Annotated in this window: 401 protein-coding genes, 18 tRNA genes, 3 rRNA genes, 1 pseudogene and 2 riboswitches (2 of these 425 running past the window's edge); of the genes and pseudogenes, 253 read left to right on the plus strand and 170 right to left on the minus strand. The window is 59.9% G+C overall.

What is annotated here, in order from left to right:
* A protein-coding gene (locus tag ACWFVE_RS03730; protein ID WP_447527947.1) for an RsiV family protein crosses the window boundary here: on the plus strand, nt 1-350 show its 3' end. 436 nt of this gene lie to the left of the window's left edge; only the last 350 of its 786 coding nucleotides appear in the window; the start codon falls outside the window, past its left edge; it ends in the stop codon at nt 348-350.
* A 133-nt stretch (nt 351-483) separates the two neighbouring features.
* Here ACWFVE_RS03730 and ACWFVE_RS03735 read toward each other — a convergent pair whose 3' ends face one another.
* Nucleotides 484-1,362 (minus strand): DMT family transporter, encoded by an 879-nt coding sequence (locus ACWFVE_RS03735; protein WP_447527948.1) that lies wholly within the window; start codon nt 1,360-1,362, stop codon nt 484-486.
* Nucleotides 1,363-1,480: 118 nt separating this feature from the next.
* Here ACWFVE_RS03735 and ACWFVE_RS03740 point away from each other — a divergent pair, with 118 nt between their 5' ends.
* The 4 genes from ACWFVE_RS03740 (at nt 1,481) to ACWFVE_RS03755 (ending at nt 5,479) form a co-directional block, all read left to right on the plus strand.
* On the plus strand, nt 1,481-2,353 hold the full coding sequence (locus ACWFVE_RS03740; RefSeq protein WP_447527949.1) for a LysR substrate-binding domain-containing protein: 873 nt from the start codon (nt 1,481-1,483) through the stop codon (nt 2,351-2,353).
* A 50-nt stretch (nt 2,354-2,403) separates the two neighbouring features.
* Nucleotides 2,404-2,961, plus strand: a complete 558-nt coding sequence (locus ACWFVE_RS03745) for a cytochrome b (protein WP_447527950.1) — start codon at nt 2,404-2,406, stop codon at nt 2,959-2,961.
* Nucleotides 2,962-2,989: 28 nt separating this feature from the next.
* The gene (locus ACWFVE_RS03750; protein ID WP_447527951.1) at nt 2,990-3,712 is read left to right on the plus strand and encodes a hypothetical protein; all 723 of its coding nucleotides are present in this window, start codon (nt 2,990-2,992) and stop codon (nt 3,710-3,712) included.
* 102 nt (nt 3,713-3,814) lie between these two features.
* Nucleotides 3,815-5,479 (plus strand): multidrug ABC transporter permease/ATP-binding protein, encoded by a 1,665-nt coding sequence (locus tag ACWFVE_RS03755; protein ID WP_447527952.1) that lies wholly within the window; start codon nt 3,815-3,817, stop codon nt 5,477-5,479.
* Here ACWFVE_RS03755 and fhuF read toward each other — a convergent pair.
* Both fhuF and ACWFVE_RS03765 read right to left on the minus strand, forming a co-directional pair.
* Nucleotides 5,476-6,246 (minus strand): siderophore-iron reductase FhuF, encoded by a 771-nt coding sequence (gene fhuF / locus ACWFVE_RS03760; RefSeq protein ID WP_447527953.1) that lies wholly within the window; start codon nt 6,244-6,246, stop codon nt 5,476-5,478. The two genes, ACWFVE_RS03755 and fhuF, sit on opposite strands and share 4 nt — an antisense overlap.
* Before the next feature lie 108 nt (nt 6,247-6,354).
* Nucleotides 6,355-7,122, minus strand: coding sequence for an ATP-binding cassette domain-containing protein (locus ACWFVE_RS03765; protein WP_447527954.1), 768 nt, complete (start codon nt 7,120-7,122; stop codon nt 6,355-6,357).
* Nucleotides 7,123-7,285: 163 nt separating this feature from the next.
* On the opposite strand from ACWFVE_RS03765, the gene fhuB reads away from it, so the two are divergent.
* The gene (gene fhuB, locus ACWFVE_RS03770; protein WP_447527955.1) at nt 7,286-9,265 is read left to right on the plus strand and encodes a Fe(3+)-hydroxamate ABC transporter permease FhuB; all 1,980 of its coding nucleotides are present in this window, start codon (nt 7,286-7,288) and stop codon (nt 9,263-9,265) included.
* Nucleotides 9,266-9,271: 6 nt separating this feature from the next.
* On the opposite strand, the gene ltaE is transcribed toward fhuB, so the two are convergent.
* Nucleotides 9,272-10,276 (minus strand): low-specificity L-threonine aldolase, encoded by a 1,005-nt coding sequence (gene ltaE / locus ACWFVE_RS03775; protein ID WP_447527956.1) that lies wholly within the window; start codon nt 10,274-10,276, stop codon nt 9,272-9,274.
* An 88-nt stretch (nt 10,277-10,364) separates the two neighbouring features.
* On the opposite strand from ltaE, the gene ACWFVE_RS03780 reads away from it, so the two are divergent.
* Nucleotides 10,365-11,618 carry an NAD(P)/FAD-dependent oxidoreductase gene (locus tag ACWFVE_RS03780; RefSeq protein WP_447527957.1) on the plus strand — a complete coding sequence of 418 codons (1,254 nt, stop codon included), beginning with the start codon at nt 10,365-10,367 and terminating at the stop codon, nt 11,616-11,618.
* A 95-nt stretch (nt 11,619-11,713) separates the two neighbouring features.
* Here ACWFVE_RS03780 and ACWFVE_RS03785 read toward each other — a convergent pair whose 3' ends face one another.
* Together ACWFVE_RS03785 and ACWFVE_RS03790 are read right to left on the minus strand one after the other, a co-directional pair.
* Complete coding sequence (locus tag ACWFVE_RS03785) at nt 11,714-12,475, minus strand: M48 family metalloprotease (protein WP_447527958.1); 762 nt, start codon at nt 12,473-12,475, stop codon at nt 11,714-11,716.
* A gap of 709 nt (nt 12,476-13,184) precedes the next feature.
* The gene (locus ACWFVE_RS03790) at nt 13,185-13,325 is read right to left on the minus strand and encodes a hypothetical protein (RefSeq protein WP_447527959.1); all 141 of its coding nucleotides are present in this window, start codon (nt 13,323-13,325) and stop codon (nt 13,185-13,187) included.
* 224 nt (nt 13,326-13,549) lie between these two features.
* Between ACWFVE_RS03790 and ACWFVE_RS03795 the strand changes: the two genes are divergently transcribed.
* The 11 genes from ACWFVE_RS03795 (at nt 13,550) to ACWFVE_RS03845 (ending at nt 26,236) form a co-directional block, all read left to right on the plus strand.
* Nucleotides 13,550-15,262, plus strand: coding sequence for a thiamine pyrophosphate-dependent enzyme (locus ACWFVE_RS03795; RefSeq protein WP_447527960.1), 1,713 nt, complete (start codon nt 13,550-13,552; stop codon nt 15,260-15,262).
* 507 nt (nt 15,263-15,769) lie between these two features.
* Entirely contained in the window at nt 15,770-16,687 is a 918-nt protein-coding gene (gene kdgD, locus ACWFVE_RS03800) for a 5-dehydro-4-deoxyglucarate dehydratase (RefSeq protein WP_447527961.1), read from the plus strand.
* A 44-nt stretch (nt 16,688-16,731) separates the two neighbouring features.
* Nucleotides 16,732-17,724 carry a TRAP transporter substrate-binding protein gene (locus tag ACWFVE_RS03805; protein ID WP_447527962.1) on the plus strand — a complete coding sequence of 331 codons (993 nt, stop codon included), beginning with the start codon at nt 16,732-16,734 and terminating at the stop codon, nt 17,722-17,724.
* Between the two features lie 56 nt (nt 17,725-17,780).
* Complete coding sequence (locus ACWFVE_RS03810; protein WP_447527963.1) at nt 17,781-18,317, plus strand: TRAP transporter small permease; 537 nt, start codon at nt 17,781-17,783, stop codon at nt 18,315-18,317.
* A 3-nt stretch (nt 18,318-18,320) separates the two neighbouring features.
* A complete protein-coding gene (locus ACWFVE_RS03815; protein WP_447527964.1) occupies nt 18,321-19,601 on the plus strand; it encodes a TRAP transporter large permease in 1,281 nt (426 codons plus the stop codon).
* Between the two features lie 21 nt (nt 19,602-19,622).
* Nucleotides 19,623-20,759: a mandelate racemase/muconate lactonizing enzyme family protein gene (locus ACWFVE_RS03820; RefSeq protein ID WP_447527965.1), complete on the plus strand. Its 1,137-nt coding sequence runs from the start codon at nt 19,623-19,625 to the stop codon at nt 20,757-20,759.
* Between the two features lie 322 nt (nt 20,760-21,081).
* A complete protein-coding gene (locus ACWFVE_RS03825; protein ID WP_447527966.1) occupies nt 21,082-22,683 on the plus strand; it encodes an ABC transporter substrate-binding protein in 1,602 nt (533 codons plus the stop codon).
* 33 nt (nt 22,684-22,716) lie between these two features.
* Complete coding sequence (locus ACWFVE_RS03830) at nt 22,717-23,733, plus strand: ABC transporter permease (RefSeq protein ID WP_447527967.1); 1,017 nt, start codon at nt 22,717-22,719, stop codon at nt 23,731-23,733.
* A complete protein-coding gene (locus tag ACWFVE_RS03835) occupies nt 23,733-24,641 on the plus strand; it encodes an ABC transporter permease (RefSeq protein WP_447527968.1) in 909 nt (302 codons plus the stop codon). The genes ACWFVE_RS03830 and ACWFVE_RS03835 overlap by 1 nt, the downstream gene beginning before the upstream one ends.
* Before the next feature lie 3 nt (nt 24,642-24,644).
* Nucleotides 24,645-25,496 carry an ABC transporter ATP-binding protein gene (locus ACWFVE_RS03840; RefSeq protein ID WP_447527969.1) on the plus strand — a complete coding sequence of 284 codons (852 nt, stop codon included), beginning with the start codon at nt 24,645-24,647 and terminating at the stop codon, nt 25,494-25,496.
* Nucleotides 25,493-26,236, plus strand: a complete 744-nt coding sequence (locus ACWFVE_RS03845; protein WP_447527970.1) for an ABC transporter ATP-binding protein — start codon at nt 25,493-25,495, stop codon at nt 26,234-26,236. The genes ACWFVE_RS03840 and ACWFVE_RS03845 overlap by 4 nt, the downstream gene beginning before the upstream one ends.
* A 68-nt stretch (nt 26,237-26,304) precedes the next feature.
* On the opposite strand, the gene ACWFVE_RS03850 is transcribed toward ACWFVE_RS03845, so the two are convergent.
* From ACWFVE_RS03850 to ACWFVE_RS03865, 4 genes are all read right to left on the minus strand, one after another.
* The gene (locus ACWFVE_RS03850; RefSeq protein ID WP_447527971.1) at nt 26,305-27,426 is read right to left on the minus strand and encodes a dienelactone hydrolase family protein; all 1,122 of its coding nucleotides are present in this window, start codon (nt 27,424-27,426) and stop codon (nt 26,305-26,307) included.
* The gene (locus ACWFVE_RS03855; RefSeq protein WP_447527972.1) at nt 27,423-28,328 is read right to left on the minus strand and encodes an alpha/beta hydrolase; all 906 of its coding nucleotides are present in this window, start codon (nt 28,326-28,328) and stop codon (nt 27,423-27,425) included. The genes ACWFVE_RS03850 and ACWFVE_RS03855 overlap by 4 nt, the downstream gene beginning before the upstream one ends.
* A 200-nt stretch (nt 28,329-28,528) precedes the next feature.
* Nucleotides 28,529-30,760, minus strand: coding sequence for a right-handed parallel beta-helix repeat-containing protein (locus ACWFVE_RS03860; protein ID WP_447527973.1), 2,232 nt, complete (start codon nt 30,758-30,760; stop codon nt 28,529-28,531).
* Nucleotides 30,761-30,921: 161 nt separating this feature from the next.
* The gene (locus ACWFVE_RS03865; RefSeq protein WP_447527974.1) at nt 30,922-31,959 is read right to left on the minus strand and encodes a lactonase family protein; all 1,038 of its coding nucleotides are present in this window, start codon (nt 31,957-31,959) and stop codon (nt 30,922-30,924) included.
* 195 nt (nt 31,960-32,154) lie between these two features.
* Here ACWFVE_RS03865 and ACWFVE_RS03870 point away from each other — a divergent pair, with 195 nt between their 5' ends.
* The 11 genes from ACWFVE_RS03870 (at nt 32,155) to ACWFVE_RS03920 (ending at nt 45,875) form a co-directional block, all read left to right on the plus strand.
* Complete coding sequence (locus ACWFVE_RS03870) at nt 32,155-33,309, plus strand: mandelate racemase family protein (protein ID WP_447527975.1); 1,155 nt, start codon at nt 32,155-32,157, stop codon at nt 33,307-33,309.
* A gap of 104 nt (nt 33,310-33,413) precedes the next feature.
* A complete protein-coding gene (locus ACWFVE_RS03875; RefSeq protein ID WP_447527976.1) occupies nt 33,414-35,204 on the plus strand; it encodes a sodium:solute symporter family transporter in 1,791 nt (596 codons plus the stop codon).
* A 139-nt stretch (nt 35,205-35,343) separates the two neighbouring features.
* Nucleotides 35,344-36,063: an oligogalacturonate-specific porin KdgM family protein gene (locus ACWFVE_RS03880; protein ID WP_447527977.1), complete on the plus strand. Its 720-nt coding sequence runs from the start codon at nt 35,344-35,346 to the stop codon at nt 36,061-36,063.
* A gap of 190 nt (nt 36,064-36,253) precedes the next feature.
* Nucleotides 36,254-37,969: a pectate lyase gene (locus ACWFVE_RS03885; RefSeq protein ID WP_447527978.1), complete on the plus strand. Its 1,716-nt coding sequence runs from the start codon at nt 36,254-36,256 to the stop codon at nt 37,967-37,969.
* A gap of 175 nt (nt 37,970-38,144) precedes the next feature.
* Nucleotides 38,145-39,062 carry a 5-dehydro-4-deoxyglucarate dehydratase gene (gene kdgD / locus ACWFVE_RS03890; protein WP_447527979.1) on the plus strand — a complete coding sequence of 306 codons (918 nt, stop codon included), beginning with the start codon at nt 38,145-38,147 and terminating at the stop codon, nt 39,060-39,062.
* A gap of 36 nt (nt 39,063-39,098) precedes the next feature.
* Nucleotides 39,099-39,962, plus strand: a complete 864-nt coding sequence (locus tag ACWFVE_RS03895; RefSeq protein ID WP_447527980.1) for an amidohydrolase family protein — start codon at nt 39,099-39,101, stop codon at nt 39,960-39,962.
* 96 nt (nt 39,963-40,058) lie between these two features.
* Nucleotides 40,059-40,856: an NAD-dependent epimerase/dehydratase family protein gene (locus ACWFVE_RS03900; RefSeq protein WP_447527981.1), complete on the plus strand. Its 798-nt coding sequence runs from the start codon at nt 40,059-40,061 to the stop codon at nt 40,854-40,856.
* Nucleotides 40,857-40,962: 106 nt separating this feature from the next.
* On the plus strand, nt 40,963-41,682 hold the full coding sequence (locus ACWFVE_RS03905) for a FadR/GntR family transcriptional regulator (RefSeq protein ID WP_447527982.1): 720 nt from the start codon (nt 40,963-40,965) through the stop codon (nt 41,680-41,682).
* Nucleotides 41,683-41,728: 46 nt separating this feature from the next.
* Complete coding sequence (locus tag ACWFVE_RS03910; protein WP_447527983.1) at nt 41,729-43,306, plus strand: aldehyde dehydrogenase (NADP(+)); 1,578 nt, start codon at nt 41,729-41,731, stop codon at nt 43,304-43,306.
* Between the two features lie 139 nt (nt 43,307-43,445).
* On the plus strand, nt 43,446-44,459 hold the full coding sequence (locus ACWFVE_RS03915; RefSeq protein ID WP_447527984.1) for an Ldh family oxidoreductase: 1,014 nt from the start codon (nt 43,446-43,448) through the stop codon (nt 44,457-44,459).
* A 153-nt stretch (nt 44,460-44,612) separates the two neighbouring features.
* Nucleotides 44,613-45,875: a PQQ-dependent sugar dehydrogenase gene (locus tag ACWFVE_RS03920; protein WP_447527985.1), complete on the plus strand. Its 1,263-nt coding sequence runs from the start codon at nt 44,613-44,615 to the stop codon at nt 45,873-45,875.
* 186 nt (nt 45,876-46,061) lie between these two features.
* Here the strand turns inward: ACWFVE_RS03920 and ACWFVE_RS03925 are convergent, their stop codons facing one another.
* From ACWFVE_RS03925 to ACWFVE_RS03935, 3 genes are all read right to left on the minus strand, one after another.
* Nucleotides 46,062-46,253 (minus strand): hypothetical protein, encoded by a 192-nt coding sequence (locus tag ACWFVE_RS03925; protein ID WP_447527986.1) that lies wholly within the window; start codon nt 46,251-46,253, stop codon nt 46,062-46,064.
* A gap of 176 nt (nt 46,254-46,429) precedes the next feature.
* A complete protein-coding gene (locus ACWFVE_RS03930; protein WP_447527987.1) occupies nt 46,430-47,440 on the minus strand; it encodes a phosphotransferase enzyme family protein in 1,011 nt (336 codons plus the stop codon).
* A 60-nt stretch (nt 47,441-47,500) separates the two neighbouring features.
* Nucleotides 47,501-48,436, minus strand: a complete 936-nt coding sequence (locus ACWFVE_RS03935) for a cation diffusion facilitator family transporter (RefSeq protein ID WP_447530497.1) — start codon at nt 48,434-48,436, stop codon at nt 47,501-47,503.
* Between the two features lie 175 nt (nt 48,437-48,611).
* Here ACWFVE_RS03935 and ACWFVE_RS03940 point away from each other — a divergent pair, with 175 nt between their 5' ends.
* On the plus strand, nt 48,612-49,457 hold the full coding sequence (locus tag ACWFVE_RS03940) for an alpha/beta fold hydrolase (protein WP_447527988.1): 846 nt from the start codon (nt 48,612-48,614) through the stop codon (nt 49,455-49,457).
* Nucleotides 49,458-49,795: 338 nt separating this feature from the next.
* The gene (gene cobA / locus ACWFVE_RS03945) at nt 49,796-50,692 is read left to right on the plus strand and encodes a uroporphyrinogen-III C-methyltransferase (RefSeq protein ID WP_447527989.1); all 897 of its coding nucleotides are present in this window, start codon (nt 49,796-49,798) and stop codon (nt 50,690-50,692) included.
* On the opposite strand, the gene ACWFVE_RS03950 is transcribed toward cobA, so the two are convergent.
* Entirely contained in the window at nt 50,657-51,904 is a 1,248-nt protein-coding gene (locus ACWFVE_RS03950; protein ID WP_447527990.1) for an MFS transporter, read from the minus strand. The genes cobA and ACWFVE_RS03950 overlap by 36 nt on opposite strands.
* Nucleotides 51,905-52,045: 141 nt before the next feature.
* On the opposite strand from ACWFVE_RS03950, the gene dkgB reads away from it, so the two are divergent.
* A complete protein-coding gene (gene dkgB / locus ACWFVE_RS03955) occupies nt 52,046-52,858 on the plus strand; it encodes a 2,5-didehydrogluconate reductase DkgB (protein WP_447527991.1) in 813 nt (270 codons plus the stop codon).
* 74 nt (nt 52,859-52,932) lie between these two features.
* On the opposite strand, the gene ACWFVE_RS03960 is transcribed toward dkgB, so the two are convergent.
* The 3 genes from ACWFVE_RS03960 to ACWFVE_RS03970 all read right to left on the minus strand — a co-directional run bounded on the left by ACWFVE_RS03960 (nt 52,933) and on the right by ACWFVE_RS03970 (nt 55,974).
* On the minus strand, nt 52,933-54,771 hold the full coding sequence (locus ACWFVE_RS03960; protein WP_447527992.1) for an ABC transporter ATP-binding protein: 1,839 nt from the start codon (nt 54,769-54,771) through the stop codon (nt 52,933-52,935).
* A gap of 118 nt (nt 54,772-54,889) precedes the next feature.
* Nucleotides 54,890-55,420: a chromate transporter gene (locus ACWFVE_RS03965; RefSeq protein ID WP_447527993.1), complete on the minus strand. Its 531-nt coding sequence runs from the start codon at nt 55,418-55,420 to the stop codon at nt 54,890-54,892.
* Nucleotides 55,417-55,974, minus strand: a complete 558-nt coding sequence (locus ACWFVE_RS03970) for a chromate transporter (protein ID WP_447527994.1) — start codon at nt 55,972-55,974, stop codon at nt 55,417-55,419. The genes ACWFVE_RS03965 and ACWFVE_RS03970 overlap by 4 nt, the downstream gene beginning before the upstream one ends.
* Before the next feature lie 196 nt (nt 55,975-56,170).
* On the opposite strand from ACWFVE_RS03970, the gene ACWFVE_RS03975 reads away from it, so the two are divergent.
* On the plus strand, nt 56,171-56,857 hold the full coding sequence (locus ACWFVE_RS03975) for a GntR family transcriptional regulator (RefSeq protein WP_447527995.1): 687 nt from the start codon (nt 56,171-56,173) through the stop codon (nt 56,855-56,857).
* A gap of 61 nt (nt 56,858-56,918) precedes the next feature.
* Nucleotides 56,919-57,482 carry a DUF1415 domain-containing protein gene (locus ACWFVE_RS03980; protein ID WP_447527996.1) on the plus strand — a complete coding sequence of 188 codons (564 nt, stop codon included), beginning with the start codon at nt 56,919-56,921 and terminating at the stop codon, nt 57,480-57,482.
* A gap of 102 nt (nt 57,483-57,584) precedes the next feature.
* Here the strand turns inward: ACWFVE_RS03980 and ACWFVE_RS03985 are convergent, their stop codons facing one another.
* The 6 genes from ACWFVE_RS03985 to ACWFVE_RS04010 all read right to left on the minus strand — a co-directional run bounded on the left by ACWFVE_RS03985 (nt 57,585) and on the right by ACWFVE_RS04010 (nt 63,817).
* A complete protein-coding gene (locus ACWFVE_RS03985; protein ID WP_447527997.1) occupies nt 57,585-59,249 on the minus strand; it encodes a methyl-accepting chemotaxis protein in 1,665 nt (554 codons plus the stop codon).
* Between the two features lie 168 nt (nt 59,250-59,417).
* On the minus strand, nt 59,418-59,912 hold the full coding sequence (locus ACWFVE_RS03990) for an N-acetyltransferase family protein (RefSeq protein WP_447527998.1): 495 nt from the start codon (nt 59,910-59,912) through the stop codon (nt 59,418-59,420).
* Nucleotides 59,913-59,960: 48 nt separating this feature from the next.
* Nucleotides 59,961-60,953, minus strand: coding sequence for an LLM class flavin-dependent oxidoreductase (locus ACWFVE_RS03995; protein WP_447527999.1), 993 nt, complete (start codon nt 60,951-60,953; stop codon nt 59,961-59,963).
* Nucleotides 60,954-61,120: 167 nt separating this feature from the next.
* Nucleotides 61,121-61,807: an SDR family oxidoreductase gene (locus ACWFVE_RS04000; protein WP_447528000.1), complete on the minus strand. Its 687-nt coding sequence runs from the start codon at nt 61,805-61,807 to the stop codon at nt 61,121-61,123.
* A gap of 137 nt (nt 61,808-61,944) precedes the next feature.
* The gene (locus tag ACWFVE_RS04005; protein ID WP_447528001.1) at nt 61,945-62,964 is read right to left on the minus strand and encodes a patatin-like phospholipase family protein; all 1,020 of its coding nucleotides are present in this window, start codon (nt 62,962-62,964) and stop codon (nt 61,945-61,947) included.
* 112 nt (nt 62,965-63,076) lie between these two features.
* Nucleotides 63,077-63,817, minus strand: a complete 741-nt coding sequence (locus tag ACWFVE_RS04010) for a murein L,D-transpeptidase catalytic domain family protein (protein WP_447528002.1) — start codon at nt 63,815-63,817, stop codon at nt 63,077-63,079.
* A 117-nt stretch (nt 63,818-63,934) separates the two neighbouring features.
* Here ACWFVE_RS04010 and ACWFVE_RS04015 point away from each other — a divergent pair, with 117 nt between their 5' ends.
* A complete protein-coding gene (locus ACWFVE_RS04015) occupies nt 63,935-65,575 on the plus strand; it encodes a L,D-transpeptidase family protein (protein WP_447528003.1) in 1,641 nt (546 codons plus the stop codon).
* 74 nt (nt 65,576-65,649) lie between these two features.
* Here the strand turns inward: ACWFVE_RS04015 and ACWFVE_RS04020 are convergent, their stop codons facing one another.
* Nucleotides 65,650-67,329, minus strand: a complete 1,680-nt coding sequence (locus ACWFVE_RS04020) for a peptidoglycan DD-metalloendopeptidase family protein (RefSeq protein WP_447528004.1) — start codon at nt 67,327-67,329, stop codon at nt 65,650-65,652.
* Between the two features lie 744 nt (nt 67,330-68,073).
* Here ACWFVE_RS04020 and ACWFVE_RS04025 point away from each other — a divergent pair.
* Nucleotides 68,074-68,994 carry a LysR family transcriptional regulator gene (locus ACWFVE_RS04025; protein ID WP_447528005.1) on the plus strand — a complete coding sequence of 307 codons (921 nt, stop codon included), beginning with the start codon at nt 68,074-68,076 and terminating at the stop codon, nt 68,992-68,994.
* Nucleotides 68,995-69,072: 78 nt separating this feature from the next.
* Nucleotides 69,073-70,071, plus strand: a complete 999-nt coding sequence (locus ACWFVE_RS04030; protein WP_447528006.1) for a glutathione S-transferase family protein — start codon at nt 69,073-69,075, stop codon at nt 70,069-70,071.
* A gap of 149 nt (nt 70,072-70,220) precedes the next feature.
* Here ACWFVE_RS04030 and ACWFVE_RS04035 read toward each other — a convergent pair whose 3' ends face one another.
* Together ACWFVE_RS04035 and ACWFVE_RS04040 are read right to left on the minus strand one after the other, a co-directional pair.
* Complete coding sequence (locus ACWFVE_RS04035) at nt 70,221-70,718, minus strand: PRC-barrel domain-containing protein (RefSeq protein WP_447528007.1); 498 nt, start codon at nt 70,716-70,718, stop codon at nt 70,221-70,223.
* 99 nt (nt 70,719-70,817) lie between these two features.
* The gene (locus ACWFVE_RS04040) at nt 70,818-71,015 is read right to left on the minus strand and encodes a CsbD family protein (protein WP_447528008.1); all 198 of its coding nucleotides are present in this window, start codon (nt 71,013-71,015) and stop codon (nt 70,818-70,820) included.
* 487 nt (nt 71,016-71,502) lie between these two features.
* Here ACWFVE_RS04040 and ACWFVE_RS04045 point away from each other — a divergent pair, with 487 nt between their 5' ends.
* A complete protein-coding gene (locus tag ACWFVE_RS04045) occupies nt 71,503-73,224 on the plus strand; it encodes a DEAD/DEAH box helicase (RefSeq protein ID WP_447528009.1) in 1,722 nt (573 codons plus the stop codon).
* Nucleotides 73,225-73,320: 96 nt separating this feature from the next.
* Complete coding sequence (gene nfi, locus ACWFVE_RS04050) at nt 73,321-74,046, plus strand: deoxyribonuclease V (protein ID WP_447528010.1); 726 nt, start codon at nt 73,321-73,323, stop codon at nt 74,044-74,046.
* On the opposite strand, the gene ACWFVE_RS04055 is transcribed toward nfi, so the two are convergent.
* On the minus strand, nt 74,030-74,743 hold the full coding sequence (locus ACWFVE_RS04055; protein WP_447528011.1) for a glutamine amidotransferase: 714 nt from the start codon (nt 74,741-74,743) through the stop codon (nt 74,030-74,032). The genes nfi and ACWFVE_RS04055 overlap by 17 nt on opposite strands.
* A 149-nt stretch (nt 74,744-74,892) precedes the next feature.
* On the opposite strand from ACWFVE_RS04055, the gene tpx reads away from it, so the two are divergent.
* Nucleotides 74,893-75,396 carry a thiol peroxidase gene (gene tpx / locus ACWFVE_RS04060; RefSeq protein ID WP_447528012.1) on the plus strand — a complete coding sequence of 168 codons (504 nt, stop codon included), beginning with the start codon at nt 74,893-74,895 and terminating at the stop codon, nt 75,394-75,396.
* Here tpx and ACWFVE_RS04065 read toward each other — a convergent pair.
* Together ACWFVE_RS04065 and ACWFVE_RS04070 are read right to left on the minus strand one after the other, a co-directional pair.
* On the minus strand, nt 75,393-76,082 hold the full coding sequence (locus ACWFVE_RS04065) for a gamma-glutamyl-gamma-aminobutyrate hydrolase family protein (protein WP_447528013.1): 690 nt from the start codon (nt 76,080-76,082) through the stop codon (nt 75,393-75,395). The genes tpx and ACWFVE_RS04065 overlap by 4 nt on opposite strands.
* Before the next feature lie 22 nt (nt 76,083-76,104).
* Nucleotides 76,105-77,112 (minus strand): amidoligase family protein, encoded by a 1,008-nt coding sequence (locus ACWFVE_RS04070; protein WP_447528014.1) that lies wholly within the window; start codon nt 77,110-77,112, stop codon nt 76,105-76,107.
* 164 nt (nt 77,113-77,276) lie between these two features.
* Between ACWFVE_RS04070 and ACWFVE_RS04075 the strand changes: the two genes are divergently transcribed.
* Complete coding sequence (locus ACWFVE_RS04075; protein ID WP_447528015.1) at nt 77,277-79,700, plus strand: mechanosensitive ion channel family protein; 2,424 nt, start codon at nt 77,277-77,279, stop codon at nt 79,698-79,700.
* Here ACWFVE_RS04075 and ACWFVE_RS04080 read toward each other — a convergent pair.
* Both ACWFVE_RS04080 and ACWFVE_RS04085 read right to left on the minus strand, forming a co-directional pair.
* Nucleotides 79,611-80,048, minus strand: a complete 438-nt coding sequence (locus ACWFVE_RS04080) for a hypothetical protein (RefSeq protein WP_447528016.1) — start codon at nt 80,046-80,048, stop codon at nt 79,611-79,613. The two genes, ACWFVE_RS04075 and ACWFVE_RS04080, sit on opposite strands and share 90 nt — an antisense overlap.
* Nucleotides 80,049-80,062: 14 nt before the next feature.
* Nucleotides 80,063-81,055: a DnaJ domain-containing protein gene (locus tag ACWFVE_RS04085; protein ID WP_447528017.1), complete on the minus strand. Its 993-nt coding sequence runs from the start codon at nt 81,053-81,055 to the stop codon at nt 80,063-80,065.
* A 158-nt stretch (nt 81,056-81,213) separates the two neighbouring features.
* On the opposite strand from ACWFVE_RS04085, the gene ACWFVE_RS04090 reads away from it, so the two are divergent.
* Nucleotides 81,214-82,629: a hypothetical protein gene (locus ACWFVE_RS04090; RefSeq protein WP_447528018.1), complete on the plus strand. Its 1,416-nt coding sequence runs from the start codon at nt 81,214-81,216 to the stop codon at nt 82,627-82,629.
* A 101-nt stretch (nt 82,630-82,730) separates the two neighbouring features.
* Here the strand turns inward: ACWFVE_RS04090 and ACWFVE_RS04095 are convergent, their stop codons facing one another.
* The 8 genes from ACWFVE_RS04095 to ACWFVE_RS04130 form a co-directional block, all read right to left on the minus strand.
* Nucleotides 82,731-83,864: an aminotransferase class V-fold PLP-dependent enzyme gene (locus tag ACWFVE_RS04095; RefSeq protein WP_447528019.1), complete on the minus strand. Its 1,134-nt coding sequence runs from the start codon at nt 83,862-83,864 to the stop codon at nt 82,731-82,733.
* Nucleotides 83,865-83,879: 15 nt separating this feature from the next.
* Complete coding sequence (gene cdd / locus ACWFVE_RS04100) at nt 83,880-84,290, minus strand: cytidine deaminase (RefSeq protein ID WP_447528020.1); 411 nt, start codon at nt 84,288-84,290, stop codon at nt 83,880-83,882.
* Between the two features lie 13 nt (nt 84,291-84,303).
* On the minus strand, nt 84,304-85,029 hold the full coding sequence (gene deoD, locus ACWFVE_RS04105; protein WP_447528021.1) for a purine-nucleoside phosphorylase: 726 nt from the start codon (nt 85,027-85,029) through the stop codon (nt 84,304-84,306).
* Nucleotides 85,030-85,072: 43 nt separating this feature from the next.
* Nucleotides 85,073-86,311, minus strand: a complete 1,239-nt coding sequence (locus ACWFVE_RS04110; protein ID WP_447528022.1) for a phosphopentomutase — start codon at nt 86,309-86,311, stop codon at nt 85,073-85,075.
* A complete protein-coding gene (gene deoA, locus ACWFVE_RS04115) occupies nt 86,311-87,654 on the minus strand; it encodes a thymidine phosphorylase (protein WP_447528023.1) in 1,344 nt (447 codons plus the stop codon). The genes ACWFVE_RS04110 and deoA overlap by 1 nt, the downstream gene beginning before the upstream one ends.
* On the minus strand, nt 87,654-88,439 hold the full coding sequence (deoC, locus tag ACWFVE_RS04120) for a deoxyribose-phosphate aldolase (protein WP_447528024.1): 786 nt from the start codon (nt 88,437-88,439) through the stop codon (nt 87,654-87,656). The genes deoA and deoC overlap by 1 nt, the downstream gene beginning before the upstream one ends.
* 93 nt (nt 88,440-88,532) lie before the next feature.
* The gene (locus ACWFVE_RS04125) at nt 88,533-89,816 is read right to left on the minus strand and encodes a NupC/NupG family nucleoside CNT transporter (RefSeq protein ID WP_447528025.1); all 1,284 of its coding nucleotides are present in this window, start codon (nt 89,814-89,816) and stop codon (nt 88,533-88,535) included.
* A 36-nt stretch (nt 89,817-89,852) separates the two neighbouring features.
* On the minus strand, nt 89,853-90,701 hold the full coding sequence (locus ACWFVE_RS04130; protein ID WP_447528026.1) for an outer membrane protein OmpK: 849 nt from the start codon (nt 90,699-90,701) through the stop codon (nt 89,853-89,855).
* Between the two features lie 636 nt (nt 90,702-91,337).
* On the opposite strand from ACWFVE_RS04130, the gene cyoA reads away from it, so the two are divergent.
* Genes cyoA through cyoE form a run of 5 tightly spaced genes read left to right on the plus strand, consistent with a single transcriptional unit; the run spans nt 91,338 to nt 96,133 of the window.
* Complete coding sequence (gene cyoA, locus ACWFVE_RS04135) at nt 91,338-92,327, plus strand: ubiquinol oxidase subunit II (RefSeq protein WP_447528027.1); 990 nt, start codon at nt 91,338-91,340, stop codon at nt 92,325-92,327.
* A 3-nt stretch (nt 92,328-92,330) separates the two neighbouring features.
* Complete coding sequence (cyoB, locus tag ACWFVE_RS04140; protein WP_447528028.1) at nt 92,331-94,307, plus strand: cytochrome o ubiquinol oxidase subunit I; 1,977 nt, start codon at nt 92,331-92,333, stop codon at nt 94,305-94,307.
* Entirely contained in the window at nt 94,307-94,927 is a 621-nt protein-coding gene (cyoC, locus tag ACWFVE_RS04145; RefSeq protein ID WP_447528029.1) for a cytochrome o ubiquinol oxidase subunit III, read from the plus strand. The genes cyoB and cyoC overlap by 1 nt, the downstream gene beginning before the upstream one ends.
* Nucleotide 94,928: 1 nt before the next feature.
* Complete coding sequence (cyoD, locus tag ACWFVE_RS04150; protein WP_447528030.1) at nt 94,929-95,255, plus strand: cytochrome o ubiquinol oxidase subunit IV; 327 nt, start codon at nt 94,929-94,931, stop codon at nt 95,253-95,255.
* Nucleotides 95,213-96,133, plus strand: a complete 921-nt coding sequence (gene cyoE, locus ACWFVE_RS04155) for a heme o synthase (RefSeq protein ID WP_447528031.1) — start codon at nt 95,213-95,215, stop codon at nt 96,131-96,133. Before cyoD ends, cyoE begins: the two co-directional genes overlap by 43 nt.
* Before the next feature lie 85 nt (nt 96,134-96,218).
* Here the strand turns inward: cyoE and pta are convergent, their stop codons facing one another.
* Nucleotides 96,219-98,399: a phosphate acetyltransferase gene (gene pta, locus ACWFVE_RS04160; protein WP_447528032.1), complete on the minus strand. Its 2,181-nt coding sequence runs from the start codon at nt 98,397-98,399 to the stop codon at nt 96,219-96,221.
* On the minus strand, nt 98,396-99,577 hold the full coding sequence (locus tag ACWFVE_RS04165; protein ID WP_447528033.1) for an acetate/propionate family kinase: 1,182 nt from the start codon (nt 99,575-99,577) through the stop codon (nt 98,396-98,398). The genes pta and ACWFVE_RS04165 overlap by 4 nt, the downstream gene beginning before the upstream one ends.
* Before the next feature lie 156 nt (nt 99,578-99,733).
* On the opposite strand from ACWFVE_RS04165, the gene ACWFVE_RS04170 reads away from it, so the two are divergent.
* The 5 genes from ACWFVE_RS04170 (at nt 99,734) to ACWFVE_RS04190 (ending at nt 103,891) form a co-directional block, all read left to right on the plus strand.
* Nucleotides 99,734-100,651 carry an EamA family transporter gene (locus ACWFVE_RS04170; protein WP_447528034.1) on the plus strand — a complete coding sequence of 306 codons (918 nt, stop codon included), beginning with the start codon at nt 99,734-99,736 and terminating at the stop codon, nt 100,649-100,651.
* Between the two features lie 77 nt (nt 100,652-100,728).
* The gene (locus ACWFVE_RS04175) at nt 100,729-101,238 is read left to right on the plus strand and encodes a porin family protein (protein ID WP_447528035.1); all 510 of its coding nucleotides are present in this window, start codon (nt 100,729-100,731) and stop codon (nt 101,236-101,238) included.
* Between the two features lie 166 nt (nt 101,239-101,404).
* Nucleotides 101,405-102,466, plus strand: coding sequence for an HlyD family secretion protein (locus tag ACWFVE_RS04180; RefSeq protein WP_447528036.1), 1,062 nt, complete (start codon nt 101,405-101,407; stop codon nt 102,464-102,466).
* A gap of 82 nt (nt 102,467-102,548) precedes the next feature.
* Entirely contained in the window at nt 102,549-103,601 is a 1,053-nt protein-coding gene (locus ACWFVE_RS04185) for a DUF2955 domain-containing protein (RefSeq protein ID WP_447528037.1), read from the plus strand.
* Nucleotides 103,602-103,711: 110 nt separating this feature from the next.
* Nucleotides 103,712-103,891: a CsbD family protein gene (locus tag ACWFVE_RS04190; RefSeq protein WP_447530498.1), complete on the plus strand. Its 180-nt coding sequence runs from the start codon at nt 103,712-103,714 to the stop codon at nt 103,889-103,891.
* Between the two features lie 117 nt (nt 103,892-104,008).
* On the opposite strand, the gene ACWFVE_RS04195 is transcribed toward ACWFVE_RS04190, so the two are convergent.
* A complete protein-coding gene (locus tag ACWFVE_RS04195) occupies nt 104,009-105,697 on the minus strand; it encodes a hypothetical protein (RefSeq protein ID WP_447528038.1) in 1,689 nt (562 codons plus the stop codon).
* Between the two features lie 190 nt (nt 105,698-105,887).
* Complete coding sequence (gene thiC, locus ACWFVE_RS04200; protein ID WP_447528039.1) at nt 105,888-107,768, minus strand: phosphomethylpyrimidine synthase ThiC; 1,881 nt, start codon at nt 107,766-107,768, stop codon at nt 105,888-105,890.
* Nucleotides 107,769-107,845: 77 nt separating this feature from the next.
* Nucleotides 107,846-107,959: riboswitch (TPP riboswitch) on the minus strand.
* Between the two features lie 152 nt (nt 107,960-108,111).
* Here thiC and ACWFVE_RS04205 point away from each other — a divergent pair.
* Genes ACWFVE_RS04205 through ACWFVE_RS04230 form a run of 6 tightly spaced genes read left to right on the plus strand, consistent with a single transcriptional unit; the run spans nt 108,112 to nt 114,344 of the window.
* Nucleotides 108,112-109,107, plus strand: a complete 996-nt coding sequence (locus ACWFVE_RS04205; protein WP_447528040.1) for a 3-oxoacyl-[acyl-carrier-protein] synthase III C-terminal domain-containing protein — start codon at nt 108,112-108,114, stop codon at nt 109,105-109,107.
* Nucleotides 109,104-110,108 carry an NAD-dependent epimerase/dehydratase family protein gene (locus ACWFVE_RS04210; protein WP_447528041.1) on the plus strand — a complete coding sequence of 335 codons (1,005 nt, stop codon included), beginning with the start codon at nt 109,104-109,106 and terminating at the stop codon, nt 110,106-110,108. Before ACWFVE_RS04205 ends, ACWFVE_RS04210 begins: the two co-directional genes overlap by 4 nt.
* The gene (locus ACWFVE_RS04215; protein ID WP_447528042.1) at nt 110,105-110,953 is read left to right on the plus strand and encodes an MBL fold metallo-hydrolase; all 849 of its coding nucleotides are present in this window, start codon (nt 110,105-110,107) and stop codon (nt 110,951-110,953) included. Before ACWFVE_RS04210 ends, ACWFVE_RS04215 begins: the two co-directional genes overlap by 4 nt.
* A 43-nt stretch (nt 110,954-110,996) precedes the next feature.
* Nucleotides 110,997-112,178, plus strand: coding sequence for a hypothetical protein (locus ACWFVE_RS04220; protein WP_447528043.1), 1,182 nt, complete (start codon nt 110,997-110,999; stop codon nt 112,176-112,178).
* Nucleotides 112,171-113,331: an ATP-grasp domain-containing protein gene (locus ACWFVE_RS04225; RefSeq protein ID WP_447528044.1), complete on the plus strand. Its 1,161-nt coding sequence runs from the start codon at nt 112,171-112,173 to the stop codon at nt 113,329-113,331. The genes ACWFVE_RS04220 and ACWFVE_RS04225 overlap by 8 nt, the downstream gene beginning before the upstream one ends.
* Nucleotides 113,331-114,344: a Rieske 2Fe-2S domain-containing protein gene (locus ACWFVE_RS04230; protein ID WP_447528045.1), complete on the plus strand. Its 1,014-nt coding sequence runs from the start codon at nt 113,331-113,333 to the stop codon at nt 114,342-114,344. Before ACWFVE_RS04225 ends, ACWFVE_RS04230 begins: the two co-directional genes overlap by 1 nt.
* Nucleotides 114,345-114,363: 19 nt before the next feature.
* Here ACWFVE_RS04230 and tenA read toward each other — a convergent pair whose 3' ends face one another.
* Nucleotides 114,364-115,032: a thiaminase II gene (gene tenA / locus ACWFVE_RS04235; protein WP_447528046.1), complete on the minus strand. Its 669-nt coding sequence runs from the start codon at nt 115,030-115,032 to the stop codon at nt 114,364-114,366.
* A gap of 87 nt (nt 115,033-115,119) precedes the next feature.
* A riboswitch (TPP riboswitch) is annotated at nt 115,120-115,269 on the minus strand.
* Nucleotides 115,270-115,466: 197 nt separating this feature from the next.
* On the opposite strand from tenA, the gene ACWFVE_RS04240 reads away from it, so the two are divergent.
* The 6 genes from ACWFVE_RS04240 to ACWFVE_RS04265 all read left to right on the plus strand — a co-directional run bounded on the left by ACWFVE_RS04240 (nt 115,467) and on the right by ACWFVE_RS04265 (nt 119,918).
* Nucleotides 115,467-115,925 carry a GNAT family N-acetyltransferase gene (locus ACWFVE_RS04240; protein ID WP_447528047.1) on the plus strand — a complete coding sequence of 153 codons (459 nt, stop codon included), beginning with the start codon at nt 115,467-115,469 and terminating at the stop codon, nt 115,923-115,925.
* Between the two features lie 594 nt (nt 115,926-116,519).
* Entirely contained in the window at nt 116,520-117,410 is an 891-nt protein-coding gene (locus tag ACWFVE_RS04245; protein WP_447528048.1) for a hypothetical protein, read from the plus strand.
* A 78-nt stretch (nt 117,411-117,488) separates the two neighbouring features.
* Nucleotides 117,489-117,986 (plus strand): hypothetical protein, encoded by a 498-nt coding sequence (locus tag ACWFVE_RS04250; protein WP_447528049.1) that lies wholly within the window; start codon nt 117,489-117,491, stop codon nt 117,984-117,986.
* Nucleotides 117,987-118,103: 117 nt separating this feature from the next.
* A complete protein-coding gene (locus tag ACWFVE_RS04255; protein ID WP_447528050.1) occupies nt 118,104-118,517 on the plus strand; it encodes a hypothetical protein in 414 nt (137 codons plus the stop codon).
* Nucleotides 118,518-118,540: 23 nt separating this feature from the next.
* Nucleotides 118,541-119,179 carry a hypothetical protein gene (locus tag ACWFVE_RS04260; protein ID WP_447528051.1) on the plus strand — a complete coding sequence of 213 codons (639 nt, stop codon included), beginning with the start codon at nt 118,541-118,543 and terminating at the stop codon, nt 119,177-119,179.
* Between the two features lie 85 nt (nt 119,180-119,264).
* Nucleotides 119,265-119,918: a hypothetical protein gene (locus ACWFVE_RS04265; protein WP_447528052.1), complete on the plus strand. Its 654-nt coding sequence runs from the start codon at nt 119,265-119,267 to the stop codon at nt 119,916-119,918.
* A gap of 131 nt (nt 119,919-120,049) precedes the next feature.
* Here ACWFVE_RS04265 and ACWFVE_RS04270 read toward each other — a convergent pair whose 3' ends face one another.
* The 3 genes from ACWFVE_RS04270 to ACWFVE_RS04280 form a co-directional block, all read right to left on the minus strand.
* A complete protein-coding gene (locus ACWFVE_RS04270; RefSeq protein WP_447528053.1) occupies nt 120,050-120,304 on the minus strand; it encodes a Txe/YoeB family addiction module toxin in 255 nt (84 codons plus the stop codon).
* A complete protein-coding gene (locus tag ACWFVE_RS04275) occupies nt 120,301-120,552 on the minus strand; it encodes a type II toxin-antitoxin system Phd/YefM family antitoxin (RefSeq protein ID WP_311958415.1) in 252 nt (83 codons plus the stop codon). The genes ACWFVE_RS04270 and ACWFVE_RS04275 overlap by 4 nt, the downstream gene beginning before the upstream one ends.
* Before the next feature lie 157 nt (nt 120,553-120,709).
* Nucleotides 120,710-122,233, minus strand: a complete 1,524-nt coding sequence (locus ACWFVE_RS04280) for a Na+/H+ antiporter NhaC family protein (protein ID WP_447528054.1) — start codon at nt 122,231-122,233, stop codon at nt 120,710-120,712.
* Nucleotides 122,234-122,437: 204 nt separating this feature from the next.
* Here ACWFVE_RS04280 and ACWFVE_RS04285 point away from each other — a divergent pair, with 204 nt between their 5' ends.
* Together ACWFVE_RS04285 and ACWFVE_RS04290 are read left to right on the plus strand one after the other, a co-directional pair.
* Entirely contained in the window at nt 122,438-123,022 is a 585-nt protein-coding gene (locus ACWFVE_RS04285; protein ID WP_447528055.1) for a GNAT family N-acetyltransferase, read from the plus strand.
* Nucleotides 123,023-123,431: 409 nt separating this feature from the next.
* Nucleotides 123,432-123,947 (plus strand): GNAT family N-acetyltransferase, encoded by a 516-nt coding sequence (locus ACWFVE_RS04290; protein ID WP_447528056.1) that lies wholly within the window; start codon nt 123,432-123,434, stop codon nt 123,945-123,947.
* Between the two features lie 273 nt (nt 123,948-124,220).
* Here ACWFVE_RS04290 and ACWFVE_RS04295 read toward each other — a convergent pair whose 3' ends face one another.
* Nucleotides 124,221-124,709: a TspO/MBR family protein gene (locus ACWFVE_RS04295; protein ID WP_447528057.1), complete on the minus strand. Its 489-nt coding sequence runs from the start codon at nt 124,707-124,709 to the stop codon at nt 124,221-124,223.
* Nucleotides 124,710-124,805: 96 nt separating this feature from the next.
* Here ACWFVE_RS04295 and ACWFVE_RS04300 point away from each other — a divergent pair, with 96 nt between their 5' ends.
* From ACWFVE_RS04300 to ACWFVE_RS04310, 3 genes are all read left to right on the plus strand, one after another.
* Entirely contained in the window at nt 124,806-125,342 is a 537-nt protein-coding gene (locus tag ACWFVE_RS04300; RefSeq protein WP_447528058.1) for a GrpB family protein, read from the plus strand.
* Between the two features lie 176 nt (nt 125,343-125,518).
* On the plus strand, nt 125,519-126,541 hold the full coding sequence (locus tag ACWFVE_RS04305; protein ID WP_447528059.1) for an alpha/beta fold hydrolase: 1,023 nt from the start codon (nt 125,519-125,521) through the stop codon (nt 126,539-126,541).
* 75 nt (nt 126,542-126,616) lie between these two features.
* Entirely contained in the window at nt 126,617-127,063 is a 447-nt protein-coding gene (locus ACWFVE_RS04310) for a GNAT family N-acetyltransferase (RefSeq protein ID WP_447528060.1), read from the plus strand.
* Nucleotides 127,064-127,182: 119 nt separating this feature from the next.
* Here the strand turns inward: ACWFVE_RS04310 and phoA are convergent, their stop codons facing one another.
* Nucleotides 127,183-128,634: an alkaline phosphatase gene (gene phoA, locus ACWFVE_RS04315; RefSeq protein ID WP_447528061.1), complete on the minus strand. Its 1,452-nt coding sequence runs from the start codon at nt 128,632-128,634 to the stop codon at nt 127,183-127,185.
* 535 nt (nt 128,635-129,169) lie between these two features.
* Here phoA and ACWFVE_RS04320 point away from each other — a divergent pair.
* From ACWFVE_RS04320 to ACWFVE_RS04340, 5 genes are all read left to right on the plus strand, one after another.
* Nucleotides 129,170-129,823, plus strand: a complete 654-nt coding sequence (locus tag ACWFVE_RS04320) for a DUF2268 domain-containing putative Zn-dependent protease (RefSeq protein WP_447528062.1) — start codon at nt 129,170-129,172, stop codon at nt 129,821-129,823.
* 245 nt (nt 129,824-130,068) lie between these two features.
* Nucleotides 130,069-130,662 carry a hypothetical protein gene (locus ACWFVE_RS04325; RefSeq protein ID WP_447528063.1) on the plus strand — a complete coding sequence of 198 codons (594 nt, stop codon included), beginning with the start codon at nt 130,069-130,071 and terminating at the stop codon, nt 130,660-130,662.
* Between the two features lie 49 nt (nt 130,663-130,711).
* Nucleotides 130,712-130,834, plus strand: a complete 123-nt coding sequence (locus ACWFVE_RS04330; protein ID WP_447528064.1) for a hypothetical protein — start codon at nt 130,712-130,714, stop codon at nt 130,832-130,834.
* 27 nt (nt 130,835-130,861) lie between these two features.
* Entirely contained in the window at nt 130,862-131,296 is a 435-nt protein-coding gene (locus ACWFVE_RS04335; protein WP_447528065.1) for an acetyltransferase, read from the plus strand.
* Nucleotides 131,297-131,346: 50 nt separating this feature from the next.
* On the plus strand, nt 131,347-131,757 hold the full coding sequence (locus ACWFVE_RS04340; RefSeq protein WP_447528066.1) for a DUF6559 family protein: 411 nt from the start codon (nt 131,347-131,349) through the stop codon (nt 131,755-131,757).
* Nucleotides 131,758-131,921: 164 nt separating this feature from the next.
* Here ACWFVE_RS04340 and modC read toward each other — a convergent pair whose 3' ends face one another.
* From modC to ACWFVE_RS04360, 4 genes are all read right to left on the minus strand, one after another.
* The gene (gene modC / locus ACWFVE_RS04345) at nt 131,922-133,034 is read right to left on the minus strand and encodes a molybdenum ABC transporter ATP-binding protein (RefSeq protein WP_447528067.1); all 1,113 of its coding nucleotides are present in this window, start codon (nt 133,032-133,034) and stop codon (nt 131,922-131,924) included.
* A complete protein-coding gene (gene modB / locus ACWFVE_RS04350) occupies nt 133,027-133,725 on the minus strand; it encodes a molybdate ABC transporter permease subunit (protein WP_447528068.1) in 699 nt (232 codons plus the stop codon). The genes modC and modB overlap by 8 nt, the downstream gene beginning before the upstream one ends.
* Complete coding sequence (gene modA, locus ACWFVE_RS04355; RefSeq protein WP_447528069.1) at nt 133,722-134,513, minus strand: molybdate ABC transporter substrate-binding protein; 792 nt, start codon at nt 134,511-134,513, stop codon at nt 133,722-133,724. The genes modB and modA overlap by 4 nt, the downstream gene beginning before the upstream one ends.
* A gap of 73 nt (nt 134,514-134,586) precedes the next feature.
* Nucleotides 134,587-135,312, minus strand: coding sequence for a CDP-alcohol phosphatidyltransferase family protein (locus ACWFVE_RS04360; protein WP_447528070.1), 726 nt, complete (start codon nt 135,310-135,312; stop codon nt 134,587-134,589).
* A gap of 305 nt (nt 135,313-135,617) precedes the next feature.
* Here ACWFVE_RS04360 and ACWFVE_RS04365 point away from each other — a divergent pair, with 305 nt between their 5' ends.
* From ACWFVE_RS04365 to ACWFVE_RS04380, 4 genes and pseudogenes are all read left to right on the plus strand, one after another.
* A complete protein-coding gene (locus ACWFVE_RS04365; RefSeq protein WP_447528071.1) occupies nt 135,618-136,598 on the plus strand; it encodes a zinc-dependent alcohol dehydrogenase in 981 nt (326 codons plus the stop codon).
* Between the two features lie 59 nt (nt 136,599-136,657).
* Nucleotides 136,658-137,056 (plus strand): 6-pyruvoyl trahydropterin synthase family protein, encoded by a 399-nt coding sequence (locus ACWFVE_RS04370; protein WP_447528072.1) that lies wholly within the window; start codon nt 136,658-136,660, stop codon nt 137,054-137,056.
* On the plus strand, nt 137,053-138,978 hold the full coding sequence (locus ACWFVE_RS04375; protein WP_447528073.1) for a glycosyltransferase: 1,926 nt from the start codon (nt 137,053-137,055) through the stop codon (nt 138,976-138,978). The genes ACWFVE_RS04370 and ACWFVE_RS04375 overlap by 4 nt, the downstream gene beginning before the upstream one ends.
* A gap of 3 nt (nt 138,979-138,981) precedes the next feature.
* Nucleotides 138,982-139,848 (plus strand): annotated as a pseudogene (locus ACWFVE_RS04380) (lysylphosphatidylglycerol synthase transmembrane domain-containing protein); the annotation flags it as partial.
* 69 nt (nt 139,849-139,917) lie between these two features.
* Here the strand turns inward: ACWFVE_RS04380 and ACWFVE_RS04385 are convergent.
* Entirely contained in the window at nt 139,918-140,772 is an 855-nt protein-coding gene (locus ACWFVE_RS04385) for a RibD family protein (protein WP_447530499.1), read from the minus strand.
* 97 nt (nt 140,773-140,869) lie between these two features.
* Between ACWFVE_RS04385 and ribA the strand changes: the two genes are divergently transcribed.
* The gene (gene ribA / locus ACWFVE_RS04390) at nt 140,870-141,973 is read left to right on the plus strand and encodes a GTP cyclohydrolase II RibA (protein WP_447528074.1); all 1,104 of its coding nucleotides are present in this window, start codon (nt 140,870-140,872) and stop codon (nt 141,971-141,973) included.
* A gap of 49 nt (nt 141,974-142,022) precedes the next feature.
* Here the strand turns inward: ribA and ACWFVE_RS04395 are convergent, their stop codons facing one another.
* Genes ACWFVE_RS04395 through ACWFVE_RS04410 form a run of 4 tightly spaced genes read right to left on the minus strand, consistent with a single transcriptional unit; the run spans nt 142,023 to nt 147,098 of the window.
* Nucleotides 142,023-142,805, minus strand: coding sequence for a creatininase family protein (locus ACWFVE_RS04395; RefSeq protein WP_447528075.1), 783 nt, complete (start codon nt 142,803-142,805; stop codon nt 142,023-142,025).
* 18 nt (nt 142,806-142,823) lie between these two features.
* Complete coding sequence (locus tag ACWFVE_RS04400) at nt 142,824-143,606, minus strand: FkbM family methyltransferase (RefSeq protein ID WP_447528076.1); 783 nt, start codon at nt 143,604-143,606, stop codon at nt 142,824-142,826.
* The gene (gene mdoH, locus ACWFVE_RS04405) at nt 143,606-145,588 is read right to left on the minus strand and encodes a glucans biosynthesis glucosyltransferase MdoH (protein WP_447528077.1); all 1,983 of its coding nucleotides are present in this window, start codon (nt 145,586-145,588) and stop codon (nt 143,606-143,608) included. Before mdoH ends, ACWFVE_RS04400 begins: the two co-directional genes overlap by 1 nt.
* On the minus strand, nt 145,581-147,098 hold the full coding sequence (locus ACWFVE_RS04410; protein ID WP_447528078.1) for a glucan biosynthesis protein: 1,518 nt from the start codon (nt 147,096-147,098) through the stop codon (nt 145,581-145,583). Before ACWFVE_RS04410 ends, mdoH begins: the two co-directional genes overlap by 8 nt.
* Before the next feature lie 243 nt (nt 147,099-147,341).
* Here ACWFVE_RS04410 and ACWFVE_RS04415 point away from each other — a divergent pair, with 243 nt between their 5' ends.
* The gene (locus tag ACWFVE_RS04415) at nt 147,342-148,922 is read left to right on the plus strand and encodes an alkaline phosphatase (RefSeq protein ID WP_447528079.1); all 1,581 of its coding nucleotides are present in this window, start codon (nt 147,342-147,344) and stop codon (nt 148,920-148,922) included.
* A 25-nt stretch (nt 148,923-148,947) separates the two neighbouring features.
* On the opposite strand, the gene ACWFVE_RS04420 is transcribed toward ACWFVE_RS04415, so the two are convergent.
* From ACWFVE_RS04420 to ACWFVE_RS04430, 3 genes are all read right to left on the minus strand, one after another.
* Nucleotides 148,948-149,883: a lysophospholipid acyltransferase family protein gene (locus ACWFVE_RS04420; RefSeq protein WP_447528080.1), complete on the minus strand. Its 936-nt coding sequence runs from the start codon at nt 149,881-149,883 to the stop codon at nt 148,948-148,950.
* 3 nt (nt 149,884-149,886) lie between these two features.
* Nucleotides 149,887-150,288, minus strand: a complete 402-nt coding sequence (locus tag ACWFVE_RS04425) for a DUF4870 family protein (RefSeq protein WP_447528081.1) — start codon at nt 150,286-150,288, stop codon at nt 149,887-149,889.
* Nucleotides 150,289-150,425: 137 nt separating this feature from the next.
* Nucleotides 150,426-150,809 carry a VOC family protein gene (locus ACWFVE_RS04430; RefSeq protein WP_447528082.1) on the minus strand — a complete coding sequence of 128 codons (384 nt, stop codon included), beginning with the start codon at nt 150,807-150,809 and terminating at the stop codon, nt 150,426-150,428.
* 341 nt (nt 150,810-151,150) lie between these two features.
* On the opposite strand from ACWFVE_RS04430, the gene ACWFVE_RS04435 reads away from it, so the two are divergent.
* From ACWFVE_RS04435 to ACWFVE_RS04450, 4 genes are all read left to right on the plus strand, one after another.
* On the plus strand, nt 151,151-152,536 hold the full coding sequence (locus ACWFVE_RS04435; protein WP_447528083.1) for an MFS transporter: 1,386 nt from the start codon (nt 151,151-151,153) through the stop codon (nt 152,534-152,536).
* A gap of 136 nt (nt 152,537-152,672) precedes the next feature.
* Nucleotides 152,673-154,457: an acyl-CoA dehydrogenase gene (locus ACWFVE_RS04440; protein ID WP_447528084.1), complete on the plus strand. Its 1,785-nt coding sequence runs from the start codon at nt 152,673-152,675 to the stop codon at nt 154,455-154,457.
* A 23-nt stretch (nt 154,458-154,480) separates the two neighbouring features.
* Nucleotides 154,481-155,254 (plus strand): enoyl-CoA hydratase/isomerase family protein, encoded by a 774-nt coding sequence (locus ACWFVE_RS04445; protein WP_447528085.1) that lies wholly within the window; start codon nt 154,481-154,483, stop codon nt 155,252-155,254.
* A 121-nt stretch (nt 155,255-155,375) separates the two neighbouring features.
* On the plus strand, nt 155,376-156,077 hold the full coding sequence (locus tag ACWFVE_RS04450; protein WP_447528086.1) for a glutathione S-transferase family protein: 702 nt from the start codon (nt 155,376-155,378) through the stop codon (nt 156,075-156,077).
* Nucleotides 156,078-156,119: 42 nt separating this feature from the next.
* On the opposite strand, the gene ACWFVE_RS04455 is transcribed toward ACWFVE_RS04450, so the two are convergent.
* Nucleotides 156,120-157,499, minus strand: coding sequence for a GntP family permease (locus ACWFVE_RS04455; RefSeq protein ID WP_447528087.1), 1,380 nt, complete (start codon nt 157,497-157,499; stop codon nt 156,120-156,122).
* 225 nt (nt 157,500-157,724) lie between these two features.
* On the opposite strand from ACWFVE_RS04455, the gene ACWFVE_RS04460 reads away from it, so the two are divergent.
* The 4 genes from ACWFVE_RS04460 (at nt 157,725) to ACWFVE_RS04475 (ending at nt 160,410) form a co-directional block, all read left to right on the plus strand.
* Nucleotides 157,725-158,264: a YaeQ family protein gene (locus tag ACWFVE_RS04460; protein ID WP_447528088.1), complete on the plus strand. Its 540-nt coding sequence runs from the start codon at nt 157,725-157,727 to the stop codon at nt 158,262-158,264.
* A 160-nt stretch (nt 158,265-158,424) separates the two neighbouring features.
* Complete coding sequence (locus tag ACWFVE_RS04465; protein ID WP_447528089.1) at nt 158,425-159,417, plus strand: lipid A deacylase LpxR family protein; 993 nt, start codon at nt 158,425-158,427, stop codon at nt 159,415-159,417.
* 44 nt (nt 159,418-159,461) lie between these two features.
* Entirely contained in the window at nt 159,462-159,806 is a 345-nt protein-coding gene (locus ACWFVE_RS04470) for a hypothetical protein (RefSeq protein ID WP_447528090.1), read from the plus strand.
* Between the two features lie 82 nt (nt 159,807-159,888).
* Complete coding sequence (locus ACWFVE_RS04475) at nt 159,889-160,410, plus strand: DUF421 domain-containing protein (RefSeq protein ID WP_447528091.1); 522 nt, start codon at nt 159,889-159,891, stop codon at nt 160,408-160,410.
* An 84-nt stretch (nt 160,411-160,494) separates the two neighbouring features.
* Here ACWFVE_RS04475 and yghU read toward each other — a convergent pair whose 3' ends face one another.
* Nucleotides 160,495-161,352: a glutathione-dependent disulfide-bond oxidoreductase gene (yghU, locus tag ACWFVE_RS04480; protein ID WP_447528092.1), complete on the minus strand. Its 858-nt coding sequence runs from the start codon at nt 161,350-161,352 to the stop codon at nt 160,495-160,497.
* Between the two features lie 200 nt (nt 161,353-161,552).
* Here yghU and ACWFVE_RS04485 point away from each other — a divergent pair, with 200 nt between their 5' ends.
* The 5 genes from ACWFVE_RS04485 (at nt 161,553) to ACWFVE_RS04505 (ending at nt 165,497) form a co-directional block, all read left to right on the plus strand.
* Complete coding sequence (locus ACWFVE_RS04485) at nt 161,553-162,248, plus strand: aspartate/glutamate racemase family protein (RefSeq protein WP_447528093.1); 696 nt, start codon at nt 161,553-161,555, stop codon at nt 162,246-162,248.
* Between the two features lie 202 nt (nt 162,249-162,450).
* A complete protein-coding gene (locus tag ACWFVE_RS04490; RefSeq protein ID WP_447528094.1) occupies nt 162,451-162,966 on the plus strand; it encodes a gluconokinase in 516 nt (171 codons plus the stop codon).
* 82 nt (nt 162,967-163,048) lie between these two features.
* Nucleotides 163,049-164,047 (plus strand): substrate-binding domain-containing protein, encoded by a 999-nt coding sequence (locus ACWFVE_RS04495; protein ID WP_447528095.1) that lies wholly within the window; start codon nt 163,049-163,051, stop codon nt 164,045-164,047.
* Nucleotides 164,048-164,115: 68 nt separating this feature from the next.
* A complete protein-coding gene (locus ACWFVE_RS04500) occupies nt 164,116-164,955 on the plus strand; it encodes an MOSC domain-containing protein (RefSeq protein WP_447528096.1) in 840 nt (279 codons plus the stop codon).
* A 119-nt stretch (nt 164,956-165,074) separates the two neighbouring features.
* Nucleotides 165,075-165,497, plus strand: coding sequence for an OsmC family protein (locus tag ACWFVE_RS04505; RefSeq protein WP_447528097.1), 423 nt, complete (start codon nt 165,075-165,077; stop codon nt 165,495-165,497).
* A gap of 348 nt (nt 165,498-165,845) precedes the next feature.
* Here the strand turns inward: ACWFVE_RS04505 and ACWFVE_RS04510 are convergent, their stop codons facing one another.
* The 3 genes from ACWFVE_RS04510 to ACWFVE_RS04520 form a co-directional block, all read right to left on the minus strand.
* Complete coding sequence (locus tag ACWFVE_RS04510; protein ID WP_447528098.1) at nt 165,846-166,349, minus strand: PRC-barrel domain-containing protein; 504 nt, start codon at nt 166,347-166,349, stop codon at nt 165,846-165,848.
* A gap of 341 nt (nt 166,350-166,690) precedes the next feature.
* Nucleotides 166,691-167,359, minus strand: coding sequence for a 2OG-Fe(II) oxygenase (locus tag ACWFVE_RS04515; protein ID WP_447528099.1), 669 nt, complete (start codon nt 167,357-167,359; stop codon nt 166,691-166,693).
* Complete coding sequence (locus tag ACWFVE_RS04520) at nt 167,356-168,027, minus strand: CoA pyrophosphatase (protein WP_447528100.1); 672 nt, start codon at nt 168,025-168,027, stop codon at nt 167,356-167,358. The genes ACWFVE_RS04515 and ACWFVE_RS04520 overlap by 4 nt, the downstream gene beginning before the upstream one ends.
* A gap of 90 nt (nt 168,028-168,117) precedes the next feature.
* On the opposite strand from ACWFVE_RS04520, the gene ACWFVE_RS04525 reads away from it, so the two are divergent.
* On the plus strand, nt 168,118-168,675 hold the full coding sequence (locus tag ACWFVE_RS04525) for an NUDIX hydrolase (protein WP_447528101.1): 558 nt from the start codon (nt 168,118-168,120) through the stop codon (nt 168,673-168,675).
* A 28-nt stretch (nt 168,676-168,703) separates the two neighbouring features.
* Here ACWFVE_RS04525 and ACWFVE_RS04530 read toward each other — a convergent pair whose 3' ends face one another.
* Complete coding sequence (locus ACWFVE_RS04530) at nt 168,704-169,042, minus strand: NGG1p interacting factor NIF3 (protein WP_447528102.1); 339 nt, start codon at nt 169,040-169,042, stop codon at nt 168,704-168,706.
* Between the two features lie 139 nt (nt 169,043-169,181).
* On the opposite strand from ACWFVE_RS04530, the gene ACWFVE_RS04535 reads away from it, so the two are divergent.
* From ACWFVE_RS04535 to ACWFVE_RS04595, 13 genes are all read left to right on the plus strand, one after another.
* Complete coding sequence (locus ACWFVE_RS04535; RefSeq protein WP_447528103.1) at nt 169,182-170,132, plus strand: sugar-binding transcriptional regulator; 951 nt, start codon at nt 169,182-169,184, stop codon at nt 170,130-170,132.
* 173 nt (nt 170,133-170,305) lie between these two features.
* Complete coding sequence (locus tag ACWFVE_RS04540) at nt 170,306-171,625, plus strand: ABC transporter substrate-binding protein (RefSeq protein ID WP_447528104.1); 1,320 nt, start codon at nt 170,306-170,308, stop codon at nt 171,623-171,625.
* Nucleotides 171,626-171,705: 80 nt separating this feature from the next.
* Complete coding sequence (locus ACWFVE_RS04545; RefSeq protein ID WP_447528105.1) at nt 171,706-172,596, plus strand: carbohydrate ABC transporter permease; 891 nt, start codon at nt 171,706-171,708, stop codon at nt 172,594-172,596.
* A 65-nt stretch (nt 172,597-172,661) separates the two neighbouring features.
* Entirely contained in the window at nt 172,662-173,510 is an 849-nt protein-coding gene (locus ACWFVE_RS04550; RefSeq protein ID WP_447528106.1) for a carbohydrate ABC transporter permease, read from the plus strand.
* 11 nt (nt 173,511-173,521) lie between these two features.
* Complete coding sequence (locus ACWFVE_RS04555) at nt 173,522-174,685, plus strand: ABC transporter ATP-binding protein (protein ID WP_447528107.1); 1,164 nt, start codon at nt 173,522-173,524, stop codon at nt 174,683-174,685.
* On the plus strand, nt 174,682-175,377 hold the full coding sequence (locus ACWFVE_RS04560) for an HAD family hydrolase (protein ID WP_447528108.1): 696 nt from the start codon (nt 174,682-174,684) through the stop codon (nt 175,375-175,377). Before ACWFVE_RS04555 ends, ACWFVE_RS04560 begins: the two co-directional genes overlap by 4 nt.
* Before the next feature lie 44 nt (nt 175,378-175,421).
* A complete protein-coding gene (locus ACWFVE_RS04565; RefSeq protein ID WP_447528109.1) occupies nt 175,422-176,909 on the plus strand; it encodes a mannitol dehydrogenase family protein in 1,488 nt (495 codons plus the stop codon).
* Complete coding sequence (gene xylB, locus ACWFVE_RS04570) at nt 176,909-178,396, plus strand: xylulokinase (RefSeq protein WP_447528110.1); 1,488 nt, start codon at nt 176,909-176,911, stop codon at nt 178,394-178,396. The genes ACWFVE_RS04565 and xylB overlap by 1 nt, the downstream gene beginning before the upstream one ends.
* Before the next feature lie 64 nt (nt 178,397-178,460).
* Nucleotides 178,461-179,306: a fructosamine kinase family protein gene (locus tag ACWFVE_RS04575; protein ID WP_447528111.1), complete on the plus strand. Its 846-nt coding sequence runs from the start codon at nt 178,461-178,463 to the stop codon at nt 179,304-179,306.
* A gap of 243 nt (nt 179,307-179,549) precedes the next feature.
* On the plus strand, nt 179,550-181,238 hold the full coding sequence (locus tag ACWFVE_RS04580; RefSeq protein WP_447528112.1) for a TolC family outer membrane protein: 1,689 nt from the start codon (nt 179,550-179,552) through the stop codon (nt 181,236-181,238).
* Nucleotides 181,239-181,308: 70 nt separating this feature from the next.
* Nucleotides 181,309-182,583 carry an efflux RND transporter periplasmic adaptor subunit gene (locus ACWFVE_RS04585; protein WP_447528113.1) on the plus strand — a complete coding sequence of 425 codons (1,275 nt, stop codon included), beginning with the start codon at nt 181,309-181,311 and terminating at the stop codon, nt 182,581-182,583.
* Entirely contained in the window at nt 182,583-185,762 is a 3,180-nt protein-coding gene (locus ACWFVE_RS04590; protein WP_447528114.1) for an efflux RND transporter permease subunit, read from the plus strand. The genes ACWFVE_RS04585 and ACWFVE_RS04590 overlap by 1 nt, the downstream gene beginning before the upstream one ends.
* A 200-nt stretch (nt 185,763-185,962) precedes the next feature.
* Complete coding sequence (locus ACWFVE_RS04595) at nt 185,963-186,646, plus strand: hypothetical protein (RefSeq protein WP_447528115.1); 684 nt, start codon at nt 185,963-185,965, stop codon at nt 186,644-186,646.
* A gap of 90 nt (nt 186,647-186,736) precedes the next feature.
* On the opposite strand, the gene ACWFVE_RS04600 is transcribed toward ACWFVE_RS04595, so the two are convergent.
* Nucleotides 186,737-187,357 (minus strand): TetR family transcriptional regulator, encoded by a 621-nt coding sequence (locus ACWFVE_RS04600; RefSeq protein WP_447528116.1) that lies wholly within the window; start codon nt 187,355-187,357, stop codon nt 186,737-186,739.
* Nucleotides 187,358-187,553: 196 nt separating this feature from the next.
* Between ACWFVE_RS04600 and ACWFVE_RS04605 the strand changes: the two genes are divergently transcribed.
* Entirely contained in the window at nt 187,554-188,585 is a 1,032-nt protein-coding gene (locus ACWFVE_RS04605) for a succinylglutamate desuccinylase/aspartoacylase family protein (protein ID WP_447528117.1), read from the plus strand.
* A 299-nt stretch (nt 188,586-188,884) separates the two neighbouring features.
* Entirely contained in the window at nt 188,885-190,357 is a 1,473-nt protein-coding gene (locus tag ACWFVE_RS04610) for a catalase (protein WP_447528118.1), read from the plus strand.
* Nucleotides 190,358-190,411: 54 nt separating this feature from the next.
* On the opposite strand, the gene dusA is transcribed toward ACWFVE_RS04610, so the two are convergent.
* On the minus strand, nt 190,412-191,425 hold the full coding sequence (gene dusA / locus ACWFVE_RS04615) for a tRNA dihydrouridine(20/20a) synthase DusA (protein WP_447528119.1): 1,014 nt from the start codon (nt 191,423-191,425) through the stop codon (nt 190,412-190,414).
* Nucleotides 191,426-192,136: 711 nt separating this feature from the next.
* On the opposite strand from dusA, the gene ACWFVE_RS04620 reads away from it, so the two are divergent.
* From ACWFVE_RS04620 to ACWFVE_RS04635, 4 genes are read left to right on the plus strand one after another with little or no spacing between them, the layout of a single operon-like run.
* Nucleotides 192,137-192,886, plus strand: coding sequence for a hypothetical protein (locus ACWFVE_RS04620; RefSeq protein WP_447528120.1), 750 nt, complete (start codon nt 192,137-192,139; stop codon nt 192,884-192,886).
* Nucleotides 192,887-192,889: 3 nt separating this feature from the next.
* Nucleotides 192,890-193,261, plus strand: coding sequence for a hypothetical protein (locus ACWFVE_RS04625; protein WP_447528121.1), 372 nt, complete (start codon nt 192,890-192,892; stop codon nt 193,259-193,261).
* A gap of 53 nt (nt 193,262-193,314) precedes the next feature.
* Nucleotides 193,315-193,608, plus strand: coding sequence for a hypothetical protein (locus ACWFVE_RS04630; protein WP_447528122.1), 294 nt, complete (start codon nt 193,315-193,317; stop codon nt 193,606-193,608).
* 11 nt (nt 193,609-193,619) lie between these two features.
* Nucleotides 193,620-194,531, plus strand: coding sequence for a hypothetical protein (locus ACWFVE_RS04635; protein WP_447528123.1), 912 nt, complete (start codon nt 193,620-193,622; stop codon nt 194,529-194,531).
* 2 nt (nt 194,532-194,533) lie between these two features.
* On the opposite strand, the gene ACWFVE_RS04640 is transcribed toward ACWFVE_RS04635, so the two are convergent.
* From ACWFVE_RS04640 to ACWFVE_RS04650, 3 genes are all read right to left on the minus strand, one after another.
* Nucleotides 194,534-194,821 (minus strand): DUF4113 domain-containing protein, encoded by a 288-nt coding sequence (locus ACWFVE_RS04640; protein ID WP_447528124.1) that lies wholly within the window; start codon nt 194,819-194,821, stop codon nt 194,534-194,536.
* Between the two features lie 584 nt (nt 194,822-195,405).
* Complete coding sequence (locus tag ACWFVE_RS04645; RefSeq protein ID WP_447528125.1) at nt 195,406-195,825, minus strand: type II toxin-antitoxin system HicB family antitoxin; 420 nt, start codon at nt 195,823-195,825, stop codon at nt 195,406-195,408.
* 46 nt (nt 195,826-195,871) lie between these two features.
* The gene (locus ACWFVE_RS04650) at nt 195,872-196,054 is read right to left on the minus strand and encodes a type II toxin-antitoxin system HicA family toxin (RefSeq protein WP_447528126.1); all 183 of its coding nucleotides are present in this window, start codon (nt 196,052-196,054) and stop codon (nt 195,872-195,874) included.
* A 186-nt stretch (nt 196,055-196,240) separates the two neighbouring features.
* Between ACWFVE_RS04650 and ACWFVE_RS04655 the strand changes: the two genes are divergently transcribed.
* Nucleotides 196,241-196,810 carry a hypothetical protein gene (locus ACWFVE_RS04655; RefSeq protein ID WP_447528127.1) on the plus strand — a complete coding sequence of 190 codons (570 nt, stop codon included), beginning with the start codon at nt 196,241-196,243 and terminating at the stop codon, nt 196,808-196,810.
* A 13-nt stretch (nt 196,811-196,823) separates the two neighbouring features.
* On the opposite strand, the gene ACWFVE_RS04660 is transcribed toward ACWFVE_RS04655, so the two are convergent.
* Nucleotides 196,824-197,348: a helix-turn-helix domain-containing protein gene (locus ACWFVE_RS04660; RefSeq protein ID WP_447528128.1), complete on the minus strand. Its 525-nt coding sequence runs from the start codon at nt 197,346-197,348 to the stop codon at nt 196,824-196,826.
* Between the two features lie 275 nt (nt 197,349-197,623).
* Here ACWFVE_RS04660 and gltX point away from each other — a divergent pair, with 275 nt between their 5' ends.
* The 3 genes from gltX (at nt 197,624) to ACWFVE_RS04675 (ending at nt 199,426) form a co-directional block, all read left to right on the plus strand.
* On the plus strand, nt 197,624-199,102 hold the full coding sequence (gltX, locus tag ACWFVE_RS04665; RefSeq protein ID WP_447528129.1) for a glutamate--tRNA ligase: 1,479 nt from the start codon (nt 197,624-197,626) through the stop codon (nt 199,100-199,102).
* 145 nt (nt 199,103-199,247) lie between these two features.
* Nucleotides 199,248-199,323, plus strand: a tRNA-Ala gene (locus ACWFVE_RS04670).
* A gap of 27 nt (nt 199,324-199,350) precedes the next feature.
* Nucleotides 199,351-199,426: transfer RNA gene (locus ACWFVE_RS04675), tRNA-Glu, on the plus strand.
* Nucleotides 199,427-200,024: 598 nt separating this feature from the next.
* Here the strand turns inward: ACWFVE_RS04675 and gltA are convergent.
* The gene (gene gltA / locus ACWFVE_RS04680; RefSeq protein ID WP_447528130.1) at nt 200,025-201,314 is read right to left on the minus strand and encodes a citrate synthase; all 1,290 of its coding nucleotides are present in this window, start codon (nt 201,312-201,314) and stop codon (nt 200,025-200,027) included.
* A 492-nt stretch (nt 201,315-201,806) separates the two neighbouring features.
* On the opposite strand from gltA, the gene sdhC reads away from it, so the two are divergent.
* The 9 genes from sdhC (at nt 201,807) to sucD (ending at nt 213,646) form a co-directional block, all read left to right on the plus strand.
* The gene (gene sdhC / locus ACWFVE_RS04685; protein WP_447528131.1) at nt 201,807-202,184 is read left to right on the plus strand and encodes a succinate dehydrogenase, cytochrome b556 subunit; all 378 of its coding nucleotides are present in this window, start codon (nt 201,807-201,809) and stop codon (nt 202,182-202,184) included.
* The gene (gene sdhD, locus ACWFVE_RS04690; protein ID WP_447528132.1) at nt 202,178-202,525 is read left to right on the plus strand and encodes a succinate dehydrogenase, hydrophobic membrane anchor protein; all 348 of its coding nucleotides are present in this window, start codon (nt 202,178-202,180) and stop codon (nt 202,523-202,525) included. Before sdhC ends, sdhD begins: the two co-directional genes overlap by 7 nt.
* Nucleotides 202,526-202,528: 3 nt before the next feature.
* A complete protein-coding gene (gene sdhA / locus ACWFVE_RS04695) occupies nt 202,529-204,301 on the plus strand; it encodes a succinate dehydrogenase flavoprotein subunit (protein ID WP_447528133.1) in 1,773 nt (590 codons plus the stop codon).
* Nucleotides 204,302-204,342: 41 nt separating this feature from the next.
* A complete protein-coding gene (locus ACWFVE_RS04700) occupies nt 204,343-205,053 on the plus strand; it encodes a succinate dehydrogenase iron-sulfur subunit (protein ID WP_447528134.1) in 711 nt (236 codons plus the stop codon).
* Nucleotides 205,054-205,381: 328 nt separating this feature from the next.
* A complete protein-coding gene (locus ACWFVE_RS04705) occupies nt 205,382-208,216 on the plus strand; it encodes a 2-oxoglutarate dehydrogenase E1 component (RefSeq protein WP_447528135.1) in 2,835 nt (944 codons plus the stop codon).
* 38 nt (nt 208,217-208,254) lie between these two features.
* The gene (gene odhB, locus ACWFVE_RS04710) at nt 208,255-209,874 is read left to right on the plus strand and encodes a 2-oxoglutarate dehydrogenase complex dihydrolipoyllysine-residue succinyltransferase (RefSeq protein WP_447528136.1); all 1,620 of its coding nucleotides are present in this window, start codon (nt 208,255-208,257) and stop codon (nt 209,872-209,874) included.
* Between the two features lie 159 nt (nt 209,875-210,033).
* Nucleotides 210,034-211,473, plus strand: coding sequence for a dihydrolipoyl dehydrogenase (lpdA, locus tag ACWFVE_RS04715; protein WP_447528137.1), 1,440 nt, complete (start codon nt 210,034-210,036; stop codon nt 211,471-211,473).
* A 134-nt stretch (nt 211,474-211,607) separates the two neighbouring features.
* The gene (sucC, locus tag ACWFVE_RS04720) at nt 211,608-212,774 is read left to right on the plus strand and encodes an ADP-forming succinate--CoA ligase subunit beta (protein ID WP_447528138.1); all 1,167 of its coding nucleotides are present in this window, start codon (nt 211,608-211,610) and stop codon (nt 212,772-212,774) included.
* Nucleotides 212,774-213,646 carry a succinate--CoA ligase subunit alpha gene (sucD, locus tag ACWFVE_RS04725; RefSeq protein WP_447528139.1) on the plus strand — a complete coding sequence of 291 codons (873 nt, stop codon included), beginning with the start codon at nt 212,774-212,776 and terminating at the stop codon, nt 213,644-213,646. Before sucC ends, sucD begins: the two co-directional genes overlap by 1 nt.
* A gap of 90 nt (nt 213,647-213,736) precedes the next feature.
* Here sucD and ACWFVE_RS04730 read toward each other — a convergent pair whose 3' ends face one another.
* Complete coding sequence (locus tag ACWFVE_RS04730; RefSeq protein WP_447528140.1) at nt 213,737-214,750, minus strand: lysylphosphatidylglycerol synthase transmembrane domain-containing protein; 1,014 nt, start codon at nt 214,748-214,750, stop codon at nt 213,737-213,739.
* A complete protein-coding gene (locus tag ACWFVE_RS04735; protein WP_447528141.1) occupies nt 214,722-215,843 on the minus strand; it encodes a glycosyltransferase in 1,122 nt (373 codons plus the stop codon). Before ACWFVE_RS04735 ends, ACWFVE_RS04730 begins: the two co-directional genes overlap by 29 nt.
* Before the next feature lie 211 nt (nt 215,844-216,054).
* Here ACWFVE_RS04735 and ACWFVE_RS04740 point away from each other — a divergent pair, with 211 nt between their 5' ends.
* Both ACWFVE_RS04740 and ACWFVE_RS04745 read left to right on the plus strand, forming a co-directional pair.
* On the plus strand, nt 216,055-216,471 hold the full coding sequence (locus ACWFVE_RS04740; protein WP_447528142.1) for a CopG family transcriptional regulator: 417 nt from the start codon (nt 216,055-216,057) through the stop codon (nt 216,469-216,471).
* Nucleotides 216,472-216,493: 22 nt separating this feature from the next.
* Nucleotides 216,494-217,669: an extracellular catalytic domain type 1 short-chain-length polyhydroxyalkanoate depolymerase gene (locus ACWFVE_RS04745; protein ID WP_447528143.1), complete on the plus strand. Its 1,176-nt coding sequence runs from the start codon at nt 216,494-216,496 to the stop codon at nt 217,667-217,669.
* 111 nt (nt 217,670-217,780) lie between these two features.
* Here the strand turns inward: ACWFVE_RS04745 and ACWFVE_RS04750 are convergent, their stop codons facing one another.
* Nucleotides 217,781-219,721: an exoribonuclease II gene (locus ACWFVE_RS04750; RefSeq protein WP_447528144.1), complete on the minus strand. Its 1,941-nt coding sequence runs from the start codon at nt 219,719-219,721 to the stop codon at nt 217,781-217,783.
* Nucleotides 219,722-219,905: 184 nt separating this feature from the next.
* Here ACWFVE_RS04750 and ACWFVE_RS04755 point away from each other — a divergent pair, with 184 nt between their 5' ends.
* The 7 genes from ACWFVE_RS04755 to ACWFVE_RS04785 all read left to right on the plus strand — a co-directional run bounded on the left by ACWFVE_RS04755 (nt 219,906) and on the right by ACWFVE_RS04785 (nt 227,489).
* Nucleotides 219,906-220,703: an HAD family hydrolase gene (locus tag ACWFVE_RS04755; RefSeq protein WP_447528145.1), complete on the plus strand. Its 798-nt coding sequence runs from the start codon at nt 219,906-219,908 to the stop codon at nt 220,701-220,703.
* Between the two features lie 124 nt (nt 220,704-220,827).
* Nucleotides 220,828-221,553, plus strand: coding sequence for a response regulator (locus tag ACWFVE_RS04760; RefSeq protein ID WP_447528146.1), 726 nt, complete (start codon nt 220,828-220,830; stop codon nt 221,551-221,553).
* Nucleotides 221,554-221,618: 65 nt separating this feature from the next.
* Nucleotides 221,619-223,022: an ATP-binding protein gene (locus ACWFVE_RS04765; RefSeq protein ID WP_447530500.1), complete on the plus strand. Its 1,404-nt coding sequence runs from the start codon at nt 221,619-221,621 to the stop codon at nt 223,020-223,022.
* Nucleotides 223,023-223,200: 178 nt separating this feature from the next.
* On the plus strand, nt 223,201-224,472 hold the full coding sequence (locus ACWFVE_RS04770; RefSeq protein ID WP_447528147.1) for an ABC transporter substrate-binding protein: 1,272 nt from the start codon (nt 223,201-223,203) through the stop codon (nt 224,470-224,472).
* A 60-nt stretch (nt 224,473-224,532) separates the two neighbouring features.
* Nucleotides 224,533-225,447: a carbohydrate ABC transporter permease gene (locus ACWFVE_RS04775; protein WP_447528148.1), complete on the plus strand. Its 915-nt coding sequence runs from the start codon at nt 224,533-224,535 to the stop codon at nt 225,445-225,447.
* On the plus strand, nt 225,440-226,318 hold the full coding sequence (locus ACWFVE_RS04780; protein WP_447528149.1) for a carbohydrate ABC transporter permease: 879 nt from the start codon (nt 225,440-225,442) through the stop codon (nt 226,316-226,318). Before ACWFVE_RS04775 ends, ACWFVE_RS04780 begins: the two co-directional genes overlap by 8 nt.
* 49 nt (nt 226,319-226,367) lie before the next feature.
* On the plus strand, nt 226,368-227,489 hold the full coding sequence (locus ACWFVE_RS04785; RefSeq protein ID WP_447528150.1) for an ABC transporter ATP-binding protein: 1,122 nt from the start codon (nt 226,368-226,370) through the stop codon (nt 227,487-227,489).
* Here the strand turns inward: ACWFVE_RS04785 and ACWFVE_RS04790 are convergent.
* From ACWFVE_RS04790 to ACWFVE_RS04800, 3 genes are all read right to left on the minus strand, one after another.
* Nucleotides 227,486-228,538, minus strand: a complete 1,053-nt coding sequence (locus tag ACWFVE_RS04790; protein WP_447528151.1) for a YcjF family protein — start codon at nt 228,536-228,538, stop codon at nt 227,486-227,488. The two genes, ACWFVE_RS04785 and ACWFVE_RS04790, sit on opposite strands and share 4 nt — an antisense overlap.
* The gene (locus tag ACWFVE_RS04795) at nt 228,535-229,923 is read right to left on the minus strand and encodes a YcjX family protein (RefSeq protein WP_447528152.1); all 1,389 of its coding nucleotides are present in this window, start codon (nt 229,921-229,923) and stop codon (nt 228,535-228,537) included. Before ACWFVE_RS04795 ends, ACWFVE_RS04790 begins: the two co-directional genes overlap by 4 nt.
* 71 nt (nt 229,924-229,994) lie before the next feature.
* Nucleotides 229,995-230,864, minus strand: a complete 870-nt coding sequence (locus tag ACWFVE_RS04800) for an aldose epimerase family protein (protein ID WP_447528153.1) — start codon at nt 230,862-230,864, stop codon at nt 229,995-229,997.
* Between the two features lie 162 nt (nt 230,865-231,026).
* Between ACWFVE_RS04800 and ACWFVE_RS04805 the strand changes: the two genes are divergently transcribed.
* From ACWFVE_RS04805 to nikR, 5 genes are all read left to right on the plus strand, one after another.
* Complete coding sequence (locus ACWFVE_RS04805) at nt 231,027-231,269, plus strand: GlsB/YeaQ/YmgE family stress response membrane protein (protein ID WP_227388245.1); 243 nt, start codon at nt 231,027-231,029, stop codon at nt 231,267-231,269.
* A gap of 197 nt (nt 231,270-231,466) precedes the next feature.
* Complete coding sequence (locus ACWFVE_RS04810) at nt 231,467-233,929, plus strand: DUF1266 domain-containing protein (protein ID WP_447528154.1); 2,463 nt, start codon at nt 231,467-231,469, stop codon at nt 233,927-233,929.
* A gap of 183 nt (nt 233,930-234,112) precedes the next feature.
* Nucleotides 234,113-234,637: a C40 family peptidase gene (locus ACWFVE_RS04815; RefSeq protein ID WP_447528155.1), complete on the plus strand. Its 525-nt coding sequence runs from the start codon at nt 234,113-234,115 to the stop codon at nt 234,635-234,637.
* 70 nt (nt 234,638-234,707) lie between these two features.
* Complete coding sequence (locus ACWFVE_RS04820; RefSeq protein WP_447528156.1) at nt 234,708-235,898, plus strand: MFS transporter; 1,191 nt, start codon at nt 234,708-234,710, stop codon at nt 235,896-235,898.
* Between the two features lie 10 nt (nt 235,899-235,908).
* Nucleotides 235,909-236,310: a nickel-responsive transcriptional regulator NikR gene (gene nikR, locus ACWFVE_RS04825; protein ID WP_447528157.1), complete on the plus strand. Its 402-nt coding sequence runs from the start codon at nt 235,909-235,911 to the stop codon at nt 236,308-236,310.
* A 90-nt stretch (nt 236,311-236,400) separates the two neighbouring features.
* Here the strand turns inward: nikR and ACWFVE_RS04830 are convergent, their stop codons facing one another.
* Nucleotides 236,401-236,883 carry an FKBP-type peptidyl-prolyl cis-trans isomerase gene (locus tag ACWFVE_RS04830; RefSeq protein WP_447528158.1) on the minus strand — a complete coding sequence of 161 codons (483 nt, stop codon included), beginning with the start codon at nt 236,881-236,883 and terminating at the stop codon, nt 236,401-236,403.
* A 185-nt stretch (nt 236,884-237,068) separates the two neighbouring features.
* Here ACWFVE_RS04830 and ACWFVE_RS04835 point away from each other — a divergent pair, with 185 nt between their 5' ends.
* Nucleotides 237,069-237,347 (plus strand): hypothetical protein, encoded by a 279-nt coding sequence (locus ACWFVE_RS04835; protein ID WP_447528159.1) that lies wholly within the window; start codon nt 237,069-237,071, stop codon nt 237,345-237,347.
* Nucleotides 237,348-237,468: 121 nt separating this feature from the next.
* On the opposite strand, the gene ACWFVE_RS04840 is transcribed toward ACWFVE_RS04835, so the two are convergent.
* The 8 genes from ACWFVE_RS04840 to ACWFVE_RS04875 form a co-directional block, all read right to left on the minus strand.
* A complete protein-coding gene (locus tag ACWFVE_RS04840) occupies nt 237,469-237,936 on the minus strand; it encodes a glycine zipper 2TM domain-containing protein (RefSeq protein ID WP_447528160.1) in 468 nt (155 codons plus the stop codon).
* Nucleotides 237,937-238,321: 385 nt separating this feature from the next.
* Entirely contained in the window at nt 238,322-239,917 is a 1,596-nt protein-coding gene (locus tag ACWFVE_RS04845; RefSeq protein WP_447528161.1) for an isocitrate lyase, read from the minus strand.
* A 255-nt stretch (nt 239,918-240,172) separates the two neighbouring features.
* The gene (locus tag ACWFVE_RS04850; protein ID WP_447528162.1) at nt 240,173-241,351 is read right to left on the minus strand and encodes a JmjC domain-containing protein; all 1,179 of its coding nucleotides are present in this window, start codon (nt 241,349-241,351) and stop codon (nt 240,173-240,175) included.
* Between the two features lie 27 nt (nt 241,352-241,378).
* Nucleotides 241,379-242,764 (minus strand): adenylosuccinate lyase, encoded by a 1,386-nt coding sequence (gene purB / locus ACWFVE_RS04855; RefSeq protein WP_447528163.1) that lies wholly within the window; start codon nt 242,762-242,764, stop codon nt 241,379-241,381.
* A gap of 43 nt (nt 242,765-242,807) precedes the next feature.
* Nucleotides 242,808-243,449 (minus strand): high frequency lysogenization protein HflD, encoded by a 642-nt coding sequence (hflD, locus tag ACWFVE_RS04860; RefSeq protein WP_447528164.1) that lies wholly within the window; start codon nt 243,447-243,449, stop codon nt 242,808-242,810.
* On the minus strand, nt 243,446-244,597 hold the full coding sequence (mnmA, locus tag ACWFVE_RS04865) for a tRNA 2-thiouridine(34) synthase MnmA (RefSeq protein ID WP_447528165.1): 1,152 nt from the start codon (nt 244,595-244,597) through the stop codon (nt 243,446-243,448). The genes hflD and mnmA overlap by 4 nt, the downstream gene beginning before the upstream one ends.
* Nucleotides 244,598-244,667: 70 nt before the next feature.
* Nucleotides 244,668-245,105: an NUDIX domain-containing protein gene (locus ACWFVE_RS04870; protein ID WP_447528166.1), complete on the minus strand. Its 438-nt coding sequence runs from the start codon at nt 245,103-245,105 to the stop codon at nt 244,668-244,670.
* A complete protein-coding gene (locus ACWFVE_RS04875; protein WP_447528167.1) occupies nt 245,102-245,716 on the minus strand; it encodes a pseudouridine synthase in 615 nt (204 codons plus the stop codon). Before ACWFVE_RS04875 ends, ACWFVE_RS04870 begins: the two co-directional genes overlap by 4 nt.
* Before the next feature lie 239 nt (nt 245,717-245,955).
* Here ACWFVE_RS04875 and ACWFVE_RS04880 point away from each other — a divergent pair, with 239 nt between their 5' ends.
* From ACWFVE_RS04880 to clpA, 3 genes are all read left to right on the plus strand, one after another.
* Nucleotides 245,956-248,190 (plus strand): NADP-dependent isocitrate dehydrogenase, encoded by a 2,235-nt coding sequence (locus ACWFVE_RS04880; protein WP_447528168.1) that lies wholly within the window; start codon nt 245,956-245,958, stop codon nt 248,188-248,190.
* Between the two features lie 211 nt (nt 248,191-248,401).
* Nucleotides 248,402-248,725, plus strand: a complete 324-nt coding sequence (clpS, locus tag ACWFVE_RS04885) for an ATP-dependent Clp protease adapter ClpS (RefSeq protein WP_447528169.1) — start codon at nt 248,402-248,404, stop codon at nt 248,723-248,725.
* A gap of 163 nt (nt 248,726-248,888) precedes the next feature.
* Nucleotides 248,889-251,162 (plus strand): ATP-dependent Clp protease ATP-binding subunit ClpA, encoded by a 2,274-nt coding sequence (gene clpA / locus ACWFVE_RS04890; protein WP_447528170.1) that lies wholly within the window; start codon nt 248,889-248,891, stop codon nt 251,160-251,162.
* A gap of 125 nt (nt 251,163-251,287) precedes the next feature.
* On the opposite strand, the gene infA is transcribed toward clpA, so the two are convergent.
* The 3 genes from infA to aat form a co-directional block, all read right to left on the minus strand.
* Nucleotides 251,288-251,506 (minus strand): translation initiation factor IF-1, encoded by a 219-nt coding sequence (infA, locus tag ACWFVE_RS04895; RefSeq protein WP_007111068.1) that lies wholly within the window; start codon nt 251,504-251,506, stop codon nt 251,288-251,290.
* A 127-nt stretch (nt 251,507-251,633) separates the two neighbouring features.
* The gene (locus ACWFVE_RS04900) at nt 251,634-252,368 is read right to left on the minus strand and encodes an arginyltransferase (protein WP_447528171.1); all 735 of its coding nucleotides are present in this window, start codon (nt 252,366-252,368) and stop codon (nt 251,634-251,636) included.
* Between the two features lie 21 nt (nt 252,369-252,389).
* Complete coding sequence (gene aat, locus ACWFVE_RS04905) at nt 252,390-253,136, minus strand: leucyl/phenylalanyl-tRNA--protein transferase (RefSeq protein WP_447528172.1); 747 nt, start codon at nt 253,134-253,136, stop codon at nt 252,390-252,392.
* A 189-nt stretch (nt 253,137-253,325) separates the two neighbouring features.
* Here aat and ACWFVE_RS04910 point away from each other — a divergent pair, with 189 nt between their 5' ends.
* Together ACWFVE_RS04910 and lolA are read left to right on the plus strand one after the other, a co-directional pair.
* The gene (locus tag ACWFVE_RS04910) at nt 253,326-256,781 is read left to right on the plus strand and encodes a DNA translocase FtsK (RefSeq protein WP_447528173.1); all 3,456 of its coding nucleotides are present in this window, start codon (nt 253,326-253,328) and stop codon (nt 256,779-256,781) included.
* 247 nt (nt 256,782-257,028) lie between these two features.
* On the plus strand, nt 257,029-257,682 hold the full coding sequence (lolA, locus tag ACWFVE_RS04915) for an outer membrane lipoprotein chaperone LolA (protein WP_447528174.1): 654 nt from the start codon (nt 257,029-257,031) through the stop codon (nt 257,680-257,682).
* A gap of 59 nt (nt 257,683-257,741) precedes the next feature.
* On the opposite strand, the gene ACWFVE_RS04920 is transcribed toward lolA, so the two are convergent.
* Nucleotides 257,742-259,076: a replication-associated recombination protein A gene (locus ACWFVE_RS04920; protein ID WP_447528175.1), complete on the minus strand. Its 1,335-nt coding sequence runs from the start codon at nt 259,074-259,076 to the stop codon at nt 257,742-257,744.
* 253 nt (nt 259,077-259,329) lie between these two features.
* On the opposite strand from ACWFVE_RS04920, the gene ACWFVE_RS04925 reads away from it, so the two are divergent.
* From ACWFVE_RS04925 to ACWFVE_RS04945, 5 genes are all read left to right on the plus strand, one after another.
* Nucleotides 259,330-259,875 carry a hemerythrin domain-containing protein gene (locus ACWFVE_RS04925; RefSeq protein WP_447528176.1) on the plus strand — a complete coding sequence of 182 codons (546 nt, stop codon included), beginning with the start codon at nt 259,330-259,332 and terminating at the stop codon, nt 259,873-259,875.
* A gap of 100 nt (nt 259,876-259,975) precedes the next feature.
* On the plus strand, nt 259,976-260,761 hold the full coding sequence (gene murI, locus ACWFVE_RS04930; RefSeq protein WP_447528177.1) for a glutamate racemase: 786 nt from the start codon (nt 259,976-259,978) through the stop codon (nt 260,759-260,761).
* 39 nt (nt 260,762-260,800) lie between these two features.
* Entirely contained in the window at nt 260,801-261,904 is a 1,104-nt protein-coding gene (gene trmA / locus ACWFVE_RS04935) for a tRNA (uridine(54)-C5)-methyltransferase TrmA (protein WP_447528178.1), read from the plus strand.
* A 151-nt stretch (nt 261,905-262,055) separates the two neighbouring features.
* Nucleotides 262,056-266,882: an NAD-glutamate dehydrogenase gene (locus tag ACWFVE_RS04940; RefSeq protein WP_447528179.1), complete on the plus strand. Its 4,827-nt coding sequence runs from the start codon at nt 262,056-262,058 to the stop codon at nt 266,880-266,882.
* Nucleotides 266,883-267,046: 164 nt separating this feature from the next.
* Nucleotides 267,047-268,060 carry a quinone-dependent dihydroorotate dehydrogenase gene (locus ACWFVE_RS04945; RefSeq protein WP_447528180.1) on the plus strand — a complete coding sequence of 338 codons (1,014 nt, stop codon included), beginning with the start codon at nt 267,047-267,049 and terminating at the stop codon, nt 268,058-268,060.
* 92 nt (nt 268,061-268,152) lie between these two features.
* Here the strand turns inward: ACWFVE_RS04945 and rmf are convergent, their stop codons facing one another.
* Nucleotides 268,153-268,362: a ribosome modulation factor gene (rmf, locus tag ACWFVE_RS04950; protein WP_447528181.1), complete on the minus strand. Its 210-nt coding sequence runs from the start codon at nt 268,360-268,362 to the stop codon at nt 268,153-268,155.
* A 354-nt stretch (nt 268,363-268,716) separates the two neighbouring features.
* Between rmf and rlmKL the strand changes: the two genes are divergently transcribed.
* Nucleotides 268,717-270,987 carry a bifunctional 23S rRNA (guanine(2069)-N(7))-methyltransferase RlmK/23S rRNA (guanine(2445)-N(2))-methyltransferase RlmL gene (gene rlmKL / locus ACWFVE_RS04955; protein ID WP_447528182.1) on the plus strand — a complete coding sequence of 757 codons (2,271 nt, stop codon included), beginning with the start codon at nt 268,717-268,719 and terminating at the stop codon, nt 270,985-270,987.
* On the opposite strand, the gene ACWFVE_RS04960 is transcribed toward rlmKL, so the two are convergent.
* The gene (locus ACWFVE_RS04960) at nt 270,984-271,265 is read right to left on the minus strand and encodes a hypothetical protein (RefSeq protein ID WP_447528183.1); all 282 of its coding nucleotides are present in this window, start codon (nt 271,263-271,265) and stop codon (nt 270,984-270,986) included. The two genes, rlmKL and ACWFVE_RS04960, sit on opposite strands and share 4 nt — an antisense overlap.
* A 66-nt stretch (nt 271,266-271,331) precedes the next feature.
* Between ACWFVE_RS04960 and pdxB the strand changes: the two genes are divergently transcribed.
* The 3 genes from pdxB (at nt 271,332) to ACWFVE_RS04975 (ending at nt 274,619) form a co-directional block, all read left to right on the plus strand.
* Nucleotides 271,332-272,477: a 4-phosphoerythronate dehydrogenase PdxB gene (gene pdxB / locus ACWFVE_RS04965; protein ID WP_447528184.1), complete on the plus strand. Its 1,146-nt coding sequence runs from the start codon at nt 271,332-271,334 to the stop codon at nt 272,475-272,477.
* 110 nt (nt 272,478-272,587) lie between these two features.
* A complete protein-coding gene (locus tag ACWFVE_RS04970) occupies nt 272,588-273,679 on the plus strand; it encodes a cobalamin-independent methionine synthase II family protein (protein ID WP_447528185.1) in 1,092 nt (363 codons plus the stop codon).
* The gene (locus ACWFVE_RS04975; protein ID WP_447528186.1) at nt 273,672-274,619 is read left to right on the plus strand and encodes a diguanylate cyclase; all 948 of its coding nucleotides are present in this window, start codon (nt 273,672-273,674) and stop codon (nt 274,617-274,619) included. The genes ACWFVE_RS04970 and ACWFVE_RS04975 overlap by 8 nt, the downstream gene beginning before the upstream one ends.
* Before the next feature lie 5 nt (nt 274,620-274,624).
* Here ACWFVE_RS04975 and htpX read toward each other — a convergent pair whose 3' ends face one another.
* The 4 genes from htpX to msrB form a co-directional block, all read right to left on the minus strand.
* Nucleotides 274,625-275,527: a protease HtpX gene (gene htpX, locus ACWFVE_RS04980; RefSeq protein ID WP_447528187.1), complete on the minus strand. Its 903-nt coding sequence runs from the start codon at nt 275,525-275,527 to the stop codon at nt 274,625-274,627.
* 120 nt (nt 275,528-275,647) lie between these two features.
* Nucleotides 275,648-276,910, minus strand: a complete 1,263-nt coding sequence (locus ACWFVE_RS04985) for a pyridoxal phosphate-dependent aminotransferase (RefSeq protein WP_447528188.1) — start codon at nt 276,908-276,910, stop codon at nt 275,648-275,650.
* A gap of 31 nt (nt 276,911-276,941) precedes the next feature.
* Entirely contained in the window at nt 276,942-277,934 is a 993-nt protein-coding gene (ylqF, locus tag ACWFVE_RS04990; protein ID WP_447528189.1) for a ribosome biogenesis GTPase YlqF, read from the minus strand.
* A 97-nt stretch (nt 277,935-278,031) separates the two neighbouring features.
* Nucleotides 278,032-278,430 (minus strand): peptide-methionine (R)-S-oxide reductase MsrB, encoded by a 399-nt coding sequence (gene msrB / locus ACWFVE_RS04995; protein ID WP_447528190.1) that lies wholly within the window; start codon nt 278,428-278,430, stop codon nt 278,032-278,034.
* Nucleotides 278,431-278,861: 431 nt separating this feature from the next.
* Between msrB and ACWFVE_RS05000 the strand changes: the two genes are divergently transcribed.
* The 12 genes from ACWFVE_RS05000 (at nt 278,862) to ACWFVE_RS05055 (ending at nt 283,752) form a co-directional block, all read left to right on the plus strand.
* Nucleotides 278,862-278,937 (plus strand) — tRNA-Glu (locus ACWFVE_RS05000).
* A gap of 22 nt (nt 278,938-278,959) precedes the next feature.
* Nucleotides 278,960-279,034 (plus strand) — tRNA-Gly (locus tag ACWFVE_RS05005).
* Nucleotides 279,035-279,115: 81 nt separating this feature from the next.
* Nucleotides 279,116-279,191 (plus strand) — tRNA-Glu (locus ACWFVE_RS05010).
* A gap of 23 nt (nt 279,192-279,214) precedes the next feature.
* Nucleotides 279,215-279,289, plus strand: a tRNA-Gly gene (locus ACWFVE_RS05015).
* Nucleotides 279,290-279,295: 6 nt separating this feature from the next.
* A tRNA-Glu gene (locus ACWFVE_RS05020) sits at nt 279,296-279,371 on the plus strand.
* A gap of 25 nt (nt 279,372-279,396) precedes the next feature.
* Nucleotides 279,397-279,471: transfer RNA gene (locus ACWFVE_RS05025), tRNA-Gly, on the plus strand.
* Nucleotides 279,472-279,853: 382 nt separating this feature from the next.
* Nucleotides 279,854-280,816: an ABC transporter ATP-binding protein gene (locus ACWFVE_RS05030; protein WP_447528191.1), complete on the plus strand. Its 963-nt coding sequence runs from the start codon at nt 279,854-279,856 to the stop codon at nt 280,814-280,816.
* Nucleotides 280,813-281,586, plus strand: coding sequence for an ABC transporter permease (locus ACWFVE_RS05035; protein ID WP_447528192.1), 774 nt, complete (start codon nt 280,813-280,815; stop codon nt 281,584-281,586). Before ACWFVE_RS05030 ends, ACWFVE_RS05035 begins: the two co-directional genes overlap by 4 nt.
* 15 nt (nt 281,587-281,601) lie before the next feature.
* Complete coding sequence (queF, locus tag ACWFVE_RS05040; protein ID WP_447528193.1) at nt 281,602-282,435, plus strand: NADPH-dependent 7-cyano-7-deazaguanine reductase QueF; 834 nt, start codon at nt 281,602-281,604, stop codon at nt 282,433-282,435.
* A 59-nt stretch (nt 282,436-282,494) separates the two neighbouring features.
* Nucleotides 282,495-283,055 carry a nitroreductase family protein gene (locus tag ACWFVE_RS05045; RefSeq protein ID WP_447528194.1) on the plus strand — a complete coding sequence of 187 codons (561 nt, stop codon included), beginning with the start codon at nt 282,495-282,497 and terminating at the stop codon, nt 283,053-283,055.
* A 12-nt stretch (nt 283,056-283,067) separates the two neighbouring features.
* Entirely contained in the window at nt 283,068-283,571 is a 504-nt protein-coding gene (locus tag ACWFVE_RS05050) for a YiiD C-terminal domain-containing protein (protein WP_447528195.1), read from the plus strand.
* A 93-nt stretch (nt 283,572-283,664) separates the two neighbouring features.
* Nucleotides 283,665-283,752: transfer RNA gene (locus ACWFVE_RS05055), tRNA-Ser, on the plus strand.
* A gap of 220 nt (nt 283,753-283,972) precedes the next feature.
* On the opposite strand, the gene ACWFVE_RS05060 is transcribed toward ACWFVE_RS05055, so the two are convergent.
* Entirely contained in the window at nt 283,973-285,181 is a 1,209-nt protein-coding gene (locus tag ACWFVE_RS05060) for an MFS transporter (protein ID WP_447528196.1), read from the minus strand.
* A 273-nt stretch (nt 285,182-285,454) separates the two neighbouring features.
* Between ACWFVE_RS05060 and dcm the strand changes: the two genes are divergently transcribed.
* From dcm to ACWFVE_RS05075, 3 genes are all read left to right on the plus strand, one after another.
* The gene (gene dcm, locus ACWFVE_RS05065) at nt 285,455-286,885 is read left to right on the plus strand and encodes a DNA (cytosine-5-)-methyltransferase (RefSeq protein WP_447528197.1); all 1,431 of its coding nucleotides are present in this window, start codon (nt 285,455-285,457) and stop codon (nt 286,883-286,885) included.
* A gap of 75 nt (nt 286,886-286,960) precedes the next feature.
* Nucleotides 286,961-287,419, plus strand: coding sequence for a very short patch repair endonuclease (locus ACWFVE_RS05070; RefSeq protein ID WP_447528198.1), 459 nt, complete (start codon nt 286,961-286,963; stop codon nt 287,417-287,419).
* A gap of 185 nt (nt 287,420-287,604) precedes the next feature.
* Nucleotides 287,605-287,877 (plus strand): hypothetical protein, encoded by a 273-nt coding sequence (locus ACWFVE_RS05075; protein ID WP_447528199.1) that lies wholly within the window; start codon nt 287,605-287,607, stop codon nt 287,875-287,877.
* An 88-nt stretch (nt 287,878-287,965) separates the two neighbouring features.
* On the opposite strand, the gene luxS is transcribed toward ACWFVE_RS05075, so the two are convergent.
* From luxS to ACWFVE_RS05095, 4 genes are all read right to left on the minus strand, one after another.
* A complete protein-coding gene (gene luxS, locus ACWFVE_RS05080; protein ID WP_447528200.1) occupies nt 287,966-288,490 on the minus strand; it encodes an S-ribosylhomocysteine lyase in 525 nt (174 codons plus the stop codon).
* A gap of 1,190 nt (nt 288,491-289,680) precedes the next feature.
* Nucleotides 289,681-291,135, minus strand: coding sequence for an SLC13 family permease (locus ACWFVE_RS05085; RefSeq protein ID WP_447528201.1), 1,455 nt, complete (start codon nt 291,133-291,135; stop codon nt 289,681-289,683).
* 280 nt (nt 291,136-291,415) lie between these two features.
* A complete protein-coding gene (locus ACWFVE_RS05090; protein ID WP_447528202.1) occupies nt 291,416-292,693 on the minus strand; it encodes a M20/M25/M40 family metallo-hydrolase in 1,278 nt (425 codons plus the stop codon).
* A 74-nt stretch (nt 292,694-292,767) separates the two neighbouring features.
* Nucleotides 292,768-293,661: a LysR substrate-binding domain-containing protein gene (locus ACWFVE_RS05095; protein WP_447528203.1), complete on the minus strand. Its 894-nt coding sequence runs from the start codon at nt 293,659-293,661 to the stop codon at nt 292,768-292,770.
* Nucleotides 293,662-294,009: 348 nt separating this feature from the next.
* Here ACWFVE_RS05095 and ACWFVE_RS05100 point away from each other — a divergent pair, with 348 nt between their 5' ends.
* The 5 genes from ACWFVE_RS05100 (at nt 294,010) to ACWFVE_RS05120 (ending at nt 300,303) form a co-directional block, all read left to right on the plus strand.
* A complete protein-coding gene (locus tag ACWFVE_RS05100; RefSeq protein ID WP_447528204.1) occupies nt 294,010-294,975 on the plus strand; it encodes a TAXI family TRAP transporter solute-binding subunit in 966 nt (321 codons plus the stop codon).
* A gap of 22 nt (nt 294,976-294,997) precedes the next feature.
* Entirely contained in the window at nt 294,998-296,893 is a 1,896-nt protein-coding gene (locus ACWFVE_RS05105; protein WP_447528205.1) for a TRAP transporter permease, read from the plus strand.
* A gap of 10 nt (nt 296,894-296,903) precedes the next feature.
* Entirely contained in the window at nt 296,904-298,304 is a 1,401-nt protein-coding gene (locus tag ACWFVE_RS05110; protein WP_447528206.1) for an acyclic terpene utilization AtuA family protein, read from the plus strand.
* Nucleotides 298,291-298,635, plus strand: coding sequence for an AtuA-related protein (locus ACWFVE_RS05115; protein WP_447528207.1), 345 nt, complete (start codon nt 298,291-298,293; stop codon nt 298,633-298,635). The genes ACWFVE_RS05110 and ACWFVE_RS05115 overlap by 14 nt, the downstream gene beginning before the upstream one ends.
* Nucleotides 298,636-298,839: 204 nt before the next feature.
* Nucleotides 298,840-300,303, plus strand: coding sequence for a sodium-dependent transporter (locus ACWFVE_RS05120; protein ID WP_447528208.1), 1,464 nt, complete (start codon nt 298,840-298,842; stop codon nt 300,301-300,303).
* Nucleotides 300,304-300,307: 4 nt separating this feature from the next.
* Here ACWFVE_RS05120 and ACWFVE_RS05125 read toward each other — a convergent pair whose 3' ends face one another.
* Genes ACWFVE_RS05125 through ACWFVE_RS05135 form a run of 3 tightly spaced genes read right to left on the minus strand, consistent with a single transcriptional unit; the run spans nt 300,308 to nt 303,185 of the window.
* On the minus strand, nt 300,308-301,399 hold the full coding sequence (locus ACWFVE_RS05125) for an LBF_2804 family protein (RefSeq protein ID WP_447530501.1): 1,092 nt from the start codon (nt 301,397-301,399) through the stop codon (nt 300,308-300,310).
* A gap of 41 nt (nt 301,400-301,440) precedes the next feature.
* Nucleotides 301,441-302,745, minus strand: coding sequence for a Y-family DNA polymerase (locus ACWFVE_RS05130; RefSeq protein WP_447528209.1), 1,305 nt, complete (start codon nt 302,743-302,745; stop codon nt 301,441-301,443).
* A complete protein-coding gene (locus ACWFVE_RS05135; protein ID WP_447528210.1) occupies nt 302,742-303,185 on the minus strand; it encodes a LexA family protein in 444 nt (147 codons plus the stop codon). The genes ACWFVE_RS05130 and ACWFVE_RS05135 overlap by 4 nt, the downstream gene beginning before the upstream one ends.
* Nucleotides 303,186-303,499: 314 nt before the next feature.
* Here ACWFVE_RS05135 and ACWFVE_RS05140 point away from each other — a divergent pair, with 314 nt between their 5' ends.
* Nucleotides 303,500-304,387, plus strand: coding sequence for an alpha/beta fold hydrolase (locus ACWFVE_RS05140; protein ID WP_447528211.1), 888 nt, complete (start codon nt 303,500-303,502; stop codon nt 304,385-304,387).
* 67 nt (nt 304,388-304,454) lie between these two features.
* Here ACWFVE_RS05140 and ACWFVE_RS05145 read toward each other — a convergent pair whose 3' ends face one another.
* Complete coding sequence (locus ACWFVE_RS05145; RefSeq protein ID WP_447528212.1) at nt 304,455-305,024, minus strand: Smr/MutS family protein; 570 nt, start codon at nt 305,022-305,024, stop codon at nt 304,455-304,457.
* A 196-nt stretch (nt 305,025-305,220) separates the two neighbouring features.
* Here ACWFVE_RS05145 and prmB point away from each other — a divergent pair, with 196 nt between their 5' ends.
* The 7 genes from prmB (at nt 305,221) to ACWFVE_RS05180 (ending at nt 311,748) form a co-directional block, all read left to right on the plus strand.
* On the plus strand, nt 305,221-306,180 hold the full coding sequence (prmB, locus tag ACWFVE_RS05150) for a 50S ribosomal protein L3 N(5)-glutamine methyltransferase (protein ID WP_447528213.1): 960 nt from the start codon (nt 305,221-305,223) through the stop codon (nt 306,178-306,180).
* A 12-nt stretch (nt 306,181-306,192) separates the two neighbouring features.
* Nucleotides 306,193-307,278 (plus strand): chorismate synthase, encoded by a 1,086-nt coding sequence (aroC, locus tag ACWFVE_RS05155; protein WP_447528214.1) that lies wholly within the window; start codon nt 306,193-306,195, stop codon nt 307,276-307,278.
* 118 nt (nt 307,279-307,396) lie between these two features.
* The gene (locus ACWFVE_RS05160; RefSeq protein ID WP_447528215.1) at nt 307,397-307,765 is read left to right on the plus strand and encodes a hypothetical protein; all 369 of its coding nucleotides are present in this window, start codon (nt 307,397-307,399) and stop codon (nt 307,763-307,765) included.
* Between the two features lie 264 nt (nt 307,766-308,029).
* Nucleotides 308,030-308,509 carry a phasin family protein gene (locus ACWFVE_RS05165; protein WP_447528216.1) on the plus strand — a complete coding sequence of 160 codons (480 nt, stop codon included), beginning with the start codon at nt 308,030-308,032 and terminating at the stop codon, nt 308,507-308,509.
* Between the two features lie 106 nt (nt 308,510-308,615).
* Nucleotides 308,616-310,463 carry a class I poly(R)-hydroxyalkanoic acid synthase gene (gene phaC / locus ACWFVE_RS05170; RefSeq protein WP_447528217.1) on the plus strand — a complete coding sequence of 616 codons (1,848 nt, stop codon included), beginning with the start codon at nt 308,616-308,618 and terminating at the stop codon, nt 310,461-310,463.
* Nucleotides 310,464-310,662: 199 nt separating this feature from the next.
* Nucleotides 310,663-311,118 carry a copper chaperone PCu(A)C gene (locus ACWFVE_RS05175; protein WP_447528218.1) on the plus strand — a complete coding sequence of 152 codons (456 nt, stop codon included), beginning with the start codon at nt 310,663-310,665 and terminating at the stop codon, nt 311,116-311,118.
* Between the two features lie 51 nt (nt 311,119-311,169).
* Nucleotides 311,170-311,748, plus strand: a complete 579-nt coding sequence (locus tag ACWFVE_RS05180) for an SCO family protein (RefSeq protein WP_447528219.1) — start codon at nt 311,170-311,172, stop codon at nt 311,746-311,748.
* Between the two features lie 148 nt (nt 311,749-311,896).
* Here the strand turns inward: ACWFVE_RS05180 and ACWFVE_RS05185 are convergent, their stop codons facing one another.
* The 6 genes from ACWFVE_RS05185 to miaB all read right to left on the minus strand — a co-directional run bounded on the left by ACWFVE_RS05185 (nt 311,897) and on the right by miaB (nt 317,806).
* Nucleotides 311,897-312,235: a hypothetical protein gene (locus ACWFVE_RS05185; protein ID WP_447528220.1), complete on the minus strand. Its 339-nt coding sequence runs from the start codon at nt 312,233-312,235 to the stop codon at nt 311,897-311,899.
* 85 nt (nt 312,236-312,320) lie between these two features.
* Nucleotides 312,321-313,802 carry an apolipoprotein N-acyltransferase gene (gene lnt, locus ACWFVE_RS05190; RefSeq protein ID WP_447528221.1) on the minus strand — a complete coding sequence of 494 codons (1,482 nt, stop codon included), beginning with the start codon at nt 313,800-313,802 and terminating at the stop codon, nt 312,321-312,323.
* Nucleotides 313,803-313,857: 55 nt separating this feature from the next.
* Nucleotides 313,858-314,742 (minus strand): HlyC/CorC family transporter, encoded by an 885-nt coding sequence (locus ACWFVE_RS05195; protein ID WP_447528222.1) that lies wholly within the window; start codon nt 314,740-314,742, stop codon nt 313,858-313,860.
* A 72-nt stretch (nt 314,743-314,814) separates the two neighbouring features.
* Nucleotides 314,815-315,276, minus strand: a complete 462-nt coding sequence (gene ybeY / locus ACWFVE_RS05200; protein WP_447528223.1) for an rRNA maturation RNase YbeY — start codon at nt 315,274-315,276, stop codon at nt 314,815-314,817.
* Nucleotides 315,273-316,361 carry a PhoH family protein gene (locus tag ACWFVE_RS05205; RefSeq protein ID WP_447528224.1) on the minus strand — a complete coding sequence of 363 codons (1,089 nt, stop codon included), beginning with the start codon at nt 316,359-316,361 and terminating at the stop codon, nt 315,273-315,275. The genes ybeY and ACWFVE_RS05205 overlap by 4 nt, the downstream gene beginning before the upstream one ends.
* A gap of 86 nt (nt 316,362-316,447) precedes the next feature.
* Nucleotides 316,448-317,806, minus strand: a complete 1,359-nt coding sequence (gene miaB / locus ACWFVE_RS05210) for a tRNA (N6-isopentenyl adenosine(37)-C2)-methylthiotransferase MiaB (protein ID WP_447528225.1) — start codon at nt 317,804-317,806, stop codon at nt 316,448-316,450.
* Between the two features lie 192 nt (nt 317,807-317,998).
* On the opposite strand from miaB, the gene ACWFVE_RS05215 reads away from it, so the two are divergent.
* The 3 genes from ACWFVE_RS05215 (at nt 317,999) to ACWFVE_RS05225 (ending at nt 318,327) form a co-directional block, all read left to right on the plus strand.
* Nucleotides 317,999-318,074 (plus strand) — tRNA-Asn (locus ACWFVE_RS05215).
* Nucleotides 318,075-318,121: 47 nt separating this feature from the next.
* Nucleotides 318,122-318,197 (plus strand) — tRNA-Asn (locus tag ACWFVE_RS05220).
* 54 nt (nt 318,198-318,251) lie between these two features.
* Nucleotides 318,252-318,327: transfer RNA gene (locus ACWFVE_RS05225), tRNA-Asn, on the plus strand.
* A 249-nt stretch (nt 318,328-318,576) separates the two neighbouring features.
* Here the strand turns inward: ACWFVE_RS05225 and ACWFVE_RS05230 are convergent.
* A complete protein-coding gene (locus ACWFVE_RS05230; protein WP_447528226.1) occupies nt 318,577-320,664 on the minus strand; it encodes a carboxy terminal-processing peptidase in 2,088 nt (695 codons plus the stop codon).
* A 140-nt stretch (nt 320,665-320,804) separates the two neighbouring features.
* Here ACWFVE_RS05230 and ACWFVE_RS05235 point away from each other — a divergent pair, with 140 nt between their 5' ends.
* Nucleotides 320,805-322,148 (plus strand): M18 family aminopeptidase, encoded by a 1,344-nt coding sequence (locus tag ACWFVE_RS05235; RefSeq protein ID WP_447528227.1) that lies wholly within the window; start codon nt 320,805-320,807, stop codon nt 322,146-322,148.
* 65 nt (nt 322,149-322,213) lie between these two features.
* On the opposite strand, the gene ACWFVE_RS05240 is transcribed toward ACWFVE_RS05235, so the two are convergent.
* The 9 genes from ACWFVE_RS05240 to ACWFVE_RS05280 form a co-directional block, all read right to left on the minus strand.
* Nucleotides 322,214-322,290, minus strand: a tRNA-Met gene (locus tag ACWFVE_RS05240).
* A gap of 104 nt (nt 322,291-322,394) precedes the next feature.
* A complete protein-coding gene (gene ychF / locus ACWFVE_RS05245) occupies nt 322,395-323,486 on the minus strand; it encodes a redox-regulated ATPase YchF (RefSeq protein WP_447528228.1) in 1,092 nt (363 codons plus the stop codon).
* Nucleotides 323,487-323,543: 57 nt separating this feature from the next.
* A complete protein-coding gene (pth, locus tag ACWFVE_RS05250; protein WP_447528229.1) occupies nt 323,544-324,125 on the minus strand; it encodes an aminoacyl-tRNA hydrolase in 582 nt (193 codons plus the stop codon).
* A gap of 147 nt (nt 324,126-324,272) precedes the next feature.
* On the minus strand, nt 324,273-324,923 hold the full coding sequence (locus ACWFVE_RS05255; RefSeq protein ID WP_447528230.1) for a 50S ribosomal protein L25/general stress protein Ctc: 651 nt from the start codon (nt 324,921-324,923) through the stop codon (nt 324,273-324,275).
* A 103-nt stretch (nt 324,924-325,026) separates the two neighbouring features.
* On the minus strand, nt 325,027-325,968 hold the full coding sequence (locus ACWFVE_RS05260; RefSeq protein WP_447528231.1) for a ribose-phosphate pyrophosphokinase: 942 nt from the start codon (nt 325,966-325,968) through the stop codon (nt 325,027-325,029).
* Between the two features lie 59 nt (nt 325,969-326,027).
* Nucleotides 326,028-326,102 (minus strand) — tRNA-Gln (locus ACWFVE_RS05265).
* 30 nt (nt 326,103-326,132) lie between these two features.
* The gene (ispE, locus tag ACWFVE_RS05270; protein WP_447528232.1) at nt 326,133-327,002 is read right to left on the minus strand and encodes a 4-(cytidine 5'-diphospho)-2-C-methyl-D-erythritol kinase; all 870 of its coding nucleotides are present in this window, start codon (nt 327,000-327,002) and stop codon (nt 326,133-326,135) included.
* Nucleotides 326,999-327,661 carry a lipoprotein insertase outer membrane protein LolB gene (gene lolB / locus ACWFVE_RS05275; RefSeq protein ID WP_447528233.1) on the minus strand — a complete coding sequence of 221 codons (663 nt, stop codon included), beginning with the start codon at nt 327,659-327,661 and terminating at the stop codon, nt 326,999-327,001. The genes ispE and lolB overlap by 4 nt, the downstream gene beginning before the upstream one ends.
* A 118-nt stretch (nt 327,662-327,779) precedes the next feature.
* Entirely contained in the window at nt 327,780-329,558 is a 1,779-nt protein-coding gene (locus ACWFVE_RS05280) for a tetratricopeptide repeat protein (RefSeq protein WP_447528234.1), read from the minus strand.
* A gap of 230 nt (nt 329,559-329,788) precedes the next feature.
* Here ACWFVE_RS05280 and hemA point away from each other — a divergent pair, with 230 nt between their 5' ends.
* From hemA to ACWFVE_RS05310, 6 genes are read left to right on the plus strand one after another with little or no spacing between them, the layout of a single operon-like run.
* Entirely contained in the window at nt 329,789-331,099 is a 1,311-nt protein-coding gene (hemA, locus tag ACWFVE_RS05285; protein WP_447528235.1) for a glutamyl-tRNA reductase, read from the plus strand.
* Nucleotides 331,096-332,184: a peptide chain release factor 1 gene (prfA, locus tag ACWFVE_RS05290; protein ID WP_447528236.1), complete on the plus strand. Its 1,089-nt coding sequence runs from the start codon at nt 331,096-331,098 to the stop codon at nt 332,182-332,184. The genes hemA and prfA overlap by 4 nt, the downstream gene beginning before the upstream one ends.
* On the plus strand, nt 332,184-333,032 hold the full coding sequence (gene prmC, locus ACWFVE_RS05295; protein WP_447528237.1) for a peptide chain release factor N(5)-glutamine methyltransferase: 849 nt from the start codon (nt 332,184-332,186) through the stop codon (nt 333,030-333,032). The genes prfA and prmC overlap by 1 nt, the downstream gene beginning before the upstream one ends.
* A 26-nt stretch (nt 333,033-333,058) precedes the next feature.
* Nucleotides 333,059-333,559, plus strand: a complete 501-nt coding sequence (locus tag ACWFVE_RS05300) for an Lrp/AsnC ligand binding domain-containing protein (protein WP_447528238.1) — start codon at nt 333,059-333,061, stop codon at nt 333,557-333,559.
* Nucleotides 333,560-333,562: 3 nt separating this feature from the next.
* The gene (locus ACWFVE_RS05305; protein ID WP_447528239.1) at nt 333,563-334,333 is read left to right on the plus strand and encodes a HesA/MoeB/ThiF family protein; all 771 of its coding nucleotides are present in this window, start codon (nt 333,563-333,565) and stop codon (nt 334,331-334,333) included.
* 26 nt (nt 334,334-334,359) lie between these two features.
* Nucleotides 334,360-337,653, plus strand: coding sequence for a Mur ligase family protein (locus tag ACWFVE_RS05310; protein WP_447528240.1), 3,294 nt, complete (start codon nt 334,360-334,362; stop codon nt 337,651-337,653).
* An 84-nt stretch (nt 337,654-337,737) separates the two neighbouring features.
* Here ACWFVE_RS05310 and ahpF read toward each other — a convergent pair whose 3' ends face one another.
* Nucleotides 337,738-339,294, minus strand: a complete 1,557-nt coding sequence (gene ahpF, locus ACWFVE_RS05315; protein WP_447528241.1) for an alkyl hydroperoxide reductase subunit F — start codon at nt 339,292-339,294, stop codon at nt 337,738-337,740.
* Between the two features lie 205 nt (nt 339,295-339,499).
* Nucleotides 339,500-340,063, minus strand: a complete 564-nt coding sequence (ahpC, locus tag ACWFVE_RS05320) for an alkyl hydroperoxide reductase subunit C (protein ID WP_447528242.1) — start codon at nt 340,061-340,063, stop codon at nt 339,500-339,502.
* Nucleotides 340,064-340,490: 427 nt separating this feature from the next.
* Here ahpC and ACWFVE_RS05325 point away from each other — a divergent pair, with 427 nt between their 5' ends.
* The 4 genes from ACWFVE_RS05325 to ACWFVE_RS05340 all read left to right on the plus strand — a co-directional run bounded on the left by ACWFVE_RS05325 (nt 340,491) and on the right by ACWFVE_RS05340 (nt 344,631).
* Nucleotides 340,491-341,591 (plus strand): polyamine ABC transporter substrate-binding protein, encoded by a 1,101-nt coding sequence (locus ACWFVE_RS05325; protein ID WP_447528243.1) that lies wholly within the window; start codon nt 340,491-340,493, stop codon nt 341,589-341,591.
* Nucleotides 341,592-341,681: 90 nt separating this feature from the next.
* On the plus strand, nt 341,682-342,851 hold the full coding sequence (locus ACWFVE_RS05330) for an ABC transporter ATP-binding protein (RefSeq protein ID WP_447528244.1): 1,170 nt from the start codon (nt 341,682-341,684) through the stop codon (nt 342,849-342,851).
* Between the two features lie 26 nt (nt 342,852-342,877).
* Nucleotides 342,878-343,789, plus strand: coding sequence for an ABC transporter permease subunit (locus ACWFVE_RS05335; protein ID WP_447528245.1), 912 nt, complete (start codon nt 342,878-342,880; stop codon nt 343,787-343,789).
* Nucleotides 343,786-344,631, plus strand: a complete 846-nt coding sequence (locus ACWFVE_RS05340) for an ABC transporter permease subunit (RefSeq protein ID WP_447528246.1) — start codon at nt 343,786-343,788, stop codon at nt 344,629-344,631. Before ACWFVE_RS05335 ends, ACWFVE_RS05340 begins: the two co-directional genes overlap by 4 nt.
* A gap of 1 nt (nt 344,632) precedes the next feature.
* On the opposite strand, the gene ACWFVE_RS05345 is transcribed toward ACWFVE_RS05340, so the two are convergent.
* Entirely contained in the window at nt 344,633-344,842 is a 210-nt protein-coding gene (locus ACWFVE_RS05345; RefSeq protein WP_447528247.1) for a CPXCG motif-containing cysteine-rich protein, read from the minus strand.
* Nucleotides 344,843-345,023: 181 nt separating this feature from the next.
* Here ACWFVE_RS05345 and ACWFVE_RS05350 point away from each other — a divergent pair, with 181 nt between their 5' ends.
* Nucleotides 345,024-345,434: a DUF3617 domain-containing protein gene (locus ACWFVE_RS05350; RefSeq protein WP_447528248.1), complete on the plus strand. Its 411-nt coding sequence runs from the start codon at nt 345,024-345,026 to the stop codon at nt 345,432-345,434.
* Nucleotides 345,435-345,515: 81 nt separating this feature from the next.
* Here the strand turns inward: ACWFVE_RS05350 and ACWFVE_RS05355 are convergent, their stop codons facing one another.
* Both ACWFVE_RS05355 and ACWFVE_RS05360 read right to left on the minus strand, forming a co-directional pair.
* Nucleotides 345,516-348,629, minus strand: coding sequence for an efflux RND transporter permease subunit (locus tag ACWFVE_RS05355; RefSeq protein WP_447528249.1), 3,114 nt, complete (start codon nt 348,627-348,629; stop codon nt 345,516-345,518).
* Complete coding sequence (locus tag ACWFVE_RS05360) at nt 348,629-349,720, minus strand: efflux RND transporter periplasmic adaptor subunit (RefSeq protein WP_447528250.1); 1,092 nt, start codon at nt 349,718-349,720, stop codon at nt 348,629-348,631. Before ACWFVE_RS05360 ends, ACWFVE_RS05355 begins: the two co-directional genes overlap by 1 nt.
* A gap of 199 nt (nt 349,721-349,919) precedes the next feature.
* Between ACWFVE_RS05360 and ACWFVE_RS05365 the strand changes: the two genes are divergently transcribed.
* Nucleotides 349,920-351,104 (plus strand): NAD(P)/FAD-dependent oxidoreductase, encoded by a 1,185-nt coding sequence (locus ACWFVE_RS05365; RefSeq protein WP_447528251.1) that lies wholly within the window; start codon nt 349,920-349,922, stop codon nt 351,102-351,104.
* A gap of 72 nt (nt 351,105-351,176) precedes the next feature.
* Here ACWFVE_RS05365 and ACWFVE_RS05370 read toward each other — a convergent pair whose 3' ends face one another.
* From ACWFVE_RS05370 to ACWFVE_RS05385, 4 genes are all read right to left on the minus strand, one after another.
* Nucleotides 351,177-351,473, minus strand: coding sequence for a hypothetical protein (locus ACWFVE_RS05370; RefSeq protein ID WP_447528252.1), 297 nt, complete (start codon nt 351,471-351,473; stop codon nt 351,177-351,179).
* Nucleotides 351,448-351,852: a phage holin family protein gene (locus ACWFVE_RS05375; RefSeq protein ID WP_447528253.1), complete on the minus strand. Its 405-nt coding sequence runs from the start codon at nt 351,850-351,852 to the stop codon at nt 351,448-351,450. The genes ACWFVE_RS05370 and ACWFVE_RS05375 overlap by 26 nt, the downstream gene beginning before the upstream one ends.
* Nucleotides 351,852-352,184, minus strand: coding sequence for a DUF883 family protein (locus tag ACWFVE_RS05380; RefSeq protein ID WP_447528254.1), 333 nt, complete (start codon nt 352,182-352,184; stop codon nt 351,852-351,854). Before ACWFVE_RS05380 ends, ACWFVE_RS05375 begins: the two co-directional genes overlap by 1 nt.
* A gap of 80 nt (nt 352,185-352,264) precedes the next feature.
* Nucleotides 352,265-353,296 carry a phospholipase A gene (locus tag ACWFVE_RS05385; protein WP_447528255.1) on the minus strand — a complete coding sequence of 344 codons (1,032 nt, stop codon included), beginning with the start codon at nt 353,294-353,296 and terminating at the stop codon, nt 352,265-352,267.
* 153 nt (nt 353,297-353,449) lie between these two features.
* Between ACWFVE_RS05385 and mscK the strand changes: the two genes are divergently transcribed.
* Nucleotides 353,450-356,800 carry a mechanosensitive channel MscK gene (gene mscK / locus ACWFVE_RS05390; protein ID WP_447528256.1) on the plus strand — a complete coding sequence of 1,117 codons (3,351 nt, stop codon included), beginning with the start codon at nt 353,450-353,452 and terminating at the stop codon, nt 356,798-356,800.
* Between the two features lies 1 nt (nt 356,801).
* Here the strand turns inward: mscK and ACWFVE_RS05395 are convergent, their stop codons facing one another.
* The 3 genes from ACWFVE_RS05395 to ACWFVE_RS05405 are packed head-to-tail and all read right to left on the minus strand — an operon-like array spanning nt 356,802 to nt 360,843.
* The gene (locus ACWFVE_RS05395; protein WP_447528257.1) at nt 356,802-357,554 is read right to left on the minus strand and encodes a TlyA family RNA methyltransferase; all 753 of its coding nucleotides are present in this window, start codon (nt 357,552-357,554) and stop codon (nt 356,802-356,804) included.
* Between the two features lie 10 nt (nt 357,555-357,564).
* Entirely contained in the window at nt 357,565-359,589 is a 2,025-nt protein-coding gene (locus tag ACWFVE_RS05400) for a hypothetical protein (RefSeq protein ID WP_447528258.1), read from the minus strand.
* A gap of 30 nt (nt 359,590-359,619) precedes the next feature.
* Entirely contained in the window at nt 359,620-360,843 is a 1,224-nt protein-coding gene (locus tag ACWFVE_RS05405; RefSeq protein ID WP_447528259.1) for an ATP-grasp domain-containing protein, read from the minus strand.
* A 202-nt stretch (nt 360,844-361,045) separates the two neighbouring features.
* On the opposite strand from ACWFVE_RS05405, the gene ACWFVE_RS05410 reads away from it, so the two are divergent.
* The 3 genes from ACWFVE_RS05410 to ACWFVE_RS05420 all read left to right on the plus strand — a co-directional run bounded on the left by ACWFVE_RS05410 (nt 361,046) and on the right by ACWFVE_RS05420 (nt 362,718).
* Nucleotides 361,046-361,375 carry a DUF1820 family protein gene (locus tag ACWFVE_RS05410; protein ID WP_447528260.1) on the plus strand — a complete coding sequence of 110 codons (330 nt, stop codon included), beginning with the start codon at nt 361,046-361,048 and terminating at the stop codon, nt 361,373-361,375.
* A gap of 68 nt (nt 361,376-361,443) precedes the next feature.
* Nucleotides 361,444-362,079 carry a TIGR04211 family SH3 domain-containing protein gene (locus ACWFVE_RS05415; protein WP_447528261.1) on the plus strand — a complete coding sequence of 212 codons (636 nt, stop codon included), beginning with the start codon at nt 361,444-361,446 and terminating at the stop codon, nt 362,077-362,079.
* A gap of 9 nt (nt 362,080-362,088) precedes the next feature.
* A complete protein-coding gene (locus ACWFVE_RS05420) occupies nt 362,089-362,718 on the plus strand; it encodes a thiopurine S-methyltransferase (RefSeq protein ID WP_447528262.1) in 630 nt (209 codons plus the stop codon).
* A gap of 15 nt (nt 362,719-362,733) precedes the next feature.
* Here the strand turns inward: ACWFVE_RS05420 and ACWFVE_RS05425 are convergent, their stop codons facing one another.
* Nucleotides 362,734-363,327 carry a YajG family lipoprotein gene (locus tag ACWFVE_RS05425; RefSeq protein WP_447528263.1) on the minus strand — a complete coding sequence of 198 codons (594 nt, stop codon included), beginning with the start codon at nt 363,325-363,327 and terminating at the stop codon, nt 362,734-362,736.
* A 102-nt stretch (nt 363,328-363,429) separates the two neighbouring features.
* On the opposite strand from ACWFVE_RS05425, the gene ACWFVE_RS05430 reads away from it, so the two are divergent.
* Nucleotides 363,430-364,050 (plus strand): alpha-ketoglutarate-dependent dioxygenase AlkB family protein, encoded by a 621-nt coding sequence (locus tag ACWFVE_RS05430; RefSeq protein ID WP_447528264.1) that lies wholly within the window; start codon nt 363,430-363,432, stop codon nt 364,048-364,050.
* A gap of 13 nt (nt 364,051-364,063) precedes the next feature.
* Here the strand turns inward: ACWFVE_RS05430 and ACWFVE_RS05435 are convergent, their stop codons facing one another.
* From ACWFVE_RS05435 to cysP, 4 genes are read right to left on the minus strand one after another with little or no spacing between them, the layout of a single operon-like run.
* Nucleotides 364,064-365,155, minus strand: a complete 1,092-nt coding sequence (locus tag ACWFVE_RS05435) for a sulfate/molybdate ABC transporter ATP-binding protein (protein ID WP_447528265.1) — start codon at nt 365,153-365,155, stop codon at nt 364,064-364,066.
* Nucleotides 365,152-365,979 (minus strand): sulfate ABC transporter permease subunit CysW, encoded by an 828-nt coding sequence (cysW, locus tag ACWFVE_RS05440; RefSeq protein ID WP_447528266.1) that lies wholly within the window; start codon nt 365,977-365,979, stop codon nt 365,152-365,154. Before cysW ends, ACWFVE_RS05435 begins: the two co-directional genes overlap by 4 nt.
* The gene (cysT, locus tag ACWFVE_RS05445; RefSeq protein WP_447528267.1) at nt 365,979-366,833 is read right to left on the minus strand and encodes a sulfate ABC transporter permease subunit CysT; all 855 of its coding nucleotides are present in this window, start codon (nt 366,831-366,833) and stop codon (nt 365,979-365,981) included. The genes cysW and cysT overlap by 1 nt, the downstream gene beginning before the upstream one ends.
* A 9-nt stretch (nt 366,834-366,842) precedes the next feature.
* Nucleotides 366,843-367,874: a thiosulfate ABC transporter substrate-binding protein CysP gene (gene cysP / locus ACWFVE_RS05450; RefSeq protein ID WP_447528268.1), complete on the minus strand. Its 1,032-nt coding sequence runs from the start codon at nt 367,872-367,874 to the stop codon at nt 366,843-366,845.
* Nucleotides 367,875-368,151: 277 nt separating this feature from the next.
* Between cysP and rpe the strand changes: the two genes are divergently transcribed.
* Nucleotides 368,152-368,847, plus strand: a complete 696-nt coding sequence (gene rpe / locus ACWFVE_RS05455; RefSeq protein ID WP_447528269.1) for a ribulose-phosphate 3-epimerase — start codon at nt 368,152-368,154, stop codon at nt 368,845-368,847.
* A gap of 31 nt (nt 368,848-368,878) precedes the next feature.
* Here rpe and ACWFVE_RS05460 read toward each other — a convergent pair whose 3' ends face one another.
* A complete protein-coding gene (locus tag ACWFVE_RS05460) occupies nt 368,879-370,177 on the minus strand; it encodes an NAD(P)/FAD-dependent oxidoreductase (protein ID WP_447528270.1) in 1,299 nt (432 codons plus the stop codon).
* Nucleotides 370,178-370,410: 233 nt separating this feature from the next.
* Here ACWFVE_RS05460 and ACWFVE_RS05465 point away from each other — a divergent pair, with 233 nt between their 5' ends.
* Complete coding sequence (locus tag ACWFVE_RS05465) at nt 370,411-371,079, plus strand: phosphoglycolate phosphatase (protein WP_447528271.1); 669 nt, start codon at nt 370,411-370,413, stop codon at nt 371,077-371,079.
* A gap of 7 nt (nt 371,080-371,086) precedes the next feature.
* Here the strand turns inward: ACWFVE_RS05465 and ACWFVE_RS05470 are convergent, their stop codons facing one another.
* Complete coding sequence (locus ACWFVE_RS05470; protein WP_447528272.1) at nt 371,087-371,998, minus strand: metal ABC transporter solute-binding protein, Zn/Mn family; 912 nt, start codon at nt 371,996-371,998, stop codon at nt 371,087-371,089.
* A gap of 232 nt (nt 371,999-372,230) precedes the next feature.
* Here ACWFVE_RS05470 and ACWFVE_RS05475 point away from each other — a divergent pair, with 232 nt between their 5' ends.
* Genes ACWFVE_RS05475 through trpC form a run of 3 tightly spaced genes read left to right on the plus strand, consistent with a single transcriptional unit; the run spans nt 372,231 to nt 374,667 of the window.
* The gene (locus tag ACWFVE_RS05475) at nt 372,231-372,803 is read left to right on the plus strand and encodes an anthranilate synthase component II (RefSeq protein WP_447530502.1); all 573 of its coding nucleotides are present in this window, start codon (nt 372,231-372,233) and stop codon (nt 372,801-372,803) included.
* 35 nt (nt 372,804-372,838) lie between these two features.
* Nucleotides 372,839-373,858, plus strand: a complete 1,020-nt coding sequence (trpD, locus tag ACWFVE_RS05480; protein ID WP_447528273.1) for an anthranilate phosphoribosyltransferase — start codon at nt 372,839-372,841, stop codon at nt 373,856-373,858.
* A 5-nt stretch (nt 373,859-373,863) separates the two neighbouring features.
* On the plus strand, nt 373,864-374,667 hold the full coding sequence (trpC, locus tag ACWFVE_RS05485; RefSeq protein ID WP_447528274.1) for an indole-3-glycerol phosphate synthase TrpC: 804 nt from the start codon (nt 373,864-373,866) through the stop codon (nt 374,665-374,667).
* Between the two features lie 150 nt (nt 374,668-374,817).
* Here trpC and ydiJ read toward each other — a convergent pair whose 3' ends face one another.
* Nucleotides 374,818-377,925, minus strand: a complete 3,108-nt coding sequence (gene ydiJ, locus ACWFVE_RS05490; RefSeq protein WP_447528275.1) for a D-2-hydroxyglutarate dehydrogenase YdiJ — start codon at nt 377,923-377,925, stop codon at nt 374,818-374,820.
* Nucleotides 377,926-378,190: 265 nt separating this feature from the next.
* On the opposite strand from ydiJ, the gene serS reads away from it, so the two are divergent.
* Nucleotides 378,191-379,468, plus strand: coding sequence for a serine--tRNA ligase (gene serS / locus ACWFVE_RS05495; RefSeq protein WP_447528276.1), 1,278 nt, complete (start codon nt 378,191-378,193; stop codon nt 379,466-379,468).
* On the opposite strand, the gene ACWFVE_RS05500 is transcribed toward serS, so the two are convergent.
* Nucleotides 379,413-380,249: an SIMPL domain-containing protein gene (locus tag ACWFVE_RS05500; protein ID WP_447528277.1), complete on the minus strand. Its 837-nt coding sequence runs from the start codon at nt 380,247-380,249 to the stop codon at nt 379,413-379,415. The genes serS and ACWFVE_RS05500 overlap by 56 nt on opposite strands.
* A 245-nt stretch (nt 380,250-380,494) precedes the next feature.
* On the opposite strand from ACWFVE_RS05500, the gene ACWFVE_RS05505 reads away from it, so the two are divergent.
* The gene (locus tag ACWFVE_RS05505; protein WP_447528278.1) at nt 380,495-381,637 is read left to right on the plus strand and encodes an AI-2E family transporter; all 1,143 of its coding nucleotides are present in this window, start codon (nt 380,495-380,497) and stop codon (nt 381,635-381,637) included.
* A gap of 85 nt (nt 381,638-381,722) precedes the next feature.
* On the opposite strand, the gene trxA is transcribed toward ACWFVE_RS05505, so the two are convergent.
* The gene (gene trxA, locus ACWFVE_RS05510) at nt 381,723-382,046 is read right to left on the minus strand and encodes a thioredoxin (RefSeq protein WP_447528279.1); all 324 of its coding nucleotides are present in this window, start codon (nt 382,044-382,046) and stop codon (nt 381,723-381,725) included.
* A 335-nt stretch (nt 382,047-382,381) separates the two neighbouring features.
* On the opposite strand from trxA, the gene cysB reads away from it, so the two are divergent.
* Nucleotides 382,382-383,356 (plus strand): HTH-type transcriptional regulator CysB, encoded by a 975-nt coding sequence (gene cysB / locus ACWFVE_RS05515; protein ID WP_447528280.1) that lies wholly within the window; start codon nt 382,382-382,384, stop codon nt 383,354-383,356.
* Nucleotides 383,357-383,398: 42 nt separating this feature from the next.
* On the opposite strand, the gene ACWFVE_RS05520 is transcribed toward cysB, so the two are convergent.
* Nucleotides 383,399-384,034 (minus strand): phosphoadenosine phosphosulfate reductase domain-containing protein, encoded by a 636-nt coding sequence (locus ACWFVE_RS05520; protein WP_447528281.1) that lies wholly within the window; start codon nt 384,032-384,034, stop codon nt 383,399-383,401.
* Between the two features lie 116 nt (nt 384,035-384,150).
* Nucleotides 384,151-385,509 (minus strand): aminodeoxychorismate synthase component I, encoded by a 1,359-nt coding sequence (pabB, locus tag ACWFVE_RS05525; RefSeq protein ID WP_447528282.1) that lies wholly within the window; start codon nt 385,507-385,509, stop codon nt 384,151-384,153.
* A gap of 253 nt (nt 385,510-385,762) precedes the next feature.
* On the opposite strand from pabB, the gene ACWFVE_RS05530 reads away from it, so the two are divergent.
* The 5 genes from ACWFVE_RS05530 to prpF all read left to right on the plus strand — a co-directional run bounded on the left by ACWFVE_RS05530 (nt 385,763) and on the right by prpF (nt 392,520).
* Nucleotides 385,763-386,488: a GntR family transcriptional regulator gene (locus tag ACWFVE_RS05530; RefSeq protein WP_447528283.1), complete on the plus strand. Its 726-nt coding sequence runs from the start codon at nt 385,763-385,765 to the stop codon at nt 386,486-386,488.
* Nucleotides 386,489-386,540: 52 nt separating this feature from the next.
* Nucleotides 386,541-387,443, plus strand: coding sequence for a methylisocitrate lyase (prpB, locus tag ACWFVE_RS05535; RefSeq protein ID WP_447528284.1), 903 nt, complete (start codon nt 386,541-386,543; stop codon nt 387,441-387,443).
* Nucleotides 387,444-387,505: 62 nt separating this feature from the next.
* Nucleotides 387,506-388,633: a bifunctional 2-methylcitrate synthase/citrate synthase gene (prpC, locus tag ACWFVE_RS05540; RefSeq protein ID WP_447528285.1), complete on the plus strand. Its 1,128-nt coding sequence runs from the start codon at nt 387,506-387,508 to the stop codon at nt 388,631-388,633.
* A 9-nt stretch (nt 388,634-388,642) separates the two neighbouring features.
* Entirely contained in the window at nt 388,643-391,279 is a 2,637-nt protein-coding gene (acnD, locus tag ACWFVE_RS05545; protein ID WP_447528286.1) for a Fe/S-dependent 2-methylisocitrate dehydratase AcnD, read from the plus strand.
* A 65-nt stretch (nt 391,280-391,344) separates the two neighbouring features.
* Complete coding sequence (prpF, locus tag ACWFVE_RS05550; protein WP_447528287.1) at nt 391,345-392,520, plus strand: 2-methylaconitate cis-trans isomerase PrpF; 1,176 nt, start codon at nt 391,345-391,347, stop codon at nt 392,518-392,520.
* An 89-nt stretch (nt 392,521-392,609) separates the two neighbouring features.
* On the opposite strand, the gene ACWFVE_RS05555 is transcribed toward prpF, so the two are convergent.
* Entirely contained in the window at nt 392,610-392,888 is a 279-nt protein-coding gene (locus ACWFVE_RS05555; RefSeq protein WP_447528288.1) for a ComEA family DNA-binding protein, read from the minus strand.
* A 222-nt stretch (nt 392,889-393,110) separates the two neighbouring features.
* On the opposite strand from ACWFVE_RS05555, the gene pyrF reads away from it, so the two are divergent.
* The gene (gene pyrF, locus ACWFVE_RS05560) at nt 393,111-393,806 is read left to right on the plus strand and encodes an orotidine-5'-phosphate decarboxylase (protein WP_447528289.1); all 696 of its coding nucleotides are present in this window, start codon (nt 393,111-393,113) and stop codon (nt 393,804-393,806) included.
* 12 nt (nt 393,807-393,818) lie between these two features.
* Here pyrF and lapB read toward each other — a convergent pair whose 3' ends face one another.
* From lapB to ACWFVE_RS05575, 3 genes are all read right to left on the minus strand, one after another.
* On the minus strand, nt 393,819-395,018 hold the full coding sequence (lapB, locus tag ACWFVE_RS05565; RefSeq protein ID WP_447528290.1) for a lipopolysaccharide assembly protein LapB: 1,200 nt from the start codon (nt 395,016-395,018) through the stop codon (nt 393,819-393,821).
* The gene (locus ACWFVE_RS05570; RefSeq protein WP_447528291.1) at nt 395,019-395,324 is read right to left on the minus strand and encodes a lipopolysaccharide assembly protein LapA domain-containing protein; all 306 of its coding nucleotides are present in this window, start codon (nt 395,322-395,324) and stop codon (nt 395,019-395,021) included.
* Nucleotides 395,325-395,432: 108 nt separating this feature from the next.
* Nucleotides 395,433-395,729: an integration host factor subunit beta gene (locus tag ACWFVE_RS05575; protein WP_447528292.1), complete on the minus strand. Its 297-nt coding sequence runs from the start codon at nt 395,727-395,729 to the stop codon at nt 395,433-395,435.
* Between the two features lie 205 nt (nt 395,730-395,934).
* Between ACWFVE_RS05575 and ACWFVE_RS05580 the strand changes: the two genes are divergently transcribed.
* Together ACWFVE_RS05580 and ACWFVE_RS05585 are read left to right on the plus strand one after the other, a co-directional pair.
* Nucleotides 395,935-396,228, plus strand: coding sequence for an FAD assembly factor SdhE (locus tag ACWFVE_RS05580; RefSeq protein ID WP_447528293.1), 294 nt, complete (start codon nt 395,935-395,937; stop codon nt 396,226-396,228).
* Nucleotides 396,209-396,586, plus strand: coding sequence for a hypothetical protein (locus tag ACWFVE_RS05585; protein ID WP_447528294.1), 378 nt, complete (start codon nt 396,209-396,211; stop codon nt 396,584-396,586). Before ACWFVE_RS05580 ends, ACWFVE_RS05585 begins: the two co-directional genes overlap by 20 nt.
* Before the next feature lie 126 nt (nt 396,587-396,712).
* Here the strand turns inward: ACWFVE_RS05585 and ACWFVE_RS05590 are convergent.
* The 6 genes from ACWFVE_RS05590 to uvrY form a co-directional block, all read right to left on the minus strand.
* Nucleotides 396,713-396,799 (minus strand) — tRNA-Leu (locus ACWFVE_RS05590).
* Between the two features lie 48 nt (nt 396,800-396,847).
* Nucleotides 396,848-396,921: transfer RNA gene (locus tag ACWFVE_RS05595), tRNA-Cys, on the minus strand.
* 83 nt (nt 396,922-397,004) lie between these two features.
* Nucleotides 397,005-397,079, minus strand: a tRNA-Gly gene (locus ACWFVE_RS05600).
* A gap of 129 nt (nt 397,080-397,208) precedes the next feature.
* Entirely contained in the window at nt 397,209-397,757 is a 549-nt protein-coding gene (gene pgsA / locus ACWFVE_RS05605; RefSeq protein ID WP_447528295.1) for a CDP-diacylglycerol--glycerol-3-phosphate 3-phosphatidyltransferase, read from the minus strand.
* 95 nt (nt 397,758-397,852) lie between these two features.
* Nucleotides 397,853-399,667, minus strand: coding sequence for an excinuclease ABC subunit UvrC (uvrC, locus tag ACWFVE_RS05610; RefSeq protein ID WP_447528296.1), 1,815 nt, complete (start codon nt 399,665-399,667; stop codon nt 397,853-397,855).
* Between the two features lie 41 nt (nt 399,668-399,708).
* Nucleotides 399,709-400,359: a UvrY/SirA/GacA family response regulator transcription factor gene (gene uvrY, locus ACWFVE_RS05615; RefSeq protein WP_447528297.1), complete on the minus strand. Its 651-nt coding sequence runs from the start codon at nt 400,357-400,359 to the stop codon at nt 399,709-399,711.
* Nucleotides 400,360-400,555: 196 nt separating this feature from the next.
* On the opposite strand from uvrY, the gene ACWFVE_RS05620 reads away from it, so the two are divergent.
* A tRNA-Ala gene (locus ACWFVE_RS05620) sits at nt 400,556-400,631 on the plus strand.
* Nucleotides 400,632-400,723: 92 nt separating this feature from the next.
* Here the strand turns inward: ACWFVE_RS05620 and argF are convergent.
* Complete coding sequence (gene argF / locus ACWFVE_RS05625) at nt 400,724-401,641, minus strand: ornithine carbamoyltransferase (protein ID WP_447528298.1); 918 nt, start codon at nt 401,639-401,641, stop codon at nt 400,724-400,726.
* Nucleotides 401,642-401,839: 198 nt separating this feature from the next.
* On the opposite strand from argF, the gene grxD reads away from it, so the two are divergent.
* From grxD to ACWFVE_RS05665, 8 genes are all read left to right on the plus strand, one after another.
* A complete protein-coding gene (gene grxD, locus ACWFVE_RS05630; RefSeq protein WP_447528299.1) occupies nt 401,840-402,196 on the plus strand; it encodes a Grx4 family monothiol glutaredoxin in 357 nt (118 codons plus the stop codon).
* Nucleotides 402,197-402,333: 137 nt separating this feature from the next.
* Nucleotides 402,334-404,334: a DNA polymerase III subunit gamma/tau gene (gene dnaX, locus ACWFVE_RS05635; protein ID WP_447528300.1), complete on the plus strand. Its 2,001-nt coding sequence runs from the start codon at nt 402,334-402,336 to the stop codon at nt 404,332-404,334.
* A gap of 68 nt (nt 404,335-404,402) precedes the next feature.
* Complete coding sequence (locus tag ACWFVE_RS05640; protein ID WP_447528301.1) at nt 404,403-404,729, plus strand: YbaB/EbfC family nucleoid-associated protein; 327 nt, start codon at nt 404,403-404,405, stop codon at nt 404,727-404,729.
* A gap of 3 nt (nt 404,730-404,732) precedes the next feature.
* Complete coding sequence (recR, locus tag ACWFVE_RS05645; protein WP_447528302.1) at nt 404,733-405,338, plus strand: recombination mediator RecR; 606 nt, start codon at nt 404,733-404,735, stop codon at nt 405,336-405,338.
* Between the two features lie 73 nt (nt 405,339-405,411).
* The gene (rnd, locus tag ACWFVE_RS05650) at nt 405,412-406,542 is read left to right on the plus strand and encodes a ribonuclease D (RefSeq protein ID WP_447528303.1); all 1,131 of its coding nucleotides are present in this window, start codon (nt 405,412-405,414) and stop codon (nt 406,540-406,542) included.
* Complete coding sequence (locus ACWFVE_RS05655) at nt 406,539-406,832, plus strand: YcgL domain-containing protein (RefSeq protein WP_447528304.1); 294 nt, start codon at nt 406,539-406,541, stop codon at nt 406,830-406,832. The genes rnd and ACWFVE_RS05655 overlap by 4 nt, the downstream gene beginning before the upstream one ends.
* Nucleotides 406,829-407,395, plus strand: coding sequence for an acyl carrier protein phosphodiesterase (locus ACWFVE_RS05660; protein WP_447528305.1), 567 nt, complete (start codon nt 406,829-406,831; stop codon nt 407,393-407,395). The genes ACWFVE_RS05655 and ACWFVE_RS05660 overlap by 4 nt, the downstream gene beginning before the upstream one ends.
* 53 nt (nt 407,396-407,448) lie before the next feature.
* Nucleotides 407,449-407,895: a YcgN family cysteine cluster protein gene (locus ACWFVE_RS05665; RefSeq protein ID WP_447528306.1), complete on the plus strand. Its 447-nt coding sequence runs from the start codon at nt 407,449-407,451 to the stop codon at nt 407,893-407,895.
* A gap of 18 nt (nt 407,896-407,913) precedes the next feature.
* On the opposite strand, the gene ACWFVE_RS05670 is transcribed toward ACWFVE_RS05665, so the two are convergent.
* The gene (locus tag ACWFVE_RS05670) at nt 407,914-408,048 is read right to left on the minus strand and encodes a hypothetical protein (RefSeq protein WP_447528307.1); all 135 of its coding nucleotides are present in this window, start codon (nt 408,046-408,048) and stop codon (nt 407,914-407,916) included.
* Nucleotides 408,049-408,259: 211 nt separating this feature from the next.
* Nucleotides 408,260-410,338 (minus strand): S9 family peptidase, encoded by a 2,079-nt coding sequence (locus tag ACWFVE_RS05675; RefSeq protein WP_447528308.1) that lies wholly within the window; start codon nt 410,336-410,338, stop codon nt 408,260-408,262.
* A 61-nt stretch (nt 410,339-410,399) separates the two neighbouring features.
* Between ACWFVE_RS05675 and ACWFVE_RS05680 the strand changes: the two genes are divergently transcribed.
* From ACWFVE_RS05680 to ACWFVE_RS05715, 8 genes are all read left to right on the plus strand, one after another.
* A complete protein-coding gene (locus ACWFVE_RS05680) occupies nt 410,400-410,885 on the plus strand; it encodes a hypothetical protein (protein ID WP_447528309.1) in 486 nt (161 codons plus the stop codon).
* Nucleotides 410,886-410,913: 28 nt separating this feature from the next.
* Entirely contained in the window at nt 410,914-411,696 is a 783-nt protein-coding gene (locus tag ACWFVE_RS05685; RefSeq protein WP_447528310.1) for a class II glutamine amidotransferase, read from the plus strand.
* Nucleotides 411,697-411,920: 224 nt separating this feature from the next.
* Nucleotides 411,921-413,609: an AMP-binding protein gene (locus ACWFVE_RS05690; RefSeq protein WP_447528311.1), complete on the plus strand. Its 1,689-nt coding sequence runs from the start codon at nt 411,921-411,923 to the stop codon at nt 413,607-413,609.
* Between the two features lie 106 nt (nt 413,610-413,715).
* Complete coding sequence (gene hrpA, locus ACWFVE_RS05695; protein ID WP_447528312.1) at nt 413,716-417,717, plus strand: ATP-dependent RNA helicase HrpA; 4,002 nt, start codon at nt 413,716-413,718, stop codon at nt 417,715-417,717.
* Nucleotides 417,718-417,764: 47 nt separating this feature from the next.
* Nucleotides 417,765-418,886, plus strand: a complete 1,122-nt coding sequence (locus tag ACWFVE_RS05700) for a beta-ketoacyl-ACP synthase III (protein ID WP_447528313.1) — start codon at nt 417,765-417,767, stop codon at nt 418,884-418,886.
* 49 nt (nt 418,887-418,935) lie between these two features.
* On the plus strand, nt 418,936-419,736 hold the full coding sequence (locus tag ACWFVE_RS05705; RefSeq protein ID WP_447528314.1) for an MlaA family lipoprotein: 801 nt from the start codon (nt 418,936-418,938) through the stop codon (nt 419,734-419,736).
* 8 nt (nt 419,737-419,744) lie between these two features.
* Nucleotides 419,745-420,938, plus strand: coding sequence for a PP2C family protein-serine/threonine phosphatase (locus ACWFVE_RS05710; RefSeq protein WP_447528315.1), 1,194 nt, complete (start codon nt 419,745-419,747; stop codon nt 420,936-420,938).
* A complete protein-coding gene (locus ACWFVE_RS05715) occupies nt 420,928-421,437 on the plus strand; it encodes an STAS domain-containing protein (RefSeq protein WP_447528316.1) in 510 nt (169 codons plus the stop codon). The genes ACWFVE_RS05710 and ACWFVE_RS05715 overlap by 11 nt, the downstream gene beginning before the upstream one ends.
* A 77-nt stretch (nt 421,438-421,514) precedes the next feature.
* Here the strand turns inward: ACWFVE_RS05715 and tal are convergent, their stop codons facing one another.
* Together tal and ACWFVE_RS05725 are read right to left on the minus strand one after the other, a co-directional pair.
* Nucleotides 421,515-422,453 carry a transaldolase gene (tal, locus tag ACWFVE_RS05720; protein WP_447528317.1) on the minus strand — a complete coding sequence of 313 codons (939 nt, stop codon included), beginning with the start codon at nt 422,451-422,453 and terminating at the stop codon, nt 421,515-421,517.
* A gap of 28 nt (nt 422,454-422,481) precedes the next feature.
* The gene (locus ACWFVE_RS05725; RefSeq protein WP_447528318.1) at nt 422,482-424,125 is read right to left on the minus strand and encodes a methyl-accepting chemotaxis protein; all 1,644 of its coding nucleotides are present in this window, start codon (nt 424,123-424,125) and stop codon (nt 422,482-422,484) included.
* A 171-nt stretch (nt 424,126-424,296) separates the two neighbouring features.
* Here ACWFVE_RS05725 and ACWFVE_RS05730 point away from each other — a divergent pair, with 171 nt between their 5' ends.
* The 5 genes from ACWFVE_RS05730 (at nt 424,297) to pstB (ending at nt 430,345) form a co-directional block, all read left to right on the plus strand.
* On the plus strand, nt 424,297-425,490 hold the full coding sequence (locus tag ACWFVE_RS05730; RefSeq protein WP_447528319.1) for a multidrug effflux MFS transporter: 1,194 nt from the start codon (nt 424,297-424,299) through the stop codon (nt 425,488-425,490).
* A gap of 146 nt (nt 425,491-425,636) precedes the next feature.
* Nucleotides 425,637-426,653 carry a substrate-binding domain-containing protein gene (locus ACWFVE_RS05735; protein WP_447528320.1) on the plus strand — a complete coding sequence of 339 codons (1,017 nt, stop codon included), beginning with the start codon at nt 425,637-425,639 and terminating at the stop codon, nt 426,651-426,653.
* 101 nt (nt 426,654-426,754) lie between these two features.
* The gene (gene pstC, locus ACWFVE_RS05740; protein WP_447528321.1) at nt 426,755-428,134 is read left to right on the plus strand and encodes a phosphate ABC transporter permease subunit PstC; all 1,380 of its coding nucleotides are present in this window, start codon (nt 426,755-426,757) and stop codon (nt 428,132-428,134) included.
* A gap of 6 nt (nt 428,135-428,140) precedes the next feature.
* The gene (pstA, locus tag ACWFVE_RS05745) at nt 428,141-429,499 is read left to right on the plus strand and encodes a phosphate ABC transporter permease PstA (protein WP_447528322.1); all 1,359 of its coding nucleotides are present in this window, start codon (nt 428,141-428,143) and stop codon (nt 429,497-429,499) included.
* Nucleotides 429,500-430,345, plus strand: a complete 846-nt coding sequence (gene pstB, locus ACWFVE_RS05750; RefSeq protein ID WP_447528323.1) for a phosphate ABC transporter ATP-binding protein PstB — start codon at nt 429,500-429,502, stop codon at nt 430,343-430,345.
* A gap of 73 nt (nt 430,346-430,418) precedes the next feature.
* On the opposite strand, the gene ACWFVE_RS05755 is transcribed toward pstB, so the two are convergent.
* Nucleotides 430,419-431,606, minus strand: a complete 1,188-nt coding sequence (locus tag ACWFVE_RS05755) for an acetyl-CoA C-acyltransferase (protein ID WP_447528324.1) — start codon at nt 431,604-431,606, stop codon at nt 430,419-430,421.
* 287 nt (nt 431,607-431,893) lie between these two features.
* Here ACWFVE_RS05755 and ACWFVE_RS05760 point away from each other — a divergent pair, with 287 nt between their 5' ends.
* From ACWFVE_RS05760 to rlmM, 7 genes are all read left to right on the plus strand, one after another.
* A complete protein-coding gene (locus ACWFVE_RS05760) occupies nt 431,894-433,582 on the plus strand; it encodes an AMP-binding protein (RefSeq protein WP_447528325.1) in 1,689 nt (562 codons plus the stop codon).
* A gap of 1 nt (nt 433,583) precedes the next feature.
* On the plus strand, nt 433,584-434,351 hold the full coding sequence (locus ACWFVE_RS05765; protein WP_447528326.1) for an SDR family NAD(P)-dependent oxidoreductase: 768 nt from the start codon (nt 433,584-433,586) through the stop codon (nt 434,349-434,351).
* Between the two features lie 254 nt (nt 434,352-434,605).
* The gene (locus tag ACWFVE_RS05770; protein ID WP_447528327.1) at nt 434,606-436,414 is read left to right on the plus strand and encodes an acyl-CoA dehydrogenase C-terminal domain-containing protein; all 1,809 of its coding nucleotides are present in this window, start codon (nt 434,606-434,608) and stop codon (nt 436,412-436,414) included.
* Between the two features lie 569 nt (nt 436,415-436,983).
* Nucleotides 436,984-438,517 (plus strand): 16S ribosomal RNA (locus ACWFVE_RS05775).
* Between the two features lie 290 nt (nt 438,518-438,807).
* Nucleotides 438,808-441,700 (plus strand): 23S ribosomal RNA (locus ACWFVE_RS05780).
* A gap of 106 nt (nt 441,701-441,806) precedes the next feature.
* Nucleotides 441,807-441,922, plus strand: a 5S ribosomal RNA gene (gene rrf, locus ACWFVE_RS05785).
* The 16S, 23S and 5S rRNA genes sit together here, the layout of an rRNA operon.
* Nucleotides 441,923-442,258: 336 nt before the next feature.
* Nucleotides 442,259-443,326 carry a 23S rRNA (cytidine(2498)-2'-O)-methyltransferase RlmM gene (gene rlmM, locus ACWFVE_RS05790; RefSeq protein ID WP_447528328.1) on the plus strand — a complete coding sequence of 356 codons (1,068 nt, stop codon included), beginning with the start codon at nt 442,259-442,261 and terminating at the stop codon, nt 443,324-443,326.
* A 21-nt stretch (nt 443,327-443,347) separates the two neighbouring features.
* Here the strand turns inward: rlmM and ACWFVE_RS05795 are convergent, their stop codons facing one another.
* Nucleotides 443,348-443,635 carry an antibiotic biosynthesis monooxygenase family protein gene (locus ACWFVE_RS05795; RefSeq protein ID WP_447528329.1) on the minus strand — a complete coding sequence of 96 codons (288 nt, stop codon included), beginning with the start codon at nt 443,633-443,635 and terminating at the stop codon, nt 443,348-443,350.
* A 27-nt stretch (nt 443,636-443,662) separates the two neighbouring features.
* On the opposite strand from ACWFVE_RS05795, the gene tusA reads away from it, so the two are divergent.
* Nucleotides 443,663-443,905 carry a sulfurtransferase TusA gene (gene tusA / locus ACWFVE_RS05800; RefSeq protein WP_447528330.1) on the plus strand — a complete coding sequence of 81 codons (243 nt, stop codon included), beginning with the start codon at nt 443,663-443,665 and terminating at the stop codon, nt 443,903-443,905.
* A gap of 30 nt (nt 443,906-443,935) precedes the next feature.
* On the opposite strand, the gene ACWFVE_RS05805 is transcribed toward tusA, so the two are convergent.
* The 3 genes from ACWFVE_RS05805 to ACWFVE_RS05815 all read right to left on the minus strand — a co-directional run bounded on the left by ACWFVE_RS05805 (nt 443,936) and on the right by ACWFVE_RS05815 (nt 447,168).
* The gene (locus ACWFVE_RS05805) at nt 443,936-444,640 is read right to left on the minus strand and encodes a hypothetical protein (RefSeq protein ID WP_447528331.1); all 705 of its coding nucleotides are present in this window, start codon (nt 444,638-444,640) and stop codon (nt 443,936-443,938) included.
* Nucleotides 444,641-444,748: 108 nt separating this feature from the next.
* Complete coding sequence (locus ACWFVE_RS05810; RefSeq protein WP_447528332.1) at nt 444,749-445,747, minus strand: DUF3080 family protein; 999 nt, start codon at nt 445,745-445,747, stop codon at nt 444,749-444,751.
* An 8-nt stretch (nt 445,748-445,755) separates the two neighbouring features.
* The gene (locus ACWFVE_RS05815) at nt 445,756-447,168 is read right to left on the minus strand and encodes an MATE family efflux transporter (protein ID WP_447528333.1); all 1,413 of its coding nucleotides are present in this window, start codon (nt 447,166-447,168) and stop codon (nt 445,756-445,758) included.
* A 155-nt stretch (nt 447,169-447,323) separates the two neighbouring features.
* Here ACWFVE_RS05815 and ACWFVE_RS05820 point away from each other — a divergent pair, with 155 nt between their 5' ends.
* Nucleotides 447,324-447,884 (plus strand): elongation factor P hydroxylase, encoded by a 561-nt coding sequence (locus ACWFVE_RS05820; protein ID WP_447528334.1) that lies wholly within the window; start codon nt 447,324-447,326, stop codon nt 447,882-447,884.
* On the opposite strand, the gene ACWFVE_RS05825 is transcribed toward ACWFVE_RS05820, so the two are convergent.
* Nucleotides 447,881-448,366: a hypothetical protein gene (locus ACWFVE_RS05825; RefSeq protein WP_447528335.1), complete on the minus strand. Its 486-nt coding sequence runs from the start codon at nt 448,364-448,366 to the stop codon at nt 447,881-447,883. The two genes, ACWFVE_RS05820 and ACWFVE_RS05825, sit on opposite strands and share 4 nt — an antisense overlap.
* A gap of 2 nt (nt 448,367-448,368) precedes the next feature.
* On the minus strand, nt 448,369-449,229 hold the full coding sequence (locus ACWFVE_RS05830; protein WP_447528336.1) for a TatD family hydrolase: 861 nt from the start codon (nt 449,227-449,229) through the stop codon (nt 448,369-448,371).
* 186 nt (nt 449,230-449,415) lie between these two features.
* Here ACWFVE_RS05830 and ACWFVE_RS05835 point away from each other — a divergent pair, with 186 nt between their 5' ends.
* A complete protein-coding gene (locus ACWFVE_RS05835; RefSeq protein WP_447528337.1) occupies nt 449,416-451,068 on the plus strand; it encodes a fatty acid--CoA ligase in 1,653 nt (550 codons plus the stop codon).
* Nucleotides 451,069-451,157: 89 nt separating this feature from the next.
* A protein-coding gene (locus tag ACWFVE_RS05840) for an ATP-binding cassette domain-containing protein (RefSeq protein WP_447528338.1) crosses the window boundary here: on the plus strand, nt 451,158-452,603 show its 5' portion. Its footprint extends 471 nt past the window's final position; 1,446 of the gene's 1,917 nt are visible here — the first part of the coding sequence; the start codon lies at nt 451,158-451,160; its stop codon lies off the right edge, out of view.

Consider the following 452,603-nt stretch of genomic DNA (forward strand, 5'->3'; position numbering starts at 1 on the left):
ACTTCAACGGCCAGGCGCATGGTCTGCCCGCCACCGAGTTCATGGTGATCGATGAGCGCCAGGCGCGCACGGTCGGCCTGGACGACATGCTGATCGACGGTCGCGAGGCCGCCTTCGAGCAGTTGGTAGGCGAGGCGCATCAGCGCTGGTTGAGCGACATCGACCAGGACGATACCTTCGCCGCGAACTGGCCGCTGAGTGATCATCGCAACGTCGCGCCCATGGAGGATCACTGGGTGGTGAAGTTCGACGTCTATGAGATCGCTCCTTACGCGGTGGGCCAGCCAGAACTGGAAATCCCGCTCGACGCGCTCGAGGGGATTGCCAAGCCGCGCTATCTGGATCAATAAGCCGGGATAGCGCCCGTAGCGTTTGACAAAAACCCTTCAAGGGCAGAACGAAAAACCGCCACGTTGTCGTGGCGGTTTTTTTGTTGATAGAAAAGCGTGTTTCGGGCTCGCCGAGTAAGAGAGGGAGTCCGGGTTAGCGGCCCGCTTTTAGACAGCCGACCACGACCAATACGGCGGCGGTGGGCAGGCGCCAGTCGAGTACGCTCATGCCGGCCAACACCAAAAGCAACCCGGCGAGAATCGGCACGCCGTAGGCCAGGCTGCCGACCAGGCTCGAATGCCCCCAGCGCAGCGCCTTGTCCCAGGCGACCATGGCGATGCCGTAAGGCCCAAGGCCCAGTGCGATACCGGCCAGCAGCGCTTCGCCGCTTGGCAGGGTCAGGTTGTTTTCAAGCACCAGGCTTGCGCTGGTAGCGATAGCGCAGGCAATCAATAGAAGGCGCGGTAGAAGCGGGGTCAGCGCGACCGGGGCGGTTTGCCCGAACCAGGAGTAGAGCGCCCAGCAGCACGCCGATAACAGCGCGATCGCGTAGCCGGTGACTTCACCTCCCAGCCCGCCGCTGATCGCCTGGGGTAGCAGCAGGAGCGAGGCGCCGGAGAACGCGATCAACGCGCCGATCACGCCTTCGATGCGCAGCTTTTTAAAGCGGCTGTACTGGCTAAGCAGTACGAAAAGCACCGGCCAGGTGTAGGTGATCAGCGCGGCTTCCGCTGCCGGGGCCAGCCGCATGCCGATGAAGTAGCTGCTCACCGCGCCTAGAATGAGCAGCGGCACGCCGATCCACACGCTAATGCGCCACCCCATGCTCAACGTGCTCACCCCGGTCTTGCGGCTCAGCGGCAGTGTGGCAAGCGCCCCGGCCAAAAGTGTCAGCGCGGTCAACTGCAGCGGTGTCGACGTATGCGCCATCTCCGCCAGCAGCGGCGCCACGCTCCAAAGCGCGACCGCGATAAGGGCGGCGCCGATACTGTATCCGCGAGAGGGGAGAACAGGGGTGTGAACGCGTTGCATGAAGCAGCTCCTTCTATATAAACAAACCTTGCCTTCTGTCAGTGGTGGTAAGCATAATCCTTGGTTAAACATCACAATATCGATCTTTAGTGATGATACCTATCAATAGTGGTGATATATGCGTGCACCCATTTTTGACTTGTCACTGCTTCGCACGGTGGTGGCCATTGCCGACACCGGCAGCGTCACCGCGGCGGCCAAACGCTTGGCCTATACCCAGTCCACGGTCAGCATGCAGCTGCAGCGCCTGGAAACGCAGCTGGATTTGACGCTGCATGAGCGGGAGGGCCGGCGGCTACGCTTTACCCAGGAAGGGGAGCGGCTTTTAGCCCACGCCAGGCGCCTGCTGGCGTTGAACGACGAGGCCTTTAGCGATATGCAAGCCCGCCAGGTAACCGGTGATCTGACCCTGGGCATTCCCGAGGATTACGCCTCGCTTTTGCCGTCGGTGTTCGCCTACTTTCACCAGCTTTACCCGGCGGTGGGGCTGACGGTGATCTGTGGAACCAGCGCGCACCTGGTGGAGCAGGTCAAAAATGCCGACATCGACCTTGCGCTGGTCACGCGCCAACGTAACTCGCCGGGCGGCGAGGTGATCCGGCGTGAGCCGCTTTTATGGGCGGTGGGCATGAACCAGCAGCCACTTTTGAGCGACCCGATCCCTTTGGCGCTTTATTCCCCCGGCGCGGATGTGTTTCGCGAAGTAGCCGAGCAGGCCCTGCAGGCGGCGGGGCGCGACTGGCGCGTGGCCTACACCAGCCAGTCGATGGCCGGGCTTGCGCCAATCGTGACCGCAGGGCTTGCGGTGGTGGTGGTGACCCGCAGTATGCTCACACCTTCGCTTCGCCCGCTGGACGAGTCGAGTGGGCTGCCCAGGCTTCCTTCCATCGAGCTTGCCCTGCACCGCGCGCCTCATCGGCCCACCGAGCCCGCTCGGCGGTTGGGAGAGTTAATTCGCGAACAGCTAGCGGCCATTGGCGAAGCGTTATAAGGTTAGGGGCAGCGTTTTACTCATAAAGATTTAGGCGTCAGGAGCAAGCGATGCACGAGCTGGATCACTATATTTATCCTCATCGGGTGCTGCACTGGCTGGTGGCGGCGGCGGTACTGGTGTCATTGGCGACGGGACTAACGCTTGGCACTTGGGGCTTCGAGCGTACGGCCAATTTTTTGGGAACGACCCTCACCAACCTTCTGTATACCGGGCATAAAACCCTGGGCGTGACGATTTTGCTACTGATGACCCTGCGTATCATCACGCGCATCGCTTTCGTGGTGCCAGACCATGACCCGCCCCTGAATGCGTTCGAGCGCATCGTCAGCAAAAGCGTACATCACCTTTTGTACATCGCGCTGGTGCTGATGCCGCTGATCGGTTGGGCGGCAACGGCCACCGGCGGCTACCCCGTCGAGTTTTTCAGCTGGCACTTGCCCGGGTTTTTCAGTGAGAACGCCGCGCTCTCCCAAACGCTTTTCGGCTGGCACGAACTGCTTGGCTGGGCCATTTTGGTGTTGGTGGTGCTTCACGTAGGCGGTGCGATGATCCACTGGCGTATCAAGCGCGACAACGTCACCAAGCGTATGAGCCTGTTCGACTGATCCAGGGCGGCTTCAAGGGAGTGAGGGTATGGCGCTGCAAATCGTCTTTGCGCTAGGGCTTGCCAGTGTCCATCTATTCGCCGGACGCTTGCAGCGCCTTAACGCCATCCCCCGAAGCGCCTGGCTCTCGTTTGCAGGCGGGGTGTCGGTGGGCTATGTATTCATTCATATCTTCCCGGCGCTAAGCGACGCCCACGATACCATCGAAGAGCACGGCCCCCTTTTCGTGCTGGAGCATAACGCCTATATCGTTGCTTTGGCGGGGCTTTGCGCTTTTTACGGACTGGAGCAGGGCGCCAAACGCTTTTCTTCCCACCGTGGCGGCTCTCAACGCGCTTCGCTGCACGAATCCCGCGGGGTGTTTTGGATCCACGTCGCCTCGTTCTCTCTCTACAACGCCCTGATCGGCTACCTGCTGGTGTATCGCGACAACCAGTTTCCGGATGTAGTGTTCTTCTTTCTGGCAATGTCGTTTCACTTTCTCGTCAACGACCACGCTCTGGTGCAGCACCACCGCCACACTTACCGCGCCGGCGGGCGCTGGGTGCTGGCCGCCTCGGTGCTGGTGGGTTGGCTGATCGGCAGCGCCGTGGAGGTGACCGAGGCGTTCGTGGGCGTGTTGTATGCGTTCGTCGCTGGGGGCATCGTGCTGAACGTGCTCAAGGAGGAACTACCGGAGGACCGGCACAGCCGCTTTTGGCCCTTTGCGCTGGGGGCGGCCGGGTGCGCTGCGCTGCTGATCTTTTCCTGAGGGCTTGAACGGACATCGTAAGTGCAAATGACAATCACTTGCTGATTGACTTGGCGGGTGAGTGCGTCACAATTCGCGGCTTACACCACGGGGGAGTCTCTAATGGAGTTGTTGCGGGTCGTCTTTACGCACTACCGCTGGGCCTTTCTTGGCGCCATGGGGTTGAGCCTTCTAAGCGCCGGGCTAGGGGTGGGGGTCATCGCCTTCATCAACCAGCGTTTGATCACCTCTGAGAGCACCTTCTCCGTACTGCTGCCCTTCATGGGGCTTTTGACGCTGCTTTTGGCGGTTACCCTGGCCACCCAGCTCGCGCTCACGCTATTGGGTCACTACTTCGTTTATAACCTGCGCTCCCGGCTTTTGAAACGCATGCTGGATACCGATATCGAGCGCCTCGAGCGGGCCGGTAGCGCCACGCTTTTGGCGAGCCTTTCAAGCGACGTGCGCAACATCACCATTGGCTTCGTACGCTTGCCGGAACTCGTGCAGGGCATCGTGATGAGCGTGGCGTGCGTTGCGTATCTTGCGTGGCTTTCGCCGGAGATGGTGCTGGTAACGGTGGCCTGGATGGCGGCTACCATGGGGATTGGCTGGTTACTGGTGTCCAAGGTGTACCGCCACTTTCATCTGGTGCGCGAAAGCGAAGATCTTTTATACCGGGACTACCAGACCGCTATCGAAGGGCGCAAGGAGCTAGCGCTCAACCGCGCGCGGGCGCAGCGCTTTTTCGACGATACCTACACGGCGAACGCCAAGACCTACCGCCACCATATCATTCGCGCGGATACCTACCATTTAAGCGCCAATAACTGGTCGAACATCATGATGCTCGGCGCGATCGGCGTGGTGTTTTTCATGGCCAACGTGCTGGGGTGGGCGGGCCAGGCCACGGCGGCGACCTTCGCGCTAACGCTACTTTTCCTGCGCACCCCTTTGATTCAAGCCATTGGTGCCTGGCCTACGCTGATCAGCGCCCAGGTGGCGTTCGATAAACTCAAAAGCCTCGAGCTTACCGAGTACCGGCCAGGTTTCGAGGTCGAGGATACGCTCAAAACCTGGCAGCGTATCGAACTGGTCGACGTGGTCTACCGCTACGAAGGCGAGGGGGGCGCGCAAAACGCCTTTCAGGTGGGGCCGTTGAATTTGACCCTTCAGCGTGGCGAGCAGGTATTTCTGATTGGCGGTAACGGCAGCGGCAAGTCGACGCTGGCGCGGCTTCTTTCCGGGTTGTACCGCCCACAAAGTGGCTACATTCAAATCGACGACCAGCGTATCGGTGCCGCCGAGTGGGACGCCTTTCGCGCCCGTTTTGCCAGCGTATTTACCGACTTCCACGCCTTCGATCAACTAATGGGCCCGGGGGGCGGTGCCGCTGAGCCGGCGCTGGTGGCTCGCTGGCTCGAGCGGCTGCAGATGACGCAAAAGCTTGCGTGGCAGGAGGACCGCGTCACCAACCCGACCCTCTCCCAGGGCCAGAAAAAGCGCCTAGCGCTGCTACTCGCCATTGCCGAAGAACGCGATGTGCTGCTGCTCGATGAGTGGGCAGCGGACCAGGACCCGCAGTTCCGGCGGCTTTTCTACCGTGAGCTGTTGCCGCATCTAAAGGCCATGGGAAAAACCGTGTTCGCGATCAGCCACGATGACAGCTACTTCGTGCACGCCGACCGGCTTTTGGAAATGGCGAAGGGGGAGTTGATCGAGTTAACCGGAGAGCAGCGCCAGCAGGCAAGCGCGGACGCCGTGGCGCAGATCAGCCCAGGCGGCTAGCGCTTGCGGGCGCGTCGGTCGCAGCCCTCGAGCGGGCAGTTGCTACACACCTCGAACTCGTCCAGCAGGTAGCGCAAGCAGCAAAGCTTGCGCACTTGCTTCACTTCATCCGACCCCCGGGGCGTGAAACTTTTCACAGGCTGGTAGAGCGGGTTGCGTTGGCCGTCGAGGGTGCGCGACTCCAAAAGCGCCCGGGCGTCCTTCAAAGCGGCTGGCTGTACGAAAGGGTGCTCGGCTAAAAGATTGACGTAGTAGTCGAGGTACCCGCCGGCATTGCTCCAAAATACCCGGGGCGCGGCGCCGGAAAGCGCGGATAGCCGTTCGATCAGCGGCGCCCAGTGGCCGTCGATCAGCGCGGCAAAGCGCTTGGCCGGGTCACGGGTGGTGACCGGCTCGCCGCCCTGGGCAAGCCAGAGCCCCTGGGCGCAGCCCTGGGTGTTGAGTAGCACGTAAGCCTCGTCCAGGCTAACCGGCAGTGCCCGGTCGAGCAGCAGGTGCGAGACCACGGTGGGCACGGTCAGCGTGCTGAACAGCCACTTCGACCAAAGCGAGACGATGGCGCGGCGGTCGCCACCGGGAAACTGGGCGGCGTACTGCGCGATGTCCTGCTCCAGCAGCGCCGGGTTGCGCCAGCGCGCGGCCTTTATTGCCCCCGGGGGCGGCTCGCCGCCAATGTGCGGCGGCGCCAAATGGGCCAAGCGGTCGGTGTAGCACTCGGCCAGGGTGGCGGGGCGCCGGGGTTCGGGTTCGCGTAGGGCCAGGGGCATCGTCGCTCTCCTCATCCAGGGCGGGGCAGCGCCCCGGCGTGTTCTACATTGACCAGATTAGTCAATAATGGTTATCAATTAAACCCGTAGGCCGATCACTTTGCGTACTTACTGGGCCACGGCAATGGAGTGGTGGCCGCTAGGGTGGTCGATGACCTGCATGGGCAATCCGTAAATCGCCTCCAGGGTCGGCGCGTGCATCAGCTCCCCGGGCGTGCCCTGGGCCAGCAGACGGCCGCTGTGCAGCGCGATCAGTTCGTCACAGTAGCGCGAGGCCATGTTGATATCGTGCAGTACGATGATCACGCCCAGATCGAGCTCGTCGCAGAGCTTGCGCACCAGCGCCAGCACCTCGACCTGATGGGCGATGTCCAGCGCGGCTAGCGGCTCGTCCAGCAGCAAAAACCGGCTGCCCTGGGCGAGCAGCATGGCAAGCCACACCCGCTGGCGCTCGCCGCCGGAGAGCGTATCGACCAAGCGGTCAGCGAAGGCCTCGGTATGGGTCAGGCGAATGGCGCGCTCGATCGCGGCTTTATCTTTTGGGGTATGGCGGCCCAAAAGCCCATGCCAGGGGTAGCGGCCAAAGCCGATCAGCTCGCGGCTGGTCAGGTTCTCCGCGCGGGGTAACTGTTGGGGTAGGTAGGCCACCTGACGGGCGAACTCGCGATGGCCCCACTGGGAAAGCGGGCGCTGGTCGAAATGGATGGCGCCTTCGGTGAGCGGCTGCTGCTGCGCGAGCAGCTTGATCAGCGTCGATTTACCCGAGCCGTTATGGCCGATCAGGCCGACGACCTTGCCCTGCTCGAAGGTGTGCTCGATGGCGTGAAGCAAAGGCTTGCCGGCAATGGTAAAGCTTGCGTTCAAGACCTCGAACATGCACGGCTCCCGTGGTTTGGCGAATTGATCGTCCAATTGTAGTGTTAATACTTATCATTTAGAATCCTGCGCTTGAATTATTTTCTCTCACTTCTTGCCGACCGGGCTGCTCCATGACAACGCTTGCTCCTGTATTGACTGCTCTTTTAGGCGTTGGGTCGGCATGTCACTAAAACTTCGCGTCACCCCCTTTACCACCTGTGTCTTGCTCGGCCTTCCGCTGCTTTTGTTGCTGGCACTGGCTTTGGCGGAGCAGGGCGGTGTTGCCAACAGCGTAAGTGGGCTTTTTAGCCCGGATTTTGCCAGCGCCGAGACGCTACTACTTCATTTTGCCTGGTGGCCGCGGTTTTTGATGGCGCTACTGGCCGGCGGCGCATTGGCCCTTGCCGGGGTGTTGATGCAGCAGGTGTTACGTAATCCGCTGGCCTCGCCCACCACCCTGGGGGTCGCATCGGGTGCCAATCTCGGCCTGATGATGGCGACGCTGCTGGCCCCCGGGCTTTTGGCTTACGGGCGCGAGTGGGTGGCACTTGGCGGCGGCGCGGCCGCCATGGCGCTGGTATTCGGGCTTGCCTGGAAGCGCCGGCTGGCGCCGGTCGTGGTGGTGCTGGCAGGGCTTGTGGTCAACCTTTACCTTGGGGCTCTGGCCACCGCACTTTTACTGTTCAACCACGAAACCCTGGCGGGGCTTTTGATCTGGAGCGCGGGGTCGCTGGCGCAAAACGGCTGGGAGGGCGTGGCCACGCTTTCGCTTAGGCTTTTGCTGAGCGGGGTGGCCGCCGTGCTATTGATCCGCCCGCTGGCGGTGTTGGAGCTCGACGACGCCAGCGCCAAAAGCCTTGGGCTTTCGCTTAAATATCTGCGCCTGACCGGGCTGGGGCTGGCCGTTTTCATCACCGCAAGCGTGGTCAGCGTGGTAGGGATCGTGGGCTTTATCGGCCTGGCGGCGCCGAACATCGTACGCATGGCCGGGGCGCGGCGGCTGGGGTCGCGCATGCTCTACTCGGTGGTGCTGGGCGCGGTGCTGCTCGCCACCACCGACCTGTTGCTGCAACGCTTCTCCGGCCAGCTTGCCACACTGCTGCCGACCGGGGCGATTACTGGTGCCCTGGGCGCGCCGCTACTGCTTTGGCTGATCCCGCGCTTGAAGCTGCAAAGCGATCAGCCCCCGCAGGCCACGGGGGTGACCATGCTTCGCCATTCGGCACCCGGGCGGCGGGCCCTGTGGCTGCTGCTTTTGCTGGCGGGCGCGGCTTTGCTGGGGCTAACGGTCGGCCAAAGCGGCCACGGGCTCAACCTGGTGTCGCCCTTCGACGCCGCAGTGATGGAGTGGCGCGCGCCCCGCGTGATGGCCGCGGCGGCTAGTGGCTTGATGCTGGCGGTGGCGGGCACCCTTTTGCAGCGTCTTTCGGCCAACCCCATGGCAAGCCCCGAGGTGCTGGGTATCAGTGGGGGTTGCGCCATTGCGCTGATTCTGGGCATCTACTGGCTGCCCACGCCGGGGAGCGCTCAGTTGGTGGGGGTGGGGACGTTAGGCGCGCTGGCGACCCTGGCGCTTCTGGTCCTGCTCAACAAGAGAAGCGGCTTCCTGCCCGAGCGTCTGCTGCTGAGCGGCGTGGCGGTCAGCGCTCTGTTCGATGCGGTGCGTGGCGTGATTTTGGCCGGCGGCGACCCGCGCGGCCAGCAGGTGATCGCCTGGCTTGCCGGCTCGACCTACTATGTGGATATTCAAAGCGCGCTGTTGGTGGGCGCCGCCGCCGCCGGGCTGCTTCTCTTGGCGCTGCCCTTTACTCGTTGGCTGGATATTCTACCGCTGGGGGCGGCCACCGCGCGGGGGCTGGGCATCGGCTTGAACCGGGCCCGGCTGGCCTTGCTGCTACTGGTGGCGGTGCTGACCGCCTGCGCCACCCTGGTCGTCGGCCCGCTTTCTTTCATCGGGCTTTTGGCCCCGCACATGGCACGCCTGGCCGGTTTCTCCCGCGCCTGGTGGCATCTTTTGGGCGCGGGGCTGATCGGTATGCTGCTGATGGTGCTGGCGGATTTCATCGGTCGCCAGGTGATGTTTCCCTACGACATTCCAGCGGGCCTGGTCGCCTCGCTCATCGGTGGCGCCTACTTCATGTGGGGGCTGCGCCGCCTGTAGGCCGGCTTAGCGGTCGAAATACGCCTGCATCACCTCGAGCACGCGCTCGATATCGTCGTCGCTAATGTCGCGGTGTACGACAAAGCGCGTGGCGTAAAGCAGGTCGAGCAAAATGTCGTGTTCTTCGAGCCACTTGGCCAGCCCCTCGACATGGCCTTCATCGACCTGGGCGAACACCATGTTGGTCGCCTGGGAGGTCACCGTAATGCCGGGTAGCGCGGCCAGCCCTTTGCCCAAACGTGCGGCCCGGCGGTGGTCGTCGGCCAAATCCGCCACGTGGTGGTCTAGGGCGTGCTGGCAGCCGGCGGCAATGATACCCGCCTGGCGCATACCGCCGCCCACCACCTTACGCCAGCGCCGGGCTTTATCGATCAGCGCGTGGGAGCCGACCAGTGCCGAGCCGATCGGCGCGCCCAACCCTTTGGAAAAGCACAGCGACACGCTATCGAAGGGTGCGCAAAGTTTTTCGAGCGAGGTGTCCGTGGCCACCGCGGCGTTGAACAGGCGCGCGCCATCCAGGTGGGTGGCCAGGCCGTGTTCGCGGGCAAGTGCGGTGGCGCGCTGGATGTATTCGAAAGGCAGCACCTTACCGCCGATGGTATTTTCGAGCGCCAACAAGCGCGTGCGCGCGAAGTGAATATCGTCGGCCTTGACCGCAGCGGCTATTTTCTCCAGCGGCAAGCTGCCATCCGGCGCGTTTTCGATAGGCTGGGGCTGAATGCTGCCCAGCACCGCAGCGCCGCCGCCTTCATAGCGGTAGGTGTGGGCATTTTGTCCCACGATGTATTCGTCGCCGCGCTCGCAGTGGGCCATCAGGCCGACCAGGTTACTCTGTGTGCCGCTTGGGAAGAGTAGGGCCGCCTCCTTGCCGGTACGCTGGGCAAGATGGCGCTGGAAGGCGTTGACGGTGGGGTCGTCGCCCCAGACATCGTCGCCCACCGGGGCGGCCAGCATCGCCTCGCGCATGGCGCTGCTCGGGCGCGTGACGGTATCGCTTCGTAAATCAATCATGCCAGGCTCCTCTACTTTTCATGCGGCGTAGGGACAATTCTTTGTCCAGACACTATGGTTAACAGGACAACCTTGAGAAGGCAATTAAATGGATCTTAAAAGCGGTTATCCGTTCTGGGCGGTAAAAAATGGCCTGCTTGTTTCCTTTCCCCAACTGGACCACGACCATACCTGCGACGTCGTTGTCATCGGCGGTGGCATTACCGGCGCGCTGATCGCTGATGAGCTTAGCCAGCACGGCCACCACGTGGTCGTCTTCGAGCGTCGCGATATCGGCTGGGGCAGCTCCGCGGCGAGCACCGCGCTTTTGCAGTATGAAATCGATACCCACATGGTGGAGCTTGCCAAACGGTATGACGAGCCCCATGCGGTGATGGCCTATCAAGGCTGCGGCGAGGCGATTTTATCGCTCGAGCGGCTGGCCGGTGAGCTTGGCAAGGTCTCCTTCGAGCGTCAGGAAAGCCTCTACTACGCCTCGAGCGAAGACGATGTCGACGCCTTGAAAGCCGAGTACGCGCTGCGTGACAAGCACGGCTTCGATATGGAGTGGCTGGATCGCGAGGCGCTTTATGAGCGCTACGCTATCGATGCGCCCTGCGCGATTCTTTCGAAGCTCGCTGCGAGCCTGGACCCTTACCTGATGGCGTACCGGCTTTTCGAGCGTGTCCAACGCCAGGGCGGCGAGGTATTCGATCGTACCGAAGTGGCGAGTCTTTCGCCCGATGAGCAAGGGGTGGTGGTTACCTTGAAAAATGCTGCCCGGGTGCGCGCTAAAAAGGTGATTATAGCGGCGGGCTACGAATCACAGCGCTGGCTCGACAAGCCGGTGGCGAAAAACCGCAGCAGCTACGCCTTCGTGACCGACCCCATTGCGCCACAGGTGCTGGGCAAGCTTCGCCATACCCTGGTGTGGGAGTCTGCCAGGCCCTATCTCTATATGCGTTCCACCGATGAAGGGCGGCTTTTGGTCGGCGGTGATGACGACGACAACGACGTGCCCAAGCGCCGCGACGAACGCGTGATGGAAAAAGCCCATGGGCTCGCCCACAAGGTCGAGTCGCTTTGGCCTGGGCTTGCGATCAACCCGACCTTCTGCTGGGCCGGCACGTTCGCCGAGACCGACGACGGGCTGCCGTATTTTGGCCCCGTCGAACGCTGGGGGCCGCACGTGCATTTCGCGCTGGCCTACGGCGGCAACGGTATCACCTATTCGATGATGGGCGCACCGCTGCTGCGGGCTCTGATCGAGGGATCCACCCACCCGCTGGCCGCCTTCTTTTCTTTCGAGCGGCGGTTAAGCGAGCCTGCTGATGAACACGACCCCGTACCTTCTCACGCATGAGAAGCGGCTCGCATGGGCTTTACCGAGCAGGGAAACGTGACGAGGCGTGAAAAGGCGCCTACCCGAATGACGGGTAGACGCCTTGGGCGGGGCGATTAATTGAGCGAGTTGGATAGCCGGCTGGCTCGATCACCCGGCGCCGGGTGGCTGGAGAAGAAGCTGCTGTTATTACCGTATTGCGCTTCCATTTTGCGCAGCGCGGAGACCGATGCCTCGGCATTCAGGTTTTGGCTCTGCAGCATTTGCAGGGCGTAATCGTCGGCTTCGTTCTCCTGGCTTTGCGAGAACTGGGCATTGATGAGCTCTTCGCCCAGATCACCAAGCTCCGAGGAGGAAAGTACCGCTGCGGTAGAGCTACCGCTTGAAACGGCGGCTTCACGGGCAGCAGAGGCGGCGTAGGCCACCTGGAAGGCTTTTTTGGAATGGCCCAGTGCGACGTGGCCGATCTCGTGGGCGATGACGTAGCGAACTTCGTCATCGTTCATTTCATCCATCAGCCCGCTATAGAGGCGGATAGAGCCGTTCGGCACCGCGAAAGCGTTCATTTCGGATTGCTGATAAACGTTGAAGTCTAACTGGTGGCCTTCCACTTCTTCCCAGCCTTGGGTCAAGCGCTGCAGGCGGGTAGCGTACTGACTATTGGTGTCCACCAACTGACTTTCGGCGTCCAGCTGGGCAATGGTTTGATCACCGATCTGTTGGATTTGCTGATCGGACATCATGGCGGCGCCGGCCATATTGGTGCCCGCTGACATCAGGCCCCCCAGGTCTGCGCCAGATTGACAGCCGCTCATCGCCAATACGGCGCTCAAGGTTAATGCGTAGCGGGTTTTCGATCCTAAAAACGGGGTCTGCATTGTCAGTTCCTTAATGAATGAGCTTGTTTAAACACTTTTTGAATTAGTAAAGCCTGTTCGAGGCTAACTAATGTTAACCGAGAATGTATAGGAGGACCACCCATTTTAAAAACGCGCTAAGCCGCTATGAAGCTTTATGGGTTTTTATGAAAAAGCGCCAGGAAGGCGGCTAAAGACAGCAGGTCAACCATGGAGTGAGGGCTTTAGCAGGTTTGGTAAAAGAGGCGCTTTATTGGCGTTTTTATCGGTATTTTAGCCAATTATTTATATAAATTATTGTAAAATATAACTTTTTTATTTCCTTGAATGACCGGCTAAGTGCTTTCATGTATTCAAGTGTAGGGTGTCAATGAACAAACAGTGCCCGTATCGCTTTGGCGGTCTATAAGGCTGGTTATAAAAACATAGACAAAAGAAGACGCCTTGTAAGCAAATGCTTACAAGGCGTCGCGCATTGCGCTAACGGTTTAGCGAAGCTTCTTTAATGAAGTTTCTTGCTTTAACGCCAATGCGTCACGACCTATTACCGAAGCAGCGGGAAAAGCAGGATGTGGTATTACGATCGAGTGCTGGGTCTGTCTGAAAAGTCGACGAGCGAAGACAAGACAAGGCAAAAATTGGCGAAAAACGGAGTTTACATATGTAAATGAGTATTTTTGGCCAATTTTTAACGCCGTATTGTCGAGCGCAGGCACTTTTCAGACAGAGCCTAGCCCAACCCCTTGGAGCTGCTTAACTGGTCGGTATATTCGGCAATCCCTTCGCTGGCGGCGTACTGCCAGACTGCCTGTGCTTGCCAAAAGGCGAGTACTTCCTGATCAAGGCAAGCACCGGATGTCGATAAGCTCATGTTGAATCCTCTGCAGGTTATACCACCAGGCTTTGCCCTAAAAGCCGGCACTGACTCAGTGCAAGCCAACGTCACCGCGGTTTTGGACCCCTAACCGCGGTCATAGACCCCTAGTATAGCAGCTTTGTTGCATTGCAGCATAAAGAGAACGTCCGTGCGTTCGGCAAAACCCCGGTTCAGGGCTAAGCTAAGAGACCACATCAACGCTGTGAAGGGAGTCGCCCATGAGTTCTAATGTCGCCGAGATACTGGTCAATACGCTGCAAAACGCCGGTGCCAAGCGCTGTTACGGCGTCGTGGGGGACTCGCTCAACCACTTCACCGACGCGCTCCGACAAAGCGACATCGAGTGGATCGGCGTGCGCCATGAGGAAGTGGGGGGCTTTGCCGCCGGCGGCGAGGCGTACATGACCGGCGAGCTCGCGCTGTGCGCCGGCTCCTGCGGGCCAGGCAGCCTGCACTTCGTCAACGGACTTTTCGACGCCCACCGCAACAACGCGCCGGTGGTGCTGATCGCAAGCCACATTGCGCTGGGCGAAATCGGCAGCCAGTTCCCCCAGGAAGTGGATCAATCCCACATTTTCAAGCAGTGCAGCGTGTTCTGCGAAACCGTGGTGTCCGCCGAACAGGCCGGGCGCATGGCGGCCATGGCTGCGCAGGCGGCCATTAGTAAGCGCGGCGTAGCGGTGCTGATCGTTCCTGGCGACGTCATGACGCAACAGCCCGCCGGCGAATTGAGCTTTAAAACGCACACCTTCGACTACTCGATTCGCCCCAGCGCCGAGGCGCTCGTGCCCGCCGTTCAAGAGCTCAATAAAGGCGGCAAGATCACGATTTTTGCTGGCGCCGGCTGCGAGGATGCCCGCGAGCAGGTCATCGCCTTGGCCGAAAAGCTTCAAGCGCCCATCGCCTGGACCTCTCGGGCCAAGAACTACATCGAGTACGATAACCCCTACCAGGTCGGGATGACCGGTGTGTATGGGCTGGAAGGGGGCTATCACGCGGTGGCGGAGTGCGACACGCTATTGCTGCTCGGGTGCAGCTTCGCCTTCGCCCAGTTCTACCCGGAAGGCGCGCGCATCATTCAGGTCGATCACGAGCCCACCCAGATTGGCAAGCGCTACCCGGTGGATGTCGGTATCGTTGGCAGTATTGCCGAAACCTGCGAGGCGCTAAACCAGACCGTTCAGCCCAATAGTCATTCCGCTTGGCTCGACAAGTGCTTGAAGCGCTACAAGAAGTCTCTCGAAAAGTCGGCCCACGACACCAGGGACAATAAGACGGTTCACCCGCAAGAGCTGACCCTGGCCATCGACCGCTTAAGCGATGAAAATGCGATGTTCACTGCCGACACGGGCAGTGTGAATGTCTGGATGCTGCGCCACATCCATACTTCAAAAGAGCGGCGTACGCTTTCGAGCCTGCAACACGGCACCATGGCCAATGCCTATCCGCAGGCGCTAGGGATTCAACTGGCCTATCCTGACCGTCAGGTCATCGCCATGTGTGGCGACGGCGGCCTTTCGATGCTGATGGGCGACTTGCTTACGCTGGTCCAGCGCAAAATCCCGCTTAAGATCGTGGTCTACAACAACCAGTCGCTGAGTTTCGTCGAACTGGAGCAGAAGGTCGAGGGAATGCTGGACGCCTACACCGAGCTTCAAAACCCTAACTTTGGCGAAGTGGCCAGTGCCGTTGGGCTTTGGGGTAAACGCGTGGAGCGCGAGGACGAGCTGGAGAGCGCGATCACCGAGTGGCTCAACCAACCCGGGCCCGCGCTTTTGGATGTCATGACCAACCCGATGGAGCTGGTCATGCCGCCCAAGGTAGCGGCGGGGCAGGTGGGCGCGACCGCCCTCTACTCGGCCAAGGCCGTGCTGAGCGGGCGCATGGACGAGGTCGTGCATCTGGTGAAGAGCAACTTTTTGAAACGCTAGGCCCGAAACACGACTCGCCCCAAAAGCGGGCGGGTCGCTTTGACTTTGCCTTTACAACCCCAGAATAGGGTCTGCGACTACGTGTACTGTCCGATCTGTATCAGAAGCTTTTTGCCCTCGGTTGCGGCTTTCCAATATCGAGGCGGACGCCTTAATCCTCGTCGTTGACATGCGCGGCATTGTGGGGCTTGGTTGGGCACTGACGCGCTTTCCCCTCCTTTCGATACTACACTGCTGGATAACCTGTTGATCACGTTAAGCGGTGTACGTTTTTCGGCACCATTTTGTGGGCGGACTTCAACCTGTATGCGAATGCATTCTGATCGCCGTCAGTATTCTTCTTGATGGCTGGGTGCCCATAGCACTTTGGTCGAGCTCGGCGCTATTTAGCTTGCATAGCCTGGAAGGGTTGAGTACTTTTCAATTTGTATGATGTATTACAAATTTAAGAGTATTTAGGGATTAAACCACCCAAAAATTTTGATTTATTAAGATGAGGGTACTGGTATGAAATTCTCCAAAGAACAAGTAATAAAAGCAGTTGGAGATGGATTGCTATCATTTCCCATTACCGATTTTGACGAAAATGGAAAGTTCGACGAGCAAAGCTACCGTCAACGCTTGGAGTGGTTTGTCAGCCATGATATTTCCGCCGTCTTCGTAGCGGGTGGCACCGGTGAATTTTTTAGCCTGACACTTGATGAATATCGTGAGGTCGTGCGTGTTGCCGTCGAGGTTATTGACGGTAAGCTACCGGTCATTGCCAGTGCTGGACTGAGCGTGGAAGCCGGTAAAGCCTTTGTCGAAGCCGCTGATGAAGCTGGGGCCGACGGCGTCTTGCTGATGCCGCCTTACTTGACCGAGTGTCCTCAGGAAGGGCTAGTCGAGTATGCAAAGCAGATCTGCGACTCTACCCCCATTAATATTATCTACTACAACCGAGGTAACGGCGTTCTCAACGCTAGCTCTGTAAAGTATCTCGCCGAGGCCTGTCCGAATCTGATTGGCCTCAAGGATGGCAAAGGCGATATTCAGGCGCTTAATAAGATCATTAAAACTGTTGGCGACCGCCTTGTTTATGTGGGTGGCGTGCCCACGGCTGAAATCTTTGCCGAAGCATATCTATCGATTGGCGTTAATACCTACTCCTCTGCAGTCTTTAATTTTGTACCCGACATGGCAGTGACGTTCTACAAGGCGTTACGGCAGGGTAACAAGGCGACCGTGAAAAAAATCACGACCGAGTTCTTCATTCCTTTTATCGATCTACGTGATCAACAAGCAGGCTATGCGGTTAGCCTGATCAAAGAAGGCGCGGATATTATTGGCCGTCCGGCAGGGAGTGTGCGTGCGCCTCTAATCATGCCGAACCGAGAGCAGCGTCAACAGTTAGAGCGACTGATCGATAAAGCCCGCTCTTTTTGAGTGCTACACCCTCCAATGTCTTAACCAAGCAAGAGGTAGCAAAAATGAAAACAACAATGATCCATCGTCAGGCGCTAATGGCCCTTGCCGGCGTATCGCTTCTGACCGCCGCCGTATCCGCTCAGGCCGACAACTGGAGGGGGTGGAATATTCACCCCGACGGGTATCCTAACTCAGAGGCGCTGGCCGCGTTTGCTGAAGCCGTCGCCGAGCGTACGGAAGGGCGTGTTACGCCGCGCGTCTACAACAACGCCGTGTTGGGCGATCAGTCCGATGCCATCGAGCAGACGCGCAACGGCGCGCTCGACTTCGCCAATTTCAACATGGGCCCGATGGGACCCATCGTGAATGAAACCAACGTGTTCTCGCTGCCGTTTCTGTTTACCGATATCGACCACATGCACACGGTGATGGATGGCGAGATCGGCGAACGTTTCGCGGATGCGCTCGAAAATCAGGGGCTGGTCGTCCTCTCATGGTTCGATTCCGGGGCACGCAGTATATACAACACCCAGCGTCCGATTCGCACGCCGGAAGACGTTCAAGGTCTGAAAGTGCGTGTCATGAACAATGACCTTTACGTGCAGATGATGGAAGCATTGGGCGGCAACGCCACCCCCATGGCCTACGGCGAGGTGTATCAGAGTTTGACCACCGGCGTACTGGATGGCGCGGAAAACAACTACCCCTCATTTGAATCGAGCAACCACTACGAAGCGGCGGAGTACTTCTCTCTTACCGAGCACCTGATCATTCCCGAGTGCCTGTGTGTGGCCAAGGCGAGCTGGGACGCGCTCTCCGAAGAAGATCAGGAAATCGTGCGTGAAGAGGGTATGAACGCTTCACAAATGCAGCGCGATCTGTGGGTCGAAAGCTCCGAAGAAAGTCGTCAGATCATCCTTGATTACGGCGTTGAAATTAATGAAGTCGATGACAAGGAAGCCTTCCAGGCGTTGATGGAGCCGATGTACGAAGAATTCATCGCCAACAACCCCGGCACCGGCGAGCTGATCGAGGAAATCAGAGCCGCTCAATAATCTTTTGTCCGATGTGCTCGGCGCTTGGGCGCCGAGCACTAAAAAGGATGTGTGCCGTGAGTATAGAACTTGAAACGCCTGACGAGCAGAAAAGCCGTCCAGAAGGCAGCTCGATCAACCGTGCGTTGGATTTAATCGCCGCCCTGTGCGTGGGGGTGGCAGGTATCATGTTGGTCGTGTTGATCGCGACCTTCGGCTGGCTCGTTTTTGGCCGCTACGTGCTCAACAATACACCCACCTGGGTTGAGCAGAGCTCGCTGGTACTGGTGGTCTATATCACCTGTCTGGGAGCCGCCGCCGGGGTGCGCTACCACAGCCATCTCAATATCGATTTTGTTCGCGAGAGCTTTCCGCCGGTGCTGCGTTCGCTTATGCACCACGTGTCCGATCTATTCATTCTCGTCTTTGGCGGTTTCATGACGGTACAGGGCTGGCAGTTAGTGATGACCAATACTCAGCGAGCCATCCCCATGATCGGCCTGCCGGAGAGTTATCGCGCCGCGCCGTTGGTGATTTGCGGCGTGCTAATCATGCTGTTTTCCGGAACCGATATCGTCCAGCGACTGCTGTCTCGTACCACGGAGAGGACCTAGGCCATGGGGCTTGTCATACTGTTTGGACTCTTTTTTCTAGGCCTGATTGCCGGCGCGCCGGTGGCCTTTGCCGTCGGTTTGGCGGCGGTTGCCACGTTTCTCTATGAAGGGTTGCCCCTGTTCGTGGCCTTTCAACGGATTCTCTCCGGTATCTCGGTCTTTTCGCTTCTGGCGATCCCTTTTTTCATCTTCGCGGGCGAGCTGATGCTCCACGGCGGTATCTCGACCCGGCTGGTACGCCTGGCATCCGCCATGGTGGGGCGAGTGCGCGGCGGGCTGGGGATGGTCAATATCAGCTCCTCCATGCTGTTTGGGGGTATTTCCGGCTCCGCCGTGGCCGATACCTCGGCGCTGGGCTCCATTCTCATCCCGGTCATGAAAGAAAAGGGTTATGACGCCGACTACGCGGTCAATGTCACGGTGACCTCGTCCGTGGCGGGGGTGGTGATCCCGCCCAGCCATAACATGATCTTGTACGCGGTGGCCGCCGGCGGCGGCATATCGGTCACTCAGCTGTTCATTGCAGGCATCGTGCCAGGCATTCTGATGTGTCTGAGCCTGGCGGTGGCCGCTTATGTCGTGGCCGTGAAGCGTGGCTACAAGGGGGAGGCCTTCCCGGGCTGGCAGGCACTTTTACTTAGCCTTGTGGCCTCGCTACCCGGCTTGATGACCGCTGTCATCATCGTGGGCGGGGTGCTGTCCGGTATCTTGACCGTCACCGAGTCCGGCGCTTTCGGTGCGATCTACGCCATTATCGTGACCGGGCTCGTTTACCGCGAGCTCACTTGGGCCTCCTTCAAGGCAGCGGTGATTCAGTCGGTCAAGACCACCTCACTGGTAATGATCCTGGTGGGCTGCGCTTCGGCGTTTTCGTACTTGCTCGCGCTTTATAACGTGCCCGAAATGCTGACCACGGGGCTGATGGCCGTCTCCGACCGGCCGCTGGTCATCTTCTTGATGCTCAACATCATCTTGCTGTTACTAGGCATGATCATGGATATGGCGGCGTTGATCTTGATTTGTACGCCGATCTTCCTGCCAGTGGCTATGCAGTTTGGCATGGACCCGATCCAGTTCGGCATCATCTTGATGATGAACTTGGGGCTTGGCCTGTGTACGCCGCCGGTCGGGGCGTGTCTGTTCGTGGGCTGTGTCATTGGCAAGATCAAGATCGAGCACGCGGTACGCACCATTTGGCCGTTCTTCCTGGCGCTTTTCGTGGCGCTGATGTTGGTCACCTATATCCCGGCGGTTTCACTCACGCTACCCGGGCTATTTAGATAACTCCATCACAGGAAAATCGCGATGAAAGTTGAAGCAGTCAACACCTATATTCTGGATCATAAGTTAGAAACCGCGTTTGAGAGCGCCTCGATGTCGTTCAAACGCCGTCAGCACTGTTTGATCGAGGTGGTGTGCGACGATGGCACGACGGGCTGGGGCGAGTGCCTGGGCCCGGCAAAAGCGAACGCGGCTGTCGTTCAAACCTACGCACAGTGGCTGATAGGCGAAAATCCGCTCGAGACTGAAAAGATCTGGCTTGCACTCTATAACCGCCTGCGTGACCAGGGCCAGCGCGGGCTGACCATGACGGCGCTTAGCGGTATCGATATTGCGCTCTGGGATATCAAGGGCAAGCACTTTGACGTATCCATCTCAACGCTGCTCGGAGGACGTTTTCGTGAAAGCGTTCGTGCCTACGCGACTGGATCATTCAGCCGCGAGGGGGTGGATCGCGTAAGCGACGTAGCGGCTGAAGTCGCACGCTATCGCCAGGAAGGCTTTCACGCCGTCAAGATCAAGATAGGGTTCGATGTCGAAGAAGATCTCGAAGTCATCCAGGCAGTGCGTGAAGCGATCGGACCCGATCTACGGCTCATGATCGATGCCAACCATGGTTACGACTATCTAGAGGCAGTAGAAGTAGGGCGCCGCGCCGCAGCGTTTAATATTGACTGGTTCGAAGAGCCAGTATTACCTGAACAAATCAATACATATGAAGCGGTGAGAGCCAACCAGCCTATCCCGGTGGCCAGCGGAGAGAATTGGCACGGCCGCTACGCCATGCAGGAGCCGCTCGCACGTCGCGCTATCGATATTATCCAGCCAGACATCTGCGGCGTGGGTGGTTTCAGCGAGATGCGTCGTGTGGCGGATATGGCCGCGCTACACGGCGTGCGTCTGGTGCCACATGTATGGGGAACGGCTGTGTGTTTGGCGGCGAGCCTTCAGTTCATGGCCGCATTGCCCCCTAACCCGCCCAGACGGGTACCGGTTGAACCCATTATGGAGTTCGACCGTACCGAAAACCCATTTCGCCAAGCGGTCGTCAAGACACCGCTTGAGCATCATCAGGGTATGGTAACCATTCCCGAGGGGCCGGGCCTCGGAATTGAAATCAATCGTGAAGCACTGGTGACCTACGCGCTGAAGGAGGCGTAAACGGTATTCATAGCGGCTTAACTAAAGCCTGACTATCCCTTAGAAGGCAGTAAGAAAGCCATTAGATACGTTGGTATCTGATGGCTTTCGCATTTATGGGCATACTGTTTTATATAGACCAATGGAGGAGTGCAGCGGCCAACAATACCCATTAGTGTCTTTAAACATACTATGTATGACTATTAATCGTTCGATTGCCGCGTCAACCAAAAAACGCGCAATAGCTTGTTGGAGAAGTTTGCATACTTGAAAACTGATGCTTAGACAATCGATACGCTAGCCAATAATTACAAATATAACCTGATAATTAATGGAGGAAGGCATGAGCATCCTTATAAGGTACCTGACAGGAGCGATGATGCTTTTGCTGAGCGTAGTAACACACGCCAATACGCCAAGCGACCAGCTCATCATTGCGTTGAAAATGAGCAACATTCTTTCATTGGACCCGGCCGCTGCTACGGGCAACGATATCGCGTTCGTTAACGCCAACCTGTACGACACGCTCATAGAGCTAGATCCCGAAGACCCCACCCTTATCCAGCCCGCCATCGCTAGCGAATGGGAAGTCGGCGATGACGACATGGCGATCACCTTTACGCTACGCGACGACATAAGCTTTCACTCGGGGAATACACTGACCGCAGAAGACGTGGTGTGGAGCTTCGAGCGGGTTCTGGACCTCAACCTGGCGCTAGCCACGACATGGAAAGCACTGGGCTTCACGCAGGACAATATTTCAGAGCTGATTTCCGTCGTCGACGACCATCAGATCGAAGTGGCCTTTCCTCGCCAGCTCGATCCCAAACTGGTGATGTACACTCTCGCGACCAGCCCGAGCGCTTTCATCATTGACCGAGAGCTTGCTTTGGAACACGAGCAGAACGGTGATCTGGGCAACCAGTGGTTGACCACGAACGCGGCGGGAAGTGGAGCATTCGTACTGGATCAGTGGATACCTCAGGATCGGATCGTCATGACGAGTAATGAGCGCTACTGGGGGCAAGTGTCAGGGATGCAGCGCGTGGTCATGCGTAATCTGAAAGAGTCCCAGACCATGCGGCTGATGATCGAGCGCGGTGATATCGATGTCGCCATCGGAATGTCGGTACCTGATATACGCTCGCTGGAAAATGTCGACGGTGTAGCGATTCAGACGACTCAGCGGGGCACGCTCTACTACGTGGCGACCAGCATGCAAAACGAGATTCTGGCCAATGAAAAGGTCAGAAGGGCCATTCGAGGCACAATCAATTATCAGGGGATCAACGATAGTATCATGCCCTATTACGGCATTTTCCATCAGCGACCAGTGAAGCTGGGGCTACCCGCCACGTTGCCCGAACCCGACTACGGACTTTCCACCGAACAAGCCAAGGAACTGCTTGCCGAGGCGGGCTATGAAAACGGCTTCAATACTACGATCCGGGCGCTCAACGAGTCTCCTTTCATCAACGTCGCCATCAATCTGCAAAACAGCCTCGAGCGTATAGGCATCAATGCGGAAATTCTCAGCGGTAGCGGTAATCAGGTTTACGGCGCCATGCGCGATCGTAGCTTCGACATCATCGTAGGCCGCGGCGGTGGCGGCTTCGCCCCGCACCCGGATTCTAATCTAAGGCCATTGCTTCTCAATCCCGATAACTCGGATGCCGCAAGACTGACCAACTTTCAGGGCTGGCGTACGGGCTATCAGAACCAGCGTATCAACGAACTGATCACTCAAGCCGTTTCCGAGGCCGATGACGAGGCGCAGAACTCACTATATGAAGAGGTTCAATCGATCTATGAAGAGGATGTCGGTGCGCTGTTTCCCTTCTCGCAAATGATCAACACGGTCGTCGTCAGGGGAGAAGTGGAGGGCTACCTCGATGACCCCGCTGCCATGACTCGGTTGAGAAGCGTCACTAAGCGAGCCGATTGATTCAACCGCCATCGATATACGGAGCTGACAACAATGACAAGATCACATTATTTAGGTGTCGTCAGAAAAGTGGGTGTGATTCTGATCACGCTGCTGGGCCTGCTCACCATGACGTTCATCATTGGCAGGTTGATGCCCATCGACCCCGTGCTGGCCGTGGTCGGCCCCGATGCGGATTCGTCGACCTATGAGCAGGTCTTCCGCGAAATGGGGTTGGACCGTCCTATCTGGGTCCAGTATCAGTATTACCTCCAGGATATGTTCTCGGGGGATTTTGGCCGCGCTATTCTTACGGGTTATCCGGTCATCAGCGACATTCTGCGCGTTTTGCCAGCCACGATCGAGCTGGCCTCGGTCGCTATTCTTTTCGGTGTTGGCCTCGGTGTGCCGCTGGGGGTGTACGCCGCCACGCATAGAGGCCGCTTGGGAGATCACCTCACCCGGCTGATTACGCTTTTTGGTTATTCGACCCCGGTTTTCTGGGTCGGCATGGTGGGGCTGATCATTTTCTATGCTTGGCTGAACTGGGCCGGTGCCGCCGGCAGAATCGGCTTCGCCTTTGATGGCATGTTCACCCAGTACACCGGGTTCTACCTGATCGATACGCTGCTGTCGGGAAATGGGGAGGCCTTCGTCAGCGCCGTTCGCCATATTGCTCTACCGGCGCTGATTCTCGGGCTCAACTCGGTCTCTTTCATCGGCCGAATGACCCGCAGTTTCATGTTAGAACAGCTGTCTCAGGAGTACATCAAGACCGCCCGCGTCAAGGGCTTGTCGGAGCGCAGTGTCATCTGGAAACACGCCTTCAAGAACATTCGAGTCCAACTGCTCACGATCGTGGCACTAGCCTATGGGGGGCTACTGGAAGGAGCCGTGCTTATCGAAACGGTCTTTGCCTGGCCGGGTTTTGGGCAGTATCTGACAGACAGCCTGTTGATGGGCGACATGAATGCCGTCATGGCCTCCGTGCTGTTCATCGGTCTTGTCTTCGTGTTCTTGAACGTGTTGTCCGACGTCCTTTACAAGCTCTTCGATCCGAGGACCCGATAATGAAAAATATCCAGACCTTGAAGAATTCACCTTTCCCGGCAAGAGAGAAGGCCGCTCCCGGACAGTCGAAGGGCGCCCTGTTTTTCAAATCGTTGAAAAAGCTCTGCAAGAACCCGCTAAGTGCGTCCGGCGTAGTGATTGTGGGCTTACTGTTGGTGCTGGCCATCGTCGCCCCCTTGATCGCTACGCACGACCCACTCGCCCAGGACCTTTCCCGCGTGCTGTCGGCGCCTTCCTGGGCCCACTTGTTCGGTACGGACGAATATGGGCGAGATATTTTCAGCCGCATCGTGTACGGCTCTCGGGTCACGCTCTATATCATCTTTCTCGTGACGATCATCGTCGGCCCGATCGGTCTAATGATCGGCACCATGTCAGGTTACTTCGGTGGCTGGGTCGATAGCACGTTCATGCGCATCACGGATATTTTTATCTCGTTTCCCAGTCTGGTGCTGGCGTTGGCCTTCGTGGCCGCGCTCGGCCCTGGCCTCGATCATGCCGTGATTGCCATCGCGTTGACCGCCTGGCCCCCCGTTGCTCGGCTGGCACGGGCGGAGACGCTGACGTTCAGAAACGCCGACTACGTCGTGGCCGCGCAGCTTCAGGGCGCGTCTTCCTTTCGTATCCTGTTTCATTACATCTCGGTGATGTGCCTGCCTTCGCTGATCGTTCGCCTTACCATGAACATGGCGACCGTCATTTTGACCGCCGCGGCGCTCGGGTTTCTAGGGCTGGGGGCGCAGCCGCCGCTGCCCGAGTGGGGTGCGATGATTTCGACAGGGCGTAGCTACATGCTCGAAAGCTGGTGGCTCGTTGCCTTTCCTGGTGCGGCCATCATGCTCGTAAGCCTGGCGTTCAACCTGCTAGGCGATGGCCTGCGTGATCTCTTAGACCCCCGGACCGAGTGAGGTATGAGCATGGATGTATTAACGATCGAAAACCTGAACGTTACCTTCCGCACCGATGAGGGCATCAAGCAGGCGGTTCGGGATGTATCTTTTACACTCACCAACGAGAAACTGGCGATAGTGGGGGAGTCCGGTTCGGGAAAATCCACCGTGGGTAAAGCGATCCTGCGCTTGAACCCGCCTTCTACGCTGGTAACCGCCGACTTGCTCCGGTTTGGGGAAACCGACCTTCTCGCCTGTAACGAAAAAGCCATCCGCGCTATCCGCGGGCAGCATATTTCGATGATCATGCAGGATCCCAAATTTTCGCTGAACCCGGTGATGACCGTCGGCGAGCAGATAGCCGAGGCGCTCAGCGTGCACCGCCATATCAGCAGGCGTAAAGCCAAGCAGGCGGCGCTCGAGATGTTGCAGGAAGTGAGCATTGCGGATCCTGAGCACGTCTATAGCCAGTATCCGCATGAGATATCCGGAGGCATGGGGCAGCGCATCATGATTGCCATGATGGTCATCCCCGAGCCCGATATCATTATCGCCGATGAGCCGACGTCCGCACTTGATGTGTCGGTTCAGCAGGATGTGCTCGATATACTCACCCGGCTAATCGAGAAGAAGAATATCAGCCTGATCTTTATTAGCCATGATCTTAACCTGGTGAAGAAATTCTGTGATCGCGTGCTGGTCATGTACGGTGGCCGCATCGTGGAGTCCATCAGGGCGGACGAGCTTTCCAACGCATCGCATCCCTATACGCGCGGACTGATGGAGTCGCTGCCCAGTCTCAGGCACCGCCGTGACATCTTGCCGGTAATGACGCGCGACCAGAATTGGCTTACTCAGGATTACACGACATGATTGCCATCGAGTCACTTTCATTCGACATGCCGGGTGCCAGCAAGTCCAAGCGCATCTTGAACGACATCAATATTCATGTGGCCAAAGGGGAGTGCTTTGGCTTGGTTGGCGAGTCGGGCTCTGGCAAGACGAGCATTCTGAAGTGCCTGGCGGGCCAGTTCAAAGGCTGGGACGGGACCATCGCCGTTCAGGGAAAATCAATTGCGGATACGTCGCTCAAGGAGCGCAGCAATACCATGCAGATGGTATTTCAGGACCCCTATGGCGCATTGCATCCACGGCATACCATTCGCAAGATACTCAATGAGCCTCTGGCCATCAAAGGCCTGCCTGACAAGGCCGAGCGCATCCACAAGGCGCTCAAGGACGTCGGGCTCGATGAGTCGTTTCTGCCCCGTTACCCCCACCAGCTCTCGGGCGGCCAGCGGCAGCGGGTGGCCATCGCTCGAGCCATCATCCTGGACCCGGATATCATTTTGCTCGATGAACCGACCTCAGCGCTGGATGTGTCGGTTCAGGCCGAGATACTCAATTTGCTGGCAAGCCTGCACCAACGCCGCCAGTTGACTTATCTGATGGTATCTCACGATCTTGGCGTCATCGCGCATCTTTGCGAGCGCGTCGCCGTCATGAAGGCCGGGGAAGTCGTCGAAGTGGTAACAAGAGAAGATCTAGTTGAGGGAAACGCTACCCACGCCTATACACAATCGCTTTTGCAGCATGCGTTTAGCCGTGAGTAGGGGGGCTGAACTCCCTTTAAAGGCGGGGTTGCTTCCCGCCTTTCATCCCTGCCGCGTTGATTCGGCTCCTATCTCACTTGCTCGTCCAGCCAATCGAAAGCAGCATCCTGCATATCGCCTGTAAAGGTATGCGCTTTGCCTTCCCAGAGCCGGGTAGTCAGAGAGGTATCCGATCCATAGGCATCCCACACCGTCTGCATTTTGGTCATCGCCGCCTGTACGCCGCTGGCCGGGAATAGCGGATCCTCTTCACCAACGTAAACCAGCATGGGGTTGGGTGCTGCCAGGGCCGCTACATCAGGAAAGTCAACCAGACTGAGAAGCCCCGGGTGAAGCATGGTAAACGCTGACTGGCCGCGCAATTGATTATTGCCCGGTACCATCAGGGTCTTGCTTTCCGCCATCCAGCCGTTGGCTACGCTTGCGCTGATAAATGGTGAAAGTGCTGCCACTTGCCAGGCTCTGAACGCCCCCATGGAAAAACCAACTGCCGTCACCTTCTCCGGGTCGGTTTCCGGCAGGCTGGCGAGAAACTCCGATGCCCGTATATCCTCAAGCGCCATCAGCCCTGCCATGGATGACCCCAGGTTAAAGAGGTTGGCAGCCAGCGCCTGCTGCGCTTCGTAGCCGTTGCCTTGCCTGTCCCCCCAGCCAAGTGCATTGGTAGCCAGTACGACATAGCCGCGTTGTGCCAGTTCATCGCCGGGAAATCGACCCGAAAAGTACTTATCCGACCACTCGGTAGCCGAGGCCAGCCGGTCGGTGTCGTACCAGGGGCTGATCCATTTCTCCTTGCCAATATCGAAGCGTGAACCATGGTCATGCAGCATCAGCGCCGAAGGAAACGGGCCTTCGCCCTCGGGGATCAACAGCAGCGCCGTTACACGGCTTTCATCGGTGATGTTGAAGGCAATACGCTGAGCGGTATAAGTGCCACGGTCGACTGCGTCAATGACCTCCGCTTGGTAGGGGCGCGTGGCATCATAGGGGAGGATCAGCGAACTCACCTGCGCAAGCACCCGCTCGCGCCAGGCGGCTGGATCGCCACCGTCATAAGCCAATGGAAACGTCATACGATCTTTTAATGCTTCAAAGAAATTCGGCAGATTATCTTCTGTTACGCCTCTATTTTCTATTGCGTCAGCTTGGCTGGCGGCAAGCAGTAGTGTCGCTAACAGTACTCTTTTCATTGCTCTTCCCCCGACATGACGCCTACCTGCATCATCCACTGGGCTAACAGGCCAGCCCAGCCGGCCACCGGCTTGTTCTGGGCACCCGCGATGCCAAAGCCGTGTCCACCGTCACGGAAAATGTGCAGTTCGGCCTTCACTCCCGTTGCGTGAAGCGCGCTGTAAAACGCCACGGCGTTTGCAGGCGGCACGGAAGGATCGTCGTCGGCCAGTACCAGAAACGTTTCAGGTGCATCGGCGTCAACGTACTCTTCAGGGGAAGAGTCGCGCTTTTGTTGCAGCGTAGGGCTATCGCCCAGAAGGGCAGCGCGTGAGCCTACGTGAACGCCTTCATCCTGCATGGTGATGACCGGGTAAACCAGCGCGACAAAATCTGGCCGTGCCGAGATAGCCTGCTCGTCGCTATCGACCTGATAAGTTTGTCTTGCGTATGCCGTGGCAAGTGAGGCTCCAAGGTGTCCCGCCGCTGAAAATCCCAGAAAGCCGATCCGGCCAGGATCCAGACCCCACTCCTCGGCGCGTCCGCGTACCAGGCGCATCGCTCGCTGTGCATCCGCTAGCGGCGCATCAGCGCGGTTGTCATGTCCTTCGCCAGGCAGGCGATAGCTCAAAAGAAAGCTGGTAACCCCTAGCGGTGCCAGCGCCTTGGCAATTTCAATACCCTCCTTGTCCAATACTACCCGCCGATAAGAGCCGCCCGGGGCGATAATGATGGAAGTACCATTGGGATGCTCCGGGACCCATGCGGTGATACTGGGGTCGACAATGCCGGTAAGCGCGCGATCTGTGCGGAACAGGTTGCTCGAGCGCTCTTTCACCACGGGGGCCAGGTCGTTTGGCGTGCCTTCAGGGCGCTCGTCCCACAGAGGCAGCACCGCTTCATGCTGTAGTGTCTCGGCCATGAAAGCTCCAGTATTCATCAAGTCGTACAGGGTTAGCGCGGAGCTCGACGGATGTCATTATTGTTAGCTTGTGCATCGTTAACGACTCGTATTGTCAGTTATGTGGAAGTTGTCCAAGCACGCTGCCCTCCAATATCCAGTGCATAAAAAAGAGTGCTTGAGGCTACATATCACCTCAAGCACTCAGCCCCCAACCTTGCTTACTCGAATACCAGTTTTTGCAGAGCCAGTGCCTGGTCCCGACGCTCGCTTTCTGTGCTGGCTGGCTGTTGAAGAAGCGCCCTAATAGCACTCAGTGTTTCTTCGTCGTAGGGCGACGAGACGGGCGTTGTGTCTTCGTCCTGGATGAACCAGTTATCATCACTGATATCACCATGAACACTGTCCAAATAATCGCTTTCGCTCTCCAGGTGAAGCGATACGTTGCCAGTGAGCATGGCGGATTCCATCTGATCGCCATAAGGGCTCTGACGGACAATGAAGTTGAAACGCTTGTTGTCGATGGCCACGTTATTGATGATCGACAAAGCGCCCGAGTTGAAGTTGTCGGTGAAGCCATCCATGCCGTTGTTGAACGAAAGGTTGCCCTTCACCGTGTGGGCAACGGGAAGGCCTTCACCGCCCAGCTTGAAACCATTACCCAGGTTGCCGCCAGTCGGCTCTGTGTCAAAGGTCTGACCGTTGTTGAACGCAATGGAGTTGGTAATGCTTACGGCGCCGTTGGGGCCATCTTCTACCTTGTTGAACAGGTCCCAACCATCGTCGATATTGTGGTGTGAGAGGCTGTGGTCGAATGAGTTGCCTTCGCCGATACGCATCTTGGCCGCAAAGCCGTCGGCGTTGATGCCGGATGCGTCCTCGTTGTTGTAGCTTTCGCTATAGCGCACCGTGTTGTGACTGGCCCACAGGGGGCGGCCCACGTTATCCGGCGAGGTGATTTGAAAGCCTGTATCCGGCGCGCTGTGGGTAACGATATGCTCGAATACGTTGTGGCTGCCGTGCACGACCAAGCGCTCACCGGCAACTTCCAAGTGATCCAGCTGCCAGTAGTAGGCGTTGTGCGACACCATGCCGGTAAAGCGTACCTCGGCATCTTCTCCGGAAAGGCGTTTCAACGCATCCGGCGCCCCGCTGGCGCTCAGCGGAATTTCAATTGCACCATATTCGCCGCTGGCCAGATGGACGGTGCCGCCCGGTGCGACCAGAGCGATTGCCGATTCCAGATCCAGCGGGTTCTCCAGGTCGCCTGGCTGCCCTGCACGCCCATCCGGCGATGCGTGAAGATTATAGGGGTCTGCGACACTCATTGGTTCAAGCGTCAGCGTCGTGTGCTGGGCCTGAGTTTCCGGCCCTTCCGAAGGCGTGAAGGTAACGTCCAGCTCGGTGCGCTCGCTAACTTCGAGCGGAAAACGAAACAAATGGCCGGCTTCTACCTCCTGCGCCTCACCAAGTGTCTCGCCATCCCGGGTTATACTGAAAGTACCTGCGTAGTTGGCCAGTGTCTGCAGCGTATAGTCGGGCGTAGTTACCACATCGGGTGAGGCGAGTGACCAGACGAGCGGCATTTCGGGCGCCTGATAGGCTTCGTCTTGCCGAGTATCGGCATCGGAAAGCTCGATGGAGATATCGGAAACGCTGAGCCGGGCGTTGCGCGCGGCAAAAAAGCCTACGTACTGATGCTCCGGTTCCTGCACCTCGACCAGGTTGGCGGGTGCTTCGCTCAGCTCATGGCGGTAGGTCTCATCGCCGTCTTCTACAGTGACGCTGAAATGCTCATCACTGCGAGAAAGACTCATCCGGTAGGTGTGGTCAGCGCCGTGAGCAATACCTTCTCGGTAATCTTTTTGGCTCAGCAGGTTACCCGGATTCCCCCAAGGGTCCTGGATGCCTTCACGGTATACCGCCGTTGCGTTGGCTAGCCCGTCGTTTTCGCGGGTGTGCGAGCGCAGTAGGTTCATGACCATATTGGAGGCAGCGGGAAACTCTTCATGACCAACAGGCTGGGGATTGGCACGCGGGGCGCCCATCACGTCACGTACGATAATACCAGCGCCTTCCTGGCGGTTGGGTGTCGCGCCGGTTTCCGGCCCAAGCTGCTCTAGTGTAAGCGTGGCCGTGAGCACGAAGTTCTTGTCGGTCGGCAGGGTGGTGTAATAGAAGGTGCCGCCTTCATGAGAGTTAGCGAGCTTTCCGCCCCGGCTCTCGATCGTCACGTGCTCGAGCAGGGAGCCCGAGGTAACTGGTTCACCGTCGTGAGTTACCTCATTGGTGCCCGCTTTTTCAGGCAGAATCGTGGAGCCGAAATTCAGATCCGTTGACTGGCCAAAGGTAATGCTCTGCCAGATGAGTTCGGAGGTGTCATCAGCTTGTACCAGTGAAATGCCCATAGCGGGCGTCATGACGGTCAAGGCGAGCGTAGCTATCTTTCTCATGAATCAACCTTATAGTCTTTGTGATTATTCTTGAACGACTGGCCGAGCCCCGGGCTAGGGCAGTGACCATGTTAATGCGTTTAAAGATAATACATAGTATGTTTTTTGCTAAAAATTAGCTAAAAGTATGACAGTGTTAATTGAAGGCATAGATTGAGCCTTTAACGTATTTCGATCCAGTCCGGGCTCTGACCCACTGATAGGCGATCGATTAACTGTAGATAGCCGGTTTCCTTGTCTATTCGATAGCTCGCAATATGATGAGAGAATTGCCCGGCAGCTACGAGATAGTGACCACAGGCGGTAATCGCAAAGCCGCGGGGGCGATTTTCTGTGTCGAAATGCTTTTCAAAGAGGATTGCACCATCTGGTTGCACTTTAAATAAGTGTAGTGTCGAGGTGGCTTTTTCAGAGGCATAAAGAAAACGACCATCAGGCGCTATATGGATGTCTGCTGCCTGAAACACCTCTTGTTGATCCGGCAAGTAGGCCGTTTGCATATGACTTAGGCCTTTCGCGTCATAGCGGATGACGTTAACGGCCCCATTACGCTCGCCAATGATATAAGCAATAGGCCGGGTAGGGTGATAGGTGATATGTCTTGGCCCTGTGCCTTCTGAAATCTTAAGTTCATCAACTAGCCGAACTGAAAACGACGTATCGCCACTAGGGGGCTGCGCTTCCCATTGCCACTGATATATAACGTCTTTACCAAGGCCCGTTGCTAGCACGGTATTGTCATCTGGCGCCATGCAGAGCATATGCGCATTCATGATTTCCTGGATCTGGTGCGCTTGAGCCGCTATACATTGATCCTGCTGTATGTCAAAAACGCTGACGTGATGATCGATAAACGAGGCGCTTAGTAGGTGCGTGTCCTCAGTGGTTGTCTGGATATAGGCTAGGTTGGTATCAATCGGCGTATTGCTCAAATGCTGCAAGCCACCTTGTGGATCAATCGTGAAACTGGCGATAAAAAATGGTTCACCGCGGGAAACGGCATAAAGCGTATTTCGCGTGCGCGACAGGGCAAGTGGCATGGCGCCACCCGGTTTTGTAAGTCCTGGCAGGCGCAGGTGTGTCACGTATTCAAGCGCTCCATTTGCAAGCGATAGACTGGCAGTATAGAGCTCTCCACTTAGCGCGCAGCCTACATATAGCAATTGCTTTTCATCGGTCTTCGGGGCTTTCAAGTCCACGTTGGCTGTCCTGTATTTAGCTTGAAACAATACTCTTATAATCATTATTCCTGCTGATCAACCGTCTTGGTAACTTCATACCATTGTCTATATTGTTGCCAGCAATGCGTTTCTCTAGTATTAAACATATTATGTATGACCTTAAGGGGTCATGCCAAATTTAAAAATACGCGACATACGAGGGGCCAAGGTACGATGAAAATTGAATCCATATCCGTAGACGTTATCCGCTATGAAACCAAGGTGGGACGTGACAGCGCAGGCCATGCTCATGCCGGTAAACCCAGTGATGCCTACATTGCCATGCTTTCTGTCGCCGCCGAAGACGGCGCCACGGGCTACGCTTTCGCACCTCAGGAATTGATCCGCCCTTACATCGTTGAAAACTACTTCAAAAAGGCAGCCATCGGTAAGCCTGTGCATGCGCGGGAACTTATCTGGCAGGACCTTTGGTTACGTCAGCGGGGCAGTGGAGCGCAGCTCACCGACCGTGCCATGGCGGTTCTCGATCAGGCGATTTGGGATCTGGCCGGCCGTCAGTTGAACGTGCCTGTCTACCAACTGCTGGGCGGCGCACGTAACAAGGTGAAAGCCTATGCCAGCACCATGTGCGGTGACGAAACAAAAGGTGGTCTCTCCACGCCCGAGGAGTACGCCCAGTTTGCAGAAGACCTGGTCGCGCGCGGCTATCAAGGCATCAAGCTGCATACCTGGATGCCGCCGGTAAGCTTCGCACCCAGTGTCGAGATGGACATTCGCGCCTGCGAGGCCGTTCGCGAAGCGGTAGGCCCTAATATCGCGCTGATGCTGGACGGCTACCACTGGTACAACCGCCTCGATGCCCTGAAGATCGGCCGCGCGCTTTCGCGTCTGGACTTCGCCTGGTTCGAAGAGCCGATGCCCGAAGATTCCATGGAGTCCTACCGCTGGCTGACCCAACAAGTGGATGTACCGGTTATCGGCCCGGAAACCATTGGCGGCAAACATCAAAGCCGTGCCAGTTGGGTTCAGCACAATGCCTGCGACATCCTGCGCGCTGGTGTAGCCAACGGCGGGGGTATCACACCTTGCATCAAGACGGCACACCTGGCCGAAGCGTTCGGTATGGACTGCGAAATTCACGGTAACGGTGCGCCAAACTTGGCAGTCGTGGGCGCGATTACCAATTGTCAGTGGTACGAGCGCGGCCTGCTGCACCCACATATGGATTACGACGAAGCGCCTGCTTACTTGAATGCCATTGTCGATGAAATGGATGCACAAGGCTTCGTTCATCTGCCGGATCGCCCGGGTTTGGGTGAAAGCATCAATTTTGATTACATCAAGAACAATACTTCAGAGAGCTATTGATTTAGCTATCGGATGGGGTTAGTTCACCGCGTATATACAAAACGCCAGCTTTAACACTATTCGGCAATGCCGATATTCCAATAATAAAGTAATAAGGGGTTCTTATGAGCGTCGATGTCTGGGTAATATTGATTTATCTTGTCTTTCTGGTGGTCATTGGTTGGGTCTTTAAAAACTTTAACGCCAATACCAGTGACTATTTTCGCGGCGGCGGTAACATGCTGTGGTGGCTGGTCGGCTCAACCGCTTTCATGACGCAATTCTCGGCGTGGACCTTTACGGGGGCAGCTTCCCAGGCCTACGTGAGCGGCTTTGCGATCATCTTTTTGTTCATGGCCAACGCCGCTGGCTATTTTCTGAACTACGTGTATTTTGCACCGAGATTCAGGCAGTTGCGCGTGGTTACTGCTGCTGAAGCCTTAAAGATGCGCTTCGGTAAGCCCAGCGAGCAGACCTTCATCTGGTTCAGTATGTTCGATGGCTTGGTATCGGCAGCAACATGGTTAAGCGCGCTCGCCATCATTACCTCGGCGGTGTTCAACGTACCGCTTGAAACCGTTATCTTACTGGCAGGTATCGCGGTGGTTGCGATGTCGGTAACGGGTGGTGCGTGGGCGGTCGTAGCTTCTGACTACGTTCAGATGCTCATCATCATGTCGGTAACCTTCGTCTGCTTCTTCGTTGCCTGGGGCAATACCGACAGCATCGGCACTATCATCTCAAGCTACGATGGCGAGTTTCTGACCGGTAGCGGCTATGGCTATGCTTGGCTGTTCGGCTTCTGGGTGTTCATGCTGATCATCAAGCAGATCTTCATGATGAATAACACGCTCAACGGCTATCGTTACATGTGTGCCAAGAACAGTAAGAACGCCCGCTACGGCGCGCTGTTCACGCTTTGTTTAGCCTTGCTCGGCCCGATCATCTGGTTCTTTCCGGCTTGGTTCATGCACGCCTATAGTCCCGATTTCGCCAATAATTTCGGTGCGCTGGGTGCTAGCGCCAATGAGGCGGTATTCGTCGCATTCGTCAGCGAGTACATGCCTGCAGGCATGCTCGGTCTTTTGATGGCCGCCATGTTTGCCGCCAGCATGTCCTCCATGGATTCTGGCCTCAATCGTAATGCCGGCTTTTTCGTGCGTAACTTCTATCTCTCCATCATCAAGCCCCACGCCACCGAGAAGGAAATGCTGCGCGTATCGCGAATTGTCACGCTCTGTTTTGGCGCCATCATTATCGGTATCAGCCTGTTCATCAACTCGCTCAAGAGCATGAGCCTGTTTGAAATCCTGCTGACAGCTAGCGCCTTAATCACGTTTCCAATCACCATTCCGGCCATGCTTGGCTTGATCGTTCGCAAGACACCCGACTGGTCAGGCTGGGGAACGCTCGCGGTGGGCTGCATGGTCTCCTACGCTGTCGGCGCCTGGTTGAGCCCTGAACTGGTGACCAGTGTCATGGGCATGGATATCAGCCCGCGCGAATGGTCCGATTTCCGTGTCGCCTTCGCCATCGGTGCCCACGCGGTGATTACGGGTGGTTTCTTTCTGCTCAGCAGCCTGTTCTACAAAGCAGAAGCGCACTCGCCCGAGCGTGCGGCCGAGCGCCAAGAGATGTGGCAGCGCTGGGAGACACCGGTAGAGAGTAATGATGCAGACCCGGCCGCGGACGCCGTGGACTATGGGCAGAAAATCATCCTGGGCCGGCTGATCCTGATTGGCAGTGTCATGGTTATGGGGCTGTCGTTGCTGCCCAACTCAACCGATGGGCGTCTCATCATGCTGCTGTGCGGGGCGTTGCTGCTGATCCCTGCCGTTCTGATGCTGATATCTGCTCGCTCAAGCAAGCGGGCAATGAAAGAAGCCGAGCTGCAGGTGAACGTTGCTTATAAATAACCACCAATGAAGGGCATCCTGATTCAATAATCGACGATGCCCTTCAAAGGTAATACATCATAAATGACATAGGAGGAATGATTCAGTAACGCCAGACATGTACGTGACAACAAAAAAATCTTTAATCAAGGTGAATTACATGAAAAACAAAACGTTAATAACCACGCTTGCCGCACTATCCACACTGCTGTGCAGCGACGTTTATGCCAGTTCCACGACCATTTCAACCAAGTACGAACAGACCTTTAGAGATAACCAGGATTACAAGGTCAAGTTTGGTGTTGGTCACGTTTTTGATAACGATATCGGGATTGCCTTCGAGCATCAGCGCCGCTGGCGCGATGAAGTCAGTGGCAGGCCGGAACTCGCGGAAAACCTGTTCGGCCTCGGCTATACCTACACGCTGGATGAAGCTAAGCGCTGGTCGATTCAGCCAAAAATCGAGTACAAATTCAATCCAGGTTCGGAAACCATGCGGCCTATGGTTCGGCTCAATTACCGGCTTAGTGATGATTGGCGAGTGGGTGCCCGCTATCGCTACGAATATCAGACATTCAGCGAAGGCAACGGGCCGCGTTCACGGGTCAACCGCGTCGATGGGTACATCGGTTACGCATTGACCGATCAGATCGGCTTGGCGTGGAATACCAGCTACGCTTATGTACTCGGTGATAACGGTAGTATGTATACCGGCAATAGAGATCGCTGGGAGCATGAGCTCGGCGCGGCTTACCGAATCAATACAGCCAATACACTGGCGCTGACATATAAGCGTAAGGATGAAACCCGCGATAGCGCTACTTACAACGCTGGCAAAAACAATGATGCGGTTCAGTTAACTTACAGCTATAGATTTTAAAGCTCTTTCTTGACTGGGTGGTAGCTGGATCTTTTTATATTATCTCAAGCGGTTCTCGTGTCTTCACGCTAAGCGGTTTGATATTTATCTGGCTCCACCTTCTTTTTATATTTGTATGATGTACTACATACCCGATGCTTTATTCGCCGGTTGGGAGTCAGAGCTACTCAATTAATCCGGAGTGATTGAGATGAATCTTCGTTTAGCCTTTAGAACATGCTGTGTACTGACCCTGGCGGCCAGTCATAACGTTTACGCGGACAGCGAGCGCTTGCAGGCGGTTCAGGCTTTCGCCGACACCGTATTGGATCAAGCGAGTGATCACTACCACGACGATAATCCTTCCCCGCTTCTGGCGAGCGGTGTCAATCCGCGTAACGGCGAGCAGTTGGAGTGGGTGTTCCCCGATGGGCGTACGGCGGTGCTCTCCAATTTTTCGGCACAGCAGAATTTAATGCGCGTATTGGTGGGTTTAAGCAACTTGACCGGTGACGAGCATTACCGAGAACAAGCCAAAGCCAACGTACGCTATTACTTCGATAACTATCAGGATGACGGCGGGTTGCTGTACTGGGGCGGGCATCGCTTCGTCAATCTGAAAACGCTTGAGCCTGAAGGACCGAGCGAAAAAGAGATGGTTCATGAGCTTAAAAACGCCTACCCCTACTATGAGCTGATGTTCGAGGTTGACCCGGACGCAACCATGGCGTTTATACGCGGCTTCTGGAACGCCCATGTCTATGATTGGGAAGCGTTGGAAACCAGTCGCCACGGTGAGTATGGCTTGGAAATGGGCGAGCTGTGGGATAGTGATTTCACCCAGCAGCCGCCGTTCTTTGCAACCCGTGGCTTGAGCTTTCTTAACACGGGCAATGATCTGATCTATTCGGCAGGTTTGCTCTACCACTATAATGACGAGCCTGGCGCGCTAACCTGGGCCAAGCGTCTTGCCGAGCAGTACGTGCTGCCCCGTAATCCTGAAACAGGTCTTGGCGTCTATCAGTTCACTCAGCCGCTCAAGCGCGATGAAACGGATGATGATAGCGATACGCTCTCCAAGTACGGTGACCGTGCCCAGCGCCAGTTTGGCCCTGAATTTGGTTCCGATGCATTGGAAGGCAACATGCTGGTGCGCGGGCGCACCGGCACCATCTACTCAGAAAATCCATTGATGCAGTTGGCATTAGCGGAGTCATTAGGGGACGATGGTGAAGAACTCAAGAAGTGGACATTGGATGGATTAAAGGCCTTCGCCCAGTTCGCCTACGATGAGGATACCAATACTTTCCGGCCCATGATTGCTGACGGAACGGACCTTTCTATCTATACGCTGCCGCGTGATGGCTACTACGGCAAACAGGGTACCGTTTTAGAGCCCTACACGGCAGGCAGTAACTTCATGCTTTCATACGCGCGTGCCTACACACTTGAGCAGGATGCCGACCTATGGCGGGTTACTCGCGGAATAGCGAAAGGTCGAGAGCTTGGTGATATTGGCGATATGGGTGGTCAGAATCCGCAAGTCAATCTGGAAACCAGCAACAGCGATCCGTATACGATTTTTGCCCTGATCGATTTATGGCAGGCGACTCAGCAGCAGGCCTATCTGGATCTGGCCGAGAAAGTCGCTGACAACATTCTTGAAAATAAGCGTATCAACGACTTTTTCGTAAGAGACCAAGAGGTGGAATACGCTGAAATTGATAGTATCGACCCCTATGCGATACTGGCATTGGAAGCGGCGCAGCGGGACGATACCGAGGCAGTAGCACCGTTTCTTAACGGCGGCGGTTTTACCGAAGGCGCTTATCGAATGGCAAATGGCGACATTCGATACTCGACTACCGATAATGAGTTGTTCTCGCTCAAGCCAGGTGAAGAGCTCAAGCCCAACGGCAAGCGCTAGGCAAAGGTAGTTGTTAGCTCTTGCAGTACAGCGTCGATCACTGCCTGTTAAGTAACAAGTGTGTATCGGCGCTGTCTGTTTGGGCAGGTCCGCATAAATTGATATTGATCCGGCTTCTTCTTCCCATTATAGTTGTGTGATGTATTACAACGAGACATGATACAGGAATAAAAATATGCATTTTTCACGCGAAAAAACATTGGCCGCCATTTCAAATGGCCTGCTCTCCTTCCCGATCACCGATTTCGACAGCCAAGGGCGTTTTGATCGCGAAAGCTATCAGGGACGTCTTAAATGGTTCGTCAGTCACGAAATTTCAGCGGTATTCGTGGCCGGTGGCACGGGCGAGTTTTTCAGCCTGTCGCTTGAAGATTTCCGCGACGTGGTAACGACGGCGGTAGACACCATTGGCGGCCAGTTGCCCATCATCGCAAGCGCAGGGCAGAGCATCGAACAAGCCAAGGCCCAGGCAAAAATTGCCGAAGAGGCGGGGGCCGACGGTATTCTCCTGATGCCTCCCTACCTTACCGAGTGCCCTCAGGAGGGTCTGATCGAGTATGCGCGTGCCGTGTGTGACAGTACCTCTCTGAACGTTATCTACTACAACCGCGGTAACGGCATCATGGACGCCGCTGCTGTACAGCAGCTGGCCGATGCATGTCCTAACCTGATCGGGCTCAAGGATGGTAAAGGCGATATCCAGGCGCTGAACAAGATCGTCAAGACCGTGGGCGACCGACTCGCCTATATTGGTGGCGTGCCTACCGCTGAAATTTTCGCTGAAGCCTATCTCTCCATTGGCGTTAACACCTATTCATCCGCGGTGTTCAACTTCGTGCCGGAGATGGCGTCAACATTCTATAAGGCGCTTCGGGCTGGCGAGCACAAGACAGTCGAGAAAATTACCCGTGACTTCTTCATTCCGTTTGTTGATCTGCGCGACCGGAAGCAAGGCTACGCCGTAAGCCTGATCAAGCAGGGCGCGGATATCATCGGCAAGCCGGCGGGCAACGTGCGTGCTCCGTTGGTCATGCCTTCCTCATCAGAGCGCGACCAGCTGGTCGAGCTGATCGAGATTGCCAAACAATACTGAATATCGCTACACAACCCCTTTTTATTACCAGGAGCCATGATGTCGATTCCAGCAAATACCCGCCCGTTAACTGGCCCGTCCCCGCGTTTCAAGGCGCCGGCGGGGGCAACCGATTGTCATGCTCATATCTTTCTACCGGGTTTTGAAGCCCAGCCGGGCGGGCCGCAAATTGCCGAGCTTGCAACGGTAGAAAACTATAAAGAGTTGCAGCAGTGGCTAGGGCTTTCACGTGTAGTGATAACCCAGCCCAATGCCTACCAGACAAATAACGGTGCACTGGTCCAGGCGCTTGAGCAGTTTGGCCCCGATGTTGCGCGCGCCATTGCGGTCATTACGCCTGAAACACCGCGTGAGGAGATCGAGCGCCTGCACGAGAAAGGGGTGCGCGGTGCCCGTATTATGCAGCTACCCGGCGGGGCAGTGGGGGTTGATCGCATGCTGGCCGTTGAAGAGGTCATTCAGGATATGGGGTGGCATTTGATGGTGCAGTTCAACGGCCGCGACCTGGCTGATCACTACGCTGAGCTTGAAAAGATCAAGGGGCGCTACATTATCGATCATATCGGCAAGTTCATTGACCCGGTTGCCGCCGATGATAGCCGCGTCGACGATATTCTGCGCCTGATCGATAAAGGCAATGCCTGGTTCAAGATCTGCGGTGCTTACGAAACCAGCCTTGCGGGTGGGCCGGATTATGCAGACGTTGCCCCCATTGCCAAACGCGTCATCGGGCATGCGCCTGATCGTGTTATCTGGGGGGCCAACTGGCCGCATGTTGGCGTTAAGCGCGAGCAGTACCCAAGCGACGCCGAACAGTTGGATGTCCTGCTGGACTGGGCGGATGAGCAGACTCGCCAGAAAATATTGGTAGATAATCCGGCGTTCCTCTACGGTTTTTAAGGTCAAAGGGTTTTTAAGGGCAGAGGGTTTTAAGGATAAGCAGGCGTTTATCTGATATTTGATATCGACCAAATACAAAAGGAAATGGAGACTGGTATGTTGAACAGACTATTGGTGACGGGTGCAGCAGGTGGCGTAGGCAAGGCCATTCGCCCCTATTTGAACAAGCTTGCCAAACATGTTCGCCTTTCCGATATCTCGGATATCGAAAACCCCACGTCTCACGAAGAGGTCGTGACGTGCGATTTGGCGGATTACGAAGGTGTGAAGGCGCTGGTAGACGGGTGTGACGGTATCATCCACTTGGGTGGCGTATCGCTCGAGAAACCCTGGCAGGGGATTTTGCAGGCCAACATCATCGGCACTTACAACCTGTATGAAGCTGCCCGCCATCTGGGTAAGCCTCGCATCGTCTTTGCAAGCTCGAACCACACCATCGGTTTTTACGAGCGTACGCAGAAAATCGACACCCAGGTGCCGCACCGTCCTGATTCCATTTACGGGCTTTCAAAGTGCTTTGGTGAAGACCTTGCCAGCCTCTATTTCGACAAGTTCGGCATCGAAACGCTGAGCGTGCGTATCGGCTCCTGCTTTCCCAAACCCGCCGACACACGCATGTTGGCTACCTGGCTACACGTTGAAGACCTGATGAGCATGTTCGAGCGCGCTTTCCAGGCACCCAAGCTTGCCAATACCGTTATCTACGGTGTCTCGGATAATGCCGAGCAGTGGTGGGATAATCAGCGGGTATCGTTTCTGGGTTGGAAACCTCAGCACAGCTCGGAACAATGGCGCGAAGAAATCGAGTCGCGAGGCGACACGCCAGAGGCCAATGCGCCTGAAGTAATTTACCAGGGCGGCAAGTTTGCCTCGTCTAATCACCCAGATGACTGATTGTCATATGTATGATTAAAAAAAGTAGTAAATACTATATAGTATCAAGCATTACGGAGGGCATTAAACAAGCCTTAATTTGGGTCTACGCGAGAGTTGGTTAAGTATGAATAGTCTTGGCATACAGCCTTTAGTGCATGGTGGTAGCTTGTCTCGGCAGGTTTCCCAGCAGTTGGAAAGCATTATCGCACGGCAAGAAATTGCGGTAGGCGATAAGCTCCCCCCTGAAGGCGCGTTGTGCGATATGTTCGGCGTAAGCCGTACGGTCATACGTGAAGCCATCACTCACCTGAAGTCACAAGGGCTTGTTGAGACCCGCCGCGGGATCGGGACGCGCGTACTGCGTTCACTCCCCGAGCATAGAAGTCCCGAGAAGAAGATTCGGCTACGCACGATTGAGGACATTTTAAATATCCTCGAGCTACGCCTGACGATTGAACCGGAGGTGGCGGCCCTGGCGGCCAGTCGGCACGATGAGCAGGACAAGCAGTGCCTGCTCAAGGTGCATGAAGAGTTTCTTCAGGCCTGCCAGCAGACCACCCAAGCGCGTGACGAGGACCTTGCCTTTCACGCCGCCATTGCTCAGGCAACGCATAACCCGGCGTTCGTCACCATTTATGAACAGTGGGACGTGGGCGCCATTCCTCGCGCAAAGTTGATGGCCGTGGAAGCTGACTCGCAAACGACTTACCAGTACCTGGAAAGGGTGGGGCAGGAGCACGCTGACATACTTGACGCGATTCTGGCACGCGATGCAAAGGCGGCGAATGCCGCCATGTATCAACATCTAAAACGTGCATACAAGACGTACTATTCATACAAGTAGGCGCATTGAAGGTGGCGCCCTACGCGAATCTACTAGGAGATCGACCATGGCATTGGAAGGCAAACTCTTAATCGGTCAGCAGGTTGTCACCGGCACAAGCAAAAATATTCAGGCAACCAACCCGGCCACTGGCGAGTCGCTTGAACCGGTCTACGTTGGTGGTGATCGCAGCCACGTCGAGCAGGCATGTACGCTTGCCTGGGACGCGTTCGATACTTACCGCGAAACCTCGCTTGACGCGCGCGCCACGTTTCTTGAAACCGTTGCCGATGAGATCGAAGCGATTGGTAGTGAACTCATCGAGCGTGCCATGGCCGAGTCGGGCCTGCCCCAAGCGCGCCTTGAGGGCGAGCGCGGCAGAACCTGCGGGCAGCTTCGCTTGTTTGCATCCGTTGTGCGTGCGGGTGAATGGCTTGACGTGCGCATCGACCCTGCCATGCCGGAGCGTCAGCCGCTGCCGCGTGCCGATTTACGCCAGCGCCATATCGCGCTGGGGCCGGTAGCCGTATTCGGCGCCAGCAACTTCCCGCTGGCGTTCTCGGTGGCTGGTGGTGATACCGCCTCCGCTCTAGCCGCCGGTTGCCCCGTTGTGGTGAAAGGCCACTCTGCCCATCCCGGCACCTCCGAACTTGTGGGCCGCGCGATTCAAAAAGCCGTAAAAGCCTGCAATCTGCCGGAAGGCGTCTTCTCGCTGCTCTTCGGCGCAGGTAATGAAATCGGTCAGGCGCTGGTCACGGACCCACGCATTCAGGCCGTGGGCTTTACCGGCTCGCGTAGCGGCGGCACGGCGCTGATGCGCTCAGCACAGGAGCGGCCACAACCGATTCCTGTATATGCCGAAATGAGCAGCATCAACCCGGTGTTCCTGCTACCCGAAGCGCTCAAGGCCAACGGCCAGGCATTGGGCGAAGCCTTCGTGGGCTCGCTGAACATGGGTGCCGGCCAGTTCTGCACAAGTCCGGGCCTGGTGATCGCGGTTAAGGGCGCCGACCTTGAGTCGTTCACTCAGGCTGCGCAAAAAGCTGTGGAAGCCAGCGGCGCGCAGACCATGCTGACACCGGGGATTCACAGCGCTTATGAAGAAGGCGTTTCCAGGCTGAGTGATGATGCCAACGTGCGTGAAATTGCCCGTGGCCAAACCGGCAGCGGCAGCTATCAGTGCCAGACAGGCCTGTTTGCCACCAGCGCCAGCGATTTTCTTGCCTCTAAAGTGCTTCAGGAAGAGGTCTTTGGTGCAAGCTCGCTGATCATCGAATGCCAGGACATGGCCGAGGTGAAAAAAGTCGCCGAGCAGCTTGAAGGTCAGCTCACCGCCACGGTACACATGAACGATGCTGATGTTGACGCTGCGAGGGGCCTGGTCCCCACGCTGGAGCGCAAGGCAGGGCGAATCCTGGTCAACGGTTGGCCCACGGGGGTCGAGGTATGCCATGCCATGGTGCACGGCGGCCCGTACCCCTCTACCTCGGACAGCCGCACCACGTCGGTGGGTACTGCCGCCATCAAGCGCTTCCTGCGTCCGGTATGCTACCAGTCGCTGCCTGAAGCGTTGCTGCCTGAAGCACTGAAAGAAGGCAACCCGCTCAAGGTAAGCCGTCTGATGGATGGCAAGCGCGAAGTGTAACGCGGCTTTTCATCAATGCCGGTAGCCGTTCGGGTTATCGGCATATCAGGATGGACTGATAAGCAGATCAATAGCTCGGCAGGTAAGCCATTACCTGCCTTTTTTACGCCTGAATCTAATAAAAACGGAGCGTGTTGTTATGAGCGAAGAGATTACCCTGACGCTCGAGGAGGCCGAATCCTTGAGTTTGACCGTGCTTCAGCACAATGGCTACAGCCAGGCCCACGCTGAAGCCATCACGCGCAGCGTGCTGGCCGCACAGCGCGACGAGTGCCACTCCCACGGCCTTTATCGCCTGATTGGTTGTGTGAACACCGCGCGAAACGGCGGTGTGGATACGCACGCCCTGCCAGAGATCATTGATCAGGCGGCGAGCATTGTCCGGGTCAATGCCCACCAGGGCTGCTCGCTGCTGTCCTTTGAGATGGGTAAAAAGCTGCTGATAGAGAAAGCCAACCAGACCGGCATGGCCGCCCTTGCCATCAACAACTGCTTTCACTTTTCGGCGTTGTGGCCCGAGGTGGAAGCGCTTTCAAGCGAAGGGCTTGTCGGTATTGCCATGACCCCGACCCACGCGTTCGTGGCCCCAGCGGGTGGTAACGCACCGCTTCTGGGCACCAACCCGATCGCCTTTTCCTGGCCGCGCCCGGGCGGCACGCCCTACACGTTTGATTTTGCCACAAGCGTAGTAGCGCGCGGGGAGATCGAGCTGCACAAGCGCGCAGGCAAAACGATCCCTGACCACTGGGCGATGGACGATAAAGGCGAGCCGACCACCGACCCCGAGGCGGCATTGGCAGGCGCTATGCACACGTTTGGCGGCTACAAGGGCTCGGCGCTTTCGACCATGATTGCGCTTCTGGCCGGGCCACTGATCGGCGATGTACTTGGCCATGAAACCCAGCCGGCGAATGCGGAGAAGACCGGCAAGCCATTTCATGGCGAGCTCATTATTGCGCTATCGCCCAAGGTATTCCTCGGCGAGCACGCCGCACGCCACCTTCAGCACGGCGAAGTGCTGTTTGACAGTATTCTGGGCCAAGGCGCGAGGCTGCCATCAGAGCGTCGGTTTGCCGCCCGCGAGCATAGCTTGGGTCACGGTGTGACGCTGCCCAAGGCGTTGGTGGATGAACTCGAGGCGCTAGTGGGCTAAAGCATCGCTTTATTGCCATCACAGCAGACAACCAACGTTCCATCAGTGTTTCTTTATTAGCAAAGCGCTATTTGTGGGCTTTGCAAAGCTCCCCTACGCTAAAAAAATATCGTCTCAGTTAACCCACGTTAATCTTTTCTAAAGGAGTAGATCATGACGAGCCAAAAGGTACTCAAAATGCCCTTGAAGCCGGCGCCGCTTCGGTGGGCGGTGGGCGCGGCATTTTTAGCGATGGCGGCCGGGGCGCAGGCCGAGGTCAGCGTGGTGGAAGAGAGCGTGGCGACGGACGTGGAAAGCGAGGAAACCACGTTCGACGTCACGCGCGTCGTTGGCGGGCTGGAGCACCCCTGGGGCGTGGCATGGCTGCCGGATGGTCGCATGCTGATCACCGAGCGCCCGGGTCGGCTTCAATTGATCGATGGCGATAACGTGATCGAGCTCGACAACCTCCCTAAAACCGATGTGGAGGAGGACGAGGACTCCGCCGTCGAGGGCGGTAACCAGGGCGGGCTGTTGGATGTCGTGGTGCATCCGGACTACGCCGACAACGGCTGGGTCTACTTCACCTACTCAAGCCCTGGCGACCCCCGCGCCTTTAGCACCTACGAGCCGGACTACGGCACCGGCACCGCGGTGGCGCGCGCACGTATCGACGCGGACAACGCTACGCTGACCGATCTGGAAACCCTTTACACCCAGGTACCGCGTACGCATCCTGGTGCCCACTACGGCTCGCGCATCGTCTTTCCCGGCGATGGCTCGATGATCTTCCCGATCGGCGACCGTAACGTTCAGAACCTGCCCCAGGATCTAACCAACCCCGGCGGCAAAATGATTCGTCTAAATGAGGATGGCGGCGCTCATCCAGACAACCCCTTCATCGGCGTGGAACCCGGCAACCTGCGCCCGGAAATCTACTCTTACGGCCACCGCAACAACCAGGGGCTGGCGCTTCACCCGGACACCAACGAAGTATGGGCGGTGGATCACGGCCCCAACGGCGGCGACCGCCTCTACCGGGTAGACGAAGGCGCGAACTACGGCTGGCCGATGATCGCTCACGGTACCGAGTACACCACCGAAGAGCATATCGGCCTGGGACGTGAGGCGCCCGGCGTGACGCCCGCGAACCATATCTGGGAAGACTCCATGGCGCCGTCGGGGCTGGCGTTCTACACCGGTGACATTGTTGAGTGGCAGAACAATATGTTCGCGGGCTCCTTGAACCGCGAGCAGCTCCATCGCCTGGTGCTGGATGACGACAACCAGATCGTGCACGAAGAGATGCTGCTGGCCGACACGCTGGGTCGCATCCGCGACGTCCGCCAGGGCCCGGACGGCATGCTTTACGTGCTTACCGACGAAGAGGACGGAGGCCTTTACCGTATTGAGCCGCAAAACGCCTCTAGCGAGTAATCGCCGGCGCAAGATGAATACCCTATCGGGCACCTTCGGGTGCCCGATCTCATTGAAAGGCGCGGATGAATTTTAAAACGCTTTCATCCTGCATATAAGCGACATTCAATCGCCTCGCTTTCTTCAACGGGCGGCTTTGCCCATCCGAACATCCCGCCTGTCGGCGGGGTGAAGACTTCCCAACCGTTATGATCGAGCCGTGACCAGTGTGGCGCCCATATGGCGCGCGAGCTGCATGAACAGCGCTTGCAACTGCTCGAGATCCGGCCCGTCGGCCAAGTGTGGCACGCCGATGAGACGCACGCCGTGCATATGTAAAAGGCCAAAGAGGTTGTAGTAATCAAAGGACTCCGCGAACACCGTATCGCCGGGTTTCACCAACAGCCTCAGCAGAAGACACAGCGCGTGGCTTTCGCTGGCGGGCTGTTTGAGTGTGTTCTATCTGCTGCTCCATCAGGCACGGCGCCTTGCCTGATAGGCTGCGCGAACGAGCCGACGGTGGTCAGGCTTTTTCGGGAGGGCGTGCCTCGATGTTGGCTCGTGGTTGGATTCTTTCAACCAATGTGTAAGCGCGGCGCCAGGTTCGAGATGCCTAAATACGTTCGCGCCAGGGCGGCGGTGCCCTGGATGAAACCGTCGCTCAGTGATTTCGCAGTGGGGCTTTCGGCGTGGCTGACGAGCCAGGCACTCAGCATGATGCGCCGAATCATAATAAACGTATCGAGCGCGGCCTCGTCGTGCTCGTCGAAGGCGGCAACACCTCGATAACCGCGAAGCCACGCCTTGCGCAGTCGAGGGACGAGCGGGTCGAGCTCGAAAAAGCTGATGGCAGCGGCGAAATCGAACGCGTACCAGCAAAAACCACTGTCGTCGAAATCGATGACCGACAGCTGCTCGGCGTTCACCAGCAGGTTGGCCGGACGCAGGTCGGCGTGTATCAATCCGTAGCGCCGCTCGTCGCTGCCGTACGCGCGAATGAACCGGTAAATCCGCGCGATGGCCCGTTCGATCGCGCGTTTATCCGGCGCCGTGATACCCGGGGCTTGTCGCCAGTCGCCCCAGAGGGCGTTCGGCCCGATCATCGTTTCCAGGTCCCACCGTTTGCGAACGAACCACGTCGGTGGCTGCCAGGCTTTGCTGTGCTCGTGAAGTGAAGCGGTGATCGCCCCCAGCTTTTCGAACCCGTCGGGCAGCTCTTGGCCCCAGTTCGGGGCTTCCCCTTCGATATACTCGAACGCTACGGCGTAAAAGCAGCGGCCGTCGAGCCGGAGTTGAATGACCGGGCTGTCTGTGAGGGTAGGCAGCGGTGAAGGTGTTTCGACCCTACGGGCCCGGCGTAGATTGTCGAGCCAAGCAAGCTCCGATTCGATCTCTCGCCTTGAGTGATAATGCGGGCGATGTACGCGAAGCGTGTACGTCTGTCCGGTAGCGGGGCTCGTCGTCAAAAAGGTGGCGTTTTCCGAGGTGGTGAGAAGCTTGACGTGCGAATCGGCGGGCAACTGCCAGCAGGGTAGTGCCTGGGTGAGTCGTTCCTGAAGACCGGCCAGCAGGGCCTGGGTGTACATGGCAAAGCTCTCGTTGGCGTTTTAGGGTAGCAATGTTCGCTTTGCAAACCACGGAGGAATTCAGCTGATTTGACGCACCAGTAGCCCACTGGTCGGCGCCGCCCAGCGCGTGTCGACGGTAAACACGACGTCGCACACCACCGGCGAGTAGTGGCGGCGCACGTGTTCGTCGACCCGGTCGCGAAGGGCGTCCTGGGTAATCAGCGACATCGACGCCTGATCTTCAGGCAGCACGACGTGGACCATCACGTACAAAAGCCGACCCGGGCGCACGATGCGAACGCGTACCTCCAGCGCATCGATGCTTTCGAGCCCCCGCGCCACGGCCTCGCGAACCGGTGCCGCTACCGCTTCCGTGGGGGCCTTGTTGACCAGCTCGCCCAACGCCTGGCTCGCCATACGGATGGGCACGCCCAGACAAAGCACCACGACCGCGATCACCAGAATCGAGTCGACATAGGGCAGAACGCGCTCGAACCCCAGCTTATCGAACAGTACCACTAGGCAAAACGCGGTGAGTACCGCCGCCGAGATAATACTGTTCACCACCCAGTTGAGCTTGTCCGCGGCTACCAAGGGGCTGACCACGTGGCGCTCGCTTTTATGCATCACCCAAGCGGTCAGCGAGCAGGCCAGAGTCGCAAAGCTTGCATACACGACTGCGATACCCGCGGATATTTCGCGGCCCCCGGTCAAAAGCGCGGCAATCGCGTCGACCAGCGCAAAGATCGAGACCCCAAAAATCAGTAGCCCCTTACAGAGATTGACCACCGACTCGAAGTAGCTATAGCCGAACGGATAGGCGTCGCTGTCCGGCTGGCTCGCCATCTTGCTCACCTTGATGGTGACCAGCGCCACGACGAAATAGATCATGTTGAAAAGGCCATCCAGCAATATGGCTTGGGAGTTGGAAGCAAGCGTGGCCGCGATGCCCACGACACCGATCAAAAGCGCCATGAATGCGGAAAAAGCCAATGTACCGGACTCGGTCTTCACCAATACTTGCTCCTAAAGTGGTGGACAACGCGGCTCAGCATAGCAATTTTCTGGCGTACCTTCGCCCAAAGCTGGCACCCACTTGGCCCGGCAAGCATTTGGTAAGCCGTGAAGAGTTGTACTAGCCTTTCATGACACGCTGTTATCACGTTCAACCAATTTGGAGGGTGAAACGATGCCGCTGCTCAATGCAGGAACCGAGCAAGGAACACCGGTCGAGCTTTATTACGAGGTCCACGGGGCGGGTAAGCCCGTGGTGCTGATTCATGGCTGGCCGCTCAGCGGGCGCGCTTGGGAGCCGCAGGTGCCGGCGCTGGTCGAGGCGGGCTATAAGGTCATCACCTACGATCGCCGGGGCTTCGGTAAATCCACCCAGGCCGACGGCGGCTACGATTACGACACCCTGGCGGCGGATCTTAAAAAGCTGCTCGACGCTCTCGACGTTCATGACGCAACGCTGGTTGGTTTTTCCATGGGTGGCGGTGAGGTAGCCCGCTATATCGCAAGCTACGGCACCGATCGAGTCAGTAAGGCGGTGCTGGCGGCAGCGGTACCCCCATATCTTTACAAGGCTGATGACAACCCGGACGGAGGGCTGGACGATGCCACCATTAACCAGTTCCTGGACGGCATTCGGGGCGATCGCCTCGCGTTTTTGGAGGATTTCACCAAAAACTTTTTCGCCGCCGGCGACAAGACCGATCTGATCAGCGAGCCCAACCGTCAGTACCACCGCGACATTGCGGCGTTCGCCTCGCCCAAGGCGACGTTTGATTGCGTCAAGGCCTTCAGCTACACCGACTTCCGCGACGATCTGCCCAAAATGAAGCTGCCGACGCTGGTGCTGCACGGCGACGCCGACGGTATCGTACCGGTCGAGGTCAGCGGCAAGCGGGCCAGTGAAACGCTGCCCCATTCGAAGTTCGAGACTATTAGCGGCGGGCCCCACGGCCTCAACGTCACCCATGCTGAGGCGTTCAATAAGGCCCTGATCGCGTTTTTGGATAGCGACGAAGGCTAGAACTCGGGGCAAGCTCGAAGCGCCCAGAAAACGCCAATCCTTTTATAGCGCCGCCGCTTTGTATCAAGAGGCGGCGCTTTTTGCGTTTAGGCCCAGGCATCGTTTAGGCCGGGAGGCCTCGCCACGCTCGGAAGCGAAGATCGCGCGGCGCGGCGGGTGTGTATAATGATTGCCTGAAGTGGCGGCTGCCGGGCGCCCCGCCGAACGGGTTTTCCGGTGTTTGCAGCCTGCCCCGTTAAGTCTCAGCAGGCCATCAGAGGGTACGCAGCGGCCATGAACGCATCGACACGCTCGGTGCCTGTCTGAACTTGAATCGATTCTTGAAAAGGAGCGGGGCCATGCGCGTCCTAAGCAGACACCGGTTACAAAAATGGCCTGAGGCGCTAATGCGCGTCAGCCGACAGGTGTGGTCCTGCGTGACGCCCCGCAAGGAGCATCTGTGTTTACCTACCCGTGGCGAGTGCGAGAAGGGCACGGTTTACCTGGTGGGCGCGGGCAGCGGCGATGTCGAGCTTCTAACGCTGAAAGCCGCCAGGCTTTTGATGCAGGCCGACGCCGTGGTTTATGACCGGTTAGTGGACGATGAGGTGCTGGCCCTTATACACGCCGGCGCCGAGCGCTATTACGTGGGCAAGAGCCGCGGCCATCACAGCGTGCCCCAAGCCGATATCGGCGCGCAGCTGGTCACACTTGCCCGGGCGGGCAAGTCGGTCGTGCGTTTGAAAGGCGGTGACCCGGGCATTTTTGGGCGCATGGGCGAAGAGCTTTTTTCACTGGCCGAGGCGGATATCAAGGCCCGCATCGTGCCTGGTATTACCGCCGCCTCGGCAGCGGCGGCCAGCATGGGTATTCCGCTGACCGACCGCGGCCACGCCCAGCAGCTTCGTTTCATTACCGCCCAGCTCTGCCGTGAAGGCGGCGCGCCGGACTGGCAGGCACTTGCGCGCCAGAACGAAACCCTGGTGTTCTACATGGGGCTTTCAAAGATCGAGGCGATTTGTCAGAGCTTACGCCAGGCAGGCCTGCCGGACGGTTGGCCGATCATGCTGGTGGCCAACGCCAGCCAGCCCGAGCAGCAAGCGCTCGTCGGCACGCTTTTGGATATGCCCAAGCGTCTGGCCGCGCACCCGCTCCCTTCACCCTGTTTGATCGTGGTAGGCAGTGTAGTCAGCATGGTGGCGCAAAGCCCCGCGGCGCACTCAGCGGGCATCGTCGAAACGATCCACCCGGCGTAGCGTGGGAAAGAGCTTCATCCACGCGCCGACCACGGCCAGTGTGCCCACGCCGCCGATTACCGCCGCTGGCACCACGCCAAGGCCTGCGGCCATGCTTCCCGCACGAAACTCCCCAAGCTCGTTGCTCGAGCCGATAAACAGCATATTGACCGCGTTTACCCGGCCGCGCATCTCATCCGGCGTGGCCAGCTGAATCAGCGTCGTGCGCACGTAAACGCTGATCATGTCCGCCGCCCCCGCCACCAGCATGGCGGCCATCGACAGCCAGAAATAGTGGGAAAACGCGAACACCAGGTTTGCCAGCCCAAAGACCGCCACCGCGGCAAACATCACGTGCCCGGCGCGGCGGGTAATGCCCCGCACGCCCAGATAAAGCCCCATCAATAGCGCGCCAATGGCGATGGCGCTTCTCAATGCGCCAAGGCCTTCGGCGCCCACGTGCAGCACCTCTTGGGCGTAAATGGGCAATAGCGCTACCACGCCGCCCAATAACACGGCGAAAAGGTCCAGCGAAATGGCCCCCAAAATGATCGGCTGATGGCGGATGTAGGCAATGCCTGCCGAGAAGCGCTTCCAGGCGGTACTTTCGAGCACCTTCACTTTCTCGACGTAGCGCACCGGCACCCGCAGCAGAAAACCGAGTGCGACGATAAAGCAACCCAGGCACACCGCGTAGGCAAGCTCTCCGCCGCCTACGCTATAAAGCACGCCGCCCAGCAGCGGCCCGCTGATGACCGCGACCTTCATGATCGAGCTATTCAGCGCAATGGCCTGGGCAAGCTGGGCACGCGGCACGATATTGGGTAAAAGGCTTTGCAGGGTAGGGCCGGTAAACGCCCGGGCGCAGCCAAAAAGCGCCAGCACCAGATAGATTTCCGTAATACTTTCATGGGCCGCCTGGGCGAGTACCCACAAAAGCGCGCTACATAGCCCCTGTACCGCCCAACTCAGCAGGAGTATACGCTTGCGCGAGAAACGGTCGACCACATCGCCTGCGGGCAACAGCAACACGACCATGGGCAGAAACTGGGCCAGCCCCACGTAGGCCAGCGACATTGCATCGCGGGTAATGTCGTACACCTGCCAGGCCACCACGATCGCCTGGATTTGCATGGCAAAGACCGCGGCCAGCCGCGCGAGTAAAAAGCTCAAAAACCCGGGCTGGCGGTAAATCGGCGGCGCACAGGATGTATCAATGGCGTTATGGGGCATGGCGGACTTATTAGCAGGCAAAGAAAAGAGTGTAGCGCATTGCCTTGGGTGGTTGAACTTGGCTCCCGTGTGCCCCATATCGCTACTTAAGTCTTAACGACACCGCACATGCAAGTGCTTCACGCAAAAAGGATGATACCCATGGCTACGAACACCCTGCCCAATCCCGGTTTCGGCACCTTCCGCCTGGAAGGGGAGACGCTTAAAGAGAGCATCAACGCCGCGCTGGAGGCGGGCTATCGGCACATCGATACGGCCCAGTTTTACGGCAACGAGGAGACCGTCGGCGAGGTACTTCGCGATAGCAGCGTGGCCCGCGGCGATATCTTCCTGACCACCAAGGTCTGGTACGACCGCCTCGAGCCGGATGCGCTCAAGCAGAGCGTGGACGAGTCCCTGAAAAAGCTCAAGACCGAGTACGTGGACCTGTTGCTGATTCACTGGCCCTCGCCCAACGACGAAGTGCCCATGGCGGACTACCTGACCGCGCTGAAAGAGGTCAGGGCGGAAGGCAAGGCGCGCCACATCGGCGTTTCCAACTTCACCATCGCCCAGCTCGACGAGGCGGTGGGTATTCTCGGTAAGGGCGAGATCCTCACCAACCAGATCGAAGTGCATCCGTTCTTGCAAAACCGCAAGCTTGCCGAACACTGCGAGTCACTGGGCATCGAGGTCACCGCGTTCATGCCGCTGGCGGTGGGCAAGGTGATGGAGGATGCGGTACTCAAGCAGATCGCCGGTGTCCACGGCGTCACTCCGGCGGACATCACCATGGCCTGGCTCAAGGGCCGCGGCATCGTCACCATTCCGTCCTCCACCAAGGCGCGTAATATCGAGAGCAACATCAAGGCCTTCGAGCTCGCCTTGACCGAGGCCGAAATGGCGGATATCGCGACCCTCGACCGCGGCGAACGCATTGCCAACCCGGACATGGCGCCGGCCTGGGATGAGTAAATGCTCGCTTGGGGCATTTAGCGGGGTGGGCCACAAGGCCTCCCCCGTAAGTCAGGAGCGCCGCTTTTAGGCGCTTACTGGTAGCCCGCCGCCTGTAACTGAAAAAGCTGTGCGTAACGGCCTTCGAGCTCCATGAGCGATGCGTGGCTACCTTGTTCGATAATACGCCCTTGGTCGATCACCAGAATCAACCCGGCGCTTCGCACGGTCGAGAACCGGTGCGAGATCAAAATCGTCATCTTGTCGCGGCTGTGTTGGCGAAAGCGCGCGAATACATCGGCTTCGGCGGCGGCGTCCATGGCGGCGGTGGGCTCGTCGAGCACTAGAATATCCGCGTCCTTACGCATGTAGGCCCGCGAGAGCGCGATTTTTTGCCACTGGCCGCCGGAAAGCTCCTGGCCATCCTTGAACCAGCGGCCAAGCTGGGTGTGATACCCCTTGGGCATGCGCTCGATGAAGTGGTCGGCGAGGCCGAAGTGCGCCGCCTGCTGCCAGCGCGCCTGGTCCTCGAAGGCGTGGATATCGCCCACGCCGAGGTTCTCGCCTACCGGGAGCTGGTAGCGCACGAAGTCCTGAAAAATGACGCCTACGCGTTTGCGCAGCGTATCAGCGTCCCAATCGCGAAGGTCGCTACCATCCAGCAAAATGCGTCCTTCGCTGGGTTGGTAAAGCCGGGTCAGCAGCTTGATGAGCGTCGTCTTGCCCGAACCGTTTTCGCCTACCAGCGCTAGGCTCTGCCCGGGTAACAGATGCAACGAGATATCCACGAGCGCTTGGCCACCGCCTGGGTAGGCGAAGCTCACGTTCTCGAAGCGAAGCCCGTCGCCGGGTGCTGCGCCCACAGTTAGCGTGCCGCCTTCCTGCTCGGTGGGGTGCTCCAGGTAGTCGTAAAGATTGGAGAGATACAGGTTATCTTCATACATCCCGCTAATCGCGGTCAAAATGGCGGAAAGCGCCGACTGGCCTTGCTTGAAGACCATTAGATACATGGTCATCTGGCCCAGAGTGATCGCGCCGACGATCGTCTCGAGCACCACCCAGCCGTAGGCGATATAGAACGTGAGCGTGCCCAGTAGGCCGAGTACGAACCCCCAACCCTCGCGCTTAAGTGTCAGCAGGCGATCCTCGGCGAAGAGACCATCGAAAATGGCCCGGTAGCGACGTAAAAAGAGCGGCTCGAGACCAAAGAGTTTGACTTCCTTGATACTGTCTTCGCGCGCCAGCACGGTTTCCAGGTAGCTCTGCATACGCGTTTGTGGCGAGCGGCGGCGGAAAAGCCGGAAGGCGTCGCCGGAAAACTTCGCCTCGGAGATGAACACCGGCACGGCCCCGACGGCCAAAATCAATAGCGCCCAGGGGGAGAACTGAATGAGCAGTACGCTGAAGCTACCCAGCGAAATCGCGTTTTGGATGAACCCAAAGGTTTTGGTGACCAGTGCCAGCGGCCGGGTAGAGGCCTCGCGCCTGGCGCGGGTCAGCTTGTCGTAAAGCTCGGAGTCCTCGAATTGGCCCAGCGAAAGCGTGCCGGCTTTCTCGAGAATCAACACGTTGACCTTTTGGCCCAGCATCGCGCGTAAAAGCGACTGCTGGGCGGCGAGCCCGCGCTGGGCCAGCGCAATCAGCGCAATGATCAGCGCCTCGAGCGCCACCAACTGCAGCACCGGCGCGATGATGATCAAAAGCACCGGTTCTTCGGCGGCCTCGAAAGTCGCCATGGCGCTGACCACGCCATCGACGATCAACTGGCCTACCCAGGCCGCCAGCGCGGGCAAAACACCAGCCACCAGCGTGCAAAGGGCAAGGCCCAGCATCATCCAGCGGGAGGTGCCCCAAACCAGCGCCAAGGCGCGCCGACTGTAGCGGAACACACTGAAAAAGCCGGTAATCGAAGAGGAAGGGCTCAACAAGGCCATAAAGCGCAGGGCACCTTTAACGTATCAAAAACGCCATGATGCAACGCTTTGGCCGTTACTACCAGGTGAACGCTCGTAATAAGTGTCGGGCGCAAGCGGCCGGGCCACGGCAACGTCATCAGCCGAGCAGCGTGGCCCCGTAAATGAGCGCGCCAATGACCACGAAGGCCGGGTGTATCTTCCACCACACCAGCGCCGCGGTGGCGGCAGCGCCAATGATCAATGTATGGATGAGGCCGGCGCTTTCCGTGCCTTCCAGAAAAAAGCCGAGCGTTAGCCACGCCATCATGACCGCAATGACCGGGCGTACCCACTGACTCATGCGCTTGACCTGGGGCGATTCCCGGTGGCGGTACAGAATGCCAAGCGCGCCCAGCATGAGCAGCAGCGAGGGAACGACGGTTGCCAACACGGCGATAGTCGCACCGGCGATGCCGGCAACCTCATAGCCGATGTAGCCGGCCATTTTAGTGGCGATTGGGCTTGGCAGGGCGTTACCCAGCGCCAGCGTTTCCGCAAACCCTTGAGAGGTCATCCAGCCGTAGCGGCCAACGACCTCTGCCTCGAGCAGTGGAATGATGGCCGGGCCGCCGCCGTAGCCGATGATATTAGGAATGAAAAAGGCCAGAAACAGCTCCCAGTAAATCATGGCGAGGTCTCCACGGGCTTTTTAGGCTTGGGCTTCAAGAGGGCGGCCGCCAGAATGGCGCCGATGATCAGGCCCGGGTGAACGCCGAGCCAGTAGATCAGCGCACCGGCAACCAGCGCAATCACACTACTGACGAGCCAGCCAAGCGACGCTTTGGATTTCTCCAGAAAGTCCCAGGTCAGTTGTCCCATCATCACCATGACCACCGGAATGACCGCTTGGCCCATGCCACTGATCCAGGCGACATCGCGATAGCGGCTGAACACGCCCAGCATGACGATCATGGCGACGATCATGGGGCCGGTAACGGCCAAAACCGCCGTGATGCAACCGAGAGTGCCGCCTACCCGATAGCCGATGTAACCCGGCATTTTGGTGGCAATGGGCCCGGGCAGGGTGTTGCCAATGGCCAAAATGTCGGCAAACTCTTCGTCGGTAAGCCACTCGTAGCGTTTGACCACTTCGGCGTGTACCAACGGGATCATCGAAGGCCCGCCGCCAAAACCGAAGATGCCGACCCGAAAGAAAGCCCAGAACAGTGCGGTGTGTTTCATTGGAGTATTGCTCGCTAAGATGGCTTCATCGCGATTACCGCGCCGTGGTAAAGTCGTCGGTAAAATCGTTTATTTTTTTAAAATCGATTATTAATGACGCTGAATATAATGTAGCGGCTTGTGCAGCGTCAACAGCGCACCTTCAACCATTACGTGTGACGGGCAGTTCGCTGCTCTACGCCACAAGGAAGCCATGATGAATACGCCATGCCCGCCGGCCAATGCTACGGCCTCCAGCCGGATCTACGAAATTCTGCGCAGGGACCTCGTCGATGGCCGCTTTGCCGCGGGCGAGAAGTTGGCCATCAATGCCTTGAAAGAGCGCTATCAGGTGGGGTTGAGCCCGCTACGCGAGGCGTTGAATAAGCTGGCGGCCTATGGCCTATTGATTCAGGAGAATCAGCGTGGATTTCGTGTGCCCACTCTGACACGTACCGAGCTGGACGATATTGCCAAAACGCGCCTGGCGCTGGAGGGAATGGCGTTCGAACAAGCCATTGCCCACGGTGATGCGACCTGGGAGGCAGATTTGCTGGCCTCCGAGCATCGTTTGAAGTGCGCGGATATGGCCCCCGAGAAAGAGGATGAGTGGGAGCGGCTGCATACCCGGTTTCATCGCACCCTGGTCGCTCCCTGCGGTTCTGTCTGGCTACTGCGCTTCATCGAGCAGCTTCATGACCAGTTCGACCGCTACCGCCGTCAGGGCCCCGAAATGCCGGCGGTTCGCCAGCAACTCGACGAGGAACACCACCAGCTCGTGGTGCTGGCGCTTGAACGCAACGCCCAGGCGGCACGCCAGCTGCTCGATGAGCACATCACTAGATCCTACGACGCGGCGCTACAGTGTTTCCAGACTCGGAACCCAAACACCGTGGACGCATAATTGTTGCGCGCACTGGTGTAAACTGGCGCGCATCGACATGCGAAGATGGGCGTAAAGCGTAATGCAATATTCAGACGAGGTAGTCGCCGGGCAAACGTTGAGCTGGGTGCGCAATTTTATCGTGGCACAGAATATATGCCCTTTTGCCCAGCGTGAGCTGGAGAGGGCGGCCATCCGCGTCGCCGTGGTGCGCTCGAAGAAAGTCGAAGTAGCGCTGGAAGAGCTGATGAACGAAGTCGCGTGGCTGGATGAACATCCGGACACCGAGACCACGTTGCTGGTCTTCCCGACGCTGTTCAAGCATTTCGAACATTATCTGGACTACGTCGAACTGGCCGAAAGCATTCTTATTGATCAGGGTTACGAAGGGGTTTACCAGTTGGCGACCTTCCACCCGGACTACTGCTTCGATGGTGTGGCGCCCGAGGAGGCCTCGAATTACACCAACCGTTCGCCCTACGCCATGGTGCACCTGCTGCGCGAGGCAAGCGTCGAGAAAGCCATCGCGTTTTATGGCGACACCCAAGCCATTCCCGAACGTAACATCGAGCACCTCACCGCCATGGGAAGCGGCCAGGCCGAGCGCTATTTGCAGGACGCCCTGGCCGAGCAGACCCCCGGCTAATCCTTCGCCGTGTGAATGATGAGCTGATTTTGGCTGCGGTGTTTCAACCGCCGTGCAGAAAGGACCGGGCAGCCAGAGGCTGCCCGGCGACTTATTGCGGGGTTAAAACGCCTCCCATTCGGGTTCCGCGCTGGGGGATTTGGCGGGGGCGGGCTTGCGTGAAGGAAGTGAAAGGGCAGGCTTTTGCGCAGGCGCCAGGGTGCGTGTCGCTGCTTGCCCACCGCTTGGCAGTTTAAAGGTCTCCACGATCGATGCCAGGCGAGTGGCTTCATCTTCAAGCGAGGCGGACGCCGTACTGGTCGCCTCTACCAACGAGACGTTTTCCTGAGTTGCGGAGTCCATCTGCGCAATGGCCGTACTGATCTGCGCGATGCCCGACTCCTGCTCCTTGGCCGCCAGGGCCAGCTCCTGCATCATGTCGGTCACGTGGCGAACGGCCTTGTTGACCTCGCCCATGCTCTGGCCGTTATGGATCGCCTGATTGGCGCCCTCGGCGATACGCTGGGCGATATCCTCGATCATCGTGCGGATCTCTTTCGAAGAGTTCGTCGTCTTGGTAGCCAGCGAGCGTACTTCGCTGGCCACTACGGCAAAGCCGCGACCGTGTTCGCCGGCGCGGGCGGCTTCCACCGAGGCGTTAAGCGCGAGAATGTTGGTCTGGAAGGCGATCGAGTCGATGACCTGAACGATGTCGTGAACCTTCTGGGAGTCCTTCTCGAGATCGCGCATCCATTCGCCGGAGCGCTCGGCCTCGGTTTGACCCTGTTGGGCTTTTTGCGCGGCGCTGACCGTTAGTTTTTCGGCCTGGCCCGCCGTGTCGGCGTTTTGGCGAACGATCGAGGAGATCTCGTCCATGCTGGCCGCCGTTTGCTGAATGGCGGCGGCTTGCTGCTCGGTACGCGAGGCAAGGTCTTGGCTTCCGCCGGCGATCTCGCGGGAGTTGGCGGCCACGGTACGGCTGCTTTTCCCAAGCGTCGTCATCATTTGCTGTAGCTGGGTCTGCATATCGCTCATGGCGCTGTAAAGCCGCCCGATCTCGTTACGCCCGCGCGCCTCGACACTTTGGGTTAGATCCCCCTGGGCGATACGTTCGCAAAGTTTGACGGCGCCTTGTAACGGTGCCACGACCAGCCGGTTGATACCGACTTGCACGACTGCATATGCGATTAACGCAAGCGCAATCAAGACCCCAAAAATGAGGGTATCGCGGTTACGTGACGCCTCGGCGGCGGCGGTGGTCTTTTGAGCAAAGTTGCGCGTGTATTCGTTAAAGTCGCGTACGTTTTGGGTAAACGTATCGAACTGCTCGTTGAGCCGGCTACGTTGGACCATCAGGGCGTCATAGCCCTCCTGAGTCAAGGCGCTCAGCAGTGCAGGGCTTACCAGCCGCGCGTACTCGCTGTTTAACGAGTTGATCAGTGACGCGCGCGGCGAGTCCGCCGGCACCTGGATGGCACTGAATTCGGCGAAGCGTTCACCGGCCCGCGTCAGGGCGGCCCGGGCACGCTCCAGTGCCAGGTCGGCCAACGCGGTATTGCCGCCTTCGGCATATTCCTGATAATGCTCCAGGCGTACTCTGACTTCCATCAGGTTGACTTCGGTGCGATTGATGTACGTCGTTTGACGAGCGGCGACTTCATCCAGGGCCGAGAGACTATTAACGGCGCTATTCTCGGCGCGTATTCCTAATGCGGCCACGATCAATAACATGACCACCAGCAATCCCAATGCCCCAGCCAAGGCATATTTTACGGATATATTCTTCATGTACTTTAGGATCTCACTCAAGCAGAGCAATAGCAGGAAAAGCCAGCGTCGCGATCCGATAAGGCGTTACGCTGGTAGCAGGGAATGCCAACGCAGCGATCCGTTGGGTTCACTGCGTTAGTAGCGTTATCGGCAAAAGGGGCGGGAAATTTAGCGGGAAATGCGCCGTTATAGAAATTTATGCATGACGTAGGTGTCCACCAACCCTTGGGTGGGGTGGCGAAATGCGCCTGGCACGGTGCCGGCAAAGCTGAACCCAAGCTTTTGCCAGAGCGCTACGGCAATTTCGTTGGTGCTGACCACGGCGTTGAACTGCATGGCGAGAAAGCCGTGCTCTTTGGCAAGCGTTTGCGAGTGCTCGCACAGGGTACGGGCAAGCCCGCGGCCGCGGGCAGCCTGGGCTACCATGTAGCCGCAGTTGCACACATGTTGGCCCGGACCCGCCGCGTTGGCTTTTAGATAGTACGAGCCCAACACCGCGCCCTGACTATCCTTGACCACCAGCGTGGCCGCGGTCGCCTCGCACCAGAGCGCGTAAGCGGCGTCAAACGAGATATCCGGCGCGATGGCGTAGGTCTCCTGGGCCTCTACAATGGCGCTAAAGGTAGGCCAAAAAGCCCGAAAGTCGTCCTTCGTCATCGGCGCGATCGTCATATCGGTCATGGGCTATTCGCTAAACGTTAATGGGTAAAACACGATGTCTCGAGGGCGTTAACGCGCGACCTCGGCGACGATCTCGTAACTTTTCAGCCGGTCTTCCTGATTGAAGAAGTCGCTATTGATCATCAGCTCGTCGGCGCCGGTTTGCGCCTGGAACGCCTCGAGCCCTTCCTTGACCGTCTGTGGGCCGCCAATGATCGCGGCGCCCAAAAACTGGCTGACCTGGGCCTGCTCCATGGGCGTCCAGTCGAGCTGCTCGACCGGCGGCCTTGACTGGGTAGGCTTGCCGCGGATCAGGTTGAGAAACTTCTGCTGCGCGGTGGTGGCCAGGTAGCGCGCCATTTCATCGCTTTCGGCGGCCATGACCGGAAGCCCCACCATGGCGTGCGGTTTTGAAAGCACCTCGGAGGGGCGGAAATTATCGCGATAGAGCCGTAACGCCTCGAATAGGTACCCCGGGGCGAACTGGGCGGCAAACGCGAACGGCAGGCCAAGGCGTGCGGCAAGCTGCGCGCTGTAGCCGCTGGAGCCCAAAAGCCAGGTGGGTACGTGGGTCCCCTGGCCGGGAACGGCCTTGACCTGCTGGCCCGGTGCTTCATCGCTTAAGTAGCGGGTCAGCTCGTCAAGCTGGGCGGGGAAGTCGTCGACGCCGGCCTGGGCGCTTCGCCGCATGGCGCGCATGGTCGCGCCGTCCGAACCCGGGGCCCGGCCGAGGCCCAGGTCGATACGCCCAGGATAGAGCGTTTCCAGCGTGCCGAACTGCTCGGCGATCACCAGCGGCGCGTGGTTGGGTAGCATGATGCCACCGCTACCTACGCGAATGCGTGAGGTATGCCCGGCCACGTGGCCGATCAAAACGGACGTGGCGGCGCTGGCGATACCCGCAATATTGTGGTGCTCGGCCAGCCAAAAACGGGTGTAGCCCAGCTGCTCGGTGCGCTGGGCGAGCTCTACACTGTTGGCGAAGGTTTCAGCGGCGCTGCCGCCCTCGCGGATGGGGGCTAGATCCAGCACCGATAAGGCGGTCTCGGCGAGTTGGCTCATGGTTCACCTGCACATTGGGAGTGTGGCGGCCAATGACGATCCCGAGGAAGTCATTAGCACGCTTGTTAATACTATGTAATGCGGGCGGGAGGGAGATAAAACAAGGCCACGGCCTGATGCTCAAGGTTCAAAAGCATCAGGGCCGAAGCGGGGAAGGGCTAAAGGCGCTATTCACGGGGCGGCGTGGGCCGAATCAGTATCTCGTTGACGTCGACGTGGGGGGGCTGATTCAGCGCGTAGATCACCGCGTTAGCGATATCCTTGTCTTCCAGCGCGTGCTCCGGGGGTTCATCGAAAAAGGGCGTGTCGACCATGCCAGGTTCGATCAAGGTGACGCGAACGCCGCTACCGCGAAGTTCTTCGCGCAGATTATAGCCCATGCCGGTCACCGCCCATTTGGTGGCGCTGTACATCGAGCCGGGGATAGTCGCCCGGCCAGCCGCGGAGCCTGTGAGCAGCACGTGGCCGGCACTGCGCTTGAGCGCTGGCAGGCAGGCCTGCAGCGTCAGCCCCACGCCGTACACGTTGGTGAGAATCATCTCGCGCCAGGCCTCGTGGTCGGCGCCGCTAAACCCGCCTGGCGAGCCGCCCCGTCCGGCGTTGGCAAAGACGCCGTCAATGCGGCCAAAGGTTTCCATTGCCTGCTCCACCATGGCGTGCTGTTGTGCCATATCGGTCACATCCAGCTCGACGGTGAGCAAGTTTTCCTGGCCAAGCTCTTGGGCGAGGGCTTCGAGCTTGTCCGTCGAGCGTGCGGCAAGCACCAGTTTATAGCCCTCGCGCGCGGCGGCCCGGGCAGTAGCCGCGCCGATGCCGCTCGAGGCCCCGGTGATGAGTAATACACGGTCTTGCATGGGATGCGCTCCTTGCCATTATTAATAGGGGAACCCTCAGAATGGCTAATGGTGCGGGATGTTGCAAACCTCTCGTATCGGCAAAGAGCGCCGTTCAGAGCGCTTTACGTTCCAAGCGGTCCCCTTTTCCAAACGGGTCACTCATTCATGTAGACAGTGTCGATGTCCAGAGTCGAGCGCTCGCCCAGCGCCTCGAAATTCTCTTGGAGCCAGCGTTCGGCGGCGGCGCGGCCCAGGTCGAACAGGTGGCACAAAAACGGCCATTCAGCGTTCATTTTGCTCGATACCGACAGGCTCTCCAGCGCGTGTTCGCCGCTGATGCGGTGAAAGAGTGTCTGCTGGTAGCAGTTCTCGATTCCCTGCTCGTCAAGAGCGTGCTTGAGCAGGGCGATCATCCGGATCTCCTTGATCAACGCGGCATTGAAGGTGATTTCGTTTAGGCGGTTCATGATCCCCGAGGCGCTGGTGGGCAGGGTGTCGCGGCTGATGGGGTTGATTTGCACCAGCAATATGTCCCGGGCGCTGCACTCCTCCATGAGCGGGAAGAGCGCCGGGTTGCCCATGTAGCCACCGTCCCAGTAGGCTTCGCCGTCGATTTCCACGGCCTGAAACACGAAGGGTAAACAGGCCGAGGCCATGACTGCGTCCAGGCTCATCTCTTCGCGGCGGAACACCCGCTGCTTGCCGGTGCGCACGTTGGTGGCGGCAACGAATAGCTTTAGCCGGTCGCAGCGGCGCACCCGCTCGAAATCGATGTGCTCGTCCACGATGCTGCGCAGCGGGTTGATGTTCAAAGGGTTGAGCTGGTAAGGGGAGACGAGCCGGCTCATCAGGTCCATGGCGATGTAGCCTGGTGACTGATCGAGGCTCCAGTTGCCGGTGAGCACGTCGAGGGGCGAGCGGCGAATGGGGCTTGCCATACCGGCTCGGCTAACCGCCTGCCAGAAGCCGCGTAGCGCCTCGCGGGCGGTCTCTTTATCACCGCGGGTCAGCGCGTCGGCCATCACGACCCCGTTCATGGCGCCGGCGCTGGTCCCGCTGATGCCTTCGATTTCGATGCGCTCATCTTCAAGCAGGCGGTCGATCACGCCCCAGGTGTAGCCGCCGTGGGCGCCACCGCCCTGAAGGGCCAGATCCAGCGTTTTTACCTTTGCCATGCCAACTTCCTCACTTCAAGTAGGAAAGCCTAAGCATGGCATAAAACGCGTGCCGCGAAAGCAAGGGCTTCAACGAAGCCTGCCTGGTAGAGAGGCGGCGGTGGGTGCCGCTTTAGTAGGCGGCGGCCGCGAGTTGGTAAATACCGCCTTCGGAGCAGCGCAAAAACGCCGAATTCGCCATCCATTCGGCATCCGGATAGTAGGCGAAAACGTACTGGCTCTCTTTCAAGCTGTCGATCAAGGGGTAAGTGATCTCTTCGCGAACCGCCGGGCAGCCGTGGCTGCGACCCAGCCGGCCGGTCTGGGTAATGAAGTCGTCGCTAACGTAGTGGGCGCCGTGAATGACGATCGCGCGATCGAAGGCCTGGTCGTTGACGTTCGCCTCCAGCCCGTCGAGGCGCAGCGAGTAGCCGTTGCGCCCGTAGTAGCTGTTCATGGTGCGAAAAAGTCCGATGCTCGACTGATAGCTTTCCGGGGTATTGGAGAACACCTCGGCGTTGGCGTCCCCGGAGCCGCGCCCGTGGGAGACCAGCTCTTTGAACAGCAGCCGGTTTTGGTGAAGATCGAACACCCACAGGCGCTGTTCGGTCGACGGCAGCGAGTAGTCGATCACCGCCAGGCGCTCGGCGCCGGGGTCGGCGCAGCTAAGTGCCTGAGCGGCGAGTTGCAGCGCTTTAGGGGTCGCGGAAGGGGCGAGCAACTGAAGTTGCTGGTGAAGCGGTGAGACGCCGGCTGGCGGTAAGGCGGTCATCTGGGAAAAAAATGGCGCGGGTGGTGCGGCCTGAAGGGGGGCGCTTGCCAGCAGTGTCGGGAGAAAGAAAAATTTGCTAAAAAAGCTTAATCCGAGCCGCATAGTGTAAGACCTACTATAATTAGTGGTACGCAAAGCGATAACGTCATGACAAGCGTGCGCATGTTTTATCTTTACTGGGTTGGCATGCAACACCGCATGGTAACCCATGGAGGGGTTATGAACGAGAAACCGCCAATTCAGAAATGGGCCTTGGGTGCCGTGTTGACCGCCGCCCTGCTACCCCTTCCGTATGCTATCCATCATGCCCATGCCGACGCTCCGGCTCAACCGGCATTGGCTCAGCAGTTAAACGCCTACGCAAGCGATCTACCCGTGGCCGCGTTTTACCAGGCCCGCGAAGATCAGCTGGTCTGGCAAGACACCAGGCTGGTCGAGTCCCTGGCCGATGCTTTGTCGCGTCTCGACCAGGATGGCTTGACCCCCAGTGACTATCAGGGAAGCCGGCTGCTCGATGATTTCCGCGTGAGCCAACAGGGCGGCGCAAGCGCTCAGGCGCGTTTCGACATTAAGGCCACGCAAACCCTGCTGCTCGCGCTTGACCACCTCTCGCGGGGCAAGGTGGACCCTAAAGCGCTGAATGCCCAGTGGAGCGGTGAGCGCCCGGCGCGAGGATACAGCATGGTTCAGGTGCGCCAGGCCCTCGCCCAGGGCGATGTCGAGGCGGCTTTCGAGGCCGCCAGACCCCAGTCGAAAGCCTACCGCGAGCTTCGCCAGATGCTGAGCGATTACCGTGCCCTCGAACGCCGGGGCAGTGCCAGCGTGGCGTACCTGGCCGGGCGTGACGACGCGCTGCGCGTGGGCGATACCGACGCCGATGTGGTGACGCTGCGCGAGCGTTTGGCGCTCTGGGGCGAAAGCGGGCTAGTCGCCGCTGACGACGGCGCCTACCCGATGGTGGAGGCCGTTACGCGAAACGATGATCAACGTCGCTTCGATACCACCGTTGAGCGCGCCGTCAAGCATTTCCAGCGCCGCCACCAGCTCCAGGCGGACGGCGTGGTCGGCGACAATACGCGGCTGGCACTCAATACGCCGTTGTCCCGTCGGATCGATCAACTGCGCATCAACCTCGAGCGGGCACGCTGGCTCGAACACTTCGAAAACGAGCCTTCCCGCGTATGGGTCGATGTGGCCGGTTACAAGCTTCACTACGTGCGCCCCAACGGCGAGCAGTGGGATGCCCGGGTCGTGGTCGGTTCGCCCCAGCGGGCCACGCCGATGATCCATTCGGCGATCAGCCATCTCACCATCAACCCGAGCTGGACGATTCCGCCCACCATCATGCGCGAAGACGTGCTGCCCCGAGTGCGTAGCCATACAGGCTATCTTTCCTCGCGCAATATTCAGGTGCTAAGCCCCGCCGGCGAGCGGTTGGATCCGGAAAGCGTCGACTGGCAGCGCCCCGGTGGCGTCATGCTTCGGCAAACGGCGGGCAGTGGCAACCCGCTAGGGCGAATCGTGGTTCGTTTTCCCAACGACGACATGATTTATCTGCACGATACGCCCGCCCAGGGCGCGTTCGGTCGCACACAGCGCGCGCTCAGCTCCGGCTGTATCCGCGTGGAAGGCATTAGCGAACTTGCTCAGATGCTTCTGCGCGACAGCGGCAGCCAGCACCGGGTCAATACGCTCATTGGCCGAAGCAGCAGCGATCAAAACGTGAATTTGCCGCAGCGCATTCCGGTCATGTTGCACTATCTGACCGCCTGGCCCAACGCCGAGGGCGAGATCGAGTTCCGCGACGATATCTATCGTCACGACGATGCGCTGCTCGATGCGCTAAGCCGCCCGGTTTGACGGGGCGTATGGTTTAAAGACGCAAAAAAGCCGCCCGATTGGGCGGCTTTTTTTAGCGCGAATGAGTAGGTTCTTTATTCGCCGCGCTGGTAGTTGGCCACATTGACCGTACCGGTTTCGCCGCTGTTGAGGGCGGCCAGCATCGGTTCGGCCTGGTTCTTGAACGCGATCAGCGTATCGCCGGTTAGGCTCGAGGATTCGGGAAGCTCTACGGTCATGGCGTTAACCGGTGAGTTATTGACGATGACTTCGTAATGCAGGTGCGGGCCGGTGCTACGCCCGGTGTTGCCGGAAAGCGCGATGCGCTCGCCCATGGTCACACGATCGCCGGCATTGACCAGCGGTTTTGACAGGTGCAGATAACGTGTGCGGTAGCCGTTATCATGGCGAATCACTATGTAGCGGCCGGCTGCTGCGTGATTGGTCACCCGCTCGACCCGGCCGTCCGCCGGGGCGGTGACGGGGGTGCCGATCGGCATGGCAAAGTCGGTACCGTTATGCGGGCTGATACGGCCGGTGACCGGGTGCTTGCGGTTCGGGTTGAAGTTAGAGCTCAAACGGTAGCTGCCTTCGAAGGGATGACGCGCAAAGCCCGGTTCCAGGCCGCTGCCTTCCGGCGTATAGAAGTTGTCATCCGCCGCGTTACGCACCATCGTCAAATCCATGCGCTCGCCGTCGTACTCGACCGCCAGTACGCGCGAATCCAGTGTCTCGCCGTCGATCATGTCGGATTCGACCAGCACGTTGAAACTGTCACCGCGACGGCTATCCCGCCGGAAGTCGAGCTTTTTCTCGAGAAGGCGTGTCAGCTCGGTCACCGAGCTGCTTGAAAGCCCCGTTGCCTGGGCTGAGCGCGCAAAGCTACCGCTAACGGTACCGGCGAACAGACGCTGAACCGGCTCGCCCTGACGTTCGATGACGGTTGCCGCGAACGAGGTGTCTTCATTGCGCTCGAGCAGCACGCCGTCGCGGATGTCTTTCATCATGCGCAGCGCGAGCAAGTTGCCGTTTTCGTCCAACTGGTAATCGAAGCTGTTACCGGCGCGCCAGTTGGTGAGAATGCGCGGGTTCGGCATGTCGTCCAAAAGGGCCAGCACTTCGCTGTAGCCAAGCCCCAGCTCGTTTTGCGCCAGTACGGCAAAGGTTTCACCCGGCTCTACGATATGGGTAGCCCACTCGGGAACGAAGGGCTCTTCAGCGGCCAGTTCGAGCTCGAGAAAGGAGATGTCGTCGAATAGCTCGATGCCATAATCCTCGTAAGAGGTGGCGCTATCCACGGAAGAAGTAGCATCGGCAATCTCGACCGGCCCCGGGGTGCCCGGTTCGTCGATATTGAGCATGCCACTGGTCAGGGTGCCAAACACCACCGCCATGTGAATGGCGCCGTCGTCCAGTACGGGCTTTGCATCGATTTCGCTGGCGATTGATGCCTCGGCAGTGGCGATGACATCGAGATCGATAATCTCTGAAGCGGCGAGATCACTTAGCGGGATCTGCTCGCGGGTGGCGTCGATGGCGCGGGAGGCGCGGTCGATCGCTTTGGCTACCGGTTGACGCTCCTGATGCAAGGAGGGAACGGTAGTAAAAGAGTCGCTGGGTAGCGGTACAAGCACGCTCTCCAGGGACGTATGGGGTTTATTGAGATCCTGGTACGTCGTTATAAGCTTTTGTGTGCCCAGCACGGTGACCATTGTAGCCACGGGTAAAAGTAATAACTTATGTGCGCGGGGCAGCGAATGAAGGATTCGCAACATGGGTAAATTGACCGCCGAGTTCGTGGTGAAAATAAACGTGAAAGTGAACAAGCACGGGAACAATACCCCATGGGGGTAGGGGTGAATAGACTGTATTTACATACATAGAGAGCGGTTTCGCGTTAGCGAAAAAACCGGACAGGAAGAGACTTATTAAGAAACAGTGTTTGCTAATAGCGTTGGTGATACGAAAACTGAGTTTTCAAACCTGCCAATAGCTTGTACACCTAAATGTAGTTGTATCGGTTCAAGCGTATGAATATAGACAATAGTGGTTTGTTGTAAAGCCTTCCCTATAGCAAGGATCAATGGTTTATCGCGCTGGCTGCCCGCGAACATCAAGAGACGTTTCCAAAAACGCTTTTTCCACGGCGTTCTGAGCGGCTACCGGCACCATGTGTTTGTACAAGGATTGGCTGGGTACAGAGAAAGCGCCTTTGGAATAAAACGGCGTTTCCGGGAATTGTTAGCCCGCTAGTTAATTCAGTGATTGTAAAGAGTACTTTAGTCTCTGCGTCTTTGTATTTTTTTGTAACTAAAGAGCGATGGCTCATTTGTCTTATAGCAAAGTAGAAGCAAAGGCGATGTTATACAATATTTTCAAAAAGTTCCCTGTTTTTTAGTGTTTTCGTTGAAGCAGCATGAGCCGCCGCACAAGTTAGCTATTCGCCGCCGCCAGCATTCTGTTAAAGTTTTTTCGAAGACCAAGCGCACTAATACGCTTTTAGCGTCGAGGAAATCGAAATGTCTCGGGTAACACTTGCTCAGTGGCACATGCTCGCTGCCGTTGTAGATTACGGTGGCTTTGCGCGCGCCGCGCAGGCTATTCATAAAAGCCCTTCTACGCTCAATCATGCGGTGCACAAGCTGGAGGAGCAGCTTGGCGTTCAGGTGCTCGAGCCGGTCGGCCGCCAGGTCCGCCTGACCGAGGCTGGTGAGCTATTGCTGCGCCGGGCGCGTCAGCTCATCGAGAGCGCCGCCTCGATAGAGGACATTGCCACACGGCTTGCCGAAGGGCTCGAAACGGAAGTGGCGGTCGCCATCGATCAGGTGTTTCCCGCGGATGCTCAGGCCAAAGCGCTCGAGCGCTTCTCCGAGGCCTATCCGCAGGTCCGGGTCCAGCTTTATGAAAGCGTACTCAATGGCGGGGTAGAGATGCTGTTCGATGGGCAAGTGGATCTGGTGATTTCCGGCATGGAAGTACCGGGGTTTCTGGGCGAGCCGTTAGCCAACGTGCGCTTTATCGCGGTGGCGCATCCGGATCACCCGCTGCACGGGTTGGGGCGTGACCTTGATCTGCGCGACCTGGCGCAATATCGCCAGCTGGTCGTGCGCGACTCGGCCAACCGTCAGTCCGCCAATGCGGGGTGGCTCAAGGCCGAACAGCGCTGGACGGTCAGCCACCTCAATACATCGCTTGATATGATAAAGCGCGGCCTGGGCTTTGCCTGGATGCCGGTCACCCGGATCGCCGACGAGCTCGAGCGCGGGGACCTGAAGCCGCTACCCCTTACTGCCGGGGGAATTCGCGAAGCGCCTTTTCAACTGATTTTCAAGGATCGCGACCATGCAGGCCCGGCCACTCACGCCATGGCCCAAGTGCTTCGCGAGGCGGTGATCGAGCAGTGCCCGGAGGATTCAATTTACTCGAATGAAACAGGGTAAAACATCCGCTTGAGTGCATCGTAAAGCGCGCTATGCTCTAAAAACATAAGCAGAGACGCAAATTACAGGAGGCGCCCGATGGGACTATTAGTAGAAGGCGAGTGGGTCGATCAGTGGTATGACACCAAAAAGCATGGTGGTGAGTTCGTGCGCGAGTCGGCCCAGTTACGCGATTGGGTAGAAGGAAGTGGTCAGCAGCAGGGACAAAGTTTTCCCGCCGAAAAAGACCGTTATCACCTTTACGTATCCCTGGCCTGCCCCTGGGCGCACCGAGCACTCATCATGCGCAAGCTCAAGGGGTTAGAGTCATTGATTGGCGTCTCCCACGTTAGTCCCTTGATGCTCGATAAGGGCTGGACCTATAACGAAGAGGAAGGCTCGAGTGGCGATCCCATCAACCGGGTGAATTACCATTACGAGCTCTATACCATGACCGACCCGGCCTATACCGGGCGCGTCACGGTGCCGGTGCTTTGGGACAAAACGCGCAGCGCCATCGTCAATAACGAGTCCGCCGATTTGCTGCGCATGCTCAACGGTGCTTTCGATGAACTGACCGGCAACGATCTCGACTTCTACCCCGAGGATCTGCGTGGAACCATCGATGAAGTCAACGACGATGTGTACGACAACGTGAACAACGGGGTCTACAAGTCGGGCTTTGCCACCGAACAGGATGTTTACGAGAAGCACGTCAAGGCACTGTTCGACGCGCTCGACCGGCTGGAAGCGCGTTTGGCAGAAAACCGCTACCTGGCAGGAGCGTGGCTGACCGAAGCTGATATTCGCTTGTTTACGACCCTGGTGCGTTTCGACGCGGTCTATTTCGGCCACTTTAAGTGCAACTATAAGCGTATCGAGGATTACCCCAATCTCTCGAACTATCTGCGTGAGCTGTACCAGTGGCCAGGTGTTGCCGAGACGGTGAATATGGACCACATCAAGCGCCACTACTATTACAGCCACGAAACGATCAATCCGACTCGGATCGTCCCCGCCGGTCCGCTGCTCGATTTCGAGCGCCCTCATGATCGTGAGCGGTTAGAAGGTAAAGGCATTCGTACGCGTCGGAAGTAACGAAACAAGTAACGGCAAAAAGTAACGGCAAAAAAGTAACGGCAAAAAAGTAACCGCAAACCGTTGAGGCCCTTTTTTAAAAAAGGGCATCCGACAAAACGAAAGGCCGCCCGATGGGCGGCCTTTTTATGCGCGTTTAGACGAGCCGCTTATTGCTGGGGCTGGTTCTCGTCGTCATCGAACGCTTCGCGAGTCGATTGCCAGGCGCTCTGGGCGCCGTCGCGAGTGCTTTGCCAAGCGCTGCGCGCGTTGTTTTGAGTCTGCTCCCACCAGTCGCGGTTGTAGGCGGGGAAGCTTTCCACTTCTTCGGGAGTAGCGGTCAACATGATGCGGTGTTCGGTCTCGCCATCGCCTTCCGTGCTGGTTTCAAGCGTAAAGTAGTCGGTGCCGACCACGATTTCACGACCACCAAGGCCCAAAACGGCGCCGCTTTCGATCACAAGGCCAGTGATGCGCATGTCATCGTCGAACAAAATATCGTCGACATCGCCGACTTCTTCACCGGAGCCGTTAGAGAAATAAACCTCGGCATCCAGTATGTCTTCGGCGGAGTAGACGCCTTGAGGCTCTTGGGATGCCTGCACATTGAAGGCCATGCCAGCCAGCAGGGTGGTGCTCATTGCAGCCAGTAGCAGTGATTTACGCATCGCGTTACTCCTTTAACTTCCTGTGGCGTTATGAGCGGCTTTCTAAAAACCGCTCATAACGCCGTTGACGTGTTCACTACGTTTTAACTGTTGGCTTTCTTACAGGCTGTCCGCCCAGTCATCGGCGCGCTTTTCGGCTTCTTCGCGCTCCAGACCGTATTTCTGCTGAAGCTTACCGACGAGCTGTTCCTTTTTGCCGCCGATCTGGTCGAGTTCATCATCGGTGAACTCACCCCAGCTCGAACGCGCCTTGCCTTTGACTTCGGTCCATTTGCCTTCGATTTGATCCCAATTCATCGTCTCTCTCCTTGACTGCATAAAACGTTATTGCAGTTAAAATTTTAGACCATATGTCGACAAGCGCAAGGTCGCTTGTTCAAGTTGGGTAAAGCAAAAAAGCTAGCCAGATAATTTTTGAAGTGCTAGTATTTGCCCTCCTCGCATGTGTTGACCCCTCCATCACGACGGTAAGCGTTAAGACTGCGTAGCACTCATTGCGTAGTGGCGCTTGCGGGAACATCCCTTTGAGATGTTCATTGCTGTGAAGATGGCGCGTCTTTAGCATTTCACCAACCGGGTGAAATCGACGCAGAAGGTCGCCACAACGGTTGGCGCGTTATTCATGTCTCTGCCAACTGGATGCCAGGTGCGACCGGCGTCTTTGACTCCTTTATCAAGCGATCCGCCAAGCGGCGTTTGTGTTCAGCGCGAGTACGCTGACCAACGTGTCGAAGACGCTTACGATGTTTTTTGCCGGCCACGCCGGTCTACCAAGGTGTGATTAATGACCTCGACTTCTGTCGCCTCGCCGAGCTTCGGCGATCTTGCTCTGTTGCCTGCCGTTCTTTCTGCTGTTGAAGCACAGGGCTACCAGACCCCTTCGCCCATTCAGGCGAAAACCATTCCCGCGCTGCTGGAAGGCCGTGACATGTTGGGCCAGGCCCAAACAGGTACCGGTAAAACCGCGGCGTTTGCATTACCGTTACTCTCGCGTATCGATCTCGACCGCCATGCGCCTCAGGTGCTGGTGATGGCGCCGACGCGCGAACTGGCCCAACAGGTAGCGGTTTCGTTCACCAAGTACGGTCAGAATCTCAAAGGCCTGGAAGTGGCCACGCTGTGCGGCGGTCAGGAGTATCGCGAGCAGCTGGGCGCGCTCAAGCGCGGTGCTCAGGTCGTCGTCGGTACCCCGGGTCGTATTATCGACCACCTGGACCGCGGCAGCTTGAAACTTGGTGACCTTCAGGCGCTGGTGCTGGACGAAGCTGACGAAATGCTGCGCATGGGCTTTATCGACGACGTAAAACGCGTGGTCGCCGATACCCCGAAAGATGCTCAGCGTGTCTTCTTCTCCGCGACCCTGCCCGCCGAAATCGAGCGTATCGTCAATCGTTACCTCGTTGACCCGGTGAAAGTGGCGATCGAATCGAAAACCACCACCGGCGAAAACATCGAGCAGCGTATCGTGCGCGTCGATGGTGGCGCCAAGCTCGAAGCGCTGTCGCGTATTCTCGAAGTCGAGCCCGTCGATGCGGCCATCGTTTTCGTACGTACGCGTGCCGCGTGCACCACCCTGGTCGAGCAACTGACCGCCCGTGGTGTCAACGCTGCTGGCCTGTCGGGCGATCTCGATCAGAGCCTGCGTGAGCGCACCATTACACGCTTGAAGCGCAGCAAGGTCGACGTGCTGATCGCCACCGACGTCGCCGCACGCGGTCTGGACGTTTCGCGTATCACCCACGTCATCAACTATGACCTGCCCCAGGACGCCGAAGCCTATACCCACCGTATCGGCCGTACCGGTCGTGCCGGGCGTAGCGGTATCGCGATCACCTTCGCCGGTTTCCGCGAAGGTCGTAAAGTGGGCTGGATGGAGCAGGCAACCGGTCAGAAAATGGCCGAAATGCCGCTGCCCGACGAAAGCGCCATTCGCGCTCACCGGGATGAGGTGTTCCATCAGCGCGTCGTGGCCGCGCTGACCAAGGGCGCTGAAGAGCAGCGTGCGCTGGTCGAGCGTCTGGTCGAAGAGGGTCATGACCCGGTCGAGCTGGCCTGTGCCTTTGCCGCCATGGCCCGCGCCGACGAAGCACCCATCGGCCGCTTGCAGGCCCCGCGCAAAGAGCGTGCCCCGCGCGAAGGCGGCAAGGACAGCGGCAAGCCCGCTAACCGTCGCGAGCGTTCGAGCGCGCCCAGCGAAGGCATGACCCGCTATCGTGTTTCCGTGGGTCACAAGGATGGCGTTAAGCCTGGCCAGTTGGTCGGCGCCTTGGCCAATGAAGGTGGTATCGAAGGCGCGCGTATCGGGCGTATCGATATTCGCAACGCCTTCTCGGTGGTCGAGCTGCCCAGCAACCTGCCGTCTACCATTTTGACCAAGATGGCGCGCGCCCGTGTGGCCGGTCGGCCGCTTGAGATCAGCGAAGACAGCAGCACTCCGGAGCGCGCACCGCGTCGCCGTCGTGACGAAGGCGGCGATGCGCCGGTCCGTCGCCGCGAACGCGCTTAATCGCGAGCCAGGCCAAGCAAAACCCCGCTTTCGAGCGGGGTTTTTTATTGGCTGCTCGATGCTCTACGCTTAACGTTTCAAAGGGAGAAAACTGCCATGGATGCGCCGTTACACGACTGGAATCTTGAGCCCAAAGACGCGATTGCGCTGCAAACCGAGCTTGCCGGGCGGCTGGAACTTGTTGATCGCCTCGACGAGGTGAAGCTCATCGCCGGGGTGGATATCGGTTTCGAAGATGAGGGCGAAACTACCCGCGCTGCGGTCGTGCTATTGAAGTGGGATCCCCAGAAGGCGCCTTATCTCGAGCAGATCGAACAGGTCGTTCACCGCGAGCCAACGCGTATGCCCTACGTGCCAGGGCTTTTATCGTTTCGTGAGATACCCGCCGCGCTCGGTGCCTTTGCCAAGCTCTCCCAAATGCCTCAGTTGGTGATGGTCGACGGCCAGGGCATTGCCCACCCGCGCAAGCTGGGTGTGGCGGCGCACCTGGGGCTCTGGCTCGACCTGCCGACGATCGGGATTGCCAAATCGCGCCTTTACGGGCGCTTTGAAGAGGTGGGCGGTGAACGCGGCGACTGGAGCGCGCTCACCGCCAAAGGGGAAACCCTGGGCGCGGTGCTGCGTTCGCGAGTGAACGTGAAACCCGTGTTCGTATCCCCGGGCCACCGTATATCGCTGGCTACGTCGCTTCAGTGGGTCATGCAGTGCCTTGGGCGTACCAAGCTGCCCGAACCGACGCGGCTGGCCGACCGGCTCGCCTCCCGACGCGTCGAAAAGCGCGCCGCCAAGGCGGCGGCCAAAAAGGCTACAAAAGGCGAATGAAGCGCTCGAGCAGGCTGGTGGCCTGGGGCGTTTCCTTTATGCGGTTGATCAGCGTGCCGACGTCTTCGCCCTGTTTGATCAGCGCAGGTTCCACGCGTTCGATATAGGCGCGCAGGATGTCGGCGTTGAACTCCGGGTGAAACTGTACGCTCCACTGGCGGGTTCCGTAGCGAACCGCCTGGTGGCTGTCGTGGTCGTTGAACGCGAGAATGAGCGCATCATCGGGGGCTTCGAGCACCGTCTGTCCGTGGGTCAGGTGCGCCATAAAACGCGTGGGCAGCTGACTAAAGAGCGGATCGCTATGGGAGGCGTCGGTGCGTTCGATCTCGAAGGTCCCCGCCTCGCGGCCGTTTGGGTGATTGCCTGCCCGGCCGCCAAAGGCTTCGGCCATCAGCTGGTGTCCGTAGCAGACGCCCAGCATGGGAATGTCGCGCTCGCGCGCCGCGTTAAGCCAAGGCTTCAGTGCCTCGCTCCAGGGCTCGGCGTCGCTCACCATGCTGTTGGAGCCGGTTATCACGATAGCATCCAGCGCGTCCAATGAGGGGGCATCGGGCTCTGCGCGCGGATCCCATACGTTAATCGTCGTGTTGGGGACTACCCGCTTCATGGGCTCCTCGAACAGCGCATCGAAATCGCCGTGCTTGTCGGTCACTTCGGGAAAAGCGTCGCCGGTTTTTACGATCAGTACTAAGGGCATGGCATACTCGTGGCGGTGCGACGGGGCGCTGTCGCTGACAGGCCCCGGGGTGTATCCAAACGGCGCGGTTTGGGGTTAGGGTAGGTCTCGGCGAATGCCGGATTTGCCTAATCACTGCGCGTCTACCTATAACATGGGACTACTATTCTATGCAGCAAATTACCCGAGGCGGTACCCCGATGGACGTTGACGGCGTCATACCGAAAGTGGGCGAGAAAGCCCCCGGCCTTACGTTGACCAACCGGGAACTGAGCGACGTCACTCTCGACGACTACGCCGGTAAGCGCAAGGTGCTCAATATCATCCCCAGTGTCGATACGCCGACCTGTGCTACGTCAACCCGGCGCTTCAATGAGCTGGCTTCCAACTTGCCCGATACGGTGGTGATGGTGGTGTCGGCGGATTTGCCGTTCGCGGCGGTGCGCTTTTGTGGCGCCGAGGGTCTGGATAACGTCGAGACCCTCTCTACGTTTCGCCATCAGGCGTTTCTCAAGGAGTGGGGCGTGGCGCTGACCAATAGCGCCATGGAAGGCCTCTGCGCCCGTGCGGTGGTCGTGCTCGATCGTGATAACACCGTGCTACATAGCGAATTGGTCAGCGAGCTTAAAGACGAGCCCGACTACGACGCCGCCTTGGCCGTACTGGGCGCCTAACGCTCAAAAGGCTCGGCGCTACGCCGCTTTTTCGCCGCCTTCACCAGCGCGCTAATCAGACGCTGCTGAGGGCGGTTGAAAATCAGCCACTCCGGGTGCCACTGAACGCCGATCACGAAGTCGTGATGTTCCGACTCGATACCCTGCACCAGGCCATCGCGGTCGCGGGCGACGATCTTGATGCCGTCGCCGGCCTCGTGCACCGCCTGGTGGTGCAGGCTATTCACACGACACCAACTCACGTCGAGCAGGCTGTGGAGTTTACTTCCTGTGACGATATCCACGGTTTTGCGCGGCAGTACCGTGCGGCGGCGTTTCAAACCTTCGTGGGTGGTATAGATGTCCGGGTCCAGGGTGCCGCCCAGATGTACGTTGATGAGTTGGGCACCGCGGCAAATACCCAGCACCGGCGTGTGGCCGGGAATGAAGCGTTCCAGTAGCTCGAGCTCGAGTTCGTCCCGGGCCGGGTCGAGACGCACGTTGAGCTGCACTTCGCCACCGTACAGGTGCGCCTGGATGTCGTCGCCGCCGCCGACGATCAAGCCGTCCAGGGTATCGGGCAGCGGGCGCGAGGGCGAAAGGCGCAGCGGCTTTCCACCATGGCGCCAAACGGCGAACCAGTCGAACCACCAGGCCAGGTGGCTCTTGTAATCGGACGTCGTGATACCGATGAGCGGGCGGGTCATAAAACGAAGTCTCTTAAAAATTTCAGCGACGCTTGAACGAACGCAGCAGTTTGTTTTTCAAGCGGGTCGTCCAGGCCTGGGTGTTGTAGGCGATGTACTCATCGCACCGGGCATTCAAGGTCTCATGGTTAGCGGCGAGTTTTTCGACCTCGACCCAGCGGTTCCACTCCACCGCCGAGCCCCAGCCTGGCTGGGAGAGCTGCGCGTTGGGCAGCCGGTAGTGAAAAGTAGGGCGCGGCTTGGTGAGCTGGCTGTGCAAAAGCGCGTGGGGATGATCCGGGCGCAGATGGGCAAACAGTGGAAGAAGGTCCAGCTCGCGATTACGCGTCGGGTTATAATGAAGGTAGTCGTCGATCAATTGATCGAGCGCCGGGGCGTAGCGCCGGTCCAGTACCTTCAGCGCGTACTCCTTGGGAAACGGGTTGGCGTGGGGGAGCACCTCGCGAGTGATATCGACCTTGATTTCATCGCGCAGCCACTGGGCCAACAGCATGTAAGCGCGCAGCATCGCTAAAAGGGATTCGGCATCCATCGCCCCGGCTTCCGGATTGAGATGCAGGCCGAACCCATAGAGCAGGCTGGCATCGGTCCCTTTGGCGCCTTTTTCGCGCAGCGCCTTGAACAGCGTGTCCAACTCGTCCAGTTCATCCCAGGGCACCGGCGGACAGACGATTTCGGTAGGCACCAGGCCGGTGACCATATCGCCGATCAGTTCCCGGGTTTTGCGGTGAAACTCCACGCGGCGAAGATGCTGCTGGCGCGCCCATTCGCTGTCGTCATCGCGTTGGTCATCCAGCAGCGTCTGGTCCGGGTGGGCATACTGTGTATCGAGCTCGATACCAAAGCTGCCCCAGCGGGTATGATGTACCAGTAGCCTGTGTGGGCTTACCACGTTAAGCTCGCCCCCGAAGAGTTCGCTCACCAGTTGGGCGGTGTCGTGAGGGGGAAGTCCTGCAAATTCGATCTCCACGCCGACGCGTCGCGTTTGGCCGTGATGGTTCAAACGATGGGGGGGCGCCTGGAGCGTCATCTCTACATCCTTGAGGTGAACGTTTAGGCCTTCACCCTATCATAGTCAGGCGGTAGGCTAAGCGATATTCATCGTGGTCTGGTCACTTTGCCTCGTTACCCACCACCGTTATTGGGTCGTTCATCAATGAGACCGACACGCATCGGTCGAGCCTGGAGGAGCATGTGCGACAGCACTGGTTGATCACTGTCTTTTTGAGTGTCGCGCTATGGGTAATGGTGGGCGCGGCGTCTTTGGCGCAGGCACAAAGCGTGGGGCTGCCCAGCCTTACCAGCAGCGACGATACGGCCGAAGAGGAGTCGGTGAGTAGCAGTGAGTTTCAAAACTCGCTGTCCGACGTCATTACATTGTTGGAAAACGATGAGCAGCGCCGGGCCCTTCTCAACTCGCTGCGCGAGCTGCAGACCACGAGCGAAGCCGCCGAAGAGGAGGGCGTTGCCCGCCAGGGGCTTTTGGGCGCGCTTGCCGATACGTTGAGTGACCTGGGGGACCAGGCGCAATCGGGTAATTCCCCGGTCGATGAGTGGTCTCGCCAGCTTTTGCAGGGCGCCCAGGATCTGCGTGCGCTCAATGAAGACACCAACCAGGGCGAAGCGATCCGCGAGGTCGTGGACGGCGCCATTCTGGCGGCGATATGGGTATCCCTATTGATCGCGCTGATCGCCTTTGGGCGGCTTATTGCCACCCGGCGCGAGTGGCCGCTCGATCTTCCGCGGGATCCCAAGGCTTGGCTTTTGGTCGCGCACTTCTTTCGCCGCATGCTGCCCTGGACGCTCTCGTTTGCGGTCATTCTAGGGATCGGCCAGCTTCTGCCTTACAGCGCCGGGCGCACGCTGATACTGGTGATTGCCTACGTCTGCCTGTGTGGGCGGGCGCTTTCGGTGGTGTTCGAGACGGTCATTGCGTTTTTCAGCCGCGGCCACCGCTTTACCGCGGTACAGCTGATGCAAAACCAGGCGCTGCGCGGGCTGTTCGTGATCGGCGCACTGATCGCCTTGGGCGATGCAGTGAACTCCACCCGGCTGGTCGATCTGCTGGGCGCCGAGCTTGCAAGCCTTACGTCGGTGCTGGCCAATATGCTGGCGGCGGTGCTGGCAGCGCGGTTTATCTTCAAGTTCAAGCGCCCAGTGCGCCACCTGATCTGTAATCGGCCTTATAAACAGCGCCGCGATGCCAGCGCGGCGGTCGAAATGGTTCGTACGCTGGGCGGGCTTTGGCACATTCCAGCGCTTTTAATGGTGGGTGGCTCGCTTTTGGCGATCTTCATCACCGTGGGCGACGTGGCCACCGCACTTGCCCGTTCGATCATCTCCGCAAGCCTTTTGGTGCTGACGCTTGTAGCCACGGGGCTTCTGCGCCGCCAGGCTGAACGGCTCACCAAGCGCCGTCACCGCCGGCGCCATAGCCAGTACCGCAAGCGCCTGGAACGCTTTGGTTTCGTGCTGGCGCACCTGTGCGCGTGGATGGTATTTGCCGAGCTTTCCATGCAGGTATGGGGTGGCTCGCTGTTCGGCCTGGGCCAGCAGGCCGTGGCAAGCGCGCGGATTGGCCAGGCGCTGGTGAGTCTGGGCGCGACGATATTGCTGGCCTGGCTTGTGTGGATCTTTGCCGACACGGCGATTCAGCGGGCGCTGACCTCGTCGGCACGCTCGCGCGGGCGCCGGGTCAACCAGGCCCGGGCGCAAACCATTACGCCCATGATTCGCAACGTGATTTTCGTCGCTATTTTGATCATCGCGGTGATCGTCGGGCTTGCCAATATCGGGGTTAACGTGACGCCGCTGCTGGCCGGTGCCGGTGTCATCGGTCTGGCGATCGGTTTTGGCGCGCAAACCCTGGTGCAGGATTTGATCACCGGTATTTTTATTTTGATCGAAGACTCGCTGGCCGTGGACGACTTCGTTCAGATCAACACCCACATGGGCACGGTCGAGGGGCTGACCCTGCGCACGGTGAAGCTGCGCGATTTGGACGGCGTGGTGCACATCATCACCTTCAGCCGCATCGAATCGATTCATAACATGTCGCGCCAGTTCGGTATCGCCCTGATGCGTATTCGAATTCCGTTTGATATGCACATCGACGACGCCATTACGCTGATGCAGGAGACTGCCCAGGAGCTGCGTAAGGACCCGATGATGCGCCACTACATCTGGTCGCCTCTCGAGATGCAGGGGGTTCAGGGCTTCGAAGATGGCTGTCCGGTGCTGCGGATGCGCTTTCGTACCGCCCCGGAGATGCAGTGGGACGTCTCCAGGGCGTTCAACTTGCTGCTCAAGCAGCGCATGGAAGCGCAAAACATCGACCTGGGTGTGCCGCGGCTTAGCGTGAGCATGGAGCCTCGTTCTCAGTCAGAGGTGGAGGAGAGCGCGGGGACCGATTTCTTTATCGAAACCAGCGGTGACGACCCCGAGGGGCCGCGTCAGCGGCCCGCACCGCCCAAACCCGCGCCACGGCCTACGAACGCCGAAACGCGCAAGGACGAGCGCGAGCGCCAGTCAGACCGAACCCACCCCAAACCGAACGAGCAGGGCGAGCCCCAAAGCGAGGCCTACGCTAGCACCAACGGCGAACACGGCGACGAGTAGCCAGCCGCCGCGAAAGCGCTTCCAGCGGTCGTAAAACGTCACCGCTTCGCCAAGGCGCTGGGAAAGTTCGTCCAGCCGGGGCGCGGTGTTGTCTGGCGGCATCGAGAAGTCGTTGGCGGCGTCGCCCTGCCAGTGCGGGGCGTGACTTAACCCAAGCCCTGCGCGCAGGCGACCGATATCGCTTAGCGTATGGTGCATCGCATCGTAATGGGCGCGGTGGCGGGCCTCGGCCAGGGTTGCCTCGGCGTCCTCGCGCAGTGCGCTGTTAGCGCACTTTTCCAGCGCGCTGTTAAGCGTCTGCTCGTCCACCTCGGGGGAAAGTGCCAGCCGTTTGTAAAGATCGCGCATGTCAGAACCCTTCGTTAAAGCGTCGCTTTGATCAGATAGTCGTAGGCATTTTTTATACGCTGAAACCGTTGAGAGGCCAGCGCTATGTGGTGCTCGCTTTTGGTGTAGAAGCGGTCCGGGTGGTGCAACTGCGCCATGCGCCGGTAGGCGCGGCGAATCTCCGCGCGACTGGCCCCGGGGGAAAGCTCCAGCACCGCCAGCGCCCGGCGGGTCTGGTAACCCCCGGCGGGCTCGACGCGGGTATGCTGCTCGCGGTGGTTGCGGTGTTGTCGCTCGTGCTCGCGGCGCTGTTCGTGCTGGGCGTTTTCGCGCCGCGCCCGTTCGCGGCGGGCACTTTCCTGGCGCCCTCGCTCCCGGCGCGTTTTTTCTTCGCGGGCGCGCTGCTGTTCGGCGCGTGCTCGTTCGGCCTGTTCATGGCGTGCTTTTTCCCGTTCGGCGTGCTCGCGCTCTGCCTTTTCACGCTCGGCCTTTTCGCGTTCGGCTTGCTCCTGAGCTTTTTGGGCCTGGCGGGCTTTCTCTTCGCGGTAGGCGGCGTCGTGGTGCAGCCAATAGCCGCGGCGGCTGATATCCTCGGGTAGCTCTAGCGCGCTGCCGGTGAGTTCTTGAAAAAGCGAGACCAGGGTTGCCGGCGCAATGGTGAGCACGTCGGCCAGAAAGCGCAGCACGTAATGGTTGGCGGGGGACAGCTTGCCGTCGTCGGTGGCCAGCGCGATGGCCTGATGCATGATGGCCAAACGGCGCGGCTCGTCGCACTCGCTGCGCACTATCTCGGCGGCCAGCTGTAGCGCCTTGAGATCCTGCTGGCGGGCAATATCGAACATCACGCCCTGTGCGTGACCGTGACGAAACTGCGCGGTGACCTGGGCCAGGCGGCGGCGGCGCTGGCCTTCGGAAATATGCTGGCGCTTGGTCAGCACCCAGGCCAGCAAAAGAAGCACCGCCGTATCCACTTGGCTGCGGCTTTTAACAAGCACACGCTCAAAGGTAGAAAAACGGGCGGTGGGCATCCCCTGGCTCCAAAAGCGATGAAAGATTAGCGGGCAATACTCGCCCGCGTACTGCACGATAGCAAGCCCATCCTGGGCTACGCTTGGGGAGAGTCTTCAAGGCCAGCGCGTTCGAAGGCACATGATGAAACATTTTACCTTAAGGAGATAGCAGGCAGGTGATTAACGTCGAGCGTAAAAACAGCTTTCAGCTAAGGCTTACCCGGCGGCTGAAAGAGGAGACGTCGCACACGCTGGATGTTTACCTGTTTGTTCCCGGTGAGCTGGGGCTTAGCACGCAGCTGGTCACTGAAGAGGCCTTCTTTCATAGCGCCGTTCAGGTATCGCGCACCTACTACAGTGACCAGTACCACCTGCCGCTGGTGCATAGCCGCTTGGCGAGCCGCAACCGGCTGGGCAGCGAGTCCTACCGGCTTGGCTTGAGCCTTTACGCCTACCAGTACGTTATTGCTTTGGAGCAGGCCACTCAGTCGTTACTCACCGATGCCCGAGCGCTACGCGTCGAGAAAAAAGAGGCGCTTTCCGAGGCCGAGCGCGAAAGCCAGCAGGCGCTTCTGGATAAGGTCGATGAAATGAATGACCTGAGCGAGGGCATACTTAGACGCCTGCGGCGTAACGAGCCAAGCGACGAGGCGCTTTACAAGTATTTCGCCAATATCGACAACTATCTTTCCTGGTTCACCGAGCAGCAGCGCCTGACGCTAGTGGCACACCTGCCGCGGGGCGGGGTGTTCAACCCGGTGCGTAAACAGCTGGTCGCGCTTTGCGAGCTCGAGAACGACTACCGCCGTGAGCGGCAGTACAACGCCGAACGGGTCATGGCCGACCCCACCCGCATGTCCAACAAGATGCGTTTGATGCGCCGGTTGATCGAGCACCCGATTACCCTCAAACAGGCTTCGCTCGAGCTGGGTCATGGCGAGCAGCGGGCGGTGAAGGCGCTAGCAACGGCGGTGGTCATGTCGTTTGTGACGCTGGGGGTTTTGCAGGCGCGGGATGTGGTGGGGGACATTACTGCGCTGTTCGTACTGGTGATGGCGATCCTGTACGCCATGCGCGAGGTATTCAAGGATGACCTGCGCAATACGCTGTGGCGGCTTCTGCGCAAGGGACGGCCCAAGTGGCGCCGCCGGTATCTGGACCCGACGCGCAACGTGCTGGTCGGCAAGCAGCTCGAATGGTTCAACTACAAGCGCTTTTCATCACTGGACGAAGAGATACAAAAACTTCGCCACCGAAGCGTTGCCCAGCGCGAGGAGTTGGTGCTGCATTATCGCTCGCGTTCGCGGATGTCCCCCACGCGCTTTTTGAGTGGCTATGAGCACACCCGGGAAACGTTGACGCTGGATATTTCGCTCCTCACCCGGCTAATGAACAAGGGCAAGCACCATATCTACCGGCTGAAAGAGGGCCAGGCGGTGCGCGAAAGCGTCGAGCGCCGCCACCTGTTCAACCTGGTGATCCGCGAAACCGGCAGTGAAGACACGCCGCAGCTGGTGCGCTGGAAGGTCGTGGTCAGCCGCTCAGGGATCGTCGATGTCGAGCGGGTCGAGCAGAAAGGCGCATCCCGGTAACGTAAAGCGCCCTTTGGGGCGCTTTGACGATTGACCGCTTATCCCTCATCCACTCTACTTACCGATTCACGATTCACGATTCACGATTCACGATTCACGATTCACGATTCACGATTCACCGCTTCGATCGCCTTTTCCAGCTGATCGACGCTGCGCTGGGTATGATGAAGCTTGTCCAGCCCAAAAAGGCCGATACGAAAGGTCTGGAAGTGATCGCCTTCGTCACACATCAACGGCACGCCACCGGCGACCTGCACCCCCGCCTGGCCTAACTTGCCGACCAGTGCGGCATCGCTTGTGTAGCTCACGACCACCCCCGGCGCCTCGAAGCCCTCGGCGGCCACGCTTTTGAAGCCCTGGCGTGTCAGCATATCGCGCACCGCGCGGCCGAGTTCGATCTGCTCCTGCTTCACCTTGTCGAAGCCGTACTCGCGGGTCTCCTGCATGATGGTACAAAGCGCGCGCAGAGCATCGGTGGGCATGGTGGCGTGGTAGGCGTGACCAGCGTTTTCATACGCCTGCATGATGCCGTGCCACTTGCCCAAATCGCAGGCGAAGCTGTTGCTCTGGGTGTTTTCCAGGCGCTTGACGGCGCGGCTGGACAGCATGACCATGGCGCAGCAGGGCTGGCCGCTCCAGCCTTTTTGCGGCGCGCTGACCACCACGTCGATACCCAGGTCCTGCATGTCCACCCAGAGCGTACCCGCGGCGATCGCGTCGAGTACGAACAGCGCGTCCACTTCCCGGGCAGCCGCGGCCACTTCGCGAATATAGTCGTCCGGCAGCAAAATACCCGCCGAGGTTTCCACCTGGGGGGCAAAGACGACCGCCGGCTTTTCGGCGCGAATACGCTCGGCGACTTCGCTTGCGGGCATCGGCGCGAAAGGCGCCTGGGGGGCGTTTTCCTCTACCCGGCGCGCCTTGAGCGCGGTGTGATCCTCGGTCAAACGACCCATCTCGATGATCTGGGTCCAGCGGTAGCTGAACCAGCCGTTGCGAATCACCAGCACTTTCTCGTCCTTCGCGAACTGGCGGGCCACGGCCTCCATGCCAAAAGTGCCGCTACCCGGCACGATAACGCTGGCCTGGGCGTTATAGACCTCCTTGAGCGTGGCGGAAATGTCGCGCATCACGTGCTGGAAACGCGCGGACATGTGGTTGAGCGAACGGTCGGTGTAGACCACCGAATATTCGAGCAAACCGTTAGGGTCGACGTCGGGCAAAAGGGCCGCCATGGGCTTCTCCTGGAGTTAAGGGCGCGCAGGCAACTGCTCGGGGCCGAAGGCATCGGGCAGCAGCGTCTCGATGGTGTAGCTCTTGAGCCGTTCGCCGGCACGGGAGACCACGTGGATCTCGGTGTCGGGGGTGGCGAACTCGCGAATGCGCTGGCGGCAGTCACCGCAGGGCGTACACAGGTGCTCGCCCGGGCCCATTACGTACACTTTCGAAAGCGTATGGTGACCGGCGGTGACCATGGCCGAAATCGCCGAGCCCTCGGCGCAGATGCCCTTGTAATGGGCCACCTCGACGTTGCAGCCAACGAACTGCTGGCCATCCGGCGTCTCCATGATGGCGGCGACCGGGTGGGCGGAGTAGGGCACGTAGGCGTTAGCCAGGGCGCCGGTAAGGCGTTCTACCAGCGCAGGATCTACCTGATTCATCGCAATCTCCGGTTCAGGCGTTGACGCCCTTGTCGCGCAGCACGGCGTCGAGGGCGATGGTCATCATGTCATTGAAGGTGGTTTGGCGATCGGCGCTCGAGAGCGAATCGCCTTTCAGGATATGGTCCGACACGGTGCAGATCGTCAGCGCCCGGGCGCCGAACTCGGCGGCCACGCCGTAAAGCCCGGCCGCTTCCATCTCGACGCCGACGATGTTGAAGCGCTTCATTAGCTCGGCCATCTGCTCCTGGGGGTTGTAGAACAGGTCCGCGGAGAAGATGTTGCCCACTTTCACCGGCACACTGTGCGCCTTGGCGGCGGCCACGGCGTGGCTCGCCCACTCGAAATCCGCAAGGGCGGCGAAATCGTGGTCGTTGAAGCGCATGCGATTGACCTTGGAGTCGGTGCTCGCGCCCAGGCCGATGACTACATCGCGCAGGTTGACGTCGTCGCGCACCGCCCCACAGGAGCCCACGCGAATGATCGACTTCACCCCAAACTCAGTGATCAGCTCCTTGGCATAGATGGAAACCGAGGGGATCCCCATGCCGTGGCCCATCACCGAGACCTCGACACCCTGGTAGGTGCCGGTAAAGCCGAGCATGCCGCGCACGTCGTTTACCTGGCGCACGTTCTCGAGGAAGGTGTCGGCAATGTACTGAGCGCGCAGCGGGTCGCCGGGCATTAAAACGGTATCGGCGAAGTCGCCAGATTCTGCGTTGATGTGGGGCGTTGCCATAAATGCTCCTTAAACGATCAAACCTTGAGCGGTCAAAAACGAATCAGACGAAGGCGGGCAGAAAGCTTTCGCCGTCGTCCATTGCGCGCAGCACGAAGAAGTCGGCAAGGGTCTGGCCGATATCGGCGAAGGTGTCGCGTTTGCCAAGCGGCCCTGGGGTAAAGCTCGCGCCGCTCACCAGAATCGGCACGTACTCGCGGGTGTGCTCGGTGCCTTTCCAGCTCGGGTCGCAGCCGTGGTCCGCGGTCAGTATCACCAGGTCGTCCTTGTCGAGCGCGCCCATCAACTCCGGCAGGCGGGCGTCGAAATCCTCGAGAGCGGCGGCGTAGCCGGGCACGTCGCGACGGTGGCCGTAAAGCGAGTCGAAATCGACGAAGTTGGCCATGATGAACGTCGGCTTCTCGCGGGCCTCGGTGCGCGCGATTTCCCCCAGGGTGGCGTCCATTAGCGCGTCGTGGCCGCTGGCTTTCACCTTATGGGTAATGCCACAGTGGGCGTAGATGTCGGCGATCTTGCCAATCGAGACCACGTCGCCACCGGCTTCGGCGAGCTTTTGTAGCACCGTGGGCGTAGGTGGCTCGATGCTGTAATCGCGGCGGTTGCCGGTACGCGTGAAGCTTGAGGCGTCATCGCCGACGAACGGGCGGGCGATGACCCGGCCAATGTTGTAGGGCTCGAGCAGCTCGCGCACGGTTTCGCACAGCGCGTAGAGGCGCTCGAGGCCGAAATGCTCTTCGTGGGCGGCGATCTGAAAAACCGAGTCCGCCGAGGTGTAAACGATCGGCTTGCCGGTTTCGACGTGCTCCTCGCCCAGCCGCGCGATGATCTCGGTGCCCGAGGCGTGGCAGTCGCCCAGCGTGCCGGGAAGCCCGGCCTGCTCGACGATCTTGTCCAAAAGTGCCGGCGGGAAGCTGCCTTCTTTGTCCGAGAAGTAGCCCCAGTCGAAACGCACCGGGACCCCGGCGATTTCCCAGTGGCCGGACGGCGTGTCCTTGCCGCTGGAAATTTCCTGGGCGTGGGCGTAGGCGCCCTTGAGTTCTTCGGGGAGCTCGACGCCTTCGGCCACTTGGCCGGTGGCATCGCGGTGGGCGTGAAAAAGCCCGAGCTTTGCCATATTGGGCAGCTTCAAGGGCCCTTGGCGAAAGTCGGTGTCGGCCTCGCCGCGGGCGCAGGCGGTTGCGATATGGCCCAGGGTGTCGGCGCCTTCATCGCCGAAGGCCGCGGCGTCCGGCGCCGAGCCAATACCAAACGAATCCAGTACTACTACGATCGCGCGGCGCATTAGGCTTCTCCTCTAAAGGTGTCCTGTATCAGCGTATCGGCGTTGACGGCTGATTGTCCCAGGGTGATGGCGGCCTTGAGCTGCTCGGCGGCGCGGTTGGCGGCCTCTTCGCTCTGGGCGTGAACCATGGCCAGCGGCTTTTCGCCATCGACCCGGTCACCGATTTCGGCGATCTCGCTAAAGCCGACGCTGTGATCGACGGTGGCGTCGTTGCGAAGGCGCCCGCCGCCAAGCTCGACCACGCTCATGCCGACCGCACGGGTGTCGATACGGCTGACGATACCGGACTCGGACGCGTAGACCGGCTTCACGACCGCCGCCTTGGGCAGGTAGCTGTCCGATTTCTCCATGAAGTCGCTCGGTCCGCCAAGTTCCGACACCATACGGGCGAAGACTTCGGCGGCCGCGCCGGACGTCAGCGCTTTGTCGAGCTTCGCAAGGGCCTCCTCGCGATTAGCGGCCAGCTTGCCGGCCATCAGCATCTCGACGGCAAGCTCCCGGGTGACCTGCATCACGCGGCTCTGCGGGCGCTCGCCGCGCAGCAGGGCCAAGGTGTCGACGATTTCGACCGCGTTACCGGCACTGGGGGCCAGCGGCTGGCTCATGTCGGTCAATAGCGCGGTGGTCGGGGTGCCTGCCTGAGTTGCCACGTTGGCAATGCTTTCGGCAAGCTCCCGGGATTTTTCCGGCGTGGGCATGAAGGCGCCGCTGCCGACTTTGACATCCATGACCAGCGCGTCGAGCCCGGAGGCGAGCTTCTTGCCAAGGATAGAGGCGGTAATCAGCGGGATCGACTCCACGGTGGCGGTAATGTCGCGCACGCCGTAGATGCGCTTGTCCGCCGGCGCCAGGTTGCCGGTCTGGCCGATGATCGCCACGCCCGAGGATTTCACCACCTGGCCGAAGCGCTCCGGGGCGGGGTAGGGGTCGTAGCCGGGGATCGACTCGAGCTTATCAAGCGTACCGCCGGTATGGCCAAGCCCACGCCCGGAAATCATCGGCACGTATGCGCCGCAGGCGGCGACCCAGGGGCCGAGCACCAGCGACACCAGATCACCCACGCCGCCGGTGGAATGCTTGTCGACGATGGGGCCGGGCAGGTTCATCGAGCCCCACTCCATGACGTGGCCGGAGTCACGGGTGGCGGTGGTCAGCGCCACGACTTCTTCGCGGCTCATGCCGTTCAAATAGACCGCCATGGTGAAAGCACCGATCTGGGCATCGCTGATGCGGTCATCGGCCACGCCTTGAACGAAGTGCTTGATCTCCTCAAGCGGCAGCGCCTGGCCGTCGCGCTTCAAGCGGATGAATTCCTGGGGGAGCAGGGCGTGCTGGGAAGACATTAGTATTCTCCTTCTTCCGGCGCGGTGTCGGTGGCGTTCAAAGTCATGAGGACGTTACCCAATAGGCTCGAGGCGCCAAAACGGAAATGCTGGGGTGTGACCCAGTGTGGGCCCATGATGCTGGCGGCGAGTTTCATGTACTCGATCGCTTCTTCGACGGTGCGTACGCCGCCGGAGGCTTTGAAGCCCACTTCCTGGCCGCTTGCCTTGATGGCGTTGAGCATCACGTCGGCGGCTTCTAACGTGGCATTGGTTTCGACCTTGCCCGTCGAGGTCTTGATGAAGTCGGCGCCGCCTTCGATGGCAAGCTCGCTCGCCCGCTTGATCAGCGCAGGCGTTTTCAGCTCGCCGGTCTCCAGGATCACTTTCAAAAGCGCCTGGCCACCGCAGGCGGCCTTACACATTTCGACCAGCTCCCGGCCGGTTTCTTCATCGCCGGCCATCAACGCGCGATAGGGGAAAACCACGTCGACTTCGTCGGCGCCGGAGGCAACGGCTTCGCGGGTGGCCCGGGCCGCGCCCATGATGTCCTCGCCCCCCTCGGGGAAGTTGGTCACCGAGGCGATTTTTACCTGGCCTGCCAGGTTGTGGGCGCTCAGGGCGCGCTGAGCGGTCACGATGAACTGCGGATAGATGCAGACTGCGGCGGGCGTGCCGACCGGGGTTTTGACCATCTGGCATAGCGACTCGATGCGCGCGTCGGTGTCGTCGTCGTTGAGGCTGGTGACGTCCATCAGGGCGAGCGCTTGTTTAGCGGCTTGAATGAGGTCGGGTGAGGCAGTCATGGCATTCTCGCGTTGGTATCGATATTTTCAGTGTAAAAAACAAACGGGCATCGCGCGTGGCGTGCCCGTTTTTTGGCGCATTTAAAAAAAGGGCTACGCCGCGACGCTTCCCAACGCGATGAAAAAGCCTGCGATCGAGGCCGACATCAAGTTGGACAGCGTGCCGGCCAGTACGGCTTTGACCCCGTACCGGGCGATTTCATTGCGCCGAGTCGGCGCGATACTGCCAAGCCCGCCCAGCAAGATCGCAATGGAGGACAGGTTGGCAAAGCCACAAAGTGCAAAAGACAGAATCGCTGCGGTATGCGGCGTCATCATCTGACCCGTCGCGGCCACTACCTGTTCCCCATCGATGTAAGGGGCGAGGTTAATGAAGGCAACGAACTCGTTGACGACGATCTTTTGGCCGATGAACGACCCGGCCAGGGTCGCTTCCGACCAGGGCACACCGAGCAAAAACGCCAGCGGCGCGAAAAGCCAGCCAAGGATCATTTCCAGGCTCAACGTCTCGAAGCCGAACCAGCCGCCGACACCGCCCAAAATGCCGTTGATCAGCGCGATCAAGCCGATGAACGCCAATAGCATGGCGCCCACGTTGGCAGCCAGCATCATCCCGGAGGTCGCGCCGGAGGCCGCGGCGTCCAGCACGTTGACCGGCTTGTCGTCCTGGTCCTTGAGCTCTTCGTCCACTTTGGAAATGCTATCGCTATCCGCGTTGTCCTGGGTTTCCGGCATGATCAGCTTGGCGAACAGCAGCCCGCCCGGGGCGGCCATGAACGAGGCGGCCACCAGATACTCCATGGGAATACCCAACTGCGCATAGCCGGCCAACACCGAGCCCGCCACCGAGGCCAGGCCACCGCACATTACGGCGAAAAGCTGCGACGGGGTCATGCGTGCGATGAACGGGCGCACTACCAGCGGCGCCTCGGTTTGACCCACGAAGATGTTGGCCGTGGCCGAAAGCGACTCGGTGCGCGAGGTGCCTAGCGCCTTTTGAAGTGCGCCACCCAAAATGCGGATGACCCACTGCATGATGCCCAAATAGTAGAGCACGGCAATCAAGGAGGAGAAGAAGATGATGACCGGTAGAACCCGAACCGCAAAAACGAAGCCGATGCTTTCGACATCCGCCAGGCCACCAAACAGGAAGTCGATACCGTCGTTGGCAAACACCAGTACCTGGCTCACACCGGCCGAAATCGTTCCCAGAAAGACCTGGCCGAAGGGAATGTAAAGCACGAACGCACCAATGCTCGCCTGAATGACGAAGGCCCCCAGTACGGTGCGCAGACGTATGGCCTTACGGTCGTAGGAGAAAAGCAGAGCAATGGCGACCAGCGTCGCCATGCCGACCAGGCTCATAAGGAGTGTCATAGGGAGATCCTTTGAGTTCGCGAGGCTCGCCTCGGTTTAGAAGAAGTTGAGCTTGACCGAGTAGATCATCGCGTTTTGGTACTGATTCGGTGCGCCTAGCTTGTTATCCGAGTAGCGGTACTGAACGCCGGTGGTGATCAAATCCGCCGGATGCCACCAAAGACCGATCGCCCCGTTGGTGCCAGTACGGCTGGCCGTGCCGCCCACGTAGTTCTGTTCGATGTAGTCGCTGTCGCGATCAAAAGTTTGCTCGTGCCAGTTGGTCACACTGAAGCCCTGATCGAAGGCCGTGAATTCGTAACCCGCGACCCAGCCGGCCATATAACCATTCATGCCAGTGTAGCCGTCACTTTGTACCCGCGCCGGACCAATGAAGGGTTTGAACCACAGGCCGTTATCGAAGGTGGTGCGGTAACCAAGGCCCAGGATCTGATCCTGTTCGCGGCTGTCGAAGCCGTAGTCGCGGAAATCATAGACGTGGGCGTAGAGCGAGAAAGGCGTATCGCCCAGATAGATGTGCGAGGTGACCTTGCCCGCGGTACGAAAGTTATCCTGGCCGTTGCTCGATTCATCGAACTGATCGTTGGTCGGGTTTTCGAAGTCGAAGAAGCCGTAGAACTCGCCCCAGCTAAAACCAACGCCACCTTCGAGCTCCACGTAGGTGAAGTCGCTCTTGGCTGCGTTGTCGGCGGTGCGCCGCTCGGTGCCGCTGGACCAGTCCAAATAGTTGACCGAGACATTGGCAAATGACCAGAGCCGGTCGAGGTTTTGCGGCTCGGGTTCGTTGGCCAATGCCTGGGGCGTGAGCAGCGCGCCTACCAGCAAGGCGCCCGCCCCGCAGAAAATGGATGCGTGCGGAAGTCGGTTAATAGGTAGAACAGTCATAAAGCCTCAAGGTTAACGTGGCACGGCCGCCATCTGGTGTTGTTAGTAGGGCGGTTCAAGTAGTGCGCCGGGGTACGTGGACGCGGGCTGGCATGGCTTTAGATTATAACATTTAGTTTTATTTGTTTAATACCGCTTTGCCCGCCCTCTTCGAGCCTTCAAAAAAGCGCCGCGTGGGTTTGATAGGGTGAAAAGCGAACTTTACCGGTCAATGTGCGCAAATTGGGTGTTGCTCGGCCAGCCTATTTTGCTACTCTTGGCAGCCTCGATGTAATGGTCTCCGATGACGAGCAGATTTCAAAGCGATTTGAGAGACGCTCGAACCGTGAGCCGAGCATCGCAGTGACTTGGCCGAAAGGTGGTATTCATGGGTTTTGAACGGGCAGGGTGCGGCAATGCGTCGCTTTCTGCGCGCGCGTAATCAATAGAAAATACCTCCGCCTTCATTCGTGCGTGAAACGCACGCCAGGTTCGCTACCAACCCCATGCGGTAGCGCATATTTTTCCCGGTGTTATGAGGCCCGCGCCTGGTGCGCCAGGAAAAGTATGGGGTGCTAGTTGGTCTGCTATATGGCATATCGTTTGGCTTGCTGTCTGGCGGCTAGTTTTGAAACGCAACTCTGACGAGATCGCACCATGCAACAACCCTCCAAATGGCGCAGGCGTGGCACTTTCTTCGTGCTCCTCGCGCTGTGCTTGCTCCTTGCAGGCTGTAGCTCGGCCCTGATGGACCCCAAGGGCGATATTGGTGAAGCACAGCGTTCGCTGATTCTCAGTGCCTTTGGCTTGATGATGATCGTGGTGATCCCGGTCATCGTGCTTACGATCGCTTTCGGTTGGCACTATCGGCGCAACAACACCGTCGCGCAGTACCTGCCGGACTGGGCGCACTCCAACGTGATCGAAGGTATCGTGTGGCTGGTGCCCGTTGTCATCGTCGGTATTTTGGCGGTGATTACCTGGCGCTCTTCTCACGAGCTCGACCCGCACCGCCCCCTCGAGAGCGACGAGCCGACTCTTGAAATCCAGGCGGTCTCGCTGGACTGGAAATGGCTGTTCATCTATCCCGAACAGGGCATCGCCACGATCAACGAAGTCGCCATGCCGGTCAATACACCGGTGCGCTTTCGGGTAAGCTCCGGCTCGGTCATGAACTCGCTGTTCATCCCGCGTCTGGGCACACAGATCTACGCAATGGCGGGTATGGACAACGATGTCCATCTCATGGGTAACGAAATCGGTACCTACTGGGGGCGCTCCACCAACTATAGCGGTGCAGGCTTCGCCGGTATGGTCTTCGACGCTCACGTGACATCGCAAGAGAACTTCGATGAGTGGGTCGCGGAAGTCGCCGCGTCACCCAACACCCTGACTTACCCGGAAGGTTACTCCGAACTTGCCGAGCGTTCTTCGTTCGTCCCGGTCGAGTACTTCTCTGACGTAACGCCGGAACTCTACGAGCGGCTAGTAAGCAGTTTCCATACGGGTACAGATCCTGAGACGGAAACGCAGGACGCAGACCGTGCACCGGCCGTTGATACGAATGAAGCCTATCAAACGACCGAAAACCAAGAGGGTGAGGGGTCTGACGACGACCAGCTCATCAGCAATGAGGCGGGAGGGTAAGCCGTGTTCGGTAAACTAAGCTTAGAAGCAATCCCCTTACACGATCCGATTATCGTGATCGTGGGTATTGGGATGATTGTCGGTGCCATCGCCCTGTTGGGCGCGCTTACTTACTTCCGTAAGTGGGGCTGGCTATGGAATGAGTGGTTCACTTCGGTCGACCACAAGAAACTCGGTATCATGTACTTCGCGGTGGCGCTTGTCATGCTGCTGCGTGGTTTCGCCGACGCCATCATGATGCGTAGTCAGCAGGCCCTGGCCGCTGGCGGCTCGATGGGCTTTTTGCCACCGGATCACTACGACCAGATCTTTACCGCCCACGGCGTTATCATGATCTTCTTCGTGGCGATGCCGATGGTTATCGGCCTAATGAACCTGGTGGTGCCGCTACAGATCGGTGCGCGCGACGTCGCCTTCCCGTTCTTGAACAACCTGAGCTTTTGGCTGTTCGCGGTTTCCGCTGTGTTGATCAACGTATCGTTGGTACTGGGTGAGTTCGCCAAGACCGGTTGGCTCGCCTACGCGCCACTGTCGGGGATAGAGTACAGTCCCGGGGTCGGGGTGGATTACTGGATATGGGCGCTGCAGATATCCGGTATCGGTACGACACTGACGGGTATCAACTTCTTCGTCACTATTTTGAAGATGCGTACCAAAGGCATGACGATGTTCCGCATGCCGATCTTCACCTGGACGTCCTTGTGCGCCAACGTGCTGATCATCGCCTCGTTCCCGATTCTGACGGCAACCATTGCACTGCTTACGCTTGATCGCTACTTCGGTATGAACTTCTTTACCAACGAGCTTGGCGGCAACGTAATGATGTACGTCAACTTGATTTGGGCCTGGGGCCACCCGGAAGTTTACATTCTGGTGCTGCCAGCGTTCGGTGTCTTCTCGGAAGTTATCGCAACCTTCGCCCGCAAGCGTCTGTTCGGTTACCACACCATGGTATGGGCCACCGTTGCGATCACTGTTTTGTCGTTCATCGTTTGGTTGCACCACTTCTTCACCATGGGGGCCGGGGCCAACGTCAACGCCTTCTTCGGCATCATGACGATGATCATCGCCATCCCGACCGGGGTTAAGGTCTTTAACTGGATCTTCACCATCTTCCGCGGTCGCTTGGAAATGACCTCGCCGGTACTGTGGACACTTGGCTTTATCATCACCTTTACGATTGGTGGTATGACCGGTGTGATGCTGGCGCTGCCGGCGGCGAACTTCGTGCTGCACAACAGCCTGTTCGTTATCGCGCACTTCCATAACGTCATCATCGGCGGCGTCGTATTCGCCATGCTGGCAGGTCTGACCTATTGGTTCCCGAAAGCGTTCGGCTTCACGCTGAACGAGAAGTGGGGCAAGCGTGCCTTCTGGTTCTGGATCACCGGCTTCTACACCGCGTTCATGCCGCTTTACGTGCTGAGCTTCTACGGTGCGGCGCGCCGCATGCAGTCCTACCCCAACGCTGAATGGCAGCCCTGGATGATCGTTGCCTGGGTAGGCTCGGTACTGATTGCGCTGGGCATCGCCTGTACGCTGGTCCAGTTCTACGTCAGTATCCGCGATCGTAAGCAAAATCAGGACGTGACCGGCGACCCCTGGGATGCCCGTACGCTCGAGTGGTCCACTTCTTCGCCCGCGCCGTTCTATAACTTCGCGCACGAGCCGGAAGTCGGTGACATCGATAGCTTCTGGACGCAAAAGCAGCGCGGTTTGGAGCAGGCAGAAGAGAAGACCTTCAGTGATATTCACATGCCCAGAAACACCGTGGCGGGCCCGATTATCAGCTTGTTTGCGATGATCTTTGGCTTCGCGATGATCTGGCATATCTGGTGGCTGGCGATCGTTGGCGCAGTGGGTACGCTGGTGAGCTTCTTGGCGCGCGTCTTTAACGACGACATCGACTACTATGTCCCGGCCGCCGAGGTTGAGCGGATCGAGCGGGCTCATCAAAAGCGTGTGGAGGCACAAGGGTAATGGCGACAGATACAACGCACCACGGCGCCCATGCTGACGAGCATCACGACCACGATCATCATGATGTAGAAGGTACCAAAGTCTTCGGCTTCTGGGTCTACCTGATGAGTGACTTGGTGATCTTCGGTACGCTGTTTGCCACCTACGCCGTGCTCATGAGGGGCACGGCGGGCGGCCCAACCGGCGCCGATATATTCGAACTGCCGCTGATTCTTTTTGGCACCTTTGCCCTTTTGATCAGTAGTTTCACCTTCGGCATGGGCGTGTTGGCGATGAACGCCAACCGCGTCGGCCAGGTGAAAATGTGGCTCGGTGTGACCTTCGTTCTGGGTCTGATGTTTTTGGGGATGGAGATTTACGAATTCCAACACCTGATTCACGAAGGTTTCGGGCCTGATCGTAGCGCGTTCCTGTCATCGTTCTTTACGCTGGTAGGTACCCACGGTCTACACGTTACCTTCGGTATGATCTGGATTCTGGTCATGCTGGTTCAGCTGTCCACCAAGGGGATCAACGCCCAAACGCGTCCGCGCATGCTGTGCCTTAGCTTGTTCTGGCACTTCCTGGATATCGTCTGGATCTGCGTATTCTCCTTCGTTTACCTGATGGGAGTGCTTTGAGATGAGTCATTCTTCTAGCCAACCGTCCGCTCACGGCTCGACGAAATCCTACGTACTGGGGCTGGTACTCTCGCTGGTACTGACGATCATTCCATTTGGCGCGGTCATGATGGGCTTGTTTAGCACGCCCGTGACGGTCTGGATTATCGTGATTACCGCGGTGCTACAGATGCTTGTTCAGCTTGTGATGTTCATGCACCTGAATACCAAGGCCGACGAAGGTTGGAACATGATGTCCTTCGTGTTCACCGTCTCGATTCTCGCCCTCGTGGTAGGAGGCTCTTTGTGGATCATGCATCATCTGCACCTCAACATGATGATCGGCTAACCACGATGCCCAGCCGGCGGCAGGATCTCCTCGAGCTGACTAAACCCGGTATTATCGGCGGCAATCTGATTGCCGCCATCGGCGGTTATTTTTTGGCCGCCCAGGGGCAGTTCGATGGCATCACCTTCGCCGCCGTCTTACTGGGCATTGCGCTGATTATCGGTTCAGCCTGTGCCTGCAATAACGTCATCGACCGCGATATCGATGCATTGATGGCGCGCACGCGCCATCGCCCGCTGGTTCGCGGTAGCGTCTCGATCACCATGGCGCTGGGCCTTTCAGCGCTGCTGGGGGTTTGCGGTGTGGTATGTCTGGCGCTGGGCACCAACGGCTTGACCGTGGCGCTCGCGGTGATCGGCTGGGGCGTTTATGTGGGCATCTATAGCCTTTACATGAAGCGCAGCTCCGAATACGGCACGCTGGTAGGCAGCCTTTCCGGTGCGATGCCGCCGGTCGTTGGCTACTGCGCGGTCACCGGCACGTTCGATAGCGGTGCGATCGCGCTGCTGGTGATTTTCTGCCTGTGGCAGATGCCGCACTCTTATGCCATCGCGATCTTCCGCTACGCGGACTATCAGCGCGCCTCCATTCCGGTTCTACCGGTGGTGCGTGGCATCAAGACCGCCAAGTACCATATACTCGGCTATATCGTGGCGTTCATTCCCGCCTCGCTTGCGCTGGTATTGGCGAGCAAAGCGGGAATCGGTTATTTGTGCGTGGCACTGGTGATGGGCTTTTATTGGCTCTACCTGGCGCTGCGCGGCTACCGCCTGGAAGACGATGTTCGCTGGGCGCGGCAGGTATTCGGTGTGTCGATTCTCACCATTACCGCGCTGAGTATCATCATGGTGCTGGAAGCCGTGGTACCGCTCGCCTGAAGAGGTGATCGCGGTAAGTAAATGAAAACGCCCCGAGGGTCTCCTCGGGGCGTTTTTCGTTTATGGCCACGTGTCAGCAGACACGCTAGCGCTGGCTGGCCTGAATCGCCGTGAGCGCGATGGTGTAGACGATGTCGTCGACCAGCGCCCCGCGGGAAAGATCATTCACCGGTTTGTTCAAACCCTGCAGCATTGGGCCCACGCTGACCACCCGAGCGCTACGCTGTACCGCCTTGTAGGTTGTGTTGCCGGTATTCAAATCCGGGAAAACGAATACCGTGGCTTTGCCGGCCACGGGGGAGTCCGGTGCTTTCTGCTTGCCGACACTTTCGATGGCCGCGGCGTCGTACTGAAGCGGGCCGTCGATCGCCAGGTGGGGGGCGCGCTCTTTAGCGATACGCGTGGCTTCGCGCACCTTGTCGACATCCACCCCGGTGCCGGAGTCGCCGGTAGAGTAGCTGATCATGGCGACCCGCGGTTCGATACCGAAGGCCTCGGCGGAGCGGGCGCTTTGCAGCGCGATCTCGGCCAGGGTCTCGGCGTCCGGGTCCGGGTTCACCGCGCAGTCACCGTAGACGACGACCTGCTCCGGCAGCAGCATGAAAAAGATAGACGACACCTGGCTGTACGCCGGTGCCGTCTTGATCAATTGAAATGCCGGGCGCACGGTATTGGCGGTGGTATGAATAGCGCCGGAGACCAGGCCGTCCACTTCATCGAGGGCGAGCATCATGGTGCCGAGCACGACGTTGTCCTGAAGCTGGGCTTCGGCGGTCAACTCGTTGAGCTTGCCACGGCGGCGCTCGACCATCGGTGCGATATAGTGGGCGCGAGTGCTCTCCGGGTCGATGATGGTTAGCGCCTCGGGTACGGTTAGCCCGCGGTGGCGGGCAACGCTTTCGATCTCCTCGCGCTGGCCCAAAAGCACGCAGTCGGCGATGCCACGGCGCTGGCAAATAATGGCCGCCTCCACGGTGCGCGGCTCGTTGCCCTCCGGCAACACGATACGCTTTTTGACCGATTGGGCCTGCTTGACCAGCTGGTAGCGAAACGCCGAGGGCGACAAGCGCCGGGTATAGCCCCGGCTCAGGTTGGCTTTTAGCCATTCCAGATCCATGTGCGCGGCCACATAGCGGGCCACTTGCTCGGCACGCTCGAAGTCATCCATGGGAATTTCGCGGCTGACCATGGTCAGGTTCTGGGCGGTGGTCAGGCTGTCGGTTTCGACCGCCAGTACCGGCAGGCCTGTTTTCAGCGCCGGGCGACACATTTCGATCATGTTGTCGTTGGGCATGAAGCCGTTGGTGAGTAGCACCCCGGCAAGCTGGGTACCGTTCATGGTGGCCAGCGCCGAGGCGAGCACGACATCGTCCCGGTCGCCGGAGGCCACGACCAGGCTGCCCGGTGTAAAGATGTGCAGAGCGTTGGCGGCGCTGCGCGCGCACAGGCTGGTAGAGAGGACCCGGCGCGAGGCGGCGTCGCCTTCGTTGAGTACGGTGGCGTTCAGCGCCCGGGCGACATCCAGCGTGCGGGGGGCGTTGAGTGTTTTACTCTGCGGCACGATGCCGATCAGGTGGAAGCTTTCGGTGGCCAAAAAGGGCGAGTAGCGACGCAGCTCCGCCAGGACCGGTTCTTCCAACTGAGGTTTGACCGTGCCCGGTGCGGCGGAGAGCTCGTCTTCGTGGCCGCCGTAGGGCAGGTTTTTCATGCGCATCAAAATACCGCCCAGGGTGCGCTTGGACCCTACACCGCCAAAGCTTCGCGCGTGCATATCGAGCTCTTCGGCCAGCCGCTGGGGCTCGTTCAAATCACCGGTGCCGACCAAAATGATCCGCGCGTTCAGCGCGTGGGCAAGCTGGGCGTTGGTCTGCGTGGCGTAGGTCGTGTACTGGGTGGGGACGACGCCTTCGACGACCACTAAATCCAGCGCAGTGTCGTCACGCTTGGCTTGCTGGAGCACCTGATCGAAGAGCTCGACGGCATCTTCCATCAACTCATCGGTATGGTCATCGCGCAAGAGCCGCTCCAGCCGCGCCTGGGAGATGGGCGAGGGTGGGCGCAGGTTTAGCGTACGCGATACCAGCGCCGTCGAGCGGTCGAGCCCCGGGCCGTTGAGCTCGTTTTGCATGAACGGTTTCAAAAAACCCGCTTTTAGGCCGATGGTATCCAGCGCCTGAATAAGACCCAAACAGGCCGAAGTCAGGCCCGCACCCGCGCTGGTAGGTACCAGCAAAATGGCCTGGGGTTGGTCGTCCGGTGTGCTCATATCAAGGTCTCCAGGCACTGGCGAGTTTCCAGGGCGATGCGCCCCTCTTCATCGGTGGGTATGACCCAGGCTTCCGGGCCGTGGTGGGGTTGGCTGATAAGGCCCTCCTGGCCACGGATGGTGGCCTCGTTCACCGTCTCGCTGAGCGTAAAACCGAAGTGGGGCATCAGGCCGAGCACCCGCGCGCGTACGATCGGCGAGTTTTCACCGATACCGCCGGTGAAAATGACACCGTCCAAAGAGGGTAGTGCGCAGGAGAGCGCGGCCAACGATTTGGCGATTCGGTAGCAAAAAACCTCCAGCGCAAGCGATGCCTTGGGGTGGCCGGCAAGCGCTTGCTCTTCGATTTCGCGCATATCGTTGGTCAAGCCGGAAAGCCCCAAAAGCCCGCTTTGCTTGTTGAGCACCTCATCGATTTTATCCAGTGACCAGCCCAACTGGCGGTGCAGGTGGGCGTGAAGGCCCGGGTCGACATCCCCGCTGCGCGACCCCATGACCAGCCCTTCGAGGGGCGTCAACCCCATGCTGGTATCCACGCTTTGGCCGTGCCACACCGCCGCAGTGGAGCAGCCATTGCCCAGGTGCGCGGTCAGCCAGCCACCTTCGCCTTGGGTGCTGAGTTCGGCGGCGCGGCGGCTTACGAAGGCGTGACTGGTGCCGTGAAAACCGTAGCGGCGGATGCCGTGCTGGGTGTAAAGCGCCTCGGGTAGCGCGTAGCGGTAGGCGCGCTCGGGCAGGGTCTGGTGAAAGGCGGTATCGAACACCGCGACCTGGGGCAATGCCGCAAACACGCTGCGGGTGGCGGTGATGCCGGCCAGGTTCGCCGGGTTATGAAGCGGCGCCAAAGCGGCGGTGGTTTCAATGGCGGCAATGACGTCATCGGTAATCAGCGCGGCCTGGGTGAAGTGCTCGCCGCCATGAACGATGCGGTGACCGACCGCCACGGGCAAGCGGCCCTCCAGGCGATCCAGTATGGCGTTAAGCGCCTGAGCGTGGTCGGCGTGGGGAAGCGCCTGGGTAAAACGTTCCCCCGCGCTGGTTTTCCCCTTCAAGCAGGCCTCGGCGCTGCCCAACCGCTCGGCAAGCCCTGAAAGACGTGGTGTATCGGGGGTCGAATCGATCAGCGCGTACTTGATGGAGGAGGAGCCACAGTTGATCACCAGAACCGGTGCATTCATACAAGCCTTCTCTTGGGTGGGGTTAAGTTAAAGCGGGGAATCGACTTTAGTGTAGCATGACGGTTCTGACGCAATCAGCGCTGAAGCGCGCGGGCCATCCATGTAATATGGCTAGTTCTTGCCCCTTATTTATCCAATATGAGCCGATCTGTCGCTATGTCAGCTTTATCTACTTCGCCGCTTCCGCGCCATTTAGCCATCATGTTGCTGGTAACGGTGGCCAGTATGTTCGCGGCCAATCACGTTTCGGCACGGCTCGCCTTCGATAATGGGACCGGCCTACTGCTGGCTATTTTAACCCGCTCCGGCGTCGCCTGTTTGATCCTGATCACGCTGGTGTGGGTACAGAGGAAAAGCCTTTGGCTGCCAAGAGGGACCTGGCCCTGGCAACTGGCGGTGGGGCTTTTGATCACCGTTCAAAGCCTGAGCCTCTACTCCGCGGTGGCGCGACTTCCCGTCGTCGTGGCTCTTTTATTGGTCAACACCTTTCCCATTCAGCTGGCACTGCTGAGCTGGGCGCTCGGTGGGCCGCGGCCGACACTTCGACAGTGTCTGATAATGGGCACTATTTTGATCGGCCTGCTGGTCGTGCTGGATATCCCCTCCTGGCTTGCAACGCCGCAAAGCATGGGCCCCGAATGGATGGCGGGTATCGGCTTTGGTTTGCTCGCCGGTTTCGTCTTTGCCAACGCGCTATGGATTACCGAGCATCGCCTGGCCAGTGTAGGCAGTACCTTGCGCACCCTGTTGACCATGCAAACCGTTTTTTTTGCCATGGTGATAGGGGCGGTTACTGGTGCGGTGCCCGGCGGCATGGACCTGCCCGGCAACGGCGCCGGCTGGACCGGGCTTGTGCTGCTGGCACTGTTATACGGCACCGGGTTTTCGACGCTGTTTATTTTTGTGCCGCGCCTGGATATGGCACGCAATGCCCCGGTCATGAATCTCGAGCCCGTGGCCTCGTTGGTGTTTGGATATTTCGTTTTAGGTCAGATGCTTGGCCCGGTTCAACTGCTGGGCGGGGCGGTCGTGGTCGGCGGGATCGTGGTGCTGAGCCTTTCGAAGGTGCGCTGAGAAGTTGCGTTGAGCGCCATTCTGGGGCAAACTTAAAAAACGTAAGGAAACACTGTTTTTTAACTAAGGTACCTCCTATGAAGATGACCGTATTATCACTCACCTCTGCCGCTGTCGTTCTCGGCGCAAGTGCTTTCGCGGCATCGGCCCAGGCGCAGCAATCCTTTGGCTACCCGGAAGGTTATATCGGTGGCGATGCCATGTTCTGGAGCCTGGACCCGGACCGCGGCTCCTCGCGCGATGACGTAGGCCTGCGCCTGCGCGGCGGCGCTCAGTTCAACGACTACTTCGCCGTGGAAGGCCACTTGGGTACCGGCGGCTCCGACGGTGGTGCCAAGCTCGATTACCTGGCCGGTGTCTATGCCAAGGGTATCGCCCCCGTTGCGCCTAACGTTCGCCTTTACGGCCTGGCGGGTATGACGGAAGTGGATTTCGATCTCGACCGTGAAAGCGGCTTCTCCTACGGCGGCGGTGCTGAGTTCGATATCGCCCCGAACGTTGCGATCAACGCCGACTACATGCGCTACCTCGATAAATCGGCCTACGATTTCGACGCGGCCAGTGTCGGTCTACGCTACCGCTTCTAAAGCGAGCTCGTAGCAGCGTTTCAAAACCCCACCCCCGCGGTGGGGTTTTTTGTGGGTATATGGCGCCTTAAATGCCGCCATATTGTTAGCTTGCTAATTATTTGGTAGACTAACGTATTAATTTGAATCGACCTGGGCCCCGCCAAGGTTTGAAAGAGTAAATACGATGTCTCCCGATCAGCGCTTTACCCGATGGGTAAGGGTGGCTTTGGCTGCCTTTGCCCTTTTGTTTGTCTACTTTCTGGTAGCCGACAGCTTCATGCCACTCACGCCCGAGGCGCGCATCATGCGCCCTGTCACCCGTATCGCGCCGCAGCTAAGCGCACCGGTCAATGAGGTGGTGGTACGCGACCACCAGCAAGTGGCCAAGGGCGATGTACTGTTTCGCCTGGACCCCGAGCCTTACGAGATCGCCCTCGCCAAGGCGGAGCTGGATGTCGAGCAGGCCGCCCAGGAGAACGAGCGCCTGCAGGCCGACCTGGCCGCGGCGCGCGCCTCGTTGACCGCCGCCCAGGCCACTGCAACCGAGCTTAGCGGCGAACGCCAGCGGGCGGAGTCGTTGGTGGGGCGCCAGAGCATTTCCCGCCAGCAGTACGAACAGCGGGTCGCGGCGGCGAATACCGCCAATTCCGACGTGCGCGCGGCCGAGGCACAAATCGAAAGCCTCGAGGCGCAGTTGGGTGAAGAAGGCGATACCAACCTTCGGCTGCGCCAGGCCCGCAACGCACTGGCCAATGCGCGGCTCGATCTGGACCGTACCGAGGTGCGCGCTAGGGAAGCGGGGCAGGTGACCAACCTGCAACTTCAACCCGGCGATTACGTGCAGGCGGGCCAGCCCGTGCTAGCGCTGGTGGCGGGCGGCGTGGATATCGTGGCGGACTTTCGCGAGAAGAGCCTGCGCCACGTGCACGTCGGCGACGAAGCGAAAGTGATACTGGATGCGCTGCCCGGGCATATCTTCGAAGGCCGTGTAACGGCGCTGGACGCCGGCGTGAGCGAAGGCCAGATCAGCGCCAACGGCCAACTGGCCGATATCCCCACTTCGAACCGGTGGGTGCGCGATGCCCAGCGCCTGCGCTTGCACGTTACATTGGAAAACCCGCTAGCGGTGATGCCGCCCAGCGGCGCCCGGGCGAGCGTTCAGCTGCTGCCCGGCGAACATGCGCTGGCGCACCCGTTCGCGTGGCTGCAGGCGCATTTGATCAGCTGGCTACATTATGTCTATTAAGGTCGGGTCTACTAAGGTCAGGTCTACTAACACCAGCTCGACTAAACACCGGTTGACTGACGCCAGACCCATCAAGGCGTTCATGACGTACGTGTTTGGTGGGCCGGCGCGCGAGAAGATACTGGACGAAAACGGCCTGCGTCAGTGCCTGCGCGTGGCCGGGGGCGCGACGATCGGGTTCGTCATCAGCAAGATAATGGGCTGGAACTACGGGGTCTTCTTCACCGTATTTCCCATGTTTTTGTTGGGCATGGTGCCTTTGCTGAATGCCAGCATCGTTCGCCAGTTTCTGGGCAACGCCACCTTCAACGTGGTTGAGGTCAGCCTGATCATCGGCCTGTTACAGCATATGCCGGTGATGATGACGCTGGTAGTGCTGGGCATTTTTCTTTTCCGCTTTAACCTGATGGCGAAAGGCCCGTTATTTTTGTACGCCGCCAACGGCGTGGTGACCCTGAGTGTTCTGCTGCACTTCGCAAGCTACCCCGGGGTGGACCTGGGCGAGCTTTTAACCAATAACCTGCTTGCTAGCGTGCTGGCGGTCATCATCGCCATGCTCATGCACACGCTCTTTCCCGATGTGACGCCTCGCCAGCCGCCCCCGCGGGTCGAAAAACCGGCCGCGCAAATTCGCCACGAGACGTTGATCGGCGGAATTACCGCCACCCTCTCTTTCGTGGTGTTTCAAACCTTTGATTTGCGCGATTCGCTCTCCGCCCAGATGGCGACCGTGCTGGTGCTGTTCGCCATGGGCTATGCCGGGGCCCAGGCCTCGTCCATCCGGCGGATCATCGGGACGCTTTTAGGGTGCAACATGGCGCTGGTGATGCAGATGCTGCTTTATACCCAGAGCAATCACTTCTTGCTGGCGATCATGATTTATTGGCTGGGTTTGATGCTTTTTGCCCGCGAACACGTTCGCGAGGCGGGGGGCTCCGGCGTCGGGTTTGGCGGTATGACCACGCTAGGCATTCTGTTTGGCCAGTCGCTTGGGCCAAGCCAGGACCTTGTTTACAGTGCGCTTTACCGGTTTTCATCGATGTTCGTGGCGCTGTCGATCACGTTGATGGTCATGGCCTGCCTGCACTGGTTGCTCAATAGGTGGAAGGCCACGGCATTGCCCGAAAGAAATTAACGCAACTTTTTCAGCACCGGCTACTCTAATAGATACCTGTAAAGCGAAAGACAGTGATTGTCTCCTTGCAGGATGCACGTTCCCTACTAACGGATTAGAGGTATATGATCATGTCTAATGCAAACGAAGATAAAGCGAAAGGTAACGCCAACAAAGCTGCGGGCAAAGTGAAAGAAGCTGCTGGCAAAGCAACCGGTAGCGAAAAAACCGAAGCCAAGGGCCACGCCCAGCAAGCCAAAGGCGAAGCGCAAAAAGGTAAAGGCGAGCTAAAAGACGCCGCCAAGAAGTAAAGTCAGTCAGTTTTAGAATAGTGAGCAGGGGCCCTCGGGCCCCTGTTTTGTTTTTGAGAGCAGGTTTTACTTAAGCGTAGCGCTTGGGCGGCGCTACGCGTGGTGAGTAATGGCTGCTTACTCTTCGGCCATTTCGATCGAGAAGCCTATCTCCAGGCCCCCGTCGCCAACCGTGATCCACGACTCCATCTGATCGTAGATGTCCCCGTAGTGGCGAAACATCTCGATATCGGCCTTGGAGAAGTCGTCACCGGGTGATTGTGCGGCGACTTTTGCCATCGTATGAAAAAAGTCGCCGGATATGAACCCGTGCATCAGCAGGTTCTCATCGGCGGACGAGGCCTGCAGGTCATCCTGTAGTGACGAGGGGTCGTCGCTGCCAAGGCCCAGTGCCAGAGCGGACTCGGACATGGCGGCGTAAAGTTCAGGCGCGTTCGGAGGCAGCAGAATACTCTCGACGCGCTGAGCGTCGCCACCTGGCGTCAGCGTTAGCTCGCCAAACCCCGGTAGGAAGTTGCTGGCGCTCTGGAGCAGCGCCATGGGGTTGGGGGAGGCCAGTGTCAAAAGCCCGGTGCCCGCTGGCATGCCGTTTTCGACGTAGAAACTGTCGACTCGGGTGTACAGACCCGAAAGCGAAGGCCCAACCATCATCATGAGTGGGTGGCTCAACGTTTTATTGGCATCGTCCCAGACGCTGTTCAACGCCTGAAGCTCGGCGCAGCCGAAGGGGTTCTCGCGCAGTTGACGAGAGTATGTCTGAACGGTTTCAAGTAGCGCCGGTAGGCTCAAACCCATGCCAAAGCTCGCCAGACCCTCTTTACTTCCCAGACCCGGTACGTCGGTGGCCAGGCGTCGCATGTCACTAACGATCGCGTCGTCGGTTTCCACGATCAGGTTCATCTCCGAGCGGCCGTTCAGGTCCTGCTCCCGCGAGCCCATCGCGATACCGGGGAAGCGGTCCGTGATACGGTCGAGATCCGCCTGGCAGGCGGACAAGTCCAGCGGCTCTTCACCGGCCGACGCCAACAGGGCCTCGGTGCCTGCGTGGCTGGGCGAGCTCAACTCATCCAATACGCGGGCGGTGCGAATCTGGCCCACCCCGTAGGGGGTGAAGTCGTAGCGGCTTTCGAGATCGGCGAGGGCGCCGGTGTCATCGAGGCTCTCTTCCGGCAGATTCTTACCCAGTACCTCGGCCAGCAAGGAATCGCTGGCATCATCGGGCACCAGCGACAGCAGCGCCTGCCCGTCGACGAGGGCCAGGATGATCTCGACATCGTCTTCCGGGGTCAGCACCCAGTAGTCGGTGCCGTCTGTGGTGCCCGTGCGCGGTGTTATATCGGCATTGGCCAGCACGCGCTCGAGGGTTTCGCGAAATGCCGCGCTATCTTCCAGTTCAAAGCGCATCACCGGCAGGATGCCCAGGCCGTAAAAAGCGGCCTGGGGCGCGGCCTTGATACCTCGCTCATGCAGGTCGTCCAGGGTCTCTACGCTTTTGACCTCTTCTCCGAGAGCGAGGATCAGCGAGATGAACGCCTGGGATTGCGCATCGGTTTCTCGGCGCTGGAGCTCGCGCAACTCCTCCATGTCCTCTTCGAGGCCTTCATCGAAGAGCATCGTGCGTTTGTAGAAATCGAACACCTCCTGCTCCGGCATCGTCTCCCGGGTGGCCATGAAGTACGGGGAGTCCGCCGGGATGTAGCGCAGCATCGACGTATCGGCGGCCGAGTCGCTGTCGTCGCCGCAGCCGCTGAGTACGCTACCGCCCAACAGCGCAAGGGAGGCCGCCAGGTAGGTTTTTCTATTCATCGTCGGGTCGCTCTCTGAAAGGAAACCCAAAGAATACATAACTTGGGTTAACAACTCTATTGTCCCTTGACGTTGAATCGGGTTTTTTCGATCGACATCGCGCACCTTCGAAAAAACGGCCTCGATGGCCCGCTTACATCAAGCGCGGGCCATCGAGGCCATGGCAGCGAAGCGTCAACGCCTTGGCGCGTTACACCTTCTGGTAAAGCGCGCTGCCTTCCTCGCGGAATTTCTCGGCCTGCTCCTGCATGCCCCGCGCCGCGTCACTTCCCGGGGCGGTGTCACGGTAGGTATCGCGCACTTCCTGGCTGATTTTCATCGAACAGAACTTCGGCCCGCACATGGAGCAAAAGTGCGCCACCTTCGCCGAATCCTTGGGCAGGGTTTCGTCGTGATAGCTGCGCGCGGTGTCCGGGTCCAGCCCCAGGTTGAACTGGTCTTCCCAGCGGAACTCGAAGCGCGCTTTCGATAGCGCGTTGTCACGACGTTGGGAGGCCGGGTGGCCCTTGGCCAGATCCGCCGCGTGGGCGGCAATCTTGTAGGTGATGATGCCGGTTTTGACATCCTCCTTGTTGGGCAGCCCCAAGTGCTCTTTCGGCGTCACATAACAAAGCATCGCACAGCCGAACCAGCCGATCATCGCAGCGCCAATGCCGGAGGTAATGTGGTCGTACCCTGGCGCGATATCCGTCACCAGCGGCCCCAGGGTATAAAAGGGCGCCTCATCGCAGTACGCCAACTGCTTGTCCATGTTCTCTTTCACAAGGTGCATGGGCACGTGGCCGGGGCCTTCGATCATCACCTGCACGTCGTGCTTCCAGGCAATATGGGTCAGCTCCCCCAGGGTCTTGAGCTCCGCCATCTGCGCTTCGTCGTTAGCATCGGCAATCGAGCCCGGGCGCAGGCCGTCGCCGAGAGAGAACGCCACGTCGTACTGCTTGCAGATCTCGCAGATCTCCTCGAAGTGGGTATACAGGAAGCTCTCCTGATGGTGATACAAGCACCACTTCGCCATGATGGAGCCGCCGCGGCTGACGATGCCGGTCACGCGATTCGCGGTCAGCGGCACGTAGCGCAGAAGCACGCCCGCGTGGATGGTGAAGTAATCCACGCCCTGTTCCGCCTGCTCGATCAACGTGTCGCGAAACACCTCCCAGGTGAGGTCTTCCGCCACGCCCTTGACCTTCTCTAGCGCCTGGTAAATCGGCACCGTGCCAATGGGCACCGGCGAGTTGCGCAGGATCCATTCGCGGGTTTCGTGAATGTTCTGCCCGGTGGAGAGGTCCATGATGGTATCCGCGCCCCAGCGGATGCCCCAGGTCATCTTGTCGACTTCCTCCTCGATGGAGGAGGTCACCGCCGAATTACCCAGGTTGCCGTTGATCTTCACCAGGAAGTTGCGCCCGATGATCATCGGCTCGCTTTCCGGGTGGTTGATGTTGTTGGGAATGATCGCCCGGCCGCGGGCCACCTCGTCGCGCACGAACTCTGGCGTGATCTCTTCCGGGATGCTCGCGCCGAAGTTCTGGCCCCGGTGCTGGTGGCCTAAAATGCGCTCGACTTCCGCGGTGCCCAACGCCTGGCGGCGCTGGTTTTCGCGAATGGCGATAAACTCCATCTCCGGCGTCACGATGCCCTGGCGGGCGTAGTGCAGCTGGGTCACGTTTTTACCGGCCTTGGCCCGGCGCGGCGTGCGCTTTAAATCAAAACGCAGCTGGGCAAGTGTGGGGTCGTTGGCGCGGCGGTTGCCGTACTCCGAGGTCAATCCTTCCAGAAATTCGGTATCGCCACGCTCCTCGATCCACGCCCGGCGCAGTTCTGGCAGGCCTTGGCGTAAATCGATTTGGGCGTCGGGGTCGGTGTAAGGGCCGGAGGTGTCGTAGACCAGCAGAGGCGGGTTTTCTTCATCTACCTCGCTGGTGGTAGTCGGCGACAGGGTGATTTCGCGAAACGGCACGCGAATGTCCGGCCGCGAGCCTTCCACATAGCGCTTGGTGGAGGCGGGCAGCGGCGCGATGGCGGCGGCATCGACCTGGGCGGTCTCGGCCAGAAAGTGGGCTGTTTTCGTCATGGAGGCTCTCCCTTTAGAAAGACTAAATAGAGAGGACGCGCAAAGGGAGGCTGAGGCAGGGTGAGGTTATCTTTAGTTGCTGCCTGTCGCTTGATCCCTACGCTGGTCCTAACCAGATCAGGTTCAACGGGATCAGTGCTGTTGAATCGGCACCATCTCAGCCGGCGTTACCGGCACCCCGTCAAGCGTTACGCGCGACTTTCAGCCGCGCTAAAAGTAGTTTGATGCAGCCACGAGGATGTAGCAAGTGATTAAGGGGTGGCTAATTTTTATTATGGTTATGGTCGCAATTGAATCAAAGCCCGGTTTAAAGTAAGCCAGCATACTGAATAGACGAGCATCCATGATCAGTAATTTCGCGCTTGTAGGCTGGGGCAGTTACCGCCCCTCAAAAAAGCTCTCCTCTTTTGAGCTGGATGAGGAACAGGGGTTTACAACCGGCTGGACCGAGAGCCAGTTTGGTATCGCCGTTCGCCACGTTGCCAGCGGGGCAGAGACCACCTCGAGTATGGCCGCGATTGCGGCTCGCGAGGCATTGGCTCGAGCGGGATGGGGCGAAACGCTGCCGGATGTGATCATTGGCGGGTGTGGCGTAATGGAGCAGCCGATCCCCTCTACGGCCGCGCTGGTACAGCACCAGTTGGGCTTGGGAGATTCCGGCGTGCCCAGTTTCGATGTCAACCAGACCTGCCTCTCGTTTGTGACGGCCTTGGATATCGCCGCCATGGGCATCGCTTGCGGGCGCTGGAAGCGTGTTTTGCTGTTCGCCAGTGATATCGCCTCGGCGGGTCTTAATCCCCATGAGCCTAAAACGCGCGCTATCTTTGGCGATGGCGCAGCGGCGTTGGCGATCGAAGCAAGCGACGATCGGCAGCAGGGGTTATATGGTAGTGCATCGGTTACTCACGGTGCCCACCATGGGCTTGCTCAGCTACGGGCGGGCGGTACGAAGCTGCGCATCGAAGAGGGATTTGAGGCATTGAAAGCTGGCGCCTGCTTCGAGATGGACGCCTTCGGGATTTTCAAGGCGTCCGCCAAAACGCTGCCCGGTGTCATCGAGCAGGCGCTGGGCCAGGCCAATATTACTCGCGATGAGCTGGCCTGCGTGGTGTGCCATCAGGCCAGTGCGCCCGGCGTCGAGCATGTGCGGCGGCTCTTTGCGCCGCGTAGCGACAGAGTGGTCAATATCTTTGCGACCACCGGTAACCAGATTGCGGCCTCGATTCCCACCGTACTCGCCCATGCGCTGACCACCGGCGCGGTCAAGGAGGGCGACTATCTTTTACTCTTGGGAACGGCGGCAGGCATCAGCGCCAGTGCCATGGTCTTGCGCGTATGAGCCGACGTCTCTTGATTACCGGCGCCACGGGCGGGCTGGGCATGGCGCTGGTGCGCGAGGCGCTATCGCGCGGACATGTGGTACGCGCCACGGGGCGCTCGCAAGAGGCGGGCAAGGTAATTACCGGCTTGGGTGCCGATTTCGTGGCAGCGGATTTATCACGCGCTCAGGCCAGTCTTTCACCGTTGCTGGATGAGGTCGATAGCGTGATTCATGCCGCCGCTTTGTCGGCCAGTTGGGGTCCCCGAGAGGCTTTTGAGCGCCACAACGTAACGATGACCGAGCGACTTCTCGACGCTGCTGCACAAAGCGGGGCAACTCGGTTTGTGTTGGTTTCCTCGCCTTCTATTTTTGCCGCTTATCGCGACCGGCTTCGGATCGATGAACGAAGCCAGCCTGCTGAGCCGCCGCTCAACCACTACGCGCGTACCAAGCTGGCCGCCGAACAACATGTGTTGTCACCCAGACGAGATTCTCTTCACTGCTGCGCTATCCGCCCCCGTGCACTGGTGGGGCCGGGCGATCGTATCATCCTCCCCAAGCTCGCCGAGCTGGCCGGTCGCCCAAGGATTCCGCTGCCCAGAGATGGCAGAGCACTCATCGAACTGACCGACCTGCGCGATGCGGCGTGGGCTATCTGTGAAGCCGAGACGCGCGCCCCGGCGCTTATCGGGCGGGCGATCAACATCTCCGGGGGGCAGCCTGTAACGGTGCGCGAAGTGGCGTCTCGGCTGTCCGCTGCACTGGGACAAACCCCGACAATGATCAACGTACCCGTGAGGGTGGCGCGCGCGATGGCCTGGCTGCAGGAACAATGGGGAGCGCTGGTCGAGACGGAAAAGGAGCCGCTGTTGACGCGCTACAAGCTGGCTACGCTTGCCTATTCGCAAACCTTTGACCTGGAACCTGCCCGGCGTTTACTGGGCTATCAGCCCCGCTTCGATGCCATGGACACTTTACTGACTCAGGCTCGGCAACTCGCCGGACAGGAGACTCCATGATCCGCGTCGGCTTTCGCTGGTTGGCGCGTGGGCTTTGCCGGCATCCCGAAGCCGCGACGCTTTCTGGCGGACGCTTCAGCCCCGTGGATTTTCCTGCAATGTTGGGTGTTATTGAGCATCCGACACGTGGTTTGCTGCTTTTCGATACTGGCTACGACCCGGCGTTTTTGGAGGCGACGGCCCCCTTTCCGGAGCGGCTCTACCGCTGGGCAACGCCGGTAGAAGTGGGCGCCGAACACGCCTGGCACACCTGGCTTGCCACCCACGGTATCGGCGATCGCGATATTACGGCGACCATCATTTCGCACTTTCACGGTGATCACGTGGCCGGTATGTGCCATTTGGCCGAGCGTCCCGTCTACTGTGCCAAGGCCGGGCTGGCCGAGCTGCGCGCGCCGGGGCGCTTCAAGCGGGTTCGCCAAGGACTCCTTCCCTCACTGGTACCCCAAACCGCGGATGCCAACGCCCGCTTTTTCGAAGAGGCGCCTGCGGTAGCGCTGCCCACCAGCTTCGCACCCTTTAGCGAGGGGCGCGATATTCTGGGTGACGGCAGTCTGTTGGCCGTCGAGCTGCCCGGGCACTGTGTAGGGCACTGGGGGCTGGCGCTGCGCACCACGGATGATCGATTCATACTACTCGCCGCCGATGCGGTCTGGTTGGGCAAGTCGATTCTGGAGCGTCGTCCACCGCCCAAGCTTACCACCGCACTGCTGGGAGATACCCGGTGTTATCGGGCCACCTTTGCAAAACTATGCACGGCAGCCGAGCGCAATAAGGAACTGACCATTTTACCTTCGCACTGCGCCGAGAGCGCGCAACGCTTTCAGGCGCCGTATGCACGCTAGCCATATCGCTGCCGCTTGGCTTCGCACCCAGAGAGCGTTACGTTTGTCGCCTCGCCAGCTAGCGGCAAGGCGTAGCGCTCAATGGCGGCAGCTTCAGCCGGTACTGGCGCGCACCCCGGCGCTGACTGGTGTCGCTTGGGGAGCGTTGGAGGACGTGCCGATCACTGAGGTAACGGCGTTGCGTGGTGACTACGGTGCCTGGAACAGCGTTGGCCTGAGCACGTCAGCGCTTTATGCCATGGCCGATGCCGCCGAGCAGGGCTGCAAAACGGGACCACTTTCGGCGGGCTGGTCGACCGGGAGCAGCGGTACGGCGCGTGGGCTCTTTTTAGCCAGCCCTCAAGAGCGCGCCGACTATCTTGGTCAGAGCCTTGCGCGGCTGCTGCCCGCCCGGGCGCTGCTGGCCCGCCAGTGGCTGGCCTTGCATCTGCGTGCCAGCAATGCACTTTACAGTGATGTGCAGCGTAAGCGTTTCGTCTTCGGCCATTTTCCCTTGAACGACTCACGCGAGCAGACACGTACTGCTCTGGAGACGTTCGCCCCCACGATTTTGATTGCGCCGCCTCATCGTCTTGTCGCACTGGCCGAGGCGGGCATGGATTTACCGTCGCTACGCCACCTCTTTGTAGGTAGCGAACCGATGGGGGAGGCCGAGCGGGAAACCATTACTCATCAATTGGGTTGCGCCCCTCGGGCGATTTACCAGGCCACTGAAGGTTTTTTAGGCGCCGAGTGCGCCCATGGTCATCTGCACCTGAATGATCATTCGTTGATCATCGAGCTGGAATCTGTGCCCGGCACGTCGGGCTACCGGCCCATCATTACCGACCTGCGCCGGGTCAGCCAACCCATTGTGCGTGTGCGCGGCGATGACTATCTCGAGCTGGGTGCGGCTACTTGCCCCTGCGGGTTTGCCGGACGAATTATCCGCCCACCCCAGGGCCGGGTGAGCGATCTTTGGCGCTTTGGTCAGCACACCGTCACGCCGCCTCAGGTGGTCGCGGCCATGGAGTCCGTGCGGGGGAGCTGCCCGCTATGGCAGGCCGAGGCGTGGCCCGAGCGCGTAGTGCTCCACCTTTCCCCTTGCTGTTCGGCCAGCGATGCCGATCACGCGGCCGCCACGCTCAAGCGTTTATGCCAACTGCCGGTGCCGGTCGAAGTAACGCATGACTTTACGGGCTGGCCAGGCCCTAAACGCCGCCGCGTGGTTAGTCATCATGGTTAGGCGTGTGTTGATTACCGGCGCGCGTTCGGTGGCAGCGCTGGAGCTTGCGCGAGACTTTTGTGTTGCGGGCTGGGAAGTGCACATGGCAGACAGCGTCACGGCGAGAATGGCGCGCTGCTCAAGACTACCCGTCCGGCTGCATCGCCATCCCGCACCTCGTCAGCAGGGCCATGCATTTCGTCAGTGGGTAAGGGTACTGGTCGAGCAGCACGATATAGAGTTAGTGGTACCAACCTGCGAAGAGGTGTTCCATTTGGCCGCCCCCAGCCTGCATGGCTGGTTGGGTGAACGGCTTCTGGCACCTTCGCTTAAGACACTGCGCACGCTCCATGACAAATTGGCCTTCGTTCGACACTGTCAGAAATCGGGGTTGCCGGTACCCAACAGCGAGCCGATAGAGAGCATTGAGCAGCTAGCATCTTATCGCGCTACCTGTCATGAGTGGGTATTTAAGCCGCGCTTTAGTCGTTTTGGCGATCAGACATTGATCACCCCAGAGGCGGCTACCTTGGACAAGCAGGTTCCGAGCCCCACGGCCCCCTGGATGGCGCAGGCCTATGTAAGCGGTGAAGAGGCCTGCTTTTACGCCGTTGCCCACCACGGCAAACTCGCTGCCTTCAGCGCTTATCAGTCGGATTGGCGTATGGCCGGCAGCGCCTGCTACGCCTTTGAGCCTTTAGAGGCCCTGCGCTACGCGAGGCTTCACACACTGGCCATGGAGTTGGCAGCGAGTAGCAAAATGCATGGTCAGTTCGCCTGCGATGTCATCTTCGATAAGGCTGGCGCGCCTTTTTTGCTTGAGTGCAACCCTCGCGCAACCAGCGGCGTGCACTTGTTTGGGGGAGAGGGGCATCTTGCCCGAAGCATGGGCGATGGCATACCCACGCCCGATAGATCACCCGCTATCCGCTACCTGGGCCCAGCCATGTGGCTGTTTGGGTTGCCGAAAGCGCTCCGCCATGCACGTTTGGCGCACTGGTGGCATTGTGTGCGGGCCGGTAGTGATGCGATTTCTACTCCCTACGACCGCTGGGTACTGATCGGCGCCTTGACCGACGCGGCGGCCTTTGCGATTAGCGGCCTTCTTCACAAACACTCTACCAACGCCGCCACGACCCATGATTTGGAGTGGAACGGCGAGGAGCTGCCCTGATGAGTTTTCCCCAACCGGTGCTGGATGCGTGGCATCTGGTCGCTTTGTCTCGTGATGTGCCGCGCGGCAAAGTGCGTAAGGTTATGTGTTGCGATACGCCAATAGCGCTATTTCGTACTGATGAGGGTATCGGTGCATTAGTGGATCGCTGCCCTCACCGCAACTACCCGCTCTCCGAAGGACGTGTCACGAGCAACACGCTGGAGTGCTCCTACCACGGTTGGCGTTTTGGTCGTGATGGTCACTGCGCCGAGGTACCGGGATGTGAGGTTGAAACCACTTGCGACGCGCGCCTGGCGGCCACGCCAATGCGTGCAGTGGAGCGCCACGGTGGCGTGTTCGTTGCGCTCTCGGAGGCGGCCCCGGCTGAGCCGGAGCTGCCACCAGATCTTGGCAATCCAGCGCTTGATCACTTCTGGTGGCAGCAGGGGACCTGGCGTGGGCGCGCCTTTGATGCCATAGAGAACGTGATGGACCCCTTTCATACCAACCATCTGCATCATGGCTTCATTCGCCGCCGCGATAAGCGCTTGCCCGTCGAACTCGTCGTGACTAGCCATGGCAATGGGATCGATATGAAAATAGAGCAGACCCAGCCCGATACAGGTCTGATGTCACGTTTTCTCGAACGCGATCGCTCGCATAGCGTCTCGCGCTACTATCCCCCCACCACGGTACAGGCGCGCTGGGAAGGACAGACGAAGCTGACGCTCTGCGTTACGGCGATTTTTACACCGGCCACCGCGGGTACCTTTACGCCCTTTGCCTGCTTTTCGACGCCCAACGGTATGGCACCCCATTGGCTCAAGCAGGCTGCCATTCGTCTGTTTCTGGCCCCGGTCGTTGCTCAGGATCGCAAAGCCCTGGAGCGACAGCATGAGGTGATGACTCACTTCGGCCAGCCAAAATTCATTTCGGGCCCTGGTGATATTTTAAAAACGCGCCTGCATCGCCTCTGGATGGGCGAAACGCTACCCAAAGGCGAAGACCCGACCGTCAAGGTAATGCTTTAAAATGGAGCATGCGTTGCAGCTACTCCGCCAGCGTTAGCCCCATCTGCCAGAAGTCGATTTCCAGGCGAGTGGCATCGCGAAATATCTTGGTGAGTTCCGCGAAGCGCCCGGGCGACACCTCGGCCAGCCGCGCATTCAACCATTCGAGCTCCGCGTGCATCGCGCTTTGAAACTCTTCGCCTTCGTACATGGCAATCCAGGCGTCATAAGGACTATCTGCGCCGCGCAGGGTAGAAGATCGAGCATTCAGCCAGTTGGCGATTTCGCCATAGCCGACCAGGCACGGCGCAAGGGCGATATGCAGATCGAGCAGATCGCCACGGCTGCCGGTATCCAGCACGTAGCGGGTATAGGCCATCGTCGCGCGGGCTTCAGGCAACTTTGCCAAGTCGTCTTCACTGATGCCCCACTCGCGGCAAAAGCCGATGTGCAGGTCGAGCTCGACATCGACGATGGCTTTCATTCCCTCATGAGCTTGGCGCAGGTCGGCAAGCGTGGGGCTCTTGTAGGCGGCCAGCGCGTAGGCACGGGCGAAGTGAATCAAAAACAGGTAGTCCTGTTTCAGGTAGTGGCGAAAGGATTCTTCAGCAAGTGTGGCGTTGCCCAATTGGCGCACGAAGTCGTGCTCGATGTAAGCGCGCCAGTCGCTTTCGCAAGCGGTGGTGAGGTCGTTAAAGCAGTAGCCCATATTTCCTCCGGGGGTAGAGATCCGAAGGGCAGGCGAGAAGATCGAGGAAATGGCGGGGAAGGGGGCTTGCGATCATGGGAGAGCGAGCCGGCGCCATCGCTTGATCCCTACGCCGGTACCCGCGCTTTTTGAATAAGCGCATTAGCCGGATCAGGTTCTGCGGGACCCGCGCTTGGCAGCGAAAAGCTCGCCCTGCGCCATCTCAGCCGGAATTCACCGGCACCCCGTCAAGCAGTTGTCTTGGCGAGTCTAGGGCTGGGCGGGGGGAGATGCAAGTCAGGCTATAGTCGAATTTCTTTGCCCCATCGAGAATCGCTGAGGTAAATTTACTTGAGTAGCGGTATCAACTTTAATGAACTTGCCGCGCTGTTCATCGAAATTGAGAAGACGGCCGTATAAACAATTTTAAGCACCCATTAAGCCAAGGAATCGCTTTGGATATACGCATTGATGATTTAAAGAGCCCGGAAGTGATCAGCTTGATAAGCGAACACCTTGTCTCAATGGAACCGACGGCGCCACCCGAGAGCCGCCATGCACTCGATCTTGATGGGTTGCGAAGCCCCAACATTACATTCTGGACGATATGGGACGGCTCTCAACTTGCAGGTATCGGCGCACTAAAACGCCTTTCTCGAGAGCATGGAGAGATCAAGTCCATGCGGACGGCACAACGCTACCTGGGTCAGGGCGTTGCGTCCCGGTTGCTTTCGCACATTGTCGATGAAGCCAAAAGGAACGGGTACGTTTGGCTGAGCTTGGAAACCGGTTCGATGGATTATTTTGAGCCAGCAAGGAAGCTATACGCCTCGTTTGACTTCGCACCATGCCCACCATTCGAAGATTACGTAGAAGATCCGAACAGTGTATTTATGACCAAATATATCGCCTGAATCAGGTTCAGCGGCAATAGTGTTTGTTATCCCAAAAGACATGCTCTGCGTCATCTCTGGCAGATACCCTCGACACCTCGACAAGCAGTTTAGGACGGTGGAGGAAGGCCCAAGAGGGTGGTCAACGGTGCTACGGGTTAATTTAATCGATGGGGGCATCAACACTCATCATCACAGCATGTTGCGATCTGGAAGCATCGACATTGAACAACGATAACAAAACGGGCTGGGAGACCTTCTACCGCGCCAATCAAAAGCGAGCTGCATCACCGCTGTTAAGGTGCTGCTTATTCTCAGTGCGAAGGATATAGCGTTTCAACCGCAGGGTAGCCCGGACACTATCCATTAACTTCATGGCGGCATCCTTTTGCATGAATATTTTATATGTATTTATATACAGCATTATTGAGAATGGCAAATCTTGCCAGCACGCGAATTTTGGATAATCAGCCAAAATTTGCTTTGCTAGTAATAGAATCAATAAGGTAGATTTGATCAGAGCGGCTAGATAACCCCAATGAACGTGCCGGCACGTTCATTAAGGTTATGCAGCCGGCTATATAATCACTGTTAGGGCATGGGTATGACGAACCGATGATTGTATACCTTGATCAGAACAAGTGGATTGAGCTTGCACGTGCCATTAACGGTGTGGAGAACACGGATGAAGCCGAGCTGCTGAGGAGTAAAACTCCAGCAGTTCTTGGGTCTGGCTGCATTTTTCCACTGTCAGCCATTCACATCATCGAGTTTTCTAGAATAAAAAAAGACCAGCGTCGATCGCGTCTTGGAAAGGTCATGTGGGATTTTTCGCGAGGCATAACCACTTCCCCTACGCGCGATATTATTTGTTGGGAGCTAGAGCTGGCATTTTCTAGGGCGGGGTACCAGATTACTCCAGAACCATTTGAATATCTCGGTCGCGGCATTCCTCATGCCTTTGGTGAGGTGCTGGAAGGAACGATTGCTAAAATGTTCCCTGATGAGATCGATAGGGCAATGTTGTGTGGGCTTGCGGATATACCGCCGATTCAAGGAGGTACGAAGACGTACCGGGAAAATTTTGTAAACCACCTGAGTTCTCTCCACGAGCGAAAGCATGATTTGGACAGGTCAAAATGGCAAAACTGGCTTTATGCGATTTCCATGGTTGATATTCTAGACCCATTGCAAAAGGTAATGACTGAAAACCGCATACCAAACGGAGAGTTCGAGGCTTGGGGGACTGAACGACTTAGCGAGTTTTTGGAAAGCATGCCTACCCGTGCAGTAGATATTCATTTGCATCGCCAGGTTTTAAAGAACCCAGCATACAAGCCAAAACTGAGTGACTTAGAAGACTGGGCAGGCCTCGGTTCCGCAGCCTGTTATGCTGATGTGGTGATCTGTGAAAAACACTTTGCCGATATGCTGCGGCGGGACGGATTCAAGACAAAAGCAAAAATAGAGACCAGCCTGTGTTCATTTTTTCAGGGGGTTGGTTAGCCCTAACAAGTTGCTGCACCCGGAAAAATTACTCGCTACGCTCCCAATTTTCCGGTGAGCAAAGCGTTAGGAGTCTAGATGACATTCGAACAAACTATATTGATAGCGCTATTAACCGTATTGGGTGGGGGTGTTGCGTCTGCATTTGTAACCTCGATCCTGACAAGTAGGCGAGATCAAAAAAATTACACAAAGAAAAAATATGAAGAGCTTTATGGCCTTATTGCCAAAGATAGTACTGATTTTGCAAAATGGTATCTTGGCTATATGGCAGTATTTGAAGGAGCACTTCCGCTAAGTCAGTTGAAGAATAGAGCCTCTACCACGACTATGGATACGAAAGCAAAAGTGCTAATGCTTGCGGCTCTTTATGCCGAAAATCTCTCAACAGAGATAGAGTTGTACTTCCAAATTAAGCAGGCACTTATTTCCTATATTAATGAGGCATCAAAAAGAGCAGATAAAAATGTCGCGTCAAAAATCTCCCTAAATGATTTTCATGCCTTACGAGTGAGCTTTGATAAGGAAAAAAACAATGTGTTTGAAAAGCTTGTTAACCTTTCAAAAAGCTTATGACTTGGCGCGGCATGACGCTCCTAACAAGGCAAAGCAGTTCGGTCCTTCGGGCCCGGACGTCGCTTCGCTCCGCCGCTGTTTGCGACGTTAGATATTGAGTAGGTGAAGGAGCATGTAATGAAGAAGGGATATAGAACGCCCATTATTGCAGTCACTGTCCTAATATTGGCCGTAATGTTCAAAAATCCAATTGAAGGAGCCATAAGTCGTATTAGCTCCATAGAGTGGGGCGATAAAAAATTCTCCTTTGCAAGCGCACAAGCATATCAGGGAGAACTAAGCAGTATTGCTCTTTACTATTTAATGGGCGCGGCATTGAGCGATTCTGGGAATGCAATTTCATCTGGCATTAGATATGGGGACAGAGAGGCAATCGCACTAGCAGAACTCAAAGAACAGGGGTTGGTAGAATTCGAGGTGGAAAAATCGAATTCCGATAGTCCGGAAATGCAAGGTACGTGGGCCGTGATGAATCTAACACCAAAAGGGAAAGCTCTTTTAAAAGAGTTGGGGTTTCACTTTGGGATGTAAGGCATCGAGAGTTTATCTAACAAGTGGCTGTTGTCGGACGCACCTACGCTGGCGCTACGGTGCGCCGCAAAGCCAAGGCGTTGGGGATCAAAACAATGAACCTATCTCGAGAAGAGGCCATGATCTATGCAGCGCTAATCGCTGCGGTTGTTTCTTTGATATCTGCTTTCTTGAGTTACGTATCGATCAAGTCACATGAAGTCACCAAGGCTAGCAGAAGTCTTTTAGAGAAAAACTTCAACCTTCTTGGGTCATTGATATACGAGTTAATGGCATACAGTACTGGGATGGTAAAAGCAAAATCAGATGATCAATTCGATGAGAAGCGAAAGGTGGCGAACGAAACTATCGTCGCAGTAGACAAACTCAGACGTAACGCCAGGTATTCTCTCTGGGGATTAGATAAAGGATTGCGCACTATTCAATGGATGCCAAACTATATCGCACACAACAAGAATGATCGAAAGAGTGATCGAGTTAAGAAAATCCTAAAACTTGGAAACGAGCTACGTGATGCGATAGATAAAGCACTTATGCAAGCGTACTTCACTAACGGACGCTCACGATTGCGCGATAGAATGCGAGTAAATTATAGAGCATGGAAACTTCGCAAATATTTCGATAACTCCAAGCCAAGTGACAATGAAGTCCAACAAAGCTAATCCAGCCGGCGCGCCAAAGGCGCGCGGCTGATTAGCGACGTTAAGTTTATAGGAGAGTATTGAGGCAATGCCGAGGTCTTTTGGCTTGGTTGACAACAAAGTCCAAGAAGCAGAGTACTTCCTGGATCGTATACTCTCATCTGGATTCAGCATCTACGGCTTAAATTTCGATACGGTTGCGTTTGCAGCTGCAGCAAGAAGTATCACTTTTGCAATGCAGTCTTCTTTGACAGGAATATCCGAGTTCGATAATTGGTACGCCGCTAAGCAAGAGAGCTTGAAAGCACAGCCTTTGTGTTCTTTCTTCAATCGCCTCCGGAGGGTGACGCAGCATATTGGTGAAAGCCCTATAGGAGGAGGGCGCTCTTCATGTGAAGGGATCGTTCACTACTTCGCTGAATTTAAAGAGCTAGGAGAGATCCCTGAGCCAAACGTTGCTGTAGCGTGCGAGAAGTTCTACAAGATTTTGTTGGAATTGGTATACGAGTGCTATTTGGAGTTCAATCCTCTCATCAATGGCCAGTGGCGATTAACGAAAGAATATTTTCAATCACTAGGTTTAACAATCGAAGACGCTGAAGAGGAGCTTGGGCTTCCTAGAGGCTGGTCTGGCGTATCAGGCCTACCTGAAGATATTCGGTGGAAGTATCTACGTAAAGAAGCCGATGGCTGCAATGCGCAGGAGCAATTCGAAAGATGGCTCGGGAAAAGGGTTCCTCACCCAGACGACGAGGTGTAGAAACTTAACAATGCCAAGCACAGCGACGGCTTTTTCACTACGGCTTCGCCTCCATTACAAAGCCGCGCGTGCTGCGGGCGTTATGCACATTCCGAAACCAAGAGTAAGGAAGGACTAATATTGATCATGAATCAGTAGTGATACCGAAGCTGCGCAATCAGTAATCCCTCACCCACCACCTTGTAAACGATCCGATGCTCGTCGTTGATTCGCCGGGACCAGTAGCCCGTAAAGCTATGCTTGAGCGGTTCGGGTTTTCCAACGCCCTCAAACGGCTGCCGCTGAATCTCCTTGATCAGCTTGTTGATGCGGCCAAGGATTTTCTTGTCGGTTTTTTGCCAGTACAGGTAGTCTTCCCAGGCATTCTCGGCAAAAACGAGCTTCACTCAAGTAGCTCCTTTTCCTGGCCGCCGCCTTTTTCCAATTCGTCCATTGCGTCCATCAAGCGTCGCGCATTATTAGGTGAACGTAGTAGATAAGCGGTTTCCTGTAGCGCTTCGAAATCTTCCAGCGACAGCATGACCACTGAAGGCGCTTTACTGCGTGTGATTATGACAGGCGAATGGTCTTCGCAGACCTGTTCCATGGTCTTGGCCAAGTGGCTTCGGGCGGCGGTATAGCTAATAGCATCCATAGTGATGTTCCTGTACGTAATATTGTACTGTACGGATTATTGTACGTTTCTGAGCGACAGGCAATGACTTTTCACTCACAAAACTGTTCAATGCCAGCCAGATGTTTTGCTCCAAGCGCTTGAGCAACAAACGCCCAGAGCAGTTTTACCCACCGTGCTAACGCTTCTCTAACCGCCCCAGCGCCATCAGCACACCAAACTGCACCACCAGCCCCGCCACCAACAGCACCCAAACCGATTCCACCACCATCGAGGCCACATAAAGCAGCCCGCTGATGCTGGCAGGTACGAGCGCGTAGGGAATTTGCGTGCGCACGTGGGCGATATGATCCGAGCCCGCGAAGATCGAGGCCATTACCGTGGTGTCGGAAATGGGCGAGCAATGGTCGCCGAAGATCGAGCCGGAGAAGATCGCGCCGATGGCCATGCTGACCAGCGCCATGTCACCGCCGGAAAGCTCGAACGCCAGGGGCACGGCAATCGGCGTGAGAATCGCCATCGCACCCCAGGAGCTGCCGGTGGCGAACGAGATCACCATGGCGATCAGAAAGATCAGCAGCGGCAGCAGCGCGGGAGAGAGCCAGTCGCGAGTGGCATCGATCACGTGCTCGCCGGTGCCCAGCGCCCCGGTCACGGTGCCGATGCTCCAGGCCAGTACCATGATCACCAGGGCCGGCAGCATGGTACGAAACCCGGCCAGCAGCGTCTCTTCGCAATCTTTCAACGTCTGGCGCTGAAGAAGCGCCATGACCATGCCGGTGCACACCATGGCGAACGCCGCCCAGGAGAGCGCCACGCTCACGTCGGTCTCCTCCAGCGCGTCCATGATCGTCGCCCCCTCGGCGCCGCCGCCGGTGTACCAGAGCCCCCAGCAAGCCACACTAATCAACACCACCAGCGGCAACAGAAAGTGCCAGAGCCGCCCGCGGCCTTCGGGTACTTCGCCCAGGTCCGCATCCACGTTGGAAAGCGGCGTATCGCCGGGGGCGACCAGGTCACCGGTTTCCTCGGCGCGGCGTTGGGCTTTCGCCATGGGGCCGAAATCCCCGGCCAGTAGAATCATCGGAACAGAGGCTAAGCAAAGTAGGGCGTAGAAATTCCAAGGTATCGACTGCAGAAAGAGCCGGTAAGGCTCCGCCGAGGCGAGGCTCAGGCCCACTAATGCACCGGCGATCAAAGAGACCTGATAGCCGATCCAGTCCGACACCGGCCCAATGGTGGCCATGGGTGCAGAAGTCGCGTCCATCACCCAGGCAAGCTTCTCGCGGGACTGGCGCTGGCGGGCGGTCAAATCTCGAGTGGCGTTACCTACGATAACCGAGTTCACGTAGTCGTTGAAAAATATCACCACGCCCAGCGCCCAGGTGAGCAGCAGGGAGGCACGGCCGGAGTGAATGCGCTTGGCAAGCGCCCGGGCCAATGCCTGGGAGCCGCCAGTGCGGTGCATGAAGGCCGCCCCGGCACCCAGCAGGGCGACCAGCACCAAAAAGCGGGCGTTCCATTCGTCGGTCATCACCTCGGCGAACCAGTCGAAGGTCTGGCCCACGGCGGCGATGGGGTTGCCCGCCACCAGCCAGCCGCCCAGCCAGATACTGACGAACAGCGAAACGTTCACCCGGCGGGTGGCGAGCGCCAAGGCCACGGCGGCGATGGGCGGGAGTAATGAGATTAGGGCGTCCATGCGATAGCGTCCTGTCGTTGTACTTCTTTTTATTGTTAGCACGCAAAGCATGATGTTTGCAAAGCTGAAGGTGGCCGCACAAAAGCGGGGGATCTCTATCGCTGTTTTAATGGTTGAGTGTCGAGTGCAGTTTGATCGGTATGCCAGAAGCTTTGCTTCGCGCCGGTTTTGCCTCCAGTGTTAACATGCTTAATAGAAATAAGCATGGCGGAAAAAATAGTGCAACCTGGGCCGATCATGACGAGGATAATTGCTTCAGAAAAGCTGATATTGCGACACTTTGGTCCCGAAGATATCGCTTCGATTTTCGCAAGCTATACGGGTGATCTCGGATCAGCAAAATATCTTGCGAGGCTCCCCCATGCTAGTCTCGAGCAAACCGAACAAATGCTGCAGCGGCTTTCAACCCCAGAGAGCCTGACGTTAACAGGTAAATGTATTTGGGTGATCGAGGCGGTCGAAGAAGAAAAGCCGATAGGATTGTTAACGGCCATACAGCGTGATGAGAGCATGGAACTTCACTTCGGTATCGGCGCCCCGTTTAGAAGCCGAGGGTATGCAACAGAGACGCTGTCACTCGCAGCTCGCTACTTTCTCATGACCGGGCAGGCAAAAAGCATTACTTCTTTTACGGACGTGGAAAACGCTGCTGCACAACGCGCTTTGGTCAAAGCCGGTTTCGTGTTTACTGAAAGCGACGAGAGCGTTTACAAGGCGCCGCAGTTGGCTGGGGAATACAGAGATGTTTACCGTTACCGATTCATGATTGGACAGAGACAAGAAAGCTAACGTGTGCGCCCAGTGGCGGTTGTCGGCTTCAGCGACAATCTCGATGAGGTGCCGCGCCACGCTCCCTGCATCTCACCATGGCTTGACCCAGGCTGTTGAAGCGTCCACCGAGGAATTCAGGCAAGCCACCGCCGGTCCAAGCACTCTTGAGTGGCGTTGCGCCTGAAACACGAGATTCTCGGCAGTACTTGAAATAAAAATCACCTGGCACGGGAGCACAGAATAGGCTGCCAATGTTTTCTTTGCGCGCTGATGAACTCCTGGGGTAGGTTTATTTTAGGTGGCTTTATAGCCTCGATGGTAAAGCGTGTACGTTCATTAGGGTGTGTGTCCATAATCATCAGCCTGGCTTTCGTTATACGTCGCTCAGTATAGAAATGCGCTTGTGTAGTATGGTTTTGGAGGGAGTGTGGAAGTACAAGCAGAAATACTCAAGCTATCGGACGCCCATGAGTTGCTGGAATTCGAGCTGGAGAACAGAGCTTGGTTTGAGCAGTTCATCGCACCCCGAGAAAATGAGTTCTATTCATTATCGGGTGTGCAGTCTCAAATAAAAGAGTTTTTGATCAAGTATCAGAGTGACACCATGGTTCCCATGTTGCTCAAAACACCCGACGGTCGAATATGTGGCCGCGTGAATCTGCGTATTGACGATGATGAACCCGAAACAGGGTTTATTGGGTATAGGGTAGGAAAAGCGTTTACTCGTCGGGGTGTGGCGACCCAGGCTATCAAAATAATGCAGCAGTACGTCTCCTCGAATAAGGCTATAACGTCATTAAAAGCAATCGTTTTAATGGTCAACCCAGGTTCGGCGAAAGCGCTCGAAAATAATTCATTTCGCTCTGTTTTATATCTTGATAATTATACTGTTCTCAATGGCAAAAAGGAGGATGCGCGAGAGTACCGCTGGGAAAGTGAATGAAAAGGAATATCGTTTTTAATTTTGTATTCGTTTAAAAATACCCACTATTATACCGGAGTTTGCAGGCGGTGAGCCATAACGATGGTTTACCAAGTGGCGATATTGTTGGAACGCAGTAGAGAAGGTAGAGCCTGGGCTACGAAATATGTGCCCCGCATGCTGAACGGCCTGATACAGGCGAATAACGCATACGGGAATGCATTGACGTATCAAAACACCGCCGCATTAAAGAATCACTACCGCTGAAGTGAGCGGCCCAGCCCCCGCCGACGATTATCCCAAAATCTGCGGATTCAACTGCCAGGTACTCCAGGTCAAGGCGCAGGCGAGCCCCACCCAAGCCAGATAAGGCACCAGCAACACCCCGGCCAGTGGCTGAAGGCGCCAGAACATCACCAGCGTGATCAAAATCAGTACCCACAGCGCCACGACGCCAATAAACGCGATCATGCCCAACTGCCACACGAAGTAGAGCCAGGTCCAAAGGGCGTTGAGCGCCAGTTGTACCAGGAACATCGTTAGGGCCGGGCGGTGGCGGGGTTCGCGCCAGGCAAGCCATGCGGCGATGCCCATCAGGCCGTAAAGCGTCGTCCACATCGGCCCGAATAGCCAGGCCGGCGGCGCCCAGGCGGGTTGTTGGAGCGACTCGTAGAAGTCGGCCGCATTGATAGAAGCCACGGCGGCGATGCCAGCGGCGAGGTAGGCCAGTAGCAACCAGCCGATGAAGCCCTTGATCTGTTGGCTGCGGGAAAGTGCGCGCATGTGAGCTCCTGCCAAGTGTCGCGAAAATTGCCTCAATGGTAATGTAGAGTGAAAGGTTCGGCCATCGCTGTCGATGCCGCGTCAGGAGGTACCCGTTTGGACGACGCAGAATCACTGAACCGCGCGATTCACGAGCCCATTACGCTCTGCGCCTATAAAGCGAGCTGGCCTTCGATGTTCGAAGAAGAGCGAAGCCGCCTCTTTCGCGTGTTCCCTGATGATTTTCTGGCGATCGAGCACATTGGCAGTACTGCGGTGCCCGGTCTTTCGGCCAAGCCGGTTATCGATATTCTGGCGGGTGTCGATTCGATGGCCTGCGCGGATATTCTGATGGAACCGCTATGCCATGCAGGGTACGCAACTTCGATGGCGTACAACGCGTCCTTGTCTGACCGTCGCTGGCTTATGCGGTATAAGCAGGGACATCGCACTCACCATTTGCACCTGATGATCCACGAAGGCGGCGCATGGCATCAGCGGCTGGCTTTTCGAGACCGACTGCGTAGCAGTGCCGAATTAACGAGACGCTACGAACGTAAAAAGTTTGAGTGGGCGAAGGTATTCGGCGCGGATAGAGACGCCTATACGGCAGCGAAGAGTGATTTTATAAAGCAAGCGCTGGGTGGTGTCTGATAGGCATTCAACATGGCATGGCGGTGTTAGCAGGGCTGAACGTGCTTACTTATTCCGTATCGCTGACACTTCGAATATGCATGAGCGCGGCGAGATCGCCGTGTTTTGATATGTAACGCACAAATGCTGCCATACTCACCGTGGTGACTAAATTCATGGACGAGAGGAAGGACACGATGGTAACCCGCACATTATTGGCAAGCGCTATTGGCGCCGCGCTGGCCATTGGCACGATAGGCAGCGCCGCCGCCGAGGACGCACCGATATTCGACGGCGAGCTCTCCGGTTTCGAATACGCCTACCCGGTCGAGCGGTTCGAGTTCGAATCCCAGGGCCAGGCGTTGCAAATGGCCTACCTCGATGTGCAGCCTGAAGAGGGTACCGCCAACGGTCGCACCATGGTGCTGATGCACGGCAAGAACTTCTGCGCGGGTACTTGGGAGGCCACCATCGAAGCGCTGGTGGACGAAGGGTATCGGGTCATCGCCCCGGACCAGGTCGGCTTTTGCAAATCGACCAAGCCCGAACACTACCAGTTCAGCTTTCATCAGCTAGCGGCCAATACCCATGCACTGCTTGAAGAGCTGGGCGTAGATAAAGCCACCGCCATGGGGCACTCCATGGGCGGCATGCTGGCGACGCGCTTCGCGCTGATGTATCCGGATCAAACCGAGCAGCTGGTGCTGGTCAACCCGATTGGTCTGGAAGACTGGAAAGCCCTCGGCGTGCCGTATCAAAGCATCGATGACGGGTATGAAAGCGAGCTCGAAACCACTGCGAAGGGTATTCGCGACTACCAGCAAAGCACCTACTACGTGGATACCTGGGAGCCCGAGTACGACCGCTGGGTCGAGATGCTGGCAGGCATGTATGAAGGCGAAGACGGCGAGTTGGTCGCCTGGAACCAGGCACTGACGTCGGACATGGTTTTCACCCAGCCGGTCGTGCACGAATTTGGCGAACTCGAGGTGCCCACGCTGCTGTTGATCGGCGAGCAGGACAACACCGCTATCGGAAAAGGCCGCGCTACTGAAGAAGTTCAGGAAACACTGGGCCACTACGACGTACTGGGCGAGCAGGCGCGCGATGCGATCCCGCAGGCAACCCTGGTCGAATTCCCCGAGCTTGGCCACTCCCCCCAGATTCAGGCCCCCGAGCGTTTTCATGAAGCGTTGCTCGAAGGGCTGAATCAGCCGTAACCGTTAGCGCCAGTGCTGACATGCGCTGGCGCCTCAAGTCCCTGTAAAGCTTTATCCCATCGAGGAGCTTGAACCATGACGATTCAGTGTCGGCCTGCCAGCTCAAGTGACATCCCCGCAGTACGTTTACTGTTGTCGCAACTGGGCTACTCCTTCGATGAGTCGGCCCTGGTGCCCATGATCGCCGAGATACGCAGTCGGGAGGGTGAAGTGTTTGTCGCAGTAGCGCACGGCACGGTCGTCGGCTGTATCAATGTCATCGTGGATGTGCGGCTGGCGGAGGGGAAATGCGGCGAGGTGGCGAGTTTGGTGGTATCGGCTGATCATCGCGGGCAGGGAGTTGGCCACCAACTGTTAGCGCATGCTCAGGAGTGGCTGAGTGAGCGGGTCAACACAATGCGCATTCGCGCCAATGTCACTCGACACGAAGCCCACGGCTTCTATCTTTCGGCAGGCTTCACCGTGGCCAAGGAGCAGAAGGTCTTTACAAAAGCGCTCGGCTGCCAGGATAAAGAGGGCTAGCGGCGCCTACTGGTGGGCCATTGCCTGTCGAGGCGGCTTGGATACCGTTAACGAAGGCATGGAAAACGAACATCCCCCAACACGGCGCTAAAGCCGTGTTGGGGGGTGGCTATATGCGATTATTCGACCTCGTCTTCAGCCTCGAGCTTCATGGCATTACGCAGCGTGAAGAACAGATCGGTCTGATCCGTTAGCCCGGTCACGTTGGCAGCTTGCGGGCCGTAGGCAGCAATACGCAGCTGCGCGCCGGTATGACCCTGTGAGTCGGTTTCGGAGTTGCCGTAGCTGACGGCCATTACCGCGTCATCCGCGGTCATCATCGCTTGGGTGAGGCCGGGGGCTTCGGCGTCCGGGTAGACGATCTGGCTGGAGTGGGCGTGGTCGGCGGTGACCACGACCAGCGTGTTGCCGTCATCGCGGGCAAAGGCCAGCGCTTGTTGCACGGCTTCGTCGAGATCCACGGTTTCACCGATCTGGCCGCAAGGGTTGGCCGCATGCGCCTCTTTGTCGATCGACGCGCCTTCCACCTGCAGGAAAAAGCCTTCGTCGTTCTCCTTGAGCAGGTCAATGGCCGTGGCGGTCATGTTCGCAAGTGTCGGGATCGTATCGTTGCGCTCCGGGTTGACCTCGCAGGTCACCGCCGGATTGTCGAGGTTGCCGTGGTAGCTCGCTTGAGGGCCATTCCAGCGCACCGGCATATTGCCCGGGGCAAACAGGCCCAGCAGCGGCTGATCCTGATTGGCGGCGCTGACGGCGGAAAGCTCTTCCATGTTACTGACCATTTGGTAGCCGCGGGCCTGGGCCTGCTCGCGCAGGGTTTGTCCTTCCCACTCGCCGGCGCCGGCCACTTCGTCGAAGGTTTCGGCGCCGCCGCCCAGGGTTACGTCCGGGCGGGTGTCGAGTAGCTGCTCGGTGATCGACCCCGCGCCGCCATTTTCCAGGGCGTTATCGGGGCACTCTTCCAGTGTACGGACCGGGCCATAGCATTTGCGCGCGCTCACATGGGCGAAGAGCACCGCCGGTGTGGCATCCTGTATTTCGGCGCTCGAGACATCGCCGGTGGCCTTGCCCGCACGCTTGGCAAGTTCCAGCAGTGTGGTCTGCGGGTTGCCGTCGATATCGACACTGATCGCGCCGTTATAGGTTTTGGTGCCGGTCGCCCAGGCGCTGCCGGAGGCCGCCGAGTCGGTTACGTAGTCCGGCTTGCCGGTGTCTCTATCCAGCGCGTAGTGGGTGTACTGGCCGGTGAAGGGCAGGGCGTCGATGCCCTCGAAAAAGCCGCCGGCGCCGAGCGCGTAGTTACGCGCGACGGTGATTTCGGAATCGCCCATGCCGTCGCCAATCAGCAGAATGACATTCTTGGCCGTACCGCCAGCAATCGCGTCGCGCAGCTCGTCGGTGATATCGCCGCTTAGGCGGCGAGCGCCGCCGTGCTGGTTCAGCTCGCCCTGCGCCTGGCGCTGCATCAGCGCGGAAGCCTCCGCGGGTGAATCCGACGCCTGGGCGAAACCCGCGTTGGAAAGGAGAAGCGTGGCACTGGCGACAGCAAGGCGTAAAGGAGTCGGTAACATGGCAAGGGTCTCTATATGTAAGGGTTTTATGATATAAGGTTCAATAAGAGTGCCCCGCCAATGTGACGATTGAATGACGAGCGAGTTTGGGTTGTGCTGGTGGTAGCCATAGAAGGGCAGGGAGAAAAAGCGAACGCATAGAAGGCGGGTTATCTTTAGATAGCCCCACTGGCTTGGGCCTTAGAAATCGAGGCGCTGGGCACTGTTCAAACCGACCTGTTAAAAGGCCGCGTCGCCGTGGTCAACGGTGCAACGTCCAATGGGGGTATCGGCGCTGCATTCGCCTTCTATTTGGCTGAATTAGGTGCCAACGTATAGGCGCTGGGGCTGGAGACCGACAAGCTCGAAATACCCGCTGCGCTTGATGTTTCCGCCTTTGAAATGGAGGTTACCAACGCGTTACCCGAAGAAGCGCAGAAATCGACGAAAGCACGTACGCCGATGCATCGCTTTGGTGAGCCCGAAGAGATTGCGCAAGTGGTAGCCTTAGGGCTTTTTATATTCCAGATACGCTTGGTTCACTATGGGCCGTCTCATGATCACACCGCTTTATCTCGATACCCGTGACGGCCGCCACTTTGATGAAGCGGCGCGGGATGCGATCGAACAAACCTGCGTTGGCGTGGAGCGGCAGGTGCGTGAGCACTTACCCATGCTGCCCGATGACATGGAGCTTACCTGCCAAACCGGCAAGATGGTGATTCCCGAAACCGGTGAGATGGGGCTGGCGGTCTCCGCCACCCGCGTAGGCTGGACGGTGGATGCTTCGCAAGGGCAAAGCGTTGCCAATATCGCCCGCGAGCAGCTTCGTTATACGCTGTTTCATGAACTTCACCACCTAGCGCGGGGTTGGGTGATCTATCGCGATGCGTCGCGCACGACCTTTATGGAAGGCGTGGTCAGCGAAGGATTGGCCACGGTGTTCGAGCGTGATGTAGGTGGGCGGCCAACGCCCTGGGGTGATTACCCGGATAACGTCGAAGCGTGGGTCGAGGAACTGCTGGCACTGCCCGTGACCGCGCCCTATTTTCAGTGGATGGTTCAACATGATGACGGCCGTCGCTGGATCGGCTATCGCGCGGGCACCTGGATTGCCGAACGCGCCATTCGCGCCAGCGGTAGATCCGCGGCGTCACTGGTAAATGTACCCACCAATGAGATTTTAGCGATGGCCGACGTCGGGCGGTAATCCCCACCCCCATTTTTAGCAGAACTCAAAAGTAGGCCTCAGGCGGCCATGGCCAATTTCTGTCGAGAGGTAACCCCTCCAGACCCCTATTCGTTCGCTCATTACTGGAGTGCCGAGCCGGCGTGTAGCGTATTCCTGGACAGTATCCTCTTGATCTGGATATTTATTTATAGGGGTTCTGGTTTTTAAGGTGCTTGATCGTTAAGGTTTAATTCGACTGCCCAAATGATTACCAGGAGAGATCGATGTATCGGTTACTGATCGTGCTATGTATTTTTTTAGCGGGTTGCACCACAAAGCTATGGGAAGAAAAGCCCGAGAGGCTCGTCAGTATTAATGGCTTTTACGTGAACACAGAAACAAACGATTTAGTCGTCACGACGCGTCGAGAAGCCTATTTATTCCGCGGTCAGCAACAACTTGGTCAAGCGCTGATACTCAGCCGAGAGGTGGAATTCCAGCCCGAGTTCAAACATTTCTCGCTCTCCAGTTCGAATGTGGTGACCGGCGTTATAACGCTTAAACTACGTGAAGAGACTCCCTCTGCTGAACTTACCAATCGATTAGCTGCGCTTGGCTTTACACAAAACACCACCACTGACCGCTACCAATTGATACGCGAGGTGAGAGGCGAGCGATATACCATCGAAGGTGATCTACCGCTTCAAAAGCTCGAAAACGAGTATCAAGTGCTTATGAGCATGCCCAGGGGGCCTCTTGATACCGCAGGCCGGGTTATTGCAACACCTGTGACCGTTACATTCGATGCGGCTACGGCAGCGGTTTTCGTGCCTCTTTACGCTCTCTTAATGTTAAGTCAGGGCATATTCGGTCCATAAACGCGTCAGCATTCAAAAAAGGGGCGGCAAGCCCTTCTGGCACTGGGTCGTGTTCAAGCGTGAAGAGGGTCAAGCCGTGGTGCTGGATTCCGCCAGCTACCTGCCCGCCAATGTACGCACCGACTTCGAGGCCATGCACCCGGCATGGTTTATCGAGGTAACGCCGCCGTAAACACTACGCCGTTAATCGAGAAAAACGATGAAGATAGAAAAAGCCGATAAAACCCACTACTCGGCGCTGATCGCCGTGTGGGAAGCCTCCGTGCGCGCCACCCACGATTTTCTCGCCGAAGACGATCTGTTGATGCTCAAGCCGCTCATTTTCGAGCAGTTTTTCGATGCGGTAACGCTGCGAATGACCCGTGCGCGCGGCGGCGAGATCCTGGGATTCAGCGGCGTAAGCGATGGCAAGCTCGAAATGCTGTTCATTGCCCCCAAAGCGCGGGGCCAGGGCATCGGCAAAGCGCTGGTCGAGCACGCCGTTCAAGAGCAGGGCGTCGACAAGGTCGATGTAAACGAGCAGAACGTGCAGGCGCTGGGGTTTTATCAGCGGCTGGGCTTTAAGGTAGTGGGGCGCTCACCGGTGGATGGGCTGGGCAAACCTTACCCGCTACTACACATGGTGCTTGGCTAGTGGGCGGTGGGGCATCCTGTCTTCGAGCGTTATCTTAAGAGAGCTTGATTATGCGATTTTTCGAGAGGATCAGAAAAAAGAGGGCCATTGAATCCTATATTCAGCGGTTACCGACGACTCTGGCCAATGATTATGGGCGTCAGCCGTACTATACCCATCTCCAGGTACAGCGCAGTATCGAGCGGTCAGGGCTTAATAATCATTACCAGCAGTATGCCATGGCGATGTATACCCGCGAGCCAGAGTTTATGGCTTTTCGAGACCACGACCGGGGGGACGCAAGTTACGAAACCCTGCGGGCGGAGGTAGGGAACGATTACTTATCCGGTAGCACGGATTTCAACTGCTCGAGCATTATTGCTGCCAGCGCAAGCTTTAGCGGTGGCGCGATGGGCGACGTCGGTTCATTCGGCAGTGGCGACGGAGGAGGCGGTGGTGCGGACGGCGGCAGCGGCAATTAAGCCTGGCGCAAGCCGCCAGTCCAACGCTCGGCGGGCTTAATCAGCGCTGGGTCCATCGTGTCGGGTTTATCGACAAAGGGATGGACGGGGTAATGGAATTGGGAAGCGCAGCCCGGCCAGTGGGCCAGTGCGTTCTAATGTGCTCCTCACGGCAGCAACTGGGCTTAGCGCTGGAGCGCATTGAAGGAGACGCTACGAATGAGTGCCGTCACCGCCATGCCTTTTTCTAACTCGAGCGCCTCGAAGGCGTGACGTGTAAGCCGGGCGCGCAGGCCAAAGCGGCCAACGCGCAAGAGAAGCTCGACCGAGTGGGGCGTCTCGGGTAGCGTCGCGGTGTCCTCGATGATGGCTGGCAGCTGGTTGCGAAAGCTGGTGTCGGCCGGCGGCGTCAGGGCCAGGGCGATGTCGCGGGCGGGAATGCGCACGCGCACGCGGCTACCCACCGGGGCGGCGTCGCCGGGCAGCATCAAGCGGTGCTGTTCGTCCAGCGCCAGGCAGGTCAAACCGTAAGCATGATCGACGGATTCGACGCTACCTTCCAGCAGCGAGGCCGCATCGAAGCCGCCGAGTAGCGAGGTCAAATCGAAGCGCTGCAGCAGCGTGTCCAGCGTGTCGCTTGCCACCACGCGCCCGGCGTTCATGACCACCAAGTGGTCGGCAATGGCGGCGATCTCATCGGCGTCGTGGCTCACGTACACCACCGGAATGTCGACCTGGCGGGTGAGCCTGGCGATATAGCGCAGAAGCTCGTCCTTGCGCGCGCCGTCGAGCCCGGTCAGCGGCTCGTCCATCAATAGAAGCTGCGGCTCGCTCAGAAGCGCCCGGCCGATGGCAACCCGGCGCGCCTCGCCGCCGGAAAGCGTGCCGGGCATGCGCTCCAACAGCGCCTTGATGCCCAGAAGCTCGACGACTTCATCGAAGCGCTCCGGCGCCGGGCGGGGCACGGCGTAGGTGAGGTTGCCGCGCACCCGGTAGTGGGGGAAAAGCCGCGCTTCCTGAAACACCACGCCGATACGCCGGCGGTGGGCGGGAACGAATAGGCGCCGGTGGGTATCCAGCAGGGTTTGCTCACCGAGGGCGATCGTGCCCGAGCGCGGGCGCTCGAGACCGGCAATCAGGCGAAGCAGGCTGGTCTTGCCGCTGCCGGAGGGGCCGAAAAGGCCGCTGACCCCGCGCGCCGGTAGATCAAGCGACGCGTCGAGTTCGAACGTGCCCAGGGTTTGTTGGGCGCTAAGCGTCAGGCGCTTACTGGGTGGGGAAGACATCGAATCAGCCATCGCGTTCCTGCAGGCGTTGCCGGGTGCGCCGGGCCAGCCACTCCGAGGCGATTAGCGACGCCAGCGCGATCACGATGGCGATCACGCAAAGGCGCGCGGCGGCGTCCTCCCGGCCGGGGGATTGAATGAGTGTGTAGAGCGCCAGCGGCAGTGTGCGGGTCTCGCCGGGGATGTTGGAGGCGAAGGTGATGGTCGCGCCAAACTCGGAAAGCGCCCGAGCGAAGGCCAGCACCGTGCCGGTCAAGAGCCCGGGCACGGCCAGCGGCAGGGTGATCGTCGTGAACACGCGAAAGCGGCTCGCGCCGAGGGTGCTAGCGGCGGCCTCGAGCTTGGGATCGACGGCCTCTAATGACAGGCGCAGCGCGCGCACTAATAACGGAAACGCCATGACACCGCTGGCTACCGCCGCGCCTTGCCAGGTAAACGGCAGCGATACGCCCAAAACCCGATAGAGCCACGCCCCTATGACGCCCTGGCGGCCGAGGGCGACCAACAGCAAATAACCTACTACCACCGGCGGCAACACCAGCGGCAGGTGAATCAGCCCATCCACCACGGCCTTGCCGCGAAACTCGAAACGCGCCAGCCACCAGGCCACCGCAATGCCCGGCGGCAGAATCCAGGCCACCGCGGCCAGGCCGATCAAAAGGCTTAGCCGTAGGGCGTCCCACTCCGCCGGGGAGAGCGTCATGGCGTCTCGATGTCCGTATCGAAGCCGTAGTCGGCGAAGATCGCCAGTGCCGCGTCGCTTGAAAGCCACTCTCTTAAAATCGTTGCCGCGTCATTTTGTTCGGCGTCGATCATGGCGATGGGGTAGGTAATCGGCTCGTGGCTTTCGAGGGGGAAAAGCCCTAATACGCTGACGCGCTCGCTTGCGAAGGCGTCGGTCTGATACACCACGCCGGCGGGCGTCTCCCCGCGCTCGACGAGCGCGAGAGCGGCCCGAACATCGTTGCCGCGGGCAAGCCTTGTCTCGAGCATTTCCCATTCCCCCAGCGCTTCGAGCGCCTGTTTTGTATAAATGCCAGCCGGCACGTGGTCGGGGTCGCCGACCGACAGGCGGTCATCATCGCCCAGTAGGTCCGCGATCGGGGTGCCCTCGCCGGGGGTGAATCCTGCGTCCACCGTATCGCGTGCGCTGACCAGGGCCAGACGGTTTTGAAGTAGATCGCTTCGCGCCTGCACGTTAACGCCTTGCGCTTGGAGCCAGTCCATCCACTCCACGTTGGCAGAGACGAACACCTGCGCCGGGCTGCCGCTGGCGATTTGGCGCGCCAGGGTCGAGGACGAGGCGTACACCGGCGTTACGTCGATGTCGTGATCGGTTTCGAAAACGCCGATGGCCTCGTTCATGGCGTCGGTCAGTGACGCGGCGGCGGCGATTTGCACGGTGGGCGTTGCAAGGGCCGAACCTGGCAGCAGGAGTATGCAGGCGGCGCCCAGAAGAAAGCGGTCGAGAGAGCGCAAGATCATGATCATTGTGTCGCCGGTCTGTTTGAAAAGAGATCGCAGTGTAGCAGCCGCGCTGCGTAACTCGGGCTTGCAAGTGCCTTTAACGGCCGCGCTTTCGATAAAGCCACACCACGTCGAACCCGAACGAGTAGGCGGAGGCGATCAACGCGCTGAGCGCCAGAAGGCTCGCCGTCACGTGGGCGGTGAGCGGCGTAAGCGCGAGCAACAGCGCCAGAACCTGCCAAACGCACACGACTTTACGTCGAAAGCTCGCAAAAAGCGGCACCTTGAGCCAGTCAAACCGCCAGCCTGCCAGCACGAATAGATAGCGCATACCGCCAATGAGCAGTACCCAAGCGCCGAGGGATTCGAGCTGCAAAAGGCCGATGCACAGCAGCAGAATCATAAGCGCATCGAGCTCCATGTCAAAGCGGGCGCCAAAGTGCGAGTGGCTGTCGGTTTTGCGGGCCACGAACCCATCGACACCGTCGAGCATCAACGAGGCCACGGCCACCGCAAGCCACAGCCAGATAGCCTCGATGAAGGCGTCACCCGCCAGCGCGCCGGCAATGATCGCCACTAAAACACCCCGCACCAGCGTGACCCGATTGGCCCAGCCAAGCGGCCCGCAGCGCCAGAAATACAGGGTCAAAACGGTGATCACGCTGTATATCGCCGCGGTCAGCCCCCAGGTCGCTAGCGACGGCAACAAAAGGGGGAAGCACGTACCGATCACGACGAGAAGTAATGCCCCCAGGGCCAGTTCGAACGCGCTGTAAAGGCGTTTGAATAGCCCTGCTGCGAGGGTATCGGTCAAAAGTGGCATGGCAACTCACAAAGCGGGCAAGGCCGCATCTATGTTCTATGTTCTATGTTCTATGTTCTATGTTGTGTTCTATGTTGTATGTGTATATTTTTAAAATATGATCTTTGTATAAGTTTTTGGCTTTGTCTATACCTGTATAAAGGGTATGTTGATGAAAGACCGGCTGGGTTTGTCCGGCTTATCGTCATCTAAACTAAGCCAGGCTAAGGTTAATGAAAAGAACTCATGACGTTGAAAAGTGATGAAAACCTGGCAATGCTTAAGCGTTGGACGATAAAACGCATTATTCACAGGGAATCGAATCTATGGCGCTGATGGAAACGGCGGATGCCTTTTGGATCAAGCGCCCCGGCGTGGGCGAAATTCAGTCTGAACACCTCGCCCCCTTGAGCGAAGACCAGGTTCAGGTGCGCACGCTTTATAGCGGCGTAAGCCGGGGGACGGAGTCGTTGGTCTTCAACGCGCGGGTGCCCGAGAGCGAATACGCCCGGATGCGCGCGCCCTTCCAGTCCGGGGATTTTCCAACGCCGGTCAAGTATGGCTATTGCAACATCGGCGTGGTCGAAAAGGGCCCCGAGTCGTTGCTGGATCAAACCGTCTTTTGCCTTTACCCGCACCAAACCCGTTTTGTCGTGCCTTCAAAGGCGGTCCTGCCCCTGCCCGACGCCATCCCGCCCTCGCGCGCGGTCCTCACCTCGAACATGGAAACCGCCATCAACGGGGTGTGGGATGCCAATCCCCGGCTGGGCGAGAAGCTTTGCGTCGTGGGCGCAGGGGTAGTGGGGGCGTTGGTGGCTTATCTGTGCGCGCAGATCCCGGGTGTGACGGTGCACCTTATCGACATCAACCCGGAGCGCCGCGTACTTGCAAAGGCGCTGGGTGTCGATTTTTGCACCCCGGAAGACGCGCCGGCCGACCAGGACTGCGTGATTCATGCCAGTGGGCACGGCGAAGGATTGCGCCTGGGGCTGGGCCTTTTGGGTAGCGAAGGGCGCTTGATCGAAATGAGTTGGTTTGGCGAAGGCGAGACATCGCTTGCCCTCGGCGGCGCCTTCCACTCCCAGCGGCTTTCCATCAAGGCAAGCCAGGTAGGGCAGCTACCCGCTGCGCTCAAACCGCGCTGGGATTATCGCCGGCGGCTAACGCTTGCGCTTTCCCTGCTTGCGGACGCCCGGCTTGATCACCTGATCAGCGGTGAATGCTCGTTCGAAGCGTTTCCCGCATTGGCGCCCACACTTTTCGGGCCCGAAAGTCGGGCGCTTTGCCACCGTATTAACTATACCTAATCGATTGATCGCTTGATGCGTTCAATCCTTGGCCCGCTAATTTTAGAAAAGGAACTTCCATGTACCGTTTATGCGTTCGCGACCATTTCATGATTGCCCATAGCTTCAAGGGTGAGGTTTTCGGCCCGGCCCAGCGCACCCACGGGGCTACCTACGTGGTCGATGTCGCCTTCAAGCGCCCGGAGCTTGATAGCGACGGGCTGGTGATCGATATCGGCCTGGCAAGCGACACCGTGAAAGAGGTGCTGGCCACTTACAACATGCAAAACCTCGATGAAGTCCCCGAGTTCAGGGGTAAAAACACCACCACCGAATTCATGGCCGGGGTGATTTTCAATGCGCTGGCCAAGAGCATCAAAGAGGGCAAGATGGGCACTACCGCCCAAGGCATTACCCATATGGAAGTGACGCTTCACGAATCCCACGTGGCCTGGGCAAGCTACGAAGGCGCCTTATGAGAGAGCGCTTTACCCTGGTCGTAGCGGGCTCGCTCGATCAGCGTACCGGGGGCTATATGTACGACGCCCGCATGGTGGTCGCGCTTCGCGAGCAAGGCTTCGAGGTAAACGTGGCCGAGCTTGCCGGGCGCTTCCCGGACGCCTGCGACGAGGCCTCGGGCGAACTCGCCAAAGCGCTGGGTGCACTGGGCGATGGCGAGCGGGTGATTATCGACGGCCTGGCGATGGGTAGCCTTCCGGATATCGTGGCAAGCCACGGTGCACGGCTGGATATCACCGCTCTTTTGCACCACCCGCTGGGCGATGAGCAGGGGCTGGACGACGCGGCGCAAAGGCGGCTACACACGAGCGAGCTTCAGGGCCTGCAAAGCGTGGCCCGTATTATCGTCACCAGCCGCTTTACAAAGCGCCGTCTCGAAACGCTGGCGGATGAATACGATGTGCCCTTGCGCGCCCCCGTTACCGCCGTCGAGCCCGGGGTCGAGCCCGCTCCCGCTAGCCCGGCACCTGCAAGCGGTGAGCCGCTACGCCTTTTGTGCGTGGCCACTCTCACCCCACGCAAAGGCCAGGACGTACTGGTCAAGGCGCTGGCCGGCGTCAGCGCTACCCAGTGGCAGTGCGATCTTTATGGCGGCAAGCGCGACTCGGCTTTCACCGCCGAGGTCGAGGCGCTGATCGAGCGTCACGGATTGAACCAGATCACCCTGCACGGCGAGTGCGACGCCACCACCCTCGAGACCGCCTACCAGCACGCCCACGCCCTGGTGCTGCCCTCCTGGTACGAAGGCTACGGCATGGTGGTCACCGAGGCCCTGGCCCACGGCCTGCCCGTGATCACTACTACCGGCGGGGCGCTGGCCGACACCTTGCCCGCCAATGCGGGTATGAGCGTAGAACCTGGCAATGTCGCAGCGCTTAATGAGGCGCTCGAGGGCTTTTTAAGCGATGAGGACCTGCGCGCGCGCCTGCGCCAAGGGGCGCTCGCCGCGCGGGATGCGCTTGGCGACTGGCAGGCGGCGGGGCAGGCCTTTGCAAACGCGCTTGGCAGCCCGGCTGCGCTTTCGGCAGGCAGCGAATTTGGTGCCGATTGGCTCACGCTTCGGGAAAGCGCGGATTTTAAGGCACGTAGCGTCGAGCTTGCCAACAAGGCGGGGCAGTGGCTCGAAGAGCAGCCTGGTGAGCCGGTGATTGCCGATTTGGGGTGTGGGCGCGGCAGCAGCATGCAGTTTCTTGCGCCACGGCTTGCCGGGGCGCAAAGCTGGCAATTACTGGATCACGACGAGCGCCTGTTAAGAGAGGCCCAGCGTCGGGCCGAGGCGCTAACGAGCGCTAGCGGCGAAGCCGTCAAAGCGCGTATTCACTGTGCCTCGCTCAGTGACCTGGACCACGAAGCGCTAGCGGCGGCAAAACTCGTCACCGCCTCGGCGCTTTTGGATTTGGTCTCCAAAGAGTGGATCGAAGCGCTGGCCAAACGGTGCGCGGCGCAAAAGCAAGCGCTTTTAGTAGCGCTTAGCGTCACCGGTCAGTGGTGTTTCGTCGACCCGGCCGGGGAGATGCTCGAAAACGATGAAGATCGCTGGGCACTGGCGCTGTTCAACGCCCACCAGCTTCGCGACAAGGGGCTTGGCAGCGCACTGGGCGGCGCGGCCCAGGCCGAACTTGTCGAGGCCTTGAACGCCCACGGCTTCCACGTAGAGCAGGCCGCTACCCCTTGGCAGCTTAGGGCCGGGGACCCTGAATTTGCTCCTATGATGTGTTCGCTGCTCGAGGGCTGGGCCGAGGCGATGACCGAGCAAGCCCCCGTAGAGGCAAGCCGCATCGCTCAGTGGCGCGACGCGCGCCTGGCCATGGTCAGAGCCGGTGAGCTGGGCATCTGGGTCGGGCACCAGGATGTGCTCGCCTTACCCCCCGTAAAGGCGTAACGCATGGGCGTAGTGGCGTGGCTTAAAACCCCTTGGGTGCAGCGCGGGCTCATCAGCGCGGCACTGTTGGGCGCGGTGGCGCTTTGGGTAAACCCGGGCGAGGTGGCCCGGGAGGTCCAGCGGTTATCACCGATGTGGATGGCGCTGGCGCTGGCGATTAGCGTTTTGCAGGTCATGCTAAGCGCTTGGCGCTGGAAGTTCACCGCGGATTTGGTGGGGGTACCGCTGCGCTATGGTTACGCGCTGCGTGAGTACTACCTGGCGCTTTTGGTCAATCAGCTGCTGCCGGGCGGCGTGTTGGGCGACGCCGGGCGTGCCCACCGCCACGCGACCCAGTCTGCCTCCAGAGGCGGCGCCTGGCGCGCGGTGCTCCTCGAGCGCGCCTCGGGCCAGGGCGCTGTGGCGCTTTTGGTCATACTGGCGCTGTGCGCTTCGCCGCTTTGGCATCGGGCGCTGGGCGCCACCGGGTTTTTGCTGTTGGCGGGGGGCGTGATCACGATAGCGCTTGGTGGAGGGGCGTTCGCATTTTGGCTGAGCCAAACCCGCACCTTCGAGCTGCCCGCCTGGTGCGCTACCTTCGGGCGCGATATGCGCCGCAGCTTGCTCAAACGAGACGTTTGGTACTGGCAGCTGGCGTCATCCCTTGCCATTGTTATCAGCTACGGGTTGGTCATGGTGTGCGCTGCACGCGCGATCGGTATCGAGCAGAGCATTTGGAGCATTTTGGCCCTGACGCCGCCGCTGCTGCTTGCCATGCTGGTGCCGCTCTCCATCGCCGGCTGGGGGCTTCGCGAGGGAACGGCGGCGGCGGTCTGGCTGTGGGTCGGGCTGCCTTCGGCCCAGGGCGTGGCCATTTCGCTGGCCTATGGGGTGCTGGTCATGCTTTCGAGCCTGCCAGGCATTTGGGTTGCCCTTGGCCAGCGTGGCCAGGCGACGCCGTCAGGTAGTGCCGGTGGCCAGGCAAATGTCAAAGAGCGTGTCGTCCCCGCAGGGGAAGGTGCGCATACGCGGGCGCAGCGCGCTCTCCAGCGTGTCGATCGGCGTCATTTGAAGACCCGGCCGGCCCGAGCCAATCAGCAGGGGAGCCACCAAAAGATGCAAATAGTCGATTGTGCCGGCTTCGATGAACTTGGAAATCGTGATGCCACCGCCTTCAACCAGAATGCGTTGGTAGCCCCTCGCCCGCAGAAGCGCCACGACATCCGTGGGATCGAACTGGCCGTTCTCGTTCAAGGGCAGCTCGCACTGCGTGGCACGGGTTGGGCGCCGCTCGCCCCCGGCGCCGATGATGTGCAGCGTGGTGGGCGTTTCGCTTTGCAGAAGACCGAGCTCGGCGGGCACGCGGCCGCGCGGGTCGATGATCACGCGGACAGGGTGCGCGCCGCTCACGTGGCGCACGGTGAGCTGGGGGTTATCGGCGGTGGCGGTGCCCGCGCCCACGACCACGGCGTCCGCCAGCGCCCGAAGCCGGTGCAGGTGAACCAGGCTCTCGAAGCCATTGATATAGTGCGAATGACCGCTTTCGGTGGCGATGCGCCCATCCAGGCTTTGTCCCAGCTGGGCCAGCGTCCATGTCTTTTGCCCGGCCAGCGGCGTCAGGCAGGCCAGAAGCGTCTCGGCCTCGGGAGTGACGCTAACGCCGTCCGGGCAGTGCCACGCGCCTTTGCCGGAAAGCATGATGGGGATGTCACTAGTAGCGTCGTTACGTGTGGCGAGCAGCCACTGCCAGGCGGTATCGACGTCGATAACGGGGCCAGTCGGCGCAAGACCTATCAAACCATCGGAGTCGGGCATGACGCCTCCCAGGGAAAATCAACGTTGAATCATGCCGGGGCCACGCGCCCAACGCAAGCGTACCTTGCTCGCATTACCAGGCAATCAGGAGGCCTACATGTATCACATTGAACGCGCTATTTTCGACATTCGCCGCGGCTTACCCGTGGTGTTGAAGACCGGTGGTCAACGCTTGCTGGTGCAGGCACTGGAGGGCAGCGTTTCAGTCGATACGTTATCCACGCTTTCCGGTTCACGCCCGGCCATGATATTGACGCGCCACCGCCTCGAAGCCATGGGTATGTCGCTCAAGGCCGAGGCGGCGTGCCTGCCGCTTGCCGAGCAAGTGAGCGAAAGGGATCTTCACCGTCTTGCGGTGGCCAGGGGCGAGGAGAGCGCTTCAAGCCTGTTGACCGGATTAAAGCCGGCCGGGGTGGGCGAGCGGGCCGCGGTCAACCTGATGCGCCGGGCGCTGCTCATCCCCGCTGCGCTCTGCGCCGAGGTGAGCGACGCTCAGGCCAGCGCCATCGACGAGCAGCTCGCCCAAGGCAAGCTTTTGGAGGTCGACGCCGAGGAAGCCGAACAGTGCCTGGCCGGCGCCCCGGGCATGCTCAAGCGGATCAGTGAAGCGCGCATCCCTCTGGAGGACGCGGTGGAGAGCCGTTTCGTGCTGTTTCGCGAGCCGGACGGTCTGCGCGAGCACGTGGCCGTCGTGATTGGTGATCTCGAAAAAATCGAAGGCGCGGTGCCACTTCGCTTGCACTCGGCCTGCCTGACCGGCGACCTGTTCGGCAGCCTGCGCTGCGATTGCGGCGAGCAGCTCAGAAATGCCGTGGCGGGTATCGAGGCCATGGGCGGCGGAGTGCTCTTGTATCTGGCGCAAGAAGGGCGTGGCATTGGCCTTGCCAACAAGCTGCGCGCCTACACCCTGCAGGATGGCGGGCTCGACACCGTCGATGCAGACCAGGTGCTCGGCTTTGGCGATGACGAGCGCCAATACGCCGTGGCGGTGGATATGCTCCGCGCGCTCTCGATCGACAAGGTACAGCTTCTGACCAACAACCCGCTTAAAATCCAGGCGTTGACGGACGGCGGGGTCGAAGTCGTCTCGCGCCAGGCCCTTTACGGTAGCGTGACGGATCAAAACCACCGCTACCTGAGCGCCAAGGCCAACCGGGCGGGCCATTTGCTCGACGACGTGCTGGAAGGCCGCGGCCGCTAACGAAAGTAAGCGCTTGCACCGGCCGCCAGTAAGTACCGCTGGCGGCTTCTTAAGGCGCCTTTTGAAAAGCGGGAAGCGTGGCGGTTTCCGCGACTACCTGGGCGAGTTTGGCCGCGTAGTGCTCCACCAGGCGCCTACCAAGAGCCGCCTCGGCGCCGGTAGCATCGCCGGCTACGCCGTGCTCGCTCAAATCCTCCCCCAGCCAGGCAAACGCTGCGGCCCCCTCGGGGCCAACCAAATGCTCGGGCTCTTTAGGTCGCGCTGGCGGGGCGGGCGCGTAGTCGTTTAGATGTACAAGCGACGGCGCCAGGTAAAGCATCATGGCCGTCTCCAGCAGGCCGCCGTGCAAGCCGTAACGCAGCTCGTCAGGGTCGAGGGCGGCCTCGAGCGGGGGAAGGCGCGTATAGGTGGCTTTCACCACGCGCATTGCAAAGCGCTTGCGCAGCGTCAGCGCGGCCAGGTCCATGACCGCCTTGTTACCGCCGTGGCTATTGATCCAGACCATTTTCTTGATCCCCGCGCGTGCGACGCTTTCCCCGTAGGCTTCCAGGGTGGCGATTGCCGTCGTGTGGGGCAGGCTCAGCGTGCCGGCAAAGTCGCTATGCTCGTCGCTGGCGCCCACGGTGATCGGCGGCAGGCAAATGACGTCTACTGCCGAATCCAGCACGTCCAGCATGGCGCTTTGAAGTCCCTCGCCAATGATCAGGTCGGTGGCCAGCGGCAGGTGCGTGCCGTGCTGCTCGATAGCGCCCAGGGTCAAAACTGCCACCGGATCGCGGGTGGCGATCTCTTTGAGCTTTGGCGCGGTGAGCGCCTGCCAATGAACAATCATGCCGCTCCTTGTGCGTTGTTAGGCGTTTGAGGTCATCAATGGGTGGTCCGCTCGGCAGGCGTATAGATCGCCAGAGGCGAGCCCGTCGGCGCCTTCGTCGAGCCATTGGCGCAGCGCCGCGGCCGTTTGCCACTCGGCAAAGCGAAAATCGCGCTGCTCGCCGGCCACGGCGTTGAAGCGGTAGTCACCCAGGCGCTCGATCTCCCCGACGCAGGCGTGGCTGACCTGCAATACACCGGCCACGAACTCCACCGAAAGCGCCGCCACCGGGTGGTTGAGCCCCTTGAGCACCTCGGCTTCGAAGCCTTCGACATCGATCTTGATAAAGCAGGGCAGCCCAAAACGCGCGATGAGCTGGTCCATCGTGGTCACCTCGACGCGCAGCGTCTGCTCCCAGGCGATGCGCTGAAAGCCCGGGTTATGCGTGCCTATGTGGCTGCGCCACTCATGGGCCAGGGTAGAGAGCGTAGGGTTGGCGGTGCTGATCGCGATATCGGCGTAGCCCGCCTCGGGGCCAGCAGCCAGCGAGAGCAAGGTGATATCGTCATGTCTGAGTACGCGTCGAAACCACTTGGCCAGTGTTGGCTGAGGCTCGAGGGCCACGACTCTGGCGCCCAACGCTCGAAATGCTGCGCTGCGATCACCCAGATGCGCGCCGATATCAAACGCCACGTCGCCTGGCGTTATGAAAGGGTGATAGAGGCGCCTTAGCCCTTTTTGACGGCCAGGGCGCCAGTAGACGATGAGTGAACGCGCCACGCCGCCGGTGCTTTTGAGCCTTTGCAGCAGCGAGTGCGCCATCAATGGGGCTCTTTGGCCGAGTCGTCGACGGTGGGCTGCTTGTCGAATCGACGAAACGACTGGCAGGGCATATCCCCCAAAAGTTCGCAAGGCAAGGGGTACGTGGCACCCTCGAGCGGCGTGTCCTGGACGTATTCATCGCCGCTTCGCGCGCCCAGGGCGGCGAAGTCGTTCAAAAGCGCGGGTTTGAAAGTAATGCTGGGGGTTTTCAGTAGCCCCAGGCGGTGGCTGATGACCCCGCCCCAGGTACCGCTGCTTGAATACTTGACGATCGGCGCGGCGGCGATCAACCCAAACCAGGCCGGGGCCAGCCAGGCAAACGCATGAGGCGAGAAGAGATACATCACTCCGGCCCAGGCGACACCGCATACCGTCATCCAGCCGGTATGCCACCAGGCCTCGTGCCAGGCAAGTGAGCGCTCACCCCGATGCTGGGTTTGCCAGTCAACAGAGCGGCCCAGCAGTACATTGAAGATGAAAAGGCTGTGCCAGGCCATCATCAGCGGTGCGATGAGGGCGGCGAAGAGCAGTTCGACCAGCACGCTGACGACGAGCTTGAAGCGCCCACCAAAGGCCCTGGGGGACTGCACGAGGGTCAGCAGTAACCCCAAAAGCTTGGGAGCGAGCAGCATGAAAAGCGTGACCGATAAAAGCCCAAGAGAGAGGGGTTTGGGTAGGGCATGGCCCGGGGTGGCGGTCATGGCCTGAACGCATACCAAAAGGCTGGTGCACACCAAAAGCCCCAGCCACACCACCGATGAGAGATAGGCGAAGGCGCCGAATAGAAAATGCAGGCGGCTGATCGGGTGAAAACCGGCGCCGGTCAACAGGCGAAGGTGCTGCAAATTGCCCTGGAGCCAACGTCGGTCGCGTTTGGCAAAGTCTAAAAGGTTACTGGGCATCGCCTCGAAGCTGTTGTGATTCGCGCCGGTAGGCGGCGCCTGGGACGAGACGGCGGTGGTTGCGCCGGTATCCAGCAATACTTTCCAGCCGCCGCGCTTCAAAAGCGCGGCTTCCACGAAATCGTGGCTCAATAGTTCGCCCCCCAGGGGCGCCTTGCCCGGTAGGGCAGGCAGCCCCGCATGCGCCATAAAGGCACGGGTGCGAATGATGGCGTTATGCCCCCAGTAGTTGGCCGCGTCTCCTTGCCAAAAGCTTTGTCCGGCGGCCAGCATCGGGCTATAAAGAGCCGAGGCCAACTGTAAACATCGGCCAAAAAGCGTGTGCTGGCCAACGGGAATGGGAACCGTCTGAATGAGACCGACATTGGGCTCACGCTGCATGCGATGCACCATGTGCAAAAGCGTGGCGCCACTCATCAGGCTGTCGGCATCGAGTACCACCATGAAGTCATAGCGTCGCCCCCAGCGCCGGCAGAACTCGGCGATGTTGCCCGCCTTGCGCCCCTGGTTGTTTTCGCGGCGGCGGTAGTAGACGTTGATTTGCCCGGCCAGGCGTTGTTGTAACGCCGCGACGTGGGCCGCCTCTTCCTCGGCCTGGGACGCATCTCGCGTATCGCTTAAAATGAAGACGTCGAAGTGTGGATGAAGCTTGTTTTCGCCGCTTTCAACTGTTCCGTCCTGGGCGTTGGCTTGACCCAAAAGCGAGCGACAGGTGGCTTCGAGACCGGCAATGGTCGGAATCGGCGGCTCGGCGTAGATCGGCATCACCAGGGCGGTTTTACTGACCAGCCGGTAGGCGTTCGGCGGGGCCGGGCGCTGACGACGAAGTGTCAGCGGGTCCAGGCGAAGCGCGCAGATGACGAAGCCACACACCGCTCCCCAAAAGGCCATGGCGATCCAGCCAAAGGTAAGCACGAACAGTGTCAGCAGTGCGATTTGCCAGCCCAGGGCTAAATCGGCGACGACCCGTGCCATTGCCCAAAAGCCCAGCGCACTCGAAGCAAGCACCGCAAAGGCGTAAAAGGCGCGGCGACTTCCAAGCCAGGGGATACGAACATCGGTATTGGGTTGTTCAGACATCGGGGTACCACACGTAATTCCAGGTTTCGCTAATCGGTGCACCGTTCAATTCAAGCCGTAAACGGATGTCGGTGGCGGCATCGGTCGGGATACGGAAGCTGGCGCGCCACCGGTTATCGGGCAGTGCCAATACGTGCGATTCGCTCACATCGCCGTTGTTGGTCTCGATAAACAGTTCGATGTCCGCGTCCTCGCTCAAGCCATCGAGCTCACCACCCTCGAAATCCACGATGAACTGGCGCTCCTCGCGCACGGCGCTCGCTTTCGTAATACCCACTTGGCCCTGGCGGGTGCGAAAAACCCGGGCCTGGGTGTTGGCTTCGGGCACGTCGTCGAGGGTGTAGGTGCGATAGTGCAGCGTGCGCGATTCGCCGGCGTTCAATGGCGCGTCCGCCACCCAGTACGCGACGATATTGTCGTGGGTTTCATCCGGGGTCGAGATCTCGATCAGTTCCACATGGCCCGCGCCCCACGCTTGCAGCGGCTCCACCCATTGGCTCGGCCGGCGGTGGTATTGCGCCTCCATATCCAGGTAGCGGTCGAAGTCGCGTTCGCGCTGCATCAGACCAAACCCCGCCGGCCCCTCGTCACTGAACTGGGAAAGGCGTAGCGTGTCCGGATTGCTGAGTGGGCGCCATACCCACTCGCCGCCGCCGGTATGCAGTAAAAGGCCGTCGGAGTCGTGCACCTGGGGGCGAAAGTCGTCGGGCGGATTCGATGTGACCTCGCCGAAGGCGAACATGCTGGTGAGCGGTGCGACGCCAAGTTTATCGATATCGTCGCGGGCGAAAAGCTCGGCCTCGATCTCCAGGTGGGTTTGCTCCCCCGGGGTGAGCGTAAAGCGATAGGCGCCGCTTAGCGAAGGGCTATCCATCAGCGCTAAAAAGGTCAGGGTGGTGTCGCCTTCATCGGGTTTGAAGAACCAGAATTCGCGAAACTCGGGAAACTCCTCCTGTTCACCGGCGGCGGTGTCGATGGCAAGCCCCCGCGCCGAGAGCCCATAGCCCTGGTCGCGTCCTGCCAAGCGAAAATAGCTGGCGCCCAAAAAGACCGCGACCTCGTCGTGATACGCTTCGCTATTGAGCGGGTAATGCAGGCGAAACCCCGCGTGGTCGCTACCGGACAGGTCGTCTTCCAACAGTGCTTGAGCTTCACCCTCGTAGATATAATCGTCACTGGTAAAGCGCAGCCGCTCGACGTTGTCACCGTCGATGACGTTGAGTTTGACTGGATGTAAAAACAAAAATCCGCTATGAAAAAGCTGCAGTGAAAATGAATCGTTTCCGCGCCAGTAGGCACGCTCGGGATCAAAGCGAATCTGGCGGTAGGCATCGTAGCTTAAGTTCTTCAAGGCACTAGAGAGGCGCGGCTTCGGCGGCTCGTAAGGCGCTGCGGCCAGGGTTTCAGCGCGTGCGATCACATCGTCGAACAGGGCGTCGCTTGCTTGAACAAGCGGGGCATTAACCACGCCCAACGCCACGATCCATTTCGCGCCAAGGCGACCTTTCATGAGTGAGTTCCCTTCGTATAAAGGCCTGATTAATCGAAAGCCAGGCTTTAAATGTATTTTATTGCTATAGGAGGGCCTGGTGTTTTGACTACCACTATTTTGCCAAGCACAGTTCCGTTATCCTTGAATTTCAAACCTCTATATTAGATTGACGATTAATGTCCGTCCGGTCAACGCAGCGTTAACTATACGGTGTTACGGCCTTTCTCGCCTAAAAGGTTTTTTCAGGGTGTCGACCTATTCATGCTCCGCTTTTTAATCGCAGCTCTAGCGCTTAATTTTCTGCTCGTCGCGCCCCTGTGGTGGCGTTTCGAGGCTCCCGGTGTAGTGCTCATTGCGCTGGAAGCGTGGGTTCTGGCCCCGTTACTGATGCTGATGCCGGTAGGGCGTGTGCGCCGCTTGCTGATGGTGCTCATCGTCGGCTGGGCAGGGCTTGTCAGCGCTGCCAACCTGGGCGGCGCCGCTACCCATACGGCGTTTGGCCGCTCGCTCAACCTGTATCTCGATGTTCCGCTGCTGCGCTCTATTTATCATCTGCTAGTAGGTAATGTAGGCCAGTTGGCCGCAGTTTTCATAATGCTGCTGGGCGGGTTCGTCTTTTTGGGCGTGCTCGTTTTGGTGGGCTGGTTGCTTTCACCCAAGCGTTCGCTTGCGTCACGGCGCCTGCCGGGGCTTCTCGCCCTGGGGGTTGGGGTAGGCGCGCTCGTGCTTGGTGTATTGACGTATAACGGCCACCGGGTGCTGGCGAATTCAGCGCTGCCGATGGTCGATGTCACGGGTTTTCAGGCCGAGCAGATAGCCGCCACGCATCGGGCGCGGCAGGCCTTCGAAGACCAGCTCGAGCAGGCGCCGCTCGAGGCGCAGCCACTGCCGGGTCTTTCCGGGCGTAACGTGCTGCTAACGTTCATCGAATCCTACGGGGTGACGGCGCTCGACGACCCGCGCTATGGCGCGCTCATTCAGACAACGCTCGAGGAAATGGAGGAGCGCTTGCAGGCGCGTGATATCGGCGTGGTCTCCGGTCTTTTAGAGGCGCCGATCCGTGGCGGCCAGTCCTGGCTTGCTCACGCCAGCGTGTTGAGCGGGCGATGGATCGATAACCAGCTCTGGTATCGGCTCATGCTGGATAGCGGCCACTCCACCTTGGTGGACGATTTCCACGCGACCGGACAGCGCTCGCTCACCGTCATGCCGGCCATTACGCTTGCCTGGCCCGAGGGCGTCGCCTACGGGTTCGAAGAGATCAAAACCGCGCGCAATATTCCCTACGCCGGGCCGATGCTCAACTGGGTGACCATGCCCGATCAGTTCACCCTGGATTACGTCGCCCGCACCCAGCTCGACGATGCCCCGCTTTTCGCCCAAATCACGCTCATTTCGAGCCATGCCCCCTGGACACCGATACTGCCCGTGCTCGAGAACTGGTCGATGATTGGCGACGGTGGGATTTTCACCCCTTGGGAAAACGCTGCCGACCCGCCCGAGGTGCTCTGGCAGGATCTGGAGCGTATTCGCGACCACTACGGCTGGTCGGTGGATTATTCGGTCAAAACCACCGGGCGCTTTGCCGAGCGCGTGGTGGACGACGACACGCTCTTGATCGTTCTCGGTGACCACCAAGCGGCGCCGCTGATCACCGGCGAAGAGGCGAGTGCGGCGGTGCCGGTGCACGTTTTCAGCAAGGATCCGGCGCTGCTGGACGCCTTTCGTGCCCGCGGCTTTATCGATGGCACCCTTCCGCCGCTCGATGATCCCTTTAGCGCACCGCGAATGAGCGAGCTGCGTCACTGGTTGCAGGAAGATTTCGGCGCGCCGGCGCCTTGAGCAGGGTTAGCGGGTGTGGCGGGTATCAGTAAAGGCGATATTGCTTGACGTTTTTAAGGCCCTGGGCCTCTTCGACGACCTTGCGATAGCGCTTGTACTCCCACTGATACTGCTCCGGGGCGAGCGCAATCGAGGCTTCGACACTTGCGTTGACGCCGGTGGCCGACGTGACGTCCTCTTCACTGTAGACGCGCTCGTCGGCATCCAAAAAGTGGATCACGAAGCCCTTGCCCGGCACGCGAAGCGCTACGCCGGTAACGACGCGCGCCTGGGTGCGCACAACGAGCTTGGGTAGCAGGGTCGCGGTGTAGGCCGGCCGGCCGAAAAACGGCGCGAAAACGCCGCTGCCCCAGTTGGGTTCCTGGTCGGGCAGGATACCGATCGCCTCACTGCGTTTGAGCGCCTTCAATAGGGCCGCCACGCCGCGCGGGTTAGTGGGTACCAGGCTTGCGCCCATGCGCTCGCGGCCGTGGCGAATGATCGGCTCCAGATCGTTGATCTTGGGGGGCTCGTACATGGCAGTGAAGGGAAAGTGGCTGGAGAGCCAGAAGTTGAGCACTTCCCAGTTGCCAAAGTGGGGGGCGAGTACGATTACGCCACGCCCCTCGGCTCGGGCACTGTCCAACTTGTCGCGGCCGTGCACCTCGACGATCGATGCGGCGACTCTTTCCGGCGCGGCCATCCACGCGAAGCCAAGCTCCAGCATGGTGGCCGTGGAGTGCTTGAGACTCTGTTTGGCGAGGTGCTTTTGCTCTTTGGCCGTAGCAGAAGGGTAGACCTCGTTGAGGTTGAGCTCGGTGACGCGGCGCTCACGCTTGCTAAAACGGTAAACCTGAGGGCCGAGCAGCGACGCCACGCGCCAGAGGGTCGTCAAGCGCCGCCGGGAAAGAGTCTTCCATAGCCAAGCGATCACGCGCGCCTGTAGCGCCCCGCGCCGCGTACCGCGATCCTCGTCCTGCATGGATCAGATGAGCCAGGTATCGACATTGGAAGGCGCGCGTCCTTCTTGCAGCGCCTTGAAACCGACGACAATGCGGACGATCATCCAGACCGCGAGTAGTACTAACATGAGTATGCCGATGACAAATAAGAACAAGAATAATGAGATGACACTGTAAACCATGCCGATCCAGAAGGTACGGATTTGATAGCGGTAGTGTTCATCGAGCCATTCGGGGCCTTTGCCGCGATAGACATAAGCAATGATCAGCCCCACCAGCATCGTAAAACCACCGGTGACGTAACCGGCGAGATAAAGGGCATAGTTCACCATGACGAAGGTGGTGTCGGGCTTCTTGGCGACGCTGCCTGTCTGTGCTTCGCTGCCTACGACATCGCCGTTCAGTGGGGTGTTGTCATCTTGCATGGGTACTCCTGTTGTTACAAATGTTTTTACAAACAATGGTGTCCAGCATCTCGGCGATGTGGTTTGAAGGCGCTATGATAGCGCGAATGACAACCGGTATCATCGGTGGAGAGTAACTTTTTCTTAGCCTTCTCGGTTCAACGTCCCAGCGGGCGGCAGATTTCCAGCAGGTTGCCGTCCGGATCGCGCAGATACACCGACTCGATCGTGCTACTCGCTCCTTGGCGCTGTACCGGGCCAAGCTCTATCTCGACGGAAAGCGCCTCGAGGTGGTCGATGAACTCCTCCAGCGGCAGTTGGCAGCGCAGGCACAAGTCCAGGCTGCCCGGCGTGGGCGTAGCGGAAATCGGCGCGATATCGGTATCCGTTTGATGCAGGCGAAGCGCGGTATCGCCCAGCATCAGGTCCACCCGCTGGGCGTCGCGGTAGCGCACGTCGAGCCCGAGCACGCGGGAGTAGAAATCCACGGCGCGGCCCATGTCGGTTACGGTTACTACTAAATGGTCCAGGCCTGTCAGCATGCCACCTTCCTTAATACGTTCCTGAAAAGATTATCGTGATCCAGGGCTTTCTTGATCAGTACCCAGGATGATACGCCAGCCTGGTCGCTGAGTGTCAGTTAATCATTGGCCGGCGAGCCAGGTAGTACTTGCACCCTTGCAATATTACCGTAAACGCCGCGTCGGAGTGGATAAAGGACGGGCTCTCTCAGCCGATAGTTAACATGCGATATAAAAAGCGTTGACTTTAAAGCGCCGAGCGCAATAATTGCGCGCCCGTTTTCTTGCCCTGTGTGTGTACCGGCAAAGAAACGGCCGGTACGGTACTCAATACCATTATGGCAAGGCAAGGTGAGGTGGGCATGTCGCGGCAACTGTTGGCTATGGCGCTTGCGCCGTTATTAGGGCTTTTCATTCTGGGGATCGGCAACGGCTTTTTGGCCACGCTGATCACCCTTCGCCTGGACGCGGCGGGCGAATCCGCGACGCTGATCGGTGTCGTGTCGTCGGCCTACTTCATTGGTCTGGCGTTTGGCGCCATGTTCAACGACCGGCTGCTGGTGCGCATTGGCCATATTCGCGCTTATGGCAGCTTCGCCTCGCTGGTCGCCGTAACCGTTTTGCTGCAAGGGCTTTTCTTCGACCCCTGGGCATGGTTCGTGCTGCGTTTGATCGGCGGCTGGGCCACGGTGGGCGTCTACCTGGTCATCGAGAGCTGGCTTTTGAGCGCTGGCGATCAAAAGGTGCGCGGCCGGCTGCTCGCCCTTTATATGATTTCGCTCTACGCCGCCGGGGTGGTGGGCCAGCTTCTTTTAGGCGTGACCAACGCCATGGGCGTGACCGCGCCTTTCATGGTGATCGGTATGCTGGCGTCGCTTTCGGTGTTGCCCATGGCGATGATTCCCCGCGTCTCCCCCTTGATCGAACACGCCGAACCGCTGCCGCCGCACCGGCTGATTACCATGACCCCCACGGGCGTGGTGGGTAGCCTTGGCTCGGGCATGGTGGTGGCCGCTGCCTACTCGCTTTTACCGCTTTACCTGCAACGCATCGGCATGAGTGTGGGCCAGGTCGGCCAGATGATGGCCGTGTTGATCCTCGGAGCGATGCTGCTTCAATACCCCATTGGTCGTTGGTCAGACCGTCACGACCGGCAAATGGTGCTGATAGGTATCAGCGCGTTCTGTATCGTGATTTCCGGTGCGATGCTCTGGCTGACGCTTTCGACCCCTGTGCTGGCCGTATTGTTGTTTTTGCTCGGCGGTGGTGTGTTCGCCTTCTACCCGGTGGCCGTGAGCCACGCCGCCGACCGGGCGCCCGCCGGCGCTTTGGTGCGCATGAGCCAAGGGCTTTTGCTGATCAACTCCATCGGCGCGACCTTGAGCCCGCTACTGATTTCCCCGGTGATGACGTCTGTTGGCGACGCCGGGCTTTTCTGGGCGTTCGGCGCCATGAGCCTGTTCTTTTTGCTGTTCTTTGGCTGGCGGCGAAGCGTGCGCCCGGCACCGCTACCGGTGGCGCCGTTTACCGCAACAGCGCCGATGTCCAGCGCTGGCGCCGAGCTGATCGTCACCGAGGAGCTGGTTCAAGGGGCGCTGGAGCACGAGCACCTGGAGGACCTCTCCCAGGTCGTTCCGGAGGTGGGCGTGGCGGAGCCGATGGTGGGCCCGCCGGCCGAGGACGAAGCGCACATTACCTACTACGACGATGTCGAGAGCGTTCATCGCCCCCAGGTGCCGACGCTTTAAGCCAGTAAAGGGCACCGGTGAATCCAGAGTGTGTGATACCTTGGGCGAATAGTGTGCAAACGCTCGTTTGACTACCATGCTGTAGTTAACGATTACGCGTTTTCAAACGTTACTTCACCTGGGTTGAGGGGTTGCCATGAAGGATTATGTCGCGCCGGTTCGCGATCTGCGCTTTGTACTCGAAGAGATGCTGGCGCATCGTTCGCTGGCGTTGCCCGGCTTTGAAGAGGCCACGCCGGATCTGGTCGAAGCCGTCCTCGAAGAGGCCGCTAAACTGGCCGGCGATGTCTGGGGCCCACTAAATCGCGTAGGCGACCAGCAGGGCGCCACGCGCCAATCGGACGGCAGTGTCACCACGCCTGAAGGCTTTGCCAGCGCCTACCAGGCCTACGTTGAAGGTGGCTGGAACGGCATCGGCGTGCGTGAAGCGCTGGGCGGCCAGAACCTGCCTGAAGTCGTGGCCAGTGCGGTGCAGGAAATGCTTCACGGCGCCAATATGGCACTGGGTCTATGCCCCATGCTCACCGCCGGCGCGATCGAGGCCCTGGCCCACCACGGAAGCGACGCGCTCAAGGCGACCTACCTGCCCCACCTGGTCGAAGGGCGCTGGACCGGCACGATGAACCTGACCGAGTCTCAGGCCGGGTCGGATCTTTCCAAGGTGCGCACCAAAGCCGTTCCCGAAGGCGATCACTACCGTATCAGCGGCCAGAAAATCTACATCACCTGGGGTGAGCACGACGCCGCGGAAAACATCATTCACCTGGTGCTGGCCCGCAAACCCGATGCGCCGGAAGGCAACAAGGGCATTTCACTGTTTTTGGTGCCCAAATTTCTCGTCAATGACGATGGCTCGCTCGGTGAGCGTAACGACGTCACCTGCGCCTCCATCGAGCACAAGCTCGGCATTCACGGCTCGCCGACCTGCACGCTCAGCTTCGGCGAGCAGGGCGGGGCGATTGGCTACCTGGTGGGTGAAGAGGGGCGCGGGCTCAACCATATGTTCACCATGATGAACGAAGCGCGCCACAAGGTCGGCATTCAGGGCATTGGCGTGGCAGAACGTGCCTGCCAACACGCCGCGGATTACGCCCAGGAACGCGTTCAGGGGCGCCTTTCCAGCGCCCGCGGCGGCAAGGAGTCCACGATTAGCGAGCACCTGGACGTCAAGCGCATGCTGCTCTCCATGCGCGCGCGTACCGATGCGCTAAGGGCGTTGGCACTTTACTGCGCCGGCCAGCTCGATATTGCACGCCGCAGCGATACGCCCGCCGAGCGCGAGTCCGCCCAGGCGCTGATCGACGTTTTGATTCCCATCGTCAAAAGCTTCTCGACCGACCAGGCGGTGGATATCGCTTCCCTGGGCATTCAGGTGCACGGCGGCATGGGCTACGTGGAGGAGACCGGGGCGGCCCAGCTTTTGCGCGACGTGCGCATCGCGCCCATTTACGAAGGCACCAACGGTATTCAGGCGCTAGACCTGGCCGGGCGCAAGCTCCAGCGCGATGACGGCTCAGCGCTTACGCGCTTGATCGAGCGCGTCGAGCAAACCGCCAGCGCCTTGGGCGATGACGCGAGCCTGGCGCATCTGGGTGAAGCGCTCGGCCAGGGCGCCCAGGATCTGCGCGCGGCGATGGCCATCGTGCTCGAGCAGGGCAAGGATTTGGATTGCGGTGTCGATGCGGTTCAGGCCTACGCCACGCCGTTTCTGAACCTGGCCGGGCACGTCTTCTGCGCCTGGCAGATGGGCGAGGCGGCGCTTGCCGCTACCCGTGCGCAAAGTAGCGATTCGTTCTACAAGGCCAAGCTTGCCAGCGCGCATTTCGTCATTACCCAATGGCTGCCGGTCGGTCGGGCCCAGCGCGCAGTGATCGAAGCGGGCTATGAGTGCCTGATGGATGTCGATGGCGACCCATCCTGATCCCTAATAAAAAAGGAGCCAACATGAGCGAACAGGTAATTGAAAAAAACGACAACGACGGCGTCGTAACACTGACGATCAACCGGCCCAAGGCGCTGAACGCGCTCAATGGCGAGGTGCTCGACGCGCTTGCAACGCACCTTGACGCCCTCGAGCGCCAGACCAACCTTCGCCTGGTGCTGCTCACCGGCGCCGGGGAGAAGTCCTTCGTAGCCGGGGCGGATATTACCGAGATGCGCAACAAGGACCCGGAGCAGGCGCGTGCGTTCGCCAAACAGGCGCTGGGGACCATTAAGCGTCTTGAAACGCTGCCGGTACCGGTCGTGGCGCTGGTCAACGGGTTCTGTTTGGGCGGCGGCTGTGAACTGGCGCTGGCCTGCGACTGGGCGGTGGCAAGCGATAACGCCGTGTTCGGCCAGCCCGAGGTATTACTAGGCGTGATTCCAGGCTTTGGCGGCACCCAGCGTCTGCCGCGCCGGGTCGGCCCCGCCCTGGCGATGGACCTGGTCACCACCGGGCGCAAGATCGACGCCCAGGAAGCGCTGCGTATCGGCCTGGTCAATCGCGTCATGCCCCAGGCGGAGCTTGCAAACTACGCCGATGAACTCACCCAACAGCTCAAGGGCAACGGCCGCCAGTCGGTGCGCGCCGCCAAACAGGCGGTGCACGACGGCATGGACCAGGACCTGGACAGCGCCCTGGCGCTGGAAACGAGCCTGTTCGCCCTCTGCTTTGCCGGCGCCGAGCAACAAGAAGGCATGAGCGCCTTCGTCGAAAAACGCCCCGCAAAGTTCTAATTACATTGTTCTAATTACATTGTTTTCATTTCATTAACGCTCGCACCGTTATTAAGGGGTGGCCCAAGGGTCACCCCTCTTTTATGCTCGAAGGCTCTCTCATTAAATGCGTGGTGCTGCGATGTACGATCTTCATATCGCCAATAAAAACTACTCCTCCTGGTCGCTTCGTCCTTGGGTGTTAATGACGGCCCTGAACATCCCCTTTAACGAACACGTTACGCCGTTTGAAGGCGGTGCGGGGGAGAGCCACGACAGTTTCATTCGCTTCTCGCCCTCGGCAATGGTGCCTTGCCTGGTGGCCGCTGATGACGAGGCGGGCCCGGTGTGGGACTCGCTGGCGATTATCGAGTATTTGGCCGAGGTTCATCTTGGCGTGTGGCCGGAAAACCGCGCCGCCCGCGCCTGGGCACGCTCGGCAAGCGCTGAAATGCACAGCGGTTTTGGGGCGCTGCGCGGCGAGTGCCCGATGAACTGTGGGGTGCGCGTTAAGCCAAACGCTTTTTCAGCGGCGCTGGAAAAGGATCTGACGCGCCTGGATGCGCTGTGGCAAGAGGGACTCGAGCGTTTTGGAGGCCCCTTTTTAGCCAGTGAGCAGTTTAGCGGCGTCGATGCTTTCTTCGCCCCGGTCGCGTTTCGCGTACAGACATTCGGATTACCGCTAAGCGAGCGCTCGCGCGGATACGTCGATCGCTTGCTGGCGCTTCCCGCCATGCGGGCCTGGTATGAAGAGGCGTTAGCGGAAGCTTGGCGCGAGCCTAATCATGAGAAAGACACACTCGCGAACGCCACTTTATTAAACGATGAGCGTAGCAAGGCATAATGAAGAGGCGGGCAGCGGCCCGCCTCTGGTAGGCAAACGGTTTTAAAACAACAGGAAAATCAGGTAGGCGAAAATAAAGCCGACCAGCGATTCAAGTGCTTGCTGGACCGTCCAGGTCTTGAGCGTGGTTTTGACATCCATACCCAGCAGTCGACCGACCAGCCAGAAGCCCGAGTCGTTGACGTGGCCGGCAAATACCGAGCCCGCCGCGGTGGCGATGGTGATGGCGACGACCTGCATATCCGTGAAGCCTCCTCCGATGACGGCGGGGGCCATCAGACCCGCCGCGGTGACCAGTGCGACCGTGGCCGAGCCCTGCGCCAGGCGCATGATGACGGCGATTACGTAGGCCGCCACGATCACCGGCAGCCCCAGGTCACTGAGCGAGCCGGAGAGCGCATCGCCAATGCCCGAGGCGCGCAGAACGCCGCCGAACATGCCGCCAGCCCCGGTGATGAGCACCACCGAGCAGATCGGCCCCAGCGACGAATCCAGCACTTTTTCGAGCGCATTGCCCTCCACGCCGCGGCGGTGCCCCAGTACCAGCATGGCGACCAGCGTCGAGATCAAAAGCGCCACGGGCGTGCTGCCAAGGGCGCGTAACAGCTGAAACCACGCCTGGCCGCTGTCGACCGCGCCGAGTGAGCGCAGGAAGTCGAGGCCGGTATTCATGAAGATCAGCAGTAGCGGCAGCAGCAGCATGAAGAGGATCGTGCCTACTGCCGGCGGGTTGGTAATCTCTTCATCCTTGACCTCCCCAAAAAGCGCCTTGCCTAGCGGGAAAGGGTGACGTTTGGCAACGATTTTGCCCCACATATAGCCGGACACCCACCAAAGCGGCAAGGCGATGACCACCCCGGTAAGCATCAAAAGCCCCAGATTGGCGTCGTAGTACTCGGCGGCGCTGACCGGGCCCGGGTGCGGGGGGAGGAACACGTGCATCACCGAAAACGCCGCGGCGGCGGGCATGGCGTAAAGTAGAATTGGACCGCCCAGTTTACGCGCGACGGCGAAGATGATTGGCAGCATGACGATCAAGCCGGCATCGAAGAAAATCGGAAACCCCATCAGCAGCGATGCGATGCCCAGCGCCAGGGGAGCGCGCTGCTCGCCGAACAGCTCGATCATCTTGTCGGCCAGCACGCGCGCCCCGCCAGAGTGCTCCACCAGCTTGCCAAGCATGGCGCCAAGGCCCACCAGCAGCGCCACGGCGCCAAGCGTTCCCCCGAAGCTGTCGACCAGGGTGGGCACGATGGCATCAAATGGGATGTTGGTCGCAAGGGCGGTGAGAAAGCTGATGACGATCAAGGCCAAAAAGGCGTGTACCTTGAACCTGATGATCAGCAGCAGAAGTAGCAAAACGGCTACTGCGGCAATTCCCAGCAAGGGGCCCGCCGACATCGTTTGCGTCCATCCATCCATGAGCGTGCTCCAGGGTCAGTTGTATTGGGCCATCGGCAGGTAAATGTTATCGGTAACATTGTGGTGTTTGCATGGTAGAGCATGACCCCGGACACGAAACACTCGACCTTGGTTTAATACCTCCCGTATAAAGCGACCCATGGTTTGCGCGCGCCATGCCTGGAAGCGGCGCGAGGGCGGCGCAAATCCGTTACACTAACGGCCACATTAAACCGGACGACCTCAATGGCTTTAAGCGCGACCCCCTATAAAGTGGATCTGAACCTGACCGACCTGGACCGCAACGTATTCGAAACGCTGCGTTTCACCGTGGCCCGGCATCCTTCCGAAACCGAAGAGCGTCTGTGCGCACGCCTTTTAGCGTTTGTTCTCTGGTATAGCGAAGCGCTCGGTTTTGGCCGCGGGCTTTCCGACGTAGACGAACCGGCGCTTTGGGAGAAGAGCCTGGATGGCCGCGTGCTTCACTGGATCGAGGTAGGCCAGCCCGACGCCGAGCGCCTGACCTGGTGCTCGCGCCGCGCCGAGCGCGTTTCGCTGCTCGCCTACGGGCGAACCGACCAGTGGGAGGCAAAGGTCTTGCCAGGCGTTGCCTCGCTCAAGAATCTACACGTGGCGAGCTTGCCCGAGTCGGCCCTTGCGGCCGTGGCCACCGACCTTCCCCGAGCGATCAACTGGGCTATAATGATCAGTGATGGCTCACTATTTGTGACCGACGACGCCGGGCAGCACGAAGTCACCCCGAACTGGCTGATTCGCGAGCGCTAAGACGCCGCTTGTATCGCTATCACGCTCAATGGATTGACGCGGGCCTGGAATCATCGAAGGGAAAAGTGCGCGCGCTAAATAAATTTTTAGTAGCATACAGCCAAAAATGTATATAAGCGTCTACGCTTACCGGGTCCCCGAACGCCTCAAGGAACGAAACATGAACGTATCTTCTGCCAAACGGCGGAACGCCTTTGCTATTGCCGCTTCGTTTTTGCTGCTCTCACCGCTCGCCGCGGCCAGCGACAGCGACTTTACGCTCAAGGTCGAAAACGACGGCCTCGCCAGTAGCGACGACAACCATTTTACCAGCGGTTTCGAGCTCAACTACGGTTACACCCCGGACAACGAAAGCTGGACTCAGCGCATGGCTACCGCCTTGCCCGATGCCGTCATCGGTCGGGCCGACCAGGTGGCGTTTCGGCTGGTGCATCAGATCTATACGCCGGAACTGATCGAAGTACCCACGCTGATCGAGGATGACCGACCTTATGCCGGTTTGGTATTTGGTGGCATGTCGTTTTACGAAGACACACCCATTACCCAGAACATTACTCGGGCTACGGATCTGCACCTGGACGTAGGCCTGGTAGGGCCGTCCTCCCAGGCCGATAGCATTCAGCGCGAAGTGCATAGCATCACCGATAGCGACCGGCCGCGGGGCTGGGACAACCAGCTAAGCGATGAGCCGATCGCCAACGCGACCCTGCGCCGCCAGTGGTGGATCGACATGCCGCTGGCCGGCAAGCAGTTCGCCCACGGCCCGAGCCTGGGCGCGGCGCTGGGTAACCTTTATACCTACGCAAGTGCGGGCTACGGCGTGCGCTGGGGCGATGACGCCAGTGGCGTGCCCACGATTACGCCTAACCCCGGCAATCGCGGGCAGTTTGAAAGCACCCACGGCTGGCAGTGGTACCTGTTTGCCAACGTGGACGGCTACTACATGGCGCATAACCTGACCCTGGACGGCAACGTTTTCTCGTCGAGCCACTCGGTTGATCGCAAGGAGTGGGTGGCCGACGCCTCCGCCGGGCTGGCGCTGGCCTACGACGACTGGCAGGTCAACTACACCGCGCTCAAGCGTACCCGGGAGTTCGACGGTCAGGAGAGCCACGACACCATTGGTTCGATCACGCTGACCAAGCGTTTCTAGGTCGTTGAAGCGTCGTCAACGCCGTATCTGACGAGGGCCGTTGTATGCCAAAAGCGCCATTTCCTCATACCCCGGATGGCCGCTACTTCGTGGCCAAAAACCGGCTATGGCGGTGCACCGACCCGCGCCTTGACGAGGACGAAGAGCAAAAGCACGTCAACGCCTTGATGAAGGCGCGCCGCGCGGTCAAAACCGCCAAGGACCAAAACGACGAGCAGGCGTTGAAAAAAGCCCGGGCCGACGTGCAAAGCGCCAAGGAGGCGCTGGGCGAACGTGGCCCGGTCTGGTGGGACGACGGCGCGCCGGACGAGAACGAGCGCGCCCCTAAAAACAGCTCCTACGCCGAGTGGTGGAGTGAGTACCAAAAGCGCCATGCCGGCCCACAATGAGTCCGAAGTAATCCCCGCTGACGGTCCTGGATCGAGTGACTACACTCAACGTCCATGAATCGAAAACGGCGGCGTATTACGTATGGACATGATGTTTTTTAGCGGTTGGGAAAGCCTGGTACGCACGCTGGTGGTGGGTGTGCTGGCCTACTTCGTACTGATCGTCTTTTTGCGTATTTCGGGTAACCGTACGCTCTCCAAGATGAACGCCTTCGACATGATCGTGACGGTCGCGCTGGGCTCGACTCTTGCCACGGTGCTGCTCTCCAAGGACGTGGCCTTGGCCGAAGGCACGCTGGCCCTGGCCCTTCTGATTGCGCTTCAGTACCTGATTACCTGGCTCAGCGTGCGGGTGGGCTGGGTCAAGCGAGCGGTGACCGGCGAGCCACTGATGCTGCTCTATCACGGCGAGCTTTTGGTAGACGCGCTGTACAAGGCCCGGGTGACTGCCGACGAAGTACGCTCGGCGGTGCGCGCAAGCGGGCTTGCCCATATGAACGAGGCCGCGGCGGTCGTGCTGGAAACCGATGGTTCGCTCTCGGTGGTGACTAGCCAGGCTCCCGGCGAGCGCACGAGCCTTCAAGACGTTCGCGGTCCGCACTAAAGGCGCTAACATTTTGGTGGGTTCTCAACGCAAAACGGCCCTCTCGAGGGCCGTTTTGCTGTGCGATGGGTAAGCGGTCGACCCTTACACTTTATCCTGGGTCTTGTGTTCGAAGTCGCTGGCGTCGTGGCGCTCGTGAAGCTGCTCGCTCTCATCGCCCCAGGTCTTGTTGACCATGCGGCCACGCTTGACCGCCGGGCGCTCGTCGAGCTCCTCGGCCCAGCGAATCACGTTTTTGTAAGTCTGCGCCTGGAGGAACTCCGCCGCTTCGTAGACCCGGTTTTTCACCAGTGCCCCGTACCAAGGGTAAATCGCCATGTCGGCGATGGTGTACTCGTCACCGGCCATGTAGCGGTGGTCGGCCAGGTGGCGGTCGAGTACGTCGAGCTGGCGCTTCACTTCCATGGTGTAGCGATCGATCGGGTACTGATAGCTTTCCGGCGCGTAGGCGTAGAAGTGGCCGAAGCCGCCGCCCAGAAGTGGCGCGCTGCCCATCTGCCAGAAAAGCCAGGAGAGTGTTTCGGTACGCTTGGCCGGGTCAGTCGGCAAAAAGGCGTCGAACTTCTCGGCCAAGTACAGCAAGATCGAGCCCGACTCGAATACCCGCTGGGGCGGGGTAACGCTGTGATCCATCATCGCCGGAATCTTGGAGTTCGGGTTCACCTCCACGAAACCGCTGCCGAACTGATCGCCCTCGCCAATCTGAATAAGGTGGGCGTCATAATCGGCTGCCTTGATGCCCTTTTCTAAAAGCTCTTCGAGAAGGATGGTCACCTTGACACCGTTGGGCGTGGCCAGCGAATAAAGCTGAAGCGCATGCTTGCCAACCGGCAGCGGTTTTTCCTCCCGTGCGCCCGCCGTCGGGCGGTTGATATTCGCGAATTTGCCCCCGTTACCGGGTTCCCACTCCCAAACACGTGGCGGTGTGTAGCTATCGCTCATCAAAACGGCTCCTGGTCTTAACAATCGTCTTTAGCGCCACCTTTTTAATGAATGGCGCTCTCGAATATTAACATGCTCTAAACGTAGTCCCTCACCCATCATGAAGCTAGTGAAAACCCGCTATAGGACGTATATGCTTAATTAATTTGCAGCCAAACGGTCCAATTCAACAGATCCATTTCAACGGCGGGAGAGGCGATATGCGAACGATCGGTGTGCTGGGCGGTATGAGCTGGGAATCCACCCAAAGTTATTACAAAGCGCTGAACGAGGGGGTCAACGAGGCGCTCGGGGGCTTACACTCCGCCTCGATCGCCATGTTGAGTGTCGACTTTGCCGAGATCGAGGCGCTTCAGCGCGCAGGCGATTGGGACGGTGCAGGCAAGCACCTGGCCGAGGCGGCCAAACGGGTAGAGGGGGCCGGAGCAGGCTGTTTGCTGTTGGCCACCAACACCATGCACAAAGTCGCCCCGGCTATCGAACAGGCGATTCGAATTCCGCTTCTGCACATAGCGGACGCCACCGGCGAGCAGTGTCAAAAGGGCGGCATCAGCCGCGTAGGGCTTTTGGGCACGCGCTTTACCATGGAGCAGGATTTTTATAAGGCGCGCCTCAAGCAGCGCTACGGTATCGACGTGGTGATTCCCGATGAAGGTCAGCGCGAAAGCGTTCACCGGGTGATTTTCGAAGAGCTCTGCCGCGGCAAGATCTTTGATGCGTCCCGCCAACGCTATCTCGAAATCATCGATACTTTAAAGGTGCAGGGTGCTGAGGCCGTGGTGCTGGGCTGTACCGAGATTGCGCTGCTGGTCGACCAGACGCACACCCCCGTGCCGCTGTTTGATACGACCGCACTGCATGCGCAAAAAGCGGTGGCCTGGGCGCTCGAAGAGTAAACCGCCAGGCCCTGGACGTTAGTCGCAAGCGGCCTTTATTGCTTTGACACCGCCGAACCGGGTCGTTAGCCTTTCAAAAAACCGATGTTACCGGTAACAGTTGTCGTCGATACACCAAATCCGCTATTCATCAATCCGCTACTCCTCCGGCTTTGAAGCGGTAGAGCTTTAAAGCACGGAGTGCGCACCTGGAGAGAAACCAATGCCCGCTACTTCGTATCGTATTCTGGTCATGGGGGCCTCCGGGTGTGGTAAGTCCCTGGTCGGCCAGCACGTAGCCGCTTCGTTAGGGGCGCGGTTCATCGACGGCGACGACTATCATTCGCCCGCCAACGTGGCCAAGATGTCCAACGGTACGCCCCTCGATGACAGTGACCGCCAGGCGTGGCTGACGACGCTTTCAAAGCTATTTGCCAAGTATCGCCAGCAAGATGAAAGCGTGGTCATCGCCTGCTCCGGGCTCAAAAAGCGCTACCGGGAGCTTTTACGCGAGGGTGACCCGGGGCTCAATATTCTGTTTTTGGAAGGCAGCCAAGCGCTTTTGCGCGAGCGCCTGGAAACCCGCGAGGGCCACTTCTTCAAGGGCGACAACATGCTGGCAAGCCAACTGGCCGATTTGGAAGCGCCGGGAGAGGATGAAGCCGTCACCCTGTCGATTGCGCTGGCGCCGGGGGCGATCGTCGAGGGGTTCATCAGCCGTTTGGCCGAGCCGGCCTGATATTGGCGGTTTTCACACGCGGGATGGCGTCGTATGCTGGATCAGTGAACGCGCCAGACCAACGCTTACAAGGCCCGCCAGTGTGAAGAAAAAACGCCCTACGTTACAGGACATCGCCGAGCGCGTTGGCGCTACGAAAATGACCGTCAGTCGCTGCCTGCGCAATCCGCAAACCGTGTCCGAGGGGCTTCGCGAACGTATTTTTCATGCCGCGGAGCAGGTGGGCTATATACCCAACCGCGCCCCGGAGCTTTTATCCCGCGCCAAGAGCCACTCGATTGGCGTGCTGGTGCCATCGCTTACCAACCAGGTGTTTGCCGACGTCATCGTGGGGATCGAGGCGTGCGCCGAGCCGGCGGGTTTTCACCTGATGCTGTCGCATTACGGCTACAGCCCGGCGCTCGAGGAGCAGAGCCTGGCGTCGCTGCTCTCCTATAACGTGGACGGCGTGATTCTTTCCGACCACGAGCACACCCCCAGAAGCCTGCGTATGCTGGAAACGGCGGGCATCCCCATCGTCGAAATCATGGATACCTACCGTACTCCTTTGGAACTGGCGGTAGGCTATGACAACGTGCAGGCCGCCGATGATATGGTGAGCGAGATGATTCGTCGGGGCCGGCGTCGGGTCATCTACCTGGCGGTTCGCCTCGATGAGCGCACCCGCCAGCGCGAGCAGGGCTATACCAACGCCATGACCCGCCACGGCTTGGCGCCGGTGACGCTGCAAAGCACCACGCGTTCTTCTTACAGCGTAGGCGCCGAGCTGATGCGTGACATCATCGCGCAACACCCCGACGCCGACGGCATTTTTTGCACCAACGACGACGTGGCGGTAGGTGCTTACTTCGAGTGTCTGCGTCAGGGGCTTCGCGTGCCCGAGGCGCTGGCGATCGCGGGCTTTCACGGTCACGATGTCGGCCAAGCGATGACGCCCCGGCTCGCCAGCGTAATCACACCACGCCAGGCGATTGGCGAGACGGCGGCGAAGGCGCTGATCGCGCGCGTTCAGGGGCAAAAAGAGTCCGCCACCAGCGTTATCGACCTGGGATACACCATCGAGACGGGGCAAACGCTTTAAAACGTGGTGGTAAACTCCTGTATTCGCTAAAGTAGACGGCCACCATTCAGGAAAAAGCGGGGCTCTTTTTGAAGATTACAAAATTAACCGTCTACCCGGTAAAGTCGTTCAAAGGCATCGACCTGGAGCAGGCAACGCTCACCCGTCAGGGGCTGGCCTGGGACCGGCACTGGATGCTGGTCAATGAGCAGCAATCATTTGTCACCCAGCGCGAGATCCCGGCGCTTGCCTTGATTTCGGTGGCTTTGACCGAGCACGCGCTGGTGCTTTCCCATCCCGAGGCGGGCTCGATCGAGATTTCGCTCGAAAGGCCCCAAAGCCCGTTGCGTGTGGTCACGGTGTGGGGAGATGCCTGCAAGGCCTTGCCCGAAAGTGAAGACGTGACCCGCTGGCTGGTAAGCGCGGTGGGCGAACAGGCCGCCGGGGTTCGTCTGGTGCGCTTTGCTACCGAGTTCGAGCGCCCGGCTCGCGCTATCGACGGTGCAACGGCGCCCACGTACTTTGCGGATGGCTATCCGCTGACCATTGGGACCACCGGCTCGCTTGACGCGCTTAACGAGGCGCTGCGTGAGAACCAGCAGGCGCCGGTGCCCATGGAACGCTTCCGGCCCAATATCGTGATCGACTGCCCCACCCCCTGGGCGGAAAATGCCTGGCGCACGCTCAGTACCGCTAATGACGCGATTCATCTTTCGCCGTGCAAGCCCTGCCAGCGGTGTAAAATTGTCACCACCGACCAGCAAACGGGGCAAATCCCTGTGCCTGGCGAGCCACTGGCGACGCTGGTCAAGCTTAAAACGCAACCTGCGCTCAAGGGGGCCTATTTTTGCCAAAACGTTACGATTGCCAAGGGGCTGGGGGCGACACTGGCCGTGGGTGATGAGGTTCGGGTCATCGATGAGCGCTAGCGGGGCGTTAAGGCGCTCGGCACGGTTTTAAAAATGAGCTACGCTTGTGGGTGTGGCATCGGGAGGTCTCTTCCGAGCCCTTTGAGTAACCAGGCAAATGATTGCAACAGGAGTATTCCATGGATAGTAAAGCGAATGCACATTGGGAAGGCGGCTTAAAAGACGGCAAGGGCAAAATCGCCACGGAAAGCGGTGTGCTGGACGCCAGCTACTCCTTCAAGCAGCGTTTTGAAGGCGAGAAGGGCACCAACCCGGAAGAGCTGATCGGCGCCGCTCACGCCAGCTGTTTTTCAATGGCGCTTTCAATGGTCCTGGGCGATAAAGGCTATACCGCCGATGCGATCGACACTCAGGCAACGGTAACGCTTTCGCAAGGCAGCGGTGGATTCGATATCTCCAAAATCCATCTTGAAGTCGAAGCAACCGTTAGCGGTGCCGACGAAGCGACTTTCAAAGAAGCTGCAGAAACCGCCAAGGCCAACTGCCCGGTATCCAAGGTATTGAAAGCCGAAATCACCATGTCGGCGAAGCTCAAGGGCTAGTTTTTTTACCCGGCCTTAAAGGTCGGTCTGATCGAATAGTTTGATTAAAGCGCTGTCTTCGACAGCGCTTTTTTATTGGGATCCATTCAAGTAGCAGCGGCCATCGATGTTAATTGGTAGATGCTGCCTGGTAAAGGCAGAGTAGTAAGAGTAAGAGGAAAGCGTTAACAAGAAAGCATTAGGAAAAAGCGATAGTGAAACAAGAGGTGAGGGGGTGACCACCAATACCTGTTTGAACTGCATGCCCGTTTGAATTAATTAGATGCCATGGAGTTTAAACGCTCAAACGATAGCCACAAAAAAGCCCTGGTAAAAACCAGGGCCCTTGATCACACTAATAGATAACTATTAGGTGTCCAGATCGTTATCCGTGTCGGTGTCACGATCCATATCGCCGTTCGTGTTGGTATCGTTATTCATACCATCGTTGTTCATATCGTCGTTACGGTTAGCGTCGCGGTCATACTCTTCGGCTTCTTCGAGCGCTTCCTGAGTAGCGTTTACGCGAATCACGTAATCGTCGCCGTCGTCTTCACGTGTCAGGTCAAGAGAATCCCATTCGATGGCAACGTCTTTCTCGCCCATACCAAGGAAACCGCCAACACCTACTACGACCGCTTGGATCTGTCCGTCCTGATCAATGATCAGATCATTGATGCTGCCGATTTCATCGTCGTCTTCAACGGTGCTGTGTACCGAATTGCCGGTCAGCGAGTCAGCATGAAAGGTACCCTGCGGTGCAGATGTCATGTAAGTAGCGTCCATGTCGTTCGACTGCGCATTAGCGCTTGCTGCGAACATGAAAGCCGGTACCATCAGCGTGCCTAGAAAAGCGGGTTTGATCATTTTCATTGCTATTGCTCCTTGCGTTCGTAGTAAGGTATTGAGCATTAATGCTTGTACCTAAACTTTGAATAGTTAGCGTTAAATAAACATGCTAACTATCTTCCTGGTGGCCAAAGCCACGTCTTACTCATTTCTTTTCGCATCTGCCAAATGACATGAGCGAACTTTTACTGCGTCAGGCTAAAACTACGGGGGTAGTAAGTTAACCTTGCCTTGCGCTAAATGCGCCGGACACTTCTTAAGGTAGACGCTGTGAGTAGCTTTGCAACATTTGTAAGCAATCGATTTTTAAAAAAGCGTTCATCAAGGTTAAATGCACCGAAATAAAGCATTTTAATTAACACAGGTTATCTTTCGGGGTCGAGAACACCGCCCCTAGAGGCGTTTCGGCGGAACCAGCCCGCAATGCTACTTCGAGGGCGATGGGTGGTCAGCACCTCGTGGGGGATCGTGTCGGAGAGAAAGCAGGCAAAGGTGCCGGCTTGGGGAATGACCCTGGCCACCTCGCGCGCTGGATCCTCCGGGGTGTAAATGACCATTTCACCACCACCGTCGATGGGCCAGTCCGGGCTTAGGTAGCCTACCGTTGAAATGACCCGATTGGCACGGCCGCGAAAGCTGTCCAGGTGGCGCTTGTAAAAGGCGCCTGCCGGGTAGTACGCGAAGTGCGCCTCGTACTCGAAAAGCCCTAAAAAAAGCGTTTGGTTCAGCGCTACCTGCAAACGCTGCATGGCTTGAAGGTAGTGGCGCTGCGCTTCGCTTTCCCGGTTGAGCCAGTGAATGGCATCGCCGCGTATGTCCTTGCGCAGTAGGTGCTGTTGGCCACGGCCGATACCGGCCTCTTCGAGTGCCTCGGCATCTCTCAGGCGGGCCAGTTCAGCGGCCAGGGCCTCACAAAGCGATGGGTCGATCACTTCCTTGCCCACGTACCAGCCCTGTTCGACCAGTGCATCGATCAGTTCGGCCTGGGCGCTTTGCGCAAACGCCTCGCCCCTGGACGTGCTGGAAACACTCATCGCTTACTCCGCTTCGCGGCGGGGGCGGCGCTGATATCGCCTTTTTTGGCCGCCCGGTTGCTACGCTCGGGGTGGTGTTTGAGCGATCCTGACGGTCGCTTGTAAAGATCGATCGGCATACCAAAGCCCTTGGCCAAAAGCTCGACGAGCATCATGGCGGAAAGCCCCCAAATTACGTGGCCATCGACATGGTAGCTCGGCACGTAGTGGGCCACGCCGTCCACGGTAATTACATCGGTGTAGGTGCGCTTGTCGTTTAGAAAGTGGCTCAAGGGCACCTCGAAAATGGTGTCGATCTCGCCGGGGTCGGCTTTCAAGGCCAGCTGGGGCGCAATGATGCCCACCCAGGGCGTCACGCAAAGCCCGTGTAGCGATACCACGTCGGAAAGCTGGCCGATGCACTCGACCTCACCCGGGGGCAGCGCGATCTCTTCTTCGGCTTCGCGCAGGGCAGTGTGGTAAAGGTCGCGGTCGTCGGGCTCGCGCTTACCACCGGGAAAGGCTACCTGGCCGCTATGGGTCGATAGATGACTGGCCCGCCGCGTAAAGAGCAGCGTGGGCTCGGGATGCGCGACGATGGGCAGCAGCACCGACGCCTGTAAAAGTTTGGCGCGGCCCAACTCTTTTGGCCGATAGTGTTGCAGCTCTTTGCGCAGTTTCTCTAACATGGAGGTTCCATCAGGTTTACTCCCTTTTACAAAGCGTGACAACCGGCGTCAAGCCAAGCGCCCCACCTTATCAGCTGTTGAGATACCATCATGAATTTTTGTAGCCAGTGCGGTGAAAAAGTCCGCTTTGCCGTTCCCGAAGGCGACGACCGCCCGCGCTACCTGTGCGACGGCTGCGGGGCGATTCATTACCAGAACCCGCGCATCGTGGCGGGTACGTTGCCGGTTCATGAGGACAAAATCTTGCTGTGTAAACGCGCGATTTCTCCGCGCAAAGGCTACTGGACACTGCCCGCCGGCTACATGGAAAACGGCGAAACCACCCGTGATGCCGGGCTTCGCGAAACCCGCGAAGAGGCCATGGCGAGCGTCGAAATTAAGGATCTGTACACGCTGATCGACCTGCCGCATATCAACCAGGTCTACATGATCTTTTTGGCGGATCTCAACGGCGGGTTCGCCGCGGGCCCGGAAAGCCTCGAGGTCGCGCTATTCGCGGAAGACGATATCCCCTGGGACACCCTCGCTTTTCCCACCATCGAGCGCACCCTCAAGCACTTTTTTGAGGACCGCAAAAGCGACCGCTTCCCGCTGCACATGAGCACTGTCACCTTGGAAGACCGCGAACGCTATTTCGGCAGCGCTTAGGGCCGCCGAAGAGGTTGGCGGGTAGCGTTCAGGCAAAGCCCGGAGGCGCCGGCGCTTTAAGGTCAGCAAGCTCCCATACCGCGTAGGCGACCTCCTCGTAAGGGTGGGCCAACTGAAGCGCCGCCACGGCGGCGTGAATACACTCTTCGTCGCACACCATCTCCACCTTGTACTCCTCTACGGTGGTGAGTTCGCCCACTTCACCGATATGCGGGTGGGCGCCTTCCATGGGGCGGAACTGGCCGGTACCCGGCGTCTGAAAGCAGCACGCCTCGTAATGGCCAATGCGGCCGGCGCCGGTTTCGAACACGGCTTCCTTGACGCTCTCGGCGTCCTCGATGGGTACATAAAACGTCAGTTTGTACATGATGTTGCCTCTTTCAAGTAGGGTGTCATAGTCATCTTAGCGGATAGGCGGCTATGGGGCGCGGGCCAGGCTTTGTATGATGGTATTTCACGACCAGCAATCCCTAACGTCTCATTCATAAGGACCAACGAGCCGGACCATGGATAAATTCGAGGTAAAACTGGACCAGGCGGCCCGGGCGGCGTGGCTCTCCTACGTGGGAGGGCTCACCCAGGATGAAATCGCAAGCCAGTTGGGCGTTTCGCGCCCTGGCGTGCAGCGCCTTTTGGCCCTGGCCCGGCAGGCGGGGCTGATCAAGGTGCATATCGACCATCCGATCTCGTCGTGCATGACGTTGGGGCGTGAGCTTGCCGAGCGTTTTGACCTGAACTACTGCGATGTAGTGCCGGCGGATATGAACGCTCCGGACAGCGCCGCCTACTACCTGGCCGTGGCGGGCGCCAAACGGATGGCGCACCTGGTGGAGCACAGCGAGCCGCTAACGCTGTCGCTGGGGGCCGGGCGCTCGGTACGTGCGGCGGTCGAGGCGCTGGATCGCATCGAGCGCGCCCAGCACCGTTTCGTCTCGTTGATCGGTAACGTCGCCCGGGACGGCTCGGCCAACCGCTTCGATGCGGTGATGGCGCTGGCGGATAAAACCGGCGGCGAGCGTTTTTTGCTGCCCGCGCCGGTGGTCGCGGAGTCCATCGAGGAAAAAGAGGCCATGCTAGGCCAGCGGCTGTTTCAGGCGATTGCCGAGGTGGCGGCGGCCTCGAAAGCGGCATTCATTGGGGTCGGGCGCATCGACCGCCAAGCCACGCTCTATCAGGATCACTTCATCAGCCAAGTCGAGCTCGATGAGCTGCTTCGGTTGGAGGCTGTCGGCGAGCTTTTGGGCTGGCCGCTCAATCAGCAGGGTGAGCTGATCGAGTGCTCGATCACCCAGCGGGTCACGAGTCTTCCGCTCGATCAGTTCGGCCAGCAGACCATGGTGGCCATCGCCGGTGGCCAGGACAAGGCGCCGGCCATTTTGGCGGCGCTGCGAAGCGGCTGGCTCAAGGGGCTGATTACCGACGAAGTGGCCGCGCGCCACATTTTGAGCGCGCTATAAAGTCTTTTAAAACCCGGTGGCAGGCCAGCAACCGCGCCAAGTAATGGGGGGTTAGCGTAAAGTAGTAGCGCCAGGGCTTTGCTTTTTTTTGCCTCGCGTACGATCATTTGTTCGATTGATGATCAAAATAATCAGCACCATAACAAGTCCAAATTCGCTCAAAGGAGTGCCGTATGCGTTTTGCACATCACTTGCCGCTCAGCGCGCTGGCCGCCGGTATCGCGCTGTCAGGCCATGCCCAGGCCCAGACACAACTCACTGTGGCCACCGTCAATAACAACGACATGGTCATCATGCAGAGCTTGACCGACGAGTTCGAAAGCGCTCATCCGGAGATTTCGCTCGACTGGGTGGTGCTCGAAGAGAACGTGCTGCGTCAGCGCATGACCACGGATATCGCCACCGGCGGCGGCCAGTTCGATGTCATGACCATCGGCGCCTACGAGGCCCCCATCTGGGCTGAGCGCGAGTGGCTCACGCCGCTCGATGACTTGGCCGATGACTACGACATCGACGACCTGCTGACCTCGGTGCGCGACGGCCTGAGCCTGGACGGCACGCCCTACGCGCTGCCGTTTTACGCAGAAAGCTCGATGATGTACTTCCGCAAGGACCTGTTCGAGCAGGCGGGTATCGAGATGCCCGACCAGCCCACCTGGGACCAGGTGCGCGACTGGGCCGAGCAGCTTCACGGTAGCGAAGAGGGGCTGGCGGGGATTTGTTTGCGCGGCAAGCCCGGCTGGGGCGAGAACATGGCCTTCGTCACCACGCTGGTAAATACCTACGGCGGACGCTGGTTCGACGAAGAGTGGAACCCGGAGCTCGACTCCGACGCCTGGCAAAACGCGATCAGCTTCTACGTCGACCTGCTGGGTAACTATGGCCCGCCCGGGGCGAGCTCCAACGGCTTCAACGAGAACCTGGCGCTTTTTGCCCGCGGCAACTGCGCCATGTGGGTAGACGCCACCTCCGCCGCCGGCACGCTTTATGATGGCGATGAATCGAGCGTGGCCGATAACCTCGGTTTTGCCCCGGCGCCGGTCGCCGAAACGCCCAAGGGCTCGCACTGGCTCTGGACCTGGGCGCTGGCGATCCCCGCCTCCTCGGAAAACAAGGACGCCGCCAAGGAGTTCATCAGCTGGGCCACATCGAAAGAGTACATCGAGCTGGTCGGCGAGACCCAGGGCTGGACCAACGTGCCGCCGGGTACACGCGAATCCACCTACGCCAACGAGCAATACCAGCAAGCCGCGCCGTTCGCCGAGTTCGTGTTAAACGCCATTCAGGAGGCCGACCCCACCGACTCGACCCTGGAGCCCAACCCCTATACCGGCGTGCAGATCGTCAATATCCCTGAGTTCCAGGCGATTGGTACCCAGGTAGGCCAGACCATTGCCGCGGCCCTGACCGGCGACAGCACGGTGGAACAAGCCCTGGATAGCGCCCAGCGCGCTACCGAGCGCACCATGCAGCGAGCCGGTTACAACGACTGATCCGGCAGGCGCCCGCCGACGGCGGGCGCCTTCGCTCTCATTGCACGCCTTTAGCCAAGACTGCTTTCGCGGGTATTTTCATGACTAGAACACGCGCATCCGGCCGTACGGTCGGTGGGTTAAGAGCGCTTTCGCTACAGGCGCCCGCCGTTACGCTACTGCTTTTATGGATGCTGATACCGCTGGGGATGACCGTCTGGTTCTCCTTCCAGCGCTACAACCTGCTGATGCCCGGCATGACCGGGTTTGCCGGGTTTGAAAACTACGAGTACCTGCTCACCGACCCCGCGCTTTGGTCCGCCATGGGCACGACGCTGCTGCTGGTGGGCTGGGTGCTGACCATTACCGTGGTGGGCGGCACGCTCTTGGCCGTGCTGTTCCAGCAGGAATTTTTCGGTCGGGGTATCGCGCGGGTGCTGGCCATTTCGCCGTTTTTCGTCATGCCCACGGTCAGCGCGCTGATCTGGAAGAACATGATGATGCACCCCTCCAGCGGGGTGCTGGCCTGGCTTGCCCAGTCGCTTGGCATGCCCGCCGTCGACTGGTTCTCGTCGCTGCCGCTGACCTCGATCATCATCATCGTCTCCTGGCAGTGGCTGCCCTTTGCGCTGTTGATTTTGCTCACCGCGATGCAGTCGCTGGACGAAGACCAGGTCGAAGCCGCGCGGATGGACGGCGCGGGGCCGTTGGCGATCTTCTTTTTCATTACGCTGCCGCACCTAAAGCGGGCGATCAGCGTGGTGATCATGATCGAGATGATCTTTCTGCTGACGATTTTCGCCGAAATCTTCGTCACCACCTCCGGCGGCCCCGGGCTTGCCACCACTAACCTGGCGTACCTGATCTACATTCGGGCGCTGTTGGATTTCGATGTGGGCGTGGCCTCGGCGGGCGGTGTGATCGCCATCATTCTCGCCAATATCGTAGCGATCTTTCTGGTCCGTATGGTCGCCAAAAACCTGGAAGATTAGGCCTGTTAACCCCAAAAGCGTGATCCCGGGCGTTTGAGGAGCACGACACACATGAGTACGCCGCTATGACTACGCCACGTCAACACGCCGCGCCGGCGCGCGCCTTCCCGATCAAGCAGCTCTTGTTGACCCTGCTGGCCTGGTCGGTCGCGCTGGTGATCTTTTTCCCCATTCTCTGGATGGTGCTAACCGGCTTTAAAACCGAAACCGCCGCCATTGCCGACCCAAGCTTCCTCTTTACACCGACGCTTGAAAGCTACGAGGCCGTGCAGGCGCGCTCGGGTTACGCCCGCTTTGCGCTCAACAGCGTAGCGGTCGCCTTCGGCTCCACGCTGTTGGCGCTATTGATCGCGATTCCCTCGGCCTACGCCATGGCGTTTTTACCGACCAAACGCACCAAGGGCACCCTGTTATGGATGCTTTCGACCAAGATGCTACCGCCGGTGGGCGTGCTGGTGCCGATCTATCTCATCTTTCGCGACGTGGGCCTTCTGGATACCCGCACCGGGCTGATTATCGTCTACACCCTGATGAATCTGCCCATCGTGGTCTGGATGCTCTACACCTTTTTCAAGGACATGCCCCGGGACATCCTCGAAGCCGGGCGGATGGACGGCGCCTCCACGCTCCAGGAGGTCGTCTACCTACTGTTGCCGCTGACGCTTCCCGGCATCGCCTCTACCGGGTTGTTGTCCGTCATTTTGAGCTGGAACGAAGCATTCTGGAGTCTCAACCTGACCTCCTCGAAAGCGGCGCCGCTGACCGCCTATATTGCGTCCTTCTCGAGCCCCGAAGGGCTCTTTTGGGCCAAACTCTCGGCGGCCTCCACCATGGCGATCGCCCCCATCCTGATCCTCGGTTGGATGACTCAAAAACAAATGGTCCGTGGTTTGACCTTCGGCGCCGTCAAGTAAGGAGCCCTTTTATGGCCACTTTGCAGCTTCACAACATCGTCAAACGCTTTGCCGACACCGAGGTCATCAAGGGCGTCAGTCTGGACGTCGAAGATCGTGAGTTCGTGGTCTTCGTTGGGCCCTCGGGGTGCGGTAAATCGACCCTGATGCGCATGATCGCGGGGCTGGAGAGCGCATCGAGCGGCGATATCCTGATCGACGGCCAGCGCATGAACGATGTAGGCCCGGCGGATCGGGGGCTGGCGATGGTGTTTCAAAGCTACGCGCTCTACCCGCACATGAGCGTCGAAGCCAATATGGGCTTTTCCATGCGCCTGGCCGGAGTGCCCAAGGCGAAACGACGCGAGAAAGTGCTGGCGGCAGCGAAAATTTTGCAGCTCGAGCCGCTTTTGGACCGCAAACCCAAGGCGCTCTCCGGCGGGCAGCGCCAGCGAGTGGCCATTGGCCGGGCCATCGTGCGTAATCCCAGCATCTTTTTGTTCGACGAGCCGCTATCGAATCTGGACGCCGCGCTCAGAGTACAGATGCGCATCGAGCTTGCAAGGCTCCACGAGGAGCTCAACGCCACCATGATCTACGTCACCCACGACCAGATCGAGGCGATGACCATGGCCGACAAGATCGTCGTACTCCAGGACGGCATCGTGGAGCAGGTAGGCTCGCCCATGGCGCTCTATCACCATCCACGCAACCGCTTCGTGGCAGGCTTTATCGGCTCGCCGAAAATGAATTTTTTCGAAGTAGGCGTCGTGTCCAGCGAGGCCAGCGGCGTGAGTGTCGCGCTGCCCGGTGGCGGGCAGTGCCGCGTGCCGGTTGATGGCAAAGCCACCAAGCAGGGCGAGACGCTCGAGCTCGGCATTCGCCCGGAGCACTTAAAGCTTAATGAGGCGGGCGAGCTAAGCGGCACCATTCAAGTACTCGAACGGCTGGGCGGCCAAACCTCGCTATACGTCAAGATGAACGACCAGCTCATTACCCTCATGGCGGATGGCGATGTGGCCTATCGTGTCCACGACACCGTACGTTTTGACTTCGACGCCGAGCGCGCGCATCTTTTCGACCAGCACGGCCTGGCGCTTGAAAGCCTGGCCTTGCACCCGCTGGCGAACCTCACCCGCCAGGATAACCGTGGCTTGCCGACGGATGCGCCGGGCCACACCGAGACAGCGTCATGAGTGCGGTGATATTCGACTGCGATGGCGTACTGGTGGATAGCGAAGTCCTCGCCGAAGATACGCTGGAGGCGCATCTCAAAGCGTGGCTGCCGGATGTCGACGTGGCACGCGAGCTTGGCCAGGCGATGGGTATGACTACCTCCAATATTCTGCGTCACCTGCAAACCTTGAGCCGCCATGCGCTGCCCGAGGACGCCGTCGCGCAGGTCGATGCGGCCATCGAAGCGCGCCTAGCCCGAGAGCTTCGTGCCATCGACGGGGCGTTTGAGGCGATCAGCGCGATTCCCTTTGCCATGGCCGTGGTGTCCAACAGCAATCGGCGCCGGATCGAGGCGTCGCTTGATTCGACGGGGTTGGCCGTAGCGCTTAAGAACGCCCCGATACTGAGTGCCGACCAGGTATCCGCCCCCAAGCCCGACCCAGCGATTTACCGGCTGGCGGCCCAAACCCTGGGCGTTTCGCCCCATCACTGCCTCGCGGTCGAAGATAGCGTGGCGGGCGTGCGCTCGGCCGTGGCCGCCGGGCTTACCGTGGTGGGCTTTGTGGGGGCCAGCCACATTGGTGAGGATCAGGCCGACCGGCTGGTCGAGGCGGGCGCTTGGCAGGTGGCGTTTCATATGCGCGAGCTGGGCGTGCTGATCGACACCTGGCACACTCGCACGCCCAACGACACGTCCACGCCCTCTTTCTAACCGCATCGCCAATCCCGGGATTACCCACTGCCAGGAGAGCCATCATGACCCAACTCAACAATCAAACGCTCACCACGCTCGACCCGGGGGTCAAGCTACCCGCCTACGACCGGCGCGCCGTCAAGGCGGGCATCGTACATATCGGCGTGGGCGGTTTTCACCGCGCCCACCAGGCCATGTATCTCGATGGGTTGATGAACGAAGGCCAGGCGCTGGACTGGGGCATCATCGGCGTCGGCGTGATGCCCGGCGACAAGCGCATGAAAGAGGTACTGGCAGCCCAGGATCATCTCTACACCCTGGTGGTCAAGCATCCGGACGGCGAGTACGCCCCCAGGGTGATCGGTAGTATGGTCGACTACCTGTTCGCTCCGGAAGAGACCCAGGCGGTCATCGAAGCCATGGCCGACCCGGCCATCAAAATCGTCTCGCTGACCGTGACCGAGGGCGGCTATAACGTGCACCCGGTCAGCGGGGCGTTCAATCTGGAGAACCCGGTCGTCCAGCGCGACTTGGCCGAGCCCACCCGGCCCGCTTCGAGTTTCGGCCTGGTGGTCGAGGCGCTGGTGCGCCGCCGTGAACGGGGCGTGGCACCGTTCACCGTCATGTCCTGCGATAACATCCAGGGCAACGGTGATGTTGCCCGGCGCATGTTCGCCGCTTTTGCCAGCGCCCGGGATGAGGCGCTCGGCGAGTGGCTGACTCGCGAAGTCGCCTTTCCCAATGCCATGGTGGACCGCATTACACCGGTCACCACGCAAAACGATATCGACGAGCTTAAAAGCCGCTTTGGCCTGGAGGACGACTGGCCGGTGGTGTGCGAACCCTTCACCCAGTGGGTGCTGGAGGACCACTTTCCGCTGGGCCGCCCGGCGCTTGAGAACGTGGGCGTACAGTTGGTCGAGGACGTCGAACCTTTCGAGCTGATGAAGCTTCGCCTTTTGAACGCCAGCCACCAGGCATTGACCTATTTCGGGTATCTCGCGGGCTATCGCTACGCCCACCAGGTGTGCCAGGACCCGCTGTTCGTCGAGTTCCTGCTGCGCTACATGAAAGAGGAGGGCGCCCCCACGCTGCCGCCGGTGCCGGGCATCGATCTAGGCGCCTACCAGCACACGCTGATCGAACGCTTTGCCAACCCGCAAATTCGGGACACGTTGGCCAGGCTTTGCGCCGAAAGCTCGGACCGTATCCCGAAGTGGCTGGTACCGGTGGTTCGCCATCAGCTCGAACACGGCGGGCAGGTAGCGCTCAGCGCCAGCGTTATCGCCAGCTGGGCGCGCTACGCCGAAGGTGTGGACGAGCAGGGCGAGCCCATCGAGGTGGTCGATGCCCTACGCGATCAGCTTACCGAGATTGCCCGGCAAAACCGCACCCGCCCCGAGGCATTCGTTGAAAACCGCGAGCTGTTTGGCGATCTCGCGGACGACCCGCGCTTCATGCAGGCGTACCTGGCCGCCCTTGGCCTGCTGCACGAACGCGGCGCCCGCGCTACGCTTGAAGCTCTGGTGGCCTTTGAAGGAATCGCGTGATGTATATCGGGATAGATTGCGGCACGCAAAGTACCAAGATAGTGGTGGTGGATGTCGAAAAGGGGGTGATCCTGGGCGAGGCCAGCCGCCCTCATCGGTTGGATGAAGGCGAGCAGGGCCGCCGCGAGCAGGCCCCGGCCCAGTGGCTGGCGGCGCTCAAGGGGGCCTTCGGTGAGGCCATCCAGCGCTCGGGTATTACCGCGCGCCAGGTGCGCGCCATCGGCGTTTCCGGCCAGCAGCACGGTATGGTGGCGCTGGACGCCGATGGCGTGCCGGTCTACCCGGCCAAGCTCTGGTGCGATACCGAAACCAGCGCCGAAAACAGCGCTTTGGTCGAGCGCCTGGGCGGGGAGGCGGGCTGTCTCGACAAGCTCGGTTTGGTGCTGCAAACCGGCTATACCGCCTCCAAAATCGCTTGGCTTCGCGAGCACCACCCGGACGCCTACCGGCGCATCGCGACGATTTTGCTGCCCCATGACTACATCAACTTCTGGCTGACCGGCGAGCGGGTGACCGAAGCCGGCGACGCCTCCGGCACCGGCTATTTCGATACCCGCACCCGCGACTGGCAGCTCGAAGTGTTCCACCAGATCGCCCCGGAGCTCGACCCTGCCCAAGTGCTGCCAAGGCTCATCGAGCCCGACGCCCCGGCGGGCATCGTGCGGGCGCAGGTCGCCTCTGAGCTTGGCCTTGCGGCTAACGTCGTCGTCTCCTCTGGCGGTGGCGATAACATGCTCGGCGCTATCGGCACCGGCAATATTACCCGCGGGCTGATTACCCTGAGCCTGGGTACCTCCGGCACGGTGTGCGCCTACTCCCCCAAACCGGTCGCTACCGACAACGCCATGGTGGCCAACTTCTGCGCCAGCCACGGCGGCTGGCTGCCGCTCATTTGCACCATGAACGTCACCTCGGCCACTACCCGCGTGCGCGAGCTTTTCGGCCTCGATCTAAACGCCTTCGCCGAGCGCGTGGCCAGCGCCCCCATCGGCGCCGAGGGGATAACCTGCTTACCTTTTTTCAACGGCGAGCGAGTGCCGATGCTGCCCGCCGCCACCGGCGATTTTCTGGGGCTGACCAGCCTCAACATGAGCCAGGCCAACATGTGCCGAGCGGTGATGGAAGGGGCCACTTTCGGGCTTCGCTACGGGTTGGACCTTTTAGGCGATCTTACCGCCGGCGCCAGCCAGATTCGGCTAAGCGGTGGCGGGGCGAAAAGCCCGGTATGGCGCCAAATGGTGGCCGATATCACCGGTATCGATGTCATCTGCCCCGAGGTGACCGACGCCGCTGCCCTCGGCGCGGCGCTGCAGGCGGCCTGGTGCGAGCAAAAGCCCCAAGGCACCACGTTGGAGGCCTTGTGCGAACGGCTGGTGCATCTGGATGCGGGCTCGCGAGCCGAGCCGGACCCGGCGCGGGTCGAAGCCTACCAAAAGGTGTACCAGCGCTATCGTCAGGCGCTCGAGGGGCGTCACGGCATTGCCTAACGCCCGCACCACCCTGTAGCGTTATCGCTATAATATGATAATGACGCTGGGGGAGGGGAACACCGTGAACACCGAGCTACAGGATATTTTAAGCGTGCTGGCGCTTGAGCCGCGCGGTTCGCTCACCCCGCTCAGCGGGGGCGATATCGCCGGCGTGTTCGAGCTCGATACGGCTCATGGCACGGTCGTTATCAAGCAGGACGACCCGGCGCGGCTGCGCGGCGAGGCGGAAGGGCTTCGCGCGCTGAAAGGGGCGGGCTCGTCACTGGTGATCCCCGAGGTACTTGGCCAATCCGGGCAGTGGCTGGTGATCGAGGCGCTGCACACCATTCCTGAAACCGCCCGGGCGAGTGCTGAGCTTGGCGAAGGACTTCGTGAACTGCACGGCGTGATTGGCAGCGAGCATGGCTGGCTGCACGACAACGCCTGCGGGCGCACTCCTCAACCCAACGCCCCGCTAAGCGACGGCCGCGCTTTCCAGCGCGAGCGGCGTTTGCGGGCGCTAAGCCAGGCTTGTCTCGAGCAAACCTTGATCAGCCCCGCACTTGGTAAGCGTATCGACGCCCAGGCCCAAGCCTTGGAGCAGTGGCTGCCGGATGCATCGCCTAGCCTGGTGCATGGCGATTTATGGTCGGGTAACGTTCTGTACACCGCCCGCGGCCCCGCCCTGATCGACCCCGCCGTTTACCGCCACTACCCGGAAGTGGATATCGCCATGCTGACGCTTTTTGGCAGCCCCGATGAGCGCTTTTTCGACGCCTACTGGAACGGTTACGGCCCCAGCGACTGGCCCCGGCGCGAAGCGCTTTTTCAACTCTACCCGCTGCTCAATCACGTGCTGCTATTTGGCAGCATGTACTTAAGCGGCGTCGAGCGCTGCGTGAACCGGCTGGAGCAGTACGCCGCGTAAGACGCAAGCGGTTGAAGCCGACCTCGAGGGCGGTATCCCTCGATTAAAAAAAGGCCGATGTTAGAAGTACACGCTTTTCACCCTTTTGACTAAAGTAAGGTGCGCTAGTCTTGACGTTTGGCGAGACACAGATTTTCTAGAACTTCAAGGCTAGCATACATACATGAATGTAACTATAATGCCACCCTTTCACACTCCCACTGTGTGGCGCACCATCCCACGTTGACACCTAGAGGCACTCCCATGCGACTGGCAAACTGGGCAGTCAATGCCCCCTTACGCCCTTTATTGTTAGCCGTGCTGACAAGCTCCTTCGTACTGCCCGCCCAAGCGGCGGACCTGATTACCATCACCCGCGATGCGCTCAACAACAACGCTGAGCTTGCCTCCGCGCGTTCCGAATTTTCCGGTGTGGAAGCCGCGCGGGACGTGGTAGGCGGGGAACTGCTCCCCCAAGTCAACGCCTCGGGCAACGTGGTACATAACCGCCAATACGAAAGTCAGTCGGCGGGTCGGGTCGAGCCGACCAACCCGACCGGCGGCGCTGGCGCCGGCGGTGGGGGAGCACCCGCGGGGGGTGCTCCGGCGAGTGAAGACAACTACAACAATATGTCGCTCTCGCTAGAGGCGACTCAGGCACTGTTCAACGCGGCGACCGCTCGCCAGGTCGATCAGGCCGAGCGCCAAATCGACCAGCAGGTGTATGTGCTGGCGGCGACCGAGCAGCAGCTGTTGCTCGACGTGGTGTCGGCGTACTTCGATATTCTGCGTGCCTATGAAGTGCTCGAAGCGCGCCGCGCCCAGGAACGTGCGATCGGCCGTCAGTTGGAGCAGTCCAGCGAGCAGTTCGAGGTGGGTCTGATCGCGATTACCGAGGTAGAGGAAGCGCGCTCGAGCTTCGATCAGTCCCGCGCCGAGCGCATCACGGCCGAGAGCAATCTGCAGGTGGCGTTCGAGCGGCTGGAGCAGTTGACCGGCCGCCGCTACGCCAACATCGAGTCGCTCGGCGACATGCCGGTCGGCCTGCCTGCACCCAGCGAGCGCGACTACTGGGTCGAACAGGCGCTCGAGCGCAACCCGGAGGTGCTGGCTCAGCGCGCCGGTATCGAAGTCTCCCGCGCCGGGGTCGAAGTCGCCCGGGCCGGCCGCTTGCCAACCCTGCAGGCGTTCGCCAATTACCAGTATTCGGACTCCGACATCGACTATCTCGACGGCCACAACGCGTCGAGCCAGCTCGGGGTATCGGCAAGCGTTCCTCTCTATACCGGCGGCAGCACCAGTGCCAGCATTCGCCAGAACACCTTTCAACTCGAGAGCAGCCAGTACGATTTCGAGTCCCAGCGGCGTACCACCATTCAGCAGGTTCGCTCGCTGTATACCCAGGTCAGCAACAACGTGGAAACCGTCGATGCGCGCCAGCAGGCGATCGTCTCGACGCGTAGCGCCCTGGAGGCGACCCAGGCCGGTTATGAGGTCGGTACGCGTAATATCGTCGACGTACTCAACGCCGAGCAGAACCTGTATAACGCGATCGCCAACTACGCCGAGTCGCGCTACGACTACGTGGTCAATTTGCTCTCCTTGCGCCAGCAGTCAGGTCTTTTGGATGTTGCCGCCCTTGAAGAGGTTAACGGATGGTTAACCGGCGAGGACGTCAATTTCACGCTACCCGAAACTAACGAGGGCGACGATTACCAGCGTGCGCTGGATATCGGCGAGCCGCCCCGGCCGGACTCCTCGCCGTCGACCAGTTACTCTTCAGAAGAGTACGCACCCGCCCGCCGTCAGTCCGGGGGGTATCCTGCCGGCGGCCAGCAGGGCGGTTCCCCCTACGGCGGTGGCCAGCAAGGCGGCTATCCGGCAGTGGGTAGCCAATCCGGCGCTTACTCTCCCGGTGGCAGCCCAGGCAGTGGCCAATCGGGCACCTATTGATACCAGGGGCTGCTGATGCAGCCCCGTGTAGCTATCCGTCAAAATATAGAAATGAATGGGAATACCACGTATGAACAGAGTGATTCACTCAACGAGAGCGAGTCTGGTGACGTTGATAGCTGCACTGACGTTAAGTGCCTGTGGTGGGGACGAAGAGCCTCAACAGCCACAGCAATCCGCGCAAGAGCGGCCGCCGCACGAAGTCGAGGTGGCCGATGTCGAGCGTCAGGATTTACCGATCAATAAATCCTACCCCTCGATGCTTAGAAGCGATAACGAAGTCGTGCTGGTCGCGCGGGTCGACGGCGCCCTGGAAGAGCGCCACTTTCAACCAGGCCAGATGGTCGAGCAGGGCGATTCGCTCTACACCATCGAGCCGGACCGCTACGAAGCCGCCGCCAACCAGCGCCAGGCAGACCTGGAAAGCGCCCGCGCCCAGGCCTCGCGCGCCCAGCGCGACGCCCAGCGCTTCGAGCAGCTTCTAAGCCAGAACTCGGTGAGCCGCCAGCAGTACGACCAGGCCGTTTCCGACCAGCGCGTCGCCCAGGCCAACGTCGCCCAGGCCGAAGCCGGGCTCTCCAGCGCCAATCTGGATCTCGACTACTCCAACGTGACCGCGCCGGTCAGCGGTTTGATCAGCTTGAGCCAGATCAACTTGGGCAACGTGGTCACTTCAGGAACCGAGCTTGCCACGATCACCCCGCTCGACCCGCTGGAAGTGCGCTTTCAGCTACCCCAGCGCGATGCCTTCGAGCTACGCCGCCAGATGAACGACGACGCCAATAACTCGACGATCGTCGCCCGGCTGAGCGTGCCCGGCCTAAGCGGCAGCGCCGACGCCGAGCTCGAAGGCGAGCTCGAATTTTTGGGTTCGCGCGTGGACAGCGGCACCAGCACCGTCCAGGCCTCGGCCACGTTTGAGAACCCGGACGGCGCGGTGCTGCCGGGCCAGTTCATTCGCGTACGTTTGGATGGCCTCAAGCGCTTTAGCGTGATCGCCGTGCCGGAAATTGCCGTTACCCAAGGCCTGATGGGCCCCCAGGTGTTCGTGCTCGACGACGAAGACAAGGCGCGTGAGCGCACCGTACAGCTTGGCGATGTCGCCGGCCCCTGGCAGATCATTCTGGATGGGCTGGAAGAAGGCGAGCGTGTGATCGTTGGCGACCCGGCGGGCATCGAGCCTGGCATGGTCATCGACCCCCAACCCTTCGATGGTGACGCCGACAATATCGTCGAGGACGTAGAAGAGGCCGAAGCCGAGCAAGAGCGCGAGGAAGCCGAGCAGCTTTCAGGCATGGCGGACGGCGGAATGCCGGCCGGTGAAGGAGAAGAGGGTGCGCAATAATGAACTTCTCTAACTTCTTTATCAGCCGTCCGATTTTCGCCACGGTACTGGCGATCATCCTGACGCTGATAGGCACGATGGCGATGCGGATACTGCCGATCGAGCAGTATCCCAGCGTCGTACCGCCCACGGTCTCGGTGCAGGCCCAGTTCCCCGGCGCCGATGCGGAAACCGTGGCGCAAACCGTGGCAGCCCCCTTGGCCGAAGCCATCAACGGCGTCGAGGACATGCTCTACATGACCTCGAACAGCGCCGATAACGGCATCATGAGCCTGAGCGTGGCGTTCAATATCGGCACCGATGGCGACATCAACACCATCAACGTCAATAACCGGGTTCAGGGCGCGCTTTCCCAGCTCCCCGAGCAGGTGCAGTCCCAAGGGGTGCAGGTCGAACTGCGCTCCGACTCGATTTTGATGCTGGTAGCGCTGACCTCGCCAAGCGGCGATTACAACAACGTCTACATGCAGAACTACGCCACGCTGAATATCCTCGACGAGCTGCGTCAGGTGCCCGGCGTCGGTAATGCCGAAGTATTGGGTGGCGGCGAGTTCGCCATGCGGATCTGGATGGACCCGGACAAGCTGGCCCAGTTCGATCTGACGCCCAGTGAAGTCGCCAGTGCCATTCGCACGCAAAATACCGAAATTCCGGCGGGTAACCTGGCCTCCTCCCCCCAGGGTGAGCCGCGTGCCTATACCTATACCATTACCGCCGGCGGGCGGCTTTCTGACCCGGACGAGTTCCGTAACATCTACCTGCGCACCAACGAGGATGGCTCCTCGCTGCGCCTGGAAGACGTGGCGCGTATCGAGCTCGGGGCCTCGTTTTATGGCGTTAGCGCTCGCTTGAACGGCGCGACCATGACGCCGATCATCATCAACCAGCAGCCCGGCGCCAACGCGCTTTCGACCGCCGAAGCGGTACGCAACACCATGCAGGACCTGGAGAGCCGCTTTCCGCCCGGGCTCGAGTACGTAACGCCTTACGATACGACGCTGTTCATCGATGCCTCCGTGGAAACCGTTTTCCACACCTTCATCGAAGCGTTTTTGATCGTTGCCGTGATTTTGTTCATCTTCCTGCAGAACTGGCGCTTTACGGTGATCGCCATGTCGGTGGTGCCGGTCTCGGTCATCGGTACCTTTGCCGGCTTTTATATGTTCGGTTTCTCGATCAACCTGCTGACGCTGTTCGCGCTGGTACTGTCGATCGGGATCGTGGTGGATGATGCGATTCTGGTGGTGGAGAACGTCGAGCGTGTGATCAGCGAAGACGAGGACATCACCGTGCGTGACGCCACGATCCAGGCGATGCGCGAGGTCGGCGGGCCGGTAATCGCGACCTCCTTGATCATGGCCGCGGTGTTCGTGCCCGTCGCGTTTTTGGGCGGCTTTACCGGCCAGATCTACCAGCAGTTCGCGATCACCGTGGCCGTCTCGGTAGCGCTTTCCGCGCTGATGGCACTGACCTTTACGCCGGCGCTTTCGGCGATCTTCATCAAGCACAACCTCAACCACGAACGGCCGTCGAAGTTTCGCCGTGCGATCAGCACGCCGCTTCGCCTGTTCGATCGTATGTTTGCCGGTATTACCGCGGTCTACATGTGGTGTGTGAAAAAGCTGGTTCGCTTCTGGCTGCTGGCGCTCGCCCTGACCCTGGCGGTGGGCGCTGGCTCGTTCTGGCTCTACTCGATTACCCCCTCGACACTGGTACCGGAGACGGACCAGGGGATCGTGCTGGCCAGCGTGTCATTGCCGGATGCTGCCTCGCTCGACCGTACCGAGAACTACATGGCGAAACTAAGCGCGGCGATCGAGGAGATCGAAGGCGTGCAGTACTCCTCGGCGGTGGCGGGCTACGACCTGCTGGCCGGCTCGGTCAACACCGCCCGTGGCGTCATTTTCGTCAACATGCTGCCCTGGGGGGACCGTGACCTGACCGCGGATGCCCTGGTAGGCCGGATCATGGAACTGGGCGCGGGTATCGATGGCGGTAGTGCCATGGCCTTCAACGTGCCGCCCATCATGGGTCTTTCGACCACCGGCGGTTTCACCGGCTACCTGCAGTCCTTCGACGGTGCCTCGACCCGGGAGCTTTACGAAGCCTCGCTACAGATCATGGGCGCGGCCAACCAGCACCCGGCGCTTAACCAGGTATTCTCGACGTTCAACGTCAACGTGCCCTCCTACCGGGCCGACATCGACCAGCAGAAGGCGCTGAGTTACGGCGTGGCGCTGGAGAATATCAACTCGGCGCTCTCCAATACCTTTGGTAACGGGTTCGTTAACTACTTCAGCTACCAAAACCGTAACTTCCAGGTGTATCTGCAAAACGAGGACGAGTTCCGGAAAACGCCGGACGACCTGAACAGCGTCTACGTGCGCGGCGGCAGCGGCGAGCGTATCCCGCTTTCCGAGTTCGTCACCCTCGAGCGTCAGGTCGGGGCGTCGGTGGTGTCGCGCTTCGGTGTTTACACCGGCGCTCAGTTCCAGGGCGGTGCGGCACCCGGCTACAGCTCCGCCGAGGCGATCGAGGCGATGAACGAGGTCGTACTCGACACCCTGGGCCCCAACTGGGGCATGGGCTGGACCGGCACGGCGTACCAGGAAGCCAACCTGGGCAACACTGCCTCGCTTGCGATCATCTTCGGTATCCTGATGGTGTTCTTGATTCTCGCGGCGCAGTACGAAAGCTGGGCGCTACCGCTGGCGGTACTGACCGCGACGCCGTTCGCCTTCCTGGGGGGTATCGGCGGGATCGTGCTGCGCGGGCTGGATACCAGTGTCTACGTGCAGATCGGGATGCTGGTGGTCGTGGGGCTTGCGGCGAAAAACGCCATCCTGATCGTGGAGTTCGCCGAGCTTCAGCGTAAGGACGAAGGCAAGAGCATTCGCGAGGCGGCGATTACCGCTGCGGAGCTTCGCTTCAGGCCCATCGTCATGACCTCGCTTGCGTTTATCTTCGGTACGCTGCCGCTGGCGCTGGCCACCGGGGCGAGTGACGTGAGCAGCCACCACATCGGTACCACGGTGGCAATGGGAATGGCGTCGGTGGCGATTCTGGGCAGTCTTTTCGTGCCCTCGTTCTACGCCATGATCGCCTCTACCGCCGACTGGATGCGGCGCAAGAGCAAAGGCAAAAAGCACGACGAACGTCTGGAACATCAGCAGAGCTGATTACGTGTTCCATTGACGCGTGCACATCGAGCGGGCCCTTCGGGGCCCGCTTTTTTTGGCCGGTTTGATCGGCGTCAAGGTGGGCCTGGGCAAAAGCGCGTAATTTGACCTAAACTTGCTTATGAAACGTTTAGGCTTGTACCAAAAACCACAACAACAGGCCAAAACCGACCAGGCAACCACCTGGAGGAGGACACGCCATGCAACCGATTCTCTCGGCCGCTTTATTATTTCCTACTATCGTCTTTACATTCGTGCTCGGCTTGTTAGCGCTTTACTGGCTGCTGGTGCTGGTCAGAATCGCCCCGCTCGAGCTGTTCGAACACGACAGCCTGCGCGATGACCACATGGCCAGCACGCTGGTATCGCTTGGGTTTACCGGTGTGCCGGCGACGCTTGCGCTGACCATTCTGATGCTACTGGCCGGTGGCATGACGCTTACGCTGGAACTTTTGGTACTGCGTTGGCTGGAGCTTGGCATGCTGCGCGTGCCGCTCGGCGTGGTGATCGTGTGGGGGTCGCTTGCCATTGCATCGCCCCTGGCCGCCGCTATTTGCCAGGGCCTGGCACGCGGACTTAACCGCTTTGCGCCTTTCAAGCGCCGTAGCCTTTTGGGGGTCACCGTCGAGGTGACGACCCTCGAAGGTGCCGAGCTTTCCCAGGCGGTGGTGGCGCACAGGCCGCGCTGCAGTGTGAAGCTTCATTGCAAGGAAGATGACGCATTCAACGTTGGCGAGCGCCGGGTACTGGTCAAGTATCTCGAGGACGAAGGCGCCTACCGCAGCGTAGAGGAGCAAACCTACATGGACACCCGCCAGCGTTTGAACACGCTGCGCCTGCGCCACAAACATCAGGGCGCCGCCGCGCACTCCCAGTCTTTATGAGAAGCAAAAGCCCGCCTTATAGGCGGGCTTTTTACAGGCAAGCTCCTGGCAGCGTTCTTTGTAGAGTAACGCGGCCAGAGTCAGGGAGGTTCAGCCGTTTTGATGGCGTATCAGCTTGATGAGCGTCTCGATGATTTCCGCACCGCGCTCGCTTAGCGAGTAGCTTTCCGGGGCCCTGAGCCAGTCGTGAAAAAGCCCGCCCAGGGTGGCCTGCACCAGGCGCGTGGCAACTTCCGGCGTTACGCCTTCGCGCAGTTGCTGTTGTTGGCTGGCCATTTTGAACAGGCAGAGCATTTCATTGAAACACTCTTCGTTGATCTCTTTTTGCATCTCGAGCGGGTTGATGTCGCTAAAAAACTCGCAGCGGTGCAGCAAGATGGAAAGGATGCGCCGGTGCGAGGGTTGCTCCAAACGCCGCATGCCGGCCAGGCACGCCAACTGTATGGCGTCCACGGGCGAGACGTTGGGGTCGACGTTCTTGACCTCTTCGACCAGCGATTGAAAAGGCATGCGCACGCGCTCGACCAGCCCCATGAACAAATCGCCCTTGTTCTTGAAGTGCCAGTAAACCGCGCCGCGGGTCACCCCGGCGTGGCGGGCCACTTGCTCGAGCGAGGTGCGGGCAACGCCTTTATCGAAAAACACCTCTTCAGCTGCGTTGAGCAGAGCTTCACGCGTCGCTGCCGCTTCTGCCTTGGTTTTTCTAGCCATAACGCAACCCTGATAACTACCTCGAAAGAGAGACATTTTATCTGAAATGCCGCCTTTTTACATTCAAAACTGTATGGTTAGCTGACCAATGTCATCATCGACGACAATTAACGTTTAATCTGGTGTAAAAGAGTGACTCATTCGGGGCACCCGCGCCGCTTTAGGCCGCGCTTTCATCACATCGACAGGAACCGTCATGGCACAAGCACCGTTCAAGATAGCAGGCCACACTCTTCAGCCCGGCCAGCGGCTGCAAATCGATGTGCCGGTCGCGCGCCTTTACACCCATACGCCGCTGCATATTTCCATCGAGGTCGTTCACGGGCGCAGGCCAGGGCCTGTCATGATGGTGTGCGGCGGTATTCACGGCGACGAGATCAACGGTGTGGAAATCGTGCGGCGTCTGTTGCGCTCGCGCTCGATCAAAAGCCTACGCGGCACCTTGATCGCCGTGCCCGTGGTCAACGTGTTCGGTTTTCTTCAGCAGACCCGTTACCTGCCGGACCGGCGCGATTTGAACCGCTGCTTTCCCGGCAGTGAAAAGGGCTCGCTTGGCGGGCGCATCGCCGCGCTTTTGCGCGAAGAGATCGTCGATCACGCCACGCACATCATCGACCTGCACACCGGCGCCATTCACCGTACCAACCTGCCGCAAATTCGCGCGCAGCTCGAACCCGACAGCGAAACAGCCCGCATGGCGGATGCCTTCGGGGCACCGGTCATCTTGAACGCCGAGCTTCGCGAGGGCAGTCTTCGCCACTACGCCCAGAACCGCGGGATCCCGGTGCTCACCTACGAGGCCGGCGAGGCGCTGCGCTTCGACGAGTGGGCGATTGCGCCGGGGGTGCGCGGTATTCTACGCGTTATGCGCCGGCTCAAGATGCTTTCCGGCGAGCAGCGCCGCCGCCTGCCGGCCCCGGCGGAGCTTGCCAATGGTTCCAGCTGGGCGCGCGCGCCGATCGACGGCATTCTGCGACCCAAGGTGCGCCTGGGGGCCCGGGTCGCCAAGGGCGAGGTGCTGGGTAAGGTCGCCGACCCATTCGGTAACGACGAAGGGGACGTGCTGGCCATGGCCGACGGTATCGTGATCGGCATGAGCCGCTTGCCGTTGGCCAACGAAGGCGAGGCGCTCTACCACATTGCCCGCTTCGACGAGATCGAAGAGGCGGAAACCGCAATCGAAAGCTTCCAATCGAGCCTGGAGCCCGTCTCCGACCCCATGTATTGAACATGTATTGAAAGAGTGCTTTTTGAACGCCGTGGCCATTCGCCGTTTTTAGTGTCCGCCGTTTTTAATGTCCGCCGTTTTTAATGTCATAGGTTAAAGCGTTGAAATGGTGGGTAGTCGATCGTTAATAGCTATGGGGGCTATAGCAAGCCGTTGGGCTGGGTACATGGCATGATAGGCCCATCCTGGCTATAACTGTTGGACACATACACACGCCAGCATCAACCAATGGGCGACTTGCCAAAGCCAAAAACGAAGGTGGCCCTTTAGAGGCCCCGGATCGTGACATGGAGGAAGGTATGACGAACGGTAAATCCAATAACACCACGACGGACGCCGGTATTCCGGTTTCCAGTGATGAACATTCGCTTTCCGTAGGCCCGGACGGCCCAATCGTACTGCATGACCACTACCTGATGGAGCAAATGGCGGCGTTCAACCGGGAAATGATTCCGGACCGCCAACCCCACGCCAAGGGCGGCGGCGCCTTTGGTCACTTCGAGGTGACCCACGACGTCAGCCAGTACACCCGCGCCAAGTTCCTGCAGCCGGGCAAGAAAACCGAAATGCTCGCGCGTTTCTCCACGGTGGCCGGCGAAGGCGGCAGCCCGGATACTTGGCGCGACCCGCGGGGCTTCTCGCTGAAGTTCTACACCGAAGATGGCAACTTCGACATGGTGGGTAACAATACCCCCGTGTTCTTCGTGCGCGACCCGCTCAAGTTCCAGCACTTCATCCACTCGCAAAAGCGCCGCGCCGATAACGGCCTGCGCGATCACGACATGCAGTGGGACTTCTGGACGCTTTCGCCGGAATCCGCCCACCAGGTCACCTGGTTGATGGGTGATCGTGGCGTACCCGCCACCTGGCGGCATATGAACGGCTACTCCAGCCATACCTACATGTGGGTCAACGACAAGAGCGAGCGTTTCTGGGTCAAGTACCACTTCAAGACCGACCAGGGCATCAAGTGCATGACCCAGGAGCAGGCCGATGAAATGGCGGGGACCGACGCGGACTACCACCGTCGCGACCTGTTCGACTCCATCAAGCGCGGCGAACACCCGACCTGGACGCTGCAGGTCCAGATCATGCCCTTCGAGGATGCCAAGACCTACCACATCAACCCGTTCGATTTGACCAAGGTGTGGCCGCACGACGACTACCCGCTGCAGGAAGTGGGCAAGATGACCCTCGACCGCAACCCGACCGATTTCCACACCGAAATCGAGCAGGCGGCGTTCCAGCCCAGTAATTCCGTACCGGGTACCGGCTTCTCGCCGGACAAGATGCTGCTGGCGCGGGTCATCTCTTACGCCGATGCCCACCGTGCCCGCTTGGGTATCAACTACCAGCAGATTCCGGTCAACGCCCCGAAAGCCGAGGTGAACAGCTACGCCAAGGGCGGCCGGATGCGTTTTGCCAATACGTCGGACCCGGTCTACGCGCCCAACAGCAAGGGCGGCGCCCACGCCGACCCGAACGCCGTCCCGGAAGACGCGGTATGGGAAGCCGATGGCGAGCTGGTACGCGCCGCCTACACGCTGCGCCCGGGTGATGGCGACTTCAACCAGGCCAACGACCTGGTCAACAAGGTAATGGACGACGCCGCCCGCGACCGTTTGGTGAACAACATCGTCGGCCACGTTTCTGGTGGGGTGGAAGAGCCGGTTCTGTCCCGCGTATTCGAGTACTGGAAAAACGTCGACCCAACGATCGGCGAGCGCGTCGAGCAGGGCGTCATGGAAAACCGCCGGAAAGAAGGCAAGTAACGCCCCAGGGAGTTCGCTAAAACGAACCCGCCACGGCTGACCGTGGCGGGTTTTTTATGCGCTGTTTTCGGGCTCGCGGACCAGACTTAGCGCTTCATCGAACAAGCGCAGGCCCGCGCCCTCCTTGTGGGCGTTTTCGGAAAGGTGGCGACGAAAACGCCGCCCACCGGAACAGCCCTGAAAGAGCCCCAGCAGGTGGCGGGTAATGTGGTTGAGCTTGGCGCCTTCATCCAATCGCATCTGGATATAGGGTTTGAACGCCTGAGCCGCCGCCAGGCGCGTGGCCGCCGGGCCCGGCTCACCGAAGATCGCCTGATCCACCCCGGCCAGTAGCCACGGGTTCTGGTACGCCTCGCGGCCCACCATGACGCTGTCCACGTGCTCGAGCTGGGCTTGGCACTCATCGAGGGTTTTAATACCGCCGTTGATGCCGATATGAAGCCCCGGGTTCGCTGCCTTCAAGCGGTGTACGCGTGGGTAGTTCAGCGGCGGCACGTCCCGGTTCTGCTTGGGCGATAAGCCCTGCAACCAGGCCTTGCGCGCGTGCACACTAAACGTGGTGCAGCCCGCCTCGGCGACCATATCGATAAACCGCGCCAGGTCCGCGTCTTCGTCCTGGTCATCGATGCCGATCCGACACTTCACCGTCACCGGAATAGTGACCGCCGCCTGCATGGCCTTCACCGCCGCCGCCACCTTCTCCGGGTAGCCCATCAGACACGCCCCGATCAGGTTGTTCTGCACCCGGTCGCTGGGGCAACCCACGTTCAGGTTGACCTCGTCGTAGCCCCACTCTTGCGCAATCGCCGCGCACTCGGCCAGCTCCCCCGCGTCGCTGCCGCCCAACTGCAGCGCAATCGGATGCTCGACTTCGTTGTAACCCAAAAACCGCTCCCGCGGCGAGCCGTGCAGAATCGCCCCGGTGGTGACCATCTCGGTGTAGAGCAGGGTGCGTTTGGTCAGGGTACGGGCAAACGCTCTGTAGTCTCTCGTAGTCCAGTCCATCATAGGGGCCACTGAAAATCGGCGGCCTCGGTCTGCGCTATTTTCGATAGTTAAATCAGTCATTTAGATAATTTCTTTAGCTGTATAAAAATACAGCTATAATGGTGTTGTGTGCTTGAAAATGTACCCTGAGTGTACCCGGCAGAGACGAATTCAAAATCATCAGTAGCATGGTACACAGCAGGTGCTTTTCAGGGACGTAAAGAGGTTTGGCGGCTATTGTACGGAAGAAAGGGGAGCGCTCCCAGAGCCAGCGCCGAGCAGTCGCGTTTAGTAAGCGTCTTCAAGCCGCGATGGGTTTGTCTAAGCACATAATTGAGGCCAAAGATCAGGGCTAATGCGATGGTCTGTAAGGTTATGGTGGGTTAAGCTCGCTTAATCGGGTTGCTGGTTGAGCTCGTGCTTTGTTTTTCTATTAGTGAGTGGGCTGACCAGTGAATCGATCCGGCGAAAATCTTAGGCGTGCAGGTGCGGGGCCACTCGATGCAAGGCACTTTGAACGACGGCGACTGGGCGCTGGTCAACCGCACCGCTCGCGACCCGAAGCAGGAAGGAGGGGGCTTTTAAGTGGGGAGCGGCGGATCAAGCGGGTGCAGCGGTTGGCCGGGGCGCGCTGTACCTGATCAGCGATAATGAGCTTTACCAGCCGTAGATGATCAAGCCGCAGGATATAGGGGATCTGGAGATTCTGAGGCGGTGTGAGATTCGGATTGGGCGGGTGGTTTGAATTACTTAAAAATTCAAACTGGTTGTGGATATTGTAGAGAATAAATAATGGAAGATTTTTCCCCTTTTGCTAGGTTAGTAAGAATTGTTTCTGAAGCCAGCCGGTGTAGTGAAAGCATGCCAACTAATAGGGTTTGGGCACAAGTCATAGGTCATGATTATACTGACACTATTGAAGTTTATGAAAACTCCTTGGATTTTTATAATCTTATAAAATATAACGAAAATATTATTAGTATTTTAGTCAATGACCAAGCAACAAAAGATTTATATGAAAAGGAGTTTAAAACACTTAAATCCCTTCCTCCAACCTTTCTTTCGGGTAATTCTTGGAATGCTAATAAAAGAAGCACTGTTGGAAGTGTGAAATTTGCCTTGGATATGGGAAAGGCATTGTATGATAGTTCAGTAGAGAAAAAAGAAATAAAAGTAGATGATGAGTATCTTTCGAGCCTAAAAGATGCAGCTGAAAAACTTCTTGATAGCATTATGAATAGCGATCTTCCTCGTGAGCTAAGACTTAAGCTATGTGATGATGTTATAAAGATTAAGAAATCTATAAGTCGATACGAATTGCATGGCTTAGATGGTATTGAAGAGGCAGTGTCTACCCTTGGTGGAAGAGTAGGCCTACACCCAGATGAGTTAGATAAAAGTAAATGTAGTGATTTTCACTCAAAGCTGAATAAAACATTTTTAGCTTACATGGAGTTGGCTAAAGCTGCTAATAGCACCTCTGCTCTAATCACCAATATTACGAAGTTTGTTAGATCGCTGGGCATTGACTTGGGAGAGTAACAAATGAAGAAAATAAATAGCATTGTTTTTACAACTTTGTTTGTCTGTTCTTTTTCTCTAACTGTGCGCGCGGAAACCATTGATGAGCTTATGAGCGAGGCTCGTGGGCTTGTTTCTACTGGTTTCGATATGTCGACTTATGGTTCTTCATCGAACAGTGAAGAAGTAGCGCAGTGTATGGATAAGATGCGAGAGCATCAGTCTCAAGTTGATGAGCTGCGCTCTCGTATCGCTGAGCTCCCTTTTAGCGTATCTAAATCCAATCTGGATATGGCTGCTATTGATTTGAATCGATGCTTATCGTGCGTGCCTGACGCTATTTCTAGCTGTGAGACCGCTAATGAGTTGTTAGATTCAGCAGAGCAGTATCAATAATGAACACTTTGCTCAAGATCAGAATCTTCCGTATTTGATTTTTAAGGTGATTTGTGAAAGATGTTTTAGTTGCTTTTCTTGACTTTCTTAAGATACCGGTTGGCATTATCCTTCCGTATTTGCTGCTAAAAGGTAAGGTTAAAACCTTTATGCTGAAAGATTTGATCTCTAAGAAAGTCCTAGAAATAGATGCTGTTAAAAAAAAGGTGAGGCGAAAAATTGAAAATTCAGCAATAGATTTTAATAGTTTTAATCCGCATGATAAAGTTAAAAAAGTGGATACTGAATATGCAAAGGATGTTCTTTCGGAATTTATGAGTCTGCGTTTCATGCCGATAGGAACTTAGCAACAGTTGCCATGGTTTTATATAAAGTTTTTGAGCGCTTTCACTTGGAAATGGATTTTTATTGTAAAAATTTAGGTTATGTGAAATCAGGTATCAATAAAGGTTCTTTTTATTTTTTCTTTAATGCAACCTTGGGTTATATTGAATCTTGCGCTGTTCGCTCTGTTGAGTTCCCTAAGAAGTTAACAATTTTGAGAAGTCCATCTTATGGAAAAAAAGGTAGGCCTTTATTGCCTTCCGATAATTTGAATACTTTAAAGGGTCTTGAGCAAGGTCCCCTCTACAGACATGATAGGTTTGATGCTGCCGGTTATTTTTTAGAAGCGATAGGGTTTGATGTAAATGAAAATAACTATTTAATGGCAAAGTCGTATTTTTCGGCTATGAAGAGCAATTCTTTAGCTCTTTTCTTCTTTGTCGATAAAAGAATTTCAGTGCCGTTAGAAATTGATGTTTCAAAAGAGCGTGAATCTCTATTTGGTAAAGAGGTTCTTTATTTTATAGGGCTGAGCTCTCATCGCCGCGCTAATGATGAAGGTGTTTTTGATATTTTTCATATATATTATGCAAATATTTCTGATTTTTATAAATTTGTAGATAACTCTCTTTTAGCCGAATTTGAAGATGTTTTTGGAAGTTGTTTTGAGCGTGACTTTTTAGATGTTAAATTTTATGAAGATAGTCAGGTTGTTCGGGTTACAGTTCTAAAGGAAAAAGCATGCGAGCATTATTTGAAGAATGAAAGATCTATATGTTATGAAGCTTATGCTAGGTCTGGTAAGGGGTTTTGGAAGTTTGTTTTTGAGTCTCTTTTGAAAAATCCTTCTCTTTCATATTTTGTTTTTTCTTATAGCGCTTTCAATTTCATTAGAAAACTTGGAGCGACATGTTTAAATAGTGTTGAGAGAGTAAATAAAAAGTGATTTTAATGTTGCGCTGTTTTACGTCCTTTACGAGGCACCCCCTCATCCGTATAAGCCCGCATCAAGTCATCCCAGTTCGTCGTATACCGCGGGCTTCTATGCGCGCACCGTAAATGCCACGGCGCATTCTTCTCCGGTAGCCCCATCCGCACCGTGCCCTTACCCATCTTCTCGTTCATAGCTTTCATCGTGGCCATGAGCTGTTGGCTGCGCTGGCACTCGTCTTCCGTTTGCGAGGCGTCCATCAGGCTGAGCTGTTGGCCGTGCTGGTCGGTGAGGTCGAGCATCATCACGCCTGCCTTTTGTTAGTCGTACTTGGGCCGGTAGATATTACTTGAGCCGGCACTGGTCGCAGCGAAAACTTCCTAGGCGAGGCTCTTTTTTTGGGCCGCTAAAAAAAATTCAAGGCGGATGAACACTCGCTAAGAAGGGCGCGTTTACAAGACTAAAGCCCCGCGCAAGCAGTAATATTAGTCAGTCAAGGCTTGATTCATTATCTGGCGAGCGATAGCCCGGTATCGGTCACTGATACCGGGCTTTTTTTCATACCTTTTGGCGCGCCACCCAGGGTGCATTCATCAGGTTACTCTTGGTATGAAAGCACTCCCGTAGCGCGGGGTAACGAGCATTAGCGAGGCACCCGCGGCGGCGGCGCCAGCCGACTCGGATCGTGCCTGCCTCCCTTTAGCCGCGCTAGGCGCGGCTTTGCGACGGGTCGCAAGATCCGCGGGTGCGCCTTTCGGCTTACCCGCGCTACGGGCTTCGTGCCCTGGCGCACTCAAGCGCCACCCGGTCTACGGCCTAAAGCTTTCTCACACTAACTGAACGGCATTACGCTCACGCGGGGCTTTTCATTGAAAGCTTGTCGATGAACTCAGCCCGTTTGCCGCGCCCGGGCCAACTCGGCCATGGCGACGCGGGAGAGAAACCCTGAGCGAGACTTGTCGCCAGGATGACGGGCCACGAAGTCGTCGATCTGTTTGAGCAGCAAATCGGGCATGGTGACGTTGATCTTGTGGCTTTTGCCCAAGTACGGGGCGATGTCGATCTCGACCACGGCCCAGATCCAGCCGGCGAAGTCGGGGTTGTCCATGTGGTGTTCGATGGATGTGGCCTCGGGGATGGGGTCGCCCGCCTCGACGGCCACTTCCAGCCAGCCTTCGATGGCTTCCCTGGCGTTGGTCAGAGCGTCTTCGAAGGAGTCGCCGGCCGAATGGCAGCCGGGGAGGTCGGGCACCACGACGCCATAGGCGTGCTGTTCGTCGCCGCGTTCGACGGCAATGGGAAATAACATGGCTCTTCTCTCTCTGTAATGCTCAGTGGGGCCGCAGTGGTGAGCCTCATTCGAGGCCAACGCTTTTTCTGATTGCTTTGACCAGGCCCGTTTGTAGATCCTTTTTAGGATGCGGCACGGTGATCGTGCCGGGCTTGGTCGGGTGTCGAAAGTGGTGGTGGCTGCCTTTGATTCTGACGAGCTCCCAGCCATCCGCTTCCAACTCCTTGATCAGTGCTCTGCTGTTCACCTCTGGCCCCATTACCTATCGTTATAGGGTTACTATAACCCCGTAAAAATAAGAGAGTCAAAAAAACGCACGGCTCCACATTCGTAAAGGTTGACCGAATTCCTTTGGCAAGCCTGGAGCACTAGTGACGCATCCACACCTTTAATGGTATAGCGTAGAGGGTCACGTTCGGTGAGAGGAGAGGGTATGCGCAAAGCACGTGGTGTTATCGCCGTAGCGGTGGTGGGCCTTTTACTGCTGGCTGGCTGCAACGAGCAGATGGAGGAGGCGCCCACGACCGATGAGGTGCCCAGTGATGCCGTGCAAAGCGAAGGCGAAGAGCGCGTCGAGACACCCTCGCTCGAGGTGAGCTTTTCGCTTCATGCTCAACTGCGCTCCGACCGGCGCTTGATGGTGGAAGGTGAGTCCAACCTGCCGGACGGCGCGCGCGTGCAGGTGATCGTCGAGCGCGAGCTAAGCCGTGTGCGCTGGCAGTCGCGTACCCTGGTAAGCGGTGGCACCTTTACCGCGGGCCCCTTTGGTTCGGGCAGCGGGTTGCCGGATGGCGGTTATCTCGTGCGCGTACAGTCGAGCGAAGCCAGCGTTCAGCCACGCGCCGTGCAGGAGATCATTGGCCCTCGGGGGGATTACTTGAGCGGCGAGCTCGTTACACAAACTCGCCACGGGTTGGGGCAGGTGGCCACCTACTCACGGCGCTTTTTGGTGGGGAGTGAGCCAAGACGCACGCGTGACCAGGTGGAAATTATCGAAGAATGACGTAAAGGGTGCTTTAGGCAGGACACCAGTGAGCGAGTACGACGGCGTGGATCTCTTCATCGCTGGGCGCTTTCGAGAAGTGCGCTAGCGTGAATCGATCCTCGCGTTTGACCAGGTAATGCCCGGCTTTATGAAAGACGTGGGTCGGGCCAAGTAACAGGAGATCACCCGGGGAGGCGGGAGCGAAATCCGTGTTGGTCCCGGGCGTCGTCATGACACAGGGCGCTTTCCAGTCGATTTTTAGCGGCAGATGCGGGGGAGGCGTCAGCGTTGTGGCTTGCACCTGCTCCCAGGGAAGGGGGCCCTGGTGAGTCAGCGTCAGCAAGGGAGGCGCGCTATCGCCTTCCAGTAAGGTCGCCAGCGAGCAGTCCAGCGCGTCGGCCAGCGCCACCAGGCGCTCATGACCGATTTGCTTGATCGCGCCCGACTCCCAATACGAAATAGTCACATCCGACACGCCAACTTTTCTAGCAAGCGCAGCTTTATTAAGCTTTACCCGCTGTCGAAGCTGTTTGATACGTGAGCCTAGCGATTCCATTGTAGTTTCCCATTGATGAGCCAAACAAACTCGTTTGAATTACTTCCATTGTCGCCAATGGCGTACTTTACACGCTGAAAAACAAGGCTTTTCAGCATGGTCTTGCATCATAGGTATTGCGCTAGAAATAGCAAAGATACCTGGGCCTTAGTCGCTATATCCTTAGCAACTTTTTGTTAGGACGCTTTTTGGCCGAAGATGTTCCCCGGTCAGGCTGTTGGATACGCAATCGGCGCGTATAATGGCGCCACTTAGCTGTTAAAAAGGATACCCGCATGACCGTACGTACGCGCATCGCGCCATCTCCCACCGGCGACCCCCACGTCGGCACGGCCTATATCGCGCTTTTCAATCTGTGCTTTGCGCGAAAGATGGGCGGCGAATTCATTTTGCGTATCGAAGATACCGACCGCGTGCGCTCCACAGCTGAATCCGAGCAAATGATTCTGGATTCGCTTCGCTGGCTGGGTATCGAGTGGGACGAAGGCCCGGACGTGGGCGGCCCGCACGGCCCTTACCGGCAAAGCGAGCGCGGCGATATCTACGCGCGCCACGCCGAAAAGCTCATCGACGCCGGCTACGCGTTCAAATGCTACCGCACTAGTGAAGAACTGGACGAGCTGCGCGAGGCGCGCAAGAAAGCCGGTCTTCACCTGGCGCTCAAGCCGGCCGACCTGGCCCTCGATGAAGAGGAGCAAAGCCGTCGTGAAGCCGAGAGCTGGCCGTTTGTGGTGCGCATGAATGTCCCCAGTGATGGCGTGTGCGTGGTGGACGACATGCTGCGCGGGCGCATCGAGGTCGAGTGGGCCCAGGTGGATGCGCAGATCCTGATGAAGTCCGACGGTATGCCGACTTACCACCTGGCCAACGTGGTGGACGATCACCTAATGGGGATTACCCACGTGCTGCGCGGCGAAGAGTGGATCAACTCGGCCCCCAAGCACCAGCTGCTTTACGAGTACTTTGGCTGGGACATGCCCACGCTTTGCCACATGCCGCTGCTGCGCAACCCGGACAAATCGAAGCTCTCCAAACGCAAGAACCCGACCTCGATCAACTACTACCGCCGTATGGGCTTTTTGCCCCAGGCCGTGACCAACTACCTGGGCCGCATGGGCTGGTCGATGCCCGACGAGCGCGAAAAGTTCAGCCTGACCGAAATGGTCGAGTCCTTCGATATTCAGCGGGTGTCGCTGGGCGGGCCGGTGTTTGATCTGGAGAAGCTTACCTGGCTCAACGGCGTCTATATTCGCGAAGACCTGGACGACGATGCGCTCTTGAGGGCGCTGCGCGAATGGGCGTTCAACGAAGAGTACGTGAAGCAGATCCTGCCCCAGGTACGTACAAGGGTAGAAACGCTCTCCCAGGTGGCGCCGTTGGCTGGCCACTTTTTCTCCGGGTTGCCCAACCTGAAAGAGGATGACTTCGAAAGCGTGAAGCTCGAGCGCGAAGAGCTGGTGAAGCTGTTGCAGTTTTTAGTCTGGCGTTTCGAGGGTGTAGCCGCCTGGAACAAGGAAGCGCTGCTGGCCGAGGTTCAAATGCTGGCTGGTGCGTTCGAGCTCAAGATGAAGGCGTTTCTAGCGCCGGTGTTCATCGCGATAACCGGCACCAGTGCCAGTACCTCGGTGATGGACGCGATGGCGATTCTTGGCTCTGACGTGACGCGGGCACGGCTTCGTCACGCCATCGAGGTGCTGGGCGGCGTTTCGAAAAAGCAGGCGAAGCGCTTTGAGAAAGAGTTTCGTGCGCTGTAGTCAAGCCTGATTCACCAGGTAACAGCAAAGGAGCACGAACGGCCAGGCAGGGAAGGGTGCCGGTTTCTTCAGGTAGAAATCGGCGCTTTTCTGGTTGACGAAGGCGAGTCTAATCAGTACTATACGCAGCGTCTTCACGACACGTGGGGCCTTAGCTCAGCTGGGAGAGCGCGACACTGGCAGTGTCGAGGTCAGCGGTTCGATCCCGCTAGGCTCCACCATTTTAAAGCGCACGCTTGTGATGTTTTGTCCCATTCGTCTAGTGGTCCAGGACACCGCCCTTTCACGGCGGTAACAGGGGTTCGAACCCCCTATGGGACGCCACATCATCTTCTGAAATACCTTCCCGCTTAATGTCTTTTATATCGTAACCCTGTAAGGGGTTGGCGAGAATTCTCGACGTCTGAATCCCGCTTTCAGGGCCAATTTTTTGCTTTTTTATGCTTGACTTGTCCACTTTTGCATTGGCGGAGGTGGGGTTGTGCACAAGGCGTTGCTAATTGCCCAAAAAATCAGCGCTTTAACTTTTAACTATATAAATCAGTAACTTATGTTAGATCAAAAAATAACCAATTTAAAGAAAAGCCAGTGTTCATGGCGATTCCGGGACGTTTTATGGTGGTTGTGAACAGGGTTATCCACAGATAGTGTGGAAAAAGCGACTCCCTTTCCGCTGGGGTAAATTGTCAAGGTCAAAATGGTCGCAGGAGAGCGTTTTTTTGCCTATAAAAGCCGCCTGCTTATAGCGTTTCATGCAGCACAAGCGAAGGCGCCGCTAACCGCACCGGGAAAGCATTCAAAGAGCAAGCCTTATGGGTGAAGCGCGGCCCCTGAGAGAGCGAAGAAGGGGGTTGGTCGAACTGTGTACTGCCCAACGTAAAAAGGCCGCCCTGGGGCGGCTTTTTGGCGTTACGACGGCGCGTTACTTCTTGCTGGGGTAGTCGCGCTTCTCGTGGCCGGTATAAAGCTGACGCGGACGGCCGATCTTGTAGCTTTCGCTGAGCATTTCGTTCCAGTGCGAGATCCAGCCGATGGTGCGCGAAACGGCAAAGATCACGGTGAACATGTTGGTGGGGATGCCCATCGCTTTCAAAATGATGCCCGAGTAGAAATCGACGTTCGGGTAAAGCTTACGCTCGATGAAGTACTCGTCTTCCAGCGCGATTTGCTCGAGACGCTTGGCGATCTTGAGTTGCGGGTCGTCGGCCATGCCAAGCTCCGCCAGCACTTCGTCGCAGCTCTCTTTCATCACCTTGGCGCGCGGGTCGAAGTTGCGATAAACGCGGTGACCAAAGCCCATCAGCTTGAAGGGGTCATCCTTGTCCTTGGCCTTGTCGATGAAGCGCTGGATGTTCTCTTCGGAGTCGTCGCCAATCTCGTCGAGCATGGCCAGTACGGCTTCGTTCGCGCCGCCGTGGGCCGGGCCCCAAAGGGCGGCGATGCCTGCGCTGATACACGCAAACGGGTTGGCGCCAGTAGAGCCTGCCAGGCGGACCGTCGAGGTCGAGGCGTTCTGCTCATGATCGGCGTGCAGCATGAAGATCCGGTCCATGGCCTTGGCGTAAACCGGGTTGATTTTGTACTCCTCGCACGGGTTGCTGAACATCATGTAGAGGAAGTTCTCTGCATAGCTCAGGTCGTTACGCGGGTAGTTGAACGGCTGACCAACGTTGTACTTGTGCGACATCGCCGCCAGCGTCGGCATTTTCGCGATCAGGCGGATAGCGCTGATGTGGCGGTCTTCTTCCTGGGTGATGTCCATGTGGTCGTGGTAGAACGCCGCAAGGCCGCCTACTACGCCGCAAAGAATCGACATCGGGTGCGCGTCGCGGCGGAAACCCTTGAAGAAGTTGTTGATCTGGTCGTGAACCATGGTGTGGTTACGAATACGCGTTTCGAACTCCGCGTACTGCTCCTCGGTCGGCAATTCGCCGAACAGCAGGGTATAGCAAACTTCTACGAAATTGGACTCTTTGGCTAGCTGGTCGATAGGGTAGCCACGGTGTAGCAACATGCCCTGGCCGCCATCGATATAGGTGATGGCAGATTGGCAAGAGGAGGTGGCCATAAAACCAGGGTCGTAGGTGAAAAGGCCTTCGGCACCCAGGCCGCGTACGTCGATAACGTCAGGGCCTAGTGTGCCGGAATACATGGGTAGCTCGATCGGTTTATCGAGACCGTCTACCGTCAAGGTCGCTTTCCTGTCAGCCATGAAGGCCTCCTTTCGAATTCGGTTTGGGACGTTAAGTCGTTATTTCGCATACCGCGCCGGCGAAAAGGCTCGCCTACTATAGAAGGGTGCGACTTTTTGTCAATTAGCCTTAATAGGGGCAAATGTTATACAAAATTTATTATCAGATGGTTATTTTGTCTAATATTTTTAATAGAGAGAAGAAATTAGTGTGAACACGTACTAGAATGAATCCGTTAACAGGCTTATTAAGCCTGCTACCTTTCAAACACTATAACCATGCTGCAACGCAAAATCGACTCCACCCAAGGGCAATTTTTTTGCTCCGTAGTCGAGTTAGGTCTGCGTTCGGTTTGTAAGCGGGGGCGAAGGTTCTTATAATTCACCGCGCGCGACCGGCACATAGGTGGTCGTGCCCGACTTGGCAACGGCCGAGCCCCTTCCAGCAACCACTGCCCGCTCGGGGTAAGCCCGAACCTTCACAGAGTGGGCCAAAAGAGTGTGTATAACGCCGTGAATAGCAAACGACCCGTAAATTTAGACCTTTCGACCATACATTTCCCTTTACCGGCGCTGACGTCGATTGCTCACCGTATTACCGGTGTGATCCTGTTCGTCGGCCTGATTTTCGCCTTCTGGGCGTTGGGAAAATCCCTCTCCTCACCGGCTGGCTTCGATGCCGTTCGCGACGCATTAGCCACCAATATTCTGGCCAAGTTCATCGCCTGGGGCTTGTTGTCAGCGTTGGCCTTCCATTTCGTAGCCGGTGTTAAACATTTGCTCATGGATGCCGATATTGGTGTCACTTTGGAAGGTAGCGTGCAAAAAGCACAGATCACCGTGGTAGTGAGCGCAGTTCTGATCATCTTGGCAGGAGTCTGGGTATGGTAACCAACATCACGAGTTTCGGCCGTAGCGGCTTGTCCGACTGGCTAATGCAGCGCGTCTCCGCCGTCATTCTGGCCATTTATACGCTGTTCATCGTTGGCTACCTGCTGTTCAACCCGGGCCTCGATTACTACACCTGGAGCGGGCTTTTTAACCAGATCTGGATGCGGATCTTCTCGCTTTTGGCCTTTATCTCTATCGCCGCGCACGCCTGGATTGGCCTTTGGACAGTCACGACCGACTACCTCAAGTCCACTCGTCTGCGTGTCGGTGCCCAGGCCGTTATCATTTTGGCCATCTTTGTCTACCTGGTCTGGGGCATTCAAATTCTGTGGGGAGCTTAATCCATGTCTAACCTTCGTAGCCTGACGTTTGACGCCATTATCATTGGTGGCGGTGGCTCTGGCCTGCGCGCTGCTCTGGAACTTGCCAAATCCGGTAAGAAGACAGCGGTTCTTTCGAAAGTGTTCCCGACTCGCTCGCACACCGTGTCTGCCCAGGGTGGCATTACCTGCGCGATCGCCTCCTCCGACCCGGATGACGATTGGCGCTGGCACATGTACGACACCGTCAAGGGGGGCGACTATATCGCCGACCAGGACGCCGCCGAGTACATGTGTTCCGAAGGCCCGAAAGCGGTGTTCGAACTCGAGCACATGGGGCTGCCGTTCTCACGTACTGATCAAGGCCGTATCTATCAGCGCCCGTTCGGCGGCCAGTCGAAAAACTTCGGTGAAGGCGGTCAGGCGGCACGTACCTGCGCCGCGGCGGACCGTACCGGCCACGCGCTACTGCACACGCTTTATCAGAACAACCTCAAGAACAACACCACGTTCTTGAACGAATGGTACGCGGTCGATCTGGTCAAAAACGCCGAAGGCGACGTCGTGGGCTGTATCGCCATGTGCATCGAAACCGGTGAAGTCGTTCACGTTAAATCCAAGGCCACGGTGCTGGCCACCGGCGGCGCGGGCCGTATTTTTGCCTCCACGACCAACGCCTTGATCAATACCGGTGACGGTATCGGTATGGCGCTGCGCGCGGGCTTCCCCATGCAGGACATGGAGATGTGGCAGTTCCACCCCACCGGTATCTATGGTGCGGGTACGCTGGTCACCGAAGGGTGTCGTGGCGAGGGTGGATACCTGGTCAACAAGGATGGCGAGCGCTTCATGGAGCGTTACGCCCCCAACGCGAAAGACTTGGCGGGTCGCGACGTGGTCGCGCGTTCCATGGTCATGGAGATCCTCGAAGGCCGCGGCTGTGGCGATAAAGAAGACCACGTCTTCCTGAAGCTCGACCACCTGGGCGAAGAAGTACTGGGTAAGCGTCTGCCGGGTATCGTGGAGCTTTCCAAGACCTTCGCGCACGTCGACCCCGCCAAGGACCCGATCCCGGTCGTGCCGACCTGCCACTACATGATGGGCGGTATCCCCACCAACGTTCACGGCCAGGCGATTACTCAGGACGAAAACGGCAACGATCATATCGTCAACGGCCTGTTTGCCTGTGGCGAAGCGGCCTGCGTATCGGTTCACGGCGCCAACCGTCTGGGCGGCAACTCCTTGCTCGACCTGGTGGTCTTCGGTCGCGCGGCGGGTATCTTCATCGAAGGCGCGCTGAACGAAGGTATCGAGTATCTGGACGCCTCCGAGTCGGATGTCGAAGCCGCCATGAAGCGTATTACCCGCTGGAACGACTCCGAAGGCGGCGAGAGCATTCCGGAGCTTAAAGCCGAGCTTCAGGACATCATGCAGAACTCCTTCGGTGTGTTCCGTAAAGAGGACAACATGCAGGACGGTGTGAGGCGGCTGGATGCGCTGCGCGAGCGTATTGCGAACGCACACCTGCCCGACAAGTCCAATGCCTTTAATACGGCACGCGTTGAAGCGCTCGAGCTCGACAACCTGATGGAAGTGGCTGAAGCAACGGCGATTGCTGCCCTCGAGCGTAAAGAGAGCCGTGGTGCCCACTCGCGCTACGATTATCCTGACCGTGATGATGTCAACTGGCTGAAGCACTCGCTCTACTTCCCGCTCACCAAGGAGCTCAAGCAGCGCGACGTCAATTTCAAGCCGAAAACCGTTGATACGTTCGAGCCGAAGGTTCGTACCTACTAATTTTGCGCTGAACCAGTCTTCGCACTGACGAGGGAGTCACTATGTCCAATCTTCAGGTATCGATATACCGCTACAACCCGGAAACCGACTCCGCGCCGTACATGCAGGAGTTTCAGGTCGACACGAAAGACCGTGACCTGATGGTCCTCGACGTTCTGCACATCATGAAAGAGCAGGACAGCGGCCTGGCGTTTCGCCGCAGCTGCCGTGAAGGCGTATGCGGTTCCGACGGCATGAACATGAACGGCAAAAACGGTCTTGCGTGCATTACGCCGCTTTCCGATGTGGTCAAAAACGGTAAGCTGACCCTGCGCCCGCTGCCGGGTCTGCCGGTCATCCGCGACATGGTCGTGGATATGGGTATCTTCTATAAGCAGTACGAGCGCATCGAGCCGTACCTGCAAAACGATACCACGCCGCCCGCCATCGAACGCCTTCAGTCGCCGGAAGACCGCGACAAGCTCGACGGCCTGTACGAGTGCATCTTGTGTGCGTGCTGCTCGACCTCGTGCCCGTCGTTTTGGTGGAATCCGGACAAGTTCGTTGGCCCGGCAGGGCTCTTGCAGTCCTACCGCTTTTTGGCGGATACGCGCGATACCGCGACCCGCGAGCGTCTGACGGATCTGGAAGATCCGTTCTCCGTGTTCCGCTGCCGTGGCATCATGAACTGCGTGGCGGTGTGCCCCAAAGGGCTCAACCCGACCCGCGCGATCGGTAAGATTCGCGAAATGTTGCTGGCTGACGCCACGTAACCGTTTAATCTTTTAGAAAAAAGCAAGTGAAGTGCCGGTTGTCGTACAAAGCTACTTAAATCCCGGCGCTTCGCTTGTTATCATGGTATATATCATGTGGTGCGACGCCGCGTCGCAGTATCAATCAGCCACGTTTAAAAGCCGGTGCCCTTGTACCGGCTTTTGAGCATGAACTGAAAGCGAATTGCTAGATATCGAACCACGTGAAGGTTCCCGGCCTGTGCCGGTGCCGCCGGCTAACGTTTCGCCCCGCCGGCAGGGCAACAGCGATGTCGCTGCGTTTTGCAGTGATGCCGATACCACCCCATCAGTGTAGGGTGACCGAGAGATGCAACAAGGCATAATGGAGTTGATGTGGCGTTCCTCTCACGTTAGTGGCGGCAATGTTCACTACGTGGAAGCGCTTTACGAGCAGTACCTCGACGATCCCGATTCTGTCACCGACGAATGGCGCCGTTATTTTGACGAACTGCGTAAGTCCGATGACAGTGCCTCCCAGGATGTTCCACTTAGCCCCATCCGTGATCAGTTCTACCAGCTAGGGCGCGAAAAACGCCCGGGCCAGGGCGCTGCCCAGGCAAGCGGTGGTGAGAACAAAAAGCAGGTCAAAGTCCTGCAGTTGATCAACGCGTACCGCTTTCGTGGCCATCAAAAGGCGAATATCGACCCGCTGGGTCTGCGTAATCCTACCCCCATTCCGGATCTTGATCTGTCCTTTCACCAGCTTTCAAAAGCGGATCTCGATACCGAATTTCAAACCGGCTCTTTCTTTCTAGGGATCGACAAGGCCCCGCTTCGGGATATCGTCGAGGCGCTGGAGCAGACCTACTGTCGCTCCATCGGCTGCGAGATCATGCACATTGTCGATACCGAAGAGAAGCGCTGGTTGCAGCGTCGTTTCGAGTCGGTAAGAAGCGCGCCCAAGTTCAGTGACGACGTGCGTAAGCACGTGCTCGAACGCCTGACCGCCGCGGAAGGCCTCGAGAACTATCTGGCCTCCAAGTACCCGGGCACCAAGCGTTTCGGTCTGGAAGGTGGCGAAACCTTCGTACCCATGATGGACGAGCTGATCCAGCGCGCCGGTGGTTACGGTACCAAGGAAGTCGTCATCGGTATGGCCCACCGCGGGCGCTTGAACCTGTTGGTCAATATTTTGGGTAAAAACCCGGCAGATTTGATCGACGAGTTCGACGGCAAGAAAGTCATCGAGCGCGGCTCCGGCGACGTCAAATACCACCAGGGCTTTAGCTCGAACGTCATGTCGCCCGGCGGTGAAGTCCACCTGGCCATGTCGTTCAACCCGTCGCACCTGGAAATCGTGGCACCGGTGGTCGAAGGGTCGGTTCGTGCACGTCAGGACCGCCGCCAGGATGAAGACGGCAGTAAAGTACTGCCGATCAACGTACACGGCGACGCGGCCTTTGCAGGTCAGGGTGTGGTGATGGAGACATTCCAGATGTCTCAAACCCGCGCCTACAAGACCGGCGGCACGGTCCATATCGTGATCAATAACCAGGTGGGTTTCACGACCTCTCACCCGGAAGACGCTCGCTCCACCGAATACTGCACCGATATCGCCAAGATGGTTCAGGCGCCGATTTTCCACGTCAACGGCGACGACCCGGACGCGGTGATTCACGCAACGCAAGTGGCGCTGGACTATCGTCAGCAGTTCAAGAAAGACGTCGTGATCGACCTGGTGTGCTACCGCCGCCGCGGCCACAACGAAGCGGACGAGCCCTCCGGCACCCAGCCGATGATGTACGCCAAAATCAAGGATCACGCTTCCTCGCGCACGCTCTACGCGCAGCGCCTGGTCGAGCAGAGCGTACTCTCGGAAGACGATGCCAAGGCAATGGTCGAAACCTACCGCGACGACCTGGTCGCCGGTAATCACGTCGCCAACGCCCTGGTGCAGGAGCCCAACAAGTCGCTGTTCGTCGATTGGGCGCCGTATCTGGGCCACGAGTGGTCCGGCGACACCGACACCTCCATCGATATGAAGCGCCTTCAGCAGCTGGCGGCCAAGATGTGCGAGATTCCGGACGGGATCGACGTGCAGCGCCAGGTCGGCAAGATCTATGAAGACCGCCGTAAAATGCAGGCGGGCGGTATGGGCGTGAACTGGGGCTTTGCCGAGACGCTGGCCTACGCCACGCTAGTGGATCAGAACCATCCGATCCGTATTACCGGCCAGGACGTGGGCCGCGGCACCTTCTCGCACCGTCATGCCGTGATTCACAATCAGAAAGACGGCAGCACCTACGTGCCGCTGCAGAATATCAAAGACGGTCAGCCGCGCTTCACCATTCACGACTCGATCCTGTCGGAAGAAGCCGTATTGGCCTTCGAGTACGGCTACTCGACCACCGCGCCCAACGACCTGGTCATTTGGGAAGCCCAGTTCGGCGACTTCTTCAACGGCGCTCAGGTGGTGGTGGATCAGTTCATCTCCTCCGGCGAGACCAAGTGGGGAAGGCTTTGTGGTCTGACCATGCTGCTTCCCCACGGCTACGAAGGTCAGGGGCCCGAGCACTCCTCGGCGCGTCTGGAGCGGTTTTTGCAAATGTGCGCCGAGCACAACATGCAGGTGTGCGTACCGACCACGCCGGCGCAGATTTTCCATCTGCTGCGCCGTCAGGTCATTCGCCCGCTACGCAAGCCGTTGATCGTCATGACGCCCAAGTCGCTACTGCGCCATAAAGAGGCGGTATCGAGCCTTGAAGATCTGGCCGAAGGCAAGTTCAACATGGTGCTGCCGGACCAAGCGGATCGCCCGGCGGAGGAGGTGACGCGGGTCATCATGTGTGCCGGCAAGGTCTATTACGATCTCGCTAACTGGCGTGCTGAAAACGAGCGCAACGATACGGCGATCCTCCGTCTGGAACAGCTCTACCCGTTCCCGAAGGACGAGCTTCTGGAAGTGCTCGAGACGTATCCCAACCTGGAAGACATCGTCTGGTGCCAGGAAGAGCCGATGAACCAGGGCGCTTGGTACCCCAGCCAGCACCACATGCGGATTGCGGCGGATACGCTCAAAAACGGCTTTGGCCGCGAATTGAAATTTGCAGGACGTCCGGCCTCTGCGGCTCCCGCGGCAGGCTATATGTCCGTTCATACAGAACAGCAGCGCCAGCTGGTGGAAGACGCTTTTAATTTATAAGCGCCACCGGGTTTAGAGAACCTATTAAGGGAAATGACATGGCTACTGATATCAAAGCGCCAACCTTTCCGGAATCCGTTGCCGAAGGCACGGTAGCCGCGTGGCACAAAAAGCCGGGTGACAGCGTTGAGCGCGACGAGCTGATTGTTGAGATCGAAACCGACAAGGTGGTGCTCGAGGTCGTGGCACCGGAAGCGGGTACGCTTTCCGACGTGCTGGCCGAAGAGGGCGACACCGTCGAGTCCGAGCAGGTACTGGGCAAGATCGGCGAAGCAAGCGGCGGCGGCAAGTCCGACGAAGGCGAAGAGAAAGCCGAAAAGTCCGAGAAAGAGGACGGCGGCGACGCTAAAGACGACGGCGCCAAGCAAGAGAAGCAAGACGACAAGAAAGAAGAGAAGCAAGAAGAGAAGAAAGCCGGCGGCGGTAAGCAACATGACGTCAAAGCGCCGAGCTTCCCGGAATCCGTTCAGGAAGGCACCGTTGCCACCTGGCACAAGAAAGTCGGCGAAGCGGTCAAGCGCGATGAAGTGCTGGCCGACATCGAAACCGACAAGGTCGTGCTGGAAGTCGTGGCACCCGCCGATGGCGCGCTTGCCGAGATCAAGGCCGAAGAGGGCAGCCAGGTCGAGTCTGAAGCCGTACTGGCGATCTTCTCCGAAGGCGGCGGTAGCGACAGCGGCGCAAGCGAAAGCAAAGGCGATGACAGCGCCGATAGCACCAGCGACGATGAAGGCGCCGACGAGAAAGTAGGCGACAAGATTGTGGCCCCGGCGGCGCGCAAGATGATCGCCGAAAACGACCTGGACGTTGCCAAGATCGAAGGCACCGGCAAGGGCGGTCGCGTTCTGAAAGAAGACGTGCAGAAAGCCGTGAAAGACGGCAGCGCCAAGAAAACGGCCAAGTCCTCCGCGCCGGCAGCGAAGAAAGCCGCTGCGGCCCCGGCCGCCGCCGAAGGCGAGCGTGCCGAGAAGCGCGTACCGATGACGCGCCTGCGCAAGACCATCGCCAAGCGTCTGGTCGAAGCGCAGCAAACCGCCGCCATGCTGACCACCTACAACGAGGTGGACATGGGCGCGGTCATGAACCTGCGCGCGCAGTACAAGGACACCTTCCAAAAGGCCCACGACGTCAAGCTCGGCTTCATGGGCTTCTTCGTCAAGGCCGCCGCCGAGGCGCTCAAGCGCTTCCCGGATGTCAACGCCTCGATTGACGGTGACGAGATCGTCTACCACGGTTACCAGGATATCGGCGTTGCCGTATCCACCGACCGCGGCCTGGTCGTGCCGGTACTGCGTGACACCGACGCCATGAAGGTCGCCGATGTCGAGAAAGGCATCGTCGACTTCGGCAAGCGGGCCCGCGATGGCAAGCTTGGTATCGACGAAATGCAGGGTGGTACCTTCACCATCACCAACGGCGGTATTTTCGGCTCGCTGCTCTCCACGCCGATCATCAACCCGCCGCAAACGGCCATTCTGGGTATGCACAAGATCCAGGAGCGCCCGATGGCGGTCAACGGCAAGGTCGAGGTTCGCCCGATGATGTACCTGGCGCTCTCCTACGATCACCGCATGATCGACGGTAAAGACGCGGTTCAGTTCCTGGTCACCATCAAGGAACTGCTGGAAGACCCGGCGCGCCTACTGCTGGACGTGTAACGATGCACGCGGCCAGGGTCAGCCCTTGGCCGCGTGATCGGGTGAGAGAACCTTGAGTTCGAGCGTTTTTATGTTATCGCACACGGCCCTTTGTCCATGATTTGATACGACGCGTATGCATTGATCCAGACAAAGCGTCACCAAGCGGAAGGAGCCAACATGGCTGACAAGTTTGATGTAATCGTTATCGGTGCCGGCCCCGGCGGCTACGTCGCTGCCATTCGCGCGGCCCAGCTCGGGCTGAACGTTGCCTGTGTCGAGAAGTGGATTGGCAAGGAAGGCAACGTGGTACACGGCGGCACCTGCCTGAACGTGGGTTGTATCCCGTCCAAGGCGCTGCTGGAAGCCTCGCACAAGTATGTCGAAGCCAAGCACGACTTCGACGACCTGGGGATCCAGGCAAGCGATGTCAGCATGGACATCACCAAGATGATGTCGCGTAAAGACACTATCGTTAAGAACCTGACCGGCGGCATCTCGGGCCTTTTCAAGGCCAACGGCGTCACCGCGATCGACGGTACCGGTAAAGTCGTGGGTAACAAGCAGGTCGAAGTCACCGATGTCGACGGCAACGCGACCAAGTACGAAGCCGAGAACATCGTGATCGCGGCGGGCTCGGTACCGGTCGAAATTCCGCCCACGCCGCTGACCGACGACCTGGTCGTCGACTCTACCGGCGCGCTTGAATTCAAGGAAGCGCCGAAGCGTTTGGGCGTGATCGGCGCCGGCGTTATCGGGCTCGAGCTTGGTAGCGTTTGGAACCGCCTGGGATCTGAAGTCACCGTGCTCGAAGCGATGGACGATTTCTTGCCGATGGTCGACACGACCGTTGCCAAGGACACCCAGAAGCTTCTCAAAAAGCAGGGCCTGGACATCAAACTCGGCGCCCGCGTAACCGGCTCCGAAGTGAAAGACAATGAAGTCGTCGTCAAGTACACCGACGGCGAAGGCGAGCAGGAAATCACCTTCGACAAGCTGATCGTTTGCGTTGGCCGCCGCCCGTACACCAAGGGTGTGATTGCCGACGACGTCAGCATTGAGCTCGACGAGCGTGGCTTCATCTTCGTCGATGACCAGTGCCGCACCAACGTGCCGGGCGTTTACGCGATCGGCGACTGCGTACGCGGTCAGATGCTGGCGCACAAGGCCTCGGAAGAGGGCATCATGGTGGCGGATATCATCGCCGGCCATAAAGCCGAGATGAACTATGACGCCATTCCCTGCGTGATCTACACTGCCCCGGAAGTGGCTTGGGTCGGTATGACCGAGCAGGACGCCAAGGCCAAGGGCATCGAAGTCAAAACCGGTACTTTCCCGTTTGCCGCCAGCGGCCGCGCCATGGCGAACAATGCCACCGAAGGTAGCGCGAAAGTCATCGCCGATGCAGAAACCGATCGCATCCTGGGTGTTCACATCGTTGGCCAGCATGCCGGCGAGTTGATCGCTCAGGCCGTGATCGCGATGGAGTTCGGCTCCAGCGCCGAAGATCTGGCGCTGACCTGCTATGCCCACCCCACCATGTCCGAGGCGGTTCACGAAGCCGCACTGGCCGTGGACGGGCACGCCATCCACATGGCGAACCGTAAAAAACGTAAGTAATTCTAGTAACGACCAGGCGCCACCTTCCGGTGGCGCAACGCTATCAGCCCGGCTTGCCGAGCTGATAGCACGGGGACAGCCGGTGCTCGGCACCGGTTGTCGTTCGAGTCACATGCAACCAATGGCATGAATCGATGAACCTTCACGAGTATCAAGGCAAGCAGCTGTTTGCTGATTATGGTCTGCCGGTGTCCAAGGGCTTTGCCGTGGACACGCCAGAAGAAGCGGTAGAAGCGTGCAAAAAAATCGGCGGCGAGATGTGGGTAGTCAAAGCCCAGGTCCACGCGGGCGGCCGCGGTAAAGCGGGCGGCGTGAAGCTGATCAAGGACCCCCAGGAAGCGAAGGCCTTCGCCGAGCAGTGGCTGGGCAAGAACCTGGTCACCTACCAGACTGACGAAAAAGGTCAGCCGGTTGCCAAGATTCTGGTCGAGAACTGCACCGATATCGCCGATGAGCTTTATCTGGGCGCCGTCGTCGACCGTACCAGCCGTCGCGTGGTCTTCATGGCCTCGACCGAAGGTGGTGTAGACATCGAAACGGTCGCCGAAGAGACACCGGAAAAGATTCTGAAAGCCGAGATCGACCCGCTGGTCGGCGCTCAGCCCTACCAGGCACGCGAACTCGCTTTCAAACTGGGCCTTAAAGGCGACCAGATCAAGCAGTTCACCAAGATCTTCCTGGGGCTTTCCAAGCTGTTCCACGACAAGGATCTGGCGCTTCTGGAAATCAACCCGCTGGTCATCACCGATGAAGGCAACCTGCACTGCCTCGACGCCAAACTGGGCCTCGACAGCAATGCGTTGTACCGTCATCCGGACCTGCAGGCGATGCGTGATCCGAGCCAGGAAGACCAGCGCGAAGCCGACGCGGCCAAGTGGGAGCTCAACTACGTAGCGCTCGACGGCAACATTGGCTGCATGGTCAACGGCGCGGGCCTTGCCATGGGTACCATGGACATCGTCAACCTGTCTGGCGGCAAACCGGCCAACTTCCTGGACGTAGGCGGCGGCGCGACCAAAGAGCGCGTGGCAGAAGCGTTCAAGATCATTTTGTCTGACGACAACGTCAAAGCCGTACTGGTCAACATCTTCGGCGGTATCGTGCGCTGCGACATGATCGCGGAAGGCATCATCGGCGCCGTCGAGCAGGTCGGTGTCAACGTGCCGGTCGTTGTGCGTCTGGAAGGTAACAACGCCGAGCTGGGTGCCGAGAAACTGGCGTCCAGCGGTCTGAACATCATCGCTGCCACCAGCCTGAGCGACGCGGCTCAGCAGGTTGTTAAAGCAGCGGAGGGCAAGTAATGAGTATCCTGATCGATAAGAACACCAAGGTCATCTGCCAAGGGTTCACCGGTGGCCAGGGCACGTTCCACTCCGAGCAGGCGATTGCCTACGGCACGCAAATGGTCGGTGGTGTAACGCCGGGTAAAGGCGGCCAGACGCACCTGGGCCTGCCGGTGTTCAACACCGTAGCGGAAGCAGTCGAGCAAACCGGCGCCGAAGCCAGCGTGATCTACGTACCGGCCGCGTTTTGTAAAGACTCCATCCTTGAAGCCGCCAACGCCGGCATCAAGCTGATCGTCTGCATCACCGAAGGTATCGCCACACTCGACATGCTCGACGCGAAAGTAAAATGCGACGAGCTCGGTGTTCGCCTGATCGGCCCGAACTGCCCCGGCGTCATCACCCCCGGTGAAACCAAAATCGGCATCATGCCGGGCCATATCCACCAGCCGGGCCGTGTCGGCATCGTATCCCGTTCGGGTACGTTGACCTATGAAGCGGTCAAGCAGACCACCGACCACGGCTTCGGCCAGTCGACCTGTGTCGGCATCGGTGGTGACCCGATCCCGGGCTCCAACTTCATCGACATCCTCGAGATGTTCGAGAAGGACCCGAAGACCGAAGCGATCGTCATGATCGGCGAGATCGGCGGCACCGCGGAAGAAGAAGCGGCGGCGTACATCAAGGACAACGTCTCCAAGCCGGTCGTTGCCTACATCGCAGGCGTTACCGCCCCTCCTGGCAAGCGTATGGGCCACGCGGGTGCGATCATCTCCGGCGGTAAAGGCACGGCGGACGACAAGTTCGGCGCCCTCGAAGCGGCGGGTGTCAAAACCGTACGTTCGCTGGCCGAAATCGGCGACGCGCTGAAAGAAGCCACCGGCTGGTAAGTCAGGCCGGTCGAGCTAGGCGCTTGTCGGTTGGAAAGCGCAAAAAGGGCACCTTCGGGTGCCCTTTTTTATGTCCGCATTTTGTAAAACTTAGCCGCGGCGTTGCAGACAGCGTGAGCCGAGCACGACGAACACCGGGGCCCCTACGGCCAAATAAAGGTGGTAGCTCACTAACCGCCAGACCAGCACCGCCGCGGCGACCTGCTCCGGCGCCATGAGTGGCAGTAAAAGTGTGCCCACGCCAAGCTCCGCCGCCCCGGCACCGCCGGGCAGAAAGCTCAGCTGGCTGGCCGCCATGGCCAGCATCTGCACCAGAAATGTCCAGAGCCACTCCGCCTGCCCGCCCACACCCAGCACCGCCATGTACAATAGGCTGTAACGCAGTACCCAGTGCAGCGCGGTGAGCAGCAGTATCGCGGCAAGCGTTCGCCCGGGTAGATGCAGCGTGACCCGCAGCGCGTGGCGACAGCGCAGCAGCCGCCGAATGAGCCAGCGCCTTTTAACGGCGTTGGGCCGCGCCGCCGGGCGCAGGCGTAAAAGCCTGGGCAGATAAACGATGACCAGCGCCACGCTCACCAGTAACGCGCCAAGGGCGAGCAGCGCGGCCTGAATAAGCCCCTGGTGGGGCCAGTCGACGATGCCGGTCAACGTGGCGGCGACCGCCACACCCAGCATGGTCAGAAAGAAAAGCGAGTCGCACCCCTGGTCGATCAGAAACATCGCCGTGCCCTTGGCCGGGGCAACGCCGCGCTTTGCCAGAAGCGCCAGCATCGTGACTGGGCCGCCGCTGCCGCCGGGGGTGGCGCACAGTGCGAACTTGGCGGCAAGCTCGATACCCAGCGCACCCGCCTGATTAGGCGCGCCTGGGTGAGCGCCCAGCATCAGCCGAAGCCTTAGCGCGTTCAGGTTCCAGCAGACGGCGGCCGTTGCCACCATGAGCGCCAAAAGCCCCAGCGGAAACGCCTGTACATGGCCAAGCGCGGCCCGCCCGCCGGCAAGCGATGTCAGCAGAAGCGGCGTGATGAGTGCGATGAGTAGCAGCACCGCGTGCAACGGGCGCGGTCGCCATCGGGATTTACCTTGTATAAGAGCGGGGGCGGGCATGGGCCGGCTCGCTTTGATGTAGCGCTCGATAGTGCTCGTATAGTTGGTGGATCACTACATCCCAGCCGAAGCGACGCTCGACATAGTGGCGCGCGTAGCGCCCGCTGGCGGCGATGTCGTTATCGAACAGCGCGCTGCAGGCCTGGGCCATGGCGGTAGGGTCGAGCGGCGGGCACAGCACGCCGCCGCCCAGGGGCACGTTCTCGATCAGGGCGCCGGCGCGGGCGCCGATGACCGGCAGGCCACTGGCCATCGCCTCCTGGGCAATCAACCCAAAGGTTTCCCGTGTACCGGCGTGGAGCAGGGCGTCGCTGCTGGCAAGCGCGGCGGCCACCTCGTGCACGCCGCAGCAGCGGCTGACCGCGGTGACGTTATCCGGTACGCGGGTGGGCATCCCAGGGCCCATCAGCAGCAGGTGGTAGTCCGGCCCTAGGCGTTTCATGGTGGCCAGCAGCACGTCGATGTTCTTCTCGCGAGAGTAGCGGCCGACGAAAATGAGCAGGCGCTTGTTCTCCTTGATACCCAAGCGTTGGCGAAGGTGCGGGTCGAAGTGGCCGGGATGAAACCGCTCGAGATCCACCCCCAATGGCTGCACGTGCACGTTCTCTACACCCCACTGCGTGAGGCGGTCGGCCATGGCTTGGCAAGGGGCGAGCACGCTGTCAAAGCGGCGGTAGAGGTCGGCCACGTAGCGGATCAAGCGGCGCTCGACGCGCCGCCCGAAGCGGTCGCCCATCAGTCGCGGCAAATCCGAGTGGTAAAACCCGACCACCGGCACGCCCAAGCGCTGACCAGCGTCCAGCGCGGCCCAGGCGGTCACGTAGGGGTCGCCGGCCTCGATGATGTCCGGCGCTAATTCGATCAGCGCATCCCGCCAGGGCGCGCCGCGTAGCGGAAACCGGTAGCCCTGGCCCAGCGGAAGGCGCAGGGCAGGCAGCGTATGGTGCTCGCCCAGGCTATCGCGCTCGGCGCCGGGTACCAGCAGGCTACAGCGGGCACCGGCTTTTTGCAGTACGCGGTGTTTGGCTTGCAGGTAGGTGCGCACGCCGCCGCTGGCCGGGGCGTGAAACATGGTGATATCGGCAATATGCAAGGTCGTCTCCGCGCCATACAAGGGTCATTCATCACCATAGCCAACGAATAAGTCAGTTATGCGACAGGGCGAGTATGCTTTGGGCGCTGCAAATTCTGTCGCTTGCGAAAAACCTTGCTTAAACCCCAATACCATCTAATATAACATCCATATGGATGGTATATGGAATCCATGGGGATTGAAAATAGCTTCTCACCCGATAGGAGCGCTCATGAGCGTACACGAATTGCGCCGCAAGCCCGGCGACACCAACGAGAAAATCACCATTAACCTCGGCGTCGTCGATCTGGGCCAAATCGACCTGCTGGTGCAGGAGGGCTTTTACTCCAACCGAACCGATTTGATCCGTACCGCCATTCGCAACCAGCTGGCAAGCCACGCCGACGTCGTCAAGGAGACTGTCTCGCGCAAGGCGTTCGTGCTGGGGCTTGAACACTACAGCCGCGCGGATCTCGAAGCGCTAAAGGCCAATGGCGAAACCCTGCAAATCCAGGTGCTGGGGCTGGCCACCATTGCCGACGATGTAACGCCGGAACTTGCCGCCGCGACGATCGAATCCGTCGTCGTGCTTGGCGCCCTGCATGCAAGCAAGGCGGTCAAGGCCGCTCTGGCTGGTCGCATCCACTGATGTATTGACGAGGGCTTTGACCATGATCGATGCCACCATGACCCAACGAATGCAAGAAGCGACGCGGCTGACCCGCGCCGGCAGGCTTTCCGAGGCCATGCAGATGTTGCAAGGCCAAGACCCGATGCCCGAGCGCCAAGCGACACCGGCGGCCGCTCAAGAGGGTAATGTGTTCGAAAGTACCTGCGAGACGATCGGCGAGAAGACGTTTACGGCGTTCACATCGGGATCGTCGGGGCCTGGGCACAAGCGCCAAGGCTTTCGCTTTCGCGATCAATGGGCGGGCTTTCAAGCCGGCGCCGGGCCGCAGGCACCGGCCGCGCACGAAACGCCCAGCCCCGGCGCCTTCACCGCGGGGCGCTTTGAAAACCGTGCCGGTACCCGGGACTATAAACTCTTTATGCCCAGCGGCTACCACGGCCAGGCGCTGCCCCTGGTCGTCATGCTCCACGGCTGTACCCAAAACCCGGACGACTTCGCCGCCGGCACCCAAATGAACGCGCTGGCCGAAGCGCAAACCTTCTGCGTGCTCTACCCGGCTCAGCCGCAAAGCGCCAATACCTCGAAGTGCTGGAACTGGTTCAAGGCCGGCGACCAGCGCCGTGAAGGTGGCGAGCCCGAGGTGCTGGCGGGGATGACCCGAGAGATCGTCAATACCCACGGGCTCGACGCCGCCCGGGTATACGTAGCCGGGCTCTCCGCCGGCGGCGCCATGGCGACCACGCTTGCCATGACCTACCCGGAACTCTTCGCCGCGGTGGGGGTGCACTCCGGGCTGCCTCATGGCGTTGCCAAGAGCCTCCCGGATGCGCTGGCGGCCATGCAGGGCGGAAGACCGGTACCGGGCGGGGCGAGTGAAGGTTTTGCCTCGAACGTGCCGGCGATCATCTTTCACGGCGACCGGGACAGCACCGTGCATTTGAACAATGCCGAACGCGTGGCGAGCCAATATGTCGCCAGCAAAGCCACACCAGGCGATGCGAAGGCAGGGCAGGTGGCTGGCGGCCACGGCTATACGCGCACGGTCCATCGCGACGCCCAGGGCGAAACGCGCCTGGAGCAGTGGCGCATTCACGGCGCCGGTCACGCCTGGGCGGGCGGCAGCGCTCGGGGAAGCTACACCGACCCCAAAGGGCCGGATGCCTCGAAGGAGATGCTGCGCTTTTTCTTTGAGCATCAGTTGAAAGGTGAGTTGTGAGTCGTGAGTCGTGAGTCGTGAATGGTGAGTCGGGTGGGGCGCCGGGGGGCAGCGTATAAAAAAGCAGCGGCGCCTTTGGCGCCGCTGCTCTGTGGGGAGACCGGTACGGGATTACTCGGCGGGCTTGGCCACCAGCGAGCGGGTCTCTTCGCGGGCCTCGGTGAGCTGCACGCGCAGGGCGTCGCCGAGCTTGTAGCGCTCTTCACCCTCGATCTGGATGCGGCCTTCCTTGTCGTCGATCACCACCTTGCTGCGGTCGCTATGCATCAAGGGGGCCGGGACGAAGGCCGTGGCGCCGTTTTCGACCAGGCGAACGCGCATGCCGCCGCGGTTGATCGCGATGATTTCCGCGTCGAAGCCATCCTGGTTCTGAGCGGCGCTGGTCAAAAAGCGTACGTAGAGCCAGTCTTTCACGTCGCGCTCGGCCATGCGGTTCAGGCGACGGCGCTCGGTGAGCTGCTCGGTGAGCGCTTGGCTCGCCTCGGCCGGGGCCTGCTCGCCTTTCAGCACGCGCTTGATCAAGCGGTGGTTGACCATATCGCCGTACTTACGAATCGGCGAGGTCCAGGTGGCGTAGGCGGCTAGCCCTAAGCCAAAGTGCGGCCCGGGCTGGGCGGACATGCTGGTAAAGCCCTGGAAGCGGCGCAGACGGGCATCGAGCCAGGCATCGTCGCGGCTTTCGAGTGCGCGCTTAAGATCCTTGTAATGGTCCAGGTCGGTCAGCGCCTCGAGGGCTACTTCGATGTCTTGGCCGGCCAAAAACTCCTGGGCGGCTTCGGCTTTGTCCGACTCGAACGCACGGTGCACGTTGAAGATGCCGTGACCGATGTTGGCAGCGAGAAAGTCCGCACAGCAGGCGTTGGCGGCGATCATCGACTCTTCGATCATGCGGTTGGCGATGCGGCGATCTTCGGTGTTGATCGCCAGCACGTTACCGGCTTCGTCGAGCTCGAACACGTAGTCCGGGCGGTCCTTGAAGACCAGCGCGTGCTCGTTACGCCAGGCGGTGCGTGCCTCGGTAAGCGCCTGAAGCGCTTTGAGCTGCTCGGCGATGTTGTCCGCCGGCGCCCAGTCGCCTTCACCGTCGATCCAATCCGACACCCGGTCGTAAACGAGCTTGGCATGGGACTGCACGTCGGCGGCGAAGAAGCGGTAGTCGCCCAGCCGGCCGTCAGCGTGGATGGTCAGCGTGCAGGCCAGCGCCGGGCGGCTCTTGCCTTCCCACAACGAGCAAAGATCGTCGGCCAGCTGCTCGGGCAGCATGGTGACGTTCTGGCCCGGCAGGTAAACGGTGAACGCACGCACTCGCGCTTCCAGATCCGCCGCGTGCGCTTCGTCGACATAAGCGGTCGGGTCGGCGATCGCCACCGACAAATCCCAGCCGCCGTCGTCGCGGGTGGTGATGCGCAGGGCATCGTCCATGTCCTTGGTCTTTTCACCGTCGATGGTGAAGAAGGGCTCGGCGGTAAGATCTTCCCGAGTCAGGCCTTCATCGCGCAGTGGCCAGTCGTTGCCGGCTTCCGGGCTTGCCTGCTCCAGGGCGTGGCGAGCCAGGGTCACGCGCCAGGGCACCGCCGGGTTGTCGGACTTGGCCACCAGTTCGTCGATCTGAGCGAAAAAGCCGCGGTCGTTCTCTTTCATCGGGTGGCGCACCAGCCGCGCGACGACCCAGTCGCCGTCGGCAATGGTCGATTCATCGAGGCTGTTCTTGATGCGCGACTTGATGACGTTGCGAATCGACGGGTGATCCGGCACCACGGCCAGGCGGTCTTCGCGCTTTTGAACGCGGGCCACGAAGCGGTCGAGCCCGGCTTCGAGCAGCTTTTCCGGCTCGACGGATTTCTTGTCGCCGTTTTCATGAATCACCGCCTCGACGCGGTCGCCGTGAATGACCTGCTTCATGGCGGGGGGCGGCACGAAATAGGACTCGCCCCCTTCGGTTTCTAGAAAGCCGAAACCTTTTTCGGTGGCCTTGATCACGCCTTCGACGCGGGGCGTGGTATCACGAATCTGTTGCTTGAGCTGGGCAAGCGCGGAGTTATTTTGCAGCATGTGTTCAATCAGTTGGCGAGAGTAGCCTGCCACTATACGGATTCCCGCTCACCGCGCCAATTACCCGCCGCGATGAAGTCGCCGCGCGGGCGTAAGGTCAATGACTTACCCGCGCTTTGTATAATCGGTTAAGCTGAAAGACCCTTATAAACCCCAAAGAGCGACCATTTGAGAGGAGCGTGCGATGACCCCCCGGCTGATTGTTTCCGATTTGGATGGAACGCTTTTAGGAAGCGATCACGTGTTGCACGAGAGCACCAAGGAGGTACTGCGCGCCCTGGTCGAGCAGGGCCACCACCTGACCCTGGCCTCCGGCCGCCACTACCTGGACATGCGGGTGTTTCGCGACGAGCTCAATGTGCCCATGCACCTGATCAGCAGCAACGGGGCCTACACCCACGCCCCGGACGACACGCTGCTGAGCGCCCACCACGTGAAGCCTGAGAAGGCCCGCGCATTGATCGATCTACCGCGCCCGGCGGATGTCCGACTGAGCCTTTATGTGGATGACGCCTGGTATATCGATGCCGCCTCGCCTGGGCACCTGGCCATGCACGCCGCTACGGGCTTCGTCTATCAGGTCGTTTCGCCGGCCAACATGCCCGCCGAAGGTATCGGCAAGGTGCTTTACGGCGGCGAACCCGAGGCGCTTGCCAAGATCGAGGCAACGGTGCGCGACATTAGCGACGGCGAGTTGCACGTTACTTACTCGACTCCGGAGTCGCTCGAGATCATGGCGGGTAACGTCAACAAGGGCGTCGCCTTGAAAGCGCTGCTCGAACGTTTGGGTGTCGAGGCCGAGCAGTGCCTGGCCTTTGGCGATAACTTGAACGACATCGAAATGCTGAGCCTGGCAGGCGAGGCGCACTTCATGGCCAATGCCCACCCGGAAATGGCCGGGCGCCTGGGGCGTGGCCGTCAAATAGGCCACCACGGCGAAGCCGGGGTCGCCGCGCTTTTGCGCGAGCGCTTTGGGCTTTGAGCCAAGGGCTGTGATCGGGTTACCACCTTAGTCGATAGTCGCTTGTGGTCGGCAGGGCTCTCCACCATTATCTAGCGCGAAAAAGATAATAACGACGATAATAAAAGATAGGGAGCCCGCTACTATGACCCACGCGTCTGATTGCGTGATGATCGTCGACGACGACCCGGAAATTTGCGAGCTGTTGGCGGATTACCTGGGCCGCCACGGCTACCAGGTGCTGACCGCCGACAGTGCGCAGTCGCTCTACGCCACACTGGACGAGCAAACGCCGAGTCTGGTGCTGGTGGATGTGATGATGCCCGGCGACGACGGCTTCGCCGTTTGCCGGGCGCTTCGCCGCCAGGGCGATATGCCGATCATCATGCTCACCGCAAGCAGTGATGAAACCGACCGGATTCTCGGCCTGGAGCTGGGCGCCGACGACTATATGGCCAAGCCCTTCAACCCGCGTGAGCTTTTAGCGCGTATCAAAGCGGTGCTGCGGCGCACTCGCGCCGGTTTTGAGCCACCCAGCGCCGGCCACGCCCGCTGGGTGCGCTTTGGCCCCTGGCAGCTGGATCGTACCACCCGCGAGCTGGTGGATCAGGGCGGGGCGCATACGTCGCTCTCCGGCGCGGATTTTCAACTGCTGCAGGTGTTTCTCGAGCGCCCGGCCACGGTGATCACCCGGGATGATCTTTATACGCTGTCACGCGGGCGCCACGCGCCGCCGCTGGATCGTTCCATCGACGTTCACGTTTGCAGGCTACGCCAGCGCTTGGGCGAGGACGCCCAGCACTCGCAGCTGATTCGCACCGTGCGCGGCGCGGGCTACGTGCTCACCGCCCAGGTCGAAGCCGTCGTGTGAGCACGCTCAGAGGCGTCTTGAAACGCTGTCTGCCGAGTACGCTGCGCGGACGCTTCGTGATCATCATGATTGCCGGGGTGCTGGCGGCTCAGGCAGCAAGCTACGCGCTCTGGAGCTCCCAGGTGCGCGCCAGCCAGCTCGAACAGCTCGACGAGCTATCCAACAACATGGCGCTGAGCATCGCCTCCACCATGAAGTTTTTCCGCTCGCTGCCGGTGGACTACCGCCATATCGTGCTCGACCAGCTACGCAACATGGGCGGAACGCGCTTTTTCGTTAGCGTCAACGAGCGGCGTATTCCGGTGACCGATATCGGCAGCGGCGCTGAAAAAACGCTGGTGGTGGGTAACGTGCATCGTATTTTGACCCAGGAACTGGCCATCGACGACGTCGTGGTCGAGTTCTCGCGACCGGAAACCCTGCGCGTTTTCAACAACGAAGTACTGCTTCACGATTTACCGCCGCGCTGGGGCCAGCACAGCCTGCTGATGGAGCCGCTTTCGCCGCCGATTCTTGTGGTACAGCTCGAGCTTGCCCCGGACATGTGGCTTTACGTGGCCACGCTACTTGGCGTGCCGGATATCTTTAGCGGCTACCGCTGGCTTTCCGAAGAGCGCCTGCTGGTGGGCTTGCTGGTGCTGATGAGCGTACTGGCGCTCTCCTTTTGGGGCATTACCAGCGTAACCCGGCCTTTGGCGCGGCTCTCCAGCGCTGCCCGCCAGCTCGGCGATGACCTGGACCGCCCCCCGCTCAAGGAGAGCGGCCCCAAAGAGGTCGCCGCCACCGCGGTGGCGTTCAACCGTATGCAGCGGCGCATACGCGAGCAGATCGACGAGCGCGAACGGCTCTTCTCAGCGATTTCCCACGACCTTAAAACACCGATCACCCGGATGCGCCTGCGCGCCGAAATGCTCGACGACCCGCACCAACGGGCGCGCTTTTGCGCCTCGCTCGATGAGCTGAGCGAGCTCGTCAAAGGCGCGCTTGCCTCGGTGAAGGGGCTCGACCTGCACGAAGACCCCGCCGCGGTGGATATCGCCGCCCTGGCCACAACGCTTGCCGACGAGCTTGGCTTGCAAGGTGGCGAGGTCAGTGTGACAGGCCAGGCCGCGCCGCTTACGGCTAAGCCGCTGGCGCTCAAGCGCTGCCTGGCCAATCTCCTGGAAAACGCGGTGTTCTACGGCCAGCGCGCGGCGGTGCACATAAGCGATACGCCCGAGCAAATCACGATACGTATTCATGACGACGGCCCCGGTATTGCTCAAGACCAACGGGCGCGGGTTTTTTCACCGTTCGTGCGCCTGGAGGCCTCGCGCAGCCGCAACACCGGCGGCAGCGGCCTTGGGTTGGGCATCGCCCGGCATATCGCCCGCGCCCACGGCGGCGATATCACCTTGGCTAATCATCCACAAGGTGGGCTCGTCGCCACCCTGGTGCTGTTGCGCCACGCGCCTATTACAGGTTTGTAAGAAAACCCCAGGACTATGTAGTAAAGGGTAACTCCCGTTTGCAGGTATTGCGGCGTACTCTGCAGTAAGCGCTAGGCGTAACCATTCAAACGAACGATTCGAACGAACGATTCACTCAAACGGTTCGCTCAAGCGATTTATAAAAAACGATCTGACAATAACAACGCCAGGAGTCATCATGTCGACATTGCGTTTACCCTCGATGCGTCAGTCCGCCCTCAGCCTCGCGCTTGCGCTGGCCGCGACTACTTCTGCCCAGGCAAACGACGTCGAGGTCCTCCATTGGTGGACCTCCGGCGGCGAAGCGCGCGCGGCCAACGTGCTCAAGGAGCTTCTTGAGGCCGAAGGCTACGGCTGGGAAGACTTCGCCGTGGCCGGCGGCGGCGGCGAAACCGCCATGACGGTGCTCAAATCTCGTGCCATGTCCGGCAACCCGCCGTCGGCGGCGCAAATCAAGGGCCCGGAAATTCAGGAGTGGGGCGAGCTTGGCCTGCTGGGCGATCTGGACGACGTGGCCGCGCAGGAGGGCTGGAACGACCTGCTCCCCGAGGTGGTCGCCGATATCATGCGCTATGACGGCCAATACGTGGCCGTGCCCGCCAACGTTCATCGGGTGAACTGGCTGTGGGCGAACCCGGAGGTGCTGGACGCCGCCGGGGTGGAGATGCCGACCACCCTGGATGAGCTCTTCACCGCCGGTGAGGCGATCCGCGAGGCGGGCTTCGTGCCGCTTGCCCACGGCGGCCAGGACTGGCAGGACGCCACCGTGTTCGAGAGCGTGGTGATTGGAAGCCAGGGCGTGGATTTTTACCGCCAGTCGCTGGTGGAGCTCGACCCCGAGGCGCTGGGTAGCGATGAAATGATCAGCGCACTCGAGACCTTCAAGCGCCTGCGCGAGCTGATGGACGACGGCATGCCCGGGCGCGATTGGAACATCGCCACCAATATGGTGATCGAGGGGGATGCGGGCTTTCAGCTGATGGGGGATTGGGCCAAGGGTGAATTCACCGCCGCCGGGCTCACCGCCGGCGAGGACTACCTTTGCGCCGCGGCACCGGGAAGCGCGGACGCTTTCTCGTTCAATATCGACAGCCTCGCCATGTTCCGCGTCAGCGACGATGATGAGCGCGAAGCCCAGCAGGCGCTGGCCCGGCTGGTGCTCGAGCCTACCTTCCAGGAAGCCTTCAACTTGGCCAAGGGCTCGATCCCCGCGCGCCCGGACCTGGACATGAGTGAATTCGACAGCTGCGCCGAGCAGTCCTTGGCCGACTTCCAGCGCACCGCCGAAGACGGCGGCCTGGTGCCCAGCATGTCCCACGGCATGGCCGTGCGCGCCGATGTCCAGGGGGCGATCTTCGATGTCGTCACCAACTACTTCAACGACGCCGACATGCCTGCCGAGCAAGCCGCCGAGCGCCTGGTAAGTGCCGCGCAGACCGCTTCCTTCTAAAAGCCTTTTGATCAAGGTGCGCCGCCGCCCGGCGGCGCCACGCTGACAGGCGAACTCCCTATGAGCGACACAACTTTGCCCAAGGCCCATCGGCCGACGGTTTCCGGCTGGCTACAAGGCTGGCTTCCGCGGCTGGTGTTGGCCCCCTCCATTGCCATTACGCTGTTTTTCGTTTACGGCTTCATGCTCTGGACGTTCGTACTCTCGCTGACCAGCTCGCGGATGCTACCAAGCTACGACTTCGTTGGCTTTGGCCAGTACGCGCGACTCATGGCCAACGACCGCTGGTGGGTGGCCTCGACCAACCTGATGATCTTTGGCGTCTTGTTCGTCGCGGTGTGCCTGGTACTCGGGGCCGTGCTGGCGATTTTGCTGGATCAAAAAATCCGCCAAGAGGGGGCGCTTCGCACGATCTATCTTTACCCGATGGCGCTTTCGTTCATCGTCACTGGCGTGGTCTGGAAGTGGCTTTTGAACCCGCAGTTGGGGATCCAGGCCATGGTGCGCAGCTGGGGTTTCGAGTCGTTTCGTTTCGACTGGATCGTCGACCCGGACATGGCCATTTTCACCTTAGTGATCGCCGCGGTATGGCAGGCCTCGGGCTTCGTGATGGCGCTGTTTCTGGCGGGGCTTCGAGGTATCGACGACAGCATCATCAAGGCCGCCCAGCTCGACGGGGCGAGCCTGCCGCGCATCTATTGGCGCGTGGTCATGCCGTGCCTGCGCCCGGTGGTGTTCAGCGCGGTGATGATTCTTTCGCACATCGCCATCAAGAGCTTCGACCTGGTGGTAGCGCTGACCGGCGGCGGGCCCGGCTACGCAACGGACCTGCCCGCGACCTTCATGTACACCCACGCCTTCAATCGCGCCCAGATCGGGCTGGGCTCCGCCAGCGCCATGCTGATGCTCGGTGGCGTGCTGGCGATATTGATTCCTTATCTCTACTCCGAACTCAGGAGCCGCAAGCATGGCTAACGTGATTCGCCGCCAGTCCCCCGCGGCGCGCCTGTGGCGGTGGGGGCTCTACTTTGTGCTGATCGTCGCCGCGCTTTTCTACGTGCTGCCGCTGATCGTGATGCTGATGACCTCCTTCAAGCCACTCAGCGAGATCACCGCCGGGTCGCTTTTGTCGCTGCCGCAAAACCCGACCCTGGCGCCCTGGACCAAGGCCTGGGGCGAGGCGTGCACTGGCATGCGCTGCGAAGGCGTGGGGGGCTACTTCTGGAACTCCTTCGCCATCGTGATTCCTGCGGTGTTGATTTCGACCACGGTGGGCGCACTCAACGGCTACGCCTTGACCAAGTGGCGCTTCAAGGGCTCGGAGCTTGTATTCGCGCTGATGCTCTTTGGCTGCTTCATCCCGTTCCAGGTGGTGCTGTTGCCCATGGCGCAAACCCTTGGGTGGCTCGGGCTTTCGAGCTCACGGGCGGGCCTGGTGCTGGTCCACGTGGTGTTCGGCATCGCGTTTACCACGCTTTTTTTCCGTAACTTTTATGTGGGCATTCCCGACGAGCTGGTCTCGGCGGCCAAGCTCGACGGCGCCGGGTTCTTTCGCATCTTCTGGCGCATTTTGCTGCCGGTCTCGGCGCCGATCATCGTGGTGTCGATCATCTGGCAGTTCACCCAGATCTGGAACGACTTTTTGTTCGGCGTCGCGTTTTCCGGGCACAACACCCAGCCGGTGACCGTCGCACTCAACAACCTGGTGAACACCTCGACCGGGGTGAGCGAGTACAACGTCAACATGGCCGCGGCGATGATCGCCGCGCTTCCCACGCTCATCGTCTACGTGCTGGCGGGCAAATACTTCGTGCGCGGGTTAACGGCCGGGTCGGTGAAGGGCTAAGTCGTCGGTCGATTACTCACAATAGAGCGTCACAACAGGAACGATATTTATGGCAGCGCTTGAAATTGATCAGGTACGCAAGGAGTTCGGTCGCGAGCGAGTGCTCAAGGATGTCAGTCTCTCCATCGAGTCCGGACAGTTTCTGATTCTGGTGGGGCCGTCGGGCTGCGGCAAGTCGACGTTGATGAACGCCATCGCCGGGCTGGAGCCGGTCACCAGCGGCCATATCCGCATCGATGGCGAGGACGTGACCACGCGCACCCCCGCCGAGCGTGATATCGCCATGGTGTTTCAATCCTACGCCCTCTACCCCAGCATGACGGTACGCCAGAACATAAGCTTCGGCCTCGAGATGCGCAAAGTCCCCAAGGCCGAGCGTGCCCAGGCGGTGGAGCGGGTGGCGGATCTCCTGCAGATTTCGCACCTTCTGGAGCGCAAGCCTGCTCAGCTCTCCGGCGGCCAGCGCCAGCGGGTGGCGATGGGCCGGGCGCTGGCCCGCGAACCCAAGGTGTATTTGTTCGACGAGCCGCTGTCGAACCTGGACGCCAAGCTGCGCGTGGACATGCGCACCGAGATCAAAAAGCTCCACCAGCGACTGGGTACCACCATCGTGTACGTGACCCACGACCAGGTCGAGGCGATGACCCTGGCGGACCGCATCGCGGTAATGCGCGATGGCCACATTCTGCAGCTGGGCTCGCCGAACGAGGTCTACAACGACCCGGTGGACATGTTCGTGGCCGGGTTCATGGGATCGCCGTCGATGAACTTCATCCAGGCAACGCTCGAAGGTGAAGACGGTGGCTACCAGCTACGCATCGCCACGCCTCAAGAAGAGGATCTGGTACTCCCCTGGCCCCAGGAGCGCTTCGCGGATGAGCTTGCCGAGCGGGTAGGCCAGACGGTGATTCTGGGCCTGCGCCCCGAGCACTTCAGCGAAGAGGACGAGCGGCTGACCGCCCAGGCCGAGGGCACGCTGCTGACGGCGAACGTGGCGGTGGTCGAGCCGACCGGCGCGGATATCCTGCTGCGCCTGCCTCTGGGCGAGCAGGAAGTCACCGCCCGTGTCGGTCCCAAATGTACGGTGGCGGCGGGGCAGCGCCTGGCGCTACGTGTCGATATGGGCCGGGCGATTTTATTCGATGCGCAAACCGAGCACCGCATCGCTTAGGAAGAGGGCTCTTTATCCGCGCGCTTGAGCTGGCGCCATAGCGCCTGGCGCAGATCGGCAAGTCTGGGCTGCTCTTCGACGGTGAACGCAAGCGGCCGGCAAAGGCGCTGAGCGCGAAGCCCCAGGCGTGCGCTTAAAAGGCCGGTGGCCAGCCCCTGGCCCGCCCGGGTCGAAAGCCGGGCGGTCAAATCCAGCGACAGCATATCCATGCTCACATCAGTGGCGAGCTCGCTGGCGCCGGCGAAGGCCATATTGTGCAAGACGTTTCGAAAAAGGCGCAGGCGGCTGGCGTAGCCAAGCTCCAGCCCGTAAAGCCGGCAGAGCCGGTCGACCATGGCCAGGCTTCGCCAGGCGACCAGCGCCATATCCACCAGCGTTAGCGGACTGATCGCCACCATCAGCGCCGTTTCGCCGGACATCCGCGTAATCAGCTGCTGCGCCTTGCGATCCCGCGGGGCCAGCAGGTGATAGCACAAAAGCGTCTGGACCTCTTCTCCGCTGTGGTGCGGCTGGCACGCCTTCTTGAACGCCTGCCAGTGGGGGTCGTCTTCGCTGAGTTTGAGCTGCACTCTCAGCTTTTCGGCAAGTGACTCGGCCTGCTCGAAAGAGCAGTGGGGGAGTGTGGCGAGCTCTTCGCGCAGTTGGTCGTGGCGCTTGAGCCGTTTGAGGCGGCCAAGCTCCTTGACCAGCGATACGCCGCCCAGGGTAATCAGGCCCAGTCCAAAGGCCTGCCAGGCGACGTTGAGCCACGCCGAGCCTTCGATTGCCTCGGGGATGCCGGTGGCAAACTCCGCCGCGCCCAGCCCCGCAAAGCCTACCAACGCGAACATCAGCCCCCAGCGGCGCTTGCGCGGTGCGCCCAGAGTAGCCTCGGGTAGCGCCTGCGCTTCGCTTTCGGCAAGCGGCGCATCGCCGAGTGCCGGGTCGAAGCGCTGGTGGGCGCGAAGCGTTTCATCGAAGGGCTCATCGAGCGCTTCAGCAGCGCTTTTATCAGCAGTTGGCGGGATGTCGTCAAGCGCGAAGTGGCGGCGCGGCTCGGTGGGTGTCATTGCAGTTTGTCTCCAATCAGCCAGTCAAGCGCGGCGTCCATCCGAATGTGGTCGAGGGCGTCTCCGTCGCGGCTCGCGGGGCGAAAACTCGGGTAGTCGAACCCTTGGCGCAGCCAGAACTCCGCGGTGGGCAGGCGGCTCGGGACATCGCCCGGGTAGAGCAGCACCTCCTCGCCATCAAGGGTCGTACCGCGCAGCGCCGGTGTGCGCTTGCCGTTCTCCTGCACCTCGCGGGCCTGGGTGGCGCGAATCGCGGCGAGCGACAACGCTTTCACCGGCACGTTGGCGTAGCGCAGATCTTTGATCGGCTCCGCCAACAGGCTCTCCAACAACGTGACCACGTTGGCATGCTGGTTCGGGGTGACGTGGTCGGCCTTGGTCGCGGCGATGGCCAGGCGGTCGATTTTGGGGGCGAACATCCGCGTGAGCAGGCTGCGCTTGCCGTAGTTGAAGCTCTGCATCAGCTGGCTCAGGGCGCTGGAGAGATCCTCGAAGCGTTCGGGGCCGGCGTTGAGCGCGCCGAGCACGTCGACCAGTACGATCTGGCGATCGAAACGTCGGAAGTGGTCGCGGTAGAAGGGCCGCACCACCTGCTGCTGGTAGTAGCGAAAGCGCGCGGCCAGCGTCGCGTAAAGGCTCTGTTCCGGCAGCGCTTCGAGCATTTCCTGGGGCTGCGCCAAGTCCGGCAGGGGGAAGAACTGCAACACCGGTGCGTCCTCGAGCTCGCCGGGCAGCAAAAACCGCCCGGGCTGAAGATCCGAAAAGCCCGCCTGCTTGGCGCGCTTTAGCCCTTCGGCGTAGGCCTGGGATAGGCTTGCCAGTGTGCCCTCGTCGATCTCGGCGGCGGGGTCGAGCTGTTCGACCGCCTCGAGCCACTCGGTAAATAGCGCCCGGCGGTGGGGGCCCTGGTGGTGCGACTGTGCCTGACACCAGCTGTAAAAATCGTGCTGCAAAAGCGGCAGATCCAAAAGCCACTCGCCGGGGTAGTCGAAAAGATCCAGCGTGAGCTTGGCGGTTTCCGGCGTGAACCAGCCGCTTTGCGCCGGTTTGAAGCGAAGCTCCAGGCGAAGCTCGCTAATGCCGCGGGTCGGCGCGGGCCAGCGGGGCGGTGTCTCGGAAAGCGCCGCCATGCCCGGATCAAAAGGAAAGCGGGGTACGCCCAGATCTGGCTGGTTGAGTCGCTTGGCGCCTAAAAGCCGCCCTTCGCGGGCGGCAGGTAGTAAATCGAGGCGGGCATCGAGCCCGGCATGACGCAGTTGGTTGACCAGCGAGGTTAAAAACGCCGTCTTGCCCGCCTGGGAAAGCCCGGTCACGGCAAGCCTTAGCTGCCGGTCGCGACCGCGTTCGAGTAAATTATTGAGCTCCCGACTTAACGGCTGGGGCATGCTGGGCATTCCTTGGGCAAAGGGGTCGACGGGTAGCGCTACAGCATAGCAAAGCGTTCATTAACCGGCGATTAACCGCGGCTGATCGTCGTGCCGAGCAGGTGCTGGGCGCCGGGAACCAGCCACACCGGGTCCAGCCGGGTGTTGGCGGCTTCGACACACACGAAGCGGTAGGCAGCTTCCGCTGGGGTGTCGGCGGGTAACACATCGCCTGGGTGCCACACCACGGTGGAGTCGCTGGACTGTTTGGCGACGCGCAGGGTGCGCTCGCCGTCATTGAGGGTTACCGCTTCGTTGGTGTGATAGATACGGTCGACCGCGCCTTGAACGGCCAGCACGCCCTGTTGTTCGGCTTCGGCGAAATCCTTGAGCTTGTCCAGATAGCGGGCCCCGGCCAGGCCTTCCAAACGACACTGGTGGGTGTTCGCCACGCCCAGATACGTGTGCAGCGCACCGCTGATTTTCACCGGCGTTTCGCCGATGTTCTCGCTGATGAGCTCCACGTTCAGACGCTGGGCGTTGGCTTGAACGACCACGCGGGCGGTCAGCAGGCCGTGCAGACGCTCGGCCGGGGAGAGGTGGACCTCGATACCTTCGGCGTGCTCGTCCACGGCGTCCAGTCGCCACTGGGCCTGGCGGGCCAGGCCATGGAACGGGCCGTCGTGATTTGGGCTTTCATCGGCGTAGCGCTCGTCGGCAAACCAGGGCCAGCAAAGCGGTATGCCGCCGCGAATGGTGGCGGGCAGCGGCGCGGGGGTGGGCGTCACCCAAAGCCAAGACGTGTCGTTATGGGGCTTGAAATGCAGCACCTGGCCACCCTGCAGGCTGATGACCATTTCCCCCCACGCCATGTTGAAAATGATTACCTCGCGGCCTTGCCAGGTGGTCTGTGCCTGATCGGCCACATTGGAGATAAGGGCGTTGAGCGAGTCGGGGATCATGGGGTTTCCTCAATTGGGTCAGCGTATCGCGTTGGCGGGGGCGCTTAGGGGTTGGTCTCAGTGCACATAAACCAGGCAGAACCTTAGCGCTGTGTGCTATGTTAGGACAAGCGCGCACGGTAGGTAAAACCTGCGTATAAGTGAAAAAACCAAGGAGGAATTATGGGCTTTTTAGCATGGCTTATTATCGGTGGTCTGGCTGGCTGGATCGCTGGCAACATTATGCGCGGCGGCGGCTTCGGCATTATCGCCAATATCGGGGTCGGTATCGTGGGTGCGGTGATCGGCGGTTTCCTGTTTAGCCTTCTGGGCCTGTCCGCCGGGGGCTTCATTGGCTCGCTGGTGACGGCGACCGTCGGTGCCGTGGTGCTTTTGTGGATCATCAGCAAGGTGCGAAGCGCCTAAACGCTGGCTGCCTAAGCACTAAAGGCAAACGGTTTACCCGCTAAGCCGGCACTACGTTTTTAAACACCGCCCCGGAGTCTTCTTCGGGGCGGTGTTTTTGGTTAATTGCCAAGCGCGCTATCGGCCTTGCCGGGAGTTTCCGTTACACTAGGGCGCTTTTTCTGGCGCGTTGCCGAGTGTCGTTTTCGAGGTGTCTTTTGGCCGAAGCATTAACTTCCTGGTGGTCCCAACAGCTTGTGCTGTGCGATTGGGCGTTCCTGTCACACCCTTTAGCGATGGATAGCGCAAACGCCGAACAGCGCCTGCAGGCATTGGGCATTACCCATCGGGGGGAGCTGGTCGAAAAGTTTTTGCATGGGCTGGGGGCGTTCGATGCGCACCCACACCAACTGCTGGGTGCGCTCGAGTGGAGCGCGCTCGCCGGCGCCGCCGGGTGGGTCTCGTCTGAACAGGCGGTGAGCTGGGGCCACCACGTGATGCGCCGCATCGCCGCGAAGTATCGTGACCTGCGCAGTTGGCTGCGCGACCTGCGCCTGGCTGTGGGTGAAAACGCCCCCGCCGAGGTTCAAGAGCGCTTTTTGGAAGCGTGCCAAACCCTGACCCAATGGGAGAGCGAGGCCAGCGCCGTGAGCTGGCCCACCTTCGAGCGGGCACTCGCCGAGACACCGCCGCCGACCCCCCTTTGGCCGGATACGCCCAACGTCCGGCCCTGGCGGCTGGGCGCGCTGTTTCATCCGGTCATGTGCTACCCGGCAACGCCGGGGGACTGGCCCGAGGCGCGCCAGTGGCTTGCGCAAATCTGGCAGGTCAACGACCGCGACCAGCTTCTGGGTGTGGCGTTGTGGCTTAGCGCCCAGGGCGACCGCCAGCGTTGGGATATCGAGGCGCGGGAGCTGCCGGGTATGGACGCTGCCCAGCGGCTGGAGTGGCAGCGTGGCGCCCAGGACGAGTTTGCCTACGCACCGGTGCTCGATCGGTTCGTTAGTCAAAACGAGCCACTCGAGTGGGCCGCCTGGGACTGGCTGCGCATGGTCGAGCTTGCCTGGGCGGGGGCGTGTAGCGGGCTTTTGAGCCAGCAGGAAGCCGATGATATTGCCGCCCACGGTGCTGATCTGATTACCCAGCGCTACGCCGACTGGTCGACACTGTTGGCCGCCTACCGCCGTGGGCAGAGCCTGTTCGAAGGCATCGACCGGCGCGCGATGACGCCTAGTGCCCAGCATACGCTGCTGCTGGAGGCGTCTTGTAGCCCCTGGGACATGGAGCCCGGCGCGCTTTTGGACCCGGCGGTGCTGTCGGGTTCGCGGGCGCGTATCAAAGCGTGGCGCTCGACGGACCACCACTGGCTGCTGGCGCTTGCAAGCGTTCGCGAACCCGATGCGATGCTGCGTCAGTTCGACCCCGGCGCCTTTATGGGCGAAAAGCGCCGCGCCGATGCGGCGGTCTATTTGCAGGACGCGCTCGGGCTTCACGCCGACGAAGGGGCGGGGGCGCTGGCCCGTTACTGGCTGCCGGCCCAGGCGCATCATCTCAATCAGTTGGCCGCCGACGCCGTGCACGGCGTGATGCCGCCCAAGCGCACGCCTTTTGGCCAGCCCGGCGCCGATGAGGTCCGCCAGTTGCAAAGCCTCAAGGGCGTGAGCCGCCACGCCGCCACGGTTCATATGGCCGAGAAGTTCGCCTTTTATCTGCACATGGCGTTTGATAGCCGCTTGTTCGAGCAGCCAGCGCTTTTGAACTACGCCAGCGCCTTGAAGAGCTGCCTGTGTCGCTTTTATACCTCCCCGCGGCGCTTGCTGGAGGCCTGGTTTGCCTGGGAGAGCTGCCTGCCCGAGCCCGAACACGACTCGTTGATCGGCGAAATCGCCTGGCACTTGGAAGACCCGGGCAGCCTCTTCTACTGGCTTGACTGGCATCCCGGTGCCTGGCAGGAGCCCGGCGAGAGGCCCAGCATCAGCCACTTTACTGCCATGGCGCTGGTTGGTCCGCTCAATAGCGCCGTGTGGAGCGACCCCCAGCCCGAAAGCGAGCGCGAACAAGCCTCGATTCGCGAGTGGGTGGACAGTCACTACCACTTGGCCAGCGCCGCCGACATGCAGGATTTTCTGAACTTCATGCTCGAATCCGGCGACCGTCAGGAGTATCAGATCAACTACGCCCCCTACACGCTCAACCCCGGGCGGCTGGCCAGCGAAATCGCCATTCTGGAGTCCGGCGACTGCGTGGAGGAGGAGCGCCACCATCTGCTTCGCCTTCGCCGGGTGCGTGACAACGAGGATGGCTGCAACGATGTGGACATGGCGGCTTGGGACATCGCTCAGTTGATGGACCTGGCGATTGCCGCGCGCCAGCTTGGCTGGCTGGAGCGGGAGGCGTTCAACCGCGTGCTGGACCGCGCCTATCAACTGGCCGACGCACACTACGCCGGTTGGCAGGAGTACGCGGCGGGCATGTACGCTGGATTTTCCTTTTTCATGGGCGAAACGCCCGAGCGCGAGGAGTTTCTGGCCGGCTTCCGCCAGGCCCTGACCGCCTGGCTGAGCGGCGCACCGATTCTGGCCGGCCCCTGGACGAGCCTGGACTTCCCCGGCACCAAACCGCGCCACTTCGCCCCGCTGCATATCGACACCCTACCCGGGGATCAACGGATACTGCATTGAGGCTCGCCAAAGCTGGGGTAATTAGCTTATAGTCGTCGGCTAGAAAAAAAGCCTGGTTTCGGTTAATAACATTAAGGGGTTGTTTGCATGGTTTCGGTGCCACACTTGGCTGTGACAGCTGCCCGAGTCATGGGCGTTTGCGTGATTTTTTCCTTTTTGGCCGGGTGTGCAAGTTCCCAGAATATGGAGCCCCCCGAAGATTATTTCGCAATGACGCTACCGGGATTGAAAAAGGGCGTTAGCCCGCAAATGTCCCCGGTCGATAATACCCTTACCCAAATGCGCAGTTTTCAGACCCCGCCACCTATGATGATCAAGGAGGCACTACTCGCCCAGCATCAGCGGTGGTCCGGCACCCCCTACCGGATTGGCGGCACGACGCAGCGAGGGGTGGACTGCTCCGGGTTCGTTCGAAATATCTACCGCGACACGTTCAATCTGGAGCTTCCCCGCTCCACCACCGATCAAGTACACGAGGGACGCTTGATCGACCGCCAGGAACTACAGGCGGGCGATCTGGTCTTCTTCCGGCCCCCGGGCCCCTACAACCATGTGGGCATCTACATGGGTGATGGCTACTTCATGCACGCCTCTTCCTCGCAAGGGGTCATTATTTCGAGCATGAGCAACCGCTACTGGCAGCGCCACTATTGGCAGTCGCGCCGGGCGCTGGAACCTACTCACGTTGCTCAGCTCGGTCGTTTTTAACCGCTCTTTGGGCCGGCTGGCTTAGCGAGGCCTGGCCCGGGCGCGAGCGCCGCTTACCAATGGATGCGCCATGATCGAGGCCAAAACCCGCGCCTGGTGGCGCGCCACCGCCGCACTCTGTTTGGGCTCGTTTCTCGTCTTTATCAATCTCTACGTTCCCCAGCCGCTTTTGCCGGGGTTAAGAGACGCCTACGGGGTTTCCACTCTGGGCGTGAGCCTTTTGATGTCCTTCGCGACGCTGTCGCTCGCCTTTTCGCTTTTGGTATTTGGCCCGTTGTCGGATGCGATCGGCCGCGAGGCGATCATGCGCATTACGCTGGTGATCGCCGGGGTGCTGACCGTTTCATTGGCCATTGCCCCCAATTTCGAAACGCTATTGCTGCTGCGGCTCTTGCAGGGCTTCGTGCTGGGCGGGCTGCCCGCCGTGGCGATCGCCTGGATGGGCGACGAGTTCGATAAACCGGCGCTATTGAGCGCCGTCGGACTCTATATCGGCGCTAATTCCCTGGGCGGGATCAGTGGACGTGTGGTAGGCGGTTTGACCGCGACCTGGGGCGGTCCTCCCGCGGCGTTTGTGGCCGTTGGGTTGATGACGCTCGTCGGCTGCGCCCTCTTTTGGCGGCTGTTGCCCCAAAGCCGGGCGTTCGTGCCCCAGGCGTTCCAGCTTCGCCAGGCCCTGCGCGATCTATCGGCCCACCTGCGTACGCCGGCGCTTTTGGCCGCCTACTGTTTGGGCGGTATCAACTTTTTGGTCTTTATCAATCAGTACAGCTACATCACCTTTCGCTTGGCGGCCACGCCTTATCAGCTCGCTGCCGGGGCATTGGGGCTGGTCTTTTTAACGTACCTGGGCGGCACGCTGGGCTCTACCGTGTCCGGTCGCCTGGCGCAGCGCTTTTCGCCGGCGCGTTGTATGTGCGCGGGCATCGTGATCCTGATGCTGGGGACCGCCGTCACCCTGGCGCGCCCGCTCTGGCTGGTGATTCTCGGTCTGACGATCAACGCCTTTGGATTTTTTCTCTGTCACTCGCTCGCCTCGAGCTGGGTGGGGCGTTACGCTCAAGGGGCGCGGGGGAGCGCATCGGCGCTCTATCTGGTTTTTTATTATCTGGGCGCAAGCGTCGGCGGATTCTGGCTCGAACCTTTCTGGCGCTGGTCGCAGTGGCAAGGGGTCGCGGTGGGGTCGTGGCTGCTGCTCGGGGTTACGTTTTTCATCGCGCTAAACCTTTGGCGATTCGAGCGACGCGCGGGCGATTCATAGAGAGGCAATTATGCAGCGGGTAACGGTGACCCTGGACGATGAGCTGATCAAGGAAGTGGACGCGCTGATGCGTGTCCGCGGTTACCAAAACCGCTCCGAGGCAATACGTGATTTAACGCGTAGCGGGCTCAACCAAGCGCAGCCCCCCGCCGAGCTCGATAAAGTATGTATGGGGGCACTCGTTTACGTCTTTGATCACGGCGCCCGCGAGCTCTCCCGGCGGCTAACCCGCCACTCGCACGATCATCACGATTTGACGCTCTCTACGTTGCACGTGCACATCAATGCAGAGAGCTGCCTGGAAGTGGCCCTTTTGAAAGGTGAGGGCCAAGCACTACAGCACTTTGCCGACGAGGTGACTTCTTCGCGCAGCGTGCGCCATGGCCAGTTGGTACTAATCCCGGAGACCTAAAACCGATCACCTGCCAGCGCAGAAATGTACCAACGTAAAAAAGGGCGGCCCGTAGGCCGCCCTTTTCGATAGCGTGCAAGCAGAGCGTGTTTAGTGCTCTACGCCGCCTTCGCCGTGCACGTGGCCGTGCTCGGCTTCTTCTGCGCTTGCTTCACGAACGCTTGATATTTCAACGTCGAAGTTCAGGTGCTGGCCGGCCAGCGGATGGTTGCCATCGACAACGACCGTATCGCCTTCGACCTGCTTGACGGTGACCATCAGCGGGCCGCCTTCGGTCTGTGCCTGGAACTGCATACCGGGCTCGACGCTTTCAACGCCCTGGAACGCATCCCGCGGCACTTCCTGCATCAGTTGGTCCTGGACTTCACCGTAACCTTCTTCCGGGGTTACCTTGACGTTCAGCTTTTCGCCTTCGTTACGGCCTTCGAGCTCTTTTTCCAGGCCCGGGATGATGTTGCCAGCGCCGTGCAGATAGGTAAGCGGCTCGCGGCCTTCTGAACTGTCTAGCACTTCACCTGCATCGTTGGTCAGGGTGTAGTGAAACGCGACAACCGAGTTCTGCGCAATTTGCATTTGAAAACCTTTCGGTGAGTGCATGTACCATAATGGTAACGTGTGTGAGCCTGCTTGTCAGGGGGCTACAACGGGTTTTTCACGGTTATGGGCCCTGCGGGATGTTGCGCGAAAAAGGGCCGAGCGATACTCTAAGCTCACCTTTTTTCCACTCGTCCATTCTCCTATCGCCTACCGGAGCCGTCATGACCATTCTGTTTTTGTGGATTATCGCTTTTGTTTTAATCGCTTACTTCGTTCACCAGCATTGGGAAAGCGGCGTTAGCGAAGGGCTCGATAAACTCTTGCCCAGCGCCTTGAAAAGCCGTGGCGAAAGCCGCTACGTGTGGATCGTGGCGCTAGCGGTACTGGGTGCCACGGCGCTGGTAAACCCGGTCGAAATCCTGCTGGTCGCCATTTTGCTGGCGCTGATCGGGCTGGTCGTTGTCAAGCTAGCCAATTGGGCAAGCAGCCTTTCGCACTAAAGGCGTTCGACGCTGCGCCAAACGCAAAAATGCCCGGCTGATTGGCCGGGCATTTTTTATGGCAGGATTATTACTTCTAACAGTATTACTGCTGACTGCGAGTCAAAACTGACCTATCTGTTTAGTAGGGTGCCACGCTCAGGTTGCCGCCGCTACCGATTAGGCGAACCCGCTGACCGGCCTGGAACGGGTGGTCGGCGCCCTGGACAACGACGACATCTGTACCGTCGTCGCGGCGAATTTCCATCTCAAGCCCCCGGGAGCGGTTGGCGCGATCTTCTATGGAGCTACCCGCCACGGAGCCACCCAGTGCACCAGCCACTGTGGCAAGTTGACGGCCACTTCCACCGCCTACCTGGCTACCCAGAAGACCCCCCACCACGGCGCCTCCGCCGGTGCCCAGCAGGCCTCCGGCACGGCTATCGGACTGGATTTGTACCGGGCGGACCGCAACGATGGTGCCGTAGCTGACGCTTTGGCCGGTTTGGGCCTGGTTGCCCCGGTAAACATCACCGGAGTAGGGGGCGGTATTGGCACAGCCTGCCAGGGTCAGCAAGCTAATAGCGGCAACGGGTAAAAAGCGTTTCATAAAACCTCCAAATCTATTGGCGCGGGTCTGTCAGCACGGGTCTAGCGTTCAAGACGGCTGTCAGGTGCGTCACGGTTATCAAACAGTGTTTTTTAAAAGATAAACAAAGTTACGGGGTTTGACCAGTCTCGCTTAAAAAAGATCACTTTTATTAGGCAGAAAGGTGTATCGAGTAAGCAATGTGCAGCAAATAAGTACCGCGCGCTCGCTTTATATGCTTTCTACCGGTAAGCAGGCTTTATGAAGCAAGTTGGCCCGCTCAGAATGTAGTGAAAGTACGCTTTTTGTACAAGAGATATATAAGTGCTGACACTTGGTTGGTCCATACAGGTGCGCCGAGGCGGGGCCTCGGCGCGGGTTCTTCATGGTCGATGCTAGCCAGTGGCTAGAACTGGTTCATGGTGTTGTCCTTCCCGCCGGCTTTGAGCGCGGCATCGCCGTGGAAGAACTCCTTGTGGTCGTCGCCGATGTTGGAGCCGGCCATGTCCTGATGCCTGACGGTGGCAATACCCTGACGGATTTCCTGGCGTTGAACGCCGGCCACGTAGGCGAGCATGCCTTCCTCGCCAAAGTAGCCTTTTGCCAGGTTGTCGGTGGAAAGGGCCGCCGTGTGGTAGGTGGGCAGGGTGATCAGGTGGTGGAAGACGTGCGCTTCCCTGGCGGCGTCGCGCTGGAAGTTGCGCGTCCATTCGTCGGCAAGCTGGCCCAATTCGGTGGCATCGAATTCGGCATTCATCAGCTGGTCGCGCACGTACGCCGAAACATCCTTGCCCTCTTTTTCCCAGGCATCGAAGACCTGCTGACGGAAGTTGAGCGTCCAGTTGAACGAGGGCGAGTTGTTGTAGACGAGCTTGGCATCCGGCACCACCTCGCGAATGCGGTTGACCATGCTGGCGATCTGGCCCACGTGGGGTTTTTCGGTTTCGATCCAGAGAAGATCCGCGCCGTTTTGCAAACTGGTGATGCAGTCGAGTATGACGCGCTCCTCGCCGCTTCCGGGCTTGAACTGGTAGAGGCCGGAGGCGAGGCGCTTGGGCCGGACCAGCTTGCCGTTTTGCTTGATGACCACGTCTCCATTGTGGATATCGTCGGCGCTTTCGACCGGCTCGCCATCCAGAAAGCTGTTGTACTGATCGCCCAGGTCTCCCGGGGTGTGCGTCACAGCAATCTTCTGGGTAAGCCCCGCGCCGAGGGAGTCAGTGCGCGCAACGATCACACCGTCGTCCACGCCGAGTTCCAAAAACGCGTAGCGAACGGCATTGATCTTGGCCAGGAAGTCCTCGTGAGGCACGGTGACCTTGCCGTCCTGATGGCCGCACTGCTTCTCGTCGGAGACCTGGTTTTCGAGCTGGATGCAGCACGCCCCGGCCAAAATGAACTTTTTCGCGAGTAGGTAGGTGGCCTCGGCGTTGCCAAAGCCCGCATCGATATCGGCAATGATCGGCACAATGTGTGTCTCGAAGCCGTCGATTTTTTGTGTCAGCTCTTGCGCAAGGCGTTGATCACCGGCCTGTTGGGCGTCGTCGAGCTTACGAAACAGGTGGTTGAGCTCCCAGGCATCGGCCTGTTTCAAAAACGTGTAGAGCTCTTCTATCAGTGCCGCCACGGAGGTTTTTTCGTGCATGGACTGGTCGGGCAGGGGGCCGAACTCCGAGCGCAGGGCGGCGACCATCCAACCGGACAGGTAAAGGTAGCTTCGTTTCGTGGTGCCGAAGTGCTTCTTGATGGCGATCATCTTCTGCTGGCCGATAAAGCCGTGCCAGCAGCCCAATGACTGGGTGTACTGAGCGTGATCGCCATCATAGGCGGCCATGTCCGCACGCATGATGCCGGCGGTGTAGCGGGCGATGTCGAGGCCGGTATGGAAACGGTTTTGAGAGCGCATACGCGCGGCGTACTCGGGTTTGATGGCCTCCCATTTGCCGCCCTGAGCCTCGCGTAGCTGCGCCATGGCTTTGATGTCGTCGAGCAGTCCTGTCATGTTGCATCCTCCGGTAGTGTTCGCGGTCTGCACCCGCTTGGGTGGTCTCCCCGCTGCTGTGCGGCGGGCGTGCTCTCACTATCGCTGCCTTGGTGCGGTGCAACAATTGACACTTCGGGGCAGGTGGGGTCGTAGTTAAACGACACGGGCTTATTCAAACGGCGCGATTACGTCGTCGTTTTACGCCAGCCAGAGCTCGGGCATAAAAAAAGCGCCGCTTGAAAGCGGCGCTTGCGAGGTAACGCGTATTCAGCGCTACTCGTCTTCCTCTTCGTCCATAAAGCCCAGGCTTCCGGCATTGACCAGATGCGTGAGCACGCTTTGAGCATCTTCGAGCTCCAGTACGTCGTCATACATGGGCGTGGTATCGGCAATGCGGCGGGCCAGCGCCTCGCTGCAGGCCAGGCCGTCGCCATCGAAGAACAGCGTGGTGGTGCCAAATTCCGTGCGCCAGGCGATGCGCGAGCCGGGCATGTGAAAGAGCGGCTCACCCGCGTGTAGTTGCGCGACAAGGGCCTCTTCGGCCAGCGGCTCCTCCAGCGGCATGACCTGGTCCATATACTTTGGTTGGGTCATGGCCCGGCCAAACCACTGGGCAAGCTCTTGGGGCTGGTCGAGCGTTTCGAGAATGAAGCGCCGCATCCGCTCGAGCGAAGCGTCGTCGAGCTCCCCGGTTTTCTCGGCTGGCGTCATGCCGGCATCGCTGTAACGCTTCGAGCCCGGCAACTGCTCGCCGAGATAGTCGGCAAACGAGGTGATCGCCTCGTCGGCGGAGGGGGCGCGAAAGCCCACGGAGAACGTCATGCAGTCCTCGGTCTGGCTCACACCGTGGTGCGCCCAGCCCGGCGGCAAGTAGAGCATGTCCCCCGGGCCCAGCGTCCAGTCGGAATCGGGCTCGATCTCGAAGGTTTCCAAAATCTTTAGGTCGATGCCCTGAATGATTGGCGCGTCATCGGATTGCTTGCCGCCCAGCTGCCAGCGCCGCTGGCCCCGGCCCTGCAGCAAAAACACGTCGTACTGATCCACGTGGGGGCCAACGCTTCCGCCGGGCGGGGCGTAGCTCACCATGATGTCGTCGAGGCGCCAGTTGGGTAGAAAGCTGAACGCTTTCATCAGCGCGGCGACGTCGGGTACGTAATGGTCCACCGCTTGAACGAGCAGGCTCCAGTTACTCTGGGGCAGGCGTTCGAAGGTGGCGTTGTCGAAGGGGCCTTGGGAGACCTGCCAGGGGCCTTCCGGTCCCTGTTCTTCGACCAGTCGCGCCTCGACGCCGGGTTCGCAGGCAAGCCCGGCTAGCTCGTCCGGGTCCAGGGGGCTGACGAAATCCGGCATGGCGCCACGAATCAGCAGCGGTTTTTGCTGCCAGTAGCTTTTCAGAAATTCCTCGGGCGTTAGATCGCCCAGCAGGGTCAGCGGCTCGTTATGTTGGCTCATGGCGAATTCCTGGTGAGTCGGCGCGGGTTATAGCGCTTCAAGGCGCTTTGGTAGTGCTCTAGCCTGGGCCTCGGCGTTACCGATGTAGCTGGCCGGCGAAAGGGCTTTCAGCTCTTGTTTGACCTCACCGGGAAGCTCGAGGGAATCGATGAAGGCGGAGAAGCCTGCCTGGTCGATACGCTTGCCGCGGGTCAGTTCCTTGAGCTTCTCGTAGGGCTTTTCGATGCCAAAACGGCGCATCACGGTCTGGATCGGCTCGGCGAGGACTTCCCAGCTGTTGTCCAGGTCTTCATTCAGACGCGTCGGGTTGGCTTCGAGCTTGCTGATGCCCTTGAGACTCGCGTGGTAGCCGATCAGCGCGTAGGCCAGGCCCACACCCAGGTTTCGAAGCACGGTGGAGTCGGTCAGATCACGCTGCCAGCGGGAAATCGGCAGCTTCTGCGCCAGGTGATTGAGCACCGCGTTGGCAAGCCCCAGATTGCCCTCCGAGTTCTCGAAGTCGATCGGGTTGACCTTGTGCGGCATGGTAGAAGAGCCGATTTCGCCTTCCACGGTGCGCTGTTTGAAGTAGCCTAGCGAGATGTAGCCCCACACGTCGCGGTCGAAATCGATCAAAATGGTGTTGAAACGGGCGATCGCATCGAACAGTTCGGCGATGTAGTCGTGGGGTTCGATCTGGGTGGTGTAGGGATTGAAGCAAAGGCCCAGCCCCTCCACGAAGGTACGTGCGTTGGCTTCCCAGTCGATCTCCGGGTAGGTTGCCAGGTGAGCGTTGTAGTTGCCCACCGCGCCGTTGATCTTGCCCAATACCTCGACGCTTTCGATCTGCTTGAGCTGGCGCTTCAAGCGGTAAGCGGTGTTGGCCATCTCCTTGCCAAGCGTGGTCGGGCTTGCGGTCTGACCGTGGGTGCGCGAGAGCATCGGCTGCGCCGCGTGCTCGACGGCAAGCTCGGCGATGTCGTCGGCCACCTTGTGCAGGGTGGGCAACACGGCCTTCAGGCCATCGGCCAGCATCACACCGTAGGAGAGGTTGTTGATATCCTCACTGGTGCAGGCGAAGTGAATGAACTCGGTGACCGCGTGCAGCTCCGCCTGGCCCTCGATCTTCTCCTTGAGAAAGTACTCCACCGCTTTGACGTCGTGGTTGGTAGTGCGCTCGATCTCCTTGATGCGCTCGGCGTCGGTCACCGAGAACTCGTCGATCAGCGTTTCCAAAAACGCCGTGGCGTCTTGAGAGAGCGCGCTGACCTCGGTGATGCCCTCGTGCTCTGCCAGGCGCTGCAGCCAGCGCACTTCGACGATGACGCGAGCGCGGATCAGGCCAAATTCGCTGAAGTGTTCTCTGAGCGCGGCGGCTTTATCGGCGTAGCGGCCGTCGACGGGAGAGAGGGCGGTCAAAGCGGTGAGTTGCATGGCAAGGTTTCCAGGTATAAAAAGTCGGTGTCTTGAATAAGGCCTAGTTGAGGCTATCGAGGGCGCGGCGCAGCGCCTTACGCTGAAACATCAGCTTCCAGCGTCGGCCGCCCTGCTGATGCCACAAAAGGGCAAAGCGGATACCGCTCAGCAAACAGGCGCGCACTCGCTCGGGCATCATGCGCGTCTGTAAAAGCGACGGGTCGCCCTGGACGACGATGCGCGTTTTGAACGTCGAGATCGTCTCCTGATAGGTTTCGCCCAGGCTTGCGATCACGTTTTCATGCACCGGGCCGAAGTGCTCCGCCTGGCCCTGAACGTGGTCGAGCTTCTGGCCCAGGGCGTCGAGCATGCCGCTATCGCTGCGCAGCTTGTTCATCAGCATCAGCATCGAAAACCCGTAGCGCAGCACCACCGGGTCGGCCTGCTTGCGTCCCACCAGCGCCTCCAACGTATCGAGCCCGCGGCGCAGGTTGTTGGGGTGGCCGCCGTAGATCGCCTCGAAGCTTGCCGGGTTGGTGTCAAGGGTTGCGTTGATCAATGTCTCCCAGGCGCGGGGCTCGACCTGACCGGTGCGCGCTAGTTCATCGACCAGGCTTGCGGCCTGAAACACCCCGGCCAGCGCCAGCGCCTGGCGGGCGGAAGGGGAGTCCGGGGCGCGATGAATCGGCGTGGTCGCGCTCATGCGGCGGCCTCGGCGGCGTTCCAGGTGGTGTCGATCACCCCGCCCCCCAGGCAGATGTCGCCATCGTAGAGCACCAGCGACTGGCCAGGTGTGACCGCCCACTGCGGGTCATCGAAGATGACGTCGACGCCGTTGTCGCTGCGCGTGCGCACAAAGCAAGGGCAGTCGCTTTGGCGGTAGCGGGTCTTGGCCGTGAAGCGGCCCTCGGAAACCGGTGCAAAGCCTGCCACCCAATCCATCGCCTCGGTGGCCAGCGAATCGGTGTACAGGCGCGTATGGGCCTTGCCCTGCACGACCCTTAACACGTTGCGCTCGAGATCCTTGTCCACCACGTACCAGGGCTCTTCGGAGTAGTTGGCCAGGCCCCCGATGCCAAGGCCCTGGCGCTGACCCAGGGTGTAGTACATCAGGCCCATGTGATCGCCGATCGCATCGCCGTCGGCGGTTTCGATCTTGCCAGGCTTGGCGGGCAGGTACTGCTGCAAAAAGTCCTTGAAGCGGCGCTCGCCGATAAAGCAGATACCGGTGGAATCCTTCTTCTTCGCCGTCACCAAATCATGCTCTTCGGCCAGCGCCCGCACCGCGGGCTTTTCAAGCTCGCCTACCGGAAAGAGGGTCTTGGCGATGGCGGCTTCGGGCACGGCGTGCAGAAAGTAGCTCTGATCCTTGTTGCGATCCAGGCCCTTCAGTAGCCGCGGGCGGCCATCGTATTCGCCGCGGCGTACGTAGTGGCCGGTGGCGATCTTGTCGGCGCCGAGCATCTCGGCGTAGTCGAGGAACACCTTGAACTTGATTTCCCGGTTGCACAGGATGTCCGGGTTCGGGGTGCGCCCGGCCTTGTATTCGGCCAGAAAGTGCTCGAAAACGTTATCCCAATACTCTGCGGCGAAGTTGGCGGTGTGCAGCTTGATACCAAGCTTTTGGCACACGGCCTCGGCGTCGGCCAGGTCTTCCTTGGCGGTGCAGTATTCGGTGCCGTCGTCCTCGTCCCAGTTCTTCATGAACAGGCCTTCGACTTCATAGCCTTGTTGCAGGAGCAAAAGCGCGGAAACCGACGAGTCGACGCCGCCGGACATGCCGACGATCACCTTGCCGGCGGCAGGCGTTCCGGCGGCCGGTGTCAGGGGCGTGCTGTGAGTGGATGTCATGGCCATCCTCGTAAAGTGGTATGCAATTGGCCGCGATTATACACGATGCGGGCCTGGCGCTTCGAGTGCTTCACTCGCTGATCACGCTTAGCGGGTAGTGATGCCCGGCGCGGGCGGCCTCGATCCGCCTGACCACCAGCGGGCTTCGAAGCCTTCCCGCGCGCTCGAGGGTTTTTATTTCGTGAAGCGCCAGCCAGTACGTGGCGTGAATGTCGGCGTCCAGCGGCGTTGCCAGGTGGGTGTCCGACGTGGCGATAAAGCCGTGGCTATGAAAGGTTTTATCCGCAGTGTGAAAGACCCAAAGCCCCAGGTAATGGGTTAGGCGTACCCGCCAGGCGGTCTCCTCTTCGACTTCGCGCAGCGCCGCCGCCATCGGCCCCTCGCCGGGCTCGATATGGCCCGCAGGCTGGTTGAAAAGCGTGGTCGGGCCGCCACGCTCCTCCTCGACCATCAGGTAGCGCCCATCTTGCTCGATCACGCAGGCGGCGGTGGCGTGGATGCGTTTCATGACGTTTTTTTGCTCCGCGGTTTTTGCCCAGGGCGCTTGTATCCGCCGGGCTTTTGGGGCGCCTTAGGGGCGTGCAGGGTCTCTTTTCGCCACTGACCCGGCGCTAAATCATCGAGGCGCCAGGCGCCGATGGCGGCGCGCACCAGGCGAAGCGTAGGAAAGCCCACGTGGGCGGTCATGCGGCGTACCTGGCGGTTGCGCCCCTCGGTAATGGTGAGCTCGAGCCACGAGGTGTTCGGGTGGCGTTTGGGGTCGAGGGGCGGGGTGCGCTCGCCAATAGCCGGGGGGTTGATGCGCCGCGCCTTGGCCGGGCGGGTAGGGCCGTCGTTGAGCGTGACCCCCGCTCTGAGCGCGGCCAGCGCTTTATCGTCGATCACCCCTTCGAGCTGGGCCCAGTAGGTCTTGGGTTGCTTGTGGCGGGGGTGCGCGATCTGGTGAATCAGCGCGCCGTCATCGCTTAGTAGCAATAACCCTTCAGAGTCGTAATCGAGCCGGCCCGCCGCGTAGACCCCGGGTACATCGATCACATCGGAAAGCGTTGCGCGGCCTTCGGTGTCGGTGAACTGGGACAGCATCTTATAGGGCTTGTGCAGAAGATAGAGCGTGCTCATCGGGCTCTCTTGTGGCGGGGTGAATTTGTCGACAATCGCATAAAGGAGTAAAGTACAGCGCGGAAATACACAAATACTAAACGTTGGAATGGCATCATCGCCTTCGCGCCGCTTTTATCGAAAACGCCGCGATGATGGCCGTGGCAAACGCGCCGTGCTCAAACTCTTCGCGGCGCAGCTCGATGAGTAAGCCGCCTGGAATTTTTTAGTCACAGCGACAGAAACGAGGTTAACGCAAAATGTCCGAAACGCCGAAGATCATTTATACGCTCACCGATGAAGCCCCCGCGCTTGCGACCTACTCGCTGTTACCGATTATCGATGCGTTCACCGACCCTGCCGGTGTGGAAGTGGAAACCCGCGATATTTCCCTGGCTGCTCGCGTACTGGCGCAGTTTCCCGACCGTTTGAGCAGCGAGCAGCGCGTCAGCGACGACCTCGCCGAGCTTGGCAAGCTTGCCACTACGCCAGAAGCCAACATCATCAAGCTGCCCAACATCAGCGCCTCGGGCCCGCAGTTAAAGGCGACCATCAAGGAGCTGCAATCCCAGGGGTTCGATCTTCCGAACTACCCTGACGAGCCGCAAAACGCCGACGAAGAAGCCATCAAGGCCGCCTATGACAAGGCCAAGGGTAGCGCGGTAAACCCGGTGCTCAGAGAGGGCAACTCGGATCGTCGAGCGCCGAAGTCGGTCAAGAACTACGCGCGCAAGTACCCGCACCGCATGGGGGAGTGGAGCAAGGATTCCGACTCTCACGTGGCGCACATGAGCGAGGGCGACTTCTACGCCACCGAGCAGTCCGCGGTCATCAAGGCGCCGGGCTCGCTCAAGATCGAGCTCAAGCAAAAAGACGGCACGGCGACGGTACTCAAGGAAAGCCTGAAAGTGCTCGAGGGCGAAGTCGTCGACGCCGCCTCGATGAGCAGCCGTAAACTGCGCAACTTCATCGACAGTGAAATCAAGGACGCCAAAAAGCGTAACGTGCTGTTTTCGCTGCACCTAAAAGCCACCATGATGAAGGTGTCCGACCCGATCATGTTCGGTATCGTGGTCGAAGAGTTTTATAAAGACGTACTCGAAAAGCATGCCGGTGCGCTGAAACTGGCCGGCTTCAACCCGGCGTCGGGCTTGGGCGATCTTTACAACTCGATCGAGAAACTGCCTTCCGAGCAGTCTGAAGCGATCAAGAGCGACATTGACGCGCTCTACAAAGAACGCCCGCCGATGGCGATGGTCAACTCCCACAAGGGCATCACTAACCTGCACGTGCCCAGTGACGTGATCATCGACGCCTCCATGCCGGCCATGATTCGCGATTCCGGCAAGATGTGGAACGCGGGTGACGAGCTCCAGGACGCCAAAGCGGTGATTCCGGACCGCTGCTACGCGACCATCTACCAGAGCGTGATCGAGGACTGCAAGAAAAATGGCGCCTTCGATCCGACCACCATGGGCAGCGTGCCCAACGTGGGTCTGATGGCCCAAAAAGCCGAGGAGTACGGCTCCCACGACAAGACCTTCCACATTCCCGCCGATGGCACCGTGGTCGTCACCGACGAAAACGGCCAGACGCTGTTTAGCCACGATGTGGAAGCCGGCGATATCTGGCGGATGTGCCAGACCAAGGACGCGCCGATCAAGGACTGGGTAAAGCTTGCCGTCAACCGGGCGCGAGAAAGCGGCACGCCGACCATTTTCTGGCTCGACGCTAATCGTGCCCACGATGCCAAGCTGATCGAGAAGGTCGAGACCTACCTTGCCGATCACGACACCGACGGTCTGGATATCCGTATCCTCGCGCCGGTCGAGGCGATGAACCTGTCGCTCGAGCGTATCCGCAAGGGCGAGGACACCATTTCAGTCACCGGTAACGTGCTGCGCGATTATCTGACCGACCTGTTCCCGATCATGGAACTTGGCACCAGCGCCAAGATGCTCTCGATCGTACCGTTGATGAACGGCGGCGGTCTGTTCGAAACCGGCGCCGGCGGAAGCGCGCCCAAGCACGTCGAACAGCTCATCGAAGAGAACCACCTGCGCTGGGATTCGCTGGGCGAGTTTTTGGCCCTGGCCGCCTCCCTTGAGCACCTGGGTAGCACCTTCGGCAACAAGCGCGCCACGGTGCTGGCCAAGGCGCTGGACGAAGCCAACGGGGAGTTTTTGGACAGCAACAAGTCGCCTTCGCGCAAGACCGGCGAAATCGACAACCGCGGCAGCCACTTCTACCTGGCCATGTACTGGGCCGAGGCGCTGGCCGCCCAAGACCAGGACGCCGAACTTCAATCGCTGTTCGCCAAGCTTGCGAAAACGCTGCGCGACAACGAGTCCAAAATCATGGACGAGCTCAACGGCGCCCAGGGTAAGAAGGTCGACATCAAAGGCTACTTCCACCCGGACCGCGAGCTTACAAGCCAGGCCATGCGCCCGAGCCAAACCCTGAACGACGCACTTGCCATCGTCGCCAAGGGTTAAACGCTTTAGTGGTCACAACCCTCGTCCGCTCGGCGGGCGGGGGTTTTTTGTTTTATCCAGTGTGATAATTTTGTCTTTTCCATGAACCCTTGCTGACTCTGGGCGTCTTAGAGCAAACCTGCTTGCAACATCCGCCTGTCAGCACAGAGACGATACGCCAAGCTTTATGACCAACTTTCAAAGCCCTTGTCTAAATAGTCTGGTTTTGGGTATGACGCGCCCGGATAGACCCGAGTATGACGACGACCTGGATGTGCAGGCTTCGGAGCCCGAAGTCGCTCAGCCGCCGTTATATAAAGTGATTCTGCACAACGATGACTACACCCCCATGGAGTTCGTCATCGAAGTGCTCCAGGGCTTTTTCAATATGAATAATGAAAAAGCCGTTGAGATCATGCTCGCCGTGCATACCCAAGGCAAAGCGACCTGTGGCATTTTTACCCGCGATATCGCGGAGACGAAAAGCCATCAGGTCAATGAATACGCCCGCGAATGCGAACACCCGCTTATGAGCGATATCGAAGCCGCCGACTGATCGACCCACGAGCGCATTAAAGCGCCGTGCGTTGAAAAAAAGTGGCAGCGGGGCTTGCAAGCGGGGCATTTGTACCCGATGTTGAAAGTGCCGATCGATTACACCGATCCGACGCAAGTCCCGGGTATAAACCACCTTGGGTAGTAGCGAAAAGGGGACTGCCATGCTGAGCAAAGAACTTGAACTGACCCTGAACACGGCCTTTACCGTGGCTCGCTCGAAGCGCCACGAGTTCATGACCGTCGAGCACCTGCTTTTAGCGCTATTGGACAACGCCTCGGCGGTTGACGTGCTAAAAGCGTGCGGGGCAAACCTCGACAAGCTGCGGTCCGATCTGCAGGATTTCATTAATTCGACAACACCTTTGATTCCCGAAGGCCAGAGCGAGCGCGAAACGCAGCCGACGCTCGGCTTTCAGCGCGTGCTTCAGCGCGCGGTATTCCATGTCCAGTCATCGGGAAAAAGCGAAGTCAATGGCGCCAACGTGCTCGTGGCTATCTTCTCTGAGCAGGAGAGCCAGGCCGTTTATTTCCTCAAGCAGCAAAACGTTGCTCGAGTCGATGCCGTCAACTATATCGCCCATGGGATTTCCAAGGTCTCTGGTCACAACGCGCCTAATGCCTCCCAGCAGGAAGGCGAGGACGTGGAAGAAACCAGCGCCGAAGGCGCCGCGCACCCGCTTACCGGCTACGCCAGCAACCTCAATGAGCAGGCCAGGCTTGGCAAGATCGACCCGTTGATCGGGCGCGACCATGAGCTCGAGCGCGTGGTGCAAATTCTGGCCCGCCGCCGTAAGAACAACCCCTTGCTGGTGGGTGAAGCGGGCGTGGGCAAAACGGCCATCGCCGAGGGCCTTGCCAAGCGCATCGTGGAAGAGGACGTGCCGGATGTCATCGCCGACGGTGTCGTCTATTCATTGGATATGGGCGCGCTTTTGGCCGGCACCAAGTACCGGGGCGACTTCGAGAAGCGTTTGAAAAGTCTTCTGGGCGAGCTCAAAAAGCAGCCCAACGCGATTCTCTTCATCGACGAGATCCACACGGTGATCGGTGCGGGGGCGGCCTCTGGGGGCGTCATGGACGCTTCCAATTTGCTCAAACCGCTGCTTTCGTCCGGCGAGCTTCGCTGTATCGGTTCGACCACCTTTCAGGAGTTTCGCGGTATTTTCGAGAAAGACCGCGCGCTTGCCCGCCGTTTCCAAAAAGTCGACGTGCCGGCTCCCTCGGTGGATGACACCATCAAGATTCTCAAGGGGCTGCGCTCGCGCTTCGAGGAGCACCACGAACTCAAGTACACTGACGGTGCGCTCGAGAGTGCGGCGCGGCTGGCGGATCGTTACATCAACGACCGCTTTCTGCCAGACAAGGCAATCGACGTGATCGACGAAGCCGGTGCGCACCAGCGCATGCTGCCGTCCGAGATGCGCGTGGATACCATCGATGTGGATCAGGTCGAGGCGGTGGTCGCCTCCATCGCGCGCATTCCGCCGAAAAGCGTGTCGAGCTCGGATCGTAAGCAGCTCGAAAAGCTCGACCGTGACCTCAAGATGCTGGTGTTTGGTCAGGACGAGGCGATCGATTCGCTCTCGGCGGCGATCAAGCTCTCGCGTGCCGGTCTCAAGGCGCCGGACAAGCCGGTGGGTAGCTTCCTGTTTGCAGGCCCCACTGGTGTCGGTAAAACCGAAGTCGCCAAGCAGCTCTCGCACATCATGGGCATCGATCTGGTGCGCTTCGATATGTCCGAGTACATGGAGCGTCACACCGTTTCACGGTTGATCGGTGCGCCGCCGGGCTACGTGGGCTACGACCAGGGCGGGCTTCTGACCGAGGCGGTCAACAAGCAGCCGCACTGTGTGCTGCTGCTCGACGAGATCGAAAAAGCCCACCCGGAAGTGTTCAACCTGCTGCTGCAGGTCATGGACCATGGTCGTTTGACCGACAACAACGGCCGCGAAGCGGACTTCCGCCACGTGATCGTGATCATGACCTCGAACGCCGGTGCCGAGCAGGCGGCTCGCCGCTCGATCGGTTTCCAGACCCAGGATCACACCACGGATGCCATGGAAGTCATTCGCCGCACGTTCTCGCCGGAATTCCGCAACCGTTTGGACGGCATCATCCAGTTCAGCTCGCTGCCGGTTTCTGTGGTACGCAATGTGGTCGACAAGTTCCTGATCGAGCTTCAAGCGCAGCTTGACGAGAAGCGCGTTCAGCTGGAGGTGGACGATGCGGCAAGAGACTGGTTGGCGGACAAGGGCTACGACCCGGATATGGGTGCGCGCCCCATGGCCCGCCTGATCCAGGAAAAGCTGAAAAAGCCGCTGGCCGAAATGATTCTATTCGGCGAGCTGGCCGAGCACGGCGGTACGGTGCACGTAAGCCTGGAAGAGGGCGAGCTTTCGCTTTCGACCGAGTCCGAGATGGCTGACGCCCCGTAGCAGGACAGCAAAGCGATAAGCCAACCTACAGCGCCCTGTCATTGACGGGGCGTTGTCATGTTAAGGCGCCGTATGGAGAATTGCCCAAGTGGCTTTACGTTGCGTAAAGCAGGGAGCGCCGGTGTTTAGCGCGAACGGTAAACGATGCGGCCCTTGGACAGGTCGTAGGGCGTAAGCTCTACCTTGACTTTATCGCCGGTCAGGATGCGGATGTAGTTCTTACGCATCTTGCCCGAGATATGGGCCGTCACCACGTGGCCGTTTTCGAGTTCGACCCGAAACATGGTGTTGGGAAGGGTATCAACAATAACGCCTTCCATTTCAATATGGTCTTCGCGTGCCATATAGGCAAATCCTCACTTATTTAACGTCATTAATCGCAGTTAAGCAGCGCTCGTAGTGTACAAGGGCTGGGCGAGCAGCGCTATATTGTGCCGCAAGCCTGGCGTCAAGGCAAAAAAGCGCGCCATTTTAACGAATGAGCGAGCGCCATTGGCGCCCATCGAGCACCTCGAGCGGTGAAAAAGCCTGCTTGTAGCGCATCTTTCGGCACTCTTCGATCCAGTAGCCAAGGTAAAGGTGAGTCAGCCCTTTTTCATGGCAATGTTCGATCAAACGTAAGATCGCAAGCGTTCCCAGGGAGCGTCGGTCCAGCGTCTCGTCGGTTTCAAAGAAGGTATAGATGGCCGAAAGACCGTGTTCGAGTTCATCGAAGGCGGCTACGCCGATCAACGTATCGTCCAGGTACATCTCTAAAAGCTGCGCGTAGGGCTCGTCGAGAGTTAAAAAGGTGCGATACTGCTCCTGGCTCGGCGGGTACATGTCGCCGTCGCTGTGGCGCTCGCGAATGTAGCGAGCGTAGAGCGCGTAGTGGGCGTTATCGAAGCGGGCGGGCACCACGCGCGTGGTAATGTCGGCGTTTCGCCGTAGGATCTTGCGTTGAGTGCGATTGGCCTCGAAATGAGCTACCGGTATGCGCACCGACCGGCATGCCTGGCAGTCCTCGCAGTGGGGGCGGTATAAATGGCGCCCGCTGCGGCGAAAGCCCAGCAGCGATAGGGCCTGGTAAACGCTCCCGGTCGGCGCTTCTTTGGGGTCGAGAAACAGGGTGGTCGCCTTTTGATCAGGCAGGTAGCTACAGCCGTGGGGCACGGTCAAAAAAAAGCGTAGATCGCGGGCCGGGCCGCGGGGAGTGCTGCTACTCACGGCGGTCTCCTTGTAAGGGGGCTAACGGCTATCAGAGGTGGCCACGGCGGCAAGCCAGGGCGAGGCTGGCACGCTCGGTGCTGCGTGGCTGCCTGGCGATAGGCTGAACGCGTTTTTCGGCAGCCACTGTTCAAGATAGCCTACGAAGGTCTGTCGAGCGATGGGGGCGGCGCCCAAACGCTCCAGGTGGGGGGTGTGCATCTGACAGTCGATCAGCGCGCCGCCGTTTTCAACCATAGCGCGCGCCAGGTGGGCGAGCGCCACCTTGGAGGCGTCCGGGGCGCGGGAGAACATCGACTCGCCAAAAAACACCGGCCCCATGGCCAGTCCGTAAAGCCCCCCGGCAAGTTCGCCGTCGCGGTGAACTTCGATGCTATGGGCAATGCCGAGGGCGTGAAGGCGCTGGTAGGCCAGGCGCATTTCGGGGTTAATCCAGGTACCCGGCTCGCCTTGACGGGGAGCGGCGCAGGCGTTAATTACCTGTTCGAAGTGTTGATTCAGCGTCACGCTAAAGCCACCATTGCGTAACCGCTTGGCCAGGCTTCGCCGCAGCTTGAAGGCCGCCGGCACGAGGACCATGCGCGGGTCGGGGCTCCACCAAAGCACCGGGTCGTCATCGCTGTACCAGGGGAAGATCCCCCGGCGGTAGGCTTCGACCAGCCAGAGAGGAGAAAGCTCGCCACCGGCGGCAAGCAGCCCGTCGGGCACGTCGAGCGCGCTGGCCGTATCCGGGAAGGCAGGCGTTGGCGAGGAGAGCCAGGGCAGCATCAAAAGGGCTCCTTATGGCTTTGTAAAAAGTGGCCTTTAAATAAACAGCCTTTGAATCAACAAGGCCCGGGTAGCGTCTTTAAAGAGACCAACGCCTGACGACAAGCGCTGTGATGGCGAAAGGATGCTCGGTATGATGCAAACTCGCAAGTGGATTAACGACGCCACCAGGTGTAAAGGGAGAATCGCTTGAAAGTAAACAAGACGGTAGACAAGCGAACGCAGGGCGGTTCGCGTCGACCTTCATCGTCGGCCCAGCCGGCTCAATCGGCCCGGGTCAAAGCCGCCAAGGATAAGGCGCGGCGTTTTGGCCTGCGCCTGCAAGGTTCCATGCGCGAAGGCGTGGTGGTGGTCCTGCTCGCGCTCTGCGTGTTTTTATTGCTGGCGCTATTTAGCTATCAGCCGGAAGACCCGGGCTGGTCCTACCAGGGGCCGGAAACCGACGTGCGCAACTGGATGGGCCCGGTCGGTGGCTGGCTTGCCGACGTACTCTACTCGTTGTTAGGCGCCAGTGCCCTTTGGTGGCCCGGCATGTTCGGGTTTGCCGCCTGGTGGCTGATGCGCTCGCGCCAGGTGCGCTTCGAGCTCGACCCGGTCGCCATTGCGGTGCACGCCGGGGGGCTGGTGCTTTTGATGTTCGGCACCACCATGCTGGGGGCGCTGCACTTTTATCACCCGGAAAGCATTTTGCCCTACGCCTCTGGCGGTATTCTGGGCGAGGGGCTGGTCGGCACGCTCCGACCGCTCGTGGGTAGCGGCGGGGTAGGGCTTATCGCCGCCGCGCTGATTCTGATCGGCTTCCCACTGTTTACCGGCATGTCCTGGCTCAACGTTGCCGATGAGCTGGGCAAGCGGCTTTGTCGTTTGGGCGGCTCGCTACGCGAGCGCCGCGCTCGAGGTAAGCAAAAACGCGAAGACCGCGCCGCGGTCCAAGCCGCCTCCAAAGAAGCCAAGCGCAAGTTCAAGGAGCGCACCCGCAAGGAGCGCGACGACCAGGCGCCGGCATACGAGGAAGAAGAAGAGGTGCCCGTGGCGGCGCGCAGTGAGGCGCCAACGCCCAAACCCGCACGCCCGGGCAGCCGCCGCGAGCCCAGCATGATGGCCTTCGAGCAGGAACCTGAGGCCGAAGAGATCACCGACACCTCGATTCCCTGGGAGGTCGCGGCCGGCACTATCCCGCCGCCAAGTGAGCAAGCAAGCCCCGTGGCGCCAGCAGATCCCGAGCCGGCCCCCGCGACACCTGCCAAAGCTGAGCCCCCCCTTGAGGAGCCGCCGCGCCCGGCCGCCTGGGCCCCCAACGAGGAGCAGCAGAACGCACCGGCACCTGCCGTGGCGCCAGAGCCCGACGTAGCGCCGGAGGAGGCCGCCGAAAAAGCGCCCACGCCACAAGAGCCCGAGACCGAGCGCCCGGCCGCCTTTGTACAGCCGCCGGAAGCGGCGCTCGATGAAGAAGAGAGCGAGCCGGCCGCTTCTGAGCCAGCCGTTTCTGAACCGGTATCGGCGTTTGAAAGCCCGCGGCCCTCGAATGCTTTCGCGATCTCCGCCCGCGACGAAGTTTCGCCAGCCGACGCTGCGCCAGCCGATGCTGCGGCAGCCGACGCTGCGACGACAGATGACACCGCGCCGGACCGCGCTGCACCGTTCAATGAAGCCGCGCCGTTTTACGACGCCGAATCCGCTGAGCAAGCACCGCCGTTCGAGCCGCCCATGCCCGAGCGCGAAGTAGCTGCTCCATCCAGCGCCGACGAGGCCGAAGATGAGCCACTACCGCTACGCGCCTCTAAATTCGAGGCGGCGCCGGCCAGCGATTCAAGGTTCTATATCGATGACGAGTACGTCGACGCGCCGTATGACGATGAAGCGTTCGATGAGACGCCGGATGCCCCGCCCGCGCGCGAAACACAGCCCACACCGGCCAGCGGCGCTCAACGAGTGCCCGAAGTAGTCCCGGAACCCGTGTGGGAGGATGACGAAGAGCCTGAGCCCGCCCCGGAGCCGCCGGTAGCGCCGCGGCCCACGCGCCAGGAACCCACCTTCGCCTCGGAGCGGGTAGCCCAGGAGCCGGATACCGGGCCAGCGCTCTGGACCGTCGAGCACCTGCAAAACCAGCGCCCGGCGTTCGAGACCGAGGACGAGCCCGAAGGCGATGTGCCGAGCTATCAGCTTCTGACCCCGCCGGAGCCGCACCAGCCCAACTACTCCGACCAGGAGCTCTCGGACATGGCGGAGCTTTTGGAAGTGCGCCTGCGCGACTACGGCGTGAAGGCGGAGGTCGTGGATACCTGGCCGGGTCCGGTCATCACCCGGTTCGAGATCAAGCCTGCACCGGGGGTGAAGGTTTCCAAGATCAGCAATCTGGCCAAGGACCTGGCGCGCTCGCTGATGGTCAAGAGTGTACGCGTGGTCGAGGTGATTCCCGGCCGCCCGACCGTGGGTATCGAGATTCCCAACCCGCACCGGGCGATGATTCGCCTGCGTGAAGTGATCGACTCCGAGCGCTACCAGCAGGAGAGCTCGCCTTTGACCATGGCGCTGGGTCAGGATATCGGCGGCGGCCCGGTCGTGGCGAATCTGGGCAAGATGCCCCACCTGTTGGTAGCGGGTACTACGGGCTCGGGTAAATCGGTGGGCGTCAACGCCATGCTGATTTCGATGCTGATGAAGGCCACGCCGGATGAGCTCAAGCTGATCATGGTCGACCCAAAGATGCTCGAGCTTTCGGTGTACGACGGCATTCCACACTTGCTGGCGCCGGTGGTCACCGATATGAAAGAGGCCGCCAACAGCCTGCGCTGGTGCGTGGCCGAAATGGAGCGGCGCTATAAGCTGATGGCGGCGATGGGCGTGCGTAATATCGCCGGCTTCAACGCCCGTCTCGATGAGGCCGAGCGCGCCGGCGCCCAGGTGGCGGACCCGCTTTGGGAACCCCAGCCCTGGGAGATGCACCAGACTCCACCGATTCTCGCGAAGCTGCCCTATATCGTGGTGGTGATCGACGAATTTGCCGACATGTTCATGATCGTCGGCAAGAAAGTGGAAGAGCTGATCGCGCGCCTGGCGCAGAAGGCCCGGGCCGCCGGTATCCACCTGATTCTGGCTACCCAGCGCCCGTCGGTGGACGTGGTCACGGGTCTGATCAAGGCCAATATTCCCTCGCGCATGGCGTTTCAGGTCTCGTCACGCATCGATTCGCGCACCATTCTCGATCAGGGCGGCGCCGAGAGCTTGCTGGGCCACGGCGACATGCTCTACCTGCCCGCCGGTTCCGGGCCGCCCAACCGCGTGCACGGCGCCTTCGTGGACGACGACGAGGTACACAGGGTGGTGGAAGATTGGAAGCGTCGCGGCGAGCCCGAGTATATCGATGAGATTCTCTCCGGCGGTGTCTCGGCGGACGCCTTGGCCGGGCTCGAGGCTGAGGGGGGCGGTGATGACGATGCCGAGCAGGATGCGCTCTATGACGAAGCCGTGCAGTTCGTCACCGAGACCCGCAAGGCCTCGATCTCTGCCGTGCAGCGCCGTTTCAAGATCGGCTACAACCGCGCCGCGCGCCTGGTCGAAGCCATGGAAGGCGCCGGAGTCGTGTCGTCGATGGGCTCTAACGGTGCCCGAGAAGTGCTGGCGCCGCCGCCGGTTGGCCAGTAACGACGCGGGCAATCGTGCAACAAGCGTGAAAGTCGCGCCCCGGATGAAACCCCGGGGCGTAAGATGCGTCTGAGTATGAACAAGGACGTTAAAAGTCCTGCCAATCAAGCATTAACGCGGCACTGCGTACTAATCATTTTAAGTGCTTACCAATTTAAGTACTTATCAATTTAAGTACTTGCCCGTTTGAGTATTGACTCATTCGAGGACGACCGCTATTTGGCAACACTGCCTAGGGAGTAAGGTTATGAGCGACACAGATACTCGACGTTCTTCTTCGCTGATGCTGGCCGCCAGCGCGCTGGGCCTTGGCTTTGCATCGCCTTTGGCGCTTGCCGACGACGCCGCCGAGCGTCTCACCGAGCGCCTCGAACCGCTGGAGAGCTATCAGGCGTCTTTCGAGCAGCAAATCAGCGGCAGCGGGGGCGAGCGCTTGCAGCAGGCGCGTGGTGAGATGTGGCTTTCTCGCCCGGGCATGTTGCGCTGGGAAGTCGAAGCACCCTACGCCCAGGTCGTGGTGTCCGATGGCGATGAAGTCTATCTGTACGACCCGGATCTGGAGCAGGTAACCGTGCAGGCGATGGATAACCGCGTCTCGCACACGCCGGCGCTGTTGCTCTCGGGCAGTACCGTTGATCTGACCGAAAGCTACGACGTATTTTATGAGCAGGAGGGGGGCGAGGATATCTTTACGCTGATCCCGACCTCCAACGATACGCTGTTCGAAGAACTGAGCATGGTGTTCGAGGGCGAGACCCTGACCGAGCTTCTAATGACCGACAGCACCGGCCAGCGTACCGCGATTGCGTTCAACAACGTGGTTCAAAACGGGCGTATCGACACCAGTTTGTTCGATTTCGAAATCCCCGAAGGCACCGATGTGATTCGCGAAAGTTACTGACCCGAAACGCGTCCAGCGCGTCTCTTTGTTTTGATATCAGCAACCACCGATCAGGCGCCTCAGGGCGCCTGATCGGCTTCTGCGTCCTGGGCTTCGCGCCAGGCCATGATCTCGGCAAAGCGCTTTTCCTGGCCATGATCACTGGGCTCGAAAAAGCACGTATTGGGTAGCGCGTCTGGCCAGCAGTCGTGGGCGCTGCCCGCCGGGTAGCCGCTTGGTTCGTTGTGGGCGTAGCGATAGCCTTCGCCGTGGCCGAGTTCCTCCATCAGTTTGGTCGGAGCGTTACGCAAATAGCTTGGCACATCCACTTGGGGCTGGTTTTTGACGAACTGCTGCGCGGCGTTCCAGGCGCGGTCGATGCGGTTACTCTTGGGCGCTACCGCCAGGTGGATCGCCGCGTGAGCAATCGCCCGCTGGCCCTCATAATCGCCCAGCCGCAAATAGGCATCCCAGGCGGCGATCACCAGCGGAAGCGCCCTTGGGTCTGCGTTGCCCACATCTTCCGAGGCGATGGCGCTAAGTCGTCTCACCACGTCCAGCGGGTCACCGCCGCCCTGAATAAAGCGCGCCATGTATAAAAGCGCGGCGTCCGGGCGCGACGAGCGGATCGACTTGTGAATTGCCGAGAGCAGGTCATAGTAGCCGTCGCCCTGTTTATCGAAGGCGCTGGACTGGTGGCCGATCACATCCGCCAGGGCTTGCTTGTGCAGCACTTCGCGCTCGCCCTCTTGCCGGGTAAAGTCGCAGGCGGTTTCCAAAAGACCCAGCGCCCGGCGCGCGTCGCCCGCCGCGGCGTGGGCCAGGGCTTCCAGCACGCCCTCTTCCAGGTCGATCGCACGCCGGCCCAGGCCGCGTTCGGTATCCTCCAGTGCCTGGCGCATCACGCCGATCAGCTCCTCCTGGCTGAGCGGTTTGAGCACGTATACCCGGGTACGCGATAAAAGCGCCGAGTTCACTTCGAAAGAGGGGTTTTCGGTAGTCGCGCCGATCAGCGTCAAAAGCCCGGATTCGACGTGGGGTAACAGCGCATCCTGCTGGCTTTTATTGAGCCTGTGAATCTCGTCCAAAAAGAGCAGCGTCTGCGCCCGGGTTTGTCGGGCGCGCTCGACGACGCCGCGAATCTCCTTGACGCCGGCCATCACGGCGCTTAGCTGCTCGAGCTCGGCGCTCGAGGCGCGCGCCAGAAGCTCGGCGAGGGTCGTCTTACCGACGCCGGGTGGGCCCCAGAGAATCATCGAGCGCACCGTTTGCGATTCGGCCATCTGGCGCAGTGGTTTTCCGGGGCCGACCAGCGCTTGTTGACCCGCGTAGTCGTCCAGGTGACGTGGGCGCATACGAAAGGCGAGCGGAGCGCCCTCGGCAGGTGGTTCAAAGGCGCTTTCAAAAAGGTCCATGTCTACTTCCGTCTTCCGGTGTCAGTCGGGCCCAGGCTTGGGGCTATGGCAAAGCGCGTTGCGGCAGGCTATTTTAGGACGTAATCTGGTAACGCAATGCCTTTGATCACCGCATTTGCAAAGCCGCCCGGCCGGGCGCATGTTCAATCTTATCGTGTTCATTAGCGTAGTAGAAACTGCCTCCCCAGCGCGTTTTTAGGGCTTTTACAGGGCGTTGAAGCAAAAGGCTCGACCACACCTCAAGGAGATCGTCATGTTAAATCAGTTGCGTCTGGATCATGCCAATATGGCACGAATGCTTCATGTGCTTCAGCTCAAGCAGAAAACGCTGGCGCAGGGCGAACGGCCCAACTTCAACCTGATGCGCGAAGTCGTCGACTACATTTTGTCCTACATGAATGATTTCGCCACGCCCCTGGAGAAAATCTGTGTGGAGCGCCTCGAAGAGAAAGCACCGGAAGAGTTGCCCTTCATGGAGAAAATGGCCAGCGACTACCGCGAGTTGAAGCCGAGCCTTGCGCAGCTTTCCGACGATATCGACATGATTTTGATGGATAACGTGCTGCCGATGGACCGCTTTAGCGATGACCTGAATACCTACCTGGATGCCCACCGCAGCTACCTTCGCCACGAGCGTGAAAAGCTTTTTCCGCTGATCGACAAGTACTTCACTCAAGAGGACCTGGAAGAGCTAAGCCAGGCGCTTCCCGGCAAAGCGCAGCAGGAACTCGAGCGCCTGCAAGATGCCTATCCGGAACTTTACGACGAGCTTCGCGGCGCCGACGTGCCCGCCGTATAGCGGCGTTCGCGCCCAGGCTTTGCGGGCGTGTTAAACTGGCGTCTTTTTAAACACTCGAGGGCGCTGTGGCTAACCCATCTCTCAGGCCGGGCGGGGCGCAATGAGCGGGCCTATCCTGATTTTTGATTCCGGCGTGGGCGGGCTTTCCGTGGCTCGCTCGCTCTACAGACGCCAACCCGATACGGCCATGTGCTACGCCTGCGACAACGCTTGGCTGCCCTACGGAGTGCGCGACGATGTCACCCTGGCCCGGCGTATTCTGCGTGTTTGCCAGGCGGCGGTAAGCGCCTGTGAGGCGAGTACCCTGGTGGTCGCGTGCAACACCGCCAGCACCCTGGCGCTCGCCGGGCTGCGCGAGGCGCTGAATATTCCGGTGATTGGCACCGTACCGGCGATCAAGCCCGCCGCGCGCTTGAGCCAAACCCGCCATATTGGCCTGTTGGCCACCAGCGCAACGGTCAATCGCCCCTATACCCAGGATTTGATCGAGCGCTTTGCCAGCGACTGCCTGGTGACCAGGGTAGCCGCGGACGCGCTGGTGGTCGAAGCCGAGGCCTGGCTTGCCGGAACCCCTGTCGATCGAGCGCGCATCCAGCGTGCGCTGGCGCCTTTGTGGCAGGCGCTCGAAGCGTCTCCACCGCTTGATACCGTAGTGCTCGGCTGTACCCACTTTCCGCTTTTAAAGCCGCTGCTCGAAGAGCTGGCGCCCACCGCGCTTACCTGGGTCGATTCCGGCGATGCCATCGCCCGTCGCGTCTTCGACGTTGCCCCGCGCTCGACCGGCCCGCTCGATGGGCGCTGCTTTACCACCGCCACGGCCGGCCACCTGACCGCCGGTTTTGCCGATTTTGGCTTCAAGCCCCCCCAATGTTTACGGCTGCCCTGAGTGCCCGGGGCGTTTCTGATTAATGTATAAGGAGCCGTTTTGGCTATTCCCGCTGTCGACCCCCAACGCTATGACGAGCAGCTCAAAGACAAACGTGTCTCCGTCGAGGCGCTTTTCGCACCGTTTTCACCGCCCGCGCTGGAGGTGTATCCGTCGCCGCCCAGCCACTACCGCCAGCGCTGCGAGTTTCGTATCTGGCATGAAGGCGACGACCTTTACTACGCTATGTTCGAGGTCAATCCCGAGGACCCCAAGGACAAGAAGGTCGTGCGCCTGGATCAGTTTTTGGTGGCAAGCGAGCGCATCAATGAGCTGATGCCCAAGCTCAGAGAGGCGTTTTTGCAAAGCGACACGCTGCGCAAACGCCTTTTTCAGGTGGAGTTTCTCACCACGCTAAGCGGCGAGGCGCTGGTCACGCTGATTTATCATCGCCCGCTGGACGAGGCCTGGGAGGCCGAGGCCCGCGCACTCGAGGCCGCGCTTGGTATCATGATCATCGGGCGCTCGCGCAAGCAGCGCCTGGTGTTGACCCGCGACCACGTCTGGGAGCGCCTGAACGTCAACGGGCGCACGTTCGACTACCAGCAGGTGGAAAACAGCTTTACCCAGCCCAATGCGCATATTTGCCAAACGATGCTTGGCTGGGCGATGGAGGCCACCACCGGGCAGAACGAGCGCGACCTGGTCGAGCTTTACTGTGGTAACGGCAATTTCACCATCGCGCTGGCGCAGAATTTCCGCCGCGTGCTGGCCACGGAAATCTCCCGCACGTCGGTTGCAAGTGCTAACGTTAATATCGACGCTAATCGCATCGAGAATGCGTTCGTTGCGCGCATGTCGGCGGAGGACTTTTCGCTGGCGCTGAAAGGCGAGAAGATCGGGCGGCGCGTGGCCGAGATGGACCTGGACGCCTACGACTTCTCGACCGTGCTGGTCGACCCGCCGCGCGCGGGGCTCGATCAGCAAAGCTGCGAGCAGATCAGCGAGTACGATCAGATCGTCTATATTTCATGCAACCCGGCAACGCTTGCCGATAATCTGACAACGCTTACCAAAACGCACACGATCGAGCGCTTTGCGCTGTTCGATCAGTTTCCGTTCACCCATCACTGCGAGTGTGGGGTGATCTTGAAGCGCCGTTAGGCGTGCGTAATGCGAAAGCGACATACTCTATAAGCAAATTGATACAGCAGTAGGGCGGCGCGGCCTATTCGCGTAAGCTAACCGGTATCGTGGCCTTACGGCCTGTAACTGTTCGTTTTTCGGCCCAAGGGCCCAGCAATCGAGGTGATGGATGCACTACGTTGCGAGTGAAGAGAGTCGGCAAGATCTTTTAAAGCAGTTGCAAGAGCGCTTGGAGGCGCGCTTGGAACCCGACCGGGCGGCCCAGGTAGAAACCTTCGCGCGGCACTTTTACGCGACCGTACCGGTGGAAGATTTCGTTAACCGCCGACTGGACGACCTCTACGGCGCCACGCTTTCGATTTGGCAATTTTTGCAGTACCACGACCCGGATAGCCCGAAAGTGCGTATCTTCAACCCGGATTTCGAAGAGCACGGCTGGCAGTCCAACCATACTTTCGTGGCGGTGCTGCACGAGGACATGCCGTTTCTCGTCGATTCGGTGCGTATCGAGCTTAACCGCCGGGGCTTGACCGTCCACGCGATTCAAAACGCGGTGTTCGCCGTGGCCCGCGACGCGAGCGATCAGCTCGAGACGCTCACCTCGCCCCGCGAGGTCGACGCGCCGGAAGCGAAGGAGTCGCTGATCGTCATCGAGGTGGACCGCCACACCGACCGCCAGTCGCTTTCGAGCATGGAAGAGAAGCTCAACAACGTGCTGCGCGACGTGCGCACCGCCGTTGATGATTTCGATCCCATGTGTAACCAGATCACCTCGGCGATCCAGGAGCTCGAGAAGAACTGCCCACCCCAGGTCGACCCGGACGACCACGAAGAGGCGATCGCGTTTTTGGAGTGGCTGTTGAAGGACAACTTCACCTTCCTGGGCTACGACGAGTACCACCTGCGCGACGGTGAGCTCCAACGCGACCCCGAGAGCGTGCTGGGGGTTTTCCGCCTCAACCAGGCGCGTTATCGCGAGCGCATCCGCACCGAAGAGGGCGTGGACGAAGACGGCCAAGGCTTCGTGCTGGTGCCACAGCTTCTCTCGTTTGCCAAGAGCGCGCACCACAGCCGCGTTCACCGGCCGACCTACCCGGACTACATTACCGTCGACCGCTACGACGACGACGGTAACGTGACCGGCGAGCGGCGCTTTTTCGGTTTGTTCACCGCCACGGTGTACAACGAATCGCCGCGCAACATTCCGCTTTTGCGCCGTAAGCTCAAAGCGGTGATGGACATTGCGGGCTTCAACCCCCAGGGCCACAACGGTAAACAGCTTCTGCAGGTGCTGGAAGTCTTTCCGCGGGATGATTTGTTCCAGATCGGCACCGAGGCGCTGGCCGAAACCGCGCTGGGTATCCTGAATATTCGCGAGCGCCGCCAGGTGCGTCTGTTCATTCGCACCGACGTGAGTGGCAAGTTTTACTCGTGTTTGGTGTTCGTGCCGCGGGACGTGTTCTCCACGGATCTTCGCCAGCGCATTCAGACCATGCTCTGCGACGAGCTCGACGCGCGCTTTGGCGACTTCAACACCTATCTTTCGGAGTCGGTGCTGGCGCGCATCCAGCTGATCCTGCGCTTCAAGGGCGACGCGCCCAGCGAGTACGACCTGAAGCGACTGGAGAAAAAGGTCGCCCGCTTGGCGCGCAGCTGGCGCGACGAGCTCTTCGAAGCCATGACCGAAGGCTTTGGCGAAGAGCGCACCAATAGCTTGATGGGGGAGTTCCAGCAGGCATTCTCGGCAAGCTACCGGGAGGATTTCAACGCGCGCACGGCGGTGTTCGACATTCAGCACCTGCTAGCGCTCGAAGGCGACAGGAAGCTCTCGCTGTCGCTTTACCGGCCGATGGAAGAGCAGGCCGGCGGCATGAACCTCAAACTCTACCATCGGGATGATCAGATACCGCTGTCCGATGTACTGCCGATGATGGAAAACCTCGGCCTTCGCGTGCTGGGCGAGCGCCCCTACGATATCAACGGCCCCAAACAGCGCTACTGGATTCACGACTTCGAGCTCGAGCACACCCGCAGCGGCGTCGACATGAGCCAAATGCGCGATGTCTTTAGCGAAGCGTTTCAGCGTATCTGGGCGGGCGAAGCGGACAACGACACCTTCAACCGACTGGTGCTCGGCGCGGGGCTGGACTGGCGCGAAGTGGCGATGCTGCGTGGCTACGCCCGCTATCTCAAGCAGATTCGCTTCGGTATGTCTCAGGCCTATATCGCGACGACCCTGGCAAGCTATCCCGAGATTACCCAGACCCTGGTCGCGCTTTTCAAGCAGCGCTTCGACCCCGAAGCCGAATCCCACGATACAGCGGATTGCGAAGCGCGGCTGATCGAGCACCTCGAAGGCGTGGCGAGTCTCAGCGATGACCAGTTGCTGCGCCGCATGATGGAGCTGATCAACGCGACCCTGCGCACCAACTACTACCAGAAAACCCCGGAGGGCGGCTTCAAGGACTATATCGCCTACAAGCTCGAGCCCACTAAAGTCACCGGTATGCCCAAGCCGCGCCCGGTCTACGAGATTTTCATGTGCTCGCCGCGGGTCGAGGGTGTGCACCTGCGCAACGGTAAGGTCGCCCGGGGCGGGCTGCGCTGGTCCGAGCGTCTCGAGGATTACCGCACCGAAATACTGGGCCTGGTCAAGGCGCAGCAGGTCAAGAACTCGGTCATCGTACCGGTCGGCGCCAAGGGCGGTTTTGTTTGCAAACGCATGCCGGAAGACGCTGACCGCGAAACCCAGCAAAAAGAGGGGATCGCCTGTTACCAGACGTTCATCCGTGCGCTTTTGGACGTGACCGACAATCTCGACGGCACCACCGTCGTGCCGCCGCAAAACGTGGTACGCCACGACGATGACGACACCTATATGGTGGTTGCGGCAGACAAGGGCACGGCGTCGTTTTCCGATATCGCCAACGCTATTTCGCTGGAGTACGGCCACTGGCTGGGCGACGCCTTCGCCTCCGGCGGTGAGAACGGCTACGACCACAAGAAGATGGCGATTACCGCCAAGGGCGCCTGGGAGTCGGTTAAACGTCACTTCAAGAATCTGGATCTGGATACCCAGCGCGACCTGTTCACCGTGGTCGGCATCGGCGATATGGCCGGCGACGTGTTCGGCAACGGCATGCTGCTCTCCGACAAGATCCAGCTGGTCGGCGCGTTCAACCATCTGCATATCTTCGTCGACCCCAATCCTGACGCCGAGGCGGCCTTCGCCGAGCGTAAGCGCATGTTCGACATGGCGCGCTCGAGCTGGGAAGACTATAGCCAGGAGCTGATCTCCAAAGGGGGCGGTGTCTTCAGCCGCAGCGCGAAGTCGATCACGATTACCGAGGAGATGGCCCAGGTCTTCGGCATTGAGGCCGAGAAGCTCTCACCTGTGGATCTGATCAACGCGATGCTCAAGGCGAAAGTGGACCTGGTCTGGAACGGCGGTATCGGCACCTACGTGAAGGGCTCCAGCGAAACGGACGCCGATGTCGGTGACAAGGCCAACGATGGCCTGCGCATCAATGGCAACGAGCTCAACTGCCGCGTGGTCGGCGAGGGCGGTAACCTCGGTCTGACCCAGCGCGGGCGGATGGAAGCCGCGCGTAAAGGCGTGCGCGTCTATACCGACTTCATCGATAACGCCGGCGGCGTGAACTGCTCGGATCACGAGGTCAATATCAAGATATTGATCGACGAGATCGTCAAGCGTGGCGACATGACCGACAAGCAGCGCAACGAACTGCTGGCGGAAATGACCGACGAAGTAGGCGAGCTGGTCATTCTGGATAACTACCGGCAAACCCAGGCGATCGATCTTTCCGAACGGCTGTCGCGTCAGGGGTCCGGCCCGTACCGGCGCTTTATCAGCGAACTCGAAAGCGCCGGTCAGATCGACCGTGAACTCGAGTTCTTGCCCTCGGACGAGATTCTCAAAGAGCGCGCAAGCAACAACGAAGGCATGACCCTGCCCGAGCTCTCCGTGCTGATTTCCTACGCGAAAAGCACGTTGAAGGGCGACCTGGTGCAGTCCAGCGTCCCCGATGACCCCTATGTCCACCGCTACCTGGAGCACCTGTTCCCCTCCATACTGGTCGAGCGCTACCAGGACGAGATGTACGAGCACCGCTTGAAGCGTGAGATCGTCGCTACTCAGGTGGCCAACGACCTGGTCGATCACATGGGCATCGTCTTCATGCGCCGGCTGATCGACTCCACCGGCGCCGGCCGGGCGGATATCGCCCGCGCCTACGTCATCGCTCGTGACGCGTTCAACTTCAAGGCGCTTTGGGAGCAGATCGAGGCGCTGGACAACCAGGTGCCCAACCGCGTGCAGTACGCCATGATGCTCGATTTGATGCGTCTGATCCGCCGTGCCACCCGCTGGTTCGTGCGCCTGCACCTGGGGCTCTCCACCCAGGACACCATCGAGTACTTCGCCCCGCGCTTGACCCAGCTTCAGGAAGGGATTGGCGAGCTTTTGAGCGGCGATGAGCAGGAGGAGTGGCAACAGCGCCGCGATCAGCTTCAGGAAGAGGGCGTACCCGAAACGCTGGCATCCACCGTTGCCGGCGCGCCGAGCCTCTACGCCGGGCTCGGCATCATCTATGCCGCGCGCACCACCAACGAAAAACCCCAGCGCGTTGCCGAGGTCTTCTATGAGATCGGCAATCGCCTGGAGCTTCCCTGGATGACGCGTCAGGTCACCCAGCTCGAGGTGCGCGATGCCTGGCAGGCCCAGGCGCGGGAAACCTTCCGCGATGACATCGACCGTCAGCAGCTGGCGCTGACCATCAGCGTGCTGAAAATGGACGCCGGCAGCCGCGATACCCAAGAGTTGGTCGATCAGTGGCTCGAGCAGCACAAGGACCTGCACAGCCGTTGGCGTAGCCTGGTCGAGGAGGTGCACGGTGGCACCGAGGGCGGCTTTGCACTCTTCGCCGTCGCCGTTCGCGAGTTGGTGGATCTGGCCGAAAGCGGCAGCGAAGGCTAAAAAGGCTTTCAAGCTCGAAAGCGCCCCGCTCAGCGGGGCGCTTTTTTTGTGCTGTATGAGCCCTTGTAAAAGCGCCGGGGCGCGGCCCTGCGCCCGCTGGCGCTTTACGTTATAATCGCCGCCCGCCCTCGATGCTTACCGCCCATACCCGCCTGGAGCCCTTGATGTATCAGCTTACCCGTTCGCTGCTGTTCCGCCTGGACCCTGAAAATGCCCACGGCCTCACGCTTCGCGCATTGGATGCGCTCCACAAGGCCGGCGGAGTGGAAAAATTGTACGGCAGCACGGTAAGTGACCCGGTCGAGCTGATGGGCCTGCGCTTTGCCAACCGGGTAGGCCTGGCCGCCGGGCTCGATAAAAACGCCGACCATTTGGATGCGCTGGGGGCGCTGGGGTTTGGCTTTGTCGAAGTCGGCACGGTCACACCCAAGTCCCAGCCGGGCAACGACAAGCCGCGGCTTTTTCGCCTGCCCAAACACGGCGCACTCATCAATCGCTTCGGCTTCAATAACAAGGGGGTGGCTCACCTGGTCGAGCAGGTCAAAAAGCGCCGCTATGCGGGGCTGGTGGGCGTCAACATCGGCAAGAATCTCACCACCTCGGTGGATGGGGCGCTGGAGGACTATCTCGTCTGCCTGGACGCGGTGCACGGCGTGGCGGACTACGTCACCGTGAACGTTTCATCGCCCAATACGCCGGGGCTTCGTACGCTACAGTTCGGAGCCCAGCTCGATGCGCTGCTCGGACCCATTCGCGAGCGCTGCAACGTGCTGAATTTGGAGGCCGGGCGCAAGGTGCCGCTTTTGATCAAGATCGCCCCGGATATGAGCAGCGATGAAATCGCCCTGGTGGCGCAAAGTATCACGGACAATGGTTTTGATGGCGTGATTGCCACCAACACCACCGTGGAGCGCGCGGCGGTCGAAGGCCACGCCCACGCCGCAGAGGCCGGCGGGCTATCCGGTCGTCCGGTGTTCGAGCCCTCCAACGCCGTCATTCGCACACTCCGCGAGCATCTGCCGTCGCTGCCGATCATCGGGGTCGGCGGTATCGACAGCCCGAAAAAGGCCAGAGAAAAGCTCGCCGCTGGCGCGGACCTGGTACAGCTCTACTCCGGGCTCATCTACGAAGGCCCGGGCCTGGTACGCCGCTGTGCCAAGGCGATAGCCCAAGGGTAGGAATGGCGCTTGCGAGTAAGCGCAAGGCATGAAAAAGCCCGCTTAAAATGAGCGGGCTCGATCGGTTCAATTAGCTTTTGAAGGGGGAATCGTCAGGTGGTGACCATGGGGTTTTTGTGGATACCGGAAACGCCGGTCATACCGTCCCACTGGTCGCCGCGACCTTCACGCCAACCGCTCATCCAGTACTCGCGTAAATTGACCTCTTGACTGGGGCAATCGTCCCGGGAGCGACCCGAAACCCCCGCTTTATAACCATGAACATACGCCCGCTGGAAGCGATCACGTTTTTGTCGTTTCATTGGCTGACCTCTTTTATGAAAGCCTTGGGTATGAAACGGTATGCCGGAGTGAGAAGAGTGGCCGGCCGCCGTTTCGGAGCTTACTTCAAGAGCGAGTTTGATCAGCTGCCAAGCGCTTGGCACTCACGTGCGAAACGGCGGCCATTCAATCCCGACAAGCCATGGGTTTAAAGTGAAACCTTTGAGGCAATAATTTGCCCGGCTATAAACCCTGACAGATTACGCATGCGTTTTCAGTAGCTACTGTCTTATTGTTAGCCCATGATTGGGGCCGCTGTCGACCCAAAATTGTCATTTAATGTAAATACATTTGCCATATATAGGAATTTCGCGCGGTTACGCGCGGCCAGACTTATGACCGAGCCCAGCCAAAACGCCCCGTTGGATTTTTTAGCGACCTGCCCCAAGGGCATCGAAAGCCTGCTCATGGAGGAGCTCGCAGCCCTGGGAGGTGGTGGCTGCAAGGCCACGGTCGCTGGCGTCTATTTTAGCGCCGACCTGGCCTGCGCCTACCGCGCCTGCCTCTGGTCCCGGCTTGCCAATCGAATCATTTTGATCCTTGGCCGCACACCGCTGGTGGAAAGCGCCGCCGAGCTATACGACGGGGCGCTTGCCGTGAGCTGGCCGTCGCATATCGCGTCGGGTAAAACCCTGGCGGTCGATTTTCACGGGCGCAGCGAGCAGATTCGCCACACCCGGTTTGGGGCGCAAACGGTCAAGGACGCGGTGGTGGATTCGCTGGCGCTGGCCGGGCTTGCGCGCCCCAACGTGGACACCAAAGCGCCGGATTTGCGTCTTTACGCCCACCTGCACCGGTCGAATTTGACGCTGGGTATCGATCTTTCCGGCGACAGCCTGCACCGCCGAGGCTACCGCAAGGAGGTCGGCCACGCGCCGCTCAAGGAGAACCTGGCCGCTGCACTTTTGGTGCGCGCAGGCTGGCCCGAGCGCGCCAAACAGGGCGAGGCGCTGGTCGACCCGCTTTGTGGCTCGGGGACGCTTTTGATCGAGGCTGCGCTAATGGCGGCCGACCAGGCGCCGAACCTTCACCGTCAGCGCTTCGGGTTTCAGGGCTGGGCGGGCCACGACACGGCTATTTGGCAGGAGCTCAAGCGTGAAGCCGAGGCGCGTGCCTCGATCGGACGTAAGCGCTGCAAAACGACGCTTTACGGCTTCGACCAGAGCCCGGCGGCGCTCTCCGCGGCCCGGGCCAACGCCATGCGCGCCGGCGTGCCCGCACTGATCGAGCTCGACGGGCAGAGTTTGAATAAATTGAGCCGCCCCGAGGCGTTAACGGGCCAAAGCGGGCTACTCATCACCAACCCGCCTTATGGCGAGCGGCTTGGCGAGCTACCCGAGCTGGTGGGCCTTTACGCCACGCTTGGTGATAAAGCCAAGGCGCTGTTCCCGGGCTGGACGCTTGCGCTGTTTACCGGCAACCCGGATCTTGGTCACCGGCTCGGTCTTCGCGCCCACAAGCAGTACGCGCTGAAAAACGGCGCGCTGGATGCCAAGCTGCTGCTGATGGCCATTGGCGAAGGCAAAGCACCCCCGCGCAGCGCTCAATCGGGAAGCGAGGGCGAGGCCGGCCCGCAGGGTAGCGAAGAGGGCGGGCCGAGCGAGGGCCGTGCTCCTGAGGACGCGTCCAATAAGGCCACTGAAGCCGCAACCGAAAGGCACGTTTCTGAAAACGCCCGGATGTTTGCCAACCGGCTGGCCAAGAACCAAAAGCGTTTGAAAAAGTGGCTCAAGCAAAGCGGTGAAACCTGCTATCGCGTGTACGACGCCGATATGCCGGAGTTCGCGCTAGCGGTGGACCGCTACGCCGGCAAGGTGCACGTGCAGGAGTACGCAGCACCGAAAACGGTCAACGCCGCCCAGGCCCAGAAGCGGCTTTTCGATGCGCTGGAGGTACTGCCCGAAGCGCTGGGCGTTCGCCCGGCCGATATCTATATCAAGCGTCGTGAGCGTCAAAGCGGTAGCGCCCAGTACCAAAAGCGGGATGCCAGTAACGAGCGTTTCGAGGTTCGAGAGGGCAGTGCCCGGCTATGGGTGAACCTGCGCGACTACCTGGATACCGGGCTTTTCCTCGATCACCGCCCGGTACGGCGGATGCTCGGCGAAATGGCCACGGGTAAACGCTTTTTGAATCTGTTCTGCTATACCGCCACGGCGACGGTGCAGGCCGCGCTCGGCGGCGCCAGCGATAGCGTTAGCGTGGATATGTCCAACACCTATCTCGAGTGGGCGAAAGACAACTTCGTATTGAACGATCTCGATCTGCGCCGCCACAAGGTGGTGCGCGAGGACTGTTTTCGCTGGCTGGAAAACGCGGATACCCGCTTCGATCTGATTTTTATGGATCCGCCGACTTTCTCCAACTCGAAGAAGATGCGCGACACCCTGGATGTTCAGCGCGATCATCCGCGGTTGATCGAGCTTGCCATGGCGCGGCTGGCCCCCGGCGGCACATTAGTGTTTTCCAACAACCAGCGCCGCTTCAAGCTCGATGAGGCGGTTAGCGAGCGCTACCAGGTGGAAGAGATCACCGGCAAAACCTTCGACCCGGATTTTGCCCGGCGTACGAACCTGCACCACGTCTTCACGCTTAGCCACAAGGCTTAAAGCGCATCCAGTAGCGAGAGCTGGCGCATGGCGTCCTGGGCCTCCGGCGTATCGTCGGCGGCCTCCAGCACTTTATCGAACCCCCGCGAGGCCTGAATGGTGGCCTCGTCATCGAGCCACATCTGCGCCTGTTCGCGGGTGTCGGCCAACTGATGCTTCAACCCACCAAACTGGGTGCCGATCTGCCCCCAGGCGCGGCTAAAAATCCAGTCGCCGAACATGTCCTGATGAATATGCACCAGGACATAGTCATGGTCGGTTTCCCAGCGTACGATCACAACACTCTCCTTTGAACCACAACGCTTTTTTCCCGCATATTGTAAAGGCCGGACGCGCAAACGCCTATGAAACTTGTCATTGACGCCAACATTCCCGCTGCTGAGGCCTGCTTTGGCCATTTGGGCACGATTACACGCCGGCCCGGTCGCGATATTACATCCCAGGACCTGGCCGATGCGGATGCGCTGATCGTGCGCTCGATCACTCGGGTCGACGAAGCGCTCATCCAGAATAGCCCGCTTTGCTTTGTGGGCAGTTGTACCATCGGCGTGGACCATATCGATCTCGATTATTTGAGCCAGCGCAGCATCGGCTTTTCAAGCGCCCCGGGCTGCAACGCCGAGGCGGTGGTGGACTACGTATTGAGCAGCCTGGCGACCCTGGCCGAGCGCGAAGGCTGGCCGCTTTTAAAGCGCCGCGTAGGCGTAGTGGGGGCGGGTAACGTAGGTGGGCGACTGGTCGAGCGGCTGAAAGCGCTGGGACTTGCGCCGCTGGTGTGCGACCCGCCGCGGGCAAAGCGGGAGGGCGGCGGTGGTTTCGTGGATCTCGATACGCTGATCGAGCAAAGCGATGTGATCTGCCTGCACACGCCCCTTGTCCGCCAGGGCGAGCACGCCACTCATCACCTGCTGGGTGGCAAGCGACTCGGCGCGCTCAACCCGGGCACGGTGCTGATCAACGCCGGCCGTGGCGACTGCCTGGACGGCGAAGCGCTCGCCAAACGGCTTACCGAGCGTGGCGATATGACGGCGGTGCTCGACGTCTGGGAGAACGAACCCGCCATCGACATGGACCTTTGCGCGCGGGTGTCGCTGGCAACGCCGCACATTGCCGGTCACAGTCTGGATGGGAAGCTGCGTGGCACCTGGATGATCGAACGGGCGCTTTCGCAGTATCTAGAGAGCGCCGATGGCCCGGCGTTCAGTGACATCTGCCCGTCACCGGCTTTGGCGGCGATAACGCTGCAAGGAGCGCTACCCCCCGAAGATGCGCTACGGTTGTGTATACGGGCTGTGTACGATGTTCGCCGCGATCATGAGGCGCTGGCCTACGCGATACGAAAGGAGGGCGTGATAAAAGGATTCGATGCCTGCCGGGCGAACTATCCGCTACGCCGCGAATTTGCCACGCTTCAGGTGAGGCTATCCGGCGAGGCGTTAGCGCTCGAGGGCATGCTGCGAGGAGCAGGCTTCAACGTACTGACGGCATGATGGGCTGTAACGTTAAAGCATCAAACGGGCAAAAGCCTGCCAACCGACTGGGCAACGTACTTGAAATCAACTAAAAATTAAACTGAGTACAATAAGGTGATGGACAATCAATGACGACGTTACCGACAGAACCCATTGGCAGCATACCCCGTTTGAATAAGTTGATTCAGGCACAGCACCGCTTCGATGCCGGCGAAATCGGCGCAGCGGTCATGGATGCCCTTTATGACGAAGCCGTTCAGCAGACGATGCGCGAGCTCGAGGCCACCGGCTCGCCCATGATTACCGACGGCGAGCAGCGCAAGACCCATAGCTTTGCGACTTATTCCGTGGAAGGGGGCGATAATTTTGCCTCCGATGGCCTCGAGATTCCCTTTAGCGATGGCCATGTCCGCCGCTTACCGCGGTTGATCAATGGCCCGTTTCGCTACACTTTCTCCGCCGCCGATTCCCTGGCGATGGCCAGACTCCATACCGAGCTGCCCATGAAGCAGGCGATTATTTCGGTATCGGCGTTGAGTCTTTTCTATCCTGCCGATGGGATCGAGGGCTACAGCCGCGAAGCGTTCCTCGATGACCTGGTCGATGAGCAGGAAAAAGAGATACGCGGCTGCTTCGCCGCGGGCGCCCAAAAGGTACAGATCGATTTTACCGAAGGACGCCTTTCGCTCAAGCTCGACCCCAGCGGCAGCGTACTCAATAGCTTTATCGAGCTCAACAACCGGGTGCTGGCGCGCCTTAGCGATGAAGAGCGCCAGTGCCTTGGCGTGCATACCTGCCCTGGTGCCGATCACGACGCCACCCATAGCGCTGACGTGGATTACGCCGAGCTTTTGCCGAGCCTTTTCGAACTCAAGGTCGGTAACTTCTATATCGCGATGGCGTCGGAAAAAGACCCGGAACGCAGTTTGAAAATCATCGCGCGCTATTTGAAACCCTGGCAGCGCGCCTTTATCGGGGTAATCGATGTCAACAGCCCGCACATCGAAACCGCCGAGGAGGTTTGCGAGCGTGTGCTGCAAGCGGCCCGTTTCATCCCTCTGGCGCAGCTGGGTACCACCGACGACTGCGGATTTTCCCCGTTTTGCGACGATGTTTCGACACCCCGGGAAACCGCCTTTGCCAAAATTCGCGCGCGCGTGGAGGGGACGGCGCTGGCAGCCGAGCGGCTAGAACTGCAGCGCGGCGAACTGCATGAGTAAACCCGAGGCTTTTAACCAAAGCGTCGCGGTTTTCGATGACCGGGGTGGACTGGTCGATTGGAACTCGGGATTTACGGAAGAGTTTGCCGAGGCCGCCGCCTTGCTTGACCACGGGGTCAGTGCGCGCGCCATTAGCGCCGCCTGCCTGCTTCCCGAGCGGGCGCTGGACCTGTCCTGGACCATGTACGGGGAGCCGCCCCCGGCGTTTGAATATATCAATAGCCGCCGATCGATACGGGTCACCCAGCACCCGGGGGCTAATGGTCACGTTTTTCGTATTGCCCAAAGTAATCGGGACACGCCACCGCTACACCCCGCCATGGAAGACGAAAGTACGGAGCTTTTAAGGTCGACGGTTTTGCAGATTTCCGCCGCCGTACTCAAGCGGCGTGAACAGGAGAACCACCGGCTGCTTGAGCTTGCGCTGCAGGACGGGTTAACGCTCGTTGCCAACCGGCGCTATTTCGATGAACTTCTCAATATCGAGTGGCAGCGTTGTCAAAAGGATGAACTGCCGTTGTCGGTATTCTTTATCGATATCGATTTCTTCAAGCGCTATAACGACATTTACGGTCATCCATCCGGCGACGAGTGTCTTAAAGCCATTGCCTCGACCATAAAAGCGCATTTGAATCGCCCCAGAGATTTGGTCTCGCGCTACGGAGGCGAGGAGTTTACCTGTCTTTTGCCGGCCACTGACCTGGCCGATGCCACGCGCAAGGCAATAGAGCTCGAGAAGGCCATTCGAGCGATGGCTCTTCCTCATATAGGCTCAGAGGTAGCGCCGATCGTGACCATCAGCCTGGGCGTGGCCACCGCGCGGCGCATGGAGGGAGGCGAAGCGTCTTTACTGATAAGAGCCGCCGACCAGCTGCTTTACGATGCCAAGGCCGCCGGCCGGGGGTGTGCACGCTCAGCGCTTTACACCCCCTTCGTTTGACCGCGCTACTGACGGTAGGCGGCTTCTTTGAGCGCGCGAATGCGTTCATCCAGAGGCGGGTGGCTGGCGAAGAGTTTCTCCATCATCGAGCGGGTCTGGCCCTTGGTAATGGCCATGGCGCGCATGGTGTCCGGCATCTGGTCGGGCATTTCGGTTTCGGCTTTCAGACGCGTTAGCGCGTTGACCATCGCGCTGGCGCCGGCCAGCCGCGCCCCGGCTTCATCGGCACGGTATTCGCGAAAGCGGGAAAACCAGGCAACGATCGCCGAGGCGATCAGACCAAATACGACTTCTGCCACCATGACCACCGCGAAGTAGCCAATAAAGCCGAGGCCGCCTTCGCTACCACGGCTTTTCAAAAAGCCGTCGAGCAGGTGCGCCACGGCGCGAGCAAAGAACATCACGAAGGTGTTGACCACGCCCTGAATCAGCGCAAGCGTCACCATGTCACCGTTGGCCACATGGCCGATTTCGTGGGCCAGTACCGCCCGGACCTCGTCCGGGCGCATACGGTTCAAAAGCCCCGCCGAAACGGCGACCAGCGCATCGTCTTTCTTCCAGCCGGTGGCGAAGGCGTTGGACTGCTGGGCGGGAAAAATGCCCACTTCCGGGGTTTTGATGCCTGCTTCGCGGGAAAGCTCGGCGACGGTGTCCACCAGCCACTGCTCGGTCGAATTAGAAGGCGATTCGATCAGTACGGTGCCGGTCGAGCGCTTGGCTAGCCACTTCGACATCAAAAGTGAGATCAGCGAACCCGCCATGCCGATGATGAAACAAAACAGCAAGAGGCTTGTAAAGTTGATCCCCTGGCCACGCAAGTAGCCCTCCACGCCAAACAGGCGCAGCGTAAAGCTTGCAACCAGCACCACCGCCAGGTTGGTGGCCAGAAACAGCATGATACGCATCATCGTCGTTCTCTCCCTTTAGGCTTGTCGAATCAAGTCTTTAAAACGGTTTTTCGATACGGTTTCAGGCGATGTCTAAAACCGTGCTGTTAGAGTCGTTTGCTGCCCGGCAGTTTCATGGCCTTACTGGCGGTAGCGGGATAAAAAGTTGGCGAAACGGTCTAGGGCGTCGCCGAGCTGGTCCGCCCAGGGCAGGGTGACGATACGCACGTGATCGGTATCCGGCGCGTTGAAGGCGCTGCCCTGGACCAGCAGAATCTTCTCCTGGAGTAGCAAATCCAGGACCAACTGCTGGTCATCCTTGATGTTGAAGATCGTCGGGTCGAGGCGGGGAAAGGCATAGAGCGCGCCCTTGGGCGTCACGCAGGAGACCCCTGGGATCGCGCTGAGCTTCTCCACGGTAATATCGCGCTGGGCCAGCAGCCGCCCGCCGGGCAGTACCAGGTCGTTGATCGACTGGTAGCCGCCAAGCGCAGTTTGAATGGCGTGCTGGGCGGGTACGTTGGCGCACAGGCGCATCGAGGCGAGCATGGTCAGCCCCTGAATGAAATCCCGGGCGCGCTGCTTGGCAAGCGTTCCGGAAATGGTCATCCAGCCCGAGCGAAACCCGGCGCAGCGGTAGCTTTTGGAAAGCCCGTTCATGGTGATCACGAGCTGGTCGTCGTCGGCCAGCGCCCCGGTCGCCGTATGCTCGACGCCGTCGTACAAAATCTTGTCGTAGATTTCATCCGAGAACACCACCAGGTGATGCTCCTGGGCGACTTTCAAGACTTCCTTGACGACTTCCGGAGGATAGACCGCGCCGGTCGGGTTGTTGGGGTTGATCAGTACGATCGCCCGGGTACGGCTGGTGACCTTGGCGCGAATATCGGCGATGTCCGGCGTCCAGTCGGCCTGCTCATCGCAGCGGTAATGAACGCCGTGGCCGCCGGAAAGGTGGGCCGAGGCGGTCCAAAGCGGGTAGTCCGGCGCGGGGATCAGGACTTCGTCGCCATCGTTTAAAAGCGCTTGCATGCACATCACGATCAGCTCGGAAACACCGTTGCCGATATAGATGTCCTCGATCCCCACGCCCGGGATATTTTTGCGCTGACACTCCTGCATGATCGCCTTGCGCGCCGAATAGAGCCCTTTGGAGTCGCAGTAGCCTTGCGCCGTGGGCAGGTTGCGCATCACGTCTTGCAAAATCTCTTCCGGCGCCTCGAACCCGAAGGGGGCGGGGTTGCCGATATTGAGCTTCAAAATCCGTTGCCCTTCGTCTTCCAGGCGCTTGGCGTGGTCGAGAACGGGCCCGCGGATGTCGTAGCAGACATTATGCAGTTTGTGGGATTTCTTGAGCGGCTGGGGCTCTGAGGGCTGCGATTCTACAGGCTGCGGCGTATCCATGAAGTGTCCCAAACTACCTTGATCAGTAGGGTTAGCGGTCAATAGGTCGTTCGCCATTATGCGCTGAGGGGCTTTCGCTGTCTGCGTCAATCTCGGCGTCATCGTGCAAAGGCGTGACGGGAATGTCGTCCGGCGTTTCCAGCGTAATACGGCCAAGCTTGCCGTCGCGCAGCTCGTGCAGCAGCACCTCGGCACCGCGGTGCAGGTCGACCACACCACCGGCGCGCAGCCCGCCGCGTTTGGCGGCAATTTCTTTTAAAATCGCGTGACCGTCAAAGCCTGCCAGGGCGAGAAAGTCCGGCCGCGCCGGGCCGTCGGCGTCCACGTCCTGGGGTTTTTCCGGCGCCTCGAAAACGGGCAAGTCCTTGAGCTTGTAGCGTGCGGTGAGCGCCTCGGGGTAGCGCTTGGCAAGCTCGGCGCTGGCGACGATACCGACATCGGTATACTCGATGGCGGTATCGCGGATCGCGCCGCTGGCGGCCAAGCGGTAGGCGCTTGCCTGGTCTTCGATCTTGGGCCACAGCACCCCGGGGGTGTCGATCAGCGCTACGCGTCCGTCGATACGTACCTTCTGCTGGCGCTTGGTTACCGCGGGCTCGTTGCCGGTCTTGGCGATCTTGCGCCCGGCCAGGCCGTTGATCAACGTGGATTTCCCGACGTTGGGAATGCCCATCACCATCACGCGCACGTCGCGGTCGGCGCGTACGGCGCCGGCCAGGGTATGGCAAAGCGCGGGAATCTGCTTGAGCTCGCGGCTTTGCGTGGTGGTCACCGCCAGCGCCCGGGTATCTGCTTGGGCATCGAAGTAGTCGACCCACTCCTGGGTGCGCGCGGGGTCGGCCAGGTCCGCTCGGGTGAGAATCTTCAGCACCGGCTTGTGGCGTGTTAGCTCGGCCAGCATCGGGTTGGCGCTGGAGTAGGGCAGGCGCGCATCGAGGACCTCGATGACCACGTCAATTTCCGGCAGCGCTTCCTTTATCTGGCGGCGGGCCTTGTTCATGTGTCCGGGAAACCAGCCGAGCATGGGTATCTCCTACGAGCTCAAACGTGAGGCAAAAAAACGGGCTGCCATTCTATCAGAATGCCAGCCCGTCGGGGCGTGCCGGGAAGCTCAGGCGCGCTTACTCGTTGGGATGAAACTCAAGCGATACAGAGTTGATGCAGTAACGAAGACCCGTGGACTCCGGCGGACCATCCGGAAAGACGTGGCCCAAGTGGGCGTCACAATGAGAGCAGACGACCTCGGTGCGCGTCATGCCGTGGCTCGTGTCGCTGTGCTCTTCTACGCTGCGGCTACCCAGCGGGCGGTCGAAGCTTGGCCAACCGCAACCCGCATCGAACTTGTGCTCGTTTTCGAAAAGCGGCGCGTGGCAGCAGGTGCAGTGATAGATACCTTGCTCGTCGCTGACTTGGTAATCACCGGTGAACGGGCGCTCTGTGCCTTTCTCCCGCGCCACCCGGTACTGCTCGGCGCTTAGCTCGCTGCGCCACTGCTCCGGCGATTTATCGATTTTGGCCATGGGCGCCTCCCTTTATGTATGACGTACAACTGTGAAAAAATTCTCGCCCGTTAATCGAGAAGACTCGATCGACGGCTTATATCAGACCACCAGCGGCGGTATGAGGTTCAGTTTAGGCTATAAGCGGCGCTTACCCAAACAGAGGCGGCGAGCACAGCACGCGTCGTTGTTTGAAGTAGCCGATGGGTAGTGGGTAAAGAAGCGTGTAGAGAAAGTCTAAGAGTAGAGTTAAGAAGTAAGAGTAAGAAGTCAAGGAGTAGGCTGCGTCTTGCCAGGTGCGCTCGATACCGGCTTTTTCCCTGATTGGTTGCACGACCGTTCGCAGCCCAAAGCGCTGTGCTGAAAAGGAAAAGGTCAAATTGACGATGAGTGGCTTGACATAAAAACCTCCTCTGAGTAATATACGCGCCACCTCGACGAGGCAATGAAACGTCCCATTCGTCTAGTGGTCCAGGACACCGCCCTTTCACGGCGGTAACAGGGGTTCGAACCCCCTATGGGACGCCACTTCATCGTCAGGTATCGGAGTGCGGGAATAGCTCAGTGGTAGAGCATCGCCTTGCCAAGGCGAGGGTCGAGAGTTCGAATCTCTTTTCCCGCTCCAATTTGGTAGTGTGGTCAAGCAAGTGCCGGTCGAGAGCTGGAACGCCAGCCCGGTCGAATCTCTTTTCCCGCTCCAAGACGTGTCCCATTCGTCTAGTGGTCCAGGACACCGCCCTTTCACGGCGGTAACAGGGGTTCGAACCCCCTATGGGACGCCACTTCGATTGCGAAAATATGTGAAGCGGGAATAGCTCAGTGGTAGAGCATCGCCTTGCCAAGGCGAGGGTCGAGAGTTCGAATCTCTTTTCCCGCTCCAAGACGTGTCCCATTCGTCTAGTGGTCCAGGACACCGCCCTTTCACGGCGGTAACAGGGGTTCGAACCCCCTATGGGACGCCATTTCGCTGCAACTTGCCAGTATTAAGCGGGAATAGCTCAGTGGTAGAGCATCGCCTTGCCAAGGCGAGGGTCGAGAGTTCGAATCTCTTTTCCCGCTCCAATTTGGTAGTGTAGTCAAGCAAGTGCCGGTCGAGAGCTGGAGCGCCAGCCCGGTCGAATCTCTTTTCCCGCTCCAATTTAGATCCTTCGATCTCTTTTACGTCTTTTTAATCCAGTTATTTTATCTACCGCCCATTGGCGGCGTTTTGCTGCGCGCGCGGTTTATACAGTCGTACCTGCCTATCTCTCTACACTGCGCGCCGCGCCCGGGCCGTTGACGGACACGAACGCGGGTAGTTTCGCTAACTTCTGCCCGCCCGCCTCTTAATAGCGCCGCGCGTGGCACAGGAGCTTGAAAACAGTGGCTTGAAAAAAGCGCCTCGTGCCCCGATATGGTTGCCTCTAGCGTTTTTTTGCCCCCTCTTTTGCTGACAGGACATTCCATGGCCGAACCGGCATTGTCTATCCGTGGCCTTACCAAGGTGTATGGCAACGGCTTCCACGCCCTCAAAGGCATCGATCTTGACGTCCAACAGGGCGATTTTTTTGCGCTTCTGGGGCCGAACGGCGCCGGCAAGTCGACCACGCTCGGCGTGGTGTGCTCGCTGGTGCAAAAGTCCGAAGGCAAGGTGTCCATTTTTGGTATCGACATCGATAAGGACTTTGCCAAGGCCAAGTATCAGCTTGGCGTGGTACCCCAGGAGTTCAACTTTAGCCAGTTCGAGAAAGTGCTGGATATCGTCATGGCCCAGGCGGGCTACTACGGCATGAAGCGCAGCGAAGCGCTTCCCCGCGCCGAGCAACTTCTGACCGACCTGGGGCTTTGGGACAAGCGCAACGGCAGCGCGCGGATGCTCTCCGGCGGCATGAAGCGGCGCTTGATGATCGCCCGCGCCTTGATGCACCGGCCTAAACTACTGATTCTCGATGAGCCGACCGCCGGGGTCGATATCGAGCTTCGCCGCAGCATGTGGGAATACATGCGTCGCCTCAATCGCGACGAGGGCACCACGATCATTCTCACCACGCACTACCTGGAAGAGGCGGAGAGCCTTTGTCGTAACATCGCCATCATCAATGACGGTGCAATAGTGCGCGACACCAGCGTCCGCGAACTGCTGGGTGAGCTCGATACCGAAACCTTCCTGCTCGATTTGGCCGCGCCCATCGAGCGCATACCCGAAATAGACGGCTTCGAGATCCAGCAAGTAGAGCCTTCTCAGCTTTCGTTGGCCATTCAGCGCGGCCAGTCGCTCAATACGGTATTCGATGCGCTAAGCGCCCAGGGCATCAGCGTGATTTCGATGCGTAACCGCGCCAACCGCCTGGAGGAGATGTTCGTGTCGATGGTGGAAGGCAGCCAAAACCCGATCGATGAAAAGCGCAGCCCGGAGGCGACATCATGAATGCGACCCAAACCCTGATCGCGCTTTGGACGCTGGTGGTCAAGGAGATCAAGCGCTTTACACGCATCTGGCCGCAAACGCTCTTGCCGCCTTCCATTACCATGGCGATGTACTTCATCATCTTCGGTAACCTGATCGGCTCGCGCATCGGCGCGATGGACGGCTTTAGCTACATGGACTTCATCGTCCCTGGGCTGATCATGATGTCGGTGATCACCAACAGCTACTCCAACGTTGCTTCGAGCTTCTTCTCCAACAAGTTTCAGCGCTCGATCGAGGAGATGATGGTCTCACCGATGCCCAATTGGGTGATCCTCTCCGGCTTCATTTTGGGCGGCATGGCCCGGGGCCTGGGCGTGGGGCTGATCGTCACCGTGGTCTCGCTGTTCTTTACCCGGTTGAGCGTCGAGCATCCACTTTTAACCGTGCTGGTTGTCGTGCTGACCTCGGCGCTATTTTCCATTGGCGGGTTCATCAACGCGCTACTGGCCAACAAGTTCGATGATATCTCGATCGTGCCGACCTTCATTCTCACGCCGCTGACCTATCTTGGCGGGGTGTTCTACTCCATCTCGATGCTGCCGGATATCTGGCAAAGTATCTCCATGTTGAATCCGATTCTCTACATGGTGAACGTCTTCCGCTATGGCTTTCTGGGCGTGTCGGACATCCCGGTCGTTTGGGCGCTGGCGGCGATTTTTGCGTTCATCGTCGTGCTGTTTGGCGTTGCGCTGACCATGCTCGAGCGCGGTCATGGTATTCGCAGCTAATCGAAGGAGTCTTCCATGGCACATCGCCCGGATATGTTGGAACACGCGCCCCTGGGGCGCGATTCTGCCTACCCGCAGCAGTACGATGCGGGCCTGCTCTTTGCCATTGCCCGCGCCGCCAATCGCGCGCCGCTAGGCATCGATGACGCCGCGCTGCCTTTCACGGGGGCAGACGAGTGGTACGCCTTCGAGGTCTCCTGGCTCAATGCGCGGGGCAAGCCCGTGGTCGCGGTGGCCAGGTTTACGCTGCCCGCAAGCTCGCCCAACCTGATCGAATCCAAGTCCTGGAAGCTTTACCTCAATAGCTTCAACCAGACCCGTTTTGAGAGCCGCGAGGCGGTAACCGAGGTGCTGACCAGCGATCTTTCCCGCGTGGCCGGGGCAGCCGTTGGCGTTGAGCTTTTCGAGGTAGATGATCAGGCTCTCACGCCTTCACGCTTGCCCGGCGAGTGCCTCGACGATCTGGATATCGCCGTCGATGATTACACGCCGAGCGCCGAGCATTTAAGCGCGGGCACCGAGGTGGTCGAAGAAACGCTTTACTCGCATCTTCTAAAATCCAACTGCCCGGTCACCGGCCAGCCGGACTGGGGCAGCGTCATGGTTCGCTACAAGGGCCCCAAAATCGATCGCGAAGGACTTTTGCGTTACTTGATCGGCTTTCGTCAGCATCAGGATTTCCACGAGCACTGCGTAGAGCACATCTTCACCGACCTTAAGCAGCGTACAGGGCCTTCCGAGCTTTTGGTGCTGGCACGCTACGTACGCCGCGGCGGGCTGGATATCAGCCCCTGGCGGGCAACGCCGGGAATGGCGCCGCCCGGGTCGCTGCGTCTGGCAAGGCAGTAAGGCATTGCGCTAGAGTAGGGCGCTAACGCCCCCTCAAGGCCCAACCCAAGGACCGTAGTATGGATGCATTGACGCTTCTTCACGAGCGAAGCTCTATGGGTAAGCTCACCGAGCCCGCGCCAAGCTTTGAGCAGCTCGAGGCACTTTATCAGGCGGCGCTGCGCGCGCCGGACCATCAGGAGCTTCGCCCCTGGCGATTCATCGAGTTCAGTGGAGAAGGGCGCGAGCGTTTGGGCGAGCTATTTGCCGAGGCGGAGTTCCAGGAAGACCCCAGCGCTACGGACGACACCCTGAGCGCCGCCCGCCAAAAGCCGCTGCGCGCACCGATGATCATCGCGGTCATCGCAAGCGTCACGCCGGATATTCCCAAAGTGCCCAAAATGGAGCAGGTGATTTCCGCGGGCTGCGCCGCCCACGGCATCTTGCTGGCCGCTCATGCCTTGGGGCTGGGGGCGATGTGGCGTAGCGGTAAGTACGCGTTTGATCCGGTCGTGCGTAAAGGGTTGAGCCTGGCGGAAGACGACGAGGTCGTGGCATTTATCTACCTGGGCACCCTCGGTGGCCGTCACAAGCCGCTGGCGCAGCACGACACCGCTAACTTCGTCGAGCGCTGGAGCTAGGGAGCCGGGCGCATGAGCAAATCACGTAAGCCCGGGCTTCCTTACCCTCGGTTAGCGCTTCCCGAGCAGGGCAGAGAAGACCTTGGCGCCTTTCAGCAGTGGCTGACCGAGGCGATTCCCATGGTCGAATCCCTCGGCCTCAAGCAGATGAGCCAAAGTAACGGCCATCTGCTTTGGGAGCTTGCGCTAACGCCTTCGCTCAACGACAAGGGCACCGGCTTTGGCGGGGCATTAACCGCGCAGGCCACGCTACAGGGGTGGTGCTGGGTCACACTCTGGCTTCGCCAGCAGGGCCTATCCCGCGACGTCGTGGTGGCCGATGCCAGCCAGAAGTTTTTAGCCCCGGTGATCGACGACTATCGCCTCATTTGCAAACCCGCCAAACCGGAAGGGGCAGAGGAGCTTGCCGAGCGCCTTGGAGCCCGCGGCAAGGGCCGTATCGCGCTGGCGCAAGAGCTTTATTGCCACGACGTTCTCTGCTTTCAAGCCACCGGCACCTACGCAGTTCTGGCTTGATTGCGGAAAAGACTTGCCATTTAACGTCTTACCGCATAGAATACGCGCCGTTCTATAGGGAAAGGCAGCGCCTTACCCAAGAGCGAAAAATGCGGAGGGGTGTCCGAGTGGTCGAAGGAGCACGCCTGGAAAGTGTGTAAGCCGCAAGGCTTCGAGGGTTCGAATCCCTCCCCCTCCGCCAAAGAATTTAAAAAGCCCGCTGATTTCGATCAGCGGGCTTTTTTGTTTGGACGACTTTCCCCACATTCGAACGCCCTGCAGGCTTTCTGTGAGCTCCACGACGCCTTAGGTGCGACTCCTTGCTGACTCTTTGTCCAGCACTTCATACATCCTTACGCTTGGCTGGTAGAGCGAGAGCGCTGGCAGGGTCGAACCCGGGGTGGGTAGGAAGTGACTTTAAACTATTCCCGGTAGCTAAAGAGTGTCCAGAAGGGCAGGATCAGCAAGAAGGATGCGATCGAGAACACGCCCAGGGCAAACTCGATAGAGAAATATTCGGCCAGCCCGCCGGCGAGTAGAGAGCCCAGCGGCATGGCGCCCCACTGAAGCATTCGTGCCGCCGAACTGTAACGGCCCAAGAGGTGGGACGGGACCAGTTGCTGGCTGATCGTTCGAGAGTTAACGGCCCATAAAGTGCCGCCAAGGCCGCCAAGGAAGGCGCCCAGGGAAATCAGCCAAAGCTCGGAGGTGAGCGCTGGAACCCCGACGAGAAGAATGGTGCCAACGATATCGAGCACCATGACCGGCTTTCGGCCCAGCAATCGATTCAGCGGCCGTGCCAGTATGGCGCCCATGATGCCGCCCACGCCCAGGGCGCTGACCATGAAGCCATAGGTGCCGGCATCAATCTCCATGACCTGGCTTGCATAAAGAGGCATCAGGGCGAACCAGGCGGCCCAGCTCGCCGACATGATCGGTAGTGTCAGTGCCATTAGGCGCAGCACCTTGTTATGCCAAAGATAAGCGATGCCTTCGGCGATCTGCTGATGCATCGATGTTCGACTCGCTGTTTGGCGATGAGGCACGCTCGCGATGCCGACTAACAGGCAGAGGACCACACCGGCGCTGGCATAGCTGCCCAGCCCGACCATTAGCGCGTAGATCGTGCAGACAGTGATCAAAGCGCCGCCGATCAGTGGACCCAAAAACTCGTTGCATACCGTTTCGGCGCCCGTCATCCATGCATTGGCCCGCTCGCGGTCCGCTTTGCCCACGGCATCCGGCACCAGGGCGAAGGCCGAGAGCTGAGTGAGAACATCCGTCATACCCAGCGATAAACCTACCGCGAGCAGCACCGCCAGCCCCAGGTAGCCGTAGAGAGCGGCTAGCAATAGGCCGGCCAGAATTCCCAATCGAACGATGCTTGAAGCCCATAGCAGCCGTCGCCGGTCCATCCGGTCGACCACCACGCCCACGTGAAGCGCTGCCAATAGCCAGGGCAGCGTCATCGACACGGCGACTAGTGATACAAGCAGGGGAGATTGCGTGAGGGTGGTGGCTATGACGGGCAGCGCGACTTTAAGTACGCCGTCGCCAACGTTCGTTACCGCTGTGAAAATCGTCAATACATGGGTGTTACGCGAGCTATGGCGTGTGGCCAACTCAGTCATGTTGGGCTCTTCTGTTCGTTTTGTTGGATAGAGGGGCGTCTTATTGAGGGGCATATAAGAGCATGCTGTTTTAATAGCCTATGGCGCCAGGGTAGGTTTTACAATGGCTTAGGCCGATTGGCTGGGACCACTGGTTCGTAACGGATTTTTAGCCTGATACGCCAACGGGAAAAGGCGGAAGGCTAGCCAGCTTTGCCTTAAAAGCCTCGCGGATAGCGTATGGCGCGTCTACAATCGTGACCTCTCGTCACACACTTGACCCAGAGAAAAACCATGGCGCTGCTTTCCGACTTCGACAAAGAAACCGATTCACACGCTACCCAGGCCCCGATGGGCGCCGGGGTGTCGCCCTATGAGGCGCTTGACGAGAAGGCGCTGCTGGATAGGCTTCTGGAAATCTACGACCAGCGAACCATCGCCGAAGCGCTGGCGGAAGTCGATAAAGGCAGTTGGTGTCGGGAAACCATCAACCGCTGGGCGAAAGGCAAGGCCGAGCCTCGGGTCACCCACGCCGCCTACCGGCGCATGATCGCTATGCTACCCACGCCCAAGGCCAACGACCTCAAGCCCGCGTTTCGTTTCGTCGATCTGTTCGCCGGCATCGGCGGCATCAGAAAAGGCTTCGAGGCGATTGGCGGCGAGTGTGTGCTGACCTCCGAGTGGAACAAATACGCCGTTCGCACCTATAAGGCCAACCACTTCTGCGACCCGCAAAAGCACCGCTTCAACGAGGATATTCGCGAGATCACCCTGAGCGCGAACCTCGAGATCGATGAAGACACCGCTTACCAGCACATCGACCAGCAGGTGCCGGACCACGACGTGTTATTGGCCGGGTTTCCTTGCCAGCCGTTTTCGCTGGCCGGGGTATCGAAAAAGAACTCGCTGGGCCGCAAGCACGGTTTCGAGTGCGACGCCCAGGGCACGCTTTTCTTCGATGTGGCGCGGATTCTAGCGGCCAAGCGGCCCGCGGCTTTTCTGCTGGAGAACGTGAAAAACCTCAAAAGCCACGACAAGGGCAAAACCTTTCGGGTGATTTGTGAGGCGCTCGATGAGCTTGGTTATGAGGTGGCCGACGTCGATGCACCCAAGGGGCGCGACCCGAAGATCATCGATGCCAAACACTTCATACCGCAGCACCGCGAGCGGATCGTGCTGGTGGGCTTTCGGCGCGATTTGAACGTGCATGAAGGCTTTACCCTGAAAGACATCGCCAACATGTACCCTGAGAAGCCGCCTTCCTTTGGGGATATTCTCGATGCGAAAGTGGATGACAAATACATCCTGACGCCGAAGCTTTGGGAGTATCTTTATAAATACGCGCAAAAGCATCGCGAGAAGGGTAACGGCTTCGGCTTTGGCCTCACCCGCCATCATGATGTAGCCCGTACTCTTTCCGCGCGTTACCACAAGGATGGCTCGGAAATTTTGGTGGATCGCGGCTTCGATCAAGGCCAGGATTTCTACAGCGATGCCAACCAGCAGTATCGGCCCAGGCGTTTGACGCCTCAGGAGTGTGCCAGGCTGATGGGCTTTGATAAGCCCGGTGATAGCCACTTCGTCATTCCCGTGTCGGATACCCAGGCCTACCGCCAGTTTGGCAACTCCGTCGTCGTGCCGGTGTTCGAAGCCGTCGCCAGGTTGATGGAGCCGCGAATTCTTGCCGCTGTCGAAATTGAGCAAGATAAAAACAAAGAAGCGTAGAGACTGATCGAGACGCCTCGGGCACTTTTACCGAGCGCCCGTGTCACTCCATAAACCTCACTGCCGAGCAGCGCCATGACGGACATTGTTGATCGTTTTACGCGATCGAAAATGATGGCTTCCATCAAGGGCAAGAATACCGCCCCGGAACGGTTCGTTCAGAGCGAGCTCGAAAAGCGCTATATATCGTTTGAGGCGCACTCCAAAGAGCTGCCTGGCAAGCCGGATCTCGCACTGCCGCTTTATCAGGTGGCGCTGTTCGTGAACGGCTGTTTTTGGCACAGGCACGATGGCTGCTTTTACGCGACGACGCCGGCGAGTCAAAAAACGTTCTGGCAGCAAAAGCTGGGCGAGACCGTGGAGCGCGACGCGCGTAAACGCGCTGAGCTCGAGGCCCTGGGCTGGCGGGTCATCGTGGTCTGGGAGTGCGGGTTCAAGCACTGCGCGGATCAATTCGATGAAGTGATCGACGCCATCGAGGGCGAAATTTCGTTGAATGAGTGGCCCGAGAAGCCGCCGCGGGTCAGGGATTGAATAACCGCGCTATGGTTTGCCTGTTAAAGCCTTGCCCCGCCTGTCTTCAGGCATCGAAACGTCGGGTTTTACCGCGCGAAATCTCATATCTTTGCTACGCTAATACAGCTGGTTGACAACGCGGCCCATGAAAAACGGCCGGTTGTAATGGAGCAAAAACATTCATTGGATGATCGAGGTATAAAATGGCGGACTTTCAGCGTATCAACCTGAGCCTGGACCACTATCAATGGGACGATATCCCCGGTAACGACCCGCGGGTCAGCGGTGAGCCGGAAGAAAGCACCTCGTTCGACCCCAAGCAGGGTAACGAAGTGCTTTATATGCTGAACATGGTGCTTTCCGCATCGGCGCCCATCACGGCGCTGCATAAGGGTGAAGAGCTGATTCGCGACGAGCTGCCCGCAGGCTCTCAGGATCAGTTCGCAGTGAAGAAGTGGCTCGACGCGCAGCTCTAATCCTGTGTTGAGGTCAAGCGGGCCGTTCATTTCGGCACCGCATAAAAAAGCCCCGCGATAGCGGGGCTTTTTCGTGGTACGGGGCTACCTATTTTACGTCGTTGCCCAGTTCTGCCAGGCGCTCGGCGCTTAACGCGATATCGTCGTTTTTGTTGACGCCAATACCCTTATCGACGATGTCCTGGGCAATGCTTTTAGCGTCGTCGAGGGAGTGCATGGTGTAAGTGCCGCACTGGTACTCGTTGAGTTCGGGAATCTCGTCCATGCGCTCGAGATTGAGCACGTCGTGCATGGAGGCAAGCCAGGCATTGCTGACCTTTTCTTCCGAAGGGCTACCCAAAAGGCTCATGTAGAACCCCGTACGGCAACCCATGGGGGAGATATCGATAATCTCGACGCCGTCACCATTCAAGTGGCTGCGCATGAAGCCGGCAAACAGGTGCTCCAGCGTATGAATGCCCTTTTCTCCCATCATCTCGGCGTTGGGCTTGTTAAAGCGCAGATCGAACACGGTGATCGTGTCGCCGGAGGGGGAGTTCATGGTTTTCGCTACGCGAACCGCCGGGGCGTTCATAATCGTATGGTCGACGGTAAAGCTATCGAGTAAGGGCATGGGAGCTCCTGTGTCATCAATGGAAAGCCGGGCGCCTGGCGCCCGTGAGCCCGTCTGAGTAGTATGGGTGCTTAGAAAGGCAACACGCCGCTAAAACCAATACCCAGTACGGCAATAACGACGATGATAACAACGATGGCGGTGGTAGAAGGCATTTTCTTTTCCTGATAGGTGGTTAGACTTCTTTAGCGTAGTGCAAAGTGCCGCTTTGCGCACGCCCACCATTGCCAAGGGGACCTATAAGGACCTAACAGGCGCTGTGTTATTTTCCGTCGCTCCCATTGAGCGCATACGGTGGGCAGCCCGCCGCTCCCAACCTATACATACGAAAAAGCACCCTTTGAAAGGGTGCTTTTTCGTTGCCTCTGGTGACCATCCGTGTATTTTGCCTGCTCTTCCTGAGCTTCTCATTTCCTTGAGATTTTAACGCTCTACCTTGAGCTTTTTTCGTCCTTGAACGCTAAGTACTCATCCTGAGTACGTTCACTCCTTGAATGATATCGTTCTTCCTGAACGAGCGATCCTTCGCGAAGCGGTTTCCTTACCGCGAACACTACAGACTATAGAACAAGGCCAAGACGTGTACAAGATAAAATTGTATTTTTGTTGTACCTGCCTAGTACCGAAATGATGCTGGTAGAAGAAAAGTGAAATATTCGCCCTTGCACAAGGGTTTATCTCCTCTGTGATCCAAATAACCGGCAGTTTATTGAATTGGTTAACCTGGGATAGATCATTCAAAGTGGATAGGCCTCACTGTGTGCGCACTGCTTAGGGAGAAGCTTGAAGGAAGGGTGAATACGGACATTCACGCGCACAAGGATGTTTAGACAGGATGTCTATGTAGCAGAGTTAGGGAGAATTCGATCAAGCCCCGGCCGTTAACGGCCGGGGCTTTTTTATGCGCCCTCGAAAGCGCGGGGTCGAGCTAGCCGGCCTTGGCTTGGCATAAGGGGCGCTAAGTCGTGCGGCCATTGTGTCAGGTTGGGGAGGACAGGTATTTACTTGGTCATACGCGTGACACATTGAGTGGGCATGATGGCGATAGCACCGGGATGGTGCCAGGAGAGGCGGGCAGGAGGCCTGCGACACCAGGGAAGCGCAACAGTGGACGTTGCGAAAGCTTTTAGGGAGGACGTGCTCGTACTAGCACCCGGCCAATAGGCCGGGTCTTTTTTTGGTCGACGCTTTTAAAGGGGCGAGGGGAGTAACAGCGGTACGATGAAGTAGACGAACACGGTAATGACAAAGGCGCTCACGATATTCATGGCAAAGCCCGCCTTGGCCATCTGCTTGATCGTGATGCGTCCGCTGGAGAACACCGCGGCATTGGGCGGGGTCGAGATCGGCATCATGAAGGCGCAGGTGGTCGCTAGCGCCACTGCCACCATCAACCCAAGCGGGTTGCCGGTGGTAATCGCCGAGGCAAGCCCGGCGGTAATGGGAATCGCCATGTTCGCCGTCGCGGTGTTCGAGATGATCTCGGTCAAAAAGAGCATCAGAAGGACCATGAAGAGCAGCAACCAGAAGTAGCTGACGCCATCCAGCAACTGAAGCTGTTCGCTGATCCAGCCGGTCAGGTCGCTGGCGCTGAACGCCGCCGCCAGCGACATGCCCCCACCCCACAAAATGAAAAGTCCCCAGGGGAGGTTTTTCATGTCGTCCCAAATCAGCAGGCTGCGCTTTTCGCTGTGGGCGGGAATGATGAACAGGGAAATCGCGGCGATGATTGCGATGAGCGTATCGTTGAGCGGTAGATCGAAAAAGGGCGCCAGCCAGCCGCGCAGTGCCCAGGCAAGGGCGGTCAGCACGAATACCCCCAGCACGCGCTTTTCATCCCGGGTGATCGGGCCAAGCGCCTCGAGCTCCTGGGCGACGAAGTTCACCTCCAAACGCGTGTTGGGCACCTTCGAGTACACCCGTGTGAGGTAGACGTACAAGAAGGTCAGCAGCAATAACGTGAGCGGTAGCGCGAAAATCATCCACTGCAAGAAGCTGATTTCGACATCGAAGAATTGCGGGATCATCGCCACGACGATGGCGTTGGGCACCGAGCCGATGATCGTGGCCAGCCCGCCGATCGAGGCGGCGTAAGCTACCGTGAGCAGTAACGTCCGAGCAAAGGCGTCGCGCTGGTTCTTTTCGAATTGATCGCGCTCGTCAAGCTCGCCCAGCAGGGCCACGGCGATGGGCAGCATCATCAACGCCGTGGCGGCGTTGGAGATCCACATGGAGAGAAACGCCGAGGCGATCAACACGCCCAGCACGATGCTTCGCAGGCTATTGCCGATACGGTTGACAATAGAAAGCGCGATGCGCCGGTGCAGATTCCAGCGCTCGATGGCGATCGCCAGAATAAAGCCGCCCATGTACATGTAGATGACCGGGTTGGCGTAGCCCACCACCGCCTCGTCCATCGCCATCACACCGGTCAACGGTAGCAAAACCATGGGCAAAAAGGAGGTCACCGGAATCGGCACCGGCTCCGTTACCCACCAAACGGCCATCCAGACCGTCAGCCCCAGCACGATGCGTGGCATGGGATCGATCAGCGTGGCGGGCATCGCAAACTGTAATAACGCAAACAGCAGCGGCCCCGCCAACAGCGGCACCCAGCGGCGCCACTCTTGGGTTAACGCACTCATACCTGGCTCCAATCAATATCAAGTGGCTCAAAAGGTGGTGTTTTTCACGCGTGAATCCTACCACCTTGGTCTATTGAACGTTGGTGGCAAGGCTACGACTTTGGTCGCAATCGGGAGGGCAGCCCGGTGTCAGGCACACGGTGCTATTCGCACCTTCGGTGTGGGCAGGAAAACCAATCGAGTATCTAGCGGATAGGCGCTGAGAGTGAATAAACCAGATCATCAACGCGCATAAGGAAGGGTAAAATAAAAACCCCGGCCAGTGGCCGGGGCGGGAAAGCTACTTCTTCGCGTCGCTTTTTTCGTCGTTCTCGTCGTCTTCCTTGGGTTTGTCACTGCCCTGATGGCCGAGCGTGTCGGCCTGATCCAGCCGGGGGTGGTTGTCGTAAAACAGCCGCTCGATATCGTCGACGTTGTCCAGCAACTTGATGGCTTCGGCCAGCACGTGAATCGCGGCGAGCACATCCTGGGTGTTGCCGGTTTCCGAGATGGTGTGCATGTTGCGCGTGGGAAAGCCGATCGAGGTCGCGGCGCTATCGATCGACGCCAGCACGCCTGCCATGCCGTCGGTGCCGGTATCCACACCCACGATATCGCGCTGCATGGGAATATCGTGCTGGCGCGCGGCTTCAGCGATGATCCGGTTGAGCTGCTCGCTTGCGATCGAACCCACGGACATGGTGAAGCCCTTGCCCATCTCGAGCGCCTGCATGCGCTTGTCGCCAATGCCCGGGGCGGCCACGTAGTCGTGGTTCACGTCGATGCCGATCAACGCATCGGGCTTGAGATCACCGGCCAGTACGCGGCTACCAAAGCGGCCGATCTCTTCATAGCTTGCGATGGCAAACATTACGCGCACGTTGTTCGTGCCACCGGCTTCGGCCACGAGTTTGGCCACTTCCGCGGTGACGAAGCAGCCCAGGCCGTTATCCAGGTAGGCGCCGTAGAAGGTGTCCGGGCTAAAGCCTTTCTTGATCGGACGGTTGAAGATGATCGAGTCTCCCGGGCGCACGCCCAGGTTCAATACCTGCTGCTTCTTGTTCTCGCCGTGGATCTGTAAATCCAGGTAGATCTGCTCTTTCTTGATGCCTTTTTCGCCGCTGCGAACGCCGGGGTCAGAAAAGTGAATCGCACCCAGCGCCTCGACGGTGCCGCCTTCCAAGCGGCGGTAACTGCCGGGGGCGTCCGGGTCTTCGCTGAACAGAATCACTTCGTGGCCGATCAGCACGGTAGGCAAAAAGGAGTCGGTATTGATCCAGATCTTGCCGTCTTCACCGATCGAGCGCACCTGCATGCGGATTTTATCGGCGTGACCCACCAGCATTACCTTGAACATGTCGTCGCGGCCCGGATGCGTATCCAGCACTACGCCGGCGTTACCCCGGTACTGGTGGAGTTTCCAGTCCGAAGGTGCAAAACTCTCGAAATAAGGCTTCAACACGCCGTAGGTCATGGCGCCTTCCAGGCCGACCGGGCTGGGTGCGGAGATAATGTCGCGCATCACATCGAACTGCGCGTCGGGCATTGGCTGCGTCCAGGGTTTGGCGCTATCACTCATGTAATACTCTCCATACTGTCGTTATCAGGCTAGTTAGTCTGGCACATTCTGTTGAAAACGTAAGCTGGTCACGTTTAAGCGAGCTCGTCATCGCTGTGAATCATTTCATAAAGTGTTCGAGCTGCGCTAGAAAGCGGATGGCGCCGGCTCAGTACGATACCCAGTTCACGCGGTGTCTCGGGATTGTGTAAAGGGCGGTAATCGATGCCTTCCACGGCTATTTGGCGAAAGCTCAAGGCGGGCAGCACGCTAATGCCTAGCCCAGCGGCAACCATTCTCCCCACTGTGGCAATCTGGCTTGCATCGCACAGTATATCGAGCTTCACGTTGACCTCTTCCATTGTGCGGTCAATATCCTGACGGGAACTGGAGAGTCGGTTGATCCCTATAAAAGGATAGCTACCCAACTGCGCCCATTCGATACGTTGCTGTTTTCCAAGCGGGTGGCCGACGGGAAAGACCGCCATATAGTGATCCACCAGAATAGGTTCAAACGTTAAGTCGTCCGAGTCCTGGGGATTGACGGAAAGACCAAAGTCCGCACGGCCCTCTCGGACCATCTGATTGATCTGATCCGCTAGTACGTCATGTAGGTTCAAGTTAATACGCGGATAGCGTTCGTGAAAGCGTTTGACGACTTTGGGAAATAGCCCTGCGGCAAGAGTAGGAAGGGCCGCGACCGCCACTTTGCCTCGCTGCTTCGAAAAGTGCTGGCTCAGGTCTTCGAATGCCTCGTTCCAGTCGCCAAGTAGGCGCAGAGCGATTGGCAGAAAGGCCTCGCCCTCCGGCGTCAGCGCCAGCTGGCGGCTGGTACGGGCAAACAGCGCCCCGCCCACGTTCTCCTCGAGTTTACGCAGCGCGATGGAAATCGCGGGCTGGGAAAGGTGTACACGTTCGCTGGCCTCGGCGAAGCTACGCGATTGGGCCACCGCCACGAACACTTGCAGTTGCTTGATGCTGGTAGTCATTTAAAAATTAAAACACACATCGAATGCCTTTCAATGTATTAAAGAGAGCTAAAGGGGAGGGGCGCGGGGCTTTTGCATACCCTCAATGCCTATACTTTAGTTTATGTAAAGTATCTTTAATTCTCTGGCGAGACACTCGTTGGCGCCAATAATCCTTCACACATAACGGGTTAGAAAGTCTTTTCATGATGTTTTAAATAATTAAACAAAAGATAAAAACAATTTAATATACAAAATCATGTCTGCCTCCCATCGTTAAGCATCGCTTTAAAAAAGCGTTGTTATGTAAGGACTTATACCTTCGTCTGATAACAAGAAAGGCTCATTCATACGGGCCTGGGAGCTGACATGAAAACGCTACTGACCGCCGTCGTCGCAGGCACCGCTTTGCTCGCTGCCACCACCAGCCACGCCAACGAACGCCTCTTGATAGGCTCGACTTCCAGTTCGTCCAGCCACTACAGCTATTTCGTCGCCGTCAACCAGATCATCAACAACCAGATCGACGGCATCAGCTCCTCGGTGGCGGAAACCGGCGCCGCGGTAGATAACCTTCGCCGCCTGGGGCGTAACCAGATCGATATGGGGCTGGTGACCACCAATATCGGTTATCAAGCCTACGCCGGCGAGCAGGATTTCGAAGGTCGTCCCGTCGATAACCGTCTGCTATGGGTGTACACCGTATCGCCGCAAAACGCGGTCATGCGCGAAGATGCCGATGTAACGTCATTTGGTGAGCTGGACGGCGTCCGCTTCAACCCGGGGATCACCGGCTCCGCCACCGAAAATACCACCGAGGCCGTTATGGAGGCGTTAGGTATAACGCCGGATTACGTGCGGGGCTCCACCACCGACATCGTCGATTCCATGAAGGATGGTCGCGTGATGGGCTCGGTCAAATCCGGCGTGGGTGATCGCCTGGATGGCTCGTCCATGGACATCGCGACCTTCACACCGATCAGCGTGCTCTCCCTCGATGACGAGCAGGCGCAAACGCTGCGCGACGAGATGCCCGACATCGCCATCGTCGACGTGCCCGAGGGCGCCGCTGACGGTATCCCCGGCTACACCACTTGGGCGTTCGGCGTAGCCGTACACGCGCATCCCGATATGGATGAAGAGACCGCTTATCAGATCGTCAAGGCGGTGATGGAGAACCCGGAGCCTCAGGTGAACGCATTCTCCGCCATGCGCGATGCGGACATTGCGCAAATGACCCTGGAGGTCGGTACGGTCCCGCTTCACGCGGGGGCGGCGCGCTATTTCGAAGAGCAGGGGTTTGATATTCCCGATGCCTTGCAGCCCGTGCAGTAACGCCTAACCGGGGAGGATGTTCATGCGCGATGCTCTTGTTAAAGGATTAGCCCTCTCGCTTGGGGGCTTGATCCTCTTTACGTCCGCCACCGGCCCCTTCGAGAGCCTGGTTCAACGCAGTATCTTTCTTGCGCTGGTCATCCTGCTGGGGCTTGCCGTCTACCCGTTGGGGGATGGCAAGCGCTGGCGACCGGCGGGGCTTGTGATCGATGCGCTAATTGCCATTGGCGTGGTGCTGGCCTGCGGCTACGTGGCCCTCAATCACGAACAGATACTCGTTGAGCTGCCTTGGGCCTCGCCGCGCGACATGGCGCTAACCGGGGTGCTGCTCATCGCCATTCTGGAGCTTTCGCGCCGGGCGATCGGCTGGATATTTCCCCTGCTGGTGCTCGCCGGGCTCGCCTACGCGTGGTTCGGCGCCTATATCCCGGGGCCGATGGGGCATCGCGGCTTCGATCTCTACTACATGACCGAGACCATCTATCTGGGCGATCTAGGCGTGTGGGGCATGCTGGTCGGCGTGGCCGCCACGACCATTGCCGCGTTCGTACTCTTTGGCTGTCTGCTGTTGCATACCGGCGGCGGTAATACCTTCATGGATCTGGCGCTGCGCATCAGCGGGCGCTCGCCGGGCGGAGCCGCCAAGGTGGCGACCGTTGCCTCGGGGCTTTTTGGCATGGTGAGCGGCAGCGCCGTGGCCAACGTGGCGACCACCGGTAACTTCACCATTCCGATGATGAAGCGGCTCGATTATCCGCGCCCCTTCGCCGCGGGCGTGGAGGCGGTGGCCTCGACCGGTGGGCAGATTGCCCCACCCATTCTGGGCGCGGCAGCGTTCATCATGTCCGAGATCATCGGCGAGAGTTATCTGCGCATCGCGTTGGCGGCGCTATTGCCGGCGGTGCTTTTCTACTTGGGTGTGTTCTTGACGATTCATCTGGTAGCCAAGCGGCGTGAGCTCAAAGTGGTGCCGGAGGACGAGCTGCCGCCCTGGTCCGACATACTGCGTATGGAGCGCATCATTCCCATCCTGGCGGCGCTGGGCGGGCTCTTCTACGGGGTGCTGAGCGGGCGCTCCATTCAAATGTCGGCGTTCTACGGCATTCTGATGACGGTACTGACCTTCGTGCCTTTTGCGTTGATCGCCCGGATGCCGCTCAAAGAGATTGCCGGCAAGCTTCTGGGCGGGCTGGTCGATGCGGGCAAGGGCATGGTGATCATCGGGGTGTTGCTTGCCGGCGCGCAGATTCTGGTCGCCATGATCGGCATGACCGGTATCGGCGTGACGCTTGCCAGCTTGATCGTCAATGTTGGCGGCGAATCGCTCTTTCTCGTGGCGCTGATCGTGGGCGGGGTGTGCTTGATTCTGGGGATGGGTATTCCCACCACCGCCGCCTACGTGCTGGTGGCCTCGGTGCTGGCGCCGGCCTTGACCACCATCGGTGTCGAGCCCCTCATCGCGCACCTGTTCGTTTTCTACTTCGCCACGCTTTCGGTCATCACGCCGCCGGTGTGTATCGCGGTGTTCGTCGCCTCGGGCATTGCCGGGACCAACTGGCTGCCCGCGGCGGTCGAAGCGGTGCGCCTGGCCGCCGCGATCTACGTCATCCCCTTTCTGCTGCTGATCTACCCGGCGCTAGCGGGCTTTGGCTCGGCCTGGGACATTGCGTTGGCAAGCTCTCAGGGCGTGGTCTTCGTGGTGGCCTTCGCCGCGCTCATGTCGCGCGTGGCGATGACCGGCCACCGCGTGGTGGACCCGCTGGCGCTGGTGTTGGTGATCGGCCTTGCGTTGATACCCGGGTGGCTGACCACGCTCAGTGCGTTGGTGATCATCGTGGCGCTCTTTGTGCGTCGGCGCCGGCTGCTGGCGTCCTCCACCGCATCTGCGGCGCCAACACCGTCGGCCTCGACCGTTTAAGGAGCACATCATGAGTTTTCTACTGGGAAGTGGCGCAGGGTTCTCGGGTGACCGTACCGATGCAGCCGAAGCGGTAGTAGCGGAGCTGATCAAGCGCCAACAGCCGGCGGCGCTGGCCTTTGAGACCCTGGGCGAGCGCACGCTGGCAGCGGCGCACCGGGCTATGCGTGAAGACCCGGCCCAGGGGTTCGAGCCTTTGATCGAGGAGTTTTTGCCGCCGGTTCTACGTGGCTGCGCGGAGCACGGTATCAAGATACTGGGCAACTTCGGCGCGGCGAACCCCAAAGGGGCGTGCGAGCTGGTCCGCCGCTTGGCACTGGAGGCGGGCTGTCCGGATATCGCGATTGCCCAGGTGTATGGCGACGACATTCGCGATCGGCTGCACGCGCTCGACCTGACCCAGTGGGAGGCCGAACGTCAAGCGCTGCCCGAGCAGAGCGCGCTCATTTCCGCGAACGTCTACCTGGGCGCCAGGGCGCTGGTGGAGGCGCTGGCGCTGGAGGCAGACATCGTCGTGACCGGGCGCGTCGCGGACCCGGCGCTTTTCCTGGCACCGTTAATGCACCACTTTCAATGGCGCTGGGACGACTGGGACCGGCTGGCCTGCGGCATGATGGCCGGCCACCTGGCCGAGTGCGGCGCCCAGGTCAGCGGCGGCTACTTTGCCGACCCAGGCTTCAAAGAGGTGCCCGGGCTTGCCACGGTGGGTTATCCCATCATCGAGGTGGAAGAAGATGGCCACCTGCTGATCACTAAGCCCGAGGGCAGCGGCGGCTGCGTCACCGAGCAGACCGTCAAGGAGCAGCTGCTTTACGAAGTCCACGACCCGGCGAATTACTTGACCCCGGACGTGGTGGTCGATCTTTCCAACGCCACGGTTCGTCAGGTAGGCCCGGATCGGGTGGCGGTCAGCGGCATTCGCGGCAAGCCCGCCCCGGAGCGTTTGAAAACCACCGTGTGCTACGAAGGCGGCTGGCAGGGCGAAGCCGAGATCTCCTACGCCGGGCCCAATGCGCTGGGCAGGGCCCAGCTAGCCGCTCAAACGCTGCGCGAGCGCCTGGCGTTTCGCGCGCCGGCGGAGCTTCGTACCCGCTTCGATATCATCGGCTTTACGAGCGTGTTCGACAGCGACGATGGCGCCTTGCAGCGTCTGGCGGTCCCTGCCTCTTCAAGTGGCGACTACCGCCTTCGCCTGGCCGCGGAGCACGCCGAACGGCGCTGGGTGGCCCGCGCCACCCAAGAGCTGCTGGCGCTTTATTGCGCCGGCCCGGCGGGGGGCGGCGGCGTCCGGCGCCAGTTCCAACGCCGGGTCTTCACCGCCTCTTATCTGGTCAAGCGCAGCGATATCAACGACTACGCCGAGCTATTCAATTCTCACCGACAAGAAGGTGTCGCCCATGCTGCAAGCTGACCAGACGCGCCAGGCGCAACGCCTCGACACCGTGCCCCTTCACCAACTGGCGCACGCCCGGGCCGGGGACAAGGGCGAGCGGCTCAACATCGCGCTTTTTGCCTACCAGTCGGCGGATTACGCGCGGCTGGTCGAGGCGCTTACCGAGGCGCGGGTGCTCGCGCTCTTTGCTCATCGCGGCGCCAGCCGTGTCCAGCGTTACTTGCTGCCGAATTTGGCGGGTATGAATTTCGTCATCGACGATGTGCTTCAGGGCGGCGTCAACGGGGCCTTGAACCTGGACGGCCACGGCAAGACGCTCTCTTATCTGCTGCTGGGCGTGGAGCTTTAGCGCTAACCCGGCACCTCGTATGGCCCTGATGGCGCGAAGCCCCCTAGCGAGGTGATGCCGATGGTTTTGGTTTTAAAGCGGCAAGCGCATAGCGCCCAACGGCTGAACGCCCAGGCCCCCAGGCTCCGGCCGTTAAAAGTCCTGGGCTTTTAACGGAAAATCCTCCAGGATAACGCCTTTTTTTCATGGACAGGATGAAAAGGCATGGCGTCTTCTGATCAACCGCGCGCGCAGTGGTTAGGCCGTTGGGGCTTTATGCTCGCCGCGACCGGCTCGGCGGTCGGGCTTGGCAATATCTGGAAGTTCCCCTACATGACCGGCGAATACGGCGGTGGTGTTTTCGTGCTGGTCTATCTGGTCTGTATTTTGGCGGTCGGTGTGCCGGTGATGATGGCCGAGATCGCCTTTGGGCGGCGCGGCCAGGGGAGCCCCGTCGATGCCTTTCGCCGGGTGGTGAACGAGTCCGGGCGCTCGTCGTTCTGGTCGCTTTTTGGCTGGATGTCCATGCTGTGCGGCTTCATGATCCTGTCGTTTTACGTGGTCGTCGCGGGCTGGTCGTTCTCGTATCTCTGGAAAACGCTCTCCGGCGGGTTGAACGGGGAAAGCGTCGAGGCGCTGGCAGCGGTGTTCGACGCCAACAACGAGAACCCATGGAATCTTGGTTTTTGGAGCACGCTGGTAACGATTGCCACCATGGTGATCGTCGGTAAAGGGGTTCAGGAGGGTATCGAAAAGAACGTGCGCTGGATGATGCCGGGGCTGGTGATCATGCTGCTGATATTGATCGGGTTTGGCGCCTTCTCCGGCGGCTTTAATGAGGCCTTCGCGTTTTTGTTCTCGTTCAACGCCGGCAGCCTCTCCAGCGACGCGATGTTGGCGGCGCTGGGCCACGCGTTCTTCACGCTCTCGCTGGCCGCCGGCGCCATTTTGACCTACGGCAGCTATCTGCCCAAAACCGCCTCCATCAGCCGCACCACGGTGAGCGTGGCGCTGGCGGACACTGTCGTGGCCCTCATGGCGGGACTTGCCATCTTCCCGGTGATTTTTGCCAACGGTATGGACCCGGCCGGCGGACCGGGGCTGATTTTCATGAGCCTGCCCATCGCTTTTCAAGCAATGCCATTGGGGACGCTGTTCGGAGCGTTATTTTTCATGATGCTTTCCATGGCCGCGCTCACCTCGTCGATCTCGATGGTGGAGGCCACCATTTCCTGGCTTTGCGATAATAAGGGCTTCTCGCGCTTATCGGCGGCGGTGAGTACCGGTATCGTGCTTTGGCTGATCAGCACCGCGGCGATGCTCTCGTTCAATCTGGGCGCGGATTGGACGCTGGCGGGAAGAACCTTCTTCGACTGGCTGGACTACCTGACTTCGCGGTGGATGATGCCGCTGGGCGGGTTGGGCACCGTGCTCATTGCGGGCTTCTTGCTCAAAAATACCGTCATGCGCGAAGAGCTTGGTTTGAACCCGCGCCTCTACGCGCTGTGGCTTTTGATGGCGCGCTACGTAAGCCCGCTGGGCATACTCGTGATCTTTGCCGACCAGCTAGCGCTTTATAGCGTCACGTTCGCCCAGCACTGGCCGTGGCTGTTGGCCATTTTGCTGGTGATGATCGTTCTGGGCGAGCTTTTAAGCCCGCGGCTTCGCCAAGCGCTTAAAGCGCGCTAATGGGTTACTGGTCGAGCTGCTGTTCGTCGATGAACCCTTGGGTCAACGGCGTTTGGCAGTGGGCGAATACTTCCTGCAGAAACTTTTTGCGCGCGCCGCGATAGCCACCGCTTAAAAGCACCGTTTGAGTCAGGCTTTCCAGCAGCGGTGTGCGCTGCTGCTCATCGAGCGCGGCGTACTCGCGAAGCGCGGTGGGCCAGTCCACCTCCAGCGAACTGGGCTTGTCCGGTAGCGTCGCCAGCAGGCGCGACAGGGCCAGGACCAGGTTGGGGTGGGGGTGCTGGTTGCGCATGATCATCTCGCCCACGCCCTGGGCCAGTAGCTTGCGCGTTTGTTCCGGTGCGTCGTCCAGGCGCTCCATGATGCGCTCGATTTGGCGCGGGCCGCAGGCGAGCAGGTAGGCGTCTTCGGTGACCCGCGCGGCGATCCAGGCGTTCCACACCGCGTAGAGCGGCGCCATCAGCATGGGCAGCAACCCGCGTAGCGTTAAGCGCCCCAGCAGGCGGCGCATGACCATACGCAGCAAAAAGCTGCTCATGCTGACCTTGAGCCGGTAAAGCAACATGCGCAGGGTCAGTTTCCAGCCGTGCAGGTAGGCGTGGGGGTCGACGCCGTAAATCAGGCTGCCCGGGCTTGGGTACTCCAGTGCCACGCGCGCTACCCCCTGTAGGGTCAGCTCGACCGTTGGTGGCTGGGGCGACTCGCCGCTGTAGTTCAAACCGGCAAAGTAGCTCACCCGTGCTACGCCGCGCAGCGCGTTCCAGTAGAGAAAGCCGATTTCCAGTAGCGTTACGAAGCCGGCAAACACCATGTAGCCGGCCCAGTAGGGCAACTGTTCGCGAAACGATAAAGACGCCCAATCGCTGACCAGCACCTGGCGCATCCACCACTCGGAGCCGCCAATCAGCGTGCCCGAGATAATTCCCGCCATGGCCGCCCACAGGATCACCCAGCGCCGGCTTTTCTTGACCGCGACCCGGTCGGGCTCGGTAAGCGCGGTATGGCGGGTGAGACGGCGGCCGATGTGGCGGCTCGCCCAGCGCTGCATGATATCCGGGGAGGGGGCAAATTCTTTGTCGGGGCGGGTAAGCGGCATGGTCACCAAATAGACTTTGTATTTGCCCTACAGGGTAGCGGCTACTTTCGCGTAGTACACGCTTTGATTGCACCCGGGTGGGTGCCCGCGCGCATCAATTCGTCCCAGCGGGTGGTAAAGCGGTTCGAACGATGGGCGCAGCGCAAATGCCAGGCGGCTTTTTCCGGAGCGGCGCCAAAGCCGATTTTGCCCTGGCCCATGCGCTGATTGATATCGTCCATGGTGGCCATCAACTCGGGGTGGTGCTGATGGCGCGGGGGCTGATGCAAAAGCGACAGCTGATACTGCTCGGCATCGACCAGATCCAAAAGCATCACGCCTGCTTTCATGAAGCGATGGTTCGGGCGGTAGATTTGCTCGAGGCCTTCGCGCACGGCGGTAAGTATTACTCGCGTATCGTCGCTTGGCGAGGCCAGCGCAATCATCGCGTGGGGAAAGTACTGCGGCTGGTCCTGGCGGTGGCGATTGGTGCTGAGAAAAATCATCACCGCCCGCGCCAGGCTTCGCTGCTCACGGAGTTTCTCGGCGCTGCGCTGGGCGTGGCGGCTGAGGGCGTGGTGAAGGTCCGCTTTAACGCCGGTCGGCTGGCCGAACGAGCGCGAGGTCATGATGCGCTGGCGCGGCTCGTTCACCGCATTCATTTCAAGACACGGCGTGCCGCGAAGCTCCAGCGCAGTACGGGCCAGAACCACGGAAAAGCGCCGCCGTAGATCGTGGTGGTCGCACTCGCGAAGCTCCCAAGCGGTGCGGATCTGGTTGACCGCCAACCGCTCGGCCAGCCGTCGGCCAATGCCCCACACCGCGCTTACCGGGGTCTGCTTTAAAAGCGCGGCGCTCTCCTGGGAGTCGGCGTGCAGCAGGCATACCCCTTGGTAGTGGGCGCGCTTTTTGGCGTAGTGGTTGGCCAGTTTGGCAAGCGTATGGGTGGGGGCGAGGCCCACGCAAACGGGGAGCCCCAGGTGGCGGCGAATGCGCCGACGCAGCGCCTCACCCATGGCCTGGCACTGCGCAGGGCTCAACCCGTCGAGATAGATGAACATTTCGTCGATGGAGTAGGGCGCCACCGCCGGGCAGGCGTCGCGCAAGAGCTGGCAAAGCCTTCCCGACATATCCCCGTAAAGCTCGTAGTTGGACGATTTCAGGTGGATACGCCCCTGGCGGCGCAGCGTCTCGAGCTTGAAAGCGGGCACGCCCATGGCGATATCCATGGCTTTCATCTCTTCCGAGCGGGCGATGATGCAGCCGTCGTTATTGGACATCACGCCGACGGGCCGGCCTTCGAGGGCGGGCTGAAAGACGCGCTCGCAGCTAACGTAGAAGTTGTTGGCATCGACCAGGCCGATCATGGCATGTACTCGTGGATGACCGCGCGCACCACGCCCCAAAGCTGGCAGTCGCTGTCTTCCAGAGGCAGCGGCGGGTAGCGCGGGTGGGCAGAGCACAGGTGCGGCGTGCCGCCATGCAGCGCGTAGCGCTTGATCAGCACTTCGTCGTCGAACATGGCCACCAGAATATGGCCAAGGCGCGGCTGGATGCTGCGGTCCACGACCAACAGGTCGTTATCGAAGATGCCCCAGCCCTCCATGCTGTCGCCGGTGGCGGTCAGGTAAAACGTCTGCGTCGGGTTCTTGATCAGCCGCGTGTTCAAATCCAGCGTGCGCTGCTCGTAATCCTGGGCGGGGGAGGGGAAGCCGCTAAACCCGGCACGCGCGTACAGGCCGGGAAACGCCAGCGGTTGAAAGGTTAACGGCCAGGCTGTCGCAACGTGGGCGGGTTGAGACGGCATCGTGACGTCCTCGAGAATAAAATAATGTATGTATATACAGTATTTGTTTTCGAGAAGAAAAATGCAAGGGTCACGGTATGCACTTTCTCAGCGGGCGAGCCAAAGCCCCACGACGATGGCGCTGATCACGGCGATAAAAAACACGGTATTGCGAACGCGGGTATCACGGCGAGGTTTCATAACGGTACTCATCAGGCAGGAATTTTTAAAAAAGGGGCGCTTGAAGCGGTCCAGGCGTTGGGCCTGGCATGGTAACGTTTACGCTATAAAGCGTCATCAAGGTAAATGCGCATGAACACGACGAGGCACTGCTCATGAACGACGCCGAAAGACCGCTTTCCTTGGCCGGTGGCCGCCTGGCGGGGCTTGCCTGGGGGCGGCCCGACGCGCCGGTTTGGCTTGCCTTGCACGGCTGGCTGGACAACGCCGCAAGCTTTACACGGCTGGCGCCGCTTCTGGTTCGCGCCCTCGATATCCGCATCGTGGCGATCGATTTTCGCGGCCACGGCCACTCCGAACACGGCCCGGCGAACGCCGACTACGCCCTGTGGGATTATACCTTCGACGTGCTCGACGCCCTGGACGAGCTCGGGCTCGAGCGCGCCACGCTGCTGGCCCACTCCATGGGCGCGGCGGTGAGCTGCGTGTTGGCCGCCGCACTCCCCGAGCGCGTAGAGCAACTACTGCTGATCGATGGGCTGGGCGCGCTCAACACCGAGGCCCACGAGAGTACCGAGCAGCTACGTAAAGGACTGTTGGCTTACCGACGCCCGCTTTCCAGGCCGCCGCGCTACGCCGATATCGAAGCGGCAGTGGCCGCCCGGGTGGCCGGTGGCGTCACCCCGGTGACCCGCGCCACTATCTACCCGGTGGTCGAGCGCAACACCCAGGCAAACGCCGAGGGTACTATCGAAATGCGCACCGACATCCGCCTGCTCAAACCGTCACTGGTGCGCTTCACCCCGGAGCAGGTGCTGGCGTTTCTGGCCGGTATACAGTCCCCGGTCCTGTTAATCGAGGGAGACAAAGGCATTCTGGCCGCGCGTCGCTGGTCGGAGAAGGCTCGCCAGGCGGTGGGGCACTTGACGCGCCAGATAGTGGCGGGGGGCCACCACCTACACCTGGAGCCCGAGGCCGTGGAAACGGTCGCCAGTGTGATAGGTGAATATTGCGAACGCGAAGCCGGCAAGCACGGGCAGTGATGAGCAGGCTCGAAAGGAGTGTGAAACCCTCGAGCGGCGCATGCCAGACCGTGGCTGGCAGCCGCGTTTACGGCCCACGCTTTCTAAGCAGTACGTACACCGCGCCGGTGCCGCCATCGCCCTCCACGGCGGAGCAAAATGCCAGTACCCCCGGCCATTCTCTGAGCCAGGCGTTGGTATGGCTTTTAAGAACGGGGAAGTCCGCCGTGGCGCCCCAGGCCTTGCCGTGCACCACCAGTACGCAGTGAAGTCTTTGGTCAGCGGCGTCGCGAAGAAAACTTTCGAGCTCCAGGCGGGCCTCTTCCAGGGTATAGCCGTGCAGATCGAGTCCCGCCTGCCAGGCGGTTTGGCCGCGCTTTAGCTGGCTAAACGTGCGGTAGGGTAGATCGGGAATGGTGAATTCCAGGTATTCCGACGGGCGCACCGGCTCCACGCGGCCGTCGGAGGTGCGCCCGGTCGCGGTCTGATCGCCACCTTTGACCGCCGCCTGGCGCCGTGCGGCCTGGGCGTCTTTTTCGCGCTTGGGTTTGCCCGGGTCCGCCTGATTGCTAATGAGGCGCCGCACGCCCGCCTCCTGAAGCGCCTGGCGAAAGGCGCTGATATCTTCATCATTGGGCGAGTGGCGGCGGCGCGACATGGGAGGCTCACAAAATAGCGGGGTGAAAAGTGGCTTGAAAACGCACAGTATAGCGGCCCTAACGGCGCTGTGAACCGGGCGGCGTCGAAGGTACAATTATTTAACGATTTTTACACAGCGGCGTTTACCAAGCGACGTTTTTAAAACCCCGCGGCGGTAAGGCTTTACGCCGCCGCGCGCTCAGCCAGGAGCCCTTGTGACCACGCACCTCAATGCCGAGACCTCTCACTCGACGCTTACTCTGCCGGAGTCGGCGTTAACCAGCGACTTGATCACGCTGCGCGATTATCTGCGCTGGGCGACCAGCGAGTTTTACGTGGCGGGTCTTCACTACGGTCACGGCACCGACGCCCCCTGGGATGAAGCAGTTGCGCTATGTTTGGGGGCGCTGCACCTGCCCTGGAACGTCGACCCCGGCGTGCAAGAGGCACGGCTTTTGCCCGTCGAGCGCCAGCGTATCGTCGAGCTGGTGCGCAGGCGCGTCGAGACGCGTGCGCCGCTTCCGTATCTGCTGGGCGAGGCGTTTTTTGCCGGTTTTCCTTTTGATGTGGACGAGCGCGTGTTGATTCCCCGTTCACCCATTGCCGAGTTGATCCTGGATGGCTTCGGCGCCTGGTTCGATGAAGAGCCCCCCGAGCACGTGCTCGATCTGTGCACCGGTTCGGGCTGTATCGGTATCGCCACGGCGCTTACGTTGCCCACCTGCCACGTCACGCTTGCCGATATCAGCCAGGACGCGCTGGCGGTGGCGCGCCAAAATATTACCCGTCACGACGTGGGCGGCCGGGTGCGCGCCGTAGAGTCCGACGTGTTCGATGGTTTGGAAGGTCAGCGTTTCGATTTGATCGTCTCCAATCCGCCCTACGTGGACGCCCAGGACCTGGCCACCATGCCCGCGGAGTTTAGCCACGAGCCCGCACTTGCCTTGGGCGCCGGCGCTGACGGGCTGGATATCGTGCGGCGCATTCTGCGCCAGGCACGGAGTCACTTGAGCGATGACGGCTGGCTGATCGTCGAAGTCGGCAATTCCGATCGTCACGTCGAAGAGGCCTTTCCCGAGGTTGGCTTCATGTGGCTTGAATTCGAGCATGGCGGCCAGGGCGTTTTTGCCATCAGCGCTGCTGAACTCGACGCCCACGCGGCGTCATTTGCGTAAGGAGTCGTCTCCATGTCTGGCAATACGTTTGGCAAACTCTTCAGCGTGACCACTTTCGGCGAGAGTCACGGCCCGGCGCTGGGCGCCATCGTGGATGGCTGCCCACCAGGGATCGAGATCAACGAGCAGGATCTTCAAGCCGAGCTCGACCGTCGCCGGCCGGGAAGCTCGCGCCATACCACCCAGCGCAAGGAGCCGGACGAGGTGCGCATTCTCTCCGGCGTGTTCGAAGGTAAAACCACCGGTGCCTCGATAGGGCTTTTGATCGAGAACACCGACCAACGCTCGAAAGACTACTCCAAAATCAAGGATCAGTTTCGTCCCGCTCACGCGGATTACACTTACCACCACAAGTACGGTCACCGCGACTATCGCGGCGGCGGGCGCTCCAGCGCCCGGGAAACCGCGATGCGCGTCGCCGCCGGTGCCATCGCCAAAAAGGTGTTGGCCGCCCAGGGCATTCAGGTACGCGGCTACATGAGCCAGCTAGGCCCGCTCAAGATCGAGTTCAAAGGCTGGGAGGCGGTGGAGCAAAACGCCTTTTTCTGCCCGGACGCCGCGCGCGTGGCCGAGCTCGAGGCGTTCATGGACCAGTTGCGCCGCGACCAGGACTCGATCGGCGCGGAGATTACCCTGGTCGCGGAGGGCGTACCCGTTGGCCTTGGCGAGCCGGTGTTCGACCGCCTGGACGCCGAGCTTGCCCATGGGCTCATGAGCATCAACGCGGTGAAAGGCGTCGAGATTGGCGCAGGTTTTCAAAGCGTGGCCCAGCGTGGAAGCCAGCACCGCGACGAGCTGACCCCGGAAGGTTTTCTTTCCAACCAGGCCGGCGGCATCCTGGGCGGTATTTCGAGCGGCCAGCCGATCGTTGCCCGCATCGCGCTCAAGCCAACCTCGAGTATCACCACGCCCGGGCGCTCGATCGATGTTCACGGCGAGCCGGTCGAGGTGATCACCAAGGGGCGTCACGACCCCTGTGTTGGTATTCGTGCCACGCCCATTGGGGAAGCGATGATGGCGATCACGTTGCTGGATCACCTGCTAAGACATCGTGGCCAGAATGGTGATGTTAGTGTGACCACGCCCCGCTTGAGCTGACAAAGTTTGTCGACGTTTGCGCTGCTACACTTGAACGCAGCGCAAGCATCGCTTGCCACCACCATCCTCTTCACAACCGTATAACAACAGCGCGTCATACGAGCACAGGGAGCCGCCCATGAAAATCAACGTTGAGTTCGACCTTACGCCGGAAGAGTTTCGCCAGTCGCTGGGCCTGCCGGATGTGGAAGCGTTTCAGCAGCATTTGCTCGACAGCATTCAGCGCCAGATGGAATCCGGGGTGGAAGGGTACGACCCGATGAGCCTGATGCGACCTTTCCTGCAGCAACCCATGATGCAGCAAGGGCTCTCCCAGGGGCTTGCCCACTTTGGCACCTACCAGCAGATGATGCTGGATATGCTCAAGCAGGCGGGCAGTGCCACCGGCGGTGAGGCGGCCAAGGATGACGCCGAGCAGACGCAAGCGCAGAGCCAAGAGCAAAAGACGCGGGCCAGCGCCTCGTCCCGCTCGCGCGCCAAAGAGTAATTCGGAACGGCGTTGCCAAACGCGGCGCCAGTCACTACGCTTTTGGTAGCGCCGAAGGGTTGTTTCGGGTTACAAAAGAGACGTGCCGTCTTTTTAAAAGCGGATTTTTGGATGGTATCAGGCCTTATGAAACGGCGCTTGCTGGGCGATGGGTCAACGAGTATGCAAGCCTCTCTTCGCGCAGCATAACGTGTATAAAAAAGCGATGTAGAACCTCTCTACATACATTGATGTGACCTCATTGCCTTGAAAGGAGCCAGGACCATGCAGGACAAAATGTTTGATGCCTTCAACAGTCAGACCCGCCAGATGTTCGAGCCGATGCGTAAAATGAACTCGCTGATGCTCGACAACATGCAGAAGCTGACCCACTACCAGCTCGAAGCGATGCAGCGCTACACTCAGATGGGCTCTGATCGCGTGCGCCGCGCAACCGACGTAAGCGATGCCGAGAGCATGCGCGACTTCGGCGCCCAGCAGGCCGAGATGATGAAAGAGCTTTCCGAGCAGATGCAGGAAGACGCGCGCGCCATGGGCGAAATGAGCATGACGTTCAAGTCCGAAATGGAGAAGCTCTTCAGCGATGCCGGCCGCCAGATGGGCGAGCAGGCCAACGCCGCCGGCAGTCAAATGCGCGAGCAGGCAAACGAAGCCGGACGCAAAATGAGCGAGCAGGCGAGCAACGTCGCCAAGGGCGGCGACCCCAGCGGCCAGGCCAGCAGCGAATCTACTCGCAAGAAGTAATCGGTAATGCTCACGGCGCCTTCGGGCGCCGTCTTTTTTAGCCGTTGGGTAAAGAGGTAAAAGCGCCTCGGCAACAGCGCGTCGCCGAAGCGCAGGGAGGCAACGTATGCAGTCAGCGTGGAACACGGCGCCGCAAGGCCTGAGCCAGGCCGAGATGGCCGCCTGGAAAAGCGTACTGGAGGAAGTGGGCGAGCAGTACCAGGGACTGATGGAAGAACTGCTTGGCAAGATGGCGCCCAGCGAAGCTGCCGATTCCGTTTACGGCGATATGCGTCAGAGCTTCGAGGCGGCCGCCCAGTCGCTGATGGGCGACCCGACCCTTTTGTGGGAAACCCAGACGCGGCTAATGCAGGATCAGTGGCTTTTATGGCAGCAGGGTATGCGCAGCCTTGCCGGCGAGACGGTGACGCCATTGATCAAACCCGCTCAAGGGGATCGCCGCTTCAAGGACGACGCCTGGACCAGTGAGCCGTTCTATCTTTCCTTGATGCAGCAGTACCTGCTCTTTTCGCAAACCGTGGACGAGCTGATCGGCAAGCTGGACGGGCTCGAAGGAACGAGCAAGCGTCACCTCACCTTTTACGCCCGCCAGCTGGTCAGCGCCATGTCGCCTTCCAACTTTATTTCCACCAACCCGGAAGTCGTGCGGCGCACGATGGAAACCAAAGGGCAAAACCTGGTAGACGGGCTGACCCGCCTGCGCGAGGACCTGGCCAACTCCGCCGAGGGCATCAACGTACGCATGACCGACCGCCAGGCATTCGGTATCGGCGACAACATCGCCGTCACGCCAGGCTCGGTGGTGTTTGAAAACGAGCTGATCCAGCTGATCCAGTACACGCCTACCACGGAACAGGTTTTCAAAACGCCGCTTCTGATCCTGCCGCCCTGGATCAACAAGTACTACATTCTGGATCTGCGCGAGGACAACTCGCTGGTGAAGTGGCTGGTGGACCAGGGCCACAGCGTTTTTTTGATCTCCTGGCGAAACCCCGGCCCCGAACAGCACGACGTCACCTGGGCGGACTACATGCAGATGGGGCCGATCAGCGCGATGGAGGCGATCGAAAAAGCCTGTGGCGAGAAGTCGGTCAACCTGATGAGCTACTGCGTGGGCGGCACGCTGGCGGCCTCGACCGTGGCGTACCTCAACAGCACGCGCCGCGGGCGTAAAGTGAAATCCATCACCTACATGGCCACGCTGCAGGATTTTCGCGACCCGGGGGATATCGGCGTTTTCTTGAGCGAGTCCGTCGTGCAGGGGATCGAGCAGTCCATGCAGTTAAAAGGGTATCTGGATGGCCGCTCCATGGCCTACACCTTCAATTTGCTGCGGGAAAACGATCTTTTCTGGTCGTTTTTCATCAACAACTACTTGAAGGGCGACGTACCCGCTGCGTTCGATCTGCTTTACTGGAACACCGACGGCACCAACCTGCCCGCCGCGACCCACGGTTGGTATTTGCGCCACATGTATCTGGAAAACCGCTTGGTCGAGCCCGGTGGCATCGAACTCGATGGCGTGAAGATCGACCTTCGCAAGGTCTCCACGCCAAGCTATTTCGTCTCCGCCAAAGAGGACCACATCGCAAAGTGGAACAGTACCTACCATGGCGCGCTTTTGCCCAAAGGGCCGGTCACCTTCGTGCTGGGTGGCTCTGGCCATATTGCCGGCATCGTGAACCCGCCGCACAAGAACAAGTACGGCTACTGGACCAACGATACCCTGCCCGCGGATCCGGACGCCTGGCTCGAGGGCGCCCAGCACAACGAGGGGTCCTGGTGGCCGCACTGGCAGGCGTGGATGACCCAAAATGGCTATGCCGATGCACAAAAAAAGGTGGCAGCGCGCGTACCGGGAGAGGGCGGGCTGAGCGTGGTCGAACCCGCCCCCGGGCGCTACGTGCGCCAATCCATCCCCGACGTTCTTGGCGAGACCCCTGATGTAGAGTGACCCTGATGTAAAGTGACCAGGGCCACGCACGATCAAGCCCGGCGCGTCGGGCTTTTTTAGGTCCATGCGCTCAGGCAAATTGTCGCATCGGGAGGGCGGCGCTTCTAAAGGGCGTAGGGTAATAGCGTATAATGAGTGTTTGCGGCACCGGGCTGAAACGCCGCTGCCTCAAGCCGAACGCCTGCTCAGGAGATCATGCATGCTCGATACACTCAAATTCGTACAGCGGAGCGTCGTTCCCGTCCTGCTGGGCGCCGCCGTTTTGCTGGGAGCGGTCAGCGCTCAGGCAAGCACTATCAATGTGTCCAACCCACGCCTGAGCCTGGTGCCGGGGGATACGCCCGGTGCTGGCTACTTTGACATCGCCAACGACGGCGACACCGCCATTACACTCATCGGCGCCGAAAGCGATGCTTTTGAAAAGGTCGAGATGCACGAAAGCACCGAGCACGACGGCATGGCGCACATGCACGCCATCGAAGATATCGAGATCGCCCCCGGCGAAACGTTCAGCTTTGCACCGCGCGGTCATCACCTGATGTTCATGCAGCGCGTCGACGCGCTACAAGAGGGTGACGAGGTCGAGGTAACGCTCGAGTTCGAAGAAGAGCGTCTGCCGGTCACCTTCGACGTGGTGTCCCCCGCGTCGCTTTAACGTGCGGCGTCAATACCCGATCTTGAATACCCTGGGTAGAGAATAGTGAGTATGCAAAAAGTGCTATGGCCGCTGCTGGCAGCGGCTTTATTGGTGGGCTGTAGTGACGAGACCTTTCGCACCACCGACATCGAAGAGATCATGCCGCCGCTCGAGTTCGACCTAACCAACGACGACGGTCAGGCGGCGAGTGCCGAGGAGTACCGCGGTAAAACCACCCTGGTCTACTTTGGCTACACCCAGTGCCCGGACGTGTGTCCACTGACGCTAGCGCGTTTTGCGTCGATCCTCGACCGGCTCGACGAGCAAGAGCGCGACGACGTACAAATGCTGCTGATTTCGGTTGACCCGAACCGCGACACGCCCGAGGTGCTCAAACGCTACACTGACGCCTTCGGCCCCGAATTTACCGGTTTGACCGGCGATAAGCAGGAGATCGACGCGCTAACCAACCGCTACCGGATCTCTTACACCTTCGAAGAGCCCAACGAGCGCGGCGACTATATCGTCAATCACTCGAGCGCCGTGTTTGCCTTCAACGAAGAGGGCGAGCCACGCTTTCTGGTGCGCGACCCGCACTCCGATCAGGACGTGCTCGCCGACCTTCGCCGCGTAATCGCAGAGGGATAGGTCAAGAGGGATAGGTCACAAGGTAGTTCAAAAAAATGCTCGAAAGAGTGCTCGAAAGCCAGGCACAAAAAAGCGCCCCGCAGGGCGCTTTTTTAATGGTCGCTTTTGAGCACTCTTTTGGACGTTCGGCCCGTCTCAATGGGCTAACTTAGCAGACCGACGAAAGGCCGCAGTTGGACGTATAAAGGCGTGAATTGACGTCCAGTGTCAGGCGCTCGTTGGTGGTGTCGTAGAAAAACGACGCATAGCCATTCTCGGAATGCGCGGTTTTATAGAGCCCGCAGACGCCGTAGCCGTACTGGATTTCCTGCAGCTGTGAAAGCTCTACGGGAAGCTCGGTGTCGAGCTCGGCGGCGATCGCCGACTGGATCTGTTGATCCACTTTGCTGGCCGAGAGTGCCTGGCTGCCAAAGATGGCCGCCCCCACGATCGCCATGAAAGCGAGGGGAAGGACAATCAACAGTAGGAAGGGGCGAGATTTAAGCATGAACTCATTATGCCACCGCGCCCTTCCCAGTCAAGCGGGCGCTTTGGGCCATAATGACGCACCCGCCAGCGTTTGAAAGCCATCTTTAAAGCAGTGTCTTGCGCCGCTCTGTGCGCGCGCGTAAAAGCCCCGCCATGCTCATCAGCGCGGCCAGTATCCAGATCGGCAGGCTGCCCATTCGAGTAAACGGCGTCTGCCCCTGCATGGCGTAGAAATCACCGGTCAGCGAGGTGGTCTCGAACTGCGGGGCGCGGTCCACCACGTTGCCCCGGGCGTCGATGATCGCGGTGATACCGTTGCTGGTGGCGCGCAGTACATAGCGGCCGTTCTCCAGCGCACGCAGGCGCGCCATCTGCAGGTGTTGATGCGGGCCGATCGAGGCGCCAAACCAGGTGTCGTTGGAGACCGTCACGATCACGTCGCTTTCAAGCGCCCGGCTAGCGACCAGCTGTGGATAAATAATTTCGTAGCAGATCGCGTTGCCGATACGCAGGCCGCCGGCTTCCATTGGTGCCTGAACCGATTCGCCTTTGGCGAAGCTCGACATGGGCAGATCGAAAAAGTCGATCGCACCGCGCAAAAGGCTTTCGAGCGGCAGATACTCGCCAAAGGGCACCAGGTGCTCTTTTTGGTAGCTGCCGGAGACGTTGCCCACGCCGATCATGCTGTTGAAGTAACGGTTCTGCTCGTCGAGCTGAACGATACCGGTCATCAGCGCGGTTTGTTCGGGCAGATCCGCCTGGAGGCGCTCGAGCACGGGGCGCGCCTGGTACTCGAACATCGGCACCGCGGTTTCGGGCCAGATGATCAGGTCCGCTTCACCGCTGACGGTTTGGGTCAGCTCCGTGTAGATATCCGCAGCGGCGCGCTGGCCCTCCGGCGTCCACTTGATCAGCTGCGAAAGATTACCCTGCAAAAGCGCCACACGGGTCGGCTGGTTGGCCTGAGTGGTCCAAAGCTGGGGGAGTGCCAGGGGGATCAGCCAAATGGCTGCCAGAGGTAGCGCCATCCAGAAGTGTCGGCGCAGCACCATAACGCCTAACGTGCCGCTGAGGGCGACCAGCAGCGAAAGAAGATACACCCCGCCCAGCGGCGCCCAGTTGGCAAGCGGCGAGTCCACATGAGACGAGCCCAATAAAAGCCAGGGAAAGCCGGTGAACAGATAGGTGCGCAGTACCTCGCCCAGCACCCAGATACCCGCAAAGCTCAAAAACGTCAGGCGCTCGCCGGCAAAGCGGCGAAACACCCAGAACGACAGCGCGTAGAAAAGCGCCAGTACGCCCACGAAAAGGCCGGTTAAAAGCACCGCCAGCGGCACGCCGGTATAGCCGTAGTCGTGAATCGAAACGTACACCCAGGAGGTGCCGGTGGCAAAGAGCCCAATCCCAAATGCCCACCCCTTGAGTGCGGCCTGGCCGGGGGAGAGGTGGTGAATACCTGCAAAGAGCATCCCTACCGCGACCGGGCCCAACCACCAAAGCTCGAAAGGAGAGGCCGTTAGCGTGGTGAAGCCGCCCGCGATCAGGGCGGCGAGCAGTTGAAAAGCGAACCGAGACGTAAAGCCCATAGCGATATCCTGTGAGCGAAGTAAAAGCCAACGATTTAAAGGCGCCGGGTTCGGGTTAGTCGGTGTCCGTCGCGGTAGCGGTTTCGTTGCTGTCGCGGTAGGCCTCGAGCAGGCGAATGCGCCGGTTATCGGCGTTCAAAACGATAAAGTGCCAGCCGCCAAGGTTTGTGTGCTCGCCGCGCCCGGGCAGGTGGCCGAACTGCTGCATGACCAGGCCACCCACGGTGTCGAACTCGTCATCGGAAAAGTCGGTATCGAAGCGCTCGTTGAAGTCCTCGATCGGGGTGAGGGCGCGGATGGCGAAATGGCCGTTGTCGAGTCGACGAATGGCGTCCTCTTCATCGGTATCGTGCTCGTCTTCGATATTACCCACGATCTGCTCGAGAATATCTTCGATGGTGACGATGCCCGCGGTGCCGCCATACTCATCCACCACCACGGCCATGTGGTTGTGGGTATCGCGAAATTCCTTTAGCAGGCTGTTCAAGCGCTTGGACTCGGGGATGAACATCGCCGGGCGCAGCACGTCCTCCAGCAAAAACGCATCCCGGCGCTCCTGGGACTGCGACAGCAATGGCAGCAGGTCCTTGACCAAAAGAATGCCCTTGATGTCATCGAGGTTTTCGCCGATCACCGGGTAGCGCGAGTGGCCGGTTTCCTGAATCAGCGGCAGGTAGCCGTCGCTGGTTTGGTCGATGGCGATTGCCGAGACCTGGGAGCGGGGGATGAGGATTTCGCGCACCTGCTGGTCGCTGATCTCGAGCGCGCCTTCGATGATCATGATGGCATCCTGATCGAGCTTCAGTTTGCCGGCGGTGTGACGCAAAAAGGTGAGCAGCTCATCACGGGAGCTGGGTTCGTCGGATTCACCAGTGAGGGCGCCAAAGAGTTTCTCGAGCCAGGATTTTTGATTGGACGTGCTCGATGGGTCTTCGCTCATTGCGTCGGATCTCTTGGTTACGGACTAGTTCGTGACGGACAGGTGTATCGGGATACGTCTGGAAAATAAACGTTATACGCAGTACGGGTCGGGGATATCAAGGCCTGCAAGCAGCCGACGCTCCAACGCTTCCATGACCTGGGCGTCGTCGTCGTCGATATGATCGTACCCAAGCAGGTGCAGCGTGCCGTGAATCACCATGTGCGCGTAGTGGTGGTCGAGGTTTTTTTGCTGATCGAGCGCCTCGTTGACGACGACCTCGTGGCAAATCACCAGATCGCCCAGTAAAGGAAGCTCTAGCCCGGGCGGACACTCGAAAGGAAACGAGAGCACGTTGGTGGGTTTGTCCTTGCCCCGGTAGTCGCGATTCAGTGCCTGGCTCTCCTGGGGATCGGCCAGGCGGATCGTCAACTCGCGGCGGGGGTCATCCGGATGGTGAGAAAACACACAGCCCACCCATTGGGTGAGCTGTTCGAGTGTAGGGATCTCTTTAGCCTCGACCGCCACCTGGCGGTCGATCACGATATCGGTCATCGCGACCCGTCTCCGCCCGCTGAGTGATGATCGCGCGAGGCCAGGCGTGCTTCACGCTCTTGCTGGCGCGCCTCACGCTGGGCGCGCTCCTGGGCTTCCTGCTCGGACTCGAACGCATCGTAGGCTTCGATGATGCGCTGAACCAGGGGGTGGCGCACCACGTCCTTCGCGGCAAAATGCGTCACACCTATCCCGGGGGTGTCCTTCAATACATCCAGCACCTGGATGAGACCGGAGCGCTGGCCCTTGGGTAGATCCACCTGGGTGACGTCCCCGGTGATCACCGCCGTCGAGCCAAAGCCAATCCGCGTCAGAAACATCTTCATCTGCTCCGGCGTGGTGTTCTGGCTCTCATCCAAAATGATATAGGCGTTGTTGAGCGTACGCCCGCGCATGTAGGCAAGCGGGGCGATCTCGATCACCTGACGCTCGATCAGCTTGGCGACCTGCTCGAAGCCGATCATCTCGTAAAGCGCGTCATAAAGAGGGCGCAGGTAGGGGTCGATCTTCTGAGCCAGGTCGCCGGGTAGAAAGCCGAGTTTCTCGCCAGCCTCGACCGCCGGGCGCACCAGTAGAATACGGCGTACTTCCTGGTTGTTGAGCGCCTCGACCGCCGCGGCTACGGCCAGGTAGGTCTTACCGGTACCCGCCGGGCCGATACCGAAGTTGATATCGTGCTCACGCACGCTTGTGACGTAGCGCTGCTGATTCAAGCCCCGAGGCTTGATCATGGTGCGCGGCGTGCGCATGATCACTTCGCTACTGCCGTCTTCGTTTTCTTCGTCCTCGTCCAACGACTCGAGTCCCGATTCTTGCAGGAACAAGTGCACCGTGTCCGGTGAGAGCTCGCTGGCCGCGGCTTCGCGGTACAGGTGCTCCAGCACGTTGGACGCGGCCTTGATACGGTTTGCCGGCCCGGCCAACTGAAAGATATTGCCACGGTTTCTCAGCGTGACGTCCAGCCGGTCTTCGATGAGCTTCAAGTGCTCATCGCGCTGCCCGCAAAGGCTAGCGAGGCGCTGCGGGTCATTGGGTTCAAGGCTTAGAGTGATGATACGGTTGGCCTGAGATGATGGCTGGCTCAAAAGTTGTGGACCCGTTCGTTGATGTGTGTAAACCAGAGCTTACTGCCCAGGGCTTGCTTTGAGCAATTACCTGGGCTAAATACGCGTCAAAAACGCTGGGGGGAGGTGAGCTCGCCGCGCAGCGAGTTGGGCAGTGCTTCGGTGATTTCGACATCGACGAAGTAGCCAATGAAGTCCGCCGGGTTGGCCGCGCGGAAGTTCACTACCCGGTTATTCTCGGTGCGCCCGGAGAGCTGACCCGGGTCCTTCGGCGAGAAGCCGGTGACCAAAATGCGCTGGGTCGACCCCACCATGCGGCGGCTGATCTGCGCGGCCTGCTGAAGGATACGGTCCTGCAAAATCGCCAGACGCTGCTTTTTCACGCTCTCCGGCGTTTCGTCCTCGAGGCCGGAGGCCGGGGTGCCCGGGCGCGCCGAATAAACGAAGCTGAAGGAGTGATCGAAGCCGATCTGATGGATCAGATCCATGGTGTCTTCGAAATCCTGCTCGGTCTCGCCGGGAAAGCCAATGATGAAATCCGAGGAGAAGCTGATATCCGGGCGGTTGGCGCGGATGCGCTCCATCTTGTCGATATAGGCCTGGCGGGTGTGGCCGCGCTTCATCGCGGAAAGGATATTGTCCGAGCCCGATTGAACCGGTAAGTGCAGGTGGCTGACAAGCTCCGGTATCTCGGCGTAGGCATCTACCAGGCTGTCGGTGAATTCCACCGGGTGCGAGGTGGTAAAGCGCACGCGGTCGATGCCTTCCACCGCCGCCACGCAGGCGATCAGCTCGGCAAGGTCGATCTCTTCACCCAGCTGGTTTTCACCGCGGTAAGCGTTGACGTTCTGGCCCAGCAGGTTGATCTCGCGCACGCCCTGGTCGGCCAGGTGGATGACTTCGTCCATCACCGGCTCGAACGGGCGGGATACCTCTTCACCGCGTGTGTAGGGCACCACGCAGAAGGTACAGTACTTCGAGCAGCCTTCCATGATGGAAACGAAGGCCGTCGCGCCGTCGGAGCTCGGTTTGGGCAGGTGGTCGAACTTCTCGATTTCCGGGAAGGTGACATCGACCGCGGCGATCTGGTTGGCAGACGCCGACGCGCCGCTGCGCGCATCCATCATGGCCGGTACCCGGTGAAGCGTTTGCGGGCCAAAGATCATATCCACAAAGGGCGCGCGCTTTTGAATCGCATCACCTTCCTGGCTTGCCACGCAGCCGCCCACGCCGATCACCAGATCCGGGTTAGCGTCCTTGAGCTTTTTCCAGCGCCCCAGCTGGTGAAACACCTTCTCCTGCGCCTTTTCGCGAATGGAGCAGGTGTTCAGCAGGATCACGTCGGCCTCTTTCTCGTTATCGGTGAGTTCCATCTGGTGGGATTCGCCGAGTAGGTCCGCCATACGAGAGGAGTCGTATTCGTTCATCTGGCAGCCGTGCGTTTTGATGAAGAGCTTCTTCGCCATCGGTACCTGTCGTCTATGGATCGTCGTCAGACGAAAATGAATGGAGTATCTACGGGCCGCGCTCGGGGCGCGCAGGTGCATTAGGAGTGGGGCTATTATACGGATACATCAAACCAGCGGCTAGCGCTCAAAAATAATCGATGCTTGACCCAAACGATTCTATGCGTATACTACGCACCGTGTTTGAGCAGTTCCTCGATAGCTCAGTTGGTAGAGCAAATGACTGTTAATCATTGGGTCACAGGTTCGAGTCCTGTTCGAGGAGCCAATACATTGCGTGTTGGTTCTTGTTCAAATACAATAGCTTAAGGTTGTTCCTCGATAGCTCAGTTGGTAGAGCAAATGACTGTTAATCATTGGGTCACAGGTTCGAGTCCTGTTCGAGGAGCCAAGCTATTCCCGATTTTATTATCTGTTTCGCATAGCCGTTTCAGATAAGCATGATTCCTCGATAGCTCAGTTGGTAGAGCAAATGACTGTTAATCATTGGGTCACAGGTTCGAGTCCTGTTCGAGGAGCCATCTAAAACGACCTGGTCGTTTATTACTTCCCCTCCCTTCTTTGTTTGATCATCAGATCGTCTCTTCTTTGACGTCACTTTGTTGCGTCTTTTTCGCGTTGCTGTCTTTTCTTTATTTCATCCATACTCTTGAGTCTGCTTGGGCCGATCCTTGCCCAAGGTAGATAACGCTGTGCATGGCATTTACGCTGGCGCTAAAAAAGCCACTCACCGTGTGGTGAGTGGCTTTGTAGAGCAGCGCTGCGTGCGCTTAGCGCTGGGCCATGCGCTGGGCGTTTTTGAGGTGGGTGTAGTCGAGCATTACTTCGGCGGCTTCGAGCACGTGAGCGCGGTCGACGGGCATTTCTTCGTCGTCCTCTTCGTCTTCCTCGATGGGCGCGCCGTTTTCGGAGTTGTCCAGACGGGCATCCATCCACTCCTCGAGCTCGGGGAGGTCAAGCGCTCGGCGGCGCTGGTTTTCGAGCGAAAGCTGCTCGCCTTCCTGGGCTTCCAGCTCGCGCTGGCGCTGCTCCCGGTTCAGGCTGACGCTGGTGTGCTGCTCGCGAAGTTGGCGGGCAAGCGTCGACTGACGCTCCAGATAAAGGAAGTTCGGGTTCTGCTGAGCGCGCTGCTGGTGCTGGGTCGTCAGGGCGTCGATAAAGTCTTCCGGGTTACCGTAGCGGCGGTACTGAACGTTTTGCACCGTATCCCAGGCCAGGGCGTTATCCAGGCTGCTTTCGCCGATGCGCTCCGGGTCGATCAGGCTCGGGAAGGTAATGTCCGGCTCGACGCCGCGGTTTTGCGTGCTCTCGCCGGAGATCCGGTAGAACTTGGCGCGGGTCAGCTTGATCTGGCCGTGGCTTAAGTCGTTGAGCGTTTGGACGGTGCCCTTGCCAAAGGTCGAGGCGCCGACCACCAGGCCGCGCCCGTAGTCCTGAATCGCGCCGGCGAAGATTTCCGAGGCCGAGGCGGAGAGGCGGTTGGTCAATACGGTCAGCGGGCCGTCATAGAGCGTGCCGGCGTCGGTGTCGCCGTAGAGTTGGATACGCCCCTGGGCGTCGCGTACCTGAACGGTAGGGCCGCGATCGATGAAGAGCCCAATCAGCGAGTTGGCTTCCTGCAGCGCGCCGCCGCCGTTGTTGCGCAGGTCCAGCACGATACCCTCGACGTTTTGTTCCTTGAGCGATTCGATTTCCTGCGCCACGTCGCGGGTGGTGCTGCGATACTCCTCTTCGCCGGCCTGCCAGGCGTCGAAGTCGACGTAGAAGGTGGGCACATCGATCACCCCGATCAGGTGGGGCTCGCCGTCGCGCTCGACTTCGATGACTTCACCGTGCGCTGCCTGGTCTTCGAGGCTGACCGTGTCGCGAGTGATCTCCACTATCTGCGAGCGGGTCATGTCCACGGCCTGGGCGGGTACCACGTCCAGGCGTACGACGGAGCCCTTGGGGCCGCGAATCAAATCGACGACGTTGTCCAAACGCATGCCGACCACGTTAACCATTTCGCCGTCTTCCTGGCCCACCGCGGTGATGCGGTCGGCAGGCTCCAGCACGCCGGCGCGGTCGGCCGGGCCGCCGGGTACCAGGCTCGAGACCTTGACGTACTCGCCGTCGGCCTGGAGCAAGGCGCCGATACCTTCCAGCGAAAGGCTCATTTGAATGTCGAAGGATTCGCTTTGGCGCGGCGAGAGGTAGCCGGTATGCGGGTCGATCGTGCTGGAAATGGCCGCCATCAGAATGCCGAATACGTCTTCGTCTTCGGTTTGACGCAGCCGGGTCAGCTGACCTTCGTAGCGTTGGCGCAGATTCTCTTCGACCTGCTCATCGTCCTGGTCGCTGAGGGCCAGTGTCAGCGCATCGTTTTCCAAACGCTTGCGCCACAATTCGTCGAGCTCGCTTTCGCGTGTCGGCCAGGCGACGTCTTCGCGGTCGATCTCAAGGCGCTCATTGCTTTCGAAATCGAACGACAGGCCTTCGTCCAGACGCTCTAAAAGCCACTCGAGGCGCTCGGTGTGGCGCTCGTTCAAGCGATTGTACAGCGCGAAGGCGTCGTCAAGCTCGCCTTCGAACAGCACCTGGTCCATGTCGTCTTCTAAATGGCGGTAGGGTTCGATATCGCGACTTAGAAGATAGCTACGCTGGTTATCCAGAATATCCAAATAGCGTTGGAAAGCTTCCTGGGACCACTGCGCATCGAAATCGATGTTCGCGTAGTGGCCGTAGCGCAGTGCATCCCCAATCTCCACTGCCGCTTGGCGTTGTTCGTCGGTCGGTTCGATTTGCGCAAGTGCCGGGCTGGTCACTACCAGCATCACGGCAACGGCGACCGAGCGCGAAAGCGTTGCAAACAAGCTCATCAGTCAGGCTCTCCCGGAATTTATAGTCATACACGCTCCCTAGACATTCAGCCAGCCCATGAGTTGCGTAGGCCGAAAGAGCATTGTAGCAGGTCATTTACTCTGTGATACTCACTCATTTTCTGATAAGGGGCAATCATTTGAACGCGGTCGACAACACGCCGGTCGAGGCGCAACGCCTGACGCGGCTATGCGATTTTTTGGCGCAATCGCCCACGCCCTGGCACGCCACCCAGGCAATGGTCGAGCGGCTGGAGCAAAACGGTTTTACAGGTCTGGATGAGCGGGCCGATTGGCAGCTAAAAGCGGGGCAGCGCTACTTCGTGACCCGCAACGACTCCTCGATCATCGCTTTTCAGCTGCCTGCGACAGGGCTCGATGAAAAAGGGCTCGATGAAAAGGGGCTCGAGAGCCTGCGTATGATCGGCGCCCATACCGACAGCCCCGGGCTCAGGTTAAAGCCCGAAGCGACCCAGCGTTCGGCGGGTTGGCTTCAGTTGGGTGTGCAGGTCTACGGCGGCGTACTGCTGGCGCCCTGGTTCGACCGCGACCTGGGGCTGGCCGGGCGCGTGCATATCCGCCACGCGGATGGAAAGCTCGAAAGCGTGCTGCTCAATGTCGCCGACCCGGTGGCCATGATCCCGAGTCTTGCGATCCACCTGGACCGCGACGTCAACGGCGGCCGCCCCATCAACCCCCAAACCCAGATGGCGCCGGTGTTGATGCAAAGCGAAGACGCCACGCTCGATTCGCTTTTGCTTCAGTGGCTGAACGAGGAGCACGGCCTCGAGGGGATCGAGGTAGTGGATTTCGAGCTGGGCTTTTACGATCTACAGCCGCCTTCGCTGGTAGGCGTGGGCAAAGAGCTGGTAGCTAGCGCCCGGCTGGATAACCTGCTTTCGTGCTTTATCGGGTTGGAAGCGCTACTAACGTGCGATGGCGAGCAGGGCGCGCTGTTCGTGGCCAACGACCACGAGGAAGTGGGCAGCGCGAGCGCCTGCGGCGCCCAAGGGCCGTTTTTGGGCGATGTGCTCAAGCGCATCAATGGCCAGATCGGTAAAGGAGGGGAGGAGGCGCTGATTCAACTGATTCAGTCCTCGCTGATGATCTCCTGCGACAACGCCCACGCGCTGCACCCGAACTTTCGCGACAAGCACGACGAGCGCCACGGCCCGGCTATCAACGCAGGCCCGGTGATCAAGGTCAACGCCAGCCAGCGCTACGCGACCAACAGCGTGACCGGTGCGCTGTTTCGCGACGTGTGCCGCGAGGCGAACGTGCCGGTGCAGTCCTTCGTGACCCGCGCGGACATGGGCTGTGGCAGTACCATCGGGCCGATAACGGCCACCGAGGTGGGCGTGCCGACCATCGACGTGGGCGTACCCCAGTGGGCGATGCACTCGATTCGTGAAACCGCGGGCACCCGGGACGTAACGTACCTGGTTCAGGCACTCGTGGCGTTTCTGAATCGTCCGGTGCTCTGAGCCGATTGCTGATAAACGCGCACAAAAAAGCCCGCTAACCAAGTTAGCGGGCTTTTTCTAAAAGCTGGTGGCTACACCCTGATTTGAACAGGGGACCCCATCATTATGAGTGATGTGCTCTAACCAGCTGAGCTATGTAGCCGTTCAACGGGGGCGAATGTTACAAAGCGCGCCGCCACCCGTCAAGTGCTTGCTGCTTCAATCGTCAAAAAAAGCCTAATCGCGGCGAATCAGCGATTTATACGCTTAAACGTTGAAGCGGAAGTGAATCACGTCGCCATCCTTGACGATGTACTCCTTACCTTCCAAACGCCACTTGCCCGCGTCCTTGGCGCCTTGCTCGCCGCCCAGGGACACGAAGTCATCATAAGCGATGACCTCGGCGCGAATGAAGCCTTTCTGGAAGTCGGTGTGGATCACACCGGCGCCTTCCGGGGCGGTGGCGCCTTCCTTGACGGTCCAGGCGCGTACTTCCTTCACCCCAGCGGTGAAGTAGGTTTGCAGGCCCAAAAGGGCGTAGCCGGCGCGAATCACGCGGTCGAGCCCCGGCTCTTCCATGCCCATCTCGGCCAGGAACATGCTGCGCTCCTCGTCGTCGAGTTCGGCGATCTCGGCCTCGATCTGGTTGCACACCGGCACCACCACCGCGCCTTCTTCGGCGGCGATTTCGTTGACGATATCCAGATACGGATTGTTCTCGAAGCCGTCCTCGTTGACGTTAGCGATGTACATGGTCGGCTTCAGGGTCAAAAAGCCGAAGCTTTTCACCTGGTGCTTTTCGTCGTCGGAGAGGCCGAAGCTTCGAAGCGGCATACCTTCGGCCAGGTGCGGCTCGATCTTGTCCAGAATCGCCTTGGTGGCCGAGGCGTCCTTGTCGCCGCCTTTCACCGAGCGCACCAGCCGCTGGCTGGCTTTCTCGACGGTGTCGAGATCCGCCAGGGCCAGTTCCAGGTTGATGGTTTCGATATCCGCGCGCGGATCCACCTGGTTGGAAACGTGAATCACGTTGTCGTTATCAAAGCAGCGCACCACGTGGGCGATCGCCTGGGTTTCGCGAATATTGGCCAAAAACTTGTTGCCCAAGCCTTCGCCCTTGGAGGCGCCCGCCACCAGGCCTGCAATGTCCACGAACTCCATGGTCGTGGGCAGCACTTTCTGAGGTTTGACGATCTCGGCGAGCTTGTCGAGCCGGGGGTCGGGCATGGGCACGATCCCGACGTTGGGCTCGATCGTGCAAAACGGGAAGTTTTCCGCATCGATGCCGGATTTGGTGAGCGCGTTGAAGAGCGTGGATTTGCCTACGTTGGGTAGGCCAACGATACCGCAGTTAAAACCCATAGTAATGTCCTGACCTGGGCGCGCTTGATGAAGCCGCCTTGAAATGGAAGCGTCTGGCTATTTTACGCTATGTAGTTGGTTCATGGCTTTAGCCCAGTCGCCTTGGAGCGCGAGGGGCAGGGTGGCTTGGCACTCATCGAGAGAGCGCTCGATGGCTTCGAGCTCTGCCTTGCCGGGGCGGCCAAGAACGAAATTGGTGACCTGGCGGGCCTCGCCGGGATGACCAATACCGATGCGCAGCCGATGAAAGTCTTTTTGATTGCCCAGGGCGCTGATGATGTCGCGAAGACCGTTGTGGCCGCCGTGGCCGCCACCGGTTTTGTAGCGCGACTGGCCTGGCGGCAGGTCGAGCTCATCGTGGGCGACGAGCAGGTTGTCCGGGGCGAGCTTGAAAAACTGGGCCATGGCCGCGACGGCGGCGCCGCTTCGGTTCATGAAGGTGGTGGGGTTTAGAAGGTGCAGTTCATGGTCGCCAATACGCACCTTGGCGTAGAGCCCCAGAAACTTTTTTTCCGGGCGAAGCTCGGTATGGGCGCTGCGAGCGAGGGCATCTACCAGCCAAAAGCCCGCGTTATGACGCGTGGCGTCGTACTCGGGCCCGGGGTTGCCAAGCCCAATGATCGCCATTACTTGGCTCATGTTCCCACCTCCATCGCTTAACAAGATGTTCTCGGCCGAAAGCCTGTTATCTGACAAAAAAAATCAAGCGCCGAGGCGCTTGATTTTAGCATTCATGGGCCATGCGGGCATGGCCCAATCGGCACGGGTAAGCCAAATGCGATGCGCTTACTCGGCGCTGCCTTCTTCGCCTTCGCCTTCGCCTTCACCTTCTTCACCTTCTTCCTCTTCAATACGATCCTTGATCTCGGTAATGTTGAGGATGGCGTGGTCGTGCCCTTCACCGTGGGCCAGGTCGACCGACGAGACGCCAGCCGGCAAGCTCAGGTCGGACAGGTGCAGGGTGGTACCCAGCTCGACGCTTGCGATGTCGATTTCCAGGTAGTCCGGCAGATCTTTCGGCAAGCAGCTGATGGCTACTTCGTTGGCCATGACGTGCAGTTCGCCGCCCTGGTCCTTGATGCCGACACACTTCTCTTCGCCAGTCACGTGCAGCGGCACGTTCATGGTGATTTCGTGAGTGGCGTCAACGCGCATGAAGTCGGCGTGAGTCAGAAGCGGCTTGTAGGGGTGACGCTGAAGGTCACGCACGACAACCTGCTCTTCTTTACCGTCGATGACCAGGGTGATCACTGAGGAGAAGAAGGATTCGTCTTCGATCGCCTTGTAGAACGCGGTTTTTTCGACAGCGATAGACGCCGGTGCTTTCTCGCCACCGTAGATGACGGCGGGAACTTGCTGGTTCGCACGACGCAGGCGGCGGCTCGCACCTTTCCCCAGGTCGTTACGAATGTCGGCTTTCAGAGTAAAATCGGACATGTTGGTGCCTCATGGTTTAAGTAAGAAAGCCCCGCCGACCGCGACCAGGCGACGACGCTTTCAAGGCCCCAGAAGGGGGCTTTATCGTCAGGCAGTTCCGCTATTAGTGGAACATCGCGCTGACAGATTCTTCGTTGCTGACCCGGCGGATCGCTTCCGCAATCAGGCCGGCAACGCTCAACTGGCGAATTTTTCCGCTGCGACGAGCATGCTCGGCCAGCGGAATAGTGTCGGCCACGACCACTTCATCCAGTACAGAGTTCGTGATGTTGTCGATGGCAGGGCCAGACAAAATCGGGTGTGTTGCGTAGGCGACCACGCGGGCGGCGCCGCGGTCCTTGAGCGCTTCACCGGCTTTACAAAGGGTACCGGCGGTGTCGATCATGTCGTCGACCACCACGCAGGTGCGCCCTTCGATTTCACCGATGATGTGCATCACCTGGGCCTGGTTGGCCTGAGGGCGGCGCTTATCGATGATCGCAAGGTCGGCGTTGAGCTGTTTGGCGATGGCCCGAGCGCGCACCACGCCGCCTACATCCGGGGATACCACGACCAGGTCGTCGTAGTTTTGACGCTCGATATCGTCGAGCAGAATCGGCGAGCCGTAGACGTTGTCCACCGGCACATCGAAAAAGCCCTGGATCTGGTCGGCGTGCAGGTCCATCGTCATCACGCGGTCGACCCCGGCCTTGACCATCATGTCGGCCACGACCTTGGCCGAGATGGGCACGCGGGCAGAGCGCACGCGGCGATCCTGACGGGCGTAGCCAAAGTAGGGGAGTACCGCGGTAATGCGCGTCGCCGAAGCGCGGCGCAGCGCGTCAACCATCAGGATCAGTTCCATCAGGTTGTCATTGGTCGGAGCGCAGGTGGACTGAAGAATGAATACATCCTTGCCTCGCACGTTCTCATTGATCTCGACGGCAATCTCGCCGTCGCTGAACTGACCCACCGTGGCGTTGCCCATACGGCTGTCGAGGCTTTCAGCCACTTTACGAGCGAGTTCGGGATTGGCATTCCCGGTGAAAACCATCAATTTTGACACGCGCAGCCACCTTTGCAGTGTTGGGGATCAGGGGAGAAAACGATAGATCATGGTTAGGTTGGCTGGGGTACCAGGATTCGAACCTGGGAATGCCGCTACCAAAAAGCGGTGCCTTACCACTTGGCGATACCCCAACGATGACCTAATGTGATGACCGGGCGCTTTCAGCCGCCCAGCGCATCGTGTAGAGGAGAGGTGTTTAGCCCACGAGCCACCCATGCCTGATAGCGCTGACCCGCCTTGTCGGCGACGGCTTTCGCGGCGTGCTCTGTTTCGAACGTTGCAAACAAACAAGCGCCGGTGCCGGTCACGCGGCTTGGCGCATACTGACCAAGCCACTCTAGCGCGCAAGCGATCGGCGGATAGCGTTTTTTGACCGTTGCTTCACAGTCGTTACGCCACGTGGCCGCTCCCCCCTGCAGTGCGCGCGCCATAGTAATGGGGCGGCTTGCGCGTGTCAATTCCGGGTCTTGAAAGATCACGGGGGTCGAGACGCTCACGCCGGGGTGAAGGACCACGAACCAGGGGGTGTCCAGGTCGACGGGCGTGAGCTCTTCACCCACGCCCTCGGCCCAAGCGCTGTGGCCGTGAACGAATACCGGCACGTCCGCGCCCAGCGAAAGGCCAATTCGGGCAAGCTCGGTGGGGGTAAGGCCAAGGTTCCAGAGCCGGTTGAGTCCAACCAGTGCGGTGGCGGCGTTAGAGCTTCCGCCACCGAGCCCGCCGCCCAGGGGGAGGCGCTTGGTGAGCGAAAGGTCCACCCCAAGCTTCGGACTTTGGCGGTACGCAACGAGTTTACGCGCCGCGCGCACGATCAGGTTGTCGTCGAAACTGACCCCCTCGACGGCGCCCTCCAGCGTGATGGCGCCGTCATCGCGCAGGCCAAGCGTCAGCTCGTCGCACACATCGATAAACTGAAACAGCGTCTGCAGAGTATGGTAGCCATCCTCGCGACGGCCGGTAATGTGCAGCATACGGTTGAGCTTCGCCGGGGCCAAAAGCGTCAGTTGCTCACCGGCGGTATCGTTACTCACGGGGCTTGCTCCTCGTCATCCCGGGGGCGCCACTGGTTGACCACCAGCGTGATGCGTACTTCATCGACGCTCATGACCAGCCGGCGCGGCAGCCACATGTCGTCCACTTCTTCCCAGTCGCGGTAGTCGATTTCCCAGCCGTCCTGTTCAAGGTGGCTTGGAAAGCCCAGCGCGTCGGTTTCGAGCTGGTAGCTCGAATCATCGCCTGGCAGGCCACGCACCCAGTCGGGCATGGCGCGAACCGGCAGCGACCAACCCAGTTGCTCCTCCATGAGCGCTTCCGGCGTTTCGGCTTCGAAACGGCCTTCGCCGGTGGTCAGCGAAAAGCGGCCTTCGCGGCCTTCCAGCACGCTACGTCCGCCGCCGAAGGGGCCGCTGATCAACATGCGAAAATAAAACGGGGTCTGGTTCCAGTCCAGGTTGGCGCTGGTGTTCTCCTGGGGGGTGCGCAGTCCGGCCTTGCCGACCAGCGTCCAGCTATCGAAAGCTTCCACCTCGGCCTGCTGGCGCTCCCACTGGCCCGCCTGGCGGCCGCTTTCATCCATGGGCGCTTGGGTGGCGCACCCGGCCAGTATCAAAAGCGCCGCGCCGGTTAGAAGGGCGCGGGCGGGCCGGGGGCAGGCGTGGCCCAGCGAGATAGTCGAGCGGGTGGTCAGCATAGCGAAACTCCATATCGGTGGTGCGTCTTGAATCGTTCAAGAAAAGTCGTTAACGAGGCCTGTCTAAAAAGGCCTTATAAAAGAAGCCGTATAAAAGGGGGCACATAAACCCGAGTGTTCAGGGCGCGCCGAGTTCCGGGTGGCGCTCGAGCAGTTCAAGAATCGCGGGGTGCTCGCCATTGCGGGTCTGAAAGCGGCGCACCAGGGTTTGGGCTTCATCAATGCGCCCCAGGGCATGCAGTACCTCGGCCAGGTGCGCGGCCACTTCCTGGTCGGGCATCTGCGCGTAGGCGCTTTCGAGCCAGTCCAGGGCGTTGGCTGGCTCGCCCATCTTGAAATGGACCCAGCCCATGCTGTCCAGAATCGCCGGGTTATCCGGCTCCAGCTGGTAGGCGCGCTCGATCAGCTCGCGGGCCTCATCGAGGCGCTCGGGCAAATCGGCGTCGGCCAGCGTGTAGCCCAGCGCGTTGAGCGCGGCGGCGTTTTCCGGTTCGGCGCGAATGACCTGGCGTAAATCGCGCTCCATGGCCTCGAGGCCGTCGCGCTCGAAGGCACGCATCGCCCTCAAATAGCGCAGGCCGGTATCCGTCGGGGTGCGCGCGACTTCACGGTCCAGCAAGGCATCTGCCTCATCGGCCAGGTTTTCGGCGTCGAGTAGCTGCACTTCCAGCAGTACCAGGTCGTTGAAGTAGGCGTCAAAGCGCATCCGCTCGATGCGCAAAAACGCCTGGGCATCGAGCAGCCGATCCGCATCGATCAGCATCTGGGCGGCGGTAGCGCGGGCGGCGAGAAACTCATTGCCCTCGTGTACCTGACGGTAGTAGATCAAGGCGTTATCGATATCGCCCTGGGATTGCGTGATGGCGCCCAGCAGGTAGTAGGCCAGATCGGGAATGTTCTGCTCGCCGATCAGTGGCTGTAAAAGACGGTAGGCGGGCTCTTCGTGGCCCTCTTCCAGATAGAGCTGGGCCAGGGCGACGCGAAGCTCGTGGCCGCCGCCGTGGCGTTCGAGCAGCGCATTGGTCTGTTCTTCGGCGGCGGCGATGTCGTTAAGACGAATGTTGGCTTGCGCGAGCATCAGGATAAAGCGGACGTCATCCGGGGCGAGCAGTAACCCTTGTTGTGCGGCGTAGCGTGCCCTTGTGTGGTCGCCGGTTTCGAGCGCAAGCTGTGCCCTGGCAAGCCATAAGGCATCGGATTCCGGGGCCTGCTGGGCTACCTGATCCAGGCGTGTTTGGGCCTGGTGGGTATTGCCAAGCGCCGCTTCGATCAACGCGGTACCCAGCAGCACGTCCGTTTGCGCTTCGAGTTCCGCCTCGGTGGGGCTAATCCGAGCGCTATCGTCCAGGTAATCGCGAAGCGGGCGGATCAACAGCCCAAGCGGCGCCTCTTCGGCCAAGGCGAGCTGGGCAAAGGAGGTGATGTCGCCGTTGCCCCCCGCCGAGACGATCGCTAGCCGCTGTTCCAGGCTGTCCAGCCAGTCGCCGCGGGAAAGCGAAAGTGTGGCCAAAAACTGATTGGGCCCCTGGGCCTCGGGGGCAAGCTCGCGCCAGCGAAGCGCCGAGGTTTCCATCAAGGCGGTGTCGTTGCCAAAGCGGGCAGCGAAGGTCGCGCGCTCGGCAAGCGCTGACACCGGGTAGCGCTCGGAGGCCGCCAGGTAGCCGCGGCTTGCGCGGCTGAAGTCGCCGCGCTGGCCGGCCATTTCGGCGGTCAGCAGCGTACGCAGGCCCTCGGCGTCCAGCCCGCGGGTAATCGGCGGTGCGGAGGCCATGGGGTCGCTTAGGTAGGCGGGTAATCCACCGTCCAGGTTCGAAGGCGTCGCCTGGCAGCCGCTTAACAGCAGCGTGGCCGCCAGGGGCCAGCGGGGTAACCCCCTAAATGTCGCGCGAAAGGGCATGCGTGTCTCAATCCAGTGGCCGAATGGTCAGCATAGCGGCTTGCAGGCCTGCGGCAAAGTGGTGACGCCAGAACCGGGTGGTTTGTGGTAGAATGCTACACCTTGAAAACGATTCGTGTCAGCGCAATTTCAAGTCGAGCTGGCTTGGCTTTCATGCCACATGACTCGTCCGTTAAAGAGTCGAGCATACGTTTATTCACGACCGATCCACTAGCGAAGACGCATAACGCATGACGCTTCTTGCCTTGGGAATAAATCATCGTACGGCCAGCGTGGCGGTACGTGAGCAGGTGGCCTTTACCCCCTCGCAGCTTGAAAGCGCGCTGGGCGAGCTTCGCTGCCTGCCACATGTAAGCGAAGCGGCGGTGCTCTCGACGTGTAACCGGACTGAGCTTTACTGCGTTACCAACGCCGCCGGCGAGCAGGTGGTGCTCGATTGGCTGAGCCGCTTTCACAACCTGCGCGTGGAGGACCTGGCGCGCAGTGCTTACCACTACCTGGACGACGATGCCGCTCGCCACCTGATGCGCGTCGCCGTGGGGCTCGACTCGATGGTGCTGGGCGAGCCGCAGATACTTGGCCAGCTCAAGGACGCCTACCAACAGGCGCGTAGCGCCAAGGGGCTGGGCGGCGAACTCGAGCGCCTTTTTCAGCATACCTTTGCCGTGGCTAAACAGGTGCGCACCGAAACCGGTATCGGTAAGAACCCGGTGTCGGTGGCCTACGCCGCGGTGAGCATGGCCAGCCGCATTTTTGACGATTTCAGCCAGGCAAGCGCTTTGTTGATCGGGGCCGGTGAGACCATCGAACTCGTGGCTCGCCATCTCAACGAGGCCGGGGTGCGTAATTTAACGGTCGCCAACCGCACCCGCGAGCGCGCGCTGGGGGTGGCCGCCGGGCTGGGCGGTGAAGCCATCACGCTGCCCGAAATTCCCGCCGCGCTCGAAAAAGCCGATATCGTGATCTCCTCGACCGCCTCGCCGCTGCCGATTCTTGGCAAGGGGATGGTCGAACGCGCGCTCAAAAAGCGCCGCCATCGACCGGTGTTCATGGTGGATATCGCCGTTCCCCGGGATATCGAGCCCGAAGTCGGCGAGCTGGCCGATGTGTTTTTATATACCGTCGATGACCTGGAAGAGGTGATCGAAGAGAACCGCCGACACCGCCAGGTGGCCGCCGACCAGGCCGAATCGCTGATCGAGCACGGCGTCGACAGCTGGGAGCAGGATCGCCGGCTGCGCGGCGGCGGCGAGCTGATTCGCGACTACCGCCGCCACGGTGAGGCGCTGCGTGACGAAAGCCGCGATCAGGCACTGGAGCGCCTTGCCCGTGGCGAAGACCCGGCCAAAGTGGTCGAGCGCCTGGCGCACCAGCTGGCCAACCGGTTCATGCACCAGCCGACCCTGGCCCTTCGCGAAGCGGCCTCTCAACAACACCACGAAGTGCTGAGTGCGGCGCCGCGCGTGCTGCTTCCCTCCAAGCCCGCGTTCGAGACACCCGCGCCCTCGGCTAAACGCCAGAAGGATGATACGCCCGCATGAAAGAGACGTTGCGCCAACGCCTGGACAGTTTCGCCGACCGCTTTGAAGAGCTGGCAATGCTGCTATCCGACCCGGAAGTGATCAGCAACCAGCAGCACTTTCGCGATTACTCCCGCGAGTACGCGGAGCTCGAAGAGCTGGTCGCTGCCTGGCAGCGCTACCGCGAAGTAGAAGAAAACATCGCCAACGCCGAAACGCTCAGCCACGACAGTGACCCGGAAATGCGCGAGCTGGCCGAGATGGAAATCCAGGACGGCCGCGAGCAGCTGGAAAACCTCGATATCGAGCTCAAGCGTCTTTTGGTACCCAAGGACCCGGACGATAACCGTGGCGTGTATCTGGAAGTGCGCGCCGGTACCGGTGGTGACGAAGCGGCGATTTTCGCCGGTGACCTGTTTCGCATGTACTCGCGCTACGCCGAGAAACGCGGCTGGCGCGTGGAAGTGGTTAGCGCCAGCCACGGGGAGCAGGGCGGCTATAAAGAAGTGATCTCCCGGGTAAAGGGCGACGGCGTCTATGCGCGGCTCAAGTTCGAGTCCGGCGCCCACCGCGTGCAGCGCGTACCCGCCACCGAGTCCCAGGGGCGTATCCACACCTCCGCCTGTACGGTGGCGGTAATGCCCGAGGTCGAGGATGTCGGCGATGTCGATATCAACCCCTCTGACTTGCGCGTGGATACCTACCGCTCGAGCGGCGCTGGTGGTCAGCACGTCAACACCACCGACTCGGCGATTCGTATTACCCACCTGCCCACCGGCGTGGTCGTGGAGTGTCAGGAAGAGCGCAGCCAGCATAAAAACCGCGCCAAGGCGATGTCGCTATTGGCCGCCAAACTCAAGCGCAACGCCGTGGATTCTCAGCGCCAGGAGCAGGCCGACGCGCGCCGTTCGCTGGTCGGCTCGGGGGATCGCAGTGAGCGTATCCGCACCTATAACTTCCCCCAGGGGCGGATTACCGACCACCGCATCAATCTGACGCTTTATAAGCTTCTGGATGTGGTCAGCGGCGAGCAGCTCGATGAAGTCGTCGAACCGCTGATTCACGAGTACCAGGCCGAGCAGCTTTCCGCCCTACAGGACGCTTGATGACCTTCGATGCGCTGCTGGGCGCGGCGGCCAGGCGCCTGGCGGCGGCGGGCTCTGGCTCGCCGCGTTTGGATGCGGACGTGCTGATGATCCACGCGACCGGGCAAAGCCGTACCTGGCTGTACACCTGGGGGGATAAAACCTGCCCCCCTTGGCAGCACGCCCGTTTTGACGCCCTCATCGCCGCCCGGGCCCAGGGGCAGCCGGTGGCGTATTTGACCGGTGAGCGGGAATTCTGGGGCTTGAGCCTGACCACGTCGCGGCACACGCTGATTCCCCGCCCGGACACCGAGACCCTGGTCGAGGCCGCGCTTGCCCGCGCCGGGGCAGGCCAGGGGCAGTTTCTGGACCTGGGGACCGGCACCGGCGCCATCGCGCTGGCCTTTGCAAGCGAACGCCCTGGCTGGCAGGTGGCCGGGCTCGATATCCGCTCGGAGGCCGTTGAGCTTGCTCGGCACAACGCTGCGCGGCTGGCGCTTGAGAACGCTAGCTTTGCGCAAAGCGACTGGTTTAAGGCGCTCGAAAAGCCCAGCGACGCGCCCCGCTTTGATATCATCGCCAGCAACCCGCCCTATATCGATGAGCGTGACCCGCACCTGGGCCTGGGCGATGTGCGTTTCGAGCCGCGCTCGGCGCTGGTGGCAAAAAACGCGGGCCTGGCCGACCTGATGCATCTGGTGTGCGCCGCCCGGGGCTACTTGAACGCCGAGGGCTGGCTCATGCTGGAGCACGGCTATCGCCAGGCGCGGGAGGTGCGCCAGGCGCTTGCCGAGGCAGGCTATGCAAGCGTTGAAAGCATCGCCGATTTGCACGGGCACGCGCGGGTGACGCTAGGGCAGATTTGCTAGCATCGATCTATTGCCATGGATGTGTCATGAAGTCTAAAAACAGAACGCTGGACCGGATCGACCTGCGCATTCTGCGCGTGCTTCAGGATAATGCGCGCATCTCCTACGTCGATCTGGCCGCCGAGGTGGGGCTCTCGACCACGCCGTGCCTCGAGCGCGTCAAACGCCTTGAACGTTCCGGCGTCATTCGCGGCTATAAGGCCATGCTGGACCCTCAGGCGCTCAAGGCGAACCTGCTCGTCTTTGTCGAGATCAGTCTGGAGACCCAGTCGCCTGCGGTGTTCGATGAATTCCGCCGCGCGGTGGAGACGCTGCCGCAGATTCAGGAGTGTCACCTGGTGTCCGGGCAGTTCGATTACATTTTAAAGTGCCGGATCCCGGAAATGTCGGCGTACCGGCAGCTGCTGGGCGATGTGGTACTCACTTTGCCCGGGGTGAAGGAGTCTAAAAGCTACGTCGTCATGGAGGAGGTCAAGGAAAGCTTTAGCTTGTATGTACCCGAATCCAGCGAGTTCGAGGAGCCCTAGCCCATGATGGATGACCAGGCGCTACTGCGCTATAGCCGCCAGATCATGCTCGACGAGATCGATATCGAGGGACAGCAGCGCCTGCTGGGCGCTCATGCGCTGATCATCGGCGCCGGCGGGCTCGGTTCGCCGGTAGCGCTCTACCTGGCGGCGGCGGGGGTGGGGCGTATCACCCTGGCCGACGCCGATGCGGTCGAGCTCTCCAATCTGCAGCGCCAGATTGCCCATCGACACGACAGTGTCGGCCAGAACAAGGCTGCCTCGGCCCGGGCGAGTATGCTCGCCGTGAACCCCACCTGCGAGGTAACCGCGCTCGAGCGCCACCTGGGCGAGGCTGAGCTAGAAACGCTTGCCGCCTCCGTGGATGTGGTACTCGACTGCACCGATCGTTTCTCCAGCCGCTACGCGATCAATGCCGCCTGTCAGGCCGCCGGCGTGGCGCTGGTATCCGGCGCGGCGATTCGCTTTTCCGGACAGCTGGCGGTTTTCGACCCGCGCGACGCCCAAAGCCCCTGCTATGCCTGCCTCTACCCGCCGGACGACAGCGGCGACGAGGCGTTGAGCTGTGCTGAAAGCGGCGTGGTAGCGCCGCTGGTCGGGCTTATCGGGACGTTTCAGGCGCTCGAGGCCGTGAAGCTATTAAGCGGCGCCGGGCAGGTGCACCGCGGGCTCTCCACCTTCGATGGGCTCGCCGGTCGCTGGCGCCACTTTCAGGTGCCGCGGGACCCCGAATGCCCGGTATGCTCTTCTGCCACGACGATCTCCCGTTCTTGACCCAGCGATAACAAAAGGGTACTCCCATGGCGAAATCCGCCGGCTCGAAGAGCTTAAGCCAAGCCAGGCGCGCCCAGCGCGCGCGCAAACAGCAAACCGTCAAACCCGCCTTTCAGGTGCCCCTGCTAGAGGAGGCGGCCAGGCCGACTGCGCAAGCGCTCATGCCGCTGAGCGACGCCCTGGCCGCCGCTCGCAAGGCGCTGAACGAGGCGCTCGAAGGTGGCGCCGAGCAAACGCCGGAGGCGCCGCTGCATGTGTTCGTCTCTGTCACCGACGGTACAAGGCGCGCCGCCGTGGTCAACGCCTGCGCGCCGACCCAGGCTACGCTCTGGCAGGCCCTCGAAAGCGCGCTCGCGGCGCACTACGCGCTCGACACCCCGGTGCGCTGGCTGCGCCTGGACTGGACCCGGACGCTGACCGCTCATACCTGGGAGAGCCTGGCCGCTGAGCTCAAGCGGCACAAGCGTAACTATTTTCGTCGTGGTATCGCGCTGGACCCTGACGTGAAGATGGCCTTCCTGGAGCAGGAGCTCAATGCCAACGCCATGCTCTATACCGGGAGCAAGGTGCCTCACGCCGAGCTCAACCAGGGCAATTTTCTACGCTATGCTCGCGAGCGCTTTGGCCGCGAGGTTGAGATAGCCTTCGAACCGAGCCAGCCGGTGTACACCTTCACGACCGAGTCGCTGCTCATCGAGCCTGACCAAACGCCCCGTCGCCTTTTGGGCTACACCGGCGGGAAAGAGGGCCGTTCTACCGGCCGGCGCCTCGTCGAACCCCTAACCCCGGACACCACCGGGGCGCTAATCGAGGACGCCAGCCAGTTTCTCGCCGCCCAGGTCGAGCCGAACGGGCGCTTTATTTACGGCCTTCATCCCTGTTTCGATCGACTGGTAGCCGGCTACAACACGCTGCGCCACGCCAGCAGTATTTACAGCATGCTCGAGGCCTGGGAAGTCACCCAAAGCGAGTCGCTCAAGCACGCCATCGACCGGGCGCTTGAGTACCTCACTACGCAGCTTTTGCAGCGCTTCGAGCATTTAGGCGAGCACGTTACGTATTTGCTGGAGGAGAACAGCGAGATCAAGCTGGGGGGCAGCGGGGTGACGCTGCTGGCGCTTTCAAAATACACCGAACTTACCGGCGATGAGCGCTACCTGGCGCTAATGGAAGAAGTGGCGCTGGGGATTCGCCAATTGCAGCTCGAAAATGGCGGCTTTAGCCACGTGCTCAACGCAGCCGATCTAAGCGTGAAAGATGATTTTAGAATCATCTACTACGATGGTGAGGCCGCGTTCGGCCTCATGCGTCTGTACGGCTTGACCCGGGATGAGCGCTGGCTTGCGGTGGTCGAGCGCGCCTTCGAGTACTTTATCGACCAAAAGCACTGGAAAGCCCACGATCACTGGCTTAGCTACTGCGTCAACGAGCTGACCCTTTACCGCCCAGAAGAGCGCTACTACCGCTTCGGACTACAAAACGTGGCCGGTTATCTGGACTTCGTGGAAGGGCGGATCACCACCTTTCCCACGCTTTTAGAGCTGATGATGGCGGCGCACAAGATGATTACGCGCCTGCAAAAAATACCTGAATATCATCATCTTTTAGCGCTGATCGACCTTAGGTACTTCTACCGGGCCCTTGAGAAACGCGCCCACTATCTGCTCAACGGCCACTTCTGGCCCGAGTACGCGATGTACTTCAAGAATCCGCAGCGCATCGTGGGCAGTTTCTTTATACGCCACCACAGCTTTCGCGTGCGTATCGACGATGTCGAGCACTACCTCTCCGGGTTCGTGGCCTATTTGCTGCACTATTTAAGCGGCGATTTTACCGCCCTGGAAAAAGGCCGGCCGGCCGAGGAAGAAGTGAATACCCGCCCGCCAGCCCCTTTCCCGCAGGCGGATAGCCCTTCTTTTATCAGTGAAGGTAACTGGACCAGCCAGGACGTGGCGGCGGCCAGCGAAGGGCGCTGGATAACAAGGCCGGGTTCCGTGCGCTGGCGTGCGACGGGGCTGAGCTTCAATATCAAAACGATGGCACCAGGCCATATGGTGGTCGTCAGAACGGATCAAAGGCCTCTGGGGATTCACGTCGATTTTCTCGATAAGCTGCCTTACAAGCCACAATTGCTGATCGCCCAGGCGCCTGTCGATAGGGCGGCGCTTGAGAAACACGCCATTCCCATTTATGAAGTAGCCGATACCGGCCAGGCGGTTCTGGATTTGGGAGGCTTCGCCCGGCAAAAACTCGCAGGCAAGGTGATTGGCGTTACGGGAAGCGCGGGTAAGACGACCGCTATCAACATGCTGCACCAGCTGCTTTCGCTTTGGGGAGAGACCGGCGCCACCCGCCATAGCGCCAACCTTCCCTATGGCATCGCCTGGACGCTGGCTTCCGTTCCCTGGCAGGCGCGCTTTCACGTCATCGAAATGGCCATTGGCCGTATGCGCCAGAACTCCGCGCTGGCGCGGCCGGATATAGCCGTGTTTCTCAATGCGGGGCCGGCTCACCTCGAATACCACGGAACAGTCGAGCAGGTAGCGCTTCGTAAAAGCCGTATATTTGAGGCAATGCGCCCCGGTGGCCAAGCGATCATCAATCGCGATATGGCGCAGTGGCCGGCGGTCCAGGCCGCTGCTCGCAAGCGTGCACTGAGTATCATTTCCTTTGGCTGCCACCCCGAGGCAACGATTCGCTGGGTCAATCCCGATGATTTACAAAAGCTCGAGATTACCTATTTGGACGAGCGGGTCAGTATCGACATGGCCGGGCGCGGCAGCCACTGGGCGATGAATATACTGGCGGCCTTTGGCGTGCTGATGGCGCTGGGGTTATCACCTCGTGAAGCGCTCCCTTTCGTTGGGCGGGTACTGCCGCCTCAAGGACGAGGCAGTCAGCGCCAGATTGCGTGGCAAGGCGGTGAGCTCTGCCTGCTAAACGACGCTTACAACGCAAACCCTCTCTCCATGAACGCCATGCTCTCCCAGGCTAGAAGTGTCCAGGCCCGGCGTAAGCATCTGGTGCTTGCGGATATGCTCGAACTGGGCGCGGATAGCCTCGCTTTGCACCAGGCACTAGTAGCGCCGATCATGGCCAGTGGCGCCGAGTCGGTATGGCTACTGGGCGAGCAAATGCAGACCCTATTACCTTATCTGACAGGACACATCGAGCGGGTGCAAGGCTTTGCGACCCGGCAGGCCCTTGTCGACGCGCTGGTGGCATCGCTCGAGCCTGGAGACTGGGTCGCTTTCAAGGGGTCCAACAAATTTGGCCTGAGCGATATCGCTCAAACCCTGGGCGACGAACAGGTACCATAAAAAAAGCCCGCAGGGAGCGCGGGCTGACGTCACGGTCTTTTACGTCAAAAGGGAAAAGAGGAGGGGGCCTGGCCCCCTCGCGGCTTAATTGCGAATCAGATAATCGAAGGCGCCCAGTGACGCCTTGGCGCCTTCACCCATGGCGATGACGATCTGCTTATAGGGCACGGTGGTGGCGTCGCCCGCGGCGAATACGCCGGGCACGGAGGTCATGCCGTGGGCATCGACGATGATCTCGCCGTGGGGCGTCATCTCGACCGGCGAGTCCTTAAGCCACTCGGTGTTCGGGACCAGGCCAATCTGTACGAAGATGCCTTCCAGCTCGAGGTTTTTGACCTCGTCGGTGTTGCGATCCTTATAGGTCAAACCGCTAACGCGGCTGCCGTCGCCGGTCACCTCGGTGGACTGGGCGTTCAGGATGATATCGACATTGGGCAGACTCTTGAGCTTTTTCTGCAGTACCGCGTCGGCGCGCATTTCGCCCATGAACTCGACCAGCGTCACATGGCCCACGATACCGGCCAGGTCGATGGCTGCTTCGACGCCGGAGTTGCCACCGCCGATGACCGCCACGCGCTTGCCTTTAAAGAGCGGACCGTCGCAGTGGGGGCAGTAGGCCACGCCCTTGTTGCGGTACTCCTGCTCGCCGGGCACGTTCATTTCGCGCCAGCGCGCGCCAGTGGCCAGCACCAGGGTTTTACTCTTGAGCGTCGCGCCGGACTCAAACGTTACTTCGTGCAGGCCGCCTTCGACCTCGGCCGCCTTGAGAGCGCTTGCCCGCTGAAGGTTCATGACGTCGACTTCGTAGTCGTTGACGTGCTGCTCAAGCGCTGCAACGAGCTTGGGCCCTTCGGTGTAGGAGACCGAGACGAAGTTCTCGATACCCAGGGTGTCGACGACCTGGCCGCCAAAGCGATCACCGGCAACGCCGGTATTGATGCCTTTGCGCGCCGAGTAGATCGCGGCGGAAGCACCGGCCGGGCCGCCGCCAATGATCAGTGAGTCGAAGGCGGCTTTCTCGCTGAGCTTTTTCGCATCGCGCTCGGCAGCACCCGTGTCCACCTTGGCCAGAATCTGCTCCAGGGTCATACGGCCTTGATCGAAAGGCTTGCCGTTCAAGTAGATGCTCGGCACTGACATGATCTCGCGTTCTTCGACTTCGTCCTGGAACAGCGCGCCGTCGATGGCCACGTGGCGCACGTTCGGGTTGAAGATCGCCATCAGGTTGAGGGCCTGCACCACGTCCGGGCAGTTCTGGCAGGAGAGCGAGTAGTAGGTCTCGAAAAGCATCTCGCCGTCGAGCGCCTTGATTTGGTCCAGTATGTCCTGGGAGGCCTTGGGCGGATGGCCGCCGACCTGCAGAAGAGCGAGCACCAGTGAGGTGAACTCATGGCCCATGGGAATACCGGCGAATACCACGCCGGACTCTTCACCCGGGCGGTTGATCGCAAACGACGGCGTACGTGCGTCCTGGCCGTCGGTTTTCAGGGTAATCTGGTTGCTCAGGCTTTTGATGTCTTCCAAAAGGCCCAGCAGTTCTTTTGACTTGTCACCGTCATCGAGGGACGCAACGAGCTCGAGCGGTTGAGTCACTTTTTCCAGGTAAGCTTTCAACTGACTTTTTAAATTGTCGTCCAACATGACAGCGGTTTCCTCGCAATCGGCGTGAATATGTCTCGACCGGCTCGAACATGCCAATGACTGGCTGAGCGCGGGAGAAGTGCGCAGGGTTAAAACGTACTTGAGGCGTTTCAAGGATTTGAAACGAGGCACCCGGGCAGTGCCCGGGTGCGGGGCCGATTCGTTACCCTTTATAAAAGCAGGTAGCGCGAATCAGCGAACGGCATTAGATCTTGCCGACAAGGTCCAGCGACGGCGCGAGGGTCTCTTCGCCTTCTTTCCACTTCGCCGGGCACACTTCGTTCGGGTTTTCACGAACGTACTGAGCCGCTTTGACCTTACGCAGCAACTCTTCAGCGTTACGGCCGATGTTGCCGGCGTTGATCTCGACGATTTGAACCTTACCGTCCGGGTCGATCACGAAGGTACCGCGCTCGGCCAGGCCGTCTTCTTCGATCAGTACTTCGAAGTTACGCGAAATTTTCAGCGTCGGATCCGCGATCATCGGGTACTGGAGCTTGCCGATGGTTTCGGAGCTGTCGTGCCACGCTTTGTGGGTAAAGTGGGTGTCGGTGGAAACGCTGTAGATCTCGACGCCCAGCTTCTTGAACGCTTCGTAGTTGTCGGCCAGATCACCAAGCTCGGTCGGGCATACGAAGGTGAAATCGGCCGGGTAGAAGAAGAAGATGGACCACTGGCCTTTCAGGTCGGCCTCTGTAACGTCAATGAATTCACCATTGAGGTAAGCGGTTGCCTTGAACGGTTTTACTTCGGCGTTGATCATGGACATTAGAAACGTCTCCGTATCGGATGGATGGTGACTTGAAAATGTAGGTGTCATACTAACGGCGAATGCTTGATAGCTAAAATTGAGAAAAGAAATTCGATCAATAGTTGTTAACTATTGGTTTCATTTCTTCTTCAATGCATGAACGACACTAAGCTAACGCGTAGGGCAAACGCCGTCATGGAAGGTAGGTGGGGCCAGTGACGCCTTAATGCAACAATTTTTTGGCCAGCCCTTGCGATAGGGGGCATAGCCGCGCAGAATTCGCAGCTTCCAAAAAATTGCCTGGCGGTTTTTAAGTGCTAATTTGAGTGTTGACGCCGAATTATGGGGTCAGCAACAAGCGTTCAACGCTGCATTCAGGGCAGGCGAGGGCGGCGGTACCCGGGCGGGTTCATTATTACTAATAGCGAGTACGAGGAGCAACTTGATGGGGAACATTCACAAACTCTCATTGGCCGTTACGGCTATCTCTTGTGTCGTAGCGGCTCAAGCCCATGCTGAAGAAGTAAGGGTTTATAACTGGTCCGATTATATCGCCCCGGAAACCCTCGAGAAGTTTACCGAACGTACCGGCATCGACATCACCTACGATGTCTACGACAGTAACGAAACCCTGGACGCCGCGCTGTTGGCCGGCCGCTCCGGCTACGACGTGGTCGTTCCCTCCTCGCACTTTTTCGCACGCCAGCGCCAGGCCGGCGTGTACCAGCCGCTCGATAAAGACGCGCTGCCCAATCTCGAGAACCTGAACGCCGATCTCATGGCGAACCTCGACGCCGTCGACCCGGAAAGCGGCTACATGGTCCCTTATATGTGGGGCACCAACGGTATCGGCTACAACGTCGACCGCGTACGGGAGATCCTTGGTGACGACGCGCCGACGGATAGCTGGGCGCTGCTGTTCGACCCCGAGATCACCGGCGCGCTCAATGATGCCGGCTGCGGCATTTCGATGCTGGATACCGGCGAAGAAATGCTGCCCGCGGCCATGGCCTACCTGGGGCTCGACCCGATCTCTGATGACACCGACAACCTGGACGCCGCCGGCGAGCTGATTGGCACCGTGCGCGACGACATCACCTATTTCCACTCCTCGCGCTACATTGCCGATCTGGCCAATGGTGATATCTGCGTGGCGGCGGGCTACTCCGGCGACGTCTTCCAGGCTGCCGAGCGCGCCGAGGAAGCGGGCCGCAACTTTGAAATCGGCTACGCCATTCCTAAAGAGGGCGCCGCGCTTTGGTTCGATGTCATGGCAATCCCCGCCGACGCGCCGAACGTGGAAAACGCTCACGCCTTCATCGACTTCATTCTCGACCCGGAAATCGCCGCCGAGATCACCGATTACGTCAGCTACGCCAACCCCAATGCCGCAGCAGACGCCTACCTGGACGAAGCGATTCTCAATGACCCGGCGATCTATCCAGAAGCCGAGGTCATGGAAAACCTTTACGTGGCCCGCGATATGCCCCAGGCGTTTCAGCGCGCCCGCACGCGTATCTGGAACCGCGTTAAATCCGGCCGTTAATTAGCGCCTACCGAGCGGCGGGCAGGGTTTTCCTGCCCGCTCTTTACCGTTTGGTGCCTGGCTTGCCAGGCCTCTGCATGGGAGTGGCGAATGGTCACTACGCCTTTGTCGAATGACCCTTCATCTTCTTCTGACGCGGCGCGCGCGCCGGGCAAAACGCCTCGCTTTGCCGAAGATATCGTACTGGAGGTCAAGCGCCTGAGTAAGCGCTTCGACGACGCACTGGCGGTCGACGACGTCAACCTGCAGGTCAAGCGTGGCGAGATTTTCGCGCTGTTGGGCGGCTCCGGTTCGGGTAAATCAACGCTTTTGCGCATGCTGGCGGGCTTCGAGACGCCCTCGGAGGGCAGCATTCTGCTCGGCGGTGAGGACATCACCGCGACCCCGCCGCATAAACGCTCGATCAATATGATGTTTCAGTCCTACGCGCTGTTTCCGCACATGAACGTCGCGCAGAACATCGCGTTTGGTTTGAAGCAGGACAAGCTCTCCAAAGCCGATATCGATGCCCGAGTGACGCAGATGTTGAAGCTCGTGCACATGGAGCGCTTTGCCAAGCGTAAGCCCCACCAGCTCTCCGGTGGCCAGCGCCAGCGGGTGGCGCTGGCGCGTTCGCTTGCCAAGCGTCCCAGGCTTTTGCTGCTCGATGAGCCCATGGGCGCTCTCGATAAAAAGCTGCGCACCGAGATGCAGCTCGAAGTGGTCGAGATCATCGAACAGGTCGGCGTGACCTGCATCATGGTCACCCACGATCAGGAAGAGGCGATGACCATGGCCGACCGGGTAGCGATCATGGCCGATGGCTGGATCGAACAGGTCGGATCACCCGTGGATATCTATGAAAGCCCGGCGAGTCGCATGGTGGCGGAGTTCGTGGGCACGGTGAACGTTTTCGAGGGCGAAATCGTGACGGATGCCGCCGATCACTGCACCATCGAATCCCCGGCGCTGTCGCGGCCGATCTACATCGACCACGGCATTACGACCCAGGCCGTAGACCGTCGCGTGTGGGCGGCGATTCGCCCCGAGAAGATCTGGCTTAGCCGCGAAAAGCCCGAGGGTGAGTACAACTGGGAGGCGGGCAAGGTCGATGACATCGCCTATTTGGGCGGCTACTCGCTCTACTACGTACGCACGTCGTCCGGGCAAATGATCAAGGCGAGCATGGCCAATACCGAGCGCCGCGGCGACCGACCCACTTGGGAAGACAGCGTTTACGTGTACTGGGAAGATCACAGCGCCATCGTGCTCAACCGTTAACGCGTGGCTTTAGGAGAGCGCCTTTGATGAAGCCGTTTGAGTTCGCGACACGTTTGAAGCGCCTGCAGCTTGGCCGCCGCGCGGTCATTGCGATGCCGCTTGTGTGGTTGACGCTGTTCTTTTTGCTGCCCTTTGCGCTGGTGCTGAAAATCAGCTTGGCCGAGTCGATGGTGGCCATCCCGCCTTACGGTCCTCTATTGGAGTACACCGACCAGACGCTGCATGTGTTCCTCAACCTGGGCAACTATCTGTTCTTGTTGTCCGATTCGCTCTACGTCGCGGCGTACTGGGGGTCGATCAAAACGGCGTTCATTTCGACGGTGGCGTGTTTGCTGCTGGGCTACCCGATGGCCTACGCCATGGCGCGGGCGCCAAAACACTGGCAGCTGGTGTTGCTGCTGCTGGTCATGCTGCCCTCTTGGACCTCGTTTTTGATTCGGGTTTACGCCTGGATGGGCATTTTGAGTAACAGCGGGCTAATCAATAACTTCTTGATGGGCATGGGGATCATCGAGTCGCCGCTGCGCATGATGAATACCCAGTTCGCCGTGGTCATCGGCATCGTCTATGCCTATCTGCCTTTCATGGTGCTGCCGCTTTACGCCCACCTGACCCGGCTCGATAATTCGCTGCTAGAGGCGGCGTCGGATCTGGGCTCGCGCAAGCTCAACACCTTTTTCAAGGTGACGCTGCCACTCTCCATGGGAGGGATCATCGCGGGCTCCATGCTGGTCTTCATCCCCGCCGTGGGCGAGTTCGTGATCCCGGAGCTTTTGGGCGGGCCGGATACGCTAATGATCGGCAAGGTGCTCTGGGAGGAGTTCTTCCTCAACCGTGATTGGCCGGTCGCCTCGGCGCTTGCCATGGTGATGCTGCTATTGCTGCTCATCCCCATCGTCTGGTTTCACCGTTATCAGTCCCGGGAGCTTGAAGAATGAGCCTGAAACCGCGCTGGCCTTCGTTTACGACCGTCATGTTGATCGTCGGGCTCGTGTTTCTCTACCTGCCGATGCTGGTGCTGGTGGTCTACTCCTTCAACGCCTCGCGGCTGGTCACCGTATGGGCCGGGTTTTCTACCCAGTGGTACGGCGCGCTGTTTCGCGATCGTCAGATTCTCGCCGCCGTGTGGACCAGTCTCGAAATCGCCTTTTTCGCCGCCAGCATGGCGGTATGTCTGGGCACCGTGGCGGCGTTCGTGATGACCCGCTACGCGCGCTTTCGCGGCAAGACCGCGCTTTCGAGCATGGTGACCGCACCGCTGGTCATGCCCGAGGTGATCACCGGGCTTTCGCTTTTGCTATTGTTCGTGCAGATGGCGCAGTTGATTGGCTGGCCGGCGGATCGTGGCATGGCCACGATCTGGATTGCGCATACGACGTTCTGTAGCGCCTACGTGGCGGTAGTGGTGGCCGCCAGGCTTCGTGAAATGGACCGCTCCATTGAAGAGGCGGCGATGGATTTGGGCTCGCCGCCGCTGAAAACCTTTTTCTTTATCACCCTGCCGGTGATCTCCACGGCGCTGTTGGCCGGGTGGCTTTTGGCCTTTACGCTGTCGCTGGATGACCTGGTGATCGCCAGTTTCGTTTCCGGGCCTGGGGCGAATACGCTGCCGATGGTGGTGTTCTCGTCGGTGCGGTTGGGGGTTTCGCCCAAGATCAACGCGCTGGCCACGCTGATTATCCTGATCGTCTCGCTGGCGACGCTGGCGGCCTGGTTTGTGATGCGTCGAAGCGAAAAGCGCCGCCGGGCGCTGCTGCAGCGGGCCGATCGAGGCGAGTAGTCTAGAGCACGTCGTCGTCGCGACCAGTGGTGATCGCTTCGATGTCGCCGGTCATGGGGGAAAGCAGCACCTGTACCTGAATCGGCGCGCAGCAGCGGTGACAGTCCTCCCAGGTCGTGTGGCTTCCCTGGGAGGTGTCGATGACGAAAGTGAGCGGCGTGGCGCAGTAGGGGCAGTCGAAATCGTGCTCGATGAGCGCGTCTTCGTCCATGTCGAACTCCTTGTTTAAAATGCTATGGGAATGAAAGGCCAAAGGGTCGATCAATTAGGGCCGATAAACCAGGACCGCTCAAGTGTAGCAGAGCCCGGGGGCGCGCCGCAGGCGTGAATCAGGTAGGATAGTGTGCGGTTTTTTCGATCAATCAAGTGAGAGAACGATGATGAAACGTTACATGGCAGTTGCGGCCGCACTGGCCCTCCCGATGGTTGCTCTGGCCGATACCCCGAACGTCGAGCCGGGCGAGTGGGAATTCGTCAGCGTCACCCGCATTAGCGGCGAGATGGATATTCCCGATCAAACCGAAACCGAGCATCAATGCATTACCCAGGAAGAGCTCGATAGCGCCGAGTTCGGCTTGATCGAAGAAGAGCAGGGCTGCGAGCTCATTAGCCAGGACATGAACGCCGATGGCATCTCTTACAGCATGGCGTGTAGCGCCGATGGCGGCCAAGCGACCATCGACGGCGAAATGAGCTTCATGGGCGAGCAGATCGACGGCACGGTCACCATCCTGACCGAGTCGCCGATGGGTGAGCTCACCATGGACACCGTGATCGAAGGCGAGCGCGTTGGCGACTGCTAAAACGCCGCCTGGTTAAGAAAAGGCGCCTGCGGGCGCCTTTTTTGTGGCGGGGGAAAAGGGTTTAGAGGTCTTTAAAGGCGCTTAACGGCTTTCATCGCCTGTTGCCATCTCCGCCTCCAAACGGCGTTTGACCGCGTTGGGCGAGCCGGTGTGACGGGCGAGCAGGTCGTAGGCCACCGGCACGACCAACAGCGTAAAGACCGTGGCCGCGCCGACCCCGGCCATGACCACGGTGCCGATCACCAGGCGTGATTCGGCGCCCGGGCCGCTCGAGAGAATCAGCGGTACCGCGCCTGCCATGGTGGTGATCGCGGTCATCAAAATGGGGCGCAGCCGGGTCACCGAGGCCTCGATGAGTGCCTCGCGAAACGCCACGCCCTCGTCGCGCAATTGGTTGGCGAACTCGACGATCAAAATACCGTTCTTTGCCGCCAGGCCGATCAACAATACAAGCCCCACTTGGCTGTAGATGTTCAGCGACTGGCCACTGAGCAAAAGCGCCAGCAGCGCACCGCTCATGGCAAGCGGTACGGTCAACATGATCACGAAGGGGTGGATCAGGCTCTCGAACTGCGCCGCCAGCACCAGAAAGACCACCACCGCGCCCAGGATCAGCAAAAAAGCCGTTGCGCCGCTCGCTTCCTGGAAATCTCGCGAGGGGCCGGCCAGATTGGTCTGGGCGGCCTCGGGCAGCAGCTCATCGGCACTTTGCTGCAGGTACTCGAGCGCCTCGCCCAGGGTATAGCCGTCCGCCAGGTTCGCCTCGAGAGTGATCGAGCGGACACGGTCGAAGCGATTCAGCGTGCTGGCGCCGGCGAAGTCGGAAAGCGTCACCAGACTCGAGAGCGGGATCAGCGCGCCGCTTCGCGCCGATCGCACCTGGATGTTGTCCAGCGCCCGTGGGCTATTCTGGCGCGCGCGGTCGCCTTCGACGATCACATCGTACTCCTCGCCGTCGTCGACATAGCGGGTCACGTTACGTCCGCCCAGCAGCACCTCCAGCGTGCGGCCGATCTCGCTGACCGTCACGCCAAGCGCGGCGGCCCGGTTGTAGTCGATCTCTACGCGAAGCTGGGGCTGGGTTTCATCGTAGTTGCTCTCGAGCGCGGTCAGGCGCGGATTATCGCGCCGGACGTGGTCGATCAGCACGTCGCGCCAGCGGGCGATCTCTTCATAAGAGCCGCCGCCGAGCACGAACTGAACCGGTTTTTGAGTGCGCTGGCCAAACCCCTGACGCATCACCGGAAACGCCTGCACGCCGGGTAGGGTAGAGAGCGTGGCGCGCACCTCGTCCATGACCTCCCAGGCGCTGCGCCGCTCGCCCCAGCTCGCCATGTCGATAATCAAAAAACCGCTGTTGAAGTTTTCGATATTGCCGAAGCCGCGCGGCGCGCGGACCACTACGCGTTCGAACTCGCCGCTGTCCAGAAAGGAGTCGAGGCGCGCCTCGACTTCGTCCATATAGTCCATCATGTACTCGAACGTGGCGCCCTCGGGGCCGTTGACCAGCACGATGAAGTTGCCCCGATCCTCCTGGGGTGTGTATTCGGTGGGCAAATGCGCCGCCAGCCAGCCGGTAGCGGCGATCAGCAGCGCGAACAGCGCGACCACCAGCCAGCGCAGGCGAAGCGTCGTTTCCAGCACGCGCCGATAAAGGCGCTGGGTGAGGTTCAAAAGCCACTGCACTGCACGCCCCACGCGGCTATCGTGCATACCGGGTTTGAGAATTTTCGAGGCCATCATGGGGGTAAGCGTGAGCGCCAGCAGCGTGGAGAACACCACCGCAGCGGCCATGGTCAAGGCGAACTCGGAAAATAGCCGCCCGATATCGCCCTGCAGCATACTCAGCGGAACGAACACCGCCACCAACACAAGCGTCGTGGCGATGACCGCAAAGCCGATCTGGCGGGTACCACGGTACGCTGCCACCAAAGGTGTCTCGCCGTACTCGAACATGCGCCGGTTGATGTTTTCGAGCACGACGATGGCGTCATCGACGATCAGGCCAATGGCCAGCACCAGTGCCAGTAGCGTCAACAGGTTGATCGAGAAGTTCATCGCCGCAAGCGCGGTGAAGGCGCCGATCACCGCAATGGGTACCGTGACCGCGGGTACCAGGGTGGTGCGCAGATTCCCCAAAAAGAGAAAGATCACGATCACCACCAGGCCCATGGCGATAAAGAGCGTCGAGACCACCTGGTCAATGGCGCCGGAGACGAACAGTGAAGCGTCGTAGTTGAGGGAGAGCTCCATCCCCTCGGGCAGGGTTTGCTGGAGGCGCTGCATTTCGTCCTGCACGGCCTCGGAAAGGGCCAGCACGTTGGCGGTGGACTGCATGATGATCCCAAGCCCCACCATGGGCACGCCATTGGCGCGAAACACCGAACGGTCTTCGACCGAGCCCACTTCGACCCGGGCGACATCGGCCAGGCGCACCAGATAACCACTTTCGCCCTGGGCGAGGGCCAGGCGTTTGAAGTCATCGGCGGTCGCGAAGGCTCTAGGTAAGCGGACGATGAACTGACGGTCCGCGGACTCGATCGAGCCCGCCGGAAGCTCGACGTTCTCGGCGCGCAGGGCGTCTTCGATATCGCCGACGGTCAGGCCCCGGGCGGCCAGGGCGTTGCGGTCGAGCCAGACACGCATGGCGTAATCGCGACCGCCGCCCAAGCGCACTCGGGCAACCCCGGGCTGCACCGAGAGGCTGTCCGCCAGGTAGCGGTTGGCGTAGTCGGTAAGCTCGGTGATCGAGTAGTTCGCCCCGGAGAGGCTTAGCCAGACGACGATCTCTTCGCTGCTGTCGGCCTTGGTGACCTCCGGATTGTCGGCGTCGTCCGGCAGGTTGCGCAGCGCCCCGGAGATGCGGTCGCGAATATCGTTGGCCGCCGCGTCGATATCCATGGTGATCGCGAACTCGATCTCGATGCGCGACCGGCCATCTTCACTTCGCGAGGTAATCAGCTCGATCCCTTCGACGCCGGCAATGCGATCCTCGAGAATTTGGGTAATGCGCGTTTCCACTACATTGGCCGAGGCGCCGGGGTAGCGGGTGTCGATACTCACGATCGGCGGGTCGACGGTAGGATACTCCTGCAGCGGCAGCCGGTTGAGCGCCAGTACGCCAAAGGCGATGATCAGCGCGGCGATCACCATGGCAAGGACCGGGCGCTGAACCGAGATATCCGATAGGCGCATTAGCGATCCGCCTCCAGCAGCGTACGAATGCTGGTCTCGTCGTCGACGACGCCGAGCAGGCGCACCTCGAGCCCGTCCCGGGCTAGCTGGAGGCCGTGCACCACGATCAAGTCATCGGCGTTTAAACCCTCCAGAATCTCCACCTCGCCGTAGCGGCGCTCGCCAATCATGACCTGGCGCTGCTCCAGCCGGTAACCGTCATCCGTCTGGTGAATCAGCATCACGTAGTGGCGGTCGCCGCTTGGCTCGAGCGCCGCCTCGGGGATCACGACGGCCTCCCGCAGGCGCTGGCGAACGGTGACTTCCATGAGCATGCCTGGGCGCAGGCGCAGGTCCGGGTTTTCCAGACGCGCGCGGACCTCGACACTGCGGGTGGCCGGGTCGATGCGCGTGCCGATACTGGCGATCTCGCCGCTGAACACGTCGTCGGGGTAGGCCGCGGTGGTGGCGCTAAGGGTAAGTCCCGTAGAGAGGCGCCCAAGAAACACCTCGGGCACGCTGAAATCGAGCTTCATGATATCGAGCTTGTCGAGGGTGACGAGCTCGGTCCCCGGGGTGACCAGTGCGCCAACACTGATAGTACGCAAGCCGACCCGACCGCTGAACGGGGCGTGCAGGCGGTAGTTGGTAAGCTGCGCTTCGATGGCCTGGGCCTGGGCGCGGGCCTGATCGAGCCGAGCCTGGTTGTCTTCGACATCCGCGCGGGCGGCCAGGTTACGGTTTTGCAACTGGGTGGCCCGGGTGAGGGCGTTACCGCGCTCGGCGCTCAGCGCCTGGGCGGCGCGTAAAAGCGCTTGCTCCTCTGAGTCCTCCAGGCGGATCAAAAGCCGCCCGCGCTCGACCTGCTCGCCGTCCTCGAAATTGATCTCGGCCACGGTATCGGTGACCGTTGCCGAAAGCGTCACGCTTTCGTCGGCGCTCAGTGTTCCCAGCGCCTCGAGCGGGTCCGACCAGGTGCTCGCTTGGGCATGGCTTCCAATCACGCTTGGCAACGGCTGGGCAAACGCCAAGGGGGCGTGGGCAATCAATAACAGACCGGTCAGTAGCAGTCCCGTTAGCCATAGTCCTGGCGGGCGTTTTAAAACATGCATGAAATTCTCGGTCATTGGCCGTCTCGAGGGGCGCGAGCTAAAGGCGCAGGGTCATTCAAGGCGGCGTTTAATGCAACGCCGCCGGCGCGGTTTCAAGTGTTCGGCCTGGAGCAACATCACGCGCATTATCCCTTAAAGAAAATAACCGCTTTATAGCTGATAGAATAGTCGGCTTTCTGTTTGTTCGAGGTTACCGGGTATGGTGTTTGATGTCGTGATCATTGGCGCGGGCGCTGCGGGGTTGATGTGCGCCGCCCAAGCGGGCTACGCGGGCAAACGCGTGCTGGTGCTCGACCACGCCAATAAAGCGGGCAAGAAGATCCTCATGTCCGGCGGTGGGCGCTGCAATTTTACCAACCTGGACACCGCGGCTGGCCATTTTTATTCGCAAAACCCTTATTTTTGTATTTCGGCGCTGAAGCGTTACCGTCCAGAGCACTTCGTCGAACTCGTCGAACGCCACGGCCTCGAGTACGTGGAAAAGGCGCCGGGCCAGCTTTTTTGCGCCGACTCCGCCAAGGAGATGGTGCGTTTGCTGCTGACCGAGTGCGAATGGGCTGGCGCCGAGGTATCGCTCAATACTCAAATCACCGGCGTTGAGCGCGCCGGTGAAGGGATGCGTCTTGAAACGTCCCGCGGGCGAATCGACGCGGGTACGTTGGTCGTGGCGACCGGCGGGCTTTCGATTCCCACGCTCGGCGCCAGCGGCTTTGGCTACGATATCGCCCGTCAGTTTGGCCTGGAGGTGCTGCCCACACGCCCCGGGCTTGTGCCGCTGACCTTGAGCGATACCTGGAAAGAGCGCGCCAGCGCGCTGTCCGGACTGAGCGTACCGGTAGCGGTAACCTCACAAGATCACCGCTTCGAAGAGCCAATGCTGTTTACCCACCGGGGCCTTTCGGGGCCGTCGATCCTGCAAATATCCAGCGTTTGGGAACCTGGCGAGGCGCTGGAGATCGACCTCCTGCCCGGGGAGCAGGCCAGCGCTCTTTTGCTGGAGGCGCGCGGGGCGACCCCTAAACGACTGCTCTCTACCTGGCTTGGCGAGCGCTTACCCAAGCGTCTTGCCCAGGCGATGATCGAGTGGTACCCCGAGGCGCAGAGCCAAAAGCCGCTGGCGCAGTACTCCAACGAAGCGCTACAAGAGTGGGCCGAGCGCATCAATCACTGGACGCTCAAGCCTTCCGGCACCGAAGGCTGGCGCACCGCCGAGGTCACCATGGGTGGGGTCAGCACTGAGGCCATCTCGTCGAAAACCTTCGAGGTGAAAGACCTTCCACAGCTGCGCTTTATCGGCGAGGTACTGGACGTGACGGGTAGGCTCGGGGGGTATAATTTTCAGTGGGCCTGGGCGAGCGGGGTGGCCTGCGCCCAAGCACTTTAAAACGCTTTCAAATAAAAAACGTGCGCCAGGGCGCACGTTTTTTTAGCCAGGATACAAGTTCGAAGGCCAGGCTTAGGTCGCGATTTTGGCCAGCAGCTTGAACTTGCGAAACAGCATATAGCCCGCCAGTGCCTTGCGACCTGCCGCCATCGCGCCGCCGGGGTGGCGAATGAGCCGCCAGGCTGCAATACCACCGACTGCATAGAGCGGAAGGCGAAAGCTTTTCAGGCTGTTCTCAAGCGGTGCGGCCGCGTTCAAAAGAAAGTCGCTCTCGACCAGAATATCGACGCGCTGCTGTTCAAGCTCAGCCAGAAGTGCTGCCTTGCGCTCAGCGCGGCTCGGCTTAGCGTTGGTCGTCTGGTTGGTCATGTTGATTGGCCTCCAGTAGCGCTCGATCCGCCGACAGCTGCTTAAGCGTCTCTTTTAAAAGCGTATGGCTTTTTGCCTGTCGAATGGCAACCAGCGCAAACACCAGGCTCAAAAAGATGAGCACGCCGGCACTAAAGACAATCGCCGTAATGCGGTAGGTATCCCAAAACAGAATAATGACCAGCGCGGTAAGCGTGGCCACTCCCAGCAACAGCAGCAGAAGGCTTGCACCCGCCAGCAAAAAAAGCACCAGTATGCGCGCGCGTTCCTCTTCAAGCTCTAAAACCGCCAAACGCAGGCGAGTTTCACTATTGGCAACCAGTGAACCTATCAGGCGTTTGACGGCAGAGAATACGCGTTGGGTTGGACCCAAGGCCATTAGCGACGACCGAGCAGCAGTCCAGCTACCAGACCCGCAGCGGCGCCAATGCCCATGCTGGTCCAGGGGTTGTCGCGCACGTAACGGTCGCAGCAATCAACCTGATTGGAGAGGGATTCGCGAGTATCTTCGTAGATGTTTTCACCAGCGGTTTCAAGACGCGAGCGGGTCTCTTTCAAGCGGCGCTCGGCGCGTTCGCGCAGGCCGCGCATCTCACCACTGGCATCCTTGGAGGTCGCATTGACCAGCTCTTCGACGGTTTCGCTTAGGTAGCGAAGGTCGTTTTTAAGTTGGTCGGCACGTTTGGAGCTGTCTGAATTACGCTTGGCCATGATGTCTTCCTTTGACGGGTTAATGAAACGCTGACTGCTATCAGCATAGCAGCCATTATCGAATAGACAACCTCGCCACTTTATCGGTTCAGGCCGGTGGCGCTGAACAGCGGGTTGAGGCTGAAACCGAGGCTCAGGCGGTGTACGCGGTTGTCGTAGTCGATCATGCTTTCGCCGTACCCGTAGTAGTACTGCAGGTGCGCACGAAGATTGGTGAACGCCGGCCAGCTATAGTCCACCTGCGCGCCGTAATGGTCGGCGGAAGGGTTGCCGCGTAGCTGGGTCGCTAATTCGTGGTTGCCGTCCAGGCGTTTGGCCAGGCGAATGTCGCCGTAGCCCATGTAGCGATCGATGTCCGGGTTGTCGTCACTCCCCTCGGATTCCGGCACGCGCCAGTGAGGGGCCAGAGTAAGGGCCCAGTCGCCGCGCTGGAACGTGCTCTCCAGATAGACCCGATTCCAGCTACGCGACAGCGGGTCGGAGCGCCCGTTGGACTGGTGATTGAACGACACCCGGTTGCGCGTGTTGACCCAGCCAAGCGCACTCCAGGCATTGTCGAAATCGATGAAGATTTCCGGCTCGTAGTTGGTCTCCCGGAACGGGGAGGAGGCATCGGTATTATACGCCTGCCACCAGCTGCGCTGGGTGTAGCCGAAATAGACGTCACCCACGTTGCCAAAAAGATCCTCGACCAGATTGAACTTGGCGCTGAACTGGAACTTGACCTCGATGTCGTCGGGACCGTTTTCATCGGTGATCTCGCGAAATCTCGGGGCGTCGGTGCTGCCGTTATAACTCACCGGGAAAATATAGTTCGTACGGTGCGTGGTGATCGCGAACGGGTTACGGGTAGACTCCTGCTCGAGCTGGCGGCGCTCGTTCAAGTCTTCGAGGGCGACCTCTTCGGGCAGCGGTTCAGGCTCGAGCCCGGCGGCGCTTTCCGTCGGTGCCTCTATTTGTTGTAGCTGCTGGTGTAGCTGATAAAGCTCGGTATTTAACGCGCGAATACGAGCCTCGATCTCTTCTTGTGTTTCTGCCAGAGCGCTATTGGCGAGCGGGGCCGTACCCGCAAACACGAAGAGGGCTGCTAATAACCGGTGTCGGGTGACCATGAGTGAGGCTCGCGATATGGGAAAAGAGAGTTAACAGGGCTTTCTATACAGCCTTGGCGTTTAAGTCAACTACTCGTGATTGCGAAAGTGGCGATTACCCAGGACAATGCCCCCTTGACCGCCCTCCGGGCGGGGCGATTATGTCAGCGAGGCATGCATAACGTGGTGAAATGCGCGGTGAGAGTATGGGTGTTTTGCGGCGCGCTACTGGCGCTTTTACTCCTCGTAGGGGCGCCGGGGGCTATGGCCGTCGAGGTGGAGGGCGTGCCTGCCCGAGAAGAGCTCGACGAGCGGCTGAGTGCGATCGAAGAGTCCGAAGGCGAGCCGAGCGAGCAGCAACAAAGTGAGATGCAGGCGCTCGAGGCGGCGCTGGATGCCTACGAACGGTTGGGCGCGATGGAAGAGCGCTTGGCCACGCTCGAACAGCGTATGGAGGAGTCGCCGGCGGCGCTGCTTCGCCTGGAACGTGAGCTCAACGAGGTCGAACAGGCCAGCCAGCAGCTCAACGCCGGTGATCTAAGCGATATGGCGCTTTCAAATCTGGAAAGCCGCCAGGCCGACGCGGTGGTCGCGCTGCAGCAATTGCAAGGCCAGTTGGCGGATGCCAACTCGCAACTGCTGGCGGCGCAAACGCTGCCCGAGCGTGCCCAACAGGCTATTTCCAATGCGATCCAGCGTAGCGAGCGGTTGCGCCGGGAAGTGGACGACCGCGAAGCCCTGCTCGCCGACCGCCAGCTTTCGGCGCAAAACGATGCCAATCTGATCCAGCTCCGCCTGAATCGTACGGTGGCCGAGCGTGAAATGAGCCTCAATCAGCGCGAGCTCAGCGCCAATAGCCGCCTGCGCGAGCTGGCCCAGCGTCGCCGCGACTTGCTCTCGCTGCAAATCGACGAACAGGAGCAGCAGCTCAACTTGCTCCAGGGCGTGATCGACCGCCAGCGCCGGCTGCAGTCGGAACAGGCCATTGCCGACGCCGCTCGGGAGGACCCGCTGGTGGCCGAAGGTCACCCGGTGGTACTACGTGCCCAGCAGGTCAATCAGGATCTGAGTCTGGAACTTTTGCGCGCCACCGACCGCTCCAACGGTATCGTACGCGAAAATATCGAAGCCCAGCGTCAGCTCGACCACGTCCGCCAGCTCCAGCGAAGCCTCAACGAGCAGCTCGACGCCATTCGCGGCAGTCAGCTTCTGTCGCGCATTCTGGTCGAGCAGCGCCAGTCCCTGCCCGTGATCGCGCCGCGCCACGACCTGCAGGATGAAATCGCCGATCTACGTCTGAAACAGTTCGATCTGGTCCGCCAGCGCGACCAGCTTCGCCAGGGCGAGCGGCTGGCCAATCAGCGTTTGGAAGAGGCCGGGGTCGAAGTGACGGAGGGGCTGGTCGATTCGCTCTCGCGGCTCTACCAGTCGCGCCGCGAGCTCGTCGACCAGCTCGAGCAGACCTACGGCGGGCTTTTGAGCGCGGCCATCGAGCTTCAGCTCAATCAGCAGCAGCTTCTGGAGATCTCTCGTAACCTGCGCACCACCATCGACGAGCAGCTTTTTTGGGTGGCCAGCAGCCGCCCGCTGGATGTCGCCTGGCTTAGGCAGTTGCCGCAGAACCTGCGTATCGAATGGCGCGAAGGCGAATGGCGAAACCTTTTGCCGACCCGCTGGGAAGGCCTCTCCTGGGAGGTGCTGGTCGGGGCGCCGCTCGTTTTGATCAGCTTTTTGCTGATGGGCCTTCGAGCGCGCATCAAGGCGGGGCTAACGCGCATCCATTCGCAAATCGGCCGGCTCAAAAGCGACACTCAGGGGCACACGCCCCGGGCGGTTTTACTCAATGCGCTACTGGCGATCCCCGGGCCGCTGGTATTGGCCGGAGTGGGGGTCGGGCTAAGGACCGGTGAAGGGCCGGCCTCGCAGAGTCTGGCGCTGGCGTTTTTACAGCTGTCGCTTAGCTGGGGGGCGATTGCCTGGGGGCGGCGACTGCTGGTGCCCGACGGCGTGGCCGAGCGCCACTTTACCTGGTCGGCGGGTTACGGTGCCAAGCTACGCCAGCTACTCGGCGGGCTCGGAATTACGCTGTCACTGGTCGTGGTGATCGCCACGCTCTCCGCTCCCATGCAAACGCCGCTCGCCCAGCGCCCGCTGGCGCTGGGGCTTTTCTTCGTGTCGCTTGCCGCCATGAGCTGGTGGCTGGCGAAGTTGATTCTCGCCCACGTGCCGTTTTTCGGCGTGCGGCTTTTCAGGTTGCTTTTGGGTCTGGGGATCGCCGCCGTACCGCTGGTGCTGTTTAGTCTGGTCGCCTGGGGGTTTGAATACACCGCCCTTCGCCTGGTGGGGCGTTTTGCCATGACGCTCTATATCCTGGGGCTTTGGATCATCGTCGAGGCCACGGTGGTGCGAAGTCTCGCCGTGGCGGCCAGGCGGCTGGCTTATCGCCGGGCCCTGGCAAGGCGCCGGGCCCAGGTACAGGAGGGCGCCGAAGGCGGACTCGAAGTGGTCGAGGAGCCGCCGCTGGATATGGAGCAGATCAATAGCCAGTCGCTACGGCTTTCCAAACTGATTCTTTTGATCGGCTTTACCACGCTTTTGTACCTGGTATGGTCGGATCTGCTCACCGTGCTGGGCTACCTGGACCAGGTCTCGATCTGGGACGCTGAAGACGGCGACCTGGTCGGCAATACGCTCTCGATCAGCGATGTGTTCACGGCGCTTTTGGTCGTGGCGGTAACGATCATCATGGCCAGCAACCTGCCGGGGCTTTTGGAAGTTTCGGTATTGTCGCGGCTATCGCTCAAGCAGGGCAGCGCCTACGCGATCACCTCGCTTTTGTCCTACACCATCGTGGGTACCGGCGTGGTCATGGCGCTAGCGACCCTCGGCGTTTCCTGGGACAAGCTTCAGTGGTTGGTGGCCGCGCTCAGCGTGGGGTTGGGCTTTGGCCTGCAGGAGATATTCGCCAACTTCATCTCGGGGCTGATCATCTTGTTCGAGCGACCGATTCGTATTGGCGACACCATCACCCTTGGCAACCTGCACGGCACCGTGAGCCGGATACGTATTCGCGCCACGACGGTCACCGATTTCGACCGTAAAGAGATCATCATCCCCAATAAAACCTTCGTGACCGACCAACTGATTAACTGGTCGCTGTCGGATAACGTCACCCGGGTGGTGCTCACATTTGGGGTATCCCACGGTTCGGATCTCGAGCGCGTCCATACTCTGCTGCGCCAGGCCGCCGACGAGAATGCCCGGGTGCTGGTCGACCCGGAGCCCCAGGTGTTTTGTGTCAGCTACGGACCGCACAGCCTCAACTTCGAGTTGCGTATCTTCGTCAACGATCTGCTGGATCGCCTTTTCGCCGCCGATGAAATCAACTGCCGGGTGGACGCGCTCTTGCGCGAGGCGGGTATCCGCGTGGCCTTCGAGCAGATGGATGTTTGGCTTCACCGCGACGAGTCCGAGCCGGTCAAGGTGCAGTCCGCGCAGCAGTTGCCCCCGGCCTCGCTAAGCTAACTCAGGCCCGTGTGGCCAGTAGCAAAAATTCCCGATTGCCGTCACCGCCGATAATCGGGCTCTCCTGCCAGTGGGTTACCTTCATTTCATGCTCACCACAGCAATCAAGCACGCGGGCTTTGACCTCGGCAAAGCGATTGGCGTCGTGTACCACGCCCCGCTTGTCGAGCGCGCCGGGGTCGAGCTCGAACTGCGGCTTCACCAGTGACAAAAGCCGCCCGCCAGGCGGGAGTAGCGCGGCGAACTCGGGAATGATCAGCGTTTGGGAAATAAACGAGACGTCCATTACCGCGATATCGACCGGGTGCTGTTCGAGGGCGCCCAAAAGCGCCTCACAGCGGCTCATGGCCCGCGCGTTCAGCCCTTCCAGGCAGGTGACACGGCTATCTTCGCGAAGGGGCGGGGCGAGTTGGCCGTGGCCGACTTCCACGCCGATCACGTGGCGGGCGCCAAAGCGCAGGGCGCAGTCGGTGAAGCCACCGGTGGACTGGCCAATATCGAGCGCGTTCAGCCCGTCCAGGCGCATATCCAGCGCGTGGAGCACGCCTTCGAGCTTCAAACCGGCCCGGGAGACGTAGCGCTCCTCCGGGGCGTCGCTGATGAGAAACGTAGTGTCCGACGGCCATTTTTCCGAGGCTCGGGTAAGGGGCGTGCCGTCTTCAAGGCGTACGCGGCCGTTGCGGATCAGGCGCTGGGCGCGAGTACGAGAGCTGGCAAGCCCCAGGCTTGCCAGTAGTTGGTCGAGTCGTGTCATGTCGAAAGGGTTAGCAGGGTGAGTGGGGCGGGTGGCTGGCCTGAAGTTTGATGGCGGGCAGGCGCGCGGCCCCCCAGCTGCGGTGCAGGTAGCCTTCCACGCGTTCGAGCTCGTCGCTGGGTACCGTCGCCGGCTCGCCGCGCTCCAAGGGGTCGTGGTGATAAATATAAAGCCGGGAGGTGAACTGATCGAAGGGCAGCGAGGCCTCGCCGAAGCGCTCGCCAAAACCGGCGGTGCTGACCTTCACGCCGTCGCCCCAATCCTGGCCGCTGTCGTTATTGGGGTTGAAAAAGTAGACGCGCATGGCGTCCGTCGGGTCGAGGGAGGTGCGCAGAATGGTAATGGCGTGCCAGCCAATGAAGCGCCCGGCGCTGTCGGTGACGGCGATGCCCGCGGGCTGCGGGTGAATCAGCGGTTGGTTGCCGTTATAAAACGGATGATAGCTTGCGTAAAAGTGGCGAATGAAGGCGTCCACGTCGCAAAGCTTGCCGCTCAGGACATCGACGTTGATACGAAAACCACGCCCGGACCACCAGCCGTGAAACTCCGGGTTGACCCAGCGGTGCGGGTCGCCTTCGCGGCCAATGCAGCGCCGCCCCATTTCGGCGTAGATACGGTCCAGGTGCGGCACCACGATCAGCGAGACCGGGTCGAGATCCATGGGGAGCGTCGTGGCTACCCCGGATACGCTCTCTTTCGAGGAGATCGGCTGGCCTTCGAAGTGCATGATGATCTCGTCGTCCCGGGTCGCCCAAGCGACCATTTGTAGCAGGTAGTCCGGGTCGTTGTAGGCCCACATCGAAAGCGCGCGGGCGGATTGGCAGGTCGGGTTGTTACCCTGACCCACCCCCAGCGGCAGCCCCAGCAAACAGAGCACGCCCTCCATAAGTCGGGCGTTCGGGCTGACCGTATCGCCATACGTGTTGCTCAACCGCGCCTTGGCCCACTCGGAAAGCGCTAGATTGAGCTGGCGCCACATGGCGGGCGCCACCGGGGGCTGGTAGAGAATGCCGCGCTCGAGCATCAGCGCCAGGCCGTACACTGCCTGGGCCGTGGCGGGGTGGACACTTTCTCGAATCAAACCGTGCACCAGCTCGCGATAGCACAGCATGCAATCGCGCCCGGTCGACGAGAGGCCCAGCGCCTCGCCCAGCAGGTGGTCGCTCTCATCCAGGCAAAAGCGCAGCAGCACCGCGTGGTAAGGCGACACCAGCCCGGTGTCGTGCATGGCGCGGGCGCAGCCGGTGGATTCGGCCTGAAGTGCGGTGTTATCCATTCCCTCGAGGCGGCGCTGATAAATCTCGACACCCGGGTCCTCGCGGCAGGCCTGGGTAGGCCCGAAAAGCGAGCTGACCAGCCGGTCGGCCCCCTGGCCGCTGGCGCCCAGGTCGATTTCCGGGTTGGCCTGGCATAGCGCGATCTGGGTGATCATCTGCTTGATGCCGTCGACCTGTACCGGACGCTGCTTCAGGATACGCCAGATCTCCTCGATCAGTTGGTCGAGGATGTGTTCAAAGCCGATACGCTGAGCCAAGTGTTGGAAAAGCGTGCGGGAGAGCGTGGCAAGCCGGCCTTGAGTTTCGCGCTCGGCCTCGCTTGCCGCGCTGAATAAAAGGGTCAGGTTGAGCGCCATCACCTGGGTAAGGTAGTGGTGCGCCTGCTCCTGGGTAATCAGGGCGTGACGGTACTCGCCCTTGGCCACCGCCAGCAGACGAAGCTCGCTGAGTGCCTCGATCACCACGGTGTTAGAATCGGCGCTTTTGAGGGCGAATGTGGCAAGCGTGGGCTGCAAGTACTGGGGCGTTTCCCAGTCAGAGCCTTGAAAAACCGCGGCGGATTCAAAATCCGCCGCACGCCTTTCAATTGCCTGGCAACCACCGTCTTGCATGAGGACACGGCGAGCCGTGTCCAGTACGCGAGGCAGTTTTTCGGGCCGGCTGAACGCGGGGGCCTCTTTTAGCCTGTGTAGCGCGTCATCCAGTTTTTCCAAAAGCCCGGTGAGCTTCGGTGGTTCTGCTTCATTGGCGGTCGTCACAACGGCTCCTTTTCCCAGCAAGGGCGGGGATTATACATAGAAGTCGAGGTCTTCCTGATGTTTTAGCAGATCGCGCAGGGTATGGGCGTCGTCACCCTTGAAGTAAATCAGGCCCCAGTGGGTACCGAACGCGGTGCGCTTGGTGACCGTTTCCTCGAGCGGCGTGGTCAGTTCGTGGGACTCGAAGTAGGGGTGATCCTCGGTCTCTTCGGGAATTTCCAGGCGGCTGACCACGCGGCGGCGCGGATAAACGCCAAAGCAGCCGGCGAAGCCGTTGGCATCGACCACCTCTTTGGGGAAGAACGCGGCGACTTCCTCCGGAGTGCTTTTCGGGTCGAACACCAGCATTGAAGCCTGATAGGCGTTGAAACCGTACACCCGCTCCAAAAGTTCGAACACCTTGAACCCCGGCGGACGGTAGGCCACTTCGCCAAAGTACATCTCGCCGTCGCTGGTCACGAAGTACTCGGGGTGAATCAGGCCGAACTCGATATCGAAGGTCTTGATGAGCTTCTCGATCTGGGTGGTGATCTGCTCACGGTAGCGCTCGAGCTCCGGCGAGGCGGGCACGAAGACTGAGTAGCCCAGGGTCACGTACTCGGAAATATTCAAAAAGGCGATTTTACCGTTATGAATCCACGCTTCGACGGCGAATTCCCAGCCATCGAGGTGTGATTCCATCAAGACCGGAAACTCTTCTTCCGGTATGAGATCGACTTCGTCGGGGGTGCGAATGACGCGGTGGCCCAAACAGCCGGCCTTGTCGAAGGCCTTGAGGTGAATCGGGTCGTTGGGGTCGCCGTCCAGTTTGAGAAGCGTCTGGTTGACGCGCTTTAAAAAGCGAATGACGTCGTCTTTATCGTGGGCCTCTTCGAAAATGCCCACGCGGATGCCGCCAAGCTGCGCGCGGCGTTTCATCAGCGCTTTATCGCGTAAAAGCAGCGACTGGCCGTAAAGGCGGGGGTTATCCAACAGCACCGAGTTGATGGCGCCGGCCCACTCGACGGTCTCTTCGAACAGCGGAATGGCGACATCCACGCCTTTTTCCTTCAAGGTTTCGGCGATTTCCAGGGAGCGGTCGTTTAGGCGCTCGAAATTCCACGGTACGTGAGGAATATCGTGTTGCTGGCAGTACTCTTCGGCCCAATCGGGGGCAACCACGATATAGCGGCGGTCGAATTTTGCCGCTGCTTCGATGGCATTAAGGCTCCAACCAAGTAAGGCGATATAGCCCTTATTCGAATCCTTTTCCATACTGGTAACTCCTTTGGGATGAAAAAATACCTGCACAGACACGACCATACACCACTTGGCTACCCGGAACAGGGCGGCTTGATTACGTGCATCAACGCTACTAATGCGTCAAACGTGCACGCGGCAGTAAAAGGCAGGCACATGAATATGGTAGTCTAGGTTCGGAGTTTTAACCTTTAAACGGCAAGAGGATAGGGCCAGGATGGCGACCAGGCCGGTCTACCGAGTAGTCGTTCACCAGCAGGGTGAAGTGTGGGATTTATACGTCAGAGAGATCTTTCAAAGCGAACTCTGGGGGTTTATTGAAGTCGAGGAGTTTGTCTTTGACGATGTTTCACGGATGGTGGTGGATCCCGGCGCGGAGAAACTACAGCGCACCTTCGAGGGGGTGAAGCGCAGTTACCTGCCGCTCAATGCCATCGTGCGTATCGACGAAGTCGAGCGCGAGGGCCCGCTGAAGGTCGTCAAAAGCGATACTCGGGTCGCTGAGTTTACCCGTCCTTTCCCGCTGCCTCCCCGCGGTGAAGGATGAGTATAAAGCCCCGTCCTCGTTCAAGCGGCTGCTATTGGCGTATGTATTTACGATCAGGATTTGATGTCATGCAAGTAAAAAAGTCTCGTTTATTGGGGTGTCTGGCCACCGCCGGTTTTTTGTTGAGTACCGTAAGCCCCCAGGTGCTGGCGCAAACCGAGGGTCAGGCGTGGGTGAGTGAAGAGCTGAGCACGTTCGTGCGCAGCGGCCCGACGGATGGCTATCGGATCGTCGGAACGTTAAACGCCGGCGAGCAGGTGGAGGTACTGGAAGAGAGCGGCAGCTACACGCGCGTACGCGGCAACGGTGGCGATGCCGTTTGGGTGCTGAGCGAAGAGCTACAGCAAACCCAAAGCGCCCGTGAACAACTGCCCGAGCTCGAAGAGCAGGTAGAGGAGTTGGCCGACGAACTCGAAGGCATCAACGACACCTGGGAGGAGCGCGTCGCTTCGATGCGCGATACCCTGGAGGTTCGCGAACAGCGCATTGCCGAGCTCGAAGCGCGCAACAGCGAGCTCGATAGCGAAGCCGATCACTCCCGCCAGCAGGTGCGTGCGCTACAGGCCCGCCTGGAGACGCAGGAGGAGGATCTATTGATGCGCTACTTCATGTACGGCGGTGGCGTAGCGGGCGCGGGACTGCTGGTCGGCCTGATTGTGCCGCATCTGCCGCGCCGGCGTAAAAAACGCGACCGCTGGTTTTAAGAGGCCTTGATGGAAAACGCGTGGCGCAAGCGCTGGCAAGAAGGGCGTATCGGCTTTCATCAAGCCTCGACCCACCCGGCACTCATCGAGCACTGGCCGGCTCTTGGTATCGCAAGAGACGCCAAAGTGCTCGTGCCGCTTTGTGGTAAAAGTCTGGACATGCGCTGGCTGGCCGATCAGGGCCATCCGGTGCTGGGCGTGGAGCTTGCCCCGGAGGCGGTCGCGCAGTTTTTAAGCGATTGCCCGGCCGGGGTGTCGCGCTACGAACAGGCCGGGTTCGAGGTGGCCCGTCAGGGCAGTATCGAGCTCTGGTGTGGCGACTTTTTCCATCTGCACATTCGCCAGACGTTCGAACTCGGCGCCTTCTATGATCGCGCCGCGCTGATCGCCCTGGCCCCGGCGGCGCGCCAGCGCTACGCCTTTCATCTTGCCCAACTGATTCCGCCCGGTGCGCGTGGGCTTCTGGTGAGCGTCACTCACGAAAAAGAGGGCCAGAGGCCGCCGTTTAGCGTGCCGGAAGACGAGGTGCGAAAGCTATTGATGCCTAACTTCGCGCTGGAACTTCTGGGGAGGGGCGCCGCCGATGCGCGCGGAATGAGCGAGCAGGTGTGGGCGCTCAAGCGGCGCGGGCCAGTGTGACCCGCGCTTTTATGCTTAGCGTGCCAAGAGCCTGGCAAGCTCCGGGTCGCTGAACGCCCGGTTCAGGCCGTCGCTCAACAGGTCGTTGATCATGCGCGTGTTGGTCGCTTCACCGGGTTTGATGGCATAGCCCTGGGTGCGCCGTGAGGTGTAGGTACCCGTGTAAGTCGTGCCGCGGTTTTGCGCAATGGCGCGAAACACCGCTTCGATACGCGCCTCGTCCACCAGAGGCTGTCCGCTATCGCCCTGGCCGTAGTTCAGGCTGGCAAGCTCGAGGGTCAGGCTAGGGCCGCCCTGGGCGGGGCTGGTGGTCGGGTTGAAGCCCATTTCCTGAACCGCTCGCTCCGCCTCGGCTTGCAGCCGCGGAATCACTTCGTGGCTATTCACGGTGATCTGAGCCGTGGACATGCTGCCCCCGGCGCGGGTGCCGATCACTTCGCTTTCCCGGACGTCCACCGCGGCCACGCTGACCTGTTGACCCGAACCCACCTGAGGCACCTCGGCGGTGCGCTCCGGGCTAAGCTGAAGATATTGAGGGCTTGCGCAACCGGCAAGCAGTACGCCGGCCACCAGCGCTGTAGAAAGCGATAAAAAATGACGCCGAAGCATGGTGTTTCTCCGCGATGGCTAAAAGGTGAGTATAACGTGTGCTGGGGCGCCGGGTACATTCAAACACCGACGTTTGCGCAAGGCGCTAACAAGAGGACGTTCATGAAACGCAATGAGCTTTTTTCAGCCTCAGAGCCTGCCAACCTGCTTCCCCGGGACGGCGAAGCGTTCTACTTGGGTCAGGTGCTCAGCGAGGCGGAGGCCACGCTTTATCTGGCGCGCTGCGTAGAGGAGCTCGACTGGGCTCAGGAGCGGTTGGTGATGTTCGGCCGCGAGATCGTCACAAAGCGCAAGGTTGCCTGGTATGCGGATGCGCCCACCGCCTACACTTACTCCGGCCAAACCAAGGCGGCCAGGCCCTGGCCTGCGTTATTGCTGGCGCTGAAAGCGCAGGTGGAGGCCGAAAGCGGGGCGCATTTCAACTCGTGTCTTTGTAATCTTTACCACTCCGGTGACGAGGGCATGGGGTGGCACAGCGATGACGAGAAAGAGCTCGCCCCGGAAGGTGTGATCGCTTCGCTCACCCTGGGCGGGCAGCGGCGCTTCTCGTTCAAGCACAAGGCAAACAAGGAGAGGGTGTCGCTGGCGTTGGAACACGGCAGCCTTTTGATCATGCAGGGTACGACCCAAACCCACTGGTGGCACAGCCTGCCCAAAACCAAAAAAAGCCAGGAGATGCGGGTGAATCTGACCTTTCGACAAATGCAAAACGCCGCTCGATGAGCGGCGTTTTTGGTTAGTCCGAATGCGCCTGCTGTGTTTGGGGGGCATCATCGGCAAAGCGGTGCCAGCGGCGGGGGTGAGCGTAGAGGCGCTGGCCGCGGTGGATGTTTAGCCGCTCGAAATCCGCGTGGCGCACCGTGACAAGCCAGGGGGCGGCCAGCCAGTCGGCCTCGAGCTCCACGCGCACCTCGGCGCCGACCAGCGAGAACGCGGTGATCGTCACCGGCAAGTGAACGCCTTGCTCGAAGGTTTCGCTCAGGCGAACTTCGTGGGGGCGCAGCAAAAGCTCCTCGTCGCCTTCGGGGAGATCGACCCGCAAATGCGCGTCCCCACAGGTGAGTACGCCGCCTCGCACGCGTCCTTCCAAATGGTTGACGTCACCCAAAAACTCGAACACGAAGCGGTTTTTCGGCGCCCGGTAGAGCGCCTCGGGTGTGTCGATTTGCTCGATACGCCCGTTGCTCATCACCACTACCCGGTCCGAAAGCTCCAGCGCCTCCTCCTGGTCGTGGGTCACGAATACGCTGGTGAAGTTGAGCTCTTCGTGCAGGCGGCGCAGCCAGCGGCGCAGGTCCTGGCGGACCTTCGCGTCCAGCGCGCCGAAGGGTTCGTCGAGCAGCAGTACGTCGGGTTCGACCGCCAAGGCGCGGGCAAGCGATACGCGCTGCTGCTGGCCCCCGGAGAGCTGAGCGGGCAGCCGGTTGGCGAACTGCTCGAGCTTGACCATTTCCAAAAGCCTAAAGACCCGCGCGCGAATCTCGCCTTTGGAAGGGCGCTGGCTGCGCGGCATGACGGTCAGCCCGAAGGCGATGTTGTCGTAAACGCTCATGTGGCGAAAAAGCGCGTAGTCCTGAAAGACGAACCCGATGCGCCGGTCGCGCACGTGCACATGGGTGACGTCGCGCTCGCCGAACATGATTTTGCCCGCACTCGGCGAGCGGTCGGCGTTTTCGAGCCCAGCGATGATACGCAGTAGCGTGGTTTTACCTGACCCCGAAGGCCCCAAAAGGCCCACCAGCTCGCCGTCATGAATGTCGAGATCGATCGGTTCGAGCGCCTGGGTCTCGCCGAAATGCTTGGCAATATTGTGCAGTTGAATGCTCATAAGAAAGCCTCCCGGCGGGTAGCGCGCCACTGCAAAGCGGCCTTGGCGGCAAGCGTAAGTAGCGCGATCAACGCAAGCAGCGCCGCGCTCGAAAACGCCCCGACCGCGTTGTAATCCTGATAAAGCTGCTCGAGATGAAGCGGCAATGTATTGGTCTGGCCCCGAATGGCACCCGAGACCACCGACACCGCGCCGAATTCGCCCACCGCCCGGGCATTGGTCAGAATGACGCCGTATAAAAGCGCCCAGCGGATGTTGGGCAGCGTGATCCGCCGAAAGACGGTAAAGCCCGAGGCGCCAAGCGTTACCGCGGCTTCTTCTTCCCGCGAGCCCTGGGCCTGCATCAGCGGAATCAGCTCCCGGGCAACGAAGGGGCAGGTGACGAACACCGTGACCATTAAAATGCCCGGCCAGGCGAACATCAGCTGAATATCAAAACCGTCCAGAAAGCTTCCGATCCAGCCGCCCCGCCCGTACAGCAGCAGGTAGACAAGCCCTGCCACTACCGGCGATACCGCAAAGGGAATATCGATCAGCGTTTGCAGAACCCGCCGGCCCGGAAAGTTGAACCGGGTCACCAGCCACGCCAGCGCCACGCCGAACACCAAACAGATGGGAATGGTCATGAGCGCGATGACGAGCGTCAGACCAATGGCGTGGAGGGTGTAGACATTGCTGACGTTTTGCCAGAACACCGCCACGCCCTGGGAGAACGCCTGGGCAAAAATGGCGACCAGCGGCAGCAGTAAAAAAAGCGCCGACAGCAACACCGCGGCACTAATCAACGAGCGCCGAACGGCCGGCGCGTCACCTACGCGGCGCATCAGGTGTCTCCTCCGTGCAGGCGACGCACAAAGCGCCCCTGCCAAACGTTAATGGCCAGCAGTAGCGCAAGCGAGGTGAACAGCACGATCGAGGCGATCGCCGAGGCCCCGGCATAGTCGTACTCCTGAAGCCGTACAAAGATCATCAACGCGGTGATTTCGGTCTCGTAAGGCATGTTGCCGGCGATGAAGATGATCGCCCCGAACTCACCCAGCGAGCGCACGAAGGCAAGCCCGGTGCCTGTCACCAGGGCCGGCCACAGGTGCGGCATGATCACCCTGCGAAAGGCGACGCTGTCGGTCGCGCCCAGCGCCATCGCCGCCTCGTCGATCTCGGCGGGCAGATCCTCGAGCACCGGCTGCACCGTGCGCACCACGAAGGGGATACTGGTAAACGCCATGGCCAGGGCGATCCCCACCCAGGTATAAGCGACCTGTATCCCCAAAGGCTCCAGCAGCCGACCCATCCAACCGTTGCTGGCGTAGAGCGTGGCAAGCGTTATCCCCGCGACGGCCGTGGGCAGGGCGAAGGGCAGGTCCATCAGCGCATCCAAAAGACGCTTGCCGGGAAACTCATAGCGCACCAGTACCCAAGCCAGCAGCAGCCCGAAGAGCGCATTCACCAACGCGGCCACCGCCGCCGCGCCCAGGGTGACTGCGTAGCTTGCCACCACGCGGCCCTCGGTAATGATCGCCCAGTATTGGGCCAGGCTAAGGCCGGCCAATTGGCCGAAGAGTCCAGTAATCGGCAGCAGCAGTACCAGCGAGATGAACAGTACGCTGATACCCATGGACAGCCCGAAACCCGGCAGCACGCGCGTGCTGCCGGATGACCGAAAGGTTAACTGACGCATATTTGACCGTTAGCGACGCTGAAGCTGGTCGAGCATGCCGCCGCTTTCGAAGTGCGTCTCCATGATGTCGTCCCAGCTGCCGAACACGTCGTCGACGTTGAAGAGCTCGGTTTCCGGGAAGTCATCGGCAAACTCTTCCAGCACGGTTTCATCGTGTACCCGGTAGTTGAAGCCGGCGAGCGTACGCTGTGCCTCTTCGGTGTACAGGTACTCGAGGTAGCCTTCGGCCAGGTCTTCATTGCCGTTACGCTCGGCGTTTTCGGACACGACGGCGACCGGGAACTCGGCCAGCACGCTCATCGGCGGTACGATGACTTCGTAGTCGTCGCTGCCGTATTCGCGGCGAATATTGTTCACCTCGGACTCGAAGCTGATCAGCACATCACCGATGCCGCGCTCGATGAAGCTGGTGGTCGCACCCCGGCCGCCGGTGTCGAACACCGCGACGTTGGCGAGCAGCGTGCGCATGAAATCCTGAATCTGCTCTTCGTCACCGTCGAACTCTTGGTCGGCAAAGCCCCAGGCCGCCAGGTAAGTGTAGCGCGCGTTACCCGAGGTTTTCGGGTTGGGGAATACCAGCTCGACGTCTTCTTGTACCAGGTCGTCCCAGCTTTCGATGCCCTTGGGGTTGTCCTTGCGCACCAAAAAAGCGGTGGTGGAGTAGTAGGGCGAGGCGTTGTTCTCGAGCGCGCTCTGCCAGTCTTCGTCGACCAGACCCGCATCGGCGAGTACGTCGACATCGGTCACCTGGTTGAACGTCACGACATCGGCGCGAAGGCCCTGCATGATGGCGCGAGCCTGGGCGGAAGAGCCGCCGTGGGACTGGCTGACGCTCACCTCTTCGTCGTGCTCCTCTTGCCACCACTCGACGAAGTCCGGGTTGATCGCCACGAACAGCTCCCGGGCGATATCATAAGAAGAGTTTAAAAGCTCGCGCTCCTGGGCCATGGCGGTGCCGGTAGCGCCGGCGGCGGCGCTACCCAGGGCAATGGCCAGCACGGTACGGCTAAAGGGCGCAGATAAAATAGAAGCTAAACGCATCGAATTTTCCTTGTTGAAAGTGGGCGATAGTTCGAACGTCCGGGGGATCATGCTTCAAAACGCTCAGAGCGTTCTTGCCATAGACGTTTTCGCGATAAGACAAGGTTAGTCCTTGATTTAAGGAATTACAATTGCGTTTAATATTCAATTAAGGAATATGAATGTTCCCGATCCCTTTGTAGCGCTTACCCCTGAGCTTTAGCACGCGCTCTGTTACCATATGCGCTTTATCCGGCGCCTCTTGAAGGCGCAAAGCCGCCTTGCTCAGGAGCGTTTCATGACCGCGTCCCAGGAATTTTTAATCGCCCCTTCGATTCTATCCGCCAACTTTGCCCGCCTGGGCGAAGAGGTCGATAACGTGCTGGCCTCCGGCGCGGATATCGTCCACTTTGACGTGATGGACAATCATTACGTGCCCAACCTCACCATCGGGCCAATGGTGTGCAAGGCGCTTCGCGCGCACGGCGTGACCGCGCCGATCGACGTTCATCTGATGGTCAAGCCGGTGGATCGCATGATCAGCGATTTCATCGACGCCGGGGCGAGTTACATCACCTTTCACCCCGAGGCGTCCGAGCATATCGACCGTTCGCTACAGCTGATTCGCGATGGCGGATGCAAGGCCGGGCTGGTCTTCAACCCGGCCACGCCGCTATCGCATCTGGATTACGTGATGGACAGGATCGACATGGTGCTGTTGATGAGCGTCAATCCGGGTTTTGGCGGGCAGTCGTTTATCCCCGGTACGCTCGAGAAGCTGCGTGAGGCCCGCGCGCGTATCGACGCCGCGGACCACCCTATCAAGCTGGAGGTGGACGGCGGCGTCAAGGTCGATAACATCGGCGAGATCGCCGCTGCCGGGGCGGATACCTTCGTGGCGGGCTCGGCGATCTTCAGCGCCCACCGCTCACAAGACCCTCACGGCTACGACTCCGTCATCCAAGCGCTGCGCGGCCAACTGCCCGCGCGCTAAACTGCCCGTGCGCTAAAGAGGAGATTCGGGCTCAGTGAAGCTTCATTTTGGGCTTCAGGTAGCGGTTTAGCTTATCTACCACCCAGGTGAGTCCGGTTTTGGGTACGCCGTGAATCGATACCTGGTGCATGCGGTAGAGCGAGGCGTAGGCGTTGCGCGCCATCCAGCCTTCGAGAAACAGCCCGCGGGAGGCGCCGCCGCGCATCAGGTTACCGACCGCATCGTAGCGGGCAAGCGAAACCAGCGAGCCGTTATCGCGGTATTTGAACGGCTTCAAGGGCTTGCCGGCCAATGCTCTGTCGAGGTTATCGGCCAGTACGCCCGCCTGCTGGCGCACCGCCTGCGCCCTCGGGGGGACCGTAGAGTCGTCGCCCTGGGGGCAGCTTGCGCAGTCGCCCATGGCGAAAATACTCGCGTCGTCCACGCTCTGCATGGTCTGCTCGACGCACACCTGGTTTTTCTTGTTCACCGTCAGGCCAAGCTCGGTCAGAAAGTCCGGCGCCTTGATGCCCGCGGCCCAAACGTTGAGATCGGTTTCGATCACCTCGCCATCCTTGGTGACGAGCTGATACTCCTGGGCTTCTTCAATGGCGGTGTCCACGTGAATGTTCACACCCAGGGTTTCGAGCTCCTTGTGAACGGTCTGGCTGACCCGCTCGGATAGGGCGGGGAGCACCCGTGGGGCGGCTTCGATCAGATGGACGCTGATCTGATTGTCGTCCACGTGGGTCACATCATAGGCGTTGAGCAGGCGGGTGATATCCAAAAGCTCCGCGGCAAGTTCGACGCCGGTCGCGCCGCCGCCCACGATCCCCACGCTCAGTGTGGTGTTCTTTCTAAGCCGTGGGTCGGTATAGCGCAAAAACGTGTTGATCATGTCACGCTGAAACGCCTTGGCCTGGTCCGGTGAGTCGATGAAGTGGCAGTACTCGGCCACGCCCTTCGTGCCGAAATCGTTGGACACGCTGCCCAACGAGAGCACCAGGTAGTCGTAGGTGAGCGTGCGCTCGGGCAGCACCTCTTCGCCGTCTTCGTCCACGATGGGCGCGAGGTTGAGGGTTTTGCTTTCGCGGTCGAGTCCGGATAGCGAGCCGCGCTGGTAGCGGTAGCCATGGGCGCTGGAGTGGCCACGAAAGTCGACCTCATCCATGGTGGAGTTCAAAACACCGGTCGCCATCTCGTGCAAAAGGGGCTTCCATACGTGGGTGGCGTTGCGGTCCAGTAACACGATCTCGGCACGCTTTTTCTTGCCAAGCGTTCGTCCCATGCGCGTCGCCAGGGCCAGGCCCCCCGCGCCACCGCCGACAATCACAATCCTTGGTATGGCCATTGATGTCTCCTTGGCAAACGTATCCCTCGCAAACGGATCCCTTGCAAATTTGTTGCGTGCAAACTCATTGCTAACCAGCTTGGCTCTAGCATAGAGGGTTCTGATGAATCTGACGAATGCCTGGCCGGCAACATCCGCCATTTTAAAGAGAAAAATCTTAACGTCGTTTGCTAAACGCGCCATCCTTGGGCCGGTACCATTCATCCTTTAACGAGCATCAGGGAAGTCGACCAATGCACGCGATTTTAACGGACAAACAGCTTATCGCCTTCGACCTGGACGGCACGTTGATCGATTCCGTGCCGGATCTTGCGGTGGGCGTACAAAAAGCCCTGGAAGAGGTGGGCGTGGCAGCGCCAGACGAGGGGCAGGTGCGCGACTGGGTCGGCAACGGCGCTTTGGTGCTGATCGAGCGCGCGCTCACTTGGGCGCTTGACGAGCCGCCGGAATCGACGCTTTTGCATACCGCTTTCAATGCCTTTATGCGCCATTACGGCAATGCGCCTTACGCGCACACCACGCTCTATGACGGCGCGTTCGAGGCGCTGACCGCGCTCAAAGAAGCCGGATTTGTACTGGTACTGATCACCAACAAGCCCGAGAGCTTCATCGCACCTATTTTGAGCCACTTCGGGCTCTTCGAGCATTTCGCACTCTGTATCGGCGGCGATACGCTGGCCGAAAAAAAGCCGCATCCGTTGCCGCTTCTACACGCCGCCAAAACCCTGGGCGTAAAGGCCGGCGCCTGCGTGATGGTGGGGGACTCCAAACACGATATCGAGGCGGGAAAAGCGGCGGGCTTTACGAGCGTGGCACTGCCTTACGGCTATAACCACGGTGAGCCGATCGAGGCGAGCCGCCCGGATCTGTGTATCGAAACCCTTGCCGCCCTTATCGATTAGGGGGCTCTTAGGGGCGGGCGCCGCCCAGCGCCTTGTGAAGTAGCTCGGCGTTGTAGCCCAGCATCGCCGGATAGTTATAAGCCGGGCCGTCCGAATCGCCGAGCGTATCGACGTAGAGCGGGCCGGCCAACGCAATGTTGCTCTCGCGGGAAAGCGCATCCATGTGGATATAAGGCGTGGTGCTCTCGAAAAACAGCGCCGGCGGGCGGGTTTCGGCCAACCGCTCGCTCATCGCGGCCATATCGAAGGCGCTGCCTAGCCGTTCGTTGTTGCTTCCCCAGATAGCGGCGTACTCAAAACCGAACGCCCGGGCGAAATAGCCCATACCGGCTTCGCTGGTAAACAGCATCCGGTTGGTTTGCGGAATACCCTCCAAACGCTCGCGAATTCGCTCGCTCAACAGCGTAAGCGACTCCCGAGCCTGTTCGGCGCGGGCGCCGAACGCCGCCGTTTTCTCCGGATAGTGCTCGCTAAGCGTTCGCGCGATCACATCGACGTAGGCGATGGCGCCGGCCGGGTCCATCCACATGTGCGGGTCGACACTGCCTGCGTACTGGCCCGCCGGAATGGGGAGGCCCTCGAAATCGGCGCGCTCGGCCACCGCCTTCAGGCGAAGCCGCTGGTCGGCCATCGCCTCGACGTGCCGAAGCCAGGGCTCGAGACCGTAGCCGTTGTAAAAGACGATATCCGCCTCTTCGATCGCCAGTACGTTGGGCGGGGTCAGCTCCCAGCGATGCACGTCCTGGCCGGGAGGCACGATGGTTACGACGCTGATATCGTCGCCGGCGATACGGCGCACCAGATCGCCGATCACTGAAAACGAGGCAATCACCTTGAACGAGGGGGCGGCCTTGGCAGGCAGGGTCGTCAACAGTAGACCGGCCACCAGTAGGCACCCCAGGAGTGCTCGTTGCTTCATTACATGTATCCCTTGATAAAAAAACGGCCGATCATAGTGATTGCGCTAACGGGTTGCCAGTTCCTTTCGCGATGCTATCGATTTTCTTGGCGTAAAAGGGCGGGCGGCGCGTGCCTTGATCGTGCCGCTGCCCCTGCACCCCGTCGCCCGGTTAGGGTATCATCGTTTTTAACCGATTGATTAGTGGGATGGGGTAAGCGTGGCGACAGCGCAGCACAAACAGCGTGTACTCATGGTGGATAACTACGATAGCTTCACGTACAACATCGTTCAGTACCTGAGTGAGCTTGGCGCCGAGGTGATCACCTACCGCCACGACGCGATCAGCCTCGAGGCGATCCGCGCGCTTGCGCCGTCGCATCTGATGATTTCGCCAGGCCCTTGCACGCCCAACGAGGCGGGCATTTCGCTTGCGGCCATCGAGCACTTCGCCGGTGAGCTGCCGATTTTAGGGGTGTGTTTGGGCCATCAGGCGATTGGCCAGGCCTTCGGCGCACGTGTGGTGAGAGCGCCGCGCGTGATGCACGGCAAGACCTCGCGTATCGAGCATACCGGCCAGGGTGTTTTTCACGCGCTCGACTCGCCTTTGGAAGTGACCCGCTACCATTCGCTAGTAATCGAGCGCGAAAGCCTGCCCGACTGCTTCGAGGTGACGGCCTGGACGAGGAAGGCGGACGAGACGCCGGGGCTGATCATGGGGTTTCGCCACAAGACCCTTGATCTCGAAGGGGTGCAGTTTCATCCTGAGTCGATTCTGACCCGCCAGGGCCACGCGCTCCTGGCCAACTTTCTACAGCGTACCTGATCGCTACACATTCACGTTTAGAGGCTTGTCTGCTCATGCAAATGCGAGACGCCATCAACGCGGTCATGCGCCGCGAAGATCTATCTTTTGACGCCATGCGCACGCTGATGCACCAGATCATGACCGGCGAAGCCTCGGACGCGCAGATCGGGGGCCTGCTGGTCGGGCTCTCCATGAAGGGGGAGAGCGCCACCGAGATCAGCGCCGCCGCCCAGGTGATGCGCGATCTGATGCGCCCGGTCACGCTCAGCGCCGAGAACGTGGTGGATATCGTCGGCACCGGCGGCGACGGGGCGAATCTTTTCAACGTGTCCACCGCCTCGAGCTTCGTCGCCGCCGCCGCCGGGGCGCACGTCGCCAAGCACGGCAACCGCAGCGTCTCGTCGTCGTCCGGAAGCGCGGATCTTTTCGATATCGCCGGCATCTATTTGGACTTGTCACCGCAGCAGGTGGCGCGCTGTATCGAACAGGTCGGGGTGGGGTTCATGTTCGCGCCCAATCATCACCCGGCGATGCGCTACGCGATCGGCCCGCGCCGCGAAATGGGCGTGCGTACGCTGTTCAACATTCTGGGCCCCTTGACCAACCCCGCCAGCGCTCCCAATCAGGTGTTGGGCGTCTATGCGCCAGAGCTCGTTGCGCTAATGGCCGAGGCGCTCAGAAAACTGGGGAGTCGCCACGCCCTGGTGGTGCACTCCGAAGATGGCCTCGACGAGATCTCGCTGGCCGCGCCTACGCGAGTTGCCGAGCTAAAAGACGGCGCTATTCACGAGTACACGATCACCCCGGAAGAGCTCGGTATCGAGCGCCAAAGCGTGGCCACTTTGAAAGCGGCCACCGCCGAGGATAGCCTGCGTTTGGTCAAGGCCGCCCTGGTCGGCGATGGGCCGGAGGCGGATATCGTCGCGCTCAACGCCGGGGCGGCGCTTTACTGCTCGGGTGTCGCGGACACCTTGAAAGAAGGGGTCATCGTTGCCCAGGACGCCCAGGCCTCCAAACTGCCGCTCGAAAAGCTCAAGGAGCTTTCACACTTCACCAGCGTGTTTAAAGGGTAATTGTTATGAATCACCAGGCCACGCCGACCATTTTGACGCGTATTCTCGAGCGCAAGGACCAGGAAGTCGCCACGCGCCAAAAGGCGGTTTTAGAGGCGGATTTGTTCGCGCTTGCCGAAAAGCAGAGCGCGCCGCGCGGTTTTATCGACGCCCTGGACCGGCGTATCGCGGCAGGCGAGGCGGCGGTGATCGCCGAGGTGAAAAAGGCCTCGCCCTCGCGCGGGGTCATACGCGAGGCGTTTGATCCCGCCGCGATTGCCCAAAGCTACGAAGCCGGTGGGGCGGCGTGTTTGTCCGTGCTGACCGACGCCGACTTCTTCCAGGGCCACGAGGACGACCTGATCGCGGCGCGTCAGGCCTGTACGCTTCCGGTGATTCGCAAGGACTTCATCACCCACGCCTACCAGGTCACCGAGGCCCGGGCGATCGGCGCGGACTGTATTTTGCTGATCGTGGCAGCCCTCGATGACGCGACGCTCAAGGCGCTACACCAAAAGGCCAGTGAGCTTGGCATGGACGTGCTGGTCGAGGTACACAGCGCCGAGGAGCTGACCCGGGCGCTGGCGCTGGATTTGAAGCTGGTGGGTATCAACAACCGTAACCTGCACACCTTCGAGACCGATCTCGATACGACGCTGACGCTTTTAGCGCGTGTGCCTCAGGGTGTCACGGTAATCACCGAGTCCGGTATTTTGGATCGGGCTCACGTAGCGAAAATGCGCGACAACAAGGTCAACGGCTTTCTGGTCGGCGAGGCCTTTATGCGTCAGGACGACCCGGGCCTCGGGCTTAACCAGCTTTTCTTTTAAAGGCCATTTTGAGGCTACTTGATAACGGTGCAGCGCCGAGTAGCCCTACGCAAGGGCGCCATTAATACATCCTTGTAGGCTACTTTCGCCATCCTTGGTGAAAGACCCTCGCTCCGTACCCTGCACGTATCGAGGACCTGGCGTCGCTCATCAAGCCGGCCCGGCGCTTTTCAGGCAGTCTAAAAGCGCCTGCAGCGGGTGGGAAAGCGCTTGGCCCGAGTAGCGTTTGACCTGGCTGCGACACGAGTAGCCCGTTGCTAAAAGCCTGCCCGTGTTCTCCTCGGCCTCGACCTGGGGCTGCCAGGACTGGGCATAGATGGTCTTGGAGATTTCGACGTTGCGGGTTTCGTGGCCGTAGGTGCCGGACATTCCGCAGCAGCCCGTCGCCACCAAATCGAGCTTTAACCCAAAGGCGGCGAATACCTGCTGCCAGGCTTTGGGACTGCCCGGGGCGTTGGTCTTTTCGGTGCAGTGGGAAAGAAGCTTGAAGCCCGGGTCCTTCATCGCGGCCTTGAAGGGGGCCTGGGTCTGGGTTTGAGTGGCGAGCCACTCCTGAAGCATCAATACCTGGGGCACGGCGTCCGGGCCGAGGGCTTTGACGTACTCCTGGCGGTAGGTCAGCGTCATCGCCGGGTCGATGCCGACGAAGGGAATGTCGAACTCCGCAAGGGCGCGCAGGCGCTTGGCCTGTTTCTCGGCGGTGCGCTCGAAGGCGCCCAGAAAGCCCTGCACCTGCAGGGGCTTACCGTTGGCGCTAAAAGGCAGTACGAACACGCGAACATCCAGCCGAGCCAGAAGCTCCACCACGTCCAGCACCAGGTCCGCCTCCATGTGGGTCGTGAAGGCGTCCTGTACCAAAATGACGCTTTTCGCCCGCTGGCGTTCGGTCAATAGCGCCAGGGCGGTCGGCGTTGCTTTGGCCATCCCCCAGGCGCGAAGCTGCTTTTTCACGCTGGCCCGCGAAAGCGTCGGGGTGTCACTCATGCCGATGGCGCGGCGCATAAAGCGCTCCATCCAGCGCTTTTCGATCACCGCGTTATAAAGCGGTGCCATTTTGGCAAGCCAAGGCAGGGTGAATTCGGTCGCGCCGATCACGTAGTCGCGCACCGGGCGCAGGTAGCGGCCGTGGTAGACCTCGAGAAACTGCGAGCGGAACTGCGGCACGTTGACCTTCACCGGGCACTGCCCCGCGCAGGACTTGCACGCCAGGCACCCGGCCATGGCGTCGTACACCTGGTGGGAGAAATCATGATGCTGCTCGCGGCTGAACGTGTTGGCGACACGTTTGGGCAGGCTTTTGATAAAGCCCAGGCGCCCCTCGGCTTTTTTCTTGCGCGACTCTTCGACCACGTCGATACCGGCCCGGGACTGCAGGCGCAGCCACTCGCGTACCAGGCTCGCCCGGCCCTTGGGCGAGTGAATCCGGTCGCGGGTCGCCTTCCAGGAGGGGCACATCGGGTCATCGACATCGTAGTTGTAGCAGGCGCCGTTGCCGTTGCAATACACGGCGGCGTCATACGCCTGCCAAGCGCGCTCATCGATGGTGCGATCGAGCTCTCCGCGAAGCGCCACGCCGTCGATGGCTAAAAGATCCGGGTCGCGGTCGACGGCGATCAGCGCGCTCTCTTTCAAGGGCGTGGCGATCTTGCCTGGGTTGAGCTGGTTGTGCGGGTCGAACGCGGCCTTGATCTTTTGCAGGCTAGGGTAGAGCTCGCCGAAGAATTTGGGCGAGTACTCCGAGCGCATTCCCTTGCCGTGCTCGCCCCAAAAAAGCCCGCCGTACTTTTGGGTCAGCGCGGCGACCTCATCGGAAAGCTCGCGAATCAGCGCTTGCTGGGCCGGGTCTTTCATGTCCAGCGCCGGGCGTACGTGCAGCACGCCGGCGTCCACGTGGCCGAACATGCCGTAGTCGAGGCCGTGGGCGTCCAAAAGCGCGCGAAACTCGCCGATATAATCCGCCAGATGCTCCGGCGGCACCGCGGTGTCCTCGACAAAAGGCAGCGGGCGCTTCTCGCCCTGGACGTTACCCAGTAGCCCCACCGAGCGCTTGCGCATGCCGTACACCGTGGCGGTCTGCGCGCGGCCCAGCGCCTGAGTGTAGCTCAGGCGAGTAACCGTCGCGTCACCGGCCAGGTGCTCGCAAAACGTCGCTACGCGCTCTTCGAGGCGGGTTTCATCGTCGTCGCTGAACTCGATCAGGTTGATGCCGCCAACCGGGGTGTCGCCTTCGGGGAAGAACTCGGCCACGCTGTCCCAGACGAAATCTTCCATGGCAAGCTTCAGCACCGTGTCGTCGATGGTCTCGATCGAGGTGGGGCGAGCGGTACTTGCCATCAACGCCTTGGCGTCGCGCAATGCCTCCATGAAACCTGGGTAGCGCACGTTGACCAGGGTGGTATGCGGGGGGATCGGCAGCACGTTGAGCACCGCTTCGCTCACGAAGCCAAGCGAGCCTTCGCCGCCGCAGAGAAGGCTATTCAGGTTGAGCTGGCCCCGGGCATCGCGCAGGTGGGCCAGGTCATAGCCGGTCAGGCAGCGGTTGAGCGGCGGGAAGGTGGCGTCGATCAGTTCGCGCTGCCCGTCGATGATCTCGACAGCGGCGCGGTGAACGCGCCCCAGCACGCCGGGGTCTTGTAGGGCGTTTGCCTCGTCGTCGGCGCTTAGCGGCTGGCTATGCAAGTGCGCGCCGCCCAGCAATACGGTATCGAGTTCCAGCACATGGTCGCGGGTTTTGCCGTAGACGCAGCTACCCTGGCCGCTGGCATCGGTGGCGATCATACCGCCCAGGGTGGCCCGGTTGGAGGTCGAAAGCTCCGGCGCGAAGAAGAGCCCATGAGGCTTCAGCGCCGCGTTGAGCTGATCTTTCACGACGCCGGCTTGAACCCGCACTTGGCGGTTCTCCACATCGATATCGAGGATGCGATTCATATGGCGCGAGACATCCACCACCAGCCCATCGGTCAGCGATTGGCCGTTGGTGCCGGTGCCGCCGCCGCGCGGGGTCAAGGCGATATCCCGGTAGGGCATCTCGAAAGCGAGCTTAGCCAGGCGCTCCAGATCCTCGGCGTGCCTGGGGTACACCGCGGCCTGGGGCAGGCGCTGATAGATCGAGTTGTCCGTGGCCAGCACGGTGCGGTTGGCGTAGTCCGGGGTTATCTCGCCTTCGAAGCCCCGGGCGCGTAGCGCTTCCAGAAAGCGAAGGTAGGGCGCGGCGGGTTTGGCAAGCGGCGTCTTTCGCGAATCGAGCGATGCAATCATAGTGGGTCAAACCGTCACTGCGGAGCGGGTAAAAGAGGCGCTCTACTTTACCGCAGCCAGGGCGTCACTGCATCTTCTACCCCGATGCGAATAGGGCTTGGGAATAGGGCCTGGGTCAGGTGGACTACGAACGTCACGAATCCAGGTACGTCGCTACCTGCCACCCGCTTTGCCCATAGCCCCCCGGGGCGCTTTTGCCTACAATAGGTGCCTTTGTCACCGGCGCTTTTCGCCGTGTTTATTTGATTGTTGCCAAGGAGTCCTCATGCTCGATCCGAAACTGCTGCGCGGAGATCTGGATGCGCTGGCGCAAAAGCTGGCCCGCCGGGGTTTTCAACTGGATAAAGAGGGGCTTCAGGCGCTGGAGTCGCGCCGCCGCGAGCTGCAGACTCAGACCGAGCAGTTGCAAAACGAGCGTAACACCCGCTCCAAGGCGATCGGTAAGGCGAAGGCCAGCGGTGAGGACATCCAGCCGCTGCTGGACGAGGTGAGTGATCTCGGCGAGCGCCTGGAAAATGCCAAACAGGAGCTTGCCAACGTACAGGCGCAGTGGGACGACGCGATCAGCGGTATTCCCAACGTGCCCCACGAAAGCGCCCCGGAGGGTAAAAACGAAGACGACAACGTCGAGCTTCACCGCTGGGGCACGCCGCGTACGTTCGATTTCGAAGTGCTCGATCATGTCGATCTGGGCAAGAAATCCGGCTATCTCGACTTTGACCTGGCATCGAAACTGACCGGCGCGCGCTTTGCGGTCATGCGCGGCCCCATCGCGCGCCTACACCGGGCGCTGGCGCAGTTCATGCTGGATACCCAGACCCTTAAGCACGGCTACGAAGAGTGCTACGTGCCCTATATGGTCAACCGCGACTCCCTCATGGGAACCGGGCAACTGCCAAAATTCGGCGAGGATTTGTTCAAGCTCGACGACGAGCGTGAATATCACCTGATTCCGACCTCGGAAGTGCCGTTGACCAACTTCGTGCGCGACGAGATCGTCGACCAGGCCGTGCTTCCCATGAAGCTAACCGCCCACACGCCGTGCTTTCGCAGTGAAGCGGGCTCCCATGGGCGCGATACCCGAGGCATGATCCGCCAGCATCAGTTCGACAAGGTCGAAATGGTCCAGATCGTCGATCCTGAAACGAGCTATGAAGCCCTCGACGAAATGCGTGGCCACGCCGAGGCGATTTTGCAGGCCCTCGAATTACCGTACCGGGTGGTAACGCTGTGCACTGGCGACATGGGCTTTGGTGCGGCGAAAACCTATGACCTGGAAGTCTGGCTGCCCAGTCAGGAGACGTTCCGCGAGATCTCCTCGGTATCCAATTGCGAGGATTTCCAGGCGCGGCGTATGCAGGCGCGTTTCAGAAAGCCGGATACGAAAAAGCCCCAGCTGCTGCATACCCTGAACGGTTCGGGATTGGCAGTGGGGCGCTGCCTGCTGGCGGTCATGGAGAATCACCAGCAGGCGGATGGCTCGGTGGTTATTCCTGAGCCGCTGCGTCCGTATCTGGGCGGTCTGGAGCGTCTTGCCCTGTAAGCGTCCATTCGACGCTCACACCGGCGTCGATGCGAATGATACCCGGGCGGTAGTCGGCGCTACTTTCCTCGTTTGACTGGCTGTCCGCCTGCATGGCCATCATGCGTGGCTGAAATACCGGGGACTGGGTTTCGGCAATATGCTGCACCTCGCCAAGCTCGGTTCCCAGCGTCTGGGCCATCAGCTCGGCTTTGCGCTGGGCTTTTTCCAACGCGCTCACCAGTGCTTCGTCGGTGGCGGCGTCGCGGTCCTGAAGGTCGAATTGAACGCCGTCGAGGGCGTTCACGCCGGCCTCCATCAGCGCCTCCAGTACGTCGTTGAGCTGGTCGAGATCATCGAGCTCGACGTTGAAAGGGCGTTCGATACGGGTGCGTATCATCGGCGCCTCGCCGCTGTCGCTTTGGGGCTGGCTTATCTGCTCCTGGTAGACGTTCAAAGAGCCTGCGCTAATGGCGCGCTTATCGAGGCCTGCCTCTTCCATCGCCTCGATCAGCTGGCTTGCGCGGTCTTCAAGGCGCTGGCGGGCGTCTCTAAGCGCGCCGCTGTCGCTGTCTTCCAGTGACGAGACCGCCGGCGTGTTTTCCCAAAGACGCGCGGAGAGCGCTGCCTTGTCGGGCTCCACTTCTACAAAGGATTGGGCCTGGATGCTGAGCCCTGGCGCGGGCTGGACAGGGTGGGCGGCCATGGCGCTGGGGGCACACAGCAGCGCCGTAATGGCGGCGGCGCCCAGCAGTTGGTAACGAATCTTCATCAGCGAACGGGCGTAAGGGTTTAAAGTCATTGAACGGTTCCTTTTTAAAACGCTGGATGGAAGTAGCCAAGGGAAATGGCTAATGAACGCACCGGGTGGGCGGTCTTCTACGCGCTTTGTCGGCGCAACGTGTGCAAGGACACCGTTTGGAAGATCGCTTTAACAATAAGTTCACTGCTTAAGAGTAGTCGTAAAACAGTTGCTTATTATATGCACGTTTGTGCATTGCGAGATCAGCAGCCATTATGTAGTGATAAAATGTCAAGGATGGAACCATGCAGAAGTTGTCGGATAAGGATTATCGCAGTATTCCCCTGAATGCCACGATGGCCATCGCGGCGCTGGTCGTGATCGTCGCGGGGATGAAGCTGGGCGCAGACCTGCTGGTGCCGCTACTTTTGGCGATCTTCATCGCCGTCGTGTGTACCTCGCCGGTGCATTGGCTGCATCGCCACGGCGTGAGTATGCGCATGGCGGCGTTCATCACGATCCTGGTGCTCGTGGCGTTTCTACTGTTGATCGGCGTTTTGGTAGTCAATAGCTTCAGTACCTTCGTCGAGGCGCTGCCGGATATCGAGGCGCGCCTCTACGAGCACTACTGGAACCTGCTCAATAGTCTCGCGGCCAAGGGCTTTGCCGTCGACCCGGATCAGCTGAGCGATGCCTTCGCAATGGACGACGAGGGCTCCTGGGTGGCCATGCTGGTAAGCGAAGTGGGCTCGATCGTCATGCAGGGCAGTATCGTCTCGCTGCTGGTCGTCTTCATGCTTTTCGAGACGCTCAACTTTCGCTCCAAGGTCGCGCGGGCGCTCGAAAACCCGGCGCCGAGTCTTAAGCGCTTTAGCGAGTTCAGCCTGACCCTCAAGCGCTACCTGGCCGTCAAAACCGTGATTAGCTTGGCGACCGGGGTACTCGTTTGGCTTTCGTGTTTGATGATCGGGGTGGAGTTTCCGCTGCTCTGGGGGGTGCTCGCCTTTGGGCTGAACTTCATTCCCAATATTGGCTCGGCGCTTGCCGCGTTGCCGCCGGTATTGTTGCTGCTGGTCGATCAGGATGGCGGCGTGCTGTCGGCGCTGCTGCTCGCCTCCGCCTATCTTGTCATCAACTTCGTAATGGGGAATTTGATCGAACCCCGGGTAATGGGCCAGGCGCTGGGGCTTTCGACGTTCGTGGCGTTTTTATCGCTGGTGGTATGGGGCTGGATTTTCGGCCCCGCCGGCATGTTGCTCTCGGTGGTGCTCACCATGACGCTCAAGATAGCCCTGGATAGCCACCCGCAAACGCGCTGGATGGCGCACCTGCTCGGCCCAGGCAGGCGCCAGCTAAGAAGGAGCACCAATAAAGGAGGGGATGCACGAACGCCGCCCGTCGAGCGCGAAGAAACCTCGGCCGAGTCCGAAGAAAGCAAACCTTCCTGAGCGGCGTCGGGTAAGTCAGGGGGCGAGCAAAGAAAAAAGGCTACCGCCAGGTAGCCTTTTTTCATCGATACGCAAAAAGCAAAGCTTAGGCGTTTTGGTCGATAAACTGCGTCAGCTGTGATTTGGACTGCGCGCCGACCAGCGAAGCAACCTTGGCGCCGGATTTGAACAGCATGACCGTCGGCACGCCGCGCACGCCCTGTTCGGCGGCAATTTCCGGCGCGTCATCGACGTTGACGCTGACCACTTTCAAACCTTCGCCACGCTCTTCGGCCACTTCGTCTACCACCGGCGCCATGACTTTACACGGGCCGCACCAGGGGGCCCAGAATTTCAGCAGTACCGGCTGTTCGGCGTTAAGGACTTCCTGCTCGAAATTAGCGTTGGTGACATCCACATTAGTAGCCATTTACATCTCCCGATTACGTTGCTCTTACGATTTCGTTGCCTTCACTGAGCAACGGCTATCACGCCATATAATAGCGCATATTCATCGCGCCAGGTGGCTCGATGGTAGCGCTCGTAACCGGGCCTGGCAAATTTGCGCCGCGGATCGATCACAAACTCCTTTAAAATTAGTGGGTGCCTCGCTTTTCCATTTCTTATACTATAAGTGAATTATGGATTAATTTTTTATTCGCATTTATGCACCCGGTGTTTTGCTTTAGCTTGCCCGGTCTGTGCGTGCAATAAATTGAGGATTGAGGCGCGGCAGATGGCCTCCTCGAGACGAAAGGTAAGGATATGAAGCTACAGCAACTTCGCTATATATGGGAAGTGAACCGGCACAATCTCAACGTATCGGCCACGGCCCAAAGCCTTTTTACGTCTCAGCCGGGTATCTCCAAGCAGATTCGTCTTTTGGAAGACGAGCTGGGGGTCGAGATATTTGCACGCAGCGGCAAACACTTGACCCGGGTAACGCCGGCAGGGGAGTCGATCATCGAGCTGGCCGGGCAGGTTTTGAAGCTGACCGAAAACATCAAGCAGGTCGCCCAGGAGCACAGCGACGAGCGCCGCGGGAGCCTTGCGATCGCAACGACCCACACCCAGGCGCGCTACGCGCTGCCACCCGTGATTAGCGCCTTTACTCAAAAGTATCCGGAAGTGGCGCTGCACATGCAGCAGGGCACCCCCAAGCAAATCGCACAGATGGTGAGCGAAGGCCAGGCCGATTTCGCCATCGCCACCGAGTCGCTGGAACTTTTTACCGATTTGATTTTGCTGCCCTGTTATCGCTGGAACCGCTGCGTGCTGGTGCCCAAAGGGCACCCGCTGGCTTCTTTGGAAGGCCCGTTAACCCTCGAGGCGCTGGCCGAGCACCCCATTGTCACCTACGTGTTCGGTTTTACCGGGCGCTCACAGCTCGACGACGCCTTCAAGGCGCATGGCCTGACGCCCAACGTGGTGCTCACCGCCGCCGATGCCGACGTGATCAAGACCTACGTGCGCCTGGGGATGGGCGTGGGGATCGTAGCGCACATGGCGTTCGACGAAGCGCTGGACAGCGACATGGTCGTGTTGGATGCAAGCCACCTGTTTGCAAGCTCGACGACCAAGATCGGCATTCGTCGTGGTACTTTCATGCGCGGCTATATGTACGATTTTTTGGCCCGCTTTGCCCCGCACCTCACCCGCGAGCGCGTCGACGAAGCACTGCTGGTGGGCCCACGCAACGAGCAGGCGCTGTTCGAAAGTATCGAACTGCCCGAGTATTGACGGCCCGGCGCAGAGCGCCGGGTAGCGGCGTCAAAAGACAGGCTAGTGCTGCAGGTGAAGCCCGCACTCGCGCTTCTCTTCTACCTTGGTGGGGTCGAAGTAGTCGAAGTTATTGGGCAAGTCGAACCTTTGCAGGTAGGTGTACATATCCTTGGCGCTCCAGTGAAGCAGCGGGGCGACCTTCAAAAGGCCGTCACTATTGCGACTCAAGGGCTGCATTTTGGCACGCTCCGAGGTGTCCTCGGCGCGCAGTGCGGTGAACCACACGTCCGGGCGTATCTCGCTTAGCGCCCGCTCGAAGGGCTCGATTTTCACTTCCTGGGTAAAGGTTGTGTGGCGCGGGTCATCGATGTCCGGTAATTCGCCTTCGAGCGCCTCGCGATGGGCGCGGGTACGTTTGGGCAAAAAGCTTACGATATTGAGATTCAGCTTCTTGATGATTTCGTCGGCGCACTGGTAGGTCGCCGGGGTGTTGTAGCCGCTGTCCATCCAGACGATCGGGATATCCGGGCGAACCCGGGTCACCATGTGCAGAATCACCGCTTCGAAAGGGCGAAAGTTGGTGGTGCAAATAGGCTGCACGCCCTGGCCGAACGCCCACTCGATGAGGGTTTGAGGGTCGTTGGCGTGATCACGATTGATGGCGTCCAACGTCAGGGTTTCAATCTTTGACGACATATTGGCCTCCCGCTTGGCCAGGAATTTGCAGCCTAGGCTATCAAACAGCAACGCTGACGCCCCAATACCGTTTTGTTTGGCTTTTATATTGCTTTTGGCTTTAAAAACCGGTGGGCTTATTCCAACGAAGCGATCAAGTGACAAATTTTGTCGAGCGTTTCGGTGTACTCCTCCAAAGCCTCGGAGTCCGCTACCAAACCGCCGCCGCCCCAGACGTGAAGCGCGCCTTGATCCGCCACCATGGTGCGGATAGCAATCGAGGTATCCATATTCCCGCGTACATCGATGTAGCCCAGGCTCCCACAGTAAACGCTGCGCTGGCAGGGCTCGAGTTCGTCGATGATTTCCATTGCGCGAATTTTTGGCGCGCCGGTGATCGAGCCGCCGGGAAAGGCCGCCGCCAGCAGTGAAAGCGGGGAGTAATTCGACGCCAGCGTACCCTGAATGACGCTCACCAGGTGGTGTACGTTAGGGTAGCTTTCCAGCGAGCAGAGTTGGGGTACGTGAATGCTGCCCGGGCGGCACACCCGCCCGAGATCGTTGCGCAAAAGATCCACGATCATCACGTTCTCGGCGCGGTCCTTCACGCTTTTCAAAAGCGCCTCGGCCAGGGCGGCGTCCTCGGCCGGGGTTTTGCCGCGGGGCCGGGTGCCCTTGATCGGGCGGGTTTCGACCTCGCCGTCGCACACCTTGATAAAACGCTCCGGTGAAAGCGAGAGCACGGCCTTGCCGTCCCAGGCCATGTAAGCCGCAAACGGGGTCGGGGTCGCGCTGCGCAGGCGAAGGTAGGCCTGCCAGGCATCGCCTTCGAAAGGTGCGCGTAGCCGCTGGGCCAGGTTGATTTGATAACAGTCGCCGGCCTGAATGTAGCGCTGCACCGCCTCGAAGCGGCGGGTGTAGGCGCTCTGGTCGAGCTCGGCTTCGAACGTGCCGGTGAGCTTGAAGTCCGCTACTGGCGCTGGCGCGGTGTCCAGCCACGCAAGCACAGCGTCGCGGCGCGCCTCGTTCGCCACCAGCCACGCTTTTTCTTCCTCGTGATCCAGGGTGATGCACCAATCAAAAAGCCCCACGCGCGCGGCGGGCAGCGTCGTGGCGCTCGGGTGGCGGCTGGGTATGCCCTGTAGGGCGCGACCGAACTCGTAACTCCAGTAGCCGGCCAGCCCACCCAAAAACGGTAAGTCAGTTTGCATCGCAGGCGCGGGCAGCTGCGCTAAAAGCCACTCTTTCAGCGCGAAAGGGTCGCCGCGCAGCGCAGCCGGTGGCGTGAGCGTAGCGGATTCGAGTTGCAAGGCGCCGCTCGAGTCCACTTCGAGAGTGGCGATAGGGTCGCTGACCAGAATATCGAAGCGGCCGCTGGTGGCCTTGGGGCGGCCGCTATCCAGTAGCATCGCGCCGGGGCGCTCTTTTAGGCGCGCGAAAAGCGCCAGTGGATCCTGCGCGTAGAGGAGAGCGGTTAGGGTAAGCGCCGTACTCATGAATCAATGCCTTGCCGGTTGGGCCGATCATTCTATTGAGCGTGCGCCGCTGAGGGAAGCAACGCGTGACTTCCCTTTCCACGCTTTTAATACGCGACACGCCCGGACGGGGTTGTACGGATTGTAGACATTCGCCGTCAGAGATGAACCTGGTTATAGCCCTGGCGCGATAAAAGGTGCCAAAAGGTGCGGTTGACGCTCAAGAAGGCGCGGGCTAAAGTGCCTTCATACTCTTTATTGTCGACAATTAGCCATGACCGTAATAACCAATGCCGTCCAATCGCGCGCTGAGAGCCTCCTCGACCCGGCCACACCGGAAGTGCGCACCCTGGCCGAGCGGGTGTTCCACCAGTTGCAAAGCGCCATCGTACGCGGTGAGCTGGCCCCGGGTAGCAAGATTACCGAACCCGGGCTTTCCAAGACCTACGGTATCTCCCGCGGGCCGCTACGCGAGGCGATGCGTCGCCTGGAAAGCCACCGCCTGATCGAGCGAGTGCCCCACGTGGGCGCGCGGGTGGTCAAGCTCTCCATGAAGGAGCTTCTGGAGCTTTTCGACGTGCGCGAGGCATTGGAGAGTATGGCGGCGCGGCTGGCCGCCGAGCACATGGGCGCCGAGGAGATTCAGGGGCTACGCGACGTGCTGGCGGTGCACGAAGGCCAGGCGGATTTAAAGCGCGGTGAAGCGTACTACCAGCGCGAGGGCGATCTGGATTTCCACTACCTCATCGTGCAGGGCAGCCACAACAAGATGCTCATGAATCTCTTGTGTGACGACCTTTACTACCTGGTTCGCCTCTACCGCACCCAGTTCAGCGCCAGCGGCGCCAGGCCCCAACGCGCCTTCGTGGAGCACCACCGTATCGTCGATGCCATCGAAGCCGGTGACGCCGAGCTTGCCGAACTCTTGATGCGCCGCCACGTCAGCGCATCGCGGGAAAACGTCGCCGACCGCTACGCCGCTATCCTGGAAACCTCTTAGCGCTTGCGCGCCAGGCGCTGATCCTAACAACACCGATTTCAAGGAGACCCGCATGCCGACTCACGCATCCGCCGCGCTCACCCCAGGCGCACGCTTCAAGCATGCCCTCGAGCGTCAAACACCGCTTCCCATTCTGGGCACCATCAACGCCTATACCGCCCTGATGGCGGAGCACGTGGGCCACCAGGCGATCTATCTCTCCGGCGGCGGCGTAGCGAACGCCTCTTTCGGGCTGCCGGATTTAGGCATGACCACCATGAACGACGTGGTCGAAGACGCTCACCGCATCTGCGGCGCCACGGATTTACCGCTTCTGGTGGATATCGATACCGGTTGGGGTGGGGCGTTCAATATTGCGCGTACGGTCAAGGAGATGCAGCGCGCCGGGGTGGCGGCGGTGCATATCGAGGATCAGGTCGCGCAAAAGCGCTGCGGCCACCGGCCCAACAAGGCGATCGTCTCCCAGGGCGAAATGGTCGATCGCATCAAGGCGGCGGCGGACGCTCGGCTGGACCCGGACTTTTACCTGATCGCACGCACCGACGCCTTTCAGAAAGAGGGCCTGGACGCCGCCATCGAGCGGGCCAATGCCTGTATCGAGGTCGGCGCGGACGCCATCTTTGCCGAGGCCGTGCACACCCTGGACGACTACCGCGCGTTTTGTCAGCGCGTGGATGCGCCGATTCTGGCCAACATCACCGAATTTGGCGCCACGCCTCTGTTCACCCAGCAAGAGCTTGGAGAAGTGGGGTGCGCGATGGTGCTTTACCCGCTTTCCGCGTTTCGCGCCATGAACGCCGCGGCGCTCAACGTCTACCAAAGCATTCTGGAAAACGGTCACCAGAAAGCGGTGGTGGATACCATGCAGACCCGGGACGAGCTTTACGACTTTTTGAACTACCACGATTTCGAGCAGAAGCTCGATGCGCTCTTCGACGAGCAGGGCGAGCGCTGAGAGCGCCGCCGCACTATAAAAAGACTCGATAACAATGATTTCGAAAAAAAAGGAGACACACCATGGCTGACAAGACGCTGGCAGGCGCGGGACTTCGTGGCCAAAGCGCGGGTAGCACCGCGCTTTGTACCGTGGGCAAAACCGGTTCGGGGCTTACCTATCGGGGCTTCGACATCAAGGAGCTGGCCGAGAAGGCCCGATTCGAAGAGGTCGCCTACCTGTTACTGAAAGGCAAACTGCCCAACCAGTCCGAGCTCGATCTCTACATCGAGCAGTTGAAAAACATGCGGGGCTTGCCCGAGGCGCTCAAAACGGTGCTCGAGGAAATCCCTAAAGACGCTCATCCGATGGACGTCATGCGCACCGGCACCTCGATGCTGGGTAATCTGGAGACCGAGGAGAGCTTCGACGAGCAGCAGGACGTCGCCGACCGGCTTTTAGCGGTGCTGCCCTCGATCATCTGCTACTGGTACCGCTTCAGCCACGACGGCGTGCGCATCGACACCGAAACCGACGATAGCTCGGTGGGCGGGCACTTTTTGAATATGCTGCGCGGCGCGCCCGCCTCCGAGCTCCATGCCCGGGTCATGAACGTCTCCTTGATTCTCTACGCCGAGCACGAGTTCAACGCCTCGACCTTTACCGCCCGGGTCTGCGCCTCGACCCTTTCGGACATGCACTCCTGCGTGACCGGGGCGATCGGTTCATTGAGAGGCCCGCTGCACGGTGGGGCCAACGAGGCGGCCATGGCGATGATCCAGGACTGGGCATCTCCTGAGGAAGCCGAGCGCGAAATGCTCGGCAAGCTCGAGCGCAAGGAGAAGGTCATGGGCTTTGGCCACGCTATCTACCGCGAGTCGGACCCGCGCAACGACATCATCAAGCAGTGGTCGAAAAAGCTCAGCGAAGACGTGGGCGATACCACGCTCTACAAAGTCTCCGAGCGCTGTGAGGAGGTGATGTGGCGGGAGAAAAAGCTTTTCTGCAACGCGGATTTCTTCCACGCCAGCGCCTATCACTTCATGGATATTCCCACCAAGCTCTTCACCCCGATTTTCGTGATGTCCAGGCTGACCGGCTGGGCGGCCCACGTGTTCGAACAGCGCGCCAATAATCGCATCATCCGGCCCAGCGCCGACTATACCGGCCCGGAGAAGAGCGAGTGGGTGCCGATCGAAGAGCGCGAATAGGAGGCAGTGATGAATACCGAGTACCGTAAAACCTTGCCCGGTGCCTCGATGGACGGCGAACCGGTGGACTTTTTCGACGCCCATGAGGCGGTGGAGGCAATCAAGCCCGGCGCCTACGCGGGGCTGCCGTTTACCTCGCGGGTGCTTGCCGAGCAGCTGGTGCGCCGCTGCGAGCCGGGGCTTTTAACGGATGCGCTCAACCAGCTCATCGAGCGCCGCCGGGATCTCGATTTTCCCTGGTACCCGGCGCGGGTGGTGTGCCACGACATTCTGGGCCAGACCGCACTGGTCGACCTGGCAGGGCTCAGGGATGCCATTGCCGAGCGCGGCGGCGACCCGGCCCAGGTGAACCCGGTGGTGCCCACTCAATTGATCGTCGATCATTCGCTGGCGGTGGAGCACAACGGCGACGACGACCAGGCCTTTGGCAAGAACCGCGCCATCGAAGACCGGCGAAACGACGACCGTTTTCACTTCATCAACTGGACCAAGCTCGCCTTCGAGAACGTCGACGTGATCCCGCCGGGCAACGGCATCATGCACCAGATCAATCTGGAGAAGATGTCGCCGGTGGTGCAGTGCCGCCCGGACGATACCGGCGCGCGCGTCGCCTTTCCGGATACTTGTGTGGGCACCGACAGCCATACGCCGATGGTCGACGCCCTCGGGGTGATCTCGGTCGGCGTGGGTGGGCTCGAAGCGGAAAGCGTGATGCTGGGGCGCGCCTCGATGATGCGCCTGCCGGATATCGTCGGCGTCGAGCTAACGGGCAAACTCGGCCCGGGCATTACCGGCACCGACATGGTGCTGGCGATTACCGAATTTCTGCGCCAAGCGCGCGTGGTGGGGGCGTATCTCGAGTTTTACGGGGAGGGGGCGGATGCGCTCAGCGTCGGCGACCGGGCGACGATCTCCAACATGACCCCGGAATACGGCGCCAGTGCCGCCATGTTCTACATCGACGGCCAAACCATCGATTATCTGAAACTCACCGGGCGCGACGACGAACAGGTCGCGCTGGTCGAAACCTACGCCAAACACACCGGGCTCTGGGCGGATGATTTAAAAACCGCCGAGTACGAGCGGGTACTGACCTTCGATTTATCCAGCGTGGCGCGTACCCTGGCCGGGCCGTCGAACCCCCACGCGCACCTGCCGACCTCCGAGCTTGCAAGCCGCGGTATCGCGGTGGGGTTTGAAGCGACTCAGAAAGACGAGCTTGCCGGCAGAATGCCGGATGGCGCGGTGATCATCGCCGCGATTACCAGCTGCACCAATACCTCCAACCCGCGCAACATGGTCGCGGCGGGGCTGATTGCGCGTAACGCCAACCGGCTGGGGCTACTGCGCAAGCCCTGGGTGAAGTCCTCGCTGGCGCCGGGTTCGAAAACCGTGAAGATGTACCTGGATGAGGCCGGGCTGATGGACGAGCTGGAAACGCTGGGCTTTGGTGTGGTGGGCTACGCCTGCACGACCTGTAATGGCATGTCCGGATCATTGGACCCGAAGATTCAACAAGAGATCGTCGAGCGGGATTTGTACGCCACGGCGGTGCTCTCGGGTAACCGTAACTTCGACGGGCGTATCCACCCCCACGCCAAGCAGGCGTTTCTGGCCTCGCCGCCGCTAGTGGTCGCCTACGCCATCGCCGGGACCATTCGCTTCGATATCGAAAAGGACGTGCTCGGCGTTGACGACGAGGGTCACCCAGTGACGCTCAAGGATATCTGGCCGGAGGACAGCGAGATCGACGCCATCGTGGCGTCCGCGGTCAAGCCCGAGCAGTTTCGCCAGACCTACATTCCGATGTTCGACCTGGACAAGAGCGAGAAGGCGCACGTCGCGCCCCTTTACGAGTGGCGCCCGCAAAGCACCTATATTCGCCGCCCACCTTACTGGGAAGGAAACATGGCCCGCGCGCGGGCGCTCAAGGGCCTGCGCCCGCTGGCGATACTGCCGGACAACATCACCACCGACCACCTGTCGCCGTCGAACGCCATTTTGCCGGACAGCGCCGCTGGCGAATACCTGCTGCACATGGGCCTGCCGGAGGAGGACTTCAACTCCTACGCCACCCACCGCGGCGATCATCTGACCGCCCAGCGGGCGACCTTCGCCAACCCCAAGCTCTACAACGAGATGGCCCTCGATGACCAGGGCCACGTGCGCCAGGGCTCGCTTGCGCGCCTCGAGCCCGAGGGCAAAGTGGTGCGCATGTGGGAGGCGATCGAAGCCTACATGGCGCGCAAGCAGCCCTTGATCATCATCGCCGGCAACGACTACGGCCAAGGCTCATCAAGAGACTGGGCGGCCAAGGGCGTGGCCCTTGCCGGTGTGGAAGCCATCGTCGCCGAAGGCTTCGAGCGTATTCACCGGACCAACCTGGTGGGCATGGGCGTGATGCCGCTTCAGTTCGAGCCCGGCACCACGCGCAAGACCTTGGCGCTGGACGGCACCGAGATGTATGACGTGGAGGGCGAGGCCACCCCCGGCGCTACCTTGACGCTGGTGATCCATCGCGCCGGCGCTACCGAGCGCGTACCGGTGATCTGCCGGCTCGACACCGCCGAAGAGGTCACCATCTACGCCGCCGGCGGCGTCTTGCAGCGCTTCGCCCAGGACTTTCTGGAGGCCACCCCGGCCTAGCGCGCAGTATTTTGCCTATCCCTTCACTCACGCCCGGCCAGCCCGGGCGTTTCAGGAGCCAAGCCATGGCGACGAGCCCCCAAATCGAGATCCCCGCGACCTACATGCGTGGCGGCACCAGCAAGGGTGTTTTTTTCACGCTCAATGATCTGCCCAAGGCGGCACAAACCCCCGGGGCCGTGCGCGATGCGCTGCTTCTTCGCCTGATGGGAAGCCCTGACCCTTTCGAGAAGCAGATCGACGGTATGGGCGGGGCGACGTCGAGTACCAGCAAGGCGGTGATTCTCTCCAAAAGCGAATCACCGGGGCACGACGTGGATTACCTGTTCGGTCAGGTCTCCATCGATCGGCCGTTCGTGGACTGGAGCGGCAACTGTGGCAACCTTTCCGCCGCGGTGGGCCCCTTCGCGATTCGCGCAGGCCTGGTCGAGGCTTCAAAAATCCCGGCTAACGGCGTGGCCGAGGTACGCATCTGGCAGGCGAACATCGCCAAGACGATTATCGCGAAGGTGCCCATCACCCGGGGGCAGGTTCAGGAAACCGGCGATTTCGAGCTCGACGGCGTGACGTTTCCCGCCGCCGAGATTCCGATCGCTTTTGTCGACCCCGCCGACGGCGAAGGCGCGATCTTCCCGACGGGCAATCTGGTCGATGAGCTGGAAGTGACGGGGGTGGGCACGCTGAAAGCGACCATGATCAATGCGGGTATCCCGACCATATTCGTCAATGCCGACGAGGTGGGTTATACCGGCGTCGAGCTTCAGGAGGCGATCAATAGTGACCCCGCCGCACTTGCCAAGTTCGAAGCCATCCGCACCCATGGTTCGGTGAAAATGGGGCTTGCGAGCACTATCGAGCAGGCGGGGGCACGCCAGCACACGCCCAAGGTCGCCTTCGTCGCTCCAGCGGCGCGCTACAGCGCCTCGAGCGGCAAGGAGGTCAGCGCCGAAGAGATCGACCTGGTCGTGCGTGCGCTCTCCATGGGCAAGCTTCACCATGCCATGATGGGCACCGCGGCGGTGGCGATTGCCTCGGCAGCGGCCATTGAAGGAACGCTGGTCAATATAGCCGCCGGGGGTGGCGAGATCGAGGCGGTCACCTTTGGCCATCCGTCCGGTGTACTGCACGTGGGTGCCAAAGCAAGTCTCGTCGAGGGCCGCTGGCAGATCGACCAGGCGCTGATGAGCCGCAGCGCGCGAGTGCTGATGAAAGGGACGGTCTTCGTACCGGGAGATTTTTAAACGCCGGCGCCGTTAAAGCTGCCGCCCTGATCACCGGGCAGGTGGGCAGGGCGGCGGTCTTTCTTTCAGGCGTTACGCTCTTTCAGGCGTTACTCTTCGAAGACGATCTGATCTTCCATCGAGCTGACGGTGGCTTCGCCAATGCCGCTGACACGGGTTAAATCATTAGCGTTTTCGAAGCTGCCATTGGCGTCGCGCTCCTCGATGATCGCCACCGCACGGCTGGGCCCTACCCCGGGAAGCTCGGCCAGCAGCTCCTCATCGGCCGTGTTGACGTTGATCGGCGCCACCGATTGGGCAAACGCCCCGCCGCTCAAACTCAAGCCGAGTGCGGCCGCCGCCACTAACCCTTTTAGTATCCGCTGCATAATGAGCCCCTCTAATGGTGTTTGAATCGTGTTCGTTTTGTACCAGAGACGACCTCTAAGGTGTCTTTGGTCTTAATTAACTTAGTGGTTGGAAGCGGACGCCGCTGTCATCCATGTATGACGCTATGTGTAGGATTTTCCCTTGAGCGTCTGTTGAAATCGCTTACAAAAAGCGCATCGCAAGGCTGATATAATGGTGCGGTTCAAACAAGGAGCGCGCCCGTGGCAACCGATTCTCCCCTTATTATCGCTCTCGACTACCCTTCGCTTGACCAGGCACTGTGCATGGCGGACCAGCTCGACCCTGCCCGCTGCCGGGTCAAGGTGGGTAAAGAGCTTTTTACCCGTAGCGGCCCGGCGGTGCTCGAGGCGCTGCACGGCCGCGGCTTCGAGGTCTTTCTCGATCTCAAGTTTCACGATATTCCCAATACCGTGGCCGCGGCGGTGCAGGCCGCCGCCGAACAGGGCGTATGGATGGTCAACGTCCATGCCAGCGGCGGCCAGTCGATGATGCGCGCGGCGGCGGATCGCCTGAAAGCGAACGGCCTCGAAACCCACCTGATTGCCGTGACCGTACTCACCAGTATGCAAAGCGATGAGCTTTTGGATATTGGCGTAATGGGAGGGCTCGACGAGCAGGTAATGCGCCTGGCGGGGCTGGCTCAGGAGAGTGGTCTGGCCGGAGTGGTCTGTTCGGCCCGCGAAGCCAAGGCGATCAAAAAGGCCTGTGGCGACGCGTTTTTGAAGGTCACCCCGGGTATTCGCCCCCGCTTTGCCGCGGCCAATGATCAACAGCGCATCATGACGCCGGGTGAGGCACTCGAAGCGGGTAGCACCCACTTGGTGGTAGGACGTCCGGTCACGCAAGCCGAGTCACCGATGGGCGCGCTCGAAGCGATAGAGGCGGAGATCGGCTAACCCTCGGGGCTGCTATTCGCCTTCGATGCCGGTTATCGGTTTGATGGTGCCCCAGCGTCGGCAGCTAGGGCACTGCCACACCAGGTTTTCGCTGGTGAGGCCGCAGTGGCGACAGCGGTGGCGCGGGCGGCCCTCCAGCAGGGCGCCGGTGTGGTGCTTTAGCAGTAGAAGCCGCGTGTCCGGCTTGGTCTTGCCGCTTAGCCGTTCGCTTTGCAGGTACAGGTCGATCAGGTAGTCGAGCCCACCCAGGCTTGGTGCTTCGCGTAGCCACTCGCCGGTACGTTCGATGGCGCTGTCCACGCCATCGCGGTGGTGGACGAGTTCGCCCAGCGCAATGATCACACTGGTGTAGGGCGCCTGGCCAAGAAGCTTATAGAGGTAGGTTTCAAAGCCCTGGGGGTTATCCGAGCGCTCGAAAGCGTGCTTGAGCGCCGAGAGCATGGTCGGAATGTGATCCACGTCCTGAGCCGGGATTCGGTCGAGCCAGTCGATCGCGCGCTGATAGTGGCCATTTTCCATGTCGAGCTCGGCGTACAAAAGCGTGGCCCGTACGCAGTGCTCGTCCATCTGCAGCGCTTTTTTCAAATGTCTGCGCGCAAGCTGGCGGCTCGACTGTGCCTTCTCCTCGACGGCGAGTTCGCAAAGCCAGTGGGCCGCCGCGCGGCGAAGACCGGGTTGCTGCTTGAGAATCGGCTGGACGTTATCCAGTGCCTGCTGCCATTCGCGTTCGCGGTCGAGCAGATCGAGCAAAAGGCGCTTGGCGCTTAGCCGGTAAGTGTCGTTGGATGTCTGGCCGAGCAGCGTCTTTAAAAGCCGCTGGGCGCGGTCGTGAACGCCCAGGGCGATGAAATCCTGGGCGAGTTCGAGCTGAATGTGTTCGTTGGTGGACACGGAGAGCGCCGGGCGGGCGAGCAGGTTCTGGTGAATGCTGACGGCCTTGTCGGCCTCGCCCCGGGCGCGAAAGAGCTTACCCAAGGCGATATGCGTCTCGACGGTTTCGCTATTGACGTCCAGCGCATTGATGAACGTATTGATGGCCTCGTCGGGCTGCTCGTTGAGAAGATAGTTGAGCCCGACGAAATACTCTTTGGAAAGTGCAGGCGACCGATTTGCCGGCCGGATTGACCTTTGTTTGGCGCGATAGCGCACGCCCAGCCCAAAGCCGATAGCGACGGCTGCAAGCAGTGTGCAAAGCAGCGCGACGTCCTGCATTTACACCACTTCCTTGAACTCCTGGGTCCGCAGGCGATCCAGCTCTTTTTGCTGCTGCTTGTTGTGGCGCTCGCTGCGGGCCAAACGCGCCTTCAAGCGGATATAAACACCCAGCATCGCAAGCATTCCCAGAATGACGCCCAGGGTGAGCGTGGCGAGTAGCCATACCGATAGCGATACCGGCGGAAGCTCTGTCCAGATCAGGTTCAGGGCAATCGTCTGCTGGTTGTTGACGGCGAACAAAATGCCGACAAGCAGCACCACCAGTAAAATAATGGCCAGTAAAAGCCCTTTGATCCAACGCATGAGAATTTCCTAATCTGTGACGTGCATGGTGGGTCTATTGTGTATGAGTCGGGGCACGGCGTCATCCCTGAAGTGTTTCAGCGTTTTAGCCGGTGCGTGAAGGCGCGTTTAGTAGCCCAGTGCCCGGCTGGCATCCACCTGCTCGCGAAGCTCTTTCCCGGGTTTGAAGTGGGGGACATACTTGCCCTCCAGGTCCACCGGGTCGCCGGTTTTGGGGTTGCGGCCCATGCGCGGCTCGCGGTAGTGCAGCGAAAAGCTGCCAAAGCCGCGGATTTCGACCCGTCCACCACTTGAGAGGGCGTCTGTCATGTCATCCAAAATAATACGAACCGCCGTTTCGACTTCCTTGGCGGATAGCTCCGGTTGACGCATCGCGATTTGTTCGATTAATTCAGATTTGGTCATCGGTTGGCTCCCTGCAAACGTTAAAGGTCGTAAAAGCTTACGGCCTGAATAACATCCATCTCAGCATACTGCGCATTGTGTTATAAAACAATTTAGATAAAACAAGGTACTAGGTCGAATAACAGCATAGGCGAAGCGGGGCGCTGGCGCGACCCTACAGCTCAGGTATACTGACTTTTCATTTTCGAATTCGTAGAGGTCCACGTTGAGCGACGATACATCCCCGGAGGCCATTCTCCGTAAACGGCTTTACTGGCATTCACGCCGCGGCATGTGGGAGCTGGATCTATTGCTTATTCCTTTCCTCGAAAACCGCTTCGACTCGCTTTCCGCAGAAGATCGGTCGACCTATCAGCGCCTGATCGAAGAAGAAGATCAGGATCTATTCGTTTGGCTGATGCATCGTGAGTGGCCAGCCGATCCTGACCTTCGCCGCCTGGTTCAAATGATTGTCGAGCATGCCGAAACCACCGATAACAGTGCCTATCGCACGCTCTAACTACCCTGCGCTGATTCATTCGGCGCTGACGGCGGGGCTTTTAGGCGTAAGCCTCGCTTTCGCTTCGCCGCTTTGGGTGCTTTGTGCTTTGCCGGTCATGCTTTTTTTGATCGCCCATCACGCCCGTCGCCAGCCGGCGGGTTCGCTTTACATCCAGCCGATTGACGATGCGCTCTATGCGCGCTGGGTGCTCGCCAGTGGCGATCTCGGCGACCAGCAGCCGCTTCGCTGCCACTACCTTGGGTCATGGCTTTTGGGACTGGAGGTGGGAGGGGAGCGGCTTTGGCTCTGGCCGGATAGTCTGCGGAGCGAAAACCACCGGGCGCTGCGGCGACGACTGCATCGCCCGGGCCATTAAAGCGTGAGGCGAAAGTAGCGCAGCGAAAAGCGCTTGGCGATAGGGTTTAAAGCGTTACGAGGGGAGTGATACACAAAGAAACCCGGCAAAGTGCCGTGAGCGTATCGGGGAAAACGAAAGAAAAGGTGGTGCCCGGAGCCGGACTTGAACCGGCACGGGGTTACCCCCGAGAGATTTTAAGTCTCTTGCGTCTACCGATTTCGCCATCCGGGCGTATAACAGCGTCTACGATGGAGGATATCGCGACGCTGTCATGGGATATGGAGGCTGGAGTCGGAATCGAACCGGCGTACACGGAGTTGCAGTCCGCTGCATAACCACTCTGCCATCCAGCCTTGGAGTCGATGGAGCGGGAAAAGAGATTCGATCGGACTGGCGCACCAGCTTTCGACCCACTGCTTAAACCTGCTATCCAAAATGGAGCGGGAAAAGAGATTCGAACTCTCGACCCTCGCCTTGGCAAGGCGATGCTCTACCACTGAGCTATTCCCGCTCGACTCGAGGGCGAATTATACGCACTGACGCAGACTTGTCAATCGAAGAAATGCTCAATACGTACAATAAGATACTGCATTTAACGCGCCTGGGCGTAGGCCGCTGCCGAAGGCTGCGCCTTGGGCTATTACATCGAACGGCTCAGGTGCGGCCAGGCCGCGTGCAGATACTGGAGCATCGACCAGAGCGTTAAAATCGCCGCCGCGTAAAGGATGGCCACACCGACCATTGCGATGTCGTGTCCCGGTGGAAACACCAGTAGTACCAAAAGTGCCACCATCTGCAGGGTGGTTTTGAGCTTTCCGATCCAGGAAACGGCGACCATGCCGCGCTTGCCCATCTCCGCCATCCACTCGCGCAGCGCCGAGATGACGATTTCGCGCCCGATAATCACCAGCGCCGGCAGGGTCAGCAGGGCGCTATCGAAGCGTTCGATGAGCAAGGCCAGCGCCACCGCGACCATCAGCTTATCTGCCACCGGGTCGAGGAAGGCGCCGAACGGGGTCGACTGATTCCAGAGTCTGGCCAAATAGCCATCCAGCCAGTCGGTGACCGACGCCAGGGCGAACAGCCCCGCCGCCAGCGGCATGCTCCAGCCATAGGGCAGATAGAAGAGCACCACCAATAGGGGGATGAAAACGATTCTTGCCAGAGTCAATATGTTGGGTATATTCATCGCAGGGCGCGATCCTTGCCGGAGAATCAGGGAATCAAACGTATGTAGGCGCTATTCTATCCGCCTTGAGGCGCGGCATCCATGCCGGTGGTGGATTATCCGTTCAGCGCCTGATAGATAGTCGCCGCCATGGCCGCGCTAATCCCCGGTACTCGGGCAAGCTCATCCTTGCTTGCTTTCTGCACGCCCTGCAATCCACCAAAAAAGCGCAGCAGCTCCCGGCGGCGCTTGGGGCCCACGCCGGGGATATCCTGCAAGGTGGATGTGCGTCGGGCCTTGTCGCGCTGAGCACGGTGGCCGGCAATCGCAAAGCGGTGCGACTCGTCGCGAATGTGCTGAATCAGATGAAGGGCGGGCGAGGCCGGGTCCATCGGTAGCGGGTTATCGCTGCTCTCCAGAAACAGCGTCTCGAGCCCGGCCTTGCGCGTCGTGCCCTTCGCTACACCGAGCAAAATGATGCCGTCGACCCCAAGCTCGCCGATAACGCCTCGGGCCATATTGAGCTGTCCCTTGCCGCCATCGACGATCAAAATATCCGGTGCGACGGCTTCGCCGCTTTTGACCCGCTTCAAGCGCCTCGTCAGCGCCTGCTGCATCGCGGCGTAGTCGTCGCCGGCGGCCACGCCTTCGATACGAAAATGGCGGTAGTCGCTTTTGCGCGGGCCTTGCTGGTCGAATACCACGCACGACGCCACCGTTGCCTCGCCCTGGCTGTGGCTGATGTCGAAACACTCCAGCCGCTCGGGCGCTTTCTCCAGGTCCAGCGCTTTCTGCAGCGCCTCGAAACGTGCCATGAGCTGCGTCTTGTTGGCGAGTTGGGAGGCCAATTGCTGCTCGGCGTTGGTCATCGCCAGTTTTTGCCATTGTGCACGGTGGCCGCGTACCTGGTGGGCGACGCGCACTCGCTTGCCGGCCTGCTGGCTCAGCGCGTCGGCAATCAGTTGGCTATCGTCCAGGGCGTGGCTGGTAATGACCTCGGCGGGCACGTTATGCGGCTGGCCGAAATAGTATTGGCTGACGACTTCGGTCAAGAGCATCTCATCGCTTAGTTCCAGGTCGTTTTTGGGCGTGTGGTGGCGGGCGCCTAGAAGTCGCCCATCGCGTATGCTCATGACCGAGATACCTTGGGCGCCGGGGCGATGGGCAAGCGCGAAAATATCCGCGTCGCCGCTTTCGTTATCCACGAACTGACGCTGCTGAAGCTGTCTGAGCTTGACGATCTGGTCGCGCAGGCGCCCGGCTTCTTCGAAGTCGAGCGCCTGGCTTGCGGCTTCCATTTGATCGCTGAGCGTTTGGGTGACGTGCTCGCTTTTCCCCTCCAGGCACATCACGGCGTGCTCGACGTCGCGCTGATACTCTTGTTGAGAAATATAGTCCACGCAGGGGGCGCTGCAGCGGTCGATCTGGTACTGAAGGCAAGGCCGGCTGCGGTTGGCGAACACGCTGTCTTCGCAGTTGCGGATGCGAAAGATTTTCTGCATCAGCGTTAGACTCTCCTTCACCGCGCCGCTACTGGGGTAGGGCCCCAGGTAGCGGCCGTCACCCCGACGCTGACGTGCGCGCTTGTACTCGAGCGCAGGATAAGGGTGGCGGTCGGTAACGAAAACGAAGGGGTAGGACTTGTCGTCGCGCAGCAGGATGTTATAGGGCGGACGCAGCTCCTTGATCAGGGTTTGCTCGAGCAGCAGCGCTTCGGTTTCGGTGCGGGTGACGGTCACTTGCACGTCGGCAATGCGCGCCACCATCGCCTGGGTCTTGGCGTTGAGCTGGCCGCGGAAATAACTCGACAGGCGCGCCTTGAGACGCTTCGCCTTGCCGACGTAAAGCGTGTTTTGCTGGTCATCGAGCATACGGTAAACACCCGGGGAGGTGCTTACCGAGCTTAAAAATTGCTTGGCATCGAAAGTCATAGAGCGCTTAGAAGTGCTGGGGCAGGAACTGGATGGTAGGCCTAACCCTGGCGCGCGTCAAAGCCCTCCACCAGCCCGTAGCGCAGCGCTAAATGGGTAAGCTCGACGTCGCTGGCCACTTCCAGCTTTTCGAACAGCCTATAGCGGTAAGTGTTGACCGTTTTGGGGCTCAGATGGAGGCGGTCGGAGATGTCCTGAACGCGCTGACAGTTGACGATCATCAGCGCGATCTGGAGTTCGCGGGGTGAGAGGTTTTGAAACGGGCTATCTTCTTCGGTGAAGTGGGCCAGCGCCAGGCGCTGGGCGATCTCTTGGCTTACGTAGCGCCCACCGCTATCGATTTGACGGATGGCCTCGATCATCTCCGTGGCATCGGCCCCCTTGCTTAAAAAACCTGACGCGCCGGCCTCCAGCATACGCCTTAACGTGCTGTCTTCTACGTAGGCGGTCAGAATCAGTACGCGCACGTTTTTCATGGTGCGACAGATGCGCCGAGTCGCCTCTAGCCCGCCAATGCCGGGCATACGAATATCCATGAGCACCAGATCCGGCTTCAGCTTGCGACAAAGCGAGACAGCGCTTTCGCCATCGTCGGCTTCGCCCGCAATATGAATATCGCACTCTTCGTCCAGCAAGTGCGCGATACTGCTCCTCACCAGGTGGTGGTCATCAGCGATGAGTACGTTAATCACGAGGGTGCTCCTGATACAATGCGCTTGAAACCCGGTATCGGCTTTGCCGTAGAGTGCCATAGCTTCTATTGAAGGAAAATTAGTATTTACTGTTCAATAAAGCGTCTTGACTTGAGTCTGGGTCTGCTCTAATATTCGCCGCGCACTTGGAAGCAATTGCATCAATCCAGTCGCTATATAAGCGCTGGTTTGATAAGGGGCCTTAGCTCAGCTGGGAGAGCGCAACACTGGCAGTGTTGAGGTCAGCGGTTCGATCCCGCTAGGCTCCACCAAATTTCCAAAAGCCTCGTTTTTCAACGAGGCTTTTTTGTGCCTGTCGTTTGGCTTTGTACGAAAGCGCCCGGCACCCGGCCGGGCGCGGCGCTCAGGTGATTTTACCCAGTAGTAAAAATTCCATCAGTGCTTTTTGCGCGTGCAGGCGGTTACCGGCTTCTTGCCAGACCACGGCGCGCGGGTCGTCGAGCAGGGTTTCGCTGATCTCCTCGCCACGGTGGGCGGGCAGGCAGTGCAAAAATAGCGCATCCGCTTTGGCATTATCGAGCATGGCCTCGGTCACTTGGAAGCCGGCGAAGTCCGCTTCGCGCTTGGCTTGCTCTTCTTCCTGGCCCATCGAGGCCCAGACGTCGGTGGTGATCAGGTCTACGCCGCGGGTCGCCTCGACCGGGTCGTGGAAAAGCGTCACGCGCTCTCCGGCAGCCTTTAGAATATCGGCGCGAGGCTCGTAGCCCTTCGGGCAGCAGACGTGCAGGTTGAAGTCGAACTGGCGCGCGGCGTTGATCCACGAGTGACACATGTTGTTGCCATCACCCACCCAAACCGCCGTGCGGCCTTCGACGCTACCGCGATGCTCGATCCAGGTCATGATGTCAGCCAGCAGCTGGCAGGGGTGATAGTCATCGCTGAGCGCGTTGATCACCGGCACGGTGCTGGCCGCTGCGAAGGTTTCGATGCCTGCGTGGGAAAAGGTGCGAATCATGACCGCATCGACCATTTCCGAGAGCACGCGGGCGGTATCTTCGATCGGCTCGCCGCGACCGAGCTGGCTGTCGCGAGGGGAAAGAAACAGCGCATGGCCGCCGAACTGGGTCATACCCGTCTCGAAAGAAACGCGGGTACGCGTGGAGGATTTTTCGAAAATCATCGCAAGCGTTCGGTTTTTGAACGGTGTGTAGATCGGCCCCTGGGCTTTCAGCTCGGTTTTGATCAAAATGGCGCGCTGCATCAAGTAGGCGAGCTCATCCTGGCTTAAATCCATCAGGGTCAGAAAATGGCGGGTCGCCATGGTGCGTCTCTCCACGTAAATACCCCATCCTAGCGAGGGCGCAGGGGATGCGCAACGCCATCGGCATGGGTAGAATAGGGGGATTGGTAAAGCCGAGTAGTTTACTCAGGTATCGCCATTATGTTGCGGTAGGGTTAAACAGATACTTTGAGTCGCGTAAACTAGCGCCGACCGCGCCACCGATCGAAGGAGTACGTCATGAGCACAACGGTTGAGAATATTCAGCGTCAAATCGGCGAAAACCCGATTCTTATCTACATGAAAGGCACGCCTCAGCTGCCTCAATGCGGGTTTTCGGCCCAAACCGTTCAGGCACTAATGAGCTGCGGCGAGCGTTTCGCCTTCGTCAACGTGCTGGACAACCCGGATATTCGCAGCGAGCTGCCCAAGGTTGCCAACTGGCCGACCTTCCCTCAGCTTTGGGTCGAAGGCGAGCTGGTGGGCGGCTGCGATATCGTGATGGAAATGCACCAAAGCGGCGAGCTCGAAAAGCTCATCAAGGATGCCGGTCAGCGCGCCACCGCCAACGAGGGCAGCGACGCCCCTAGCGAGTAACGCGTGCCAAGCGGCTGGCGGGCTCTCATTCAACCGCTAGCATGGCGTTTTGCCATCGCTTGACGTTACTCGATGTTGTGTTCATCCGGCGCCAGGCCGCGCCGGATGAGTTAGCCCGCCCAAGGAAGTAATGCTCAATGAGCTATCAGGTTCTGGCCCGCAAATGGCGCCCGCGTACATTTCACGAGCTGGTGGGGCAGACCCATGTTCAGCGTGCGCTGGTCAACGCCCTCGACCAGGGGCGCCTTCATCACGCCTATCTGTTTACCGGCACCCGTGGGGTCGGTAAGACCACCTTGGCGCGTATACTCGCCAAGTGCCTGAACTGCACCGCGGGCGGTGACGGCGACGAGGGCATTACCTCTACGCCGTGCGGTGCATGCGATAGCTGCCGCGCCATCGACGAGGGGCGCTTTGTCGACCTGATCGAAGTCGACGCCGCCTCGCGCACCAAGGTGGAAGACACCCGCGAGCTTCTCGATAACGTTCAGTACGCGCCGACGCAGGGACGCTACAAGGTGTATCTCATCGATGAGGTGCACATGCTCTCGACCAGCAGTTTCAACGCGCTGCTGAAAACGCTGGAAGAGCCGCCGCCCCACGTCAAATTCCTGCTCGCTACCACCGATCCTCAGAAGCTGCCGCCGACGGTGCTCTCGCGCTGTTTGCAGTTTACCTTGAAGCACATGCCGCCGGAGCGGGTGGTCGAGCATCTGACGTTCGTGCTGGGACAAGAGGGCGTCGAGTTCGAAGAGAGCGCCCTGTGGCTTTTGGGCAAGGCCGCCGAAGGCTCGATGCGCGATGCCATGAGCCTGACCGATCAGGCGATCGCTTTCGGCCAGGGGACGGTGCGCCACGCCGACGTAGCGGCGATGCTCGGCACCCTCGACCATCGCCATATCATGGCGCTGGCCCAGGCACTGGCGGATGTCGACGTTCAGGCGCTGCTAACGGAAGTCGCCATGCTTTCGGAGCAGGGGCCGGACTTCGCCGCAGTGCTCGACGAGCTGAGCGCTATTTTGCACCGCCTGGCGGTCGCCCAGATGGTCCCCGGTGCCGTGGACAACAGCCACGGCGATCGTGACACGATTCTCACGCTTGCCAAGCGTTTCACCGCCGAGGATATCCAGCTCTACTACCAGATCGGCATTCAGGGCCGCGGCGATATGGAACACGCCCCGGACTTGCGCAGCGCGCTGGAAATGACGCTTCTGCGTATGCTGGCGTTTCGCCCTCAGGGCGTGCCCAAGCCGCCGCGCACGCCGCTGCCGCTGCGCGCCGAGCCTGCTGGCGAGCACGCCGCCCCCGAGCAAGCCAGCGCCTCGCAAGAAGCGGTCGAGCCAAAAAAGCCTGAGCCTGCACCGGCGCCCGAGGCGCCTTCGCCCGCGCCGGTGCAGGATACGCCAGTGCAGGACACTCAAAAGAGCGAGCCTGCCGATCAGGCGCCGCCGCCCTGGGCAATGGACGAACCAACCCCCTACGGCGACGCCCCCGAGACCGCTTTCGATGCGAAAGCGCCGGAGCGGGCAGATGAACCCGTGCAAGAGGGCGCGCCGAACGAGCCTGCCCCGGAGGCGCCCGAGTTCGACTATCCGGATGCGCCAGAACCAGAGCCAGAACCAGAGCACGCGCCAGATCACCAAGCCGGCGTTGCTCCCGAGCCCGTAGAGGCTCCCGCTGCCCAGCCCGCACCCGCGGTACCCGAGGCATCCGAGGCGCCGCTCGATGCCGATACCCGGCTTGACCACGCGCGCTGGCTGAACCTTTTCGATACGCTGGGCCTTGGCGGGCTTACGCGTAATCTGGCCGCCCACTGCCAGTTGGCCAGTGACGACGGGCAGACCATTACATTGCAGCTCGACCCTAGTCAGTCGGCGATGCAGGCGGATGTCCACCAAACGCGCATCGAAAAAGCGCTGGGCGAGCAGGGGCTCAAGCGCCGGGTCAGCTTCGAGGTGGCCGAGCTCGACAGTGGCGTGGAAACCGCGCGGGATCAGACGCTTCGCTTTCAGCGCGAGCGGCACAAAGAGGCCGTTGATCTATTGCAACGCGACCCCAATATACAGAAATTACAGCAAGCCTTCGGGGCGACGCTCAACGAATCCAGCGTCAAGCCAAAAACCCCGGAGTCGCTATGACAGCCGGACGGTTACGGCTTACGCTTATGCTGGTAACGCACTGATCTATTATCCAGGGAGAGAACGCCATGATGAAAGGTGGAATGGGCAACTTGATGAAGCAAGCCCAGGAAATGCAGGAAAAAATGCAGAAGGTCCAGGAAGAAGCGGCCAAGGCCGAGGTGTTCGGTGAAGCCGGCGCGGGCATGGTCAAGGTGACCATGAACGGCCGTCACGATGTCAGCGATGTCACCATCGACCCAAGCGTTCTGGAAGAAGACAAGGAGCTGCTCGAAGACCTGCTGGCCGCGGCCGTCAACGATGCCGTGCGCAAGGTCGAAGCCCACTCCAAGGCGCAAATGGAAGAGGCCACTGCCGGTCTTAACCTGCCGCCCGGCTTCAAGATGCCGTTTTAAGCGATGCGTTTTTCCCCGCTGATCGAGCAGCTCATCGAAGCATTTCGCGTGCTGCCAGGCGTTGGGCCCAAAACGGCCCAGCGCATGGCCATGCATTTGCTCGAGCGGGAGCGCGAGGGCGGTAAGCATTTGGCCGGGGTGATCGAGCGCGCCATCGAAGAGGTCGGCTACTGCCAGCAGTGCCGTACCTTGACCGAGGCGAAGGTTTGCGCGCTGTGCGAAAGCCTTCGGCGCGACGATTCACTGCTTTGTGTGGTGGAGTCGCCCGCCGATCAGCTCGCCATCGAAGAGGCCGGCGGCTTTCACGGGCGCTATTTCGTGCTTCACGGTCATCTCTCGCCGCTGGACGGCGTGGGACCGGAGGCCATCGGCCTGGGGCTGCTCGAAAGCCGGGTCAGCGAAGGTCTTATCAAGGAGATCGTGCTGGCGACCAACCCGACCGTCGAAGGCGAGGCGACCGCGCACTATATTGCCTCGCAGCTGGCCCAGTACGGGGTCGCTTTTTCGCGCCTTGCTTACGGGGTGCCCATGGGCGGCGAACTCGAATATGTGGACGGCGGCACCTTGAGCCGCGCGTTCAATGGCCGTTTGCCGTTCGGGCTCGAGTAACACCGCCCGCCGGATTTTGTACCACTGTCACTACCGTAGCCTTCAGGCTGCGGCCCCCACAGGGAAGTCTACCGTGTCCGCTATAAGTAACCCGTCCTATCGATGGATTGAGACCGCCGATCAGCTCGATGCCGCCTGTCAGGAGGTCGAAGCTGCCAGCGTGATCGCCCTGGATACGGAGTTTTTCCGCGAAAACACCTTTTTTCCGATCCCGGCGCTGATCCAGTTCGCCGCCGGTGAGCTTGCGTATCTAATCGACCCGGTCACCACACCCTGCACGCCGGCCTTCAAAGCGCTGTTGCAAAACGATGCGGTCAAGCTTCTCCACGCTTGCAGCGAAGATCTCGAAATATTCCAGCTGTGGGCGGGCGTAATGCCAGCGCCGCTGGTGGATACCCAGATCGCTCAGTCGCTTTTGGGTGAGGTGCCCGCCATGGGGTATCAAAAGCTCGTCGAATTCTGGGTCGGAGAAACCCTGCCCAAGGAAGAGACGCGCTCTAACTGGCTGACCCGGCCGCTGACGACCGGCCAGTGCGAGTACGCCGCGCTCGACGTTATCTATTTGCTCGAGGTATGGGCACTGCAGGCCGAAAAGCTCGAGCGCCTCGGCCGTCGGGCGTGGCTTTTCGAGGAGTGCGCCGCCCAGCTCGATCAGGCAGAGCGCAGCAGCGAGAGCGATGCGCTCTGGTACACCCGCCAGCGCCAGCTTTGGCGGCTTGCGCCGCGCCAGCTCGAGGCGTACCGGCTGATGACGACTTGGCGTGAAGGGGAAACCCGGCGGCGCGATCTTCCGCGCAACTGGTTGGCCAGTGACAAGCTGCTGTTTGCCATCGCCGAAGCGATGCCCAAAAACCGCTTCGAAATTGCCGCCATCGAGGGCGTCAAGCCGACGCTGGTTAAAAAAGAGGGCGATACGCTGCTGGAGCTGGTCAAAAATGCTCAGCACTGCCCGGAGGCGTCGCTGCTCGAGCGCTGGCCCGACCCGGCAGAGGCGGGCTTCAAGCGTCGTTTCAAGGCGCTCAAGAAGGTGCTCAACGCCCAAGCGGCGGCGCTGGAAATTGCGCCTGAAGTGTTGATGCGCCGCCGGGATATCGAAGCGCTGGTCATGCAGCACCAGGCGAACGAGGCGCTCGCGCTGCCCGGCGGCTGGCGCGGCGAGCGTTTGAACGACGACCTGCGTTTGGCCCTGGAGGAGTCGGCATGAGCAATAAATTGCTGTGCGAGATTTTCAAAAGTTCGCGCAAAGAAGAGATGTATCTCTACGTAGACAAACGCCAGGGCCTCGAGCCGGTGCCCGAGGCGCTGCTTGCCACCTTCGGCAAGCCCGTGGCGGTGCTGACCATGATCCTGACCGCCGATAAAAAGCTCGCTCGAGTCGATACTCAGGATGTCATCGCGGCGATCGGGGAGCAGGGGTTTTACTTGCAAATGCCGCCGGCCAAGGAAGAGTACCTGTTGGACGTTCACCGGGCCCACGTCAACCGCTTTTCATGAACTTTCTTGCCCACGCCTGGCTTGCCCGCCAGGGGGAAGATGGCTTCTTGCTGGGTAACGTGATTGCCGACGGCGTCAAGGGTAGCGACCTGTCAGGCTGGCCAGATGCTGTGGCCTCGGGCGTTCGCCACCACCGCCGGGTCGATGCCTTCGTGGATAGCCATGACGTCATCAAGCGCGCTAAACGGCGTGCCCCCGCGGATCAGCGGCGCGTGGCCGGCATTGCGCTGGATATCCTGTGGGATCACTTTTTGGCGCGGGCGCTGATCGGCACGCCGGAGTTCGACGCGTTGATCGAGCGCCTGTATGCGCTTTTGGCGCGGGAGCCCGCGCCGAACCGGCTGGCGCTCATGATGCCGTCACTGATCGAGCACGACTGGCTGCGTGGCTACGCGGACTTCGGTTTTACCTGTCGGGCGATTGCCGGGCTTGGGCGCAGGCTTTCCGGCCCGAATCGGCTGGCGGAGATAACGCCCTGGCTCGAGCGCGACTACCGCTGGCTGGAAGACCATTTTCACCCCCTCTGGAACGAGTGCGCCGCCAGGCTGACCAGTGCCGGTTAGCTTTGCGTGAGTGCCTGGACCAGGCCGGGGAAGGACGACGAGACGAGGGTGCTATGCGCGAACGCTTCTGGGAACGATACGCGCTCGAAGAGCTTACCGATGATGAGTGGGAGGCTCTTTGCGACGGGTGCGGGCAGTGCTGTCTGCTGAAATTTCACGACGATGATACCCAGGAGCTGGCCGTGCTCAATGTAGCGTGCCGCCTGCTGGATACGCACAGCTGTCAGTGCAGCGATTACGAGAACCGCTTCGATACGGTGCCCGACTGTACGCAACTGACCCCGGCGCTGGTTCGTGAGTTCACCTGGCTACCTACTACCTGCGGTTACCGCCGGGTGGCGGAGGGGCGAAAGCTAGCCGGTTGGCATCCGCTTTTGAGTAACGACGCGGAACGGGTGCACCGCAAGGGCGTAAGCGTACGCAGCTTTGCGGTATCCGAGCTCGACGTGCCCGAGCGCGAATGGGACGAACACATCATCGCCGTACTGCCCATTCACTAGCGTTTTGAAGCGGCGAGCTTAGCTTTTTAGCGCAACCAGTAGGGCCGCCAGGCGCTTGGTAAACGATAGGCGCGCCTGAGCGGTCTTTTCGGACCGGGTGGCCTGGGTGGCGGGGGTATCCCAAATGGTAAGAAACTGTTCCTGATGCTTCATAAAGCTCTCCTGGCGCCGGGGCGCGTGGTGTTCTCGATCTAACCGAATGTTGTCGCTATTCATGCTAGACGTTGGTCTATACAACTAACGGCTAGTATGGCGCAGTCGGTTTTTTATGGAAAGCTTTTTCACAAAATAAAAAAGCACCCGCGGTCGTCCCGCGGGTGCTTTTTTTTGCGCCTGAGTGCTAAAGGCCTGGGCTTTCATCGCGTTAGTCGGCAAGCCCCATCGCCCAAAGGATGAAGGCATCCTGGCGGGCGCTATCTTTCCAGGCCTTGAAGCGCCCGGAAGCGCCGCCGTGGCCGCTGTCCATGTCGGTGTACAGTAATACCGGGGCGCTACCCGTTTGCACGCGGCTGATCTGGGCGTAAAACTTGGCCGGTTCCCAGTAGCTCACTCGCGTATCGAACCAGCTCCCCTCGATCCAAAGCGCCGGATAGGCTTGCTCGGTGATGTTATCCACCGGCGAGTAGTCGCGTATGCGTACCTCGACCTCGGGCTCGGCCGGGTTGCCCCATTCGCTGTACTCGGCGGTGGTCAGCGGAAGATCCGGGTTTTGCATGGTGCGCAGCACGTCGAGAAAAGGCACATCCAGCACCGCGGCGCAGAATGCCTCGGGGGCGCGGTTGATGCTCGTACCCACCAGCAGGCCACCAGCGCTGGCTCCATACGCCACGACTTTGTCGTCAAGGCTTAGCCCTTCATCGACCAGCGCCTGGCGGGCGGCTAAAAAGTCGTCAAAGCTGTGCTCCTTTTGCGCCATCTTGCCGTCGAGATACCAGGGCTCGCCGCGCTCGCCCCCACCGCGTACGTGGGCCACCGCAAAGGCAGCGCCGCGCTCCAGAAGCGATAGCCTGGCGATCGAGAACCAGGGGTCCAGCGGCTCGCCGTAGGCGCCGTAGCCATAGAGCAGCGTCGGTAGCGGCTGACCAATCAAATCCGCGCGGGCAACGATGGACACCGGCACCTGCTCGCCGTCCGCGCTGGTGGCCCAGAGGCGCTTGCTGGCTAGCGCCTCTGGCCGGAGCGCGCCATGCACCGGCAGGGTTTTCAAAAGCGTTCGCTCGCCGCTTTCAAGGTCCAGGGTGTACCAGCTGGCCGGTCGTGTAAACGACTCTTCGCGCAGGCGCAGGATTTGCGTATCGAAGTGCGGGGAGTCCTCCAGTAATTGCGAGCAGGGTGTTTCCGGCAGCGCGATCAACTCGTCAGTAGTGATCGTGTCATCGCCTTCGAGCACCAAGCGCCTAAGCCGTGTTTGCGCCTCTTGATGGCTGCGCTCGGCGACCATGAGCCCCCAGGCATAAGCGTCCACGCCCTCCAGGGTTTGCTCCTTTTGGTGGGGGATCAACGTTTGCCACTCGGCGTCTTCATCCCACGCGGCCTCGGCCAGTACGTCGAGGGCGAAGTGGGGGCCCGCCTGGTTTTGCAGCCGATAAAACGCCCCGGGGCGGTGGTCGATACTGACTTCGACCCCTTTGCTGCGTCGGTGTAAAACCTGCGGCGCCGTGGCCGGGGCATCGGCGGGAATCGCCAGAATCTCGGTGGTGTCCTTGGCGGCGGTCTCGATGAAAAGCCAGGTCCTGGAGCGGGTCTTACCGATCCCTAACCAGAACTCGGCGTCGTCTTCGCGCATCACAAGCGTTGCCGGAGGGTCGAGCGCCGGGCGGGCGAAGCTCACGTCGCAGCGCCATAGGCTGTCCGGGCGCTGGGTGGCATCGAAACGGGTGAAAAACAGCGTCGCGCTTTGAGGCGTTTGGTCTTCGGCCCAGCAAAGGTCCGGGCCGATGTCGCTGGCAAGTTTGCGCGGCTCGCCGTTGGGTAGCGCCTTGAGCCACAGCGTGTAGCGCTCGTCGCCCTGGGTGTCCTCGCTCCAGGCAAGCCACTGCTCATCCGGGGTGAGCGCCATGTCGCCGATATCGAAAAAGGCGTGCTCGCCCGCGCGGGCTACCACGTCAAAAAAGCACTCCGGCGCGCCAGGATCATCGATCGGCGCGCGCCACCAGCGAGGGTAGTCGTCGTGCTCGCCGGTTTCACTCCAGACCGTAAACACATCGAGGGTGGTGCCAAGACTTTTCACCGCAAGCTCGCGCCGTGCCAGGTGGCTTTGATAAAGCGACTCGGCAAGCGGAGCAAGGGGCTCGAACCAGCGGGCGTGCTCCTCGTTGGCGTCGGTTAGAAAAGCGCTGACCTCGGGGGCTTCGCGCTCTTCCAACCAGTGCCAATCCGGGTCATCGGCGCGATAATGGCGCTTTTGGGGCGACTCTTTGGGCATGCCGGGCTGTGCTTTCATAAATTGACAGGTACCATAACGGGAAATTAACCGCGGGTGCGTCCACCCACACGAGGGTATTATGCTGTTTACAAGCTCAATGTCACTGCTCTGGCTGAGTTATTACGGGGTTTCGCTGGTCGTGCTCGTGGCGGTCTACTTTGCGCTAGCGTTTTTACCGCGCCTGCCAAGGCTGGTGCTGACCTGGTGCGTGGCCGGGGCGATGTGGATGCCGGCGCGCTTTAGCCTGCCGCTGATCGAAGAGAACGAGTTCTATACCGGCTGGGCGCCCTCGGCGATGGTCTCGGCGGTCGGCTTTTTGGAGCGCAGCACCTCGGCCATGTGGGCCGGGCTTGTGTGGCTGCTCGTCGGTATCGCGTTAGGCGCTTGTGTGGGCGTGGCCCTTTGGTGGCTGCGCCGCCCGGTCGATCGCGCCCCGGCCAAGCGCTCACCGGATGATAAACGCCCGCCGAATGGCGGTAAGCGCCAGCCCACCGCCAAGCGAGGCGCCGCCAAGCCCCGCGGTGGCAACGACGAGCACCGCCGCCGCGAGCCGGTCATCAACTAAAAGGCTCCATCAGGCAAAGGAGAGCCCCATGTGCGAGCTTTTGGGCATGAGTGCCAATGTGCCGACGGATATCTGCTTTAGCTTTTCCGGCTTTCTACACCGCGGCGGGGGCACCGGCCCCCACCGCGATGGCTGGGGCATCGCCTTTTACGAGCAGGGCGGGTACCGTGAATTTCGCGACCCGCACCCCTCGGTCGACTCGCCCATCGCGCGGCTGATTTGCGACTACCCGATCAAATCCAACGTGGTGATCAGCCATATACGCCAGGCAAACGTCGGCGGGGTGCGTTTGAACAACACCCACCCGTTTACCCGGGAAATGTGGGGGCGGCCTTGGTGCTACGCCCACAACGGGCAACTAAGCGGTTGGCAAACACTGCCGCTGGATGTCTACACCCCGGTGGGCAGTACCGACAGCGAGCACGCTTTTTGCTGGATTTTAGGCGAGCTGCGTCGCGCATTCCCCACGCCGCCAGCCTCTTGTGAGCCGGTCGGGGCGCTGCTCCATACGCTGTGTGAAAAACTGCGGGGGCTTGGGGTGTTCAACCTGCTGCTGTCTGATGGCGAGTCGCTTTACTGCTATTGTTCGACCAAACTTTCCCATATCACCCGCCAGGCACCGTTCGGCGAAGCCGAGCTTGCCGATGCCGACATGACGGTGAACTTCAGCGAGCATACCACAGCGTTCGATGTGGTTTCGGTGATCGCCACTGCGCCGCTTACCCACAACGAGAAGTGGACGGCCATGGTGCCGGGCGAGCTTTTAGTTTGGCAGTCGGGAAGTATAAAAGCGCAATACACACCCTCGTGAGGGGAGCGGTCTACGCTATGTAGGCAGGTAGGCAAAACGTTCGTTAGCCCCCGCGGAGCGGCGGGCTCAGCCGGTATTGGGGGTGTCGAGTTGAAACAGGAGTTTCAAGCAGGCGTTTTACAGCGTTACCCCCCTCGTATATCGTAAGCGTTTAACCCCATCTCAAAGATCGCCAAAATAACAAGGTCGGTCCACTTATCGACACGGATAGCGGAGATTGCCCCATGAGCGAACACGCCGATGCTCCTATGCTACATGGCCCAGCGCTTGAAGGGTTGGATCAATACGATTCGATCACTGACGTTTTTGAAACCGCGGTAGAGCGCTACAGCGACAACCCGGCGTTTAGCTGCATGGGTCAAACCCTGAGCTTTGCCGAGCTTGATACCTACTCGAAGCAGTTTGCCGCCTGGCTTCAAAACGACACCGATCTCGAGCCTGGCGACCGCATCGCCATTCAACTGCCCAACGTGCTGCAGTTCCCTGTGGCCGTGTTCGGCGCGCTACGGGCGGGGATGGTGGTGGTCAATACCAACCCGCTCTACACCGAGCGTGAAATGGCTCACCAGTTCAAGGACGCCGGTGCCAAAGCCATCGTCATTCTTGCCAACATGGCGCACAAGCTCGACAAGGTGCTGGAGAAAACCGATATCTCCCACGTGGTGGTCACCGAGCTTGCCGATCTTCACGGCGCGCCCAAGCGCTGGGTGATCAACGCGGTGGTCAAGTACGTCAAGAAGATGGTACCGACCTACCGCCTGCCGGGCGCGATCGGGTTCCGCCAGGTGATGAAGGCCGGCGCCAACCATGAGTTTACGCCGGTCAAGCGCACTGCGGACGACGTGGCGGCGCTGCAGTACACCGGCGGCACCACCGGCCAGCCCAAAGGCGCGATGCTCACCCACACCAACCTGATCGCCAATATGCTCCAGGCGCGCATGGCGATCGGTACGCACCTGGAAAACGGCAAGGAGCTGGTGATCGCGCCGCTGCCGGTCTATCACATCTACACCTTTACGGTGAACTGCCTGTTTTTGATGGAAACCGGTAACCACTCGGTGCTGATCACCAATCCGCGGGATCTGCCCGCTTTCGTCAAGGAGCTCAAAAAGCTCAAATTCACCAGCTTTATCGGGCTCAATACGCTATTTAACGCGCTTTGCCAGCGTGATGACTTCCGCGCGCTCGATTTCTCCCGGCTCAAGCTGACCATTTCCGGCGGTATGGCGCTGACCAAAGCCGCGGCCAAGCGTTGGGAAGAAGTGACCGGCTGCCCGGTGGCGGAAGGTTACGGGCTGACCGAAACCTCGCCGGTGGTGAGTTTCAATCCCACCGAAGCCATCCAGTTGGGGACCATCGGCAAACCCGTGGCCGGCACCTCGGTCAAGGTGGTCGATGCCGACGGCAACGACGTAGCGCTTGGTGAACCCGGCGAGCTTTGCATCAAGGGCCCGCAGGTCATGAAAGGCTACTGGCAGCGCGACGACGAAACCCAAAAGTCGATCGATGCGGGCGGCTGGTTCCATTCCGGCGATATCGCCGTGCTCCAGGACGATGGCTATATCCGCATCGTTGATCGTAAAAAGGACATGATCCTGGTGTCGGGCTTCAACGTTTATCCCAACGAGGTCGAGGACGTGGTCGCGACCCACCCGGATATCGTCGAGTCCGCAGTAGTGGGCGTGCCCGACGAGAATGCCGGCGAGGCGATCAAACTTTTCGTGGTCTCCAAAAACAGCGACCTGGACGCCCAAACGCTGCGCGCCTGGTGCAAAAAAGAGCTCACCGCTTACAAGGTCCCCAAGTACATCGAGTTTCGCGACGAACTGCCCAAAACCAACGTGGGCAAGGTATTGCGGCGCGAGCTGCGCGACGAGGAGACCTCAAGCGAAGGCGAGCAGGAGAAAGCCTGAGCGTAAGCCAAAAGGGTAGGGCGGCCGTCCGGGTTAGCCCTCCCACAACCGAAAGCGCTATACTGTTCGGCCCGCTTTTTTGGCGGGCCGAATTTTTATTTTTTGGATGGAATCTGAGCCTAACGTGAGCACTGAGACGCACTCCTTGACCGATGCCCAACAGGTGACGCAGCTCGAGCGAGCGCTTGACGAGGTAACCCTTCGCGACAGCCACCGCCTGGCACGGCGTCTTGGCGGTCTCAAGCGTCGTCTGCGTGACAACAAGCCGATCGGCCGCGGCCTCGACGAGGTCAGCCGCGAGGTCGACAAGGCCAAGCGCTTGGCGGCCAGTCGCGCCGCCACGCCGGTATCCATCAGCTATCCGCCGGGTCTTCCCGTAGTCGAGCGCCGCGAGGACATCCTCGAGGCCATTCGGGATCACCAGGTGGTCGTGGTGGCCGGCGAAACCGGCTCGGGCAAAACGACCCAGTTGCCCAAGATATGCCTGGAGCTTGGGCGTGGGCGCCGCGGCCAGATTGGCCATACCCAGCCGCGCCGGCTGGCCGCGCGCAGCGTTGCCACACGGATTTCAGAGGAGCTCGACGTTAGCCTGGGCGAGCAGGTGGGCTATCAGGTGCGCTTTACCGATCAAAGCGCGCCCAACACCCTGGTCAAGCTCATGACCGACGGTATTTTGCTGGCCGAAACCCAGCACGACCCGATGCTTTGGCGCTACGACACCATCATCATCGACGAGGCGCACGAACGCAGCCTCAATATCGATTTTCTGCTCGGCTATTTGAAACGCCTGCTGCCCAAGCGCCCGGATTTGAAGGTGATCATCACCTCGGCGACCATCGATGTCGAGCGCTTTGCCGCGCACTTTGCAACCGACGACACGCCGGCCCCGGTGGTCGAGGTCTCCGGGCGCGCCTTCGACGTGGATGTGCTTTACCGCCCCCTGGTGCGAAGCGACGACGACGAAGAGGACCGCACGCTACAAGAAGGCATCGTGGGCGCGATTGAAGAGATCGAAACTTTAGAGCGCGAGAAGGGGTGGCTGCACGGCCCGCGAGACGTGCTGATCTTTTTGCCCGGTGAGCGCGAGATTCGCGAAACCGCGGACACGCTGCGCCGTGCGGACTTCAAGAGCACCGAAATTCTGCCGCTCTACGCCCGGCTCTCCAACGAGGAGCAGAACCGGGTGTTCGCCCCGCACCGCGGTCGGCGCATCGTGCTGGCCACCAACGTCGCGGAGACCTCGCTCACCGTGCCCGGCATTCGTTACGTGGTCGACCCGGGGCTTGTACGCATTAGCCGGTATAGCTACCGGGCGAAGATCCAGCGCCTGCCCATCGAGCCGATCAGCCAGGCAAGCGCCAACCAGCGCAAGGGTCGCTGCGGGCGTATCGCCGAGGGCGTGTGCATTCGCCTTTATGACGAAGAGGACTTTCTGTCGCGCCCGGCGTTCACCGACCCGGAAATCCAGCGTACCAATCTCGCCTCGGTCATCCTCTCGATGCTGTCGTTGAAGCTTGGCAACATCGAGGCCTTTCCCTTCGTCGACCCGCCGGATAGCCGCTTCGTCAAGGACGGCTTTAGGCTTTTGTTCGAGCTCGGCGCGGTGGATCAAAAAGAGCAGATCAGCGAACTGGGACGCAAGCTAGCGCGGCTGCCCATCGACCCGCGGCTTGCGCGCATGGTGCTCGAGGGTGCCGAGCGCCAGAGCCTTCGCGATGTGCTGGTGGTGGTCTCGGCGCTGGCGATACAAGACCCCCGGGAGCGCCCGGCGGACAAGCGCCAGGCCGCGGACCAGGCCCACCAGCGCTGGCACGACCCGGACTCGGATTTCGTCGCGCTGCTCAATCTTTGGCACGGCATCGAAAACGCTCGCGGATCGCTTTCGAACAGCCAAATGCGCCGCTGGTGTCGCGAGCACTACGTCAATTATCTGCGCATGCGCGAGTGGCACGACACCTTCCGCCAGCTTAGACAGCTCTTGCGCGATATGGACATCGAAGTGCCCGGGCCTTTGCCTGCCAATGAAGACGAAAGCGAGGAAGAGGCGCGCCAGGCGCGGCGCAAGACCTCCGGTAAGCTGCACCAGGCGCTGCTCTCCGGGCTTTTATCGAATTTGGGTAACCTTACGGAAAACCGCGAGTACCTGGGGGCGCGCAACCGCAAGTTCTTCATTCACCCGGGTTCCGGGCTTGCGAAAAAAACGCCCAAGTGGGTGATGGCGTTCGAGCTGGTCGAAACCACCAAGCTCTACGCCCGCACGGTGGCGAAAATCGATCCGGCCTGGATCGAGTCCCAGGCCGAGCATCTGGTCAAACGAAGCTACAGCGAGCCCCACTGGGAAATGAAGCGCGCCCAGGTCGTGGCCTTCGAACAGGTGACGCTGTTTGGCCTGCCCATCGTTGCCCGTCGGCGGGTCAACTTTGGCGCCATCGACCCCAAGGAGTCCCGGGATATTTTCATTCGCCGGGCGCTGGTAGAAGGTGAGTTTCAGACCAAAGGCGCGTTCTTCGCCCATAATCGGGCGCTGGTCGACGAGGTCGAAGCGCTCGAGGACCGCGCCCGCCGCCGCGACATTCTGGTCGATGAAGAAACGCTCTACGCCTTTTACGACGAACGCATTCCAGGCGATGTCGTCAACGGCAAGGGCTTCGAGCACTGGCGCAAGCAGGCCGAGCGCGAGACCCCGGATCTTTTGAAGTTCGATATCGAAACGCTCAAGGCGCGGGAGGCCGAGGACGTCACCCGTGCCCAATATCCGGATTACCTGACGCTTGGGGGTGTGGCCTACCCGGTGAGCTACCACTTCGAACCCCAGGCCGAGGACGACGGCGTCACGCTCACCGTGCCCGCCGCTATGCTTTCGCAGCTGCCGGTCAGCGCTTTGGAGTGGCTGGTGCCCGGGCTTTTGCGTGAAAAGTGCATTGCGCTTTTGAAATCGCTGCCCAAGAGCATTCGCCGCCAGGTGGTGCCGATTCCGGACTGGGTCGACGCCGCGCTACACGTGCTGACCCCCAACGAGCGCCCGCTGACCGAGGCCCTGGGCGAGTTTCTACGCCGGCGCACCGGAACCCGGGTCCATCCGGACGACTGGCGGCTGGACCAGCTCGAGGCGCACCTGGTGATGAACGTGCGCGTGGTCGACCACGCCGGTCACCAGCTTGGCCAAGGGCGCGATGTACGTGCGCTGGAAAAACGCTTCGAGCAGGCGGCAAGCCTGGGCGCCCAGGCGCTGGCCAAAGAGGCAAGCCAGGCGCCAACGCTCGACGCGCTGCCCGAGGCGCCGCTTCCGGCATCGAAAGTCACCACCCAGGCCGGTATTCGCGTGGAAGCCTACCCGGCATTGACTCATGAAGGTGAAGCGTTCAAGGTCGCGCTATTCGATCACCCGGCGAAGGCAGAGGCCGCCCACCGCGAGGGCGTGGCGCGGTTGGCCATTACCCAGTGTCCGGATCAGGTCAAGGCGATCAAAGCGTTACCGGCGCTCGAGAAGTGCGCGCTGCTGTTTACCAACGTGGGCAGCAAGCAGGCGTTCATAGCCGATGTGTTGCTGGCGGTATTTACCCAGGTGGTCGCGACGGCGCCGCTGCCGCGCTCGGCGGGGGAGCTCGACGCGCGGCTCGCCCAGGTAGACACCACCCTGGTCGATCACGCCAAGACGCTTTTAAGCGATGTCGAGGCGGCGTTAAAAGGCCATCTGGAGCTTGCCAAGCAGCTCAAGGGGAATTTGAACTTCGCCCTGGCGCTGGTTTACAGCGATGTGCGCGCACAGATGCAGCGTTTGGTCTATCCTGGCTTCATCCGTGATGCGGGCGAGTGGCTTTCGGAGTACCCTCGTTATTTCGAAGCCGCGCTGATTCGTCTTGAGAAAGCCGCGCGGGAGCGCGGGCGCGACCAGATGATGATGAAGGACGTTCAGGCGCTAGAGGCGCGCTTCGACGCCCGGCGCGAAAGCGAGCGCCGCGGCCAGGTCGAAGACCCGGCGCTGGTCGCCTTCGGCTGGTGGATTCAGGAGCTTCGTGTGTCGCTTTTTGCCCAACAGCTGGGCACTAAAATGCCCGTCTCGGTCAAGCGCCTTGAAAAGCACTGGGAAGAAATCACGCGCCTTTGAGGCGCTTAGCCATACGTGCCGCTCAAGGCCGCTAAAGGAGAATACACATGAATGACGTGGTGATTACCGGTACGGGGCTTTATACGCCGGAACACGCCATCGACAACGAAGCCCTGGTGGCGGCGTTCAATACCTACGTTGACGATCACAACGCGCGCTTTGCCGATGAGATTCAGGCCGGTAGCCGCGCACCGCTCGCCTACTCGAGCAGCGAGTTCATCGAGAAGGCCTCGGGCATCAAAAGCCGTTACGTGCTGAACGCCGAGGGCATTCTGGACCCCGAGCGCATGCGTCCGCACCTGCCCGACCGGGCCAACGACGAGCCCTCGATTCAATGTGAAATGGCCACTCACGCCGCCCGCGAGGCGCTTGCAATGGCCCAGGTGGACGCACAAGATATCGAGCTGGTCATCGTTGCCTGCTCGAATCTGGAGCGCGCCTACCCGGCGGTAGCGGTGGAGGTACAGCAAGCGCTGGGGACCTCGGGCTACGGGTTCGACATGAACGTGGCGTGCAGTTCCGCCACCTTTGCGATCGAAACCGCGGCGAACGCCATCGCCGCCCAAAGCGTCAAGCGGGCGCTGGTGATCAGCCCGGAAATCTGCTCGGCGCACCTGAATTTTACCGACCGCGACAGCCACTTCATCTTTGGCGATGCGTGCACGGCGGTGGTGCTCGAGCAAAGCGAGCTCGCCGTGGCCAAACAGCGCTTCGAGATACTCGGCACGCGCCTGGTGACCCAGTTCTCCAACGCCATTCGTAACAACTCAGGCTTTTTGAACCGCGTCACCGACAGCGACCCGATGGGGCTGGACAAACTGTTCGTCCAGGAAGGGCGGCGCGTGTTCAAGGAAGTGTGCCCGATGGTCGCCAAACTCATCGTCTCGCACCTACAAGCGCTCGAGCTCTCCGGTGACGACGTCAAGCGGATGTGGCTCCACCAGGCCAATCAGCACATGAACGACCTGATTGCCCGCAAGGTACTCGGGTTCGAGCCAGACGAAAGCCAAGCGCCGATCATTCTCGATCGCTACGCTAATACAAGCTCTGCCGGCTCCATCATCGCGTTTCATCTGCATCGTGAGGATCTGGTGGCCGGCGATATCGGGCTGATCTGCTCCTTTGGAGCGGGTTACAGCGCCGGGAACGTCGTGCTGCGCTGCCAGTAAGGCGCGGCGTCGTCCATCAAAAGGACATACCTAAAACGAGGGAATCATCATGTCAGGGTTATTAGCCGCGTCTAAAGGCAAGACGCTTAAAGGAGTGTTGCCGGTCATGCTACTGACGCTGGGTATGTCAGGCTGCGCGAGTACCGGCACGTCGCAGCCGGCGAACCCGGACGACCCTTGGGAGGGCTTCAACCGCCGCGTATTCGCCTTCAACGACGTGCTGGATCGCTATGCGCTGAAGCTGGTCGCCTCCGGGTATCGCACCGTGGCACCGGACCCGGTGCAGACCGGCGTGGGTAACTTCTTCTCGAATTTGGGCGAGATCCGCACCGCGCTCAACAGTATCTTGCAAGGCAAGCCCGCCAACGCCGGCCTTGCCACCTCACGCTTTTTGATCAATTCGACGGTGGGTATCGCGGGGCTTCTCGACTACGCCACGCATATGGAAATTACCGCCGACGAGGAAGATTTCGGCCAGACACTGGCCGTATGGGGCTGGCAAGATTCCCGCTATCTGGTGCTGCCGCTTTTGGGCCCGAGCACGCTACGTGACTCCACCGGCTTGCCGGCGGATCTGGCCGCTTACCCGAACACCTACGTCGAGGACGACGCGGTGCGTATCAGCCTTGCGGCACTGAATATCGTCGATACCCGCGCCGGGTTGCTGGATCAGGAGTCGCTGATCAGCGGCGACCGCTATCAGTTCATTCGCGACGCCTACCTTCAGCGCCGCCAGTTTTTGATCAACGATGGGGAGTTGGGCGACGACCCCTTCGCGATGGATAGTTTCGAGTTCGATGATGCAGACTTTGACGATGCCGATTTTGGTGACGACGATTTCGCCGATTGAGACTTGATATGGATTCTTCCAAATATCTGATCGCGGTCATCGATGTGCCCGGCGCCGAGCGCGATGCGCTGACCCGTGCAATTACCTGCCGCGATATGGCGGTGCTGGCTGCAGACGATATCGAACACTTACCGGCGGACACGGCGCTGGTGGTTGCTCGGGCTGGCGTGGTGCCGCGGGATCAGTGGGCGCTTTTGGCGGCGCGGGTGCCCACGCTGGTGGTCAGCGACTCCCGCGAGGACGCCGAGCTTTTCAAGGCGGTGGATAGCGGATTGCTGGATCACGTCGTGGACCCTTTGCGTCACAGCGAACTGCTGCGGCGCATGATCCGTAAAGCGGTCGAGCTACAGGCGCTCGCCCGCGAGCGCGAACGTGATCGTCGAAGGCTCGAGGAGCTCAACGAAAGTCTGGAAACGCATCTGGCGCTTCTGCGCATGGACCAGCAAAGCGGCGGACACATTCAACGGCGCTTGCTGCCGGTACATCCGAAGATCATCAACGGGGCGCGCTTTGACTACTGGTTCGCGCCGTCGCTTTATTTATCCGGTGATTTTCTCGACTATCAACGCTACAACGAGCGCTTCAGCGCCTTCTATTTCGCCGATGTTTCTGGCCACGGCGCCTCATCGGCGTTCGTGACGGTGCTGCTTAAGTACTTGTTTAATCGCTGGCTCAACGAGTGGGACGGGCAAAACCCCGAGCATCTGGCCGCCAGGTCGCTCGCCGCTCTCAACCGTGAGCTTCAGGATACCGACATCGGCAAGCACGCGACCCTTTTCGTCGGGGTGATTGACCGGGAGACAAAGACCCTTCACTATTCGCTCGGCGCACAGCTGCCGATGCCGCTTTTGGTGGCCGGCAACCGTCTGGTGCGCCTTGAAGGCGAAGGCATGCCGGTGGGACTTTTTCCCGACATCGAGTATCCGTCGCTCGCCTGTGAACTCCCGTCTGACTTTCGCCTGTGGCTCTGTTCGGACGGCGTATTGGAATGCTTGCCGGGTAAAACGCTCGACACGCGGCTCACGGAACTTGAGCAATTAGTAAGTGAGAGTGGCACACTTGAGCAGTTGCGCGACCAGCTCGTTCAGACCAACGCCCTGTTGATGGAAGGGGAGGCGGCAGATGAACAGGGCCAGGACCGCGACGCTTTACCCGACGACCTGACAATCATGATGGTGAGCGGATTTGGTCATGCTGATTGAGGAAGGCCGTATCAAAGCGGCGTTCGATTCCGGTGTTTTTATCTTGAAGCTCTGTGGCGACGTGCGTCTTACGCTCTGTGCCACGCTCGACGTTCAGGCGCAGCGCTTGGCGGACACACCGGGACTCGAGGCGGTGATGATCGACCTGCGCGAGGCGACCAACGTCGACTCCAGCGCGCTGGGTTTTTTGGCCAAGGTGGCGATGGCGGTGAAAGGGCGCCTCGATCATTTACCGACGATCATCGCCAATAACCCGGATATCCAGAAAATGCTCGACGTGATGGGCTTCAACCGCTTTTTTACGTTGATCGACGCGCCGCTGCAGCCAGGCCTGGACGCCTCCCTGACCGAGCTTCCTGAAATCCCCTCGGACGAAGAGGGCTTGCGCGACCGGATCCTCGAAGCGCACCGCATTCTGATGCACATGAACGAGCATAACCGCGAGCAATTCCAGCCGCTGGTCGAGATGCTCGAGTCCCAGGACTCGCCAGTTCACTAGGCGCGTATACGTAAGGCTTAAAAAAAGCCCCGGTCGCTCATCGAGCGGCCGGGGCTTTTAGCGTTAGGCGAGCGCGTTCATTGTTGACGAAGATCCGCCAAAAGCGCTTCGAGTTTTTTCTGGTCGGCCATGAACTTGCGAATCCCTTCGGCGAGCTTGTCGTGGGTCATCTCATCCACGTTCGTTTCCCAGCGGAAGTCCGCCTCGCTAAGCGGTGGCTTGGCCTCGCTGCTAGCGCTTTGCGGCGTAAGCTTGCGGGTAAGCTCGCCGTGTTGCTCATCGAGCTCGTTCAAAAGCGCCGGTGAAATGGTCAGGCGATCGCACCCGGCCAGTGACTTGATTTCGTCGACGTTGCGAAAGCTTGCGCCCATCACGATGGTGGCGTAACCCTGAGCCTTGTAGTACTCATAGATGCGCTTGACCGAGGCCACGCCCGGGTCGTTGTCGCCGCTGAAATCGCCGTCCGGGGTTTGCGCCTTGTGCCAGTCCAGAATCCGCCCCACGAAGGGCGAGATCAGCGTGGCACCGGCGTCGGCGCAGGCCTGGGCCTGGGCGAAGCCGAACAAAAGCGTCAGGTTGGTGCGAATGCCGTCGCGTTCGAGCTGGCGGGCGGCCTGGATGCCTTCCCAGGTCGAGGCGGTCTTGATCAGAATACGCTCGGCCGGTACGCCCTGGCGTGCGTAGCGCTCGATCAGCGAGTGGGCCTTGGCAATGGTCGCGTCGCGATCAAACGAGAGTCGCGAGCTCACCTCAGTGGAGACGTAGCCTGGCACCAGTTCACTGATCTCGCAGCCGATATCCACCGCTACCCGGTCCACCGCTTCGTCGATATCGGCGCTTTCTTTAGCGATCGCGGCCAGTCGCGCGCGACGGTCCTCCTGCTGAGCGGCCTGCAGGATCAGCGAAGGGTTGGTAGTGGCGTCTTGCGGACGAAAGCGGCGAATCGTTTCCAGATCGCCGGTATCCGCTACCACCTTGGTCATCTCTTTTAACTGCGCCAGTAAGCTATTACTCATGAGGCCTCCTTTTTGTATTGAATGACCTCTACTCTAGCAAGGCTTCCGGGCTGTGGATATTATCCTGACGAGGGATACGGTGCGCCGGGTCGTGCTGCCAGGTATAGGCGGGCGGTGCGGCGGCGTCGATTTTGAAGCGGTTGGCGGCCTCGCGAAGCTGCTCGGCGATTTTCTCGAGCGCCATGGCATCCCGGGCGCTGCTTTCTACCTGGTCGCCGTTGGCCTGGTTGACCTGGGTCTGCTCTGAAAGCGTGGCGTTCAGCGTTTCGATATGGCGGTGCTGCTCTTCGGCCGCCTTGGCGATATGCGCCATCAAGTCGTTGGTCTTCTCGGTGGTTTCGGCGATGCCGCGCATGGTGTCGCTTGCCTGGCTTGAAAGCGAGTGGCCGTGCTGCACTTGGCGGTTGGAGTCGTTCAGCAGCGTTTTGATCTGCGCCGCGGCGTCGGCGCTGCGGGTGGCTAGCGTGCGTACTTCTGCGGCGACCACGGCGAACCCTTTGCCCTCGGTGCCGGCCCGGGCCGCCTCGACCGAGGCATTCAGGGCGAGAATGTTGGTTTGAAAGGCGATGGCATCGATCGTACTGACGATGCCGTCCACTTGCCTGGCGCTTTCATGAATACGTTCCATGGTCGCGAGGAAATCGTCCATCACCACACTCCCCTGGGCCGTTTGATCATTGGCGGTGGTCGTGAGAGCGGCAGCTTCGGTGGCGTAGGCGGCAGTGGAGGCGGTATGCGTGGTGAGCTCTTCCAGGTTGTTCGTGGTGGTTCGGTGAAACTCGTGCTGTGCCTTGGTGCGAACGGTTAGATCCTCGTTGCCCAGGGCCAGGCGCTGGGCGCTTTCGAACATCGCGCTGCTCTGTTCGTGTAGATTGGCGATGGTGTCGGTAAAGGCGCAGCGCATGGTGTCGAGCTCGCTATAGAGTTGGCCGATCTCATTGCGCCCGGGGCTTGCTATTTCGGTAGCCAGGTCGCCCTGGGCCAGCGTGCGAAAATGGGTCACCAGCGTTTTGATCGGGCGTAGGCAGTAGCGCTGGCCTATATAGGCGATGAGGGCCAATAGCACCACCGCCGCCGCGATGCCGGCGATCAGCCCTTGGCCGATCATACTGGCACGTGCCTGGGCGCGAGCGAGCAGGGTCGTGCCTTGCTGGTCCGCCCGCTGATAAAACGCTCGGGCTTGCTCGGTAAACGCCTGACTCAGTGTTAGCGCCTCGGCGGTCAGTTGGCGGTAGCCGGCCCGGTCACCGGCACGCACCGCGTCGAGCTGGCGGGTCATGGCACCGATGAGAGCGCTGGCGCCCGCTTCGATGTCGGCGCGCCCGGGCTCGCCGTCAGTCGCCAAAAGAAACGCCGCCAAGGCGCTTGTCATTTCATCGAGTTCGCGCTCAACGGCTTCCAGCGCTTCCAATGGGTCGCCAAGCGATGGGCGAAGCTGGCGCTCTAGCGCCCGGTCCAGGCGGTGCAGGCCTTCAAGGCCTGCGATGTGCAGCCGGTTGAGTGATGAGGCCTGCTGTACGTTGACGCGCTCAAGCAGCGTTAAATCCTGCTGACTCTGTTGGATGACGCTCCAGGTGAGTAGTGCAAAGGCCAGGATGCACAGCGTCATCAGCGAAAGCGCCGTGGCGGCCAGCGTGCGCAGTGAAACATGTTGAAGCGATTGGAACGTCATGGTGCCCTCGGGTCACACGTAATTAAAGAGTGACCCCAAGGTTAAGTGTCATTTGTTGCAGTTTTTCGACTTTCACCTCTTAAAAGGCAGCGGTGCTGTATCATGGTCGGGCTCAATGGTCGCTTACCGGCCCTGAACGACACCGCAATCGATTCGATAAAAGAGACAATCATGCAACTCACTTCCCGTCGAGTGGCGCTACTGGTCGCCGCCAATACCGCGCTGGCCCCTTTTGCCATCGATGCGTATCTGCCCGCTATCGGTATGCTGGCCGACGACATCGGGGCCAGTATTCACCGCACCGAGCTCTCCATCAGCGTGTTTTTGATGGGGTTTGCCATCGGCCAGCTCTGCTTTGGACCGCTTTCCGACCGGGTAGGGCGCAAGCCGGTACTGCTGGGCGGCCTGGTCGTGTTCATGCTGGCAAGTCTTATGATCACCACCGTGGATAGCCTGGCTTCACTGCTGACCTGGCGCTTTATTCAGGCACTGGGGGGTGGGGCCTGCGTGGTCAACTCCGCGGCCATCGTGCGTGACTGCTTTAGCGGGCGGGAGGCGGCGAAGGTGATGTCGACCATGGCGATGATCATGATGCTCGCCCCGTTGGTGGCCCCCGCGGTGGGCAGCCTGCTTTTGCACGTCGCGGGCTGGTGGCTGATCTTCGTGTTTCTGGCGGTCTACGCCGGGTTTTTGCTTTGGCTTTTGGGCACCAAACTGCCTGAAACCCGGGATATGTCGCTGCCCGCCGCTTCGCCGCGCCAGGTGCTCGGCAACTACGCAAGCGTTTTACGCCACCGCGAGGGCATGGGCTACATCTGCGCCGTCGCCGCTTCGTTTGCCGGGCTTTTTGCGTTCGTTACCGCCTCGCCGTTTCTTTATCTGGAGTATTTCTCACTGTCGCCGGGTATCTATCCTTTGGTGTTCGGGGTGAACGTGGTGGTGATCGCGCTCTCCAATCGGGTCAATATTTACCTTTTGCGTTACCGCACGCCTCAGCAGAACCTGCGTTTGGGGCTGGCCGTGCAGCTCGTCGCGGCCTCCGGGCTCGTGCTGGCTACCGCTTTGGGCCAGGCCTCGCTTTTCGTGGTGGTGCCCCTGATCATGATGTTCACCGGTATGATCGGGCTGATTACGCCGAATGCGATCTCATCGCTTCTGGATCATTTCGGCCACATTAGTGCTACCGCCACCGCGCTTTTGGGCGGTATTCAGTTCAGCTGCGGGGCGCTTGCCGGCATCATGGTGGGGCTTTTCGAGGTCGAGCATTTATGGCCCATGGTGCTGACCATGCTCTCGGTGGCGCTGATGGGCAACGTGGGCGTGCGGGTGCTGACGCCTAAGCCGGTTAAAAGTGGCCTCGATTGAGCGTTAAGGTGGCGCAAAAAATTACCCGTTCGCGTGCTGCTGTCATATAACTGCAACCAAAGCGCGGCAGACTCCTCGGTGTTGAAGGCCTTAAGGCCACTGCTTCCAGCCTTACGCTGGATTTCACACCCAAGGGGAACGCGACGATGAATGTAACCAAGAAGACGCTAAGTGTTGCCGTAGTAGCCGCTCTGGGCGCCGGCGTATCTACCGCCGCCCTGGCCCGCGATACCATTCAAATTGCGGGCTCTTCGACCGTACTGCCGTTCGCCAGTATCGTCGCCGAAGAGTTTGGCAACACTTATTCCCAGTTCGAAACGCCGGTTGTGGGCTCGGGTGGCTCGAGCGGCGGCCTGCGTCAGTTCTGCCAAGGCGTGGGTGAAAACACCATCGATATCGCCAACGCCTCGCGTCCGATTCGCTCGAGCGAAGTCGAAAGCTGTGGCGAAAACGGCGTTAACGAAATTCTTGAAGTGAAATTCGGCTACGACGGTATCGTATTCGCTTCACGCCTTGATCAAAACGAGTTCGAGCTGACGCCGGAGTTCGTCTTCAAGGCCGCCGCCGCGCAGGTTTCCCAGGACGGCGAGTTGGTCGACAACCCCTACACCAACTGGTCCGAGATCGACGATAGCCTGCCAGATCAGGAAATCACTCTGGTCATTCCGGCCTCCAACCACGGCACCCGCGAAGTGTTCGAAGAGCGCGTACTTCACGCCGGCTGCGAAACCGTTGCCGAAGTGGAAGAAGACGCTTGTAACAACCTGCGCGGCGACGGCCGTATCGTCGAAATCGCCGGCGACTACACCGAAACCCTAACTCGTCTCGATGCCCAGGAGAACGCCGTGGGCGTCTTCGGTCTGAGCTTCTACGACCAGAACCGCGACCGCTTGCAAGTCGCCACCATGGACGGCGTAGAGCCGAGCCTGGAAACCATCGGTTCCGGCGAGTACCCGGTATCGCGTCCGCTGTTCTTCTACGTGAAAGGCGAGCACCTGGACGTTATCCCGGGCCTGGCCGAATACACCGAGTTCTTCCTCAACGATATGACCTCTGGCTACGGAAGCCCGCTGGAAGATGCTGGCCTGATCCCGATGGACGAAGACGAGCGTGCTGAAGCGCTCGAGCAGTTCGAGTCGCGTACCGTGGTAAGCGCCGAGTAATCCTGCGCCTGATTACATTGGTGAATTAAGTAACAGATCGCGCCGGCATCAACCAGGTTGATGCCGGCGTTTAAACGTAGAAAGTAAAAGGCGAAGACATAATGAGCAATTTTGCCTTGATCGCCACGCTTCTCATGCTGATGGCCTTGGCATATCACCTGGGATTGACGCGCAGCCGCGCGGTGGCGTCCAGCCACGATGTGCGACTGCACTCACGCCCGGGGTATTACGGCACGCTGGTCGCGCTCTGGTGCGGTCTTCCCGCACTGGTCATTTTTCTATTGTGGTCGTTTTTCGCACCCCAATTGATCGATATGCTGGTGACCCAGCAGCTGCCAACGGATTTAGTGGCTTCCTTGAGCGATAGGGAGCAGCAGACATTGATGCGCCGTATCACCGCGCTTGCCGAAGGCCGCGGTGTATCCGGCGGGGGAAGCCCCGAAGAGGTAGCCGCAGCGGCCCATATGTCGCGGCTCGAAACGATCGAGAACATTGCGCTGATCGCCGTCATGGCGGTACTCGCCGTGGTGGGGCTGATCGTCGCGCGCCGGCGCATTTCGCCGACCTGGCGGGCCCGTAACCAGGTCGAGCGCGTCATTACCATTGCCCTGGCCGCGAGCTCGGCCGTCGCCATTTGTACCACCATCGGCATCGTGCTTTCGATGCTGGGTGAGGCGCTGCGCTTTTTCAGTTTCATTCACCCGGCGGACTTCTTTTTTGGCACCGTCTGGAACCCGCGTTTTAGCACCGCGGGCTCGAGCGGGCAGGGCGAGTTCGGCCTGTTACCGCTTCTTTGGGGCACGCTCATGGTCAGCGCCATCGCACTGTTGGTGGCCATCCCCGTCGGCCTGATGACCGCGATTTATATGGCCGAGTACGCCTCGCCCTGGCTCAGAAGCATCGCCAAGCCGGTCATCGAGATTTTGGCGGGTATTCCCACGATCGTGTACGGCTTTTTCGCGCTGACCGTTATCGGCCCGTTTCTTTCGATGCTCGGCGATTTCGTAGGGATCAATATTCGCACCACCAGCGCCATGACCGCGGGTATCGCCATGGGCATCATGATCATCCCGTTCGTCTCGTCACTTTCCGACGACATCATCACCCAGGTGCCCAAGTCGCTGCGCGATGGCGCGCTGGGCCTTGGCGCGACCAAGTCGGAAACCATTCGTCAGGTGGTGTTGCCCGCGGCTCTACCTGGCATCGTCGGGGCGTTTTTGCTGGCGGCTAGCCGGGCGATCGGTGAAACCATGATCGTGGTGCTGGCAGCGGGTAACAATCCGGTGCTACACGCCAACCCGTTCGAGGCGGTGTCGACCATTACCGTGACGATCGTCAATCAGCTGACCGGTGATATGGATTTTGCCAGCCCGCAATCGCTGGTCGCCTTTGCGCTCGGCTTGACGCTTTTTGTGATCACACTGGGCTTGAACGTCATCGCACTGGTCGTGGTGCGCAAATATCGCCAGCAATACGAGTAAGTGACCATGTCTATATCGATTGAACAGCGCCGACAGCATCGGCTTGAGACGATTGAGAAGTCGCTTTCGAAACGCCACCGTAAGGAAAACGGGTTTCGGCGCATGGGGCTGGCGGCGGTATTGGCGGGCCTTACGCTGGTCACCATCCTGTTCGCCAGTATTTTGACCAAGGGTATCCCCGCTTTTTGGCAGGCAACGCTTTATACCGAGATCTATTTCGATCCCGACGTGATCGATCTTCCCCCTCAGCCCGAGCGCCAAAGCGATGAGACGCTTTTCGAGTTCGAGGAGCGTACGACCCAGTGGATGACTCAGGCGGGGCTTATCAACTGGCAGTCGTTGATCGATGCCTCGCTGGAGCAGGCGCTAGGTGAAGAGGTCGAGTCGAGCCAGCTGCGCGATCTGCGCGCGCTGGTCGCCTCTGGAGAGCGCTACGCGCTGCGTAACCGGTTCATCGAAGATCCTTCGCTTCTGGGGGAGACGATGACGCTTAAAATGCTCGCCAGCGCCGACGCGGACGTCTGGATGAAGGGAAACATCGATCGTGATCTGCCGGATGCGCGACTCCAGCTATCGCCTCAGAGCAGGTCATGGATTGACCAACTGCAGGAGCAGGACGTTCTGCGCCAGTCCTTTAGCACCGCGCTGTTCATGAACACCGACTCGCGAAGCTCTCTGGCCTCGGCGGGGCTAGCGGGCGCCTTCATGGGGTCGCTGTTCATGATGCTGGTGGTCATGGCCCTGTCGGTGCCGATCGGCGTGTCGAGTGCGATCTACCTGGAAGAGTTTGCGCCCAAGAATCGCCTGACCGATCTCATCGAGATCAATATCAACAACCTCGCGGCGGTCCCTTCCATCGTATTCGGTCTTCTGGGCGCCTCCATCTTTATCGGCTACCTGCGTCTGCCGCTGTCGGCACCGCTGGTGGGGGGGCTGGTGCTTACGCTGATGACGCTGCCGACGATCATCATCACTACGCGCTCGTCGCTGCGCTCGATTCCGCCCTCGATTCGCCAAGCGGCACTCGGTATCGGGGCGTCCCGGGTACAGACGGTATTTCACCACGTGTTGCCGCTGGCGCTGCCGGGTATTTTGACCGGCTCCATTCTTGGGGTGGCCCAAGCGCTGGGTGAAACCGCGCCGCTTCTACTGATCGGGATGAATGCGTTCGTGGCCAACGTGCCAGGCTCGCCCATGGATCAGTCCACCGCGCTGCCGGTGCAGATTTATCTATGGCAGGGCAATGAGCTGCGCAACTTCTTTGAAGCGCGGACCTCGGCTGCCATTATTGTGTTATTGGGCCTGATGCTTAGCTTGAACGGGCTGGCCATCTGGCTGCGTAAAAAATTAGAGACGAGGTGGTAAGTGGATACTTCTACGCACTCCCCAAAGCAAGCCCCTATCAGCAATGTCAGCGTAGGTAACGGCGAAAACCGCGTCAGCAAGGCCACGGACAAGGTGAAGTTCAAGGCAGAGGGCGTCAATGTCTTTTACGGCGACTCCCAAGCGATCAATGGCATCGACCTGGATATCCATGAAAACGAGGTGCTGGCGTTCATCGGGCCCTCGGGCTGCGGCAAATCGACGTTTCTACGCTGTCTGAACCGCATGAACGACACCATCGATATTTGCCGGGTCGAGGGCAAAATCACGTTGGACGACAAGGATATCTACGCCCCGGAGCGTGACGTGGTGCTGCTGCGTGCCCAGGTCGGGATCGTTTTTCAAAAGCCCAATCCGTTCCCCAAGTCGATCTACGAGAACGTGGCCTATGGGCCTCGCCTGCACGGTCTAGCCAAGCGTAAGGCGGAGCTCGATGATATCGTCGAGACAAGCCTGCGCCGCGCAGGCCTTTGGGACGAGGTAAAGGACCGGCTGGACCAGCCCGGCACCGGACTTTCCGGCGGTCAGTCGCAGCGGCTGTGTATCGCGCGCACCATCGCGGTGAGCCCGGACGTCATTTTGATGGACGAACCCTGCTCGGCGTTGGACCCGATTGCGACCGCCAAGGTGGAGCAGCTCATCGACGAGCTCAGCGAGAGCTACACCATCGTGATGGTAACCCACAACATGCAGCAGGCCGCCCGCGTGGCCGATCGCACCGCGTTCTTCCACATGGGCGATCTGGCCGAGGTCGACACCACTGATAACATCTTCACCAATCCTCAGGATCAGCGCACCCACGATTACATCACTGGGCGCTTTGGCTAGTATCACTGAGACGACTCTAGTGCAAAAAAAGGCCCGCGCTGTTACAGCGCGGGCCTTTTTACTTCTAGCGTGATCAGTCGATCAGCTCGATGGCCACCGCCGTGGCTTCGCCACCGCCGATGCACAGGCTCGCCACACCGCGCTTGCCGCCAGTGGTGCGCAGGGCGTGAATCAGTGTGGCGATGATACGTGAGCCCGTCGAGCCCACCGGGTGGCCCTGGGCGCAGGCGCCGCCGAAGATATTGACCTTACCGTGATCCAGCCCCAAATCGTCGATCGCCATCAGCGTGACCACCGCAAAGGCTTCGTTGATCTCGAAAAGATCCACGTCACCGACACCCCAGCCGACCTTTTTCATCAGTTTTTCGATGGCGCCGACCGGGGCGATGGTGAATTCACTCGGGTGGCGCGAGTGGGTGGCGTGGCCGAGCATGCGGGCCAGTGGCGTGACGCCGAGCCTTGAGGCCGCTTGCTGGCTCGACATGATCAGCGCCGAGGCACCGTCAGAAATGGAACTGGCGTTCGCCGCGGTGATGGTGCCGTCCTTGGTAAAAGCGGGGCGCAGCGTTCTGATCTTCTCAAGGTTGGCCTGGAAGGGCTGCTCGTCCTGATCGACCATGCTTTCGCCCTGGCGGGTGGTGACTGCCACCGGCGCCATTTCGGCGCTAAGCGAGCCGTCCTCATTAGCCTTCATTGCCCGCTCCAGCGAGGCGATCGCGAAGTCGTCCATTCGCTCGCGGGTGTAGCCGCGCTCAGAGGCGACCTCTTGGGCGAATACGCCCATTAGCTTCCCTGTTTCTGCATCCTCAAGACCATCGTAAAACATGTGGTCCTTGAGCTCGCCGTGGCCCAGCCGGTAGCCGCTGCGCGCTTTGGTGAGTAGGTGCGGGGCGTTGGACATCGATTCCATCCCGCCGGCCAGCATCACCCCTGCGGTGCCCGCCTTGATGAGATCATGGGAGAACATTGCCGCCTTCATCCCCGAGCCGCAAAGCTTGTTGATGGTGGTGGCGCCTATCGAATCGGGAATGCCTGCCTGGCGCATCGCCTGGCGGGCAGGGCCCTGTTTGACCCCGGCGGGGAGCACGCAGCCAAGAATGCCTTCCTCGATGGTATCCGGGCTGAGCCCGGCGCGCTCGATGGCCGCGCGAATGGCGACGGCGGCAAGCGCCGGGGCACTCATGCTCGCAAGGCTGCCGGACATGGCGCCCATGGGCGTCCGGGTGGCGGATAAAAAGACAACGTCGGTGGCGCTACTCATGAACAACTCCTGGTGATCTCGTTGTGGTTATTGGATCAGCGCTTGCATGACTAGCATGAATGTAATGAATGCTAACACGTGCCGCAACAAGTTGACGTGCACGGAAGCCCCGGTTTCATTGCCCACCCGACCAACGTCGTAGCGATTTAGACGCTAGTCCGCTTGCACCGGTCGGCAAATACTCTTAGCGTTGGTTCTAGGCAGGTTTCCGTTAACGTCAACCTGTGCTCGCCGTACAGGTGCGGGTCTGCCCAAAATGCTCATGCCAATAACAAAAGAGAGCCATCATGACGGTTTCTTCCTCGTTCCCTACCTACGCCGGTTATCTCGAGGGCTTTTCGCCAGATGATACGGCCGCACGCCTGGACACCCACCAGGACGGTAAGCTCAACGCTTTTGACGTGTGCTGCGCGCGCCACCTGCGCGACGGCCGAGGCGAGTCGCTTGCTCTGGTACACGAAGATACTCACGCAGAGATTCATACGCTCACCTACCGCGAGCTCGACGCGCAAAGTGCGCGTCTTGCCGGCTGGCTGAACGAGCAAGGGTTTCAAGTGGGGGATCGTATCGCTTGTATGCTGCCGCGCTCGGCGGCACTGCTGGTGGCGGTGTTGGCGACCTGGCGCATCGGCGCGGTGTATCAGCCGCTTTTTACCGCCTTCGGGTCGGACGCGGTGGATTACCGGCTGACGCGTGCCGATTCAAGGCTGGTGATTACCGATCACGCCAATCGGCACAAATTTGAAGGGGGTCGTCACTGTCCGCCGGTGCTGGCCCTCGGCGGGCCGAGCGACCGGCACGCCAGTGATTTCGGCTGGCAGGCCGCGCTCGCGCATACGCCGATAACGAGCGAGCCGCCGCGCCTCGACCCGAGCGCGCCGTTTTTGCAGATGTTTACCTCGGGCACCGTCGGCAAGCCCAAGGGTGTGGCGATACCGCTCAAGGCAATGACGGCATTCGCCATCTATATGGAGCTTGCCGTCGATCTCAAGCGCGAGGACCGGTTCTGGAACATGGCCGACCCGGGCTGGGCCTATGGTCTTTACTATGCGATCACCGGGCCGCTGCTGTTGGGCGCCACCACGCACTTTTGCGAAGCCGGGTTTAGCGCCGAAGGCGCACTTGCGTTCATGAAGCGTCACGAGATCAATAATTTTGCCGCCGCGCCGACCGCCTACCGGCTCATGAAAGCCTCCGGGATTTTCGACGATGCTCACCAAACGCTCGGTCTACGCGCGGCAAGCTCCGCCGGGGAGCCGCTCAATATCGAGGTCGTCAACTGGGTGGAAAAATCCCTCGGCTGCGCGGTGATGGACCACTACGGCCAGACCGAAACCGGCATGACCTGTAACTGCCACCACGCGCTCGATCATCCCAAATACGTGGGCGGGATGGGCGTGCCGCTGCCGGGCTACCGCCTGGCCATTCTCGATGCCGAGTACAACGAGCTGCCTGCGGGTGAACCCGGCGTGCTCGCGGTGGACATCGCGAACTCACCGGTACATTTCTTTTCAGGCTACACCTGGCAGGAAAAGGATCCGTTCGTTAACGGCTACTACCTGACTGGCGACGTGGTGGTTCGAAACGAAGACGGCACCTTCCAGTTCGCCGGCCGCGATGACGACATCATTACCACCGCGGGCTATCGGGTGGGGCCCACCGATGTCGAGAACAGCGTGATGATTCACCCGGGCGTGGCCGAGTGCGCGGCAGTGGGCAAGTTCGATGAAATCCGCGGCGAGATCATCAAGGCGTTCGTGGTGCTGCGCGAAGGCTTCGAGCCAAGCGATGCCTTGGCCGAGGAAATTAAAGGCCTGGTACGCGAACGGCTCTCGACCCACGCCTTTCCGCGCGAAATCGCTTTTGTCGACGAGTTGCCCAAAACGCCCAGCGGTAAAATTCAGCGCTTCAAACTGCGCGCCGAGGCGCCCACCCCGGCGCCCGGTGATTCAAACAACATGAATAAAGGACACTGATGTGGAGATAAAAGAGCGCACGTTTTTAATTACCGGGGCCGCCTCAGGGCTGGGTGCGGCGACGGCCGAGCGGCTGGCAGGCCTTGGCGCCCGGGTGGTGCTTTGCGATGTGAGCGAGCGTGTTTTCGATCAGGCCAAAGCTCTGGGTGAGTGTGCCAGCGCCATGACGGCCGACATCACCTCGAGCGAGCAAATGGGCGAGGTCATGGAAGCCGCCGTTGCCATGGGCGGTGAGCCAGGCCTGGCCGGGGTCGTTCACTGCGCGGGGGTGGTTAGCGTGGCCAAACTGGTGGACCGGGAGGGCGTTCCGGCGGATCTCGACGCCTACGCCAAAACCGTTCAGATCAACCTGATTGGCACCTTTAACGTCATGCGCTTGGCCGCCGCGGCCATGGCAAAAAACGCCCCCTTTGAGAGCGGCGAGCGCGGCGTCATCATCAATACCGCCTCCGTTGCCGCCTTCGATGGCCAGGTGGGGCAGTGTGCCTATAGCGCCTCCAAGGCCGGTGTGGTCGGCATGAGCCTGCCCGCCGCCCGAGAGCTATCGCGCCACGCCATTCGCGTCATGGCCATCGCCCCGGGGGTCTTCGAGACGCCGATGATGAGCGAGATCCCCACCCAGGCTCACGACGCATTGGTGGCCACCGTACCGTTTCCCAAGCGGTTGGGCCGGGCCGCTGAGTTTGCCCTGCTGGCCGAGCAGATCATTACCAACCCGATGCTTAACGGCGAGGTGATTCGTCTGGATGGGGGGATTCGTATGCAGTGAGCAACGCGTTACGGGTCCGGGTGCGCCGATGCCTCTCGCTCGCTGTCCGCGGATATCCCACCGCGGGCTTTTTGCGTGCCCCACCCTGGGCTATCTTGCCCGCTTTGACCCTCTCTTCGACTAAAGAATAGCCTTGCTGCCAGCGCCTGGTTCAAGCTGTGCTTGACTCGCTCGCATGGCCGCGCTAATTTCAAACGACTGTTTGAAAGCCGTGCTTGTGAGCGGGCTTTCAGTCCCGGTTGAGGAGACCTGCAATGCCTAGTTATCAAGCGCCCCTGCGTGATTTGCGTTTCGTGATGGACGAAATGCTCGATTACCCTGCCCACTACGCCGCGATCGGCAAAGGCGACGACGCCTCGCCGGATGTGGTGAGCGCCATTCTCGAAGAGGGCGGGCGTTTCGCGCGCGAGGTATTGCTGCCGCTCAATCAAAGTGGCGACAGCGAAGGCTGCCAGCGCCTCGATAACGGCGATGTCAAAGCGCCCAAGGGTTTCAAGGAGGCGTATCAGCACTACGTCGAGGGTGGCTGGCCAAGCCTTGCCGCCGAACCCGAGCATGGCGGCCAAGGGCTTCCGCAGTCGATTGCGATGGCGCTGTCGGAAATGATCTGTGCCAGCAACCTGGCCTGGGGCATGTATCCGGGGCTTTCCCACGGCGCCGCCGACGCGCTGCGCCACCACGGCACCGATGAGCAAAAGGCGACCTACCTCACCAAACTGGTGGAAGGTGTTTGGACCGGCACCATGTGCCTGACCGAATCCCACTGCGGCACCGATCTTGGCCTTATCAAGACCCGCGCCGTGCCCACTGAAGACAACGCCTATACCATTACGGGCACCAAGATCTTTATCTCTGCCGGCGAGCATGACCTGGCCGAAAACATCGTTCACCTGGTGCTGGCAAAGCTTCCGGACGCCCCGGAAGGCTCGAAAGGTATTTCGCTGTTCGTCGTGCCCAAGTTCATGCCCGACGCCGACGGCAACCCCGGCGAGCGCAACGGCGTGGTATGTGGCTCCCTCGAACACAAGATGGGCATCCACGGCAACGCTACCTGCGTCATGAACTTCGACGGCGCCACCGGCTATCTGGTCGGGCCGCCCAACAAGGGCCTAGCGTGCATGTTCACCATGATGAACGCCGCGCGCTTGGGCGTGGGTATCCAGGGGCTCGGGCTGATCGAGGCGAGCTTTCAAAATTCGCTGACCTACGCTCGCGACCGCCTGCAAATGCGCGGGCTTTCCGGCAAGCAAGCGCCGGAGAAACCCGCCGACCCGATTATCGTGCACCCGGACGTGCGCCGTATGCTGTTGACCCAAAAGGCGTTCGCCGAAGGCGGGCGGATGCTGGTGCTCTACGCTGCTCAGTTACTGGATACCGTCGAACACGGCAAACCCGGTGAAGAGCGCGAGCGCGCCGATACGTTGCTGGGTCTTTTGACCCCCATCGTTAAAGCGTTTTTGACCGAGGTCGGTTTTGAGAGCACCAACGAAGGCGTGCAGATTTATGGTGGCCACGGCTTCATCAAAGAGTGGGGGATGGAGCAACTGGTGCGCGATGCGCGGATCACGCGCCTCTATGAAGGCACCACCGGTATCCAGGCGCTGGACCTTTTGGGTCGCAAGGTGTTGATGAGTCAGGGCGAGTCGCTGAAGGTGTTTACTAAAGAAATCCACAAGTTCTGTAAGACCGAGGCCGATAACCCCGTGCTCGGTGCCTTTATCGAGCCGCTTGCCAAACTCAACGCCGAGTGGGGAGAGCTCACCATGGGCGTAGGCATGAAGGCGATGCAGGACCGCGAAGAGGTAGGCGCCGCCAGCGTGGATTATTTAATGTACTCGGGCTATGTCGCACTCGCCTATCTCTTCGCCCGGGCGGTGAAGAGCGCGACCCCCCACCTCGAGGGAGACGACAAGGCTTTCTATCAGGCCAAGATCAACACCGCACATTTTTACTATCAGCGCCTTTTGCCGCGCACCCGCGCCCACGCTCAGGCTATCCAGTCTGGCGCTTCTAGTCTGATGGCCATCTCGAGCGAAGATTTTGGTTTGGGCTTTGAGATCTAATCCAGCGAATCGGTTCGAGCGCGGGAGTTTCATCTGTTTGCTTTGATCATACTGGGCCGGAACGAGTAATCGTTTCGGCCTTTTCGTTTCTTACGCTTACCCTCTCTTATAATCGTTTGTCAGGATCGCCAAGTCTTTTGTAAAAAGCGCTTGCGTTCAAGCCTTCGAATCCGTAAAGTACGCATCCGCTGCCGGGGACGCAAGGCGTTGCCAGCGGTGGATGAGAGTGAAAACTCTCGGTTTGTCAGGAGGTTAGCGGTTTTTTGTTCGCTCGCTTCACTCGCCAAAATCGGCGGTTGACAAATTCAAGGATGAGCGTAGAATGCGCCTTCCTCGCTACGGCAGCCGGCTCAGGTCATCGAGTCAAGTATTAGTCGAAGCGAAACCGCTCTTTAACAATTTGATCAGGTAATTCATGTGGGCGTTTGCCGATGAGGGTGACAAGTCACCTTATATCAAGGCAAGCGCACAAGAAGAGTTTTCGAATTCTTCAAATTCGTTTGAACCTTGAGCCAGGATTGATTCGCCTCTGTTGCTTTCGAGCGACAGGCAAGAATCACAATGATTTTAAACTGAAGAGTTTGATCATGGCTCAGATTGAACGCTGGCGGCAGGCTTAACACATGCAAGTCGAGCGGTAACAGGTCCAGCTTGCTGGACGCTGACGAGCGGCGGACGGGTGAGTAATGCATAGGAATCTACCCGGTAGTGGGGGATAACCTGGGGAAACCCAGGCTAATACCGCATACGTCCTACGGGAGAAAGGGGGCCTCTGGCTCCCGCTATCGGATGAGCCTATGTCGGATTAGCTGGTTGGTGAGGTAACGGCTCACCAAGGCAACGATCCGTAGCTGGTCTGAGAGGATGATCAGCCACATCGGGACTGAGACACGGCCCGAACTCCTACGGGAGGCAGCAGTGGGGAATATTGGACAATGGGCGCAAGCCTGATCCAGCCATGCCGCGTGTGTGAAGAAGGCTTTCGGGTTGTAAAGCACTTTCAGCGAGGAAGAACGCCTGGCGGTTAATACCCGCCAGGAAAGACATCACTCGCAGAAGAAGCACCGGCTAACTCCGTGCCAGCAGCCGCGGTAATACGGAGGGTGCAAGCGTTAATCGGAATTACTGGGCGTAAAGCGCGCGTAGGTGGCATGACAAGCCGGTTGTGAAAGCCCCGGGCTCAACCTGGGAACGGCATCCGGAACTGTCACGCTAGAGTGCAGGAGAGGAAGGTGGAATTCCCGGTGTAGCGGTGAAATGCGTAGAGATCGGGAGGAATACCAGTGGCGAAGGCGGCCTTCTGGACTGACACTGACACTGAGGTGCGAAAGCGTGGGTAGCAAACAGGATTAGATACCCTGGTAGTCCACGCCGTAAACGATGTCGACCAGCCGTTGGGTGCCTTGTGCACTTTGTGGCGAAGTTAACGCGATAAGTCGACCGCCTGGGGAGTACGGCCGCAAGGTTAAAACTCAAATGAATTGACGGGGGCCCGCACAAGCGGTGGAGCATGTGGTTTAATTCGATGCAACGCGAAGAACCTTACCTACCCTTGACATCCTGCGAACCCGGGAGAGATCCCGGGGTGTCTTCGGAAACGCAGAGACAGGTGCTGCATGGCTGTCGTCAGCTCGTGTTGTGAAATGTTGGGTTAAGTCCCGTAACGAGCGCAACCCTTGTCCCTATTTGCCAGCACGTAATGGTGGGAACTCTAGGGAGACTGCCGGTGACAAACCGGAGGAAGGTGGGGACGACGTCAAGTCATCATGGCCCTTACGGGTAGGGCTACACACGTGCTACAATGGCCGGTACAAAGGGCTGCGAACTCGCGAGAGTAAGCGAATCCCAGAAAGCCGGTCTCAGTCCGGATCGGAGTCTGCAACTCGACTCCGTGAAGTCGGAATCGCTAGTAATCGTGGATCAGAATGCCACGGTGAATACGTTCCCGGGCCTTGTACACACCGCCCGTCACACCATGGGAGTGGACTGCACCAGAAGTGGTTAGCCTAACTTTGGAGGGCGATCACCACGGTGTGGTTCATGACTGGGGTGAAGTCGTAACAAGGTAGCCGTAGGGGAACCTGCGGCTGGATCACCTCCTTAAACGATGCGTCACTCTCCCGGCAAGCGCTCACAATGAATTACCTGATCAAGTAGCTGTTAAATGAGCAGTGATAAGCTTATCGCCTTCGGCGATGTCTTATCACTGCTTATAGCAGTCGCTCTTTAACAATGTATATCATGCTGACAGTATCGAATGACGATATGAAGACAAGTGCCTTTAGGGTGGCTGTGTTTATAGCGTGATCTCGATACGCAATTGTTTTGTGATACGTTTCAAGCGTATCCGGCAATCGTTGTCATTGCGGGATCCAGACTCCTTCGGGTTATAGGGTCAAGCAATGAAGCGCACACGGTGGATGCCTAGGCAGTCAGAGGCGATGAAAGACGTTGTAGCCTGCGATAAGGTTCGGTGAGGTGGCAAACAACCTGTGACCCGGACATCTCTGAATGGGGAAACCCACTGACCACAAGGTCAGTATCGTATCCTGAATACATAGGGATACGAGGCGAACCGGGGGAACTGAAACATCTAAGTACCCCGAGGAAAAGAAATCAACCGAGATTCCCCCAGTAGCGGCGAGCGAACGGGGACCAGCCCTTAAGCATGTGAATGACTAGACGAACGGATTGGGAAGTCCGGCCGTAGCGGGTGATAGCCCCGTAGTCGAAAGTCTGATCATGTGAAATCGAGTAGGTCGGGGCACGAGAAACCCTGATTGAAGACGGGGGGACCATCCTCCAAGGCTAAATACTCCTGACTGACCGATAGTGAACCAGTACCGTGAGGGAAAGGCGAAAAGAACCCCGGCGAGGGGAGTGAAATAGATCCTGAAACCGTGTGCGTACAAGCAGTAGGAGCCCACTTGTTGGGTGACTGCGTACCTTTTGTATAATGGGTCAGCGACTTATATTCAGTGGCGAGCTTAACCGATAGGGGAGGCGTAGCGAAAGCGAGTCTTAACTGGGCGACCAGTCGCTGGATATAGACCCGAAACCGGGCGATCTATCCATGAGCAGGGTGAAGGTTGAGTAACATCAACTGGAGGCCCGAACCAGGATCTGTTGAAAAAGATTTGGATGACTTGTGGATCGGAGTGAAAGGCTAATCAAGCCCGGAGATAGCTGGTTCTCCTCGAAAGCTATTTAGGTAGCGCCTCACGTATCACCACCGGGGGTAGAGCACTGTTTCGGCTAGGGGGCCATCCCGGCTTACCAACCCGAGGCAAACTCCGAATACCGGTGAGTGCAGCGTGGGAGACACACGGCGGGTGCTAACGTCCGTCGTGAAAAGGGCAACAACCCGGACCGTCAGCTAAGGTCCCCAAATCCTGGTTAAGTGGGAAACGATGTGGGAAGGCTCAGACAGCTAGGAGGTTGGCTTAGAAGCAGCCATCCTTTAAAGAAAGCGTAATAGCTCACTAGTCGAGTCGGCCTGCGCGGAAGATGTAACGGGGCTCAAACCAGGTACCGAAGCTACGGGTTCATCCTTAGGGATGAGCGGTAGAGGAGCGTCGTGTAAGCCGATGAAGGTGGATCGAGAGGTCTGCTGGAGGTATCACGAGTGCGAATGCTGACATGAGTAACGATAAGGGGAGTGAAAAACTCCCCCGCCGGAAGACCAAGGTTTTCTGTTCGATGCTAATCAGAGCAGAGTGAGTCGGCCCCTAAGGCGAGGCCGAAAGGCGTAGTCGATGGGAAACGGGTCAATATTCCCGTACCGGATGTCATTGCGATGGGGGGACGAAGAAGGCTAGGTGAGCCAGGCGTTGGTTGTCCTGGTGAAAGCGAGTAGGCCTGGGTCTCAGGTAAATCCGGGACCCTTTAAAGCCGAGACGCGAGACGAACGGATTACGATCCGGAAGTCACTGATGCCACGCTTCCAGGAAAAGCCTCTAAGCTTCAGATGACATGCGACCGTACCCCAAACCGACACAGGTGGTCAGGGTGAGAATCCCAAGGCGCTTGAGAGAACTCGGGTGAAGGAACTAGGCAAAATGGTGCCGTAACTTCGGGAGAAGGCACGCCGGATTAGGGTGAGAGGACTTGCTCCTTCAGCCCGAACCGGTCGAAGATACCAGGTGGCTGCAACTGTTTAGTAAAAACACAGCACTCTGCTAACGCGCAAGCGGACGTATAGGGTGTGACGCCTGCCCGGTGCCGGAAGGTTAAGTGATGGTGTTAGCCCTCTGGGCGAAGCTCTTGATCGAAGCCCCGGTAAACGGCGGCCGTAACTATAACGGTCCTAAGGTAGCGAAATTCCTTGTCGGGTAAGTTCCGACCTGCACGAATGGCGTAATGATGGCCACGCTGTCTCCACCCGAGACTCAGTGAAATTGAAATCGCCGTGAAGATGCGGTGTACCCGCGGCTAGACGGAAAGACCCCGTGAACCTTTACTATAGCTTCACACTGGATACTGATGTTGCCTGTGTAGGATAGCTGGGAGGCTTTGAACTCCGGACGCCAGTTCGGAGGGAGCCAACCTTGAAATACCAGCCTGGCATCATTGGTGTTCTCACTCGGGTCCGTTATCCGGATCGAGGACAGTGTGTGGTGGGTAGTTTGACTGGGGCGGTCTCCTCCCAAAGAGTAACGGAGGAGCACGAAGGTACCCTCAGCACGGTCGGACATCGTGCAATGAGTGCAAGAGCATAAGGGTGCTTGACTGCGAGACAGACACGTCGAGCAGGTGCGAAAGCAGGTTCTAGTGATCCGGTGGTTCTGTATGGAAGGGCCATCGCTCAACGGATAAAAGGTACTCCGGGGATAACAGGCTGATACCGCCCAAGAGTTCACATCGACGGCGGTGTTTGGCACCTCGATGTCGGCTCATCACATCCTGGGGCTGAAGTCGGTCCCAAGGGTATGGCTGTTCGCCATTTAAAGTGGTACGCGAGCTGGGTTTAGAACGTCGTGAGACAGTTCGGTCCCTATCTGCCGTGGGCGTTGGATGTTTGAGAAGGGCTGCTCCTAGTACGAGAGGACCGGAGTGGACGCACCTCTGGTGTTCCGGTTGTCACGCCAGTGGCATTGCCGGGTAGCTATGTGCGGACGGGATAACCGCTGAAAGCATCTAAGCGGGAAGCCCCCTTCAAGATGAGACATCCCCGAGGCCTTGAGCCTCCTGAAGGGCCCAGCGAGACCAGCTGGTTGATAGGCACGGTGTGGACGCGCTGCAAGGCGTTGAGCTAACGTGTACTAATGGCCCGTGAGGCTTGACCCTATAACACCCAAGGGGTCTGGTCCTGCAGTGACAACGACGCTCGAAAGAGCACCGGATACATTGAGACGATCACAAGACAGTCAGCCGATATACATTGAAAGTTACGCCTGACGACCATGGCTTGCGTGAACCACCCGATCCCTTGCCGAACTCGGAAGTGAAACCGCAACGCGCCGATGGTAGTGTGGGGTCTCCCCATGCGAGAGTAGGTTATCGTCAGGCACCTATTCGAAAAAGCCCCGAGCACTCTGTGTTCGGGGCTTTTTTTATGTGCGCAGGAAAAGCCAAACGGCGCGCACGGGGCCTGCCGTCCATCCCGGCAGCGCGTTGCGCCGCATCGCGGGCTGAAGCCTGCTCCTGCAAAAAACAGGGCACAACAAGGCCTCGGAGCCTCCGCTCCAAGGTGAGTCCGCCACCGTGCCCAACATCCGCCCCGGCACGCCCCTCCCATGAATGCCTTGATTGATCGAGTTCAGCGCTCGCGCTGGCACGGGCGCCGTTTGGGGCGATAAATGATATGATGCGCGCACGATGACGCGACCTTTAAATGGAGTAACCGTGAGTGAAATAGCACCCGCAACGTGGCTGGTGTACTGCCGCCCAGGCTTTGAGCCCGACGCGCTGGCGGAGTTGCAGTATCACGCCGCTCAGAGTGGCGCCGCCTGTACGCCGACGCTTGGGGAGGGGTGGGTGAGTCTGACACGTATTGACGAAGAGCCGGTCAATGCGCTGCATCGTGAGGCTCACTTTGAAAAGCTCATTTTCGCGCGCCAAAGCCTGGCCGCGTTGCCACCGCTGACGCTTTCAAAAGACGACCGGCTTACCCCGATCCTCGAGCAGGTCAAGCTAAGCCGCTGGAGTTTCGAGGAGATCTGGCACGAAACGCCGGATACCAATGACGGCAAGGGGCTGGCCGGACTGATCAAAGCGCTGACCAAGCCGCTGGAAAGTCTTTTGAAAAAACGCGGCGCGCTGCGGCGTAAGGCCGGTGGCCGGCGACTGCATATTTTCTGGACCGACGGTGGCCGGGTGCAGCTCGGTATCAGCTTTCCAGGCAATCGTAGCGAGCTCAAAAACGGTATTAGAAGGTTGCGCTCTCCGTCGCGGGCGCCGAGCCGCTCGACACTCAAGCTCGAAGAGGCTTGGCACGAGTTCATACCCCGGGATGAGTGGGATGAGCGCCTGGCCGAGCACATGCAGGCCGCCGACCTGGGCGCGGCTCCAGGCGGTTGGACTTGGCAGCTAGTGCAGCGGGGCATGTACGTATACGCGATCGACAACGGCCCGATGGACAAGGCGTTGATGCAAAGCGGCCAGGTCGACCACTTAAAAGAGGATGGCTTTATCTGGGCGCCGGAGAGGCGGCTGGACTGGCTGGTGTGCGATATCGTCGACAAGCCGGTTCGCGTGTTGACCATGGTCGAGCGCTGGCTGACGCAGAAGTGGTGCCGCGAGGCGATCTTCAACTTAAAGCTACCCATGAAAAAGCGCTGGGATGAAGTGGTACGCTGTTTGAGCAGGCTGGAGGAGTCGCTTGCAAAAGCCGGCGTACGCGCGCAGATTCGCTGTCGCCACCTTTATCACGACCGGGAAGAAGTCACCGTACACGTAAGGCTTTTATCCTGACACCTTTGAGCCGGGCTGATATCAGGAAACCGACTCGAAAATCTGCACGGTTTCATCCTCGGTAAGAAGCGGTAAAATACGCGCCATGGCGTCTGCCCGCGCTTCGCTTTGATGCCACTCGTTCCAGGCGCGAAGATCTCGCCATTTGGTAATCATCAAACGGCGGTCCGGTTGGCCGATTTTAACGAGGGTTTCGCCACCGACGAAGCCACGTACGCCGAGCGAGACGCGCATCGCTTGGCGGGCGGCCTGCTCGTACTCCTCCTCCAGGCCGGGCATGATGCGTCGTTCGATGATAACTTTAACCATGTGCCTACTTCCTTGCCGAGACCAGAAATGACCGATACCACGCCAGCGTTTGACGCTACCCTGGATACTACAGGCCTCTATTGCCCCGAGCCCATTATGCTTATGCATAACAAGGTAAGGGATATGGACTCGGGACAAACCCTTGAGGTGATTGCCACGGATCCCGCGACTACCCGGGATGTTCCCAAGTTTTGCCAGTTTTTGGGCCACGAGCTGCTAACTTGCCAAGAGCATGAAGGCGAGTATCGCTACTTTATTCGCCTGGCTTGAGTAGCCAGGCGCCAAGGATGTGAACGCCCTTTAGCAGGGCTCGTCGCCGGGTACGACCATCATTGCCAGTGCCTCGAGGGTGGCCGGGTCCTCTTCAAGAATACGGTTGGCGATATGGCGCTGAAAGAAGTAGACGGTTTGATGACGGGTGTGGGCGTCGTAAAGGCATTTGTCGCCCAGGATGATCGGCGTCATTTGCGCCTGTTCCTCATCGGCAAGCAGCGCCTCTACGCCTCCATTACTATATAGACGCCAGCCGTGCACTGGTTTCATGTGCCAGGGGGCGTCGGGGTGGTTCATGCACAGGGCATGAGTGCCGAGGGTGTCGGGGATTTGCTGGATCAGCGCCACTTCTTTGGAGGCTTCATACTCGAAGTACTCCGCCGCCGCGGTAAGCTCGGTATGTTTGTGCTCCGGCGGCGTGTCGAAAATCTCTTCGGTTTCCGGATCGCGATAGCCGACAAAGTGGCCGTTTTCCTGGCTATTGAGCTCGTTACAAGCGCTTAGCGTGTCCATCCACGGGACAAGGCCTACAACGTTGCCGTCGTCGCGCAGCCCCCAGGCCAGAATAGGCAGGCCGTAATAGGTGTCGGGACTCGCAGCGAGCTGGTAAACCATTTCGAGACCGTCAAGCTCCGGGGCGAGACGGATCACGCACTTGCGCGCCTGATGGCGTTGGCGCGCGGTTTCCAGGTCGATGACCTGGGCAGAGTGGGTTGAATGGGGTGTACCCATAGTATCCCTCCTGGTGCTGCGTGGTCACGACGTTGATAGGCATTGCCTACCGCGTAACTAAACCAATAGCACAGGTTGGGCGTTAATTTAAGAGGGCTCAGCCGATTTTTAGTCAACGGCTGACTCAGAGGAGCAGATGGGGTAAACGCTGCGCAGGGCCAGATGCTCCAGCCGGGCGATTTGAAACCGTGGCCAGGGGGCGTCGGGGCTTTCGAGCGAGAGCCAGCGTCGCTGATACGCGGCGACGGCTTGGGGCGGCGTTACATCGTGCGCGTCGATGAGAGTGTTGACTGCGCCAAGCCAGCGCTGGCTGGCCTTTGCGGCCCGATCCAGCCAAGCCTGATCCCAGTGGGGCAGGCAGTGATCATTCCCGACGTTTTCGGCCAGCAAGCGGTTGGCCTCGGTCAGCCGCTGGCTACCCAGCTGCAGCGTGCGAAGCACCTCGGCGGTCAGCGGGCGCTCTTGCAGCGTTTTTAGATGGTTCTCGAGGGTGGCGGAGTCGGCTTGCCACTCGAGGCTATAAGTGTTCTCCACCATCGTCGTGAGATAGCCAAGCGCCTCGAACGCTTGGGTCATATCCGGCAGCGCGCGAAGCTCTAATGGCTGGCTCGCGCGGGAGAAGCTTTTCTCCCACTCCTCGGAATCGAAAAGCGCATTCCAGCCGACGGCGGGGAGCTGGGCAGTCTTGAGCTCGGTCAGCGTTGCCAGACGGGCCCGGTCGGCCTCGCTGAGCGAATCGGTGACCCCGTTACTGGTGCAGCGCTCGAGGCGCTGCCAAAGCTCACGCTCGTAAAGCCAGTGCTGACTGGGCGGCGCGACGCGGCCCAATTGATTGTTGCGCGCCGCGACAAGGGAGGTGATATCGCACTCGCGCAGCGCATAGACGTTGAGCATGCTTTCGCGCACATCAATAATATCGATCAGCCGCTCGCGCTGGGCCACGAACGCGCCAATGTTATCCGGATCCCGGCGCTCGATGGGTTCAGCGTCGAGGGTGCTTGCAAGCGTGCGTTGGTAATCCACCCAGGCCGGGTCGTCGGCGCTGCCACAGCCGGCCAGAAAGCTCGTCAAGAGCCCCGTTGCCAAGGCCACTAGAGTGCGCTTCATACTCCCCCTTAGCGACTGATCCATTTCAAGCGCCAGCCTAGCAGCAGGGCGGCGGTGCTGAGTCCAGCGATCAGGCCGATCCAGTAGCCGTGAACGCCGAGCGGTTCGGTAAGCGCAAAAAGTCCATGGGTGCCCAGCCAGTGGCCCCCGCCCAGCCCCACGATCCAGTAAGAGAGCACGGTAATGACCATGACGATACGGGTATCCTTGTAGCCGCGTAGCGCCCCCGCCAGGTTCACCTGCAGCGAATCCGATAGCTGAAATATGACCGCCAGCGATACGATGGTCAGCGTCAGCGCCTGGATCTCGGGGTTGGACGTGTAAAGCGCGATGACCGGTTTGGCGGTGACCCACAAAAAAGCGCTGTTCATGGCGGCGATGATCACGCTGATCGCAATGCCGTTCCAGGCGACGTGGCGGGCATGGTCCGGCCGCGCCTGGCCCAACGTATTGCCCACGCGCACGGTGAGCGCCATGCTCAGCGATAGCGGTAGCATGAACAGCAGCGACGTATAGCTTAGCGCGATTTGGTGCGCGCCGACGGTAACCTCGCCCAGGCTTGCGATAAACAGAGCAATCAGCGTGAAAAGCGTCACTTCGACGAAAATGGCCACGCCGATCGGCATGCCGACCACGATCAGCTCGCGAATTCCCGGCCAACCAGGGGGGTAGATACGCTGCCAAAGTGAAACGTTTTGATAGCTACGACTGCGCGTCGTGTAGTAGGCCATGGTCAGCGCCATACACCACATGGAAAGGGCCGTGGCGATACCGCAGCCTAACGCACCCAGCGCAGGCAGCCCACTAATGGGCCCAGGGAGCCAAGGCCCGAACATACTCACCAGGCCCTCGCCACCATAGATCAGCACGTAGTTGCTGGGCACATTGATCGCAAGCCCCACCAGGCTGATCCAGAGCGCCGGGCGAGTATGGTTCATGCCGTCCGAGAAGGCCCTAAGCGCCTGAAACAGGGCGATGCCCGGCATGCCGAAGGCCACTGCCCCTAAATAGCGGCTGGACTCGAGGGCGACATCCGTGGGCACGTCCATACGCTCGAAAATGGGCAGGGTGATGGTGCGCAGCAAAAACGCTGCCACTACTCCCAGCGCCAGTGCGACCCAGAGTGCCTGGTGCACTGCCTTGGGAATGTCGGCGTCGCGCTGGCCGCCCAGCAGGTGTGCGACGATCGGTGTCAGCCCCATTAGCGTGCCGGTCATGAAGAGCATCAGCGGGGTCCAGAGGCTCGAGCCGACCGAGACGGCGGCAAGCGAGGTGGCGCTGAAGCGCCCGGTCATCATGGTATCGACGACGCCAATAGCGGCTTGGGCAAGCTGCGCGCCCACGATGGGCAGGGCCAGCACGATCAGCAAGCGTGTTTCAGGCCAATAGGTGGATTTGATACGATACAAGGCGGCGCCCACGGTAAGGCTCCTCTAGTGTGAGGGGGGTCATGAAAGGGCGCTAGCGTAGCAAATTCCGCTGAAATTTGCGCCTGAATAAGGCGTTTAAAACACCGGCTGCGGTGGCGCCAATATTACGTTTACCTGCCTCTTTTAACCATGAAAGCGAAGCGATAGTGACAAAGACTCTTGAGCGTTGGACGCTTGCGGATATGACGGCGCTGTTCGATGGCGTGTTCGCATCCACCTACCACACCCGGCTGATCAAGGGCGGTGATGAGCCACTGTACCTACCGGCAAGTGCCACCACACCGTATCACCAGATCATTTTTGCCCATGGCTTTTTCGCCAGCGCCCTGCACGAAATCAGTCACTGGTGTATCGCCGGTGAGAAACGCCGCCAGCTAGAGGACTACGGCTATTGGTACCTACCCGACGGGCGCGACACCGATCAGCAAGCGGCCTTCGAAAAGGCCGAAATCGCTCCCCAGGCGCTGGAGTATCTGCTTACCCGGGCCTGTGGGCGAACCTTCAACGTAAGCGTCGATAACCTGGGCGGCGAGGCGGAAGTCGACCGTCAAGCGTTCCAGGCAAAGGTGTTGGCCCGCGCTGCGCGCTATGAAGAGGTGGGCCTGCCCAAGCGCGCCAACGCTTTTCGCCATGCCCTTACGCGCTTTTACCAATACGGCGCGTCGGTCCCCTGCGCCGTCGAAGCGGGCATCGAGGCGCTCGGTTAGTCTTCGTCGCGCTCGTTCAAGCGCTGATGCATGGCGAGCATCACCTCGACTTCATGCTCGGCGCGCATCGGCTCAAGGCCCCGGTCACTAAAGGTGTCGGTGCGCAGGCGATGCCACTCGCCGTTGGTCAGCCGGTCGTAGAGCACATGCGCCGGGGCGAGCTCGACAAAGGGGTCAAGCCCATAGGTGTCGAAAAGCCGGGCAAGTGCGGCCTCGTCCTCGCCGTTGTCGCTTGTGTAGAGCGTGGCCGAGAAGTGGTCGGTCTCGAGCTCGCGGATAACGTCCAGCGGGCTGACGCCCAGGCTTTCGAGTTCTTCGATGCTGTAAGCGCCGGAGACGTTGGAATCTTCGTCGATCCAACTGTCGTCGGGCTGAATCAGCGTCTGCTTGATGCGCCCATCTTTTAGCGACCAGGCAATGGCCAGCGGTAGACCATCTTCTTCGCCGGTTTCGATGGCGATAAATCCAGGCAAATCAGCCACTTTTACGTCTCCTTCGGGGCGCTATCGAGGTTGAAAAAGCGCTGGGCGGTACGGGTGGTTTCGAGAGCGAGGGTGTCTTCGTCGACGCTATGCCAGTGGGCGATCTCTTTGGCGATCCAGGGCAGCAGCGCGGGCTCGTGGCGGCGACCTTTAAGCTTGGCCGGCAGGTTGCGCGGTAAAAGGTACGGGCAGTCGGTCTCGATCATCAGCCGGTTGAGCGGAATATCTTTCACCAGCGCTCGAAGGTGATGGCCGCGGCGCTCGTCGCAGATCCAGCCGGTCAGGCCGATGTGCAGGTCGAGATCCAGGTAGCCGTAAAGCGTTGCCGCCTCGCCGGTAAAGCAGTGGATCACCGCTTGGCTGATATCGTCGCGCCAGGCCTTGAGGATCTCGCGCATCCGCGGGCCGGCGTCACGCTCATGAAGAAATAGCGGCAGGCCGCTTTCCGCAGCGAGGCCCAGTTGGGCCTCGAACGCCTTCTCCTGGGCCTGGGGCGTGGAGAAATTACGGTTGAAATCCAGCCCACACTCACCGACCGCGACGACGGCGCGCTCTTTGTGCAGCGCCGCCATTTGCCGAGCAATGTCCTGATTCCAGCGGCTGGCATCGTGAGGGTGGACACCGGCGGTGGCATAAAGGCCGGGAAAGCGCTCGGCCAGGGCAATCGCCTGCTCGGCGTGGGCCACATCGGTGCCGGTGACGATCAGGGTGGTCACGTTGGCGGCGCGGGCGCGGCTGATCACCGCCTCCAGGTCGCGCTCGAAGCTTTCGTGGGTGAGGTTGGCTCCGATATCCACCAGCGCCTCGCGAGGGCGAAACTCGAGCGCCTCGGGTAATAACGACTCCGCATTGGTGGCTGTCAAACCAGACTCCTCTTTGCTCATGGGGTGATCTAATCAAAAGGCGGGCAATCGTGCATTGTAACGTTTTAACGGCGAAGGCGGCTAATACCAAAGGGGAGGGCGAGATGCATTGCGTCAACATCGGCGGCCATCGACACTAGTGTCGACAATCCGACGTTTGACAATACCCTATAATGGAACGCGCCGATGACCACGATCACGCCTAAAATCCTTCCGTCGACTCCCTCGGCCAGCACTCCTTCGCTACTGATCAAGTCGCTTCTCGAAGCCGGGGTACGCATGGCCGGGGACAACCAGATCGTCTACCGCGATCAGGGGCGTCACGACTACTGCCGCTTTAGTGAGCGCGTTCATCAACTGGCTCACATGCTCAAGGCCCAGGGCGTCGAGGCGGGCGACGTGGTGGCGGTGCTGGACTGGGACAGTCACCGCTACCTGGAGTGCTTTTTCGCCATTCCCATGATCGGCGCGGTACTGCATACCGTGAATATTCGCCTGGCGCCGGAGCAGATTCGCTATACCATGGAGCACGCCGAGGATGTCTTCGTCATTGTTCACGAAGACTTCGTGCCCCTGCTGGAGCCGCTGGCCGAAAAGCTCGAGAAGGTGCGCGGCTACGTGCTCTGCCAGGAGACGCCGCGCGAGATGAAGACCACGTTGAGCCTCGCCGGCGAGTTCGAAGCATTGATCGCCGAAAAACCGAGTCACTACGATTTTCCGGATTTCGATGAAAACGCCGTAGCCACGCTCTTTTACACCACCGGAACGACGGGCAATCCCAAGGGCGTCTTTTTTACCCATCGCCAGCTGGTACTGCACACCCTGAACGAGGCCAGCCTGTTTCAAGCCTCGGGGGTCGAGCTTCTCAGCCGGGACAAGGTGTACATGCCGATTACACCGATGTTCCACGTTCACGCCTGGGGCGTCCCCTATACCGCGACCCTATTGGGCGCCACCCAGGTCTACCCGGGTCGCTACGAGCCCGAGATGTTGGTCCGGCTATTGTTGGAAGAGAAGGTCGATTTCTCCCACTGCGTGCCGACGCTTCTCAATATGATCGTCAGCGCCGAGGATGTCGCCTCACAAAAGGTGGATCTAAGCGGCTGGAAAGTACTGGTCGGCGGCAGCGCCTTGACCCAGAGCCTGGCCGCCCGGGCCTGGGATTTGGGTATCGATACGCGAAGCGCCTACGGCATGTCGGAAACCTGCCCGCTATTGACCGTCGACGTTCTGCCGCGTCACGTCGAACGGGCCTCATTCGAAACCCAACTGCCCTGGCGCTGCAAGGCGGGCCTGCCCACGCCCTTCGTAAGCATTCAGGTGGTGGACACCGACGGCAACCCGCTCGCTCAGGATGGCAAAAGCGTGGGCGAAGTGCGGGTCAAGGCGCCCTGGTTGACGCAAAGCTACTACAAGGAAGAAGAGCGCAGCGAAGCGCTCTGGCGGGATGGCTGGCTTTACACCGGCGACGTTGGCTCGCTGGACGAAGCCGGATTTCTGTCGATTAGCGACCGTATCAAGGATGTCATCAAGACCGGCGGCGAGTGGCTGTCATCGCTGGATCTTGAAAACCATATCAGCCAGAGCCCGGAGGTCGCGGAAGTGGCGGTCATCGGGGTGAACGATGACAAGTGGGGCGAGCGCCCCGCGGCCTGGATCGTGCCGCGGGATGTCGATAACCCGCCAACGCCTGCCTCGCTCAAGGCCTTTTTAACGCCGCTGGTCGAGCAGGGCAAGCTCAACCGCTGGGCCATACCGGAAGAGGTGCATGTCGTCGACGAAATTCCCAAGACAAGCGTCGGCAAGCTGGACAAAAAGCGTATTCGCAGCGCGCTCTAAAGGGCGCTTTTAACACGCGGTGATTCGATTTCCCCGTTCGCCAGGGCCATGCGTTACACTGTGCGCCACACGACGATGGAGGATACTGCGTGACCCTGTTACGACTTGAACAGCTGCAACTGGCCTATGGCACACAAACCCTGCTGGACCGCGCCGAGCTTACGGTAGAGAAGGGCGAGCGGCTGGCACTGGTGGGTCGCAACGGCACCGGTAAGTCGACGCTTTTAAAGCTGGTGGCCGGCGATATCCAGGCGGATGACGGGACGGTTTGGCGCGCCCCAGGCTTGAAAGTGGGCGTGCTCGCCCAGGAGCTGCCGGAGTCTTCCGGCATGACGATTTTCGATGTGGTGGCCATGGGCTTGCCCGAGGCGGGCGAGCTGCTCTCTGAGTATCATCAGCTCATCAACGCCCCTGACCCGGATATGAACCGGATGGCCAGGCTGCAAACGCGCATCGAGGAAATCGACGGTTGGTCGTTTCACCAGCGCATCGATGTAGTGCTCACCCGCCTGGGGCTACCGCCGGAGGCGGAGATGAACGCGCTCTCCGGCGGTTGGCGCCGGCGTGTGGCGCTGGCCCGGGCGCTGGTCTCCGAGCCGGATCTACTGCTTTTGGACGAGCCCACCAACCACCTGGACCTGGACACCATTGCCTGGCTCGAGGAGCAGCTCCTCGCCTTCAACGGCGCCGTGTTGCTGATTACCCACGACCGTGCGTTCTTGTCCAAACTGGCGACCCATATTCTGGAGCTCGACCGGGGCAAGCTTGGCCGCTACCCGGGCAAGTACGAAGAGTATCAGGCGCGCAAACAGCACGAGCTCGAAGTCGAGGCGCGGGAAAACGCCGAGTTCGATAAAAAGCTCGCCCAGGAAGAGACCTGGATTCGCCAGGGCATCAAGGCGCGGCGTACCCGTAACGAAGGTCGCGTGCGCGCGTTGGAAGCCATGCGCAACGAACGCAGCCAGCGTCGCGAGCGCCAGGGCAGCGCGAACCTGACCGTCGATAGCGGCGAGCGTACCGGCAAGCGAGTGGTCGAACTCAAGGGCGTGACCCAACGCTTTGGTGCCGACACCATTCTCGATGACCTGAACCTCGAGATCATGCGCGGCGATCGCATCGGCTTTTTGGGCCGCAACGGCGCGGGCAAGACGACACTGTTGAAAATCCTGTTGGGCGAACTCGAGCCGACCGAGGGCAGCGTTCAACTGGGCACCAACCTGAAAGTTGCCTACTTCGATCAGCTGCGTGCCGGACTCGAGCTCGAAAAAACCGTTTACGACAACGTGGCCCAGGGCAGCGACCGGGTCAGCGTTGGCGGGCGCGACCGCCACGTGATGAGCTACCTGCAGGATTTCCTGTTCACTCCGGACCGGGTGCGCCAGCCAGTGAAGGCGCTTTCCGGCGGTGAGTCCAACCGGCTGCTGCTGGCCAAGCTCTTCACCCAGCCGGCCAACGTGCTGGTGCTCGATGAGCCGACCAACGACCTGGATATGGAAACCCTGGAGCTTTTGGAAGAGCTGCTGCTCGATTTCGAC

The organism is Vreelandella mediterranea (genome assembly GCF_970647075.1).

Excerpts from the sequence above, each read along its gene's own strand:
- ACWFVE_RS04045 (WP_447528009.1), top strand. The coding sequence starts at position 71,503 with ATGACCTCGACTTCTGTCGCCTCGCCGAGCTTCGGCGATCTTGCTCTG.
- ribA (WP_447528074.1), top strand. The coding sequence starts at position 140,870 with ATGTATCACATTGAACGCGCTATTTTCGACATTCGCCGCGGCTTACCC.
- ACWFVE_RS05360 (WP_447528250.1), bottom strand. The coding sequence starts at position 349,720 with ATGCATGTTTTAAAACGCCCGCCAGGACTATGGCTAACGGGACTGCTA.
- ACWFVE_RS04660 (WP_447528128.1), bottom strand. The coding sequence starts at position 197,348 with ATGGAATCGCTAGGCTCACGTATCAAACAGCTTCGACAGCGGGTAAAG.
- ACWFVE_RS05120 (WP_447528208.1), top strand. The coding sequence starts at position 298,840 with ATGGCGTCTTCTGATCAACCGCGCGCGCAGTGGTTAGGCCGTTGGGGC.
- ACWFVE_RS04975 (WP_447528186.1), top strand. The coding sequence starts at position 273,672 with ATGAGTAAACCCGAGGCTTTTAACCAAAGCGTCGCGGTTTTCGATGAC.
- ACWFVE_RS04410 (WP_447528078.1), bottom strand. The coding sequence starts at position 147,098 with ATGAAAGGTCGCCTTGGCGCGAAATGGATCGTGGCGTTGGGCGTGGTT.
- ACWFVE_RS04580 (WP_447528112.1), top strand. The coding sequence starts at position 179,550 with ATGCGACTGGCAAACTGGGCAGTCAATGCCCCCTTACGCCCTTTATTG.
- ACWFVE_RS04635 (WP_447528123.1), top strand. The coding sequence starts at position 193,620 with ATGGTTTTATATAAAGTTTTTGAGCGCTTTCACTTGGAAATGGATTTT.
- ACWFVE_RS04765 (WP_447530500.1), top strand. The coding sequence starts at position 221,619 with ATGATTGCCGGGGTGCTGGCGGCTCAGGCAGCAAGCTACGCGCTCTGG.
- ACWFVE_RS03790 (WP_447527959.1), bottom strand. The coding sequence starts at position 13,325 with ATGAGCTTATCGACATCCGGTGCTTGCCTTGATCAGGAAGTACTCGCC.
- trxA (WP_447528279.1), bottom strand. The coding sequence starts at position 382,046 with ATGGCTACTAATGTGGATGTCACCAACGCTAATTTCGAGCAGGAAGTC.
- ACWFVE_RS03915 (WP_447527984.1), top strand. The coding sequence starts at position 43,446 with ATGAGCGAAGAGATTACCCTGACGCTCGAGGAGGCCGAATCCTTGAGT.
- ahpC (WP_447528242.1), bottom strand. The coding sequence starts at position 340,063 with ATGTCCATGATCAACGCCGAAGTAAAACCGTTCAAGGCAACCGCTTAC.
- ACWFVE_RS03750 (WP_447527951.1), top strand. The coding sequence starts at position 2,990 with ATGGCGCTGCAAATCGTCTTTGCGCTAGGGCTTGCCAGTGTCCATCTA.
- ACWFVE_RS03850 (WP_447527971.1), bottom strand. The coding sequence starts at position 27,426 with ATGAAAAGAGTACTGTTAGCGACACTACTGCTTGCCGCCAGCCAAGCT.
- sdhD (WP_447528132.1), top strand. The coding sequence starts at position 202,178 with ATGGTAACCAACATCACGAGTTTCGGCCGTAGCGGCTTGTCCGACTGG.
- ACWFVE_RS04320 (WP_447528062.1), top strand. The coding sequence starts at position 129,170 with ATGATCACACCGCTTTATCTCGATACCCGTGACGGCCGCCACTTTGAT.
- ACWFVE_RS05115 (WP_447528207.1), top strand. The coding sequence starts at position 298,291 with ATGCTGCAAGCTGACCAGACGCGCCAGGCGCAACGCCTCGACACCGTG.
- ACWFVE_RS04255 (WP_447528050.1), top strand. The coding sequence starts at position 118,104 with ATGAAGAAGGGATATAGAACGCCCATTATTGCAGTCACTGTCCTAATA.
- ACWFVE_RS03910 (WP_447527983.1), top strand. The coding sequence starts at position 41,729 with ATGGCATTGGAAGGCAAACTCTTAATCGGTCAGCAGGTTGTCACCGGC.
- sdhA (WP_447528133.1), top strand. The coding sequence starts at position 202,529 with ATGTCTAACCTTCGTAGCCTGACGTTTGACGCCATTATCATTGGTGGC.
- ACWFVE_RS05835 (WP_447528337.1), top strand. The coding sequence starts at position 449,416 with ATGACCACGATCACGCCTAAAATCCTTCCGTCGACTCCCTCGGCCAGC.
- ACWFVE_RS05430 (WP_447528264.1), top strand. The coding sequence starts at position 363,430 with ATGAAACGCAATGAGCTTTTTTCAGCCTCAGAGCCTGCCAACCTGCTT.
- cyoA (WP_447528027.1), top strand. The coding sequence starts at position 91,338 with ATGCAACAACCCTCCAAATGGCGCAGGCGTGGCACTTTCTTCGTGCTC.
- ACWFVE_RS04535 (WP_447528103.1), top strand. The coding sequence starts at position 169,182 with ATGGATAAATTCGAGGTAAAACTGGACCAGGCGGCCCGGGCGGCGTGG.
- ACWFVE_RS05140 (WP_447528211.1), top strand. The coding sequence starts at position 303,500 with ATGAACGACGCCGAAAGACCGCTTTCCTTGGCCGGTGGCCGCCTGGCG.
- thiC (WP_447528039.1), bottom strand. The coding sequence starts at position 107,768 with ATGACGAAAACAGCCCACTTTCTGGCCGAGACCGCCCAGGTCGATGCC.
- ACWFVE_RS05700 (WP_447528313.1), top strand. The coding sequence starts at position 417,765 with ATGAATGACGTGGTGATTACCGGTACGGGGCTTTATACGCCGGAACAC.
- ACWFVE_RS04970 (WP_447528185.1), top strand. The coding sequence starts at position 272,588 with ATGACGACGTTACCGACAGAACCCATTGGCAGCATACCCCGTTTGAAT.
- ACWFVE_RS03780 (WP_447527957.1), top strand. The coding sequence starts at position 10,365 with ATGGATCTTAAAAGCGGTTATCCGTTCTGGGCGGTAAAAAATGGCCTG.
- ACWFVE_RS04560 (WP_447528108.1), top strand. The coding sequence starts at position 174,682 with ATGAGTGCGGTGATATTCGACTGCGATGGCGTACTGGTGGATAGCGAA.
- ACWFVE_RS04340 (WP_447528066.1), top strand. The coding sequence starts at position 131,347 with ATGCGATTTTTCGAGAGGATCAGAAAAAAGAGGGCCATTGAATCCTAT.
- ACWFVE_RS03740 (WP_447527949.1), top strand. The coding sequence starts at position 1,481 with ATGCGTGCACCCATTTTTGACTTGTCACTGCTTCGCACGGTGGTGGCC.
- prpC (WP_447528285.1), top strand. The coding sequence starts at position 387,506 with ATGGCTGACAAGACGCTGGCAGGCGCGGGACTTCGTGGCCAAAGCGCG.
- ACWFVE_RS04450 (WP_447528086.1), top strand. The coding sequence starts at position 155,376 with ATGTACGATCTTCATATCGCCAATAAAAACTACTCCTCCTGGTCGCTT.
- ACWFVE_RS03875 (WP_447527976.1), top strand. The coding sequence starts at position 33,414 with ATGAGCGTCGATGTCTGGGTAATATTGATTTATCTTGTCTTTCTGGTG.
- acnD (WP_447528286.1), top strand. The coding sequence starts at position 388,643 with ATGAATACCGAGTACCGTAAAACCTTGCCCGGTGCCTCGATGGACGGC.
- ACWFVE_RS05795 (WP_447528329.1), bottom strand. The coding sequence starts at position 443,635 with ATGGTTAAAGTTATCATCGAACGACGCATCATGCCCGGCCTGGAGGAG.
- ACWFVE_RS05370 (WP_447528252.1), bottom strand. The coding sequence starts at position 351,473 with ATGACCAACCAGACGACCAACGCTAAGCCGAGCCGCGCTGAGCGCAAG.
- tenA (WP_447528046.1), bottom strand. The coding sequence starts at position 115,032 with ATGGGCTACTGCTTTAACGACCTCACCACCGCTTGCGAAAGCGACTGG.
- kdgD (WP_447527979.1), top strand. The coding sequence starts at position 38,145 with ATGCATTTTTCACGCGAAAAAACATTGGCCGCCATTTCAAATGGCCTG.
- purB (WP_447528163.1), bottom strand. The coding sequence starts at position 242,764 with ATGCAACTCACCGCTTTGACCGCCCTCTCTCCCGTCGACGGCCGCTAC.
- ACWFVE_RS05640 (WP_447528301.1), top strand. The coding sequence starts at position 404,403 with ATGATGAAAGGTGGAATGGGCAACTTGATGAAGCAAGCCCAGGAAATG.
- tusA (WP_447528330.1), top strand. The coding sequence starts at position 443,663 with ATGACCGATACCACGCCAGCGTTTGACGCTACCCTGGATACTACAGGC.
- ACWFVE_RS03965 (WP_447527993.1), bottom strand. The coding sequence starts at position 55,420 with ATGATTTACTGGGAGCTGTTTCTGGCCTTTTTCATTCCTAATATCATC.
- ACWFVE_RS05725 (WP_447528318.1), bottom strand. The coding sequence starts at position 424,125 with ATGACGTTCCAATCGCTTCAACATGTTTCACTGCGCACGCTGGCCGCC.
- ACWFVE_RS04835 (WP_447528159.1), top strand. The coding sequence starts at position 237,069 with ATGACCATTCTGTTTTTGTGGATTATCGCTTTTGTTTTAATCGCTTAC.
- ACWFVE_RS05410 (WP_447528260.1), top strand. The coding sequence starts at position 361,046 with ATGGCGACCAGGCCGGTCTACCGAGTAGTCGTTCACCAGCAGGGTGAA.
- ACWFVE_RS04000 (WP_447528000.1), bottom strand. The coding sequence starts at position 61,807 with ATGCAAGACCGTGTATTACTCATCACCGGGGCCTCGAGCGGCATCGGC.
- ACWFVE_RS03880 (WP_447527977.1), top strand. The coding sequence starts at position 35,344 with ATGAAAAACAAAACGTTAATAACCACGCTTGCCGCACTATCCACACTG.
- ACWFVE_RS04920 (WP_447528175.1), bottom strand. The coding sequence starts at position 259,076 with ATGGACCTTTTTGAAAGCGCCTTTGAACCACCTGCCGAGGGCGCTCCG.
- ACWFVE_RS04425 (WP_447528081.1), bottom strand. The coding sequence starts at position 150,288 with ATGCAAGATGACAACACCCCACTGAACGGCGATGTCGTAGGCAGCGAA.
- ACWFVE_RS05405 (WP_447528259.1), bottom strand. The coding sequence starts at position 360,843 with ATGGAAAAGGATTCGAATAAGGGCTATATCGCCTTACTTGGTTGGAGC.
- ACWFVE_RS04020 (WP_447528004.1), bottom strand. The coding sequence starts at position 67,329 with ATGTTGCGAATCCTTCATTCGCTGCCCCGCGCACATAAGTTATTACTT.
- ACWFVE_RS04190 (WP_447530498.1), top strand. The coding sequence starts at position 103,712 with ATGTCTAATGCAAACGAAGATAAAGCGAAAGGTAACGCCAACAAAGCT.
- infA (WP_007111068.1), bottom strand. The coding sequence starts at position 251,506 with ATGGCACGCGAAGACCATATTGAAATGGAAGGCGTTATTGTTGATACC.
- ACWFVE_RS05060 (WP_447528196.1), bottom strand. The coding sequence starts at position 285,181 with ATGACTGAGTTGGCCACACGCCATAGCTCGCGTAACACCCATGTATTG.
- ACWFVE_RS05255 (WP_447528230.1), bottom strand. The coding sequence starts at position 324,923 with ATGTCCGATTTTACTCTGAAAGCCGACATTCGTAACGACCTGGGGAAA.
- ACWFVE_RS03815 (WP_447527964.1), top strand. The coding sequence starts at position 18,321 with ATGGGGCTTGTCATACTGTTTGGACTCTTTTTTCTAGGCCTGATTGCC.
- pabB (WP_447528282.1), bottom strand. The coding sequence starts at position 385,509 with ATGAGTACGGCGCTTACCCTAACCGCTCTCCTCTACGCGCAGGATCCA.
- prfA (WP_447528236.1), top strand. The coding sequence starts at position 331,096 with ATGAAAGAGACGTTGCGCCAACGCCTGGACAGTTTCGCCGACCGCTTT.
- ACWFVE_RS04185 (WP_447528037.1), top strand. The coding sequence starts at position 102,549 with ATGACGTACGTGTTTGGTGGGCCGGCGCGCGAGAAGATACTGGACGAA.
- lapB (WP_447528290.1), bottom strand. The coding sequence starts at position 395,018 with ATGCAGGACGTCGCGCTGCTTTGCACACTGCTTGCAGCCGTCGCTATC.
- cyoD (WP_447528030.1), top strand. The coding sequence starts at position 94,929 with ATGAGTCATTCTTCTAGCCAACCGTCCGCTCACGGCTCGACGAAATCC.
- ACWFVE_RS05685 (WP_447528310.1), top strand. The coding sequence starts at position 410,914 with ATGTGCGAGCTTTTGGGCATGAGTGCCAATGTGCCGACGGATATCTGC.
- grxD (WP_447528299.1), top strand. The coding sequence starts at position 401,840 with ATGAGCACAACGGTTGAGAATATTCAGCGTCAAATCGGCGAAAACCCG.
- tal (WP_447528317.1), bottom strand. The coding sequence starts at position 422,453 with ATGAGTAATAGCTTACTGGCGCAGTTAAAAGAGATGACCAAGGTGGTA.
- ACWFVE_RS04460 (WP_447528088.1), top strand. The coding sequence starts at position 157,725 with ATGGCTTTAAGCGCGACCCCCTATAAAGTGGATCTGAACCTGACCGAC.
- ACWFVE_RS05305 (WP_447528239.1), top strand. The coding sequence starts at position 333,563 with ATGATGGATGACCAGGCGCTACTGCGCTATAGCCGCCAGATCATGCTC.
- ACWFVE_RS04640 (WP_447528124.1), bottom strand. The coding sequence starts at position 194,821 with ATGATGCTCGACCTCACCGACCAGCACGGCCAACAGCTCAGCCTGATG.
- ACWFVE_RS03835 (WP_447527968.1), top strand. The coding sequence starts at position 23,733 with ATGAAAAATATCCAGACCTTGAAGAATTCACCTTTCCCGGCAAGAGAG.
- ACWFVE_RS05125 (WP_447530501.1), bottom strand. The coding sequence starts at position 301,399 with ATGCCGCTTACCCGCCCCGACAAAGAATTTGCCCCCTCCCCGGATATC.
- ACWFVE_RS04445 (WP_447528085.1), top strand. The coding sequence starts at position 154,481 with ATGAGCGAACAGGTAATTGAAAAAAACGACAACGACGGCGTCGTAACA.
- ACWFVE_RS05095 (WP_447528203.1), bottom strand. The coding sequence starts at position 293,661 with ATGACTACCAGCATCAAGCAACTGCAAGTGTTCGTGGCGGTGGCCCAA.
- ACWFVE_RS04110 (WP_447528022.1), bottom strand. The coding sequence starts at position 86,311 with ATGCGCCGCGCGATCGTAGTAGTACTGGATTCGTTTGGTATTGGCTCG.
- pgsA (WP_447528295.1), bottom strand. The coding sequence starts at position 397,757 with ATGAATATACCCAACATATTGACTCTGGCAAGAATCGTTTTCATCCCC.
- lolB (WP_447528233.1), bottom strand. The coding sequence starts at position 327,661 with ATGCTGACCACCCGCTCGACTATCTCGCTGGGCCACGCCTGCCCCCGG.
- ACWFVE_RS04625 (WP_447528121.1), top strand. The coding sequence starts at position 192,890 with ATGAAGAAAATAAATAGCATTGTTTTTACAACTTTGTTTGTCTGTTCT.
- mnmA (WP_447528165.1), bottom strand. The coding sequence starts at position 244,597 with ATGACATCCACTCACAGCACGCCCCTGACACCGGCCGCCGGAACGCCT.
- ACWFVE_RS04585 (WP_447528113.1), top strand. The coding sequence starts at position 181,309 with ATGAACAGAGTGATTCACTCAACGAGAGCGAGTCTGGTGACGTTGATA.
- ACWFVE_RS04700 (WP_447528134.1), top strand. The coding sequence starts at position 204,343 with ATGTCCAATCTTCAGGTATCGATATACCGCTACAACCCGGAAACCGAC.
- ACWFVE_RS05135 (WP_447528210.1), bottom strand. The coding sequence starts at position 303,185 with ATGCCGTCTCAACCCGCCCACGTTGCGACAGCCTGGCCGTTAACCTTT.
- queF (WP_447528193.1), top strand. The coding sequence starts at position 281,602 with ATGGCACATCGCCCGGATATGTTGGAACACGCGCCCCTGGGGCGCGAT.
- ACWFVE_RS04465 (WP_447528089.1), top strand. The coding sequence starts at position 158,425 with ATGAACGTATCTTCTGCCAAACGGCGGAACGCCTTTGCTATTGCCGCT.
- ACWFVE_RS03845 (WP_447527970.1), top strand. The coding sequence starts at position 25,493 with ATGATTGCCATCGAGTCACTTTCATTCGACATGCCGGGTGCCAGCAAG.
- cyoC (WP_447528029.1), top strand. The coding sequence starts at position 94,307 with ATGGCGACAGATACAACGCACCACGGCGCCCATGCTGACGAGCATCAC.
- ACWFVE_RS04750 (WP_447528144.1), bottom strand. The coding sequence starts at position 219,721 with ATGCTGCAAAATAACTCCGCGCTTGCCCAGCTCAAGCAACAGATTCGT.
- ACWFVE_RS04275 (WP_311958415.1), bottom strand. The coding sequence starts at position 120,552 with ATGGATGCTATTAGCTATACCGCCGCCCGAAGCCACTTGGCCAAGACC.
- mscK (WP_447528256.1), top strand. The coding sequence starts at position 353,450 with ATGCATAACGTGGTGAAATGCGCGGTGAGAGTATGGGTGTTTTGCGGC.
- ACWFVE_RS03765 (WP_447527954.1), bottom strand. The coding sequence starts at position 7,122 with ATGTTCGAGGTCTTGAACGCAAGCTTTACCATTGCCGGCAAGCCTTTG.
- ACWFVE_RS05385 (WP_447528255.1), bottom strand. The coding sequence starts at position 353,296 with ATGGTCACCCGACACCGGTTATTAGCAGCCCTCTTCGTGTTTGCGGGT.
- ACWFVE_RS04170 (WP_447528034.1), top strand. The coding sequence starts at position 99,734 with ATGTCAGCTTTATCTACTTCGCCGCTTCCGCGCCATTTAGCCATCATG.
- ACWFVE_RS04605 (WP_447528117.1), top strand. The coding sequence starts at position 187,554 with ATGGCACAAGCACCGTTCAAGATAGCAGGCCACACTCTTCAGCCCGGC.
- trpC (WP_447528274.1), top strand. The coding sequence starts at position 373,864 with ATGAATCACCAGGCCACGCCGACCATTTTGACGCGTATTCTCGAGCGC.
- ACWFVE_RS04165 (WP_447528033.1), bottom strand. The coding sequence starts at position 99,577 with ATGAATGCACCGGTTCTGGTGATCAACTGTGGCTCCTCCTCCATCAAG.
- modB (WP_447528068.1), bottom strand. The coding sequence starts at position 133,725 with ATGACGCTCTCCCCGGCGGAGTGGGACGCCCTACGGCTAAGCCTTTTG.
- ACWFVE_RS05460 (WP_447528270.1), bottom strand. The coding sequence starts at position 370,177 with ATGGCCATACCAAGGATTGTGATTGTCGGCGGTGGCGCGGGGGGCCTG.
- ACWFVE_RS04370 (WP_447528072.1), top strand. The coding sequence starts at position 136,658 with ATGTACCGTTTATGCGTTCGCGACCATTTCATGATTGCCCATAGCTTC.
- ACWFVE_RS04800 (WP_447528153.1), bottom strand. The coding sequence starts at position 230,864 with ATGATCCCCGACTCGCTCAACGCCCTTATCTCCAATGTGGCCGATCAG.
- ACWFVE_RS04055 (WP_447528011.1), bottom strand. The coding sequence starts at position 74,743 with ATGCCCTTAGTACTGATCGTAAAAACCGGCGACGCTTTTCCCGAAGTG.
- ACWFVE_RS04205 (WP_447528040.1), top strand. The coding sequence starts at position 108,112 with ATGATCAGTAATTTCGCGCTTGTAGGCTGGGGCAGTTACCGCCCCTCA.
- modA (WP_447528069.1), bottom strand. The coding sequence starts at position 134,513 with ATGATCATGATCTTGCGCTCTCTCGACCGCTTTCTTCTGGGCGCCGCC.
- ACWFVE_RS04280 (WP_447528054.1), bottom strand. The coding sequence starts at position 122,233 with ATGGACGCCCTAATCTCATTACTCCCGCCCATCGCCGCCGTGGCCTTG.
- ACWFVE_RS05715 (WP_447528316.1), top strand. The coding sequence starts at position 420,928 with ATGCTGATTGAGGAAGGCCGTATCAAAGCGGCGTTCGATTCCGGTGTT.
- ACWFVE_RS05760 (WP_447528325.1), top strand. The coding sequence starts at position 431,894 with ATGACGGTTTCTTCCTCGTTCCCTACCTACGCCGGTTATCTCGAGGGC.
- ACWFVE_RS04525 (WP_447528101.1), top strand. The coding sequence starts at position 168,118 with ATGAATTTTTGTAGCCAGTGCGGTGAAAAAGTCCGCTTTGCCGTTCCC.
- ACWFVE_RS03860 (WP_447527973.1), bottom strand. The coding sequence starts at position 30,760 with ATGAGAAAGATAGCTACGCTCGCCTTGACCGTCATGACGCCCGCTATG.
- ACWFVE_RS03960 (WP_447527992.1), bottom strand. The coding sequence starts at position 54,771 with ATGGCCTTGTTGAGCCCTTCCTCTTCGATTACCGGCTTTTTCAGTGTG.
- ACWFVE_RS05660 (WP_447528305.1), top strand. The coding sequence starts at position 406,829 with ATGAACTTTCTTGCCCACGCCTGGCTTGCCCGCCAGGGGGAAGATGGC.
- ACWFVE_RS05130 (WP_447528209.1), bottom strand. The coding sequence starts at position 302,745 with ATGATCGGCCTGGTCGATGCCAACAACTTCTACGTTAGCTGCGAGCGC.
- ACWFVE_RS04025 (WP_447528005.1), top strand. The coding sequence starts at position 68,074 with ATGTCTCGGGTAACACTTGCTCAGTGGCACATGCTCGCTGCCGTTGTA.
- ACWFVE_RS04540 (WP_447528104.1), top strand. The coding sequence starts at position 170,306 with ATGCGTTTTGCACATCACTTGCCGCTCAGCGCGCTGGCCGCCGGTATC.
- dusA (WP_447528119.1), bottom strand. The coding sequence starts at position 191,425 with ATGACTGATTTAACTATCGAAAATAGCGCAGACCGAGGCCGCCGATTT.
- ACWFVE_RS05280 (WP_447528234.1), bottom strand. The coding sequence starts at position 329,558 with ATGCCCTTTCGCGCGACATTTAGGGGGTTACCCCGCTGGCCCCTGGCG.
- uvrC (WP_447528296.1), bottom strand. The coding sequence starts at position 399,667 with ATGACTTTCGATGCCAAGCAATTTTTAAGCTCGGTAAGCACCTCCCCG.
- nikR (WP_447528157.1), top strand. The coding sequence starts at position 235,909 with ATGCAGCGGGTAACGGTGACCCTGGACGATGAGCTGATCAAGGAAGTG.
- cdd (WP_447528020.1), bottom strand. The coding sequence starts at position 84,290 with ATGAATCAGGTAGATCCTGCGCTGGTAGAACGCCTTACCGGCGCCCTG.
- ACWFVE_RS03885 (WP_447527978.1), top strand. The coding sequence starts at position 36,254 with ATGAATCTTCGTTTAGCCTTTAGAACATGCTGTGTACTGACCCTGGCG.
- ACWFVE_RS05810 (WP_447528332.1), bottom strand. The coding sequence starts at position 445,747 with ATGAAGCGCACTCTAGTGGCCTTGGCAACGGGGCTCTTGACGAGCTTT.
- gltX (WP_447528129.1), top strand. The coding sequence starts at position 197,624 with ATGACCGTACGTACGCGCATCGCGCCATCTCCCACCGGCGACCCCCAC.
- ACWFVE_RS04375 (WP_447528073.1), top strand. The coding sequence starts at position 137,053 with ATGAGAGAGCGCTTTACCCTGGTCGTAGCGGGCTCGCTCGATCAGCGT.
- ACWFVE_RS04785 (WP_447528150.1), top strand. The coding sequence starts at position 226,368 with ATGGCAGCGCTTGAAATTGATCAGGTACGCAAGGAGTTCGGTCGCGAG.
- murI (WP_447528177.1), top strand. The coding sequence starts at position 259,976 with ATGAGCGGGCCTATCCTGATTTTTGATTCCGGCGTGGGCGGGCTTTCC.
- ACWFVE_RS04760 (WP_447528146.1), top strand. The coding sequence starts at position 220,828 with ATGACCCACGCGTCTGATTGCGTGATGATCGTCGACGACGACCCGGAA.
- ACWFVE_RS04520 (WP_447528100.1), bottom strand. The coding sequence starts at position 168,027 with ATGTTAGAGAAACTGCGCAAAGAGCTGCAACACTATCGGCCAAAAGAG.
- hemA (WP_447528235.1), top strand. The coding sequence starts at position 329,789 with ATGACGCTTCTTGCCTTGGGAATAAATCATCGTACGGCCAGCGTGGCG.
- ACWFVE_RS04180 (WP_447528036.1), top strand. The coding sequence starts at position 101,405 with ATGTCTCCCGATCAGCGCTTTACCCGATGGGTAAGGGTGGCTTTGGCT.
- ACWFVE_RS04755 (WP_447528145.1), top strand. The coding sequence starts at position 219,906 with ATGACCCCCCGGCTGATTGTTTCCGATTTGGATGGAACGCTTTTAGGA.
- ltaE (WP_447527956.1), bottom strand. The coding sequence starts at position 10,276 with ATGATTGATTTACGAAGCGATACCGTCACGCGCCCGAGCAGCGCCATG.
- ACWFVE_RS04360 (WP_447528070.1), bottom strand. The coding sequence starts at position 135,312 with ATGCCACTTTTGACCGATACCCTCGCAGCAGGGCTATTCAAACGCCTT.
- fhuB (WP_447527955.1), top strand. The coding sequence starts at position 7,286 with ATGTCACTAAAACTTCGCGTCACCCCCTTTACCACCTGTGTCTTGCTC.
- ACWFVE_RS05330 (WP_447528244.1), top strand. The coding sequence starts at position 341,682 with ATGGTCACTACGCCTTTGTCGAATGACCCTTCATCTTCTTCTGACGCG.
- ACWFVE_RS05335 (WP_447528245.1), top strand. The coding sequence starts at position 342,878 with ATGAAGCCGTTTGAGTTCGCGACACGTTTGAAGCGCCTGCAGCTTGGC.
- ACWFVE_RS05520 (WP_447528281.1), bottom strand. The coding sequence starts at position 384,034 with ATGTCGTCAAAGATTGAAACCCTGACGTTGGACGCCATCAATCGTGAT.
- rpe (WP_447528269.1), top strand. The coding sequence starts at position 368,152 with ATGACCGCGTCCCAGGAATTTTTAATCGCCCCTTCGATTCTATCCGCC.
- ACWFVE_RS04850 (WP_447528162.1), bottom strand. The coding sequence starts at position 241,351 with ATGAGCCAACATAACGAGCCGCTGACCCTGCTGGGCGATCTAACGCCC.
- ACWFVE_RS05070 (WP_447528198.1), top strand. The coding sequence starts at position 286,961 with ATGACGGACATTGTTGATCGTTTTACGCGATCGAAAATGATGGCTTCC.
- ACWFVE_RS05340 (WP_447528246.1), top strand. The coding sequence starts at position 343,786 with ATGAGCCTGAAACCGCGCTGGCCTTCGTTTACGACCGTCATGTTGATC.
- ACWFVE_RS05300 (WP_447528238.1), top strand. The coding sequence starts at position 333,059 with ATGAAGTCTAAAAACAGAACGCTGGACCGGATCGACCTGCGCATTCTG.
- ACWFVE_RS05375 (WP_447528253.1), bottom strand. The coding sequence starts at position 351,852 with ATGGCCTTGGGTCCAACCCAACGCGTATTCTCTGCCGTCAAACGCCTG.
- rmf (WP_447528181.1), bottom strand. The coding sequence starts at position 268,362 with ATGAAACGACAAAAACGTGATCGCTTCCAGCGGGCGTATGTTCATGGT.
- ACWFVE_RS04655 (WP_447528127.1), top strand. The coding sequence starts at position 196,241 with ATGCGCAAAGCACGTGGTGTTATCGCCGTAGCGGTGGTGGGCCTTTTA.
- ACWFVE_RS04175 (WP_447528035.1), top strand. The coding sequence starts at position 100,729 with ATGAAGATGACCGTATTATCACTCACCTCTGCCGCTGTCGTTCTCGGC.
- ACWFVE_RS04385 (WP_447530499.1), bottom strand. The coding sequence starts at position 140,772 with ATGCCCGACTCCGATGGTTTGATAGGTCTTGCGCCGACTGGCCCCGTT.
- ACWFVE_RS04430 (WP_447528082.1), bottom strand. The coding sequence starts at position 150,809 with ATGCTGACAGGCCTGGACCATTTAGTAGTAACCGTAACCGACATGGGC.
- cysW (WP_447528266.1), bottom strand. The coding sequence starts at position 365,979 with ATGCGCCGCGTAGGTGACGCGCCGGCCGTTCGGCGCTCGTTGATTAGT.
- cysT (WP_447528267.1), bottom strand. The coding sequence starts at position 366,833 with ATGCGTCAGTTAACCTTTCGGTCATCCGGCAGCACGCGCGTGCTGCCG.
- ACWFVE_RS04440 (WP_447528084.1), top strand. The coding sequence starts at position 152,673 with ATGAAGGATTATGTCGCGCCGGTTCGCGATCTGCGCTTTGTACTCGAA.
- ACWFVE_RS04130 (WP_447528026.1), bottom strand. The coding sequence starts at position 90,701 with ATGACTGTTCTACCTATTAACCGACTTCCGCACGCATCCATTTTCTGC.
- ACWFVE_RS05160 (WP_447528215.1), top strand. The coding sequence starts at position 307,397 with ATGAAAATCAACGTTGAGTTCGACCTTACGCCGGAAGAGTTTCGCCAG.
- ACWFVE_RS04005 (WP_447528001.1), bottom strand. The coding sequence starts at position 62,964 with ATGGCAAAGGTAAAAACGCTGGATCTGGCCCTTCAGGGCGGTGGCGCC.
- ACWFVE_RS04095 (WP_447528019.1), bottom strand. The coding sequence starts at position 83,864 with ATGGCGGCCCTTTTGCCCGACGTCGACCCTAACGGTTTGCTCGAATAT.
- ACWFVE_RS05435 (WP_447528265.1), bottom strand. The coding sequence starts at position 365,155 with ATGAGCATTCAACTGCACAATATTGCCAAGCATTTCGGCGAGACCCAG.
- ACWFVE_RS03900 (WP_447527981.1), top strand. The coding sequence starts at position 40,059 with ATGTTGAACAGACTATTGGTGACGGGTGCAGCAGGTGGCGTAGGCAAG.
- ACWFVE_RS04590 (WP_447528114.1), top strand. The coding sequence starts at position 182,583 with ATGAACTTCTCTAACTTCTTTATCAGCCGTCCGATTTTCGCCACGGTA.
- sucD (WP_447528139.1), top strand. The coding sequence starts at position 212,774 with ATGAGTATCCTGATCGATAAGAACACCAAGGTCATCTGCCAAGGGTTC.
- ACWFVE_RS05805 (WP_447528331.1), bottom strand. The coding sequence starts at position 444,640 with ATGGGTACACCCCATTCAACCCACTCTGCCCAGGTCATCGACCTGGAA.
- xylB (WP_447528110.1), top strand. The coding sequence starts at position 176,909 with ATGTATATCGGGATAGATTGCGGCACGCAAAGTACCAAGATAGTGGTG.
- ACWFVE_RS05050 (WP_447528195.1), top strand. The coding sequence starts at position 283,068 with ATGAGCAAATCACGTAAGCCCGGGCTTCCTTACCCTCGGTTAGCGCTT.
- ACWFVE_RS04600 (WP_447528116.1), bottom strand. The coding sequence starts at position 187,357 with ATGGCTAGAAAAACCAAGGCAGAAGCGGCAGCGACGCGTGAAGCTCTG.
- ACWFVE_RS03745 (WP_447527950.1), top strand. The coding sequence starts at position 2,404 with ATGCACGAGCTGGATCACTATATTTATCCTCATCGGGTGCTGCACTGG.
- ACWFVE_RS05575 (WP_447528292.1), bottom strand. The coding sequence starts at position 395,729 with ATGACCAAATCTGAATTAATCGAACAAATCGCGATGCGTCAACCGGAG.
- ACWFVE_RS04310 (WP_447528060.1), top strand. The coding sequence starts at position 126,617 with ATGACGATTCAGTGTCGGCCTGCCAGCTCAAGTGACATCCCCGCAGTA.
- ACWFVE_RS04555 (WP_447528107.1), top strand. The coding sequence starts at position 173,522 with ATGGCCACTTTGCAGCTTCACAACATCGTCAAACGCTTTGCCGACACC.
- ACWFVE_RS04795 (WP_447528152.1), bottom strand. The coding sequence starts at position 229,923 with ATGCCCCAGCCGTTAAGTCGGGAGCTCAATAATTTACTCGAACGCGGT.
- clpS (WP_447528169.1), top strand. The coding sequence starts at position 248,402 with ATGACGCGCCCGGATAGACCCGAGTATGACGACGACCTGGATGTGCAG.
- dnaX (WP_447528300.1), top strand. The coding sequence starts at position 402,334 with ATGAGCTATCAGGTTCTGGCCCGCAAATGGCGCCCGCGTACATTTCAC.
- ACWFVE_RS03805 (WP_447527962.1), top strand. The coding sequence starts at position 16,732 with ATGAAAACAACAATGATCCATCGTCAGGCGCTAATGGCCCTTGCCGGC.
- ACWFVE_RS04470 (WP_447528090.1), top strand. The coding sequence starts at position 159,462 with ATGCCAAAAGCGCCATTTCCTCATACCCCGGATGGCCGCTACTTCGTG.
- ACWFVE_RS04550 (WP_447528106.1), top strand. The coding sequence starts at position 172,662 with ATGACTACGCCACGTCAACACGCCGCGCCGGCGCGCGCCTTCCCGATC.
- deoD (WP_447528021.1), bottom strand. The coding sequence starts at position 85,029 with ATGGCAACGCCCCACATCAACGCAGAATCTGGCGACTTCGCCGATACC.
- ACWFVE_RS04295 (WP_447528057.1), bottom strand. The coding sequence starts at position 124,709 with ATGCGCGCACTTTCCCGCAGCCAACAGATCAAGGGCTTCATCGGCTGG.
- ACWFVE_RS05350 (WP_447528248.1), top strand. The coding sequence starts at position 345,024 with ATGGCAGTTGCGGCCGCACTGGCCCTCCCGATGGTTGCTCTGGCCGAT.
- ACWFVE_RS05100 (WP_447528204.1), top strand. The coding sequence starts at position 294,010 with ATGAAAACGCTACTGACCGCCGTCGTCGCAGGCACCGCTTTGCTCGCT.
- ACWFVE_RS04015 (WP_447528003.1), top strand. The coding sequence starts at position 63,935 with ATGAACGAGAAACCGCCAATTCAGAAATGGGCCTTGGGTGCCGTGTTG.
- ACWFVE_RS04730 (WP_447528140.1), bottom strand. The coding sequence starts at position 214,750 with ATGCCCGCCCCCGCTCTTATACAAGGTAAATCCCGATGGCGACCGCGC.
- cysP (WP_447528268.1), bottom strand. The coding sequence starts at position 367,874 with ATGCGTTTAGCTTCTATTTTATCTGCGCCCTTTAGCCGTACCGTGCTG.
- prpB (WP_447528284.1), top strand. The coding sequence starts at position 386,541 with ATGCCGACTCACGCATCCGCCGCGCTCACCCCAGGCGCACGCTTCAAG.
- phaC (WP_447528217.1), top strand. The coding sequence starts at position 308,616 with ATGCAGTCAGCGTGGAACACGGCGCCGCAAGGCCTGAGCCAGGCCGAG.
- ychF (WP_447528228.1), bottom strand. The coding sequence starts at position 323,486 with ATGGGTTTTAACTGCGGTATCGTTGGCCTACCCAACGTAGGCAAATCC.
- ACWFVE_RS04515 (WP_447528099.1), bottom strand. The coding sequence starts at position 167,359 with ATGAGTGTTTCCAGCACGTCCAGGGGCGAGGCGTTTGCGCAAAGCGCC.
- htpX (WP_447528187.1), bottom strand. The coding sequence starts at position 275,527 with ATGATGCGTATCATGCTGTTTCTGGCCACCAACCTGGCGGTGGTGCTG.
- fhuF (WP_447527953.1), bottom strand. The coding sequence starts at position 6,246 with ATGCCCCTGGCCCTACGCGAACCCGAACCCCGGCGCCCCGCCACCCTG.
- lnt (WP_447528221.1), bottom strand. The coding sequence starts at position 313,802 with ATGGGCTTTACGTCTCGGTTCGCTTTTCAACTGCTCGCCGCCCTGATC.
- ACWFVE_RS04830 (WP_447528158.1), bottom strand. The coding sequence starts at position 236,883 with ATGCAAATTGCGCAGAACTCGGTTGTCGCGTTTCACTACACCCTGACC.
- modC (WP_447528067.1), bottom strand. The coding sequence starts at position 133,034 with ATGGCTGATTCGATGTCTTCCCCACCCAGTAAGCGCCTGACGCTTAGC.
- ACWFVE_RS05180 (WP_447528219.1), top strand. The coding sequence starts at position 311,170 with ATGCAAAAAGTGCTATGGCCGCTGCTGGCAGCGGCTTTATTGGTGGGC.
- ACWFVE_RS04815 (WP_447528155.1), top strand. The coding sequence starts at position 234,113 with ATGGAGCCCCCCGAAGATTATTTCGCAATGACGCTACCGGGATTGAAA.
- ACWFVE_RS04510 (WP_447528098.1), bottom strand. The coding sequence starts at position 166,349 with ATGAAAATGATCAAACCCGCTTTTCTAGGCACGCTGATGGTACCGGCT.
- ACWFVE_RS05045 (WP_447528194.1), top strand. The coding sequence starts at position 282,495 with ATGGATGCATTGACGCTTCTTCACGAGCGAAGCTCTATGGGTAAGCTC.
- serS (WP_447528276.1), top strand. The coding sequence starts at position 378,191 with ATGCTCGATCCGAAACTGCTGCGCGGAGATCTGGATGCGCTGGCGCAA.
- ACWFVE_RS03950 (WP_447527990.1), bottom strand. The coding sequence starts at position 51,904 with ATGCCCCATAACGCCATTGATACATCCTGTGCGCCGCCGATTTACCGC.
- ACWFVE_RS05345 (WP_447528247.1), bottom strand. The coding sequence starts at position 344,842 with ATGGACGAAGACGCGCTCATCGAGCACGATTTCGACTGCCCCTACTGC.
- ACWFVE_RS05500 (WP_447528277.1), bottom strand. The coding sequence starts at position 380,249 with ATGACTTTAAACCCTTACGCCCGTTCGCTGATGAAGATTCGTTACCAA.
- deoC (WP_447528024.1), bottom strand. The coding sequence starts at position 88,439 with ATGACTGCCTCACCCGACCTCATTCAAGCCGCTAAACAAGCGCTCGCC.
- ACWFVE_RS04225 (WP_447528044.1), top strand. The coding sequence starts at position 112,171 with ATGGTTAGGCGTGTGTTGATTACCGGCGCGCGTTCGGTGGCAGCGCTG.
- ACWFVE_RS05165 (WP_447528216.1), top strand. The coding sequence starts at position 308,030 with ATGCAGGACAAAATGTTTGATGCCTTCAACAGTCAGACCCGCCAGATG.
- hflD (WP_447528164.1), bottom strand. The coding sequence starts at position 243,449 with ATGAGCGCGACCACGCCGATTCATCGCGCCCCGGACTCCCCTTCCGCC.
- ydiJ (WP_447528275.1), bottom strand. The coding sequence starts at position 377,925 with ATGATTGCATCGCTCGATTCGCGAAAGACGCCGCTTGCCAAACCCGCC.
- lpdA (WP_447528137.1), top strand. The coding sequence starts at position 210,034 with ATGGCTGACAAGTTTGATGTAATCGTTATCGGTGCCGGCCCCGGCGGC.
- ACWFVE_RS03795 (WP_447527960.1), top strand. The coding sequence starts at position 13,550 with ATGAGTTCTAATGTCGCCGAGATACTGGTCAATACGCTGCAAAACGCC.
- ahpF (WP_447528241.1), bottom strand. The coding sequence starts at position 339,294 with ATGTTGGACGACAATTTAAAAAGTCAGTTGAAAGCTTACCTGGAAAAA.
- ACWFVE_RS03940 (WP_447527988.1), top strand. The coding sequence starts at position 48,612 with ATGCCGCTGCTCAATGCAGGAACCGAGCAAGGAACACCGGTCGAGCTT.
- ACWFVE_RS03980 (WP_447527996.1), top strand. The coding sequence starts at position 56,919 with ATGCAATATTCAGACGAGGTAGTCGCCGGGCAAACGTTGAGCTGGGTG.
- ACWFVE_RS05680 (WP_447528309.1), top strand. The coding sequence starts at position 410,400 with ATGCTGTTTACAAGCTCAATGTCACTGCTCTGGCTGAGTTATTACGGG.
- ACWFVE_RS04530 (WP_447528102.1), bottom strand. The coding sequence starts at position 169,042 with ATGTACAAACTGACGTTTTATGTACCCATCGAGGACGCCGAGAGCGTC.
- ACWFVE_RS04740 (WP_447528142.1), top strand. The coding sequence starts at position 216,055 with ATGAGCGTACACGAATTGCGCCGCAAGCCCGGCGACACCAACGAGAAA.
- ACWFVE_RS05085 (WP_447528201.1), bottom strand. The coding sequence starts at position 291,135 with ATGAGTGCGTTAACCCAAGAGTGGCGCCGCTGGGTGCCGCTGTTGGCG.
- ACWFVE_RS04620 (WP_447528120.1), top strand. The coding sequence starts at position 192,137 with ATGGAAGATTTTTCCCCTTTTGCTAGGTTAGTAAGAATTGTTTCTGAA.
- ACWFVE_RS04775 (WP_447528148.1), top strand. The coding sequence starts at position 224,533 with ATGAGCGACACAACTTTGCCCAAGGCCCATCGGCCGACGGTTTCCGGC.
- ACWFVE_RS03840 (WP_447527969.1), top strand. The coding sequence starts at position 24,645 with ATGAGCATGGATGTATTAACGATCGAAAACCTGAACGTTACCTTCCGC.
- ACWFVE_RS05365 (WP_447528251.1), top strand. The coding sequence starts at position 349,920 with ATGGTGTTTGATGTCGTGATCATTGGCGCGGGCGCTGCGGGGTTGATG.
- ACWFVE_RS05555 (WP_447528288.1), bottom strand. The coding sequence starts at position 392,888 with ATGCAGCGGATACTAAAAGGGTTAGTGGCGGCGGCCGCACTCGGCTTG.
- ACWFVE_RS05145 (WP_447528212.1), bottom strand. The coding sequence starts at position 305,024 with ATGTCGCGCCGCCGCCACTCGCCCAATGATGAAGATATCAGCGCCTTT.
- ACWFVE_RS04880 (WP_447528168.1), top strand. The coding sequence starts at position 245,956 with ATGTCCGAAACGCCGAAGATCATTTATACGCTCACCGATGAAGCCCCC.
- ACWFVE_RS04455 (WP_447528087.1), bottom strand. The coding sequence starts at position 157,499 with ATGGATGGATGGACGCAAACGATGTCGGCGGGCCCCTTGCTGGGAATT.
- ACWFVE_RS05195 (WP_447528222.1), bottom strand. The coding sequence starts at position 314,742 with ATGAGCGAAGACCCATCGAGCACGTCCAATCAAAAATCCTGGCTCGAG.
- ACWFVE_RS04435 (WP_447528083.1), top strand. The coding sequence starts at position 151,151 with ATGTCGCGGCAACTGTTGGCTATGGCGCTTGCGCCGTTATTAGGGCTT.
- dcm (WP_447528197.1), top strand. The coding sequence starts at position 285,455 with ATGGCGCTGCTTTCCGACTTCGACAAAGAAACCGATTCACACGCTACC.
- aat (WP_447528172.1), bottom strand. The coding sequence starts at position 253,136 with ATGCTGCCCTGGCTCTCCTCGCCAACGCCTGCCTTCCCGGATACGGCC.
- ACWFVE_RS05395 (WP_447528257.1), bottom strand. The coding sequence starts at position 357,554 with ATGACACGACTCGACCAACTACTGGCAAGCCTGGGGCTTGCCAGCTCT.
- ACWFVE_RS03895 (WP_447527980.1), top strand. The coding sequence starts at position 39,099 with ATGATGTCGATTCCAGCAAATACCCGCCCGTTAACTGGCCCGTCCCCG.
- pstA (WP_447528322.1), top strand. The coding sequence starts at position 428,141 with ATGTCTATATCGATTGAACAGCGCCGACAGCATCGGCTTGAGACGATT.
- ACWFVE_RS04195 (WP_447528038.1), bottom strand. The coding sequence starts at position 105,697 with ATGAATAGAAAAACCTACCTGGCGGCCTCCCTTGCGCTGTTGGGCGGT.
- ACWFVE_RS04790 (WP_447528151.1), bottom strand. The coding sequence starts at position 228,538 with ATGACACCCACCGAGCCGCGCCGCCACTTCGCGCTTGACGACATCCCG.
- ACWFVE_RS04305 (WP_447528059.1), top strand. The coding sequence starts at position 125,519 with ATGGTAACCCGCACATTATTGGCAAGCGCTATTGGCGCCGCGCTGGCC.
- ACWFVE_RS04010 (WP_447528002.1), bottom strand. The coding sequence starts at position 63,817 with ATGCGGCTCGGATTAAGCTTTTTTAGCAAATTTTTCTTTCTCCCGACA.
- pstC (WP_447528321.1), top strand. The coding sequence starts at position 426,755 with ATGAGCAATTTTGCCTTGATCGCCACGCTTCTCATGCTGATGGCCTTG.
- ACWFVE_RS04335 (WP_447528065.1), top strand. The coding sequence starts at position 130,862 with ATGAAGATAGAAAAAGCCGATAAAACCCACTACTCGGCGCTGATCGCC.
- ACWFVE_RS04840 (WP_447528160.1), bottom strand. The coding sequence starts at position 237,936 with ATGAAACGCTTTTTACCCGTTGCCGCTATTAGCTTGCTGACCCTGGCA.
- ACWFVE_RS03905 (WP_447527982.1), top strand. The coding sequence starts at position 40,963 with ATGAATAGTCTTGGCATACAGCCTTTAGTGCATGGTGGTAGCTTGTCT.
- ACWFVE_RS03985 (WP_447527997.1), bottom strand. The coding sequence starts at position 59,249 with ATGAAGAATATATCCGTAAAATATGCCTTGGCTGGGGCATTGGGATTG.
- ACWFVE_RS04325 (WP_447528063.1), top strand. The coding sequence starts at position 130,069 with ATGTATCGGTTACTGATCGTGCTATGTATTTTTTTAGCGGGTTGCACC.
- lolA (WP_447528174.1), top strand. The coding sequence starts at position 257,029 with ATGAGCGACACAGATACTCGACGTTCTTCTTCGCTGATGCTGGCCGCC.
- ACWFVE_RS05735 (WP_447528320.1), top strand. The coding sequence starts at position 425,637 with ATGAATGTAACCAAGAAGACGCTAAGTGTTGCCGTAGTAGCCGCTCTG.
- ACWFVE_RS05185 (WP_447528220.1), bottom strand. The coding sequence starts at position 312,235 with ATGCTTAAATCTCGCCCCTTCCTACTGTTGATTGTCCTTCCCCTCGCT.
- ACWFVE_RS05380 (WP_447528254.1), bottom strand. The coding sequence starts at position 352,184 with ATGGCCAAGCGTAATTCAGACAGCTCCAAACGTGCCGACCAACTTAAA.
- ACWFVE_RS05505 (WP_447528278.1), top strand. The coding sequence starts at position 380,495 with ATGCAGAAGTTGTCGGATAAGGATTATCGCAGTATTCCCCTGAATGCC.
- ACWFVE_RS03990 (WP_447527998.1), bottom strand. The coding sequence starts at position 59,912 with ATGACCGATATGACGATCGCGCCGATGACGAAGGACGACTTTCGGGCT.
- ACWFVE_RS04215 (WP_447528042.1), top strand. The coding sequence starts at position 110,105 with ATGATCCGCGTCGGCTTTCGCTGGTTGGCGCGTGGGCTTTGCCGGCAT.
- ACWFVE_RS05465 (WP_447528271.1), top strand. The coding sequence starts at position 370,411 with ATGCACGCGATTTTAACGGACAAACAGCTTATCGCCTTCGACCTGGAC.
- ACWFVE_RS03735 (WP_447527948.1), bottom strand. The coding sequence starts at position 1,362 with ATGCAACGCGTTCACACCCCTGTTCTCCCCTCTCGCGGATACAGTATC.
- ACWFVE_RS03995 (WP_447527999.1), bottom strand. The coding sequence starts at position 60,953 with ATGAGCCAACTCGCCGAGACCGCCTTATCGGTGCTGGATCTAGCCCCC.
- yghU (WP_447528092.1), bottom strand. The coding sequence starts at position 161,352 with ATGAGCGATAGCTACACACCGCCACGTGTTTGGGAGTGGGAACCCGGT.
- ACWFVE_RS05230 (WP_447528226.1), bottom strand. The coding sequence starts at position 320,664 with ATGAGCTTGTTTGCAACGCTTTCGCGCTCGGTCGCCGTTGCCGTGATG.
- ACWFVE_RS05420 (WP_447528262.1), top strand. The coding sequence starts at position 362,089 with ATGGAAAACGCGTGGCGCAAGCGCTGGCAAGAAGGGCGTATCGGCTTT.
- ACWFVE_RS05710 (WP_447528315.1), top strand. The coding sequence starts at position 419,745 with ATGGATTCTTCCAAATATCTGATCGCGGTCATCGATGTGCCCGGCGCC.
- ACWFVE_RS03785 (WP_447527958.1), bottom strand. The coding sequence starts at position 12,475 with ATGCAGACCCCGTTTTTAGGATCGAAAACCCGCTACGCATTAACCTTG.
- ACWFVE_RS05090 (WP_447528202.1), bottom strand. The coding sequence starts at position 292,693 with ATGAGTGATAGCGCCAAACCCTGGACGCAGCCAATGCCCGACGCGCAG.
- ACWFVE_RS03920 (WP_447527985.1), top strand. The coding sequence starts at position 44,613 with ATGACGAGCCAAAAGGTACTCAAAATGCCCTTGAAGCCGGCGCCGCTT.
- ACWFVE_RS03975 (WP_447527995.1), top strand. The coding sequence starts at position 56,171 with ATGAATACGCCATGCCCGCCGGCCAATGCTACGGCCTCCAGCCGGATC.
- ACWFVE_RS04565 (WP_447528109.1), top strand. The coding sequence starts at position 175,422 with ATGACCCAACTCAACAATCAAACGCTCACCACGCTCGACCCGGGGGTC.
- phoA (WP_447528061.1), bottom strand. The coding sequence starts at position 128,634 with ATGTTACCGACTCCTTTACGCCTTGCTGTCGCCAGTGCCACGCTTCTC.
- ACWFVE_RS04415 (WP_447528079.1), top strand. The coding sequence starts at position 147,342 with ATGCTCCGCTTTTTAATCGCAGCTCTAGCGCTTAATTTTCTGCTCGTC.
- ACWFVE_RS04210 (WP_447528041.1), top strand. The coding sequence starts at position 109,104 with ATGAGCCGACGTCTCTTGATTACCGGCGCCACGGGCGGGCTGGGCATG.
- kdgD (WP_447527961.1), top strand. The coding sequence starts at position 15,770 with ATGAAATTCTCCAAAGAACAAGTAATAAAAGCAGTTGGAGATGGATTG.
- ACWFVE_RS05670 (WP_447528307.1), bottom strand. The coding sequence starts at position 408,048 with ATGAAGCATCAGGAACAGTTTCTTACCATTTGGGATACCCCCGCCACC.
- ACWFVE_RS05755 (WP_447528324.1), bottom strand. The coding sequence starts at position 431,606 with ATGAGTAGCGCCACCGACGTTGTCTTTTTATCCGCCACCCGGACGCCC.
- ACWFVE_RS04035 (WP_447528007.1), bottom strand. The coding sequence starts at position 70,718 with ATGCGTAAATCACTGCTACTGGCTGCAATGAGCACCACCCTGCTGGCT.
- ACWFVE_RS04705 (WP_447528135.1), top strand. The coding sequence starts at position 205,382 with ATGCAACAAGGCATAATGGAGTTGATGTGGCGTTCCTCTCACGTTAGT.
- dkgB (WP_447527991.1), top strand. The coding sequence starts at position 52,046 with ATGGCTACGAACACCCTGCCCAATCCCGGTTTCGGCACCTTCCGCCTG.
- ACWFVE_RS05030 (WP_447528191.1), top strand. The coding sequence starts at position 279,854 with ATGGCCGAACCGGCATTGTCTATCCGTGGCCTTACCAAGGTGTATGGC.
- msrB (WP_447528190.1), bottom strand. The coding sequence starts at position 278,430 with ATGGCCAAAATCGATAAATCGCCGGAGCAGTGGCGCAGCGAGCTAAGC.
- ACWFVE_RS04875 (WP_447528167.1), bottom strand. The coding sequence starts at position 245,716 with ATGAGCACGCTCTATCTTCTGCACAAGCCCTATAAGATGCTGTCCCAG.
- ACWFVE_RS04945 (WP_447528180.1), top strand. The coding sequence starts at position 267,047 with ATGTATCAGCTTACCCGTTCGCTGCTGTTCCGCCTGGACCCTGAAAAT.
- ACWFVE_RS05470 (WP_447528272.1), bottom strand. The coding sequence starts at position 371,998 with ATGAAGCAACGAGCACTCCTGGGGTGCCTACTGGTGGCCGGTCTACTG.
- ACWFVE_RS05675 (WP_447528308.1), bottom strand. The coding sequence starts at position 410,338 with ATGAAAGCACAGCCCGGCATGCCCAAAGAGTCGCCCCAAAAGCGCCAT.
- ACWFVE_RS04400 (WP_447528076.1), bottom strand. The coding sequence starts at position 143,606 with ATGGCGCACTCGCTGCTGCAAAGGCTCAAAAGCACCGGCGGCGTGGCG.
- ACWFVE_RS03830 (WP_447527967.1), top strand. The coding sequence starts at position 22,717 with ATGACAAGATCACATTATTTAGGTGTCGTCAGAAAAGTGGGTGTGATT.
- pta (WP_447528032.1), bottom strand. The coding sequence starts at position 98,399 with ATGAGCACACCGGACGACCAACCCCAGGCCATTTTGCTGGTACCTACC.
- ACWFVE_RS04285 (WP_447528055.1), top strand. The coding sequence starts at position 122,438 with ATGGCGGAAAAAATAGTGCAACCTGGGCCGATCATGACGAGGATAATT.
- ACWFVE_RS05110 (WP_447528206.1), top strand. The coding sequence starts at position 296,904 with ATGAGTTTTCTACTGGGAAGTGGCGCAGGGTTCTCGGGTGACCGTACC.
- ACWFVE_RS04940 (WP_447528179.1), top strand. The coding sequence starts at position 262,056 with ATGCACTACGTTGCGAGTGAAGAGAGTCGGCAAGATCTTTTAAAGCAG.
- ACWFVE_RS04230 (WP_447528045.1), top strand. The coding sequence starts at position 113,331 with ATGAGTTTTCCCCAACCGGTGCTGGATGCGTGGCATCTGGTCGCTTTG.
- luxS (WP_447528200.1), bottom strand. The coding sequence starts at position 288,490 with ATGCCCTTACTCGATAGCTTTACCGTCGACCATACGATTATGAACGCC.
- ACWFVE_RS05570 (WP_447528291.1), bottom strand. The coding sequence starts at position 395,324 with ATGCGTTGGATCAAAGGGCTTTTACTGGCCATTATTTTACTGGTGGTG.
- recR (WP_447528302.1), top strand. The coding sequence starts at position 404,733 with ATGCGTTTTTCCCCGCTGATCGAGCAGCTCATCGAAGCATTTCGCGTG.
- prpF (WP_447528287.1), top strand. The coding sequence starts at position 391,345 with ATGGCGACGAGCCCCCAAATCGAGATCCCCGCGACCTACATGCGTGGC.
- ACWFVE_RS05415 (WP_447528261.1), top strand. The coding sequence starts at position 361,444 with ATGCAAGTAAAAAAGTCTCGTTTATTGGGGTGTCTGGCCACCGCCGGT.
- ACWFVE_RS05475 (WP_447530502.1), top strand. The coding sequence starts at position 372,231 with ATGGTGGATAACTACGATAGCTTCACGTACAACATCGTTCAGTACCTG.
- ACWFVE_RS04420 (WP_447528080.1), bottom strand. The coding sequence starts at position 149,883 with ATGCAGGACGAGGATCGCGGTACGCGGCGCGGGGCGCTACAGGCGCGC.
- ACWFVE_RS05425 (WP_447528263.1), bottom strand. The coding sequence starts at position 363,327 with ATGCTTCGGCGTCATTTTTTATCGCTTTCTACAGCGCTGGTGGCCGGC.
- argF (WP_447528298.1), bottom strand. The coding sequence starts at position 401,641 with ATGGCGACCCGCCATTTTCTGACCCTGATGGATTTAAGCCAGGATGAG.
- ACWFVE_RS05705 (WP_447528314.1), top strand. The coding sequence starts at position 418,936 with ATGTCAGGGTTATTAGCCGCGTCTAAAGGCAAGACGCTTAAAGGAGTG.
- ACWFVE_RS05665 (WP_447528306.1), top strand. The coding sequence starts at position 407,449 with ATGCGCGAACGCTTCTGGGAACGATACGCGCTCGAAGAGCTTACCGAT.
- nfi (WP_447528010.1), top strand. The coding sequence starts at position 73,321 with ATGGATGCGCCGTTACACGACTGGAATCTTGAGCCCAAAGACGCGATT.
- ACWFVE_RS04250 (WP_447528049.1), top strand. The coding sequence starts at position 117,489 with ATGACATTCGAACAAACTATATTGATAGCGCTATTAACCGTATTGGGT.
- ACWFVE_RS04985 (WP_447528188.1), bottom strand. The coding sequence starts at position 276,910 with ATGGATACGCCGCAGCCTGTAGAATCGCAGCCCTCAGAGCCCCAGCCG.
- ACWFVE_RS04245 (WP_447528048.1), top strand. The coding sequence starts at position 116,520 with ATGATTGTATACCTTGATCAGAACAAGTGGATTGAGCTTGCACGTGCC.
- ylqF (WP_447528189.1), bottom strand. The coding sequence starts at position 277,934 with ATGCTCGGCTGGTTTCCCGGACACATGAACAAGGCCCGCCGCCAGATA.
- ACWFVE_RS04545 (WP_447528105.1), top strand. The coding sequence starts at position 171,706 with ATGACTAGAACACGCGCATCCGGCCGTACGGTCGGTGGGTTAAGAGCG.
- ACWFVE_RS04085 (WP_447528017.1), bottom strand. The coding sequence starts at position 81,055 with ATGCCCACCGCCCGTTTTTCTACCTTTGAGCGTGTGCTTGTTAAAAGC.
- ACWFVE_RS03855 (WP_447527972.1), bottom strand. The coding sequence starts at position 28,328 with ATGGCCGAGACACTACAGCATGAAGCGGTGCTGCCTCTGTGGGACGAG.
- ACWFVE_RS04395 (WP_447528075.1), bottom strand. The coding sequence starts at position 142,805 with ATGATTGTTCATTGGCAGGCGCTCACCGCGCCAAAGCTCAAAGAGATC.
- ACWFVE_RS04490 (WP_447528094.1), top strand. The coding sequence starts at position 162,451 with ATGCCCGCTACTTCGTATCGTATTCTGGTCATGGGGGCCTCCGGGTGT.
- ACWFVE_RS05325 (WP_447528243.1), top strand. The coding sequence starts at position 340,491 with ATGGGGAACATTCACAAACTCTCATTGGCCGTTACGGCTATCTCTTGT.
- ACWFVE_RS05770 (WP_447528327.1), top strand. The coding sequence starts at position 434,606 with ATGCCTAGTTATCAAGCGCCCCTGCGTGATTTGCGTTTCGTGATGGAC.
- tpx (WP_447528012.1), top strand. The coding sequence starts at position 74,893 with ATGCAGCAAATTACCCGAGGCGGTACCCCGATGGACGTTGACGGCGTC.
- ACWFVE_RS03970 (WP_447527994.1), bottom strand. The coding sequence starts at position 55,974 with ATGAAACACACCGCACTGTTCTGGGCTTTCTTTCGGGTCGGCATCTTC.
- ACWFVE_RS04745 (WP_447528143.1), top strand. The coding sequence starts at position 216,494 with ATGATCGATGCCACCATGACCCAACGAATGCAAGAAGCGACGCGGCTG.
- ACWFVE_RS04780 (WP_447528149.1), top strand. The coding sequence starts at position 225,440 with ATGGCTAACGTGATTCGCCGCCAGTCCCCCGCGGCGCGCCTGTGGCGG.
- ACWFVE_RS03870 (WP_447527975.1), top strand. The coding sequence starts at position 32,155 with ATGAAAATTGAATCCATATCCGTAGACGTTATCCGCTATGAAACCAAG.
- aroC (WP_447528214.1), top strand. The coding sequence starts at position 306,193 with ATGTCTGGCAATACGTTTGGCAAACTCTTCAGCGTGACCACTTTCGGC.
- ACWFVE_RS04365 (WP_447528071.1), top strand. The coding sequence starts at position 135,618 with ATGGCGCTGATGGAAACGGCGGATGCCTTTTGGATCAAGCGCCCCGGC.
- ACWFVE_RS04805 (WP_227388245.1), top strand. The coding sequence starts at position 231,027 with ATGGGCTTTTTAGCATGGCTTATTATCGGTGGTCTGGCTGGCTGGATC.
- ACWFVE_RS04040 (WP_447528008.1), bottom strand. The coding sequence starts at position 71,015 with ATGAATTGGGATCAAATCGAAGGCAAATGGACCGAAGTCAAAGGCAAG.
- ACWFVE_RS04475 (WP_447528091.1), top strand. The coding sequence starts at position 159,889 with ATGGACATGATGTTTTTTAGCGGTTGGGAAAGCCTGGTACGCACGCTG.
- ACWFVE_RS04870 (WP_447528166.1), bottom strand. The coding sequence starts at position 245,105 with ATGAAACGCATCCACGCCACCGCCGCCTGCGTGATCGAGCAAGATGGG.
- ACWFVE_RS03930 (WP_447527987.1), bottom strand. The coding sequence starts at position 47,440 with ATGTACACCCAGGCCCTGCTGGCCGGTCTTCAGGAACGACTCACCCAG.
- ACWFVE_RS05175 (WP_447528218.1), top strand. The coding sequence starts at position 310,663 with ATGCTCGATACACTCAAATTCGTACAGCGGAGCGTCGTTCCCGTCCTG.
- ACWFVE_RS04845 (WP_447528161.1), bottom strand. The coding sequence starts at position 239,917 with ATGACAGGACTGCTCGACGACATCAAAGCCATGGCGCAGCTACGCGAG.
- mdoH (WP_447528077.1), bottom strand. The coding sequence starts at position 145,588 with ATGTCTGAACAACCCAATACCGATGTTCGTATCCCCTGGCTTGGAAGT.
- ACWFVE_RS04595 (WP_447528115.1), top strand. The coding sequence starts at position 185,963 with ATGCAACCGATTCTCTCGGCCGCTTTATTATTTCCTACTATCGTCTTT.
- ACWFVE_RS04485 (WP_447528093.1), top strand. The coding sequence starts at position 161,553 with ATGCGAACGATCGGTGTGCTGGGCGGTATGAGCTGGGAATCCACCCAA.
- ACWFVE_RS05105 (WP_447528205.1), top strand. The coding sequence starts at position 294,998 with ATGCGCGATGCTCTTGTTAAAGGATTAGCCCTCTCGCTTGGGGGCTTG.
- ACWFVE_RS04820 (WP_447528156.1), top strand. The coding sequence starts at position 234,708 with ATGATCGAGGCCAAAACCCGCGCCTGGTGGCGCGCCACCGCCGCACTC.
- ACWFVE_RS04610 (WP_447528118.1), top strand. The coding sequence starts at position 188,885 with ATGACGAACGGTAAATCCAATAACACCACGACGGACGCCGGTATTCCG.
- odhB (WP_447528136.1), top strand. The coding sequence starts at position 208,255 with ATGGCTACTGATATCAAAGCGCCAACCTTTCCGGAATCCGTTGCCGAA.
- ACWFVE_RS04505 (WP_447528097.1), top strand. The coding sequence starts at position 165,075 with ATGGATAGTAAAGCGAATGCACATTGGGAAGGCGGCTTAAAAGACGGC.
- ACWFVE_RS04125 (WP_447528025.1), bottom strand. The coding sequence starts at position 89,816 with ATGACACTCCTTATGAGCCTGGTCGGCATGGCGACGCTGGTCGCCATT.
- gltA (WP_447528130.1), bottom strand. The coding sequence starts at position 201,314 with ATGGCTGACAGGAAAGCGACCTTGACGGTAGACGGTCTCGATAAACCG.
- cobA (WP_447527989.1), top strand. The coding sequence starts at position 49,796 with ATGCGCGTCCTAAGCAGACACCGGTTACAAAAATGGCCTGAGGCGCTA.
- ACWFVE_RS05355 (WP_447528249.1), bottom strand. The coding sequence starts at position 348,629 with ATGCGCCTATCGGATATCTCGGTTCAGCGCCCGGTCCTTGCCATGGTG.
- rlmKL (WP_447528182.1), top strand. The coding sequence starts at position 268,717 with ATGACCGAGCCCAGCCAAAACGCCCCGTTGGATTTTTTAGCGACCTGC.
- sucC (WP_447528138.1), top strand. The coding sequence starts at position 211,608 with ATGAACCTTCACGAGTATCAAGGCAAGCAGCTGTTTGCTGATTATGGT.
- ACWFVE_RS05730 (WP_447528319.1), top strand. The coding sequence starts at position 424,297 with ATGCAACTCACTTCCCGTCGAGTGGCGCTACTGGTCGCCGCCAATACC.
- trpD (WP_447528273.1), top strand. The coding sequence starts at position 372,839 with ATGCAAATGCGAGACGCCATCAACGCGGTCATGCGCCGCGAAGATCTA.
- clpA (WP_447528170.1), top strand. The coding sequence starts at position 248,889 with ATGCTGAGCAAAGAACTTGAACTGACCCTGAACACGGCCTTTACCGTG.
- ACWFVE_RS03825 (WP_447527966.1), top strand. The coding sequence starts at position 21,082 with ATGAGCATCCTTATAAGGTACCTGACAGGAGCGATGATGCTTTTGCTG.
- ybeY (WP_447528223.1), bottom strand. The coding sequence starts at position 315,276 with ATGACCGATATCGTGATCGACCGCCAGGTGGCGGTCGAGGCTAAAGAG.
- ACWFVE_RS05075 (WP_447528199.1), top strand. The coding sequence starts at position 287,605 with ATGGCGGACTTTCAGCGTATCAACCTGAGCCTGGACCACTATCAATGG.
- ACWFVE_RS03820 (WP_447527965.1), top strand. The coding sequence starts at position 19,623 with ATGAAAGTTGAAGCAGTCAACACCTATATTCTGGATCATAAGTTAGAA.
- ACWFVE_RS04925 (WP_447528176.1), top strand. The coding sequence starts at position 259,330 with ATGTTAAATCAGTTGCGTCTGGATCATGCCAATATGGCACGAATGCTT.
- ACWFVE_RS04070 (WP_447528014.1), bottom strand. The coding sequence starts at position 77,112 with ATGACGCTCCAGGCGCCCCCCCATCGTTTGAACCATCACGGCCAAACG.
- ACWFVE_RS05690 (WP_447528311.1), top strand. The coding sequence starts at position 411,921 with ATGAGCGAACACGCCGATGCTCCTATGCTACATGGCCCAGCGCTTGAA.
- ACWFVE_RS05035 (WP_447528192.1), top strand. The coding sequence starts at position 280,813 with ATGAATGCGACCCAAACCCTGATCGCGCTTTGGACGCTGGTGGTCAAG.
- ACWFVE_RS03755 (WP_447527952.1), top strand. The coding sequence starts at position 3,815 with ATGGAGTTGTTGCGGGTCGTCTTTACGCACTACCGCTGGGCCTTTCTT.
- deoA (WP_447528023.1), bottom strand. The coding sequence starts at position 87,654 with ATGTCTTCCCAGCACGCCCTGCTCCCCCAGGAATTCATCCGCTTGAAG.
- ACWFVE_RS04065 (WP_447528013.1), bottom strand. The coding sequence starts at position 76,082 with ATGACCCGCCCGCTCATCGGTATCACGACGTCCGATTACAAGAGCCAC.
- ACWFVE_RS04770 (WP_447528147.1), top strand. The coding sequence starts at position 223,201 with ATGTCGACATTGCGTTTACCCTCGATGCGTCAGTCCGCCCTCAGCCTC.
- prmC (WP_447528237.1), top strand. The coding sequence starts at position 332,184 with ATGACCTTCGATGCGCTGCTGGGCGCGGCGGCCAGGCGCCTGGCGGCG.
- miaB (WP_447528225.1), bottom strand. The coding sequence starts at position 317,806 with ATGGCGAAGAAGCTCTTCATCAAAACGCACGGCTGCCAGATGAACGAA.
- ACWFVE_RS05310 (WP_447528240.1), top strand. The coding sequence starts at position 334,360 with ATGGCGAAATCCGCCGGCTCGAAGAGCTTAAGCCAAGCCAGGCGCGCC.
- ACWFVE_RS05655 (WP_447528304.1), top strand. The coding sequence starts at position 406,539 with ATGAGCAATAAATTGCTGTGCGAGATTTTCAAAAGTTCGCGCAAAGAA.
- pth (WP_447528229.1), bottom strand. The coding sequence starts at position 324,125 with ATGAGCCAAGTAATGGCGATCATTGGGCTTGGCAACCCCGGGCCCGAG.
- ACWFVE_RS04030 (WP_447528006.1), top strand. The coding sequence starts at position 69,073 with ATGGGACTATTAGTAGAAGGCGAGTGGGTCGATCAGTGGTATGACACC.
- cysB (WP_447528280.1), top strand. The coding sequence starts at position 382,382 with ATGAAGCTACAGCAACTTCGCTATATATGGGAAGTGAACCGGCACAAT.
- pdxB (WP_447528184.1), top strand. The coding sequence starts at position 271,332 with ATGAAACTTGTCATTGACGCCAACATTCCCGCTGCTGAGGCCTGCTTT.
- ACWFVE_RS05530 (WP_447528283.1), top strand. The coding sequence starts at position 385,763 with ATGACCGTAATAACCAATGCCGTCCAATCGCGCGCTGAGAGCCTCCTC.
- hrpA (WP_447528312.1), top strand. The coding sequence starts at position 413,716 with ATGGAATCTGAGCCTAACGTGAGCACTGAGACGCACTCCTTGACCGAT.
- ACWFVE_RS04645 (WP_447528125.1), bottom strand. The coding sequence starts at position 195,825 with ATGTTATTTCCCATTGCCGTCGAACGCGGCGACGAACAGCACGCCTAT.
- ACWFVE_RS04080 (WP_447528016.1), bottom strand. The coding sequence starts at position 80,048 with ATGCGCGATCTTTACAAACGGCTGGCACTTTCCCCCGAGGTGGACGAG.